Here is a 461,373-nt window from a genome sequence, read left to right on the forward strand (position 1 = left end):
TCGTTAAAGGAATAGTTATTTCACCAGGAAAGTAACGATAAACAACACTGCCAGCACATACATCACCGGACTGATTTGTTTGTATTGCCCGGTCAGCACTTTCAGCAACACATAAGACAACATACCGAATACAATACCTTCAGCGATGCTATAGGTATACGGCATCATCACAATAGCCAGGAAAGCCGGAATGGCTTCAGTAACATCATTAAAATCTATTTTCACTACAGCACCCATCATCAGCATACCAACGATGATCAATGCCGGTGCAGTAGCAGCTTGCGGGATCATGGCAAATACCGGCGCAAAAAACAGCGCCAGTAAAAACATCACCGACACAGTCAGGGCAGTTAAACCCGTTTTTCCACCGGCCGCAATTCCACTGGCACTTTCCACATAGGCGGTCACTACGCTGGTACCCAGCAGGCCCGCAGCGGTAGTACCTATGGCATCGGCCATCAGCGCCTGTTTGGCCCTGGGTAAACGTCCGTTGGCATCCATCAGTCCGGCTTTATTGCAAAGCCCGATCAGCGTTCCCACGGTATCAAACAGGTTTACCATCAGCAGGGTGAATAAAATCATCACCATATCCAGGCTGAATATTTTATCAAACTGTAATTTAAAAGCAATAGGTGCTATTGAAGGAGGAAGGCCTATCAAATGCCCTTCGGGCAGATGGGTGATGCCCAGTGGTATCCCCGCTACGGTAGCCGCCAGAATGCCGATCAGCAATGCAGCATTTACTTTACGGTACATCAACACAGCGCTCACGATCAGTCCTATCAGCGCTATCAGCGGCCCTATGCTGGTGATGTTCCCCATTTTTAAGATCACGCCGGCCAGTTTTCCTTCGCCTACGTGGCGCATTCCGGTTTCAATGATACCGGCATTAGCCATACCAATGAGTGCAATCAACAACCCGATACCTACCGATATCGCATGCTTGAGATTTTCGGGAATACTGTTGATAATCGCCTCCCGGATTCTGAACAACGAGAGAACAATGAAAATGATCCCTTCCAGGAAAACGGCCGTCAGCGCAAACTGCCAGCTATACCCCATACCCGATACAATGGTGTAGGCAAAAAAAGCATTCAGTCCCATGCCGGGCGCTACACCGATAGGCAACCGGGCGTACAATGCCATTACCAGCGTGCCAATGGCTGCGGCCAGGGCGGTAGCAGTGATCAATGCGTGAAAATCCATCCCCGTTCCCGACAGGATACTGGGATTCACTGCGAGGATATACGCCATGGTGGAAAAGGTGGTCAAACCGGCGAGTACTTCTTTCTTTACCGTAGTATTGTTTTCGGAGAGCCTGAAAAATTTTGCGAGCATGCTGCAAAAATAAGCGATTCACGATTTATCATTTTATGCTAATTTCATTTCATGCAACAACATTCGCGTGGATGGAAAGTGGTTACCGGATGGCTGGCTGACAAGGGGCTTCAGCCCTTTACATTCCAGGAGGATGCCTGGCAGGCATACCTGCAGGGCCGGTCGGGGATCGTGAATGCGCCTACCGGCTTTGGTAAAACCTTCTCGCTTTTCCTGGGCGCCGTCATCGCCTGGATAGATGCCCATCCTAAAGACTATCATAAAAAAAGCAGGAATGGCCTGCAACTGATGTGGATAACACCGCTCCGTGCACTGGCGAAAGACCTGGGCAGGGCCATGGAAGAGGTATTGCGGGAGCTGGACATCGCCTGGGAAGTAGGTATCCGCAGCGGAGATACGCCCCTGGCTACCCGCGCCAAACAAAAGCAACAGATGCCGGAAGTGCTGATCATCACCCCGGAAAGCCTGCACCTGCTGCTGGCGCAGAAAGAATACCCCGCCGTCTTTAAACACCTGCACACGGTCGTTACAGACGAATGGCATGAACTGCTGGGCAGCAAAAGAGGCGTGATGGTGGAACTGGCGCTCAGCCGCTTACGCGGGCTCAGACCGGAACTGAAGGTATGGGGTATCTCCGCTACCATCGGCAACCTGGAGGAAGCCCTGGAAGTATTACTGGGCCCTTATCACCAGAACGGCCTGATTATCCGTGCCAACCTGAAAAAGAACATCGCACTGCAAAGTGTGATCCCCAACGAAATAGAAAACTACCCCTGGGCAGGCCATCTCGGTATCCGGATGCTGCCACAGGCGTTGCCTATCATTGAAGACAGTCAAACCACGCTGATCTTCACCAATACCCGCTCCCAATCGGAGATATGGTACCAGTCACTGCTCAAATATGATCCCATGCTGGCCGGCGCCCTGGCGCTGCATCACGGCTCTATCGACATGGAACTGCGCATATGGGTGGAAGAAGCCTTGCATAATGGTATCCTCAAAGCGGTGGTATGTACAGCCAGCCTGGACCTGGGCGTGGATTTCCGCCCGGTAGATGCGGTGATACAGGTAGGCAGCCCCAAAGGAGTGGCCCGCTTCCTGCAACGTGCCGGCCGTAGCGGTCACCAGCCGGGAGCAGTGAGCCGTATCTTTTTCCTGCCCACCCACGCCCTGGAACTGGTGGAAGCCGCTGCACTTAAAGCCGCAATGGAACAGGATCTGATTGAAAGCAGAATGCCGGTACTGCTGGCATACGATGTATTACTGCAATACCTGATGACGCTGGCAGTTTCTGATGGTTTTTATGCCCCTGAGATATATGAAGAAGTGCGTAAGACCTTCTGTTACCAGGACCTTACGCCGGACGAATGGCAGTGGATACTGGCCTTTCTTACCACAGGCGGTGAAGCGCTGGGCAGCTACGATGAATTCCGTAAACTGGAACGCCAGGGCGATCATTACTATTGCAAAAGCCGTATGCTGGCCATGCGGCACCGCCTGCACATCGGCACTATCGTGAGCGATGCCATGCTGAAAGTGAAGTTCATGAGCGGGGGCTATGTAGGCGTAATCGAAGAAAGTTTTATCTCCCGGCTCTCTCCGGGCGATAGTTTTACGCTGGCCGGCCGTAACCTGGAATTTGTGCTTATCAAGGATATGACGGTACTGGTACGCAAGTCCAACGCCAAACGCACTATCGTACCCAGTTATATGGGCGGGCGTATCCCCTTGTCGTCCAACCTGGGCCGTATGCTCCGTGAGAAATTCAACGAAGCGCTTTCCCGCCGCACCAAAGACCCGGAGCTGATAGCGCTGCAACCGCTGTTCAGCCGCCAGGAGGAACTGTCGCATATACCGAAGGCCAATGAACTGCTGATAGAAAAAATCACCACCAAAGATGGTTACCATCTTTTTGTATATCCTTTTGAAGGCAGGTTGGTACACGAAGTAATGGCCGCGCTGCTGGCATACCGTATCAGCCGTATTCAGCCTATCACCTTCTCCATTGCCATGAATGACTATGGTTTTGAGTTACTGTCGGATCAGCCCATACCGCTCACCGCGGAAAATGCCAAACAGTTGTTTTCTACGGACAACCTGCTGACAGAGTTACAAACCAGTGTTAATGCCACAGAAATGGCGCGCCGCAAGTTCCGGGATATCGCCGTGATTGCCGGGCTCATTTTCCAGGGTTATCCCGGAAAACACAAGGCCAACCGGCATTTACAGTCATCCGCTTCCCTGCTTTTTAATGTATTTAAAGACTATGATCCGCAGAATCTGCTGCTGAAACAGGCTTTCAATGAAGCCTTTTTTTACCAGATGGAAGAAGCCCGTTTGCGGGAAACACTGGAGCGTATCGCGGAAAGCCGTATCGTGATTACCGAACCGGATAAACTCACGCCTTTCTGTTTCCCGATTAAGGTGGACAGCCTCCGTGACACGATGACCAGCGAAAAACTGGAAGACAGAATTAAAAAATTGATTGCCGTCAACGGTTAAGAATTAATAATTTGCAGCCCATGCAAAACAAGGACACCGCGGCGAGGGAGATATTCCGGTTTAAACAGCAGCACTGGCATCTGTTGGCCGAAAAAGCGATTTACTGGGAAGAAGAAAAAGCACTCATCCTTTCAGACCTGCACCTGGGTAAATCGGCCCATTTCCGTAAAGCCGGCATTGCCGTGCCGGCAGGTATTATGCAGGAAGACCTGTTCCGGCTGCAGCAGCTGATAACACGCTATCTGCCGGAAAGGCTCATTATTGTAGGCGATATGTTTCACAGCCGGCACAACAATGAGGTGCAGTATTTCAAAGTATGGCGCGGCCAGTTTGTACATATCCGGATAGACCTGGTGCTGGGCAATCATGACATCATGAACGAAGAAATATACAGCCAGTTGGAGATAATTACCCATGAAACGCTGACGATCAGGGATATCCACTTTATCCACGAGCCCTGTGAAGATAACAACGGATACCTGTACACGTTTTCCGGTCACCTGCACCCCGCCGTGGTGATGGCCGGCCCTGCCAAACAGCGGCTTCGTTTACCCTGCTTTTATTTTGGCCGGCATTGCGGTATTTTACCCGCTTTTGGCGACTTTACCGGCCTGGCCAGCCTCGACCCTGCCCCGGGCGAATCCGTGTTCGTAATCGCCGGAAAATCGATTATCCGGACACAATAAGTTTTTTCCGATCATGAAGATAGCCTACCACGACCTATATGCTCATCCGTTACCTGCTGATCACCGTTTCCCGATGGTGAAATATGAGCTGATACCGGCTCAGTTACTGCGGGAGGGCGTCATCAGCCATGATCAGCTGTGGGCGCCGGAAGCAGCCACCGAAGAAGTCATCCTCACCACCCATACAAAGACCTGGTGGGAGAAACTGCGCGACCAGACGTTATCCGACAAGGAACAACGGCATATCGGCTTTCGCCAGTCCCCACAGCTTACCCAACGGGAGATCGTAATAGCGCAGGGTACCATCGACATCGCCCTGCATGCGCTGGACCATGGCATCGGCTTCAATGTGGCCGGCGGCACGCATCATGCCTTCGCCGACCGGGGAGAAGGTTTCTGCCTGCTCAACGATTTCGCCATTGCGGCCAATTATCTGTTACAACAAAAAAAAGTGAAAAGAGTGCTCATCACCGATCTGGATGTGCACCAGGGCAATGGAACGGCGGCCCTGTTCGCCGGTAACGACCGTGTATTTACCTTCAGTATGCACGGCGCCCATAACTATCCCTTCCATAAGGAAACCTCCGACCTGGACATCCCGTTACCCGATGGTATGACCACCGGTCCTTACCTGCAGTTGCTGGAAGATACGCTACCCCGGCTGATAGATCAGGTCAAACCAGACATCGTGTGTTACCTCTCCGGTGTGGATATACTCGAAACAGACCGGTATGGCAAGCTTAAAGTAACCCCTGCAGGCTGCCGGCAGCGCGATGAGATCGTTTTCAGCCTGCTGCATAAACACGGCATCCCCTGCGCCGTAGCGATGGGTGGCGGCTATTCTACCCGTATCAGCGATATTGTAAATGCACATTGTAACACCTTTAGGGCAGGGCTGGAGATTTACGGATTTTGATATTTAATTATTTTTATATTTTTTTATTAAAAGGCTACCGTGATTAGGGTAAATATCAAAATAACCAAATATCAGAATAACTAAATGATTTTCCCGTCTTTCATCAACAGCTGCCGATCGCTCAGCGGCGCCAGTTCTTCGTTGTGGGTAACGATGATAAAGGTTTGTTTAAACTGATCTCTCAGTTGCAGGAACATACTGTGCAGTTCCCGGGCATTGTGGGAGTCGAGGTTACCGGTTGGTTCATCGGCCATCACCACATCCGGGTTATTGATGAGGGCTCTGGCGACGGCCACCCTTTGTTGTTCGCCGCCGGAGAGGGCATTTGGTTTGTGTTCCAAACGATGCTTCAGGCCCATGGTTTCCAGGAGGAAAGCCGCTTTTTCCCTTACCTCGCTGCTGCGGGTACCGGCGATAAAGCCGGGAATACATACATTTTCCAGCGCGCTGAATTCGGGTAAAAGGTGATGGAACTGGAAGATAAAGCCAATATGTCGGTTCCGGAAGTCAGCCAGCGCATTGCCGCTTAAACCCGTCAGATTGACATCATTCAGCCAGATCTCGCCCTGGGTGGGCTGGTCCAGTGTGCCGAGTATATGCAGCAGGGTACTTTTGCCGGCCCCGGATGATCCAACGATGGTTACGATCTCACCTTTACTGACAGTAATATCTACTCCCTTGAGAATCGGTAAGTTGGAATAATTTTTGGTAACATTGCGAGCGGTAAGCATAACCCAAAGAAAAGTAAATAACCGATAAAATAGTAAAAGTTGTTTATTTCAAATTAAATAATACTTTTGCGGAAAATTAAAAAGTAAAAATTTTAATAAGATGTACTGGACATTAGAATTAGCTTCATACCTGGAGGATGCTCCATGGCCAGCTACTAAAGACGAACTTATTGATTACGCCATTCGTTCCGGTGCACCGATCGAAGTAATCGAGAATTTACAGGAGCTGGAGGATGAGGGAGAAATTTATGAGGGGATTGAAGATATCTGGTCTGATTATCCGTCGCAAGACGACTTCTTCTTTAATGAAGATGAGTACTAGATCCTGAGCGCTTATTGATTGTACTACTCTCCTGGCATCCTATGCCTGATAAAAAATTAAGCCGTTACCAGCAGGTAACGGCTTTTTATTTTGGTATTTAGTTATTTGATTATTTAATGTCGTTCCGGGAAAGCCTTTAAATAATCAAATAACTAAATGAAGAAATAGTGCTATTCTTTTTCCAGTGCATTCATGATAGCATTGGAAACACCGGTGAAGGAGAATCCGCCGTCATGATACAGGTTCTGCATGGTCACCATTCTCGTCAGGTCGGAGAACAGGGTTACCAGGTAATCCGCACAGTTGTCAGCAGAAGCATTACCCAGCGGGCTCATTTTTTCTGCATAACCGATGAAACCACCGAAACCTTTCACACCGCTACCTGCCGTAGTAGGCGTAGGGGACTGGGATACCGTGTTTACACGTACTTTATTTTTTACGCCATAGTGGTAACCGAAGCTGCGTGCTACGGATTCCAGCATCGCTTTCGCATCTGCCATTTCGCTGTAATCAGGGAATGCACGCTGTGCAGCAATGTAAGTAAGCGCTACTACAGAACCCCATTCGTTGATAGCATCCATCTGGTAAGCAGTCTGCAGTACACGGTGCAATGACAGTGCAGAGATGTTCATACTTTTCAGCGAGAAATCGTAGTCCAGGTCTGTATAAGCACGTCCTTTACGTACGTTCAGGCTCATGCCAACAGAATGCAACACAAAATCTATTTTACCACCAAAATGCTCCATGGATTTGGTAAAAAGATTTTTCAGGTCATCCGTGATGGTTACGTCTGCCGGAATAACGGGGGCCTTGCAGATTTCAGCCAGTTTGTTGATCTCACCCATACGCAGCGCGACAGGTGCGTTGGTAAGCACTATTTCAGCGCCTTCTTCCACACAACGAAGCGCAGTTCTCCAGGCCAGCGACTTTTCGTCCAGTGCACCAAAGATGATACCTTTCTTTCCTTTTAATAAGTTATGAGCCATTTGGTCAAAATTAATTTCGGCAAAAATAGTCGTTATAGTTGAAAAAAAAAGATATTGCTTCCCGCCCATCGCTTTTGAAGCATCCCGGCCGGGAAACAATAACGGTTACGCCTGTGTTATCTTACCATCTCGCGGGCATTTTCCAGGGCGGCAGCCGTTGGCCGCTCACCACTCAGCATCTGCGCAATCTTATCAATGCGCTCATCCATAGACAACAGTCTTACACTGGTGGTCACTTTCTCCGCTTTGGCATCTTTATATACAAAATAATGTGCGTCTGCCTTGCCTGCTATCTGCGGCTGGTGGGTGATGCAGATAATCTGGTGCGCTTTAGCCAGGTCTTTCAGGATAACGCCCACCTGTCTGGCGGCTTCACCGGAAATACCGGTATCAATTTCATCGAATATCAGTGTAGGCAATGCCACAGACTGGGCCACCAGGGATTTGATACAGAGCATCAGCCGGCTTAACTCACCGCCGGACGCTACTTTGCCTACCGGTGCAAACTGGTTGCTGCGGTTGGCATCAAACAGGAACTCGATCGTATCCTGTCCGAAAGGATTCAGTTCACCTTGTGTAATATCTACCTTCAGACGGGCATTGGGCATACCTACCTGTGCCAGCAATGTATTTACCTTTTTCTCGAAAGGCGCTACCTGTTCCTGTCTTTCCGCTGTAATAGCCGCCGCATCTTTCAACAGGGCTTCCTGTAGCTGCGCCTGTTCTTTTTCCAGCGATGCCAGTTGTTCATCTAGGTTTAACACTCCTTCCACCTTCACTGTCAGGGCATCCTTAATCGCTAAAAGCTCATCGGTGGTTTGTACGCCGTGTTTCTTGAAAAGCCGGTACCCCATAGCCATCCGGTCGTTTACCTGCTCAATGCGCGCAGCGTCGTATTGTACCTGGTCGTTGATACTTTCCACTTCTCCGGCGATATCCTGGAGTTCCAGGTAGGCAGACAACATCCGCTCTGATACGGCCGGCATGTCTTTGTGAAAGGAGGAAATACCCAGTATGGAGGATTGCAGTTGTTTCAGCCGCTGGAGGATCGGTTGTTCATCTTCCTTCAACTGAAAAAATACGCGGTTCAGGGTGTTTTTGATTTCTTCTGCATGGGTCAGCAGCTGTAACTCGTTGTCCAGCTCCTCTACTTCATTGGGACTAAAATCCGCTTCCAGCAGTTCATCCAGCAGGAATTTGTTGTAATCCAGTTCTTTATTGGCCTGGTCACGGTCGTCCTGCAGTTGTTTATATTTTTTCTGTACCTGCTGATATTGCAGGAACAGGTGATGGTACACGGGTAAAGCGCCGGGTTTGGCCAGGGCGTCTATTACTTCCCGCTGGAAGTCGGCGTTGCCCAGTTCCAGGGTATCAAACTGCTGGTGCAGATCTACCAGGAAGCCTGCCAGCTCAGACAGCTGGGATATGTTGACAGGAGTATCATTGACAAACGCTCTCGATTTACCGGCGGCACTGATTTCCCGGCGGATGATCAGTGTATCTTCCAGGTCCAGTTCGTGTTGCTGGAAAAAAGCGGCCACCTGTTTTTTTTTCACCTTGAAGATGCCTTCAATTACACATTTGCCGGTTTTATCGAATAGGACGCCGGGGTCGGCGCGTTCTCCCAGGATCATGGAGAGGGCGCCCAACAGGATAGATTTACCGGCGCCGGTTTCACCGGTGATGACATTAAGGTTACCTGAAAAATCCACTTCCAGGTGGTCAATAATGGCGTAATTCTTAATGATTAGTCGCTGTAACATAAGTCAGGAAATAACTTGAATCACAATTTTCTCCCTTCTCAACTGCCATTCACACGTTGTATGCCTGCTTTTGCCCGTTGGTCGAGGGAGTTTTTATAATCGTGGCCTTTCATGTCCAGACATTGCTGATAACATTGAATGGCTTTGTTTTTATCTTTTCGTTTTTCGTAAATATACCCCAATTGCAGGGAAGCTCTGGCGGCATAATATTCCGGCCGGTTAGCGCCTACTTTGATGGTTACTTCATACATGGTGACGGCCTTGTCGTCCTGCCCGATTTCGTCATATATACGGCCCAGGCGATAGGCATACTCCAGTTTGTCTTCCATGGCAGGGAAATCCGCCGCTTTTTTGGTCAGCTGCAACTTCAGGGCTTCACTAAAGAAACCGCCGTCGCTCAACAGGCGAACCTTCAACAGGAAAGGATTGGGCCATTTACCCCCTTCCGCTTCCTTCAGTGCCTGTTTATCGGCGTCCGTTTCCGTACCGCCCCGGTTCAGAATCATGTTCCGGTATTTGTTGGCCATCGCCTGGTTGCCTTCCAGGTAGTAAAACCAGCTTAACCGTTGCAGGCATTCCTTTACGTAGAACTTGCCTTTAAAATCACTGATGAACCTTTCCAGATACACATGTGCGTCGGGGTCCAGCCGGGTCAGCTTCAACAATCCGAATACATAGTTATAGTATTCGATGTCCGCATATTCGCTGCTGTCGTGCCGCTCCTCCAATACCCGGATGCCATTGGCTGCCTTCTGGTTATTAAGCGACAGATTGGCCACCATCAGGGCATACAGGTAGTTATTTTTGGTATCCAGCTGCTTTCTCTGTAAAAACGCCCAGGTATCCTCCGGTTTATTCACAATAAAAAGCATCAGGTAACAATAGTAATAATAGGATTCTTCCCTGAACTGCCTTGCTTCGGGGGCATTGCTTTCAATGAATGCGTTCACATTGTCCATCCCCTGGTGGATACTTCCCTTCATACCCAGGATATTGGTGATCCATTTATACCCTTCGGGGATGGTGCCGAAAACCGTTTGCATGGCTCCCAGCAACAGCTTGTTGGGCATAAAGTCCGGAAAACGGCGCTGGTTTTCCTTCAGGGTCATATAAGCTTTACGGATTTCCCAGGTAGCGTCCCATTTTTCGTTGAACTTGATCTTGATCATCGCCCATTGAAACTTGATAGCCGCCTGTGTATACAGATAGTAGGGAGAATCCGGGGACCCTTCCTCCATCCTGTCCAGCCGGACGGCACGCATCCCTCTTTTCCGGGAATATTCTGCCGCGTCTTCATTGAAAAACAACGGAAAAAAATCCACATAATTATCCAGAAAATAGGGTATCAGGTTGTCCGGATTTTCTTTCTTTTCCGCTTCCAGCAATGCTTTACCGGTGTTCAACCGCAACTCCATGATCGCCTGGTAGGCTTGCTCACAACGGCTGTTGAAATCATACGTCTTCTGTCTTGCATCAACTGTAAACCCTAATCCCAGCAAAAGAATCAAAGAAAAAATAATACGCATAAGGGCAAAATTCCTGGAATAAACTCAAATCTCACACAACAATTCCACAAATCCCAAATTAAACAATTCACATTTTTTAAAGTTGCTTGCCCCATCCAATTTCCTGCCACAAATTAAAAGAACTGCTACGCAAACTACCTGCGTACGGTACACAGCGGCAAAGCTAACATATTTAGTAAAACAAAGCTAAATAAATTAGTATATTTTTATTACGGTAACGCTTATACGAAAAAAGGGCATCCATGGATGCCCTTTTTCAATGTTTTCGGATGTCTGAATCGCATCAGATGGTGACAGTCGCCTCGAGGTCGTTGTCTACCAGGATACGGCCGCAGTGCTCACAAACGATGATTTTTTTGTGCTGACGGATCTCTGCCTGACGTTGAGGAGGGATCGCGTTGTAGCAACCGCCGCAGGAATCACGCTCTACTGTTACTACGGCCAGGCCGTTACGGTAGTTTTTGCGGATTTTTTCGTAAGCAGCCAGTAAACGGGGGTCTACTTTTGCTTTCGCATCTTCACTTTCCTTACGGTAAGATTTTTCTTCCTTCTCGGTTTCTGCTACGATTTTTTCCAGTTCCCCTTTTTTATGCTTCAGGTTAGCTTCTTTATCAGCAATCGCCTTTTTAGCTACTTCCAGGGTGCGGGATTTTTCTTTTATCTCTTCGTTTGCGTCTTTGATATGCTTTTCAGCCAGCTTGATTTCCAGTGACTGCATCTCCATTTCTTTGGTGATGGCCTCAAACTCACGGTTGTTCTTCACATTATCCTGCTGTTTCTCATACTTCTTGATCAGCGCCTCAGCGTCCTTAATGGCCGTTTTCTTGCTGGTAACGAAGTCCTGGATACCCTTGATCTCGTTCTCGATATGAGATTGACGTGTATTTAACCCTTCGATCTCATCTTCCAGGTCCTTTACTTCAATCGGCAACTCCCCTTTCAACACCTGGATTTCATCCAGCTTGGAATCAATCTTCTGCAGCTTGAGCACAGATGCTAATTTTTCTTCAACGGAGTATTCTTTTACGGTAGCCATGTATTATAAATAATTTACCGGGTTTGTTTTAATCGTAGATTTAAGAGGCGCAAAATTACGGAATTTTTCAGTCAATATATGATAAAATAATTCGACTGTAAACTGCTCGCTCTCAAAATGTCCGACATCTGCTATAACTATTTGATTATCAGCGTCAAAAAATTCATGATACTTAAAGTCCGCGGAAATATAGGCATCCGCCCCTGCCGCTATGGCCCGCTTCAACAGGAAACTGCCCGCTCCGCCGCACAAAGCCACTTTTTTCACCGGACGCCCCCTTAAAGGGGTATACCGCACACAACCGGTCCGGAACTGCTGCTTTACCCACTGCAGGAAGGCCTGCTCTTCCATCGCCTCCGGCAGCTCTCCTATCAGCCCTGAACCCACGTCCTGGTAAGCATTGTCCAGTGTAACCACCTCGTAAGCCACCTCTTCATAGGGATGACTCGCCAACAGGGCCTTTAAAATCCCGGATTCCAAATATACCGGAAAAATCACTTCCAACTTTATTTCGTCCTCAAAATGTCTTTCTCCGGGTATCCCCACATACGGATCGGTACCAGCCCCTCCCTTAAAAGTGCCCTGCCCCGCTACATGAAAACTACACTCACTGTAGTTCCCGATATTACCGGCGCCGGCGGCAAACAAGGCATCCCGCACCTGCGCGGCCTTATCTGTCGGCACATAGGTATACAGCTTCTTCAGCAATCCCGCCTTGGGCTGCAACACCCGGCACTGCTCCAGTCCCAGCTGTTCAGCCATCCGGGCACATACGCCGTTCCGTACATTGTCCAGGTTGGTATGGGCGGCATACACGGCAATGTCATGCTTGATGGCTTTAATAGCCACCCGCTCTACGTAAGTCCGCCCGTTGATCTTCTTTAATCCCCCGAAAACAATCGGATGATGCGCTACCACGAGGTTACACCCCCGCGCTATCGCCTCATCAATAACTGCCTCGGTGGCATCCAGCGTTAATAACACATTGGTCACTTCCCAGGAGGCATCCCCGAAAATAAGACCGGCGTTATCGTAACTTTCCTGGTACGGTAAAGGCGCATAGGCCTCCAGTACCTGTATGATCTCTTTTATCTTCATAGCAAAGCAATTGGTATCCTGTACATTTGCAAAAAAATCCAGTTATGACAGGAAGCAAATCTACTGCAGAACAATATACCGGGTACCAGTCAAAGATGCAAAAAATTGCAGACGTGAGAAACACCATGGCTGTATTGGGCTGGGACCAGGAAACATACCTGCCGGAAAAAGGCGCTGCCTTCAGAGGCCAGCAACTGACTACCCTCAGCGGCATCGCCCATGAACTGTTCACGGAAGAAGCCCTCGGCGACCTCCTCCGGCAACTGCACAACCACAGCGAACTCGACGCGCTCCAGCAAAAAAATATAGCCCTCTCCCTGGAAGATTACGAAAAAAATAAAAAATACCCGGCAGCCTTTGTGGCGGAAATGTCCCAAACGACCAACGAATGTTACCACGCCTGGATCAAAGCACGCAAAGCCAACGATTACAACATCTTTGCACCGGCCCTCTCCAAAATGATCGCCCTCAAAAAACAGGAAACGGATATCCTGGGCTATGAAGGCCATCCTTACAACGCCCTGCTCAACGAATACGAGAAAGGCACCACTACCACCATGCTGGACACCATTTTCCGGGATGTGAAAAATGCCCTTTCTCCCCTGCTGACCAACATCGAAGGCCGCCCGCAGGTGGAAAAGGATTTCCTGCTGAAACACTATGACCGCGATAAACAATGGCAACTGGGTATCGACCTGCTGAAAGAAATGGGCTACGACCTCCAGGCCGGCCGCCAGGACATCTCAGAACACCCTTTCACCACCAGCTTCAACCCCCACGATGTGAGAGTCACTACCCGCATCGATGAAAATGACTTCGGCAACATGACCTGGAGCTGTATCCATGAAGGTGGTCACGCACTCTACGAACAGGGCCTGCCCCCCGAACAATACGGCCTCCCCTGCGGAGAAGCCGCCAGCCTGGGTATCCATGAGTCACAGTCCCGCCTGTGGGAAAACAATGTAGGCCGCAGCCTTAACTTCTGGAAATTCCACTACGCCCGCCTGCAACAGCTGTTTCCCGAAAACCTGGGCAACGTATCCGTGGAAAGATTCTACCACGCTATCAACCAGGTACAGCCATCGCTGATCCGCACGGAAGCAGATGAACTGACCTATCACTTTCATATCATGATACGTTATGAAATTGAGAAAGGCCTTATGGATGGCAGCATCCCGGTAAGTGACCTGCGGCAGGTATGGAACGACTACTACCGCCAATACCTGCACGTAACGGTACCTGACGATGTTCAGGGCGTATTACAGGATATCCACTGGTCGCACGGCAGCTTCGGCTACTTCCCCACCTATTCCCTGGGTAGCTTCTACGCCGCCCAGTTTTTTACCACCGCCCAAAAACAGGTACCCGGACTGGACGACGCCATCATCGCCGGTAATTACCACCCATTGCTGGAATGGCTGCGTACCAATATCCACCCCTTTGGCCGGTTTTATACGTCCAATGAACTCTGTAAAAAGGTAACCGGTCAGGAACTGCAATTCAGCTACTTCCTGCACTACGCGGAGAAAAAATACGCCGGTATCTATAACTGGTAAGCATATTGATGATATCCAAACAAAACGGCCCATTGATCTCCACCAATGGGCCGTTTTAGTTATCCCCATCCTTAAACTACAAGCCAGTCAAGCAGTCACAGGAGTTGGCCTATAGTTTGTTATAACGACAACGAATGTTGGAATGCAATCATCAGACAGCCAAAACAAATAAAACAGCTTGTTTCAATTACAATAGATTACACATAAAATACATGTGTTACTTTTGCAATTCAATATCTGTCTAAACATTTAAATCATGAAAAACCGAATCTGGGCCTTTATCATGGCTCTTCCTGCACTTACACTGCTATTTACCGCCTGCAACAAAAACGACTCCAACAACAGCGGCACCGCGAAGATGACCGTTATGCTGACCGATGCTCCTGCCAACTACGATGCTGTGAATGTAGACATCCAGGATGTCCAGGTAAACGCCACTAGTTCTGATAACGGCTGGCAATCCATACATCTGCTGCGTCCGGGTGTTTACAACCTGCTCAACTTCCGCAACGGTATCGATACCGTACTGGCTTCCCAGGACCTTCCCGCCGGCGACATCTCACAAATCAGGCTGATACTGGGTTCCAACAACACCGTAGTGATAAAAGGAACCAGTTATCCGCTGGCGACACCATCTGCACAGCAGTCCGGCCTTAAACTCAACGTACACGCGTCACTGACAGCGGGCATTGAATACCGCCTCTGGCTCGACTTTGATGCCAACCGTTCTGTTGTTACCACCGGCAACAACAACTACATCCTGAAACCGGTGATCCGCACCTACACCCAGGCTACCAGCGGTTCTATCAAAGGTATTGCATTGCCGCTCCTGCATGTATCCGGCGTGTATGCTATACAGAATGCAGATACGATTGCTGCTGCCAAACCGGATGCACTCACCGGCGCTTACCTGCTGCCGGGCCTGAACGCAGGTGCTTACAATGTGGCCATCGCCGGCGATGGTACGGTTAAAGACACCCTCGTGACCAATGTAAATGTGAGTACCGGGCAGGTAACTACGGTTAACGCTATTACACTTCATCTTTAAACATAAAAAGCCCCGGGCCTTCACCCGGGGCTTTTTATTTAGGGATTTACGGATTTATGGATTTAAGAATTTCGGCGGATTTGCTTGTGTTATGCTGATCCTGTTAGGTTGTTACAGTAGTTGACCCTGTTATTTTTTTATCAAACCTCTTACAACGAATACTACACTGGCCACAAAAACGATGCTGTAAAGTATGGCTAATGCAGGCTTCGCAAAGCTAAAAGTCTGAAAGTTGAATTGTTTGAATAAAGCCATGCCTAAAATGAAGGCGATGATGGTGAAAAGAAATAACAGGGACTTTTTACTTTCCATAAATTTTTATGTTTTGCTACAGGTTAAGGAATACAATTATTTCACAGCGGCGGCCAGCTCTTCGGCAGTAGCTACGCCCTGTTTCCGCCAGACTTCTTTTCCATCTTTATACAAAATCAGCGTGGGCAACCCTTTAGCGCCGATTGTTTTCATCACGTCAGTATCATTCCCACCATCCACTTTCATCAGTTTTACCTGCTGATGTTGTTTCAGAAACTGTGTCAATACAGGCTCCAGTTGTTTACAGGGCGGGCACCAGGCAGCACCTACATCCGTCAGCACCCATCCTTTGGCAGTACCTTTGTTGTAAGCATCCATGGTCAGCTGTGGCTTTTTTTCGTTTACCCCTTCCAGTGGTAAACCGGCCTGTTTCCAGGCATTCACACCGTTTTCCAGTTCTATCACCTTACTGAAGCCATTCTCCCGCATCCACTGCGCGGCTTTGGAACTACGGCCTCCGCTGAGGCAATAGATGTACACGGGTTTTTGTTTATCGAGGTACTTTACCCGGTCGTTAAATTCTGTTTTGTTGGTATAATCTGCCTGTAAAGCATTAGGCAGATGACCGGTGTTATACTCTTCCGCTGTGCGTACATCAAATACCTGTACGCCTGGTTGGCGGATATCTTTGGAAAAAGCAGCAGCCCCTTCCTGTTGTTGGGCTTGTAAAACGCCACCGGTGCATAATAGCAGGGCGGTCACTAAAAAACGGTACATACGCGGTTATTTCGGTAAAAAATTGATAAACAACTCTGATCCCTGACGGGCAGGGTGGGAGTTATAACACGGGGCCAGTGTTTTTATTTCAAACAGTGGCGTGAACAATTCCCGGTATTCAGCTTCACTTCCCCCAAAAGGCGGGCCATCCTGGGCAAAATCCCTGTTAAACAACACCCCTGCCAGATGCCCGCCGGGCCGGATCAGTGTATGCATATGCGTTACATAGTCCTGCCGCAGCAAAGGAGGCAGCGCGCAGAAAAAGGTTTGCTCCAGCACCAGGTCATAACTGCCCTGATGTTTAAAAAAATCGCCTTCCACGATCTGTAAAGTGGTGCCGGCAAAGGTGCGACGCAGCGCTTCGACCAGTAACGGCGCAATGTCCAGCACCGTTACCCGCCGGAATCCTTTCTCCAACAGGTAGGACGCCTCATAGCTATTGCCGGCCCCGGGTATCAGGATCTCCAGGTCCCGGTTCTCCAGCTGGTCAATATAAGCCTGCAAAGGCGGTGATACCCTGCCCATATCCCAGCCGGTCTCGCCTTTCAGATAACGTTCATTCCAATATTGCGGGTCTGTTGTCTCCATGTTATCCTTATGGTTAAAATCGCTATTTACAAACATTATTGTTATTTTTATATTTTATTTCCCTATTGCCACCTATGCCTGATGAAAAATATAAGGATTGCCATCGTTTTGCTGCTCCTATTTGTTCTTTCCAATAAACTATACGCACAAAACGTAGAGATACTACCTGATAAAACCGCTGACTGTCCTCCTTTCACGGTTGCTTTCAACACCCGCCTCGATCCCGGCTATACAAGCCTGGAATGGGATTTCGGCATTGGCGCTAAAGTTACGGGTAATCCCACTCCCTCCCGCATCTTTCCCGATCCCGGCGTTTATCATGTTACCCTGACTGCCGATTACTCCGGTAAGAAGATCGTGAAAACGGTAGATATCACCGTCTACAACCGGCCCACTGTGTCATTTGAGGTAGATAAGAATGCCGGCTGTAAACCGCTTACAGTCAACTTCACCGATCGGTCCACTCCCGGCGATGGCACCATCGAAAGTATCATCTGGAACTTTGGAGATGGCAGCGCCGACCAGGGGCCGGGCGTCAAACACGAATTTACGGACCCCGGCGCCTATAACGTTATCAGCCTGGTTACCAACAGCAAAGGATGCCGCAGCAGCAGCGAACCGGTGAATATCGTTGTAAAGGAAGCGCCGGTACTGTCTTTTACGGCCGATAAAACACAAAGCTGTGTGGCGCCGCTAACCGTTACTTTCCAAAATACCAGCACCAATACCACCGGCGATCCTATTACCTATGTATGGGATTATGGAGATGGCACCACCGGCACAGAACCTGCACATACCTACACAACGGAAGGCAGTTACGCAGTAACGCTTATTCCCACCAGCACCAATAGTTGCGCGGCCCCGTTGGTAAAAAAGGATTATGTCGTTATCAAAAAACTAACGCCCGGCTTTGAACTAAAAGAAGGATGCGCCGGCAACCAGGCTACCGTGGTCAGCACCAGCATTCCCAAACCGGATTTTATCACCTGGACATTGCCCGATGGCAGCTTCGGTAATGGACAAAGCGCGTCTTTCTGGGCCGGTGCAGCGGGCGACTATACGGTAAAAATGCGCGCTACCATCGGTACCTGCTCGCAGGATATAGAACAAACCGTACATATCAATCCCCGCCCGGTGATCAATCCTGTAGGTACGCCTACAAGTTCCTGCGCCCCACCACTCACCGTCACTTTTAAAGCCCAGTCGCAAAACGCGACGGCCTGGGAATGGGATTTTGGTGATGAAACGCCTAAGTCCACAGAAGAAAATCCTACCCATACCTATACCAGCAAAGGCACTTTCACCGTTACGCTCAAAGCCTCTAGTGGCAGCAATTGCACAGCAACGGTGAGTAAGAGCGAATATGTCATCATCAAGCCACCGGTACTGACAATCTACCCCTCCGGTGGCTCGGGCTGCATTCCCCTTGAAATACCTTTCTCTGCCGGTATCACCGGTGGGGATATTGTTAGTTATGAATGGAACTTCGGGGATGGCACTACCTCTACCGATCCCAAGCCTACCCATATTTTTGATAAACAAGGCATTTATACGGTTACCCTGACAGTGAAGACTGCCAGTGGCTGTACCGTGACGGCACAAACCGTCTTCCGCACCGGCACCATACCCGTAGTGGATTTTGTAGCCACACCGCTCACTTCCTGTGCGGCAGATCCGATACAATTCACTAACCTCTCTACGCCTACGGGGCCGGATGTTACCTACAACTGGATTTTCCCGCAGGATAATACTTCCAGCACAGAGAAAGATCCACGCCACCTTTTTTCCCAAATAGGCATGCACGATGTACGACTGATGGTAAATAACAACGGCTGTATCCGTGACCTGCTCAAGCGACAATACATCAAGATATTACCGCCACAGGCAGAATTTACGACTATTGTTGACTGTGACAACTACTACCACCGGAAATTCACCGACAAATCAGACTTCGGTCCGGAACCGGTGCCACAAAAAGAATGGCTTTGGGACTTCGGAGAAGGCGGCGCTACTTCTACAGAACAAAATCCGGATTTCACCTATAAAACAACCGGCAGCAAAACCGTGAAACTGACCGTCTACAACGGCGCGTGTAAATCAACCTTTACCTATAATCTCAATATCATCGACGAAAAACCGGTGGTATTGCCGCAAACACCCTGGGTGTGTGTAGGCAAAGCCCTGGCGATAAAGTTCGGAACACTCATTGCCGGCAATATCAACTCCTACACCATAGACTGGGGAGATGGTACCTCGTCCTGGTACTGGGGCTATGAACTGGACCCTACCAAAAGTGTATCGCATACCTACCGGCAGTCAGGCGTGTATCCCATTCAGCTGACCATCGAGGATAAAAACAATTGCCGGCGTGTATCCGAGGCCGTTAAAATAGCGGTGCACGGCGCAGTGACTGACTTCACCGTCAGCGGTAAAAAATGTAAAAACGAGGAATTGACCTTCACCGATAAATCCACCATCGATGCAGGTAACAAAATCGTGAACTGGGCATGGGACTTTGATGATGGCAGCCCCGTGCAAAACAGTGCTACCCAACCCCTCAACACCAAACATACTTATGTCAATTTCAAAGTCTACATGGTAGCGTTAACCGCTACCGACCAATATGGCTGCATGGTGCAGGCCCAACGAACCGTGAATATCGAAACGGTGAAAGCCGATTTCGCCAGTCCGGCCATTACCTGTAAAAACAGTACCATCGCTTTCAACGACAGATCTTCCGGCACGGTAGTGGATTACGCCTGGGACTTCGGCGATAATACCACTGCTGCCGGCTACAATCCGACTAAGTCTTACACCACTTTTGGCACCTACGATATATCACTGAAAATTACTACCCGGGAAGGATGTACCGACCAGGTCACCAAACCCAAGGCGGTACGTGTACCCAATCCCGTAGCCGATTTCTCTTTCCCGCCCAACCTGGAACTTTGTCCGCCGGTGACTGTACCGTTTACCAATAAATCCAGCGACTTCGTCAAGTCCCTCTGGGAGTTTGGCGATAACAGCACCTCTTCCAAAAACGATCCGGGTAACCATATTTATGTACGGGCCAAGACCTACAACGTAAAACTCACGGTGTATTCAGAAGGTGACTGCCCTTCCAGCAAAACCATTCCTGTCACCATTGAAGGGCCCGATGGTTCCTTCACCGCCACACCTGTTCAGGGTTGCGTACCGCTGGCGGTCAACATGACCGCGGTAGCCAATAAAACCACCAACTTCCAGTGGGATTTCGATGATGGCACTGTACTGAAAACACAGGCGCCGGTAGCGCCCGCGCACACTTATACGAAAGCGGGTATTTATACCCCGCGTGTATCGCTGATCGATGATAAAGGTTGCGCTGTAAAGGCCGATGGCAACGACAAAATTGTGGTAGACAACGCCGTGGCAGATTTCACCGCCGACATCAGCGCTGCCTGTGGCGGCGGTACCGTGTTGTTCAAAAATACCAGTACTTCCGTGACCAACGATCTGCTGGGACTTCCCTATAGCAGCAAATGGACCTATACCCCACCCAACACTTCTACCGGTACAAACGGCTCCTTTACTTATCCACAGCCGGGTACCTACAGTGTTACGCTGGAAATCACCAGCAATTACGGTTGTAAAGACCAAAAGACTTTGCCCGTGGTAGTGCCCACACAACCACAGGCAACGGTGACGCCTATACCACCATTTTGCATAGAAGGGACCATACAACTGCGGGGAAGCGAGACCAAAAATCTCCCCGGTACCAAATGGAAATGGCAGGTGGGTAATACACAGGAATTTGATGTACCCGCTCCGCCGGCATTTACCTTTAACACCGTTGGCACTACGCCGGTGAAACTGACGATCACCAATGCCGATGGCACCTGCCCCGCAACCGCTACCACTAATATTGTGGTACATCCTGCGCCCGGCTTGCGGCCTACGCCTGCGGAAGCCACCATCTGCAAGGGTATAGGGCAACAGTTATATGCCAACACCGACTTCAATGCAACGGTTAGCTGGACTCCCTACAATATTTCTGATGCCACCAGCAAAAACCCCGTTGTAAAACCTGATAAGGATATGATTTACAACGTACAGGCCACCAGTGAGTTTGGATGTAAAAGCAATAGCTCCGTCAAAGTATCGGTGATACAACCTTTCCGCATATATGCGCTGGATGCCAGCATCTGTTTGGGGCAAAGTGTACAAATGCAATCCGGTGGCGCGCTTCGTTATAACTGGTCGCCTTCATCCGGACTGGACAGAACCGATATTCCCGACCCGATCGCTAAACCTGCTGCTACCACTACTTACCAGGTAGTAGGATACGATAATGCCGGTTGTTTTACCGATACCGCGAAAGCCACTGTAACTGTCCGGCCTACGCCGCAAATCAATCTGGGGCCTGATATGGAAATAGCCTCCGGCTCAGTCGTGCCCATACCCGCTGTTGGCAGCAGCGATATTGTGAAGGTCAGCTGGACACCCATTACCTACCTGAGTTGTTTCGACTGCCTGGCGCCCGTGGCTACGCCCAAAGGGGATATGACCTACCATGTAACGGTGGTCAACCAATATGGCTGCCTGGCGACCGACGATATCCATATCAAAACGGTTTGCAACGGCGGTAATGTCTTCATTCCCAATACATTCTCCCCTAACGGCGACGGCACCAACGACATTTTTTATATCCGCGGCCGGGGTATGCAAACAGTGCGCGTTTTCCGGGTATACAACCGCTGGGGACAACTGATGTTTGAGCGCTTCGGCATCAACGCCGATGATCCTTCCTTTGGATGGGACGGCCGCTATAAAGGCGCTCCGCTCAATCCTGACGTGTATGTGTATTATGCCGAAGTGATCTGCGACAGCGGGGAATCTATCATCATGAAAGGTAATGTGACACTCATTAGATGAGGATGTACGGATTTTTTGATTTGCGGATTTTGGGATTTCGGGGATTATAAAAGCGAGTAAAATAGTTGCTGATCCCCGAAACCCCAAAATCCGCAAATCAAAAAATCGAAAATATATAATATTTTTCGTTAATTTGTGGTATGTATCCTATGAAATACCTACAGGCTAAGTGTCTAAGCGCGTTAGTGCTCCTGATATTCCTGGTGCAGGGGAATCCTTTGCTGGCGCAGCAAGCGGACTTCTCCTATACAGCGGTACCTGCCACGATGTGTAATCCGGTAACGCTCACCTTCAAAAACAACAGCACCGGTAATCCCACCGCCTACAGCTGGGATTTTGGTGATGGCAGGACCTCCCACGATCCTAACCCACAGATTACCTACACTGCATCGGGACCTAAAAAGGTAACCCTGGTGGCTACTTTTCCTAATGGTAACAGCACCTACTACCGCACGTTTGAAGTAGGTGCCACACCACAAATCGCCTTCAGCGCGGATGTAACCAACAGCTGTAAAACCTATACGGCCAATTTTACAGATGCCACGCCCAACGCCACCGCCCGCACCTGGGACTTTGGCGATGGCACCGCACCGGTTACCACTGCCAACGCATTTACCTCCCACGCCTACACGAAGGCGGGTAAATATGATGTCACCCTTACCGTTACCAACAGTAACGGCTGTCAGTCCACGTTGAAAAAAACCGCCTATATCACCATCTCGCAACCGGAAATATCCCTCGACGCGCCGCTGAATGGCTGCGTACCATATACCGCCGCCTTCAATGCCACGTCCACTAATGATCTTAATGATCCCGTGGCAGAATGGAAATGGAATTTTGGTGATGGCAGTACCGCTACTACCACCACAGGTACTACCGCGCACCCCTATACGCAAACAGGCACCTACAATGTGAGTATCACCATCCGCACAGCCGGTGGTTGCGAAATCAGCAAAACGTTCAACAAACAGGTACGCACCGGTAATCCACCGTCTGCAGTAAGTTTCACGGCTACACCTGCAGACGCTTGTGTAGGCGAGCCCGTTAGATTAATCGCCAGTGCCCAGTACGCAGACAGCTACAACTGGGATTATGGCGATGGTACGCAGGAAGAAGTGTATACCAACGATATCCGTCATGGCTTTACCTCCAACGGTACCCTCACCGTTAAGATGAAAGCCGGCAGCAACGGTTGTTATACACCCGCTGCACCTGTTAACGTCACTATCACCGGACCGGTGTCCCAATTCACCGTCACCCGTGATTGTAACGACAAAAATAAATTCACTTTCACCAATACTTCCACCGGTACTACGCCTACCACCACCTACCAGTGGGACTTTGGCGATAACACGCCGGTAGTGGGCAGTCAACATGCCACACATACCTATACCACTCCCGATAAATACACCGTTCGCCTCACCGTTAGTGATAACGGTAACTGTAACCACAGCAGCTTCCAGACGGTGTACGACTTCAAGGCCGATTTTTCCACCGGCGTGAGCGCTATCTGCCGCGGCAGTAAAGCCACCTATGAGGTACTGAATGTGCCGGTAAACCTCGTGGCCGACTATACCTGGCATTTCGGTGATGGCACTACGTTTACCACCACCGATCAACGTTTTGTGAAAACATGGGCCGCTGCCGGTAGTTTCACCGACCAGCTGGTTATCCGTTATAAAGACCCCGGTTATTGTGACGATATTGTAACAAAACCTGGCAATATCAATATCCTGGCGCCCCAGGCGGATTTTGCCACGGCTTCGGCTACCTGCGCAGGCCAGCCGGTTTCGTTTACGAACACGTCTGCCCCATCACCCAATATCCCGATCGCCAACTGGCAATGGGACTTCGGCAATGGTAAAGTGTCTTCCGCGCAAACGCCTCCTGCCACTACCTATTCCGCCTCCGGCGGATATCCGGTGAAGCTGGTCATCACGGATGCGCGCAACTGCCAGGATTCTGTGACGAAAGATGTGACCATCAATCCCACTCCTTTTGTAAAAGCATCGGCCGCACAGGCTAAGATCTGCGAGGGCAACAATGTAACGCTCCATGCCCAGTCAGACGGCAGTTTGCAATGGCTCAATGCCGCTACACTCAGCTGCGCCTATTGTGCAGATCCGGTAGCAACACCAGTCACCAACACCCGCTACCTGGTAGAGGCATCTAACGTATACGGTTGTACGATGCGTGATTCTACAGACATTGCCGTGGTACCCAAAGTAAATCTCACCGTTAGTAAAGATACCTATGCGTGTTATGGATCGTCCGTGCAATTGCAGGCCGGTGGCGCTACCATTTACGACTGGACACCGGTGACAGGCCTGACCAACAACACCATTGCTAACCCGGTTACCACGCCCACAGAAGATATGGTTTACCAGGTGCGTGGTACCAACGATCCGATGTGCCCCATGAGCGCTCCGTTATCCGTAAAAGTGGCGGTGAAACAGGTGCCCAGTATCAGCGCCGGCAAAAGCCAGACAGTTGTAGCCGGAGATGTAATACGCCTCATGGCCAGCGGCAGCTCCGATATCGTGAAATGGCAATGGTCACCCACCGACTATCTCGACAATCCTACGTCGCCCTTTACCAATGCGGCGGTCAGGAAAACAACCACCTACTCCATCACCGGTACTAACCAATACGGTTGTACGAAAAGCGATGTGTTAAGAGTAGATCTTATTTGTAATACAGAACTGATATTCATTCCCAATACTTTCAGTCCCAATGGCGACGGCGTGAACGACATTTTTTACCTGCGTGGAAAAGGCATTAGCCTGGTAAAATCGTTCCGCATCTTCAACCGCCTCGGGCAGGAAGTTTTTCACCGGGAGAATATCCAGGTAGAAGATATTAACGCCGGCTGGAACGGCACTTTCAACGGGCAACCACAGGGGGCGGACGTATATATTTACTTCGTGGAAGCCTATTGCGATGCCAACGAATTTTTCCGCCTTAAAGGCAACGTAACATTACTCAGATAATAACAAGCGGTATATGAAAAGGGTATATAAAACATTATTAACAGTCATTTGCTTCAGCTGCGGCCTGCAGCTACAGGCACAGGACATACACCTGTCACAGTTTTATGAAACGCCGATACTCCGCAACCCGGCGCTGATAGGTATTTTTAATGGCGATGTGCGCCTTCAGGCCGTATACCGCAACCAGTGGAACAGCGTTACCATTCCTTATCAAACCGGTACCATGAGCGGCGAGATCAAGTTCCCCGTAGGTAACGGCAACGACTATGTGACTACCGGCCTCCAACTGACCTACGACCGGGCGGGTACGTCTAAACTACAGTCTACCCAGATCTTTCCGGCCATCAACTATCACAAATCGCTGAACGAAGACAAGACCAGTTTTCTTTCACTGGGCTTTATGGGTGGTTTGGTACAGCGCCAGTTTGATCCTACCAACATGACGTTTAACAACCAGTATAACGGCGGTCGTTTTGATCCCACAGCGCCCACCGGGGAAGAAGGTAAACTGGCGCTGAAAGGATATACTTATCTTGATGCCGGTGTGGGCCTCAGTTACAACAGTACTATCGGAGAAGAAGTGAATTACTTTATCGGGGCGGCCTACTATCACTTTAACCGGCCCAAGATTTCCTTTTACAACGATAAAAACATTGAGTTATCGCCCAAGCTGTCGTTTAACGCTGGTATTACCATTCCGCTGGACGAGCGCGTAAAACTGATTGCGCATTACAACCAGCTGCACCAGGGCGGTTATTCAGAGTATATTGGTGGTGCGCTCATTGGCTATGGCCTGATGAATGCAGGGCTGGAATCTACCCGGGCTATCTATGGCGGCTTGTTTCTGCGCTGGAATGATGCCATTATCCCCACCATCAAAATAGACATGGAGAAATTTGAGGTAGCTATGAGCTATGATGCCAATATATCGCAGTTGAGAACAGCCAGCCAGAGTTTTGGCGGTTTTGAAGTGTCGTTGGTTTTCAAGGGTTTCCTGAACAGCCGCAACAGTACTTTGGAGCGAATCAACTGTCCAAAATTCTAAACAATTGATTATCATCAAATTAAATCACCAAATAAAAAGCGTTAAATTTTATCTAAAAAAGTGGGAGACCTAACAAAATGGCGCGTAGTTTGTTATTTTTATGTAGTGGACAAAGGACTAAGGCGCCGTTATTAACAATAAAAATTGGAAATATTTGAAAAAAACTTTATTTTTATAAGACTATGTGGAAAACCTCTACCCTTATCTTTTTTACGGTTTTTAGCCTTTTATCCCTTGTGGGTAAAGCTCAAAGCGGGTCCCTGCCGAATAACACGGAGGGGGGTAGGCAAATTGTAAGACTCTATCCCAACCCTGCCACCAACGTTATCAACTTTGAAATTTTACAGCATAATAACGACCGCATATACGATCTTATTGTGTACAATTTTCTCGGGAAAAAAATTGACCAGATAAAAAGTATCAGCAGCCGTACTACGGTTAATCTGGATAACTATTACAACGGTCTTTATATCTTTCAGCTTCGCGACCAGCGCGGCAACCTCGTGGAATCCGGTAAATTCAATGTAGTAAAATAGCTTTCCGCTATTGACTTTCCCTGTAACAGATGTAATCACCTATCCGAAAGAAAGCCTATACCAGAAAGCTACTCCTATTTCTACGCGATCTCTACGATCAAAAATTTCAAATACGTTGTATTCTCAATATTCCTCAAAATGGGGTGATCTTTTGCCTGTGTCTGGAAAGTGACCTGGCGGAGACGTCTTTTTGCGTCGCGGGCAGCGGCATCGATTGTTTCGAGGAAAAGCTCCGGTGATACCAGGTTGGTACAGGAAGCCGTGACCAGAAAGCCACCTTTATCCAGCAGTTTCATGCCACGGAGGTTGATCTCCTTGTAACCGGTCACCGCTTTCCGGATGTTTTCACGGCTTTTGGTGAAGGCCGGCGGGTCCAGGATCACCACATCAAATTTGCGGTCCTCCCGGGTATATTGTTTCAATTGATCAAACGCATTGACTGCCTGGAACTTACACACATCCTGAAGGTTATTGAGCGCCGCATTACGACGGGCCGTTTCCACCGCATGCTCGGAGATATCCAGTCCCAATACGCTTTTAGCCCCATAATACCCTGCATGACAGGAGAAGGTGCCGGTGTAGCAGAACGCTTCCAGCACATTAGCCTCTTTCACGATCTGGCGGATTTCACGGCGGTTATCCTGTTGATCCAGGAAATAACCGGTTTTCTGGCCATTCACGATATCCACATGGAACTGCAGACCGTTTTCGTTGATGATGATATTCGTGTCGAAAGGGGCGCTGAGAAAGCCTTTTTGTTGCTCCATGCCCTCCAGTTCACGTACCGGAACATCGTTCCTTTCGTAAATCCCTTTGGGCGAGAAGATGCGGTTCAATGCATCCACGATGGCGTGTTTCCACTTTTCCATGCCCAGTGCCAGGGTTTGTAACACAAAGTAGTCATTGAATTTATCGATGACGAGGGCTGGCAGGTCGTCTGCTTCCCCGAAGACCAGGCGGCAGTTTTCCACATAGCCCAGTTTCTGCCGGTACTGCCAGCATTTAAGCAGGCGCCGATAGAAGAACTCCCCGTTGATTTCTTCGCTTTTATCGCGCGTCAGCAGCCGCACCAATATCTGGGATTGAGGATTGATATACCCTCTTCCCAGAAAAGAGCCCTGATGGGTGTGCACATCCACGATATCGCCCGGTACCACTTCCCCTTTGATTTCGGCCACTTCGTTGCCAAAAATCCAGGGATGGCCCAGTAATACCCTGTTTTGTATCTGTTTCTTTAAAAAAACCTTGGTCATTGACATAAATTCGAGGGGCGAAGGTACGCAGAAGATCTGTCTTTTTGGCGGCCAAACAGGGGTTGGCAAAATAATTGACTAAGCACAATTGCAGATAATCATTACAATTATGACAGAAAAAGACCAAGACATGCAGACAAACGGACAGGCTAACAATGCTGGAGAAAACGAAAAAGGCATGCCTGATTTCAATGCTGAAGACAACATCAGTGAAACGTCTCATATGACTAATGCATTAGAAGTTGAGCCGGAGGAAGAGTTGGTTAAAAAAGAGCAGCAACTGAATGAAATGCGGGATAAATACCTCCGTCTGCAGGCCGAGTTCGATAACTTCCGTAAACGTACTGCCAAAGAAAGACTGGAGCTGCTGCAAACAGCAGGTAAAGAAGTTATCATATCTTTGCTGGACGTACTGGATGATACAGAGCGGGCTGCCAAACAGCTGGACACTGCCAACGACATCGACGCCATCAAAGGTGGGGTTAACCTGGTATTCAACAAGCTGAAATCCACCCTGCAGGCCAAAGGACTGAAGCCTATGGAAAGCATACACACTCCTTTTGATCCGGATCTGCACGATGCTATTACCGAAATTCCGGCCCCCACACCGGATCTTCAGGGTAAAATAGTAGATGTATTACAGCAAGGTTATTACCTGAATGACAAACTGATTCGTCATGCCAAGGTGATAGTCGGCAAATAAATGGTTGTGACGATGTGGCATATGCCGCAGCGGTCGCCTATGCTGATGTCAAAACAATATTATTTACTGAAAAAAACCGGTGCCGGGCACCGGTTATAAGTGATTTTTATAATGTCTACCAAGAGAGATTATTACGAAATACTGGGTGTTGCCAAATCTGCCTCCCAGGATGAGATCAAAAAAGCTTACCGGAAGGTGGCCATGCAGTTTCACCCTGACCGTAATCCAAACAATAAGGAGGCGGAAGAAAAGTTCAAGGAAGCAGCCGAAGCCTATGAGGTATTGAGCGATGCCGACAAGCGGGCACAATACGACCGTTTCGGACATGCAGGCATGAACGGCGGCCGTGGCGGTTTTGGAGGTGGTGGTATGAACATGGAAGATATCTTCTCCAATTTCGGTGACATTTTCGGCAACGATGATATTTTCGGCAGCTTCTTCGGAGGTGGTGGCCGTGGGGGCGGCGGTGGCCGTCGCGGACGCGGTACCCGCGGTTCTAACCTGCGCGTGAAAATCCGCCTCACCTACGAGGAAATCGCCAAAGGTGCCAACAAAAAAATCAAGGTAAAAAAATACGTTCCCTGTCAGCATTGCGGCGGCCTGGGTGCTAAAGATAAAAACGCGTTCCAGACCTGTAACACCTGCGGTGGCTCCGGCCAGGTAAGAAAGGTTACCCAAACCTTCCTGGGGCAGATGCAAACCGTAACTACCTGCCCCACCTGTCATGGTGAAGGCCAGATCATCACCAGCAAATGCGGCCACTGTAAAGGAGAAGGCCGTATGTATGGCGAAGAAATGGTGAGCATCGACATCCCGGCAGGCGTACAGGAAGGTATGCAACTGAGCATGAGCGGTAAAGGCAACGCCGGCGAAAGAGGCGGCGCTCCCGGTGATCTCCTCATCCTCATCGAAGAAGAACCACATCCGGAATTGCAGCGCGATGGCCTCAACGTAGCCTACGACCTGCATATCTCTTTCCCCGATGCCGTTTACGGTACCCAGGTGGAAGTACCTACCATCGACGGTAAAGCGAAAATCAAAATACCTGCCGGTACACAAAGCGGTAAAATCTTCCGCCTCAAAGGCAAAGGATTCCCCTCTGTGAACTCCTACGAAAAAGGCGACCAGCTCATACATGTGAACGTTTGGACACCACAACACGTCAGCGCGGATGAAAAAGCCATGCTCGACAAACTCCAGACCTCTGATAACTTCAAACCCAATCCGGAAAAATCGGAAAAAGGTTTCTTTGAAAAAGTCAGAGACATTTTTAGCTGATTTCCGATTTTTTGATTTTCGGATTTAGATATTTAAAATACAGCGGAGATCATAGCGAATGATAAAAGCTCGCTATGATCTCCGCTGCATTTTTAAAATCCCAAAATCAAAAAATCCGAAAATCCGAAAATATTATTGATATGGATTCCAAACTGCAGATGTTCGAGAACCGGCTCACAAAAGTATTCCGGCATATTTCCAAACTGGCCAAAAGACAAAATATCGCCTGCTACCGGGTGTACGACGACGATATTCCGGAATTCCCCTTCAGCATCGAGATTTATGAAGATCATGTGTATATCGCTGAATACCAGCGCCGCCATGGCATGGAAGAAGCCGATCACGAAGCCTGGCTGGACACCTGCCTGGAACTCATCAGCAAAGTATTAAACATCCCTCCCGGTAATATCTGGGTAAAACAACGGCAACGCAAGGAAAACCGTCAAAGCCAATACGAAAAACTCAGTTTTGAAAGTAAGGCGATGACTGTTCATGAAGGCGGCCTGCAGTTTAAAATCAACCTGTCCGATTACCTCGATACCGGCCTGTTCCTCGATCACCGCATTACACGCAATATGGTACGCAACGAGGCTAAAGACAAAAAAGTACTCAACCTCTTCTGCTATACCGGCTCTTTCTCCGTATATGCTGCCGATGGCGGCGCTGCGGAAGTCACCTCGGTAGATCTTTCCAAAACCTACCTGGCCTGGGCAGAGGAAAATATGCGGCTCAACGGCTTCGATACGGCCAAACATGCCTTTGTACACGCCGATGTACTGCAATACCTCGACACGCTTAAACTTAATACCTTCGACCTGGTCATCATGGACCCGCCCACCTTCTCTAACAGCAAGCGGATGAAGGATTTCCTGGACATCCAGCGGGATCACGTAGAATTGCTCAATAAAGTACTGCTCGCCACCAAAAAAGATGGCGTGGTGTATTTCAGCAACAACTACCGGCGATTTATATTGGAGGAAGACAAAATCAATGCATCCAGCATAAAGGATATTACGAATCAAACCCTTCCCTTCGACTTCCAGCAGAAAATGGTGCGTAAATGTTACCGGCTGATTAAATAAGCCTCAGCGTTTTATTTTACGGACCTGCTTTACCATCTTCAGGAATTCCTGGCGATAGCCCTCTTTATCTTTTCCCAGGGCTTTCCGGGCGATATCCATCACCATATTGGTATCTCCGCAGCCACGGTAGGCGGAGTTGCGGAGGATCATGCCCAACAGCGCTACCGATGCCGCAAACCGGTAGTCATCCGGCGCGGCCTCGAAGGCCGTTGCACGGGCGGGCACCCCACACTCCAGTGTATGCAGCACCGTATCCAGCGGATGCCGGTACGAAATTTTTACACGGGCTAACAGACTGTCTGCCGCCGCCACGCTGTCGCGGGGCACTATTTCATACATGGCTACTGCGCAATGACCACTACCTACAATACCGCCGTGGTTTTTATCGGCCGCAGTATCTGCTTCATAAACTTTGTTCTCATAACCAATAAGTCTATACGATTTTACCACTGCGGGGTTAAATGTCATTTCTGTTTGCACGTCACGGGCAACCGTAAAGAGCGTGCTGCCAAATTCACGGGCAAAAATTTTGCTGGCTTCTTCCAGGTCATCGATATAGGCGAAGTTGCCGTTACCCTTGCTGGAAAGGGACTGCAGCTTGGAGTCCTTATAATTTTTCATACCAAAACCCAGGCAGGTCAGCAATACACCGCTCTCTTTCTTTTGCCGGATCAGTTCTTCCATTTCGGCATCGCTGGTAAGGCCTACGTTGAAATCGCCGTCAGTAGCCAGGATCACGCGGTTGTTACCATCCGGGATAAACTCATCTACCGCAATCTGGTAAGCCATTTTAATGGCCGCCTCGCCGGCAGTAGCACCACCGGCAACCAGGTTATCAATAGCATTGAGAATTTTTTCTTTCTGATCGCCGGCCGTGGCGGGCAGTTTGATACCCGGCGTACCCGCGTAGGCTACAATCGCTACTTTATCCACCGGACGCAGGTTATTGACCAGTATCCGAAAGGCAGCCTGTAATAAAGGGAGTTTATTCGGCACGCCCATGGAACCGGAAACATCTATCAGGAACACCAGGTTACTGGGAGGCAGGCTATCCGTCTGCAGCGCTTTTGCCCGCAAGGCCACTTGTAACAGGTGATGCGCCGGTTCCCAGGGGCAGCTGGTATAACGGCTGTATACCGCCATGGTATTACCTTTTTCCGGTAATGGATAATCGTAATGAAAATAGTTCACCATCTCTTCTATCCGTACAGCGTCTACCGGTACCGCTTCTTTCAGTCGCAGGAAACGCCGGATATTACTGTAGGCGGCCCTGTCCACGTCTACCGCAAATATCGATACCGGCTGCGTTTGCGCGCGGGTAAACCTGTTTTCATAGGTGGTGCCGTATGTTTCATTGTAAAAAGCGTGTATACCCATGCCTACGTTACCATAGTTGGGGTTGCTGTTTTGCCGTGTACGGGCGCTGGCTTTGGCCAGGGCGATGGCATCGGGAATTCTACGTATAGGCGATAGTGTTATTAACAGCCGATCACCGGCTTTCACCTCTTTCTGCAACGGACGATAGCCCTCGCGGGTAAACAGCAGTTGCGCTACATTCCTGGGAATCCCCATGCTGAAAAGGCCGAAAGCGTTGGTGAGTACCTTCGTGGTATCATCGATCACGCTAACGGTTACACCGGCGACAGGACGATGGCTAATGCTGTCCTCTACCGCTCCCGACACCCGGATTGTTTGTGCTTGTATACTGCCAGCCCACAACAATAGGAGTAATAGGAATTTTCGCATATGTTAAGGTAAACATTTTCCGGGGTTCTCGCAAAGGCGCAAAGCAGCAAAGAGCGCAAAGATTTTTTTATTAAGAATATAAAAGAAAGCAAAGGAGCGGAGATCAATAACTGATCTTCGCTCCTTTGCTTTCTCTGCTCGCTTATATGTTCTTTGCGCTCTTTGCTGCTTTGCACCTTTGCGAGCACCTACGCTTCTTCCACCAGCTGGTATATTTCCGGCAGATTACGGCCCAATCCATCATAGTCGAGGCCATAACCCAACAGGAACTTATTCGGTACGGAAAAGCCCAGATAATCGATTTTAATAGGATGCACCATTGCTTCCGGCTTCGTCAGCAGGGAAGCGACCAACAGCTTTTTCGGCTGCTGATGTTCCAACTGCGGCAGGAACTGGCTCAGTGTTTTACCGGTATCCACAATATCTTCCAGGATCACCACGGTGCGGCCGAAGAGGTCTTCGTCCAACCCGATAGCCTGTACCACATTACCGGTAGATTTGGTTCCCTTGTAGGAAGCCAGTTTAATAAAAGATATCTCCGCCGGGATGTTGAGATATTTGAACACGTCACCGGCAAACATAAATGAACCGTTGAGGATAGCAATAAACAGCGGACGCTCATCCTTAAGGTCCCTGCTCATGTCTGCAGCCATCTGCTGAATGCGTTGCTGCAGCTCTGTAGCACCGATATAGGGCTGGAATTTCTTGTCATGCACCTGAATAACCGACATAATACTACTTCATTTCCATATTTAACAATGATAAGCAGAAAAGGATCACTGCTTACTTATTCACTAACAGGCGCTGTCCAATTTTAATGTCGAAGCCCTGTAAATTATTCCATTCCTGTAACTGTGTTACAGACTTATTATACATTTTAGAGATACCGTACAGTGTTTCTTTGGGCTGTACTTCGTGGTATTGTGTACCGCTACCGGTTGGCCGTGGAGCCGGTGTAGCGGGAACAGAAGGCGGAGCGGGTTTATACACCGGAGGCTGTGATGCCGGTGGCGTATTTTTAACCGTGCCGTTGGTACCTACTTCCCCTACTTTCTTCAGGTCTTCCACCATGTCAACAGGTACGCCGCCCTGTGGCTGGCGGGGTGCTTCCGGGGCAGCAGTGCCGGCGCCGGTATTTTTAGCTATTTCTTCTTTTGCTTTTTCGATTTCTTTACGGGGAGAAAAATCTTCCGGTGGTTCCTGGTCTTCTTCCCGGATGATACGGGTATTTTTAGCCAGTGCGGGTGTGCCGGAAGCAAAACCGTTCAGGGCCAGGCGCTGACCGGCAGCAGGTTCTTCGCCTTCATGCATTTTATTGCGGCGGCGCAGCCATCTTAGCCGGATACCTTCTGCCTGTGCTACGTCGTGCATGGTTTCGCCATTGCCTACGTTATGAAACTCCTTATTACCTTTTTTACCTTTCTTTTGTAAGAAGATAAACATGTCTTTACGGGGAGGATTGTCATTATCCAGATCGTTGAAGCGCACCAGTTTGCTCAGGCGGATGCTGTGTTTGCTGGCCAGCTGGATCAGGGAAGTACCTGCTTTTACGAATACCACCCTGCGGCCGTTGATTTCAAACACGCCTTTAGGATAATTGCCCGCCATTGGTTTGCTGCCGGTGGAGGTACCGGGCCTGGAAGCCGTTGGCCGGTTATCTGGGCGGCTGTTGTTATTACCGGCATATACCGGCGGTTTTTCCTCAAAGGAGCCGGATTCCGGTGCCGCTTTGCCCATGGCAATCAGCGTGTATTGCTGCAGGTTATAGTCTTCAATAACCTTGATCAGTTGCTGCGGGTAGGTTTTGTTGGTGGCATAGCCAGCCTGTTTAAGCCCGAAAGCCCAGGATTTATAGTCATCTCCGTCAAACTGGAACAGGAAAGCGTAACGGGGATTGCTGCGCAGGAAGTCGGAGTGGTCCCGGTAGGAGTCCTTTGCGCTGTCATATACGCGGAAACACTCCTGGGCGGCGTCATCATCGTATTTGATGGTTTTGCCGGTCCAGGTGTTTTTACATTTAATACCGAAGTGGTTGTTGGACTGGAGGCAGAGCGTTCCGTTGCCGGATTGGGTTTCCACTATGCCCTGGGCCAGTTTGATGGCTGCGGGCACGCCGGTACGGCGCATTTCCTCCATCGCAATGCTCTTATAGGCAGCAATATATTGCTGGGTGGTCATTTTCTGTGCCTTCAGCAGCGGCGTGCAGCCAATAAGAAAACTGACTACCAACAAAAATTTTCTTACTTGCATGTATATTCGAATTTAATGGGCATGGTGCAGGTGTGCCTGGCTATTTTTTCCTGATCAGCAGGATACCGTCGCGGATGGTGAGCAACACCTGTTCTGCGCGGTCATCGGCCAGCACTTTCTCACAAAATCTGACCATGGCTTTAGCCTGGCTTCCCTGCTCATTTTCCGGCTGCAGTACCTGTCCGTGGTACAGTACATTGTCAGCCAGGATAAATCCGCCGGGGCGCAGTTTTTCCCAAACCAGGTCATAATAATGCACATAACCGGCTTTATCAGCATCAATAAACACCAGGTCAAACGTTTCCTCCATGGAGGTGACCACCTCGGCAGCTTTTCCGATGTGCATTTTTATTTTATCAGCATACCCGGATGCCTCAAAATATTGAAGGCAAAGGGTTTCCAGTTCTTCGTTGATATCAACGGTGTGTAATATACCGTCATCAGGCAGGCCTGCAGCCAGGCAGATAGCGGAATATCCGGTGTAGGTGCCCAGTTCCAGTATCCGGCGGGGACGCAGCATGCGGCTCACCATCTCCAGGAACTTACCCTGTACATGACCACTCAACATATGCGGCAATTCCACTTTCAGGTGGGTTTCGCGGTTTAATTTATACAACAGCGGACTTTCCGGGCTGGTGTACTTCTCTGCATATGCCTCTAGTGCCGGTACGAGCTCCATATATAAAATTTCTGCAAAGCTATGAAAAATGGTCTTCTTCGCGGCAGTCATCAGCAAAATCATTAGCCCGGGGTTTCAGCCCCGGGGAAATCATGACCATCAGCGTCAAAGCCATTGCGGCAACACCCGTCAACATAACGTTGCCCGGCCGGAATTTATTCTATTCCGGCTAACGGGCAGGTATATCCGTGCCTGACGGGCACGGCCGTTATTAAAAGTTAGGTCTGAGTTTATTGGTGGTATAAAATACACGGAAGTATTCCACCACTTCGTCGGCAGTATCGAAAAGCTGTAACAGGCCCAGGTCCTGTGGATTAATATTGCTTTCCTTCTCCATCATTACGGTACGTATCCATTCCAGCAAACCGCTCCAGTATTCGCGGCCTACCAGTACCATGGGCGTTTCCTCCATCTTCTTGGTCTGTATCAGGGTAGCCACTTCAAAAAACTCATCCATGGTACCAAATCCGCCGGGCATCATTACAAACCCCTGGGAATATTTGGTGAACATTACTTTGCGGACAAAGAAATAATCGAAGTTGAGCCTTTTGTCGGGGTCAATAAAACCGTTGGGGTTCTGTTCATGCGGCAGGGTAATATTAGCGCCCACCGATTTACCATGTGCTGCCTGTGCGCCCTTATTGGCCGCTTCCATCACGCCGGGGCCTCCGCCCGTGATAATGCCAAACCCCTCTTCAGCAAGCCTTTTGGCAATGTCCTGCGCCAGTTCATAATATCGGTTACCCGGCTTGGTCCGGGCAGATCCGAATATAGATATACAAGGTCCGATTTTAGCAAGCGATTCAAAGCCTTCCACGAATTCCGCCATGATCTTAAAGATCTGCCAGCTGGAATGCGCTCTTGTTTCTGTCCAGTCTCTTTCTTTGAGGTTTTTTAAGCTTCCATTCATGCCGTTGCTTTTTGATGTAAAAATAGTCCTACTCCCTGCTCTCCGGCAGGGGACCCTGTAATTTATAGAATTATTGGCTTTTGTGCAGTCTGATGAGGTAAATTTCTATCCTTTCCCGGCCCCTCCCTGCCTGTTTCACTTTAACCGGAAACTTTCCACACGGCAAAGTCCATATGAAAAAGCAGGTAACTTAAAAGAAACCCGCTTTACATTTAACACGTTATGAACATGCAGCCATGTCGTTGAAACCTGGCTGCAGAAACGTTGCTAAAGTTGGATGATATAATATGGTGAATAATTTACCAGCACAATATAAGGCCATTGTTATGGCGATTGTTTTCATAACGTTTGATCTGCATTTAATTTATTAATAATTCGTAAAAAATCCTAATCATTTTGAAATTTTGATTTAGATATTTGGTTTAGGGCGCATTAGATATATAAAAAAGGGACAACCATTTCGTATAGGCGAAACAGTTGTCCCTTTTTAAATATATCGCTGTTTAGATAGCAGTCAGTTCTTCCGCCAGGCCAAATGACAGGGTCATACCGGCGCCACTGAGCGCATTAACGATGGTTACATCCTTTTCGGGAGATAATATCAGCTCTGTGCCGCCATTGGTCAACTTGGGATAAATGCCATGCCATTGCTCCTGGATAGTATAGGCAGGTGCTTCCAGGAAAGTGTGCATATATTTCAGGATGAGCTCATTGATAAATGCTTTATCAAATGGTTCGAAGTCCGGACCATATTCGTGGGAGTCACCGATCGTCAGTTCACCGGCGCCATTCTGTGAAATCAGCAGGTGAATGCCCCATTTTACATATTCCGGCATTTCCTGTTCAAATCGTTGTTTGAGCGGAATCAGTGCGGCGCAATCGTTGAACGAAGCGTAGTGAGCCAGGGTAAGGCCGGCGCAGAGAGCAGGGCCTAACTGCCAGTCGCCTGGCTGGGGAATAGTGCGCATCATCTGCAATTTGCATTTGGTAAGCGGCGCCGTGGCGTAGGCGGCAGGATACAGCGTTTCAAAATCAGCGCCGCTGCAAACATATACCTGGTCTATCTTCCACTTTTCATCTTTAGTTTCAATGAATGGCATGCTGATACCGTTGACGGCTGTATTAAAACGTACCGTTACATTCAGGTTATCTTCCAGGTGGCGGGCAATCACGGCACTGGCCTGACGGGGATTGACGGTCATTTCCGTTGGGCTCCAGAGGGCACCGAGCAATCCGTTCGTTTTGATGGCTTTCGTGTATTTTCCGATATGTTCCGGCATGATCAGCTGGCAGTCGAATCCATTGGCTGGCGCCGCAGCAGCAAATTCTTCCAGTACGGCCAGCTCATCTTTTTCATATACCAGGTGCAGAGAGCCTGTTTCCTGGCATTGCAGACCGGTAGCAGCCGCCAGTTCTTTCCAGACACTGCGGCTATGCATAGCGCGCTGGTACATTTTACCGGCTTTCTGGCCGATAGGCCATACCAGTCCGAAATTGCGGATAGAAGCGCTGATAGCTTTACTGTTCCTTTCAAATAAAACGACTTTTTTCCCTTTGGACGCCAGTTTATAAGCCATGGCCAGTCCTACGATGCCGGCGCCGATGACCGCTACATCCGCTTGTTGTTGTTGCATGATCGCTATTGAGCAAGAGTTTATAAAATGGATAACAGTTCATCGAGAGAGGCTACGAGGTGGGTATGCGGCCCTTTCTCCAGTTCTTCGCGGCTGTAAGCGCCGGTAGTAACACCCACTACATAACGGCAGCCTGCATTGGTACCCTCTTCCAGGTCGGAAATGGTATCCCCTACTTTCATCACTTCCCCGATGCTGCGTACTTCCAGCGTTTCCATGATACGATAGATCATATAAGGATAAGGACGGCCATAAGTTACTTCATCGCTGGTGGTCACCGCATCGATAAGCCCCTGCTGCTGCCAGCCGGTACGGTTGAGGATCACATTGGTAATATCACGATCAAAACCGGTATCCAGCGCTACTTTAATCCCTTTCTGCCGCAACGCCGCAAATACCGCTGAAACACCTTGTTTCTCCCGTACGGAAGTATCGGTAGCATAGTGGGCTTTCATATCTTCCACAAACCGGGTGTGCAGTTCGTTCACAAAGCTGTCGTCCGTATAACGCGGGTCGTTTTTCTGTTGCAGCAGATAACGGATCGCGTATGGTTTGGCGTATCCCATTACTTCGTTGACTTCTTCCAGGGATACATGTACCCCGGCCAGTTGTATGGCTTTTTGCAATACTTTGGCCACGTTGGCCTCGTCGTGCAGTGTAGTGCCCGCAATATCAAAAACAGCTAATTTAATCTCCATCGCTTTAAAATAAGTTGATGGCACAAAGGTATAAAAGTTGTAAAAATAAGTTTAGCATTTATAAACAAATTTAACAAGGAGGTAACACAAAAAAACCCGTCCGGTAGTTACCGGACGGGTTTTTATAGTATTTTTTATCGCTATTAGAAACCTAAACCTGCGCCTACACGGTAGATCAGGTTATTGCGGTAGGGTGAGCGGTTATCCTGGATCACATCATACAGGATGGAAATACCGATACCTACTCTGCCACCTACACTCTGCGTATATCCTGCACCTACCAGCAGGCTGGGTACACTGTAGCTGGTGCTGTAGCTCCTTTTAGGATCTGAGTAGTAGATAGTGGATTTCTGGCTGATATAATTATATTCAGGCTGAATATGCACAAACAACATGGGAAGCGGATATACCCGTCCCCATACGCCACCGCCGAAGATGGTGTATTTGTCGCGTTGTGCGGTATTACCATAACCGTCATAGGTTTTATACTGACCGTATTGCGCATTTATGTTGATACCGGCGGCGATGTAATCATTAAAGCGATAACCCACCAATGGGGAAACATCTACATTGGTATAATCGCCGAAAACCATACCCAGCGAACCTCCCAGTATCAGCCGGGAACGGTCGAAACCGCGGGGCGCACTGGTGTCTGTTTTATAATATTGTGCATGCGTGAGCTGCGCGGATATCAGCAGGCAAATACCGATCAATAAGCGTTTCATACTGGTTTGTTATGTTTAACGAATGTGAGTTATCCCGGCAAAAATAACCATTTACCCTATCTCTTTAGAAAGATGGACAAATGGTGGATCTTTTTGCGTTGTTAAAACTACGGTTGGAGTATAATCCACTGTAAACCAATCCGATCTCATAGGCTCCCCGACGGCTGTTAGACACGGCCAGGTTGGAGGTGGTAATATCATAACTGAACTGCAGTTTAATATTACTCAACTGGTACCCTACCATAAAAATAGCCGCATCTTTACCACGGTAGTAAATACCACCGGATACCTGTTTCTCGCCATCACCGGAGAGATTATAGGCTGCACTCATTCCTATCACCAATTCACTGATACTGGCCTGCCGGGAATAATAAGCACTGGGGTTGATGATCAGCACATCACTGGTTTTGATGCTTGCATTCAGGAAACCGGTATAACGACGGGGTACTTTATTATCGGTGTCGTAAAAGGTTTCCCGGGGTGTGTTAATATGTTGTACCGCAATACCGGTGTTGATATACAGGTTTTCCGTCGGGAAATAGGCATAGTTCATGCCCACATTCATATCAAAATAATTCACGCTTGACTGGGTAAACGGTTCAGCTGTAGGCATGCGGGAATCAAAGAATTTTCCATTCCACTGATCACCAAAAGTAAGTTTGGTAATATCCACCCGCTTGTTGGCTGATCCCGCCTGGAAACCCAGCGACAACAGGCTGCTTTCACCCAGCAACTGATGATAGGCAATAGAAGCATATCCTTTGGTAGAAGAGAGATTACCGCTTCCCGCCACATCGCGCAGAATAACACCGCCCAGGCCCAACCATCCGTAGATAAGTTTGTCGCGCAACAGCTGAAAATCGCCATATGCAGACATGGTCCGGTAAGGTACCGGTATGCTGCTCCATTGGTCACGGTAGTTGATACCGAGCCGGAAATTTCCATCAGGGATAAATCCGGTATTGGCAGGGTTGGTGGTTAACGGTGAATTGAAATATTGCGAAAAGTGCAGATCCTGTGCGGACCCGCTGACTGCGAGCAACATTCCAATTACCCACCCCGCGGTGATGTTAACAATCAGCTTCTTCATGACTCATCATCTTAACAAGGTTACATTTCCGGTCTTATTGGCCTTGGTTCCATCGGTAAACTCCAATGTTACCACGTAAGCATATGCATCCATAGGCTGTATAGCTCCTTTAAACCGGCCATCCCATCCCATGTTGGGGTTTGTACTTTCAAAAATCAATTGTCCCCATCGGTTAAATATCTTGAGGTTAAACTTGGTCACACCAAAAGACTTCACGTAGAAAACATCGTTCATGCCGTCATTGTTGGGCGAGAAAGCAGAAGGTACGTCAAACAACGGCACTACGATAGCACTGACCGTTTTGCAGACCGTTTCCGTACAACCTTCCTGGTTCGCAGCAGTGAGACAGACGTTGTAAGTACCCGTTTTAAGGTACTGGTGCTGTGGACTGGGAACAGAGGTGGTATCACCATCGCCGAAGTTCCACAGGTAGTGCATCGGTTGCCCAAACTCTTTGGTGAGATTGGTGAAAGTGACCGGTGTATTCTCTGTAGCCTTCGTAGGCATAAAGTCGAAATCAGCTTCAGGCGGATCGGCTACCAATACCGATTTGATGACACTATCCTTTTTATTACAGGTGTTATTGTCCACTGCCACCAGTTTAACCGTCCATATACCGGATTTATCGAATTTAAATATCGGATAAGGTTCTGTGGAAGTAGTGCTGTCATTTCCCAGTTTAAACGTCCACAGGAAACTTTCGCCCCCCAGTGTGGTATTGTCCATTTGCTGTTCAGTACCCACACAAACCGTATCCGGCATCACAAATTTGGCGGTAACCTCAGCGGCTACACGCAATGGTTTAGTGATCGTTTGCGGCGCATTACAGAAATTGGTATCTACCAGCGTAAGGCTCACGTTATAAATACCGGGACCGGGGAATTTATGAATAGGTGTAGGGAATTTGGAAGGTCCTACATATTGTGGTTTAGTACCATCACCCAGGTCGAAGATAAAGGAGCTGTCTTTGTGAAATGCACCTGCCGGTGTAGCGTTACTGGTGAAGATATAAGCCAGGTCCTGACAAGGTTGTTGCCGGATCGCATCGAAATCAAATTTCGCTTCATTGTCTCCCAGCTTCACCACTACATACGCGGTGTCTGAACCATTACAGCTGGCATTGTCAAATTTTACCAGCATAACGGTATAAGTACCCAATTTCGTAAAGGTATGGGTAACGGTATCCAGTTTGGGCCCCTGTACTACCGGCGATCCGTCGCCAAAATCCCATTTATAGCTTTGAGCCGGAATGCGGGTAGTATCCACAAACGTAATATCGCTGGGGACGCAGAAATTTGATCTCCGGCTGAGGGTTTTCGCTCCTGCCCGTACGCCGTCGAGGTTAAAAGCGATCTTTAAAGCGCCGTAGTTACAGGAGGGAGGAGGCGTACTGGAATAAGCACCCGGCGTAGTCGGATACCGTGGTTTGGCGCCGCTGTTGCTTACATTACACCAGGCACAGATACCCTGATAGATGACCCCGTTGCGATCGAACCGGCTGGTGCCACCATCCACGTGTTCATACAAACCATTACCGCCAAACCAGCTGCCGAACAACTGTGCAGTAGCATCGCGCTGCAATACAAAGAAGTAGAAATCCATCCCGTCAGTAGAGCTTTGGATAGGATTTTTGGCAGGTAATCCAAAAGTACCGGAGTTAGGATAATGCAGGGAGTTATTGATACCACCGCCCCAGCCGGACACGTATACGTTTTCGCAACGGTCTACCAGGAAGGCAGTTGGTGAAATAGAAGGGGTAGGAGCCAACTGGCGCCGTCTGCCGAAAGTAGTGGAATACACAAATGCGCTCAGATCGGGCTGCAATTTCACGATATACTGCAGGGAGTTATCGTTATAATCACCGGGGTTGAGCAATTTGATAGGCCATGTACCTTCCGTGGTGCCCATAGCATACAGGAAACCGTTTTTATCCAGTTGAATACCGTATACCTGATCAGCGGAAGGATCATCCGAACCCAGGAAAGTGCTTTGTAATATTTTGCTGCCATCGTTGGCGATATGTGTAATAAACCCATCGCATACGCCGCCACGGTAAGCAGGATAGATAGCGCCCGGCGTAACGGTAAAATTGCTGCTGGCCGTTCCTCCGGCCACATACAAGGTATTGAGTTTATTAAGGGCTATTACATAGGCCGCATCTTCTGACGAGCCTCCGAGGAAACTGGACCATACCAGGCCCTGGCACATTGGATTGATTTTCATCACTACGCCATCCTGTAATCCCCCGAATGTGGGTTGAAATACGGTGCCCACTACCGGGAAATCGCTGGAACGGGTACAACCGGCCACGTAGATATATCCGGCATCATCGATCACTACTTCACTACGGGCGTCATCACCATAGTTGCGCAGCAGTACCCAATCACCGGCAGTACGGTTTTCACGCATATTCACGCCATCATCTGCAGAACCACCAATGACCAGTGATCCGATCAGACCGCTACCAGTTGCATTGAGTTTGGTCACCACGATATCCCAGCCACCCTGTTTACCTTCCACCTTATCATAGGGATAGTCGCCGGAATTGGTTCTGCCGGAAATCACCAGGTTACCTTGTTTATCCACAAAAAGGCTGTGTGGTTGTTCCTGTCCGCTGCCGCCGATATAGGTAGCGTAGATCAGGCGGGTACCATTGGGATTAAATTTGGAGATAGCGATATCAAAAGTGCCGCCGTTAAACGCTGTTTTATAAGCACCCGGGGTAGCCGGGTAACCGTTATTGAATACGATACCGCCGCCATAGAAGTTGCCTGCGTCATCATAAGTAGCTGTAAAACCCCAGTTGTCGGCACGGGAGCCGGAAACGGTGGAAAACACATACACGGGATCTATCACCAGCGGATAGGCCGGGTCATAATCACCGGAAATTTTGAATCCTACTTTATTACCATTCAGGCGATAGGATACTTTTACCGTCACCCGTTGGTTATTCACATATTGATAAGCGTAAGGCAGTTGTTCAATCACATCACCCACGGTCGTATGTACCAGTAGTTGTCCTTTTTTAATTTCCATACCGGTGGCGCCTTCGTATGATAACTGTATTTTATCCGGGTTAGCGCCGGCAGCTACGATAAGATCATATTTCAGCTGGGAAGCATCGGAATACACATGTGCATCGATACCCGGGTAAATGGATTTATACACCAGTCCCTGATAGGATTTCACACCGGATGCCCATTTTGATTTGTCGTTCCCGATAAAATAGTTGGTGGTAGATTCCTGTGCTTTTTCAGGAATAATTTCGGGGTTTTCGTTGGCGCCGATAAAATTGACCTGGTAAGCGTGTCCTCTTACATTGGGCATAGCGGGGCGAGGCGGTGGTTTTTCTCCGTTAACAGCCGTGATGGCCGATTTTCCGGCCGTGCTGTTCTTAGGCACGTAGATAATGCCGGAGTCGCGTGCTTCTCCATGTCCATGCATGGATTCATACAGGTCATGCATGTCTTCCTTGCTATACAGCATAAAAGTAAAACCTGTTTTTCTCAGCCATATATCGGCGGTGCCCACATCTGATTTATACAGCACCTGCGGGTCCCATTGTCCTTTATTTTCAATAAAGTTCAGGGGAGTGAAATTGGTTGACTGTTGTCCCCGGGCAATATAACCGGTGAACAACAAGAGGATCATCATTCCAATAAGGCCGCTCGGGAGGGTAAATTTCAACGGGATAAGATTTATTTTAATGCCAAAAAAACCAATATACATCTATAAACGCAGAAGCCCATTAAATTGTTACGGGCGTAAGATATAATACCGCTGTCCTGACGATACGTGTAGGGATTATACCATATATTCAGACGGTATAAATTAATAAACGTTAAAAACCTTAGGAAATTTTACTCCATTGAGATTTCCCGCGCTGGAGGGCCAAATATTCTTTTAAGCCTTGATTTTCAGGGAGGACGAGATCGGGGTCGTCTGATAAAATTTTTTCTGCGCTGGCACGGGCAGCTTCCAGGACAGCCCTGTCCTGAACAATATCCGCCAGTTTAAAATCGAGTATTCCACTTTGGCGGGTACCTTCGATATCGCCGGGGCCACGGAGCTCCATGTCTTTTTCGGAGATGATAAAACCATTATTCGTTTGTACCATCACGTTAATACGTTCTTTGGATACCTGTCCGAGTTTACTGCCTGTCATCAGGATGCAGAACGATTGCTCCGCACCACGGCCTACACGGCCTCTGAGCTGGTGCAGCTGTGATAAACCAAAACGTTCGGTACTTTCAATGACCATCACAGAAGCATTGGGCACGTTAACGCCTACTTCAATCACGGTAGTGGCTACCATGATATGGGTATCCCCATTCACGAAACGTTGCATATTGGTTTCGCGCATTTCCGCCGGCTGGCGGCCATGTACCATACTGATGTAAAATTGCGGTTCGGGGAAAAACGCTTTTACTTCCTCATAACCTTTCATGAGGTTTTCGTAATCCAGTTTTTCACTGTCTTCAATCAACGGGTATACAATGTAAGCCTGGCGGCCTTTTTTGATTTCATCTTTGATAAAGTTCATCACCTGCGGCCGTTGGAATTCCGTACGATGCACCGTGGTAATAGGTTTCCTGCCGGGAGGCATTTCATCGATCACAGACACGTCGAGATCGCCGTAGATGGTCATGGCCAGTGTACGCGGTATAGGCGTGGCGGTCATCACGAGTATATGTGGCGGGATATCATTTTTTTCCCATAGCCGTGCCCGTTGGGCCACTCCAAAACGGTGCTGTTCGTCTATGATAGACATTCCCAGGTTTTGGAATACGACTTCCTTTTCCAGCAGGGCATGTGTACCTACCAGGAAATGAATGCTGCCATCTGCCACGCCGGCCAGCACTTGTTTTCTGGCTTTGCCTTTTATGCTGCCGGTAAGCAACGCTATGTTAACCGGCATATGCTGCAATAATTCAGATAACCCTTTATAGTGTTGCTGCGCCAGGATTTCGGTAGGCGCCATCAGACAGGCCTGGAAACCATTATCTTTCGCCAACAGCATTGTGAGTAGTGCTACCATGGTTTTACCACTGCCTACATCACCCTGCAGCAAACGGTTCATTTGCCGGCCATGTACGGTATCCATGCGGATCTCCTTCAGTACCCGTTTCTGCGCACCGGTGAGGGCAAAAGGCAGATGATGATTATAGAATTCGTTGAAGGATTCACCCACGGCGCCAAATACATAACCGTGCGATAACTTTTGCCGTTTGATTTTTAAGCGGCATATCCTGATCTGCGCAATGAACAGCTCTTCAAACTTCAACCGGCGTTGCGCCTGGTAGGCTTCGTCTTCGCTGCCTGGCAGGTGTATCTTAAAAAACGCCATGGACCGGGGCATCAGCCGGTATTGCTGCAATACTTCTACCGGAATATTTTCCCTGACTTCCATAGGCGACATTTGTTCCAGCAGCGCCTTTGTCAGTTTTCCAATAGCCTTTGCCGTTAGTCCGCGGGCTTTTAGTTTTTCTGTAGTGGAATATACCGGTTCCAGGTGTTGTTTACCGGATGCAATTTCTTCTGTGAGCAGGTCCATCTCAGGATGCGCCAGCTGTGGCACGCCATTGAATACAGAGATACGGCCGAATACCAGGTACGACACATTTTCACGCAGTGATTTCTGCATCCATTGCCAGCCCTGGAACCACACCAGTTCAATAACACCGGTTTCATCTTTAAACGTGGCTACCAGCCTTTTGCTCCGGTTCTCCCCCACTACCTCCATGCGCAGGATACGTCCGCGTATCTGCACAAAATCCTCGTACCCGCTCAATGAAGCGATCTTGTCGATCTTGGTACGGTCTACATAACGGAAAGGAAAATATTGCAGCAGATCACCGAAGGTATGAATGCCGGCTTCTTTGCGCAGCAGTTCTCCTTTCTGCGGACCTACCCCTTTCAGGTACTCGATTGGATTGGATAATATGGCGGTAAATGTTGAGATAATGAACCGGTTTTAATGAGCCACGAAGATAATTTAAAAAGATTAGCGAAGATAAAAGCTACTATCGCTTTCATCTTCGCTAATCTTATATTTTCAGTCAGTATCCTGAATTATTCTGCGTCTGCAGTTACTTTTCCTTCTACAAACTGTTTCATCCATTCTGTTGTAACGGATTTAGGTCTTTCGAGGGAGAGCCCCAAACCTCTGTCCCAGCAGAGGGAAGCCAGTACGCCCAGTGCGCGGGAAACGCCAAACAGTACGGTGTAGAATTCATATTCCACCAGGCCGTAGTGTACCAGCAATGCACCGGAATGCGCGTCTACGTTAGGCCATGGGTTTTTTACTTTACCCAGTTCCTGCAGGATCGGCGGCACGGTTTCATATACGGTCCAAACGATTTTTACCAGTTCATCGTTGGGCAGGTGTTTTTTAGCAAACTCCATCTGTGCCGTGAAGCGGGGATCGGTTTTACGCAGTACAGCGTGACCGTAACCTGGTACTACTTTACCATCAGACAGTGTTTTACGTACATACGCTTCAATCTGTTCTTTGGTAGGCATACCACCACCCAGTTCTTCGCGCATGGAGAGAATCCATTTGATTACTTCCTGGTTAGCCAGGCCGTGCAACGGACCAGCCAGACCGTTCATACCGGCGGCGAAAGACAGGTAAGCATCGCTCAGGGCAGATCCTACCAGGTGCGTCGTGTGTGCGCTCACGTTACCACCTTCGTGGTCAGCGTGGATCACCATGTACAGGCGCATCAGTTCCTTGAAACCTTCGTCGGAGTAACCCAGCATATGTGCAAAGTTACCTGCCCAGTCCAGCATGCCGTTAGGCTGGATATGCTGGCCTCCTTTGTATTTACGACGGTAGATATAGGCAGCGATACGGGGCAGACGGGCGATGAGGTTCATAGTGTCCTCATACATGTAGCTCCAGTAGTCTTTTTTATTGATACCTTCAGCATAGGCCTTCGCAAAAGCAGATTCTGTCTGCAATGCCATAATACCTACGGTGAACATGGTCATCGGGTGAGTAGAAATAGGCAGTGCTTCAATAGCATCAAATACGTGGTTGGGTACATGGGAACGACGGCCCCACATGGCGGATAAGTACTGTACATCTGCTTCGGTAGGCAATTCACCAATCAACATCAGGTAAAACAGCCCTTCCGGCAGTGGTTCCGCACCACCCGGCGCTTTCGGTAAATGTTCTCTCAGTTCCGGAATAGAATAGCCGCGAAAACGTATACCTTCATTCGCGTCCAACAGGGAAGTTTCCGTTACAATGCCGGTAATACCGCGCATGCCCTGATAAACCTGCGCCACCGTTACATCCTCAATTTTTTTTGTGCCGTGGTTCTTTACCAGGTCCTTTACTTCAACGTTAAGATCATCTGCTTTAACCTTGAATTTTTCTTTTATATACCCCATTTTACTGCTATTGTTTATAAAATGAAACAAAATCGATCAATTGTCAAAAGTAATGATTTGTTAACGAAGTTACCACCATTTAGCTGTATTTAATGTCAATTTAACAAGCATAGTGCAGGGGAAAAAGGGTAGCACAGACATCTTCTAAAAGTCCATATAATATATGATAATCAATCAATTACAAATACTAAATAAACCACACAGAATTGACGTTAAAGAAATGTAAATTTTTTCAGAACGAATTGAAAATATTGAAAGCATGGGGTGCAAAATTTCATTTTTGTTTATCGGGTTGGACAATTTTTGTATATCAGGGGCCAGGTTAAGATGTTGTTCAGGTGCCCTTTTGAAAACGGGGCTAAAAGGAATGGAATAGTTCACAAATGGAAAAGGCTCCATTAAGGAGCCTTTATATACGTAGAAACGAAATCTGTGATATCATTTCGGGGCGCGGCGGTACAGATAAAGCGCCAGGCCACCGAACAGGAAATTGGGTATCCACACGGCCACCAGCGGGTTCAGGTCGGCTTTGGTACTGAATACCGTGGTGAACTGCATGAGGATAATATAACTGGCGCTGATCACAATACCCACGGCCAGGTGCAAACCACTACCGCCCCTCACCTTCTTGGCGGCAATGATGCCCCCGATCAGGGTCAGGATAACTACCGCTGCGGCGGCGGCCGTTCTGCGATAATATTCCACCCAATAGGTATTCAAACCTTCAGAACCCCGGATAGCTTCCCGCTGGATGTATTTGCGCAGGTCCGGCGTAGTCATCGCTTCCTGCAGGTTCTTTACTTCCAGCAGATCTTTGGGATTCAACGGGATTTTGAGGATGGAATCCTGGCGGCTGATCCAGGTTTCCTTCAGGCCATCCATATGCCGCACGGTGACGTAATCCAGTCTCCAGGCCTTGGCGGTGGAATCCCAGGTGATGCGGTCCGCTTTCAGTTTAACGGACATCGTCTGTTTATCGACCCTTTCCAGGGTGAAGTTGCTGCCGCTTTTATAGTTGGGATCGTAGGTACCGAAGTTCACATAGGTAAAACTGTCGATACGGCTACTGCGGTCATACTGCGACTGCTCATTGTCCGGCGTACGGATACGGTTATTCTCAAAATTGGTACGGATACGGTTCGCATTAGGCACCACCCAATAGTTTGCCAGCCAGAGAATGCCGCCAAACAGGAAAGCACCTATCCAGTAAGGACGCAGGAACCGGCGGAAACTAACACCGGCGCTCAGGATCGCAATGATCTCCGAGCGGTACGCCATTTTGGACGTGAAGAAAATAACAGAAATAAATATAAACAGGGGAAACAGCAACGCGGCAATGTGTGGGATAAAACCGAAGTAATAATCCACGATCACATCATGCAGGGATATATGATACTTAATGAAATCATCTATCTTCTCTGTAATATCGATCACTACGGAAATGATCAGCAATATCATCAGGGAATAAATAAACGTTCCAATGAGCTTGCGTAAAATGTACCAGTCTATTTTAGTCATGAGCCCAAAGATATTAGTTTATTTTATAGTCTGAACTTTTACAGGCGCGTTTTCAGTTGCTGTACCATACCGGTTTTCCAGGTAGCGAAAGTACCCGCCAGTATCTGGCGGCGGGCTTCTTTTACCAGCTCCAGGTAAAATGCAAGGTTGTGGATACTCGCCAATGTCATGCCTAAAATTTCGCCGGCTACAAACAGGTGGCGCAGGTAAGCACGGGAATAATCACGGGTAGCAAAACACTCGCTGTTGGCATCGATGGGATTAAAATCAGTGGCCCACTTTTTATTGCGGATGTTGATTACCCCATTCCAGGTAAAGAGCATGCCGTTACGGCCATTACGGGTAGGCATTACGCAGTCGAACATATCCACCCCGAGGGCAATGTTCTCCAGGATGTTCCAGGGGGTGCCTACCCCCATCAGGTAGCGCGGCTTGTCTTTCGGCAGGATTTCGGTCACCAGTCCGCACATTTCATACATCTCATTTTCCGGTTCACCTACGCTCAAACCACCGATAGCATTACCTGCTGCGCCGCGGGAAGCGATATACGCTGCAGATGCCTTGCGCAGATCTTTATAGGTGCTGCCCTGAACGATAGGGAACAGCGTCTGTTCATGATCGTAGGCAGGCTGCGTTTCAGCGAGGCGCTGAATACAGCGGTCCAGCCAGCGATGGGTAAGGTCCATAGACTTACGGGCGTAACGGTATTCAGACGGGTAGGGCGGACATTCATCAAACGCCATAATGATGTCTGCACCGATAGTGCGCTGGATATCCATCACGTTTTCGGGAGTGAAAAGATGTTTGGAACCGTCGATATGTGATTGAAATACAACTCCTTCTTCCTTGATTTTACGGTTGGCCGCCAGGGAAAACACCTGGTACCCGCCGCTGTCGGTGAGTATAGGGCGGTCCCAACCGTTGAATTTATGCAGTCCGCCGGCGAGCGACAATACTTCCAGGCCTGGTCTGAGGTAAAGATGATAGGTATTACCGAGGATGATCTGTGCCTGCACATCGTCACGCACCTGGTCCTGGGTAACAGCTTTCACGCTGCCCACTGTGCCTACCGGCATAAAAATCGGTGTTTCTATGGTACCGTGGGCGGTGGTGATTTTACCTGCCCGGGCATTGCTGCCGCTATCTGTAGTTATCAGTTCAAAATTCACAGCTCTTGATTTCAGCGTGCAAAGATCGTATTATTTGGGCATTTTGTTATTTGGTTATTTGATCATTTGATTTACGGATTTTGGGATTTACGGATTTTGGGATTGAGGGATTGAGGAAACCGGATTGAGGATTAATGGGAAGATGTAGAAAAAACTTGTTTACAATAATAAAATCCATTTCTTCTCTCCCCAAAATCCGTAAATCCGTAAATCCCAAAATCCGTAAATTTTTAATTATTTTACAGATAATAAAAATATTATATTTTTGCCAGCATTATGCTTGACCATCTGGGTGAAATTGCCTTATACTTTTTCGCTGCCGTAGCAGGAATTCAAACAATATATTATCTGTTTGTCTTTTCCCGGGTAGCCTTTTATCGTCGTAAGTTTGACCTGGACCAGGCGCCTGGCGGGCCTTTTTCGGTGATCATCTGCGCCAAGGATGAAGAACTGAATCTGCAGAAAAATCTGCCGGGTGTATTGCAGCAGCGTTATCATATACACCACAAACCGGAATATGAAGTGATTGTGGTGAATGACAACTCTGAAGACGATACCAAATATTACCTCCGCTCTATAGAACCGGGTTATCCGCATTACCGGCATATTGAAATTAAACAGGCGGCCAAATTTATCCCCGGTAAAAAATATCCGTTATCCATAGGCCTGAAAGGCGCCCAGCATGAGCATGTACTGCTCACGGATGCCGACTGCAAGCCGGGCAGCACCTATTGGCTCACCTTAATGAGCCAGGGTTTTTCGGAGGAGAAGGAGATTGTACTCGGATATGGGGCTTACCATAAAAAACCGGGTTTCCTGAATAAGATCATCCGTTATGAAACCTTTTTCAGCGCTTTACAGCACCTGTCGTTTGCCATGAGCGGCATGCCCTATATGGGCGTAGGCCGTAACCTGGCGTACAAAAGAGAGCTGTTTTTCCGCCACAAGGGTTTCACCAGCCACCAACACCTGGCCAGCGGCGACGATGACCTGTTTGTGAATGCCGCCGCCAACCGGAAAAATGTGAGCGTAGTCATCGATAAACAGGCGTTTACCTATTCTGAGCCCAAACAGAGCTGGAAAAGCTGGTTCCGGCAGAAAACCAGGCATATGTCCACCGGCAAACATTACCGTTTCGGGCATAAGTTCATCCTGGGCCTTTTTTCCCTGACACATTTCCTGTTTTATCCCGCCTTTATACTGGCCTTGTTCTTTCCGCCGCCAATCCTTTGGTATACATTGGGCATCTTCGGGTTTAAAGTGCTGGTACAGTCCATTATTACCTACTCCGCCATGCGCAAGCTCGATGAAAGCGATCTTTTCAAGTTCAGCTGGCTGATGGATATCTTTATGGTATTGTATTATATCATTTTCACCCCGGCTTTATTATTCCGTTCAAAAAACAAATGGTAAAATCATTTACGGATTTAGCGATTTACGGATTTTGGGGATTTGTGCCTTTCCGGGTTAGCTATGACCTAAAGACATTATTCCCGAAATCCATAAATCCGTAAATCGCTAAATCCGTAAATGATATTACTTTTGCGCCATGGAAATTATTTTAAAGTATTTCAGCGAGTTTACGCCCGGTCAGTTACAGCAGTTAGAAGCCCTGAAAGGATTATACGAGGAATGGAACGGGAAGATCAATGTGATTTCCCGGAAAGACATTGATTCCCTGTATGAGCGCCATGTACTGCATTCCCTGAGCATTGCGGCCATCGCAGATTTCCAGCCGGGTACCCAGATACTGGACCTTGGCACCGGCGGCGGTTTCCCCGGCATTCCGCTGGCGATCTTTTTCCCGGAAGTACAGTTTCACCTGGTGGATTCCATCGGTAAAAAAATAAAGGTGGTACAGGGTGTTAGTGAAGCCCTGGGCCTGAAAAACGTGACCAGCGCGCATAGCCGTGTGGAAGATATAAAAAACCGTAAATTCGATATCGTGGTATCCAGGGCTGTGGCCCCTTTGGCCGACCTCTGGCGGTGGAGTAAACCATTACTGAAAAAATCGACTGTTCCCGGCAAACAGTTTGAGAAAGGGCTGATCTGCCTGAAAGGCGGCGACCTGGCCCAGGAAATCTCTGATAGTGGTGTAAAGCCCCGTTTACTGGAGCTTTATGACATTTTCCCCGAAGAAAGTTTCCGGGAGAAGTACATTGTGATGGTGAAAAGTTAGTGCATAGCCGCCATGGATGCCCGTTTTTGTAGCCCCTGATATTTTTTTTCAGAAAGATAAAATATCGTTTTCCCTGTTTCGTCTTCCTTATTACGATGAAACAGTTGCTCCTCACAAACAGCATAATGGCCCAAGAGCAGAACGACCGCATACAAGCTACGGTGAAGCAGGAACGCAAGCGTTTACTGCATTTCATCCGGCAGCGTGTGAGTAACGCGTCGGATGCGGAGGACATATTGCAGGACGTACTGTCCCAGTTCACCGAATACCTGCGCCTGGGTAGCCAGATCGACTCTATTACCGGCTGGCTCTTCGCTGTAACGCGCAACCGTATCACCGACTGGTTCCGCAAGAAAAAGGAAACTCCTTTCACCGACTATGTTCGCGAAATAGAAGGAGAAGAAGTACTTTTTCTGCCGGAAATCCTCTCTGATGAAACCTTACAGGCCGATACCCCGCTGACGCGGAAGATCATGTCGGAGGCCATTACAGAAGCCATCGACGAATTACCTGCCGAGCAGAAGCTGGTCTTCCTGCAGCATGAACTGGAAGGAAAATCTTTTAAACAAATGAGTGAAGAAACCGGCATCAGTGTGAATACGCTATTGTCCCGGAAACGCTATGCCGTACTGTATCTGCGGGAGCGGCTGGCGGAACTTTACAAAGAATTATTTGACAATTAAAAATCATTCAGGATATGAGACCAATTAAAAAAATCGGGTTAGCTTTTTTGGGTATCGCCTTCTTTGCCGCGGTGATACTGCTTACCCAGGTATTATGGAATAACCTGATACCGGAACTTTTCCATGGCCCTGTTATTTCTTACTGGCAAGCGCTGGGCCTGCTTGTACTCGGTAAACTGCTGTTCGGCTGGCATGGCCGCGGTGGCGCCCCATGGGGTGACGGATGGCGCCGCCGCAAAGCGTGGAAAGAGAAAATGAAGGAAAAAATGGCCCATATGACGCCCGAACAGCGGGAAGCCATGAAACAACGTTTCCGTGACTACTGCGACCCTCGCCGCTTCGGCTGTCAGGATGAAGAATTTGACCGCTGGAAAGATACGCCGGAAGATAAACCGCGCAACCAGGACCTGTAACCCCACTAAACCCGTTTGTTATGATAGGCATCTTCAAAACCAATATCGGCAATCAACAGGATAAACAAGCCATGATACGGGCTATTACCACCAGTTTTGAAGTGGGTAGCTGCCATGTGGACCTCGACGATTGCGACAGGGTACTCCGCATTAGCGATCTCCGGGTAACTGAAAATATTATCATCGATTTTGTGCAACGGCAAGGTTTTTTGTGCGAAATACTGGAATAATTAAACTTTTCCGGCAATAAACAATCAAATTACCTGGTTTAAGGCTTTAAAAATAAATATTGTAATATTTTATATTTGTCATACTATTGGATAGATCATAAAACGGGTGTAACTTCAGGGTGAATGCAAATGGCCCGGGTATAGTTTAGTCTGATGCGTCCGGTTTTGTGTTTTCCGAACCCTCTAAATCATTTCCTATGTACCTGAACCAGCACGAGATTCATGCTCGCCTCAACAATAGTTTCGATCAGTTCGTTGATTTTGTGCAAACATTGCCGGATCATCGCTTTACCGCTACGCCTTATGGCAAATGGTCTGCCGGCCAGCAACTACAGCACCTGATCAAATCTGCCAGACCGGTAGCTACCGCGATGGGATATCCTAAAATGTTACTGCGTTACTTTGGTACCAATCGTCAGCCTTCCCGCTCCTACCAGGCCGTGGTGGAAGAATACCGGCAATTGCTGGCCGGTGGCGCCAAATCCACCCTTACTTACCTGCCAGGCGTGGTATACAGTGCACAACGCCCGGTACTCATCGCCGCTTTCCTGAAACAAAAAGAAAGACTGCTGCAACAGCTGGGTAATTGGTCAGAAAAGGATCTTGATAAGTATCGCCTGCCGCATCCCCTGCTTGGGAATATTTCCATCCGGGAGATGTTGTACTTCACCGCTTACCATAATGGCCACCATCTCGAACAACTCAAAAACCATGAGTTACAACGCCATAACTGGGAAAACCAATTACAACAACTCATCTTTTAAGCGTTATAGCTCCAACTTATTCATCAGGACCGCTTCGCCGTCCTGATTTTTTTTTACCCGGATTTTGTAATTTGGGAGATGACCACCTGTGTGTCATACCCATAACCCCCTGCCAGCTTTGTGGTAACCTTTATCCACATTGAAAAATCTATCATGACAAAAACTGCATTAGTATTAGCCGGAGGAGGCGCCCGTTGTGCCTTCGCTATTGGCGTGATTAAACATATACAACAACATCATCCTGACATCCGGTTTGACATCCTTTGCGGCACCAGCGCCGGCTCCCTGATTGCCCTTCTCGCCGCTATCGGAGAAGACGAACTGATAGAAAAAATTTTCACCACCAATGTTACCCAGGACTATCTTTCTACCAATCATGCTATTCAACGGCTGGCCAATAACAACCTGTCCTTATACAACATCATCCCATTACTGCACAAGGTGAATGCCATTGTAACGGAAGAACGTTATGAGCAGGTGATGAACAGTCCACGGGAACTGTACATCGCCACGCGCAGTCTGCAGGCAGGTCAAACGATTTATTTCTCCAACCGGGAATTTAACGGCAACGGTTATACGGTAAAAAAAGCGAGTGACATGTACATCCTCCGGGACGCCATGGTGGCCTCTTTTACCCAGCCGGCATTTATGCCGCCGGTAGATATTATAGAACCAGAGCAACCGCTGCTACAACTCATAGATGGCGGCGGCCCGTTATACGCACCGGTAAAACTCGCCATCGACCGGGGCGCTACCGATATCTATGTGGTGCTGCACACGCCTGTTACACAGGAAGAATATTTTATCCAGTTCAAAAACCTGGTGGACGTGCTGGAACGCACCATGGACTGGACCACCATCAATATGTCTGAAGGAGATATCGCCGTACCGGCCGTATACAATCACTCGCTGCGTTACCTGGAAGCTATTCGGCAGCAACTAAAGGCAGCAGGGATACCGGCAGACACTATTGACCGTTGCTTCAACATACCGGAGGCCGCTCCTTTTAAAGGGAAAAAAATATTGAACCTGCACGTGATCCGGCCCGATGACCCGGTGGATGCCGGTATGAGCGGACTGGAATTCATTAACCGCGCTATTAAAACCATGATCCGGGCGGGCGAGCTGAAAGCCGCTAAAGTACTGGGAAGCCAGGTGGTATAAAAAGAGAAGGCGAAGCAGTTGCTTCGCCTTCTCTTTTTATGTGAGGTACATTTAAGATACCGCCTTGTTATTACTTCTGTCGATGTCCGCCAAACGCTGACTGGGATCAATTTCCAGCTCTTTGATATCAGACAGGGGCAGGTCCAGTTCCACCTCATAGGTTGGGTTGGTCCAGTACCAAACGGGATCGACTACACGTTTTACATCCGGCTGTTCGTTTGGTTTTTCACCGAACATCAGCGACAGTGGGATGTAGTGCATCACCTGGTTGCCTTTTTTGTCGGTCACCATAAAATCGACCGGCATGGGGAACTGACCGATACGACGCAGGCGCACAACGGTTTTGCTGCCTTTGCTATAAACGCTGTCAATACCATAATCGATATGTTTGGTGGAATTGATAAAGTATTGTTTGTACCAATCCAGTTGGATACCGCTTTGTTTTTCCATCACGCGTACAAAATCATTTGCATTCGGATGTTTGAAGCGCCACTCGTTGTAATAGCGCAACAGGCCTGCATCGCGGTTATCTTTACCGATAACGTACCCCAGTTGTTCCAGGAAAACGGCGCCTTTGGAATAGGCCGTAGTACCGTAGCCGAAATTGGTATTATAGTGATCAGCATGGGTGGAAGCCGGTTCCTCGTAAGGACTTTTTGCCAGGGCGAAGTAGCCGTTATAGGAGCCTTCATGCGGATATTTTCCTTTCAGGGAATCCACTGTATTGTAAAAGGTAGCGTCTTCTGCGAAAGTGGTAAAACCTTCGTCCATCCAGGGATAGAGGCTTTCGTTGGTAGCCAGCATACCCTGGTACCAGCTATGCATCCATTCATGCAGCGCCAGGTTGTACAATGCCGCGATGTCCCGCTCACCCATGATCAGCGTAGCCATCGGGTATTCCATACCACCATCGCCGCCCTGGATAAAGGAGTATTGCTGATACGGATAAGCGCCGTAATGTGCTTTGATATACTGGTAAGCTACCGGAACCATTTTCGCCAGTTTAGGCCATGATTCACGGGTGGCGTTGCTTTCAATGTAGAAGAAATGAGCGGTAAAGCCGTCTACCTGTTGCGTAATATGTTTATAGTCCGGATCTGCGGCCCATACAAAATCGTGTACATTGGGCGCCACAAAATGCCAGGTCAGTTTATTACCAGCGGGACGGTTTACTTTGGCCCCCGGTGTTTCATAACCATGACCAATCTGGTTAGGGTTTTGCAGATAACCGGTACCAGCCAGTACATATTTTTTATCGATGGAGATTTTCACATCATAATCGCCCCATATGCCGTAGAACTCGCGGGCGATATAGGGTGTAGGGTGCCATCCTTCGTAGTCATATTCACACATTTTGGGATACCACTGCGCCATGGAGAAGTCCACCCCTTCTGCGTTGTTGCGGCCACTTCTGCGGATTTGTACGGGCACCTGCGCTTCAAATTCCATATCGAACACCGCTTTGGAATGCGGCAGGATAGGCTTGTCCAGCGGCACTTCCAGGATAGTTTCCACCACTTTGAAGGCTTGCGCTTTGCCATCTCTTTTCAGGGAGATGATTTTCTGGTAGCCGATTTCGTCTGGTTTGAGTTTGGAGATGCGGTCGCGTACGCGGGCATCCCAATCGAGCCGCGGGTTACCGTTTTTGTCTTTTCCGAGTACAATTTTGCCCAGCTCACGGCTGCGTACATCCATCATGCTTCCTGGCTGAAAAGCGTTCCAGTACAGGTGATAGAAGACTTTTTTCAGGGTGTCGGGGGAGTTGTTGAAATACTCCAGTTGTTGTTTACCGGTCAGTTTGTTGGCAGGTGCGTCCATCGCCACATCCATCGTATACTTTACCCGTTGTTGCCAGCGATCAGACTGTGCATTTAGTTGTAACCAGCTGCCCGTCATCATGGTAAGGGCCAGACAGCTTCCTAGTAGCCCGTGCTTCATTCAGTATTATTTTTATTCCTGGGCTAAAATAAACAACATTTGGTTATTTAATCATTTGGTTATTTAACCATTTGAACGGGACTTACCGATTGGGGGACTTTAAGAAAATGGGAAAATGAATAAATGGGGAAATTATTCGGCGCCTTGCACCACCACTACAATTTCGCCTTTTACCCCTTTTGCCTGGAAATAATCATGTACTTCCTGGAGGGTACCCCGTTTGTTTTCCTCGAACATTTTGGTGAGTTCGCGGCTAACGCAGCAGGGGCGGTCGGGTCCGAGGTATTGGATCAGGTCGGCCAGTGTTTTCACCAGTCGCATCGGTGATTCATAAAAAACGAAGGTGCGTTCTTCTGTGGCCAGTTGGGTAAACAAGGTATGGCGGCCTTTTTTGAGTGGCAGGAACCCTTCAAAAGTGAAGCGGTTCATGGGGATGCCGCTGTTGACCAGTGCGGGCACGAAGGCAGTAGCGCCGGGCAGGCATTCCACCGGTACACCGGCACGGATACATTCCCGTACCAGCAGGAATCCCGGGTCGGAGACACCAGGGGTGCCTGCATCGGTGAGCAGGGCCATGGTTTTGCCGGCCTGCAGCTGTTGCAGCAGGTGCTGTACAATCTTGTGTTCGTTATGCTGGTGGTAAGGCGTTACCGGTTTGTTGATCTGGTAATGTTTGAGGAGTACGCTGGAAGTACGGGTATCTTCCGCCAGTACCAATTCCGCCTCCTCCAGTACTTTAACAGCCCGGTAGGTGATATCGGCGAGGTTGCCGATAGGAGAAGGAATCAGGTATAATTTCATGCTAATAACAAATTACGGATTACGATAAACGATGCAGATGACCGTTGGCCGTAATCCGTAAAATAAATCTTTTATTGTATGTGTACTTCGAAGTATTCCATTACCTGGTTTGCCAACAGTTTCTGGCAGGCGCTTTCAGCGATCTGTTGTGCTTCTTCCTTGCTGGCGGCTTCAATTTGCAGGGTAATGTGTTTACCAATCCGTACATCTTGTACCTGGCCCATGCCAAGGTTTTTGAGACCACCCATCACGGCTTTACCTTGCGGGTCCAGTAATTCTTTCAGTGGCATCACATTGATATGTGCAGTAAAAGTCATTGTGCTAAAATTTGGCGCAAACCTACGGAAAATAATTACTCTCGCAAAGCAGCAAGGCAGCAAAGTTCGCAAAGCCGCTATAGGACTGTGCGTACCCTGCTGCCTTGCAGATCTGTCAATATCAGGCTGGTGTTACCTTTGGCGGTACTGCCAGGGAAAGGACCACATAACAAATGAATATAAACGGAACCGTGGCGTAGTTGAGGAAGGGGATACTCACCAGCACCAGCGCTACCAGCAATAGCCTTGTCCAGTTGGCTTTCAGCGATTTCTCCTTTATTTTCAGGCTCAGCATAGGGATCTCCGCCACCATCAGGTAGCAGAGCGCCACGATGATACCATACAGTACCCATACGTTCTGCAGCCAGTGGGCCAGGTTATAGGGATTGTACAATAAAATCATCGGGAAAGAGGCTACCAGCAAGCCTACAGCCGGTGTGGGCACCCCAATAAAATTCTCTGACTGACGGGTATCCAGGTTAAATTTCGCCAGGCGGTAAGCCGCAAAACAAGGCACCAGCAAGGCCGGGGCCAGGTTCACCATTGATACCTCGAAAGCATCGGGCATCTGGTAGTAGGCACTTCTCAGCAGGCGGTACAACATCATACCGGGTACTACTCCGAAGGTTACCACGTCCGCCAGCGAGTCCAGCTCTTTACCCATGGGCGACTGTACCCGTAACAAACGGGCTACCGCTCCGTCAAAAAAGTCGAAGATGGCTGCCAGTACTACCAGGGCGGAAGCCCAGTATACCGGCTCAGGGTTGGTCACCGTATAATCATTGCCGTTAAACTCCACCCGGAATTCCGGTGCATGCAGTACACAAATGATGGCCAGTGCACCACAAAAAAGGTTACATAGGGTAATAATGTTAGGAAGTTGTCGCATTCAAATGGCTTTAATACAATTACGGATTACGCATTACAAAGTACGAATTTAGGACTTCCTATGATGCGTAGTTTGTAATTAGTAATCCGTAATACAGAAAGGATGCTTTATCTATTTCATCAGCGCTTCGATCTCCTCAGCGGTGATAGGAATATTTTTGAAAAGGTCCACATTTCCGCCGGCAGTCAGCCATACGTTGTTTTCAATGCGAACGCCCATTTTTTCTTCTTCAATATAAATACCCGGTTCAACGGTCATCACCGCGCCTTCCGGAATCGGTTTATGGAAAGACGGGCCGAGGTCGTGTACATCTACACCCAGGTGGTGAGAGATGCCATGGTACAGGTATTTGCGGTAGGCCGGAGATTCAGGGTCCTGGTTTTTAATGTCTGCTTCTGTGAGCAGGCCCAGTTTCACGAATTCCTTGCCGGCTTCCTCGCCCACGATTTCATGGTATTTGGCGATGGTGATTCCCGGACGGAGGATACCTTTTGCATAGTTGTGCAGATGCAGACAGGCATTGTATACCTGGCGCTGACGGTCGGTGAATTTACCGTTTACCGGTATGGTACGGGTAAGGTCGGCATTGTATCCGCCATATTCCGCGCCGAAGTCCATCAGGATCAGTTCACCATCTTTACACTCCTCGTTGTTGGAGATATAGTGCAGCGTACGGGCACGGTCGCCGGAAGCGATGATAGAGCCGTAAGCCTCGCCGGCAGAGCGGTTACGCAGAAATTCGTGGAGAATTTCCGCATGGATTTCATGTTCCCACACACCTGGCTTGATAAATTTCAGCAGGCGACGGAATGCTTTTTCCGTGATATCTACCGCTTGTTGAATCACTTTTACTTCTTCCGCTGTTTTCACCGCGCGCAGTTCCTTAAAAATCACCGCTGCCCGCAGGTAGTTGTGCAGGGGATAACGGAGTTTCATTTCCTGTGCGTAGCGGTAGTCCTTTACCGGCACCAGGTTGGATTTGCGGTTATTTTCGTTGGAGTTCAGGTAGATGTTGGACGCGTCGTTGATCCATTGCTGTAACATGGCATCAAGGCTGTCGAGCCATACTACGGTAGTAATACCGGAGATAGCGAACGCTTCATCTTTACGCAGGCGATGACCATCCCATTTTTCCTTCAGTTCATTCGGACGTACCAATACCAATACTTCACGGTATTTCGGGTCGGGGTTGTCCGGGAACAGTACCAACATGGTTTCTTCCTGATCGATACCGGTCATCCAGTACAGGTCGGAGTTCTGTTTAAACTTATACAACGCATCACCGTTGGTCGGCAATTCATCATTAGAGTTGATAATGGCTATTGACTGTGGCTGCATTTTAGCCACAAAACGCGCGCGGTTTTTAACAAACAGCTGCGAGTCCAAGGGCAGATTCTTCATGATCGTCTATATTTCAAATGAGGCTCCAAACCTAGGTGAAATATTTGTGATTTCATGAAACAGCAGACTGATAAATTTTAATTCCGGCCAACTGGTTAAGAAGCGGGCAGTGTTGGTTAAGAACTGATACTCCCTTGCAATTACTTAATGTTATATTCACACACCGACCTTTTGAAATACTGCAAGGAAACGCGACCAAATTAAAAATATCGCAATAATAACCCTTAGTACCACTCATTTTATCTAAATTTTAGTGGTGTAACACCGATAAAATTTGACAATATCAAAAAATGCCTAGTTTTGCTTTTACACCAAAACAATCTTGCTTTTTATGCAAATGAGTAGCGTAAGGAACCCTGTTGCTGACTTACGGGAACTGGGCATAGAGAATGTGTCGAATGTATATTACCAACTTTCCCCGGAGAAACTGGTGGAACAAACATTAGCCAGAAATCAAGGCGTACTGGCCGACACTGGAGCGCTCGCCGTTAACACGGGCAAATTCACAGGCAGATCTCCCAAAGACAAATTTATCGTAAAAGACGAACTTACTGCAGACACTGTCAACTGGAACGACTTCAACCTCCCTGTTTCTGCCGATGTATTCGATCGCCTGTACCAGAAAATTACTGCTTACTTTACCGGTAAAGACGTATGGGTACGTGACTGTTATGCCTGCGCCGATCAGGACTATCGTGTCAACATCAAAGTGGTGACTGAACTGCCCTGGTCCAGCCTGTTTGCCTACAATATGTTTCTTCGTCCTACAGAAGAGGAACTGGATTATATGCATACTGACTGGACAGTGATCCAGGCACCTGGTTTTCTTGCAGATCCTGCAGCAGACGGCACCCGCCAGGCTAATTTCAGCATGGTGAACTTCTCCCGTAAAATGATCATCATCGGTGGCAGCGCCTATACCGGTGAAATCAAAAAAGGTATTTTCACTATTCTCAACTATGTACTGCCGCACGACAAGCAGGTATTGAGCATGCACTGCTCCGCCAACCAGGGCGACGACGGCGATACCGCTGTTTTCTTCGGTCTGAGCGGTACCGGTAAAACTACCCTCAGCGCAGATCCTGCCCGTAAACTGATTGGTGATGACGAACATGGCTGGACTTCCACCGGTGTGTTTAACTTTGAAGGTGGTTGTTATGCCAAATGCATCGACCTGTCTGAAGAGAAAGAGCCGCAGATTTTCCGGGCCGTACGCCACGGCGCGTTGCTGGAGAACATTCAGTTCTACCCCGGCACCAATACCGTGAACTACACTGATTGTACCATTACGGAAAACACCCGGGTATCTTACCCGCTGTCTTATATTGACAATGCACTGGAACCTTCTATCGGAGGCATTCCTAAAAACATATTCTTCCTGACCTGCGATGCCTACGGCGTTTTACCTCCTATTTCCAGGCTGACGCCCGGTCAGGCCATGTACCAGTTCATTTCCGGTTATACCGCCAAGGTAGCCGGTACGGAAGCAGGTATCACAGAGCCTAAATCTACCTTCAGCGCCTGCTTTGGAGCGCCTTTCATTCCGTTGCATCCGGCGCAGTATGCCCAGATGCTGGGTGAAAAAATGCGCCGGCACCAGGTGAATGTATGGCTGATCAATACCGGCTGGACAGGTGGCGCCTATGGCACCGGTAACCGTATTAAACTGTCTTATACCCGTGCGATGATTGCAGCTGCGCTGAATGGTCAGCTCAACAATGCCACTTTCCGCCCTCACCCGGTATTTGGCGTAGCTATGCCGGATGCCTGCCCTGGTGTTCCCGGCGAAATCCTGGACCCGCGCAATACCTGGAGCGACAAAGCAGCTTACGACGAAAAAGCAAAAGACCTGGCTGGCCAGTTCATCCGCAACTTCGAAAAATACGCTGCCGCCGCAGACGCTGAAATACTTGCTGCTGCTCCGAAAATCTGATATTCCTTTTTGTGATCGAAAATCTTTCCCTGCTGCCTGCCTGCCTGCGGGCGGCAGGGTGATTTATATGCAAGTTTTGCCTTATAATTTCCACTATCGCGCATTCTGACGGGCGCAATGCCCGGGCAAAACAAGCGTTCACGCACGTCGCTTGTTTTGCCGAATGCCTGAAATCAATTACGAATTACGAATGAAGGGCTTTTCTATGGAGAGGTTAATAAGAAATCTTCCCATAAGAAGGCCCTTCATTCGTAATTCGTAACTCGTAATTCGTAATTGATTTGTACCTTTGCACATGCAAATTTTAGACGGTAAACTAGTTTCTGAGGCTATTAAAGCCCAATTAGCCGCTCAGGTGGCTGAATTAAAGGCTGCTGGTAAAAAAGTACCTCATCTCGCGGCTATCCTCGTTGGCAACAATCCCGCCAGCGAAACCTACGTAGCTTCCAAGGTAAAATCCTGCGCAGAATGTGGCTACAACTCCACCCTGCTCCGTTTCGACGAACAGATTTCCGAAAAACACCTGCTGGACCAGATCATCCTGCTGAATGAAAACGCAGATGTTGACGGTATCCTGGTACAGCTGCCTTTACCCAAACACATCAACGAAGAGCTGGTGATCAACACCATCGATCCCAGCAAAGACGTAGACGGCTTCCATCCGATGAACGTAGGTAAAATGGTAAGCGGTTTACCGGCCTTTATCCCCGCTACTCCGTATGGCATCATGCTGATGCTGGAACACTATAATATTCCTACCGCCGGCAAACACGCCGTGGTAATTGGCCGCAGCCACATCGTAGGTACGCCGATCAGCCTCCTGCTGAGCCGTAATACCAACCCTGGCAACTGTACCGTTACCCTCACCCACTCCCGCACACAAAACCTGGCAGAAATTTGCCGTCAGGCCGATATCATTATCGCGGCCATCGGTAAACCGGACTTTGTGACCGCCGATATGGTGAAAGAAGGCGCCGTAGTAGTGGACGTAGGTATCAACCGGGTAGCAGACGCATCCAAAAAGAGCGGTTTCCGCCTCAAAGGAGACGTTAAATTTGATGAAGTGGCGCCTAAATGCAGCTACATCACGCCTGTACCGGGCGGTGTAGGTCCCATGACCATCGCAGCACTGCTGAAAAACACCTATCACGCCAACATCGGCCTGAAAGGAAGTATGAATTAAAAGTTGCGGTAAATACCGAACTTTGTGCCGTTAATATGTCAATAATTACAACAAATACAAGGACCAGCACCCTGCCGGTGATGGAAAGCTTCTACACCCTTCAGGGAGAAGGCTTTTATCAGGGCAAAGCAGCCTATTTTATCAGGTTGGGAGGATGTGACGTAGGTTGCCATTGGTGCGACGTTAAAGAGAGCTGGGATGCCTCCAAACATCCTCAGCGTGAGATTGCGGATATTGTGGAAGAGGCCGCTGCCCAGCCGGGCCGCCTGGCCGTTATCACCGGCGGCGAACCGCTGATGCATAACCTCAACGCACTCACCCAGGCCCTGCATAAAAAAGGATTCCGTACCCATATGGAAACATCCGGCTCCTCTCCGCTGAGCGGCAGCTGGGACTGGATCACCCTGTCGCCCAAAAAATTCAAAGCTCCCCTGCCGGAAATCTGTAAAGTAGCCAGCGAACTGAAAGTGGTTATCTTCAACAAATCCGACTTCGCCTGGGCAGAAAAATATGCCGCCCTGGTGAATAAACAGTGTAAGCTATACCTGGCGCCGGAATGGGACCGCAGCGCAGAAATGACGCCGCTGATCATCGACTATATCAAAGAACATCCGGAATGGAGCCTGTCTCTGCAAATACACAAGTACATCAACGTACCATAACCGGATAACGATAAAAACAAAGAAGCCGTTGCAATGAAAGCAACGGCTTCTTCGTTTTATCTTCTATCTTCGTCACACAACCCAGATAAACCTTATGAAACGTGCGCTGTTATTATCCGCCTGTTTATGGTACTGCTGCCTGCAAACACAGGCCCAGACAGTCACCTATGAAACGGCCCCTAAAAAAGCGAAAGCCTATTTCGACGAGGCAGTAGATGCTGTCCGTATGTACAAAAGTAAAGAAGCCATCGCCCTGTTGCAAAACGCCGTCAAAATAGCCCCCAACTTTACCGACGCTTACGGACAGATGGGCCTTTGTTACATGGACCTGAAAGATTATGCGGCCGCGAAAGAAAACTTCACCAAACTGAAACAACTGGATAGCAGCGGCATGAAACCTGTTCTGGTAGCTTATTCCCGCTCACTGGCCGGCACCGGGGATTTTCAAGGCGCGCTGCAGGTGATCAATCAATACATGGCGACCAGCAAAGTATTGAATAAAAACGCCGAAAGACTGAGAGACAACTATGAATTCGCTGTCAGTCAACACCACCAGGTACCTTTTCATCCCGAAAACCTGGGCGATCACATCAACAGTAAAGATCCGGAGTATTTTCCTTCCCTCACCATTGATGGTAAAACACTGATCTATACCCGGCGCGTAAATGGCCGCAATGAAGATTTTTACATCTCCCAACGCGATAGCAGTGGCTGGAACCCCGCACAAAATATGGGGGAACCGGTGAACAGCGCTTTCAACGAAGGCGCACAAAATATCTCACAGGACGGTACCCTGCTCGTTTTCACCGGCTGTGAATTCCCCGAAGGCAAAGGCAGCTGTGATATCTACTACGCTGAAAAAACAGCCAATGGATGGACGCCGCCGCAGAATATCGGCGCACCGATCAATACACGGGACTGGGAATCACAACCCTGCCTGTCGGCCGATAAACAGACACTCTACTTCGCCCGCGAAACTTCCGATGCCGGCGCCGATATATTCATGAGCCGCCGCCTGGAAAACGGCCGCTGGAGCGTACCGGAGCGCTTAGGTCCCAATATCAACACCCGGGGCAGGGAAACGACGCCTTTCATCCATGCGGATGGACAAACGCTGTACTTCGCTTCCAACGGGCATCCTGGTTACGGTGGGCTGGACATATTCTACTCCCGGCGCCAGCCGGACGGTAGCTGGGGACCCGCTACCAACCTGGGTTATCCTATCAACACCATCGATGAAGACGCCTCGCTGGTAGTTGAAGCCAACGGTAAAACCGCCTATTTCGCTTCTGACCGCTCCGATACCCGCGGCGCACTGGACATCTACCAATTTGAACTGTATCCGGAAGCCCGCCCCCTGCAAACACTTTACGTAAAAGGTTTTGTATACGACACCACCACCCACAAAAGACTCACCGCGCATATTGATGTGATAGACCTGCAAGGCGGTTACCCGATAGCCGCTGTAAAAACAGACGACAACGGGAACTTCCTGGCGCCGCTGCCGGTTGGAAAAGACTATGCTTTCCATGTGGATAAAAAAGGATACCTGTTTTACTCTGATAACTTCTCCCTGAAAGATCATCATCCGGGAATACCATTCGAGAAAAACATCCCGCTGCAACCACTGGCCGTTAATGCCAGCATCATCCTGCATAATATCTTCTTCAACAGTAATCAGTATAACCTGGAACCAGCGTCGGTGACAGAGCTGGATAAACTGGTGAAATTATTACAGGACAACCCTGCTATTAAAATTGAAATTGCCGGTCATACAGATGATGTAGGCGCTGATAAAGACAATATGGTCTTATCCACCAACAGGGCCAAAGCTGTCGTGAAATACCTGACAGATAAAGGTATCAGCGTTAATCGCCTGACGTTTAAAGGATATGGGGAAACACAGCCGATTGCGCCGAATAATACGGAGGAAGGACGTGCGGCCAACAGGAGAACGGTGTTCCGTGTGATAAGCATCGAATAGTTTCTCGCAAAGGCGCAAAGCAGCAAAGAGCGCAAAGGTTATTTGAGCGAATATTAAGAAAGCAAAGGAGCGAAGATCAACAGCTAATCTTCGCTCCTTTGCTTATATCATCTTTGCGCTCTTTGCTGCTTTGCGCCTTTGCGAGAAAGAATACTAGTAGTTACGCAGCTGTGCCTTCATCACGCTATCTTTCTGTTGTGGCGTGAGTTTATATTGATAATTATACAGCGCCCCTTCCCAGTCGCCATACATCGGATTCGGCAACACGATGTACTTGCTACCGAAGCTGGGTGCGGCTTGCAGGGCAGCGGCATTTCTTTCCGTCATTGGCTTTTTATCGAAATCAGCTGCAAAATCGCTCAGGTTATCACCAAAGAGCAATACAATTTCATACTGCTGTAACACTTGCCGGCGGCGGGGTTCCTTGCCTGAACCGGCCGTCTTCAGCAACAGGTGCTGATCGTCTGCATCAGGAAAGCCATAATGCTGCAGGTTCTTCAGCGTAGCAGCTCTTTCCGCTTCCAGCCGGTTGGTGATGTAGAATACTTTCACCCCCTTGGCCGCAGCGTATTTAAAGAAGTTAGGAGCACCGGGAACCGTATCAGCGATGGCTTTAGCAGTCCATTCGATCCAGCTTTTTTCATCGTAGCTTTTACCGTTCAGCGCCTGGTGTACGGAGTAGGGGCTGTTATCGAGTACTGTTTCGTCGATATCCGTTACCACGGCGAGTGGTTGATGATGGGGTTGTGCCAGGATCTGGTCCAGCCGCCAGGCAGCCAGCTGATAGGCTTGCAGGCACAGGGCTTTGTATTCGCCGGAGCGTTGTTGCCACAACGCGGCCCAGGCAGGGCCATAGGGCGTGAGTGGTGTAGCCGGGACAGCCGGTGATTGTTGCGCCACCGGCGTTGTTGTTTTACAGGCCAGCATTCCCAATAGCAACACGCCTGTCCATAACCTTTTCATCATCATAAAAAATACTGTTGTTGGCTGCAAAAATAATCGGTTCTGTCAACATACGTGCTGCCCGGAAAATCGTAATTTCAGTGAAATTGTTTGTTATGTCCCAGGAGTTGCTATACCAGATAGCCTTAACACGTATTCCCCTTATTGGCGATGTGATTATCCGGAAGTTGCTGGACACCTTTGGTACGGCCAGCGCTATTTTCAGGGCACGACAGCGTGAGCTGGAAAACATTGAAACGGTGGGTAGTGTAAGAGCCAATGCTATCCGGCGTTTCCGCGATTTTGCGCAGGCGGAAAAAGAGATATCGTTTATAGAGAAGTATCACATCAGGCCATTGTTTTGTACAGATACCGATTATCCGCAGCGGCTGCATCATTGTTACGACGGTCCGTCTTTATTATATTATAAAGGCAGCGCTTCCCTGAATGCCGCGCGGATGGTGAGTATAGTCGGTACGCGGCGGCCCTCGGCCTATGGGCGGCGTATGTGCCGGCAGCTCACCAGGGAGCTGGCAGCTGCGCAGGTAACGGTGGTGAGCGGCCTGGCCTATGGTATCGATATACTGGCGCATGAAACAGCTTTGGAGGCAGGAACACCAACTATTGGCGTGCTTGCGCATGGGCTGGACCGTATCTACCCGGCAGCGCATAAAACCACGGCAGTAGCGATGATGGCCCAGGGCGGGCTGTTGACCGACTTTATGAGCGGGCATTTACCGGACCGGCAGAACTTCCCTAAGCGCAACCGTATCGTGGCTGGTATTTGTGATGCGACCGTTGTCATAGAAAGCGGGATACAGGGCGGTTCCCTTATTACCGCTGACCTGGCTGGTGGCTATAACCGCGATGTGTTCTGTATTCCGGGGCGGGCAGATGATCCGCAGGCAGCAGGTTGTAATCATCTTATAAAAAACAATAAAGCGATGCTGATTAGCGGAGCAGCAGACATCATACAGATGATGGGTTGGGAAACGCAAGCCAAACCGGCTGTTATCCAGCAGGAATTGTTTTTACAATTATCAGACAATGAACAGAAACTGATGCCTTTGTTCCGTGAAAAGTCGCCACGGCACCTCGAAGAGTTGTATCTGTTGACCGGACTTACCGGTAGCCAGGTAGCGGAGGCGGTGTTTAACCTGGAGATGCGTAGTGTGCTCAAAAGCTTACCAGGACAGCGTTACGAGCTGATAAGATAAACAGGTGATGCGTGTTAATAACGTAATATTAACAGACAATCGGGGTATGGCAGGTGGCGAATATTTTATTTATTGGCAAAATAGAGCTACATTTGCGTGCAATTATTTTTATAACTGATTAATAATTGCATCATGCCTGCGGGAAAATCTAAACCCAAATTTGTAGCTGACGGCCTTACCTTTGACGACGTGCTCCTCGTGCCGGCCTACAGTGAAGTACTGCCTAAAGAAGTAAATCTCTCCACGCAACTCACCAAGAACTTACGCCTGAACATACCGATGGTATCAGCGGCGATGGATACTGTGACAGAAGCCAACCTGGCTATCGCGCTGGCGAGAGAGGGGGGTATAGGTATTCTCCACAAAAACATGAGCATCGAAAGACAAGCCGAGATGGTGAGAAGAGTGAAGCGTAGCGAAAGTGGTCTGATTATGGACCCCGTTACCCTGAAAGCTGATGCCACCATCGGCCAGGCGCTGAAGCTCATGAAAGAAAACGGCATTGGTGGTATTCCCATTATCGATGACAACAACAAGCTGGTAGGTATTCTCACGAACAGGGACCTGCGTTTTGAGAAAAACAAAAAACGCCTCGTTTCTGAAGTAATGACCAGCGAGAAACTCATCACTGCACCGGAAGGTACCGACCTGAAAAAGGCAGAAAAGATCCTTCAGCAATATAAAATTGAAAAGCTGCCGGTTGTTAATAAACAAGGTAAACTGGTAGGGTTGATCACTTATCGTGACATCCTGCAGTTGACCAGCTATCCCAACGCTGTAAAAGATGAATTCGGCCGTTTGCTGGTAGGTGCTGCACTGGGTATTACCCCTGATGTACTGGACCGCGCACAAGCCCTCATCAATGTAGGGGTGGATGTAGTTTGTCTGGATAGCTCCCACGGTCACTCCATAGCGGTGATCAACACACTCAAAAAATTAAAGAAAGCATTTCCCAAACTGCAGGTGATTGCCGGTAACGTAGCTACCGCAGAAGGTGCGCTGGCACTGGCACAAGCAGGAGCTGACGCCGTAAAGGTAGGTGTAGGCCCCGGTTCCATCTGTACTACCCGTATCGTAACCGGCGCTGGTTTCCCGCAGCTGTCCGCTGTTCTGGAGGCTGCTGAAGCATTGAAGAAACTGGGTATCCCGGTAATTGCCGATGGCGGTATCCGTTATACCGGCGATATGGTAAAAGCCATCGCCGCCGGCGCTTCCTGTATCATGGCTGGTTCTATCTTTGCCGGTGTGGAAGAAAGCCCCGGAGAAACGATCATCTACGAAGGCCGTAAATTCAAATCCTACCGTGGTATGGGCTCTATCGAGGCCATGCAGGAAGGCAGCAAGGACCGTTACTTCCAGGAAGACGACGATATCAAAAAACTGGTTCCGGAAGGCATCGTAGGCCGCGTACCTTACAAAGGTTACCTGTCTGAGGTGATTCAACAGTTCGTTGGTGGTTTACGCGCCGGTATGGGCCTCACTGGTTCCAAAGACGTGAAAGCCCTGCAAGGTGCGCAGTTTGTGAAAATCACTGCTGCTACTGTAAAGGAAAACCACCCGCATGATGTGGTAATCACTAAGGAAGCACCGAACTATAGCCGATAATTCAATAACACATTTCATAAAAAAAGACCGAAGCAATGCTTCGGTCTTTTCGTTTATACGATAACGTTATTATCATTTTGTATCCCACCAAACGCGATCGGCTGTAGTAGCACTTTGCTCTGGTTGCGGATTGGCCAGCAGTTCATTGGAAGGATAAGGCCATCTTCTCGGGAAGCCGGTTCCAAACATATTCTGCGGCAGCTGTAATACCGGGAACCCGGTACGTCTCCAGTCGTTATAGGTTTCGATAGACAGGAAACCAGCCACATATTTTTCGTAGATGATCTGCTGCAGCGCATTGGTAGCAGTGAGTGCAGGGCGGCTGTTGATGTAGGCCTGTGCATCTGCCGCAGCTACTTTCAGCATGTCCATATGAGCCTTGATAGCAGCCTGGTAGATAGGTTGCGCTGCAGCTGCACCAGATTTATAGAAAGTAGCCTCTGCTTTGATAGATAATGCTTCTGAATAGGTAGCCAGGTACAAAGAAGCGTTATCAGCCGCATAGAAGCTGTCAACTTTTGACAGTGCATCCGGATCGGGAACAGGTGTAGCGCCCGGTACGCGGCCGGTGTAACCACCATCCACATCTTTGGTAGCAATAATCGGCAAACGGGGATCATTGTTACCCTGCAGGAAGTCGATGAATGTTTTATTCATCACCACTCCACCGGCGCCTGGTTCTGTATTTTTAAACCAGGGGCTTTCTTTTTTTGCACCGCCGGCATAGGCTACCAGCGCATTGTCGCTGTTATCTCCGAAAGCATTCGCCAATGCAGCCAATGCCAGGTCTGCCTGGGCAGCGGCCGTATGACCCGGTGCTTTGGTCAAACGCAGATAAAAACGGGCTTTCAGCATATAAGCGAACTTTTTCCATTTGCTCATATCCCCCTGAAAGATCAAATCGTCTGTACCAGGTGCAATCGCGCTTTTGGGCTGGCTGGCGAAATAAATGGCACTATCCAGTGTAGTCTGTAATGATGCATAGATGGATTCCTGGCTATCGTATTTGGGGCGGATGATTTCCGGCAACTTCATAGCATCAGTATTCGGTACACTACCCCATAAATCGGTTGCTATTGCCAGGTTAAACGCATACAGCGTTTTACCAATGGCCATATATTCGTTATGTCCCGCTGCCCTGGCCTTGTTCATCATCAACCGCAGGTTATTAAGAATGTTCGGATAAATGAAAAAGGTCCAGGTATTATCCACATCCACCGGGAAAATTTTGAAAGTTTCCTGACCAGGGGATGGCTGATTTTGCGACAACTGTTGCATCCAATAGGCGGCGTTGGTACCATTGAAACCTCCCACTACCTGTGTGGAAACAGTGATTTCCACCGGTGGCAGGATCAATTTTTCTCCCACATCCATGGGACTATTAGGATTATCATTGACATCCAGGAATTTTTTACACCCGCTACCCAACAGCACGGCACCTAAAAATACGGTGGCTATATATAGTCTTTTCATGATTGTTGTTGCTTTTAATACTACTAAAAGGTTGCTTTTAAACCGATGATGATAGTGTGGTTGGAAGGCGCCATGAAGTTGGCAAATCCCTGACCGTTACCGCTACCATTCAGGCTTACTTCCGGATCTGATCCGGTATAGTTCTTATGCAGGATAAAGTTGGTACCTGTTACGTTTAAGGCGAGTGACTTAAAGGCTGTTCCTTTCAGGAAAGCGCCGAAATTGTAGCTCAGTGATACCTGTCTCAATTTCAGGAAAGAACCATCTTCGATAGAGCTTTCATCCACAGAGGAATAGAGATTGGTATAGTAGCTTTGATCGAGCGGTACCGCCGTTGTATTTGGCTTTTTGGAGCTTTCTATGATGCCTGGGAAAACATAGGAAGTACCACGGTTTTCAGTAACCTTAGGTGTACCATAGAACAACAGGTAGTGGTTGTCCAGGTTGAGGATATCGCCACCATGTTTATGATCTAACACAAAAGAGAAAGTAAGCGCTTTCCAGGTGAAAGTACTGGTAATACCACCCAGCCATTTTGGTGTGACATAGCCGATAGGTGCGGTTCCGTCTGCTATTTGCGGATAACCGTCATCGTCGAGCAACAATTGGTTAGCATCATTACGTTTGAAGTGGGAACCCATGATCACACCATAAGCCTGATCTGCGAAGGCATAGATACCAGGCGTGGTGAAACCGGCCAGAAATATACTGTTGAGACCTGGCGCCAGTCTGGTAACCTTATTATCAATTTTGGTGAAGTTAACACCGATATCCCAGTTGAAATTTTTGGATTTGATAGGTGTCACATTCAATACTACTTCCACACCTTTGTTACGCATATCACCCGCATTGATACTCATTGCCGGGTAGCCGGTGGCGCCTGAAATAGGCGTGGAGGTTGTCAGCAGGTCGGTACTTTTCCTGTCGAAATAGCTCACATCCAATCCTGCCCTATTCTGGAAAAATTTAGTTTCCAATCCCACCTCAAACTCCTTCACACTTTCATTTCTAAGCGGGTTGGCGTAAGTAGTAGATTGCAGAAAGCCATTCTGGCCATTGTAGGGGAAAGTAATATTTCCGACAGTGGCTTTTTCATATGGCGTAGTTAACATATACGGACCTACGTTGTCGTTACCCACCGCAGAGTAGGACACTCTCACTTTACCAAAGTTCATGATTTTGCTGTTAGACATACCCAGCGCCTCTGTAAAGACAAAACCACCACTTACAGAGCCATAAGGATAAAACTGTTTGTCTTTAGACAATACGGAGCTGCCATCATAACGGCCAGTCACCGCCAATGTCAGCATTTTCCGCCATTCAACGTTGGCCTGTGCGTAGAAGCCTACTTTTCTGTTTCTGTATAAGTGATAGGAAGAGCTTACAGCATTGGCATTGTCAGGCGTATACAGGCCGGGAACAGAAAGGCCCACACCTTCTGTGTAGCTATTGTTGTTGTAATTGAACAGGATGTTATTACCCAGTACGATATCTGTGGTCCAGTCGTCGCCGAAGTTTTTCCTGGCTTGCACAATCAGGTCATGGTTGAACTGCTGGTATTGAATATCGCGTTTGTACATTCTTCCGTCAGGAGATGCAGAACCGATAATGCCCATATTCTCGTGATAGTCGGTATTGTTAACATACATATCTGCGCCAAATCTTTCCGTTACTGTTAACCAGGAGAGCGGAGAATAAGACAGATTGATCACAGGAATTATACGGTTGGTCCTGTCTCTCAAACCGGTGTTATCCACCAGCCAGTAAGGGTTATTACGGGCGGCGCGATATACCTGCTGTGTTCCATCTGCTTTGGTGGTTGGGAATGGGTTCCAGGAAATGGGTGCAGCGTAGATAGTCCACAACGGGCTGGCCAGGCTGTTACCTTCCAACAGACGGTGGTTATCGGAGAGAATGTAGTTGAACTGCATGGTAAGGTGCAGGTTCTTCGCCAGTTCCGTACCATATTTCGCAAACAGTGCATGCCTGGAGTAGTCGGTATTAGGCATGGTACCATTTGTTTTCAGGAAAGAGTAGGAAACCAGGTAATTGGACTTTTCGCCGAAGCCGCTTACAGACACGTTATTGTCGGTAGTATGGCCGGTGCGGAAAAAGTCTTTTACGTTATCTCTTTTAGGAACAGCCACACCATTTACTTTCAGGGTATCCATTAATGGACCCCAGGAAGTAGAGCTCAGTTTACCGGCGTTACCATCTACATATTTTCCTCCGGTACCCTGTGCATATTTGCTTTGGAAGCTGGGCAGGATGGGATTTTCGAAGGAGTAGCTGGAGCTGACGGAAACCGTAGGTTTACCAGTGGAAGCGCCCATACCATTTTTAGTGGTGATGATGATAGCACCTTTAGCCGCAGCGGAGCCATAGAGGGCGGTAGCGGCGGAGCCTTTCAGTACGTTGATACTTTCGATGATATTGGGATCGATATCGGCAGCGCGGTTGGAAGTACCACCACCACTGAGGGAGCCATCGGGGTTACCTGCTTCTCCGTTATCCATGGGGATACCGTCAATTACCACGAGCGCCTGGTTATCACCGGTGAGGGAGCTGTTACCACGGATCACGATCCTGGCAGAGCTACCGGGCATACCGCTGGAGTTGGTGATTTGTACGCCTGCTACTTTACCGGATAAAGCATTGACCAGGTTGTTTTGTTTGGCTTCCACGATAGAAGCGCCTTTTACTTCCTGGGTAGCGTAGGTAAGGGTGCGTTTGTCGCGTTTGATACCCAGCGCCGTTACCACCAGTTCATTGAGTGACTGGTTGCTGTTTTTCAGCGCTACGGTGAGCGCGTTGCTGCTGGCGTCTGTTACCACCGTTTGGTTGGCGTATCCTACAAAAGAGAATACGAGGGAAGCGCCTGTGGGTGCTTCGATTTTAAAGTTCCCGTCGGGTCCGGTGATGGTACCTTTAGTAGTACCTTTGATAACGATGTTTACTCCAGGCAAGGGAGAACCGTCTTTAGCGTCGGTTACTCTACCGGTAATGGTCCGTGTTTGAGCGTATGCCTGCAGCATACAAATGGTCACGAACAACCAAAGGAATAATCCTTTCTTCATGAGCAATTTAGATTTTGTAGATGATACCTGTTGACAATGGCATAGCCATCTCTTAATTCGTATAGCCGTTTTGGTTATACCAACTAAAAGGTTTTAGTAGACAATAAAATTCTGTTCCGGGATATAGTGCCAGTTTTGGTGTGACAGTAATAATCCGGGATAATGTGACTGGTTAAGCGTTTAGCTTAGATGTTCAGATAATTTGGTCGCTGTTTTAGATTTAGATGATGTTTTTTAGAATTTAGATGATGCAAAAACCTTTTAAGCATAGCATGCCCATACCCATCCGGGAGGACTGGTGGCAACGCAGTTGCTTCACGAGTAAAGTAATTAAGCTGACCGGATAAAATCAGACGACCGGTCTGCGTCTTTTTGTGACAAATTGTAACAAGTGCTTCTTCTTCGGTTGATCAGCCGCGTCGTGCAGCTAAAACTTTTCATCGTTCCTCTCTATGGCTCTTCAGTTGACTTTTTATAGCGCGATCCGGGTATCTCCCAACTTTCCGGTAGATTTCCCTCTATGTATCCTGGTATTGAATGATCTAAATTATGAAAAAATTGTTAAAATTTTCTAGTGCGAACATATATGATTTTTCATAATTCATATCATAAGCTTATCAAGAACTTTTGGACAGATTTATCTTGTAGCTATAATAAATGTCCGTTTTAAAATTGGATTAAATCATTAAAATCTACTTAAAATAGCGTGGCCACATTGCTTATCTTCGCCCCTGTTTTGATTTATATCCGATCATGAAATTATCCGCTTTCCTCTGCAGCATATTCAGCGGCCTGTTACTATGGCTGGCCTGGCCTACGATGCCCTTTACCCCGCTGGTTTTCATCGGTCTTACGCCGCTGTTATATCTCACTGAAAAAATACAACACAGGGGAAAATATTTCGGATGGATATTTTTCTCTTTCCTGGTATGGAATGTAGGCAGTACCTGGTGGGTAGGTAACACCACCGTACCGGCGAGCGGCGTATTCGCCAACAGCTTTAATGCCCTGCTGATGAGCATTCCCTGGCTGGCTTATAAAAACACCCGCCGCCGGCTACCTGAAACCATGTCCTATTTTGCCCTCATCGTATATTGGTTAACGTTTGAACTGATCCATCAGACCTGGGAGCTCAGCTGGCCCTGGCTGGTACTGGGCAATGCTTTTGCCATGCGGCCCGGATGGATACAATGGTACCAGTTCACCGGCGCCAGCGGCGGTACGCTCTGGGTACTGCTGGCCAATATCACCATCTACCAGGTATGGAAACGGTCACGGATACACGACTTCACCTGGGCGCAATTATTCCGCTCCGAAATATGGAAACCCGCGGCAGTCATTCTTTTACCACTGCTATGCTCGGTTTTTCTTCGCCCAACACCGGATGATCCTGCACGGAAAATCGGCGTGGTAGTCGTACAACCGAACATCGACCCTTACGATGAGAAATTCACGCCCAGCTCTACGATGCAACAAATAGAGAAATTTATCCGTCTCTCCGAATCACAGGCCGACAGCAATACCCGTTACATCGTATGGCCTGAAACCGCCCTGTTTCCCAACGGGGCCTGGGAACACCAGCTTAATTATCAACCGGAGGTGCAAGCTATCCGGCGTATGCTGCAGCGTTTCCCCAAAGCCAGAGTAGTTACCGGCGCCGTTACCATGAAACAATACGGCAGCACCGGTGAGATACCCGCCAGTGCACGCCGGATGGAAGATGGCACCAGTTGGGAACCGTTTAACAGCGCCCTGCAGATCGACACCTCCCAAAACATTCAGGTGTATCATAAATATGAACTGGTACCCGGTGTAGAACTCACTCCCTATGTGCGGTACCTCGCCTTCATGCAAACGCTGGCGCTCGACTTCGGCGGCATTACCGGTAGCTATGGCCGTACCCCCGGGGTAACTTTACTCACCAATCCGGCAGACAGTGTCAATATATTTCCTACTATCTGTTACGAATCCGTTTTCAGTGACTATGTGGCCGACGGCGTGAATCAGGGAGCCAGTCTCCTGATGGTGATCACCAACGACGGCTGGTGGGGCCATACAGACGGGCATCGCCAACACCTGCAATATGCCCGCATCCGCGCCATAGAAACCCGGAAATGGGTAGTCAGAAGTGCCAACACCGGTATTTCCGCTGTGATAGACCCGGCAGGCAACCTGGACCAACCCCAACCCTACTGGCAGGAAGCGGCCTTTAAAGCGACTGTAACATCCAGACCGGAACAGACGTTTTATGTCAGAAATGGTGATCTTCTGTCCAAAGGAGCGGTAATATTTTGTATCTTGTTACTGGTACATGCTTTTATTTCACGATTCATTCCCGGCTTAAGACATGCGGAAAACAATTCATAACGGAACCAGGCAATATGACGATCAGGGTACAGGTCCGGTAGTGGTACTTATCCACGGGTTTGCCGAAAATGCCGCTATATGGGAAATACAACAGGCATACCTGAAAAGTAATTTCCGCATTATTACACCTGATCTGCCGGGAGCAGCCAACGTACCATTAACATTGCCATTGACCATTGAGTCCATGGCCGATTACGTATATACGATCCTGTTAGCCGAAAATATAGATAAAGCCACCGTCGTCGGTCACTCCATGGGCGGCTATGTTGCCCTCGCCCTGGCAGATAAACATCCGCAGCTGGTACAGGGACTGGGACTGTTCCATTCCACTGCCACTGCCGATACAGCAGAAAAAAAAGAAGCACGCCGGAAATCGATCCGGCTCATGGAACAATACGGTGCTGAAACATTCGCCCGGCAAACACTGCCCAATATGTTCAGCCCCGCTTTTAAAACCGCACAGCCCGACCGGGTAGAGGCCTACGTGCAAATGGGGATGCAGTGCCCGGAAACAGCAATGGTAGCCTATTATGAGGCCATGATGGAAAGACCGGACCGCACCAGTGTGTTAAAAAACGTAACAATTCCCGTGCTGTTCATCATCGGAAAAGATGATGCAGCAGTACCGACAGACATCATATTGCCGCAAATAACCTTACCGCGCCTTAGCAGCATTCATATTTTTGATGAAGTAGGACATATGGGCATGTGGGAAATATATGAAGCCGCGAATGTGATCTTACGGCAGTTTGTGGAGTTCTGTCAGCATTGACATTACTTTTTCACCACAACCAAAATCACCCTGTTTTGAAGAAAATTATATTTCTCCTGATAGGTTTTATATATGTGTTCCCTGCATATGCCAGTCATATTATCGGCGGGCAGGTTTTCTATAAGCAGATAGGTCCGCCGGGGCCTATAAATACCTACGAGGTAACGCTGAAACTTTACCGCATCTGCGGCAGCGGCGAAAGAATAGCGGAAATGCCTAAAACCATCTACCTCGCTTCTTTTGATAAAAATGGCAACCGGTATGTGGACCAGTACAGAATTGACCGCACGGCCTTTGAAACAAAGTCAGCCACCCAAATAGATCCCTGCATTGTCAACCCGCCCCAGATTTGTTTTCAGGTAGGTACGTTTACCACCACCATCTCACTGCCCAGTAATACCGACGGCTATGTTATCGCATTTCAAAGCTGTTGCCGCGATCCTTTTATGATGAACATACTGGCCGAACGTATTCCCAACAGCACCGACCGCGGTACCGGCGCCACCTACTTCGCAGAAATTCCCGGTACCAAAAGTGGTGCTGCAGATGCAGCCGGTTATGTAAAAAATTCCAGCCCTGCCTTTAATAAAGAAGAAGCTATCCTGGTATGTGCAGATAAAAAGTTCACCTACGATTTCTCCGCCTCCGATGCCGATGGCGATCAATTGAGTTATCAATTCTGTGATGCATATACCGGTGGTGATCTTACCCCACAAGACGGAGTCCCCCCTGCGGCGAAAAATCCGCCTTACCAGTTTGTACAATACGTTGCGCCCTTCACGGGACAGTCTCCATTGGGACCTAAAGTAACCATCGATCCTACAACAGGCATTATTTCCGGTACCGCTCCCGCTGCCGGTAAATACGTGGTAACCGTCTGTGTTAATGAATACCGTAATGGTAAATTGATCGGGACCTTGCGTAAAGATTTTCATATTACCGTTACCACCTGCGTGAAACAAGTGACCGCTGCCATGCCGGATAAATATGCCGATTGCAGCAGTCTCACTATTACTTTCCTCAATAACAGTTCCCTCGGTAAACCGTACACCTGGGACTTTGGCGATGGAACACCGCCGTTCACCACCACTTCTCCCGATCCGCTCCCTCATACCTACGCTACAGAAGGTACCTACCGTGTAAAACTATATGTGGATAAAAACAGTAACTGTGGCGATAGTGCGTTCGCTACCGTATACGCCTATCCGAAATTCGATCCCGATTTCAGTGTAACCGGGCTGTGCACAGAAAAACCTTCGCTGTTCAAACCCGACCTGACACGTATTGATCGTGGATCGGCCGCCTACTTCAAATGGGATTTTGGTACCGGTGTCGCCAATGATACCACCAATACACCTGTTCCGCAGTTTCAATACAAACAACCAGGTACTTATAATGTGCAAATGTTTGTACGCTCTACCGTAGGTTGCGAAAAAACAATCGCCCATCCGCTGACGGTATATGACCGGCCACCCTTCAGCGCAACGGCAGATACGCTGCTGTGTTTCCGCGATAGCCTTCATATGTGGGCTGTCAGCAACTTGCCGGGGACTTATCAATGGACGCCGGATAATTTTAAAATACTGAACCCTAATACGCCTGATCCAATTGTATTTCCACCAATGGATACCGCTTATACTGTCAGGTTTACTGACCAACAGGGATGCACCAACGACAAAACCATCAAGGTAGATGTACGCGACAGCCTGATGATCCGGGCGATGCCCGACAGCACCGTTTGTACCGGCGATGAAATTCATCTCACGATACAATCAGACGGCGGCAGCGCCTATGCTTATCAATGGACCCAACTAGGTAACAACCAGGTGGTCAGTACGCAGATCGATGCGCTTGTTACCCCTGCGCCACCCCGGCAGTCATACGAAATACTGGCCTCCCTGGGCAAATGTCATACAGCCGATACCGTTAGTCTGAAAGTAGTAGACCCTCCCAAAGCTACAGCAGCGCCGGATACCACGATCTGTTATGGCACTCCTGTATTGCTGCGGGCCGGCGGCGGTGCCTACTACCGGTGGTCGCCGGCTTATTATGTCAAAGATCCCCTGAATGCCATTACTTTCGCCAATCCGGCAGACACCACCTTGTTTACAGTCACGGTGACGGATACACTGGGATGCCCTAAAAAAGTGACCGCCACCGCACTGGTAAAAGTAGTGCCGCCCGTACACGCCTTTGCCGGCAACGATACCATCGTAATGCTCAACCAGCCCTTCCAGCTACAGGCAACAGGCGGCATACGTTATACCTGGACACCCACTACCGGTCTCAATAATCCCAATATCGCCAATCCAATAACCTTTATTAATCGGGATATGACCTATACCGTTACCGCCTATACGCAGGAAGGCTGCACCGGCACAGACGACATCTTCGTTCGTTTCATTGCAGGCCCTGAAATCTATATCCCTAACGCATTTTCACCGAATGGCGATGGTTTGAATGATGTTTTCCGTCCGATACCTGTAGGTATGGTGAAGATGGATTTTTTCCGGGTATTTGACCGATGGGGAAAACTGATGTATAACAACACCGCCTATATGAAAGGATGGGATGGTACCGTTAATGGTCAAAAAGCGCCCGTAGGCACTTATGTATGGGTAGTACAGGGCCGGGATATCAATGATAAAACGGTGCTGCGAAAAGGAACGGTCACACTCATCAGGTAAAACAACTGACCGATAACTCATTAGGTATACCGATATTTAATTGCATATAACCAGTTCAACTCAAATCCACTGTAGTACAGGGAAATAATACCCAACCAGATTGAACCGGGTCTGCTATTTTTTTGTTAAATTCAGATAGCAGTACCCCAATCATGAAGATCATCCTTTTGCTGGTCCTCGGTTGCTGTTTGTTTAACCTCCATGCAGCCGGTTACCATATTATTGGTGGCGAAATTTATTACAAGACAATAGGCATGAGTGGAGATAATTTACGCTACCGTTATCTCATCACCCTTAAACTATACCGCGACGCAGATTTTACCTGCGGCGACCGGCAAGGTTGTATTGACCGGTTTGAAAATCCGGTCATTGCGACGGTTTATACTGCTTCCGGCACCCGTATAATACCGACCGTATACCTTTACATCAGCCAGGTAGTTCCCCTGATAGATACCCTGAAAAATCCCTGTCTTGCGCCACAAGCCCAACACCTGGAAGTAGCCTTTTATACCGCCACCATAGAACTGGAACCCATCACCGGCGGTTATTACGTGACTTCCCAGCGTTGTTGCCGCGGAGAAAAACTGGCGAATATTTATGATTCGGAACACGAAGGCTCTACCTACTACACTGTTATTCCCGGTAAAGAGTCGAGGCCCGATAACAACAGCGCTTACTTCAACAAAGACTCCGCCATTGTGATTTGTAATAAAATGCCTTTTAAAGTTAATTACGCCGCTTTTGATGAAGATGGCGACAGCCTCGCCTATCATCTGTGCAGCGCGCTGACAGACGGCACCATCAACAACGAAACCAACTCCTCTACGCCGCCTCCCTATAATACTACGGTACGGTATATACCGCCTTATTCGGGCGTTAATCCCATGGGCGGCAATCCTGCTATTTCCATCGATAGTAAAGGTATGATCACCTGCACGCCTGACAGAGCCGGCAAGTACGTAGTAACCGTATGTGTGGACGAATACGACCGGGTCACCAAAAGACTGCTGGGTACCCATAGTAAAGATATCCTCCTCACCGTATTTGACTGTACTACGAAGATAACTGCCGGCTTTCCCTCCGTACTCAATAACTGCTCCGAAGCGCCGGAGCTACAGGTAGCATTCCCCAATTACAGCGTAGCAGGCTATACCGCTACCTACTACTGGACTTTCGGTGATGGCACCGATACGCTCACCAGTGACAAAACAATTTTTTTCCACCAGTACCCCGATACCGGCGTATACAAAGTAAAACTGGTGGTAAATCCAAAGCTTGCCTGCAGAGACAGCATTACCGGCCAGGTACGCAACTATCCGGGGCTAAGGGCGGGCTTCACTACCAGCGGTGTATGTAAGGGCGAACCGATATTTTTCAACGATACCTCCTCTTACCTTTACGGTAACATTACCGGCCGTACCTGGGATTTCGACCTGGCTGACAGTATAGTAATGATGGGCAATACCCGCAGCATAGAGCGACGCTTTAATAAAGGGAACGTCTATACGATTTCCATGACATTGCATACCGACAAACAATGTGAAAAAACCGTCACCCAAAACATACGCATATACGAAGTAAATCCCTTCGCCGGTAATGATACCATCCTGGCGAAAGGGCAAACGATGGTGATGCAGGGCAGTGGCGGAGATATCTACTCCTGGCAGCCTTCCGACGGACTAAGCGATCCTACCATCGCGCGGCCGGTACTGAATTACAATAAAGATATCACGTATATACTGCGGGTGTCCGACCAGCAAGGCTGTACCGGTTATGATACCGTCAGCGTGAAATACTACACCGGACCGGAGATGTATATTCCCAATGCGTTTACGCCCAATGGCGATGGCGTCAACGACCGTTTCCGGTTTATTCCGGTCGGTATCGTTCAGTATAAGTTCTTCCGGATATTTAACCGCTGGGGGCAGGAAATTTATTCTTCAACTGATTTCAGAAGCGGGTGGGATGGCACTTATAAGGGCATGCCGGCGCCGGTAGACACTTACCTGTGGATATTACAGGGCACTGATTTTAATGGCCGGGAGATACTTAAAAAGGGAACTGTCACGCTCATCCGTTGACCATCGGAAAAAGTATCGTTTTTAAGCAATATCACGCTAATTTTACAGCATTGTTTCAACAGGCTTTCCGGCAAGCCAGGAAGGCCATCAATCAGTTATTATGGGAATCGTTCTTATTACAGGAGCTACCGCTGGTTTCGGCCAGGCATGCGCAGAAACATTTGCCGCAAAAGGATATGATGTGATCATTACCGGGCGACGCAAGGAAAGGCTCGACGCTTTACAAACACAATTATCACAGGAATATGGCGCCAACGTACTGGCACTGAATTTCGACGTGCGTAACGAACAAGCCGTACAAACCACCCTGAACAATATTCCGGAAGAATGGAAAGCCGTAGACATCCTGGTCAATAATGCCGGACTGGCCGCCGGGCTCAGTACCATCGATGAAGGCGATGTGGACGACTGGGACGCCATGATAGATACCAACGTAAAAGGCCTCCTGTATGTATCCCAGGTGGTGATTCCATGGATGCGCTCCCGTACCAGCGGTCATATCATTAACATCGGCTCTACCGCCGCCAAAACCGTATACGCCAAAGGCAATGTGTATTGTGCCACCAAAGCCGCTGTAGACGCTATTACCCAGGGTATGCGGATAGATCTGCTGCCGTATCGGATCAAGGTAACCGCTATCCATCCCGGTGCCGCCGAAACAGAGTTCTCCCTCGTACGTTTTAAGGGTGATGAAGACAAAGCCAAAGATGTTTACAAAGGCTTTATCCCATTGAGCGCTAAAGACGTGGCGGATGTAGTATACTACTGCACTTCCCTGCCACCGCATGTTTGCATCAACGACCTGGTGCTGACACCGCTGCAACAGGCCAATGCCTATTATATAGATAAAAATTAACACGTTTATGTGAGTACACTGTTAAGGCTGTTTTTCTATATTTGAAAAGTTTATATATTTTCTGTATTACCTATGTGCGGAAAGCTTATATATACCAATGCCATCAGACTAATCCAAAGACGATAAGACTATCCTCTTAATGAAAACCATATCCCTATGCTTACATTCTTAACTATGTACGTACTGCGCCTGTACTATCCAAGATGGAAAGAGCAGTGGCGCCTTTATTTCGGTAAGACCCGCAGAGGCACTTATGGCCGTTGGGCATCCCGCAAAGACTGGAGTGAGGGTTATAGCTGGAGCTATAGCTGAGTAAGAAATTATCAACAGGAAAGGCTGACCAAAACGGTCAGCCTTTTTCTATGCTGGTGGATGAAAAAATCTTATTTACAATCAGATAGCTACCCGTTCATATACCACTTCACCCTGACGGGTATAAGCCACCAGCAACGTTTTGCTATCCAACGCACCCGCTACCGGATAGGTAGCCTTTATACTATCGGCGGTGAGTGTGCGGCTGGTCATGGTTTGCCCTTCGGGCGATTTTACCGCTATCCCTATCCTGCTCCGGAAATCCCCCTGCCACTTCACCGGCTCGTCCCATACAATAACCACCCGGTCGCCGGGAATAGTCACTATCTGCGGATGCTTGGCCATCGGGGCTTTACTCAATGATTCCTTCTGCGTATAGGTTTTACCGTTATCTATAGAAGCGGTATAAAAAATACCCTGCCCGTTACCCATGGTAAACCAGGCGAAATGTAACCCGTAACGGTTGGCCGTCAGCGCAGGCCCTGTATGCGGACAACCATTCACCACCCAATTGTCGGCACTGATGCGCACGGGCTCACTGAAAGACTGTCCCCCATCAACAGATACCTGATGCACCATGTCCCGGATAGAATCGTTGATGATGTCCCGGTAGGCTACATGAATATCTCCATTACCCGCTACATACAAACGGGTACGGCAACACTGACAAACCGTTTGCGCTATCGGTTTGGCCGCCTGGAAACCACCCTGATCTGCTGTTACCGCCCAATACAATGTGGAGCCTTCTGCTTTGGTATCCTTGCGGTTGTCCAGCCAGATAGCGGCTGCTTGTCCTCCCGGCAACAATGCCATATCAAAATAACGCTGATCATACCCTGCTGTATCGGTTACCAGTGACTGCGGCGCACCCCAAACGCGGCCGCTGTCAACGGAGATGGCATACATCACCTTACCGGCGTATTTATTGCGCGGATCATGCTGTTCCACACCAAATAAAGCAATCACACTGCCATCCGGCCGGAACAACAATTTGGGCAGATTTTCCGCATGCGGATACACACCTTTGGTAGCGGCAATCTCCATGGGTGATGAAAACGTATGCCCGTTATCGTTAGATACCGCGTATAACATCACGCCGGTATCGGCAGTACTGTCTTTTTCCACCCAGCTGATCACTGTACGCCCTTTCGCATCTTTAGTGATATACGGACAGGAAGCATCTTTACCGCCGTGCGATAATACCACCGCTCCGGCCGGAACGTTTTCCTTAGGCCTGCATGAGACCATACCCAGTAATGTAACAACGATATATAATAAGTTCCTTTTCATACAACATGCTTTATTTCTTTCCAACAAAAGTGTAAGCCACCCCAACATTGAATGTCTGCCGCGGCCCAACACGATAGCTCTTACCATACGCAGATTTTTCTGCGGTAGCAGCATATAACTGATCTCCTATATTCATACAGTTCAACCAGCACTCAAAGCCTTTCCACTGGTACCCGGCCCTTGCGTTAAACAGCTCGTAGCCATTGTACCAGGCGGTATTGGCGGCATCCATATAATATCCGCTGATATGCTGCCATTCGCCACCAATCCGGAAACCTTTTAAACATGCCGGTTTCCAGGTGATCTCCGTGTTAGTGATCCATTTCGGCGCGCCGTTCATATCGTTGTGATCATATGTTTTTCCATTCTCCGTATAGGCGTCGAAGATATGGCTGGCATACGTGCCGCTGGTACGCAGGAAAATAGATTTCACCGGTGTATACCGCGCATTCCACTCTATGCCACGATGGGTAGTGGCGCCGGCATTCCGGTTATTATAGGAACCATCGGCATCCCGCACACTCACTATTTCGTTGGAACCTTTCATCTGATAGATACTCACATCTACATAACCTTTCTGCTGCGCGAAAGCAAACCATCCACCGGCTTCATAGTTATCATAAGTAGCAGATTTTAACACCGGTACCTTTACGCCCCTGTACAACTCGGAGATATTAGGCGGCGCAAATCCACGGCTATAGTTGGCATACAAACCACGATTGTGTTGCAGGTTGTAAGTCAGTCCCAGCTTGGGCGTGAGCGCATTAAAATTATTCCGCTCGCTGGGCGCCCCGGTGAAAGCGGACGGTGGCAGGTGGTTATCAAAATCATAATCCATCCGGTCATAACGCAGGGCTGCTACTACGCGCATGTTTTCCACGGGCGCGAAGGAGAACTGTGTATACATGGCAGTATTCAGCAGTCCTACCCGGTAACTGGTGAGTACCGAATCGGTAGCCTGGTAACCGACATAATAGCCAGCTGCATCTTTTGCGATATCGATGTAATTGGCATAATAGGTAGCGGGGCTATAATCCGCACTGACACCGGCTATCAGGGAGGCTTGTTTCCAGTTGAAATCTTTTTTATGCTGGACAATCACACCGTAGCTATAAAATGCATCGCTGTTGATTTCTCCCTTCGCTTTTAGCGTATTACGGATATCCTTTATCGCATAAAAAGGATTCTGTCCAATGGTGCTGTGCCGGAAGAAAGCCGTTATACTGGTATGATTGCTTTCATTCCAGGTGTGGTCCAGCGTGCTGCGGATACGCAACGCCTTCACTTCGCGGTAGCTGAATGTCTGAAAATTGCGGTAGTCTTTGGCGAAGAAATGGGCGCTGTCCAGCCCGCCGGTCTGATCTGTTTTATAATTGATCAGCGTAGCGGTGGTGGTCCATTTGTTGCGTTCGTTCAATTGCACATCGGTGCGGGCGGTGACAGCTAGTTTATGAAAGTTGCTGTGGTCCATATATCCGTTGCGCTGATCGGCGTAATAACCACCTACATAAAAGCCTGCTTTGCCCCTGGTATCGGACACGCTGAAATCGGTTCTTTTATAACCCCAGTTACTGGCTTCCAGCTGCACTTTGGCGGTAGGTACCAGTGTAGGCGCTGCCGTGATAAAGTTTACCGCACCTCCTACGGCTTCGCTGCCATACAGGGAAGACGCCGGGCCACGAATCACTTCAATATTACGCAGTGCCGCCATGTTGACTTCTATCAGTGCATTATGGTTAAAGTCGCCCACGGTGCGGATGGGAATACCATCTTCCAGGTACAGGAAGAGACTTTTATAACCGATGGGTTGGCGAATGGCCATCGTATGCTGTTCGTTGCCGAGGTCCACCATGTACACACCGCTGACCTTATTCAATACTTTATCAAGTGTAGTGGCTTTGGTTTCCTGCAATATTTGCGGAGAAATAGTACTGATGGCAACCGGTGCTTCGGTACGCCGTTGTTTTTCCCTGGAAGAAGAAACAATCACTTCATTCAGATTAGTAGAACTGGCTTCCAGATATATCACGGGCATTTGCGCCGCCGCTGACACCGCTATTTTCCGTGTGATGTATCCCACATAGGATATTTTCAGGGAATCATCGCCTTTGGTGCCGGATAGTGTGTATTGCCCCTGCGTATTACAGGTACAGCCTATTCCGGTAGCTATCAGGTTCACGCTAACGCCGGGCAAGGCTTCGCGGGTTCTGGCATCTGCCACGCGGCCGGTTAATTCCTGCGCATAGCTTACCCGCATCGCCAAAAAGGCGATGAGCAGTATATAAAATTGTTTCATTACGTCGTCTGTTGGATGTACACCACAACGGGCTTACATCTTGGTTTGTCAGGAAAAATAAGGATGGAGCATACCTTCGGACCGCCTCCTACAGGCATCCGTTCGTCAGGGTGGCTAACTAAAACTGGTATTTATCTCCCTAAAAAGAAAGTTTAAACGAGCGATCGCGGGGGATGGAAGATAGCGTGGGTGGGGGTTTCAAGGAAGGGCTCCGTGTAAAACACCGTATGCGCCACAGGCTCTGCAGACGGCGCTGTGAGTCGCTCTGGCAGGGCATTTACAAACATCACTTCGTAACGTTCCTTGTTACTGTTGTTGTTTTTGTCCTGCCGGGCATCCCGGTCCAGTTCCTTTTTTAAATAACATTTACCATTACAATGCATTTCGGGCTTATTACGATTCTCGCAAAGCACCTGTGCAATATAGGACTGTTGCGCCCTAAACAGCAACACAATGAGGCTTCTGCTGAAATTCTGCAGCAACAGGCCCAAAGAAATGCATATGATGAGGAAATACTTCACACTGCAAACTTATAAAAGAATTGTTAAAGCGATTATGATTTTTATCAAACCTGGTGAGCTTAGCCATGAGAACAATTCAATAAAAAACGGCTGGTCTTCTTCAGACCAGCCGTTCTCCCAATGATATATTAAATTAACTATTGCGACAACACGAAACGGAAAGTAATACCTCCCCGGGTATTGGTAATCGGGTAAGCGGTGGAAATAACAGGAATGGTTTGCCTGCGGTCATAGAAGAAGCGCAGGTTTAACCGGTTATTCACCACATAATCGATCGACGGCGCAATGCCTACTACTTTCTGGCCACTGGTAGGAATCACCAGGTCGGCATCCAAACGGTTGTTGGCAGTCTTATCATCCCGGAAGCTCAGGTCCAGCCGGAAGTTAAGGTCATTCTGTAAACGTTTGGCGCCATTCTTACTGAGTGCGAAAGGCAGCTGCAGCCCTCTTACCCGGTATCCCGCGCCAATCACGATCTCGCTGGAACGAATCTCTGTCAGCTGATAATCGATCAGGCTAAGGCTCAGTGAGCGGCTCTTACGGAATTCTACCCTTGCATTCAGGCTATTGACAAAGGTGAGGTCCACACCCAGCAATGGTGAGAACTGCTCTGTCAGCGTCAGGTTAGGCACCAGGAAATACGGATAGTAGTTGCCGGACACGGTATCTCTGAACGCCGGATACCCTGCCAGTCTCGGATCTTCATAATACATGGAAGTATTATAGGAGTTCATGGACAAGGTACCAACATAGGCATGCGTGAGTGTAAAGTTGGTGAGGAAACTACGGAAAGGTTCCAGCTTGGTCAAACCATTATACGTAACACGCCAGTTGGGCTTCGGTATAAAGTTCTTAAACGGATTGCTCTTCACAGAATTACCCGGTCCCTGCAATAAGCCGATCCTATCAGGCGACTTGCCGGTGTAGGCAGCCAGGAAAGCCGGGATCAATACATCCTGCGCATATCGCGTATAGCCGTAAGCGTAAGTAGGATCTTTCGGATCTCCTTTTGGTACATTCGGGTCCTTGTTATACGGGTTAGCAGCTCCCAGTCGTTGTGAAATGATATTGCGGTATGCTTCAAAGTTGCGGAACGTTTCTGACACACCGTTTGCGGTATTGATCCTGCCAAACATCGTGTTAATAGCGATGTAGGTAATTTCAAAACCACCGGCGTCATACGGGCTCAGGTGCTGGAATCCAAGGTCGGCCCCGGTAGAATCCTGCAGGTTTTTATACAGTTCCGTATGTGTTTTGGTAAACGATTTGGTCATATTCAGATCGATACGCAGATCATTGAACGGCTCCAGCTGGGCCTGTGCATCCCAACGCTGGGTAAACTGTTGCTGGAACTGTATGTTCAACGAAGGATCACGTGTAATTAACCCTTTCGCAGCAAAATCATCCAACCATTTTTTGTCCGGCTGCTTACCTAATACGAAAGCAAGACCAGGCGCCATCGACTGCCAGTTCATGCCCAATACCTTGGTGCTGTCCAGGTAACCAGGCAACCGCGTACCGGCGTTTTCGTTATAGTTGAAGCCTACCCGTTTCAATGCCATCAATGGTTTCAGTATGGCTTTCACCCAAGGTGAAATTTCGTCAGAAGAGGTCTGGTTATTATTCTGTTGACTGTTTTGCTGATTATTGTTTTTGTTGTTCTGATTATTGTTGTTGGATACCGGTTTGCGCGCATTGATCTGCCGGAGGAACTTGGACTTATTATACAGCTCCACAAACTTAAACTCTGCCGTCAGTGTTTTCTGCATGCTGTTTTCGATGGCGTTACCCAGGTAAAGCGCCAGCCTGGAAGCGCCTGTCCAGTGGTATTCCGTGCTGTAGCCGAAGGCCACATTGGTCCAGCTCAGCGCCGGGAATTTGGCGGTAGGCAGTGTATACGTGAAGTTGGCGTTATGCATGTAAGTTACCGAACGGCCACCTTTGAAGAAATTGTTCCAGATGGTATCCTTCTTGGCGCCGGTGTTGATTCTTCCGGAGGGTTCATCTACACGGGCATTATTTACGGCATTAAACTCCACGTTAATACTGCGGGTCAGGTCCCACTTAAAGGTATAATAACGGTCAAAGGTGAAATACTTATCGTACGTTTCGGGCAATTGGTATTTAACATCGCCGCCTACGTTACGGATACGGGAGGCGCCAAACTGCCGGATAATATCTGCCCTGAAACTGATGATAGACGGCACATAGTTGACATTAAAATCCCGTATAAGATCCAGCCAATGCGTCTTTGTCTTCAGCAGTTTTTTAAATGGTTCAATATATCTTGGCTGACCGGAATAGTTATACCCGATACCGCCACGGTGTTTTGTGAGCAGGTCGCTCTGGATAAGCGGATTATGCCTGTTGATTTGTGAGAACGAGTAACTGATATCAAAGTTCTCAATATCCCACAGGTGCCGTTTCCCCTGCTTCAGGTTGAGTTTGCGGACGTTGGTAAAGTTCAGGCTCGTAATAGAGGTAAAGTCCTGCGCATTTTTACGGATAGAATCCCTTTCCCTCCTCGATCGTGCCAACGAGAGTTTGTCTTTCAGTTTAATATCGAGGTCATATGGATCATATTCCGGGTTGCTGGCAGATTGTGAATAACCGGCGTATACCGGGATAGACATGCTTGCCCGCTTCGGCAGCAGTTTACCCAGGTCCAGGTTGGCCGCTGCATCGTATTGCAGGAAGTTGTCGCGGAAACGTTCATTCACGCGCTGGTCTATATTCCCAAAACCGGCGGTATGCATATTACCGGATACCGAGACTGTACCCAGATCGGCCAGTTGAAAGTCTACCCTTGCCAGGGCGGCATAACCGCCTTTTTCATCGAAATCGGAGAGCCGCAGTTCATCGAACCACACTTCTGCACAACGAGGCATGCCATCATCTTTCGGATTGGCGATACCAATCATCATGGTGCGGGCATCTCCCAGGCTGGGGTTACCTACTACTGACATGAAGTTGCCGAATTCATCGGCTACCGGTGTCAGCGGATAAGGGAACAGTGGCGAACAGGAATCGCACATGTTGCGTTTCTGTTTCAGTTGGCTCAGGCGCTCCATGATCAGTTGCATGTTGTTGCCGTCGGGCCATATCTCCGTAGGTGCTTTGGCGTTCCAGTTGGTTACCTTCAGCGGAATACGGTATTCGTAGTAGTTGCTCACAAAGTCGCTACCGATACGGATCACCGCCTGTACCTGGCCATCTTTCAGTGCGGTAGCGCTACCCACGGCTTCTGCGTGCATGTACATTTCCATTTTCTTGTACTGGCGCAGGTCCATATTCAGCGTCTTATACAGGGCGCGTACTTCACCATCCTGCAGGTTACATACCTGAACGGCCAGGGACTGTTCATTCAGCTGCAGGGTAGTGTTATTGGTGCTGATTGTATTTTGTCTTACCACTCCCGGTGGCAGTACATAAGGGATAGGCGTACGGGAGGAGTTTTCTTCGATGTTTACGGCAGATGAGTTGAAGGTGGTGGTCTGGTCCAGGGGAACAGGATCGCCGGGTCTCAGCTCATACATATAGCGGCGCCATTGGCTGCGTACCAGTTCCAGTTTTGCAAAACGTACTACCACCGGATCATTGAACTCGGTGAGGAACATACGCATAAAGCGGATGGACTTAAAGTCGGGGATGTTACCCACTTTTGCGTTGAACTGGTTCAGCGGAATTTTAAACTGGTACCATGTTTCGGTTGTTTTTTGCCCGTTGGGCAGATCTACCGGTGCATCTATTTTATCCACGATGAAGTTGGAACCCACTGTCATCCCTGGTTTCAGGTCTACCCGGTATTGGAAGTATTCTTCCGTTTCATTCATGGTATTGTCCCGGTTCAGGTCTTCCGACTCGGGGATGTTGGTAGCGGCGGTAGAGAAAGTAGATTTCGGATCAGAAACCGGGGAGTTACCTTCCGGGTTGCTGTAGTTTTTATAACGTTCCAGGATGCCTGCACGGGAAGCGTCGTAATCGGCGCTGCGATAGTGTTTATAGTCATCGTTGGACGGGTCTTTGATAGCCTGCTGATACACCGGGGAACCGGCGAAGTTCATGGCCATGGTATCCATGTAGGACTTGTAGAAACCCGCTTCATCAGAAGATTTCAGACCATCATATCCCACGTCCTGATAAGACCGGATGTTGGGATCGTTGTCGAAGGCCTGTGTAATCTGTTGCTGGAATTTAGGTTGACGGCCCCATTTGGAGGAATCGATTTTATTCGGGTCCTGGCGGGGATCGGGCATACCGTTTTCAAAGAATTTCTTGGAGTCTTTGAGGATGTCTTCAGACACGTTACCCAGGTTGAAATAGAGGGAACCTCCGCTGGTGCCCGGCGTTTTGATAAAAGGGTCCTGGATCCAGAACTCGATATATTCGATATTGGCTGTTTCAAAGTCGCTGTTATCGATAGCCCGCATGATACCGCCCCATCTTGTTTTCGGGCGCACCAGTTTACCGTCGCGGTCCATTGCAGTGGGACTGCTGGTGAAGTTGTACGGGCCTCTTTCTGTTGGATAGTAGGCCAGATCGAGGGTACTCAGCTGGCTTTGTCCAAAGTCGGTAGACCGGTTACGGAATACTTCTTTCTGATACACCAGCCTAACACGGGGATCGGACTGGTCATCTACAGAAATACCAGGAGGCAGGTTGGGTGACTTCGGCAGCTGCAGGGTAGGTTCCAGGATATACCAGGCCAGTTTCGCCCTGTTTTTACCGTATTCCAGCACATTACTCATCTCTGCTTCAGGGAACAACACCGTACCCGAGGCGTTGGTAGCGCCTTTCGGCGTAGAGGCCAGCGCCCAGCTGGTAGCGGGGAACTTCAGGTCGTAACCGCTTTTCACCCCTTCAAAGTCATCGATATAAGCGGTTCCCTGTTTGCTGCCGGCCTGGTTAATCAGTTTACTGTGACCGGGGAAGAGGCGGGCTACCTCACCGGTGAACAGGATGCTGGAAGGTGCGGTGGTGCTGTAGTTGGGCAGTTTATCCAGGAAACGGGTCAGGCCTTTCCATTCGGAGGCGTAGTTTACGTCGAGGCCTACCATCGTGTTTTTGATAGGGTCTTCGCCGTAGTTGACCTTCTGGTAATAAGGCCGTTCGCTCATACGAACGATAGTACCGCCGATGCTGAGTTTATCGTTGACCAGGTAGTCCAGGCGGGTACCGAAATAGTTGCGTACCTGCTGGCCGAACAAGGCATTGTTTTCAAATTGTACGTTGATCGGCACGCCGGAGTTGAGTACCCCGCCGTTGATGATTTTGAGTCGACCGAGGTTGTAATCGATGATATAGTCCACGTTTTCCCGCAGGAGCTGACCACCGGCGGTCACTGTCACCGAGCCTGGCGGAATGGTGATACCGCCGCCCAGGTTAATTTCTGAGGAGTTAGCCGATTTATAGGAACCGCGGATTACATAGCGGTTCAGTTGCGGGAACTGCTGCGCCACCACCTTGATGGAGTCGTACAGTACGCGGTACATGTATTGTTTTTCCAGGGTACCATCTCCGCCAAAGGCTTTCTTCAGGCCGTTGGCAAAAGGTTCCAGCATGGGGAACATAATTTTGCCATTCAGGGAATTGATCGTATATCCTTCCACGTAGTCGAAAACACCGTCCGGCTGGGGGTCCAGCTGGTTGTTGAGACGATCGAGGTTCAGGATGGTAATGATCGGAGCGCCGGCATAATCGCCTTTTGCATCGGGGAGATAACGTTTATCGCTGGGTGGTCTGCCTTCCGCACCGGGGTCTTTATAAAAGACGTCCATTTTAAAGTCCTCTTTGTTTACCTGGAAGGCACCGGTAGCATAGATGTTTTTCATCATCAGCTGCCAGATGGGCAAGGTAGGACGGGCAGAAGTAGCCTTCAATAATTTCAGGAACAGCACGGGTGAGTTGGCGCTGTTGTTTTGGTCCGGTGGTACATCCTGTGAGAATTCACCCACCTGATAAGTACGGCCGTTGTAGGTATACTGGTAAGCCACACCCAGTACTTCATCCGGCTGTAATTGTTGATTAAGGGAGATGAAGCCCAGTTGTTTGTTGACCGTATACTCCGTGGAGTCCAGTTTTCGGGCGAATGTTTTTTCAAATTCCGATACTGGTTTAAGCCCCAATGCCAGCAAGCGGCTAACGACGATGCTGGTATTACGGGCTGCCGGATCGCTGATCAGGCTTTGATACAGGTTGTTGGTAGCCCTATCCGGCAGATGGGAAGTGGTGTTCACCCTGATCTGATCGTTGTAGGGTTTATATTCGCCAATGTCCATCAAACCAACGATATCGCGGGTTTGGGTGGTGGCTCCCGTTTTGTTGGTCACCCACACCTCTATCCTGGTAATATTGGTCAGGGAGCGGATGATGGGGAGGTTGGACATCGCGTAGTTAAAGGTATCGCGGAAGAACTGTGCCAGCAGGAAGTGGCGGTTATCTTCATACTCATCGGCGCGGATGTTATAATCCTGCACCATGGTACCGCCTTTGAGCATGAGGTTTTGTTTCTGCGATTTTTGGTTAGACAGTACGCTGGTTACCGTCAGGCGGCCAAACTGCAGTTGTGTTTTCACCCCGAAGAGCGATTGAATACCGGATATCAGGGAGCTACGCAGGGGGAAACTCACGTTACCGGCTTCTATTTTCTTGATAATTTCATCGTTATAGCCGGTATATTCCAGTTTCACCTGGTTTTCAAAATCGAAGGTGGACTGGGTGTTGTAGTTGGTAATGAGTTTTAGTTTGTTACCGATACGGCCTGTCACGTTCATGTTGATACCCATGTCGAAGTTGAAGCCGCCGTTTTTACGGGCTTGTTCCACCAGAACGGGGTTTTTGATATTCTGGCCCTGGTACCCGAAGGTGAGGTCCAGGCTACCCTGGGGGCGGATATCCACCTGGCTGCCGCCGAAGATGCGGTCAAACAGGTTATTACCGTTATATAGTTGCGGGCCGTTACCGCGTTGGTTAAGATTTCCGAGAGCGCTGGCTCTTTTCTGCCAATAGTTTTTTTCACTTTGGGCAGATTGGAGTCTGAAGTACTCATCGAAATTCATGTAAGTCGGGTTACGGTAGTATTGATTACCGATTTTCTCGGTAACCGTATACTGTTTGGTAACGGGATCGTATTCTACTGTTTTGTTGATGTTAGCCGGGTCGTTCAGGTCAATAGCGTTCCTGGACGCCGGATCCGATATACTGGGGCCGCGCCTGTCCTTTAGGGGGTATTTCAAGGTATCTTTCTTCCCGGTAGTATCGATTTTGGTATTACCAGTAATTGTGGTGTCCGACTTCCAACTCGTCCTGCTCACAAATTTTAAATTCCCGGATCGTTCCCTTGCGGCGGTGTCAACAATGATAAAAGATACAATTCCTATTACTGCAAAAGCACCATAATAAGTCTTTCTTGCCAAGAAAAATAGGTTTTTATAGAGGTCTTTATATAATTATAAACTTTTCAGTGCTTTTTTGATCAGCTCTTCCAAGTTTTGCAATAGTGGCTCGTTTTTCATAACTCTCTGGATTGCTGCATCAGCCATGTTCCGGGCTATACCAAGAGTTACCAGAGCATTTAACGCATCTTCATGGATTGTATTGTTTACGGGTGCAGATAATTGTAATCCGATAGTATCCTTTTGTTTCTTTATCTTGTCTTTGAGTTCCAGAATAATTCTTTTGGCTGTTTTGGCGCCCACGCCTTTTACACTTTCCAGCATTTTTTCATTTTCCATCATAATGGCCCGCTGGATATCTTCCGGTTGAAGAGAAGATAACATCATTCTGGCCGTTCCGGCCCCTACTCCTGATACGCTGATCAACAACAGAAACAGGTTTTTTTCCGCCTCTTCAAAAAATCCGTACAGCGTATGTGCATCCTCTTTGATCTGCAGGAAGGTTAACAATTTGCAGCTGTCCAGGCCCTGTATCCTCGAATAGGTATTCAGACTGATCTGAACTTCATACCCAATTCCGTGCACATCCATATGAACAAAAGCCGGTGACTTATAAGCCAATTTTCCATCCAAATAAGCGATCATAGAAGGTAAAGGTTCGATAATTTACTTTAAACTTACGAAAAATAGGGAATAATTCACCCCTCTGTTAATAAGGGCAAAGATGCTAACTTTTAACGGATTGACAATCCTTTAACGGGTTCATATTCGACTTTTTTAGGAAATATTCGTTTATATCGTATTTTTACGCCTCGATTTAAACACATATTTAGTTTATATGAATAAAATAACGGCCGCTATTACAGCGGTGGGCGGATATGTTCCTGACTACGTGCTGACCAACCAGGAACTGGAAAAACTGGTAGATACAACAGACGAGTGGATCCTGACCAGAACCGGTATTTCTGAAAGAAGGATTCTTAAAGGAGAAGGAAAAGGCACTTCTGACTTATGTGTACCTATCGCCCTCGAGATCTGCAAAAAAAGAGGTATTACTCCTGAAGACATCGACCTGCTGATTGTTGCCACTGTAACCCCCGACATGACTTTCCCCGCCACAGCCAATGTTGTAACAGATAAAATCGGTGCTAAAAATGCATTCGGTTTCGATATCAGTGCAGCCTGCTCCGGTTTTCTGTATGCACTGGATACCGGCGCCCGCTTCATTGAAAGTGGCCGTTATCAGAAAGTAATGGTCATTGGGGCCGACAAAATGAGCGCTATTATCGACTATACAGACAGAACTACCTGCATCATCTTCGGTGATGGCGGTGGCGGCGTACTGCTGGAACCCAATACCGAAGGGTATGGCCTTATCGACAGTGTGCTGAAAAGCGATGGCCATGGCCGTGAGTACCTGCATATGAAAGCCGGTGGCTCCGTGAAACCAGCCACCCTGGAAACCGTACAAAACCGCGAACATTTTGTATACCAGGAAGGTAAAATGGTGTTTAAATACGCTGTTTCCAACATGTCTGACGCGGCTAACACAGTACTGCAGCGTAACAACCTGAATGCGGACAATATCGCATGGATGGTGCCTCACCAGGCCAACAAACGTATCATCGCAGCCACTTCCCAGTATATTAACCTGCCGGAAGAAAAGGTAATGATGAACATCCACCGCTATGGTAACACCACTGCGGGTACTATTCCTTTATGCCTGTGGGACTACGAAAAACAGCTGAAGAAAGGGGATAACCTGATCATGTGTGCTTTTGGTGGTGGTTTCACCTGGGGTGCCAGCTACATTAAATGGGCTTACGACGGCGAAAAATACGGTAAGTAATTTTTCACGGTAAAATATATCCGAAGGCCAGGTACGATTGTTCCTGGCCTTCTGTTATGATATGCCCCTGCATCATCTTCATCAGGTCCCGGCTGATCACCAGTCCCAAAGCCAGTTCATTATCCTGCCAGTTTTCCAGTCCCGACAGCACAAAACGGGCATCATCCCCTGTTTTTACCCGTATACGCACTTCCATTTGCCCGGCGATCAGCTCTGTGGCAATTTCCAGCATACTCTCCGGCACGGCCACTGCTATGGCTATCTGTAACAGCTGTATATTCACCAGTTTCAACATTTCCTCATCAGCGGCAACGGTCAGCCCCTGCGGAATATAATTTTTCACCAGGATACTTTTCTTTTCCAGCTGCGCCTCCAGCGGCCCCAGGGCACTCTTCACCGCTGCCAGCAGGTTACAGCGCACCGGCTGATAATGATACCCCGATAATTGCAGCCGCAACCATTTGAGTATATTGTCAAAAACCACCAGCACCTGGCCGGAAGTGGTACTGATATGTTTTAACCATACCACCATCTCGGCCTTGGACAAAGTACCCGATTGGAACCGGGCGGCCACCTCCGTCAGATGTACCAGCGGTCCCCTGAAATCCCGCGCCAGTATACTAATCAGTTTATTCTTAAAAGCATCCGTTTCCGTGAGGGCCAGGTGCAGCTCCGACATCTCCCGGTATCCTTTTAACAAAGCCTCATCCTGCTGCTTCAACCGCTGGTAATGCCAGTATCGCTCAGCAACCAATGCCAACACTAACACCAGTACAATCAACAGGCATACTACCAGTAAGTGGTGATTTTCCGCCTCCGCCAGTTCGGCCACCAATACCTGCTGCCGGTGCCGGTTTTGACGCGCCAGGTCGGATACCGCCCTCTCTTTCAGGAAAAATCCTATGTAATCAAATGAATGCGCATTGGGCTGGTACCGTTTTTCTGCGGCCAGCCGCATGATTTCACGGCCATACTGTACCATCCGCGCAGCGTCTTTCTGCTGCTGATAATAATCGTATAGGCGTGCCAGCCAATAAAGATTCAATTCAATGCTACCGGTTTGCACTCCTAACTGATAAGCCTTTTCCTGGTAACGGGCCGTATCCGGATGATATCCCATGCGGGGAAAGTCGTCCAGCCGGGCATACATGTCCATCGCCACATAGGGCATACCACTACGCAACGCTTTATCTGCCAACAGGTAAAGGGTTTCCTCCGCTTTGCGCCCCTCCCCTCTTTTTACTAAATCATTCAGTGAATAAGCATCCACATAAAAACTGATTTTGGAACGGGGATATTTGGCAATCACCTGCCGCGCCCGCTGCAGTGCCCAGTGCACCGAATCGGCGTGGGTACTGTCCCGGTAAAAACGCATCACATAATTCACCAACAGGATACCATATACGGAATCATTATCCGGCGGTAGCCGGCTGGCCATTTTAAATGCCCGGTAGAAGTAGTTGTTGGCATCTTGTTTACGGCCCATGTTACGGTAATACACGTAAATATTACTCAGTGTCTTGGCCATACGGGCAGAATCCCTCAGTTGTTCATGTATTTTGAGCGCCTTATAGGCATAAATACCTGCTACACCGAAATCTGTCTTTATCGCATAATTCCAGCTCAACAGGTCATTGGCATCCGCCTGACCGCTGATATCGTGCAGCCGGACGGCCATATCGCGTACTTTGATGGCATACACAAAACTGCTGTCAATGTCTATCACTGCGTACAACGCTGCTATTTTCCCCAGCACGTTCAGATAGCCGGCGCTGTCGCGCTGCCGTAGCAAATCCCGTTGCAGCTCCGGCAACTGTGGCGTTTGCGCCATTAGCTGCCAACACAGCAAACATCCTAAAATAGTGATATAACACTGACGCATATACGCAAAATGGATACCTACCACGTTAAATCGTGTACTCCATCAGGAGAAACCCATTGGCTTGTTCTTCCACCACAAGGCCTCCCTTCATCTTATGCATAAAGTCCCGGCTGATAATAATGCCTAACGCAAAAATATTATGCTCTTTATCCTGCAATTCATCCAGCCACTTACGGGTAGCAGCACCGCCATCTACCATAAACCGCACCGTTACCTTTCCCTTTTCTGTATAAGAAGAAATCAACAGTAAGGTACCCGGCCGTGCCGTGCTCACCGCTACCTGCAACAATTGTACATTCACCAGCCGCAAAATTTCCATATCAGCGATAATGGTCATGCGGGAAGCAATCCGGTTAACAATCGTGAGCTGTTTATCCTGTATTTCCGCCTGCAACGGCTCCAATGCGGTTGCTATGACGGGCAGCAACTCACAGGTAACCGGCTGATAAACGAACCCCGATAACTGCCACCTCAACCACTTCAGGATGTTATTAAAAGCATCCAGCGTTTTCCGGGATGCGTTGCCTATCTGTTTTAACAAACTGATTACTTCCGGCTGGCTCAATGCACCCGTTTTCAGTTGATCCGCCACGGCAATAATATGGTGCAGTGGCGTCCTGAAATCCGTGGCCAGCATACTGATCAAGCTGTTTTTAAAAAGGTCGTTTTCTGTAAGGGCTGCATTGTTTTTGGCTAGTTGCACATAACTGAGTGCCAATGCGTTTTCCTGTTGTTTCCAGCGGCGATAATGCAGATACCGGCTGGTAAACAACACGATCAGCAGGAATATGATAATTAGTAATCCTTCCACAATCAACCTGCGGTTCTTTTTCTCTGCCAGCTCTCTTTCCAGCTCCAGTTGCTGCGTCCGGGTGGACAATGATAATGTCCGTAATGCTTTTTCCTTTAAAAAAAAATCAATATAGGCAGCCTCCTGGGATACGCCCAGGTTGGTATGATAACGGTCCTTTGCCGCCAACTGCATGATTTCATTACCGTAATATACTACCTTCTCCGGCTGCTGTTGGCTGCGGTAATAATCGTATAGCCGTCCAAGCCAGTACAGGTTCTGTTCCATACTGGTCGACTGCCGCGCTACTTCATAGGCCTGTTCCTGGTAGCGGGTAGAATCGGCAAAATAACCAAGGCGCTGAAAATCGTACAGCCGTCCGTACATATCCATAGCCACATAAGGCATCCCTTTCTGCCGGGCCAGGTCAGCCAGGTGATAGATCCTTTCTTCCGCTTCTTTTCCTCTACCGGCTTGTACCATTAAATCAGCATCAAAAGCGGCCACATAAAAAGCGGCCCGGCTATCAGGATATTTTTTCAGGATAGTGGCCGCCTTCCGTAAAACCAGCCGCACCGAGTCTATCTTACTGCTGTCATCAAAAAAACGCCAGGCATAGTTCACCAGCATGGTAGCTGCCATAGAATCTTTATCTGCAGGCAGCCGGTTGGCCAGGTGAAAAGCCCGGTAGAAATAGTTATTGGCTTCCTCCGGATGACCGGAGTTTTTATAACAACCGTAAATGATATTCAGCGACCGCACCATCTGTGCAGAGTCGCCCATTTGTTCATTGAGCAATAAGGCTTTGTAGGCGTACTGTATACCTACATTATAATCCGTTTTGGCGGTATAATACCAGCCCAGCATATTATTGGCATCCGCCAAGCCTTTCATATCCTTTTGCCGGATGGCAATTTCCAGCACCTGGCGGGCATAATAAAAGGAACTGTCGAGGTGGATACTGGCATATAAGGCACCAATTTTACCCAATACCGCTGCATATCCCGCACTGTCACGCTGCGCTTGCAGCTCCCGCTGCAAACGTGGCAATATAGGCGCCTGACCGCTGCTTTTCAGCACCGGCAGTACCCAGCCGCTCACAATGAGCAACACCACTATCCAACGCTCACGTACAAACGATTTTCTCATACCTCCTGTATCCGTTATATGTTGATTTCCGGCACCTTGTAAAAAAAGGTGCTTCCACCATCTTCATTATTGACCGCCCCTGCTTCTCCATTCATTTTATCAATAAAGTCACGGCAAATGATCAACGCCAGCCCGGCTCCCTTACCCGTCCGTTTCCGGGCATAGTTTTCACTGTCATAGGTAAACAGCCCCGGTAGTACGGCCGGATCAACACCTGGTCCCTGGTCCCGGAAAAAGACCTCCACGTATCCATTTTTACGTATAGCTGTTATTGTTATCACGCCATTCTCCGGAGAAAACTTAATGGCGTTATGCAGGAAATTACGATGGATAAACTGCAGCATCTCAAAATCCCCCTGTACCATCAGTCCTTCCGGGATATGCAGCTCCAGCCGGATATGTTTTTCCCGCAGCAGATGCTGCACATTACGGGCCGACATTTCCAGCATATCCGTCAGCACAAAAGAATGTGGCCGGTATACAAAGCCGGATAATTGTGTTCTCATCCAGCTGAGTATTTCTTCAAAAACAGTGAGTGTAGCGGTGGCAGTTTGTTCTACTTCCATTACCATACCGGCGGCATCTTCAGGAGTGAGAATATCTTCATTTACAAAACCGGTGATATCGATGATGTTATAGAGGGGAGTCCTGAAATCATGCGCAATCAGGGAGATCAGTTTGTTTTTAAAATCATCATTCTTTTTCAGCACCTCATTGGCGGCGGCGATTTCGGTTTTCACGCGGGCCAGGCGCTGGGAGCGCAGGCGGGAAGAGCGGTATGAACGAATCAGGAACCAGGTAAGTACTGCCAGCAGCACGATAATAGCCACCACAAAAATGGCCAGATATTGCCAGTAGCGCTGTGCCAGCCTGGTCTTTTGCAGGGCGGCCTGTTGCTGGTCCGACTGCATCTTCAGGGAGTCCAGTGTCTGGTCCTGCAGCGAATAGGCGATATAATCCATTTCGCCCTGTTGCATGTCATCCTGCTGCTGTTGCATGATATTCAATGCAATACGGCTGTACCTGGCAGCCTGCAGGGTATCTTTATGCTGTTGAAAATAGTCATACAACTGCGTTACCTGTGGCAGCAATAACCCGATATACCCGCCGGTAACGGCATGTGCCACCGCGTCCTGCAAATAGACCAGTGAATCAGGTTCATGGAGATAACTTTTATATTCCCACATTTCCAGCAGGCCGCGCATAGCATAATAATCAAATCCATCAGCCATCGCCGTATCAATCACCTGCCGCACCTTTGCTTTGGCGGCCTCATACCTTTTCTCTTCATTATGCACATTGGCCTGTAACAGCCAGATGTACAACAGCTCCCGGGTATCGCGGTATCGTTCTGCCAGCACAATAGCCTCATCTAAAGCCCGATTGGCAGCAGCTTTCGTACTGCTGTCGGTATAGTTGATCGCGTAAAAGTTGCCTAGTCCGAGCGCATGCAGCGAATCTTCTTTCAGCTCCCGGGTCAGTTTCAGTGACTGTGCCATATACTCATTGGCGGAAGCCAGTTTACCGGTGAAATAGTGGTAAATCCCGATATTCATCAGCACCTGGGACACATTCACAGAATCGCCGGCTTTACGGCTTTCTTCCAGGGCATCATTATAAAAAAGATAAGAAAGGTAACGATGAGGGCGGAGGGCATAATAATTACCGAGGTTACGCAAAGCGCGGGCTTTGCCGGAAGGGTATTCAATACGGATAGCCATATCCCTCGCTAAAGATGCATAACGTCCACAGCTATCCAGCTGGCAGGCCTGGTATAAAGCCGCCAGTCGGTTCAAGGCATCTACATAAGTTACGCTGTCACTAATATGCGGCAGTTGCGATTTAATCCTGCCGATCTCTCTGTGCTGCCCCTGCAGCACAGTCGGGAAAACAAACAACAACCAGCACATATGCAACAGCATATATCGTCTGAGGATTATCATAATTCTACCGGAAAAATAAAACTAATACAGTGAACCCGGTGCTGTAGGCTTCTGTTCATTTTGTTCATTTTCGTTCGGCGCTGCTTATATCTCAAACACCAGGCCTTTACGCATCAGTGCTTCATAACGGGCGGGATCAAAACGGTACAGATGCGCTCCTTTCTTGGATGAGGTCTTGTCTTTTTCTTCCAGCTTCTCCATCACATCCAGTGACAAGATCTTTTTTCTGAAGTTACGCTTATCGAGTGTTTTTTGGTATATCTCTTCGTATAGGCTCCGAAGTTGTGACAGGGTGAATTTCTCCGGCAGCAGTTCAAACCCGATGGGATGGAAATGTGCATTGTTGCGCAATTGCACCAACGCATCGTCGATCATACGGTTATGGTCAAATATCAACGCAGGTATTTCGTGCAGTTCCAGCCAGTGGGCGCCATGTTCCTGGGCCAGCGGACGGTCGTGGTCTTTAATGCGGATCAGGGCATAATAGGCCACTGATATTACCCGCGCCCCGGTATCCCGGTTCACTTCACCATAACAATGCAGCTGATCCATATAAATGTTTTCCAACCCGGTAGTATGCTTGAGTACCCGGGCTGCCGCGTCGTTGGTGCTTTCTTCTGCCTGCACAAAGCCACCTACAAGCGACCATTCACCTTCCATAGGCGCCACTTTACGTTTCATCACCAATAACTTCAGTTTGCCTTCGTCGAAACCAAAGATGATACAATCTACTGCCACCAGGTGTTTCGGGGCTTGGGCATAAAAAGAAGCAGCATTCATAAAACGGAATTTTTTTCCTGCGTATATGGAGTAAAAATAATATAAATCGCCTACTTTTTAGGCTTAAAACGATGGTAATCGGTAGCAGGAATACGGGAAATCCCCAGCTGACGCAACATATGCACCAGTTGTCCCCTGTGAAACGTACTGTGGTTGCAGGAATCAATGATCACATCCTGTACGGGCAACTTCACCTGCTCACCTTTGCGGGGCGTAAAAGCGATGGTATGGTTCAATCTGGCTTCGGTAGCCTGTTTTACCCATTCCTGCAACAGGAGGGACTGCCGCAGCCAGGCCTGGCAAGCCTCCGCAAAAGTACCGTTAAAAGCCGCGGTAGGATCTACAGGCTGCTCTGTCAGCTGCAAACGCTGATACCAGATACTCTCCCGGTACCACAAATGACAAACCGTCTTAAACAAGGAAGGAAAACTACCACCCAGGTCCTGCACGACCTGCTCTTCATTCAGCTTCAACATGACCGCCACCAGCTGCTGATTGGCCCAGTGGTTATACGATGCGAACCGCACCAGGATTTCTTTCATGGACAAAATGTTAATTAACCAAATCCTAATGATTCTACAACAAATTACAATAATGTTTGTCAATTTACTTGCGATCTTTGCCATCCCTAACCTGAAATATCATGGATTCGCTCAATTACCTCTGGCGTTGTATAGGGTGGAACATCCCTAAAATAGACGATTATAAGCGCTTTACCAATGCCCTGGTTGCCAAAGGCAACACCATCTTCCCCCTGGAACAGGCCCCGGAAAAAATGCCGCCGCCCGCTGTTTCCTGGAATTACAAAGGTCAACCCCGGCAAGGCCCGCTCCCCGATCTGCTGGCTAATACCGGCACTACGGCCTGTATCATACTGCAACAGGGACAAATCCGCTATGAACAATACTTCAACGGCTACCAGCGGGATTCCATCAATACATCCTTTTCTGTGGCCAAATCCATGACCTCCGCCCTCATCGGTATTGCCATCGCGGAAGGCGCTATTCATTCGGTAGAAGATCCGGTAGCCCGTTACCTGCCGGCTTTTGATAAAAAAGGACAGGACCAGGTCACCATCGCCCACCTGCTGCAAATGTGCTCCGGGCTGGCATACCGGGAAGGCGTATTGCCCTGGACGGACGATGCCCGTGTATATTACGGCCTGCGCCTGCGCGACCAGGCACTGAAAGCTAACTTGATAGAAACACCGGGAACTGTATACCACTACAACAACTACAACCTGCTGTTGTTAGGTTTGATCCTGGAAAAAACCACCAGCCAACCCGTACCGGCCTATTTCAGCGAAAAAATATGGCAACCCATGGGCGCTGAAGCCGATGCCTCCTGGAGTGTGGACAGCCGGCATTCCGGTTTTGCGAAAATGGAAAGCGGGTTCAACGCACTGGCCATCGACTTTGCCCGGTTCGGACAACTGTGCCTGCAAAACGGCGCACTAAACGGCCATTCCATTATTCCGGCCGATTGGATGCACACCGCTACCAGTGCGCCCACCCATAAGGCAGACACTAAAACCTATCTCTCGCGGATGGTACCACCCTTGTGTAAATGGGCAGGTAGTCCGCATGGTTATTACAAATATGGCTGGTGGGGATACCAAACAGATGCCCATAATTTTGATTATTTTGCATTAGGCGCCAAAGGCCAGTTCATCTACATATCTCCCCGGAAACAGGCTGTCATTGTACGTTTTGGCAAACAATGGGGAGCGATAGACTGGTGGCCTGAGCTGTTGAAACAGCTGGCCGATTCACTCGCATAAATCAGCAAACATGGAAGATATAACGTTAAGGCTTGCACGAAAAGAAGATTGTCCCCGGTTGATGGAACTGATCCGGGAACTGGCGGAATTTGAAAAAGCACCCGAACAAGTGACCGTCAGCCTGGCTCATTTTGAAGAAGCCGGTTTCGGTCCCAACCCGGTATGGAAGGCTTTTGTAGCGGCTACACACGATGCTGCCGGTAAAGAATTCATCATTGGATTCGGACTGTATTATGTTCGCTATTCTACCTGGAAAGGTTGCCGTATGTATATGGAAGACCTGATTGTTACTGAACAGTGGCGCGGCAAAGGCGTAGGCAAACAATTACTCGACCGTCTCATCGAAGAAGCGAAGGAAAAACAATACAGTGGCGTACTCTGGCAGGTACTGGATTGGAACACGCCCGCCATCAATTTCTACAAAAAATACGAGGCGAAATTTGATCCGGAATGGATTAACGTGAGTGTGGAGTTATCATAAATCTCCCGCTTATAATATTTGCACGATGTATGTCATCAATCATTGTTAATATTGATGACATACATTTTTACCATGATTTTTCTTCACGATTTCAGGGACCTTCAGGGCCAATCCACGGAAACACTCGCTCATACGTTCAATGAAGCATTCAGTGACTATATTGTACCGATGCATCTTACCCCCTCCATCCTCGAAGTAAAGATGAAAGCGGAAAACCTCAGGCGGGAATGGTCTATGGGCGCCTTTAATGGTAATAGTCTGGGTGGTTTTGTATTACATGGCGTTAACCACGAACCTGATCCCACAGTACTGTACAATGGCGGTACCGGCGTAATCCCCGCTTATCGCGGACAACACCTGATACAGAAAATGTATCAGCATTTTATTCCGCATTACCAGGATAAAGGCATCCGGAAAATTTACCTGGAAGTGATCAGCTCCAACTTACCTGCCATCAAAGCCTATACGAACAGCGGCTTTCACAAAATGCGCATGTTCCACTGTTACAAAGGAACCGTAACCGTTCATACTACTACCCCGGGTATCAGCATCCGCGAAACCGATGCGCCGGAATGGGCTGTGTTAAGCACCTTCATGGATATGGAACCCAGCTGGAGCAATGCTGTAGCCAGCATAAAACGGGAATATCCGGCTACAGGCACCTGGGAAGCGGTACTGGACGGACAGGTAGTAGGTTATATCAGCATACACAAAGAAAGCAAACGAATCCGCAATATAGCAGTGCACCCGGATTTCCGCCGGCGCGGTATTGGCAGCACCTTACTGCAACATGTGTCCGGTATACTGGGTGGCCCGATGAGCATTATCAACATTGATGAAAAAAATCCGGAGATAGGCGCTTTCCTGGAAAAATCAGGGCTCCCGCATTATTTGTCGCAGTATGAAATGGCAATAGAGATGTAGGGATTTACGGATTTTTTGATTTACGAATTTAAAAATGCAGCGGAGATCACCATATATAACATGATCTCCGCTGCATTTTTAAATTCGTAAATCAAAAAATCCCTAAATCAATTAATCCCATTTACGGTTACTTCTTTCGCGATTTTCTGCACCAGTCCCTGCAACACTTTACCAGGACCAACTTCAGTGAATTCTGTTGCGCCGTCGGCTACCATGGCCAATACGGACTGGCTCCATTTTACCGGGCCGGTGAGCTGGTCAATCAGGTTTTGTTTGATCTGGGCTGCGTCGGTTACGGCAGCGGCTACCACGTTTTGATATACCGGGCAGCTGGGGGCGTTGAATACTGCTTTTTCGATAGCAGCTTTCAGTTCCTCCCGGGCAGGTTCCATCAGCGGAGAGTGGAAAGCGCCGCCTACAGGCAGGAGCATGGCTCTTTTAGCGCCGGCAGCTTTCAGTTCAGCGCAGGCTGTTTCAACGGCTTTAATAGTGCCGGAGATCACGAGCTGGCCAGGGCTGTTATAGTTGGCAGGTACCACCACTTCGTTGGTTTCAGCGGCTACCTTAGCACAAATTTCTTCTACTTTAGCATCTTCCATACCCAGGATTACCGCCATGGTGGAGGGTTGGTGTTCGCAGGCTTTCTGCATAGCGTTAGCCCTGATCGCTACCAGGCGAAGCGCTTCTTCAAAAGACAGTACCCCGTTGGCTACAAGGGCAGAAAATTCGCCCAGGGAGTGGCCGGCAACCATGGCTGGCTGAGAATGTTCGGTAGTCAGGAAAGCGATAACGGCATGCAGAAATACTGCAGGCTGCGTTACTTTGGTTTGTTTCAGGTCTTCTTCAGTACCGGTAAACATTACATCGGAGATACGGAATCCCAGGATTTCGTTGGCTTGCTCAAACAGTTCCTTTGCTTTGGCATTGGTGTCATACAGGTTTTTACCCATACCCGGAAATTGTGAGGCCTGGCCGGGGAATACATATGCATGCTTCATGATTGCTTATATTGTAGTGATTATATCAAATAAAAAATAATTCAAATATACAATCTATTAACGTTTAATAATGAATTATTGCAGGTGTTGCAAAACTGCATCAAAAAAGCATTAAAACAAAAAATGGTTTAACCGGTTAACGGTTAAACCATTTCTTTATAAGTCGTACTGACTTATTTATTAATCAGTTTCATGAACTCGCTCCGGGTGGTACCATCCTGGAACTGACCGCTGAAAGCGGAAGTGGTGGTAATGGAGTTCTGTTTGGATACGCCGCGCATCATCATACAGAGGTGTTGCGCTTCGATTACCACAGCTACCCCTTGCGGTTGCAGCGTTTCCTGGATGGCATCCAGGATTTGGTGGGTCATCCGTTCCTGCACCTGCAGCCGGCGGGCATATACGTCCACCACGCGGGCCAGTTTACTCAGGCCGGTAATATACCCGTTGGGAATGTACGCCACATGCGCTTTTCCGAAGAAAGGCAACATATGATGCTCACACATGGAATACAATTCTATATCTTTCACTATCACCATTTCACTATATGCCTCGGTGAACTTGGCGCCATTGAGGATTTCCCTGGCATCCATCTGATAACCCTGGGTCAGGAACTGCATAGCTTTCGCCATCCTTTCCGGGGTTTTCAGAAGCCCTTCCCTGTCGGCATCTTCGCCGAGCAGTTCCAGGCATTCTTTATAGTTCTTTACAAGACCGGACGTGATCTTTTCGTCGTAACTTTCAACCTTATTATACGCCATTCTTATATGATTTAGTCAATTCAAATGCTGGTCCCGCACCTGCCATGTTACACAAAGTCATACATTAGGCGAGGATAAAATCACTTACCGCCGTAATATTCTACGTATATGCGGGGGGTCTCATACAGCTTGATGCAATGAAGCTGTACTTCCGCAGGTAAGTGTTGGGAAAGCTGGTCCCAAATGGCGATCGCCAGGTTTTCGGCAGAAGTAAACTTACCCGCCATAAAATCCACGTCCATATTGAGGTTCCGATGGTCTACCTTTTCTATAACAGCATCCCTGATAATCACACCCAAAGTTTTGGCATTGAACACAAAGCCGGTTTCCGGATCGGGGTTACCCTTTACAGTTACATGTAATTCATAGTTATGACCATGCCAGTTAACATTGGCACATTTTCCGAATACTTCCTCGTTCTTTTCTTTGCTCCATGCCGGGTTAGATAACTTATGCGCTGCATTAAAGTTCTCTACTCGCGTTAAATAAATCATTATTGCAAAAAATTTTCGCAAAAATACCACTATCTCTGAGTAGTGCCAAGTTTATCCTGATTCCTGTCAATTGTTTTACACTGCCAGCGACCATTTTTGCCGTACTTTTACGGCATGAAATTATTGGTTACCGCTGCGACCATACTGGAAGTCCAGCCTTTTTTGCAATTCCTGGACCATGAAAGCCAAAAAGTATCTGCCCACCAATACCGCCTGGCCAATTGTGACATCCAAATACTCATTGCCGGCATCGGCATGATGCACTATGCCTACCATCTCGGGCGCTACCTGGCCACCCACCAGCCGGACATAGCCCTCCAGGCCGGTATAGCCGGTACTTTCCGCCGCGAATGGCCCCTGGGCTCCCTCGTAATAGTGGACCGCGAATACCTGGCCGACCTCGGCGCGGAAGATCAGGATCAGTTTAAAGATTTATTTGATATACACCTCTGGCAACCCTCCCAGCCTCCTTTTACAGGCAACGCCCTGGTGAATACCTTCAGCGGCCTGCCCTACCTCCCCGATCTGCCCAAAGCCACCAGCGTCAGTGTGAACATGGTCAGCGGCAACATCCCTACCATTACCCGGCTGGAAAGCAAGTACATGCCCGACGTGGAAAGCATGGAAGGCGCCGCCTTCCACTTCGCCTGCCTCTCGGAAAAAATACCCTTCCTGCAACTGCGCTGTATCTCCAACTATGTGGAAATACGCGACAAAAGTAAATGGAACATCCCCCTGGCCGTTAAACAGCTGAATGAAGAACTCATTTCAACTGTCAAAGCATTGGCGGGCTTATCTTAACAAATAAAATTTTCTAAGTATATGCACTTATCATTAGGTTTCTCACCATGCCCGAACGATACTTTTATCTTCGACGCCCTGGTTAATAACAAGATCGATACGCAAGGACTAACATTTGATACACAGCTGGAAGATGTGGAAACACTCAACCGCTGGGCGCTGGAGGGGAAACTGCCCATCACCAAACTGAGTTTTGCCGTATACCTGAAAGTAAAGGACAAATATGAACTGCTCAACAGCGGCAGCGCCCTGGGCCGCGGCTGCGGACCACTGCTCATCGCTAAAAGGGATATCCCGAAGGAAGAAATCAAAAACCTGAAAATAGCCATCCCCGGCGAAAATACCACCGCCAACCTGCTCTTTTCCATCGCTTTCCCGGAAGCGACCAATAAACAGGTAATGGTCTTCTCCGACATCGAAAATGCAGTACTCAACGGCGATGTGGACGCCGGCGTGATCATACACGAAAACCGCTTCACCTACCAGCTGAAAGGCCTGGTAAAACTCATGGACATGGGCGAGTACTGGGAATCTACTACCGGTAATCCTATTCCGTTAGGCGGGATCTTTATCCGTAAAGATATTCCCGCTGAAACACGCGCCCAGGTAGATGCGCTCATCCACCAAAGCCTGCAACACGCTTACAGTGAATATCCTCACCTGTCCGACTATATTAAATCACACGCGCAGGAAATGGATGAACAGGTGATGCGCCAGCATATCGATCTCTATGTGAATGATTTCAGCCTGGACCTTGGTAAGGAAGGCCACGCCGCGGTAGATGCCCTGATGACGGCGGCAGAGGAAGTGGTGGCTCGCAAAGGAGCATAAGATTATGTAATATATAAAGATCGCAAAGCGCGAAGATCAACATAGTATGATCTTCGCGCTTTGCTGTTTTATGTAGATGAACAATTGTAATCTTCACGCTTTGCGCTCTTAAAACAACAATAAATCTCTGCACGCTTTGCGGGAAAACACTCACCGGGCAAGTGCCTTACCATACACTTCCAGCGCCCGTTTCCGCGCCATCTCATGCTCTACCATCGGTTTCGGATAACTGAACTCATCTAACTCCGGTACCCATTGACGGATATAACGCAACTCTTTATCAAACTTCTGCGTTTGCAACGAAGGATTAAATACCCGGAAATAAGGGGCCGCATCACAGCCACAACCTGCTGCCCACTGCCAGTTGCCATTGTTGGATGCCAGATCATAATCCAGCAGCTTAGCGGCAAAATAGGCTTCTCCCCAACGCCAGTCGATCAACAAATGTTTGGTCAGAAAACTGGCGGTGATCATCCTCACCCGGTTATGCATAAAACCAGTGGCATTTAATTCCCGCATACCCGCATCTACAATGGGATAGCCGGTTTCCCCCTGACACCAGCGTTCAAATTCAGCGGCATTGTTCCGCCACGGAATACGATCATACTCCTGTTTAAAAGAGGCATGTTCCACTTTCGGGAAATGCCATAATATCATCTGGAAAAACTCCCGCCAGATCAGCTCCTTCAGGAAGGTAGCATTATCATCGAGGGCCTTTTTTACCAACTCACGGATGCTGATTGTTCCAAACCGCAAATGTACGCCCAGGCGGGAAGTACCCTGTATCGCAGGTATATCACGGGTTTGATCATACCGGGTAATAATTTTTTCCGGAAAGCCGGCTGCAGGAAAAGTCGTTTTAACCGCTGTAAATCCCAGTGTTTTCAACGAAGGTATTTTCAGTGGTTCCTGCTGATACCAATACTTCGCATACCTTTCCACCGGGTAGGATTTATAATGAAACGGCTGCAGGGTAGCCAGCCATCTTTTACTGTAAGGCGTAAATATCGTATATGGGTCACCGTTATCTTTCAACACTTCATTCTTTTCAAAGATAACCTGGTCTTTGTAAGCATGAAAGTTTATGCCTTTGTCCTTCAAAAGTGCGGCTATAGCGGTATCACGCTGACGGGCATACGGTTCGTAATCATGATTGGTAAATACCGCGCCCACGGTGTAGCGGGTGGTCCAATGTTCAAACGCAGCTTCCGGTGCGCCATGGAAAACATCCAGCGTGGCGCCCATAGCAGTGAGTTGCTGCTGCATAGTTTCCAGCGCCTGGTGAATAAAACACACGCGTCGATCTGCTTTATCTTCCAGGTCATCCAGTATATGCGTATCGAATACAAACACCGGCACCACCGGTTGGCCCGCTTTCAGTGCATGATATAAAGCGGCCTGGTCGTGCAGCCGGAGGTCCCGCCGCAGCCAGCAGAGATTAACAACTGGTTTTGTGTTATACTTTACCATCAAACAATACTTCGTGTAAAATAGCAGCAGTGGCGTTACCATAGCTGTTGTCACGGAAATGGCCCACCCATCGGATACCCTGTATCGCATTCGTCAGAAATATTTCATCTGCGTTTTCCAGGTCCTCTATGGTCAGTGGTTTTTCTTCCATCTTAAAAGGTAGCTCTGATCTTAACAGGTGTTTGCGCATCACGCCACATACACCGCCCTCTGAAAGTGGTGGTGTGTAAATGGTTTTCCGATGTACGATAAAAACACTCGCGATGGTACTGTCTGCCACGCGGCCATACTGATTGAGCAGCAGCACTTCGTTGAGCCCGTGTTGTTTGCCATATATGGCGCCCATCACATAAGGAAGACAGTTATTGGATTTAATGGGAGAGAATTTGTCGCTGGTTTTACGCGCATCCGGGAAAACATCCAGTACCAGTCCGTTTTCATTTAGCCCCAGTATGGAGCTGTTCAATTCCCAGGTCTGAATAACATAATTGAACATATTGCTATACGGTTCGTATAGCCCTCCATCTACGCGGAATACGGTGAACCTTACCCTGGCCATATTAGTCAGGTTATTTTTATGACACAGATCTGCTATCTGCCGGAGAAAATAGGCTTTCGTAAAATGTGCAGGGATATCAAAATGCAATAAGTTTAGACTGGCAAGCAGGCGCTCAAAATGCAGGTCGCCCAACACGACTTCTCCCTGGTGTACCCGCATCGTTTCAAAGCAGCCATCACCATAGCGGAATGCGCGGTTATCAGCCGTTAGGATTGGGTCTCCGGCAGGAAAAAATTTACCATTGTAACTGAGAAAACCAACTTGCACCTCAAACATCGTTTAGCAAGTTGTAAGTTACCCAATTATTTTGTCATTTCATCGATCTCCTTTCGTGGGATTTACCGTGCCATAGCGGTAAATCCCACGAAAAGAAAACGTTAAATTTATTTACGGAGACCACCGAAACGAACACCGATGAAACCATCTACCTGGTGAGAGCCGCCCATTAGTGCACTCAATACGCTACCGGAACCGAAAAATACGGGACCTACCCGAAAACTGGCGCCTGCATTGAATTTAGTCAGTCCATTATAGCTCAACGGCATAAAGAACCCGAAAATACGGCCATCATAACGCGGCGTTACAGCGAAACCACTGTAATACTGCGCGTTAAATGGTTTTGTTTTACCAGAGGCCAGTGCCAGCTGCACTTCCAGGTTGACGAAGAAATCTTTATGGATATGATAATCGCCGGTTAGCTGCAGCGTGGTTGGCAAACTGATCGAATAATTGGCGGCAGCGTTGTGCTGATCTGCTTTAAAATATTGCGGGTATTTACCCAGTTCCCTTTTGTAGTTGTCGAGGTCCACACCATTGAGGTTGCTCAGATAAAACTGTTGACCGGCGGGAATATTGATACCGAAGGAACCGCTGCGGGTAACATCGCGCTCGTAGCGGATTTTGCCGGCGTCGAGGAGCGCCAGGCCGGCGCGGAACTTATAACCTTTTTGAGCAGATGCCGGTCTGTATTCATACACTACGCCCAGATCGGCACCAAAGCCGCGGCCATGTGTTTTAGCCGCATCTTCTGCCTGAAAATCGGAGAGGTTCACCCCTGCGAAGTTCATACCGATCTCACCGGAAGCATTGGTCAGATAAGTATCTTGTTTGCCTTCATCAATACCCATGGTGCCTTTCAGCTGGTTGATGTTGATGCTGGCATTACCGGCGCCCGCCAGGTATTTCAGGGTTATGCCGGCTTTCAGGTAGTGCGGTCCTACGGTAATCACTTCCCGGGCTGCAGACACATTGAACTCTGACCACGCATTTAATGCAATGCGCATGTTGTCGTTGGAATTGATAGTGTACGGGAAAGAGGAACGGTCCATACTGCTAAAATCGTTCATGATTTTGTCGGCCAGTTTACCGTCCAGGTCAGTTACGTTTACCATTACACGGGCGCGGGCGCCTACAGCAAAGGACCATTTTTTTACACTGAACATTACGGTGGGAACGGTAGCCGATACGTTCAGCAACGCGCGGGTAAGCCCTTTGCTCTGTCCAAACAGCTGTGATTTGATAGTGTCCTCTCCAAAGGCGCTGCCCACATTTCCCAGCTTGTATTTCAGCTGATTGTTGCCTACGCCGGCGTTGACGGAAAACAGGTTCACATCCCAACGGTAACGATTATCCGCAATATTGGCGGGGTTGCTGTATACGCTGGTGGCCCCGGCATAGCTGCTGGTACGGAAGCCGGCATAATCCTGGGCATACAGGGACAGTGTACTGCATGACAGTAGCAGGAAAGTAGAAATTCTCTTCATAGGTATTTATTGGATCAAGGTATAGATGACAGTTCTTAACGTGCTTTCGGGATGCAAGAATATAGATATTAAATTAAAAATACAAGTATAAAAAAGCCTCACCTGATAAGTTATCAAGTGAGGTTGTTTATTTTTAGATTTATTTATTTTGATATTTATTGGTGATGCGGGACTGTCTACAGTTTTACGGTGGGTATATCGCCATCTACAATTAACCGGCCGGCTGTTTTGGCTTTAATTTCTTCCACCGTCACATCCGGCGCGCGTTCCAGCAAGCGGAATCCGTCAGGTGTTACTTCGAGTACAGCGAGGTCTGTAACGATTTTTTTCACACAGTTAACACCGGTGAGGGGCAATGAACAGGCAGGCAACAGTTTGCTTTCGCCTTTAGGATTGGTATGCATCATGGCCACAATAATATTTTTGGCCGAAGCAACCAGGTCCATGGCACCGCCCATGCCTTTCACCATTTTACCGGGTATTTTCCAGTTGGCGATATCTCCTTTATCGGATACTTCCATGGCGCCGAGTACGGTCAGATCTACCTTGCCCGCACGGATCATACCGAAACTTTCGGCAGAATCGAAGAAGCTGCCACCGGGGAGAATTGTTACCGTTTCCTTGCCCGCATTAATGAGATCTGCGTCGATATCTTCTGCAGCCGGATAAGGGCCCATGCCGAGCATACCATTTTCGGACTGCAGCATAATAGAAATACCGGCAGGAATGTAATTGGCTACCAGCGTGGGAATACCGATACCCAGGTTCACATACATACCATCTTTTAATTCCTGTGCTATTCTTTTGGCAATACCAAATTTATCGAGAGGCATAACATACTGATTTTGGAAAGTGGAATAATGACGTGCAAGCGTTACCGTTACATCTTTACGGTCCTGCGTTCTATCCGTTTTTCATAGTTGGCGCCCGCGAAGATGCGGTGCACATAAATACCCGGCACATGGATCTGGTCAGGGTCCAGCTCTCCTGGCTGCACCAGGTGCTCTACCTCAGCAATGGTAATGGTACCGGCTTTAGCCATAGAGGTACTGAAATTGCGGGTTGTTTTACGGAATACCAGGTTGCCCTGGGTATCGCCTTTCCAGGCTTTTACAATAGCAAAATCGGCATGCAATGCCATCTCCATGAGATAATGTTTGCCGTTGAATTCGCGGGTTTCCTTACCGGCGGCTACTTCAGTGCCATAACCGGCAGGGGTGAAGAAAGCGGGGATACCCATACCGGCCATCTGGATACGGGTGGCCAGGGTACCTTGTGGAATGAGGTCTACTTCCAGCTCACCGGCCAGCAGTTGTCTTTCAAATTCGGCGTTTTCCCCTACATAGGAAGACATCATCTTGCGGATCTGACGGGTTTTCAACAACAGGCCTAATCCGAAGTCATCCACGCCGGCATTATTGGAAATACAGGTCAGGTCCTTCACTCCTGTTTTTACCAGCGCCGCGATACAGTTTTCCGGTATACCACTTAAACCAAACCCTCCCAGCATTACCACCGCGCCGTCCCGGATGTCCTGTACAGCTTCATCTGCATTTGCTAATACTTTGTTCATGTTTTGGTGTTTTATATTGATCTTATGGCTGTCTCTTGATAAAGGGGCGTACCGTATCGGAAGTATGCAACAGGATGGCTTTGTCGGCATAAGGGAAAAGCCCTTTCAGACGGAACATGACCGGTGCGTTTTCATCCACCGGGTTGCCCAGTTTATTTTTTCTGTTGGCGATATCGGCCTGCACTTTTTCAAACACTTCTTTCATACGGTCCGGGTGGCTTTCATACCAGTTATAGCTGGCCATAAAGTCTTTCACGGACACTTTGTGCAGGTCCAGTATCTGTTTGTAGTAGATCTTTACTTTTTCCTGTCTGACAGAATCCGGCATAGGCGCTGTCATCGCGCTCACTTCGTTACCATAGGCATCCGCCATGGTCATATCTGCCAGGATCTTACTCATCTTGTCCTTCTGGAGATACTCCTTGGGAACAGCGGTCGGGTCACTACAAGCTGCCATCAAAAATAAAAATCCTGTTACGAGCGCTTTAATTCGATTATTCATTCTTTTTCTAAAAATTATTGGGACCGGCATATTATCCGGCAATTATTTCATCTGCTGATATTTCTGTGCATTGGGCACATCCATCTGCGCCAGCAATTCAGCTGCTCTGCTCTTCTCCTGTGGCATGGCCTTGGAAAATATCTTCTGCAGTTCATCGGCTTTAGCGGCATAAAATGTCTGCAACAGCATAGAGTTGGGTATGTCCTGATGAATGGCATACAACAGGTTGAGGCAGTTCATGATGGCCGCACGGCCTCTGTTCACATCTTCATACATCACATCCAGTCCGTTGCGGTGGTACTGGTACATCACATCATGGAAGTTGAGGAACTTGGCATTCAACAGGTTGTCTTCCAGCCAGTAACGGTTACGGTTACCCTCAAATGCCTTCCATCCGGAGATGTCTTTGCCATCGGGCGCATTATTGACAATATTCAGCGCTTTTTTGAAATAGGCATCGCCGCCCCGGGGAGAGAAGGAGTCGTAGTCCAGTCCCAGGATGATATTCACATAATAAGCCATGATGGCAGTCAGATTGGAGGCCATGGGATCGTTGCCCACCACGCGGGTATCGCTGAATTCCAGCGGTTGAAACTCCGCATAACGGAACACCACGTTGTTATCCTGTGTATTGAGCAGGCTGGTGACATAGCTGCTGTTATACACCGGGCGGGTAGCCTGAATGGTGAGGGAAGCCTTATAGCTGTTTTCCCCGGTAACGCCGGTCACGTTGAGCAGGAAATTACATTCGATTCTTTCTGCCGGAGTGAAGGCATCATCCGTCCAGTGGCGGTTATTCAGAAATTCCTTGAGGGCAGTTTGCAGGGTGGTAAATACTTTCCGGTCTACCCCCTGTATCTGGTTGGCCACTACGGTCACATTAGCCCTGATCTCCTGCGCCTGCAGGCAGTCGGCCATGAAAACGAATACGCCTGCCAGCAGCAGGGTGAACGGGAAACGGTTACGCATGTTGTTGTAGTTCTATAATGGCAGAAACAATATCCCTGGCTACTTCCAGTTTGGATTTGAGGGGGATGTCACGTTCTTTTCCCCTGTTATCGAACAGGGTTACTTTATTGGTATCGTGGTTAAATCCGGCGCCCGGATCGGCGAGGGAGTTCATCACGATCATATCCAGGTGTTTGTCGCGCAGTTTTTTCAGCGCATACTCCCTTTCGTTGTTGGTTTCCAGGGAGAAGCCTACCAGCAGTTGCTGCGGCCCTTTATTATTACCCAGGGTGCGGAGGATATCATGTGTTTTTTCCAGGGAGATGCTGAACTTATCCTCTCCTTTTTTGATTTTTTTGTCTGCCACCTGTGCCGGGCGGTAGTCTGCCACCGCTGCGGCGGCCACCACGATATCGGATAGCGGGTATACCGCCAGCACGCTGCGGAACATATCATCCGCCGATTGTACGGGGATGACTTCGATACCGCTGTGATGGGTGGTGAGGTTGGTAGGTCCCAGCACCAGTTTCACCTGGGCGCCGGCATCGGCCAGGGCTTCCGCGATAGCGATGCCCATTTTACCGCTGGAGTGGTTGCTGATATATCTTACCGGGTCAATATGTTCGATCGTAGGACCAGCAGTGACCACGGCGATTTTACCGCTGAGTGGTTTACGGGCTCCCGCAGCCTGACTGAAATAGCGGCGCAGCAGGGTTACCATGTTTTCCGGTTCCGCCATGCGGCCTTCTCCTACGAGGCCACTGGCCAGTTCGCCGGCAGCTACCGGGATCTGTTGGTGACCGTATTGCTGGAGACGGGCTACATTGGCGCGGGTAGCAGGATGTTTCCACATGTCTTCATCCATGGCGGGCGCGTAGAATACCGGGCAGGTAGCCGACAGGTAGGTGGCCAGCAACAGGTTATCACACAGGCCGTTGGCCATTTTAGCGATGGTATTGGCAGAAGCCGGGGCAATCAGCATGACGTCGGCCCATCGGCCCAGCATCACGTGGTTGTTCCAGCTGTTATGGTCGCTGATATGTAGTGGTACTTCGTTTTTGGACAGGGTAGCGAGGGTGAGGGGCGTGATAAAGTCGGCCGCCGCAGGAGTCATGATAATTTTAACAATGGCTCCTTCCTTCACGAGCAGGCGGGTGAGGGTAGCGGCTTTATAGGCAGCGATGCTGCCGGACACGCCCAGCAGGATTTTCTTTCCTTGTAGCATTTTAATATCGTCCATAGATATAAAAAAAGCGGCAGAATGTATTCTGCCGCCATGAAATTAATATTTTTATTTTTCGCAATCACGCACCTCACAAAATAATGTGTGGCGGATTAGCTGAACAGGTCGTCGTCGTTCTTGCGGAAATAAATTTTGCTGTCCAGGAATTCCTGGGTAGCCTGGATCGCAGGATTCGCCAGCCTTTCATAAAAGCGGGAAATCTCAATCTGTTCTTTGTTTTCGTGTACTTCTTCGAGGTTGTCGGTATGGCTGGCAAACTCTTCCAGCTTGGAATGGAGCTCCTCTTTCACGGAAATATTGATCTGATTGGCGCGTTTGGCTATCACGGCAATAGACTCATATAAATTACCGGTCCGGTTCTTAATATCGGTAGTATTTTTGGTTTCTACCCAGGGATTAAGACTACTGGTTAGACTTCTCTTTATTTTGCTCATTTTCCAGTGATTTAATGTTGTTTTGCGCTAAGGTATAAAATTTTTCGGCATCCGCCTTCAATTTGCTGTTGGGGTAATGGTCCTGAAAGTCCATATATTCCGTTACCACTGTTTCGTAGCGTTCCTTCTGTTTTTCTTCGATGCTGTTCTTCGCGTAATTATAGTAGGCACGGATCGCCATTATCTTGTAGCCGTCGCTTTTATCGGAGTCGGGGTAGTTGCGCATCAGGTTTTTGAAGGCAATACCGGCCGCTTTATAAAAGCCCAGGTTATAATACAGTTCAGCACTGTTAAATTCCTTTTTTTCCAGTTTTCTCCGGCAGAGTTCGATTACCAGGTTGGCTTCCGGTACTTTTTCCGCCTGGGGGTAGTTGTTGATGAAGGTTTGCATCTGGGCAATGGCCTTCATGGTATTGGTTTGATCCAGGGATACCTTGGGCGACTGCTTATAATAGCAATAGGCCTGCATATAGTCAATTTCCACCGCTCTGGGGCTGTTGGGGAATACGTCGAGGTAGTTTTTGAAATGGAAAGCTGCCTGAACATAATCCTTCACATAGTAGGAACAGTATGCGTAGTTGTAATACAGCCCTTCAAACTTTTCCGTGCCTTTATACACCTGTAAAAGGTCCTGGTAAAGCGTTTGAGCCGTATTGTATTTTTTCTTCTGATACAATTTGTCAGCATACGCCAGCTTCTTCTCGAAGTTGTTGCTTTTTTCGATCCGCCTCAGTTCATTGTTACAAGAGGTAGCAGCGACCACGATCAGCGCAAGAAGGGTGCTATACAATAAAAATTTCCGCATAAAAGAGTGGCAAAATTAAGAATTAAATGTAAATGTAAGGCGAAGAGATTTTCATTGCTGTTAAAATTTTGCAAAAGAGGCCGTTAAATCGCTGAAACCGGGCTTTTTACCGAAGAAATGATTCCTTTTGCCGCTTACCTGCCGAAAATAAAAAACCGTTTGAAACTGTCAAAAAAATATCCGCGGAAAAGCGTCAAATTAAATTTTACCCCTATTTGTAAAAACGGTTCTGCTCCCTTCAGGTGAAAAATAAGTGCAGTTATTTTAGTGCCCGCTATGGCAGACTGGTTGGGTTTCTAACACATTATGAACATGATATTAACATCAATACACAGCTTATCCACACAATTCCGTCTCCGTCGGGCCCAAAGGGTGCATAAACCGGGGCCAATCCCTGTCCGATAACGGATATGCTCTTGTGGAAAAAATTTATAAAGTATTTTTTCGTTAAAAAGTGGGAAAAAGTGTTATTTTGTGTTAGAAAATGGTTTTTCAAGTACTTTGCCCCATGGTATGACAGGTTTTCTAGGCGAATATGAGGCTACGCTGGACGCAAAAGGACGTTTTCTGTTACCTGCCGGATTCAAAAAGCAGGTGTCAGAAGCCGCCGGGGGACAGTTTGTCATCAATAGAGGCTTTGAAAAATGTTTGTCATTGTATCCCATGAACGAGTGGCAACCCATTTTCGAACGTATCAGCAAGCTGAACGATTTCGACCCGAAAGTGCGGGAATTTAGGCGCTACTTCCTCAATGGAGCCACCATTCTGGAACTGGATAGTGCAGGAAGACTGCTGGTACCGAAAAACCTGCTGTCGTACGCAAACATGGAAAAAGACATTGTGCTGGCAGCAGCATCCAATAAAATCGAGATCTGGGATAAAGGTAAATACCAGGAGTTCTTTGAAAATTTCTCACCAGGGGCCTTCAGTGATCTGGCTCAACAGGTAATGGGAGGAGGAGACAACAATATTTCAATTTAAACTGGAGCAATATGGGCGAACAACAATATCACCTACCCGTTCTGCTGCAGGAGACAACGGAGCTGTTACATATTAACCCCGAAGGGACCTATGTGGACGCTACGTTCGGAGGCGGAGGACATTCCCGGGCCATACTGGAGAAACTGGGCGAAAAAGGACGACTGATTGTATTTGATCAGGACGAGGATGCATACCGTAACCGGATTATCGATGATCGTGTAACATTTGTACAACAAAATTTCCGGCACCTGCACCGCTTCCTGAAATTACACAAAGCGGATCAGGTAGACGGCATACTGGCCGATCTGGGCGTGTCTTCACACCAGTTCGATACTGCTGAAAGAGGTTTCAGTATCCGGTTCAACGGAGACCTGGACATGCGGATGGATACCCGGACTACCCTCACTGCGGCCCAAATTCTGGCCACCTGGGGCGAAGCCCGGTTACAACTCATCTTCCAGGAATATGGAGAAGTGACCAACGCCAAAACCCTGGCGCAAACCATTGTACGGCAAAGAAAAACACACCCCATGCGCACCATCACGGAATTCAAATCCGTGATTCAGCCCATCGTAAAAGGCAACCCGCAGAAATACCTCGCACAGGTATTCCAGGCGTTAAGAATCGCCGTCAACGATGAACTGGGCGCTCTAAAAGATTTACTGACGCAATCCGCCAATGCACTGAAACCAGGCGGAAGGCTCGCCATCATCACCTTCCACTCGCTGGAAGACAGGCTGGTAAAGAATTTTATGAAGACAGGCAGTTTCGAGGAAGCACCGGAAGATCCGTTTGGAAAGGAAACACCCCCTAAATTGTTCAGATTAATCACAAAAAAACCGGCAACCGCCAGCGATGCAGAATTAAAGCTTAACAGCAGATCGAGAAGCGCAAAACTGCGGGTGGCCGAAAAATTAGCATGATAACGCCCACGCTTTATCATCCTCTCCTATCCTATCCTATACACATCTGTTGTGATTTGCTTTTCAATTTTATATTGTCAATTTATTAAAAAGGCATAACGCGTGTTGCAGGAAGAAGTTATAGAAACAAACCAGGAAGAACCTACCGTCACGGAAAACATACCACCGGTAAAAGAACCGAAAAAGGAATGGCGGTTGCGTATCAACTACAGAGCGTTGGTACAAAACCTCCCCTATATCGGGTTTCTGGCCGTTCTTGCCCTGATCTATATCGCTAATAGTCACCTCGCTGAAAAAAAAATACGCCGCATTAATCAGCTTGGCAAAGAAATAAAAGAGCTCAAGTGGGAATATATCAATGTGAAGAGTGAGCTCATGTTTCGCAGTAAAATGAGTGAAGTGAGCAAATCTGTGGAACAACTGGGCCTCAAACAACTCAGTTCCCCCCCGCAAAAAATTGTGCTGAAAAAAGAAAATGAAAAATGACATGAATAACTGATACCTGGTGCTGCCCGCCCGAAAATATTACTGGACGGGGATGCTGGTAAAAAATGGCAAGCATCTCAATATAAAAATAGCAGCCAGCGTCAGGTATCATTTTATAGCTTATAGCGCCGCTTAACACGCTAAAAGCTGAAGCTAAACTGCCGGAACGTGGACGTAAAAAAAGACATATTGTGGCGAGTGTATCTGTGCCTGATCGGCATGGCGCTTTTCGGCGTCGCCATCCTGGCTAAAGTCTTTTATATCCAAAACGTGAAAGGCAGCTACTGGCGCAATATGGCCGATAGCCTGCATACCGGCTACGTGGCACTCGACGCGGAAAGAGGCACCATCTATTCGGAGGAAGGCAGAATGCTGTCCACCTCCATCCCGTATTTCGATATACGGATAGATTTCGCCGCCGACGGACTACGGGATAAAAAAGGGAAAGTGTTCAGGGAAAACCTCGACTCCCTCTCCCTCGCCCTCTCCCAAATGTTCGGCGACCGCAGCAAAGCAGCTTATGCCCAGCTATTACAGGAAGGTTACAAATCAAAGGACCGCTACTTTCTCCTGAAAAGAGATGTGCCCTTTAATCAATACCAGCAAATGCGCACCTTCCCTATGTTCCGGCTCGGCAAAAACAAAGGCGGCATGATCGCGGAAAGCAAAAGCAAACGCATCAACCCCTTTAAACTGCTGGCCAACAGGACCATCGGACTGGCCCGCGAAAACTCGCAAAGCGTAGGCCTGGAAAGGACCTATAACGAATACCTGAAAGGCGTTACCGGTAAAAGACTCATGCGCCGCATCGCAGGCGGTACCTACGTACCCGTGGAAGGATACGATATCGAACCGGAAAACGGCCGCGATGTAATCACCACCATCGACGTAAACATGCAGGATATCGTGGAAACAGCCCTCATGAATATGATGGTGCAAAATGAAGCAGACCACGGTACCTGTATACTCATGGAAGTGAAAACAGGGAAAATAAAAGCCATCGCAAACCTCGGCAGACAACCCGATGGCAGCTACTGGGAGAACATGAACTACGCACTGCAGGTAGGGGAACCAGGTTCCACTTTTAAACTGGCTACCGTTATCTCTGTGCTGGAAGATAAATACGCCACCATGAACACGATGGTCAACATGGACGGCGGACGCTGGCAGGTGGGCCGCAGAACGGTTTTCGATTCCGAACCGCACCCCGGCCCGCAAAACGTGACCATCAAACACGCATTCGAGCTTAGCTCCAATGTGGCAATGGCAAAACTGGCCGTTCAACACTATGGTAGACAACCCAACAAATTCGTGGGCCACCTGAAAAGACTCAGACTGGACCAGAACACGGGCATCGATCTGGTGGGGGAAGGCCATCCGGTGATTAAAACCACCAGCTCCAAAACCTGGAGCAACACTTCTCTACCCTGGATGGCTTTCGGGTATGAAGTGCTGATCAGCCCGCTGCAAACCTGTATGCTATACAATGCAGTGGCCAACAACGGTAAAATGATGAAACCCTACCTCGTCAATTCCATCATGGAATATGGCCAGGTAGTTAAACAGTTTGAGCCTACCGCGTTATTGGACAGTATCTGCTCCAACAGCACACTGAAACAGGTACAGGCCATGCTCGAAGGAGTGGCAATAGACGGCACCGCCAGGAAACTGCGCAACCCCTATTACTCCTTCGCCGCTAAAACCGGTACCGCCCTGGTAGCTAACGGCAGCCGCGGCTATGCGGATAAGATCTACCAATCCTCATTCGCGGGATACTTCCCCGCCAATGACCCGCAGTATACCTGCGTGGTGGTGATCAAAAACAAACCGCACGCCCTGCGCTTTTATGGCGCTAACGTAGCCGGACCCGTATTCCGCGAAGTGGCTGATAAATTATACGCCATCGCTGTGGAAAAACAAAAGCCAATGCAGGCAAACGTACAACTGGACACCCTCCTGGCCCTGAAAAACGGGAAAGGCGGCGAATGGAAACAGATACTCAATACCCTGCAAATGCCGGTCAACGGGACCGTCGCCAATAACAGCTGGGTAAGCGCCAGCGTCAGCAACCGGAAAGTGAACTTCCAACCGGTTACCCAGGCGAAAGGCGCTGTACCGGATGTAACAGGAATGGGACTCAAAGATGCCCTCTACCTGCTCGAAAATGCAGGCCTGCGGGTTGTCATCAAAGGCGCCGGAAAAGTGAAAATACAATCACTCCCCGGCGGCACCAAAATAGGAAACGAACAAACGATCGTAATAGAACTGAGCTAGATGAAGACGCTGAGCGACATATTATACAATGCAGGCATCAGGGCCGTACACGGAAAGACCGACCTCTCCGTGAACAAACCCGCTATCGACTCCCGGTCCGTAGGACCCGGCGATGCCTTCATTGCCGTGAAAGGAGTACATGCCGATGGCCATCAATATATCGATAAAGCCATCGCACAGGGAGCGGCAGCGATCATCTGCGAAACCATGCCGGAAGTACTGCTGGATACCGTTACCTACGTTCAGGTAGACAACAGCGCCCAGGCCAGCGGTATCATAGCAGGCAACTTCTATGATAACCCTTCGCATAAACTGCAACTGGTAGGCGTAACCGGTACCAACGGAAAAACCACGATCGCCACCATCCTGTTCCGCCTGTTCTCGAAACTGGGCTATCACTGCGGGTTACTGTCTACTGTACAAAATCAGATAGGCGATACCGTCATACCTGCTACCCATACCACCCCCGACCCCATCAGCCTCAACGCGCTGCTGGCTCAAATGGTGGAAGAAGGATGCCTGTATGCCTTCATGGAAGTAAGCTCCCACGCTATCCATCAACAAAGGATCGCGGGACTGAAATTCGCCGGAGGCATCTTCAGTAATATCACCCACGATCACCTGGATTATCATAAAACATTCGATGAATACATCCGGGTGAAAAAATCGTTCTTTGATAACCTGCCTGCTACGGCTTTTGCACTCACCAATCTCGATGATAAAAGAGGCATGGTGATGCTGCAAAACACCAAAGCCCGCAAAGAGACCTACAGTCTGCGTACACTGGCTGATTTCAAAGGGAAAATCCTGGAAAACAACCTCACCGGATTGATTATGCTGGTAGGTGATACGGAAGTCCATTTCCGCCTGATCGGTGAGTTTAACGCCTACAACCTGCTGGCGGTATACGGTACGGCGGTATCGCTGGGCCAGGATAAAGCGGTAGTGCTGCGCGCACTCAGCGACATCCAGGGTGCAGAAGGCCGCTTCGATTACATCGTATCTGCCCATGACCGTATCATCGCAATTGTAGACTACGCCCACACGCCCGACGCGCTGAAAAATGTGCTGGCTACCATCAAAAACCTGCGCAAAGGACATGAACAGGTGATCACCGTGGTAGGTTGCGGCGGTGACCGCGATACGGCTAAAAGACCTATCATGGCGGCTGTAGCGACTGATAGCAGCGACCGCGTCATCCTCACCTCGGATAATCCGCGCTCCGAAGATCCGGAAGCCATTATCCGCGAAATGGAAGCCGGTGTACCCGTACACCAGAAAAAAAGAGTGATCTCTATTACCGACCGCAGGGAAGCGATTAAAACCGCTGTCACCCTCGCCGGGAAAGAAGATATCATCCTCGTTGCCGGAAAAGGACACGAGAAATACCAGGAAATCAAAGGGGTGAAACATCCCTTCGATGATAAACAAGTGCTGGAAGAAGTAATGCGGTTGCTCGACAAATAACTAAAACGAACGGAATAATACTTAATAACTCAATGACTTAAAAGCCACCCATCCAAATGAGGCGGATGGGGGGGCTCCGACTAAAACATATGTTATATTATTTTTTAAATTACCTGAAAACAGAATTTAAGATCAGCATCATCGGTGGTGGTATGTTCCAGTTTATCACCTTCCGGGTAACGATGGCCCTGTTGCTATCGCTGATCATTACCCTGTTGTTGGGTAAACGAATCATCAAATTCCTGCAACGCAAACAAATCGGTGAAACGATCCGCGAGCTGGGCCTTCAGGGAGAAAATTCCAAGAAGGGCACCCCTACTATGGGCGGCCTCATCATCCTCGCTGCGATCATCATACCCACCCTCCTGTTTGCACAGGTAGCCAATGTGTATATCTGGCTGGTACTGCTGTGTACTGTTTGGTTAGGCCTCATCGGTTTTGTGGATGATTATATCAAAGTATTTAAAAAGAACAAGGAAGGGCTGGCAGGCCGTTTTAAAATACTCGGACAAATAGGACTCGGCCTCATTGTAGGTACTACCCTGTATTTCAATAACGACGTAGTGGTGTCCCGCGAACTGATGGGCGCCCAGAAACTGGCGGCCTATGAAAGAAGGCCCACGAATCACCCGGAAAGAGTGACCCGCGACGGACAACGGTTTGTGGATGTGAAAACACCGATCACCACCATCCCGTTTGTGAAGAACCACGAATTCAACTACGCTAAATTGATTTCCTGGATTCCCGGCGCAGAAAAATACACGTTCGTTGTCTATATCCTGATCGTCATCTTTATCATCACCGCCGTATCCAACGGCGCAAACATAACGGACGGGCTGGATGGACTAGCAACGGGAGTGTCGGGCATCATAGGAGTATGTCTCGGCATTTTTGCTTATGTATCGGGCAATATCCAGTTTGCGGAGTACCTCAATATCATGTACATCCCCGACCTGGGCGAACTGTCCATTTTTATCGCGGCCTTTGTAGGCGCCTGCGTTGGTTTCCTCTGGTACAACGCTTACCCTGCACAGGTATTTATGGGGGATACCGGTAGCCTGGCCCTGGGTGGTATCATTGCAGCGCTGGCATTTATCGTCCGCAAAGAACTACTGATACCCATCTTCTGTGGTGTGTTTCTCGTAGAGCTCCTGTCAGTAATGCTGCAGGTGTCTTACTTCAAATACACCAAGAAAAAATACGGTGAAGGCCGGCGCATCCTGAAAATGTCGCCCCTGCATCACCACTATCAGAAACTCGGTTATCACGAAAGCAAAATATCCGTAAGGTTCTGGATTGTGACTATCATGTGTGTGGTATTTACAATCGCGACACTGAAAATGAGATAATTATAAAACCAAAGAACTAACAAAGAAGTATATACGAAAAATGGCACATCAACTTATCATATTAGGAGCAGGAGAAAGCGGGATCGGAGCAGCCTTGCTGGGCAAACAGCAGGGGTATGATGTTTTTGTGTCTGAAGGCGGTACTATCAAAGACAACTATAAACAGGAACTGGCGGTAAACCACATTCCTTTCGAAGAAGGCCATCACTCGTGGGATAAAATCCTGGATGCAGACGAAATCGTGAAAAGTCCGGGTATTCCTGAAAAAACCGAGCTGATGAAAAAAGTACGCGAAAAAGGTGTACCTGTCATCTCCGAAATTGAACTGGCCTACCGTTTTTCAAAAGGTAAAAAGATTATTGCCATCACCGGCAGCAACGGCAAAAGCACCACCACCGCCCTCACCTACCATATTTTTAAAACGGCAGGACTGAACGTGGCCATGGTAGGCAACATTGGCGTTAGTTATGCCAGGCAGGTGGCAACCGCCCCAGCGGAGTATTATGTGATTGAAATCAGCAGCTTTCAGCTGGATGACATCGTGGAATTCAAACCCAACGTAGCCATCCTGCTCAACATTACGCCTGATCACCTGGACCGGTACGACTACAAAATGGAAAATTATGTAGCCTCCAAGTTCAGGATCGCTATGAACCAGACAAAAGAAGATTATTTCATCTATTGTATGGACGATGCGGAGATCATGCAGCATTTGGCGCAGCAACCCATTTATTCAACATTAATACCTTTTACCATCATGAAACCACTGAAAGAAGGCGGTTCTATCGCCAACGAGCAGTTGCAAATACTGGTTGACGGAGAGCCGGTCATCATGTCCATGTATGACCTGGCGCTAAAAGGGAAACACAATCTGTATAATTCGATGGCAGCAGCAATTGCAGGCAGAACCATGGATATCAGAAAAGAAAAAATCCGGGAAAGCCTGGCATCCTTTAAAAGCCTCGAACACCGCATGGAATACGTAACCACCGTGAAAGGCGTGGATTTTATCAATGACAGCAAGGCTACCAACGTTAACTCCGTATGGTTTGCCCTGGAAAGCATTGAAAAACCCATTGTACTGATCATGGGCGGTGTGGACAAAGGCAACGACTATTCCGCTATCCGCGACCTGGTGAAGGAAAAAGTAAAAGCCATTATTTGCATGGGCGTGGACAACACACCGATCATCGACGCGTTATCAAAAGATACACCCGTGATGATCAGCACTTCCAGCATGATGGACGCGGTACGCGAAGCTTTTGCACAAGCCGCCAAAGGCGATGTGGTAATGCTCTCTCCCGCCTGCGCCAGCTTCGACCTGTTTAAAAATTATGAAGACAGGGGCCGGAAGTTCAAGGAAGCGGTGAAAGCATTATAATACACCTGGGGTTGCGGGTAAAAGGGTTGAATAACGGAAAAGATTAAACGAAATTATTAACAAATATGAACGGATTGCTCTATAGAACAAAAGGCGATAAGGTCATCTGGACGATAGTTATTTTTCTATCGCTGGTGAGCCTGCTGGCTGTGTATAGCGCAACCGGTTCACTCGCCTACCGCGAACGGGGCGGCCATACGGAGTACTACCTCCTGAAGCAGCTCATCGTACTGGGAATGGGCCTGGTGATCACTTACTTTGCGCACCGGGTCAACTATACCATCTATTCGCGGGTAGCGCAGGTGGGCTTCCTGATATCGATACCGCTACTGGTGTACACGCTGGCCTTCGGTTCGCATATCAACGATGCCAGCCGGTGGATACGGCTACCGATCATCAACCTGACCTTCCAGACATCGGACGTCGCCAAACTGGCCATCTTCATGTATGTCAGCCGGCAGTTGTCCAGAAGGCAAAACGTGATCGACGATTTTAAAAAGGGGTTTCTGCCCATCATCATACCAGTAGGCGTTATCTGCGTACTTATTATGCCGGCTAATATGAGCACGGCTTTGCTGTTAATGGCCAGCTGCATGCTGCTGTGCTTCATTGGCAGGGTACCGGTAAAATTCCTCGCGGGCATGGTTGCTGCAGGGGCGTTGGCTATTGTACTGATGTTTGCCATCGCTAAAATTTCCGGGATGGAGATGCGTACCAAAACCTGGGAAAAGCGCCTGGACAGCTTCATGAATGATGATCATACAGAAGTACCCTACCAGGTGCAACAAGCCAATATCGCTATCGCAGGCGGCGGGTTTCTCGGAAAAGGCCCCGGCAACAGTACACAACGTAACTTTTTGCCACACGCCTACTCCGACTATATCTACGCCACTATCATTGAAGAATATGGCCTGTTCGGCGGATTCCTGATACTGGCGGCTTACATGGTATTGCTGCTGCGTTGTATACGGATCTATAAAAAATGTCCGTATGCCTTCGGGGCCTTCCTGGCACTGGGCCTCAGCGTAACGCTGGTGATACAGGCGTTGACCAATATGGCGGTGAACGTCCAGCTGTTCCCCGTTACAGGGTTACCACTCCCGCTGGTAAGTATGGGAGGTTCTTCCGTACTCTTCACCAGCATGGCCATCGGTATTATCCTGAGTGTGGCGCGTAATGTGGAGGAAATGGAAGGTAAACAGGCAGAAAAAGAAAGACTGGAACGCGTGATGGCGGCTAATGCAGAAAACGCTGCGGTAGCTTAATGCGTATCTATATAAAACAGAATTGAACATCAATCGTAACTGAAGAACATGCAACGCAAAGTGATTATAGCAGGTGGTGGCACGGGAGGACATATCTTCCCGGCGATAGCGATTGCCAATGCGTTGAAAAAAATCCAGCCGGATATCGACATCCTCTTTGTGGGCGCCGCCGGTAAAATGGAAATGGAGAAAGTACCCCAGGCAGGGTACCCCATCAAAGGATTGGAAATAGCTGGTTTTAACCGTAGCAATATTTTTAAAAATATACTGCTGCCTTTCAAAATCTGGAAAAGTCTCCGGCAGGCCAAAAATATCCTGGCGGAATTTAAACCGGACGCAGTAGTGGGTGTTGGCGGATATGCCAGTTTCCCCATGCTGAGAAGGGCACAGAAAAATGGTATTCCGACGCTGATACAGGAACAGAATTCTTTCGCCGGCAAAACCAACAAGATATTGGGTAAGCATGCAAAGAAAATCTGTGTCGCTTATGATGGCATGGACAAATTTTTCCCGGCAGATAAGATTGTTTTCACCGGCAATCCTGTCAGGAATAATATCACACAATCCGCCGTCAGTAAAGAAGATGCCCTGCAACACTTTGGACTGAGCAATCGGAAACAGACCATCTTCGCCGTAGGCGGCAGTTTGGGCGCCAAGGCCATCAACGAAGCATTACTCCCGTTGTTGCCTACCCTGGTGCAGAAAGACCTGCAGCTGATCTGGCAAACCGGTAAGCCGTTTTATGAAACTGCTAAAGCAGCGGCAGCCCCTTACGCCAGCCACATCAAAGTACATGAGTTCATCAATGTAATGGACTTCGCGTACAAAGCGGCAGACGTGGTACTGTCCCGCGCAGGAGCCCTGGCCATCGCCGAGCTCTGTGTGGTGAAAAAACCGGTCATCTTTGTGCCGTATCCGTTTGCAGCGGAAGATCATCAGACCTCCAACGCCATGAACCTGGTGAACAAAGACGCAGGGCTGATGATTAAAAACGATGAAGTGGGCGCACAACTCTCCAACGTGCTGTTTAGCCTGCTGCAGAACAGGGCGCTGATGGAACAACTGGAGAGAAATATCGGCGAAATGGGTAATCCCAACGCAGATATGGTGATTGCAAAAGAAGTAATAAGTATTTTTTGATTTTGATATTCAGGGATTTAGGATTCATATGGATTTGAACAACATACAACGGGTTTATTTCATCGGCATCGGTGGCATCGGCATGAGCGCCATCGCCCGCTTCTTTAACCAAAAAGGAGTGGCCGTGAGCGGTTATGACCGTACTGCTACAGCGCTGACAAGGCAGCTGGAAGCAGAAGGTATGCAAATCCATTATACAGACGATATTACTGCACTGGACACCAAAGCTAACCTGGTCGTATATACGCCGGCTATTCCTGCTACCCATGAAGAACTGAAGTGGTACCGGGAACATGGCTTTGAAGTAGTAAAACGCAGCGATGTATTACAGGAAGTTACCCGTTCACTGTTTGCCATCACCGTGGCAGGTACCCATGGTAAAACCACCGTTTCTACCATGATCGCACACCTGCTTACCGACAGCGGTTACGGTTGCAACGCTTTCCTGGGAGGCATCAGCGTGAACTACGATAAAAATTTCTGGAGCAGTGAAAAAGCAGTAGCGGTTATTGAAGCTGACGAGTATGACCGCTCCTTTCTGAAATTAAGTCCGGATATCGCCGTACTGACTGCCATGGATGCAGATCACCTGGATATTTACGGCACGCCGGAAGCGATGGAAGAAGCATTTATCACCTATACGCACAACATTAAGCCCAATGGCACGCTGATTGCTAAGTTCGGCCTGCATCGCGGAAATGAGCTGAAAGCAGACAACAAACTGCTGTATAGTTTACAAAACGATGCTGCCAACGCTTACGCAGCCAACATCAGGATGATCAACGGTGGATATGAGTTTGATGTGATGCAGCAGGACTGGATGATTGACAATATACGGTTGCACATCGGCGGTATGCACAACGTGGAAAATGCCGTAGCAGCCATTACCGTAGCGCATTTGCTGGGTATTGACGCAGATAAGATCAGAGCGGCGATGGAAAGTTTCAAAGGCATTAAAAGGCGCTTTGAATATGTGATCAAAAACGAGCGCCAGGTGTATATAGACGATTACGCCCATCACCCGGAAGAGCTGCGCGCGCTGATCACCAGTGCCAAGGCATTGTTTCCGGGAAGACAGTGTACCGTAATATTTCAACCGCACCTGTTCAGCCGTACCCGTGACCTGGCTGATGGTTTCGCAGAAAGCCTGTCACTGGCAGATGATGTGATCCTGCTGCCTATTTATCCGGCGAGGGAACTGCCGATTGAAGGCGTTACCAGCGAGATACTGGCGGAAAAGATTACGGTGCCGGTGCAGATCATGCAAAAAGAAGAAGTACTGGACTGGCTGAAAAAGACGCCTGTCCCCTTATTAATCACAGCCGGAGCAGGCGATATTGACCAGTTAAAAGGACCGATCAGTCAACTGCTTCACTAAATAGAAAAAAACATTGGCTAAAACCACGACGATATTAAAAAGACTGGGCGCACTGCTCCTTTGGGTGCTTGTGTTGACGGGCTTTATTATCCTCCTGGCAGCGGCCAATAAAGACAAGGAATCCGGTATCTGTAAAGGCATCCAGGTAAAGTTTGAAGGGAGGGACGATAACTTTTTCATAGAAGCCAAGGATATACGGTCTTTGTTAACGAAAGACAAGGCACTGAATCCGGTAGGGAAACCTATCCGGGACATCAACATCCGGTCACTGGAAGCAGTGGTGGACCAGGACCCCTGGGTAAAAAATGCAGAGATCTATTTCAACAGCAAACAGGAACTGCATATTAAAGTTACACAGCGGGAACCGGTAGCCAGGGTGTTTACCTTTTCGGGCAACAGCTTTTACCTCGACGAAGCAGCAGAGCGTATACCGGTATCATCCCGTTACGCCGCCAGGGTACCGGTATTTACCGGCTTTCCCACAGACGCGGACAAGCTGCAGCGGACCGACAGCCTGCTGGCCGCCCAGGTAGTGGACATGGGTCGTTTTATCGGTAAAGATCCTTTCTGGATGGCACAGGTAGAACAACTGATGATTACTACCGACCGTAAGTTTGAATTCATTCCCAAACTCGGTGATCAGGTGACCGTTTTCGGTGAAGGTGCCGATATTGAAAAAAAATTTACCAAACTGCTGGCTTTTTACAAGGAAGGACTGAATAAGGTAGGCTGGAATAATTATTCGCGTATCAACATCGCTTTTGAGAATGAGGTCGTATGTACGCGTAAAGATGGTGTACCACCATTACAACCGGTGATACCCAAAGACACGGCTAAACAGTTTGTGCCGGATGAAGCGCCCATCGCTGAAAGCGAAGACAGCGCAGAAAAAAACACGGCAGCAACTCCACCGGAACATCCACCGGTGGCCGCCAAACCAGCCGGAAAACCGGCAGCTGAAAAAACAACAGCTGCCCCCAAAGCGAAGGCTAAAGCGCCCGTGAAAAAAGAGAAGGCAAAACAGGAGAAAACGGCGCCGGCCAAGCAACAACCTAAAGCAGTGTATAAGCCAGGGAATAAATCTGTTAACACATCAAAAAAACAAACAACGCCATGAATCAGGAAGCTCCCATCATTGTAGGTCTCGATATCGGAACTACGAAGATTGCTGCCATAGCAGGACGGAAGAATGAATACGGGAAACTGGAAATCCTGGGATTCGGTAAAGCTACATCGTTTGGTGTGCAGCACGGTATGGTGCTGAACATTGACCAGACTATCAAAGCTATCAGGCAAGCCCTGGAAAATTGTTATGCTTCCAGCCCCCACCTGGAAATCAATGAAGTATATGTCGGCATCGCCGGTCATCATATCAAAAGTTTGCAAACCCGTGGAGATATTGTCCGCAATGATGTTGACGCGGAAATATCCCAGAAAGATATTGACCAGCTGATCAATGATCAGTATAAAACTGTTATCCCTGCCAGTGATCAAATCATTGATGTGATCCCGCAACAATATATTGTGGACAGTTTGCAGAACATCACCTATCCTATCGGTATGTCCGGTGTAAAGGTGGGCGCGAACTTCCATATTATCACCGGCGACAAAAACGCCATCCGTAACATTAACCGCAGCGTGGAGAAATCCGGTCTTAAAATCCGGGACCTCGTGCTGCAACCGCTGGCATCTGCCGCGGCGGTAATGTGCGATATGGATTTTGAAGCAGGAGTAGCCATTGTAGACATAGGTGGTGGTACCACCGACCTGGCGGTGTTCTACGAAGGCATCCTGAAACATACTGCCGTTATTCCCTATGGTGGCGAAAACATTACCAATGATATCAAAAACGGCCTGGGAGTGTTAAAAACACAGGCTGAACAAATGAAGGTTCAATTCGGTTATGCACTGGCCGACGAAGCGAAAAGCAACGCCTATATCACTATTCCTGGTTTACGCGGACAAAGCCCCAAAGAAATTTCCGTGAAAAACCTGGCACATATTATCCAGGCCCGTATGAGTGAAATACTCGATTTCGTAGTATATCATCTCAAACAAATCGGTATGGACAATAAGATGCTGAATGGTGGTATTATCCTCACTGGTGGCGGTTCCCAGCTGAAACACCTGATACAGCTGACCGAATACACTACCGGCGCCAGCGCACGCATCGGTTTCCCCAACGAACACCTGTCCAGCGGCCTGTTCGATGATGAAATGACCAAACCCATGTACGCTACCTGCGTAGGATTGATACTCAAAGGTTACAACGATTTTGAAAATGACCGTAAATCCCTGGAAGAAAATTATATAAAAATTAATACCAGCTACCTGGCTAAAGAACAAGCCGCACAATCGCTGGCGCAACAGGAAGAAGAAGAATGGGCAGAAGAAGCCCCCACCACCCAGGAAATACAGGACAGAAAAGCCAAAGAAAGGAATGCTTCCCTGAAGAACTTCCTGGATAAAATGAAGACGAAAATCATTGACATGTTTACAGAAGAAGAAGATGCTAAACTGTAAATATGAAATGGCGCAATTGTTGCGAACTGCAAACGTTTAATATATAAGAAAGAATTAAGAACGATAATTAATAATGATAGGACAAATGAACCATATTAACGGCAAAGTATACACGCTTACAGCATCTAACATGTTCATTATTAATTATCCGTACTAACCCATAAAAGTATAGAGTCATGATACATTTTGATCTTCCTAAGGAAAAATCTTCTATCATCAAGGTCATCGGCATTGGTGGCGGTGGAAGTAATGCGGTGAATCATATGTATAGCCAACGCATTGAAGGAGTGAATTTTATCATCTGTAATACCGATGCTCAGGCTATTGCTAACAGTCCTGTGCCCAACAAAATACAGTTGGGACCACACCTCACACAGGGCCTTGGTGCCGGCGCCAATCCCGAAATTGGTAAGCAGGCAACAGAAGAATCCTTTGAAGAAATCAAAAAAATACTGGAGGTGAATACCAAGATGGCCTTCATCACTGCCGGTATGGGCGGTGGCACCGGAACCGGTGGCGCCCCTATCATCGCGCGGATATGCAAGGAACTGGGTATCCTTACCGTTGGTATTGTTACCACCCCGTTTTCTTATGAAGGAAAAAAGAGAATGCTGCAGGCCGATGAAGGTGTACAACGCCTGAAAGAATATGTAGATACCCTGCTCATCATCTCCAACGATAAATTAAGGCAGAAATTCGGTGACCTGAAATTCAAGGCAGCCTTCGAAAAAGCCGATAACGTACTGGCTACCGCCGCCAAATGTATCACCGATGTGATCAACTCTACCGGTCAGATCAACGTGGACTTTGCCGACGTTTGCACCGTTATGCGTAACGGTGGTGTGGCTATCCTCGGCGCTTCTATCGCAGAAGGTGAAAACCGTGCGCAACGTGCTATCGAAGACGCACTGACTTCCCCGCTGCTGAACGACAACGATATCCGCGGCGCCAAATGGATTCTTATCAATATCTCTTCTTCTGAAGGTGAATTTGAACATACCCTCGATGAAATGGATATTATCCAGGCTTACGTACAAAGCCAGGCCGGCGAGGATTGCGATGTAATCCTGGGTGTGGGTTACGACCAGTCACTGGACCGCAAACTGGGTGTTACTATCATCGCTACCGGTTTTGAACAGAAACCCATCCAGCAGATGAAATTGACACCTTCCACCCCTGAACGCACCGAACCTAAAATCGTGATGCAACTGGGTAAAGACGGTGATGAGAAAAAAATGAGCACCCAACAGTCTCAGGGTGTCCTGTTCCAGGAACCACAGGACCTGATGGCCCCACGCCTGATGGAACCGGTAGTAACCCATCCTGAACCTGTTACCGGATATACTCCTCCGCAACCGCAGCAACAGGCACCTATTGCGCCTGCCCGGCAGAACTATGTACTGAACGTACAACAGGTGCCTACCCAACAGCCGCAGGTTGCTCCGGAACCACAGCCCGTACAGCAACAACCGGTACAACAACATATACCGCAGCAACAACAGTATGTGCAGCCACAACAGCCATCACAACCTGTTCAACAGCACGTACAACCGCAGCATGTGCAACAACCTGCCCAGCCTAATGTGAATATAATACAACCACAGGGCAACGCAGGCGCCGGCGGGTACCTGAACCGGCCTACCCACATTTATGTGGAGCCAGGTAACACACCGCCACCGGAAATGAAAATGGTGTATAGGGAAGAAGAGCCCAACCACCAGCCGTTGCCACCGGAAGTGCCCATGCAACACTCTTACGAGGAGCTGGAAGAACAAAAGCGTAAACAGGCGGAAAGAGTCGCTAAACTGCGCAGCATCAGCTTCAACGTAAAGAACATGGACAACAACGCGGAAATTGAAAACGTTCCGGCTTACCTGCGCCGCAATGTAACACTGGATAACGGTGCCGGCTCCGCCGAACACTTCTACTCCAATTACACCGTGAGCGATCCGGGCCAGAACAACCACACCGAAATAAATACTATCAATACATTCTTAGATGGGAAGAAGCCCGATTGATGAACATAGAGATATTCCAATTCGGACATTTGATTGTTTTTTAGTTGTGTTAAAAAGAAAATCCTCCGGTTCCCCGGAGGATTTTTCTTTATAAGGTATTCAGCGTTTCCCTGGCCGCTTTCAGCAAATCGCCTGCCGGCGTATCTTTCGGAGCATTGATATCAAAGGGAGATAACATCTTCTTCAATTTACTCAACCCTTCCTGGTTATTATTTTTAGTGAACTCTTCTTTCAATATCCGGATTTTTTCATAATCCTGCACCCCCTCTACCAGGCGCTCAAAGCGGATGGAAGATCTCGGTCCCGGATATACGAAATAAGTGTCCCCCGCTGCCCAGGAACGGAAACGGCTATCCTGTAACGGCGCTTTTACCCAACAGTTGAAAGCCCAGCGCAGGTAACCGGTATATCCTTTATAAGCAGCATGCCAGCCCATAAAGGCTGCCTCTGCCGGAGGCGAAAAAGTAAAGGTATTGGGGAAACCTTCCGTACAACAAGTATAAAAAGTAGTAGGCCATCCTTTCTTCAGTCTCGCCTGCAATACCTCATCCGGGAAGGGCTCTTTGGAAGCCACACAGAAGTCATAAATATCTTTATCCAGCGGCGCATGGTAACTACCAGCCAGTGACAGTTTAAAGTCCTTATCTGCCTTCCGGATCACCGTCAGCGCCTGTTGCATGTCTGCCATCGGGCGTTCATCCATCGCAATGGTGGTGATGTTAAACCAGCCTTTGGCTTTCAGGTGCTTTGCGAAATCCTTCAGCATAGGCTCCCAATGCGCCGCATATTCCGGCGATCCCGGTTTGGCGATCAGCAGTGTGTCTTTGCCTTTGGCTTCATCATAATAATAAAACTTCAGGTTCCAGGGAATCATGCTGTAGCAGTTGATCTCTTTCTTAATGCCCAGCCCCATCATATACTGCACCCATTTGTCGAAGATGCTGTAGTCGTAAGACCAGCTGCCGTCTTTCTTTTTGGTCCATTTAATCATGGTGCCGTACACATCTTCTGTCTGGCTGTTCCAGGGATCGTAGATGAGGGTGGCAGTAATACATTTCTGACCGGCATTCGCCAGCATTTCCATGTACGGTTTCATGGCCTTCAAATGCTCGTCGCTCCAGGGTTTCACGCCATACATACGGGCCACCGCGTCGGGGCTCTGCCAGAGATCGAGGTGAAACTTCCAGTCTTTCGGAGCGGGCAGGGTATGATTCAACACCTGTATTTCATACGGGAGACTGCTCTCAGCACCGCCGGCATTGATTTTTACGGTGCCTTTATATACGCCCGGCGCAGTGCCCGCAGGCACCTGGATGCTCAGCCATACCGGCTGCGTTTGATAGGCTGCAATGTTTTTGCTCCGCTGGATATCAATACCATCGGCCACCAGGGAAGAATCAAAATTTTCGGGTTTGCGGTGGCCGCAACCGCTGCCGTCTTTATTCAGCTCATCGGTCATCACATACCTGACAAAACCCGTGCTGATAGCACTGGCGGGGATGGTAGCACCTTTGCTGCCCTGTAGGGCGCTGGTGGAAATGCTCACGGCATTCAGCGGGCGGGTGGTCCAGATCAGGAACTGTGTATGTACCCGCTCGTTTTTCCAGGCTTTGGCACTCCAGGAGGAAGCCAGACTTTGCTGGTCAGGCGCATTTCTTTTTTCATAACGGATATCGGTGGAACCGAAGGCAACATGAAGCTGGTCGCCTTTTACAGCTTCCCAGGAAGCTTTGTTAACCGGCCGGGGATCAGGCAGCTCCTGATAGTCGCCGGCAGGGCCACTTTGAGCCCATACGTTTTGTTGCAATGCCAGTAATACCAGCACGCCAAAAAATTTGTTCACCATACTAAATTTAGAAATTTTGATATTTTGATATTTGGCTATTTTGCTATCAGCACAAATCCATACAAAATCTATGACTTCCAAGATCTTAAAAAAATCCGGGATTTTCGAGTCACAAATATCTAAATATCAAAATCTCTAAATTCCTAAATGATTAGTGGTGAATAATACGTTTTAGTTGCAGGTTGGTGACAGGAGCCACTACCAGCGGATATTTCTCGATGGTCACATAACTGGAATCCAGCCCGAAACCTCTTTCTTCCGAAAGACTAATCTTTTTCAGGAAGAAATACATCTTCATGACCATTCTTTCATATAATGGCAGGTCGTTATCGTGCGAAAGGAATTTTTCCATCACAATAAACTGGAAATCGCCGACCACATTGTTTTTACTAAGCGATTCGTAGCGGCTGGTGATATTCACTTCCTTATTACGCACCATGTCTTCCACCACCATTCTGAACATCAGGTTGATCCTTTGTTCCACTTTGAAACCGAGCCTGAATTCTACCCGGATGACTTCGTTAGGAATGATAGTTTGTACCGAGTATTCACTGAGATAAGGTTCATCCACCACATCTACATGCACAAACCAGTAGATATCCGCTCTTTTTGGCTTTTTATTGAGGATAGAATAGATGATTTTATGTTCTATCTCCTTCGGATTATCCGCGCTGCTCATGTACACCAGGTGAGTGGCGTATTTAGGGATAGAGGTATCATTACTCAGTTCCTGGATAATAGGCAGGTAGTCTTCCAGCCGTACAAATTCCACGTAGCGGTTTTTGATTTTGCGGGATTTAAACCAGACGATCATCACCAGGAAGAGAGCGCCTGCCACGACCACCGTCACATAACCACCGTGCATAAATTTCACGAGGTTGGCAAAGAGGAACGAGAACTCGATGGAGAGATAAACGACGAGATATAGCAATATCCAGCCTGTCCACACTCTTCGGGTATATAGATAAAAGGCAAACAAACAGGAAGTCATGAGCATACAGATGGTAATAGACAGGCCATAAGCCGCTTCCATATGGGAAGATTCCTGGAAGAGGATAACGATGGCAGCACAACCAACAAAGAGCATGGTATTGATACCCGGGATATAGAGCTGTCCGCGCATTTCCGTAGGGTAATTCACCCGCATTTTAGGCCACAGGTTGAGCCGCATGGCTTCTGCTATCAGCGTAAAGGAGCCGGATATCAGTGCCTGGCTGGCGATGATGGAGGCCATGGTAGCGATCAATACGCCGAAGATGATAAACCATTCCGGCATGATCATAAAGAAGGGGTTCTGATCTTTTGGCAGAATCTGTCCTTTTTGTGTCAGGAGCCAGGCGCCCTGACCGAGATAGTTTAATATCAGGCAGGATTTCACAAAAATCCAGGATACCCGGATATTTCCTCTGCCACAGTGTCCGAGGTCGGAATAGAGTGCTTCAGCTCCTGTTGTACAAAGGAATACAGCCCCAAGGATCAGGAAACCTTTAGGGTAGGTAGTGAGCAGTTCGATCGCGTAATGCGGGCTAAAGGCGCGGAGTATGCCGAAATCGTCTGTAATATGGGAGATACCGAGGATACCCAGCATAGAAAACCATAGTACCATGATAGGGCCGAACATGCGGCCGATAGACACGGTTCCGAACTGTTGCATGATGAACAGGCCGGTGATAATGGTGAGTACGATTTTTACGATGGTTAACTGGCCGAGGTCCTTAAATACCTCGAGGGTACGGAGACCTTCGATGGCAGAGGTTACGGTGATGGGTGGTGTGATGATACCGTCTGCCAGGAGGGCAGCGCCCCCGATCATGCCAAAAATAACCGTCCATTTGGCATGTCGTCTGACAAGTGCGTATAGAGAGAAGATACCACCTTCTCCTTTATTATCTGCCCGGAGGGTCAGGATAACGTATTTAACGGTAGTTTGTAAGGTTAGGGTCCAAATGATACAAGAGATACCACCAATAACGAGGAGATCGCTGATGGGGTTGCCGCCGACAATAGCTTTAAAAACATAGAGCGGAGAAGTTCCGATGTCGCCGTAGATGATACCCAGCGCTACTACTAAACCTGCCAGGGAGACCCTGTTAATGTTTATGCCCACGTAAAAAAAATTTTTAAAAAAGCCTCCAAAATTAGGAGTAAATATTGAGATCAGCAATAAAAAGGTGACAGAGGAAGAGGCTGTTTGGGGGATATTTGGCATTAAAAAGCCTCCCCCAACGAGCGGGAGAGGCTTTTTAAATTATTCATCTCAGTGAGAGGTGCTGATTAGTTAGCAGGAGCTAAGTCAACAGTACCGGATTCACCAGGAGTGTTTTGTTTGATGAAGCGACCGCGGTCGATACCTTGTTTGTCAGCCAGGTAGTCGATTACAGAGTCAACACGACGGCTGCTCAGATCAACACCACCTTTTTTACCTTTAGCACCTGCGTGGCCAGTAACCAGCACGTTGCAAGAAGGGTTAGCTTTCAGGGTAGAGGCAACAGAAGCCAGGATAGCTTCCTGATCGCGACCTACTTTAGTAGAAGCACCTTTGAAGGAAACGCTAGGCAGAACCAGGGTAGCGCAGGAAGTTTCAGCAACTTTACCTTTGCAGCACTCAGGATCCGGGCATTTACCAACACCGTCAGCGTCAACTGGCTGGCAGTAAGTAGGAGTGATCAGTTGTTTGTCTTTGTAATCAGGAACGCCGTCACCGTCAGTATCCTTAGCAACACCGTGAGAATCAACAGGTGCACCTGCAGGAGTGTTAGGTTCGCGGTCGAACTGATCAGTTACGCCATCACCGTCAGCATCAGGCAGAACCGGTGTAGGCAGTTTCATGTGACGAGGGTTGCTCAGCTCGCTGTAAGCATACTCCAGTGGGTTGATCCAGTAGAGAGGCTGTACGCGTTTGGAAGCGTTACCCAGGTTGAAGTTGAAACGCACGTTAGTGTAAGAGTAGAAGTCTTTTGAAGAACCGCCGGGACCAGGATAACCATCCAGGTAAGCGTCAAAAGGCATCGTTACTTTCTCTTCAATACCGATGTTGAAGCGTTTGGAAACTTTAAACGCCACACCAGTACCTACGTCCAGTGCGTGACGGATCAGCTGGTTGTCGTCGTGACGGCCGATCGCAATTCTGTTACCCTGAGAAGGAGCGTTTTGCTCGTATTTTTTATCTCTCAGGTCGTTCAGTTGTTTGCGGATGTCACTACGTTTAGCAGTGAAGTTGATGCCGCTGTAGTCGTAACCCTGACCATTAGCATTCAATGCGTCAACGTCAACGTCAGCTGCTACGATAGAGTAACCAGCCAGTACGTACCAGTTAACTTTAGGTTCTGCTCTGTAGAACAGGATGTTGCTCAGGGAAGCCAGTACGTCCAAAGACAGCTGGTGGTTCTGAGAACGGTAGTTAGGAACGATGTAACCACCATTTTTCGCTGCTGTAGCTGCCCAAGGGTTGCCGTTAGCTGCGAAAGTAGGACGCAGTTTGTAGTCCTGGCCTTTATCGATGGAACCGGTGTACTCAGCTCTCAGTGAGAAAGTATGACCCAGTGCTTTTCTCAGGGAGATACCGCCACCAAAACCAGGCTGAGCAGGAATAGTTCCGCTGATCATGTGTAAACCACCGTGAAGACCCAGTTCCCACATATCCCTAGGTTTAGCAGGGAAGTTAGACTGGTGGTTCAGGAAGTTATTTTGTTGTACCAACCGCTTGCCTGACACTTTGGAAGAATCCAATGCATCATAGCCGGCTGGTTGAACCTGTGCAAAACCGGTAGATGCTGTTAGTAACCCCACAGCGCCTGCCAGTAATAAGTACTTTTTGCTTGCCATAATTGTGTTTTATTTAAAAACTGTTAAAAATTTACTAATAACCCGTTTTTTACCTAGCAAAGGTAAATATCATAAATGAATATACAAATTTTTCTTGCAATATTATTTTCATTGATAAGTCCTTCAATATTAAAGCTTAACTGAAAGTATTTATATACCTTATTTCCACATTAAGTTAAAGGATTGTTTAGCCTGTGTTAAAGGAACCCTACCCCTGTGTTAAAGGAATGTTATACTTCATATACAAATTAAAGGCCAAAATGTTAAAGTTTCCCATTTAAAACCTAGCTTAGCAATCCTTTTTATTTTATACATGGACGATATCAAGCAACTGATAGGTAAGGAATTACAGGATTTTGAAGGCAAATTTGCGGATTCAGTAAAAAGCCACGTGCCATTACTGGACCGGATCATGCATTATATAGTGAAGCGGAAAGGAAAACAGATCCGACCCATGTTCGTACTGTTATCTGCCCGGTTATTCAGCGATCAGATTCAGGAAAGCACCTATCGGGCCGCCGCCCTGGTTGAACTGCTGCATACTGCTACGCTGGTGCATGATGATGTGGTAGATGATGCCAACCAACGCCGGGGACTATTTTCGATCAACGCATTATGGAAAAATAAAATAGCCGTCCTCGTGGGCGACTATTTATTATCTAAAGGACTGCTGCTGTCATTAAATAACAATGACTTCCGGTCTTTACAAATCCTGTCTGAAGCCGTCAAGGAAATGAGTGAAGGGGAACTGCTCCAGATCGAAAAAACCAGGAAACTGAATATAAAGGAAGATATCTATTTTGAAATCATCCGCCGTAAAACAGCCTCCCTTCTGGCCTCTGCCTGCGCCGCCGGCGCATGGAGCGCCAGCAACGACGACCATACCACGGAACAAATGCGCCTGTTCGGCGAAAAAGTAGGCGTCGCCTTCCAGATTAAAGACGATCTGTTTGACTATGGCTCCGCCAAAATTGGGAAACCCACCGGGATCGATATCCGTGAAAAGAAAATGACACTGCCGCTGATATACACCCTGGAACATGCAACTCCGGAAACCCGCCGGAAAATCATCAACATCGTCAAAAATCACAATACGGAAAAAGACCGGGTGGAAGAAGTGATCCAACTGGTAAAAGCTTCCGGCGGTATCGATTACACCAAACAAAAAATGCTGCAATACCGCGACGAAGCACTCGATATCCTGCACAAATTTCCGCAAAACGCTATCCGCGATGGCCTGGAAAAACTGGTGAGATTTACAACCGACCGGACATTTTAGAAGAAAAAATCAAAAATGTAAAATAATAAATGTAAACTGTAGCTGTAATGGCGCTGGCAAACGCCATCAGCCATTACCGGGTGACATTATTATTTTACATTTTTCTTTTAAACGGTTTCTCTTACCTGAAAACATAATGCAAAAACGCTGGACAGTCAAAGCATATCAACCAAATCAGGAAAAAGCGCTTCAATCATCGCTCCGCATACATCCCTTGCTGTGCAGGCTGCTGGTACAGCGCCATGTACATACCTACGAGGCTGCCCGCCAGTTTTTTCGCCCCACGCTCGATGATCTCCACGATCCATGGCTCATGAAGGATATGGATAAAGCCATCTCCCGCATTGAACTGGCATTTTTCCGCCACGAAAAAATATTGATATACGGCGACTATGACGTGGACGGCTGTACCGCCGTTGCTACTGTGTACGCTTTTCTACACAAACTCTACAATAATATTGAATTCTATATCCCTCATCGCTACCGGGAGGGGTATGGCATTTCTAAAGAAGGCATCGCCTATGCCCGTGATAATGACTTCAGCCTGGTGATTGCGCTGGACTGTGGTATCAAATCGGTAGATCTTATCGGCGAAGCCAAGGACATGGGGATTGATTTCATCATCTGCGACCACCACCTGCCCGATGCAGTAGTGCCGCCGGCGGTAGCTATCCTTAATCCGAAACAATACGACTGCCCCTACCCTTACAAGGAACTCAGCGGATGCGGTATCGGCTATAAGCTCATCTGTGCCTTCGCCCAGAAACGGGGCATCCCCATGAGTGAAGCCAATCAATACCTGGATCTGGTAGCCACCAGCATTGCAGCAGACATTGTACCGATGACCGGCGAAAACAGGATACTGGCTTTTCATGGACTGAAAAAAGTCAACAGCAGCCCGCTTCCCGGTATCAAAGCACTGATTACACTCAGTGAACTGAAGGAACAACTGACTATCTCCAACCTGGTATTTGTGATTGCACCCCGCGTCAATGCGGCAGGCCGGATGGATGACGCCCGCAAGGCGGTCAACCTCTTTATCGAAAACGATGAGGAAAAAGCGGCTGCCATCGCAGCGGTGTTGCACGCCGACAACTTTGACCGTAAGGAAATAGATAATACCATTACCCAGGAAGCCGTCAGCCTGCTGCAGAATGATGAAACCGTCGGCCTGCGGAAATCAACGGTACTATACCAGGCGCACTGGCACAAAGGAGTGGTAGGCATTGTCGCCTCCCGGCTTATCGATAAATACTATTACCGTCCTACCATTATTCTTACCCAATCCAATGATGTGGTAGCCGGTTCGGCCAGGTCAGTAACCGGATTTAATGTATACGAAGCGATCCATCAGTGTAAGGACCTCCTGGTCAACTATGGCGGCCACTTTTATGCAGCCGGCATGACCCTTAAACCGGAAAACGTAGCTGCCTTTCAGCAACGTTTTGAAGAGGTGGTTGCCAATAGTATCAGACCCGATCAGCTGGTCCCTGAAATCACGATTGATACGGAAATTTATTTCTCAGATATTACCGCACCATTTTATAATATCCTGAAACAGTTTGAACCACTGGGACCGGATAACCTGCGCCCTGTTTTCCTGGCCAGGAACATCACTGACACAGGCTACTCCCGGTTGGTAAAAGAAGAACATATCAAGTTTTCCGTGAGACAGGGAAGATCCGGCGCAACCCTTTCCGGTATTGGGTTTTACATGGCCGACAAATTCCCGGTTGTCAACAGTAAAAAACCGTTCGATATGGTGTTTAACATTGATGAAAATGAGTGGAACGGACAAACGAACCTACAACTAAAAGTAATTGACATCAGGGCTTCCAATTGAGTAGTGCTGCCGTATAAAATAATAAAGCCCCGGATCAGCACCCGGGGCTTTATTATTTTATACGGTAAAGCTTATTTTTTCTGCGCCAGCAGCCAGGTATATAATTCCGTAGTGCTATAGGCCCGCGTCCAGGCATCGTGGCCACCGGTGGCATATTCCGTGTATTTAACGTTAGGATTGCCGAGTTCCCGCAGCGCATTAATGATATTCCTGGAACCGGCTACCCCTACCCTGGGATCGTCCGCTGAATGGAAGGCCCATACCGGCATGTTCCTGATATTAGCGGCAAGTTTTACGTCTCCATTGCCGGCAATCGGCATGATGGCCGCAAAATGCGCAGGGTATTTCTCTGCCCAGTCCCACGTTTGGATACCACCCATACTGATGCCGGTAAGATAAATTCTGCCCGCATCTATCCGGTATCTGCTAAGTACTACCTTATAAAATGCTTCCAACGCGTCCATATTCCACCAGATAGCCGTGCATTGTGGTACCACCAATATAAACGGTTTCCCTTTCACCATTCTGGGCAATGAACTATTTCGCAGCACACTGATATCCGTCCCCATTTCGCCCTGGCCATGCAAATAAATAACGACCGGCCATTTGGCAGCAGGATCGTTATTGTAGCCATCCGGCAGGTAAAGCAGGTACTGGGTAATATTGGGACCGTTGGTATTGACTGCTTCTACTGTAAAGGTTGCAGGAGCCGGCAGCACAATGGCGGTGTCTTTAGGAGGTTGTTTGGTGGTGTCTTCAGGAGGTGTTGTTGTGGGTGGTGTTACCGGGTCAGGCGTAACTCCTGAGGACTTTGAGCAGGCCAAGAGTCCCAGCATCCCAATGATTAGAATATGGTAAAAAACAACAATCTTTCTTTTTTTCATATAACTGCCATTAATTAAAAGTCCCCCGGCTTAAAAGCCAGGGGACCAGTTCTTATAAGTAAATGCTATTTTTTCTTTAGGTAGTATCTTTCTGCAAAAGAAAAAAGAATTCAGCGAAAAAGAAAGATTGTCTTACATCAACTTATCGTGACTGCGTTACTTTTTCACTCCAGCCATCAGTTCCACGCTCCTGTTCACGAAAGCAGTGAGATCGGCGCCTGTCAGCAGGTTCTGGGACAACAGCGCCAGGTCGGCCAGGTTCTTCACTTGTTTTTCCTGTAAGGAGTTGTCTTTTTCATCCAGGATGTTCAGGTATACCGGGTGATTCGCGTTAACGGTCATGTTGATTTCATCCGGCATAGCAGCATACCAGCTCATACCGCCGCCGCCCATGCTGGCCATATCTTTCATACGGCGCATGAATTCAGGACGGGTAACAATTACCGGCTGCGCTTCTCCGCTCAATCCTTTCAGTTCCACTTTGATGTTAGGCTGGGTAACCTGGGCGGTAAAGATGTCTTTCAGCTTACCTTCCTGATCGGCTGTCAGTACGGTGGTATTATTCTCATCCTTATCAATCAGGTTATCTGCGATATCAGCATCTACGCGGGTAAACTGTACGTTCTCCCATTTCGCTTCAATATTGCTGATGAAAGCAGCATCTACCAGTGTTTCCATTTTCACTACTACAAAACCTTTGTTTTTGGCGGCCTGCACATAGCTGTCCTGTTGTACCGGATTGGTAGCGTACAGGATCACCAGTTTGCCTTCCTTATTGGTTTGCAGTGCTTCTGCTGCCGTTTTATATTCTTCACGGGTGTAGAAAGTGCCACCATCCACGTTTTCCAGTACGAGGAACTTGTTGGCTTTTTCCATGAATTTATCATCGGTCATCATGCCGTATTTCGCAAACAGGCCGATGGACTCCCATTTTTCTTCAAAGCCTTTGCGGTCGTTACGGAACATTTCGTCCAGTTTGTCCGCCACTTTTTTGGTGATGTGGGCATTGATTTTTTTCACGTTCGGATCGCCCTGGAGGTAGCTACGGCTTACGTTCAGCGGGATATCCGGGCTATCGATCACACCATGCAGCAGCATCAGGAATTCCGGAACGATATCTTTCACTTCATCGGTTACATATACCTGGTTGGAATACAGGTTGATTTTATCTTTCTGTATTTCGTAGCTCTTGGTGATTTTCGGGAAATAGAGGATACCGGTGAGGTTAAACGGATAGTCCACATTCAGGTGAATCCAGAACAATGGCGCTTCCGCGAAAGGATATAATTCCTTGTAGAAATTCTGGTAATCTTCGGTAGTCAGTTCGCTGGGCTTTTTCGTCCAGGCGGGCGCCACATTGTTGATCTGCTGACCTTCAAATTTTACCGGTACCGGCAGGAATTTACAGAATTTGGTAAGAATAGAACGGATGCGGCCTTCGTCCAGGAATTCTTCACTTTCTTCGTTGATATGCATCACGATTTCAGTGCCTCTTTCTTCCTTGCTTACTTCTTCCAGTTCGTATTCCGGGCTGCCGTCGCATTCCCAGCGAACTGCCGATGTTCCTTCCTTCCAGGATTTGGTAATGATTTCTACTTCACTGCTCACCATGAAGGAAGAGTAGAAACCAAGGCCAAAATGACCGATGATATTTGTACCGCTTTCCTGGCCTTTATATTTTTTCAGGAACTCTTCCGCACCGGAAAAAGCTACCTGATTAATGTATTTATCCACCTCTTCTGCCGTCATACCCACACCGTGGTCTGCAATGGTGATTGTCTTCTTTTCTTTATCCAGTCTTACTTCGATGTCGATATTGCCTAATTCGCCTTTGAATTCACCAACGCTGGAGAGGGTTTTCAGCTTTTGAGTGGCGTCTACCGCGTTACTAACCAGTTCGCGGATAAAAATCTCATGGTCTGAGTAGAGGAATTTTTTGATAATGGGGAAAATGTTCTCCGTTTGAACACGTATTGCTCCTTTTTGCATTGATTTTCTGTTTTTTTCTGCTGACTTTTTTCAAACGATATGCCAGCCCGCTGTTAGCTGACAAGATGTCAACATCGTATCATATTTAACCGGATATACAAGAGCAATTGTAACAGGAATAACAGTATTCAATAAATAAATAATATTACAAATCCCCCCTAAATTAACATTTAAATCATATAAAAACAGTGACAGGCAAAAGCAATTTAGTAGATTTAATCGACCAAAATACTGAATCAGCCCCCTTAAAACTGTAGTCTATGAGAAGACCTCTACGCTGTTTTTTTATCTTATTGAGCATCCTTTACAGCGACCGTCTGCCGGCGCAAAGTCAGCCACAGCCGCGATCACTGCCTTACGAAGAAAATTTTGACGCCTTATCCGCTTCCGCCACAGCGTACCCTGACGGATGGCAGGGCTGGACGCTCAGCGGCTCTCCCGGCGGCAGCTTTAATACTGCCACCCCTTCGGCAGATAAAGCACTGACGCCCAACGGCAGCGCTTCCGGTACCGCCAACGGCGTATATAACTACAGCGGCAAACTGGGATTCCTGAACAGCGGATCGGCAGACAATGCGCTGGTACTGGCTGTTAATACCAGCGGACAGGTAAACATCACCGTGAGTTATGATGCCATGACTATCAGGAATCCGTACGATGGAAGCGCCAACACCCGTATCAACGAAATGGGATTACAATATCGTATAGGCGATACCGGTAGTTTCACAAATGTGGCTGGCACAGCGTATCAGAACAATACGGTTACACAGACAGGATCGGGTATTACGCAGCCACAGCAACCATTGCCGGTGAGCATTACTTTACCTGCGGCCTGTAACAATCAGCCATTGGTACAACTACGGTGGGTCAACCGCCAGATCAGCGGCTCAGGCTCCAGGCCCTCCTTTGCAGTAGACAATATCCTGGTGAAGGGAGCAGGCAGCGATGTCACACCGCCCGTCATCAACAGCCTGATACCGGCCAATCAGTCGGTGGATGTATCGCCTGCTACTCCCTTGCAGCTCATCTTCAATGAAAACATTGCCGCCAATCAGGGCAATCTTTATCTACATAATAATGGCCGTACAGATACATTCCCTATCACGCATCCGGCACTGCGCATCAGCAACAATCAGCTGACGCTGAACAAAGTGCTGCGTCCTTACCATCACTATTATATCACCATCGACAGCGCCCTGGTGAAAGATTTGTCCGGCAACGCCTTTGCCGGCATCAGCGATAGTACCCAATGGTATTTCACTACCGGCGCCCAGCAACTGAACATTGATTTCAATACCTGTACGCCAACAGGCAGCACGGCGCTGAGCGGTGGTTTTACCCAATACAGCGTACAGGGCGCGCAGACATGGGCCTGCACCACCTTCGGACAAAATAACAGTAACGCCGTTCAGATCAATGGTTTCAGTGGCGGCGCCCAGGACAACGAAGACTGGCTGATATCGCCGGCCTTTGACCTGAGCAGTTTCCAGGTGCCTTTACTGCATTTCAGCAGTCGTACCGCCTTTACCGGTCCGGCCCTCGAGCTGAAGGTATCTACAGACTACAGTGGCAGCGGTGATCCCCGCCATGCCACCTGGCATACGCTGAATGGCCGTTTCCCTGCCGCCGGCAGCGATGTGTGGAACAACAGCGAAAGCATTAACCTCTCTGGTTATAAAGCGGAAAACGTATACATCGCTTTTATCTACACATCATCCCCTGCTTTGCAGGCTGCCCGCTGGACTATCGACGATTTTAGTCTGAAAGATACCACCGCCGCACCTGCCCCGACACTCAGCAGCAGTCCCGCTGCGCTGGACTTTGACTACATCAGGTCCGGACAACAATCGGCCCCGCAGGCTATCCGTTACTGGGCCAACGATTTCACCGGCGACCTGCAAATCAGTGTCCCCACAGGCTTCCGGGTGTCCGGCGACAGCAGTACTTTCAGCAACCAGCTGACTATCCCGCTTGCCACCCTCCAGGCAGGACCACAGCAGTTGTGGGTGAAGTTTGTACCCACAGCGGCCAATACCGCGTTTATTGGCAACGTGGCGTTTAAAGCGCCCGGCTTCACGGACAACCATATCCGGTTGACCGGTACTTCCCTGCGTTCGCTCAAAGTGGTGAACTGGAATATTGAATGGTTTGGCAGTCCGGTACAGAACCCTGCCAATGACAGTCTGCAGCAGGCTAACGTGACCCGCATACTGCAATACCTGGATGCTGATATTTTTGCCCTGGCAGAAGTAGTGGACACCGCCCGTTTCCGTGCCGTTGTTAGTCAGCTGCCCGGCTACAGCTATACCCTGGCGGATTTCGGTTCCTATGCAGATAGTATTGCTGATGTGGATTATGCCCTGGCACAGAAGCTCGCCTTTGTTTATAAGACGTCCGTGATCCGTAAAATCCGTACCTATGGCGTATTACGCCAGGGAGGCAGCAGCACGGCTTATTACAACTGGTCGTCCGGCCGTTTCCCTTACCTGATGGAAGCTACCGCCCAACTGGACAACGATTCTGCCCGGATTCATTTTGTACTGCTGCATGCCAAGGCCAATACAGGCACCAAAGCAGAAAAGCTGGTTTCCTGGGACCGCCGGAAAAACGGTCTTAAAGAGCTGAAAGACACGCTGGATGCACAGTATCCTTATAAGAACCTGGTTATGCTGGGAGATTTTAATGATGATTTGTCCCGCACCATTACTACTGAGCGGGCGCCGGATACGACTACCTCTTATATCGATTTTATGCTGGATACCCTGCATTATAAACCGTTGACCTTACCGTTGAGCCTTGCCGGGGAACGATCCACCGCCAGTTTTTCCAGTGTCATTGATAATGTGATCGGGTCAGACGAAACCGGGGTAGCGTATCTGCCAGGGTCCGCGCGGGTATTGCAGCAGGTGCAGCAACTGGTGAACAGTTATAGCAGTACCACCACTGATCACTACCCTGTATTGAGTCGTTATGACCTCCGGGTGCTGGCGCATCCGTTGCCGCTGGAGGGTTTCGATGCCGGGGTTGATGGCGGCAAAGTGTTGCTGAGCTGGAATACCCCTTATGAGATCAATGCCGGCTCTTTTGTGATAGAGCGGTCGCGCAACCTGATTCATTTTTCACCGGTGGATACCGTTGCCGCGCATGGAACCAGTGGAGCCGCCAACACGTACCGTTGGTATGATGATACCCCCTGGCCGGGCATCGCCAAATACCGGCTCCGGTACCTGGGCCTGGATGGCAGCGTTCAATACAGTGAGGTAAAAACGGTGTTATTGACCGGTAAGGATTTGTGGCAGCGGTTGTGGTGGTGCCTCCTGGGACATCAGTTGCAATACAGGATTGACTGGAATAAGATAGGGCCGGCGGTGATACAGCTGATAGATTTACAGGGAAGAGTCCGGCATGAAACGCTGACAACACTGGTGAAGGGCCAGAATTCCGGATCATTGGATATCAGTCAGTTGCCCGCTGGTGTTTATTTCCTGCGGGTACAGTCCGGTTTGGAGGTACAGGTAAGCAAAGTGGTCGTTCATCAATAATAATATAGCTGACAGCCTGGGGCTTGGGCCCCGGGCTGTTCATTTATACTGATTTACAGCACCTTACACATTAAAAACCAGAAAAGGCAACATATTTAGGGATTTAACACATTCGGGGCGCGGAAATTATCAATAGTTCTTTATCTTTGCACTCCAATTTTTTTTATTTAAAACCATTTAAACAGGGAATTATGAACTACGAATTGATGGTGATCTTTACCCCTGTGCTTTCTGAAGACGACTACAAAGCGGCTCAGAAAAAATTCGCTGATCTCATTAAAGAGAACGGCGGAGAAATAACGCACGAAAATCCCTGGGGATTAAGATCACTGGCGTATCCTATCCGGAAAAAGACTACAGGTATGTATCTGGTTCTGGAATACAATGCGCCATCCGACCTCAATGAGAAGCTGAAAATCCAGCTGAACCGTGATGAAAATGTATTGCGCCACATGGTAACTGCACTTGACAAGCATGCTGTTGAGTACAACAACCGCAAAAGACATGGTGTAAATGCAGAATCTAAAACCACTGAAGCTTAATTATTATGGCAGTTAAACCAAAAAAACAAGAAATTAAGTACTTAACAGCCGTAAAAACCGAGAAACGTCAGAAGAAATACTGCCGTTTCAAGAAAATGGGCATCAGGTACGTAGATTACAAAGACGGTGAGTTTTTGAAGAAATTTTTGAACGACCAGGGTAAAATGCTGCCCCGCCGTATCACAGGTAACTCCCTGAAATTTCAGCGTAAAGTAGCCCAGGCTATTAAGAAAGCTCGTCAAATGGCTTTATTGCCTTATGTTACTGACCTTTTAAAGTAAGAAGTTATGCAAATTATCTTAATACAAGACGTAGATAACCTGGGTCAGAAGAATGAACTGGTTAACGTAAAGAATGGTTACGCCAGGAACTTCCTGATTCCGCAGAAATTTGCGGTAGAAGCAAGTCCTTCTAACATGAAGCAACTGCAGGAACGCCTGAAAGTGCAGAAAGTGAAAGAAGAGAAACTGCTGGCTGAAATCGCGAAAGTGGTGGAAGTGCTGAAAGCTTCTCCTGTTAAAATCGGCGCTAAAACCGGTACTTCCGGTAAAATCTTCGGTAGCGTTACTGGTGTTCAGATTGCCCGTGCGATCAAAGAACAGAAAGGTTACGAAATCGACCGTCGCCGCATCCACATCCTGGATGATGTAAAAGAATTAGGTACTTACAAAGCACGCCTGGATTTCGGTAAAGGCAACGAAACCGAAATGGAGTTTGAAGTAGTGGCTGAGTAGTCTTTTTCCGGATAACCGGAATAAAATATTTCCCGGACTGGTGACAGTCCGGGATTTTTTTTGCGGTGTTTAGAAGTCATTAACAAATGAGAAAGTCAGAAGTACTATTTTTATAGTCAATCTATCATGTTAATGCAGCCCAAAAAGTCAACCTCCGAGTCTAAAATCGTTTCTATCCTCAAAAAAGTCATCGAGGACAAAAAACTGATTCATGATTACATTACGAATGGTCGTGATTTATCTGAACTAACAACCGGAGGCATTAAGTTTGTTCAACCACTGTAATCTCTCTCAATAACAATATAAATACCCACTATGAAAAAGATTGTACTTGGCGCCATTGTACTTTTTGTTTTTAGCCTTTCTGTTGTAGTAACCAACATGAGCTGTAAAAAAGAAGCGATGGCTGAAGGCCCCGGATTCCCGCAGCCACTCAACAAATTCCTTTTTACGAAAGACTTTCGCGGAAAATCGTCAGAAATCTGGATATCAGGTAATGACGGCAGCGGACAAACGAAAATAAATATCACGCTGCCGGCAGGACAACTGATTGCTCCTCAGGCGCGGCTCACCGCAGACGGTAAAGGAGTGCTATTTGTAACAATGGATGATGCCGAAAATACCACTGGTATCTATTTCTGTTTACTCGACGGCACAGGATTGAAAAAAGTGGCAGATAGCCCGGGTGTTGACAATTCTGCACTTACCCTGCAAGGGGCCTATTAAGGCCCCAACAACCCCATCCATACCCCCCCCAAAAAACTCAAATCTTATTAGTATTTTCATACATCATTTATTGCCGCCATTTGTATGATAAAATACCTCTACTGTTTGCTGATACCCGTGCTGTTTACCGCCTGCAGCACCCACCGGGCTAAAAAAGCGCCTGTACGCCTGACTTCCATCGCCATTCAGGGGGATACGATCCCTCAGTATGCCTTTCAGTATGATACCGCCGGGCACCTCATCAAACTGGTAAGGTATTATACCGATCAGGATACCAATGTAACCACCTTCACCTATGACGCCACCCACCGGCTTACCGGAATGGAATCTGCAGACGAAAGTCATCAACAAAAAACAGTGGTACAAAAAGCGACCGTAAGCGCCTGGGACGCCCTGGGCAATATTACCGAAGTACATTATTATGCGCCCGACAATACCCCGCTGCGCACTGCCCGTCTCACCTGGAAAAATGGTATGCCCACCGCATTGAAATATATCGACTCTTCGCAGGCAATGAGCTGGAACTATGCCAACGGCAACCCGGACTGGAAAAACATCTGTCACGATACCGTTACCGGAAAACATCAGGATACCAGCTTGTATGTACGCTCCGCCCAATACGAATGGGATGATACCATTAACCCATTACGACCACTGGCCAACCAGCTGGTATTGGGTCCTGGCCTGGCATCTATATTATCGCCCACTCCCCTGCCAGACCTGGCGACATTCCTGCTGCCCGTGAGTACCAACAACCCTACCCTGATCAAAGTGGACGAACAACAGACATCTATTTATAAGAACACTTCCCAACAATATCGTCGTAATACTACCGTACAATTTTTCTACGCCTACAAAAACGGGTATCCGCAACGGGCGCGGGTACACCTGCATACGGCGGGATACACCAAACTGGACTCCGATACCCAGGTCGACCTGGATTACCACTATCAGTAAACCTATTCGGGGAATTATCCGTAACTTTTAACAGATGGATAAACGTACCCGATTCAAACAAATGCCTGTCACCCTGCTGCTGATAGCCGCCAATCTGCTGGTGTATCTGCTCACAGTCATGGCCGGCATGGATCTCTGGTGGGGTAACGGAGAACGGCTATTACACTGGGGTGGTAATTACTGGCAATTAACAGTAGGCCATAGCCAATACTGGAGATTATTCACCAGTATGTTCCTGCATGCAGGCTGGTGGCATTTGTTGACCAACATGCTGGGATTATTCATTGCCGGCGTTTTCCTGGAACCGGTGATTCGCCCCTTCCGCTTTATCCTCGCCTATCTGATTACCGGCCTGATTTCCGATTATGCCAGCATCTGGTTTCATCGCAACATGGTAGGTGTAGGCGCTTCCGGCGCAATTTTCGGCATTTATGGCGTGTTTATGGCCCTGCTAACCACCCGTCTCTTTCCTGCCGCTGCCCGCCATAATTTCCTGGGTTATATCAGCCTGTTTATACTATTAAACCTGTTGATGGCCGGCTTCTCACAAGACATCGATAATGCTGCGCACCTGACAGGATTTCTCAGCGGAATGCTGATGGGATATGCTTTCTATTTCACCTTGAATAAGGCCGATGGCCTGCGCTTACCACACAGATAATTACCTACATTTGTATTCTTAAATTCCGTACTATGATAAAAAATATCCTATGGTTGCTGTTGTTTGTTCCCCTGGTATATGCCTGTAATAATAGTGGCAAACAGACTGGCACCGATAGCACACAAACAACACACGACACTACTGCCCCGGAAACGCCTGTCACTGTTACACACGACTATATAGACACCATCCAGGTCGGCAACAAAAAGTTCCTGGTATCCTTTATTGATAAAGCTACCTATGATCAATACCCGGCTTATCAGCCATCGGGTGATACGTCAGAAAGAAACGCCCTTGCTAAAAACCCGGGTGTAAAACGTGTAGGCGAACAACTGGAATTCAGCCTGGGCAACGGCGCCCAGAAAATACGCGCCAATAATGGAGAAGACGACGATGACTTTGTTCGCTATAGCTATGCAGGCTACTATCCGGACCTGCATCGTCATGGTATGTTTATCGGCTATTATGAAGCCGATGGATTTGAACTGCTCAATCCTGATAATGGAGATACACTAAATACCTGGACAGCTCCGATCATCTCCCCTGATAAAAAATATTTTATATGCCCTAACATGGACATAGAAGCTGGTTTTAATCCCAATGGTTTTCAGCTGTTTGAAATCGACAACAAGAATATACGACTGGTTGGTCAGGCAGAACTTACCAAATATGGTATAGACCAGGTTAAATGGATTGATAATAAAACGTTTATCGCCATTTACCAGACAGATGAAGATATTATGCACAACCGTAGCCGGTATGTAAAACTGGTGATGCAGTAAGGTGGCGATGTTACGGCTATTTAGTATATTTAATAACCGTAACCAAAATCGATCTTCTGCGTATGAAAAAACTATTCACCACCCTGATGTTGGCAGTCGTTGTTTGCTGCACTGTAAACGCCACTGCCAACTTTCTTTCTTTTCAGGCCCCCACCATGAATGTTGAAGGAACGGCGAATTCTATTGTCTCCAAACTGGATAAATCCCTTTTTCTCACAGAACAACAAAAGCCCAAACTACTCACTATCGTTACTTCTTATCTGCAACAGAAAATAAATATTCAGTCGTTGCAACAAAACAATCAAAACGCGTATAAAACGAAACTCAACAGTATGCAGAACGGGTTGCAGCATAAACTGAAACCATTGCTGACACTCACCCAGTACACCGAATTTATGGGATTAAAACCCAAGACATTTGATGAAACGAATGTTTTGTCACAATTGTATTACTGATACCGAATGTACATATACAAAAGGGCCGTCAATATACGTTGACGGCCCTTTTGTTATTATCTTACATCACCCATTAATGCGCAATCGTTCTATCTCTCGCAATTACCTTCCAGGTACCTGTACACACATGATCTTCCACTACATAGGCGCGTTCATACAACGCCACTGTGGGACAGATATGCAACGGTACGCCATACAACACCGTACCTACCGGATAGGCAGCAGTATCCGGCACTTTCAGCACCAGGTGTTCTTCACTTTGTGATACCGGTTGCGCATCCGGAGCATTCAGGAAATGTACCCGTGGTTGCGGGTTTTCTGCCGCTACCGATTTATGTCCCAGGTCCAGGCATATCAGCTGTTCATCGATGACAGAGACAACCCGTGATAATACCAAAGCCGCCCATTGAAACTGTTGCTCCGGCAGATTTTTTTTATACCCTTCGTCCCAGAAAACAAAGGTACCCGGACTGCATTCAATCACCTGTCGCGCTGCATGTATCGGGAAGGTTGGTGAACCACCGGCTACAATTACCGGCTCCGGCAAACCTGCCGCTACGATAGCGTGTTGTAATATGGGTACCGGTGCGTATGCTTCATCACAACGTTTTTTTCGTATAGCCATTTCCGTATCATGAAGATGACCATCATATACGTGTATGCCTACCGGTTGTATACCTGGCAATGTATGCATGTACTGATACAGGTCCAGCGCCGCCTCCGGTTTAATACCGGTACGGTTCATCCCTACGTTAAGGTCAATATACACACCCAACTTCAGGTTCGCTGCTGCAAATACCTGACTGATAGCTTCAGCGGCAGTTTTATTGTCTACCAGGCAGGAAAAAACAGTAGCAGGATATTGTTGTACCAACTGTAATAAACGATCTGTTTTAGGGCCTACAGGCTGGTAAGCCAGCAATACGTCTTTTGCCTTCACCATGCCCAGCATCTCAGCTTCGGCAATGGTAGCGCATTTAAACTTCTGAATACCCGCTGCCTGCATCAACTGTACAACTTCTGCCGTTTTATTTGTCTTTACGTGTGGTCGTAAACGTTGTATATCATCAATCATTGTTTTTAACAGGTCTATATTCTGAATGACCCTGTCTTTATATACCAGCAATGCCGGAGAGTCTACCTGTTCAGGGTTTTTAAGTTGATACCATTCCATCGGATGTATTATTACAATTCTTCGTATATACGTTTATGTTACACAATCATACTTAACAGCAAACTACCTGCTAATCCTGTTACGGAAACAATCGTTTCCATCACCGACCATGTTTTGATAGTGTCTTTCACCGACAAGTTAAAATATTCCTTGAACATCCAGAAGCCGGCATCGTTTACATGGGAAAACATGAGGCTGCCGGCGCCGGTAGCCAGCACCATCAGGTTGGGATTTACCCCGGAACTGGCGATCAGGGGCGCTACGATGCCTGCGGTAGTCAATCCTGCTACCGTGGCTGACCCTATGCACACCCGTATGATAGCAGCAATACCCCAGGCCAGCAATAACGGATGCATATGCATATTGCTCAGGGTGACCGCAATATAGTCACTCACCTTGCTATCATGCAGTAACTGCGTCAGCGCGCCGGAGCCACCGATAATCAGGATGATGACAGCCACGTCTTTCACGGCATCATCCATCAGCCCCAATAGTTTTTTGGCAGTCATTCCCCGGCGGATACCCAACAGGTACATACCGTTTAATACCGCCAGCAACATCACGATCAACGGATCGCCCAACCAAATGACCGCCTGGTATAACCCGTGATCGGCCGGCAACCATAATTTCAGTAGTGCGGTGATAGCCAGTAGTAATACAGGCAGCATAGCGGCAAACAGACTGGCCATCATTCCCGGTAGCTGGTCCTCCGGTAAAGGAGGCGCCACAAACATCTTCCCCGGTTCACTGGTATATCGTTTCAGGTACCGGGAAAATACCGGTCCCGCCAGGATAATAGCCGGTATAGCCAGCAAAATGCCGTACAACAGCGTAAGTCCCATATTGGCATGAAACTGCTGTACCAATGCGGTAGGAGAAGGATGTGGCGGCAGATAACCGTGGGTCACGGATAAAGAGGCCAGCATCGGAATACCCAGGTATACCGCCGGCAACCGGGTTTGCGCTGCCACCGTGAATATCAGCGGCACCATCAACACAAATCCGATGTTGTAAAACAGCGGTATTCCCACGATAAAACCGGTCAGCATCAGCGACCACTGGATATAACGTGGTCCCAGCAAACGCATCAGGCCACCGGCAATCCGTTGACCGGCGCCACTCTCGGCTACCAGTTTGCCCAGCATACTACCGCATACGATTACCACAATCAGGGAGCCCAATGTTTTGCCGATACCGGTTTGTATGGACTGGGTAATATCCCCGATCTTCATATGCAGGGCCAGTCCCATCAGCAGGGAAACAATCAGAAAAGACAGGAAGGTATTTATCTTACACCAGGTAACGAGTACTACCAACAGCAGAATAGCAGCAATAACGATCAATAATGGCATATGCTCTTTCTTTTGGAAAGAACAAGATAACAAATTGATTCGGGGAATTCTACTCGTAACGTAAAGCGATAATAGGATCCAGTTTGGAAGCCTTAAAAGCGGGATAAATACCGGAAATCAGCCCTACCGCTGCGCAAAGGCTAACCCCGATCAATATCCACAGCCAGGGGATGATAAAGGAAGATTTTAATAAAACAGATACAATGTTACCCAACAGCATACCCATGATAACCCCGATCAGGCCACCCATCACGCTGATGATAATAGCCTCATAGAGGAATTGTTTACGGATGGTTTTGGCAGTGGCACCGAGGGCTTTGGTAACGCCGATTTCGCGCGTTCTTTCCGCTACGGATACCAGCATAATGTTCATCAAACCAATGGCCGATCCAAAGAGAGTGACAAAAGCAATGACCACGGCAAAAAGATTTACTTTGCCCAGGCTGGCAAACAACATCTCTGCGATGCTATCGCTCTTGCTCAGCGTGAAGTTATCTTCTTCATTGAGGCCCAGCTGCCGTATTACCCGGAATGTACCAATTGCTTCTCCCTGCGCCGCTTCCATCTGTTTGATATCTTTAACGGCCACGCCTATCTGATAAGAAGCATTAGGGCGGTTGAATATTCTTCGTGTATTATTGACCGTAGTAATCACCACGTTATCAGCGCTCATCAGGTTACTGCTGCCTTTGCTTCCCAGTACGCCAATGACACGGTAACGCACATCCCCCACGCGAACGGTGTTGTTCACCACATTTTTAAGTTTCTTGCCAAACAATTTCTCCGCCACATCTTTTCCGAGAATAGCCACATTACGGCCAGATGATACGTCCAGTGCATTAAAATTGCGGCCATCCTGAATCGTATAATTGGAGATATCGAGGTAGTTTTCGTCGCCACCAATAACAGTCACGTTGGGATTGGTTTTTTTATCGTCTTTGTACACCGTGGCGATGCCGGTTGCCCTGAAATTGAGACTTACAGTAGCCGGGAAATGGTACCGCTCTTTAAATGCCAGCGCCTCCTGGTAAGAGATAGGCTTGTTACTGATGGATTTCCGGACCTTTTTCACGTTTTTATTTCCTTTGGAAGCCTTGGCGTCATCATTTCCGATATGCACCTGCATATCACGGTTACGCAGCGAAAAACTATTAGCCCCCATACTGGCGAAGCTGGAGTAAATACTGCTTTTCATACTGTCGATGGCGGTCAGAATACCTACCAGGACTGTAATACCTACAGCGATAATAGAAACCGTAAGACCGGTGCGCAGTCTGTTGCCGCTCACGGAACGATAAGCAAGGGAAAATATGTCTGAAAATCGCATATAATAAAGTTAATGGAAGTTCAGACAGGTGCAAAATAAAAAGTGAATGAACGAGGGCTATGCCATTTGAGCGGTTGAAATAGCCTTAAATGACAAAGGAAACAGCCAGGCTGTTTCCTTTGTGTATAAAGAATTTGTCTTGTAACGATCTTACAGGCAACCGATCAGCAGGCCGGGGAACAGGCCCAGAGCCAGCACCAGGATGATAGTCAGCACCAGCGCTGCTTTGAAGCCGCCGGAAACCGGTTCCACTTCCGGATCGCCCTGTTTGAAATACATGGCGATGATCACGCGGAAATAGTAGTATACGCTGATAGCGGCGCATAACACACCAACAATCACCAGCCATAACAGGTGCCCATGCTGGATGGCAGCAGCCAGTACAAAGTATTTGGCGAAGAAACCGGCAGTTACCGGGATACCGGCCAGTGAAAACAGGAAGATAGCGGTTGCCAGCGCCAACAGCGGCTGTTTACGGGCAAGACCGTTAAATCCTTCAAAAGTATAGTCTTTCAGCTTCATCAGTACGGCAAATACACCGATGGTAGCCAGGCTGTAAGCTGCTGCGTACAGCACAATACCTTGTGTAGCGAACTGGTTGACAGCAATCACCGCAAACATCATAAAACCGGCCTGTGCGATACTGGAGTAAGCCAGCATTCTTTTTACACTTTGCTGGAACACCGCGCTGAAGTTACCCAGGATCAGGGTAGCGGCAGTGATAATAGACAGGATCAGGGTCCAGTGCTGGCTGATAGCGCCACCAGCGAAAGCTACATGGAACATCCGCAGGAAAGCCACAAAACCACCGGCTTTCACAACAGTCGCCATGAAAGCGGTAAACACGGTCGGTGAACCATCATATACGTCCGGTGTCCAGAAGTGGAACGGCACCGCAGATACTTTAAAAGCCAGGGCAAAAGCCATCAGGATAATACCGCACAAAGCCAGCGGATGTACCGGGTCTGCACCCAGTCCGAGTTCGGTGATATTAAAGGTACCCACAGATCCATAGATCAGGGCAATGCCCATCAGGAGGATACCGGTAGAGAAAGAACCCATCAGGAAGTACTTCAGGGAAGCCTCGTTGCTCTTCAGGCTTTTATGATCCGCCCCTGCCAGCACATACTGCGGGATAGACATGATCTCAATCGCCAGGAACAACATCAGCAGGTTGCTGAAAGTGGATGCCAGGGTAATACCCGCCAATATAAAGAAGATCAGGGCGAAATAATCCGCCACATGCTCCCCTACTTTTTCAAACTCGCTCCCCGACAGCAGGAAATATAAAAGGGTTGCACCTAAAGCCACTGCATTAAACAACACACTGAACTTGGATACTTCAATCATACCATATAGAACATAGCCGCCCAGCTGCACCGTGGGGTACAGTGCCAGGTTGGCAATAAATGATATGATGATGGCCGCGATGGCAAAAAATTTAATATGCTGCTTATTGCGTACAAATAAACCGACAAACATCAGAACAACGCCCGATAAAGCAGTAGAAATTAGTGCATTCATATTGTTTCGTTACAAAACCCGTTTAAAATTTTCTGATTTGGATATTTTGATATTTAGCCATTTTAAATGACCAAATATCAAAATAACTAAATATCAAAATGCCTTGCTTACCAGATCCAGCATCGGCTGCGGATATACGCCCAGTACAAAGATCATGATCACTACCAGACTTAAAGCCACGGTTTCACCGGGTTGCAGGTCAGTAGTGGTATCTGTCAGGGCATTGCCTTCACCGAAAATTACTTTTTGAATCATATTCAACGTATACACGGCCGCGAGGATGATACCCAGTCCGGCGAAAGCCATAAACCAGTGGTTATACTGGAACAGGCCGCTGAACATCAGGAACTCGCCGATAAATCCGTTGGTAAGTGGTAAACCGATGTTGGCCAGGCTGATGATAACGAGGAAGATAGCCATCCGCGGCGCCTTGCGGGCCATGCCACCCATCTGGTCCATATTTTTGATACCCAGGCGGTTTTGGATCACTTCCACGATTATCCACAATCCGATAATGTTCACACCATGGTTGAACATCTGCAATAACACGCCTTGTGTGCTTTGCTCGTTGTGAGCAAATATAGCAGCGCTCATCAGGCCGATGTGTGCAATGGAAGAGTAAGCAATCAGTCGTTTCAGATCACTCTGTGCCATCGCAATGCAGGAAGCGTAGATAATACCAATGATAGATAATACGATGGCAAAGTCTGCCCACATAGCAGTGCCTTCAGGCAGTACCGGAACCAGCCAGCGCAGTACGCCAAACAGGCCCATTTTTACCATTACACCAGAGAGGATCATGGTTACCGGGGTAGGAGACTGCTCATAAGTGTCTGGCTGCCAGGTATGGAACGGGAATACCGGCATCTTGATGGCAAAAGCCACAAAGAACAGCCAGAATAACCATTGCTGATCACCCATGCTCAGCTGCAGGTGGGTGAAGGAGGTCCAGCTAAAGGAATGATCCGGTGTCTGGAAATACAGGTAGATGATACCCACCAGCATTAACAGGGAACCCAGGAAGGTATACACGAAGAACTTAAAGGTAACGGGTATACGTTTTTCACCGCCCCACATAGAGCAGAGGAAGTATACCGGTATCAGTGCCAGTTCCCAGAAAACATAAAACTGTAAGGCGTCGAAGGCGGTGAAAACACCCACCAGACCGGCCTGAGAGAGCAACATCAGTCCGTAAAAGCTGTTAGGCCTTTCGGTGTCGCGGTTATAAATAGTGATAAAAACCAGGAGGAAAGCGATAGCCGTCAATAAACACAGCATAGCGCCCATACCATCCAGGCCTACCCTGAACTGGCTGCCCAGCTGAGGTATCCATTCGGTAACAAAAGAAAGTTTCTGCGGAGCGGCGTGCAGGGTGCACACGGTTCCGATGGCTACGGCTACCGACGCCAGGGATGCAATCATGCCCAGCACCTTCGGCCCGGACCCCTTCAGGCCAAATGCAATCAGGCCAGCGATGAAAGGAATCAGTATTAATAAAACTGTCAACATAATTTATCTGCGCTTGTAACTTCCGCTATTGGTTTATAATAAGAATCCGATCACAAATAATACGATCATACCGATTACCATGGCAAAGATGTAGAATCCTACCTGCCCGCTCTGAACACGGCGGATCTGCTGGCTGCTGTACTGGACACCGCGGCCAACACCATTTACCAGTTTATCGATACCTGCTTTTTCAACGGTGTCACGGAAGAAGCGGGAAAGCTCCTGTAATGGTCTTACAATGATGGCATCATACAGCTCATCGATATACCATTTGTTTTCCAGCACTTTCGCCAGTCCTGTATTTTCTTTGCCGGTATCTTCATAAGCCGCAAATTTCTGACGGGCAATGAGGATAAAGGCAATCACCAGTACACTGCTCAATCCCATCAGCATCCATTCCGTGCTGTGAGACAGGTGGTGTGCGGTAACAAAAGGAGCAGAAGGTGCAAACACCGGTGACAGGTATTCTGCCAACAGGTTTTTACCAAATACTTCCGGCAGGCCTACATAACCACCGAATACAGACAATACCGCCAGAATAATCAGCGGAATAGTAATCGGGGAAGGGCTTTCGTGCAGGTGGTGTTCCTGTTCGTGTGTACCACGGAACTTTCCGGAGAAAGTGATGTAGTACAGGCGGAACATATAAAAAGCGGTCATCAGCGCGCCTAACAGACCCAGTGCATACAGTACAGGGTTATGGGCATAAGCGCTGGCCAGAATTTCATCTTTGGAGAAGAAACCGGAAAAACCCGGGATACCGGCAATAGCCAGACATCCTACCAGGAAAGTCCAGTTGGTGGTAGGCATATATTTTTTCAGTCCACCCATTTTACGGATGTCCTGCTCACCGCCCATAGCATGAATAACGGAACCGGAACCCAGGAACAACAGCGCTTTAAAGAAAGCGTGTGTCATCACGTGGAAAACGGCGGCGGAATAAGCACCAACGCCCAGGGCCAGGAACATATAACCCAGCTGGCTCACGGTAGAATAAGCCAGTACTTTTTTAATGTCGTTTTGTTTCAGTGCAATAGAAGCCGCAAACAATGCAGTGGCCACACCGATGATGGCGATAACCGCCTGAATGGACGGCGCCAGGGTGTAGATCACGTTGCTGCGGGCAATCATATAGATACCGGCGGTCACCATCGTGGCCGCGTGGATCAGGGCAGATACGGGGGTAGGACCGGCCATCGCGTCGGGCAGCCAGGTGTACAGCGGAATCTGGGCAGATTTACCCATAGCGCCTACAAACAGCAGCATGGCAATGGCAATCAGCGTAGGATTGTTCATACCCAGCGGTGCTGCTTTCGCAAATACGTCGGGGAAAGTAACGGTGCCAAACTGCATGATCATGAAGAAGATACCGAGCAGGAAACCGAGGTCACCGATACGGTTCATCACGAAGGCTTTTTTGGCCGCATTATTATAGCTGGTATTTTTAAACCAGAATCCAATCAGCAGGTAAGAGCACAAACCAACACCTTCCCATCCGATGAACATCATCACATAGTTGGCGCCCAGCACAAGTATCAGCATAGAGAATACGAAGAGATTGAGGTAAGCGAAATATCTCGCAAAACTCTCATCGCTTTCGTCATGCATGTAAGAGGTAGAGTAGATGTGGATAAGGGTACCCACACCGGTAATAATCAGGAGAAATAATGCACTCAGTTGATCAACCTGGAATGCGAAAGGAATATGCAGGCTGCCAACGGAAATAAAGTTGAACAGGTGTACTACCTGTGCCTGGAATCCCGGGGCCTTTACTTCAAAAAATGCCAATAAGCTCACCACAAAGGAAGCCAGTACGGTACCGCTTCCGATAAATCCTACCAGGGACTTGGATAAAAATCTGCGTCCCAAACCATTCACCAGGAAACCCAATAATGGTAAAAATGGTACCAGCCAAACTAGTTTAATCATTTATCAATTCTATTTACGACGTCGAAACAATTAATAATTAAGAAGGATGAATTATTAATTTTTCAGCCTGTTAAGAATGTTTATATCTACCGACTTAGTGTTTCTGTAGACCAGTGTAATGATAGCCAGCCCTACTGCTACTTCTGCAGCCGCCACCACCATAATAAAGAATACAAACAATTGCGCTGATCCTGCATCTACCTTCCCTGCATCTGCCCACATTTTGGAAAATGCAACCAGCAACAGGTTTACCGCATTCAGCATCAGCTCTATGCACATAAAAATGATGATGGCATTACGGCGCATCAGCACGCCCATCACACCAATGCAAAACAGGGCGATACTCAGGAATATGTAATATTGAACAGGCATAATAAAGAATTACAAATTACGAATGACGAATTATGAATGAATCCGTTGCTTAGTCTTTTTTACCAATCACTACGGCACCTACCATGGCGCTGAGGAACAGGATACTGCTCACTTCAAACGGTACCACATATTGTTTGAACAACATCTGGCCCAGGTTTTTGATCAACCCAACCTCATTGGCTTCTGTGCTGATAGCCGGCATACTGGCATCGCGCAGGGCGGCTACCAGTACCACCAGTAAAGCACCACCGCTGATAGCGCCGGCATATTTCAGCCAGTTACGCTTCTGGGGCTCCAGTTCGGTATTCAGGTTCATCAGCATCATCACATAAAGGAACAATACCATGATAGCGCCGGCATATACGATGATATGCACAACCGCCAGGAACTGGGCGTTCAGCATAATGTAATGTCCTGCAATGGTAAAGAAGGTTACGATCAGACACAATACGCTCGTCACGGGATTCTTGCTCAATACCACGCCCAGCGCCGAAACCAGGGCGATGACTGAAAGCACCATGAAAATTATTTGTTGTATACTCATTCCCATCTTCTGCTATGTTTGACTATTGTATTTTTTGCTTTTGCGTATTGTGATTAATTATTTGTCCTGTTGTTTTGGATTGGGGATCAACAGGTCTGGCTTGCCATAGATGAAGCCCTTACGCTGATAGTTGGATGGCGCAAAGGTTTCAGACAGATAGATCGCATCTTTGGGACAAGCTTCTTCACAGAATCCGCAGAAAATACAACGCAGCATGTTGATTTCATACCTGGCCGCATATTTCTCTTCCCGGTACAGGTTTTCCTCTCCCGGTTTCCTTTCCGCTGCTTCCATGGTAATGGCTTCAGCAGGACAGGCTACGGCACACAGGCCACAGGCGGTACATCTTTCACGGCCCTCTTCATCACGGTTCAGGATGTGTAATCCACGGAATACCGGGCTGAACTGACGCCGCTGTTCCGGAAAACTAACGGTGGCTTTCCGTTTGAATATATGTTTAAAGGTGATACCCATGCCCTTTGCGATGGCAGGAACATACATTTTTTCCAGGAAGGTCATCGGACTACGGTCCACCGCTTTTGCCCTGTTTGTTAATGGTTGCATAAATGCTTATTTAGTCCACACAAATGTGTGTATAAATTAATTGATAGAATTAGTGTTGACGAGCCAGTACAATTGCTCCGGTAATCAGCATATTAGCCAGTGCCAGCGGGATCATTACTCTCCAGCCCAGGCGCATCAGCTGATCATAACGGAATCTGGGGACCGTCCACCGTACCCACATAAAGAAGAATATGAACAACAGTATCTTCACGAATAACGCTACAAAGCCCAGTATGGTGAGCGTATTGGGGCTAACGCCCAAACTGTCCATACCCGGGAAAGCGTATCCACCGAAATACATAGTAGCCATCAGCGCGGAGCTGACAAACATGTTGATATATTCTGCAAAGAGGTAAAAGCCCAGTTTCATGGAGGAATATTCCAGGTGGTAACCACCGTTCAGTTCGTTCTCTGCTTCCGGCAGGTCAAAAGGTGCCCGGTTACATTCTGCAAAGGCACATACCAGGAAGATGAAGAAACCCAGCGGTTGGTATACTACGTTCCACAGGCCATGGCGTTGCTGTTCCACGATCTCTTTCAGGCTCAGCGTACCGGTCAGCATCAGCAGCGCGATCAGCGCCAGGCCCATCGGCAGCTCATAGGAAATGATCTGGGAAGCCGCTCTTACGGAAGCCAGCAGCGAGTATTTGTTGTTGGAAGCCCAACCACCGATCATGATACCATATACCCCCACGCTCAGTACCCCGAAGATGAACAGGATACCGATGTTCACGTCTGCCACCTGCAGAGACACCGTATGCCCTGCGATGGTGAGCGTATCGCCCCATGGAATTACGGCACTGGTCATACAGGCCACCAACATGGCGATAGACGGACCGAGGATAAAGAGGAACCGGTTGGCGTTGGTAGGAATGATTTCTTCCTTAAAGAAGAGCTTACCACCATCGGCCAGCGGTTGCAACAGGCCTATCGGACCCGCACGGTTCGGACCCAGACGGTCCTGAATCCAGGCAGCCACCTTTCTTTCGCCCCAGGTAGAGTACATGGCTACTACGAGCGACAGCACCAATACTGCTGATATGAGCAGTATTTTTTCCAGAATAAAAAACCAGTCTATGCTTAAAAACGTCATTTCCAGTTATAAGTTACGATTACAAATTACGATGCTTACTTATTAAAATCGTCCGAGTGAGCAGGACCGTCGATCTTGGAGAGATCAATTTCGGGCCTGTTGACCTCACTGGTAGTGTGGATATCGAACAACAACTTCGGTTGTCTTCCGTCCAGTACTTCCACGAGCGGATCTTTCGGTTTAACGGTATTCACGTAATGGCCCTGGGAAATAACACTGTGACGGTCTATTTTGCGGGGGCCTTCGATGATCCAGTCTGATTTCTCTTTTTTATCGAAGCGGCAGGTATCACAGATAAAGTCTTCCACTTCGCCGTATTTGTCTTTACGGGCAGTTACGCGGAACACTTCATCACCCCGCATCCACAATACGGTTTTACCGCAGCATTTCGGGTCTTCGCAGTGACGGTGGGCATCTACCGGTTTGAGGAACCATACACGGTTTTTGAACCGGAAGGTTTTATCGGTAAGGGCGCCTACCGGGCAAACGTCGATCACGTTGCCGATGAAGTTGTTATCGAGTGACTGATGGATATAAGTGCTGATTTCAGACGCATCGCCTCTGCCGAGTATACCGTGTTCACGTTTTTCAGTGAGCTGATCAGCGGTGAATACGCAACGGTAGCAGAGGATACAGCGGGTCATGTGCAGCTGTATTTTATCGCCGATGTCAATTTTATCGAAAGTTCTGCGTTTGAATTCGTAGCGGGTAGCTTCAGCGCCGTGTTCATAGCTCAGGTTCTGCAGGTCGCATTCGCCGGCCTGGTCGCACACGGGGCAGTCCAGCGGGTGGTTGAGCAGCAGGAATTCCACCACTCCTTTACGGGCATCCTGTACTTCCGGGGAAGTGATGTTACCTACTTCCATACCGTCCATCACGGTAGTACGGCAGCTGGCCACCAGTTTAGGCATCGGGCGTGGATCGGCATCGGAGCCTTTCGTTACTTTTACCAGGCAGGTACGGCATTTACCACCGCTGCCCTGCAACTTGGAATAGTAGCACATAGCCGGCGGTACCACATCTCCTCCTATCTGCCGGGCTGCATTCAGTATCGTCGTTCCAGGTTCGACCTCCACGGAGATGTTATCGATCTTAACCTTGAATAATTTTTTTTCCTCCGCCATCTTGGATATAGTTTTTTGCACGCAAAGCCGCCAAGCAGCAAAGCAGCAAAGGTTATATTTTTTATAATTTGTTAACTATTCTATGAATGCCATTTTTTATCAGAGCAACATTAAAATTAACCAGTAATCCGAGTTTTACATTAGCAAGCTTCATATATGTAAACAGCTGCTTGTAATGCATGTCTTTCAACTCTTCCACAGATTTTATTTCAACAATAAGCTTGTTTTCAATAATCAAGTCTGCTCTGAATGCTTTTTTAAGAACTATATTATCATGAACTAAAGCCACTCCTACCTGTCGTTCAAAATTCAGATTTCTTTTCATCAGTTCATAACTCAATAATTCTTCATAAACCGATTCAAATAATCCTGGCCCGTATTTAGTGTGTATCACAAAGCAGGCATCCACAACCTCCTTGGAGATTTCATTTTCTGTCATATGGATGAAATATTTTGGGTTAACAATTCCAGAAAATAATCTTCGCGCCTTTGCTGCTTTGCGCCTTTGCGAGCACTACACGCTGGCTGGTTCCGGTAAAGGCAGCGGATCGGCGTAATGTGCCAGTCCGAAGTTACGGGTCAACGCTTCATCCGGGTGTTTCACATGCCACTCAAACTCGTCGCGGAAGTGACGGATAGCGGCAGCTACCGGCCATGCGGCAGCGTCGCCGAGCGGGCAAATGGTATTGCCTTCTATTTTCCGCTGGATATCCCACAACAGGTCTATATCGCTCATTTTACCCTTTCCGTATTCGATGTTATGCAGCACTTTTTTCATCCAGCCGGTACCTTCACGGCAAGGGCTGCACTGGCCGCAGCTTTCGTGGTGGTAGAAACGGGCGAAGGTGAGGGTATTGCGTACAATACACTGGTCTTCGTCCATGACGATAAAACCACCGGAGCCCAACATAGAGCCGGTCGCAAAACCGCCATCGTTGAGGCTTTCGTAGGTCATCATGCGGGTTTCGCCTTTCGCTGTTTTCAACAGCAGGTTAGCCGGCAGCACCGGTACGGAAGAACCGCCGGGGATGCAGGCTTTCAGGCGTTTGCCACCTTTGATGCCACCACAATATTCGTCAGAGTAAATAAATTCTTCTACAGAGATGTTCATTTCGATCTCGTACACACCGGGCTTGTTGATATTGCCGCAGGCAGAGATCAGTTTGGTGCCGGTAGATTTACCGATACCGAATTTAATATATTCGTCGCCGCCGATGTTAACGATAGGCACTACCGCCGCGATGGTTTCCACGTTGTTTACCACGGTAGGGCATCCCCACAGACCTTTTACAGCCGGGAACGGCGGTTTGATACGGGGATTACCGCGTTTGCCTTCCAGCGATTCCAGCAGGGCAGTTTCTTCCCCGCAGATATAGGCGCCGGCGCCGCGTTGTACATATATTTCCAGGTCGAAACCGGTACCCTGGATATTTTTACCCAGCCAGCCTTTGTTTTTGGCTTCTGCAATCGCTTGTTCCAGGATATCGGGGATCCAGGCGTATTCGCCGCGGATATAGATATATGCGCTGTTAGCACCCAGGGCAAAACTGGAGATCAGCAATCCCTCAATTAAGAGGTGAGGGATGAACTCCATCAGGTAACGGTCCTTGAATGTGCCCGGCTCCGATTCGTCCGCATTGCAAACGAGGTAACGCGGAACACCTTCCGGTTTGGCGATGAAGCTCCATTTCAGGCCGGTAGGGAAACCCGCGCCACCACGACCTCTCAGGCCGCTCTTCTTCACTTCTTCCACGACGGCTTCCGGGCCCATGGTTTTCAGCGCTTTTTCTGCTGCAGCATAACCGCCGTTGCTCCGGTAAGTGTCATAATACCGGATACCTTCTATGTGTGCTTTGTCTAACAGTAATTTGCGTCCCATTTTCTTCCTTATGGTTTAATGGTGATAGATAAACCAGCACCATCAACAGATTTGTATATGATCTTTTATGCCTTTCGTATACGGTGTTGTGCGATACGTTCTGCCAGCCGGAAAAACAGGTATCCGGCCGCTACGCCGCAGATAAAGGACAGGAACCAGTTGTTCACCCGCCATAAACCCGCCAATGCCGCCATCAGTAATACCGCTTCGATAATGGTGATACGGTACTGATATATTAATAAACCTATACGCATGACTACCTGTTTTTGGTGATGCATTAATTAGCTTTCGCCCTGCACTCTGCGATGATCTCATCTACTTTGGCAGGGGTGAGGTGTTCGCGGAAATGTTTACCCAATTGCATCATGGGCGCATAACCACAGGCACCCAGACATTCTACCGTTTTAAGGGTAAACATGCCATCAGGCGTAGTTTCACCTACACCGATACCCAGTTTATTCTTAATGTAATCAATGATCTGATCCGAACCACTTACCATGCAGGGGCCCGTCTGACATACTTCAAACAGGTATTTGCCTACCGGCTTCAGGTTGAACATGCTGTAGAAAGTGGCCACTTCGTACACTTCAATAGGCGTTATCTGCAGGATGCCTGCAACATAGTCCATTGTTTCTGCACTCAGCCAACCGCCAAATTCCTCCTGTGCCAGATGCAGCACAGGTATCAGCGCACTCTTCTGCTTCCCTGCCGGGTAGCGTGCGATGATCTCTTTTACTTTATTCAGTTTCTCTTCAGAAAATTGAACCACAGCCATTAAAAAATTATGTTTAAATAAGCTCTTTAATCTTTACAATATTGCTCCTACTGTCCTAAAACAAAGAGTACCCGCAAGGGCAGGTACTACTATGCATCCAGCTCGCCGGCAATCAGGTTGAGGCTACTCATACACACGATCGCGTCACTCAACATAGCGCCTTTTACCAGTTCGGCGTAAGCCTGGTAGTAGATAAAGCAGGGACGGCGGAAATGCAGCCGGTAAGGGCTACGGCCACCATCGCTGATCAGGTAAAAGCCCAGTTCTCCATTGGCGCCTTCTACAGCGTTGTACACTTCACCAGGCAGTATTTCTGTTTCACCCATCACTATTTTAAAGTGATAGATGAGTGCTTCCATTTTAGTATAAACATCCTTTTTCTCTGGCAGGTAGTAAGCCGGAACGTCGGCATGGTATACATCGTCCGGTAAGCCTTTCAGTTTATCCATCGCCTGACGGATAATGCTGATGCTTTCCCACATTTCCGCGTTGCGGACCTGGTAACGGTCGTAGCAGTCGCCGGTAGTACCTACAGGAATGGAGAAATCGAAGTCCTGATAAGAGGAGTAAGGGTTGGCGATACGTACGTCATAGTCAACGCCGGCTGCTCTCAGGTTTGGACCGGTAAAGCCGTAGCTCATGGCCCTTTCTGCGCTGATAGCACCTACACCCTGTGTACGTTCCATGAAGATACGGTTACGGGTGAGCAGGGTTTCAAATTCTGTCAGTGCCGCGGGGTATTCTTTCAGGAAACGTTCTATTTTTTCGAAAGCCGCGGGGGTGAAGTTTCTTTCAAAACCACCGATACGGCCAATGTTGGTTGTCAAACGGGAACCGCATACCTCTTCATAGATTTCGTATATCAGTTCACGATAGGTCATGAGGTATACGAAACCGGTGAGGGCGCCGGTATCCACTCCCATTACCGCGCTACAGATCAGGTGGTCTGCAATACGGGCCAGTTCCATGATGATTACCCGCAGGTAGTCAACACGTTTGGGCATTTCCAGTCCCAGTAATTTTTCCACTGTCATGATCCAGCCCATGTTGTTGATGGGGGCAGAGCAGTAGTTGAGCCTATCGGTGAGTGGAGTGATCTGGTAGTAGGGACGGCGTTCTGCGATCTTCTCAAAGGCGCGGTGGATGTATCCTACAGTGGATACGGCGCTCACTACTTTTTCGCCGTCTATTTCCAGGATATTCTGGAATACGCCGTGTGTAGCCGGGTGGGTAGGACCCAGGTTCAGTGTGGTCGTATTTTTTTCTATGGAGCCTTCCGGCAGTTTTACGTGTTGTTTCTGGTCTAACATAGCCTGATTAAATTAAAGGTGACCGCCCCTGCCAAACATTTCATCGTCTTTATCGGTACGCATGGGATCTTCCAGCGGAAATTCCTTACGCATGGGGAAATAGGTCATTTCATCCACGTTAAGGATACGGATCAGGTTAGGATGCCCTACAAAATCCACCCCGAAGAAATCATACGTTTCACGCTCCATCCAGTTGGCAGATTCGTACAGGCTGGTAGCGGTAAACACTTTCGGTGCAGCCACCGGTGTATACACTTTGAGGCGCAGCCTTACATTATCCACGAAGTTGTGCAGGTGATATACCACGCACAGCTCCTCGTTTTTCCGCTCGGGATAATGTACGGCAGTGATGTCTGTCAGAAAACGAAAACGCAATTCCTCATCATCGAACAGGAATTGCATTACTTTCAGGTTATAATCTTTCTGCGCGGTGAAGGTGAGCAGTCCAAACGGTTCTTCAAAACCGGTCAGCACATCCCCGAACTTCTCCGTCAGGCGTTGTTGTATGCGTTCGTTTGTTAAAGACATTAACAATAAGAGATTTACGAGTTACAAGTTACCATTCACACCTTATTTGATACCGTAAGACTCCATCAGTTCGCGGTAGCGGTCGGAGTTACGGCGGCGCAGGCTTTCATTGCCTACCAGTTGCTGTATTTTCATGAATCCGTCGATAATGCCTTCTGGTCTGGGAGGGCATCCCGGAACATACACATCTACCGGAATCACCTGGTCGATTCCCTGTAAAACGGAATAAGTATCAAAAATACCACCGCTGCAGGCACAGGCGCCAACCGCCATTACCCAGCGGGGTTCTGCCATCTGCAGGTATACCTGGCGAACGATAGGACCCATTTTTTTGGAAATGGTACCCATTACCATGAGCAGGTCGCACTGGCGGGGGGTAAAAGCCATACGTTCCGCACCAAAACGGGCCAGATCGTAAGTAGCAGCCATGGTAGCCATAAATTCAATACCACAGCAGGAGGTAGCGAATGGTAAAGGCCAGATGGAGTTTTTACGCGCCAAACCTATTGCCTTGTCAAAGGAAGTAGCATAGAACCCTTCACCGGAATATCCCTCAGGGATTTCCACCATCTTCACGTTGGTATTATATTGAACCGGACGAGCCATTGATTTAAGATTTAAAGGTTTAAGATTAGTCTTCCCACTTCAGGGCACCTTTTTTCACGATGTAGATAAAACCACACAGGAAAAAACCCACAAACATCAGCACAGCCATAAATCCTTCCCAACCCAGCTCTTTAAAATTAACCGCATAGGGGTAGAAAAAGATAACTTCCACGTCAAACAGGACAAACAGAATTGCCGTCAAAAAGTATTTGATGGCCACTTGCTGCCTGGCATTGCCATGCTGCTCGATTCCGCTCTCAAAGTTAATAAGCTTGTCACTTGTTTTACGCTTGGGGCCCAGAAAGTGAGTAGCTAGCATGGTGATCCCAACAAAACCTAAAGCAGCAAGTAATTGCAGTACTATAGGGAAATAGCTAAAAGGAGTAGTCGTTGCTGACAAAAATACAGTGTCTGTATACATAAGCTTCCCGATAAAACATTGTCCGAATGCGCAAAAATACTGTAACTAAACCAAATATCAAACCTATTTAATGGTTAAAATATTATCTTTTTTTGCCAACCGGAAACCAGGGAAACCATTCCGGCAATCCCCGGTTCATTCGCCGCAAAACAAGTGCCTACAGCCTTATTGTGCTTATTACACTATGATAAAGGAAATACCCGGCAAGCCAACCGTTAAATATAACAATTATTATAAATATAAATACATTTTTACCACCACGCAGACCGGCCATTTTGTCAAGATCTTACCGGTAATATTTTTTGGGCGCCAGTAATAGTCAAAGCAGATAGCAACAACAGCGCATCTATAGCCTATAATGCCCACCGACTATGTTTATACCTGGAAATGCCTTCCTATATCTTCGTCAGTGGCTGATTACCCATTATCTTTCCTCTCCCGTAAACAAGATATAAAATGCCAATCTGACAGCCTACTCCCCCCAAACAAAAAGCCCCGGACCGATAACGGCCCGGGGCTTCATATGACAAGCAGTTTTATTATTTTTTGTTAGCCGCTGGCTTAGCTGCTGGTTTAGCCGGCGCTTTTTCACGGGCAGCCATGTTTTCTTTGATCTGTTTAACGGTTACGTTATTCGGATCAACAGCTACCAGTTTATCAGACCATGTCTGAACATTGGCTTTATCTTCCTTGAAGTAGTAGTACAGCAGTTCGTAAGTGTAGGCAAATGTCAGGGTAGATTTGTTTTTCTCAATACCCAGTGGTTCGGTGATTTCTATGTATTTATCATAGAAAGGTTTAGCGATACCGGATTGTGCCTGCGGATCTTTCGCGAAGTTGGCACGGCCTCTCCAGTAGTAACCGGTACCCAGTTCCGGTTTAGCGTCAATTACTTTCTGAAAAGCGGCATCTGATTTATTAATCAGCGCAGTATCATAAGGAGATACGCTCACACCAGCATAGTAGTAGTTAATACCGACGTTGAAAAAGTCGATCGCCTGCAGTTGCTCTTTGTTGGCTACACGCAGCTCATTCGCCTTGTCGTACCAGTCAGCAGCCTGCTCGAATTTTCTGGCGGCTTTCAGTGCGTCAGCGATCTGGGTAAAAGTTTCCGGATCTTTAGCGGTAGTGGAAGAAGCGAATTTTTCCAGGTAACCCAGGGCTTTATCGGTGTAACCGGCCTGTGTAGCGGAATCGGAAGATTTGAGGCGGAGGTAGATAGTGCTCAGCAATTTGTAGTCACTGGAGTCCAGTTTGCTTTCGCCTACAGCCTGCGCGTAATCATCCATTACTTTCTTCGCATTCAGGGAGTCGCCTTTCTGCAGGTAAGCATCACCTACCAGCAGGCTGAATTTATTTTTATAGAATTCGTTGGCACTTGGAATAGCAGCTTGTCCTTTGTGGATAGCGCCATCATAGTCTTTTTTGAAGAAGGCTACGGAAGCGGCCAGGTATTCGTTTTTGGTTTTATCCGCAGGGTCGGCGATGGCCATATATTTTTCCAGGTATTCTGCGGCTTTTTCCCAGGACAGCTGGTCTTTTTTAGGCGTAGTATAGAACAGGAACAGCTCATTGAAAGCAGGAGCATAGTTCGGGTCCATATTGGTAGCTTTGGTCCAATCAGCTACGGCTTCCGCTTTCAGGCGGGCGTTGTAGTTTACCAGGCCTTGTTTCATTACAGCTTCAGCGTTGTTGGCATCCAGCTCCAGTGCTTTTTCATAAGCAGCAATCGCTTTACCACCATTTTCACCGCCGAGGTAACGATAAGCATCGCCTTGTTCGATATAGTCAGCCGCTGTAGCGGTGTACATATCTTTTTTCTTACGGCCTTCGTTGTTCAGGAGCTTGTCCATAACAGTGAGGGCATAAGCGCGGTCGCCGCCTTTTACTTCAGTGCTGGCATCAGCGATAGCGCGGGCGACATCGCCGTCACGGCCCTGGGTAGCAGCAGTAGCCGCTTCAAATTTGGTTTTAGCAGCAGCAGCATCGCCTTTGATCAGATCGATACGACCCATACCAGCTTGCAATAAAGCAGAAGTTGGCACGGCCGCCAACCCTTTCTGGAAGGTGGCAGTAGCACCGGCTACATCTTCCATGGCGAGTTGTGCTATACCCATGTAATAATAAGCTTTGTCGTCAGCAGGTTTCGCAGCAATTACTTTTTCAAAAGTCTGTTTTGCGGAGAGGTTTTTACCATAATACAGGTCTTTTAACCCATCCTGCACAGATTGAGCCATCACACTGCCGGAGGCGGCGCACAGCAATGCTACGAGTAAACTTTTCCGTCTGTTCATTTGCAATCTGGTTTTAGTTTTTAGTTGTGTATTTACTAATTAAGGTTGGCTTCCCGGAACACTACGTTCAATCTCGCGGGGAATAAGCGGAACTGCTTAATTACAAGCTGTCCTTCATAACTACCGAGGAAGGTAGCAAATCCCGAGCCTAACCCATGGTAAGGCTCTTTCAAGCAAAAGTAGAAGCCACGTTTTAATGGATAGGATCCGATACCAATGTAAGCCTGATAAGGCAATACAAAATCTGAACCATTATCCGCTCTTAGTTTTACAATGGACACTTTGTTGGTAAATGCGAGGGCCAGAGAATCGCTGGGATCAGAGATCCAACTCACGCCTATCACACCGATTGCGTCCTTGTTTTTGGCGACGTAATCTATCACTTCCGGGTTAGTCTTGGCTGCCATGGTGCTGGCTGGCAAAGGTTTACCTTTATTGATGGAATCCTGTATATAACGGACGGTGCTTGAGTTGGCATTATCAAACACCAGTTGCCATTTTCTGTCCTTATTCGTGCCATCCATGATGCTGCGCACCTGGTCCATGTTTAAAACGGAATCAGGATTAGCATGATTCACTACCAGCGCCAGCGCATCCCACGCCAGCAACAGGCTTTGCGGGGTGATCTTTATCTTTTTAAAATAATCACGCTCCGCGGCATTGAAATCGCGCGTCACGATCACCATGCGGGCACTATCGTTTAAAAGATCTTTAAAGCATTCTGCTTCCGGTTTGTAAGTCGGAATAATATGTGCCTTGGGATACAGCGATTCAAAAACCTTGATTTCTGAATCCAGCAACGGCTTATACGTTTCATCCACACTGATCTTTATCTCACCCTCCGTACCCGTATCCAGTTTTTTCGCATTCGGATTAGGACCACATGCCGCCAATAGTGTCAAAGCTGTTAAATATACAGCATACTTTTTAGTAAAACTGAAAAACATAGCTTCCTCTCTTTAATTCCTGTTAAAAAATAACTTCCGGATACCATTAAATACCCTGAAAGCCCCATATACCATTAATGCGATCCCTAAAATCATCATCCATTGCGGGGATATACGGAATTCACCCAGTCCCAGCCTTTCCGCGAATATGGCGAAAAGCCCGAAAAGAATAAAGAAGATGCCTCTTATCAGTTCACCCATTGGCCTGTACCTGCCTTCTCTGTGTGTTTGTTCGTCTTGCATTTCCATCTTGCGAATTACAATTATACAAAAAAATATTTTTTAATCTTGAATTGGTAATTTTAGAAGAATGTTAAAAAAATACCGCAAAACCCTTACCGGACGCCCATTGAAACGCAAATTGAGGCATTTTTTCAACATGTTGTAATTTTTTGATTTAAAGTTTCATCATTTTCTGCGGTTTATAGTTGACATAGCCTTACCCTTTGTTAAAGCAAAAACAGCCGGACCGACCGCTTTTGTTGTCTAAAAGATGCAAATAGATGAACATTTCCATAATAACTTGTAGGTTTGCGGCCTGATACGCAATTCTTTGATACAATGAAGATACTGATGGTATGCCTGGGTAATATCTGCCGCTCTCCCCTGGCGGAAGGTATTATGCGGCAACTTGCACAAGAAAGGGGACTGGACTGGCAAATTGATTCGGCTGGAACCGGCAACTGGCATATAGGCCATGCGCCCGACCACCGCGCTGTCCGGGAAGCCCGCCGCCAGGGCGTGGATATCTCCGGACTCGCCGCCCGGCAGTTTGAAACGGCCGATTTTGACCGGTTTGACCGCATCTACGTCATGGACCATAATAACTACCGTGACGTACTGAAAAAAGCCCGTCATGAAGCGGATAAGGCCAAAGTACGACATTTGCTGGCAGATGACCAGGACGTACCGGACCCCTGGTTCGACGACGCCCTCTTTGCCCCTGTATATCAACTGATCTATGATGCCTGTAAAAACATCACGGACCAGGAATAATCACCACCACTATAATTTTTTTTGAAGATGATAAAACCCGGTATTCCCAACGGAACCCGCGACTTTGGCCCTGTAGTAGTCAGAAAACGCAACTATATTTTCCGGACCATCCGCGAAACATTTGAAGTATTCGGCTTCCAGCCACTCGAAACTCCCGCTATGGAGAACCTCTCCACCCTCACCGGCAAATACGGCGAGGAAGGCGATAAACTCATGTTTAAAATCCTCGATAACGGAGATATATTCCCTAAAACACAGGCCGCCACCGATACCAAATCACTGGTGAGCGCCATCACTGAAAAAGCCCTCCGTTACGATCTCACCATCCCCTTTGCCCGGTATGTGGTGATGAACCAAAACGAACTGGCCCTGCCCTTTAAACGCTACCAGATGCAACCGGTATGGCGGGCAGACCGCCCCCAACGCGGCCGCTACCGCGAGTTTTACCAGTGCGATGCCGACGTGGTAGGCAGCAATTCCCTCCTCAATGAAGTAGAACTGCTCCTTATCTACGACACCGTACTCACCAAACTGGGACTGAAAGGCTACGAACTTCGTATCAACAACCGTAAAATCCTGAGCGGCCTCGCCGAAGTAATCGGTAAACCGGAACTGCTCACGGATATTACCATCTCCATCGATAAACTGGATAAAATCGGCGCGGAAGGCGTACGCAAGGAACTGACCACCAGAGGTCTCACGGATGCGGATATCGATACCATCGAAACCTTCCTGGCTATCAGCGGTACCAGCGAGGAAAAACTGGCGCAGCTGCAAACGCTGTTACAGTCCTCCCCTACTGCCCTTAAAGGCATCGAGGAACTGTCTTTCGTGCTCAACTCCGGCTTCGGCACCTTCAATACCACCCCGGAAATTGACGTTACCCTGGCCCGCGGCCTCAATTACTACACGGGTATGATCGTGGAAGTAAAAGCCCCTGCTACCGTAAAAATGGGCAGCATCGGCGGCGGCGGACGATACGACGATCTCACCGGCCTCTTTGGTCTGAAAGGCATTTCCGGCGTAGGCATCTCCTTCGGGGTAGACCGTATCTACGACGTACTGGAAGAACTGCAGCTGTTCCCGGAAGAAGCCCGGCAGTCCACCAAAGTACTGTTTCTCAACCTGGGCGAAGCCAGTGCCCGCACCTGCTTCAACTATATGATGCAGCTGCGCGCCAGGGGCATCGCCTCGGAACTGTTCCACGAGAACGCCAAAATGGATAAACAGCTTAAATACGCCAACAAAAGAGATATTCCCTATGTGATCATCCTCGGCGATGCAGAGCTCCAGGAAGGGCTAATCGCGGTGAAAAACCTGAACACCGGCCAGCAGGAGAAAATCAAGGCGGAAGAATTAGCCAACTATATCATTTAGGGATTTTTTGATTTACGGATTTACGAATTTCGGGGATCATGAAATTGGATAAAAAGGGAAGACCGAAGCGGATGTCCGCTTCGGTCTTCCCTTTTTATTCACGAAATCTCAAAATCCGTAAATCAATAAATCCGCAAATTATTTCTGTCTTTTGGCAAATTCTGCTTTTGCACTTTCCAGGTATTGGATAAATGCATTGGCATCTTCCTTCGGATCATAGCCATACCCTTTATTCACCAGGGCATTACCTTCCAGATCAACCGGAATATAATAAGGCTGGGAATTACGTTTGAAATGGGTGGCTTCGAGGTCCAGGTTTTTCTGGCCCACGTTTTTGATTTTGCTGCCGTCAAATTTGGAAACATATTGTTCTGCTTCGGGCAGGGAAGTTTTTTCGTCGGTATACAGGGAAGCTACGATGAAATCGTTACGCAGCACCTTCATTACCGCCGGATTGGACAGCACTGATTTTTCGAACTTACGGCAGTTCACGCAGGTGTGACCGGTAAAGTCGAGCATCAGCGGTTTGTTGGCCGCTTTAGCGGCTGCCAGCGCTTCTTCATAGTCGAAGAACACGTTTTCCACACCCGGAATTTCAGAGTGCAGGATATCTACCAGCTTCTTCGGCTTGATGGCATTGGCATGGCTACCGGTGTTTCCACCGCCGCCACCGCCGCTTTCCAGGGATGCCTGTATATCTACCAGTGATTTGTTCAGGTTAAAGTCCTGTGAACCTTCGTGCGGCAGGAAACCACTAATGCCTTTGAGCGGAGCGCCCCACATACCCGGGATCATGTAGATCACAAAGGTGAAGGTAGCGATCGCAAAACAGAGGCGGGTTACGGTCAGGAAAGGCACATCGCTGTCGTGGCTGAACTTCAGCTTACCGATCAGATACAGCGTCAGCAGGGCGAAGATAGCGATCCACAGCGCCAGGAAGATCTCACGGTCCAGCAGGTTCCAGTGGTAAGCCATGTCCACGTTGGACAGGAATTTCAGTGCCAACGCCAGTTCCACAAAGCCCAGGGTCACTTTTACCGCGTTGAGCCATCCACCGGATTTGCCGATTTTATTCAGCAGGCTGGGGAACAGCGCAAACAGGGAGAAAGGAATAGCCAGTGCCAGCGAGAAGCCGAACATACCTACCAGCGGGCCGGAGTTACCCCCTTTGGCCGCCAGTACCAGCAGGTTACCCAGGATAGGACCGGTGCAGGAGAAGGATACGATAGCCAGGGTAAGCGCCATAAAGAAGATACCCAGGAAGCTGCCCATACCTGCCCTGGAGTCGGACACGTTGGCCCAGGAGCTGGGCAGGGAAATTTCAAATGCCCCCAGGAAGGAGAAGGCAAACAACAGGAAGATCACAAAGAAAATCATGTTGGCAATACCGTTGCTCGCGAGGGAGTTGAGCGCACTGGCGCCAAATATTTTGGTGATCAGGAAGCCCAGCAGGGTGTAAATAACGATAATAGACAGGGAATAAAGGAAGGCGTTTTTAATGCCTTGTGCCCTTGTACCACTACGTTTGGTGAAGAAACTTACTGTAATGGGGATCATGGAGAACACGCAGGGCGTGATCAGCGCAATGAAACCACCACCGAAGCTGGCGAGGAATATCCACATCAGGGATTTATTGGAAGCATCATCTTCCGCCACATCGCCCTGGGAGGCGCCGTCAGCAGCAGGGGCTACCGCGCTGCCATTGGCGGCAGGCGCTACTTCCACATCGAATGTGGTTTCTTCCGGGAGCACTTCTTCTCCCTTCAGCACCATGTAGGTTACGGTTCCTTTGAGTTTACCGGAAGCAGGCGTGCCTTTGATTTCCACCAGCAACTCCGCTTCGTTTTCAAAATATTTGATGTCCAGGTTATCGAACAACGGCTCTTTGCGTTGTTCGAGCTTACCTTTTTCGGCAATGGCGCCCACCGTAGTTTTGGTGGCGCTATCAGCTGCGAAACGGGTATTCGGGTCATCGTTGCCCATAGTAGTGGAGAACAACAGCGCTCCTTTTTCTATCGTTGCCTTAGCATGGAGAATATATTCCTGATCGTTTTTCTTTTCGGCGGAGAACTCCCATTTAACAGGCTTAGGGCTTTGGTCCTGCGCGCTGGCTGTAAAGGCAAAGAGTGCAAAGACCGGTATCAGCAATGAAAGCAAATGCTTCATATAGTCAATAGGCTTTAAATAATATACAGTAGATTAAACGACAACGAGCTCCTTTTGGAGGAACTCGTTCATCGTATAAGACATATTTTTGGTTACCGTGTGCAATTATTTTCCTCCCACACTTACGGCAAATTCCACTTCCTTCGGAGGCAGGCACTGGTGGTCGTCGCACACCATGAACTCTACAGAACCTTTCACTTTAGTGGCAGCTTTACCTTTAACGGTCACCGTCTGTACAAAGTTGACAGTGTTTTCGTAGTATTTCAGTTCAGAATTAAAGTTTTTGTCGAAAGATTTGTGCAGTTTACCATTTTCTTTCACTTTACCATCGGCAGTTACCAGCGGGTTTTTAGTGAATTTGAAGCTGGTAGGAACCGGGCCTTCGCCTGCTTCCTGTGCATACAAATGCCAGCCGTTTTCGATCGTAGCCGTAGCGTGCACCTCGTAAGTGGTGGCATTTACCTTTTTGGAGGTAAAGCTCCATTTAACCGGATTCTCTATCTGAGCGCTTGCCAGGATAGGCAGGGCGAACAGAGCCAGTGCTGTGAGTAATTTTTTCATGCTTTTCTTTTTAATTGGTTGGTTGATTGGATTGATGATTGATTAATTGTTGTTATTGATCAGGCTTTGGAAGATCAGCTGCCCGTCAGTGTTACCGAGCGCTCTGCTGGTAGCTCTTTCCGGGTGAGGCATCATTCCAAATACATTCCTTTCTTTATTGCAGATACCTGCGATGTTACGGATGGCGCCGTTATGGTTAGCAGTGTCAAGAACATTGCCAAACTCATCACAGTAACGGAACAGGATCTGTTTGTTTCTTTCCAGCTCGTCCAGGGTAGCGTCGTCAGCATAGTAACGGCCTTCTCCGTGGGCAATGGGGATCATCAGCGGACGACCGGTCACGTCTTTGGTGAGGGAAGCCACATTGTTTTCACTTTTCAGGAAGATGTTTTTGCAGATGAACTGCTGGTTCTGGTTGCGCAGCAGTACGCCCGGAAGCAGACCCGCTTCGCACAGTACCTGGAAACCATTGCATACACCTATCACACGACCGCCTTTGTTGGCAAATTCGATCACGCTCTGCATCATAGGGCTGAACCTGGCGATAGCGCCGCAACGCAGGTAGTCACCATAGGAAAAACCACCCGGTAATACAATACAATCTGTTGTGCTGAATGCGCTCAGGTCTTTATCCTTATGCCACAGCTCTATTACTTCCTGGCCAAGATCGTTGCGCAGGGAATCAATCATGTCATGATCACAGTTAGAGCCCGGAAAGGTGACAACACCAAATTTCATCTGAAAATGTTTTGTGTTTATATGTAAAAAATGCTTTATAAATCATCTTCCCCATCATTCACATGATATTTATACATCATTTAAATACCACTGGGAAAGGACAAAATTACTTTTCCTATTGCAATTTTCCATTGCCGCTCATCCTGATTTAACAAATTACTGGCGGCCAATTACTTAAAAAAGCAGTTTAACTGAAATATTGCATGACGATCATATACGCCAGCACAACGAAGTGGATAACGTTGGCGAAAGTTTCATTGGTAACAGACCAGAATACATTACCGGCAAACATTGCCACCGGTAATACCGCCAACACCCAATAAGCGGGAGAGAAATGTACGTTGAAGAAAGGCACCAGCATGGCTACCAGCACATATACAATCAGCACCGCCCATATTTTACGCCCCTGTATCAGCATTTTCATCAGCGGACGTTGCAATAGCAGCCATCCCAGCACAAAAAACAGCAGACAGGCAATCATGGCGCCCCATACTTTATAATCCGTGATCAGCGGGAACGACAGCCCTATATTGGGAATCTGCCGTAACACCGTCATTTGGTTGGTCAGAAACAGGTAAGTACCCATCAGGTATATCGGGCAGATCAACCCAAGAATGGCGATAATCCACTCCGCCAGCCGGAAAGCCCGCATAATCAGCAAACTTACCAGCAAGAGCAAACAGAATATAATAGAAGGGAAATAAATCAATCCACACATACCCAGGGCGAAACCGATGTTAAACACCACATCCCGGGCGGAAGTCCGTGTGTACAGCTCCGTTATACTGGAAAATACCCACAGCATAATCACATTCACCAGCAGGGCGGGAGAAAAGACGTTCCAGCTCTGTAACAGGGAAGTAAACAGCAGGTAACACATCGCCGGCAAATACGTGGGCTTGGGAAACAACCGGTGATGGTTGATGATCTTGGTCAGCAACAAAGACTGTAGCAGGATCAGCATCACCGCCAGCGAGGTAAAGAGGAAAGGACTACCACCGGTAAACACATGCAGCCACCTGACCAGCAGGTTATACAAAAGGCCTTCAGACCCGTCCGCCATATAGGTGACAGGATGCAACAGATAGTAGAACTTAACCAGTAATGTGTATATCAGCAACAGCAATACCGTAAGCGGATTGCCTGAACGGAAAAAACGTATCACAGTGCAAAGGTGTGATTAAAAGTCAATTTTAGCAAAGCAAATATAGTTTCTATAAACTACCGGCACTAACACCGTCCGGGCACTGATTTGTTTTCCGTACCTGGGCATCCAGGTGAAACCCTTATCCAGGTTACGCAGCGTAGGCATACGGGTCACTTTTCCCCCCGGCGCCAGGCTCACATCTGTAAGCATATAGGCTCGCCTGTCCAGCTCATTGTACAGGAAACGCAGCTCACTGCCGATGTTCACCATCAGGTAAGACAGATACAGGTCTGCATTGTCGTCGTACTGGCTTTTACGTACGAAATTATTCCATTGCATGTTGCCCTCCTCATCGAAAGACAGGACAGCCACATTGTCGTAGTGATACCGCACCCCCTGAGAGTTATTCCAGTACCAGGGGTTATAATACAACGGGGAATACGGGGAATAATAATAAGGGGAATACATGCCGCCATAAGGGGAACCGTACATATAATTCCAGCGGTTCCAGGGCTGATAGCGGGAAGAAGTATAAAATGATTCCGCTGTCAGCAGGAAGCCGCCATTGGCGGTATTAATAATCTTGCGAATGAAGTAATCATTGAAAGCGGCAGAGGTATTGGATTCACCGCGGGCATTCATTTTCAGTTCATTGGAAAACACGACGGACTTTTCATATACCGGTTTGTTGTTCTGATAATCGAACTTATAGAGGTACATGCCTTCCACGTTCCCTCGTTTCTGTTTGTAATAGAAAGCGGTGATCTGGGCGGTATGCCGGTTGTTATCCAGTTTCATTTTCACTTCATCGAGCAGCTGACCTTTAAAGGAGAGGGCGGATACTTCAAAGCTGTCTACCAGCGCACGCTTCATCACCATGCTGCCACTGACAACATAGTCGCGGTTGGATGTACGTTCCAGCTTATTCAGCACCAGGTCCCCGTCGTTGGTGAGGTTAAAATTGCTGAGGAACTGTTTCCGGCCGGCCATGGGCAGCGACAGGCGGCTGTTGTTGACCAGCGCCATGGCACTATCGTAGAGGAAAGTATAAAATACGTTGTTGTCTTCCTTATCCTGGTTGATTTTATACACCAGGATACGGCGTTTGTCTTCAGACACTTCCAGGGAATATACTTTGTTCTCCTTGGAATACATACCGATACGGGTAGAGTCGATCAGGACAGGCGCCTCATTAAAGCGGGCTTCCGGCGTCATGGTGGCGCAGAAGCTGTACACCGCATCCTTACGCTGGAACTGGTAGATCATCAGGACTTTATCCTGGTAAGCCACGAAGTCCATGCTGATCACTTTCCTGGGGAGAAAGTCCAGTTTTACCCGGTCTTTCAGCTGCATATCGCCATCATACACGGACACGGAATAGTCGCCCCGGTCAGTTTTATACACGAGTATATTGCCACCCACCTTACCTATGATTTCAAATTCGGTGCTTTTGTAATCATCTTTTTCCGGTTCAGAATAGGAAATTTTCTGCGCTACTGCGGCACTACCGGCGAAGAGTAGTAGGAGTAACAGTTGAAAGCGGTATAGCATGTGCATACTCTAATGAAGTTTCGATAATGCTGTTGAAAATGGTAGCCGACGCGAACAACCGCGTCATTTTCAAACTTACATTAAAAATCAGAAATTACTGCGGCAATTTACATGATGTAAATCACGTCTCTACTTAAATACCAAAAGGCTGGATTTATTGTGTATTTTTAATAAAATATTTTTAAAGCAGATAACCTGATGGAGAGCGTTTTGATAACCGGCGGTACGGGATTGGTTGGAACGGCATTGACCCGTCTGCTGCTGGAGCGCGGCTATAAAGTAATTATCCTTACCAGGAAACCGGAGCAGGGTACCAATAGGGATGTCCGTTATGCCGCCTGGGATGTGGCGCAACAGACAATAGATATCAATGCATTGCAGGAGGCCGACTATATTGTCCACCTGGCAGGCGCCAACGTAGGCGAGAAAAGATGGACGGCAGCCCGTAAGCGGGAAATCCTGGAGAGCCGTACGAAAAGCAGCGAACTGATTGTCAAAGCCCTGCAAACCCATCCCAATAAAATCAGGAAAGTCATCAGCGCCTCTGCTACCGGTTATTACGGAGAAAGCAGTGATCGTGCATTCATAGAAACAGACCCGCCGGCGACCGATTACCTGGGGAGTACTACCCTGGCCTGGGAGCAGAGTATTGCGCCGGTAGCGGCACTAGACAAGAAGCTGGTCATTTTTCGTACCGGTATTGCACTGAGCCGGGAAGGAGGTGCCTTGAAAGAATTTTATAAACCGCTGAGATTTGGTTTTGCTACCGTGCTTGGCTCAGGCGATCAGTATATCAGCTGGATTCATATACAGGACCTGGTCCGCCTGTATTTTAATGCGATCGTCAACGATCAGCTGGAAGGTATCTATAATGCTGTAGCACCGCAGCCTGTACGGCATAAAGAGCTGATGCTCACCATGGCCCGTGCCGCCAAAGGCAACAGTTTCATCACCAGTTATGTGCCGGCATTTGCCCTCAAACTGGCGCTGGGTGAAATGAGTGTGGAAATCTTAAAAAGTGTAAATGTCTCTTCCCGGAAAATACAGGATACCGGGTTCCAGTTCTCCTACCCTACTATCGGGGAAGCTATGGAGCAACTATTCAAATAACCGTACCATCGCGGCAGCCTTGAGCAGGCATTCTTCCCATTCCAGTTGCGGATTGCTGTAAAACGTAATCGCGGAGCCGGTTTGAAAGGACAGGTATTGCCGGCTGGCATTGTAAATGATGCTACGGATAACCACGTTAAAATCGAAATCACCTTCGGGCGTGATATAGCCTACAGCGCCGGAATACAGTCCACGGCGGCTTTGCTCATATTCCTCTATCAGCTGCATCACGCGGATTTTGGGAGCGCCGGTCATGGAACCCATCGGGAACGTATGTTGCAGGATGTCTGTCAACCTTGTACCAGGGGCCATTTCCGCCGCTATGGTAGAAATCATCTGATGTACCTGGGCAAAAGAATAGATGCCGCACAGCTCCTTTACGTGTACACTGCCCCGTAAAGCGGTGTGTGACAGGTCGTTTCGTACCAGGTCTACCACCATAATATTTTCCGCTCTTTCTTTGGGATGGTTGCGCAACGCTTCCTGCAATGCCTTATCTACCACAGGATCAGGGTCTTTTCTGCTGGTACCTTTGATCGGTTGGGAGATGACTGTATTGCCTGTTTTTTGCAGATAGCGTTCAGGGCTGGAAGAGATCAGGTAGCGGTCCTGCAAACGGTAATACGCCGCAAACGGCGCAGGTGACAGGGCATTCAGCTGCGAGAATAACGCAGGCGGATATACGCTGGCGTCTTCCATAAAATTCTCCCGGCAGAAGTTCACTTCATAACAATCGCCCCGCAGGATATGTGCCTGCAGGCCTTTTACAGCATCTATGTACCGGGTATGATTCAGGCGAGCCTGTAAAGCAGACAGGCGGGGCGCTGACGGCGCATTAACGGTAACGGGCATACGAATTACATCCCTGTACACTGCGGTGGCGTCTTCCACCGTAAAGTGAATACCGCCGATATGTGCTTCGTTGTTTTTCAGGAAGATAACGACCCGGGGCTGAAAGAAGTGCATGTCCGGGAAACCGGTACCGTCGGGATTTTGGGAATGCAGCCCGGGAACTGTTTCATTTTTGAGATCATAGGCCAGGTGGCCAAAGAGCCAGTCAGAATGCCTGGCATAAAACTTTTCCAGCGCAGGGAAAGCGTTACCGGCGTCGGCTTCCAGCGTTTGCAGTGCATCTGCGGCCAGCAGTGCTTCAAAACGATGATAGTCAGATGGATAGTTATTATTATCCAATAAACAACAAATGTTGAACTGGTTACCCCAATTCAACATTTGTTGTTTAAATATTTTCTGATCGTTGACCGGAAAAATGTGAAATATTCTGATACTAATCGCTTTTAATCCTTAAAAATCGTCGTCCTCGTCGTCAAAGCGGTCATTGAACAGGTCCATGTCCTTGAACTCGTCGTCCAGGCCCAGGTCGTCATCGTCATCGGATTTTTTGCTACCGCCGGCAGGACGGCCACGTTTACCTTTTGACTTAGGCATGTCGAACTCTTCAAAGTCCGGATCATAGTCATCATCTTCGCCCTTTTCCCACGCGTCATCCATGTCATCCATATCATCATCATCCCCATCCTCATCCTCATCGTCGTCGCTTTTACGTTTGGATTTGGAAGCTGACTTATCTGATTTCTTTGAGGGTTTCTTGGATGTAGTTTCCTCTTCATCCTCGTCATCCTCATCATCTTCATCCACCTCTTTCTTAGGCTTGGCCGCAGCTTTGGGAGCGTCTTTTGCAGTCTTAGGAGAAGTAGTTTTTTTCGTCTCTTTCTCTTTATCAGATTTTGATTTCATAATAGGTTCACTTATTTCTTTGCCGTAAAGTTTTAACAGTTTTTTTGATTAGCCAAATTTTTTTTGCCGTTTTTTTTCCTTAATTTTTGTGGTTTAGCGCTCCAGTATCTGATCCCGTCCCGGCCCGTTGGAAACGTATTTCACGGGAACGCCCAGATATTTATCTACTGCTTCCACAAAAGTTTTCATCTCTGAAGGTAACTCGTTGAACTGCTTGCAGGTAGCAGTCTTATCGCTCCATCCTTTGAAAGTTTCCCACACTGGTTTTACATCCAGTCCGTTGAGTTGGAAAGGCAATTCTTTCGTTTGTTGGCCATTGATGTCATAGGCTGTGCAGGCCAGTACTTCATCAAACTCATCAAGTACGTCGCTTTTGGTCATTACCAGCTGGGTAACGCCACTGAGCATACAGGTATAGTTCAGGGCAACCAGGTCGATCCAGCCACAGCGGCGGGGACGGCCGGTTACGGCGCCAAATTCATGACCAGCGGTACGCAGTTGTTCACCGGTAGCGTCGTGCAGTTCGGTCGGGAACGGACCGCTACCTACGCGGGTGCAATACGCTTTGGTAACGCCAATTACTTCTTTGATCCATTGCGGAGCAATACCCAGTCCGGTACATACGCCGGCGGAAATGGTATTGGAGGAAGTAACGAAGGGATAAGTACCGAAGTCAACGTCCAGCATGCTTCCCTGTGCGCCTTCTGCCAGTACTTTTTTGCCGGCTTTCAGTTTTTCGTTCAGGAAATATTCACCGCTGACGATGTTCATTTTTTTCAGGAAAGGCACTGCTTCGAAGAATTCTTTTTCCCAGGCTTCGATGTCTGCTTCCAGTCCTTCTACGTTATATTGGGAGAGCATCTGCAGGTGTTTCTGCTTCAGCTTTTCGTACAGTGTTTCAAAATCGGCGGAGATCACATCTCCTACGCGCAGGCCGTTTCTGCCTGTTTTGTCCATATAGGCGGGACCGATACCTTTCAGGGTAGAACCGATTTTGTCATGGCCTTTGGAGATCTCGGAAGCTTTGTCCAGCGCACGGTGCGTAGGAACAATGATATGCGTTTTTTCCGCGATAAAAAGGTTTTTTGTCAGGTCAATACCCAGGGCTGCGATGTCTTCACTTTCTTTTTTGAAAGCTACCGGATCCAGTACCACACCATTACCGATGAGATTAATGGTTTTGTCATGGAACACACCGGAAGGAATAGTGCGTAAAACTACTTTCTGACCGTTTACATACAGGGTATGGCCAGCATTTGGTCCACCCTGGAAACGGGCAATTACGTCGTACCTGCCGGCAAAATAGTCCACAATTTTACCTTTGCCTTCGTCGCCCCATTGCAGGCCTAACAAAACGTCTACCATAATGATTTAATTAATTATCGGAGGTTGCTTTTAAAAGAAGTGGCAAAATTAAGCTGAAATACCACAAAATCAAATTTCTCTCGCAAAGCATTTTAAGTGAGCAAAGGAGCAAAGAAGATATTTGAAATTATTGTATTATCTTTTTTTGTTCCTTTGCTCACTTAAAATGCTTTGTGAGACAGCTTTGCTACTTTGCTCACTTAAAATGCTTTGCGAGACTATAATTGCGATTCCTCGAGTCGTTGTACAGACTGGATACCATCCAGTTTCTTCAGCCTTTCTACCAGCTCATCCAGTTCTTCTTTGTCATGCACATACACTTTGATGAGGCCTTCAAAAAGCCCTTCCTTAGATTCGATGCTCAGTGCGGAGATATTGACTTTCAGCTCACCGGAGATGATATTGGTGATTTTGTGGATAACGCCCACATCGTCCATACCAATAATCCGTAACCCTGTGAGGAAAGAGATTTCCCTGTTTTTGACCCACTTGGTTTTCACCACGCGGTGGCCGTAATTGGCCAGTAACTGGGCGGCATTGGGACAGTTGGTCCGGTGTATTTTCAGGCCTTCGCTGGCGGTGATAAAGCCAAACACGTCGTCCCCGGGGATGGGACGGCAGCAATTGGCCAGTTTATAGGCGATTTTATCGGAGCTTTCCCCGAAAATGATCAGTTCCGCGTCTTTTTTGGACGGGAGCTGGTGTCTGACATGTTCTTCCGGTACGTGTTCCGGCTGTTTGACCGGCTTCGGCTGTTCCAGCTTATCACCCAGCAGGGAGAACTGTTTCAGCTCTTTCAGGTCTATATTTTTTACCGCGATCTGGTAATACAGATCGAGCGGGGAAGGTTGTTTGTAGAACTGTACCAGTTCGTTGATATTGTGCTGGCTGGCCGTGATCTTCATATGGTCCAGCTTGCGCTCCAGCGCAGCTTTCCCATCCATGGCCACTTTGCGTTTTTCTTCCTTCAGCGCGTCCTTGATTTTGGACTTGGCTTTGGCGGTCAGTACAAAGTTGAGCCAGTCTTCTGATGGCTTTTGTTTGCTGGAGGTGATGATCTCCACCTGGTCGCCGCTGCGCAGTTTGTGGCTGAGCGGTACCAGCTTATAGTTGACCTTGGCGCCGATACACTTGTTCCCCACCGCACTATGGATCGCATAGGCGAAATCCAGCGTGGTAGAGCCTACCGGCAATATTTTCAGGTCGCCCTTGGGCGTATATACGTAGATCTCTTCTGTAAAGAGATTGCTTTTAAAATCGGCCAGGAAATCGAGCGTATTGGAGTCCGGATTGCTAAGGATTTCCCGGATTTGGGTAAACCATTGATCGAATTTAGACTCCTGCGCCTGGTTGGGAGAGCCTTCCTTATAACGCCAGTGGGCGGCCACGCCTTTTTCGGCGTAGTCGTTCATACGTTTGGAGCGGATCTGTACTTCCACCCATTTACCCTGTGGGCCCATTACCGTTACGTGCAGGGCTTCATAACCGTTGGATTTTGGGTTACTAAGCCAGTCGCGCGTACGTTCCGGGCTGGGGTGGTAAAAGTCCGTGATGATGGAATATACCTTCCAGCAGTCAGCTTTTTCCTTGTCCAGCGGGGAGTCCAGGATAATGCGGATAGCAAACAGGTCATACACTTCTTCAAAGGCGACCCCTTTGGTTTTGATTTTATTGTGGATAGAGTGGATGGATTTGGGCCTGCCGTAGATTTCGAAGGTAAATCCTTCCTCCTGCAATACTTCCTTGATTGGTTTGATGAACTCGTTGATATAACGGGTCCGTTCGCGTTTGGTTTCCTTGAGGCGACGGGCAATTTCACGGTAGGTTTGTTGTTCCGTGTATTTCATGGCCAGGTCTTCCATCTCGGATTTGATGTTGTACAATCCCAGGCGGTGGGCCAGGGGGGCGTAGATAAACACCGTTTCAGACGCTATTTTGAGTTGTTTTTCCCGGCTCATACTGTCGAGGGTACGCATATTATGCAACCGGTCGGCCAGTTTAATGAGGATTACCCTGGGGTCGTCTGCCAGGGTCAGGAGTATTTTTTTGAAATTTTCCGCCTGGGCGGTGCTGGTATTGGAATCAATAACGGTGGATATTTTGGTGAGGCCATCCACGATATGGGCGATTTCATTGCCAAATTCGCGGGACACATCTTCCAGGGTTACTTCCGTATCTTCCACGGTATCGTGCAACAAGGCACAGATGGCGGAGCGTACGCCCAGCCCTATTTCTTCCACACATATTTGTGCTACGGCCAGGGGATGCAGGATATAGGGTTCGCCTGATTTACGGCGCATTTCCTTGTGTGCATCCGCTGCCATTTCAAAAGCAGTACGTACCAGCTCCCGGTCGCCTTTTTTCAAGCGGGGTTTGAGTGCCCTCAGCAAGGCGCGGTAATGCCGGACGATTTCCTTTTTTTCCTGCTCTTCGTCGAGATTATATTTTTGAACTGCCGCTGTTTCCATCGGCCTAAAGTTACGATTTAATATAATCTGAAAAACAGGGGTATAGCCGGGTACCGCTATTGTTTTGTCTGACTAGGGGTGATGGGAATAGAAATTTTCTCCAGTGGGAGGAGGTCTTTAGGGACATTGAGGCGCATACCTACGTTAAAGATCGTTTCCAGCGTGAGCCGGGGCTCCAGTTTTATCTGTTTACGGATCTTCCCGATAAATACGTCCATACTGCGGCTGGAGGTAACGTCATCCCGTCCCCAGAGCTTCATCAGCAGTTCATCTTTTTTGATTATAACATTGGGCCGGTTAAAGAAATAACGCAGCAGTTTGGCTTCGGTAGGAGAAAAAGTAGCGACGTAGTCTGTCTGGCTGTTTTTGGGGTATACTTTCATTTTGCGGTAGTTGAACGTATGTTCGCCTACGATATGCCCTATCAGCAGTTCCGTTTTGGGGGGCCGGGTCCATTTGAGAAAGGCTTTCACCCTTCTTTGCAGTTCCAGGAGGCTGAAAGGTTTTACGATGTAGCCGTCAGCTCCCAGGCGGAAACCGTCCAGGCGGTCGGCGTCCATGGTTTTTTCGGCTGACAGGAAGAAGATGGGCACCAGTGTATTTTTGCTGCGCACCTCTTTGGCCAGCTGAAAACCATTTTTTTTGGGCATTACAATATCCAGCAGCAGCAGATCGTACCGCCTTCGCTGAAACTCTTCCCAGGCATCTTCCCCGTCCATACAGTGCTCCACCTGATACCCGATGCTTTCCAGGTTTCTTTTGACGAGGTCTCCCAATGCCTTATCATCCTCTGCCAGCAGAATCCGGGGGTTCTTATTCACTTGGGTTTGCATGTTCATAGTCAACCTTTTTGGACATCTACCTATAAAACAGAAAAACAGGCTGCCTTGGGTTATCGGCGGCCTGTTTTCTTATTCACTGTAAATTAACACTAATTCACATTATTTCAACATTAATTTCACATCTTATCCACAGCGCTTATACGAATGGCGACAGCGTGATTCCAGGCCTGCTGCCTAAGCTTTTCAGGTATATGTACGGTAACAGTATCCCCTTCGGTTTTCCACATCAACTTACCGGAAGCTCCCAATAACTGCAAAGAGGCCCGACTGGCAGGTTTTAGCCCCTTAAAAACAATGGTGGCAGGTAGCTGCTCCTGCTCATCCAACAGGTAAATAGCGTATACACTGCCGTCTTTTTTACGGGTGAAACATACTTTACCATCCTTATACGGCGCTATCGCCCGGGTACCATAAATAGCCGCACTGTTCACCTTCATCCAGTCACCAATGCCTTTCATGGTGGTATAGGCAGCTTCATGCAGCTCCCCATCCGGCCCCGGACCCACATTCAACAGGTAGTTACCGCCCTTAGCCACGATATCCACGAGATGGTGGATCAGTGTACCTACGGGCTTGTATTTGTCATCTGGTACATAGGACCAGGAGCTGCCCATCGTCATACAGGTTTCCCAGGGATAAGCCAGCGGCTTCTCCGGAATCTGCTGCTCCGGTGTACGATAGTTTTCATAAGGCCCATGCACGCTGCGATCTACCACAATCAGCCCCGGCTGATGGCTGCGTGCCATTTTGGCGATACGGCCCATGTCTATATCCTGATCCTGCGGCAGCGTTTTACTCCAGGAGAGGGACTCTTTGGTCTGTTGTTTCAGCGGTCTTACCCAGCCACCGTCCAGCCACAGGATCTCCAGTTTACCATAACCGGTCATCAGTTCTTCAATCTGGTTATAGGTATACTGTTTGAACTGGTTCCATCTTTCCGGATATTTTTTAACGTCATAGTTCACATTCCGGTCGCGGGGAGGGAAATAATTCCACCAGTAGGCATCGGAATGCCAGTCGGGCTTGGAGAAATAAGCCCCGGCGTGAATACCCTCTTTCCTGAACGCCTCAAACACCTCTTTAGCGATATTGGCACGCGGATTTTTGCTGAAAGCCACATCCGGAGCGGTTACCCGGTAATCGGTCTGTTTGGTATCAAACATGCAGTACCCGTCGTGGTGTTTGGTGGTAAACACCAGGTACTTCATACCGGCTTCTTTGGCGGCCCTGGCCCATTTCTCCGGTGCAAAGCGGGTAGGATTAAAGGTTTTACCCAACGCCTGGTATTTTTGCAGGTATTCAAAATAAGGCATCTTCGGATATTTACGCCCTATCCACTCTTCATCTTCCGGGCAAATACTCCAGGACTCTACGACACCCCACTGGGAATAAGGCCCCCAGTGAATGATCATCCCAAATTTCCAGTCCTGCCACTCATCCAGCTTTTGCACCACCACCGGATCTGTTTCCGGCACATACGGCGGTTCTTCTGTTTGTGCACTGGCTGCATTCACTGCCAGCCAGGCACAACCCAACGCCATCCATAATTTTCTCATAGTCATTTTTTATAAGTATCTACCAAAGACGTAATCGTCAACCCTGCCTTGATGTCCACCGGATTACGCCTGGTGTATATCCGGATGGTACGGCTTTCTCCAGGCAACAAGTCAAAGTAATTTTCTTCAAACCGCTCGTCCGGGGCTGCATTGTTCAACTGTAAATAAACATTCCTGGCGAATTTGTCTGTCCGGACAGTCATCAGCACACTACCATCTGCAGCTGCCTGTTTCCCGAAAGTGACCGCGATAGCCGGTTTCTCCATCGGCATATCCTTCGCCGGGGCAAAATAAATGATATTACGCTTGATAAGCTTATTGTCAATTCGCAGTTCTGCATAGCATATTACCTCAGCAGGATTCCTGCCTTTCAGCATGGCAGCGGTATCTGCACTGAAAATTTTCCGGCTGGCATTGGCTGTCATCGTTACGCCGGGCAACGTTTTTTGCCAGACAGGGTTACCCGCCAGGTCAACAACGGTCAGTTCCACATCCCCTTTCTGGTCGCGCATTTCGTCGGATACCGCGTATAGGTACAACTGATTATTTTCGATAACGCCGGAAAGCAACAGCGGGGTAAATGCGTCTTTTACATAGTACTGCAGCGCTTTCCAGCGGCCGTAGTAGTCACGCCCCGACCAGGAAGGACCTGGCCAGCAGTCGTTCAACTGCCAGTACAAAGTACCCATACAATATGGCATCGCCCTGCGATGTGCTTCTATGGCTACTTTCATTCCTTCCGCCTGTAATACCTGGCTGAGATACACAAAAGACGGGAAGTCTTTCGGCGCCTGATAATAATGCAGCATATAGGTACGGATAGCGGTATTGCCCTTGGCAGGGCTCTTCTGATGCGACTGCATCACATTGGAATAAATATCATAATCCGCCCTGGTGGCAAAACTATCAATGGTGGCCATTTCCGGGAACGATTGAAAACCGTATTCACTCATAAACCGTGGTACATGTGTGTTAAACGCTTCAAACCATTCCATGCCGTGCCATACGCCCCAGTAGTGGTTATCACCTTTGGTAAAATCTTCTTTCTTACCCCAATTGCTGATAGGGGAAGAATGAAAATAAAAACGTCCGGGGTCATTTTCCTTTACCACCGCCGGCAGTAAGTTTTTAAATAACTGATCATAGCCCTGCTGCAATTGCGCCCACTGTGCATCGGTATAAGCATAGCCGCTTTGCCAACCCCAGTTTTTAATAGCCACCGCTACCTCGTTGTTACCACACCACAGCGCCAGCGAAGGGTGATTGCGCAACCGTTTAATATTATAGGTGGCTTCTGCTTTTACGTTGTCCAGGGAAGCCGTATCAGACGGGTATAACGTGCAGGCAAACATAAAGTCCTGCCATACCAGGATACCCTTCTCATCTGCCAGGGAATAAAAAAGATCATCTTCATAAATACCACCACCCCATACGCGGACCATATTAAAATGGCTGGCCTGCATATCATCAAAAAGTTTTTTATAGGTAGATGCAGTAACCCTTGGCAGAAAATTGTCCTGCGGGATGTAATTGGCCCCTTTCATGAAAACCGGCCGGCCATTGACTTTCACATAAAAACTTTCTCCCAGGCTGTCAGGTTTATTTACCACTTCAATGGTTCGCAATCCTATCTTTTGCTGGTCTTTATCGAGCACGGTAATATTATCCAGCAGCTCGGCCGTCATCGTATAACGCGCCTGCGCCCCCAGTCCGGCTGGCCACCACAGCTGTGGCTGGCGGATCTGTATGGGCAATTGCACTGTATTACGGCCTTGTTTCAACGTAACTTTTGTGGTGGTGACCCTCGTGGTATTGCCCGGTTGAGTAGACAATTTAATGCTGTAAGTCCCCGGCTTTACCGCTTCTATTGTAGCGACAGCATTCAGTCTGGCGGCGGCCGCATCCAGCTGTTGCTGTTGCCACCATATATCACGGATGGTCGCCTTATTCCATTTTTTCAGCAGTACGGGTTTCCAGATACCGGCTGTTACAAGGCGAGGCCCCCAGTCCCAACCGTAGTGGTAGGGCGCTTTACGGGCATAGATGCTCAGCGGAATATCGCTGGCATCGTTGCCGGCCGGGTAAATCACCTGGTCTTTGAGGAACCTGGGCATATCATGTTTGACTGCGCTTTCAAAAAGTACCCGTACTTCATTATCCCCTTCCCGTAGCCAGGGTTTTACATTTACCACCTGTTCCACAAACATATTGGCCGATTGCAGCACCAGGTGATCGTTTACATATACAGACGCATAGGTGTCCAGCCCTTTGAAATCCAGCTCCAGCACGTCGTATTGCAGTTCAGCGGCTGTCAGTTTCCATTTTTTCCGGTATTGCCAGTCTTTTTTATCCACCCATTGCACAGCTTTTTCGTTGGTACCCACAAACGGATCGGGTATCAGTTGCAGGGCCAGCAGATCGGTATGTACGGTGCCGGGCACGGTAGCCGGACGCCATATCCCTTCATCCACGCGTGAGAACTCCCACCCTGAAACCAGCGTATCCGCAACGGTTCCGGTTGCATAAATCGATTTAGTAAAACAGGTTAAAAAAAAGATCGATACCAGCCATCGACCCCGTCTCGTGTATTTCATATCTTGATTTTTCAGCCAGCTTCAAAAATAACATTTGATTTGCGATCTTTGATGTATGAAACGTTTCTGGCAGCAAATATTAAGATACTTCTATATCGGCAAAGGAGACCCGAACGCGCCGAAAACACGTTATGTAGCGATGATGCACGGCATGAACCGCATCTCCATCATCGTTTTCCTGATAGCCCTGATCGTGATGATCATCCGGCTGATAAGAAAACACTAAATCATTTACGATTTTTTGATTTACGGATTTACGGATTTAGCGTAGTTGACGATTACTTCGGCAGCACGGCGACTGGCGTCTTTTTCGCCCAGTTTATGCCACAGTTCAGCATAATCGGCCATCAGCTGCTGACGGGGCTTGCCATCTTTCAACAGGTTGGTTAATTCCTTCAGCAGGTTTTCTTCTGTCAGATCGTGCTGAATTAATTCCTTTACCACCAACCGGTCCATAATCAGGTTGACCAGTGAGATATATTTTACCTTGATCAGTCGTTTTGCGAAGAAATAAGAGATGGGGTTGCCTTTGTAACAAACCACCTCAGGTACGCCGAAGAGCGCTGTTTCCAGGGTAGCGGTACCCGAAGTAACCAGGGCAGCCTTGGCCTGGCGTAATAATTTATAGGTTTGGCCTTTCACCATCGACACGTTGGGATGCTGTCCGGTGAGGCTTTCGAGGAAATGGTCGTCCAGGCTGGGGGCCTGCGCCACAATGAACTGGTATTCCGGGAAATGTTTGGCCATAGTGAGCATGATCGGCAGTTTCACACTCACCTCCTGCTTACGGCTGCCGGGCAGCACAGCTATAATAGGCTTGTCGGACAGCGGCTCCACGGGTTCTTCTTTGGCCGCCTTGATCACTTCTACCAGCGGGTGACCTACATATTCCGTTTCGTAATTCCATTTATGGTAAAAATCCTGCTCAAACGGCAGGATGCACAGCATCTTATCCACATCGCGCCTGATCTTTTTTACGCGACTTTCTTTCCAGGCCCATACCTGGGGAGAGATATAATACACTATTTTGATGCCTTGCTGTTTCGCCCATTCAGCGATACGCATGTTAAAACCGGGATAATCCACGAGCACCAGGACATCCGGTTTAAAAGCAGCGATATCTTTTTTGCAGGTTTCCATATTACGCAGGATGGTGCGGAGGTTCATCACCACTTCCACAAAACCCATGAAGGCCAGTTCTCTGTAATGTTTCACTACATTCACCCCGGCGGCTTCCATCATATCGCCTCCCCATCCACGTATATCCGCTGCCGGGTCTTGCTGCTTCATCTGTTTCACCAGGTTACTGCCGTGCAAATCACCGGACGCCTCTCCTGCTATAATATAATATTTCAATTGGTGTTGATTAAAAATTATCTGATCAGTTTAAGTAACAGTATGGCGATAGCATACAGCATGGTCATCAGAAAGATACCTTTAGCAGTAACATCTTTCCGGGTCCTGGTGTACAGAAAAAAGACCAATCCATTGAGCAGCAAACAGATGCTTACAATTTTGGGAATCATCTGATGGTTGTCTTTCAGGATATTGAAAAACTGTCCCAGTCCTACGTTATTGTGAGGTCTGATGAGGAAAAAGTAATACAGGAAAAACGCTACCAGCGGCGTGAGCAGCCCCAGTATGATTCCTAACGAAAGATTGTCTTTTTTCAACATACGGTTATTATAATGGCGAATTGCCTTTGTTCTTTAGAACTCCTTCCAGGATTCTTCCAGCTTTTTCATCAGCCGGTAGTTGGTCAGGTCAAACTGTACCGGTACTACAGACGCATAGTTATTTTCCAGTGCCCATACATCCGTATCTTCTCCCACATCCCTGTTTTTAAATTCTCCGGTGAGCCAGTAGTATTTTTTACCATGCGGATCGCGGCGTTCGTCGAATTCCTCCACCCATTTGGCATCTGCCTGACGGCAAAGGCGCAGGCCTTTAAAATCCTTTTTGTCTACCACCGGAATGTTTACATTAAACAGGCTGCCGGCAGGCAGTTCAGAATTCAGTATTCTCTCCGTCATTTCGCGGGCCACGCTGGCGGGCAGCGAAAAATCAGCATCATAACTGTATTCCAGGAAAGAAAACCCGGCGGAGGGAATACCTTCTATAGCCGCTTCCATGGCAGCTGACATAGTACCGGAGTAAATGACGTTGATGGAATGATTGGCGCCGTGATTAATACCGCTTACACAGATATCCGGTTTACGGTGCAATATCTTGTCCCTGGCCAGTTTCACACAATCTACCGGTGTGCCGGAACATTGCCATGCTTCTATATCTCCAAAAATATCAACCTGGTTCAAACGCAAAGGTACGCCAATCGTAATAGCATGCCCCATGCCCGATTGCGGGCTATCCGGCGCTACTACCACTACTTTCCCCAACGGCCGCACTGCCTCAATCAAAGCCCGTATACCCGGCGCCGTTATGCCATCGTCATTCGTCACTAATATGATGCGTTCCTGTTTTTCCATATTTCACATTTTTGCTTTGCTCAACAAATTTAAGCTCTCTCGCAAACATTTCGCTTTAAAAGAATGTGAAATATATAGCTTTTTTTACAAATCCGATTTTAATACTTTCCTGAAAACCAGGTAGATGGCCAGTGCAATGTAGCCCAGCAGCACTATCAGATAAACGCTGTCATCATACCGCGTTGACATGGAGTCCACCATTTTACCCACGAGCGGGAAAGGCAGGAGCTCATCACCGGTTTGCAGGGGCAGCAGGCCGCCAAGCGGACCGGCAACACGTTTGATGATCAGCACCAGCGTTTGTTCCAGCATCATAATATATCCCAGGAAAATAGCCATGGCAAAACCGGTCCTTTTCACCAGCACCGCCAGCAACAGGGCTATACACAGCGCCAATAGCAGTTGCAGCCAGTAATACCACATATAGCTGAAACCTTCCAGGCTGAAGCTTTGGCTACCATAAATGAATCCGAATACCACTGCGGTGAGAACAGCCGTCAACAGTGCTATCAATGATAAAAGCACCACCCAGGCCAGTTTGGCGTAAACAAACTGTCGGCGTTCCCATCCGTCGATGATATTTTGGCGGCTGGTACGGAAAGTATATTCATTGGTGACGAGGATAATGAGCATCAATCCGAATAAAGCTGTCATGTAGCTGCTGATATTAGCCACGGTTTGCCATACGGTTGGAAAACCAAAGGGAGACTGGCCCAGCATTTTGGAGGCCTGCTCCAGGTCACGCGAAGACATCACCTGCGCCGGTACGTAGTTGCCGGCCGGTATCATAATAATAGCCACCAGCAGCATTATCCAGAAAGTGCGGTAATTTTTTACCTTCAGCCATTCGGTATAGAGTAGTTGTTTCATGCGGGATCGTTCGTTATTTCCAGGAATGCTTTTTCGAGGCTCTTTTTGCGGAGCTGCAGGTGTTGCAGCCAAATACCTTGTTGCGACAGGTAGCGGTTTACCGCTGCGGCGTCCGGTGAATCATTGAATACAGCTACCACCACATTGCCGTTGAGCTGTGCACTGGTACAGCCGGGATAGGCCGCCAATGCAGTTTGCAGCGCAGTGTTGTCCGTCGCTGCCAGCTCGAGGAAATCGTGCCGGCTGATGACAGCCTCCACGCTGCCGGACTTCAGTAGTTGGCCCCTGCGCAGAATAGCCACATGGGTACATACTTTCTCCACCTCGTCGAGCAGATGACTGGCGAGGATAATGGTTTTACCGGCGCCGGCCAATTGGCGCACCAGTTCCCGTACTTCCGCGATACCGGAGGGGTCCAGCCCGTTGGTTGGTTCGTCCAGCACCAGTACATCCGGATCTCCCAGTAGCACCGAAGCAATGGCCAGCCGCTGTTTCATGCCCAGAGAATATGTTTTAAAAGCCGCGTGCTGACGGGCGGTCAGCCCGCAAATCTGCAGCACCCGGGCAATATCATCGTGCCCCCGTTGTTTGATAGCCGCAGCTATTTCGAGATTACGGTATCCGCTGAGGTAATGGTAGAAATTTGGCGTTTCCAGCAAAGTCCCCATCTGCCGGCGTTGCCGGGCAGTAGCCGGTTGATCGAACAGCGTAAAACTGCCGGTATCTGCTTTCAGCACATCGGTAACGATGCCCAGCAGCGTGGTTTTACCACTGCCGTTCGGTCCGAGGATGCCGTAGACAGCGCCTTTCGGCACGTCGAACGATACACCGGACAAAGCCTGTACAGCGCCGTATTTCTTTGAAATGTTTTGTAAAGAAAGAATTGACACAGGGAAAAAGGAGCTTTAAAATGATAAAAGAAAAGGGAAACACAGTGAAAGATCTTATGGCGAAATCTCCCCTGTATTTCCCTTATGTTGATAACAGGAATTTACTTAGTTACGTACCGGCTTACCTGTTTTGATAACGCTTTGCAGGCGTTCCAGCGTTTTACGTTCCCCGCACAGGCTCAGGAAGGCTTCCCTTTCCAGGTCCAGCAGGTATTGTTCACTCACAAAGGAAGGCTCTGTGAGATCGCCGCCACACATCACATAGGCCAGTTTATTCGCCACTTTCTGATCGTGGTCGGAAATGTAGTTACCAAAGCGCATTGCATACACGCCTGCCAGCAGGGCGCCCAGTGCGCTACGTCCCATCACTTTGATGTCTGTTCTTTCTACGGGCTTCGTATACCCTTCATCGGCGAGGGCTATCACGCTGCGTTTGGCATCGGCGATCAGGCGGGAAGCGTTCATGGTCACTTCATCGTGTCCTTTACGGAGTATGCCCATATCGAAACCTTCAAAACCGGAAGTCGCCACTTTAGCCGTGGCCACGGTCATGAAATAATCTTTCAGTGGTTCTTCCTCGATGCGGCCTTCCTTATATTCCAGGCTGGCACGGAGGGTCATTTCCTTGGTGCCGCCGCCACCGGGGATGAGGCCTACGCCCAGCTCCACCAGGCCGATGTATGTTTCGGCAGCCGCTTGTATTTTATCGGCGTGCAGCGCCATTTCACAGCCGCCACCCAGTGTCAGCGCATGTGGCGCCACCACTACCGGAATGGAAGAATAACGCAAACGCATGGTGCTGCGCTGGAACAGGCGTACAGCCATGTCCAGCTCATCGTATTCCTGTTCGGCCGCCAGCATGAAGATCATGCCTACATTGGCGCCGGCAGAGAAGTTGGTACCTTCGTTGCCTACTACGAGGCCACGGAAGTCTTTTTCAGCGCGGTCTACCGCTTTATTCAGCCCTTCCAGCACCTCGCCGCCGATGGTGTTCATCTTGGTTTTCCAATCGAAGCACACCACGCCGTCGCCGATATCGATCAGGTTGCAGGCGCTGTTTTTCCAGACAATATTATTGGAGAAGTTTTCCAGTATGATAAATTCGCCTTCACCCGGAACGGCTTTATAGGCCTGGGTTGCGATATCGTAGTAAAATTTCTTACCGCTTTCTGCTTTGTAGAAACTCTTGATACCTTTTGCCAGCATGTCTTTCACCCATTGCGCTACGGTGAGTCCTCTTTCTTCCACCAGCTTAACGGATGCTTCCACTCCCAGCAGGTCCCAGCTTTCGAAAGGTCCTATTTCCCAGCCAAAACCGGCTTTCATGGCATCGTCTACCTTGTAGATATCGTCCGCTATTTCCGGGATGCGGTGAGACACATAAGCAAACAGCCGGGCATGGAACTGTTGATAGAACTGTCCGGCTTTATCGGTGGCCGCCGCCAGCATACGCAGGCGTTGTTTCAGGTCTTCCACCGGTTTAGCGGCTTCGATGCCGGCGAACTTAGGCTTCTGTTTAGGCCCGTATTCCATCGTTTGCAGGTTGAGTGTAAGAATTTCCTTACCACCTTCTCCCTTTGTCTTTTTGTAGAACCCTTGTCCTGTTTTATCGCCCAGCCAATTGTTTTCCACTACTTTCTGTAAGAAAGGCGGTATATCGAAGATGGCTGCTTCTTCATCGTTGGGGCAGTTTTCTTTCACGCCTTTGGCTACTTTCACCAGGGTATCGATACCTACCACGTCGGCGGTACGGAAGGTGGCCGATTTGGGGCGACCTATTACCGGGCCGGTGAGTGCATCTATTTCGTCGATGCCTAAGCCCATTTCCTGCATAATGTGGAAAATGGCCATGATAGAGTATACCCCAACCCTGTTGGCAATAAAGGCCGGCGTGTCTTTACACAGCACGGTCGTTTTACCCAGGTACAGGTCTCCATAATGCATCAGGAAATCGATGACAGCCGGGTCGGTATGTGGTGTCGGTATTATTTCGAGTAGCCGGAGATAGCGGGGCGGGTTAAAGAAGTGCGTTCCGCAGAAATGCTTCTGAAAGTCTTCACTGCGGCCTTCCGTCATCAGGTGAATAGGAATACCGGAGGTATTGGAAGTGATGAGGGTACCGGGTTTGCGGTATTTTTCCACCTGTTCAAAGACTGTTTTTTTGATATCCAGGTTTTCCACCACTACTTCGATGATCCAGTCCACCTCAGCGATACGTTTCATATCATCCGTGAAGTTGCCCGTTTTGATGCGTTTTACCACATCTTTGGTATATACCGGTGAAGGGTTTGATTTGATAGCAGCTTGCAGGGCATCATTTACAATCCGGTTTTTCACGGCGGGGCTGTCGGGCGAGAGGTTCTTTTTCTTTTCAGCATCATTCAACTCTTTCGGCGCTATATCCAGCAGTAAAACCTGTACGCCGATACCTGCAAAGTGGCAGGCAATTCTTGATCCCATTACTCCCGAGCCGAGGACGGCTACTTTGTTGATGTGTCTTTGCATAGCTTTAGCCTTTATATGATCCTTGAATTTAGGATTTTTTTTCACGCAAAGGCGCAAAGCAGCAAAGAGCGCAAAGATTTATTTTAAGATTAATAAGAAAGCAAAGGAGCGAAGACCAATAGTTGATCTTCGCTCCTTTGCTTTCTTATATTCGCTTATATCATCTTTGCGCTCTTTGCTGCTTTGCGCCTTTGCGAGATCAGCTGACACCGCTACCGGGAGCCACCGCTTCCGCCGGGTTCACGAAAACCAGTTTACCATTGTCTTCCGCCATGAGGATCATGCCCTGGCTTTCGATACCGCGCATTTTGCGGGGAGCCAGGTTAGCCACCAGGGTTACCTGTTTGCCGATGATATCCGCAGGGTTAAAATGCATGGCAATACCGGAAACGACTGTACGTTGTTCCGTACCGATGTCTACCAGCAGTTTAAGCAGTTTATCCGCTTTTTCCACTTTTTCGGCCTGTATGATGGTACCTACGCGCAGATCGAGTTTGGCGAAGTCATCGTACTGGATTTCCGGTTTAGCCGGGGCGGCAGGTTTTTCTGCTACAGCCGGAGCGGCAGTGGCTTCAGCAGCAGGTTTCACGAGACCGGCATGCAGTTTTTCCACCTGGGCAGCGATTTTGTCGTCTTCCACTTTCTGGAACAGCAGTTCTGGTTCGCGCAGGGAATAGCCAACGTTCACCAGTTTGGCGCTGCCTGCATTTTCCCATTCCAGCATACGGTCCACCACCTTCAGGAGGTGACAGATTTTCCGGGAAGTGAAGGGCAGGAACGGATGGGTAAAGATCGCCAGGTTAGCCATCAGCTGCAAACAGATATGCAGGCAGTTGTCTATTCTGGCTTGCAATACCGGCAGGTCTGCTTCGGTATAGTTACCGGCAGGTTTACCCGTCTTGATATTTTCCATCGCCTTGGCTAAAATCCAGGGTTCTTTTTTCTGCATGTAGGTATTCCCTTTGGTAGAGAATTCCATTACTGCAGCCAGTGCTTCCCTGAAGCGGTAGGCTTCCAGGCTGGCTTCCACGCTTTCTTTGGTGGACTGGAAAGCAGCCACCATTTCCCTGTCGGTGTCATCGGCCAGCTCTTCATGGAAACGAGGTACTTTACCACCGCACAACTTATGCGTCAGCACCATGGTACGGTTTACGAAGTTGCCCAGGTTAGCCACCAGTTCGTTGTTATTGCGATTCTGGAAATCTTTCCAGGTAAAGTCGTTATCCTTTGTTTCCGGGGCCGTAGCGCACAGCACGTAGCGGAGCACATCCTGCTGATCGGGGAAATCCTTGATATAATCGTGAATCCATACTGCCCAGTTACGGGAGGTGGACACCTTTTCCCCTTCGATGTTCAGGAACTCGTTGGCCGGTACATTATCAGGCAGTACAAATCCGCCGTGGGCTTTCAGCATCGCCGGGAAAATAACGCAGTGGAATACGATATTGTCTTTTCCGATGAAGTGTACCAGTTTGGTATCTTCCTTACACCAGTAATCGGCCCAGTTGGGGGTGAGTTCTTTGGTGGCGGAGATATAACCGATCGGCGCATCGAACCATACGTACAGTACTTTGTCCTCTGCATCCGGCAGCGGCACTTTAATGCCCCAGTTGCTGTCGCGGGTCATGGCGCGGCTTTGCAAGCCCGCGTCCAGCCAGCTTTTGCACTGGCCATACACGTTGTTTTTCCATTCCTTATGACCTTCCAGCAGCCATTCTTTCAGCCATGGCTCATAATTCTGGAGAGGCATGTACCAGTGTTTGGTTTTTTTCTTCACGGGCACGGCATTGCTGAGGGCAGAGTGCGGATTAATCAGTTCATCCGGGCTCAGGGAAGTGCCGCAGCGTTCGCACTGGTCACCATAGGCTTTATCGTTTCCACATTTGGGGCAGGTGCCTACAATATAACGGTCAGCCAGGAAGACTTCTTTTTCCGGGTCGAAGTACTGTTCTGATTCTTTTTCTTCAAAGAGGCCATCGTTATACATCTTCAGGAAAAAGTCGGACGCAGTAGTATGGTGTATGGGAGCGCTGGTGCGTGCGAAAATATCGAAAGAGATGCCCATGGCGGCGAAGCTGTCGCCGATAATTTTATGATAACGGTCTACCACATCCTGGGGAGTTACGTTTTCCTTCATCGCCTTGATGGTGATAGGTACCCCGTGTTCGTCGGAACCGCAAATAAATTTCACATCTGCTTTTTTAGCGCGCAGATAACGCACGTAAATATCTGCAGGCAGGTAACAGCCGGCCAGGTGGCCTATATGGACCGGGCCATTGGCATAAGGTAACGCCGCAGTTATTAGATATCTGTTAAAATTTCCCATACTATCTTAAAGAATGCTTAAATAAATTTCTTTTCCTGTTTTTGTTTTTGGAATCACCAAACAATTTATCACCTTAGTCCGTGAATAGTAAAAATATTCACTAGTCTGCAAAGGTAAACAAAAGTACAATGGTAAAAATTCCGCCATATCTGAAAAAAGGCGATCTGATTGGAGTGATGTGCCCCAGCAGTAAAATGGAGCAACAAGCGGCAGAATATGCCGCCGGTGTGCTGTCATCCTGGGGCTACCGCGTGCATCTCGGCATTACGGTAGGAACCAGTTTTCATAATTTCTCCGCACCGGACGAGCTCCGGCTGGAAGAACTACAGGACATGCTGGACGACCCTGAAATAAAAGCGATCGTGTTCGGACGCGGTGGTTATGGCATGGTATGTATCCTGGACAAACTTGATTTCACCCGTTTCCGCAAACATCCCAAGTGGCTCTGCGGCTATAGCGACGTTACCACCCTGCATGCACATATCCATCAACGTTATGGCATCCCTACCGTGCATTCCCTGATGTGTAGCGGTATTACGCCCGAAACCGTTGATAATGAATACGTAGCCAGCCTGGCGGCGGTACTGAAAGGCAAATCTTACCGCTATACTACGGCTTCGCATACCCTAAACCGGGAAGGCAACGCCTCCGGCCTATTGGTGGGCGGCAACCTGTCCCTGCTGGCCAATGCTTCCGGTAGCCGTTCCCAGATCGATACCAGGGATAAAATCCTCCTGCTGGAAGATATCGGGGAATACCGCTATAACATCGACCGGATGATGTACAACCTCAAACGCGCCGGCTGGCTCAACAAACTCGCCGGTCTGGTAGTAGGTTCCTTTACGGATGGTAAGGAAACTACCGAGCCTTTTGGTCAGACAGAATATGAAATCATCCATAATATGGTGAAAGAATACGATTATCCTGTGTGTTTCGGCTTCCCGAGCGGGCATCAGCCGGAGAACTATGCACTGAAACTGGGAATAAAGCATGAGTTGAAGGTGGGGGAATTGAAATCGACCCTCAAGGAAACCCAGGGCTAAAGCCCTGGACGAATGATTTCGCTGATTCGCGAAGATAAAACGCGGAGCTAACAGCAGATAATTTAAGCATATCAATAAAAAAGCGCCCGTATCGGGTGCTTTTTTATTGATTACCGGTAGTTCCGGCATTTTTTAATCTTCGCTCAGATCTTCGCGAATCAGCGAAATCAGCAAAAATCATGACTATCACAGTTAGTCTTCCACATCCGGCACAACCTCCAATCCATACTCATCAGCCGTGAGGATACCGGCGGTGCGGGTATTTTCCAGTACTTCGGCATTGGGAACGAGGTCGTGTACGGTAGTGAGGTTGTGCAGATAGTCCTTGCCGTATAGTTTACCGGCGAGGCCTCCGGGCACGTCCATGAGGTATTTGAGCACTTCGAGCACGATGTGCATCCCGGTAGCGCCGTGGGTAGCTCCCATGGCTCCGGCGTCGAAGTTGCCGTATTCTTCGGTGAGGGGTAATGCGCAGCGGTAGCTGGCGGAGGTGCTGCCATCGGGCATGGGCATATTGAAGCCACCGTACCAGGCCTGCCAGTTGTGTACTTCTCCCATTACGAGGGGGAGGTTATGTTTCACACAGGCATCATTGAGCAACAGGTGGGTGGGCAGGTGCTGGGAGCAATCGATCACCAGATCGAAGCCGGGCAGCAACAGGGCGATATTTTCCGGTTTAGCCTGTACCAGCATGGGATAGTGTTTGGTAAACGGGTTCACCGCCCATAAACGGCTGGCCGCCATTTTGGCTTTATGTTTACGGATATCCTGCATCTGGTAGATAGGCTGACGGTGCATATCTTCATCGGTAATAACGCCGTAATCAGCGATACCGATCACCCCTACTCCGCTGGCGCTGAGGTATTGCAGGACAGGGCTGCCGAGGCCGCCGGCGCCAACCACCAGTATACGGGCGCTTTTCAGTTTATCCTGCATGTCGATACCTACGCCGGGTACGGCGATAGGGTATTTAAAATGCTGCAGTTCTTTTTCACTTAAGTTCATACGCTGGTTCTTTTATCTATTCCTGTGGAAACTCGAGGGTAAACTTACTGCCTTTGCCCAGCGTGCTTTCCACTTTTATTTTTCCCTTGTGGGCATCTACAATCGCCTTTACATAAGTGAGGCCGAGGCCGAAACCTTTTACGTTGTGCACATTACCGGTATGGGCGCGGTAGAATTTCTCAAAGATACGGGAAATAGTATCCCGGCTCATACCGATACCGTTGTCTGTAATGATGATAAACAGGCTTTTACGGGTATTGTACGTTTGTATTTTGATCTCCAGGTCTTCTTTCGAGTATTTGATGGCGTTATCCAGCAAGTTGAACACTACATTGGAGAAATGCACATCATCAGCCATAATCACCGGGTTAATGGCATCCAGCTGCAGGTCTACCACCCCGTTTTTGCCTGCCAGCTGCAGTTGCAGGTTATCGGTGGTATTGCGGATGACCTGGTGTACGTCCATCGCCTGGAGTTTCAGGCCTATTTCATCTTTTTCCAGCAGGGCAGATTGCAGGATACTTTCCACCTGTTTATTCATCCGTTTGTTTTCTTCCTTGATGATACCGGAGAAATAGCGGATTTTATCTGCGTTGCTCATGACTTTTTCATTACCGATAGCGTCGATGGCGAGGGAGATCGTCGCCAGCGGTGTTTTCAGCTCATGGGTCATGTTATTGATGAAGTCTGACTTTATTTCCGACAGTTTTTTCTGGTTCAGCAGGGTGCGTACGGTGAGTGCGAAAGCCGTGATAATGATGATCGTGAACAGGATGCTGCCGGTGATCATGATACCCAGCTGCCGGGTGATGGAATCGTCAGCAACGGGTGTAATAATCATCAGGGTTTCCGTATCAGGGCCGAAGTTGTTCAGGTCATCCAGTATGACGTGTATAATATGGTATCGTTTCCGTTCACTGGCGCTGTCTTCCATATTTTCCCGGTAGGCCGTTTCAAAATTGGCCGAATGTACTCTCAGCTGTGAACCGATACCCTGTATAGGTCCCAGGATAGCGAACTCAAAGTGATTGGGGTCGAGGTGGTTTTTCCCCATTTTGTCCTGGATGAGTTTTCTCAGTTTTTGGGGATTATCATAGACAGCGCTCATAGGAGGTACGTAGGATTCTCCTTTGATATCAAGTCCGAAGTTTTTGGCAGTTTCCTGGTTTTTTCTGAGGCGGAACATTGTATAGGACTGCCGGGTAGTTACCATTTCCTTTTGAACATCCCCCGCCATTTTGGTGGATTGTTCATTCAGCTGTTCTTTTTTGATAGCAATTGCGTTCCTGATCCAGCTCACCTGGATATAGATAATACCCAGCAGTGACAAAGTGATCAGGACAACAATAACGGGGAAAATTTTCTTTAGTGGTATCATGTAAGTCTGGTCAAGGCCTTAAATATACTTAACCTGGTATATTTTATATTGTTAAAAAAGATGTTTGCTATAGCAACTATGATACAAAATTAAATAGTTACAAACGGCTGCTGGTCTGTTAACATCAATACAATATTACTTTAACGTAATTTTAACGGGGGATCTCTGATTTTATTAATGCGACTTTTCTTACCTTTGCTATACAGAATTGGTACTAAATTTGATTAGTAACAATTATAACAAAGTAATTAAACTTTCTACATACATCGACGTGGATTCGTTCCATAAGCGATTTAGATTTTGGTTGATAAAATGGTAAGGAGGTTTTCTAGCCTCCTTTTTTTATTTTCTTCTTTTTCAATGAGTTTTGTTACCCTTCCTAACAGTTTCAGTTTTCCTCTTTTATTTCTTTCCTGCTTTGTAATCAATTAATTAAATTTGGTTAGCGAACAAAACGTATGCTTATGGTTAGTCTGGCGCCCGGTATTTTGCTTATAGCTGATCCTTTTCTTAAAGACCCGAATTTTGCGCGCACGGTTATTTTCTTGTGTGAAAATGACGAAAAGGGCAGTTTTGGCTTCGTTATCAACAGGTTATTTGACCAGACCCTGGATTCGCTGATTCCGGATGTGATTTATCCTGGTATTCCGGTGTATTACGGGGGACCGGTACAGGTAGATACGATTCATTTCATGCATCAGTTGCCAGACCAGATACAGGGTGGTATGCAGGTGGTACCGGGAGTGTATTGGGGTGGCCGGTTTGACGATGTAGTGGAGTTAATCAACAAAGGAGCGCTGGATTTGCGGAAGATCAAGTTTTTCATTGGTTATTCAGGCTGGACGGGTGGTCAGTTGGAGGAGGAGTTGAAGGAAAAGTCGTGGATACCGTCGGAAAGCACCCCTTCATTAGTATTTGAGCCCAAAGAGCAGCAAATTTGGCAGCTGGCACTTAGAAATCTTGGCAGTAATTTCGCCATGATGGCAAATTTTCCCATTGATCCTTCCCTAAATTAAGCGAGCTAATATTCTGAAAGCGAAGCAGATGTACTTCGGTGGTGTCTTTTTGTACAAAAAGGAACAAAAAGGAATGGCTTTTTTTGCAACAAATTAAATATCTTGCTAAAGTATCAATACAAAATAACCCGTTAAAGTTCAGGTAAGAACAACCGATAGAATACACCTATGAAGGCAACCTATGAAAAGCATTTATACCTTCAGAAGACAGATGCCCGAATACTTTACCTGAGACAACGATAGAAGGAAAATATATCAACAAACGACAAACGCATTATTCATTAGGTAATATACACAGCCTGTGAAAGGGCTGCTTCATGGATGTGCATGCATAACTGCGGTCTGACAGCAATGTTGGTCCGTGCGGGGATGTATTGTACAGAAGTGAGGATTTGCGGAAATCCCGGCCGGTATTCCTGCCTGGTTAAGGGTCTTCTAAGATTGGAATAGTTAGGACAAAACGAAGGCCGGGTAATCTTACCCGGCCTGTCATTTTTAAAAGAGATATATACTTACTGGTAGTATGTTATTTTTTCTCCACTGCTACCGCACCTTCTACGAGCACAGTAGCCTTGTTGCGCAGCACTTCCACGAAACCGCCGGTGATAGTATAGAATTCGCTGTGGTTTTTATCTTTCAGCACTTTCATTTTACCATTTCCGAGCGCAGCGATTAAGGGCGCATGTTTATCCAGTATTTCAAAAGAACCGTCAATGCCGGGCAGTTGTACGCCGTACACTTCGCCTGCATATAATTTTCTTTCTGGTGTTAATACTTCTAATAGCATGTTATGATCGTGAATGGTGATTGGTAAATGGTCCCGGGGGACCATTCGGATTAGTTATTAGCTGCTTCCAGTAATTTCTTACCTTTTTCGATAGCCTGATCGATAGAACCTACGAGGTTGAAGGCTGCTTCAGGATATTCGTCCACTTCACCGTCCATGATCATGTTAAAGCCACGGATGGTTTCTTCGATCGGAACCAGTACACCTTTCAGACCGGTAAACTGTTCTGCCACGTGGAAAGGTTGTGACAGGAAACGTTGTACGCGGCGGGCGCGGGAAACGGTCAGTTTATCTTCGTCGCTCAGCTCGTCCAGACCGAGGATGGCAATGATATCCTGTAATTCTTTATAGCGTTGCAGGATTTGTTTCACACGTTGCGCACAGTTGTAGTGTGCGTCACCTACGATAGCCGGAGTGAGGATACGGGAAGTTGAGTCCAGCGGGCTCACAGCCGGGTAGATACCAAGGTCGGAGATTTTACGATCCAATACGGTGGTAGCATCCAGGTGGGAGAAGGTAGTTGCCGGAGCAGGGTCGGTCAAGTCATCCGCAGGTACGTAAACCGCCTGTACGGAAGTAATTGAACCGTTTTTGGTAGAGGTGATACGTTCCTGCATCAGACCCATCTCAGTAGCCAGGGTTGGCTGGTAACCCACCGCAGAAGGCATACGGCCTAACAGCGCGGACACTTCGGAACCTGCCTGGGTAAAACGGAAGATGTTGTCTACGAAGAACAGGATATCACGGCCACCACCTGCAGAACCGTCGCCATCACGGAAGTATTCCGCCAGGGTCAGACCGGACAGGGCAACACGTGCACGGGCTCCGGGAGGTTCGTTCATCTGACCGAACACGAAGGTAGCCTGTGACTGTTTCAGTAATTCTTTATCTACAGCAGTTACGTCCCAGTTACCATGTTCCATGGATTCTACGAACTTGCTGCCATATTTTACGATGTTGGCTTCGATCATTTCACGCATCAGGTCATTACCTTCACGGGTACGTTCACCCACGCCGGCAAATACGGACAGACCTTCATAACCTTTTGCGATGTTGTTGATCAGCTCCTGGATCAATACGGTTTTACCTACACCCGCACCACCGAACAGACCGATTTTACCACCTTTTGCATATGGTTCGATCAGGTCGATTACTTTGATACCGGTGAACAGTACTTCTGTATCGGTAGCCAGATCCTCAAACTTAGGCGGCTGGCGGTGGATGGGATAACCGTTGTCAGTAGCCAGATCACCCAGACCGTCAATAGCCTCACCTACCACATTGAACAAACGTCCTTTCACCTGGTCGCCAATTGGCATTTTAATAGGCGCGCCTTTATCCACTACGGCCATTCCACGAACCATACCGTCAGTGGAGTCCATTGCCACGCAACGTACACTGTCTTCACCCAGGTGCTGTTGTACTTCCAATACTACTTTCTGACCATTTTCGCGGGTAATTTCCAATGCGTTGTAGATTTCGGGCAATTTGTCATCAAAGTGCACGTCCACCACGGGACCGATAATTTGTTTGATCTTACCTGTGTTAGGCATATTTTTAAAGAGGTTTATAAAATACTAAAAAGTTATTTCCTCAAAAACTGTCGCTGTGCAACGGTTTCTAAAATTTGGCGCAAAGGTAATAGTAAATGGGGGAAAATCAAAAAGAGATGGAGGAAAAATATCCCATTAACACCTCAATTTACCTGATGTTTCCAGTTATCTACAGTCAGATTCCCATCCAGACAACGCAGAATCTATCAAATATAGATTTTTCAGTATTTATAACTTAGTCCACATCTATCTCCCGTTCCCTTCTCCGTTCATATAAAAATAATCAGGTTTTCTTTAGTTGGTGATTATTTTTACCGATCCACCATATATATATTACTATAATATGAAAAAATTGAACAATGAACTGTCACGCCGCTCCTTTCTGGGCAACTTATCCAAAGCAGGCCTGATCGGCGTAACCGGCCTGTCGCCACTGGCAGCAGCCGCACAAAAAACCAACATCAACGGCGCTACCACCGCCGAAACCACCCACGCCTTCCTCTGCAAACCGTACCTCCAAATGCCCGCACCCGACACCATCGCGGTAATGTGGCTCACCTCCCGCCCCTGCTACAGCTGGGTGGAATACGGTACCAACGGCCAGCTCAACCTGAAAGCCCACCACGTTACCAAAGGCCTCGTAGACGCCAACAACCAGCTCCACCGCATAGAACTGCCGAACCTCGAACCCGGTAAACAATACAGCTACCGCGTGCTCTCCAAAGAAATTACCGATTTCCAGCCCTATAAGCTGACCTACGGTAACACCCTCTCCAGCGACACCTATACCTTTACAGCACCGGATACCCGGGCTAAAGAAGTGTCCTGGCTCATGCTCAACGATATCCACGACCGGCCCGCTTCCATCCCCCACCTGCTGGGACTGAACGGCAACGATCCCTACGATTTTGTATTCCTCAACGGCGATATGTTCGATTACCAGGCCGACGAAAAACAGATCATCGACCACCTGCTGTCCCCCTGCGGCGACACCTTCTCTACACAGAAACCTTTTATGTACGTGAGAGGTAACCACGAAACGCGCGGCAAATACGCCCGTGAATGGCACCAGTACTTCGACAATCCCGGCCATGGCAGTTATTTCTCCTTCTCCTGGGGCCCCGTACACGCTATTGTACTGGATACCGGAGAAGACAAGGAAGACGACCACGCCGTATATGCCGGTATCGTTGATTTCGACGGATACCGCGAAGAACAGGCCCGCTGGCTGGAAAAACAGCTGCAAAGTCCGGCTTACAAAAAAGCAAAACATAAAGTAGTGCTGATGCATATCCCGCATTATCACGGCGGCGACTGGCACGGCGCAGCCCATTGCCGCCAGCTCTTCGGCCCGCTGTTCAACAAATACAAGGTAGATATCGTCGTTTGCGGCCACACCCATCAATACGGTGTATACGCCCCCGTAGCCGGTCAGCATAATTATCCGCTGATTATCGGCGGAGGCCCGAAGGACGGTAAACGCACCCTCATTAAAATAAAAGCCGATCAGAAACAGCTGGTATTGACCATGCTGCGGGATGACGGTACCAAAGTGGGAGAATATACCGTGTGATGCCACCCGGCGGTGCCCAAAGGGGAAGCGATGAACCCATGAAGCCCAGGGCTAAGATGTTTGTATCTCGTATATTCTGAAGTTCCCGATTTGAAAGAGTTTGAATAACCTTCCTGCCTGGATACAACTTAGCCCGGGGCTTCAGGCCTGGGTATACGAATGCCCGATCATTCATGTGACGGGATTGTAAACGAGAAAGCGGTTCAGCACAAAGGCACAACCGCTTTCTCGTTTATGAACGCTGATTAATTATTCAGTTTTACAACAGACAGTATTTTCAGCATCAGCCAGGCGCCCAGTGCAGCCAGGCAAACGCCTGCGGTGAGCATGAGGTAATATTTTACCGTCCACTCCAGGGCTGTTTTTACCCGGGAATAGAAGGGAATGCCGCGTTGTGCCGCACCTTCATACATGCTGAACTGTATGGTGCAGAATTCGTTTTCCTCATCGAAATTGCCTAGTTCCACACCCAGCTCCTGCAGCTGGCTTTCCACCTCTGCGATTTTCTCGTGTAATCTTATCCGTTCTTCAATTGTTCCGGACTGGGAAGTAAGCGCATTCAGCGAGGCCAGGTTCTTTTCCATAGAAACCCGCGCAGCATTGAGTTTGCGGTATTCATTGGTTTTATCCGCTTTGGTAATGCTGGTGGATTTGATACTACCGATTTTTTGAACCGCATAATAAGCGGAATCAAATTTTTCCGGGGCTACCCCTATCAGCAGTTTGACGTCGCGGTTGCCTTTGTTACCGGACTCCTGCTGGTATTGTATAATGGCATTAAACTGGCGGATAGTGGCGTGCAACCGTTGTTCATCTTCCGTAAAACTGGTAGAACGGGAACTTACATAGGCTACCTTCTCATACTTCTGCGCAGCCATTGCCGGCATGGCTTCGCCTTTAGGGGAGGCCATTTTGACCTTCTCAGAGGCGTAGTTTTTCCGTTGGATACTTTCCAGGAAGCCTCCGCCGCTGTTATCTCCATTATCGCTGCCGGTCCTCGTATAGCCATATAGCAGGCGGAGCAGGAACATCACCACAAATACCAGCAACAGGGTGCTGAAAATTCGTTTATACTTCAACGTTGGTAAAACAATCATCAGAACATACAGGTTTTCGGGTTAAAAAAAATCTTCAAAAAAAGGCATTGGGAGATATTGGCAGTTAAACAAATATCACATTATAAAAAACATTCACTCAGCAATAATACACAATTCTTAAAACACTGTATTAGTATAAGTTAGATTTGGGTAAATAAATTGGAATCATTTTTGCCTGATAGTCCTTGTAACGCTCTACCTGCAGCAAAAAGCGTTATAAAAATTTTAACAATTTTGTTTAACATTTTGCCTTAATGACTAACTGCATTTAGACCGCGTTTGAAACACCAATCCGACACCCAGTAGCAGATCATTGAAGTATAAACCGGAACAAACAAAAGAAGCCATTAATCTCCGCAAAGTCTAATAACAGCGAAACCAATCAGGACTAAAAAACAGGAGTATGAACAGATTATTTAAAAACACAGGATTATCTCTTTTACTTATATCCTTCTTTTTAGGTAGTTGCGCCACTACCTACTCAGCATACAATCCCAATCCGCAGGTACAGGTAGGGGTTTCAGTTTCTTTCTATGATGAATTGAGCCCTTATGGCCGGTGGGTGAATTATCCGGGCTATAGCCAGGTATGGATACCGAATGCAGGAGCTGACTTCCGTCCTTATTACAGCGGCGGGCACTGGGTGTACACCGATTACGGGTGGACCTGGATGTCTGACTATTCCTGGGGATGGGCCGCCTTCCACTATGGCCGCTGGATGTACGACGGCATGTACGGCTGGATGTGGATACCTGGTAACGAATGGGGACCAGCGTGGGTAGACTGGAGAAGTGGAGGAGACTATTACGGATGGGCGCCAATGGGCCCCTCATCCTACAATATGCCAACCAACTACTGGGCATTCGTTCCCAGGAGATATATTGGCAGCCGGCAGATCAACAACTATTACATCAATAATAGCCGGAATACAACGATCATCAACAACACCACTATCATCAACAACTATGGCAGTAATAGCGGTACTGGTGTCCGGGTACAAAGAGGTCCTGACGCAAGGGATGTAGAACGGTACACCGGTTCCAGCGTGAGACCGATAAGGGTATCCAATACCGACAGACCCGGCGCAGGCAGAATTCAGAATAACCAGTTGCAGATTTACCGTCCGGATGCCACTGCCCTTAACAGAGGGGAAAACAGCAGGCCAGCCCGTGGAACAAATGGTAATAATGGCAACAACAGTAACTTCAACAATGGTAATAACGGCAATAACAACACGCCCGGCCGCGTGAACCGTGATCCGAACTATAACAATAACAACAGCGGTAACAACGGCAATAACAACACGCCCGGCCGCGTGAGCCGTGATCCGAACTATAACAATAACAACAGCGGCAATAGCGGTAATAACAATATACCCGGCCGTGTAAGCCGTGATCCAAACTATAACAATAACAACAGCGGCAACAATAACAATCAGCCTGGATATAACCGTCCCAACAGAACGCCCAATGATAATTCAGGGGTACCGCAACAGATACAACAGCAACAACAACAGCAGCGGGTACAGCGGGACCAGATACAGCAAATGCAGCGTGATCAGCAGATGAGACAACAGCAGCAACAGGCGGAACAACAGCAACGGGTACAAAGGGATCAGCAAATGCAGCAGATACGTCAGCAACAACAACAACAACAGCAGCAACAGGCGGAAAGAGTTCAGCGCGAACAGCAACAGCAGCAGATGCAACAGATGCGTCAGCAGCAACAGCAGGCGGAAAGGGTTCAGCGTCAGCAACAACAGCAACAGATGGAACAACAGCAAAGGGTTCAGCGCGAACAGCAACAACAGCAGATGCGTCAGCAACAACAACAGCAACAACAGGCGGAAAGGGTTCAGCGTCAGCAACAACAGCAACAGCAGCAACAACAACGTCCGGCTAATAACAACAGTGGCAGCGGCGAAAGAGTAAGAAGGGGCGACTACTAATCCAGGTTGTAAACGAAACGATAAATCTGATTTTTAATTTTTTGAAAGGTTTCACCGTCATGGGTGGAACCTTTCTGCATTAAGCGCAGTTCCAAAGGCTGGTGACCTTCGTGATAGGGAGGCTGATAATAGGGTTGATCAAAAGCCTGGTAGCCCAACCGTTCATAAAAAATAATGCGGCGGCGGGCCTGCTCCGTTACCGGTGGCTCTACTTCCAGCACCAGGCGACCGAAACGTTTTTCCAGTTCTTCCATGATATGGGTGCCAATACCTCCGCCCCTGGCAGAAGCATGAACCGCAAAGTATTCCACAAAAGTATAGTCCGGTAAAGGCCAGCAACATACAAACCCGGCAAAGTTTCCATCCTTTTCCAGTTGCAGCATCTTCAGCTTACCATTGTCCAGTAGTGACAATACCACTTCCCAATCCCTTCTTTCTTCGTAGGGAAAGGCTTCTTCATACAATTCTCTGATAGCGGGACCGGGAATATTAACGGGTTGCAAGGTGATCATGCGCCAAAGTTACGGATTCTTTGGGGGCGACGGCACACACTCAAAGGGATCGGGATTACCGGCAGGCGCAGGTTTTCCCAGGGCCCAGCAGAAATTCATAGCCTGGCTGGTAACGCTCATCAGCTTCAGACTAACCTTGCTGCCTTTGCGGCTATTCGACGCTGCGATGCTCCTTTCGCCTTTTTCAGGGATATTATTGATCGTGTATTGCTCCGTTTTGAATACTTCATCGTTATTACGCATATACTGGACCGTTACCACCACATTATCCACCGGGTATTCCGTTTGATTACGGACCGTGATACTCAGGTTTTTGATACCTCCCAGCAATCCGGTGCGGTAATCGCTGGCAGTGACCGTGATAAACTGTTGCCAGTTGCGCCGGTAATAGGCCCTTCTTTCCACAAAATTCCCCGCCACCCGTTGTTGAACGGCCTGGTGGTCTTCGATCTGGCGGCTTACATTGTTATTTTGTTCCAGGCTTTTACGCAGGTCGCGGTTTTCATTCCACAAGCGCAGATTTTCGGAGCGTACGCGCCTGACTTCCGTTTGTTGGCGGCAATAGCCTAATGCCAGGATGATCGTGAAAATACAGCTTATAAGAGGGAGAATATAGTTTCGCTTCATGATGATATCAGCAGAAAAAATAATGCCAACGGCTGTTTTAATTATTTTTGCGCAAATTTGCTCAAATAGTATTTAGTATCCATGGAACTGATTTTAGTTGACAACGCCCAAAAAGCGGCCGATTTTCTGGCCGTACATATCAGGCTAAACAAGGACGTACCCGGATGGATAAGACCACTGGACAAGGATATTGAAAGTGTTTTCGACGCTCATAAGAACAAAGCGTTCCGTCATGGGGAGTGTGTCCGGTGGATTATGAAAGACCAGCAGGGTAACCTGACCGGCAGGGTAGCTGCCTTTGTAAATAACAAGTATACCAATAAGGGCGATACGGTAAGGGTAGGCGGAATGGGCTTTTTCGACTGTATCGACAACCAGGAAGCTGCCAACCTGTTATTTGATACCGCTAAAAAATGGCTACAGGAAAAAGGCATGGAGGCTATGGACGGTCCTATAAACTTCGGGGAACGCAACAACTGGTGGGGCCTGCTGACACAGGGGTACCATGAACCCTTGTATAACATGAACTTCAACCCACCGCATTATGTCCGTTTGTTTGAAACCTATGGTTTTAAACTGTTCTTCAACCAGATTTGCTTTGGCATGAAGATCCGCGATCAACTGGCGGAAAAATTCCTGACGCGTCATGCCGCCATTGCAAAAGATCCTGACTTTACCTCCCGGCATATTAAAAAAGATCAGCTGGAAAAGTTTGCACAAGACTTTAGCACCATCTATAACAAAGCCTGGGCACAACATGCCGGCGGCAAAGAGATGAGCAAAGGACAGGCCTTCGGTATCTTCAAACAGATGAAACCGTTGCTGGATGAGAAGATCGCCTGGTTTGTGTATTACAAGAATGAACCAATTGCCATGTGGCTCAACCTACCGGACCTCAACCAGTATATCAAACATATGAATGGCAAGATGGGATTGTGGGGTAAACTGATTTTCGTGTGGATGAAACTCACCCGGCAGTGTCATAAAATGGTAGGCATTATTTTCGGTATTGTCCCCGAATTCCAGGGGAAGGGGCTGGATGCCTTTCTGATCGTGGAAGGCGCTAAAGTGATACAAGGTGAGAATATGCCCTACCATGATTACGAAATGCAATGGATCGGGGACTTCAACCCGCGTATGCTGAATATGGCTACCGGTCTGGGCGCCTTTCCTTCCAGGGTGTTGACCACCTACCGTTATATGTTTGATCCGAATGTACCGGTAGAGAGACATCCGATGTTATAGTAACTTATTACCTGTTATAAGATAATAGCCCGGCGCCGGCATGGTAGCCGGGCTATTTATTTCAGTGTCCTGCATGACAACTTTACACCGTTCCATTCTCCTGCAACTTCCGCAGGACAGGCTTTAAGCACCTCGCACAAGTATCCGATGCGTCTGCTGTCACTAAAATAATTCTGTGAATAATGGCTATATTTAAATCCCTATTGCGACAGCTATCGTATTTAACCTGATGTTTTGTTATGACCAACTTAAATCCTGCGAGCCCCGGGATGAAAGAAGCGGCGGTCTTTCATCCTACGGCAGCATTTAGGCTACAGATAGTAAAGGTGATTGGTTTTATATTGCTCTTTTTTCTGTTATATGTAATCGTATTGCTCACAACCGTAGCCCTGGGCGCAGCCCTTATCACTGCCGGCATTGCGCTGGTCGGCTATCATCCTAATTTTTTTACATTCCTTACCGGCCCGGCCCTGGTGGTATTGGGCGGTTTGATGTTGTTTCTCCTGGTACGTTTTCTTTTTTATCATCGTCAGCCGGTAAATCCCTACCGTTCTTTAATAGATGCCGGGCAGCATCCGCGGTTATTTGATTTTATTTCCGGGCTTGTAAAAGAAACCAGTATCCGTTTTCCGGCGAAAGTATTTGTGGTACCGGAAGTCAATGTCTGTGTTTTTTACAATGCCAGCTTTTTCAACCTGTTATGGCCTGCCAGGATGAACCTGGAAATAGGGCTGGGGCTGGTGAATGTCGTCAATATCAGTGAATTTAAAATGGTGTTGGCTCAGGAGTTTGCCCATTTTTCGCGGCGCAGCATGAAATTAGGCAGCTATGTGTATACCCTGAACAAGGTATTATATAACATGCTGTATGAAAACGACAGCTGGAACGACCTTGTTATACGCTGGAGCAGCAACGGTAGTTTACCTGGTTTTTTTGCCCATATCACCTCTTTAATTGTCAACGGCATTCAGTTTTTACTGCGTAAACTTTACCGGCTCATACACCGGCAGTACCTGGAGTTAAGCCGGGAGATGGAGTTTCAGGCAGATGCCCTGGCGGTGTCGCTGGCCGGCACCGCCGCAGCAGTGAGCAGCGGGCGCCGGGTAGAAATGGGCACCTATTGCCTGGACCACTGTATGCACAAGCTGACAGAGTTGGAAACCGCCGGACGGCGGTTCCCGAATATTTACCAGACCCACCGTGCCGTGATAGCCTATTACGCGACACAGCACCATTTACAGACAGATGCAGCAGGGCTGCCGGTTATCCCCGACAGTTATTTCCATACTTTCCTGAAAAGCCGTGTCCAGCTGCGGGAGCAGTGGACGGCTCACCCTACCCGTGAGGACCGGGAACAACGTTATCTCGCCGCCGGCATCCGTCGCGATGAGGCGACAGACAGTGCCTGGACATTATTCAATCATCCGGAGCAGTTACAGGAGCAAAGTACGCGACAGGTGTATGATATGATAGCGCCGGGATTCAGCGGAGAAGCCATTTCTCCCGCTGAATTTGTAGCAGCGCTCACCCAGCGGCATCGCCAGTATGAGTATCCCGCCGCTTTTCATGATTATTATGATAACCGGGCTTTTAGCATTGTTGAAGGAGAAGTACCTCCTCCTGCCGGTATTACCGATATGTCGCAGCTCTATCATCCGGACATCGTGTGGCGGATCAGGAGTTATTACCGGGACAAGCAGGATGTGGAAACCTTGCAGGCTATCGCCACCGGGCAGTTTCAGACCCGTGTTTTTGAATTCGACGGGCAGCCGCAGAAAGCCGCCAACGCCAGGGAGCTGGGCCACCAGCTGGCTGCTCATGTAGCCGCAGAGCAACACTGGCTGCAACAGCACGATCAGCAGGCATATAGCTATCACTATCAGCGGGCTGCCGCCAAAGGAGCCGGGGCAGTACACCAGCTCACCAGCCAATACCAGCATATACTGACGCACCAGGAATTTACCAACCGGCTGAACGACCAGGTAGTACGGGTTATTCATGGTATCAGCCAGGTTTTTAACGTGGGACATGACACCCTTGCCCTGCTGGGCCCCTGGATGGACGAGCTGCGGACCGAATGCTGGCGGTTTCGCCGGCTGCTGCACGAAGCCACCACCCTTCCCGGCTATGCCGGTCATCTTCCCGCAGGGCTATACGAAAAGATACAACGCTTTGCCGGGCAGGATTGTATTTTCATGCAGGACCAGGTACCTGATTACGTAGCGTTGCAGGAATTACATGAGATTATTTCTTCCGTGATGGAACAATACAACAACAGCAATATTTTACTCCGGAAGGCTTTCCTGGAATTTCTGCTAACCCTGGAGCCCCGGGCACAGGTCTGAAAGCCGCCCTGGTGGCTACCATTTTTCTCTTACTGAATTTGTGCGTATTTTCGACGCTCGCGAAAGCGTTGCAGTCATATGGAGAATTTTATCGTTTCAGCCCGTAAATACCGTCCACAGAACTTTTCAACAGTTGTAGGACAAGCACATATTACCACCACGCTCAAGAATGCTATTCGCAACAATCAGCTGGCGCATGCTTTTCTTTTCTGCGGACCACGCGGAGTAGGGAAGACTACCTGTGCCCGTATCCTGGCTAAAACCATTAACTGCGAAAACCTGCAGCCCGATGGAGAAGCCTGTAATGAGTGTCATTCCTGTAAATCCTTTAATGAAGGCAGTTCTTTCAACATTCATGAGCTGGATGCCGCGTCCAACAACTCGGTAGACGATATCCGGACGCTGGTAGAGCAAGTACGTTTTTCGCCACAGGCCGGTAAATACAAGATCTATATCATAGATGAGGTGCACATGCTGAGTTCCTCCGCCTTCAACGCGTTTCTGAAAACGCTGGAAGAGCCGCCTTCCTATGCGATCTTTATCCTGGCCACTACAGAGAAACATAAAATATTACCGACCATCCTGAGCCGGTGTCAGATATTTGACTTCAAACGCATTACCATACAGGATACCGTAGATCACCTGAAAGAGATCTGTGAGAAAGAGCATATCCAGGCAGACGGCGACGCCCTGCACCTGGTAGCCCAGAAAACGGATGGCTGTATGCGTGATTCGTTGAGTACCCTGGACAAAATTGTGAGTTTTACCAGCGGGCATCTGACCTACCAGAATACCCTCGAGCACCTGAACATCCTGGATTACGATTATTTTTTCCGGATTATGGACACGGTATTACAGCAGGATGTAGCCAATGCGCTGTTGATATTTGATGAAATTTTACAGAAAGGGTTTGAAGGAGACAACTTCCTGAACGGCTGGGCCGAATTCCTGCGCAACCTGTTGCTTAGTAAAGAGGAGAAAGCATTTCACCTGGTAGAAGTGTCCGGCAACCTGAAAGACCGTTATAAACAGTTATCCGGCAAAATCAGTCCGGCTTACCTGATCACCGCCCTGCATTTGCTCAACGATACCGAGATCAACTACCGGTTGGCCCGTAACAAGCGTTTGCATGTGGAAATGGCCCTCATCAAGCTTTGTTATCTGCAGCAGGCCGTTAGCCTGGTGAGCGATGACAATAACGGGGAGGTTTCAAAAAAAAAATTAGTAGCTGACGGTACGCCGCCACAGCGTTTAAGAGCGCCGGGCGCACAACCCGCAGTCGCCAAACCTGCTACCAGTGCGAGTATTGCGGCACAATCGCCCGAAACAGCCCGGCTAACCGTAGATAGCACGCCTGCAGCAGCAGCTACCGGAGGCCACCAGGTAGCGGAGCCTGTTACCGCATATAATACGGGGAACGGCGCCAGTCAGGCTACCGGTACACCAGCAGCGACTGTTAATTCGGGCACCACTGGCCAGCCAGCGGCCCGCAGCACTGCGGGTACGCCCACTGCTCCGGCAGTTGGGCAACAAAGCCAGGCCCAGCCTGCCACCGCAACCGCCGCTCAGAGCCAGCCTGCTGCTACAGCGCCTGTAGGGACTGCTGCCGCCGGAGCTACCCGCACCGCCGCACCAGCAGCCGGCAAGCTGACAGGACTGGCCGCCATGAAAGAAGCGCTGGCCGCCAAACAGCAGACCACTGCGCAAGTACAGAGCATTCCTTTGACAGCCGGCGCCCTGGAGGTTCATTGGGAGGAGTTTATAGACCGGTTCCGGCAGGCCAATAAGATGACGGTAGTGAGTAACCTGCAACTGGCCGTGTTGAAGTTGCTGGGCGCCAATGAAATTGGCATTGTGAGCCGTAACATTGTGCAACAGCGGTTTATGGAAGAGGAGAAAATGGCCATTTCAGAGTTTTTCAAGCAAAAATTCAACAATTCCACCCTTATCCTTACGCTTCAGCTCGATGAAAGTCAGCAGACACAGGACCTGGGGCCCGCACCGCTTTCCAGCAGGGAGCAATTCCAGCATATGGCCGAACAGTATCCGCTGGTTAAGGAGTTAAAAGACCGGTTGAATATGGAGCTGGATTTTTAGATTGATTTCACTTATTATATATTAACGATCATTAGACATTTTTAAACCGTTTGGCATTCCTTCTTTGCGTTTTTGCGCAAAAACATGTAGGTTTGAGCAAAATTTTTAATAAACACTATGGCAGAAGTTATCAGAATGCCCCTCCTGAGTGATACGATGACGGAAGGGGTGATTGCGGAATGGCATAAAAAGGTGGGCGATCAAGTAAAAGCAGACGATATTATTGCTGAAGTGGAGACGGACAAGGCGACCATGGAAGTAATGGGTTACGTAGAGGGAACCTTACTGTACGTTGGTGTGGAAAAAGGAAAAGCAGCGAAGGTAAATGAAATTATAGCCATTGTGGGTAAACCGGGCGAAGATTACAAACCTTTGCTGGAAGGTAATTCCGGCGCTACAGCTGCAGCACCAGCCCAATCGGCCGCTGCACCGGCACCACAAGCTGCACCGGCAACTGCCGCGCCTGCCGCTGATGATGCTGCATTAAAAGAAGCACTAAAAAACGCGACTGTTATCCGTATGCCGCTGTTGAGCGATACGATGACAGAAGGAAAAATAATTGCCTGGAATAAAAAAGTAGGCGACGTAGTAAAAAGCGACGATGTACTGGCAGAAGTAGAAACCGACAAAGCAACCATGGAAGTGGTGGGTTATGCGGACGGAACACTGCTGTATGTTGGCGTGAAAGAAGGAGATGCTGCCAAAGTAAACGGTATCATTGCCATCGTAGGTAAACCGGGTACCAATGTAGATGTGATCCTGGCTGCCGAAAACGCACCTGCCGCCCAGGCTGCTCCTGCAATGGCTGCGGCTCCTGCTGCTACCAGCGCTGCTGCTTCCGGTGAAGCGCCGGCTACCACCACTACCAGTGCCGATGGCCGTGTGAAAGCCTCTCCGCTGGCCCGCAAACTGGCTGCTGAAAAAGGTATCGATATCAACCAGGTTGCCGGTTCCGGTGACAATGGCCGTATCGTTAAAAAAGATGTGGACAACTTCGTACCGGCTGCTGCTCCTGCTGCTAAAGCCAGCGCTGCTGCTCCATCTGCACCTGCCTTTGTACCTGCCGGTCAGGAAGGTTTCACTGACACGCCGCTCTCTCAGATGCGTAAAGTGATCGCCAAACGCCTGAGCGAAAGTAAATTTACCGCACCTCACTTCTACCTGAAGATTGATGTGAATATGGATAAAGCCATGGATGCCCGTAAAGCTATCAACGAGGTATCTCCGGTGAAAATCTCCTTCAATGACATGGTGATCAAGGCCTGTGCCCTGTCACTGCGCCAGCATCCGGATGTAAACGCCAGCTGGATGGGAGACTTTATCCGTCATAACCAACATGTACATATCGGTTCCGCCGTAGCTATCGAAGACGGTCTGATTGTACCGGTCATCCGTTTTGCAGACCAGAAAACACTGAGCCAGATTGCCGGTGAAGCCAAAGGTTTGTATGACAAAGCCAAAAACAAAAAACTGCAACCACAGGATTTCAGTGGTAATACCTTCACTGTTTCCAACCTGGGTATGCTGGGCATCGACGAGTTCACCGCTATTATCAATCCGCCGGATTCCGCTATCCTCGCAGTAGGTGGCATCAAAGAAACCGCGATCGTTGAAAAAGGCCAGGTGAAAATCGCCAATATCATGAAACTGACCCTGAGCTGTGACCACAGAAGCGTGGATGGAGCTGTAGGCGCCCGTTTCCTGGCTACCCTGAAAGGCTACCTGGAAAACCCGGTAACCATGCTGGTGTAACATCTGATACAAGATATATAGAAAAGGGCCGCCCGAAAGGGTCGGCCCTTTTTGTTTTTGGATGGTGGTGTCCTATGCCGCCACGGGAGATGAGGAGGGCGATTACGTGTCCCCACGCAATGACCTGCCTTAATTTTCTTTCATAAACTTTTGAAAGTTCAAAAACTTGGTGTATTTTTGAGTTTAACAAATCAGTACCTACATGAACTTAGTGGATGCAAAAGCGCAGTTTATTCAAACCTGGGGGTCTTTAGGAGCACAATGGGGCATTAACCGCACCATGGCTCAGATCCATGCGTTGTTGCTGGTGATGCCTGACCCGTTGAGCGCAGACGATATTATGGCTGAGTTGAATATCTCCCGGGGTAATACCAATATGAACGTACGGGAGCTGATCAACTGGGGCCTGGTAGAACGGGTACTTATTCCGGGTGAGCGGAAAGAATTTTTCATTGCAGAAAAAGACATCTGGAAAGTAGCGACCTATATAGCCCGCGAACGTAAGAAACGGGAGCTGGACCCCATTATGAAAGTGCTGTTACAGCTGCAGCAGGCCGAAGGTGATCCCAAAGACAGGGAGCTGAAAGCCTTTAAAGACTCTATTGCCAACATCAATAAGTTTGCCCAGCAAACTGATAGAACGATCAGCGCCTTCATTAAATCGGAGGAAAACTGGTTTTACAGCAGCCTGCTTAAGCTGATTAAGTAGGCTAAATTTTTTTGTGCATACATTTCAATATTTACTGAAAGTTCTGAACAATAAAAATAAAAAACATGAAAAACAAGCGCATCATTATTGCCGGGGGAACAGGATTTATCGGGCATGGCCTTGTGGAATATTTTGGCGCAGACAATGACATTGTGATACTGACCCGCAGGCAGCAACCAGCGAAGGGACGGGTACAATACATCGTCTGGGACGGCCGTACCCGCGGCAATTGGACAACCGCCCTGGAAGGAGCTGACTTACTCATTAATCTGACTGGTAAAAGTGTGAACTGCCGGTATAACGAGCAGAATAAGCAGGAGATATTTGACAGCCGCACCGACGCGACCCGTATCCTGGGCGCGGTGGTACAAACCCTGGAAAAACCGCCACGGCTCTGGATTAACGCCGCCAGCGCCACCATCTACCGGCATGCAGAAGACCGTCCCATGGACGAATTCAACGGGGAGATGGTCAATGATTTTTCCGTACAGGTTTGCAAACGCTGGGAAGCCACTTTCAACGAAATAACGCTGCCGCATACACGTAAAGCCATTCTTCGTATAGGCGTTACCTTGGGATGGCAGCCGGGCGGCGTGATGCATCCCTACCTGAACCTCGTGAAATTCGGGTTGGGCGGGCAGCAGGGCAATGGCCGGCAGATGTTTACCTGGGTGCACATCAGCGACGTATGCAGCATGATGGCCTGGTTATATGAACAGGAAAACGCCAGCGGCGTTTATAACTGCACCTCCCCTCATCCCGTACCCAATAAAACATTTATGCGGCAGTTGCGTAAAACAGCGGGGCACGTGTTTGGTTTACCGGCGCCCGCCCCGTTGCTGAGCATTGGCGCTGCACTGATAGGCACTGAAACGGAGTTACTGCTGAAAAGCAGGTGGGTATTGCCCACCCGCGCGCTGCAGGAAGGCTTTGTATTTCAATATCCTACATTGGAAACAGCCTTCCCCGACATCCTGGCGCATATGCCCCGAAGCGCTTACCACTTGTTCTGAAATTCGTATCTTAGGTAGATGGAAACCAACAACGATAAGAAACTGACCGTAGTCCTGGGGGCGTCGCCTAATCCGGAGCGATATAGCTTCCTGGCCGTGAACAAATTGACTGCCCACGGGCATCCGGTGGTAGCAATCGGGAAGAGAGCTGCCACTATCGGAGCCATACCGGTTATTACAGAACACCCGCCACTGGAACATGTAGACACCGTGACATTGTACATGAACCCAATATTACAACGGGAGTATTATGACTATATACTGCAACTCAAGCCCCGGCGTATTGTTTTTAATCCGGGTACGGAGAATCCGGAGCTGGCGAACCTGGCGCGGGAAAACAATATCCTGCCGCAGGAAGCCTGCACCCTTGTGTTATTGAGCACCGGGCAGTATTAATCAGACAATACACATCTCCCTAAAAAATTTTATGAGAAGCTGTTAGCTTTTAACTGGCAGCTTTTCGTATATTCGATAAATATATATTAGCCGTTTAACCCCCAATGGACTGATTCCATCTTGTTGACCCAAATAGCTTGGCATTACTTCATTTCGGCTGGCAATATCCAATCTGACGCAGTTGCATTTTCACCCTTTAATATACATTTTATGCAATGGAGAAGATTTAATGGAGAGGTTATCCACCTTCCGATCAAGGAAGAAGTACGGCAGGCCATTATCCGGGAAAGCGCCCGGGGCTATCGCCTGAAAGTGTGCATAGGCACTGATTCCCAGGTAAAAGGACTGGATACAGAATTTGCTACAGTGATCGTATTCCTCCGGGAAGGTCATGGCGGATTTATGTTTATCCACAATGAAAAAACCAAGGACTGCTATTCCATCAAGGAACGTATGCTGGTGGAAGTGGCCAAAAGTATTGAGATCGCGTATGAGTTGTGCGACCTGTTTACGGAATATGATGTAGACATGGAAGTACACGCAGACATCAATACCAATCCGCAGTTTAAAAGTAACCTGGCACTGCGGGAAGCCATGGGCTATATCCTTGGTATGGGCTTCGCTTTTAAAGCCAAGCCGGAGGCCTTCGCCAGCAGTAGCTGCGCCAATAAAATCGTTAATTAAGCAAGGCCTGTACCTGTAAGTAAGTTTGTACCTTCCTCAGATTTTTGACGTGTATTGCACGTCGGGTGATTTTCTCCCCCTAATCCGCCCGTTTTTCTCCCTTGTTTATCATCCTTCAGCGCATAAAAAAAGCCTAACGTTATGGCATAAACGTCAGGCTGGGATACTGTATTTATTTTTTTGATCAGGCGATAGCCCTGAACTGTGCGTTCAGTTCCTCGATATAGCCCAGGATGGCATCACGGCCTGTTTTTTTCACGGTAGAAGTGACAAAATGCGGAGGCAGGAACTCCCAGGTTTCCCGCATTTTTGCCAGGAATGCTTTTACGTTGCGGCTCACTTCCGCCTGCGTGCTTTTATCCGCCTTGGTGAATACCAGGCTGAAAGGCACATTCCACTCGCCCAACTGATTAACAAAATCAATATCGAGTTTCTGAGGGCTATGACGGCTGTCAATCAGAACGAAGATCGTGACCAGGTTAGTGCGTTTCCGCAGGTAATCCTCGATCATTTTTTCCCACTGTTTGCGCTGGGACATACTTCTTTTAGCGAAGCCATATCCCGGCAAATCGACCAGGTACCACTCTTTATTGACCTGAAAATGGTTGATCATCACCGTTTTCCCGGGTGTACCGGATGTTTTCGCCAGCTTTTCATTGTTGGCCAGTATGTTGATCAGGGAAGACTTTCCCACGTTGGACCGGCCGATGAAAGCATATTCCGGCATATTTGGCGTGGGGCATTTCTCCCAATCGGGGCTGCTGATCAGATATTCTGCAGATTTAATAATCATGATGGTAATACGTTGTTCATTAAAAATCCCGTTTCTTCCTGTTTGCATTCCTTCAGATGACTTAACTTTGCGGCCATGTCAGCGAATACCAATGTTCAGAAGATCGTTCCCTTTGAAGGGTCAAAATTAAGCAAGAAGGAGCAGATAGCCTCCATGTTTGATGATATTGCTTACCGATATGACTTCCTTAACCATTTTATGTCGCTGGGCATTGATGTGATCTGGCGCCGGAAAGCCCTGAAATACCTGAAAAGTCTGCAACCTAAAAAAATGCTGGACGTAGCCACCGGCACCGGTGATTTTGCCGTCATGGCCGAAAAAAGGCTGCATCCGGAGAGCATTACCGGCATCGATATCTCCGAGGGGATGTTGTCCCATGGGCGGGAAAAAATCAAAAAACTGGGGCTGGAACATAAAATCAGCCTGCAACTGGGCGATAGTGAGACAATAAGTTTCGCGGACGAGACGTTTGATGCCATAACAGTAGCCTTTGGCGTCCGGAATTTTGAAAACCTGGAAAAAGGGTTGGCCGAAATGCGCCGGGTGCTGAAACCAGGCGGAAAACTGGTGATTCTCGAATTTTCGAACCCGACAGTTTTTCCCATTAAACAATTATATAATTCGTATTTTCGATTAATCGTTCCGCTGATCGGGAAATTTGTGGCGAAAAGTAAAGCAGCCTATAGTTATCTGCCAGAATCTGTGAAAGCGTTCCCTCAGGGCGAAGAAATGCGAACCATATTACTTAACACAGGATTCCCGGCCGTTACATGCAAAACGCTCACTTTCGGCATATGTTCTATCTACTGCGCTACGCGCTGATATCCCTGTTGACGTTGTTTGTGCTGCCGGCAACAGCACAAACCAACCTGAATATGATAGACCATGATGCAAAACCCTATTATTTCGGCATCACACTGGCCGCCAACCAGTCGTTTTTCAAGCTCAGCCATTCTACCGCCTTCCTGGCCACCGATTCTGTGATGATCGCAGAGCCGCTGAAAACAATGGGTTTTAACCTGGGTTTGCTGGCCAATGCCCGCCTGTCGGAGCATTTTGACCTTCGATTCAACCCCCAGCTGCTTTTTGCATCCAAGAACCTGTATTACCGCGATACCTATCCCAAACCGGAGAATACCGAAAAAAAGATAGAATCCATCCTGCTTTCCTTTCCTTTACAGCTGAAATTTAAATCAGACCGTATTGGTAACATGCGGGTATATGTGATCGGCGGTCTCAAATACGATTACGACCTCGCTTCCAACGCCCGTGCCCGCAGGGCGGAGAACCTGATCAAAATACAGAAAAGCGATTACGGTTATGAAGCCGGCGCTGGCTTTGAATTTTATTTCGAGAGCTTTATTTTCTCTCCTGAATTTAAAATCAGCAATGGTTTTGGCAATGTACTGGTAAAAGATCCCAACCTGCGTTATGCCAATGTGATCGATAAACTACAGTCCAGGATGATTGTCTTCTCCATCCACCTGGAAGGATAAACATTTCTCCTTCATTGGGACTATCTTTGTAACCATGCAACAATATCTCATCAGGAATATCGCTGTGGTCAATGAAGGCAAGACCACCGTACAGGACGTATGGATTAAAGACGGCCGCATCGCTAAAATGGGTCCGAACCTCACTGTGAGCGGCAATTACGAAGAAATCAACGGTGAAGGCAAATACCTCCTGCCCGGTGTCATCGACGACCAGGTGCATTTCCGGGAACCGGGGCTTACCGAAAAAGCCACCATCTATACCGAGGCCCGCGCTGCCGTAGCCGGCGGCACCACCAGCTTCATGGAGATGCCCAATACCAAGCCTGCCGCCCTTACACAGGAACTGCTGGAAGATAAATACGACATCGGCCGTCAGCATTCCCTGGCCAACTACTCCTTCTTCATGGGCGTATCCAACGATAACACCGAAGAAGTACTGAAAACCAACGCTAAAAAAGACCGTGTTTGCGGTGTAAAAATATTCATGGGATCATCCACCGGTAATATGCTGGTAGATAATTTCCTGACACTGGAAAAAATATTCTCCGAAACCGAACTGTTGATCGCCACCCACTGCGAAGATGAGAAGATCATCCGCGCCAATATGGAAACCTTTAAGCAGGAAAAAGGCGATCATCTCACCGCAGCGGACCATCCACTGATCCGCAATGTGGAAGCCTGTTTCGAGTCGTCCTGGACTGCCGTGCAGTTTGCTAAAAAACACGATGCCCGGCTGCATATCCTGCACATCTCTACCGCCAAGGAATTACAACTGTTCACCAACATGATGCCCCTGGCGCAAAAACGCATCACCGCCGAAGTATGTGTGCATCACCTGCACTTTACTTCCGATGATTATGCACTGTACAGTAACCTGATCAAATGTAATCCCGCCATCAAAGCGCCGGAGAACAAAGCCGCACTGTGGCAGGGCCTCCTGGATGACCGACTGGACATCATTGCCACCGATCATGCGCCGCATACCTGGACAGAAAAACAGCAGCCTTATATGCAGGCCCCGTCCGGCGTACCGCTGGTACAACACAGCCTGTTGCTGATGCTGGAGTACGTAAAAAAAGGAGCACTCAGCATAGAAAAAGTAGCAGAGAAAATGAGCCATGCGCCCGCTATCTGCTTCCGTATTAAAGAAAGAGGTTTCCTGCGGGAAGGCTATTATGCCGACTGTGTGATTGTGGATATGCAGGACAAAACACCTGTTGCCAAAGAAAATATCTACTATAAATGCGGCTGGAGCCCGTTTGAAGGCCATACCTTCCCTGCTGCCATCACGCATACCTTTGTAAGTGGTCACCTTGCTTACGCCAATGGCCAGTTCAACGAATCACAGAAAGGCCAACGCCTTCTTTTTGAGATTTAATTATTTAGATATTTATGTCAAGGATGCCTGGCTTATCTTTTGATGTCTTGCATCCTTGGGGTAAATATTTAAATCTCTCAATAGCTAAATTTTTAAACTGGTATGGAAAATCCTGATGATTGCATCTTCCCCTATATATTAACCAAAATAATATTGCATGCAGCTGGACAAAACTTCCTATTATGACCTTTCCATCTTCAACCGGGACGAAGAGTATTCTTTATTTCACCGGTTGGATTTTACGACCACTGCAGGCGGAAGAGATTATCTGCGCCAGCTTTTCAGCACGCCTTTACAGGACATTCACGCGATCCAGCAACGGCAGAAAGCCCTGCAATATATACTGGAGCTGGAAGACAGCTGGCCTTCCATTATCTCCAATGGAACGATAGTGGTGGTGGAAAATTACATGGAAGCGCAGATAGAACCCATTTCCAACACAGAAGGAATAGCCTTGCGACTGCAGGCTATTATCAACAAAACACTGTATGCACCTGACTTTGGCTACATCAAATTTTCATTTACCCAGCTGGTGAACCTGCTGCGAGGCTTCCGCACCTTTGTAGATGTATTTAATTCCGATCATGCCCCCAAAATATTGAAAGTACTGCTTGACAGGGCCCAACACCTGTTGCACAAAAAGGAGTTCAGCGATATACTGGAAATAGATGCCGCCGGTAAAATGAACTATGTGGAGATTCTGCGGTATGATAATTATATCCGCAGAAGACACAAAAAAGTGGTAGAAGAACTGGTGGTCCTTTATCATCAACTGGATGCCTTCTATGCCATGGCTAAAGCTATGAAACACTACCAGCTGCAGTTTCCTGTCATTACCGATAGCAAGCGGCCCGCTATTAAAGCTCAGCAGCTATATCATATCATCCTGCAGGAGCCGGTAGCCTATGATGTAACACTCGATGAGAACAATCACTTTATGTTCCTCACCGGCGCCAACATGGCCGGTAAAACCACCTTCATCAGAGCCGTTGGTATCGCTGTATTTATGGCACATATAGGCATGGGCGTGCCCGCGAAAAAGATGGAGATGAGTTTCTTCCATGGTATTGTCAGCAATATCCAGGTACAGGACAATATCTTCAAAGGAGAAAGTTATTTCTACAGCGAAGTACAGCGTATTAAAAATACCATCATACAAATCAATAATGGTCAAAACTGGCTGGTATTGATTGACGAGATGTTTAAAGGCACCAACGTAGAAGACGCCAAAAACTGTTCCCTGGCGGTTATCCGGGGACTGCTGCGTAGTTCCAACTGCCTTTTTATTCTATCTACCCACTTGTATGAAGTAGCAGAAGAACTACGCCAGGAGTCCAGTATTCTGTTTAAGTATTTTGAATCAGAAGTAATAGAGGATGACCTGCATTTTACCTATCTGTTGAAAGATGGTATTGCCAAAGAGAAAATAGGATACCTGATTCTCAAGCGGGAAAAGGTGTTAGACCTGCTGAATCAGATACACTAACGGTGACGCATATACCCAGGGCTACGCATATACTTTGGGGGAAATAGAATTTGCAATTTTCAGTGGCATTTCAATCATCATATTTTTCCAGGGAGTATAAGGCAACACTTTCCAGAATTGTTGACTCATCCACTGTTTAAAGCGCGTACCCGGCACAAACCAATCTACTCCTGTAGCGAGGCCCTGACAGCGCTTTACAAAAGGCCGCATGATTCTTTCATAATTCTCAAAAGCAATGGCGTAATTGCCGTTCGCTTCATGCAGTTCACCAGCCAGTACATAAGCGCCTAAAAACGCCATGCTCGTACCCATACCAGCCATCGGTGACGCGCAGTGCGCCGCATCTCCCACGAGGGCTACCCGTCCATTGGACCAGCGGTCCATCTTAATCTGGCTGATAGAATCGAAATAAAAATCGGGTGCGGTATCCATAAATTCCAGTAGTTGTGGTACCTGCCAGCGCTCCCGTTCAAACCTTTTCCGGATGATCATTTTTTGTTGTTCCTCATCCCGGTAATCATATCGTAAGAGATCTGAGGTAAAATAAAAAGAAGCCCTGGCCTCTTTACCTTCATTGGCGCCAAAGATGCCCACCCTTTTGCCTAGTGAGCCATAGTATAGTCCATCCATACCCAGCTGCATGAAGTTCGGTATGGTAAAAACGGAAATGTATAGTCCCAGATGAGACAGGAATTTATTTTCCTCTCCAAAGGCGACTGCACGTACTTTAGAGTGTATTCCATCAGCTCCGAAGACAAGGTCATATCGTGCCGGCCGGCCATTGCGGAATGTAACATTTATCCCTGTTTCATCCTGTGACAATGCTGTAATAGAATCATTAAAAATATAATTGATCTTATGTTGGGTCGCTTCAAACAACACCTTCGCCAAATCTCCGCGAAGAATTTCCAGTTCCCCGCTGGTAAAGCCATCCGGGAAACGGGCGATAGTGCGGTTGTTGGCATCCACCATCCTTATTTTGCCAGCCCTGGTTTCAAAGCGGCGGAGTTCATCCATTAATCCCATTTGTTCGATGACGGGTATTACCGCTCCGCGGAAATCTACCGCATATCCACCTGGCCTGATAGCCGGTGCATGTTCCACGATAGTAACATCGAAACCGAATTTGTGCAGCCAGAAGGCCAGCGCCGGGCCAGCGATGCTGGCGCCTGATATCAATACAGTAGTAGTTTTCATGCTGTAAAAGTATTAGCCTTTGTTACTCCCGGCAACGGATTTAAGGCTAAACCAACCCGGGAAACCGGTAAACACCCCGAATGTGCCGGTAGAAGTCTTTTTCTTATATTAGTAGCTGTTAACCCAACGCCATATGATTGTTAAAACCTTCGGCAGCGCCATTTACGGCGTAGATGCCATTACCATTACCATAGAAGTGAATGTATCATCCCAGGGGACCCGTTTTTACATGGTGGGGCTGCCGGATAGCGCCGTCAAAGAAAGTGAGCGCCGGATTGAGTCGGCCATCAGTCACCTGGGGTTCCGGATGCCACGTACCCGGACGGTGGTGAACATGGCACCTGCCGCCATCCGCAAGGCTGGCGCAGCTTATGACTTACCCATTGCCATTGGTATACTGGGCGCATCCGGGAAGATACCCGCCGACAGTTTTGACCGCTACCTGTTGATGGGAGAATTGTCGCTCGACGGCAGTCTGCTGCCCATACGCGGCGCTTTGTCCATAGCCATACAGGCACAGCAGGAAGGTTTCCGGGGATTTATACTACCCACGGTCAATGCTCACGAAGCCGCCATGGTAGCTCCGCTGGAAGTGTATGGCGTTACTCACTTATCAGAAGTGTTGCAGTTTTTCCATCAGCCGGAGAGCCTGACGCCCATTGCATCAACGCCTCCCACGCAGCTGCAAGGCAATTTTGACCTGGATTTCAGCGATGTAAAAGGGCAGTATAATATCAAACGGGCACTGGAAATAGCCGCTGCCGGCGGGCACAACGCCATCCTGATAGGACCGCCGGGAGCCGGTAAAACCATGCTGGCCCAACGATTTCCCACGATACTGCCGCCGTTGACGTTAGCAGAAGCGCTGGAGACCACCAAAATCTATTCCGTGGCCGGTAAGCTGCCACAGCATGCCTCGCTGGTACTGAAGCGGCCTTTCCGGTCTCCTCATCATACTATCAGCGATACCGCGCTGGTAGGCGGTGGCAGTTATCCGCAACCGGGAGAGATTTCCCTGGCGCACAACGGGGTTTTATTTCTTGATGAGCTGCCGGAATTCAAACGACAGGTGCTGGAGGTGATGCGGCAGCCGCTGGAAGAACGCAGGGTGACTATCTCCCGGGCCCGTTCTGCGGTTGACTTCCCCGCCGGGTTTATGTTGCTCGCTTCCATGAACCCCTGCCCTTGCGGCTATTTTAACCATCCGGACAAGGATTGTTCCTGCACGCCAGCGATGGTGCAAAAGTACCTCAACCGCGTATCCGGTCCGCTGCTGGACCGTATAGACCTGCACGTAGAAGTAACGCCCGTATCCTTCAGTGATTTGACCGGCAACCGGGAAGAAGAAAAAAGTACGTATATCCGTGAACGCGTGATGGCAGCAAGAGCTATACAAGCCGAACGATATGCAGCATTACCGGGGATTTATTGCAATGCACAGGTGGGTAGTCAGCAGCTGAAGCGGTATTGCAGTCTTAATGACAACTGCCGGCAGTTGCTGAAAAATGCGATTCAGCAATTAAAACTATCGGCCCGTGCGTACGACCGTATACTGAAGGTGAGCCGTACCATTGCCGATCTGGCGCAGTGCCAAAGCATAGAAGTGGCGCATATGGCGGAAGCTATCCAGTACAGAAGCCTTGACAGAGAAGGGTGGATGTAGATCAATTACGAATTGATTACAGTTCGTTGGTTTATACTACTTCCTCCTTCTGGTAGTCATCGCTTAGTTTTTTCTGGATTTCCGGTGGAACGGGCGCGTATTCCGCAAACTCGGCGTGGAATTTAGCCTTGCCTTGCGTAACGTTTCGCAGCGCGGCAAACAGCTTATCCAGCTCAGCTTGCGGCGTGCGGGCCTTGATCACCTGGTATCCATTCAGTGTATCCATGCCCGTTATCACGCTTCTGCGGCTTTGCAGTTCGCTCATGATATCGCCCATCATGGTATCGGGGGCCGTAGCTTCCACATCGAACACCGGTTCGAGCAGCTGCGGCGCCGCCTGGTGGAAAGCTTCGCGGAAAGCCATCATACCGGCTATTTTAAAAGAGATATCATTACTGTCTACCGGGTGCATTTTTCCATCGTATATACTTACCCGTATGTCGCGGACATAAGATCCGGTGAGTGGTCCCTCCTGCATTTTTTCCATCACCCCTTTTAGGATGGACGGGAGAAAGCGGTTATCGATAGCGCCGCCTACGATGCAGTTATTAAACACCAGTTTACCGCCCCATTGCAGTGGCACTTCCTCCGTTTCGCGGACGGAGTATTCCTTCAGGGGAGGCATCCCTTCATACCAGGGTTCAATTTTCATATATACTTCCCCGAACTGGCCTGCGCCGCCGGATTGTTTTTTATGGCGATAGGAAGCCAGGGCAGGTTTACGGATCGTTTCCCGGTAAGGGATTTTAGCCGAATGGTAGGCCACCTGCATTTTGTAGATATTTTCCAGGCGCCATTTGGTGACCAGCAGGTGAAGATCGCCCTGGCCGTGGAGGATGACCTGTTTCAGTTCCCGGTTAAACTCCACCAGCAGCGTAGGGTCTTCCATATGCAGCTCCGCCAGCACTTCACTGAGTTTTTCATCATCACCTTTGTTGGTAGCTTCTATGGCAACGCGGACTTTAGGGGAGGGGAACTGTATAGGGGCTATGTTGATGGGTTTATTTTTTTCGGAGAGGGAGTGGTTGGTGAAGGTATTTTTCAGTTTGATTGTACAGCCAATATCGCCGGCTTTGAGACTGTCTACGTTATTGCGGTTTTTCCCGTCGGCGATGAATAACTGGCTGATGCGTTCGGATGTGCTGGCTTCCTCATTGACCAGCTCCATACCTGGTTTTATTTCGCCGGACATCACCTTAAAGAAAGATAATCGTCCGATGTGCGGCTCCTGCAGTGTTTTGAATATAAACAGGCAGGGAGGGCCGGCGGGGTCGCAGGGAACTTCCCTGCCATCGGTAGTCATTTCCGGGGGCATTTCGCCTGCGGCGGGGGCTACGTTGTCGATAAAGCCCATGAGGCGGCCACTGCCCATATCGTTTTTTGCCGACAGGCAGAAGACCGGGAAAACCTGGTGTTTGAGCATACCTATTTTGATACCCTGGCGCAGTTCATCTTCATCGAGGCTGCCTTTTTCAAAGTATTGTTCCATGAGGGTATCATCGTTTTCCGCCGCTTTTTCCACCAGCTCGTTGTGGAGGGTGTTGGCCCTTTCTATTTCGCTGTCGGGGATGGGTAGTTTTTCCGGTTTACCGCCGTTTTCCGGGAAGCGGTAGAGGGTCATTTTCAGGAGATCGATGATAGCGTTGAAACCGGGGCCCTGGTTGACCGGGTACTGCATAATGGTGACAGCATTACCGAGGATACGGGTAGCTTCCTCCACCGTTTTGTTGAAATTGGCTTGTTCCGTATCCAGCTGGTTGACAGCGAGGATAGTGGGTTTACGGTATTTGTCCACGTAATCCCAGATCAGTTCCGTGCCTACCTCTACGCCGTATTGGGCATTGAGCAGCAATACCGCCGTATCGCATACGCGGATAGCGGCAATTACTTCACCAATAAAGTCTTCCAGGCCAGGTGTGTCTATGATGTTGATTTTGTAGTCTTTCCATTCGGAGTGCATGGTGGTGGCATAGACAGAGTTACCGCGTTCGTGCTCTATATCGTGGTAATCTGAGATGGTATTTTTTTCTTCTACTGTTCCGCGCTTGCTGATGATACCGGCTTCAAACAGCATTGTTTCGGAGAGGGTGGTTTTGCCGCTTTTGGGGGCGCCCAACAGTACGATGTTTTTGACATGTTTTTCATCATACGTCTTCATATGTGGAGATTTAATCAGGTAATCGATTATCACCGTTGCCAAACAAAGAGCTACTACTATTAAGTTACTGATTTTTGGCCAAAAAATGACCTTTTGATTACCTGTAATATGTTGCAACATGCAGTAACTTTGTGCACCTGATAAAGAACGTATTATGAAACTATTGCTGCATTATCTGAAGAAATATAAATGGCTCGTAGTATTGGCTATGGCGCTGGCGAGTATTAACCAGCTTTTTTCCCTGTTGGACCCGATGATATTCGGGTGGATTATTGACCGTTTTGCGTCCCATCCGCATAGTAGCGTAAAAGGGGCGCAGGTTTTCCGGCCCGAGGGGCAATATCTGGCCGGCGTATTATGGTTGATTGCCGCCGCCGTGGGCGTGGCGATGGTCTCCAGGATCGCCAAGGCTTTCCAGGATTATTTTGTGAATGTAATTGTCCAGAAGTTTGGCGCCCAGGTATATACCGACGGGCTGAAACACTCCCTGCGTCTGCCTTACCAGCAGTTTGAAGATCAGCGTAGCGGTGAAACGCTGGCCATCTTACAAAAAGTAAGAACAGACTGTGAGAAGTTTATCACCTCTTTTGTGAACGTATTGTTTGTATCCATGATCGGGGTGGTGTTTGTGATGGTATATGCCGCCATGGTACACTGGACACTTCCTTTTGTGTATCTGATCGGTTGTGTGCTGCTCGCCGTATTGATGAGCTTATTAAGCCGCAAAATCAAGGTGATACAGAAAACCATTGTAAAAGAGACCACCGCACTGGCCGGTTCCACCACCGAATCGCTGCGTAATATTGAGCTGGTAAAGAGCCTGGGGCTTACCCAACAGGAGATCCGGCGGCTGAACAGCACCACCATCAAGATATTGATGCTGGAGTTGAAGAAAGTACGCAGCATCCGCAGTATCAGTTTCGTACAGGGCACCTTTGTGAACCTGATGCGACAGAGCATCCTGTTTTTGCTGTTGTTTTACATTTACCGGGATTATGTATCTATCGGCCAGCTGATGACATTGCAATTGTATTCCTTCTTCATTTTCGGCCCATTGCAGGAGTTGGGTAATATCATCCTGAATTACAGGGAGGCCCAGGTATCGCTGCTGAATTTCGAGAGTATTTTGAATACCCCGGTAGAAGAGACCCCTGCCCATCCGGTGAAGATCAATCATATTGACGAACTGACCTTCCGCCAGGTAGGGTTTAAGCACCTGACAGCCGCCACCAAGGCGTTGGACAAGGTGAATTTCTCCGTAGAAGTAGGGGAAACGATTGCCTTTGTAGGGCCATCCGGCTCCGGTAAGACTACGCTGGTGAAGCTGCTGGTAGGGCTCTACAAGCCCAATGAAGGACATATTCTTTACAACGGCGTAGATGCCAATGAAGCAGATATGGACGACCTGCGGCACCAGGTAGGCTTTGTAACCCAGGACACCCAGCTGTTTGCCGGTACTATCCGGGAGAACCTGTTGTTTGTGAATCCGGGCGCTTCCGATGCAGAAGTCATGGAAGCATTGAACAAAGCGGCGTGTTATTCACTGCTGGCGAGGGCCGACAAAGGACTGGAAACCGTTATTGGCGAAGGGGGCATTAAAATCTCCGGAGGGGAAAAACAGCGGTTATCCATTGCCAGGGCATTGCTGCGTAAGCCCCGTTTGCTGGTATTTGACGAGGCTACATCCGCGCTGGATTCCATTACCGAAGAGGAGATCACCAAAACGGTGCGGCAGGTAACCGCCAGCAAGCAGCATATTACCGTGATGATTGCCCACCGGTTGAGCACCATTATGCATGCCGACCGTATTTACGTGCTGGAAAAAGGGCATATTGTAGAAACAGGAAGGCATGAAGAGCTGCTGGCAGAGAAGGGTTTATACTATGCCATGTGGCGTCAGCAGATAGGCGAGCGCAAGCTTGAGACCGTCTAGTGAATTAAAAAACTTATTTTTGCATTGAATCAGCGCAAAAATTATGGAACACAAACGCCCGAACTATTTCGTCAGCCTGTTAACGATGAAATGTCCCAAATGCCGGAGAGGAGATATGTTTAGAGACAAAAATCCTTTTCATCTTAAGTTTTCGAAGATCTTCAACATGTACGATAATTGTCCGGTATGCGGTCAGAAGTACGAGTTAGAGACAGGCTTCTGGTTTGGGACAGGCTATGTGAGTTATGCACTATCGGTGGCGTTTAGTGTGTTTAACCTGATCTGGTATGCCCTATTTTTCGGCATTACATGGAGGGATAACAGTATTTTTATCTGGCTGGGCGTGAACGGCGTATTGCTGGTACTCATACAACCCTGGCTGATGCGAATTTCCCGGGTGATTTACCTGTATTTCTTTGTGTATTACGACGATAGTACCGCCGGGCTAAAAGCACCTGAGCAACCACATCATCACTAGACAAAAAAATTATAAAAAAATATGGGGCTGTGAAAACAGCCCCTTTCTTTTTCAACCAAAATCTGAACCAATGGTGGTCAGAAAATCTTTACCAGCAAAAACCAAATAGTAAAAAAATAACCAGAGGGAAAACTGCTTAGCCTACAAGGCGGGAGATCACTCACACATCTAAAAAAGCAAGGCGAATCTACAAAATCCGATAACATAAATGCCAGAATTTTATATAAATGGTAAATCTTCTGCGATGAACCGAAAAAAAACGTCGCTGAAAATGATCTGTAAAGAGAATATTTGTAACTTCAGTATGAACAGGAATGATTTATTGTTTTCATGATCAGAACTGTTTGTGCAGCTGCCTCATTTCTTTCGGAAAATCCTATCAACCCCGCTACCAGTCTTCATCTTATATACTTGTTGTTTATTCACCAATAAATCAGCATTTATATGTCTTTTAAAGCAACCCTGTTACTGGAAGGATCAAGTATGAATGTGCTGGAATGTCATTTTACCTTTTCACAGGCAACGGACGAAACCGGCAAACCTTCCCACCGGCCCCGAGGGGGCATTATCCGTATTGTTATCGAGTCCGATGGTAACAGCCAGTTATTTGACTGGATGATTGCCAATACCGGGACTAAAAGCGGCACGATTACTTTTTGGCGACGGGATGTCCTGTCGCGGATGAAAGAGTTACGGTTTACCGATGCTTATTGTGTCCGGTATGGCGAACATTTTGATGCCACCGGTCATCATCCCATGCAGATAAGGTTAAAATTATCCGCGCGGGAACTGGCTTTAAACCAAAGCGTTTACCATAATCCATGGCCGCTTTCCTGATTCGTATATACATTACTGTTAACCCAAAAAATGATTGTTTATGCCCTTAAACACGATCACCCGCATCACCATAGATGGAAAAACGTTTCCTCATTTTCAGGCGCTGCAATTACAACAGCGGATAGACGGACATCATACTTTTGAGATACATATTGACCCGGGATGGCTGAGCATTTTATGGCCGGATATTTCCGGCAACGGGCAGGATTTACTGGGAAAAGAAGTATGGGTACAAATAGCAGCCGCCGCGCCTTCACGGACAGGCATCCTGCACTTTAAAGGATTGGTGACCGCCATTCATACCGGTAAAAAAGGGGACGCTACACAGGGCTTTTGTATTGTGAAAGGAACCGATCCTGGTATTGTGCTGGATGGAGAACCACAGTTACGGGTATATGAAGCCCAGACACTGGCACATATTGCCCGGCATTGCCTGAAAGCCGCAGCCGCCCATGCCGATATAAAGATAGCTCCCGGCAATACCGCGACGCATGCCTACCTTGTCCAGTACCGCGAAAGCAACTTTGCATTTTTGCAGCGGCTGGCGGCGCGTTTCGGTGAATGGTGCTTTTATAATGGCCAGCAATTGATTTTTGGGGCCTATGCCCCTGCTAAAATCATCCTGTCGCATCCGGGAGAGCTGGTATATTTCGATATACAACTGCAACTAACATCCGGTAACCGGCGCTTCACCTGCTATGATTATCAGGCAGGAACCGCTGTCAGCAGCGACGCCTCCACAACAGGCATAACGGGAACAGGGCCACTTGCGGCGAGCACCCGGCGAGCCAGCCGTGAACTATATCAGGAGGAGGGTTATGACAAAACTTCTTCACAACAGCTGGCCGGTATTGCCTTACAGGCGCAACTACATGAAAAACGACAACTGGCAGCCTCCGTGCAACTTACCGGCAGAAGTGAAAACCCCGGCATCCGTATCGGGGATATCATTGAAGCCGCCGCCTCCCTTTCTTCCCCAGACCTGGAAGGCACCTTTACCGTTACGCACATTGACCATTATTGCCAGGGAGACGGCGCTTACTATAATCAATTCATCTGCACACCCACCGACTGTTGCATACCATCGGGGCATACCGGCGCCATGCCCCGCTGTGAGGCACAGAGCGCCATCGTTACCGATAACCACGACCCCGAAGGCATGGGCCGTATCCGGATACGGTATCACTGGCAGCAACAGGGTAGCTCGCCGTGGATACGCCTGATAGCCCCGCATGGCGGCGCCGGTAAAGGATTTCATTTCATGCCGGAGAAAGGTGAAGAAGTATGGATTGATTTTGAAGGCGATAATCCGGAGATGCCTTTTGCCGTAGGCACCGCTTATAACGGTAAAGCCAGTACGAAATTCAGCGATGCCGGTAATAACCTGAAAATTATTAAAACACGCAGCGGTCATACTATTCAACTGGATGACAGCAGTGGTGCAGAACAACTACAGATTCATGACCGCAACGGCAACATGATCCGGCTGGACACCCATCGCGGAAACATTACCATTGCTTCTCCCGGACAACTACATCTTAAAGCTCATCATATCAGCATAGAAGCGACCGATCAACTGGATATGCAGGCAGGCGGCAATCTCACACAGGGAGCCGGAGAAAATATCAGTCAATATGCCGGCAGTCATACCACGGTATTGGCGAACCACATTATCCAGCAGGCGCAGGAGAGCTTTACCCGCAGCTCGCGCAAGCTGGAAGAACAAGCCGAAAACATGCTGCTCAACAGCATCAAGGAAGACCTGACGTTGATGTCGTCCGGCAGCATCGTTCTTAACAGTGTTGAAAAAATAAAACTGTCCTGATATGATACATCCTTGTAGCCCAGCCAGATACCTGGTATGTGAAGGCGCTCTTTGCAGCTGCGATAAGACCGCGGCCCCCACTGCAATGAAGGTGGTGTCTCATCACCGGTTTTATATTCACAGCAGCAGCGGTATGGACCGCCCGGTCGTCACCAATCATGATAATGATCAACGTGCGCTGCATTTCAGCAGCTGCCTGGCCAGCGGCAAACCCGAACCATGCATACCGCAGCTGCTATGGCAAATACCCGGCGATCAGCAACGGATCATCCTGGCCAACGGCGCCTGTCCGCTACCAGACAACGCTACCGCCCAATGCCTCTCCAGAGGCGGCCGGATACATTTCCTAACGCACGGACAATTGCCCGGTGGCAATGCCGATTCACCCGGAATATATAGTCCCGATAATCAGCCGCCGGCGGACCGCTCAGCGATTAACTTTCCGGAAAACACACCGCACCTGGTTAGCATTACAGGACCTGAAAAAATACGGCAACTACGCCATGCCTCCTGGGAGGCTGTATTTGACCGGCCACCAGACAAAAGTGATGTCGACCTGATATACTGGTCGCTGCAAAATGATCAGGGTACTGAAGTAGCTGCGTGTTCAGGTGATGATACCTTCCATCATCGTTTCATGGATGATGGACAATATACGCTGCGCATTTTCGGCGGAGAAGATGCGACGATCATGTTATCCCTGAAGATACAGGTAACGCCTACCGGTATTATCTGCTCACAACGCCACGCCAGGCCAGGTCAGCGAATCAGCTTCACCGTAGCAGATGCTGAACCCGCCGATATTTTTACCTGGGAAGAAATCGATGAAGAAGGCAATCATCATCCTCTTTCGGAGGCCGGTTCACATATACAGCATACGTTTGAACAACCCGGCCGTTATGTAATCCGGGCTACCAATGCCAAACAGGCATGGCAACAGTCTGTTACCATCTCCCGGAACCAGGTATGCAGTATCAGCCCCGACCGCACGCCTGTTAACGGTAACATTACCACTTTCAGTATCACGACTACCTTTCCCGATCTTAACGAACGGGAACAATTTAAATTACACTGGAAACTCACAGGCCCTGAAAGCAGCCACTGCATCGGAGAAACAACCTTCCGGCACCTGTTCACCCACTGCGGACATTATACCTTGTACGCCTACCTCTACAACATACAACAGGAAGGCATACTGCATTTTGAAGTGAAAAATGCAGCTGTCATTACCGCCCGATGGACGACCCCTAATGGGGTGGTTATCCGTCAGGCTGGCTATGACCAGGATGTGTGTATGTACTTTGAACATGCCGGTCTCGAAGAAAAGAAGGTGCAGCTGGAAATATACGCCCGGCAGGCATTTCACAAAACGCTGATACAGTTGCTGCCACAGCAATCTGTTACTCAAACAAAAGTATTCCGGCCACTGTCTGTTAACAGTTTGCGGCAACAACTCCGGCCAGGGTGGAACAACCAGCAAATAGCTATTTCCTTTCGTATCAAACCGGTGGACAATATGCCGCTCGAACAGCAGGACAGTCCGCAGCTACTGTTGCATTATCAACCACGCATTGTGGAGATTTACTTTACCGATCATCAGGATCAACGGAGATATTTCAATACTGATCATCATCAGAAAATAGCGGTCAAAGTACATGCCGCCAACCTTACCAACCAACGGCTACAGATCACGCTACTGCGCCGCCGTGGCTCCCCTCCGCTGTTACATCCGCTGACACCTTATCCGAATTCCGAAATACATCCGCTACTGGAAAAAGATATTGTCATCAGCAGGCATGAGGCTATCGTGGACAAAGCAGGCACCATACTGCAACCTATTTCACTGGAATCCTTATCAGAGATCAGCCTGGTATATGCGTTGATAGAATTACCGGGATATAACACCGTATATTCACGACAGTTATTCGTATATCCCGGCCAGCAACTTCAGCTCCCGGCCTCTTTTAAAGTACGCTCCAGCACGATAATAGAACGGGTTTCCGTTTCAGAAGATCCGCCCGCGTGTCAGTCATTGGTATGGGGCAGCAAAGTGAGTTGCGCCTTCCGGAAAAAAGTGATCGACATCGCAAAACGGCTACAGGCAGATCCCAACCACCTGATGACATGTATGGCGTTTGAAACAGGGGGTTCGTTTTTACCACATTTGCTGAGTGGATATAAAGCGAAGAATACACCAGCAGTGGAAGAATTGACGGAAGGATTGTTGGAGCGGCATGCGGTGGGGTTGGTGCAGTTTACGCAGACGGGGATTGATCAGATGAACGACCTATGGAATCTGGGAGCTACTAAAAAGAAATTAGCTTGTATGTCGGCGATTGAGCAGTTGGAATATGTTTATCACTATCTACGAGAATTCAAAGGAAGACTTAATTCACTTCAGGATTTTTATATGACTATACTAAAACCGGAAGGAGTGGGAAAAGATGACGAATATATAGTATTCAGTAGAGAACTAGATGTAAGAATAAGGAAACAATGGTACGCTAAAAACCGAGGGCTTGATACAAACAATGACGACAAAATTACTAAAAAAGAGGTTAGTATAATCATACACAAGAAGTATGCTGAGGGATTAAACTATAAAAACGGATGCGCTTTAGACTGTCCTTTTTCGTCTTCAAATTTCCCCTCTCAAAATTCCAAATGGCATCATCCCACAGACAACTTGCAACTCAGAGGATGGTATGATAGCTGGGATCCCCGTAGGAGTAGATATGGTATGATTGAAGGAAGAAAAAGCGGGAAACATCAAGGGTTAGATTTTTACGCTCCAGTGGGCACACCCGTATATGCATGTGTTGAGGGGACTATAGTATCATCTTATTACTCCTATTCTTATGGAAATGTAGTAGTACTAAATGGGACTTACGAAAACAATAGTTACTATTTTTTTTATGCTCATCTACAAACCAAATCATTGATGGAAGTTGGAAGCACTGTAAATATGGGAACAATTATCGGACATACAGGAAAGACGGGAAACGCAGCCGGAATGAGACAGGATCAAGAGCACCTTCATTTCGAAATACGCACCGAAGATCCTGTAGGCCGAGGATTTGAAGGGCGGTTAAATCCACTGGAAGTCATCAGTGAGCTCAACAAAGATGAAATTATTAATCCCTCAAAAAATAATCAATATGCTAAATAAAAACATGCCCGCTCTGGCCTTGGTTATTTTAAAACTGGTTACCCAAGGGTGTAGTGAAACTTCAAGCGGAAAAGTTCTCCAACCATGGAGTGGGCATTATGAGCTCAGTGCTTCACGCGGAGAAACCATGAATGGGTTAGATGTCGCCACTCTTTATGAAATTGATATCGCAAATGATAGTTGTCTCTTCACTGCCGACGGTATACAGTATACATTTCACAACAAATGTACACTTCGAACCAATGGGGATACTCTTTTGGGATACTATTGTTATGACCTCGATGGAATAGATAGACACAGAGACAATAATGTTCCCCTCTTTAAAATTTTCAAAAAAGACACTAGCTATTATATTGTTTCATCTGCCATTCTTGAGGATAGGACACAAACCTATCTCTTAAAACATACCCCTGAAAGCGAAAAAATTCAATAGCTTTATATTCAAATTAACCTGTATTGTGAATAAAGCTATTATCCTTTTATCGTTTTCTATACTATCTCTGGCGGCATGTAATCAGGCTGACCAATCCGGTAACCGTGGCATAGGCGGTATTTTTTCGTCTCAAGCTGCCAAGCCGGTAGCGTTTAAGTTGCAGTCGGGGCATCCTGACAGCAGCCAGGCTTCTTTCGTGCTGTCAGGGATTACGGTATCTTTTGAACAGTCACCGGATGCGTTACAGACCATCAGTATCAGGAAAAACGAAAAACGGCTGATCAATTATATACGTGCCGTAGATACAGCGGAGAAGATGCTACCTACGCCGTATATGACGATCAATGGCAAAGACACCCTGATTACGTTTAACATCCTGGAAGATGCATTCCGTTTTAAGATAAAAGATAACAAGGCCACCTATACGAAAACAAGAGATACGACAGCAAGGCACTGGCCATCACCAAAAAGGCCGGCCACAACAGGCCAGCCTTCCTTGACTGAATAATCCGGACAAAACCTATTTAAAATCGATAGGAATAGCCAGTTTAACACTAAAATTACGACCAGTATTAAAGACACCGACGCGACCGGTAGCCTCGTTGACAGGTGCATATTTTAAGCGGCTCAGGTTATTCTGGTACGCCACATCACCGATGTTATTCACTGCAAAATGCAGGGAGAACAAGGTTCTGTTATGTTTGTTGACAAATTCTGAACCCAGGCCTGCATTCAACAATGTATAGGCACCAGTTGGGGTTTCTGTTTCGTAAGCAGAGAACACATTGTTTTGTGCAAAATTCATGTCCATCTGTACACCGATATAGGCGTTACGTAACGGACCGCCGACTTTTTTGAACTTGCCTTTCAGCTCGGACAGCCATCTGGCAGCCGGGATACTGGGCAGGTTGCGGGTTGAATCGGTAGCGTTGGAAGCCGTACCTCTTACATAGGAAACGGTGTTTTCAAAATGCAGCCAGTCGATAGGATGCGGGTGAATATCCAGTATCAGCTCACCGCCGTAGAGATTAGCATTGGCTTGTTGATACTTGAAAGCCGCAAACCCCTGAGCATTATCATCTGTCGGGATAGAATCTGTACCAGCTGCGTTAAACAGCTTGCGGGAGAAAATAAAGTTATTGATGTGGTTATAGAATACATTAGCCGCGAGGGAAACGTGCTGGGTGTTAAATTCTACGCCGCCATCAACCTGAGTGCTGACTTCCGGTTTCAGGTCCTGATTACCGTATTCATATTTGATGGTGCCTTCATGCACACCGTTGGCAGCCAGTTCGGAGATATTGGGGGCACGGAAACCGCGGGCAGCATTGAGCTTCAGCACCACATGATCGCTGACTTCATAGCTCAGGCCAACACTACCGGATACATTTGAAAAATTACGGTTGAATGCATCAAACTTAGTTTCTCCGGATGCGGCGGGTTTACCGTCGGCGTCGAGGAACAGCGATTTGGAATGCAGCGTACGGCTATCGAAACGAACACCACCGCTCAGTGTCAGTTTATTGAATGTTTTGCTTGTTACCGCGAAAGCGCCGATATCGAACAGGTCATATGCCGGGATGAGGAATTCTTCTCCTTTGTTTTCGTTTTTCTGCTGCATACCGTTAACGCCTACGGTTGTTTGCCAACCTTTCATTTCGGGCAGATAATATTTTGCAGCATAGTTAAAGGTCTTCAGGTTGAGCCAAAGGCCCGGCTCATCGGGGTGAAGGATCTCTCCGAATTCGCGGCGATTATTCCATTGGTAACCCAGTGTTAACCCGATACGGCCGCCATTGTGCAGGTACAGGCTATTATCCCATACCAGTTTTTGGTGGTTGATTTGTTGTTTGGGCACAGTCATGCTGTAAGAATGGTGATCACTATCCGTAATGGGAACTTCCTCTGCGTTGCCGTTATCGTTAATCGGTTTCACAAACCGGCCTTCGCTGTCACGCTCTCCTTCTACCAGGCCGAGGTGCTGGTTGAAAGAGGTAAAGCTCAGACGGGAGAAGCCCCATTGTTTGTTGATACCGATGTTAGCGCCGTAGTTGGTGTTATTAAAACGGGAGTTGAACACATAACCATCGTATTTATTTTTATAGTCATGCGCCTGTTTCTGCGTGATGTAAGCCCCCCAGCTGAAGCCGTTGTTATTGCCGGCGATATCGGCGTGATAGGCCATCAGACCATTGTTGGTTTGATAGTTGGCCTCTACGTTGCCTTTTATTTTACCTGGCGACAAGGGAGCAGGAGAAACGATGTTCACCACACCTGCCAGCGCATCGGAGCCGTATACCAGTGAGGCAGGCCCTTTCAGCACTTCTATTTTGCTAACGTTGTAATCATCTACTTCGATGCCGTGTTCATCGCCCCATTGCTGGCCTTCCTGACGGGTACCATCGCTGACTACCACTACGCGGTTGTAGCCGAGACCACGGATGAACGGTTTGGAAATAGCCGGGCCGGTAGACAGCTGGCTAACACCGGGCACTTTGGCAATCGCATCGATGATATTGGTGGAAATACTCTGATCCAGTGCATCGCGGCGGATAATACTGATAGGTGTTGGCGTCTTTTTAACGGAAGTGGCCAGGTTGGCGCCTGTAATCACCACTTCATTTTTTTCAATCAATGTTTCGGACAACTCAAAGTCTTTGGTGGTTTTACCATTGATGTCGATGGTTTCCGTATAGGCCGCATAACCCATGGAACGTACTTCCACGATGTATTTTCCTTTCGGCAGATTTTTGATGGTATAATTACCCTGGGCGTCGGCAGCGGCTCCTACATGGAGGTCTGGCAGATAAACAGCAGCGCCGGGAATAACGGCATGGGTAACTTTATCAGTTACTTTTCCGGTGAGTACATTGGAAAAAGCGCCATCTTCGGGCGTTATGGCATAGGCAGCAGGTTGCAGCAACAGCAACGCCCCCATTAATCCGAGTATAAATACACGCAAATAATGCATACGTAAGTAATAAGAAATAAGAAAACAGTAAATACCGATAACTGGTTATTATCATCAGACAATAACAGCTATATGTGATGTATAGTTGAAATCAGGCAAGCGCTGATGGCGGCGCCCTGGGAGAGAGATCCCGGTAAGGGACATAGCTGGTTTCCGGTAAATCCAGTAGTTGAAATACCCATATTAGCGGGCGTACCGGCGATATAAATGTGGTGGTGTACTGTTCAAACGGCTCCACTCCTATCTGCAGGAAATCACAGTGACGGTGTTCTTCCGAAACAGTGACACCGCCCACGGGAGCATGGAGATCCTGCGTGTCGTGGTGACCCGCAAAAAGGTGTATAAACTCGCGCGGCACCGTATTGAGGGTAAATACCCCCAGCAGGATGACCGCTAATATTTTCTGTAGACGTTTATACACGGAGCAAAGGTAATAAACTTTGCCCATTTGCAACAACGCTGCATTTATTTTTCACTACTTCACCTTGAGCATTGGTCTCACCTGTTGTACAGATCCGTTCTGGAAGCGGGCATAATAAACGCCATTGGCCAGGTATTCTGCATCAAAAGTAAAGGTATAGGTACCGGGAGTATGTATTTTATTAACGGGCACGCTTACCAGCCGGCCCATGGTATCAAATATTTGAATCATGGTATTGCCATTGCCGGTAATGTAGGTGATAGTTGTAGCGCTGGTGAAGGGATTAGGACTGTTGGTAATTAATTTTTTATCATCTGTGTTAATATCAGGCAGACCGGTAATTACGCCGCAGGCTACGCCGCTGATTAACGGCAGCCGTTGGTAATCTTTCTGCAGGATTTTATTCAGGTCGGTTTGATCCACACAGAACCACTGCTCCAGGATGGACGCATATACGGATCGGAAATCGTACTGCATGGGGATATTATCCGCCACGGAGGTGTTGTCCGGTATGGCCGGGGAATTACCCAATACGCCCTGGTTCACGTAGTCACCGAAGACGATCATCGGAGCCGCAGCGCCGTGATCGGTACCCATACTAAAATTGGATTTGATACGACGGCCAAATTCTGAGAATGTCATCCCTACCACGCGGCGGGAAGCTCTCAGTCCTTTGAGGTCATCCATAAAGGCTTTAATAGCATCGGATACGCCGCCTAACAACTTAGCGTGTCCGCCGGTAGTGGTGTCGCCGGATTCGGTTTGACTGGCATGGGTATCAAACCCACCGGTACTCACCATGTACAGGCGTGTTTTGAGACCTCCGGCTACCAGGCGGGCCACGATTTTCAGCTGGTCAGCCAGGTTATTGTTAGCCGGGTATGGTCCCTGGGAGGTCACTTTCGTGGCGGCGGATTTAATGGCCTTTTCGTAGCTGTTGGTTTGTTTGGCGATCATCCGGATATACTCCAGCTCCTTGCCGGCCTTGGTATTGGGAACAGGGTCTACCACGCCGTCTATCAGGTTGTAAAAATCTGTGGCGCTGGTAATAGCCATCCCTCTGCTGGCTTCAGCTCCCTGGAAAGCCGGTGACACGATAGAACCAATCTGTATCGCCAATGGGTCCGGATTGTCGGCATTGGGGTAGCTGTCCTGTGGTCCGGGATATTTGGTATCGAGGTAACGGCCCCCCCATCCACTGGTGAGGATTTCATTGGAGTCAGAGCCGGTGAGCCAGATATCTGTTGCCCGGAAGTGAGAGAAATTAGGAGAAGGATAGCCCACACTTTGTATGATGCTCACCTTCCCTTCGTTATATAATTGCTGCACTCCTTTCATGGCGGGGTGCAAGCCGGATTTAAGATAATTATCGAGCCGTAGTACCTTTCCTTCCGGAATAGCGATATTCGTTCTTGCCGCCTGATATTTTCCATAAATATCCAGGGGAATAACCATGTTGAGTCCATCATTTCCTCCCGTCAGCTGAATCATTACCAACACGTGATCATTATCTGCAGCAGCACCGCTCAAAGCGGCCAGCATAGGGGAGCTTCCGAAAGCCTTGATAGAAAAACCATTGATGATGGTCGGCAATATCGCTGCCGGGGCTGTATATTTCAGGAAATCTCTTCTTTTCATAGAAAGGTTTTTCAGGACAATTGATATTCCGAAAGGTTCATGATGTATTTGTACAAGGCCTGCAGGTGATTGGTTACCTCTTTGGTATTGGCGGCATCTCCGGGATTGGATTTGTAGGTATTCCAGGCGCTGGTCCAGTAGCCGTTGGTACTTTGTCCGGCCAACAGAATAGTTTCCCGCAGGAAATTCTTCACATTATCGGAAACGCCTACACGATACAGGATATCGAGCGAGTCATTGACGAGGGCTACGGGGTCGCCCGGATTGGATAGTTTATCTGCAAAAGCCAGCGGATCAATTTTCACATTTTTATAACCGGTGGTAATCAGCCCATCACTCAATTGGTTTCGTTTGGGCAGCGTGGCCGTATTGATCCACAATTCATGAAAGGCAGGTTCCTGATAGTAAGCCTCCCAACCGGCCACCAGCGGCGGATCTCCCAGGTCCTGCAACATCACTGCCATCGCATTGTGCAGGTCGGCCCAGCGTTGATATTGGGTGGTATAGTCGGAGGGGAAAACGATACCGAACTCGCGGCACATGCCAACACAGAAATCCACCGGACTTTTAATCAGGCAGGCCATATTCAGCGGATCAAAGAAATGTTCGCTGGTAAACAGGGCGTTGAGCGTTGTTTTGATATCAAATTGACTACTGCGGAAGATATCCGCCAGTGGCAGGATTACATTCGTTTCCGTAGCCTGGTCGATATCGTAGTATACAAAGAAGCGATACAGTTTGCGGCAGATAAATTTGGCCACTTCCGGTTGCGCGAAAATGATATTCAGCAGATCATCCACCTCTGCCGCGCCGTCAGGACCGGTTTGGCCGGAGATCACCTTATTACCATAGAAACCGGAAAATTGTTTGTTGGTAATATCGTGTTGGGTGGTGTTAAAAGTGCTGACAATGGCGGTACGGTCTACCCGGAAACCTGTAAGCACCCGTGCGGTGGCTCTTACGTCATCTTCCGTATAGTGGGAATCGGGGCCTTTACCTACCGTAAAAAGTTCATGCAATTCACGGGCATAGTTTTCATCAGCTGCGCCTTTGGAGTTGAGATAACCGTTGAGATATACCAGCATGGCCGGGTCCAGCGTAACGGCCTTGGTGAGGTCCTTAAAATTGCCCAGTGCATGATGGCGTAGTGTCAGGTTATATTGGTAGATAAACCGGCTATCGTGCACCATATTTGTTTCTGTCACGAAATGATTATGCCAGAAGAGCACCATTTTCTCGTGTATGCTTGCCTGTTGGTTGATCATTTGTCCGACCCACCAGGCTTTATAAGACGCTATTCTCGCCTGTTCCAGCTTATCGTCGCCCATAGCGGCCCTCACCCAGGTAGCTCCGGGAGTTACGCCGGTACTATCCGCTCCGTAGTTATTGACCGGTGGTGTTGGATCTGCCTGTGCTGTCAGCAATACATCCACTACCTGTTGCATGCTCAGGCCTTTCAGCGCTTTGATATTATCCGGAGAAGCCCCGAAGGTAGTCCGTTTGAGCAGGTGAATAAGTTGTTGCGTGCCCCAGGCGCCGGTATAAGGGGTAAGCCCCGTGGCAGTACGGGCAACAGCAGTGCTGTTCCGCGTATTGCGGGCAGGAGATAAGGTTAGGAATTGTCTGCGATCCATAAAACGATATGGTTGAGGTGGCGGGATGGCCTTTAATGCGGCCAAATTAGCAAAAAATTTAATTCAACAGGATTAAATTTATCGGGTATATGCAAACAAAGGCCGCAGGAAAATTCCTGCGGCCTTGAGCTATAATGTATTACGAAAAAAATCAGGTGATATTTTCAATGATGCCGGCGATACCCTGCCCCCCACCTACGCAGGCAGTCACGATGCCGTATTTCTTATTCAGCCTTTTCATGTCGTTGAGGATTTGTACCGTGAGTTTAGCGCCGGTACAGCCCAGTGGGTGCCCGAGGGCAATAGCGCCACCGTTGATATTAACGATATCCGGATTGATGCCCAGTTCGCGGATCACGGCAATAGACTGGGAAGCGAAGGCTTCATTCAGTTCTACCAGATCGATATCCTGGAGCGTTTTACCGGCACGTTGCAGGACTTTAGGCACCGCCGCTACCGGGCCAATGCCCATGATGCGGGGATGTACACCGGCAGAAACACAGGCCACCAACCGACCGATAGGTTTCAGTCCCAGTTCATTGACCATCTTTTCACTCATCACAATCACGAAGGCAGCGCCATCGGATGTTTGTGAGGAGTTGCCTGCAGTCACAGATCCGCCGGCAGCAAACACTGGTTTCAGTTTACCCAGTGCTTCGAGGGATGTGTCTCCACGCGGTCCTTCGTCGGTATCTACCGTGAAGCTGCGTTTTTGTTTTTTACCTTTTTCATCTACGTATACTTCCTCCACATTGACAGGCAGTATACCGGATTTAAAATAACCTTCCTTGATGGCATTCAATGCCTTCTGATGGGATTTAAAAGAGAACTCATCCTGGTCCTGGCGGCTCACTTTATATTCATTGGCCACTGCTTCAGCGGTGAGTCCCATGCCGATATAGTAGTCAGGGGTGGTGCTGGCCACGGTGTAGTTGGGTACGGTTTTCCAACCGGCCACCGGCACCAGGCTCATACTTTCTGTACCACCAGCGATGATACAATCAGCCATCCCTGTCTGTATTTTAGCGGTTGCAATAGCGATTGTTTCCAGTCCGGAAGCGCAGTAGCGGTTCACCGTCATTCCTGGTACATCTATTCCCAATGCTCTAACGGAGATCATGCGGCCAATCTGCAGTCCCTGTTCCGCTTCGGGAACGGCGTTGCCTACGATCAGGTCATCTACCCGTTTGGGGTCCAGCTGCGGTACGGATTGCAGCAATCCGGTGATGACATCTACAGCCAGGTCATCAGGCCTGTAAAAACGAAATCCTCCCCTTTTGGACTTACCTACCGCAGTGCGGTATCCGGCTACTATGTACGCTTCTTGCATGAAAAAAAATTTTATAATAAGCTAACGGTTAGATTATCAACATGATGGAGATTTATCCACATTTTTATCATCTAACCAAATTTAATTAAATTAAGCACATAAATATGCGAGAGAACCGTTAAATTTGTCGCTACCTGTTTAGGCGGGTATTTTTGACTCTGTAGCTCAGTTGGTAGAGCAGCTGACTCTTAATCAGCGGGCCTAGGGTTCGAGTCCCTACAGGGTCACTGAAAATTAAGAAGCCTTCAAATTCATTGAGTTTGAAGGCTTTTTTGTGTTCGATCTGCAGATATTAACAACACCCCTAAATCATAATCAACTAATATAGAACTCGAAATGGGTTCGAGTACCAAAAGCGTGATTGCATAAAAATTAGTCTTTAATAGCTTTTTTATCTGACCTGGGATTTTATCTGACCGCAATCGTTCAAGCTTCAGAAGAAGAAAATGGAGAACGAAAAAAACTTCAAATCAGTAAAATATTTCCTTTTCCCCTTTAAATGTATCATGATGTTAGTAAGTAAAGGAGTTACTTTTGTATATGTACTATTTATGAACCATGGTCAATAAAATATTCAATATAAGAGAGTTCGCAACCTATCTTAATGTCGCTCAACCTAAGAATGACAACCTGCTCATTGTAAATTATGAAAATGAAAATAACATAAGGCTGCAATCAGATTCCATTACAATAGACTTCTATCTATTGGCTATAAAACCACCTTTGGAAAAGAACTTTAAGGAAACACAACTTCTGGAAGATCAGGCAAGAACTTTTATGTATGTTGACTGTCCGCAGAACTCGCTGGATTGGGATATTAATGCCCCTGATGCCGGCTACAATATTCTGGTAAGTGCCAGGTATGTAAACAAACTGGCGAAAGACTATAATTTTGTTCACTATAACAATCATGAAGCGCTGTTCCTTACTAAAGATGAAGAGGCGATCCTGTGGGATCTATACAAAAAGGCTTATGATGAGTTTCAGAAAGAACATTATTCCAAAGATATTATCATGTCTTACATCGCACTGATACTGTCTTACACGCAAGTGTTTTACGATAGGCAATTTGATTCAAGAAGCAGCATCTATAATTCCGTGATTGATAATTTTTATAAAAACCTAAAGCAGTATTTCGGTAAAAACGAAGATGTTTCGGGTCTTCCTTCGGTAGCCTATTTTGCACAGAAAGCCAACTTGTCGCCTAATTATTTTGGAGATTTGATTAAGCATTTTACCGGCGAATCGCCCATTGAGCATATCCATAATTTTATTTTAAAACAAGCCAAAGACAAGCTCAAAAATACTTCGCTTTCTATCAGCGAAATCTCTTACAGTCTGGGTTTTGATTATCCCAATTATTTTGCAAAGTTCTTCCGCAAGAAAACAGGCGTGTCACCGAAAGTGTTCAGAGGCATGTAATCTAAAGCAACCGAATAATTTAAATACACAGCAACCTATAAGGTTGCTTTTTTGTTTAAAAGAAATTCCAATCAGTAAATAGTCTCCATTTTTGAGTTATTTGTCTACGTTTCCTGGACGTGGGTGTGTCTAATTTTGTTATATCAAATAAACAAAAAAAATAACTCTAAAAAGTATAACATGTCACAACAAAAAATCAGTATCAAAAACGGAAATGGACAAGGTATTACCTTATCAGCCATTATCAATTTCCCGGAAGGGTTTGATGAAAACAAAAAATATCCGGTTGTAGTTGTTTCCCATCCAGGTGGTGGTGTTAAAGAACAAGCAGCAGGATTGTATGCGAAAAAATTATCTGAAAACGCGTTGCTTACAATTGCTTACGATGCTTCCTATCAGGGGGAAAGTACCGGTGAGCCTCGTCAACTGGAAAACCCTTATATCAGAACAGAGGATGTTAGCGCAGTAATAGATTATCTGACCACGCTTTCTTATGTGGATGCAGAAAGAATTGGTGCAATGGGTATCTGTGCTGGCGCAGGCTATACAGCAAATGCAGCCATCAATGACCATCGTATAAAAGCAGTGGGCATGGTGAGTGCTGTAAACATCGGTTCCATGTTCCGTAACGGATGGGAAAACAATGTACAAGATGCGGACGCTATGCCTTACCTTATAGCTGGCGCAACAGCAAGAACCAATGACGCAAAAGAAGGATTGCAGACCATGCCTTTGGCTCCGATGAAAGAAGAAGATGCGCCAAATGAGGAGTTAAGGGAAGCCTGGGAATACTATCATACCAGCCGTTGCCAATATCCTACTGCACCGGGATGGGCAACATTAAGAAGCCTGACACAGATTATTACCTATGATGCGTATAACAAAGCCGAAGCATTTTTTACGCAGCCTTTGCTGGCAATTGTAGGAAGTGTTGCCGGAAGTGCATGGATGAGCGATGACCTGCTAAAAATCGCTGCTACTACTGACAAGAAAAAATATATCATATCGGGAGCAAACCACATGTCTCTTTACGACAGGGAAAATTATGTGAACGAAGCTGTTTCACAATTGGTTCCTTTCTTCTCCGAAAAATTGTAATTCATTAAGAATATTTCATAAAATGAAAAAATCAGTAAAATTTAAAGCCCTTTATTGGGATATAGCGGCGGATTTAATTTTCCCACCTGATTTTGACGAAGGCAAAAAATATCCGGCCATAATCAGTGCGCACCCCATTGGCAGTTGCAAGGAGCAAACCTCCGGTAATGTTTACGGAAAAGCATTGGCAGAAGCAGGCTTTATAGTATTGGCATTTGATGCATCTTTTCAAGGGGCAAGCGGAGGTGAACCTCGGTTTATTGAAGACCCTACTATTCGGGTAGAAGATTTTCGCTTTGTTTGCGATTACCTGGTTACGCTTCCGTTTGTAGATGAAAACCGTATTGGTGTATTGGGAATTTGCGGAGGTGGTGGCTACTCCATCAGCGCTGCCAAGTCAGAACGTCGTATTAAGGCGGTGGTAAGCATCACTGGCGTAAACTTTGGTCGCCTTTGTCGTGAGGGCTTTGCAGGATATGATCCAGTTGCTACCCTTGAAGCAATTGCATTACAACGGACAGCCGAAGCGCGCGGTGCCCAATTACGGGTGGACGGACTGCTGCCACCTTCGGTAGAGGAAGGCAAGAAAGCAGGGATCACTGATATTGATGTATTAGAAGCCACCGATTACTATAAAACCACTCGTGGCGCACAGACGCATGGTGCTACCAGCGCCCTGTTTTCGCACCGCGCAACAGCTGTAGACTGGGATGCGTTTATCAATGCAGAAACGCTACTTACTCAACCCTTGCTGGTTGTAATTGGAGATAAACCTGGCGGTTTTGGTGCTTATCGCGATGGGCAGGAGATTTATGGTCGTGCGGCTTCCAGGAAAAAAGAAATATTGGTTGTAGAAGGGTACTCTCATTACGATTTGTATGATAAGCCGGAGCCGGTAAAGGCAGCACTGATCAAAGTAATTCCCTTTTTCAAAGAAAATTTATAAAGGGTGATTTCATGTAACGATAGAATAAAAAAAATAGATGTTGACAAAAATTTTAGTGTTAGGTGCTGGCGGAGCAATTGCCCAGCATGTAATTGACTATCTTAAAGACAAAAAGAATGTTGAACTAACCCTGTTTGCAAGAAACACAGGCGGTTTGGCAGAACAAGCTCCCAATGCCAACATCATCAAAGGTGATGTGCTGCGAAAGCCCGATCTGGACAACGCTGTCAAAGGACAGGAGATTGTATATGCAAACCTTGCCGGGCAGATTGATAAAATGGCATCGGAAATCGTTAAATCAATGGAAGCCGCCGGAGTAAAACGTTTAATATTCATTACCTCTTTGGGAATCTATAATGAAATACCAGGCAAATTTGGACAATGGAATGAACGGATGATCGGTTCCGACCTGGTTCGCTATCGTCACGCAGCCGATATTATCGAAGCTTCTTCATTAGACTATACGGTTATCCGCCCATCCTGGTTGACCGACAAAAATGAAACCGCTTACGAAACCACACAGAAAGGAGAGCCATTCGTAGGAACCGAAGTAGCAAGAAAAGCTGTTGCGGCCTACATCGTAAATATTATTGAGCATCCCGGAAAAGATGTAAAAGCGAGTGTAGGTGTAAATAAGCCCGACGTATACGGAGATAAGCCAGCTTTCTATTAAAACGAAGAAAAAAGAGGAAAGAAAGGTTTGAAACTATAATGGATGCAAAATTGACGATAATTGCAACACTAATGGCATATTTCGGATAATTTACGCAAATCAAGTAGAAAAAGATTCGAGTTTTGTACCATAGGGATCACTTGAAGGGGTATTTCAGAATTAATACTGGAATACCCTTTTTGTTAGCTCAAAAAAAGAAACATTCATTTTAAATACGCTGTAGTCTGCCCCACATGTGAAGAGATTGCATTCAACCAAAACTAACTATTTCGTTTATTCTTTAATTTCATAATCCCACCTTTATGTTCAAAGTTTTTCTTGCCTGGACGTTAGCACTTAGCTTTTCTGTTGCTTATTGTCAAGATGTTAAAAAAGAGGCCAAAACTGCAGAAACAAAAATGGAAGCATTTGTCTCCAAAACAGGAGTAGTAATCAAATTTATAGACTACAATCTCGATAACCTCAGACTTTCGTATGGTGATATGGCAGTAACGAGAATAAGGAAATTGAGTAATGGTGCAGATTCCAAATTCTTCTACCAAATTGAAAAATCAGGTCAATACGACAATAGTACGGCCTCAATAGAGTATTCAGATCTACTTGAAGTAATTAAAGCAATACAAACTTTAAAATCAGATGTTGATAAGGATATTTCGAGCAACCCAGATTACTTAGAGAACAAATTCGTTACCGAAGATGGGTTTCAAATTGGTTATTTTGTTAGTAAAGGAAAAGTCAACTGGTACTTAAAACTTGAAAGATATGGACCTAAAAACACAATTTTTCTAAAAGATGGTGACAATATAGATGTAGCATTTAACAACGCCAAATTAAAAATACAAGAGCTAAAGAAATAGGAATTCTTTTGAACTTCCCCGATATAGCTAGTGGTTGGTTTCCGCTAAACAATGTCTATGGATACCCATGATTGAATCAATCACCAGCTCAGCATAACAACGTTTCCTCATACCCAACTGTTCTCAAAACCAGATCAATTAGCGCATGAACCACTACCACTACATTCACCTCAGTGGATACAGAAAAGATACCTGGCCGTTCATTCCGCTACTAAAACTTCTATTGGAGTATAAAAAAATGCCGTTCAGTGAAGCACGTATTATCGTGGATACCATATGGGCTGGAGGAACCGCGGAGGTAGAATTCACCGATTTAAACATTGCCTGGGAATTTTTAGAAAAGGCGGATGAAGCAGGTGTAAATTGTAACGTGTCGAATACAACATCAAACAATGCACTTTCGAATCAACATAAAAAAGGCTTCAGTTTAAAAGCTGAAGCCTTTTTTATGATACTTGTCAACTTATTTCCGGACAGCATTCAGTGCCTCCACCTGTTTCTTTAATGCTGCAATTTCTCCGTCATACTTCTGTTGCTGATCAATCAAATAGCGGGTAAGCTCTTCTACTTTCTTCAACAGAATTATATTCATCTCTCCCACGTCAATATTATTCTTTTCTATTTCCGTAGCAGAAGGCACCTCCGGTAAATGCTTGTTGACTTTGATATATTGTGCTACACTTTGTAAAGAGGGCAGTTGGTAAGTGTCCTCAAAAACATAATCGGGCCATGTGCTCTGTGCTTTCACTTTGATTCTTTCAGCTAATACAGTACCGGCAACAGCCAGCCTGTATCCGGGAACGATATCTGAACCTATTCCAACAAAACCACCGTCTCCCACATTAAACACCCAATTTCCATTACCGTCCATTACACCAAAGGGTTTAGCGCCATATCCCTTTATCAGGGTAGCGCCATTCTCCTGCAGAAACAACCGTTCTTTCCCACTAAGGTCTGTTTCCCAGGAGTCCGTAGCACCTGCCCATATTCTTTTCCAGTTACTCCATGTCCTGTTGTCTATCCTACTACGAAACTTCAGATGACCATAGTAGAAGGCCTCCAGCTGAAAGTTCCCGGTAGATGAACCAGGACCGTTGAACTGCAACAATGTTGAGGTATGCAGCCCCGTATAGCCAATGTTATATACTCCGTTTTCAAGGCATGCATCACGCTGTGAACTGTCGAAGTTACCACGGAAAATAAATGTACTGTTATCTTGCGCAAAAGAACTAAAGCAAACAAAAAACAGAGAAAAAAAGACGAGCGTTTTTCTGAACATAGGTATACTTTTTATTTACAATAAATATACCCCATCAATCTCTTCCTTCCACTAAAAACTTATTAAAGTTTTCCAGCAATACATCCGAAGTATTACAGTTCGTAAAAATAACGTACCCAATTTTCAGATCTTTATATACTTCAAATCTGCATCTGAAGTCTCCGTTATTCCCTCCATGACCAAATGTTTTACCCAAAGGCGTTTCCCTGATTTCAAGGCTCATACCCATATATGTAGGCACCGTTGGTTTATGCGGCCAATCATCAAAGTTATATTCAGAATGTTTTGACAGGATGGTATCATAAGTTTTCGGTTTCAGCCCTTTCTGTTCCAACAAATACAACATGAACTTCGTGAAAATTTTTGCTTCCGTATGCATAGAATAAGCCATTCCAGGGCTTTCCGGCAAATTCTTATTACTGGGTATTTTATCATAATGACCATTTGCCTTCACCCGTTCCAAAGAATCATTTTTTGAAAAAAAAGTATGATACAATCCAATCGGCTCAATCACTTCTTCCTGTAATACCTGTTCTACTTTCTTACCTGTAATTTTTTCTACTACCATTTTCAGGTATTCGAACCCCTCACCGGAATAATTAAATGCCGTACCAGGTGTGAATTTCAGATCCAGTTTTCCATCTTTATTCATCCATCGCCAGTTCGGGAAACCAGTGCGGTGGGTTAACACATGTCTTGCAGTCATCAGCTTATATCGATCATCATACTCAATATCTTTATAGGGAAGATATTCGTATAATGGCTTGTCCAGGTTAATTACCCCACGTTCTGCCAGCCGTTCTACAGCAAAAGCGAACACCGGTTTAGTAACAGACGCGGCTTCGAACAAAGTGTTATCATTCACCTTTTCCCCGGTCATGGTATTGCTTACACCATATGTTTTATGATAAATCAACTTCCCGTCTTTAATTAAAGCCAGCGAAACCCCGGGTATTCCATAATAATCGCGATAGGTTTCAATGAAATGATCTATCTGGCCGGGGGTAGCTGCTGTAAAATCCAGCAGTACGCCTTTAGCAGGGATCAAGTCAGGCACCGGGGTGGATGAAATTCTTAACTCAGGCGCCACGATCTTTTGGCCCGCTTTGGCAACAACGGTAATGGGCGCTTTTGTGTCTACAGCATATAGTTTACCTGCTGACTGAAAGTAGGTGTCAGGCAGGGAGAGGTTGTATTTTCCGGCAGGTACCATGACGGCATAATTGCCCAGGCTATCTACTTCGATGGTCATCCACTGTTTTGAATTACCAGATGCAACTAAACGCAGCAGACCCGGTAATTTTTGTTGTTTGTCCCAGCTTATTTTTCCCGAAACGGCGGATAGCTTTTCTCCAGCAGGCATAAAAACGATATCGCCGAGACTATTGGGGTTTCTGTATTTAGCTTCTCCCTTTCCCCAGGCAGACCAGGAAAAGCTCCCATCCCGGTCTTTATCATATACATGAAAGTCGAAGCCGACCGACTTGCCAACTGCCAGCTCATTCCCCAACCGGAAACGCCATTCATAAATACGGGTGTTACCATGGCGGGTAACAGCCACTTCTACCATGTCCCAGGTGGCTTTACCGGCAAAAGAATCATAAACGGCCTTGTTGATCGTATGCAGGGTTTTACTGCACATAAATGACGCCACTCCTGAACCCGACAGCAGATGGCGGGCATCTATACTTACTTCCAACCCATCCTGGGTATCCCATTTTACATTCCTGGAAGTATCCTCTACGAAATCATCGTCAGTAAGGGTAAATGCAACATATAAAGACTGATTTCCAAGGTTATATCCCAATTGGAAAAAACCCGAAAAATCAACGTCATTTTGAGGTTTGGTGCTTGAGGGATGTATGGCAATCTTATACTTAGTAATATTTTTCGGCCAGTCAGAAAGATCCCCATCTATTTTTATCTTATCAAGTGGATAAGCATAAGCAATACTCCCGTTATGGGCAAACAGGCGCTCCCCCAAAAGGAGACATACTACCACTATGCACATTGCTTTAACAGAAGATATCGGCATGTTGAATAGATTTGGTCATGGTTGAACTATGATTCCTCAACAAGGACACCTTTTCTGTAAAAAGGTTGCATGAATAATGTCCTGATCACATTATTTCACACAACGCTCATAAACATCCACAATTGCATCGGCTACCAACTTAGGATCCTGATGATGAATCCCATGACTATACCCCGGCAAAAGTACCAGCCGGCTATCATGATTATCTTTTATCAGCGTGGCATAATGTGTTATGCGTAGCCGATCCAATGCTGCCCACCAGGGTTTTATATTAATCCCCAATTTTAATTTCGCATTCATCTCTGTTTCGTAGGGTTCTATCCGTTTATTGTAGGCGATCAACACCGTAACGGGTATATCTTTCAGTGGGGGCAATGAGGTATAGTTTTTAAAAAACGTAGGCGTGCTTTCTGCTGATGCTCTTTTAAACTCATGGCGCATGCCAACCGGCATGGCCGTATCCTTCAACATGCCGGTGAGGTTAATGGTCCAGATATCTTGGTATCCTGTGACACTGGAAGTAGATTTTTTCACCTGCAGATCTTCCTCTTTTGTGAGCATAAAATCAGTAGGATCAATAAATAATAACCCGCTGACTTCCGCCGGATAGTTGGCGGCATATAAACGAATGAAGGCCCCGCCAATCGAGTGTCCGATTAATATATAGGGCGGCGCTATTTTTAACGCAGACAGCAAGTCGTGTAGTCGTTTCACAACGTCCGCATCGGTTTTAACAGTAGTATCTATTGCCGATTCTCGCAGTCCATTTCTATCGTAAATAAATCCCGTTATATTTTTAGGAAGATGTGGAAATAGGGGTTCAAAATTGCCACCGCCGCTTCCTAAACCACTTTCAAAAACAATGACAGGTTCATTGGCCTTCCTGGTTTCAAGTCCGAAGGTCTTATAAGCCATTTTTAGGTTATTGATGGCAATAGACTTCGTTTGGCTATAAAGATAGCTTACAGGAAAACAAATCATTATTACGATGATACGCCATTTCATGCCGGATAAATTCATCTTGATACAAACATGTACTTTTTAAAGATAAACAGCCCATCTGGTTTTTTTTTGCCATTCATCATACAACATCTGTCCGGACATAAAAAAGTGCGTCAATTTAAAGTTGAACAATCTTTTACTGACGCACTTTTGTAATGACATTCCCAGGATTTAGAGATCTAAACCTCCATATATAAAATCCGATACGGCTTTTTTATCAGGAAACCCAACTTTCTTATAAACATCCTTTCCATTTTTAAACATAATTAAGGCCGGTATATTCGTAACCTTATATCGTCCTGCAATTATGTCACCATGATCGGTATTCAATCTGGCCATTACGACCCTTCCTTCAAACTCGGCAGCAAGCTCCTCAACATAAGAGGATACCTGATGGCAAGGTTCACACCACGGAGCCCAAAACTGGACCAATATGGTAGTATTACCTCTCATCACTTCCGTGTCAAAGTTTCTATCATCAAGCATTAAGGTTTCCTGAGGCATAATATTAATGGTTTTAGAAGTTAAACCCATTAAAACAAAAACCACCTGAAATTGTTTATACGAAAGCCTTTTATCTATAGAGCCGGCTGCGGGAGTATCGCAGCATCATAAAACAACCAACATTTTCCTCCAAAATCATCATTTCTGCACAAAATCTATTAAATTAGGCAAGCTGCAAAATCTATTACTGAGCCCTCAAAACACTTAACTCAATGCAAGCATATACCCACTTGCTGTATACTGTCACATCTCCCTGAAACATACTGCTGAACAACCGCTCCATGGCATTGCCTCCACGCTAAAGACAGGAGAGGACTATTTATTTAATGTAAACCACTATTATGAAAAAGGAAACATCTCCCAAAAAACTCACGCTGGCAAAAGTACAAATCGCTGATCTGAATGTTACCCAGCCCAAAATGTTCATCTGCGAGACATCGTATGCAGAGACTACCTGCCGCGGCTGCTATGAAACTTACATCTGCCTGTAACCAACCAGGACGCTGAACAACCGCTCCATGGCACTGCCTCCGCGCTAAAGACAGGAGCGGACTATTTTTTTGAATGTAAACCGCTATTATGAAAAAGGAAACATCTCCCAAAAAGCTCAACCTGGCAAAAGTGAAAATCGCTGACCTGAATGTCACTCAGCCGAAAATGTTCATCTGCGCCACATCATTTGCGGAGACTACCTGCCGCGGTTGCAGAGAAACCCTTATCTGCCTGTAACCAACCATGATGCTGAACAACCGCTCCATGGCATTGCCTCCGCGCTAAAGACAGGAGCGGATCTTTTTTTCAATGTAATCCACCATGAAAAAGAACACACTTCCCAAAAAACTCAACCTGGCGAAGATCCAAATTGCTGATCTTAATGCGCCCGTTCAGAAAAAAGCTGTTTGCCTGACTTCTTACGATCAAACTACGTGTAATGGTTGCCGCTTAACCGTTCTGTGTCCCTGATCGGGTAAAACACAAGGGGCTGACTCGTATGAGTCAGCCCCGTATTCATTCATTATTCACCCCCCATTGTCTTACTTTAACGTCATTTTCCGGATCGCACCATTGAAGGGATCGGAAATATAGATATTACCCTCTTTGTCCACTGCCATATCCGCTATACGGCCAATCTTCGCGTTGTCAAGGCTACCATCCTCATATCCTCTCGACAGCTTCACCGAAGTGCTAACCAGGCCGGTAGACAGATCCAGCTTACGGATAGCATAGTTTTGGTAATCCGCGATCAACAGGTTCTGGTCCACATCCATCAGCAATGCCCCAATACCCGCTCCAAATTGCGCCACATTATACGGACCATCCAGTAAACCGTGCGTACTGTATTGTCCCACTGGCACAATCTTTTTATTATTCAGCTGGTTCCAGTAGAAATAACCTTCATAGTCTTCCGTCACCTGGAACAGATCATTATTGTAGCTGATAGCCGGACGTACCGCCTGTGCCGCCTGACTGCTCACAATCTCTGACACACCATCCGGATGCAGCCGGAACAGCCCCTGGTACGACTGGGTATAATATATCAGGCCGTTTTTATCCAGGGTTATCTGTCCGAGGTTATTTGACATTCCACGTTTAACGCTGGTCACATCTCCCTGTGGAGTCACCTTACGGATGGCTCCACCACCGAGGGCAACTTCCGAAACGTATAGGTTATCATTGGCATCTATCGCCAGACCGTAAATCGCGCCAAAGCGGGCATTTCTGCCATTAGCATCCACCTGTCCGTTACTATTCGGCTCACCAGCGAAGACAGACACACCGCCATCAGGCGTTACTTTATAGATATAGTTTTCGCGGATGTTACCCACAAATATGTTACCCTGTCTATCCACCACCAGCGGCCCTATGTTAAAGGACACCGCCCTGGTGATCGTGGTCATACCGGCACGGTTGAACGTAGAAGGACTTTCTGCCACCAGGGCAGCTCTCTTCACCCGCACCAGGCCTGTGGTCAGGTTCTGTGGCGTAATCACTTCCAGCGTAGTTTCGGTAGCTTTTAATACCTGCGCCACTGCTCCGTTGAAGGTGACTTCATTTTCCCCGGGGTTTATGCTGAAGCCGGTACCGGTAATCACTACTTTCGTTCCAGCCAGACCGTTGGCAGGTTCCAGCTTCTGAATACCCAGACTTTGTTCTGTGAACTCCGGTCCTTTTACCGGCTGGTCATTTACGCTGAGCATAATGGGACCTTTACCCATACCAGCCGGCAACACCAGCGTAAGGCGCGTATTGGTAGCCGCTTTTACAGGCACCTGTACGTTATTAATCATCACTACGTTTTCATCCGCCACAGTGCTGAAGTCACGGCCGTCGATGACCATTTCCGCACCAGCCGGGCCACTGAGCGGGCTTACCAGGCGTATCGCAGGCGGCGGCACTACGGTAAATGCAGGACCTACCAGTTTCTGTCCGTTAATGGTAACTGCCACCGGGCCTGAGGTGAGCCCCTCCGGGGCGATGACCACCAGCTTACCTTCTGTAGCTTCCTTTACTTCAGCTTTTTGACCGTTAAAGTCCACCACATTCTCCGCAGCCTGTGTGGAGAAACCGTCTCCATTAATCACCACTTTGGTTCCTTTTGCACCTGTCAATGGTTTCATGCCATAGAAAGCCTGGAAATGGAAAGGCTGACCGGCAGATGTTTTACCATCTACCTTCACCACCACCGGACCCGTACCTGCAGCATCAGGAACAGTAACCACCAGCAGTGTATCACTGGCACTAACCACTGTGGCTGCTTTACCGTTAACTGATACCGCTGCAGGCGAATCCATGCTGCCGAAACCTACGCCACTGATACGCACCTGCGTACCGGCGGGACCGTTAGTCGGCGATATTTTCTGAACACTTAATTTCTGATAGGCATATTCCCCTACATTCAATGATTTGGTACCATTGGAAAGGGTAATAGTACCACTCTGCCCCTTCTCCGGCGCCCGCACTACCAGGATGGTATCAGCGGTACTGATCACCTCTGCGTCCGTACCGGCAAAGGAGATGGCCGCTTTGCCGTCTGTAAAACCGGCGCCGGTAATAGTTACCAACGTTCCGGCACCACCACTGTTAGGGTAATAACTGTTGACTTTAAATTCAACTTCGTGTGCGATCTTATCTTTTTTACAAGCCTGCAAAACGCCTATCAGGCATATTATACACGCTGCAAATAAGTATGTTGTGAGCTTTTGCATATAGTCTGTTGTTTAGAAGGTGTAACGCAATCCCAGCTGTACCTGGTAACGGGAACCGAAATAATCGATGGAATAAGGCGTGCCCGGATCAGCGAAAGTGTATACCGGCATGGCTCCCTTATTCTGCTCCGGCGGGAACAGGGTCGGCGTTAAACCGACACTGGCAGTAGAATTAAAGGTATTGGGTGAAAAATAGCCAACACCCCAGTTACGGTTCAACAAGTTGGTCAGGTTTACCACGTCTGCTGTAAAAGTGATGAAGTGGCTCTTCAGTTTACGCAGGTGAAACTCCTGTGCAAAATGCAGATCAGCCTGCACATTCCAGGGCGTACGGCCCATGTTTCTTTCCGTGAAATTGCCTCTTCTGCTGCTCAGGTATTTGTTACCATCAATAAACCGGTTAAAGGCTGCGGCCTGTTCAGCGGCAGTTACCTGCTGACCGTTGCTGGTATAATCTTTAAAGAACTGTACCGCTTCCGTCGCCTGTGGAATGTAAGCCAGGCTCACCTGTTGCGGTAACCCTTGCACGCTGTTATTCACTACGCCATAGGTAAACGGACTGCCAGACTGCGCACTGAAGAAAAGGCTGATGGTACTCACCCAGGTTGCATTCCAGGCTTTGCGGTAGCTGCTGTTCACCACAAAACGATGACGGATATCGAAGTTGGAATAAGCCAGTGGCGCATTGTTCGGGCTTAACGCCTGGTTCAGCTGCCAGTTGGATTCCATAGAGTTACGGATACCATTGAACGCATCCTTACTTTGACCATACGTATAAGCACCGGACACAAACAATCCGCTGGTAAAGGTTTTGCTGGCAGTACCAGTGATACTGTAACGGAAACCTTTATTGGTATTGCTCAGCATATAGGCGTTGGAGAAACGCGGATCGACGCTGCCTGTGTAGATAGGCTGTTGCCGCTCTTTATCGTAAGGGTAATACTTCGGGTTATCGGTCACATTCACCTGCTGAAAAAATACTTCCTTGATACTTTTGGTGATCATACCTTCCACGCCAAATTTCCACTGGCTGGCGGTAGTGCGGTCAATAGCGATACTGGCACGCAGAATCTTCGGCATCACAAAATCATTATCGATCAGGTCCACCTGTGTTTTACCCGCGTTACGCTCATTGATCACCGTACCGTTCTTTTCGATGAAATCGGCGATACCATTCTTGCCGGGCTTAATAGCATCGCTACCGGGTGCAAATGGTTTCTGGTCTGCTTTCTGATCAAAAGAACCGTAGTTCACGCCGTTGTTGTAGTAAGCGTAAGCCAGCCATGCGAAAGGAATACGGCCGGTAAACATACCTACGCCACCCCGTACTATCAGGCTCTGGTCGCCCAGCCAATCGTAACGGAAACCTAAGCGGGGAGAGATCTGCACTTTTCCGAAATACCTGTTTTCAATGCGGTTCAGCGGTGTATAGTGATAGCTCGTACCAAAGTAAGGATCAGCGATGGCATTGGTTACTTTATCGCTCAGTTCAGGTTTGGTAGGCAGATCGGTGTAGTCAGCACGCAGACCGGGTGTAACAGTCAGTTTGTCTGTTACATGGATCGCATCCTGGATATACACACTGTACAGGTTTACATTAAACACTGCTCCGGGGTTGTTCAGGATATAATCACGGCTGTTGTTGGTGTAGTTATAACTTCCTCTTACGCGGTAAGGCACATTGCGCAGGTAATCATCGATGCTCAGGTAGTCCACACGGCCATTCCAGGAGTTCACGAAACCATAGTCGATATGATACAACTCATTATGGGTTCCCATCAGAACGGTGTGTTTACCTTTGCTCCAGGTGAGGTTGTCGGTGACCTCGATGGTGCGCTGTTTCATGTTAAAGATGGACGCTTCACGATCAGTACCCAGGTAGATAGTAGTACCCGGCGTACGGCCCATGATCTGTACCTGTGGCAGGGTTGGATCGCTGAGCGGATCGCGGTAATCATGTACCGTGCTGTAACCCGCCACGAAGCTGTTGGACCAGGAATTGTTGAACCGGCTTTTCAGTTCCGCTACGGTGCTGCTCTGGTTGTTCGTTTGTTTGAAGGCCATGCTGCTGAAACGGAAATCCTGCTGGTCACGGTCCATGTTGATGGCGCTGGAAGTAATGGTATTGTTACGGATGGACAACTGGTGTTTATCGTTGATGTTCCAGTCGATACGGTTAAAGAACTTATTGGATTCGGAAGAAGCATTATACACCCCGGCAGTTCCCGGATCGAAGATATCGCCATAACGTTTGATGGTAGCGTTGCGGATATCATCTGCATCTTTCTCCGTCAGGATACGCGCTGTTTCTTCCTTGCCGGCCAGCAGCTGGGCTGGATCTGTTCTGCGAGTGATTTCTTCGTTGGTAAAGAAGAACAGTTTGTTTTTGATGATAGGGAAACCCAGGCGGATACCGGCCTGGTAGTCTTTAAAATCACTGTTCATTTTATCCCCGTTACCGATTTTGTTTTTACCGATCATAGCGGCATTACGGCCAAAACCATATACCGAGCCGGTAAGTTGATTGGTACCGCTGCGGGTAACAGCGTTCACGCTACCACCGGTGAAGTTACCGATCTTCACATCGAAGGGGGCGAGGTATACCTGCATGTCTTCGATCGCATCCAGGGAAACCGGATTGGTGCGGGTGCTGCTACCGGGCTGACCGGAAGTGCCGCTTTGTCCGCCCATGGAAGGACTGAAACCAATTGCATCGTTGTTAATGGCGCCGTCGATGGTAACGTTGTTGTAGCGGAAGTTGGAACCGCCGAAACTGTTATCCTTGCTGCCTTGGGGCACCATGCGGGTAATATCCTGTATGCTGCGGCTTACCGTAGGCATGTTGGCGATCTGGCTGCGGTTGATGTTCTGACCGGCGCCATAAGCGTTGGCTTTAGGACCGGTTTTAGCGCCTTTAATCACCACTTCAGAAAGTTGTTTGCGTTCGTCGCTCAATACGATATTGAGTTGTTGCGGCTCTCCGAGTCTTACGGTAATGTTCTGGTATTTCTGTGGCGCCATGCCCATCATGGTAGCGGTAACGGTGTATGGTCCGCCGATGCGCATACCCAGGAGGTGATAACGGCCCCCTCCATCTGACAAGGCAGGATAGCGGGTACCCGAAGGCTCATGCACCGCGATGATCGTTACCCCCGGCAAGGCTTGTCCCTGGCCGTCCTGCACCTTTCCGGAGAGGCCGCCGGAAGTTTCCTGTGCCATGGTGGTAGCGGATACCAGCAGGAGCAGCAGCAAAGAATATATCGTTGTAAGTAAATTTTTTGTGTTCATCACTTTTGATTGTAAACTGATTACCGTGTTATTTTCAATACCTGATTGATGACATGCATTACACCGTTACCGGTAATAATATTCTGTTTTACCAGCGGTATAGGATCCTGGTTACCGGGTCCCTGCAGGGTGATGCCGTTATACAGGCTGGGAGCCTGTGGATCGGGTACCAATCGTATGTTCACGTTATTATCATCGAGCATGGTTTGTGTAGTGGCAGCAGATTTCCCTGTGCTCAGGATATAATCGTACACAAAACGGCGGTCGGCCGCTATGTGATAACGCACAAAAGCGGCCATTACCGCCGGATCAGCGGCCTCAATCTGCTCCAGCGTGCTATAGCCATAGGCTTGCATGGCGGCGTTGTTGGCAGCATACACGGTATAGGGACCTTTGCTTTTCAGCAAAGCGGATAAACCGGAACGTTGTATAGCGTGGGTGAACAGGCTCAGACCGGGATCAGCGGAGACAGCTTCTCCCAGCGTTTCATATTGATAAGGTTCCAATACCCGGTCAATCACCTGCAGGGTACCGTTGCTGGCTTTCATGCCGGTAGCCAGTACGCGGCTGCCGTTGACTGTCAGTACCGTATCACCCTCTTTTATCCAGCGGGTAACATACAGTCTGCCGCCGTAATAGGTGCGTATTTCCTGGTTGAAGAGAAAAGGCATTTTATTCAGATCATAGTTACCATTGAGAATATGATAACCTGTCATTTTCACCATATACGGCAGACTGGCAGCCGTTACATCAATTGGTTTAGCATATCCTGCGTTGGTAAAGGCTCCGTCAGAGGGCGCCAGTACGGTTAACGGACCGTTGCCGGTGAGCACGTCGTTCATACTGCTACGATCTACGGCAGCCTTGAATTTACTGAGGTTGAAGTTATCCATCACTACTTCCATCAGGCGGTCGTTCCCTTTTTGCGGACCGTTATCGTCTTTCTTACAGGCTCCCGCCAGGAGTAAAGACAACCCGATCATCACCAGACGGCCGGAAAAATATTTCCTGGATAATATTGTTGTGTTCATTGTTGTCATCATTAATTTTTATTTCACCTTAAAATCATCCGGTAAAAAAAGCCGGTCAACGATATGCAACGGCCCTTCCAGGGTATTGATATCCGCTGTGGTAATGGTAGCGGCAGGCGTTTTAGCGCCTCTTACTTTCACCTTAATGGTATTACCTTCACGGGTAAACGCTAATGGCATCGGTGCAGGCTTCAGGTCCGGTTTCGATACGGAGATGGTGTAGTTGGCAAGCAATGCATCGTCCAGGTCATTAGAATAAAATACGGCGGGCTTGAAAACAGGTGATTCTCCCGTTGGCGTTTTGGGCGCCAGCTGTCTGCCCCAGTTATGATAATCCAGCACACTGTCAGTAGGGAGCAGGCCTGTCATGCCATAGAAGGGATCAAATACAAATTCAGGCGTAAAGCGGCTGTTGATTTCCTGGAGCTGTTCCACCGTAAAGATACCTGCCTGATGAAATGCGTCGTCGGTAGGAGCGAAATAGGAGTTAAAAACTACACTGTTGTCCCATTCACCCGGTGCCAGGAACAGGCCAGCATAACGCTCAAATGAACCCATCGCTACTTCAAACCAGGCATCGTTGTTTATTTGATTGATGGCCACCAGCATAGAAAACCGGGGATCTTCTTTCAATATGTCCAGTACATGCTGTTCCGGTTTCTGCAGTAAACGGCCCACCGGCCAAACGATACCATTTTTTACTACTACCGGTTTCCGATTTCCACATAACTTTCCGTTGATGATCAGCTGGCTGTCTTTGGCCATGGCTACGTAGTGCCGGTAAGTATAAGGTACCTCAAAGGACACGCCGCTTCCGGCGCGGTTAATCTGTTCTGTTAAATCCGTTCTGGAGAGCAACGTTGTCCGGTGATAACTTAATTGCCCCGGCTGTATGCTCATTGGCTCCATTTTATCGCGCAGCATATGGTATTTCACCAGTTCCAGCAACGATTCCGGGCTACGTTTATTGATCTCCGTTTCATCCAGCCCGGCGGCCTTCATGGCGGCATCATCTACTACCAGCAAGGTAACAGATGCTTTGGCGCCCATCGTTTCCAGTTCTTTCTCCATGTTACTGCGTTTCCACGCAGCATAAAACAGCTTGTAGGGCGATGTTTTCAGATAAGTCTGAAGATCAATACTAACACTGTCTTTATAGGGAACAGCAGTGCCTTCCGGCTCCGGCATGAACATTTCTTTCCGGCAGCCGGTCTGCATCAGCGAAGCACCCAATAGTACGCCGCAAATTGCTATCCCGCTTATGATGTTGTATATTTTATTTTTCATGTTGATTTTCATTAACTGTTTTACCACTGCTTATTTTCTGACAGCATCTTCAGGTTTGGCCAACAAGCTATCCAGCTGATGTACAACACCATTATCCGCGCTAAAATCCATCACCCCTCTGCGTTGCACCGTTACAGCAGACACGGGAACCGTATTCCTGTCAAGCCTTAGAGAAACGACATAACTAACCTTTCGAACACCATTTTCCATGCCTTCACCAATATATATCTCTCGTTGATAGGGATCATTATAGAGCTTCAATAGCACATAGTTGGAGCTGTTCATCATATAGAATGCCCGGAAATCTGAAAAGAAATAATGCTGGTTATACAGGATATAACAGCCGAACAGGCGCGCTATATAATATTTCTCAGGATTGATAATTGCAATGTCCTGCTCATCCAGTTTCTTCGCTTTCAGCGCATCGTTGGTCGGCGCCAGGATGGTCCAGGGGCCTGGCTCCTTCAGCTGGTCCCATAAACCGAAACGTTTGAGCGCACCGACAAACAGGCTGTATTCTTCATGCTGGGACAGAATATCCTGTACGGTACCGGGTGTATACTTGATCACCTGTTGCAATACATGCAGCGTACCGTTTGTCAGGGTTACATTTTTCAATTCTGTGTAACAACCCTGGAAATAAAGATCATTCCGGTCCGCAACGCCATTTCTGGTGGCCATTGTCACCAGTATTTCCTTTCCGGCCAGTGTTTTGAAACGTACATCCACCGAGTTATCGGCGAGGTCGGTTTCCTGCAGTCTGCGTGGCAGTATATGCATTTGTACCATCAGCTTCACTTTTTCCACCGGCATTTTGGCCACGTCATTAACACTCATGATACCCATCTCATTAAAAGCCCTGTTGGTAGGAGCCAGTATGGTAAAGGGTCCGGGGCCATTCAGTTCGGCGGTCATGCCCGCCCGTTCAACAGCGGCGCAAAAAATGCTCAGGTCATAATTATTCTTCAGAAAATCGGCGGCAGCACGGTAATTCTTTAACTCCTGGTCGAACTCCAGTTTGTCGTGTTTACAGGCTGTAAACACCATCAGGAGTGCCGCTATTAATGTGGCAATAGCATGTTTCATAACAAATTATTTAATAGATCGGCGTAGGATATTTTCGTTGTATGGTAGTTAAATAAGCCCTGCCATTCACGATTTCAATGGTATTAACCGTAGCAAACGACTGGGGGTTATTGGTACCGGAGTGAATGTTAACAATCATATTCGGCACGGTGAGGATATCCCGTTCAAAGTTTGGTTTAGTACCATTGCCATAACAACTGATCACCGCATAGTTACCCAATACCTCCGCGGGGGCCTGGTCGTTGTACGGATTGTTTTCCGGGTTCATTCCCGGCGCCATCAGGGAAATACGTTGCCATGCAGTAGTCCGGATATTATCCGTACCATTCGACGCAAAAAGCGGGAAGCTGTAGTAAGGTTGCACTGCGTTGGAAGTATTATTCTGACGCAGGGAGGACATATACCGGAATTTATATCCCGGTACGGGTTTCGTCAGATCGTTGGCGGTAAAGAGCGAGAACCAGATATTCATCTCATCTTTCACACCGAACATCAGCAAACCTGATTGGGGTATTCTCTTCTTCAGTGATAAATCCGCGTCGGCAAAACCAACAGCACTCATGTTATAAAAATTCACGTATACCATGGAATCGGACAATGGCATTTTGTGAAAAATTTCCTGGCGTAACAGCATCCCATTTTCTTTGGTCTTGAAGTTTCTTTGCAGCACATGCAGCGTATATACTTCACGGCTGTCGAGCTGTAAAACCGTATCAATCAGCACTTTCTTTTTCAGGCGGTCTTCCAGCTGAAAGAAAGGCGTGTTGTTCACCGGCCGGAACATAAACATCACGCGGTGTTTACCGGAAGGTATCTGTGCCCAGCTGGACAGGTCGAAACCGTTGAGGATCGGACCTACCAGCACGCTTTCCTTGCCGGGATATTCCGGGTTTTTGAAAGAGTTGCTGCTACCGATGTGTGAAGGATATGGCGGTGCATATCCATCGCGCTGGTCCAGGAAATCGCCCACGATGGCGGCGCTGGTGGGCATACCGGAAGCATCCGTTTCCGGGTCTATCAGCATGGCCAGGAACGGTTGTTCTTCATCTTTATTTTCGATGCTCACTGTATAGTTCAGGTTATTGAACACACGCAGGTAAGCCGGATCATCGATCTTTTTATGTTCTATCTTGGCACAGCTGCCGAATACGACCAGCAGCCCTGCTATGACGATGGGAAATGTGAGTTTCATACTTCTACCGGTTATGTTTTACAATGATCATCTTCGCTTTGGTCCCTTCAGGAGCATTGGCGCCGTCTTTTCCGATCAGTGCGATGGAATAATAGCCCGGCTCCTGGTCGGGCACTCCGCCTCTGACATACAATTCTTTTCGGGCAACGAGGTCAGCACTTTTGATGACAGGCACCTGGGTGATCCATGTTCCGGGGAATACGCCCGGATTAGCCTGGAATGCCATGATCTCGTAAGGATCGAGCGCCATCAGTAACACGGCGTTAGCCGCGTCGTCAGGAATAATACCCGGCTTCAGGTTGGAGCTAACGCCATTACGGCCTATTGCCTGTCCGTTGATACCAGTGAAATTCACATTGGCGAAATCGGTACAGAAATTATAAAACCGGAACTGGAAAGGGTATTTGTACTGCGTCCACCAAAGAGAACCATCCTGACCATCTTTTTCGATCCTTGGAACGCTGCCGCTCAGGTTATTGGCCGCAATGGCGATCTGCGGAATACCTTTAGCATCGCTATATACCCAGGCGGTGTAGTTGCCACCGGGATCTACCATTTTTTTCGCGCTAGCCAGTACTTTACCTGCCGCGTCGCTTACTTCGATGGTAGCAGTACCGGTCACCACATTCGTGTATTCACCGGCGTTAGCATAGGCAATATTGTCACCCACTTTCACCCCATTCACTTTCAGCTGCAACGCACCGGAACCGGGCAGTACGTTCACCGCCTGCATACGGCCATAGGTCAGGTTTGCCGGATCAGCAATATCAGCGATGATCTGGAAAGCGTTCTGCATGAATGAACTTTCATCACCGGTAGATCCGTTGTTCAATTTATAAGGCAACTCGAATGTGGAGACTACAATGGTGTAGATACCACCAGGCTGGAAAGTACGTATAGGCGCATACGTTAATTTCATAGATACCGGGCGGGGTGCAGGTGAAGTCACGGTTTTAGTAATCGTAGAAGTGGCCGGATCTATCAGGTCCACAAACTCCTCACGGGGGCCACCGGTCGCCGTGACCTGTGTACCGGCAGCTGTCAGCACTTTGAACTGATAAGTACCATAGGGAACTTCCACGTATTCAGAATATTCCCCTACATTAACATTGGAAGACTTAGGATTCACCAGCGTTCCATCTGCGAAAGCGAGGGAAAGCGGACCCAATATCTTTTCCTGGGTTGCCTCCGGATGTTTAATATCACCAGACAGGTTCAGGATGCGGATTTTAAAATGGTCCGGACGGGAAGGCGCTTCCACGGAACGAGGTACCCGCAGCACTTCCGGAATATTACCCGTTGTATACACCGGGCCGGCGGTCACATAATAATCAGCCGGCTGGTTATAGTCTTCCTGCACATCGAACTCCGTTCTTGCCACAAATGGGTTCTGAGAGATGCCTTCTATTTTAAAATGGGCTTTTCCGCCCGCCTGTATAAATTGACGGGGCACCCACCAGGTACCGCCTAAACGCCCTTTATCAGGGAAGAACTTCGTAGCAGGATAACGTGATTTATCCTCATTTATCGGTAATATCACATAATTGGTCAGCGTATCGCCGTTGGCGATCAACTGATTGTAACCACCCAAATTCACAATCCGGACACTGGAATTGCTCCTCGTATCTTTATTGATCCGGTTGTCATAAAAATGGTCCAGTTTATCTTTTTTACAGGACGTGATAACACTGGCGGCCGCCAGCAACACCCCTGCTATGATGGAAATTCGTTTCATTTTCATTTTTTTATTCCGGGATAACCGTTACCGTTAGAACAGATTATAAGTAAAGCCGAACATGATCTCAGTGCCACGCTTAAAGCTGCGGTTAACGAACTTATTGCCGTACCATACGCCACCAGTGCCGGGTGCTGCGTATACCGTTTCTATAGCCGGGTTCAGGATATTTTTGGCATAACCTTTAAACAGCAGGCGTTTGGTTACCTGTTGGGTGAAGATGAAGTCCAGCACCGGTACCGGCCGGGTATACAGGTCGGGTTCGCCCGTCAGGTTGATCTGCACCAGGCGTTCGCCTACCATATTAAAAGTGGCTGTCAGGTCGGTACCTGATTTGTTGTTCTTGTAATTCAGCCACGCGTTTACGGAGTAAGGCGCCTGTTCAAACAGCGGGCTGTATTCCGGTGTATGGCGGTCCAGTGATTTATTGGCCGCATATCTTTCCGGTGTTTTTTTGATGAGGCTTTGCGCCAGCAACAGGTTAGAACCGAGGTTGAAGTTTTTCAGCGGAGCAAACAGTCTTCCCAGGTCTTTTACCACTTCCAGCTCCATACCCCACACTTTACCTTCGTTAGGATCGTTCTGGAACTGGATAGTAGGATACTCCGGATATTTGGCAGCCAGGCCGTCTGTTTTCAGGCTGAATACTTTCACCAGCTGATTCTGTATCCGTTTACCGAACAGTGACACGGAGATCACTTCTCCCCTGTTGGGGAACCATTCCCATCTGAAATCGAGGTTCTCCGTGTGCTGGTTCACCAGGTGAGGGTTACCTACTACGAGGCCCATCTGGAAAGCGTCAAATTCAAACACGTTGGTAATTTCCCGAAGCTCCGGCCTTGCCAGAGTAGTGTTATAGCCCACGCGGAAATTCATGGTTTCCACGGGTGTATAAGTCAGGTTAAAGGAGTAGAATGGCTTATAACCAGTCTGGTAGGCCGTGTTCGGGTTGATCAGTACCACGGGAATTTTGTTACCATCTTTATCAACCGTGGTCAGGGATGGGTCCAGGTATACGTCAGCAGTATCTACAGCAGATTGAATATTTGTTTTCTCGAAACGTACGCCACCGGTTAAACGCAGATTAGCGGGTAAACGCAGGTCCACCATACCATAGAAGGCATTGGTTTCAAAGAAACCGGAGTAGTTGTTAGGTGATTTCTGGCTATTGTAGAGGAAGCCGCCAACAGGATGGGCGCCTTCGCCGGTGCTACCGGTAGGCATTTTAATACCGATCATTTCCGGGCTCACCAAACGGTTCAGATTACCTTCTGTTACATACAGGGGATAAGCGCCCAGGGAAGAGAAGTTGGAACCTGGCAGGAAAAACATATTCTCACGGAAACTACGGTCACGGTTCAGATAGTTCACACCGGTTTTAAACTCCTGCTTTTTGCCAAACAACGGGAAGGGCAGTGTTACATCTGCTTTGTAGTTGTAGTTAGTTTCTTTCAGCCTGCGCCAGCGACGGCCATTGGGCTCTGCCTGGATAATACCATAGGTACCGTAACCATTCACATAACCGGAGTTGAGCGCATACAGGTGGTCGGTGTATGTATTCACGTACTGGCCTTCATAAGAGCCTCCTACAGGCTTTTGATAAAACGCGCCGTTACGGGGAGCATAGTCTGTGAGCGTCACAAAACGATAATCCGGATCATTCTGGGAAGAGTTGGAAGAAGCTACGTTATAGCTCAACCGCGGACTGTATTCGTTTTTCAGGAACTTGTGTTCGCCCTGCAGGTTGAAGGTATGCAGTGTACGGAAGGTTTGTTTCAGCGAGTAAATGGTGCTGGTTACATCACCCGGCAGACCGGTATACTCGTACTTTCCATACATGTTGACTGCCTGTGCTTCACTACCCCAGCTACCCAGGTACTGCATACTGATTTCATGACGGGGGTTGAACTTGTAAGTCAACCCCGTCAATAGTCCATAGTTGATTGTTTGTGTTCCGGTGTTCTCTTTATATGTTTGATATTTACCCATGAACAGGTTGTTCGGGGTAATATAGTTAGGGATGTTACGCGGGCTGTATACGTCCTTGTTACCAGTGATCACACCCTGATAAATGCTGTACTGGGTGAGGTCTCCGCCATAGATATCGGAAGAACGGCTGTAGTAGTTACCGCCGGCTACAATACCTAAGGTATGTTTATGGAATACTTTGTAGCTGTTACCGTAAGTAGCGGAGTAAAGCTGGTTCAGGGGTGCTTTACGGTATTTGGTGGTCAGTACCGGATCAAAGGAATTCATCAGTTTATTGATACGGGAGGCTTCCTGTTGCAATGCGGGGTTGTTAGGGCTGTTGATGATCAGCTGCTGTATCTGTGATAAACCACCGGGATATTGTTTAGACAGGCCGAGGAATTCGGAAGAGAGATCTTTTTTATTCACTTTGCTTCCGAAGAAACCCATGTCGCTGTTGTAGAAGCTGTTGACGCTGCCACCAGGACCGATATTGGAGTTAAAACCCGTTTGTGCGATGATGTTGAACACAGCGCTATCGGGAACTGATTTCGTTTTCAGTTCCACGATGCCTGCGGCGGCATCAGCCGGTTTATCCGGCGTAACGGTTTTAAAGATGGTGATATTATCCAGAAGGGAAGCGGGTACCAGGTCCAGCGGAATAGCGCTTCTGTCGGGATCGGAAGACGCCAGGCGCACACCGTTCAGCTGACCGATTACGCTGCGGTCTCCCAAACCACGGATAGCCACATATTTATCATCGGTGATGGTTACACCGGATACTTTCTGCAGTGCCTGTGTGGTGGTGATGCTGCCAGTACGTTCGATCTGTGCGGCAGATATCGCGTCCTGTACGATAGCCGCGTTTTTACGGTCCTGCAGTACGGCGATATCGGTATTGAGTTTACGGCGGGCGTTAACGGTCACTTCGCTGAGTTGTTTACTGGAAACAGTCAGCGTGATGATCATAGTACCGGCAGCATTGGCTTTCACTTCCCGGGTTTCATAACCGATGTAACTGATCACCAGTGTAGCATTGTTATGGGGAACAGTGAGGTTGAAGACGCCGTTCATATCCGTAGAAGCGCCGCCAGCAGCACCTTTCACGCGAACAGACACACCAGGCACCCCTTCTTTCGTTTTGCTGTCGATTACTTTACCATTGATTTTCACCGGCACCGGTTGCTGGGCGATAACTATGTATCCTTCCACCAGCTTGTATTCCAGACCGGTATTTTCCAGGATACCGTGCAGGGCGTCCTGGATGCGGATATCAGGGTTGTTGACGGTTACCTGCTTATGGGTTTTAGCCAGCAATTCTTCCGGTAACATAAACTTAACTTTACCTTCCTTTTCAATGGTCAGCAAAGCCTCTTTCAGTGCGGCTTTATGCAGCTGAAGACTTATTTTCCGGGTCAGATCCTGGCTATTTACATTTGCGGCCAAAAGCAATCCCACAGCGGTGAGTTGCAATACCAGCACGATAAATGAACATCTCATCAGGAAGTAAATTATGGGCTTCAGTCCTTCCCTTTTATGCACCGGGACGCCGGTTTGTTTTTTACCCGGACGGGCCCGCTGGCAGGCGAAGGCGGGATGCATGCTAAATCTTAAAGGATCTGTTTTTAATCCTTTTTCCATACTTTTGAATGTTACTGGTTAGTCCCGGTTTTCCGGGAAAATCTGGTATCTCTTTCATAGTGCCTGTTCGTCGTCCAAAACTTATCAGGCATCATGAAATCACTTTGAGACGTTCCCGTGTATTTGTCAGATACCGGGAACGTTTTTTTAGTTGTGTACTGTTGGTTACATAAGTTGGTTTTGCACGTTATTGAATGATAATTTTCCGGTTATCCGATTTGTAGGTAAATCTGCTGCCGGTGCTCAATACACGGAGCGTCTCCTCCAAAGGCCGGTTGGCAGACAGTGTAACCGTGATCCGCTTTTCTGCGGTAACAGCATGTTTGAATTGGATGGTCACATTATACCAGCGTTCCAGTACCTCCGCTACTTCCGCTAAGGTGTTGTTATTAAAAGCCAGGCGGGCATTTTTCCAGCCGGCAATGTCAGCTACCGGCATTTCCGCGATGGCAGCCTGCTGATCTGCCGGATTCCAGGTTACCTGTTGACCAGGGGTGAGCACCGCTACCGGCTTACGATCTGCATGTTCTACCTGTACCTTACCTGTTGCTACCGCTACCATCAACGGCGTTCCTTTAAAGGCATTGATTTTAAAAGAGGTACCCAATACCCTGGTTCGTACCGTACCGGTATGCACGATGAAAGGATGTGCGGCATCCTCACTGATTTCGAAAAAGGCTTCACCGATAAGGGTGATTTCCCGGGTGGGACCTTTGAATATTTCCGGGTACTCCAGTTTACTGTCAGCTCCCAGATGTATCACTGATCCATCGGCCAGTGTAATGACGGCACGTTGTCCTTTCGGATTTTGTTTCTCCAGGTTGGCCATCGCCATGGATGTTGTTGTAGACTGTTTCCGGTATTGATATATCCCGATGGTACCCAATGCAGACACCAGTATCGTCCAGATGGCAGCACGGCGCAGGAAGGAAAGGCGTTTTACCGGCCGCTGTATCAGCGGCGCCTGTTCGGGCGGCAGGGCGGCTATACGTTGACGTAGGGTTGCCTTCCATTCCTGCACCTGTTGTTCATCTACGCTTATCTGCTCCATCAACAGCATGTCTGCCGTCAACCGTTCTGTCAGTACTTCATCGAGTAATTGCTGACCTTCCGGTTGTTGGATAAAAGCGGCTACCAGCAGTTTCTCAGCTGCGGTGCAACGATTATCCAGGTATTTATTCATGAGTGCTTTCGTGATCGTGTTTGCCATGTTGATTATGATAAACCATCCTGTTATTTGCAGGTCCGTTCATCTATATAAAGGCAGAAAAGAGCAGGAGGGGCTAATGGGATTAACAGTGGTAACAATTACATAACATGAACGGCTATATTAACGCGTCCACCAATAAATCAGTACCGCCATGGTAACATCGGTATAGTCTTTCAGGTGCTCGCGGAAATGGCTCAGGGAAGCCTTGATGTGGTTCTTAACGGTAAACAGGGACAGGTTTAGTTCCTTGGCTATTTCGGCATGGGATAATTGTTCATGCCGGCTCATTTTAAAAACGCGCTGACGTTGGGGACTCAATTCATCCAACTTATCAAGATAAGCCTGATTCAATTCCTGGCAATCTATCCGGTTATCGGTGGCGGGGGTGACCAGGGTTTCGTCATCACAGGCCTGTTCAATGGGTAATACGGTCAATGACTTCTTGCGCAGCGTTTTGATCACGGCATTTTTAATGGCGCGGAACAGGTAGGGTGACAGTTGTACGTCAGCATCCAGTTGTTGTCTTTTTTCCCAAAGCCACAACATAAGATCCATCATCAGTTCTTCGGCGATACCCTTGTCCTGCAGATACTTGAAGGCATAGTGGTACAATCTTCCGGAATACCGGTCGAACAATACTTCGAATGCCTTCACATTATCAAGTCTGCATTCTTGCAACAGTGAATAATCTGATAAATTGTGTAGCGCTTCGCCCATATATTCATCCCAATTTTTCCAGTCGCAAACATAAGGGCAAAAAAACAGCAGGTATATTATCTAAACATTAAGTTTTATATGAGGTTCGCTGTGGCTATTAACAGCATTAAAAAAGCCGCTTTTTGCAAAGCGGCTTTTCTTGTTTTATTTGGTAATAGGTTTTCCCTGTTCATCAAAGGTTTCAATCTTTGTTTGGTTTTGTTTATCTACATAAATCTTAATTCTCACCTTTCCTTTGTTATCGCGGATAAACAGCCCTACTTCATCTTTCCAGGTACGGCCTACGAAAAGTCTTTCTGTACCAAACTTTCCTTCTGACGCCAGTTGAGCGTAGACCTTTTCGGATGCTTTCTCATCTTTGAGTGCTGCCAGGGAATCATGTATCTGGTTTTGACGAACCAATGTAAAATTATCCGGGCGGTCCCATAGTTTAAGTCCATAGGAACGGGCTTTATTACCTTCCAGATCCTGTTGATACTGTAGTTGCATGATCTGGTCATTCCGGTATTGGTCTACAGAAAACACCATACCAGCGCCATCTTTTTTGTCGGCATCGTACACCAGACCACCGCATTCATCACCAGCGGTATTGAAGAATATAAGGCCGGCCTGGCGTTCCCTGGCGGGCAGGCTTTTTCCTTCCGCCATCCCCGGATGTTGTCTTTCCTTATTGGAGATCACCATTTTCAGGGTACCATCTTTTTCGACGACATTGATTCTTTCCACGTCTATTTCCTGGAAACGTTGTTTGCCAAAATCATTGCGGAACGCCATGAAGAAAAAGGCGATCAGGACAGTAGTGAGAACGAGCGCATAGGCTTTTAAAAAACGGACTTCCCGTTGTAATTTTTCCATAAGCTGATTGATTTTAAATTGTGTGAAGGCTGTATCTACGAATGTTTCAGTGCAGGCTATACAGTAACTATCCGAAACAAAGCGACAGGCTATTGGCAGTAGTTTTTCCTGAGGTTGACATTAAGATAACATAGGGTTCAACACGCATAAAGATGGTATTTTTCACATAAAGCTAAGCACAAAACAAATATCATTTTTAATTTTTTAAATGATTCTTTATTCCCCCTCTATATGTCGCAAATCCCCCTTATTATTTATGAAATTTGGGAGTAGGTTTGTTACATGAGAAAACTGATTCTTCAAATGCAGCTGTCTATAGATGGCTTTGCAGCTGCCGGCAATGGTAACGGCAGCTGGATGGTATGGAACTATGGAGATAACTGGACCTGGGACACCGCCTTGCAGGCCTATCACACTACGCTGATGGCATCAGCAGATGAAATATTACTCAGCAGGAAAATGGCTGAAGAAGGGTTTATCAGTCATTGGGAAAATATGGCGGCGAATACCGCCAATCCTCAATCTGTATTTGCCGGTCATATCCGGGATGCCCGCAAAGTAGTATTTACACACACCCTGCAGGCCTCCCGTTGGCCCAATACCATACTGGCCCAAGGCGACCTGGTAACGGAAGTGAATACACGCAAACAACAACCCGGCGATAATATACTCGTATTCGGTGGCGTTGCTTTCGTATCCGCCCTGATAGCCGCCCGGTTGATAGACGAGTACCACCTGATCATCAATCCCACTGCCATTGGAAATGGAATGCCCATTTTTGACCAGCTACAGGGGATGCTCGGCCTGTCGCTCATCAAAGCAACGGCTTACCCCTGTGGTATCGTGGTATTACAGTACCGTTATACCGACTGATAGCATAACAGCATTACGCCTTTGTCCAGCTGTTGGCTGTCTACCAGCTGCAAACCGCTATGCATACCGTCGCCGAAGAAACGTTTGCCGTTGCCCATCATTACGGGATGCACCAGGAAACGATATTCATCAATCAATCCGGCGGCGGCCAGCGACTGGACCAGCGTAGCGCTGCCTTCTATCTGTATTTCCTTTCCCGGCTGCTGTTTCAGGCGGGCAATCTCCTGCTCCATATTGTTGCTGATGATAGTGGAATTTTCCCAGGCAGCGGTTTTTAAGGTAGTGGAAACCACATACTTTTCCACGCTGTTTAATTTGGCAGCAACGCCCATTTCGTTATTTTTCATGGAAGACCAGTACGGCGCCAGCATCTCGTAAGTTTTGCGGCCAAACAGGATGGCATCTGCCGCGAGGATACCGTCGCGGATATACTCCTGCCTTGCGCGGCTATCGTAGGGATTAAACCATTGTCCCATGCTTTCCGCATCAAAAACACCATCCAGTGTCATCCAGGTAGAAACGATCAACTTTCTCATATGTTATTTTTTGATACAAAGTAACGACACCCATTACCCCGGGTATAGAACAAACCCGACAATTTTCAGGAAGGAAAATCTGTAGCCGCCTGCTGGTATTCCAGTGGGGTAAGTCCCGTAAAATCCCGGAACGCCCGTATCAGATGGCTCTGATCGGCATACCCGTGCTGAAAAGCCACACCGGCCATATCTGTAAAACCATTGCGGCTGAGTTGCTGCAACGCGGCGTCAAACTGGCAGATACGGCCAAATGTTTTCGGCGATACGCCTACATGCAAATCGAACATGCGTTGCAGGGTGCGCTCCGTGACATAAAGTTCCTGTTGCACTTTCAGCATAGACAGGGCGCCATTGTGCTGCTGTATCAGCCGGGTAGCAAACAATACCGGCTGGTTCAGCTCCAGTTTCCGGGGAGCTGTGAGGCGCAACAGGTAGTCATTCATCAATGCCAGGCGTTGTTCCAATGATGCCGCATTCAGCAGCTGCTCGCGCAAATGCATACCCCGGGCAGGTTCAGCCAGACTAATATCTACACTCAGATCTGTTAGCTCTTTGGCGCTCCAGCCAAACAATGCTTTAAGCGTATGGGGATACAGGAAGAAGGCAATGATCAGCGCAGATCCGGATACCGGCAACAGGATGGGCCGTATGTTCTGCCCATATAACACCAGGTTATCCATTTTCACATGACTCGCGGTAAGCTGAAAAACTACACTGGGGTAACCTTTGGCAATTAAAGGCAGGGTGGTATCAACAGAAAGATTTTCACTTTCCAATACCACGATACTGCTCACATAATTGACCAGCGAAGGAAGCGGTGTGATCAGTTGTATTTTCATTTTACAGCCCCTAACACTAAGTTAAACTTTATCCTTCAACCCACCGAAGGTCATTTTTTATGAACCAATTAAATATTTTTTTGTAATTACGTATATGCCATATACACACTTTCTATACAAACGTTGGAATATCGCCTTACCCATCTGGAGCCTTGTAAGCCCGTTGATAGGGCTGGGAATCCTCTCGGTAGCCGGGAGTATAGACAATCCTTTCTTTTCCCTGCTGATGGCCGCTTCCCTGATCAGTATCGTTTTATCTGCGGTGCATCATGCAGAAGTAGTGGCGCATAAAGTAGGAGAACCTTATGGAACGCTTATCCTGGCGCTGGCCATCACGGTAATAGAGGTGTCGCTGATTGTTTCCCTGATGCTGAGTGAAGGGGCGGAAGGCTCCACACTGGCGCGGGATACCGTGTTTGCCGCCATCATGATACTATTGACCGGTATCATTGGCCTTTGTCTGCTACTGGGCGGCTATCGTTACAAGGAACAGGTGTTTATCAAACAGGGCACCAATGCGGCGCTTACCACCCTAACGGCAATCTCTATACTAACATTGGTATTGCCTAATTTTACCACTACCACACCCGGACCGGTATATTCCAACAGTCAACTGATATTCGTTGCCATTATCTCCCTGGTATTGTATGGTGGCTTTGTATCTGTGCAGACGGGCCGTCACCGTGACTATTTCCTTCCGGAAGACGAGGCTGCCGTTCATTCCGATCCACCTGGCAACCTCACCACCACTATCAGTATGCTTTTTCTCCTGATATCGTTGGCATTGGTGGTATTGTTGTCTAAAAAACTATCACCGGTTATTGAAAATATGGTTGTTAGCATGGGTGCCCCTAAGAGCCTGGTGGGTATTATCATTGCTGCTGTGATCCTGCTTCCGGAGGGAGTGGCAGCCATCCGTGCGGCCCGTCGTAACCGGTTGCAAACCAGCCTCAACCTGGCGCTGGGCTCTGCGCTCGCCAGCATCGGTCTCACGATACCCGCTGTGGCGATCGTTACCGTTTTGGCGGGTTTCAGTGTTACCCTGGGCATCGATACCAAATCTACCTTATTGCTGATTTTATCCCTGTTTACCATCAGTATATCATTCAATGCAGGCCGTACCAACATCCTGCAGGGCATTGTATTACTGGTGATATTAGCCACTTACCTGTTTACAACCGTTGTACCGTAAATTGATACCATGAAATACATACTTACCGACACCAACCCCAAGCTCGTTACAGCCTGGCGGGAATCATTTGCCGGAATTACCGCTGTGACGATCATCGAAGGAGATATCACCAAACTGAAAGCTGATGCTGTCGTTAGTCCGGCTAACTCCTTTGGTTTTATGGATGGATCACTGGACTATGCCTTGTCTGAAAGACTGGGCTGGGATCTGGAAAAGAGGCTGCAACAACAAATCAAACAGCTGCCGGAAGGGGAATTGCTGATTGGTACCGCGCTGACGCTGGAAACCGGCGACCCGGATATCCCCTACCTGATTTCAGCACCTACGATGCGAATTCCCACCAACTTCAATATCGATACGTCGATCAATGCCTATCTGGCGATGAAAGCTATTCTGCTTCATGCCAATCGTCATCCGGATATACATACAGTGGCTATTCCCGGCTTGTGTACCGGTGTGGGGCGTATGCAGCCTGCGATTTGTGCAAGGCAGATGTTTGTCGCCTATGAAGAAATTGTGCTGGGTAAAAAACAAGACTTTCAAAACTTCGGGGAAGCACAAAAATATCACTGGAACATCAACCCACAGGGTATGATCTGGACACACTAACCCCTGCGCATACGCTTCATTGTCTGCGCAGCAGGATAACGATACCGCTTACACGAAAACGTCAGACTTGTTGACCAGTTAGCAATTTCCGATAACGTGCAAAATAGAATGCCAGGGGAAGATGGAATGATACGAGCATTACACCGAACAGCATCATCTCTTCCTTGTCAAAAATTGTTACGAAAAAAAAGAGGGATACCAACAGTGGCGCCAGGAAAAAAGACAACAGGGACAAGAAAAGATTGTTTCTGACAACCGTCATTTTATTCAAAAAAATAGTGATAGTGGATAGTGCCATACAAATTACACAAAAAACAATCAACACATGACCTAACCCATATAAATCACTGTAACGGGCCGACTCAGACAATTCCACCGTTTCAAACCATAACAGTGAAATCACGCCACTACTGATCATTGCTGCAAATGCCGCACTTAAAACCATGCTTCTTAAATGATGGGCTTCCATGTGTAACAGGTAGATTAACAGCTTTAAATATAATCAATTAACATTTTCCTGATCGCGTAATTTTTTTTTCCGATTTCATAAATGCCGGGCAGGGACTTGTATTACCTTCATAACCGGGGGATACACCACATCCCCGGATTACAACGAGCAATAAATTTTCGTACGAACAAAAGCCGGCCATTTCTGGCTGGCTTCTTCACCACAGTTGCAGATATTTGGGTTATATTGTCAGCAGGCAAACATCCATCTTATCTAGTCAAATGATCCGATATTTTCTGGCCTGTTGCGGCCTGATACTAAACATCGCCTTGCAGGCCCAGGACTTTTATGGATACCGTCACCTGCAAATGTTCTTCCGGGGTGATACGGTAGACATGCTCATCAAATCAAAAAAGGGAGAAGAGCAGGTTAAAAAACCGCTGTTCCTTTTCTGCCAGGGTAGTTTACCACAACCACTGCTGATCCGGTATGAGCATAATGGGCAAACAGCTGTCACCAATGCATTTGTATTTAATCCGGACAGCCTTGCCCGGAACTATCATGTGGCGGTGATCAGCAAAGCCTATGTGCCGCTGGTAGCAGACCAGCGGAAACTCAATCCGGACTTTACCTACAGCGATAGCAGCGGACAATTTCCCCGTAAGTACCTCGAGCGGTACTACCTCGATTATTATGTGGAACGGAACCTCGCCGTTATCGCTTTTTTACAGCGGCAATCTTGGATTGCACGCAGTCCCCTGGTAGTAGCTGGTCATTCGGAAGGCAGCACCATTGCCGCCAAAATGGCCGCCAGCAGTCCGTTGATCACACACCTGATATACTCCGGCGGCAACCCGCAGGGGCGCATGCTCACCCTGATAGAACGGGAAAGGGCACACGAAACAGACAGTACCGGCGGTACCGGAGCGCTCTTTAACCGTTGGGAAAAAATCATCGCCGCCCCCCAAAACATGGACTTCTCCCAGGGCGATACCTACAAGGTAACCAACGACTTTTCCTATCCGCCGGTGCATTATCTCAGCAAACTGAAGATACCGGTGCTCATCACCTTCGGCACCCGCGATGCTGGCGTCCCCTACCTGGACATGTTCCGGTTAGAGATGATCCGGCAGCATAAACGGAATTTCTTTTTCCGCGAATACATCGGCACAGAACACAATTATTTCCCCTTAAAACCCGATGGCGAACCCGACTACAATGTTTTTAACTGGGACAAGGTGGCGGAAGACTGGCGCCAATGGTTATCAACACATTAAGCATTACTTTCAGCATAAAACTTTGACGGTATTTTAACACCGGCAACCTCTGCCGTGGTTAAACTTCCACGACTCTCTGTTGTCCAATACAGGAACCTAATACACAGGGGTCATGAAAAAATTTATTTTGATCGTAAGCACTTTGCTGGCCATTGCTGCCGTAACACCACCCGCATATGCACAGGTAAGTATTGGCGTGTCAGTGGGCATCGCTCCCCCGGCAATACCGGTTTATACACAGCCTCCCTGTCCTGGTGACGGGTATATGTGGGTGCCCGGATATTGGGCCTATAATACCGCCTATTACTGGGTACCAGGCGTATGGGTAAGGGCGCCTTATGTGGGCGCGCTCTGGACACCCGGCTACTGGGGTTTCACCGCAGGCTTGTACCGCTGGCACCCTGGCTACTGGGGCCCTCATATCGGGTACTACGGGGGTATTAACTACGGCTACGGTTACTTCGGCGCAGGTTTTTGCGGTGGTATGTGGCGAGGCAATTCCTTCCATTACAATACAGCTGTTACCCGTGTCAATACTACGGTGGTACGCAATACCTACATCAACAGAAGCGTGATCAACAACGTTAATAACAACCGTACCAGTTACACCCGCAATAATGTAGTCAACAACAACCGCGAGAATTTCAACCGGAACAATACAGTTGTCAATAACAATCGTAACAACTTTAACCGGAATAATAGCACATTTAACAATAACCGCGATAACTTCACCCGAAATAACAATACCATAAATGCTTCCCGCAGCGCATGGAACGGTAACCGTCAGGCTGGCATGTCCCGGCAGCCGATGGCTATGAGCAACAGGGTTTCCCGTCCACAGGGTGGTTTCATGCATCAGCCGTCTATGGGAGGACAACATGGCGGCGGTGGCGGTCATTTCGGTGGCGGTCACTTTGGTGGAGGCGGTGGTCACTTCGGAGGCGGAGGACACGGACGCCACTAACTGTGATAGCTATGATTTGTGCTGATTTCGCTGATTAGCGAAGATATGAGCGAAGAAACTTGCGAAGATATCTGTGAAGATTGATAACGCATTTTAGAGATCACTGATCTCATGGCTTGCAGGCGCTCCACTTGGAGGTAGCGCCTGCATCTTGTTCATACCTCAACTTTACCCAAAACAATAAACAACAGCAAGGCTGACCCATCGGTCAGCCTTGTTTTTCTGTTTTCACCTGCTGCTCGCAGCCACCTCGCCATCCACCGTGCCCGTCGCGATGAAAAGCGGTCCACATCAACAGTACATTCATACCGATAAAGAGTACAATAACAAGTATCGCAGCCACTTTGGAGATAGTTGCCAATGTCCGCTTCCGCGAAAAACCACCAAAGATGTAACCGATAATAAATACCATACTCGCTGCAAAAAGTATCCTGATAAGGATAAGAAACGGAAATACTATCATCTCATTATTTTTTTAAAATCAACAATCACTTGAACTTACTCAACAACGCATCGTCTTCTGCCTTTCCCCAGTGAGGATTCTCTCCTGCCTTTTCTTTTGCCAGTAATGCCACACTTTTCTGCGCCAGCTCCTTCGCCAGTTGTTTATCACCACCCCACATTTTAGGCGTGTAATATTTTACCCATGCCCGCAGATACAACGCCCTCGGGTTTTCCGGCGACAACTGCAATGCCTGCTGCAGGCTTTTATCCGATAACATCCCGTACTTACGTCCGTAACTCATAGGATTAATGAACACTTTGGTACGATATACCATGCCCATGACCATTAGTACCTCAGACAACTGCTGTTGTTGTTTGGTGCTGTCTAATAACGATTGCGCCCTGCTGATCTGTTCTTCTCCCTTTATGCTATACGGCTCAATCTTATCACCATCTTCCTGATACAGGAAGCCTATTTTAGCATTACAGAAAGCAGCATAATACCAGGGCAGCCAGGACTGTGGCTGTTGCCCCGCCAGCGCGACAAAATTTTTTTCCAGCGCTTCGTAATCTTTTACCGAAGCCGCATTGTCCAGTTTATGCACCGCCTCTTGCAGCGACTGCGCCCTCACGAAGGCGGAGAAAGACAACAGGAGCAATAATGACAGGAATGTTTTTTTCATGATGTACTTTTTGTGGTTATAAATTATTGTTGATAAAATCATCTGTACGATCAATACCCAGGCTCATAAAGAAGCCGGCAAAAAAGGTCCGGCCGGCCGGTAAGGTCACTGCCATCTTGTTTCGGCCATCATAACTGTAGTTGTAACCAAATACCTGTTTGGTACCCAGCAGATTATTTACCCCCACGGCAAAGCCGGAAAAATCCTTGTGTTTCCAGCGCGGGAATAAAGTCATCAGGTGAGATATATGCAGATTGACTACGCTATAAGGTTTGGTGGTTCCCTGGTCAAATAGCTGCCAGCCGTTAGCGAACCGGATATCATAGTAAGGACGGCCCGCTGCCAGTGAGTAGGATAGGTTAACACCGCTGGACAAATCAGGAAAGAATTTTTTGATGGCAATCGTCATCGTATGCGGCGCCGCAAAACCGGGTTGCAGCGGCATGGGGTAATTCAGGTAGTCTCGTTTGGTATCAAGGTAGGTGTAAGTCACCCAGTAGTCCAGGTTCTTAAAGGTTTTTTTATCCCGGTAAAACAACTCTATTCCTTTCGCATAGCCGTCACCGGTAGAAACAGTTTTAGCATCTGCAGGTAACCACCTCACTAAATCATGATACTGTTTATAATACGTTTCTACCCTGAAAAAACGGTTATGGGCTTTCCTGGTATAGTTCACCACATAATGCGCTGCCCCGGAAAGCGATAGGTCCCGGTTATGATACAGGAACTCATTAGAAGGTTCCTGGTAAAAAAGACCGTAAGCGAAGTTGAGCTGACTTTCTTCACTCAGTCTCCAGGCCAGGCTCACTCTGGGCGCCAGCGACCATTTTTGCAGCAACGACGTATGTTCCGCCCGCACTCCCACTTTCGCCGCCAGGCTACCGGTGAGGTAGATATCGCTTTCCGCAAAAACTGCCGACAGCTGATCTGTTTGCGTTACCACACTATCCCGGTACAGACCTGCGTCTTTCGCATAAAAATGTTCTGCTCCAAAACGGACAGCCTGATCATTAGAAAGGAAGTGGGTAAATACCATCCGGGCCTGTGCAAAATCGGACCGGATATCACTGGTATTTTGTTTCAGGGTTAATGGCACTTCCGGAAGACTGGCCGGTTTACCCTCCGCATCCACCAGGCTAAGCTCCCGCTTATCGTGGTTGTTGCTGTAGGCCAGTCCTGTCTCCATCTTCCAGTTTTCACCCAACGCTGTGCGATAGCTTATATTCGTATATACATTATTTCCCTTTCCCTGATAACCGGAGCGCAGCGCGGCGCTGTCTACATCCGGATTATACATGCCCAGGGTACTCTTATTCCACACGGCATACACCTTGAGCATACCGCTACGGCCAGTTTTAATGCGGAAGTTGGCGTTAGCATCCACATATGACGGACCTTGAAAATAATCAGGCACATGGGGTACCAGCGCGTTGTATAAGGTTTGATTGGAGTAGTTCAGGCCCAACCCAAAGCTGCTGCGATTATTGAGTGCCAGGTGCTGTAACCCCGCGCCCTGGTTGGAGGGGAACAGGTAAAAACGGGCAGATGATTTTTCCGGCAGGTCTACACTCTCCAAAATAAGCGCGCTGCTCATGGCCTGTCCATACAAGGCAGAGTAACCTCCGGAGCTGAACAATATTCCTTTAAACAAAAAAGGATTGATACGCGCCGGCTGCGGAATACCGGGTACAGATGGATAATTGGGATATTTGAATAACGTGCCGTCAATAAATTGTTTGGTTTCATCGCTGGTACCGCCTCGCACGAAAAGTCCTTCTGTTTCACCTATCTGCTGCACACCCGGCAAGGCCCGCAGCGCCAGCGACAGATCTCCATTGCTGCCGGCAACTGTGACGGCATCCATCGGCGTAAGAGAAGCGCCTTTGGCTTTATCGCTGGCTTCAAAGGCACCCGCGCTCACCGTTACCTGCTTCAGGTTTTTAGGCGTACCACGGGGAACCGTGTCGGTAACCGCTTTATGTAAGCTATCCTGCGCATAAAGCGTATGCAGCGGTGCTACCAAAAATAGCCATACGAGGTATTTTCCCATGACCGGAAGTATTATTTACCCACAAAACTAGCGGGTAACACGACCGGAATTTTGGAGCGTAGACAACACGGGAAAGTGTTGCGACAAGACGTAAAAATTAGTTGTCAGTGCCTTGTACGAGCCGGGTTACGTTCTCTTTAAAAAAATCGCTGACGGGGATTTCCTTGTCACCGATGCATACAAGATCACGCTTAACGGCGGTGATCTTATTAACGGCCACCAGGTAAGATTTATGGGTACGCACAAACGCCTCGGCAGGGAGCTTTTCCGCAATGGCTTTCATGGTCATCCGGGTGAGTACCGGTCTTGGCGAGGAAGATAGGTGTATTTTGATATAATCTTTTAATCCTTCGATGTATTCAATATCGGCCACTACAATTTTCACCTGCACATATTCCACGTTGACAAAAAAATCGGTGATAGCGCGCGGTGAAGCGGGCTGCTGCAGCCGGAACAACTCACCGGCACGTTGACAGGCTTTTAGAAAACGTTCAAAACTAAAGGGTTTCAGCAGGTAATCTACCACCTGGAGATTATATCCTTCCAGCGCATATTTTTCGTAGGCAGTCACTAAAATTACGAGTGGCGGCCGTTGCAGCGATTGCAGAAATTGCAGTCCGCTAAGACGGGGCATTTGTATATCGAGGAAAACCAGGTCCACCTGTTCCCGCTGCATCACCTCCATTGCTTCCAGCGCGTTTTTACAGGTAGCTACCAGTTCCAGAAACGGCACCTGCCGGATGTTATCTTCCAGCAGTTCCCTTACCAGGTGTTCGTCGTCTACAGCAATACAACGTATCATATAAGCGTGAGCGTTAGGTGTGCAAGAAACCGGCTTTTTTCCTTATGGATAGTAAGTGTATAATGATCCCGGTACAACAATTCCAGTCTTGATTTCACATTGGCCAGTCCTATACCGGAGCTTTCATCCTTGCTGTTGTCCTGTACCGGATCGAAATAGTTTTCTACTTCAAAGGTAAGCACATCTCCCCGTATAAACAGCCGGATACTGATCACCGGCTGATCTACGCCGGTGCCGTGTTTAAAAGCATTCTCCACAAAGGGTATCAGTAACATAGGCTCTATCATATGCCCATCAGGCAAACCGATCGCTATTTCACTGCGGATATCCACATCGCTGCCGAAACGCAGTTGCTGTAAGGCAATGTAGCTGTTGAGATAGGCAACTTCCTGTTGCAAGGGCACTTTCGCTCCGCCGGTATTATACAGCATATACCGCATCAACTCCGATAGCATAATCAGTGAAGGTTCCAGCTGGTCGGATTTCTTCCTGGCCAGCGACACCATATTGGTTAATACGTTGAACAAAAAATGCGGACTGATTTGAGAGCGCAGGAATTTTAATTCGGTAGACAACTGCGCGGCTTGTTTATCTTTCTGCCGTCGTTCTTCGTTGATACGGTCCAGTATTTTACGGTACAGCAGGCTAATCACCAGTACCGCCACGGAAGGTCCAAATACAAAGCGGTAGGCCGCTTTGTTATGTTGCAATCCGGGAAACCAGGCAGCCATGATATGATACTTCAGCTGAAAGGAAATAAATAATAAGAACAGCGCAGCAGGAATATACAACCACCAGTACCGGCGGTTAAGCAGCCGCGGACACAGGTAAAAAGCATTGCCATAAAAAATACCCATATGGATCACGCCGGCTATGGTAAAAAATACGCCGGGGATAGGGCCAATACTGTAGCCACTTTCAGGGGACGATATCAGATAAGGCAATAACAACAGCATACCCCATATAAGGGTATGCAGTGTTATATTGATATATTTTGCGGTGAAGAATGTTTTCATGTGCAGTATAAATATACTGCAAAGCACGCTGCTACAGGAGGTTTATCCACGAAGAAGCGACCACACGGCAAAATGTGCAGACAAAACGGTTATTAACGATAGGTGATATAGGTAACTTTTCCGTCTCCTCCGTTAGAAATAATTTTCACAGGATACCCTGCTTCATTGTATTCATAAGAGAACGTTAATGTCAACTCCAGCTGAGGATCAACTTTCAGCTGCATTTTAACCGGATTATTAGGCGTCATTTGAGTAGCAAACTGTTGCAGAGCAGGCAATATCATTCCATACTTTTTATACATGGTATAAAAAGGGTTCGGATGATTATCATACTCGAAAGTTATAGTATAAACGTCAATTCCTGGGCCTGTCCCCGGACCAATAATTGAGCTGGGTTGTGTGCATTCTACCCGGCTGATATTCCCTTTGGCATCGTATTCATATTTGAGCGAAGTATAAGGAGCGCTGGTCCATTTGCCGGGCAGCAGTGTAAGGCCATTCAGTTGCCCGGAAGATGGGTTGTAGTCATAGCTGCTGAGGATATCACCACTGGAAAAATTTTTGTTTATCACTTTACCATCCATATCCGCAGTATAATTATACAGGGAGTCAGCTACACTTCCTGCGCACAAGTTATTCACCCACTTAAAGGTAGTTTTGTAAACATATCGCCTGATGAGACCCAATATCGTGTCTTGACCTTCCATACGGCTACCAATGATACGACCTTTACCGTCATAGGAAAATTGTTCATTTCCAATGGCCACCAATTGGTTCCCGTTGTATACAAAGGGAGGAACATCGGTAATGGAAGCAATGCTGAAATTCCTGTAATCCGGATCGGTCGGCCCTACGTTGTCTTTCTTACGGCAGGCGGTCAGTACCAATATCATCAAACATATAGCAGTATAATACAATTTCATATGTAAGCAATTATGCTTTAACGATAAGTGATATAAGTAATTTTTGGAGCTTCACTTCCCAGCGTGGAAACAATTTTCACAGGATATCCTGCTTTGTTGTATTCATAGGTAAACTGATAATCCCGATCTTCCAGATAACTGACCTTCACCTTCATCTTCGTCACATTATTAGGTGAAATGCGATCGGCATACATCAACAGCGGCGGCAATATCAATCCATACTTCTTATATGTTGCATAAAAAGGATTCGGGTGATTGTCGTACTCATAGATAATGGTAGCATTTGTCTCAGGAGATCCTCCGGGAGCAAACAATTTTCCTGTCGCACGGGTAATATTTCCTTTGGCATCGTACTCAAAACTGAGTGCCGAATAGTCGGTAATATAGGCTCCGAAAGCCGTTATATAAAGCGTTTTCAGCTGTGTTGAAGACATATCATATTCATAGATATTATACAGCATATCCTTGGTGAGGAACTCATTTTGTTTACTACCGTCCGCTCCCGTAACATAGGAGTAAATGGAATCTGAGGTACTACCGGTACACAGATTGTTGGTCCAGTTAAAAGTGGTTCTGTAAATATTTGTGGCGTGCGTGCCGGACTGGTATTCCAGGCGGCTACCAATAAGACGGCCTTTATTGTCGTAGGAAAACCGTTCGTTTCCAATGGCATTCAGCCGGTCCCCCTCGTAAATAAAAGGCGGCATATTGGTAATCGAAGCAATGCGAACATTATTATAATCTAACGGGTCCGGTTCTACGTCTTTGTTCTTATGGCAGGCCGTCAATACCAATACTACCAGACACAGTACAGTACTAGATAATTTCATATATACAGGGTTATATTTTGTGAACCAAATCTAAAAAATTAGGATCATCGATCCGAAAATTGTTGCAGTTTTTGTTTTTCTTCCGCGGTGAGACTGTCTATACCGTATCGGTGAATCTTTTCAAGTATGGCATCTACTTCCTTTTGTTGGATGCTCCGCTGTTGATTGTAACGATCTTCTATTGTCAGATAACGCCGTGGATTGGGTGTATTACCAGTAAGTAGCACATGCGGCTTACGAATAAGCAGCCAGGCAAACAACATACAGGGCAATAGGAGCGCCAGTATTGGCAGGAAGTGAATTTTAATAACCTGTGGCTCCATACAGATAGCGAAGATCAATCCAATAACAGCACCTCCCAGATGGGCTTCATGAGCAGTGTTATCCTGGTTGTTCCTGATCCGGGCAATGCTGAACAACAAGTACAGCACACCGTATATCCATCCGGGTATATATAACGGGATACCGAAAAAACCAATGCCCATATCAGGAAACAAAGCTACACTGGCGAAAATAATCCCGCATACGGCGCCCGAAGCGCCTACTGCACTGTAATTACCATGATGCCGATGAATAAACAGCGACAATAGGCTGCCACCCAGCAGACTACATACATAAATCAGGATAAAGTTTTTGATACCCAGCACCGCTTCTACAATACCACTGAAAAAACAAAGCGACATCATATTAAAAAGCAGGTGCAGCCAGCCGGTATGCAGGAAGCCGGCAGTAAACAGACGTTGGTACTCCTTGTGGACCAATATCTCATCCACGATAAAAGAATACTTGTAGTAAAATGTTGTGTCTTTAAATCCTTTACAGGACACAATGATGTTCAGGATAATTAATACCAGGGCTACAATACCAATTTCATTCATGGCAATAGGACGTTAAGGGTACGGGATGTAAATATGAACGGCAGCCAGACCGTGGTCTGGCTGCCGTTTGTAAAGATAAAAAACTTATTAAAAAGTAGGATCAGGCGGTGTATTAGGATTATCATTCCTTTCCACAAAAGGATAAGGGAAATAACTCCGGGTCCTTTCCGCTGTCGGACGGCCAAAACGTCTTTCGTCTTCTATTTCCTGGCCGGACATAAACATTTCAATGCGGCGGTGTTTATAGATCTGTGTGAGCAGGTCCGGGATGGTAGCCACTGCTACCGGTGGCAGGTTAGCGCCTATGCCAAAGGGGTCATCAGCAGGCTTTTTGGTTACTACTTTGTTCAATTCCGCCAGCCCCAATGGCAGGTTATTGGTACGGGCATAACACTCTGCTTTGATCAACATAATTTCTCCCGGCAGAAAGACAGGAATAGACTGGATATTGGTTTTAAAGAATCCGGCCATGACAAATTTTAATCCGGCTGGTTGCGCAGTCATATAAAATGGTACCCGGGCGTCTGAAGCATCCGGCTGCAAACCAGCGGGTAATCCCATCTTATTGTCCACTACCTGATAGATATTACTGGTGGAAGAAACCAGTGTAAAAATCGGGTTGGCCACCTGCGGATTAAAGATAAAAGAACTGGTACTGGTCAGGTCCACTTTACCAGCGGCATCCAACGCGGAGGCATAGTCGCCGGCATACAATGCATAACGGGCCTTCAGTGCGTACAGCGTATTCATCACATTGATTCCTTTCGGCAGGAAAGGTGTAATAGCAGGGCTAATAGGATTGGCAGCAATCGCATTTAAGGCATTGTTGATCGTATTCACGGCACGAACATACCCTTGTTGTCCGGAGATGAAACCCACGCTGGTCAAATGATTGGGGCTACCTATTGTATCAGGGACCTGCTGCCAGAAATTAGCCTGTACTCCCAGTGCCAACGCCTTGAAGATGGAAGTATAGGCAATCAGGCCGCTGGCATATCCTTTATCGGTCACCACTATATTAGTGGCACGCAGTACATTTTCGGCATCGTAAAGGATTTTGTTGGTATATGCCCACATACCGGTTACCACCACATTGTTGTTTAATACTGTATTACCACCGGTACCCAGCTGTGCTTCATCGGCGTTTCCCGGATTGGTAACAAAGGTTTCGCGGCTTAGCAGGCTACCGGAAGTAATGGTGGTGTAAAGCAACCCTGTCCTGTCTTTGACGTAATTGGCCTGTAATCCCACAGCGGCATCTGTAATAGCCTGTGGCGAACTAAAAGCCTGGTCGCTGGAAGGCCCTGAAGGGTCCTGGTAATCTTTTTTACAGCCAACTGCCGATAATAGCAATGCGGCCATGGTGATGTATGTATAAAAAGCTGTTCGTTTCATGATGTGTCATTTTGTGGATTAGAATTTAGCGCGGACGGTCAGGTTATAAGTACGCGGAATGGGGACAGTGCCGAAATCGATGCCACGGAGAACCGTACTTTGTCCGGATGCATTCACTTCCGGATCATAGCCTTTGTAGTTATCCCATGAAATGAGGTTACGGCCACCGAGACTTACGGTGAGGCTGTTCAGTCCCTGGAATACCTTTCCAAAATCATAGCTAAGCGATACTTCCCGCAACTTCACGAAACTACCATTGTCTATCCGGAACTCCTGGATGTTGTAGATACCGGCAATATATCCTCTTGGCAGCTGACCAAGATCTTCCTGCTCTGCCACTTTACCGTTATCTACGCCCTGACGGGTCCTGTAGTCGGCATTAAATACGTTCAGTCCCTGCACGGCATCCAGTTGTATGTGCAGTCCCAGCTTTTTATACTGTAAATCGGTGGTGAACGTACCCGTCCAATCCGGATTGGGGTCCCCGATTTTTTTATTGAGCGCCGGGGCAGTGGCCAATGGCAGTCCGGTGGCCGGGTCGCGCTGTACGGTATAATCAAACGAACTATTTTGCGTACCTCTTTCTGTTAACGGTATCCCTTGTGGATTCAACAGTATATTGCCGTTGGCATCGCGGGCATAGAAGGTGCCATAGAAAAATCCGATAGGATATCCGGCCGCAATTGCTACCGGCGCACCACCTACAGTATTCAACAGTATCAGTGACTGCCCGATGTCCAGCGCTTTGTTACGGTTACGGTTGAAGATGGCAGTAAGGTTCCAGGAAAAATTCTTCGTCTTCACCGGAATGGCATTCAGCACTACCTCAAGTCCGTTGTTTTGGAGGGAACCAATATTACCACGAATAGATGTATATCCTCTGGTAGGTGCTACGGCCCGGTCAATCAGCAGGTCCTGTACTTTTTTACGATAGTAGTTCACACTAAGTCCCAGCCGGTCATCGAGGAAAGACAGATCCGTACCAACTTCCAGCTCCTTCTGTTTTTCGGGTTTTACACCAGGATCAGTAAACCCTAACGGCCCCTGGAAACCGGAAGCCCCCACGAAAGCATTTGGCTGGTAAGTATTATAACGGGCATAAGGTGTAATACCCGTCAGGTTACCCGATTCTCCATAGGCAGCACGCAATTTGAACAATGTCCACCATTTGGCGAGGGACGATTTAGCCCAGAAATCGGTACCGGACAATACATAGCTGCCGCTCAATTTGGTGTACAGCAAATTCCGTTCGCTGCTGCCGAATACGGAAGAACCGTCCACACGCAAAGCACCAGTCAGGAACAACTGGTTACGGTATTTGAAGTTCTGCTGGATATATTCTCCGGAGATAGAATACTCTGAACGTTGATCACTACCGGGAATAGCCGTAGTAGCCCTGTCGGCCGTTTGTGCAAACGGCGGCATACCTCTTCCCTGTTGCAGGGAATAGTGCTGCCGGGTATATTGCACAGAGTAGCCCAACTGCGTAACTGACTCCAGGTTATCACTGATGCGTGCATTATAGGTGGCGTTCGCATCGTGGTTGATCAGAAAGGAGTTATTGCTACCCGCGCTGGCGTAACCATTTAAACTGGGGTCCAGCGAGGTGCCGCCCCCGAAGAAGCCGGTGCTGACATTATAGGCGAACGGCGGGATAAAAGTAGTACCGTCCTGATAATAGTTATCGATCCCCACATGATAATCCAGGGTCAGGTTTTTAATCGGCGTAGCCTTCAGACCCAAACCGGCAATAACACGCCCCACCTGCTGTTGCTGGCGGAAATCCTGGATAATGGACACCGGGTTCACCCTGCCCAGGTTACCTACTTTCATCAGGTTACCCAATGCATCCCTTTGCTGAATATCATAATAATTACCCAGAATGGTAATGGAATTCAGCGGTGAATAAAATGTGTTGCCATCAGGTTTTTCATTCGACTTACTGTAAATATAGTTGACAGTCGCATTCATGCTCAGCCATTTGGTGATCTCCTGGTCCAGGTTTACGCGGAAGCTAAAGCGGTTAAAGTCTGTGTTCTTAATGATACCCTGGTTATAGAAGTAACTGGCAGAAGCATAATACTTGGTTTTGTCTTTTCCACCGGCGATAGACACGTTATTGTCGGTACCTACGCCCGTGCGGAAAATGAAATCCTGATAATCGAAACGCTGAACGGGGAAAGTACTGACAACGCCGGGTGTCAGGATGTTTTGGGTGGAATCGTTCGGATTCCCGCCAAATTTAACGGGCGCCCTGTTAACGTCCAGTTTTTTACGCAGTTCATTAATAGAGATACCGGTAGAGAAATTAATGACTGGTGCACCGGTGCTGCCTCTTTTAGTAAAGATCTGCACCACGCCGGAATTGGCCCTGGAACCATAGATAGCGGCGGCGGCAGCACCATTCAGCACTTCTATCCGTTCAATATCGTCCGGGTTGATATCTGCCATGCGGTTCTGCCCTACAGCGCCCACAAAATTATTACCGGCATAGTTCGGATCGGCATTGGTAACGCGGGTGGTGGAGTTATCTACAATGACCCCATCCACAATATAGAGTGGTTCCGTAGACCCGTTGATGGTGCTTACACCTCTTAGTTTTACAGAGATACCACCGGAAGGGTCACCGGAGTTCTGGGTGATCTGTGCGCCGGCAGTTTTACCCTGCAAGGCCGCCAGTACGTTACCGGTAGCGCCTTTGTTGAGGTCGTCGGCTTTTACGGAACTGATGTAACTACCTAACTGGCGGCGGGTGGTACCCTGCGAAGTACCGGTCACCACAATTTCGTCCAGCTTGGATACGGAAACACCCATTTTTACATCCCGCGTAATATTGCTGGTACCAATGGTAACCGGTATCTCCTGGGAGGTGAAACCGACACCGGAGAAGGACAACACATAGTTGCCTGCCGGTACGCTGGCCGTAAAACTGTAAAGACCGTCTACCGAAGTATTGGCGCCCAGTTTAGTGTTTTTGAGCGTAACGGCAATGCCAGGTATGGGAGTTCCGGTTTCATCTGTCACCTTACCGGATATTTTCACCTGCGCGCTGGCGGTGGCTGCCAGGCAGGTCATCAACAGTAAAAGCAGCGCACGGCCACTTCCTGTCAATCGCATAAATACACGCGTGATCATAAGTGATTTTTAATTATGGTTACTGTTGCTGGTTGCCTTAAAACAGTCGTATCACAACTGTTGAATGGTTGATTACCTTATTTTGACTCTATCCTCAAGCAAAAAACGACTGGTACGGTGTCATACTACCTGTCACCGGTCCATGAATAAATGTTTTTCTCAACGTTATTTTAAACGCTGGTTGTCCTGTAAAACAGCCCGGGAAGGCTATTTGTTGAAATACGGTTAAATAAAAATGACTCCTATAAAATTCTGATTCCTTTACTACTGTATGGCTGCAACTTCTTGGATTTTGGCTGCAGTTCGGTGATTAATATATCGATGTCTTCTACATTACATACTTTCAGGTGCTCGGCAGTATTTACCTTTTCCGAAATACAAAGTGCCACTACTTTCCTGGAGGTACTGACCATCGCCTTTTTCACCTGCACCACCTCCCAGTCATTATCTGTCAGCCCGGCATGTACGTCAATGGCATTCACCCCTACAAAACACAGGTCTGCCCGGATATCGCGTATCCTGGCAATTGCCTCCCCGCCAACCGTGATCTTTGAATTTTTGGCCAGCTTATCGCCGATAACAATCACTTCTATATTAGGATGATTGGCATATTCAAAGGCTGCGGGTAAACTCACCGTGATAAAGGTAGCCCTCAGTTCGGCCGGTAATATCCGCGCCAGCTGCAGAATAGTAGTACCACCTGTGGTCAGTACAAACATGCCGTCATGTATCAGCTCTACTGCCTTCTGCGCAATGATACGTTTCTCTTCTATGGCATATACGTCCTGCGCTACCACACCCTGATGGAAGGAGTTGGACAACCCGCCACCATGTACTTTCAATATCTTCCCCTCCTGCGCCAGCGCCGCCAGGTCTCTGCGGATGGTATCCTCTGAAACGCCCATCTGTTCACTCAGATGAGATGACAATACCTTGTTATGTAGGTTGACCTGATGCAGGATATATGCCTGGCGTTCCTTTTTAAGCATAGGAAGTGTTATTCTGCTTTAATTTCGGCAAAAAAACGCATTCAAACAAATATAAAAATGCATTTTTTTGCAGTCTTCTGCATAGAACGCCAACTCACGCCATAATATTTTCTGCTTATAATTTTTTTTTCGGGAGATGACCGGCAGTTGCTGATATTCCCCTCTTCTACAAAAAAAAGACCGTCTGGCAGGATACCAGACGGTCATCGACATAAAAACCTATACAACTGCTAACGGGCAATAAACAATAGCGCATCAGCCACCACAGCGCCATCTGCCTGCTCATTACTGATTTCCACGTAAGCCTTCTTCCCCTTTGGCAAACGGAAAGTTCCCAACAACACCCACTCGCCGGAAGTCTGCCCTTCTACTTTAATCGCTTCGGCATCTATCTTCACCGGTGTCAGCTGTTTTCCGTCAAAAACCCGCACATGGGTTACACTAGACTGATTGGGCAGTTTAGGTACATAACTGTAAATATGATACTCGCCTTCCCGTTGTATTTCCGGGGTAAAACGCGCAGATTTCGGCACACTGCCCCTGCTGTCATCCAGATAAAGGGAAGGACCATAACCACCCCGGCCTTCTTTTTTCCAGTCGCCCTGCAGCTTCACATGAGCGGCATCATCATTGTCCACCAAAATCTCCGGCGTACTGTTATCCGCCAGGGGATTGGACGCCAGCAACTGCTGCACTTTTTTCACAGCCACCTGCTGCACCGGCACCCGGCTGTCAATAGCCACCACCGCAGCGGTAGCAGCAGATTGCGCCAGCACCATAAATACCGGCTCCATCCGGATAGAACCGTAGGCAATATGGGAAGCCGACAAACAAACCGGTACCAGCAAATTAGCGCACTCGCCGGCTTTCGGAATCAGCGAACGGTAAGACACCGGGTAAGGACCAAAACCGCCAATCTGTACATCGCCTTCATTCTTTACCATACCATTCACCACCAACCGCTGCGTATTATGGGAGTCCATGGTATAAGCAGCCATACCCACGCCGTCGTTTACGGTAGCGCGGCCTTCACAGTTGGCTTGAGTCATCACGTAAGCACCCACCATACGGCGCACTTCACGCACGTACAACTGCGGCGACCAATGACCGTTATTCGTATACTCATCTTTAGGATATCCCCATTGCAGCATCTCCCGGCGCAAATGCTCCGGCATCCGCGGATCATGTCCAATGAAATACAACAACCCTTTTGTATAGTCTTCATGCTGCCGGATAATCTGCTGACGGGTAGCGGCATCTGCTTCAGGGTAATGGTAGTTCATGCCAATCATATCGGTGGAAAAAGCCCCGTTATTATTGATATCCGTTTTACCGTTAGGCATCAGGTCAAACTTCAGGAATCCCCACAGGTTGCCGGCCGGCTTTTTCTCCAATACACGCAACAACAGCTCATAACGGGAAGGATCATAGTTTTCCGGTTGTGTGATCGGGATCAGGTTATCAGCCCGGTTAGTGAGGCAAATACGGAAATTGTAGGCCTGCACACATTTATCGCCGCTGCCCTGTTTGGCCAGTGATGCGGAACTAATACCCCACAGCAGTCCGCTTTCCGGTTTACCGGCTATTTTATAGGGATCTATCCCATCCGGGAACTGATGTTTATCCCGTAACTGCACACCATTGTAGGTTTCCTGGTAAGTACCGTTATCCTCACGGCCAACGGTATACGAAACACCGGCTTTCGCCATCAGGTCGCCTTCATAGGAACAGTCAATAAACATCCGCGCTTTTACGGCTACCGGAGAAGGGCCGTCCACCGTGATTTCACGGATGTAACCGTTCTCTTTACGCACCGCGCTCAGGCGATGTTCATACCACACTTCTATCTGCGCATTTTTCAGATAGAAGTCGAATGTTTGGGAGGCTACATGCGGTTCAAATATCCACTGTTCAAACTTACCATAGTGGCTGCCGATACGCCGGTAAAAATCGCGGGCCAGGCCGGAGATAGCGTATTTATTGCCAATATCGGTATATCCCAGTCCGCCTGTAGTAAGGCCTCCCAGGTGTTTGCCTGGTTCTATCAGCAACACCGACTTGTTCATTTTTTTTGCGGTATAAGCTGCAATAATACCGGCGGATGTGCCGCCATATACACAGATGTCTACTTCTCTGGGCGTGCCGGCCTGTAAGGCTGCCGGGATGGTCAACAGGCAACAAATGGCCAGCAACCACAATTTAATTTGTCTGATCATAGTTAGTACTTTAATAACCGGGATTTTGGTCTTTAATAGGATCTATTGCTTTGTTATAGTTGTATTCGGTGGTAGGAATAGGCCACAGCAGATGTTTATCTGCCACGGTAATGCCTTTCATGGCTTTGATCACCTCTTTCGCAATACCCAGCCGCTTCATGTCCAGCCAGTGTTTGCCTTCACTGCAATCTTCGTAGGCGCGTTCTTTTACTACCAGGTCTATAAAAGCAGGCAGACTGCCATAATCCGCCAGTTTAAAATCGACGGTAGCATCCGCCACCATCGGGTTCTTGCCGTAAGCCCGGCGATGGATCATGTTCAGTTTCTCCATAGCATCAGTGGTAGGTCCGTTATTCACACGGCTGTCACATTCTGCATAAAACAATAACAGATCGGCATAACGGTACATCGGGTAATCATTGCCCGCGGCGGTGGTAGTAGTACGGTCACTGAATTTTTTATTGAGGATCGTACTGGGACCGAGGCCAAACGTTTGTACGTACCAGTTATAGTTATACCGCAAATCATTTTTATCCCAGTTCTTTACAAATGTATTGTTTACCGCATCACTATACAGCGTATAATATCCTCCGGGAGGATAATAACCGGAACCGGGATAGTGGGTATACATTGGATATTGAAACCCTTGTCCGACCGGCTGCCGGGAGAATTTCAGGTAGAAGATTTCTTCCGGCGTGGTGATGATATCTGGTCCAAACAGTTTATCGAAATCTGCGGATACTGTCACGTTCACCAGCGAAAATTTCCCGGACTGTATCACCTCCAGCGCTTTGTCGCGGGCTTTCTGGTAATCGTTCCGGTTCATGTACACATCCGCCAGCACTGTTTTAGCGGCCCATTTGGAGGGAGCGCCCACCAAACGGCCGGCATCAGGTAAATTGATTTCTGCGAATAACAGATCGTCGGTGATCAGCTGATACACCGCATCTTTGCTGGCCCTGGGCAGATCCCGGGCTTCCATATTATTTTCTGTGCGGAGGGGTACGCCTGCCCAGTTGCGTACCAGGTAAAAATACAGCAGTCCCCGCAGGTAACGGGCTTCCGCCATGAACTGGCTTTTATCCGCATCACTAAGGTTTTTACCGACAGGTATTTTCTGAATCACAATATTGGCGTTGCGGATAGCTTCATAAAAAGCGGCCCACATATCGGCGATGCGGGTAATATTATTGTTGTCCAGTCCGGCATAATCATTTAACGGAGCATGGCTGCCACGGCCATACATATACTCTGTATAAATTTCCTGCTGTATCTGATACAGCGCGCCCAGCGTGCCACCGGCGCGGATAGGCGTATAAATGGCATTCAGGCCCGCCTGCACTTCGGCAGCGTTGTTATAAAACTGTTCTGCTGCAATAGACTGCGGCTTTTCATCCAGCAGTTTTTCGCAGGAGGTAAACAGCAACACAGACAATATGATGAGGATACTATATTTCATAAAAAAGATTGAACTGTTGGAAAATCAAAAACCGCATCTGATGCCGAACGTCACCGACTTATTGGTAGGATAAGTGGCATAGTCAATCCCCTGGTTGACGGAGCTCTGCGCACCAGGTGCTACCAGGTAAGCGAAGGAGTTCACCTCCGGATCATACCAGGAATATTTGGTGATGGTGATCAGGTTTTGCCCGCTGACATATACCTGTGCTTTCTTAAACCATTTCACATGCATTTTTTCCAGGGGGATGTTGTAAGCCAGTTGTATATTTTTAAACCGCAGATAGGAGCCGTCTTCCACGAAACGGGTGGACATATTCGCGTTCAGCGAACGGGTGATTTTCGGATATTTCGCCTGGGTGTTTTCCGGTGTCCAGTGGTCGTAAGCCACGTCTGCCGGCAAGTTCAGCCCCATACCCAAATCCAGCGTAGCTGCTTTATTCAGGTTGTAAATATCGTTGCCTTTGGAACCCTGGATAAAAACGGATAACTCAAATCCTTTGTAGCTGGTCACGGAATTGATGCCATAGAGGAAGTCCGGATTAGGATTACCGATATAGGTTTTATCATCCGCACTGATTTTTCCATCTTTGTTCAGATCGGCATATTGCAGGTTGCCTTTGTCGGTATAACCGGTTTCTACATAGCCATAGAACACACCAAAGGGCTGGCCTTCACGCAGCAGGTTCACATAATCGTTGAGCGAACCGGTATAGAAGGTATTACCGTAGATATCCTGCCCGTTATATAGTTTCACGATCTTATTGCGGTTAAAGGAGATGTTGGCATTTACGTTCCAGGTAACTTCTTTTTTAAGGATATCCACATCTACGGCGAACTCCATGCCTTTATTCTCCATCTCACCTACATTTTGCAGGGTAGTGCGGTAACCCATGGAGGCGGGCAACTGCACGGTATTCAGCAGGTTCTTTGTTCTTTTTTGGTAGAAGTCAGCCGTGAAGCGCACCTTATCATTAAAAAATGCTGCATCCACACCGAAATCAGCCTGGTAGGTGGTTTCCCACTTGAGGTTACCCGGCAGCATGATATTAGGGGCCAGGGCAGTGTACAGCGCATCACCGAAGATGGTGTTGCCTGCTTTCAGCTGGTTCATGGTTTGGTAGGGACTGATCGCGGCACTGCCGGTAGCGCCGTAGCTGGCCCTTACTTTCAGGTCGGATAGCAGGCTGGAACCTTTCAGGAAAGGCTCATCGATAGCTCTCCAGGCGATGGCGGCAGAAGGGAAGTTGCTCCACTTGTTACCCGGTGAATAACGGGAAGATCCGTCCCGGCGTATACTCACGGTAAACAGGTACCTGTCCATGAGGGTATAATTTACCCTGGCCAGGTAGGAAAGCAGCACCCATCTTTCATAGGAACTGGCCGGAACGCCCGGTGTACCGGCGCTTCCGAGAGAACCTGTTTTAGTGACATCACTCAGGAAACCGGTGCCGGAGCCATCCAGGGTGGTTTTTACATAGTCCTGGTAGGTAAACCCGGCAGTTACGTTGATGCCGTGTATACCCAGCTTTTTGTTATAATAAAGCACGTTCTCGTTCAGCAGGCTGGTGGACTGGGTCGTTCTAACCGAAGCCGATCCTACGGAGTTGGTAGAAGGTTCAATGTTGGCATAATAGTCGCCACGATCGTTCAGGTTGTCGATACCGCCGGAAATACGCAGGGACAAGTCTTTCCACGGCTTAATCGTCAGTGCTGCATTGGAAAACACACGGTCGCCCTTGAGGCGGTCGGCCACCTGGTTAATAGGTATCATCGGGTTGATGATCGCATTAGAGATAAAAGGGTAGGCTGTTGTAAGGCGGCGGTAGCTACCATCGGCCAGGTAGGGAGTTAATGTAGGCGGCGCCATCAGCATGGCGGAAATCAGATCACTGCCCCTGTTACCCGGATTGGAATTCTGACTGCGTGTATCCATGCGTGTTAGCGTAGCGTTATAGGAAACGCTGAAGATCTTACTGATATCATGTTCTACGCTACCGCGGATAGAATAACGTTTATAGTCGCTGTTGCGTACGATACCATCCTGCAGGAACATGCCGGCAGAAAGGGAGAAGCGGGTTTTATCTGTCCCACCGCTCACAGTGGCGCTGGTATTGTAGATGGGCGCTTTGTGCATCACCAGGTCCTGCCAGTCGGTACCAGGATTCAGTCCGAAAGAATCGATCTGCGCTTTGGTGAAATAAGGCGCCTGTCCGTCGTTGACAGCCTGTTCGTTGTACAACGTAGCATACTGCTGTGCATTCATCAGTTTCATCTTTTTAGAAACAGATTGAATGGTATAACCGGCGGTGACTTCCACATTGGTCGTTTCTTTTTTCTTTCCGGCTTTAGTGGTGATGATCACGATACCGTTGGCTCCACGGGAGCCGTAGATCGCCGTGGAAGAAGCATCTTTCAGAATTTCTATGGAAGCGATATCTGAAGGTTGCAGAAAAGTAGGGTTTCCGTTGTAGGGAAATCCGTCGATCACATACAGCGGATCATTGCCGCCCATGATGGAATTGATACCTCGTATACGCACGCTGATAGCGCCACCGGGGGAGCCGTTGTTTTGCATCACGCGTACGCCGGGAGCGCGGCCGCTCAGGGATTGCATGACGTTGGTATTAGGCTGGGCGGTGATATCGGCGGATTTTATCTGGGATACCGAACCGGTGAGGTCGCTTTTTTTGGTGGTACCGTAGCCGATCACCACTACTTCGCTGGCGTTATTCACATCGGCTTCCAGGCGTATTTGCAGCGGCTGTTTAGCAGTGGCAGCTGTTTCCTGGGGTTTGTAGCCGATGTAGGATATAACGAGGACGGCAGTACGTGGAACCGTTAATTTAAAGTAGCCGTCGGCGTTGGTCTGGATACCGGCTTTACCACCTTTCACCACCACGGTGGCGCCGGGCAGCGGCTCTCCGGTCGTGCTGGTTACCCGTCCGCTGACTTCCACCTGTTGCTCTTGTGGCAGTGCGGGAGCAGGAATCTTTTTCGTCATATCCGCCGGTTCTATCACAATATTCTGTCCGACGATGCTCCAGGTGAGGGATTGCTGCCGCAGGCAGCGTTCCAGCACTTCTTCCAGGGGTACTGCTTTCACGTCTACGGTTACACGCTTTGCGTTGTCGAGCAGGCGGTGATCGAAGAAAAAGACGTAGCCGGTTTGTTTTTCGATAGCACGGAAAATTTTTTCGAGCGGCGCATTCCGTTCAGACAGGGATATACTCTGGGAATAGCCCCTGGCGCTCACCTGTAAACAGGCGCATAATACAATAATGGCTGATAATTTCATGGCCAGCAGCATTTTGGCGATACACCGGGGTTGATAGGCCGGTCGCCTGCAAATAGAACTAAATTGCATACTTTTGAATTGTTTGGGTAATAAAAGCCCTGTCCCGGTGTTAAAACCAGGCGCGGGAGTCGTGGAACGATTTTCATTGGGTTACCCAAACGACTGCCGGGAGTGCTGGAACACTTCCGGTTTTTTTTGGGCCCCTGTAGTGTTTACCTAATCATTTTTCATAACGGTTGTTTTCATGGTATGACGATGATTTTCTTTTTTTCCAGTCTGACGTGGATTTTACTGAGTTCTAATATTTTCAATACTTCTTCTATACTGCTGTTACGGGATATTTTCCCGCCAAATTCCCGGTCGGGCACATGGCCTTCATAAGCCACTTCCACATCGTACCAACGGGCTATCTGCCGCATTACGCCGGGTAATTTTTCATGGTTGAACTGGAAGTATCCGTTTTTCCAGGCAACGATTTCATCTACATCCACATTATTAACAACTGCCAGCTGGCCGGTGGCGTCCAGGCGGAGCTGCTGACCAGGCCGCAGCGGTGTTTGCGCACCGGCGGCATCTATTTTCACGGCGCCTTCCAGCAGGGTAGTCCGGATGGTGGCTTCTTCCGTATAGGCCATGACGTTAAAGTGTGTTCCCAGCACCTGGATGTCCATATTATTCAGCTTTACATGGAAAGGTTTATTGGGCATGGGCGCCACTTCAAAGTAGGCTTCACCGGTGAGCTGTACGGTTCTGTCGCGGCCACTGAAGGCGGTAGGGTAACGGAGTGTGGAAGCGGCGTTGATCCATACTTTGGTGCCATCCGGCAGGGTTACGCGGAACTGCCCGCCCCGGGGGATGGCGAGGGTGTTGTATTGCAGGGCGCCGCCGGTATGGCTGCCGCTGGCTTTATAAGCCAGCTGGCCGCTGTCGACCTGCACAACCTGTACATTCCCTTGCTGAGCCAGTGCACCGTTACCGGCACTGTCCAGCGTAATGGTGCTGCCGTCTGCCAGGGTGAGCGTGGCTTTGTTGCTGCCGGGCATCACTTCATGGGCAGGCACCGGTGTATGCTTAGCCAGCGGCTGTTGCCGGCGGCCGGACAACCAAAACACCGCGGAAGTGATGATAATGGTGAGCGCTACCGCAGCGACGGCGGGGATAAGCCAGCGATGGCGGCCCATCGGTACTACAGGCGTGCCTGCCGGGCGTATGGAGGCATATACCTGCTCCATACGTGCCGGATCAGCATGGCCATGCAGTTGTTTGTCCTGTAATAAAGACAAGAGGGCTTCTTCCCACTGTTCCTGCCCTTCGCCTTCGCGCAGCGTTTCCCAGAGACGGCGGGTTTCTTCTTCGCTCAGCTCCTCGTTGAGATATCTTCTTATCAGTGTTGATAAAGGTGTTGATTCCATAGCCGGTATACGACGTTACAGGATAAAGACGCATCAACTTAAAAGAGGGAGGTGGTCGCTTCAAAAAAAATTTAAGGGGTAATCGTCAGCATGATCAGCAACAAGGTACCGGGATAGTGGGCGAGCAGTTTACGCAGGGTGGCGAGGGCTTGTACAATATAACTTTTGATGGTAATACGGGATACGCCCATGGCCTGGGCTATTTCATCGTGGCGCATGCCTTCAAAGCGGCTCATCCGGAAGGCTTTCTGTTGTTGGGGTGGCAGGCGGCGGATAGCGGTATGAATGGCGTCCTCCAGTTCTTTGAACTCGGTACGGGCTTCCGCGCCGCTATGCGTATGTTCGTGATGGTAATCCTGCAGGTATTGCCGGTAGGCATCCTGTGAGGCTAATTTGCGCAGCCGGCTGTAGAGCAGGTTACGGGCCATAATAAAAAAGTAGGCCTCCAGCTTCTCTATGTGCGCCAGCTGCGCACGTTTTTCCCAGAGCGTTACAAAAATGTCCTGGGCAATGTCTTCTGCTATATCGGGCGAACGGGACAACAGCAGGGCCGATGAATACACAGCATCCCAATGACGCAGGAACAGTTCGCGGTACGCGTCCTCATCTCCTGCAGCCATACGCCTCAGTAGTTCAGTTTCACTATGTGGAATTGCATGCATCGTTGGCAGACCCGGAGCGTCTGTTCTACCCGGAGTTTTAAAAATAATAAAACTTATTTATTGTCCAGCCATACTACCTTTTGCTCCGGGGTATGTTGCTGACCAATCACATCGCGGTACAGGTCCGGGCGACGCGCTTTGCGGTAGCGGTATCCGCCTGCCTGTTGTAATTTCTCCGGTGTCAAAGTGGCTATGGCAATATCGTTGTCCAGCTTGCGGCATTCTGCAATAATACCTCCGAAGGGGTCCAGGATCATGGAACAGCCGTTTTTCAGCTGGTCGTCGTCCATACCGATGGGATTGGAGAACACGGCATACACGCCGTTATCATAAGCGCGGGCGGGCAGCCATTTCATCAGCCAGCTGCGGCCTTTGAGACCATCGAACTCCAGGCGCAGGGAGGTAGGATCGGCTTCGCGGTTATGCCATAGGGCAGGGTCTACAAAACCGGCGCCCGGACGGGAAGAAGGCGTACACATGGTTACATGTGGCATAAAGATGATATCCGCTCCCAGCAGGGCGGTAGCTCTTACGTTTTCAATGACGTTGTTATCGTAGCAGATCAGGATACCGCATTTCCACCCCAGCAGGTCAAACACCACGTACTCATCACCAGGCGTAAGATATGGGTTAATGAACGGATGCAGCTTGCGGTATTTGGCTACCAGCCCGTTTTTATCCACACATACGTAGGCTTTGTACAGTTTATCCGCCGCATCTTTTTCAAAAAGGCCGGCCAGGATAGCGATGTTATGTTCCCGGGCGATGGCGGTCAGCCGTTGGATACTGGGGCCATCTGGAATGAATTCTGCCAGGTCCAGCATCTGTTCTTTCGACAGGTGACGGGCGAACGTGTAACCGGTAACGGAGCATTCGTGAAAGGCTATCGCCTGTGCGCCGCCGGCGGCTGCCTGGGCCGCGAGATCGTTTATCTGTTGCAGATTATAGACTTTGTCTCCGCTTTTGTTCTCAAATTGTGCTGTTGCTACCTTTAATTTTTCCATGCTATTCGTATGTTCTTAATAGTTATATTTTTTCACTTTGGTGCCGGCGGCACAGTCGCGGATCAGTTCAGCCAGCCGTTTATCGCGGGTGGCCTCCTGCTTGCCGCTCATGATCCAGTGGGCAGTCAATTTACGGTAGGAGGGCGGCATTTTCTGATAAAACTCCCAGGCTTTCTGATTGGCACGTAACTGCCGCTCGTAAGCCTCGGAGAGCTGAAGCGGATCGGCTCTCTCGTACGTATAAATGGCCGTTCGTTCCATTTCCCGTTTGTTAAAAGCGGCAATACCGGCAGGCATCATCCGGCCTTCCCGGGTAAGATCTTCTACCTTCTTGACGTTAACGGCACTCCAGATGCTTTTGTGTTTACGGGGCGTAAAGCGGATCGTGTAACTTTCTTCATCAATGGTTTTGCGGACACCATCTATCCAGCCATAACAAATTGCTTCATCTACCGATTCAGACCACGACATGCTTTTTTTTCCGGAACCTACCTTATAAAACCCTACCAGCAGTTCTTCTGCCTTATGATGATGTTTATCCAGCCACTTACGAAAGGCTGATCCTGTTTCAAAAAACGTAGGCCCATCATTTGAGGATGTAGTCATTTGGTTATTGGATTATTGGATTTACGGATTTTTTGATTTACGAATTTCGGAATTTGATTGATATCGAAGATCGATTTTTGTACAAAAAGATACCAAATTATCTCCAACAAAATTCCAAAATCCCTAAATCAAAAAATCCGTAAATCCAATGACCAAATAATCAAATAACCCAATACAAAAATGCCTAGTTTTGGGCAAGCAGAAAATGACTATGAAAGATTTTAAGAAACATTTCATCATTCCGGCAGAACCGGAAGAAGTATACGCAGCGCTGACTAATCCGGCCACTTTACGGCTGTGGACAGGGGAAGTGGCTGAGATGTCTACTGAACCGGGTTCGGAGTTCTCCCTGTGGGAAGAGAGTATTGTTGGCAAAAACCTGGAATTTGAACCAGGCAGGAAGATTGTGCAGCAATGGTATTTTGGGGAAGATGAAGAAACCCCTTCTATTGTTACCATTATCCTCCACCCCAGCAAAAAGGGCACCGATGCGGAGTTAAAACATACCAATATTCCGGACGAAGCTTTTGAAGATATCACCACCGGCTGGCAGGAAGCCTATTTCGGTGCGCTGATCGATTTTTATACGGAGTAGCAGGTCACCCGGCTTGTTCTACAAGCCGGGTGACCATCCGCCTAATCATTCGTCTGGTAAGGGAAACTGCTGTCCAGCCACTCAAAATCAATCTCGGCTTCGAGTATGCTGCGCAGTTCATCTTCGGTGATTACGCCTTGTGCAAATACCCTGGCCACTATCTCCTGTTGGCGGGCTGACAGATAAGGTGCGTGGCTGCGCAGGTAGTTCTGCGCATTGGCTGCCGGGTCTCCTTCTGTAAGCAGGCCGGGATACTCCGGATCCTGTTCCAGCATGGTTTCCAGCATCCGTGCAAAGATGAAATCCTGCAGGTTCTTCGCCATCACCACTGCCTCATTGCTATCATGATACACCAACACAATGGGCACATTGTCACCGTCCTGGAGGTTATAGTAAAACGCAAACCAGTCTCCCGCACCGGTATAACCGAGGGGTACAAACCGGTGCGATTTGTCGGCAAACAACATTCCTTCCGCTACTTCGCCGGAAATATCTTCCTGTTCTATAATTTCAAAATCTTCGGCAAATAATAAAAAAGGCGGGTTATCCTTTACCCTGGGAAATTCACGATCAAACCATCCGGGTCCCAGTTGGCCCCAGGAAAGCATCCCATCCCGGTCCAGTTGTTTATACAGTTCAGGATATTTAAAATTGTGTTCCTGTTCTATTGTTTCCAATACGGTCATCTTCTATCATTTTTTCATCCGAAAGATACAGCTTATTTACGCACGGCTGTGCGCTTAAAAGATTGTTCGCCCTGTTTCTGATAAGGGTTCATCACAAAAGATAACAGGCTGCCGTCCTGTTTGAGTTCCACTACCCGGAAACCATGGTATTCCACGCCCCAGCTGCCACCTACGTGGCCATCCCAGAGGAAGGGAATTTTTTCATCCAGCATTTTCACGCTGTCTTCCTGGTGGTCGTGACCGTTAAATACTGCGCGGATGTTAGGGTACTGTTTAATCAGTGCCTGGAATTCCGCTGCATCGATGCCGTGTTTGGTCCATTTCACCGGTGTAATATGTACGAAAATGAAGATGTTGGCCGCTTTTTTATACTGTTCGAGTTTTTCGCGGAACCACGCTACGTCCGGACTGATATAATTACCCTTAATATCTGCCGTGTCGCCCAGCAGGATAACGTTATCACCGATGACTACGTCGTGGTTGAGCGGGAAACCCCAGGCTTGTTGCCACGCTTCCGGTGTTACCTGGTCGTGGTTGCCACGGGTAGCGTATACTTTGGAATGGATCTGTTTAAACATCGTTGCCGCCGGCGCCATAAAATCCGGGTTGTTGTGGATGACATCGCCGTTGAGTACGAAGAAAGCGCAGGGGTTGTCTTTCTCGTAAGTGCGGAAGGCTTTCTCCAGATCCTGGTAGTATTGTTCATAGGCTGTTCCCGGCTCACCGTAATGCCAATCGGAGCCGATGGCGAAGCGGAAGACCGTTTTATTCTTAAAGTCTTTGCCGGTAGCGGCGCTAACAATTTTACCGCAAGCCTGGATAACAATGGCGGCAGATACACCGCGGAAAAATTCACGTCTGTTCATCATAACGTTAAAATTAGTCGTTCCCCATGGAATCAATGGGTACTGTTTATATATTAACAGAAAGGTAAAATATTATGGTGCGCCTGTACTTGATAATTATAAAAAACGATGATCACTTCCTGTTGCCTATCCACGAAAAGTACAATGACAAAGCCTATAGCCCTGCCCGTTAAAAAAACATCAGGCTACCTCAAGATAATATCAATCTGCCTAAAGCCATAATCATATGTAATATTTCACCATACATTATATATTAAATAATTGATAATCAATATATTAAACTCACACTATCCATCGATTTCACATATCATTTTTATGCATCTGCCGCTCAACTTTCAATTTATTCAGAAAGAATTGTAATCAGATTGTTAATATTACCCCGAATCCTTCATTTTCTTCGTTTCGCTAAATGATTTGATTGTAACTTTGCACCTCGAATAAAAATGGGGTTATGTTTAGAAGCAAGCGTACGTCTGAAACAGGTCCGGATGTGGTTTTAATCGGCGCAGGAATCATGAGCGCCACCCTGGGTACACTCCTGAAAGAGCTGCAACCAGAATTGACCATTGAAATTTATGAGCGACTGGATATGGCAGCTGCAGAGAGTTCCGATGCATGGAACAATGCAGGTACCGGCCACTCTGCCTTTTGTGAGTTGAACTATACACCACAGAAGCAGGATGGTTCCGTAGACATTAAGAAAGCCGTTAATATTGCTGAGCAATTTGAGGTGTCCCGGCAGTTTTGGGCTTACCTGGTAGAAAACAACATTATTTCGAACCCACAAGCGTTTATCCAGAGTATCCCTCACATGAGTTTTGTTTGGGGAGAAGAAAACGTAGACTACCTGAAGAAGCGCTACAAAGCTTTACAACAGTGCCATCTCTTTAAAAAGATGGAATACTCCGAAGATAAAGAACAGCTGAAAGCCTGGATGCCATTGGTGATGGAGGGTCGTGACCCGAATCAGAAAGTGGCTGCCACGCACATGGAAATCGGCACCGACGTGAACTTCGGCGCCCTGAGCCGTGCCCTGTTCAATCACCTCGAACAACTGGATGGCGTTACCATACATTTTAATCACGATGTACGTGACCTGAAAAAAATGGATGACGGCAGCTGGCAGATTAAGGTTAAAAACCGTGAAACCCGCGAGAAAAACGTGATCAAAACTGATTTCGTTTTCATCGGCGCTGGTGGCGGTTCTCTTCCCCTCCTCGAAAAATCTGATATCCCTGAAGGTAAAGGTTTCGGCGGTTTCCCGGTAAGCGGCCAGTGGCTGCGTTGCACCAACCCCGACATTATTGCACAACATCAGGCGAAAGTATACGGTAAAGCCTCTGTAGGCGCACCTCCTATGTCAGTGCCCCACCTCGACACCCGCATGATCGATGGTGAAAGAGCGCTGCTGTTCGGCCCTTACGCCGGTTTCTCCACCAAATTCCTGAAAAACGGTTCCTTCCTGGATTTACCAAAATCCATCAGCCTGGATAATATCCACCCAATGGTATCTGCCGGCCTGGATAATATTCCACTGACAAAATACCTCATCGCGCAGGTACGCCAGAAACCGGAAGACAGACTGGAAGCCCTTCGTGAGTACTTCCCCGAAGCCCGGATGGAAGACTGGAAACTGGAAATTGCCGGTCAGCGTGTACAGGTGATTAAAAAAGATCCCGAACATGGCGGCATCCTGGAATTCGGTACAGAAGTAGTGAGTGCAGCCGATGGCTCTATCGCCGCACTGCTCGGCGCTTCTCCCGGCGCTTCCACAGCGGTGTCTATCATGCTCAACCTGCTGAAACGTTGTTTTAAAGACTACGCGGAAACAGAAGCATGGCAGCTGAAATTGAAAAAAATGATTCCTTCCTACGGTCAGTCTCTGCTCAACAATCCGCAGCTCTGCGAAGAACTGCGCAACTGGACCACAGAAGTGCTGGAACTGAAGGCCATGCAGGAAATAGGCCAGGACTAACACACGAACGATTTAACCTGTTACATATACAGTAGCCCCTGCGTGAACGCAGGGGCTTTTTTTACATGAGTATGTATGTCTGTCTATTTCTCTGTACTATTACCTACCACCACACGTTTCACCATCACTTTACCATTGTGTACCAGCTTGAGGAAATACACCCCGGCAGGCCATCCTGATACGGTGATCGTCCGGGTATGGGTGCCTTCAGACAACTGGCTGTTCACCGGCATCTGCACCAATTTACCCGCCATATCATATACGCCCAGTGTAGTGCGCCCATCCACCGGTAACCTGAACGTTACCGTCACTACGGAGCTGGCTGGGTTCGGATAAGCGTTCATCACTGCCAATCCTGTTTCTTTAGCTGCCAGCGCCGTTCCCGTTTTGATCTTCACTTCCGCATAGCTGTTCCATGCATTCACATTATTACCATGCCCCAAAATTCGTACATGCTTCGCCGTTACTGCCGGGAAGTTAAACGATTCAAAGGCCGTGGAAGTACCACTGCTTTGTAACCCGGTAGCTGCGTTGGTCCAGGTAGTGCCATCAATGCTCACCTGTATATCAAACAAAGCGCGGCGGGTATCGCCTTTATAGAACGCGATGTCCACACCGTTTACCGTAGTAGTGTTACCCAGGCAGAAGGTAATGGATTGTTCGCCGGAAGCCGACCAGCGCGTGTTTAAGTCATTATCGATCGCATTAGCCGCCACGTTGCCATCATCAGCGCTGGCCTGTACCGGAATGCAGGTAGTAGCGGCGCTGTCTCCGATAACAGACAGCTGCGGCGGATTGGCGGCAGCCTCCTTCGAGTTGAGGAAAATACGCGGATCATGTGCCTGCTGACTTTTCAGCACAAAAGCTATTTTCTTTCTGCCGGCGGCCAGTTCACTTTGTACATAACTGGTTACATCCCAGTTATAGTACCGCGCGCTGTCGTTTGTCAGTACGGTAGATGCCAGCAAATTCGCACCCGATGCAGGTTTATTATTCCAGGTGATTGTTTTTTCAGACCAGGTAGTATTACTCAGCGGGTAAACGCCTACCGGCACGCTCATGGCTACGGTACCGTCTACACGCCCGTAAAGCCGCAGCACTACGGCAGATACACCGCCCGCCGTATTGGTAAGATCAAAGGTCAGATAAGTCTCCCGCGCATTGTTGAGCTGACCAGCAGGCGATACTTTGGTGATCAGGAAAGTAGAATCGCTGATACCCCAGGTGGTACCGGCATTGGTGCCATCGCGCACATAGGCGTCCTGTACCGGTTTCAGCAAAGTGGCTGCCGGCGCAGCTTTAAACACGGCGGTGTAAGTAGTGTCGTTATCTCCGATCGTGATGTTCTGTACCCGGTTGCCGCCATGCACCCAATGGTCAAAAATATAGGTAACGCCATTGAGCACCTGTGGGGAGGAAGCCTCCATAGGACGTACCATGCCCGATAAAGCAGGAGTGCTATAAGGCGCAGTAAACGGAATATCGTTCAACCTGATTTGCAGTCCCGCCGGCTGGGTTTGTACGGTAAGATTGGAAGTAACCGGGAATAGTTCTACGTAGGTCGTATCCAGTTCACCACGGCTGTCTCTAACGGAAAGGAGTATACGATACCAGATATCCGTTTCCGTATGGCCTTCTGCGGAGATCACGAATTTACCGTTTTTCACGCTGTCGGGTACCTGTGGCCCCGGGTGTACGTGATTGGCATGATGGAAATCCACCCACCAGTGAAAAGCGCTGGCGGGCAGGGTACCATCTTCCGCGTCAGTGCCGGTACCGGCAAAGCTAACGGTGTCGCCTGCACGGAATTTTGCATTATTCAGCGGTGCCGTGATCGTTGCCACCGGCAGGGTATTAGGCGCCGTTACCGTGAGGCGTGCATTGTTGCTGGTAACGCTGCCGGCGCTGTTGGTCACCACTACACTATATAAACCGGTATCTGCCGGTTGCGCGTTGGCGATGGCGTAAGTAGCCGCTGTAGCGCCGCTGATATTGGTTCCGTTTTTCCGCCATTGATAGGTGGGCGCCGGATTAGCGATGGCCGTCACGTTGAAGACAGCTGTCTGTCCCTGGGGCACCGATACCGGCTGTGGCTGCGTACTGATTACCGGCGCCTGGGTACCGGTATAAACAATCTTATACAACGCGCTGTTGTCGCGGCTCAGGTAATACAGGTTACCATCCGGGCCTTGCTTCAGATACACCATACCACCGCCGAGGCCTGTAGCGAAAGCACTGCGGGTAGGGGAAGCGGGATTAAGGTAGTTGATCCAGCCGCCGCAATAGTCGAGGAAAAAGTATTTCCCGTTGTAGGTGGACGGATAGTTACTGATAGCGCCATTGAAGAAAGTGCCGCCATTGATGGCGCATCCTTGTCCATCCGGCGGACTGGCATTACGGTTGGTGCTATAGCGGTAGATCGGATTGGTGAATCCGGAGCAGCCACTGGTACAGTTACCTTCCTGGGTAGGCCATCCGAAGTTACGGCCACCAGTAGTAGCATCGTTGATTTCCTCCCAGGTAGATTCCCCTACATCGTTGATGAAGATTTTACCGGTAACGGGATCGATGCTGTTCGTGAATGGGTTGCGTAACCCGTACGCCCACACGCGGCTGCGTTGGGCACCGCCACTGAATGGGTTACCTGTCGGTACGGTACCATCGGTGTTGATACGTAACAGTTTGCCCATGTAGCTATCGAGGTTAGCCGCATTATCGCCCACTTTATTATCGCCTACAGAAACATACAGTTTACCATCGTTGCCGAAAGACAGGCCGCCGCCGTTGTGGTAGATAGCACTGAGCGTCGGTAAGTCCAGGATAGCCGTTTCAGCGGAGGCCAGGTCGCCGTTCATGGTAAAGCGGCTGACCCGGTTATGCGGTCCTGATGTATGCGTATAGTACAGGTAGATGTAATGGTTGCCGGCGAAATTGGGATCGACAGCAATACCAATCAGCCCGCGTTCCCCACTGCTATTGACAGACAGGGTGATCGCCGGTGTGGATAACAGTGCGCCGTTTTTGATAACGCGTAGCTGTCCGGTTTCCTGGCATACCAGTATACGGCCATCCGGTAAAAAGGCCAGGGAAGTAGGGCTGCTGATGCCGTTTACCACCTGCACCCGCTGAAAATTGGCCGGCAGGGATTGCGATAGTACGGTGGTGACAGATAACAGCAACAACAGGAGTAGTGCGTATCTTTTTTTCATCATAGGAAAAACTTTAAAGGTGGATAATGAGGGTGATAAAAATGCATAGGTCGCCTATCAGCGTATAACCGTTATTGTTATACACTGCAGAATAGTATCCGGTGAACAGGCGGGCGTAGTGCTGTTCAACGCATAGCGGTATTAAGTGGATGTCATAAAGCAATGGTTTTAAACATCAGAAAAAAGGGTACAGTTCAAGGGAAACGGGTTTTCAACAACACTCGGCTACAGGTAGTTTCCGGGAATTTTTCAGAGATGAGGCTACAAGTTATCTATGGTTTCCAATGTATTGCATTGGCGGTTCAGATCCTGGCTGCATCTAAAATATGCAATCGTTTGCATATTTCAAAATAGAATTTCAATATTGTCAATAATGGCAGCGAAGGAGTATCACATTTTACTTTGACAATTTAAATCTAATTATGAAAATATATAAATCAACATAAATTATTTATAATCAACAAACTAACAACAATAAATGTAACCTTTTTCAAAATTTTTGTTACAAAATTAATAATCAGTATCTTCGATATGCGATGAAAAAAGTCCATACTCAGATCGAACAATTGATAGCCAGAAAAAAACCAGGAGCGCTTATTTTTCCTACGGATTTTCGTGGGCTAGGGACCGAAACAGCGATTAAACAAGCGCTGTTCCGGATGGTTCGTAACGGTATGATCAGACGGCTGACACATGGTATTTATTATACCCCTAAGAAAGACGAAATATTAGGTGAGTTGATACCAGGGGTTGAAGAAGTGGCAGCCATGATAGCCAAAAAGGAAAGGGTACATATTGTCCCCTCCGGGGCTGATGCAATGAATAGGCTGGGGTTGAGCACACAGGTACCTTTGAAATTAGTGTATCTGACAGATGGCCCACCACGAAAATTCAAGGTTGGAAACCTCGAAGTGAGGTTTAAAGCCACCACCCCGAAACGAGTGTCCAGAAAAGGTAAAATCAGTTCTCTGGTAATACTGGCGTTGGAAGAAACAAACCTGCAACAAATGGACGATCTCACTAAAAATAAGATTAAAAGACTTCTGGAGCAGGAAGATCCCCAAAAGCTAAAACATGACCTTTCACTGGCTCCCGTACGGGTCAACGACTTTATTGTTAATTTATTCAAATTCGATACTACTATGTTAAAATGACCGGATGGCTCTCCCTCAGCAGGGAACAACGACAACAAACATTACAATACTCAGCCCAAACAAGTGGCATGCCCCCACATGCTATTGAAAAAGATTGGTGGGTAACGCTAACATTAAAAGCACTCTTTCAATCTGCTTACGCCAATCACTTAATATTCAAAGGTGGTACTTCTCTCAGTAAAGGCTGGAAACTGATACAACGTTTCTCTGAAGACATAGACCTTGCCATAGACCCGGTTGTATTTAACATGAAGTATAAACAGACTCCTACAAAAGGAGATGTAGAAAGGCTCAGAAGAAAAGGTTGTGAGTTTACAAGTATCCGGTTGAAACAATCTTTATATGAACAGTTTTCATCCCTTGGGGTTCCCTCAGAATGGTATACAATCACCGCAGAAACCGTCACACCGCAACGACCTGATAAAGACCCTCAGCGACTCTTTATCGAATTTGACTCCGTGCTACAACCTACCTCCTATTTAAAAAACAGTGTGCAGGTAGAGGTTAGCTCCAGGTCGCTATTGGAACCATTTAGTACCAGGCCGGTTACTTCATTGATACACGAATATTTCCCCAATCCATCCTATTATCCTGAAACACCATTCCTGGTACCTATTGTCGCTCCCAGGAAAACATTTCTTGAAAAAGCATTTCTGCTAAATGAAGAATTTTCCAGACCTAATGGAGAAAGAATAAGAATAGAGCGAATGTCCAGACATTTTTATGATATGATAAAGATGGATCAGGAAGGTATTACTGATGAGGCATTAGCCGATAAAGTACTATATACAACCATTCAAAAGCATAGAAGATACTATAGCCGGTTAAAACACATGGGAAACTACGCTTCCCTTGATAGGGGAAACATATCTTTTATTCCGCCGGCACATTTGCATGATGCGTATAGACAGGACTATCGGTATATGACCGAACACATGATGTATGGAGAGGTTCCCCAATTTTCTGTTATGCTCGATGGATTACAAACAATATTAAACAAATTCCGCCGCCAAGCCTAGGTCAGTGTACCCGGCTGCTTTTCGGCAACCGGGTACACATGCTTTACCCTCGCCACCTCCCTCGCCACCCTCTTAAGGAAATCCCCATTCACCGCAGCCGCAGATCCCATCTTTCCATGACCTCCCCATTATGCTAAAAAAACATGACAAAAAGTGAAAATCAGATCACTGCCCCGGTAAATTATTTCCGACCTTTAGAACAGAAACTTTAAGCGTAAAATCAACACTAAAAGACGGGAAGTAAACAACCAAAGCGCGTGGCGCTTATTTTTTGAAACAATAATGCAAACGATTGCAGAATAATTATCATCAGTAAACAGAAATCAACACAAAATCTTTTACCGCTGAATCACGTAAATCAGCAATCATCATGTTATGAAAAAACTACTCCTTTTTCTGTTTGCGCTCTGCTATGCCACGCAAACAATGTTCGCACAAACATCCCACGACGAGCACATGAAATGGTGGCGGGAAGCCCGTTTCGGCATGTTTATCCACTGGGGGGTATACGCTCAGCTGGCCGGCAACTGGCAAGGACACCAGATAGGCCGCGGCGGTGAATGGATCATGAACCGCGGTAAAATATCAGTGGCCGATTATCAACAAGTGGCTAAATCATTCGACCCGGTTAAATATGATGCGGAAGCCTGGGTGAAAGCAGCGAAAGATGCGGGTATGAAATACATCGTCATCACTGCCAAACACCACGATGGCTTCGCGATGTTCAAATCTGCTGCCAGCAAATGGAACATCGTAGACGCCACTCCTTATGGCAAAGACATACTCCAGCCACTGGCTGCTGCCTGTAAAAAATATGGCCTTAAACTGGGCTTCTATTACTCCCAGGCACAGGACTGGAACAACCCCGGCGGCGCCGCCGCACGAAAGGTAACTTCCGAAGGCTGGGCTAATCCCGATTCTGCTAAAATAGACGCCTATACGCAGGCAAATACCGGCCACTGGGACCCGGCACAAACTTCCGCTACCATGGGCGAATACATCGATAAAGTAGCCGTGCCGCAGGTAAAGGAACTACTTACCAACTACGGCGATGTGGCTGTACTATGGTGGGATACGCCGACCAACATGACGGATGAATACGCGAAAAAACTGCAGGCGGTATTATCGCTGCAACCTAATATCATTACCAACGACCGGCTGAAAAGACCCAACTTCCCCGGCGATTATAAAACACCGGAACAGAAAATTCCGACACAGGCAGAACTGGACGGCCGCGATTGGGAAACCTGCATGACCATGAACGGTACCTGGGGATATAAAAGCTACGACAACAAATGGAAAAGTACGGAAACGCTGATCAGGAACCTGATAGACATCGCTTCTAAAAACGGTAACTACCTGCTCAATGTTGGCCCGGATGCTTTAGGTCAATTCCCGCAACCCAGCATCGACGGACTGAAAGGTATCGGTCAATGGATGAAAGTCAATGGTGAAGCCATCTACGCTACCAGCGGCAGCCCACTGGAAGCACTGCCCTGGGGACGTTGCACTAAAAAAGTAAAAAACGGCAACACCACCCTCTATCTGCATGTATTCAACTGGCCTGCTGACGGTAAACTGGTAGTGCCCGGCCTGAAAAATAAAGTGACCAGCACCCGGCTCCTCGCCGGCGGAAAAAAACTCAATGCCGCCACTACGGCTGAAGGCCTCGTGATCAACGTACCTGCACAGGCACCCGATGCTATCGCCACCGTTATTAAGGTAGAAACCACCGGAACGCTTTAAAAAAACCAGGCGACGACTGATGAGACTTCGTTGTCGCCTGTCTCTTTATTTCCACAACCGTTATGAAATACTTCCTGTCACTTCAGCTTATCTACTGGCTGTTGAACGCCACTATGGTCAACGCTGTAGATAAATCCACCGTTATTGACATTACCCGCTACGGCGCGGTAGGCGATGGTAAAACGCTCAATACCACGGCTATACAAAAAGCCATCGATGCCTGCTCCGCCAAAGGAGGCGGACAAGTACGCGTACCTTCCGGCACCTGGCTGACCGGCACCCTGCTGCTTAAAAACAAGGTAATATTACAGGTAGATGAAAACGCTACCCTGCTGGGTAGCCCGGATATCAAAGATTACCAGGTGGTAGACGGTTTTAAGGATGGCCTTGGCCAACAAATGGGCTATGCCCTCATTGGCGCCATAGAAGCCACTAATACCGGCATCACGGGTAAAGGCACTATCGATGGGCAAGGCAAGCTGGTAAGAGCCTCCGGCGGCCATGAAAGACGCCCTTTCCTGGTACGTTTTGTTCGCTGCCACCAAATCAAGGTCGCAGATATTCATTTGCAAGGCCCCACTGCCTGGACCATGCATTTTTTCCATTGCACCAACATCTTAACGGAAAAAGTAACGATCAGAAGCCGCGGACTGGGTAACAACGACGGCATCGATATCGACTGCTGCGAAAAAGTCGTGATCCGCGATTGTGATATCGACAGCGGCGACGACGCCATCTGTTTTAAAACCACCAGCCCCTATCCCTGCCGGGATGTGACCGTCAGCAATATCAAAATCAACACCGGAGAAGGCGCTATTAAATTTGGTACTGAATCGGCCGGTAATTTTGAGAATATACAAGTCAGCCATATCGATGTGGCATTTGCCCGCGAAGGCGGTATCAAACTGTTCTCCGTAGATGGCTCCCATCTCCGCAATATCCGCATCAGCGATGTGAAAATGGATAAAGTCAATATGCCCATCATTATCCGCCTGGGCTCGCGGTTGAAGACCTTCCGCGAAGGCGATGCCAAACAAACAGTCGGCAGCATCAGCGATATCAGTATCAAAGATGTGAGCGTACAACATGGCACCTGGACCGGCATGCTCATCAGCGGCATTCCCGGTCATTATATCGACGGTATCTCCCTGGAAAATATCCGTATGAATATTCCCGGTGAAGGCACCGCTGCCGATGCGCAGGTGAAACTGGAAGAAAGGGAAAATGATTATCCTGAAATAAAAATGTTCGGCAAACAGATACCAGCCTATGCATTGTATATCCGGCATGCTAAAAATATTCGTTTCCATAATGTCACCTATACCTGCGATCAGCTTGATGCACGCCCGGCAGTAATTGCCAATGATATTGCCGATGTACAGCTTTCACAATGGACACTGCCGGGCAATACCGGCAAAGAACCGCTGGTACGCATCGCTGATTCAAAAAAGGTGGAACTGAAGGCCATACGGCATCCTGCATCCCCGGTACGTTTCCTGCAACTGGAAGGCAACGCCCAACAGGTGACCGTGGATGGCGCCGTAGCCGCCGCCCCGCCGGTAGCACCGCTGTGGAAAGAATTTGTAGACGCACGTAAAAACAACACCATTCCTGCCCTACCTGATTTTTCCTATGCCGGCTATCATTTTTCAGAGAAACCCCTACCCGAACTTTCCGGGAGAAAGAAGTTTGATGTAACACAATACGGCGCCATCCCCAACGATGAACAGTACGACGACGAAGCTATACAACGCGCCGTAGAGGCAGCAGCAGCAAATCCCGGCGGTGGCATTGTGTTTTTCCCCAAAGGCAAATACCTGCTCGCCCCCGATGAAGACAATAAAAAACAAATCCTCATTACCAGCAGCAATATCATCCTGCAAGGCAGCGGCAGCCAGGAAGGCGGTACAGAAATTTATCAGGATAAAAAAAGACTCAACGACCGGCAATTCCTGTTTCGTCCGGCACAAAATAATCCACAACGCCTGACCACCATCACTGCCAATGCGCCCCGCGAAACCTTCACCGTACAGGTAGCAGATGCTGCGCGCTTACAACCCGGTCAGGATGTGGTCATACGGCATCGCAGTGAAGCCTATACGAAATGGTACTTCGATCCGTTGCCACTGAAACAACAGTGGACACGCCTCTTTGGCGACAATGGCGGCATGCAGGTACAGGAAATTCATACCATCGAAAAAATTAACGGCAACACGGTTACTTTTAAGAATCCACTGCACCTGGATATTCATTTGATTGAAGGGAAACCGTTTGAGCTGATGACCTATAACAGCCTGGAAGAATGCGGTATCACCGGTATCCGTTTTTCCAGCAACTGGAAAAGTTACCCGGAAGATTTTGTACATCACAAAAATGAAATACACGACTATGCCTGGGAAGCCGTGGGCATGGAATACGTCAAAAACAGCTGGATACGCGATTGTGTATTCCAGGATTGGAACGAAGGCGTAAATATCCGTGCCGGTTACCAGGTAACGGTGCAAAACGTCACCTTCCTCGGTAAAAAAGGACACGCTTCTGTACACGCCCGCACAGGATACGGCGTACTCATCAAACAATGTTATTTCAATGGCGCCCAACATCATGGCCCCGGTACGGGGTACAGCGCCGCCGGTACGGTGATTACACAATGTGCCTTAGGCACCGATCAAAATTTCGATAGTCACTCCGGACAACCTTATGCCACCTTGTTCGACGACATTCGCGGTGGCGTGTTTTACAACCTGGGCGGCCCCGAACCGGGCCACCCGCATCACGGTAAACAACTGGTGCTCTGGAATTTCAAACACAGCTCCGCAAAAGATCAGCATTATAATTTCTGGGATACGGAACGGCGTCGGAACTATACCATCGCAGCTCCCATCCTGGCAGGCTTTCAGGCGGATTCCAAAGTCACCGTGGAAAATGCAGGTATCAACGAACTGCCCGGACAGGCAGTGGCCCCTGCGTCCCTATTTGAAGCGCAATTGGCATTAAGACTTTATGGTAAGGACATCACCCGTTAACATGTAATCCATTTTATCAACAAAAACTAACGTTATGAAATTCCAGATTCCGGGATGGTGCACCCATTCCCGCCAACTGCTTTCCATCATGATGTGCTGGTTCTTGTCTGTTTGCATATATACGTCACCGTTGTATGCACAGGAGAAGACCGTCAGCGTAAAAGGCCGGGTGACTTCCCAAACAGGAGAACCACTACCCGGCGCCAACATCGTGATAAAAGGCACTACCCGCGGCGTTACCACGCAGCCCGACGGCACTTTTAAATTAGATGTGCCTGCAAACGTTTTCATCAAAGTAACCTACACCGGCTTCATCGCCCGTGAACTCAAGGTGGAAAACACGGATATGCACAACGTCAGCATTTCCCTGGCGGTGGACAAAGGCGAACTGAACGAAGTAGTGGTAGTAGGCTACGGTACCCAAAAACGCTCCGATGTAACCGGCTCTATCACTTCTATCAATGCACAATCGCTCCGCGATATCCCCGCTGCCAACCTCACCTCCATACTGAAGGGACAAGGCGCCGGCATCGATATCCAAAAGAGCGGCGGTAACAGTAAACCCGGTGCTAAACCCACGATACTCATCCGCGGTACCCGCTCCCTGAAAGCCGGTAACTCACCTCTCTTCGTGGTAGACGGTATCCCTTACAACGGCGATATCAACGACCTCAATCCGGATGACATCACTTCGGTAGACGTACTGAAAGATGCGTCTTCTACGGCTATCTACGGTTCCCGAGGCGCCAACGGCGTTATCCTCGTTACCACTAAACGCGGCCGCAGCGGCAAAGCAGTAGTCACCTACAGCGGTTATGCCGGCTTCGTAAAACCATCCGGCAAATACGACCTGATGAACGCCCAACAATACGCCGATCTGAAAAAATGGGCGTATTGGAACGGCACGCAAGACCCTCCACTGAAATACAGCGGTCCGGATGATCCGCAAATCCTCATCGATGGCTTCGATGCGGAAGAAAGAAGACAACTCGCCAAAGGTAACAGCACCGACTGGCAGGACCTGATCTACAAAACCGGTATCATGACCAACCACCAGGTAGGTATTTCCGGTGGTAACGAAAAAACACAGTTCGCCGCCTCTGCCGGATATTACAAGGAAACAGGCGTTTATCCGGGCCAGGCTTTTGAACGCTTTACAATAAAAGTGAGCGTGGACCATCAGATCAATAAAACCTTCAAAATAGGCGTCAGCTCACTCAATAACTTCTCTACTACTACCGGCGAAGGCGTAAACCCGATGGGACAAGCCCTGAGAGCCAGTCCCATGGCGCCCGCCTACGACAGCACCGGCGCGGTGATCAACGACTTCCTCGCCGGCAGCCAAAAACAAATCTGGAACCCGCTGGCCGATTTCCTTCCCGGCGCTACGGTGGAAAAAAGAAAACGGAATGGTACCTTCACCACGGCTTACCTGGATGTGAATATCCTGCCTGGACTGAAATACCGCTTCAATGGCGGCGCGGAAATCAAAAGCGATAACTACGGTAATTTCTACGCCAGCAAAACTACCAACAACCTCGGCAGCCTCAATACCAGCGAAAATAAATTCGGCTCCGAAGTCAACTACACCCTGGAAAACCTCCTCGTGTATGATAAACAGTTCGGTAAAGATCATCATATCAATTTCACCGGTCTGTATAGTTTGCAGGAATCCCGCAGCCAGTCCAACAACTACAATAACAACACCCTGTTGTCTGACGACCTGCAATACTTCAATACCACCTACGGCCTTAACCTGGCCGGCAGCGGTTCCGAAAACAAATGGGATATCGTGTCTTACATGGGCCGTCTGAATTACAGCCTGAAAGACCGTTACCTGCTCACACTCACAGCCCGCAGCGATGGCAGCTCCCGGCTCGCGCCAGGCAATAAATTCAAAGGATTTCCTTCTGCAGCAGTAGGCTGGATTATCAGCAACGAAAATTTCATGCGGGAATCCAAAACTTTCAGTAACCTGAAACTCCGCGCCAGCTATGGCCGTACCGGCAATACCGCCATCAATCCCTATCAGACATTGGGAGCACTGAAAGGTATTAACTACAACTACGGCTCTACCAACGTTACCGGCGTATTTATTAATACCGCTCCCAACCAGGCTTTGCAATGGGAATACACCACTACCGCCAACCTGGCTGTGGACTTCGGTTTGTTCAACAACCGTATCACCGGTAGCGCGGAAGTATATTCCGCCCAAACCAGCAACCTGCTGTTACCACTGCACCTGCCCGGTACTTCCGGTATCCCCGGCGATGTGCTGGTAAATGTGGGTAAAACACAAAACAGGGGTATCGATCTGCATGTGGCGACCGTTAACATACAAGGCAAAGGCGCCGGCGATTTCACCTGGACGTCGGATGTTAACTTCTTTATCAACCGGGGTAAAATCACGGAGCTGTACAACGGCATTCAACAGGATATTTCCAATGGATGGTTTGTTGGTCAGCCTATCGGCGCTATCTACGACTACCAGCGCATCGGCATCTGGCAGAACACCAAACCGGATTCCCTGCTGGCACAACGTTATGGTCAGAAGGTAACCGGCAACTCCTCTGTAATAGGCACTATCCGCGTGAAAGACGTGAACAACGACAGTACTTTCAGTGACGCTGATAAAACCATCGTTGGTTCTCCGCAGGCGAAATGGGAAGGTGGCATGACTAACCGTTTCAGCTACAAAGGATTTGACCTCACCGTGGTGGTGTATGCCCGCATCGGCAGTACGCTCAACAGTAAGCTGTATGGTGGCGGTTTTGCCAACACCTTCCAGGGTAACTACAACAACCTGAACGTGCCTTACTGGACACCTTATAACAGCGAAACCTATTTCCCGAAACCCAATCAGTCCAGAACACAAACACAATACAACTCCACACTGGGTTACTTCGATGGCAGCTACCTGAAAATAAGGACGCTCAGCCTGGGTTACAATGTGCCGGGTTCTTTTGTACAGAAACTGAAAGCCAGATCGCTGCGGGTATACGTTACCGCGCAGGACCCGTTCATTTTCTTCTCCGAATACCGCAACAAATACCATGGGGTAGATCCGGAATCTGCCGGCAATATCAATGCAGACACACCGGCTACCTGGTCCATGCTCTTCGGTGTAAACCTTACTTTATAAACCTTCAAAATTGTGCGTGATGAAAAAAATATGGCTCGCTGCCGGCATATTTACAACCGCTTCTCTATTGGGAGGTTGCAGCAAAATGTTGAACGAAACACCCCGGTCCGTACTGGTACCGGATTTCTATAAAACGGCCCAGGGCGTAAACGCCGCACTGGACGCCTCTTACGCAGGTACCCGTACCATCTGGGGCTGCGAAGATTATTTCTCTATGACCACACCCGGCACAGATGAATTTAAAAGAGGGAATGATGGCAACCAGAACTTTATGACCTACGATCCGGGCCTGTTGCCCAGCGATGGTAAGTTCAAATCGCAATGGAATAACTGTTACACCTATATCAACACCTGTAATGCGGTGATACAGTTTGCACCGGATGCTCCTAATCTTGCCGATGATATCCGCAAAAAAGCGATCGCAGAAGCCAAGTTCCTGCGGGCCAACTATTATTTTGTGCTGGTACAGCTTTGGGGAGATGTGACCCTCAGCAAGTCCTTTATTTCCGGGCCGGTAACTTCCGCCAACCGCGATCCTTTAGCGACCGTATATGAGGCGATCATTACCGATCTGAAAGAAGCGATCCCGGACCTGGCGCCAGGCCCTAAGGGTATCGATGCCGGCCGCGCTAACGCAGCCGCTGCCAAACATGTACTGGCAAAGGTATACCTGACCCGCGCCGGTAGTAAGGCCGCCAAACCGACCGATTACCAGGATGCGGCTGCCACCGCCATTGATCTGCTCACTACCGCGCCATCACTGGGTATTAACCTGTTGCCCGATTTTGGTAACGTATTCGCGGAAGGCAATGAAAACAATGCGGAAGTACTGTGGACCGTACAACACACCGCCAGCCTGTCTTACAACGGTTCTCCCGGCCAGGACAACCGTACGCCGGACAATATGCTCGTACACCTGTTTGTGCCACAGTATGAAAAAATAGATGGCATGACCCGCAACATCCATGATGGCCGTCCGTATATCCGTACCGTGCCTACCAAATGGCTGATAGATACGGCTTTCGCAGAACGTAAAAACGATACCCGCTACGGCAAAAGTTTCCAGACGGTATGGTTCTGCAACAATGCCAGCAGTATCCCGGTATGGCCTAACCCGCTGCCAGCAGGCGCTCCGGCGGGCGCCGCTCCCGGCAAACCCAAAATGAAACTGGGCGATACCTGCATCTATATGCCACCAGGTAAATTCACCGATGCACAGATTGCGGCATCTCCGTATACGCTCATACCGTCCAACAAGTATTCCATCAAAATGTCGCCGGCATTGTCCAAATACATCGATACCAAACGTTCCGACATGAACGCGCCTTCTATCCGCCCCCTCATTGCTTACCGCCTCGCGGAAACATACCTGGTAGCGGCAGAAGCGCTGCTGCAAAGCGGTCGCGCCGGCGATGCCGTGCCTTATGTCAATGCGGTGAGAGAAAGAGCGGCGTACCCTACCGGCGACAAAACCAAAATGGATATCACAGCGGCAGATCTCAACCTGGATTTTATCCTCGACGAACGTTCCCGTGAACTGGCCGGCGAAAATGTACGCTGGCTGGACCTCGTGAGGACCGGTACCCTGCAGACACGCTTGCTGAAACATTGCGACGACAACGCCCGCATTAATTTCAAATCTCCCAAACACTTGCTGCGCCCCATTCCGCAAGACCAGATAGATGCTACTACTACCGGAACACCTTACCCCCAGAATACCGGCTGGTAAGCGTTTCAATTGTTGTAATCACGGAAAAGGCTGTATCAAAAATTGATACAGCCTTTTCCTTTTTATAGGACAGTAACAAACAATCATTTTAAAAATATGCGTAAACTATTCAAGATATTGTTTTTGTTAATTAAAATAAAATATCATTTGTAAATTTATCCCACGAACTAATTAACTCATTTCAACCTATGAAAAAACTGATATTGATTGGAGCTGCGTTGACATTGACAATTTTTGCATGCTCCAAAAAGGATGACAATAGCAACCCTCCTCCTGACCCCATCACCAAACCCTACAATGCCTCTTCACTGACGGCTGCTTCTGTTGCCAGCCGCGGCACCATTGTAAAAGGTGCGCTCCCTGCAGCCTCTGCGACAGCAGATGCTCCTGTCCTGTCCGCAACAATCGCGGCAGATACTTATAGCGCTGTAGCCGGTCGTTACCTGGTCATTCCTGTACCGGTAGAACAAGGCAGCATCGTAAAAGGTGCATATGTACAATTCGAGGGTGCTGATGCTTACTTTAATATAGACTTCAGCAAACCTGCCGGCGGCCGTATCGCTAACCAGAGATCTATTTTTGGCCGTGACATCTATGGAAATTTCAACGATTCTGCCGTGATAATCAAAGTTCCTGCTGATGTATCAAACGGTGTTGTAAAACTGTTGATCTCCGTTTATAATGCCGCAGGTAAAATCAGTAAAAGTGTTACCGTAAGTGCCAACCTCTTTAATACCGCAGCTAGCACCGACTCAAAAGCGTTGTCCGGCAAATGGAAAATGAGCAGGCTCAATGAGGCGGATGGTAAATGGATAAACCCATATGTGGCTGATTCCAGCCGTAGTTTCTACGTCTGCAACAACGGCACGCTCGCTTTTGCCAGCGACCCTACTGCACCGGGAGCCGTTAATCTGGTGCAGTCTTACTGGAAAACCATAGAGGAATATATGGAGTTGAATGCCAATGGCAGTGCTAAATCTGTTTACTTCGACTCTAGTTACCAGCTCAATTTAAGCTCCTGTAATAGCCGCTCCTACAACGGTTATGCAGATCGTGGCAGTGAAGATCTGTCCTGGTATTATGATGGCACTGCTAAAAAAATATATATCATCAGCGATATCATCAAACAAAGCACCAAAGACTTTTATTTGGTGATCGCAGATGTCAAACTGGAAAATGGAAAGCTCATCGTCACAGAGGAAGATGGCTATGCAACAGAATATACAAAAGAGTAATTTAACAACTATATGTATAAAAAAATAGGGTGTCTTTTGACACCCTATTTTTTGGGAAGATGGGAATCGAACAGATTTTTTTACAATCGTTCCAATCCGCCTACCATACTAAAGGTGATCACACCCAGTACCAGCAGGGTTATAAATACATACAGGTAATCCTTCTCCAGTAAAAATGCAAATACAGAAAGCGCAATACGGATAATAGGCGTAGCAATCAGCAGCACAACACCCAGCTGAATTACATTCATCCCCTTTCCCTGCATAATCCCCTGTATAATACCGGGAAGATTGTCCAGCCCCTGCCGCACACCCGCAAAGGTACCATAGTCGGGGCTTTCATGCCCATGGCGGGACAGGTATATCATCCCGCCAATGAATACCACAATGCTGGACAGTATAACGCCAATACGGAGCTGTTTGCCTATCAGTTGCTGTACATCCTTATCAGCCCAGAAATGACTTGAAAATAAACGCTTCATGTACTACAGTTTTCCGTTTACACCGTTATAAATCATCTGCAGCGCCAGGAAAGTGATAACAACGCTGAAGACTATACGCAGCCATTTGGTGTTGGCTTTCACCAGCAGCCGGGAACCGCCGAAAGCGCCCAGCAGTACGCCCAGTACTACCGGCATGCATAAACCGGGACTTACATATCCGCGTTGCAGGTATACCACCGCGCTGGCTGCCGCCGTTACGCCAATCATAAAATTGCTGGTAGTGGTAGACACCTTGAAGGGAATACGCATGATATTGTCCATAGCCAGCACTTTCAGTGCGCCGGAGCCAATACCCAGCAGGCCGGACATTACGCCGGCGAAGGTCATCATAAAATAACCGCCGGGCACATGCCTTACTTTGTAAGACACCAGTTCCCCACCGGCAGGATAGGTACCGTTCAGCTTCAGGTCCCGCGCCAGTTTACTGACATCTTCATCGGAAAATGCTTCCCTTTTTTTGCGTAACCCCATGATAGCGGAGAAAATGAGCACGCAGCCGAAGATAACGGCCACAATGCTGGTAGGGATAAAAACCGCTATCAGCGCCCCGACGACCGCCCCCGTGGTCGTCGCAATTTCCAGGAACATGCCCAGCCGGATGTTGGTAATCCCTTCTTTTACATAAGCAGATGCAGAACCGGAAGAAGTGGCAATAGACGCGATCAGGGCTGTTCCAATCGCATAGCGGATGTCAACGTGGAAAACCAGCGTTAGCAGCGGGATAATGACCACACCGCCTCCCAGCCCGGTAAGCGACCCCAATAGCCCAGCCAGAAAGGCCCCGGCAAGCAGGATCAGTGTAAATGATAAAATCGTCATAAGATGGTTGGTTGGTTTTGATCGGCAATTACAGGCAAAAACAGCCTTTCACGGCCAATGCTACAAAAGTAAGCAGAATATGATTCCCACAATCCGTAATCTATAAGTAACTTGCAGCCGTATACTTAATATTTCAATATGATAAAGGTGGGTGAGTATAACCTGTTAAGGGTTAAAAAAGAAGCTGATTTCGGCGTATATCTGGAAGGTGTGGACCAGGAAATACTGTTGCCGTCAAGGTTTGTGCCCGATGGCACCAAAATAGGCGATGAACTGGAAGTATTCCTGTACCATGATTCCGAAAACAGGCTGATCGCCACTACCCAAAAGCCCTATGGCATTGCGGGCGATATCGTCAACCTCAAAGCCGTCAGCACCACCCAACAGGGCGCTTTCCTCGACTGGGGCCTGATGAAAGACCTCTTTGTGCCACAGTCACAACAGCTGACCCGCATGGTACCCGGACAGGAATACCTCGTAAGAATATATATCGATGAACTGACCGGCCGTCTCGCTGCCACAGAGAAAATAGACCGTTTCCTGAGCAACGAAAACCTGACCGTAAAAGAAATGGACCCGGTCAACCTGGTGGTGTACCGCCGCACCGATATCGGCTACGTGGTCATCATCAATAACCAGCATACCGGTATCCTCCATCACAACGAACTCTTTCGTACTGTGGAAGTGGGAGATAAACTGAAAGGCTTTATCCGTGGCATCCGGGAAGATAAAATAGACGTGGTACTGGGCCAACCAGGGTATAAGCGGGTGGAAGATGAAGGAGAAAAAATACTCCGTCTCCTACACGAAAACAGCGGTTACCTGCCCTATCATGATAAGTCCACCCCGGAAGAAATACAGGAGTTCTTCGGCATGAGCAAAAAAACATTCAAGATGACTATCGGCAACCTGTATAAACAACGGAAAATTATCTTCACCCAAACAGGCATCAAAGAAGCCTGATTTACTTCGCGCCTTTTACAATCGGGAAACTGATCACAAACTCCGTCCCTTCACCGGGACGGCTGTTTACCTGTATCTGGCCTTTATGATTGAGGATGATATTCTGTGTAGCCGTGAGCCCCAGACCAGTGCCCTTGGTTTTACTGGTGAAAAATGGCTCAAATAGTTTGGCCAGGTTTTCCGGCGGAATGCCACTACCGGTATCGCGTATACGAACAAATACCCGTTCGGTATCATGCCAGGTTTCCAGCTCCAGCGTACCGTCACCTGCTTTCATCGCTTCAATGCCGTTGATAACAATATTCAGCAGCGCGATGATCATCTTATCCTCATCGGCCATAATCTGCATATCGGGTTCCCGCAATTTTTTGACTACCCGGATATCGTTCAGCTGCAACCGGTCCGCCGCCAGCTGAAGGGTTTTCTCTATCAGCACATTCAGGCCCTGCGCCAGCATATTCAGTTCAGACATGCGGGTAGACTCCAGCAACTCTGTCACCAGCTGATTAATACGATGACAGTTACGCTCCATAATATCGAGGTACAGCTGGGAATCGGCCGTTTCCGGCATATCGGAGGTTTTTAATTCAGAAACAGCCAGCAAAATATTCGTCAGCGGATTACGCACCTCATGGGCAATTACACGGGCTATCCTGCCGGTAATGGCGAATTTCTCCTGCTGTTGTTTTTCCTGTTCCTTTCTTTTACGTTCTGTGATATCCTGGATAATACAGAGATACAATTGTTTTTTTTCATCCAGCAACGAGGCATTCACCACCACATCGATCTGTTGTCCCTCAAACGTACGGAACACAAATTCCTGGTGTACCACGCCATCTTCCGCACATAACTGGTCAATAAACGTTTTGATTTGCTCGTTGTTGGCAAAAAGATTACCCAGATAACTGTTGTACAGTGAAGCCTCTTCATAACGCAACAGCCGGATGGCAGCGGGGTTGGCGGCTACAATACGATGCTCACAGTCAGCCAGCAGAATGGCATCATTGGATTTCTCAAAAATGCTGAAATATCTTTTTTCACTTTTCTCAATGGCATGCAGATGCGTGAATTTATCCAGGGTATAACGGATAGCACGTTCCAGTCCCACCGCATTGATCTCACTTTTCACCAGGTAATCCGCTGCGCCGGCCTGCATGGCTTCTTTATCTATATGATAATCACCTTTACCGGTAAACAAAATAACCGGGGCTTTATAACCCAGGTTGCGGAAATGATGCAACACATCAATACCGGTATGAGCCCCCAGCCGATAGTCTACCAGGTACAAATCATGCGCCCTGGCTTCGATAATAGCCAGCGCTTCACTATAGGAAGATACCCACTGCAAAACGTACTCATCGGGGGAAATATCCTGTAGCAGTGCATTTACCAGGAAAAAATCATCCTCATCATCGTCAATCATTAATATATGCCGCTTACTGTTTATAGCCATAGGTGATGGTGTGGTTCCGCTGTATTCGTTAAAAAATATGTGCCAAGATACATCAGGTATCGATATGTGCATCCACATCTTTCAGCACTACATTCCTGCGGGGCAGGAACCAGGCAGGCACCAGTGTAACCAGGAGGATGATCAGGGAAATATGAAATCCTTCCCGCAACGCCAGGTGATGCGCCCGCATGGAAGCTGCGCCGGCAAGCACATGATTGTTGTAGGCGTTTTGGGTAATAATAGCCAGTACGGCGATGCCAATAGCGCCACCCACCTGTTGCATCAGGGTGCTGAGAGAGGAGGCCATCGTTACCTCCGACGGCCGCACCGCACTCAGCGTAGCGGCATTCAACGGCGCCAGCAGCAGCCCCATTCCCAGCCCCCGCACGGTCATCGCGGTAATCACCTCCAGGAGATTGCTGCCCCGGTCCAATATGGAAAACAGGTACATGGATACGGCCAGTAATACTATCCCCAGCATAGAGATTTCACGGGAACCATGTTTATCAGACCACTTACCGGCAAACGGCATCAATGCGGCCATAAACACGGAGTTAGGTAATATCAGCAAGCCCGAAGCGCCTTCCGAATAACCCATTTGCTCCTGCAACAGGAAAGGCATCAGAAACAAGCCGCCATACAGGGCGGCCGCGCGGGAAATAGTAACCAGTATACAACTGACAAAAGAATAGTTGGTAAACAACTCCAGGTCAATAATAGGCGCCTTACGTTTACGGTCCAGCAGGATAAAAGCGATCAGCGACACCACCGCTACCCCCAGCGTGGTTAATATTTCGGGAGATGATATACCCAACACTTCTGCACGTGCCACGCCGTATTGCAGGCACACCAGGAAGATGGTCAGCGTGGTGAAGCCCATCAGATCAAAGGGGAGCTTTAGCTTCGCCTGGCTGCGCAATACGTTCAGGTACTTGAACGACAGGATGACGGTGATAATTCCTATCGGTAAATTGATATAAAAGATAGAAGGCCATCCGAACTGTTGGGTCAGGATACCGCCCAAAGTAGGACCGATGGCCGGTCCTGCCAGGTTACCCAATCCCCACCAGCCCAATACAGCGCCCCGCACCCGCGCAGGGAACACATAGGAGATGATGGCCATGGAAGTAGGCGCCATGGCGCCGCCGCCCAGTGCCTGTACTATCCGGCCCACCAGCAGGGAAGGCAGGGTGGTAGATAATGCGCACAACAGCGATCCGAAAGTAAACAGGGAAATAGCGCCGATATAGAGGTTAAAAAAGCCGATGCGGTTCTTCAGCCAGTTGGTAAGCGGCATAAGTACAGAGAAGCTGAGCATGTACACGGTGATCACCCATTCAATTTCACTGAGCGTACAATTAAATTGTTTACTCATAACGGGCAGGGATATATTGACAATGCTAGAATCAATCCCTGCCATGGTGGTACCCATGATGATCACAATCAGAATACCGGTCCGGTTGACATCTCTCATACGCGGTCTTTCATCATAAAGATCAGCTGTGCTTTGGCGACCAGCGGATTGAGCGGGTTGCAGTTGATCATCAGCAAATAGGTGGCGAGTTCAGACAGCTGCCAGTCTGTTTCCATTTCTCCACCGTCTTTAAAACAAAAAATTTTATGAAAGTTATAGTTGACGGGTATCTGCAGGGAGGCACAGGCGTGCATGGCCCTGTCCAGCGGTTCCTGCAGCATATGAGGGTCCTGATAACCCAGCTCCTGCATGATTTCGCTGGCAGTATACAGCAGGGGCGGATTTTTCAACTGTGAAATCCTCTCGGTGGCAATCACTTCTTCCAGGTAATCAAAAAGTTTAAGCATGACCATTCTCATTTAGTTGTGAAAGTTGCTGAAACAATTCTTTTTCCTTGTCGGAAAGGTTTTTGGGTATATGTACGACTGTTTTGATGTACAGATCGCCGGCAGTGCCTTTATGGTCATATGCCGGCATGCCTTTGCCTTTTAGCCGGAAAACCTTGCCACTGTCGGTCCCTGCGGGGATATTCATGCTCAGTGAGGCGGCAGGGGTGGGTACGGTGAGTTTACCGCCCAGGATAGCCGTATATAAGGGTAATGGCACTTCCGTATGAATATCTTGTCCTTTTAGTTCGTATTGCGGATGGGCTCCCAGCTGGATGGTGATGAGCAGGTCTCCTGCCGGCCCTCCCTGGCGCCCGGGTGAGCCCTTTCCCTTGAGGCGGATCACCTGGCCTTCGTGCAATCCGGGCTTCATTTTGATATTCAACCGGCTGCCGTTAACCTCCACCTGTTTGGTGGCGCCGGTGTAGGCATCTTCCAGCGATACTTCCATGGTAGCCTGTACATCGCGGCCACGGCCCGGCCCCTGTTGCTGCCGCCGGCCACCGCCGGTAAAACGGCTGCCAAACAGCTGCTCGAAGAAATCAGAAAAACCACCTTCCCCGCCAAACATGTCCTCCATATTGCCGGAATAGGTGTAGCCGCCTTGCCGGCCACCACCGCCATACTGCGACCAGTCAAAATCTTCCGGCCGGCCACCGTGCTGCTCGTAATACTTGTAGTTTTCCCCGAACTGATCGTATTTTTTGCGTTTTTCTTCGTCGCTTAATACTTCGTAGGCTTCGTTGATTTCCTTGAATTTGTCTTCAGCGGCCTTATCCCCCTGGTTTTTATCGGGATGGTATTTCACCGCCAGTTTCCGGTACGCTTTTTTGATCTGTTCCGCTGTTGCTGTTTTTTCTACGCCAAGTATCTTGTAGTAATCTTTTACGTCCATAAGTATACAACATGTGATGATTGAAACTTGTTCAGGAGCTGAAAGGGCCACAAGAAATATACCGAATTATACCGGTATTTTACAGGGGAGATCCCGCCTTTTTGTTGACAATAACCGGCATCGTTACTCACCTGCCGGACAGACACGGTAACGGTAATACGCACTGCGCCTATCCATGGGGAAGCAGCAGATTCAGCTTCAGTTCATCGATAATATACTGCAGCGTTTTCTGCGCTTTTATGCTGTTACCGGATTTATCCAGCGGCGGGGCAAATACCGCAATGGCCATTTTACCAGGCACCACTGCGATTATACCGCCGCCAACACCGCTTTTGGCAGGCACGCCGGTATGATATACCCAGGCGCCAGTATCATCATACAATCCTTCGGTAATCATAGTAGCCAGTATACGCGGGCATAAAACGGCATCTATCACCTTCTCCTTCGTTACCGGGTTCACACCGCTGTTGGCAAGGGTACCGGCCATAATAGCCAGGTCGCGCGTACTGGAACCGTAAGAGCAGGCACGGGTATACAGGTCCACCGATTCACTGATATCATCATAAAAACGGCCATAGGAGTACAATAACCAGGCAATAGCCCTGTTATGCAGATTAGTAGCGGTTTCGGAGGCGTATAACTGCTGGATGACCGACAAACGCCGGGAGGCAAACTTCGCCATCATATCATCGATCAGCGCCCATTTGGCGGCACTGCCAGGCGCCCTGATGAAACTGTTGGTCGCCATGGCCCCGGCATTGACCAGCGGATTAACGGCCCGCTGCGGGTTCAGCTCAACGGCCATGACTGAATTAAACGGCATCCCCGTAGCATTCACACCAATACTGTCCTCCACCGCTTTGGCGCCCCGCTGCTGCATCGCCAATGCCAGTACAAAAACTTTGGAAATAGACTCTATCCCGAACTCATATTTGGTATCACCCAGCTCCAGTACTTTCCCATCAGACGTACAGATGGCAATTCCATACAACTCAGGATCTATATTGGCCAGATAAGGAATGTAACTCGCATTAGCGCCACCACTACTGTTTTTGAACTGGTTATAGGCCTGCTGCATCACTTCGCGGATATGCTTCTCCGTGAGTTTCTGTCCATATCCCAATCCCCGGCAGAGTAACATGGCCGCCAGCAAAAAAAGTAGTCTTTTTTTCATGTGAAATATTTAGGTGATCCGCGTAACCACTAGAACACGCCCGAAGCGAATAAGGTTCAAACACGGCCCTTTATTTTGGAGCAGGAAATAGGGGATAACACTCCGGAGGGGTTAACAAAAAACAAGCGGGCATCAGTCTTCCGAAGAACAAGGGGAAGCGGCGTCCAGTATGGCGTAAGCCTCCAGCAAGGCTTGTACTTCCATTACCATTCTGGCAAGGGTACGCACTTCTGCGGGTGTTAGCAGCATCATTACATGATCTGCCGGCAAGGGCAAACAAATACTTTTCTCGTTTTCCCCGTACATCGGGTCCGGGTTGTCTGACAAGCGTACTACCATATCAGCAAAACAGAAAAATTCTTCCGGCGCGAGATTCACCACACTGGTACCAAAGGCCATCTGAATACCCTTACAATGGGCGCAACGGATCACATATCCATGGCTGTTATGATATAAAGTCTGATAGTTACACATAAGCTTTTGCGGTTAGTGCCTCCAGCGGCCGGAGGATCGGCCGCTGTCAGGACTTTTGTTTCATCACTCTTTACTAAAATGAGGTTACAAACAACAGATACTTTCTCTTCTCTATTATGTATAGCAAAATACACCTTAGCATCTTGTCATATCAAAAGTACAGCGGAGTAAACAATTGCTATGGACGGATCAGGAAAACGATTTACGCAAAAAGGAAAGTTTCGTTAACATTTCTTTAGCATCCCTATAAAGAAGCGCCCGCTGTAAATACAGCAGGCGCCGGGTTTCACACTATTTATATATCTTTTGATTTATTTATCTTTCGGAAGAAGGGAATTGTCTGGTAAGGACTCCCAATTCCCGGATCACGCAAATTTCTGTGATATGACGTTTGTGCATTACTGTTATTAACAAACGGAACAGGTTACTCTGTGTCAAACACCAATCGTCTTGAATTGATACCAGCTACGATACCATAACCGTTATGCACATTAGTATACACAGGCGCCGGTTCGGCCAGTAGTCCGCCCGCTCCCAGGTATTGCATTCCGAGCGTGCGGAAATATTTGAATCCGCCATCGGTCATGGTGCTGACTTCCAGCATCATGCGGGAGCTATTGATGAGGGCTTGTGTTTCCAATACAAAATTGACAGTTTTCCCGTCGAAACGGGTATCATCCATAATCAGTGCGTCATTGTGGGTATTGGCGATAACATCAATCAGGTTATTATTAAAAGCGGGGTCCAGACGGAAGCCGCGCGCCGTGTCCGGTTGATTATCCGGGCCATATGCAAACAGTCGTATCCGGTAGTAATCCGCCGCGCCCGGACGGTCTTTCAGGGTAAACACCACCCTCGTGCTGCCCTTCTGTCCTGCTGCGTCAGCAATGATAGGCGCCACCGGCAAGGTATCCTGTGCGCTGACGGGCGTAAGACCGGCCGCACTCACATTTATCGTATATGTGTTGCCGTTAGTTACCTTCTCCCGGGACACAAAATAGGTACGGCCCTTTATTTGCTGTTGCTGCAACGGGCTCATGGCCACACCATTCTGCAACAGGGTAACCGCTGCATTCCCGATTTCTGTAAATCCGCCTTCATCATATACATTAGCCGGTACACTGCGGGTAATACGCACATACGCCACGCTGTCCGGTTGCAGCAAACTGTTTATCACAATCTTATCTCCTTCATACCGCAGCTGTATATTCACCCGTTCTTCACAGGCCGTCAGCAAAGTCGTCAACAGTATACCATATACGAAAAAAGATCTCATGAATGTTGTTTTAAAATTTGATCGAATAGGTAATGCTGGGGAGTATAGGCATCACCGTTACCTTCGACAGGTAACGCTGCTTTTCCTCTTCATCCCGCTTCATATAGTAGATAAAAGGATTCTTTTGATTGTAAACGTTAAACACGCTCAGGTTCCAGGTCCTGCTCCAGTGTTTTTTCTGTTTGGTATGGCTGATGCCCACATCCAGCCGGTGTACATTTTCAGCACGGTAATTATAACGTCCCCCGTAGCGGTCAACCGATACATCAACACCGCTGCCCGGGTCCCAGGGCGAGGCGGTACCTGCACCATGATAACTGGATACCGGCAACGTCAGCGGCGAACCGGTGGTAAAGTGCCAGGAAGCGGAAGCCTCCCAGTGTTTGCCGATCTGCTGCGTCAGCACAATTTCCACATCGTGACGGTGATCGTATTTATAAGGGAAGATACGCCCCTGGTTGATATCGGGAAACTGCCGGGTACTCCAGGCCAGTGTATAACCAATCCAACCGGTAGTGGAACCTTTTTGTTTTCTGATCATGGCTTCTCCGCCGTAACTCCAGCCTTTGCCAAGCGCTACATTTTCATCCCAGCGTTCCAGGTTGGAGGTCAGTATGGAGTTATTATTCACATATTCGATCATGTTATACATGGCCTTGTAATAACCTTCCAGAGAGAACTCAAAAACGCCGTTGGTACTGGTTTTTGCGATACCCGCCGCTACCTGCCGGGAAAGCATGGGCGCCACCCGCTGTGTGGAAGGTACCCAGATATCGGTAGGCAGGGAAGTACCATTGTTGGACAACAGGTGGATATACTGGTTCATATGCGTATACGACGCTTTCACCGCCCAGTTATGCGGCAACATGTATCGCAGTCCCAGCCTGGGTTGCAGGGAATGATAAAAACGTCCTTCTACCAGGAACCCGGATAGATGCACACCGATGTTGGCATAGAGGTTTTCTGTCAACCGCCAGTCATCTTCCCCGTATAACAACATTTCTGTACCCCGTATATCCAGCCCTTTTTTCATGGTATCCAGCGGTATCACCGGGTTAGGCCCTTTATCGGCAAGATCCATCAGGCCGGGTTTGAAATAGTGGGCAATACCTGCTGCGCCAAAACGGATGGCATGGTTAGGTGTGGGGCGATAATCAAAATCAATTTTGACACCCACATTTTTCATCCGGGAGAAGTATTTCCCATACAGGTCTGAAGCCTGTCCCGTTGAAGGCATGTTATACTGAAATCCGTATTCCGTTTTAAAGGCATACTGGGAATAGTTGGCACTCACATTAGAGAACAACCGGGTATTGTAAATATGGTTCCAGCGTATCGCACCGATGGTATTGCCCCATCCCAGCTGAAAGCGGCTATTTTCCGTAATACGGCCGGCCTGGTCTGCGGTGCTATCCACCATTCCTTTGATAGACAAATTATCTTCTCCCTTATATAAACTCAGGAAGATTCTGTCTTTGGGCGAAAAAATATGATTGACTTTAACGTTTACATCATAGAAATAAGCATATACAGTGCCTTTGTTTCCGGCATCATCTTCCATGTTGGCTGCAGCATTGTACAACAAATCAGGATAGGAACGACGGGCAGAAACGATGAAAGAAGTCTTATCCTTTACGATGGGACCTTCCACGTTGATCTTCGCGGAGATCATACCCACCGCTACATCGCCGTGATAGTTCCGCATATCGCCATCTTTGAGGGAGATATCCACCACCGACGATAATCGTCCGCCGAAACGGGCCGGGAAAGCCCCTTTATAGAGATCGGCAGACTTCACCATTTCCGCATTCAGCAGGGAATACACGCCGAAAAAATGAGAGAAATTAAACACCGGTGTGCCATCCATGAGGATCAGGTTTTGGTCCGGGCTACCACCTCTTACATGCAGTCCGCCTACGCCATCCATACCACCGCCTACGCCCGGCATGGATTGCAGGGTACGCATCACATCGGCTTCACCGAGTAACCGGGGCATGGATTTCACCGCTGCCAATGGCAAATGCACCTTACTCATCTGGGTCTGGTCCTGTAATCTGGTTTTATCGGTACCGCTTACCACCACCTCCTGGAGGCTGGCCAGGGGGCGCAGGGGCACCAGCAATATCCGGTTAGTCTGCCCATCCAATGGCAGCAAGGCCGGTTCATATCCTACATAGGAAATAATCAGGCTATTGGAGTCTTTGACGGTAGTGAGACTAAAAAAACCGTACTGATTGGTAGTAGTACCCTGTTTGAGGGTGGGGGCATAGATCGTAGCGCCGGGGAGCTTCTCCCCACTGACGGCATCCTGTACATAACCGCTGATGGTATGGGTACTGCGCTTAATTTGTTGGAGTACGAGCTGGTCCCCAACACGGGTAAAGCGGATATCTTCAGGCGCAAACAGCTGCTCCAGCAGGCTTCTGAGCCGCTGTTGATATGCTGTGACCGTAACTTTACGGGACAAGTCTACAAGTTCCCTGCTATATGAAAAATGGATGCCGTATTCTTTCTCCAGTATTTCACACACCGCCTTTAGGGGCTGGTCCTTTACTACCACTGTGACTCTTGTCTGCCAATCCCACCCTGAAACTTTTAACGGGAAACACAGTAAAAAACATATGATTCCCGTCAGCAGTTTGCCGGCTAACGACATAATTTAATGAATGACTTTGTTATCGGGATATAGATAGATCTCCTCTTCTTCTAAAACGATGAATAGCGAACCTACAGGGAGATTTGCTACAGTAAATCTCCCGGCAAGTTCGCCAAATATCATAAGAAAAAACCTACTTTAATTTATATTGTCTGTCGCCTGTTTTCTCCCACTGTGCGTTGAGCAGCATCCCCAGCGCAGTCATCACTTCTTCAATACTTTGATTATTAAAGTTGGCGTTGACGGTTAGTTTCAGCAGCGCAGTATTTTCCAGCTCCACTTTTACGTCATACACCTCTGTGATGGTGTGCAGCACTTCCTCCAAAGGAGTATCATGAAAAGCAAGTGACTTTTTCTCCATATCCGCTACATGCGAGGCGATGCGGAAAACAGGGCGGAGATTATCATGTTGCAGCAGCATGCCTTGTGTCAGCACAACGCTGTCTGCCTTATCATGATCGATCACCATTACCTTACCACTGGCCACATGTACGGATATTGCCTGTTGACCGGGTACATAATGTACCGTAAAACGGGTACCGAGTACTTTTACCTCTGTGCGTCCCAGCATCACCACAAACGGGTTGCCTGCATTACCGGCAACATCGAAGGTAGCAACACCGTTCAGGCTCACGGTCCGGTTCCTGTTATTATAGCCTTTTGCCAGCTCCAGTTTGGAATCGGCCATCAGCGTTACGCTGCTGCCGTCCGGCAATTGGGTGGTAGCGGGTCCTGCATAAACGGCTGCCGGCTTTTTGCCGGTCATAAACCACCATCCGGCGCCCAGCGCTATCAGCAATACCGCGGCTACTTTCAATAAGGTATAAATATAGCCGGATTTACGGGCAGGTTCCGGTATCACCGGCGCCTGTGCCTGTACCGGCGTAACATTCATTTTGGCATACAACTGTTCCCAGGAGCGGTCTGTTTCCACCGGTACTGTCACCGCCTGATCGGCAGCTGTTTGCAGTACCTTACCCAACGACGCCAGTAATGTGGCGTTGCCGGTATCGTCCTGCAACCAGGCGTCTACCCAGGCACGCTCCGCTGCATCCGCTTCATTCAGCAGATACTTGCAAAGCAAGGTATACAGTGCCTCATCAGAAAAGGTTGATGTCATGCCAGTTGTACGTTTTTATCAAGGTCCCGCTCAAGCGGGTCTCTATTTAAGTAGACGCACGCAAAAATGGGTTTCCCCTATGCGTCCCTTTATATTTTTTAAAATAAAAATCCTGTTAACAAAGGCAGGTATTCCTTCAGTTCCTGGTGCAGGATACGAAGGGCCTTGCCCATATGGTTCTCTACTGTCTTTACCGAAATATCGAGGGTAGCCGCAATTTCAGCGTATTTCATCTGTTGCTGGCGACTCAGCACAAACACTTCCCGGCACCGCTCCGGTAGCCGGTCCAACGCCTGCTGGTACAACTTTTCCAGCTCGCGGGCCTGGTCGGTAGCTTCTGTGGCAATATCCCTGATTGTGCTGTAGTGGGTTTCCCGGTCCATCCGGACCGTCTCCTTACGCCACTGGCTGATAGCCGTGTTCCGGATAGCCGAAAACAGGTACGCTTTTACCGGCCCGGTAATAGTGATACTATCCCGCTTTTCCCAGAGCCTTAAAAATACCTGCTGTACGACTTCCTCCGCCGCATGGGAATCCCCCATGTAGTGTGTGGCAAAGGCAACGCATTGCGCATGATTTTCCCGGAACAATGATTCGAATGACTGGAGTTCCAACATGATGAGGCACAAATATAATTAGGATTTAGATGATTTTTGCTGATTTCACGGATGAGCACAGGTGAATTATGCCAATTTTTTGTTATATTTTTTTTAACAAAGATTTTTTGGAAGATAGGGGATGTATACCCCGGATGAATCCATAAAATCAGGTAAATCATAGTTATCTTTGACCCCGCAATGTACGAGCTAATCAAAAAACTGTTATTCCGCGTTCAGCCGGAAAAGATCCACCACACTGTGATGCGTGGAATGAAAACGATTTATGCCCTCCCTTTTGGCAAAAATGTATTGCGGGCCTTTTGTGATGTCAAAACCAAAGGACTGGAAAAAGAGCTGTTTGGCCTCCGCTTTTCCAACCCGGTAGGATTGGCAGCCGGATTTGATAAAGACGCCAAATATATTGATGAACTGGCCTGCCTCGGATTCGGCTTTGTGGAAATCGGCACCGTCACGCCATTGCCTCAACCGGGCAACGATCAACCCCGCCTTTTCCGCCTGCCGGCAGACCAGGCCCTGATCAACCGTATGGGCTTTAATAATGAAGGCGCCCCCGCCGCAGCGAAAAGATTACGTCTCAGAAAATCGAATATCATTGTCGGTGGTAACATCGGTAAAAATAAAAATACCCCTAACGAAGAAGCGGTAAGCGACTACGAAAAATGTTTCCACGCCCTTTATGACGTGGCCGACTATTTCGTGGTGAATGTCAGCTCCCCCAATACCCCCAACCTGAGAGCTTTACAGGAGAAAGAGCCGCTGAAACAGCTGCTGCATCACCTGCAACTGCTCAACGCACAAAAGCTGAAACCCAAACCGATCCTGTTGAAGATAGCGCCGGACCTCACCCATGAGCAGCTGGATGATATCATCGAAATAGTACAGGAAACCAAACTGGCTGGTATCGTGGCCACCAATACCACCATCAGCCGGGAAGGGCTGGCCACTCCGGCGGCTACCATAACGGAAATCGGAGCGGGCGGCCTCAGTGGGTTGCCGGTAAAGGAGAAGGCTACGGCTGTAATTAAATATATTCACGAACGTAGCCAGGGCAGTATTCCCATCATCGCCGCCGGTGGTATTTTCACCGCCGCCGATGCACAGGAAAAACTGGATGCCGGCGCGTCATTGGTACAGGTATATACCGGCTTCATCTACGAAGGCCCGACCATTGTGAAGAAGATATGTGCCGGCCTCCGACACTAAGGCAGCATCTCAACTACAACCTATATGGAACAATTTCTGACGGCTGAATCACTGATCAGCCTTTTCACGCTGGTACTCATGGAAGTGGTACTGGGCATCGACAATGTGATCTTCGTTTCCATTGTCATGAACCGCCTCCCGGCTGAAAAACGTCCTGCGGCCCGCCGCATCTGGATGCTTACCGGCATCGCTGTACGCATTATCCTCCTGCTCTGCATCGGCTACATTGTAAGGGCCGTAAACCCGCTGTTTCACATCGGCAGCCACGGTTTCAGCCTGCGCGACCTCATCATGCTCGGCGGAGGCCTCTTCCTCCTCATCAAAACCACCCTCGAAATCCACCACAAACTGGAAGGAGAAGAAACCACCACCGAAGGAAAAAACGGAAACAAGCCCATTACCTCCATGCTTAATGTAGTTGGACAAATCATCGTCATCGACACGGTCTTCTCCTTCGACAGTATCATCACCGCGGTAGGTCTCGCCAAACAAGTACCTGTCATGATCATCGCCGTTGTTATCGCCATGATCGTCATGTTCCTGTTCGCACCCCGTATCAGTGACTTTATCCATAAACACCCTACCCTTAAAATGCTGGCCCTTTCCTTCCTCGTGATGGTAGGCGCTATTCTCATCGTAGAAGGCTGGGACGCCGAAAAAGCCCACGACCTGCACCTGAAAAACTACGTTTACTTCGCCATGGCGTTCTCCTTCGGCGTGGAAATGCTGAATATGCGGGTAAGAAAAGGACAAGGGAAACCGGTGGAGCTAAAGGAACCCAAACTGTGATGAACATAATTAATGCTGATTTCGCTGATTAGCGGAGATTGCGTTTTGTTATATTTATTATATAAAAAGAGAACGCCCGGAAGATGTCTTCCGGGCGTTCTCTTTTTATAATAGATTAAATCACAATTCTTCCACAAAACATGGTCTTCGCTAATCAGCGAAATAAGCATTAATCATGTCCATCACAGCTTCATGTTCATCAGCGTTACCGCTACCAACCCTGCCGTCTCGGTCCTCAGCCTGTTCTTCCCCAGTGATACCGGCTCAAACCCTTTATCCAGCGCCAGTTGTATCTCCTCCGGTGTAAAGTCTCCTTCCGGACCAATGAGGATAATGGTATCCTTTCCTGGTTGCAGGTGATCGATCAGTTCCCGTTTTTGTCCGGGTAAACAGTGGGCTATCAGCTTTTGCGGATCGGTATTGCTGTGAACGACTTTCTCAAACGGCTGCGGTTCCTGTAATTCCGGCAGGTAAAACTGCTGGGATTGCAACATCGCCGATACCAGTATGTTCTGTAATCGCTCTGCTTTGATTTTTTCCTTTTCGGTACGGTGACTCACCAACGGGATGATGGTCCGGATACCTATTTCGGTGGCTTTCTCCAGGAACCATTCGATCCGGGAGGCGTTTTTGGTAAATGAAATGGCTATACGAAGTGCAGGCGAAGGCGCCGGCAGCGTATCACAGCTGGTGATCCGGACACCGCAGCGCTTGCGGTTATCGTCCGTGATCACGGCATGAAAACAGTGGCCTCGGCCATCGGCCAGCAGCACTTCATCACCGTTTTCATGCCGGAGTACCTGGATACAATACTTGGACGTATCCTCGTTCATCGTATAGGCAGCGGCGCCTTCTGCAATATCCGGCGCGTAAAAGATAGGCTTGTCCATGGGCGCAAATTATTTGATTATTTTGTTATTTGGTTATTTGCTTATTGAAGGAGACCATGCATCCTTTCAATAATCAAATAACCAAATAATCAAATACCTGAATGAATCAGCTTGCGGCTTTTGATATGAAAACGAAAAAACAGCAGCACAGAAGCGGTCAGCAGCCCCAGTAACAACGCCCACCATACGCCTTCCACACCGTAACCCATTTTGATACCCAGCACATAACCCAATGGAATACCGATACCCCAATAAGCCACCAATGTAATCAGTGTTGGCATTCTAACGTCGCCGAGACCACGGAGAATTCCCAGTCCTACTACCTGTGTGCCATCAAACAGCTGGAAAAACGCCGCGATAATCAACAAACCGGCAGCGATGTGTATCACCTGCGGATCGTTGATGTACATAGCTGGCAGCAGATTTTTAGCCAGCATGAATATCAGCGCGGTGATACCCATCAGTACCAGCACCATATGATAACTGGCGATAGCGGAATGACGCAGGGAGAGGTAGTCCTTTTTACCGAAGTTATTACCGCTCTTGATACCCGCTGCTGCGGAGATACCGCTCGCCATCATGTAGGTCATGGCAGCGAGACTGAGCGCTATCTGATGGGCCGCCAGCTCGGCAGCGCCCATCCAGCCTACGATAACTGCCGCGCCGCTGAAGGCGCTGATCTCAAAAATATATTGCAGTGCTACCGGCGTACCGATGCCCATGATTTTTTTGATAGATGCCCATTGCAGATGACGAAAACCGAAAGCCTGCAGGTATGGTTTAAATCGGGGTGACTTCAGCACATAAAAGCTCATGGTAATACCCATAATCAACCGGTCTGTGAAAGTGGCAATACCAACGCCCACCACACCCAGGCGGGGCATCCCGAAAAGACCATACACCAGGGTAATACCGATGATGATGTTGATCACGTTACCGATAATGCTGATGTTCATCGCCTGCCGGGTGAAACCCAGTCCTTCGGCGAACTGTTTAAACGACAGGAACAACATCAGCGGAATAAAGGAAAAGCCGAGATAACGGAGGAAAGGACGGGCCTGTTCCGCTACATCTGCTTCCTGGCGGAGCAATACCAGGTGACTGCTACCGAAGTAAATAACGGCAGATAACAGGATACCCACCACCATATTGATGATCAGGCTATGGCTCAGCAGGTGGCCGATGGCGCTTTTGTTGCCTCGTCCGTTCTCCTGTGCAATGAGCGGGGTGAGGCCATAGGACATACCGATGCCCGTCACCATAAAAATGTTGAACAGGCTGTTGCCCAGTGACACCGCCGCCAGCGGCACTTTGCCGGTATGACCGATGATAATGCTATCAGACAGGGCTACCAGGGTATGGCCAAGCTGGGAAATAACGACAGGATAGGCTAAATGGAAATTATCCTTGTAATAATGCTGGTATTTTAAATAAAGCTGTTTCATTGACTCATCTGATTAATGATAGTATAACAGGGTAATTTTTTGATAGTGATAAATTTATCCGGTACCAACAAAAAGGCCGGCGATCAGGTGATGCCGGCCTTTAAGCAAATATCTTTACAGGTGCTAAAACGGTGCATCTTCAAAACCTTCATCAAAGTTCATGTCATTCATTTTGGAGCCCTTCTGTATGTACAGCTTCGCCTCATCATTACCGCCACCTTGTTGTGGACGGGAAATGCCGGCGAAGGGACTTCCGCCGCCTCCGGGATTTTCCAGGCTGCCATCATCTTCAAAGCGCTGGAATTCCAGTACGGCTCTTAATTTGATGGTATCCAGCTGACCATTACGGTGTTTGGCTATCCGGACGTGGGTTTCACCCTTGTTGGATTCACCCATTTCGTTGGCGTTGATCTCATAGTATTCGGGGCGGTACAGGAACATTACCATGTCGGCATCCTGTTCAATCGCTCCGGATTCACGGAGGTCACTCAACTGCGGCATTTTATTACCGTCTTTACGTTTTTCCACATCACGGCTCAACTGGGAGAGGGCAATCACTGGTACCTGCAACTCTTTCGCGAGGCCTTTGAGATCACGGGAGATTTTACTGATCTCCTGTTCACGGTTGGTCCCTCTGCCATCACCGCTGCCGCTCATCAGCTGCAGGTAGTCGATGATGATAACGCCTACGCCGTGGTTATGTACCAATCGCCGGCATTTGGCTCTCAGCTCAAAGATGTTGAGTGCCGGGGTATCATCGATGAAGATGGGGGCTTTGGCCAGCCGTTCGATACCGTGCGTCATCAGCTTCTTCATCTCATATTCTTCCAGTTTACCACGGGAAATTTTTTCCAGTTTGATTTCCGATTCTGCGGAGAGAATACGTTGTACAATCTGGCCCGAGGACATCTCCAATGAGAATACCGCTGCCCCTTTCGGGAAGCGGGGATGCAAGGCCGCATTACGGGCCAGGTTGAGGGCAAAAGCGGTTTTACCCACAGACGGACGGGCAGCGATGATGATTAAGTCAGTGGACTGCCAGCCGTAGGTCACTTTGTCGAGTGACGGGAAGCCGGAAGGTACCCCGGTGATATCGTCGCCTTTATTACGCAGGTCCTCGATGCGTTTCATGGTATTTACCAGTACGCGGTCGATGGAGTCGTAGTTTTTACGAAGGTGGTTGTTGGTGATCTCAAAGAGTTTGGATTCCGCGCTGTCCAGCAGGTCAAACACGTCCGCCGTATCTTCGTAGGATTCTGTCAGGATCTCCCCGGAAATACGGATCAGTTCCCGCTGAATGAATTTCTGCAGGATAATACGGGCGTGCGCTTCGATGTTGGCAGAAGACACTACCGCATTGGTGAGTTTCATCACCGTAAAAGGTCCGCCTACCGCTTCCAGTGAACCCATGGATTTGAGTTCTTCCGTAACGGTGAGAATGTCTACCGGCATTGATTTTGATGCCAGGCGGGTCATGGCAGAAAAAATCATCTGGTGTGCTTCCACATAAAAGCATTCTCCTTTCAATATCTCTACAACAATATCAAAAGCACCCTTCTCCAGCATGATGGCTCCCAAAACAGCTTCTTCCAATTCTTTAGCCTGTGGTGGTATCTTGCCATACACCAAGGACGACACTTCAATGGCCGGCTTTCTGCGAACATTGCGGTCTTTCTTAAGATTGAGATCCATTTATGGTCAGAGTATTAAAAAAAGTTAATAAAAGGTTACAGTCAATGGGCCTTTCCGGTATCTATTTGCATCATTCCTGTATCCGGCAGCAATTGCCGCTTTAAGAAATTGTAAATTTTCTCGAGCCGTACAAACTAAGGTAAAGGCATTTTTTTAATTAACCTTTTTTATTTGACGACTAAAATTTATTACCCCTTACAAACAGGTTATCCACCGTTTACAAGGTGGTTATCCACTGGACAATAACAGTTATCCACCAAAAACCGGAAAAACCACATGCAAAGGTCTGATTATTCACACACATTGTGTAAAAAAGATTTTCACATCGGCGCCGAAAGTGCCGGTCAAACCGCCGGAACAGTGTCCAGGCGGGAGCATCGGAACAAATAACAACCAGAAAACCACTGTGCATCCACCCTTCCGGATCACCTGCCCTGCAATCTCCCGGTAAATCTATCCTTCCCCTTTCTAATTGATTATTCGTAACTCGTAATTTTTTACCTTTACGCTTCTTTATAAACCAAGCAGACAAATGACGATTTCATACAACTGGCTTTGTGAGTATTTACCGGTCAAACCTACACCGGAGGAACTGTCCACCATCCTGACACGTATAGGCCTGGAAGTAGAGAGCCTCGAAAAGTTCGAGGCCGTAAAGGGCAGCCTGGCCGGCTTGGTGATTGGGGAGGTGCTGACAGCCGAAAAGCACCCCAATGCGGACAAACTCAAACTGACCACCGTTAACACCGGCAACGGCGAACCGCTGCACATCGTTTGCGGCGCCCCCAATGTGGCCGTCGGACAAAAAGTAGTGGTAGCGCCTATCGGTACTACCATCTACCCGCTCAGCGGCGAGCCCCTGACCATGAAAAAGGCAAAAATCCGTGGTGAAGAAAGCCAGGGCATGATTTGCGCTGAAGATGAAATTGGCCTGGGCAACAGCCACGCCGGTATCATGGTGCTGGATGCTTCCCTGCAACCCGGTACACCCGCCAGCGAAATATTTAAACCTGTACAGGACTGGATCTACGAAATAGGTCTCACCCCCAACCGTATGGACGCCATGAGCCATATCGGGGTGGCGAAAGACGTATGCGCTTTCCTCAACAACCTGGAACACACCCACAAATACCAGGTACAACTGCCGGAAATCAAAGCCCTGCCTGCTGCAGCGGCGCCGCTTCCGATCAGCGTGACCATCGAAAATACCGATGCATGCCCCCGCTATAGCGGTATCAGCATCACCGGCGTAACCGTAGCTTCATCTCCCGACTGGCTGAAAAACCATCTGCTGGCCATCGGTGTACGCCCGATCAATAATATTGTGGATATCACCAACTTCGTACTGCACGAAACCGGTCAACCACTGCACGCCTTCGACGCTACAGCCGTGAAAGGCAATGCAGTGGTGGTGAAAAACCTTCCGCAAAACACCGTTTTTGTAACGCTCGATGAAAAAGAGCGAAAACTGGACGCTACCGACCTGATGATCTGCAACGGCGCCGGCGAAGGCATGTGTATTGCCGGCGTGTTCGGCGGACTGCATTCCGGTGTAAGCGATAGCACCCAAAACATTTTCCTGGAGAGTGCTTTCTTTGCTGCCGGCGGTATCCGTACCACTTCTTTCCGCCACGGTCTCCGTACCGATGCGGCTACCCGGTTTGAAAAAGGCGTGGATATCTCCAACGTGGTATTCGCCCTGCAACGCGCTGCAGCCCTCATCTGTGAACTCGCAGGCGGTAAAGCGGCTTCCGGTATCACGGATGTGTACCCTGCGCCGAAAGTGAAAACACAGGTGGAAACCACCTACGCTTATATACAAAAACTCAGTGGCAGCGCCTATGCACCGGAAAAAATCAAAAATATCCTGCGTAGCCTGGGCTTCGATATTATCTCCGAAACACCGGAAAAACTTCGTGTAGCCGTACCTTTCAGCAAACCTGACATCAGCCTGCCGGCTGACCTGGTAGAGGAAGTAATGCGGATAGACGGACTCGATAATATCGAAATTCCTTCCCATGTCACTATCGCCCCGTCCCTCTCTGCCCATCCTGATGAGGAAGGCGTTCGGGAGAAAATAGCGAACTACCTCGCCGGCAACGGCTTCAATGAAATTTTCACCAACTCCATCACCAACAGCAAGTACTACACGCCGGAGATACTGGAGCATACCGTGAAAATGATGAACAGCCTTACCGTAGAGCTGGACGTGATGCGCCCTTCCATGCTGGAAACCGGCCTGGAAAGCATCTCCTACAACCTCAACCGTAAGAACGAAGACCTGTTCTTCTTCGAATTCGGTAAAACTTACCGGGTTATAGAGAAGGGCTATGCTGAAACCAATCACCTTGTATTATACCTCACCGGTAAAAGAACGGCTGAGACCTGGATGCAGAAAAACAGTCCGGCTGACTTCTACGACCTGAAAGGTTTTGTGATCAACGTACTGAAACAGCTTGGTTACCAGCAGCTGCAGTGGGCGGAAAGCACCGCTGCCGACCTGCAACCGGCCTGGGAAATCAAGGTAAAAAACCAGGTGGTAGTTACCCTGGGAGGTGTTACCACACAGAAACTGAAGCAGTTCGATATTAAACAGCCGGTATGGTATGCCATCTTTAATTGGGATAAAATACTCGGACTGTTACAAAAAAGTGATAACTTTTACAAGGAAATACCCCGCTTCCCTGCTGTAAGGAGGGACCTGGCGCTGGTGCTGGACAAACAGGTGCGGTTTGCTGCCGTAGAGGCCGCTGCCCGTGCCGTGAAATCCCAACTGCTCCGGGATATCAACCTTTTCGACGTGTTCGAAAGCGAGAAGCTGGGAGCCAATAAAAAATCGTATGCTGTGAGCTTTACCTTCCTGGATACCCAAAAAACCTTGACTGACAAGGAAATTGACGGGGTAATGGATAAACTGGTAAAGACTTTTGAAACACAGTTACAAGCAGAAATACGCAGATAAAAAGTCAACATGGTATTAGAGCAATACATTCAACGGGTAGAAGAAAAACTACAACTGCTGGTAAAAAGATTACACCAGGTGCAGTCGGAGAATGTATTGCTCAAAGAAGAAATCAACCAACAACAGCAAACACTGCAACAGCAAACGCTGGCCATTCAGGCAATGGAAGACAAACTGCATCTGTCGAGGATCGCAGCTACCGCCCAGGGAGGCACCGCTATAGCAACAGAGGACGCAGCCTTTAAAAAGGAAATCCGGAACAAAATCAATGAGTATATCAAAGAAATTGACCGGTGCATCGCCTTATTAAACGGCTGACATAAAATAATTTCAACATATGGAACAACTCATTCCCATCAATATTGTGGTATCTGACCGCTCTTACCGGATCAAAATACGGCCGGAAGAAGAGGAGGAAGTACGCCGTATTATGAAGGAGGTAAATGAGAAAATTGTTGACTTTAAAACAGCCTATGCTGGTAAAGACCAGCAGGACTATATTGCTATGGCCCTCATTATGTACGCTACCCACCCGGGCACCAGCGGCGGCAAGGCACAAGCCGTTACTGCCCCCTTCCTGCAGGAGAAACTGGAAAAGCTGGAAGAAATCATCAACCAGGCATTGGGTTAAACCACTTTACTCATTGCTAAACAACGACTTAGCTAATTCGTTAATTATCACGTATTAAACACGCTTTACTGCTAATTTTTTGTATTTTCGCGGGTCAGTTCTCGCCCCTGTCGCGTTTTAGCAGTGACTTGGGTATGAGGATACTATATAAATCAAGTATAAATAATTCATATGGATGTTACACTTTATACGACAATAGCTGCGGTAGTGGCATTGATCATAGGAATAGTGCTAGGTAAGGTGATATTTGCCAAAAACACACAGCAAAAAATTGATGAAGCTGATCAACAGGCTAAAAAAATCATTGCCGATGCACAGGTAAGCGCTGAAAATCTTAAAAAAGACAGGTTGCTGGAAGCCAAAGAGAAATTCCTGCAATTGAAGAGTGAGCATGAGAAGGAAGTCATGCAGCGCAACCAGAAAATATCAGAATCTGAAAATCGTATTAAACAGAAAGAGCTGTCCCTCAATCAGAAAAACGAGCAGCTCCAGAAACAAATCAACGAAAACGACGCGATCAAGGAAACCCTGAACCGCCAGATGGAACTGGTGACCATTAAGCGTACAGAACTGGAAAAACACCAGGAAGAGCATATCCGCCGCCTTGAAAAAGTGGCCGGTCTCACGGCTGAAGAAGCCAAACACCAGCTGGTAGAGAGCCTGAAAGAGGAAGCCCGTTCCCAGGCGCTGTCCCATATCCAGGAGATCATTGAAGATGCCAAGCTGAAAGCCAACAAAGAAGCTAAGAAAATCATTATACAGTCCATCCAGCGTACCGCTGCCGAGCAAACCATCGAGAACACCATTACCGTGTTTACCCTGGAAAGCGACGAAATCAAAGGTCAGATCATCGGCCGTGAAGGACGTAATATCCGTGCTATTGAAGCCGCTACCGGTGTAGATCTCATCGTAGACGACACCCCGGAAGCGATCGTACTGTCTTCCTTCGACCCGCTGCGTCGTGAGATAGCCCGTCTGTCTCTCCAGCGCCTGGTACAGGATGGCCGTATCCACCCTGCCCGTATCGAGGAAGTGGTGGAAAAAACCAAGAAACAACTGGAAGAACAGGTAATGGACATCGGTGAAAGAACAGTGATTGAACTGGGTATCCACGGCCTGCATAAAGAACTGGTACGCCTGGTAGGTAAGATGCGTTTCCGCTCTTCCTACGGTCAGAACCTGCTGATGCACTCCAAAGAAACGGCTAACCTCTGTGCCGTAATGGCTGCCGAACTGGGCCTCAACCCTAAACTGGCTAAACGCGCAGGTCTGCTGCACGACATTGGTAAAGTGCCTGACGAAGAAACAGAACTGAGCCACGCCCTCCTCGGCGCCAAACTGGCTGAAAAATATGGCGAACACGCCGCTGTGGTAAACGCTATCGGCGCCCACCACGATGAAATGGAGATGCAATACGTGATTTCTCCGATCGTTCAGGCTTGTGACGCCATCAGCGGCGCCCGTCCAGGCGCCCGCCGTGAAATCATGCAGAGCTACCTCCAGCGTATCAAAGACCTGGAAAACCTGGCCCTGGCACACGACGGTGTGGAAAAAGCCTATGCTATCCAGGCTGGTAGAGAACTGCGTATTATCGTTGAAAGTGATAAAGTGTCCGACAACGACGCTGACCGCTTATCCTTCGAAATCGCGAATAAAATCCAGACCGAAATGCAATACCCCGGTCAGATCAAAGTGACTGTTATCCGCGAAAAACGTGCGGTTAACATCGCCCGCTAATCATTCTGATTTAGATATCTGGAATTTTGATATTATATTGGAGTCCTCCGGTAATACCGGGGGACTTTTTTTATTCCGGTGAACAACGGACAACCACGTTTAAACTCATTTCAAAATCCAATAAGCTATATGAAGCGGTCTATTTTAAAATTTGTACTGGGCGCCGCCCTCGTACTGGGCACCAGCAGTACATTTGCACAAAAAGCCCAATCCCTGTTCAATGGTAAAAACCTGGACGGCTGGAAAATACACGGTACCGAAAAATGGTATGTAGAAAAGGGTGAATTAATCTGCGAAAGCGGCCCGGATAAAGAATACGGCTACCTCGCTACGGATAATAAATACAAAAACTTTGAGCTGACTGTCCAGTTCAAACAGGAAGCCAATGGCAACAGCGGCGTGTTTTTCCACTCTTCCCTGGAAGGCACCAAAATCGCAGGCTGGCAGGCAGAAGTAGCGCCACCTAATATGCACACCGGCGGTATCTACGAATCCTATGGCCGCGGATGGCTGATCAAACCGGAAGCTGAAAAAGAAAAATACCTGAAAATGGGCGAATGGAACACCATGAAAGTGCGTGTAGACGGCGATCAGGTAACCACCTGGCTCAATGGTCATGAAATGATCACCCTGAAAGACGAAAAAATCGGCGCCATCGATGGCCAGATTGCCCTGCAAATTCACTCCGGTGGCGGTATCAAGGTAAGATGGAAAAATATTAAACTGGTTCCCCTGAAAGGATAATATATGTCATACCAGGACCAGGTAATTTTTATTACAGGCGCCAGCTCCGGTATAGGCCGGCAGCTGGCGCTTTTATTAGCGCAGGAGAAAGCCCGGCTGATACTCGCTGCCAGACAGCAGGAAACACTACAGGCCATACAGCAGGAATGCCTGCAATACACCCCCTTCTGTGAGATCCTGACCATGGACATCACCGTCCCCCGACAGGTGGAAGAAGGCGCTCAGAAAGCCTGGCAATGCTATGGCCGCATAGATGTACTCATCAACAATGCCGGCGTTACCCAACGCTCCAAACTGATAGATACCCAGGTATCCGCTATCCGGCAACTCATGGAAGTGAATTTCTTCGGTCCCATGATGCTCACCAAAGCCCTGCTGCCTTATTTTCAGCAGCAACAACACGGACAAATCGTTGTCATCAGCAGTATGGCCGGCCTCATGGGCTATCCCTGGCGCTCCGGCTATAATGCCGCCAAACACGCGCTGCAAGGTTATTTCGAAACCCTGCAAACAGAACAACCCATCCCGCAACTATATACCACCATCGTTTGTCCGGGCCGTATACACACGCCCATTACCTATGCCGCCATCACGGCAGACGGTTCCCCCTTCGGCAAAATGGACCCCGGCCAGGCCCATGGCATCCCTGTAGAAAAATGCGCCCGCCGCATTATCACGGCCATGCGTAAACGAAAAAAACAAGTCCTGATCGCCCGGGAAGAAAGGATACTACTGTGGTTCAAGAGATTCTTTCCACCCTTGTTTTATTTTATTGCCCGGAAAGGGAACTGAAAACTATTTGGTTATTTGGTTATTTGATGAAAGTACAACTGTCTTCAATTGGCAAAGTATAACCATTCAATAGTAAACAATCGCGCGAAGCGCATAAAAAAGCCTGCTTACGCAGGCTGTTATGTTAGTCTTTTTTATCAGTATCTTCGCCGGTTGCACTTCCATCTTCATCTTCATCTTCTTCCATTGAAGATTCATCCTCCGTGGACGGTTCATCATCTTCCGAAGGTAGTTCCATAGCATCTTCCACCATGCCATCAGGATCTTCGTCTGCGTGTTCGTCTATATCGTCAGGCTCTTCAGCCGGTTCTTCTTCGGGACCGGGAGCGGAAGCCTCGGGAGTGGCTGCATCTTCCGGCGCAGGGGCTTCCTCGGTGGTATCTTCTTCCTCTTCCACGTAGGTATCGAAAGCGATGCTTTCATCATCGGGTTCTGCATCTTCATCTTCCGCGGCTGGCACTTCCGGGGTTTCCAGTTTTTCCAGTTCGTGGTCGGGGTCCAGCAGTTCGCCATCTTCGGAGACCATCATGGAGTGATTGGTTTCCGGTGTTTGGGCAGTTTCACCCCGGCCGATAGTGGCGGTATCATCGTTGATGAGGGTGGGTTGCACCAGCTCTTCTTCAAACAGTTCCTTGAGTTTGGGCAGATCAGCCGCGGAGTTGATGCCGAAATAGTCCATAAAGGAACGGGAAACGGTGTACAGAAGCGGTTTACCGGGCAGGTCTTCACTGCGGCCGGAAATCACGATCAGTTCTTTTTCCAGCAGTTTCTGAATAGAATAATCGGTACTTACCCCGCGAATGTATTCGATTTCACCTTTGGAGATAGGTTGACGGTAGGCGATGATAGCCAATGTTTCGAGGGCGGCAGTAGACAGGCGTTTGAGGAATTTATCACCATTGAGCTGGGCAACGGTCTGATAATATTCCTTTTTGGTCATGAACTGGTAGCCGCCGCCGCTGCTTCTGATCTCGAAGGCATAAAATTCGGAGCTGTATTTCTCCCTGATCGCTTCCATGGCTGCTTCTACCTGCTCCAGTGTGGCGCGGTCTTCCAGGAATGCCAGCGCGTTATTGAGCAACTCCACTATTTCCAGCAGGGGTAAGGGCCGATCGGCTGCAAAAATTAGTGCTTCCACATGTGGGATGAGCTGTGATATTTCCATGTTGCTATCAGAAGTGTGAATGACAAAAAAAGGTCAAAGACCGAAAATACAGTCTTTGACCCTAATCTGAAAATATTTCAATATTCAGTGTTGACGTAGTGTTATCAACCTGCCAGTGCAGCAGCACCGCTCACGATTTCAGTCAGCTCGGTGGTGATGGCAGCCTGACGGGCGCGGTTGTAAGAGATTTTCAGGGTACGCAGCAGTTCCTGAGCGTTTTCAGTAGCTTTATCCATGGCTGTCATACGGGCGCCATGCTCAGAAGCATGGGTGTCCAGTACCGCTTTAAAGAACTGGGTGTTCAGGATTTTCGGCATCAGCTCGGAGATCAGTACCTCTTTCTGTGGTTCGAAGATAAAGTCAGCTTTCAGGTTGCTGTCTTCCTTGTTTTCCACTTTTGCGATTGGCAGGAACTGTTCAGATACAAACACCTGGGTAGCAGCATTTTTGAATTCGCTGTAAATGATGTCTACTGCATCGTAAGTACCGTCGATAAAACCATTCAGTGCTACGGAAGCGGCGTCTTTTACGTTTTCGAAAGTAAGACTGCCGAACAGCTGCCAGTATTTGTCGATTACTTTATAACCGTTCTGGGCAAAATGCTCGTAGCCTTTTTTACCGATAGGCAGTATCTCTACTTTACCCTGTTCAAACTGCTCCTGGTATTTATCACGGATCACGCGTTTGGCAGTTTTGATCAGGTTGGAGTTGAAGGCTCCGCACAGACCTCTGTCGGAAGTAATTACCACAATCAGTACTTTTTCAACCTCACGTTGTGCAGCCAGGGGAGTGTTGATATTGCCTTCGCTGTTGGAAACAATATTCTGCAACATTTCCTGGAGTTTCAAGGCGTACGGACGCATCAGTAAGATGGCATCCTGTGCACGTCTTAATTTAGCAGCACTTACCATTTTCATGGCTTTGGTGATCTGCTGACCAGATTGAATAGATTTGATTCGGTTACGAACTTCTTTAAGCTGTCCGGACATATATTTTAATCAATTACGAATGACAAATTACTTTGACGATCATGCATCCAGGCAGTTGATTTCCTGAATTTGGCTGCAAAGGTAAGCAATGAAGGTATAATTTGAAAATCCGTTAAAGAGATAATTAAATCTTTCTTTTAACGATTAAAAATCAATTAAATACAAAAAAATTAAAATTACAATGTAATGGTAGTGCCCAGTACCTGCAGAAATGCCGCAATCCATTGTGGATGGGCTGGCCATGCCGGCGCCGTTACCAGTTTACCATCTACTACGGCTTCTGTTACATTAACAGATACATAGGTGCCACCGGCAGCAGTTACCTCCGGCGCTACAGCCGGATAAGCCGTTAGTTTTTTACCCCGTACCACATCTGCCGCAGTCAAAATCTGGATACCATGACATACCGCAGCTACCGGTTTATCTTCCAGGAAAAAATGCCGCGTCAGCTCAATCACGTTTTTATTGAGGCGCAGATATTCCGGCGCACGACCACCGGCAATCACCAGCGCATCGTAGTCAGCTCCGGCCACATCCGCAAAAGAGGCATTCAGCACAAAACCATGACCCGGTTTCTCCGTATAGGTCTGATCTCCTTCAAAATCATGAATGGCGGTCTTAATCTTATCACCGGCAGCCTTATCAGGACATACCGCGTGTACTTCATGCCCAATCATTTGCAACATCTGGAAAGGGACCATGGTTTCATAGTCTTCCGCAAAATCTCCCGTCAGTAATAAAATCTTCTTCTGTGCCATATATTGTTTTTTTAATTGCTTCAATATACATAAAAAACGGGATAAAAGCAGTCGCGCCGGACGTTTTGCCCGGCGCGACTGTTAAGAAATAATTAATACCCCGGATTTTGCGGGAAAGGCGTCGATGACCGGTCTATCTGGTCCTGCGGAATAGGCCGCAGCAGATGATGGGCATCGATATTGACAGCTGCCTGCGGGTTGTGTTTGCGGACTCTTTCCAGCAATTTGCCCGTCCGTTTCAGGTCAAACCAGGCCAGTTGCTCTCCTACCAGTTCCCGGCTTCTTTCATCGAGCAGGAAATCGATGTTGATAGCAGATGCGGATACCTGCATCGCCAGCTGATTGGCCTGTGTTTCGGCCGGTGTAGTCCCCTGACGGGCGGCTCTCATCCGCACTACGTTCACCATATCGGCCGCGCCCTGGGTGTTACCCAGCTTATATAGGGCTTCGGCTGCAATGAGGTAGGTTTCTGCCAGGCGGAAGGCGATAAAAGGTCTTACACCGGAAGCCTGGTTGTCCGGCCGCTGGGCATCGGCGAACTTATTCAGCGAAGGGTACAGTTTCTCTGTGTATTTATCGGAACCTACCAGCAGATAGTGTTTGCTGCTCACTTCGGCAGGTGTTACCGGCCGGCCAGGCATATACACCGCGGTATCGCCCAGGTTCATCACCCAGGGCGTGGTAACCGGTTTATTCACAAACCAGACAGTGGTAAACCATTTCTCGTAACGGGTATCATACACCCGCTCCTTGTAAAGGGTATCGAGCAGGAAAGCGGTAGGACGGAAACGTTTCCAGGGTGTGCCGTTGGGCAGGTCGCGCTGCATACCGTTCAATACATCGTACTGCATCAGGAAAAAGCGGCAGGCATTGTTATCCGGCGACGCATACAGCGGGTCGGTGGTGTACTGTGCGGCGAAAATGGTTTCGGTATTGTTTTCATTGCCTTGTGCCCACACTTTAGCCGGATCGTCCAGTAGTTTAAAACCGTAGTTTTTGATCACGCCTTCGGCGAATTTATCTGCATTGGCATAATCATCCGGCTGCGCATCGGGCGAAGAAGCACGGGTGAGGTATACCCTGGCCAACAGGTGCTCCGCAGCGGGTTTGGTGGCACGGCCCCAGTCGGACTGCGTAGGCGGCAGGTACTGCGCCGCTTTGGTCAGATCATCGATGATGGTTTCATATACCTTTTTGGTACTATCACGTGTAGCGGCAGTGTTAATTTCCTTGTTTTCGTGTATCCGTATGGGTATGTTGCCAAACGTCTGCATCAACAGGAAATGATAATGCGCCCGGCAAAACAGCGCTTCTCCCACGCCTTTCACCCTGCTGGCCGAATCCAGGTCTGCCACCTGGCCGGCGCGGTCTACGACTACGTTACAGTTGTTGATGGATTGATACAATCCGTTCCACAGTTCTTTTACATGGTCGTAACGGGCATCCAGCTGCGGCGTATACTGATTGGCAAACTTAAAGTTACCATCGGAACCATTGGTGTAGGTATCTATGCCTACATCGGTGAGGGTCATCCCTCTTTCTGTACTATAGAAAATACGCATACCGGCGTAACCGGCGTTGACAGCGGTATTGAAGCCATTACGGGTATTATAAAAATCATCGGTCGGATTGGTGACAACCTTCTCGTCCAGCATCTTGTTACATCCCGAGCCTGCGATTCCTACCAATGCTATTGCCCACAAAATATTTTTCATGATGAATGTTTTTGATTAAAAAAAACTAGAACCGTGCATTTATGCCAAACTGTAACATCCAGGTGGCGGGTGCGTCTATACCAATTACGTTCACATCTTCCGGGTCTACTCCTTTGTATTTCTGCCGGTAAGGCGCCAGGATGAGCGGTTGTTTTACGCTTACGTTAAAGCGCAGATCCTGCATCTGCATACGTTTGACAGTAGCTTCCGGCAATGCATAGGAAAGAGAGATATTCCGGATCTTAAAGAAGGAAGCATCGAAATAGCTGAGTGACTGATAGTTCACCGGTCTTTCCTGGTTGGCATTAGGCCGTGGGAAATCGTTTGTCGGATTGGAAGGTGTCCAGTAGTTAACGTTCAGGTTATTGAAGCGGCCAAACAGGGTATTGGTGTTTTGGTAGAAATCACTTTTGATCATACCACCTACACGGGCAAAGGCCACCACTGACAGTTCAAAGTTTTTATAAGAGAAGCGTTGCGTCATACCGGCTGTCCAGTCCGGCTGCGGGGTACCCAGTATTTTACGGTCGCTGGCATCGATTTTACCATCGCCGTTGGTATCTTCTACCTTAATTTCTCCGGGGTTCGGCTTGAACTGTAATCCATCGGTTTTATCATTCGTTTGCCAGATGCCGATTTTATTGTAGTCGTAATACACATAGGTAGGCTGTCCCACAAACCATGCGTTCCCGATATCGGCTTGTTTGCCGTCCATCAGCTCCAGGATTTTAGAGCGGTTACGGGAGAAGTTAACGTCCATCGTCCAGTTGAAACCTTTGGGATTATCGATGATAATACCGGACAAACCCAGTTCCCAGCCGGTATTGCTGGTAGCGCCCACGTTTTGCAGTACGCTGTTGAAACCATTACTGAAAGGCAACAGGAAAGGCATCAGCAGATCCGTGGTTTTCTGTTTATAAAAATCTACGGTACCGGTTAAACGATCTTTGAAGAATCCGAAATCCAGCCCTGCATCAAAGGAGGTAGTAGTTTCCCAGGTGAGGTTAGGATTGCGCAGTAACAGCGGCGTATATCCCAGAACGCCTTTCCCGCCGAAGGAATAGGGGATGCGGGACAACAGGCCCTGTGTAACATAAGGGTCTATACCGGTATTGCCTATACGACCGTAGCTGGCACGCAGTTTCAGGTGGTTGATATTCCGGCTTTCTTTCAGGAACTGCTCACCGGTGATATTCCAGGCGGCAGCCACAGAAGGAAAGTATCCCCATTTATGGCCGGATGCGAAGCGGGAAGATCCGTCGGCACGCAGGGTAAGGGTCACCAGGTAGCGGTCATCGTAACCGTAGTTCAGTCGGCCCATGTAAGAGAGGATAGTCCAGGTACCGAGACTGCTGCCTACGCCGGTCACATTCATGGCATTGCTCAGGTTGTAGTACTCCTGTGATTCTACCAGTACGCCGCGTACATTGGCGGTGGAGCTGTCACCACGTTGCCTTTGCACACTGTATAAGCCGGTAAAACCGATATTGTGTTTTTTGTTGAATGTTTTATTGTAGGTGAGGATATTTTCCACTGTATATGCAATCGTTTCACCGCTGGTTTTGGACGCAGTAGCATCGCCTCCGCCAATCAGCAGGTCAAAGTTCTTTTTGCCCTGGAACAGGCCGTAGTTGTATTGCGAGATATCCGGGCCAACGTTCAGGCGGTATTTGAGTCCGTCGGTAATTTCCACTTCTCCATACAAACTGGTGAAAAGACGAAAACGTTTGCGGTTTTCCACACGCGTACCATCTACATAATCCAGCAAAGGATTGGGCAGGTTACTGTCTCCGTTAGGGAAAGTGATGAGGTTCCCTTTATCATCATAAGGGGATGTAATGGGCAGCATACGGAGGGCATTGTTGATACCGTTATAGGTTTCGCCTTTGCGGTTGCTGTAGGATGCCAGCACGGTAGCGCCCACTTTCACGCGGGAACCGATCATCTGGTCCAGGCTGATGTTGATATTATACCGCTCGTAGCCTTGCAGTTTCAATACGCCCTGATCTTTGAAGTAACCCAGACCGATCGCATATTTTGTTTTCTCAGTGCCGCCATTAACACCCAGGGAGTGATTGGTTTGATAGCCGGTAGACAGCATCAGTTTCTGCCAGTCGGTGTTGGTACCTTTCTTAATACCCTCATATTCCAGCGGCACGAAGATGGCTTTATCCGAAGCGTCGGGGTCGGCGTCGTTGTATTTGCCGATAGTACGATTTGCTTCCCGGCGCATTTCCGCAAACTGGGCGCCGTTCATCAGATCTGTTTGACCGAGGTTTTTCACCATGCCGTAGGAGCCAGAATAGCTTACCACCGGCCGGCCGGCTTTACCACGGGTAGTGGTGATAAGTACCACGCCGTTAGCGCCGCGGGAACCGTAGATAGCGGTAGCAGAGGCATCTTTCAGGATATCCATGGATTGGATGGTACCCGGACCGATATCGTTAAGGCTGCCGGAGTAAGGAATCCCATCTATTACATAGAGCGGGTCGTTGCTGGCCTGCAGGGAGCGGGTACCACGGATGCGCACGGTAGGCTCATCGCCGGGTTTTGCGCTGTTGCTGACTACATCCACACCCGGTGTGCGGCCTTGTAATGCTTGCTGCGCGTTGGTGACCGGTACCTCCTGGATAGCTTTGCCGCTGACAGAAGCGATAGACCCCGTCACATCTTTCTTCTTTTGCTGACCGTAGCCCACCACCACTACTTCATCCAGTTTTTTCTGGTCTTCTTCCAGGGTGATGCTCACCACGCCACGGCCACCAACAGGTTCCTCATGCCGGATATACCCGATAAAAGAGAAGACCAGTACCGCATTGGCAGCGTTGGGCACCTGTAATTTAAAATGTCCGTTGGGATCGGTTTGTGTACCGGCAGTACCACCTTTTATCGCTACCGTCACACCTACCAGGGGAGTTTTATCTTTGGCGAGTACATTACCCTCCACCTGTTTCGATTGTGCCTGAGTGAGCTGATGGCATAGCAGCAGGCATAGCGCTGCAAAACATAAGCGTGAAATCCTATTCATAACGTTATCAGTTTTTCAAAAATGGTAATTGGGCTACAACTTATCCAGCTCAAAATAATAATTATTTGCAGAGATGCAAACGATTGCAATAAAGGATTGCGATTTTTTTGCCGGTTTGAAACGCTGAGGCTGTGAAAAGTACTGATAACAAACAGGATACGGAGTTTCCGGATAGAAATTCTTTAAGCAGGAAGATTAACGATCATTTTTTGAAAGATGAGCCATGATAAGGGAGATGTTTATATTGCGCTTATGTTACGACCAATCGACAATTATTTTTTACAACAACCGGAGCCACTCAGGAGCTGCCTGGAATTCATGCGGGCCTACCTGCTGAAAGCAGATAAATGTTTAACGGAGAACTGGAAATACGGTATGCCGATGTATTATTACAATGGTAAAATGTGTTGTTATTTGTGGGTCCATAAAAAATACGGACAGCCTTACCTGGGCATAGTGGAAGGAAATAAAATCGATCATCCTGATTTATTAACCGAAAAAAGGGCCCGGATGAAAATATTATTACTGGACCCCGAACAGGACCTACCGATGAAAAAGATCCGGCTAATTTTAAAACAAGTGTTCGCTTTGTATAAGCACGTAAAAAAGCCGGGGAAAAAGTGATTTTTTCAAAAAACCGGCTCAACCATACCCACTTTTGAAATTTTTTTCTTTTGCAATCGGTTGTAAAAATCAAATTCATTGATTATTTTGACATCCTCATTCCGGTATAAAGTTATGAAAAAGACGATTTTATTATGCGGCAGCCTGCTTTTGATGTATGGCAGCACGTTTGCGCAAAAGGGCCAGTGGCAATCACTTTTTAATGGTAAAGACCTGAAAGGCTGGAAACAGCTGGGAGGTAAGGCCGTGTATAATGTAGAAGACGGGCAGATAGTGGGTACCACGGTCACCAACACGCCCAATTCCTTCCTGGCTACCGACAAGGACTACGGGGACTTTATCCTGGAACTGGAATTCAAACTGGGGGCGCCTTTTAACTCCGGCATCCAGTTCCGCAGCCAGAGCCGCGAAGACTATCAGAGTGGCCGTGTATTTGGCTACCAGATGGAAATAGATCCGTCGGACCGCAAATGGAGCGGCGGTATTTACGAAGAAGGCCGCCGGGGCTGGCAATACCCGATGGAATTGAATCCTGCCGGGCAAAATGCCTTTAAACCCACCGACTGGAATAAATACCGTATCGAATGCCGCGGCAATGAGATCCGTACCTGGGTGAATGGCGTTCCTACCGCCCATCTGGTGGACACTTCCCTTCCTAAAGGTTTCATCGCTCTGCAGGTACATGGTATCGGCAAAAACGCAGCCGACGAGAACAAACATATTTACTGGAAAAATATCCGGATTATCGATAAACCGGCAGCTTCCCAATATTCCCCCTATGATAAAATCTATGTGGTGAATAATGTGGATAACACCGTTTCCGGTCAACAGCAGAAGAACGGTTTCCAGCTGCTATGGGACGGCAAAACCTCCAAGGGCTGGAGAGGCGCCTACCAGAAGACTTTCCCCACCAAAGGCTGGCATATCCAGAACGGAGAACTGTCCATCATGCACTCCAATGGAGACGAAGAAGGCAGCGGCGGTGATATCGTTACCGAAAAGGAATATGGCGCTTTTGAAATGGAGTTTATGTTCAAACTCACGCCTGGCGCGAACAGCGGGGTTAAATATTTCGTAAATGAATCATACGAAACAGGGGGTAAGTCTGCCATCGGGCTGGAATACCAGGTGCTGGACGACGAAAAGCACCCGGATGCCAAGCTGGGACGCGAAGGGAACCGGACACTAGCCTCACTTTACGATCTCATGACAAGAAAACAGGAAAAACGTGCCCTGCTACCTATTGGAGATTGGAACAAAGGTCGTATTATTGTGTATCCAAATAACCACGTCGAACACTGGCTGAACGGTTTTAAAGTATTGGAATATGAACGGGGCTCCCAAGCCTTCAAAGATCTGGTGGCGATCAGCAAATACAAAAACTGGAAGAATTTTGGTTTATGGCCGGTAGGACACATCCTGCTACAGGATCATGGTAATGAGGTATACTTCAAAAGCATTCGTATCAAAGTATTGAAATAAAATATTTTTTATCTTTTTTTTCATTGTTCACTGTTCTAAATAAGCATTCCGATTCTTCGGAATGCTTTTTTGTTTTCAGGATTCGTTAAATTGTCTGCCTAATCCACACAACATGAAATACGCCACTTTATTGTTAGCAGGCAGTTTGCTGGCTGTCTCCTGCCAGCAGAAAGGCTCGCAAAGCAACACACGGGCTTCGGGGGACACGCTGCATCAACTGGCAGAGCGCTATTACGAAGGTAATATGGCCCTGCAACCGATTCAAGCCACTTTCAATGGGATAATGAAATACAACGATCAGCTGCCTGTTGATATCGGCGCTCCTTACCGGCATAAAGCAGACTCCTTTTATGCCGCCTATCAGGAGGCACTGAAAGCTATCGATACCACCGCATTATCCGGCAACGACCGTATCACCTACGACATGCTGCAACGGGAACTCAGCCTCAACCGCGAAGCGCTGACCTATCATGATTATCTGATGCCGGTACAACAGTTCACCTGCCTGCCTATCACCCTGGCTCAATTAGGCTCCGGCGCCGCTGCCCAACCTTTCAAGACAAAGAAGGATTATGAAAACTTCATACATCGTATGGAAGGTTTCTCTATCTGGGCAGATACCGCCATCGCCAATATGCGGCAAGGCATCGCCACCGGCTACGTGCTGCCGGAAAAACTGGTGATTAAAACCTTACCACAACTACAGGCACTGACTAAGAAAGATAAAGACAACGTTTTCTATGCTCCGCTGAAAACGCTGCCGGATTCACTGGACGCCGCCAGCAAACAACAACTCGCTACAGATTACACCGCTGCCATCGAAAAATTCATTCTGCCGGCTTACAGCAGGCTGTATACTTTTATGCAGACCGAATACCTGCCTAAAGCCCGTAAAACCAGCGGTATTGAAGGTATTCCCGACGGCAAAAAATATTATGAATTCCTGGTAAGGTCCTGGACATCCACCAGCAAAACACCAGATGAAATTTATGCTACCGGCGAACACGAAGTCGCCCGCATCCGTGGTGAAATGGAAGCGGTGAAAAACAGTGTTGGTTTCAAAGGCGATCTGCCCGCGTTCTTTACCGAAGTACGCAACGATAAAAAACTGCGCATCTTCAAAACACCCGGCGCTATCCTTGATTCTTTCAAGGCTATCGAAAATAAAATCATGCCCGGCGTTAAAAAAATGTATGGTCATCTCCCCAAATCCAAATTCGAGATCAGGCAAACAGAAGCCTTCCGGGCAGCATCCGCTTCTGCGGAATACCAACCTGGTAATCCGGATGGCTCCCGTCCCGGTATCTTCTACGTACCGATCCTGAATGCCGCCGAATTCCCTTATACCGGCATGGAGTGCCTCTTTTTACATGAAGCTATTCCGGGTCACCATTTCCAGTTCTCCCTCCAGCAGGAAAACGATTCCCTGCCTACCTTCCGCCGCTTTACCTGGGTAGGCGCCTTCGGTGAAGGCTACGCCCTCTACTGCGAAAGCCTGGGTAAAGAACTGGGACTGTATACAGATCCTTATATGTACTTCGGCCGGTTGACCGATGAAATTCATCGCGCCATTCGTTTAGTCGTTGACGTTGGTATGCATCATAAAGGCTGGACCCGCGAACAGGCTATCAAATACATGATGGACAATGAGCCGGTTTCCGAACATGAAGCAGTCGCTGAAATTGAGCGCTACATGGCTATTCCGGGCCAGGCGTTGTCTTACAAAATAGGTGAACTCAAGATCAGGGAGCTGCGGGAGAAATATACCAAAGCCCTGGGGGATAAATTTAGTCTTCCTGCGTTTCATGATGAGCTGCTGAAAGATGGTTGCGTGCCGTTATCAGTGCTGGAGCAAAAGATGACGAGGTTTTATGGTCAATAAGGTTTATACTGATAAAGTACCGCCCGGTTGTTGTACAACCGGGCGGTGTTGTTTTAGTCACCTACTCACCCTTCATCAAAATTTTACTTCCTCCATAAAATTTTCTTGTTATTTTACCATTGCAACCGATTGCTAAAAACATTATTTAATTGTTGGAGAGATCCGTTATGAAAAGAAGAGACTTTATCAAAACCACTTCCCTGGCCGGTGTAGGAGCGGGATTAACCATCCTGAATTTCCCGGTATTTGGCAAACAGGCCCCGAGCAATAAAATTGTGCTGGGTGTGATGGGCGTTAATTCCCGGGGCAACTGGCTGGCACAGGTAGCCGCCAAACTTCCCGGCGCTGAAATCGGCTATGTCTGCGACGTAGAAGACGGCGCTATTCAGAAGGGCCTGAAGGCAATAAAAGGCGCACAGGAACGCACACCTACAGTCATCAAGGACATCCGTAAACTGCTGGAACAAAAAGACTTTGACGCGCTGATTGTAGCGGCACCTGACCACTGGCACGCGCCTGCTGCTATTATGGGCACCGCCGCGGGTAAACATGTATATGTAGAAAAGCCCTGCGCCCATAATCCACAGGAAGGTGAGCTGCTGGTAGCTGCCGCCAAAAAATATAACCGCCTCGTGCAAATGGGTAACCAGCGCAGATCCTGGCCCAACCTGCAACAAGCGATCAAAGAAGTGAAGGAAGAAGGTATTATCGGTAAAGTACACTACGGACGGGGATGGTATGTGAATGACCGTCAACCGATCGGTATTGGTAAAAAAATTCCGGTTCCCGGTACACTCAACTGGGACCTGTGGCAGGGACCGGCACCACGCAAAGATTACCTCGACAATATTGTACACTATAACTGGCACTGGCGCTGGCATTGGGGTACCTCCGAAACATGCAACAACGCTACGCACGAACTGGACTGCCTGCGCTGGTTCATGGACCTGGAATTCCCTATCAAAGTTACTTCTGCCGGCGGCCGTTACAGCTTCGCAGGCGATGACTGGGAAACACCGGATACCCAAACCCTGAATTTTGAATTCCAGGGCAACAAAGCTATCGCCTGGGAAGGCCGCAGCTGCGATCCTTTCACATTGGAAGGTAGCGGACGCGGGTTTACCGTCTTCGGCGAACACGGCGCCCTGTACAACTCCGGCGGCGACAGCTATAAAATCGTAGATAATAAGAACAAAGTGGTAAAAGAAGTGAAACAGGCAGCGAATCCCAATCAAAGCGTAACCAATACGGTGAGCCCTGCCGGCGAATTCTATGATGCCGTTCACATCAATAACTTCCTGGAAAGCATCCGCGGAAAAGCAACGCTCAATTCTGAAATCAATATCGGTTATAAAAGCACGCTCCTGTGCCTGCTGGGCAATATCGCACAACGCACGGGCCGGGTATTACACACCGATCCTGCCAACGGTCATATCCTCAACGATAAAGAGGCTATGAAACTGTGGAGCAGAGAATATGAAAAAGGCTGGGCGCCTAAAATATAATCATGGGTTCGCCTCCGTTTTAGGCAACAGGTATTTGGCAATGTCAAAACTGGGCGGAGGCGGATCTTCTATATAAGCGCTTTCAATCGCTTCCCTCGAAGGGTATAACTTAAATCCCTTCTGCCATACCGGTTTGGAGCGGTCTTCTTCGTCCAGCCCCGGTGTCACTTCCAGCTTCAGTTTGTGGTATACGGCGTTCAGGCAGTTCTCCAGCCTTGGCGCATTCAGCTCGGCCAGCCCTATCTGCCAGTTGTAGTTTTCGGTATCATCCTGCACTACCGGCACCCAGATGGTTTTATTAGTGGAGATCTTAAAACTTCTTTCTGTAAACCGTACGTCCGCTACCTGTATCAGATCTTTCTGCATCACTTCTTCTCCATTGGGCAGCTTTACCATGCCATGTCCATAGATGGACAATTTCTGTTTAATTACCCGCGAACGTACCCACTGCCGTATTTCGGCCACAATATCATCGATACCCGTACAGGAAAATTCAAATTTTTTAGAACGGTTCAGGTTAACAGGAATCAATAATGCCGATGCATGCAGTACTTCCAGGATACGGTGGATATCCTCAAAAATCTTCTCATGGGGCACCCCGATCGTATTATAATCTTCATAGATATGCTGGTCCGGGTCCTTGTACAGCCATTGTAAGGAATATTCAGCATTGGGAAAGTCCACTTTCTTTGTCATATCGCAATTTAACTGCTATACATTTGCACTATGAAAATAACGAATATTCACTTCATTAGCTTTATAGACTAGCAATAAATATAATATATTGTTATCTCCCATAACTTATAGTGATCGTTATTATTAAGCAATGCCCCCTACTTTTGAGAACCTGTAATTGAGACAAACCAACCACCAACCATTAGTTTGCATGTTCCCCGGAGGGATAAATGAATGGAATATTTACAACAATCCAATTACCTGTCCATATTGGTGATAGGTATCGTAGTCGGCTATTTATCGGGCCTGTTAGGCAAAGGCGGCAGTGCCATCAGCACACCTGCGCTCCAGATTTTTGCGGGCGTCAATCCATTTTTCGCGCTGGCATCGCCACTACCGGCATCCATTTCGAGTACACTTTCTGCTACAGCGGTATATAGCCGTGAAAAGCTGTTTAATAAAAGGGTGGTATTACTGGGAGCGGCTTTTGGCGTACCGGCCACTGTGGTGGGGTCCTGGTTCAGCAGCTACCTGGCGGGGAAAACCCTGATGATACTGACGGCTTTGTTCATCGTCACCTTAGGCGGTTCACTGTTATATTCTTACCTGCGGCATAAAGGAGAATCGGTGGAAACACCCGTCAACAGCAGCGATATCCGGGCTTCTCAAATAGTTTGGGCAGCTTTGTTTATTGGTTTTTTATCCGGCCTGCTGGCCAATGCGGGAGGGATTCTGTTCAGCACCTTTTTTATCCGTAAGCTGAAGATGCCGATTAAACAGGCGTTGGCCTGTGCAGTTATTTTGTCGGCGGTACTCTCTGTACCCGGCGCCATCACCCATTGGTGTTTGGGCCATATTGACTGGAACATTGCTTTATTACTTTCCCTTACTGCCTTCCCCGCCTCTTATCTGGGCGCCAGGACGGCGGTAAAAATGAAGACGCCGCTGCTCGAAAAATTATTCGCCGGCACACTCGTCGTTTTCGGATTATACGACATCTTCTTCACACTTTTTATGCACTGATACTGCGTTGTTTCCGGATAGCCTCCTGCTCATAGGGAGGCAGCGTTTCCAGGATAAGATCATACGCTTCATGCAGGAACTGCTCCAGTTCCGCGCCAGGCATAATATCCTGCTGCTTGAGCTGTACCCAGTGGTAACGGGCCAGGTGCGGCATTGGTATAATACCCGGCCTGGCTATCAATTTATGATAGTGACTGGTAGAACATTTAAACGAAACACGGTATGGCGGATCCAGGGAAATCATGCAAAATAATTTCTCTCCAACAAAAAAACGCAATTCGTTATCCCACTTCTTTTCAGTGGTCACAGCCGGTAAAGACTGGCAAAAATCGAGGGCATTGTCAAACATAGCAGCAAGGTTTAAACATAGTTTACATTTCCGTTTCTGAACGGGTATCTCAAAAGAATCTAACCACAAACAAACATATCGATATATGTTTCATATGTGGAATGGGTTGTCGCTGTAAAATAGAGATGAAACTGCTTTATAAAAATAACAAATAAATACGAGAAAATAACGCACTAAAAACGTGCAGAAGCGGGGAATTAACCTGTTTTTAATACATTGCCTAAAAAGTGTACACTGCACCCATATGACCAGGAGCAATGGATACCTGCATGCCCTCCCAGCGTTTGTACAGTTTTTTACCGTGACGGTGATGCAGGGAGATGTTGACTACATCGTAGAGCAACAGGAAACCACCCTGGAAAATGATGGATGATCCGTACCCCTTCCAGCGGTCCTGCTCCTTACCGGACTGATTTTTACCATACTCCCGGGCATACAGGCCTCCGAGGATATAGGCCAGGTCCAGCGCCCCGTTTACCAGGTAAATTTTTTCAATTTTATTTTGCTCCCGGATACTCTGCTGCCAGTTGTAGTCCGCAGGATGCAGGCGACGGTTGCCCAGGTACCCCGCTGTAGCAATACCCAGGTTCACCACATTCCAGATAGCGTTCATCTGGTGAAAATAACGGGCTTCTCCGCTGGTTTGCCCCATAGCTACCAGCCCGGTAGCGATATTGGCGGCTGACCAGCCACCCAGCACCACCATCGCGGTTTTGGTGGTATGAATACGTTCCCGGTTGAACGACTCCAGGGAAAACGGTTCCTGTGCTGCCAGCCTGGCGGCCAACAGCAAACAACAGATCAGGGTACAGCCAATTTTATACATGTGGGGGTGATTTTAGTCCACCAGGTGATTCCATATCACCTCATATACGTCCGTGGCCTGGAGCTGGTTTTGTTTGAACGCCTGCTTGTTAATAACCACCGCATGATGTGCGGGGTTCTCTTCCAGGCGGCCATGTGAACCTTTGATGAGTGTGGCATCCAGCGGAATCACATTCATCAGGTAACGGAAACCGAGCTTTTTCTTCAGCAACTTGGCAGCAGCCTTCAGCTTAATCAATGGATCGGCCGGGTTCATAAACATCTCCACCGGATCGTATCCCGGTTTACGATGGATATCCACGATACGGGCAAAATCGGGCGCTTTGTTGTCATCCAGCCAGTAGTAATAGGTAAACCAGCTGTTGGCATCAGCCACCAGCACCAGGTCGCCACTACGTTCGTGGTGGAGGTTGTACTGCTTTTTACCTTCCCGGTCCAGCACCAGTTGTATGCCGGGTACCTTTTGCAGCAGGTCTCTCACTTTTTTATAACAGGAGGGATCGTTGACATAAATATGTGCGATCTGGTGATCAGATACGGCAAAGGCCTTGGAAGCGCCGGCATCCAGCAGTTCCAGCCCTCTTTCCTCCCGGATAGCGATCAGCCCTTCCTGGCGCAGGATACGGTTGATATGCACCGGGTTATTCACATTGGTGATACCATATTCAGACAAGACGATCGGGTCGCAGCCTTTCGCCTGGTAATAGGTGATCAGCTGGCGGCATACGCCGTCAATTTCCTGCAGCTCTTTAGCAATGCCAGCCGGATCTTGTCCGAATTTTTGCAGGCAGTAGTCGAGATGCGGCAGGTAGATGAATGTCAGCGTGGGATCATACCGTTTGTCGGTCAGGATCGTAGCATCGGCAATCCATTGGGACGATTTGATGTTGGCTGTAGGCCCCCAGTAGTTGAATAAAGGGAAAGGCCCCAGCTCCTGCGTCAGGTAATCCCGCAGGTCGGCCGGTTTGGTATAACAGTCCGGTATCTTACGGCCATCTGACAGGTAGTTGGGACGTGGTGTCAGGGAATAATCCACATTGGCGTACATGTTGTACCACCAGCACATCTGGGCGCAGGTGAAGGAAGGGTCCAGGCGACGGGCTTTGTCCCATATTTTGGCCGACTCCACCAGGTTGTTGGACTGCTTCCAGAATTTGATTTCACAGTCAGTACGATCATACCAGCCATTACCCACAATACCATGTTCACTGGGCCATTTACCGGTCAGATAAGTGCTTTGCACCGATGTGGTCACAGCGGGCAACATAGGGGCTACGGTAGCCACATGCCGTTGCGCCGCATATGCTTTCAGAAAGGGCATATGCTCCAGCAAAGCGGATGATAATCCGACAACATCCAATACGACTGTTTTTCTCATAGATTCAACCAGGCTATTAATTCAAATGCAAATTACGAATTACGAATTATGAATGGGAAGCGACTTTAGCTCCCGGCTGCATTCGTTATTTCTCCAACGTCTTTTTAATCCAGTTTAATTCTCTTGATACAGAGGAAGCCATTTCCTCTTTCAGGCCCGCCGGTAGCACGTCCCAGGTATAGGTTTCCGCTTCCAGGTGGGCGGTGAATGGCTGTTGCCGTTGCAACGCCAGTACCCGTACAATGTCCGGCTGCGTGGAATGCAGCACCTCAAATTTTTCGGCGAATAGCGGCACATGGAAATGGGAGCGCCATTCCACCACGGCCATATTATCGGCATCTTCCAGGGCCTGCGGCAGGTCCGGGTAATGTACCAGGGAACCATCCGCTTTTCTGCCGATTACCTGGTGCAGGTAAACAGGCTCATTAAACAGCCGGAACGCATCGATCACGGTTTTACGTTGTTCCGCACCGGCAGGCAGGTCTGCCTTCAACGCAGCGCTGATCTGTAGTTTGCCTACCCGGAGACCATACAGCTGCAACTGTTCCAGCACCCGCTCCGGCTCCTCATATTCAAGGGCGAAGTGACATACATCGTAACAAAGCTGCACATGGTTTTTAATGATGGTTGCTGCTTCGGTTTCATCTACCCTGAATTTATCCATGATAAAAGGAATACCCGCAGGCAGCAACGATCCCATGTACCAGCCGATATATTCAGCGGTATTTTCCAGCAGTCCGTCCGGCTCCGGTTCTACATCCAGGTGCATCAACGGGCCGCCGCCGCGGTGAATACGGGCCAGCTGTTCTACTACCAGCAGCATGTTCAGCGTAGCGCTTTCCGTGAAGGAGTTTTTTTCTTCCTCACAACGGTTGCACCAGAACTTATAAGACAAGGGGGATGTAGAAATACCGCCTTCCATTCCTTCCGGCAGCAAGGCCGCCAGCAGGCGAAACAGGCGGATGGTATAAGCCACCCGGTCGGCCTGTGTCCAGTCGGGAGCATGTACCTGGTCTTTCACCACAGTATCATGAAATCCGCCGTAAGGGAAACCGTTCATGGTAAACACATAACAGTTTTCCTGTTGCAGCCATGCTTTAAAAGCCTGCAGATTTTCTTCTTTGGCCAGTTCCAGGCTGGCGGTGTTAGCCAGGCGTAACCCGATACCAAAAGGCTGGTCCGGCGCCACCTGTTGTTTAACAGCCGGTATATATTTCCGGAGTTGGGCAAAATGGTCTTCCCATTTTTCTCCGGGATGTATATTGGTACAATAGGTCAGGTGTCCGTAGGCTGTTTTCATGACTGTAGATTTTTGCAAATATCTGCTGCCTTGTACAGCATATCCAGGTCAATGTGATGTACTTCCGCTCCTCTTCCGATAGCCCGCAACAGGGAGATAGTGAGTTGTCCGCCCAGGTGTTCGCGGAATTCTTCCAGTCCGGCAATCACGGGAGAGGGTTCGCCATCCTGTTGTTCCAGCAAAGGATGCCAGACAGGCAGCTGCATGGCTTTGAGGACGTTCACAATACGGTGCATAGCCGCTTCGTCGATCCAGCCTAACAGGCAGGAATATACGCTATCGAGTGCAATACCGATGGAAACTGCTTCTCCGTGCCGCAGGGCAAAATCGGTGAGCTGCTCCAGTTTATGGGCGCTCCAGTGACCAAAATCGAGCGGCCGTGCGGAGCCGCTTTCAAACGGATCGCCGCCGCCACCGATATGTGCCATATGCAATGCAGCACAACGATAGATCAGTTCTTCCATAGCAGGCATATCGCCTGCGGCGAGTGCCGGCGCTTTTTGCTCCATCCATTCAAAGAAGGGAGCATCCCGGATGAGCGCCACTTTCACGGCTTCCACCATACCGGAGCACCAGTCACGTTTCTCCAGGGTAGTGAGGAAAGTGCTGTCGTTAAACACCGCCGCCGGCGGTGCAAAAGAGCCGAGGAAGTTTTTTTTGCCTTTGTAGTTGATCCCGTTTTTTACCCCTACGCCCGAATCATTTTGAGATAAGACAGTGGTGGGGATACGGATATGTTTAACTCCCCTGTGGGAGATCGCCGCCGCAAAACCTACCAGGTCCAGCAGCGAACCGCCACCGATACCGATTACATAAGAATGGCGGTCGATGCCGTGTTCGTCGATCGCATCCACGAGGGTAAAGAGCTGCGACAGGTCATTTTTCACGCTTTCACCACCGCTAAGGGTGATGATTTCGGGCGCCAGCCGGAAACCATGTACCTGTAACAGGTAATGGGTTATCTGTTCGGCGAGGCCGGGATGACAGGCAGCAACACCTCCATCCAGCACTACCAGCAATTTCTTCTGAAAAGCCGCTTCGGCCTTGGATTCCAGGAAGGCAGACAAACAGGGATTAGCCGGATCAAATAAATTCACCGAAAAAAAGACCCTGAAAGAAAAGTTAACATCAAATTGTTGTTGAATATACTCCATGGCATTGTTCCGCTTGCATCAATCTAAAAAATTCAATAGCCTTTAAAAGTACATATAAAAATGTGATATTTTCCATAAAGAATAAGGCTCCGTGACCGGAGCCTTTTTTGGGGTTCTACCTGTTTGTTGTTTATCGGTATGCAATAGAGAATGGTATATTCCGGGTGCAAAGAAACCCGGTTTCAGGGAAGAATTTACCGGTACAAACCATTATTTTAAAAAATGCGTATTTCTACGGAGGCCCTTTCTGCGTCAGCAAAACCTTATCTGTAGGGCATCATCATCTATCTTACGGGGAAATACGTTTAGGGGGTGTTTCCGTTCATCCAACTGCCTATTGCACAAAAGCGGGGAAATGAAGATATTTACCATTCACTGTAACGAGGGCCCAGCCTTTGTTACAGGCCAGCAAATTGTTTGTTTTAGATAGATATCTGGCTGAAGTCCCCCCATGTTGTTAACCCTGTAACACGGTTGGTTATTCATACTTCTCTTGTTGCAATGCATCAGTAACTGTCAAGCATTAAACCGCGCAGGGAAACGAACGTTTTTCCGCTACGGCATTATCTTTCAGACGGCTCCGGATATAGATCTGATTGTTAACAGGAAAGCGCTTAAAGCGATGTTTAAAAGAATATTATTGATTACCTGGTTACTTTCCGGGTACTGTCTTTCTGTACGGGCATATAATACTGCAGCACAGGACAGCCTTTTTAAGGTACTGCAACAGCAGCGGGCAGACACCGGCCGGGTTAATACCCTGTTTGCCTATGCCATGAGTTATATGCCTGACAGTATGCACAAGGCTGAGGGTATTTTCCGGGAAGCGCTGCGTTTAAGCCGCCAGCTTAACTATCCCAAAGGGGTGGCGGATTTCGCGTGTTATTATATGTATATCCAGGATATGCTTGGCCGTTATGAAGAGTCCCTGCTGATGGTGGATAAAGCCGTAGAGATTTATGCCGCCCTACGGGACACCACCAACCTGATGCGGGCATTGAGCTACAGCGGGAATGAACATCAGCAGATGGGTAATTATCCGGCGGCAGCCAACCGGTACCTGGAAGCACTTAAACTGGCCGATGCCAGTAGGGACCGCTTTTTTTCCGGGCTGATGAACAACAACCTGGCCGCGCTTTTTATTCGTTTGCAGGACGCTGAAAAAGCGTTCCGTTATGCTGAAAAAGCGTACCATAACGGGGTTGACATTGGCAACAACAGGCGTATCGCCTCTTCCCTGATCACGATGGGTTCCTGCATGGTGGAGCTGAAACGTTATGCCGAAGGAGAACACTACTACCGGAAAGCCATTGATGCAGGACAGGGACTGGAAGACAGCGCCTACATCCTGAAGGCTAATGTCAACCTGGGCAACCTTTATTTTGAGCAGGGAAAAAGAGCGGAAGCCTATGCGCAATATTCCCGGTCGCTTGCTTTATCGCAGAAATATCCGCAGGCCGAGCTGCTGACCTACATCTACCTGGGTTACGGCCGGGAGCTGTTTAACCTGAAACGCTACTCCGAAGCCTTATCGTACGTAGAGAAAGCGATTACCATGGCCCGGCAATACAAAGCCACCAATGAACTCCGCTGGGGTTACCTGGTAGCATCCAATCTGCACGCCACTTTAGGCCGCTACCAGCAAGCCTTTGCGCTGCGCGAAAAATTTGAAGCACTCAACGATTCCCTTACCGGCAATGCTGCCCGCAATAACGTGATGCTGCTGGAAATGCAGTACCAGACAGAGAAAAAAGATAAAGAGCTCACCTCCAAAGAGCTGCAACTTGCCCTGAAAGACCTGGAAATACAACATAAGAACAGGTGGATTTTCCTGTTCATGCTGTGCACCGTACTCTTTCTGGCATTGGTTTTCCTGATCTGGCAGCGGTTAAAACACCGTCACCGGTTACAGGCGCAGCAGCTGCACACCCTGGAAGCGGAGAAAACCGTGCAAGTGCTGGAAGCCATGATACAGGGAGAAGAAAAGGAACGTACCCGGCTATCGAAAGACCTGCATGATGGTGTAGGCGGACTTTTGTCTGCCGTAAAAATGCATTTCGCAGCGCTGAAGCATGAGCAGCCGGTATTGCGGACAGACAAGAGCTTCGGTCACGCCATGCATATGCTGGATGATGCCATTGTTGAAGTACGTAAGACCGCCCACAACCTGATGCCCGAATTGCTGGCCAGGATGGGCCTGGCCGAAGCGGTACGTTTCTATTGCCGCAATGTCAGCCATTCCCGGCAACTGACTATTTCGTGTTATGTGTCTGAAAACATGGGGCGTTTAAAAGCCAATTTTGAACTCTCGGTATATCGTATCGTACAGGAGCTGGTCAACAATATCATTAAACACTCACAGGCCACTGAAGCCCTGGTACAGCTGACTTCAGAGAAACAATTGCTGACTATCACCGTAGAAGACAACGGCATTGGTTTCCAGGAACCCGCCGGCGCCCAGCCCGGCATGGGCCTCAATGCCCTCGAATCCCGGATCAGGGCTTTGAATGGTAACCTCGAGATCGCTGCTGCGCATGGAAAGGGTACTACCGCTTATATAGAATTTGACATCGGGACAATGCAACTGGCAGTCATGTAAAATGCTGCCGCAATTATTTTGTTATGAAAATTAAACTAGCCATCACAGACGACCACCCGCTGGTCATTAACGGGTTAAAAGCCATGCTGGCGCCTTATCCGCACATCGATATCGTTTACGACAGCCTCGCCGCCACCTCCCTTATGGAGGCACTGCCCCTCGCACAGCCCGACGTGCTGCTGCTGGATATACAGATGCCTGACATAGATGGGCTGGAACTGTGCCGGCAGGTACGCAAAAACCATCCGGACATCAAAATTATAGCGCTCACCAACTTTATGGAGTCGCATTACATCAAACAAATGCTGCGCAATGGCGCCAGCGGGTACCTGTTAAAAAACACCGACCAGGATACGCTGGTAGCGGCCATTGAGCAGGTATACCAGGGCGAACAGTTTCTTGATGCCAACATCAAACAACAGCTGCTGCATGAAATGCTCACCGGGCAGAAATCATCCGGTTATGATATTCCACTTACCCGCCGGGAGAAAGAAATACTGCAGCTGATTGCAGAAGAGCTTTCCAACCAGCAGATAGCGGATAAACTGTTTATCAGTTTGCGTACCGTAGAAACACACCGGCTCAATCTCACCCAGAAGCTGGCCGTAAAAAATACGGCCGGACTGGTAAAAGAGGCTATGAGACGGGGATTGGTGGATTAATAACTTGTTACGTTACGGCGAAAGCTTTGCTCAATACCATAGAGATGGGTAATAAAATCAGTACCGCCAGTGCGTAGGCAAGCACATCAAAAGCCGCCACCCAGGAGGCGTTCATGACAATGAGTGCCATGATGCCGGCTTTTACCGCTTTACCAATATTAGGACCGGAAGGATTTTTCCAGGCGTTCCAGAGCGGTTTGAAGATCATCCAGGCAAACAATAACAGGAATGGCAATACTGTCCAGGCATGGTGATTATATACCGCTATACCGCCGATCGTCAGCAATACGATGGCATAACACACCGCCGTAATACGGATGCTGTTGGCAGTACCGCCGTATACTTCCCCCCGGCTGATGTTGGTCACCGCCGCGATATAGAGGATAGGTACCAGTCCTATCCACCACCATGTTTCCACGGCGCCTGGTACGATGCTGATCCCCAGGAGGAGATTGAGGCCGCGGCATAGTCCCATATTGACGGGTCCCAGGAAAGCGTGGTGTTTTCCCCATTTATCATATACGAGTGCAGATACCGCCGTTGCAATAGCCAGCCAGCCGGTCAGCCCGTTGACAGCGCCAACGGAAAATGCCGCCAGGATGCCTACCAGCAGTAGATAGCTTCCCAGGATGATGGCCTGGGTGCGTGAGATAACGCCGCTGGGGATAGGTCTTTCCGGCCGTTCCGTGCTGTCCAGTTTTGCGTCGAAGACATCATTGAATACTACGCCTCCGCCGTATAAACCGGCTGTAGCCAGGCATAGGCAGGACACCGCCAGGACCTGGTCCAGGGTCAGTGTTTCAAAGGTCACCTTTAAGAAATAGCCGGAAATGGCCACGCCAGCCAGAATATCCGCAATAGCGGTAACGATATTGGCCGGGCGCATCAGGCGCAGGTATCCGATTACTTTGCTAACAATATAACTCACCGAATAAACAGGTTTTCATGGTTCATTGCCAGCAGTAACGAAACTGCCAGGCCTTTACCGGATGATGGTTGTACTTTTATTAATTCTGGGCTGCTGGCCTCCGCGTAAAACAGTGCTTCCATTAAATCGCTCGCTCTGGTCTATATTTCCTGACAGGTCAAAATCCGCTTCATTCATCTGGCCGCTTTGTGCGAACGCCTTTACAGCATTCATGTAAGTTACCAAATGAATGTCATTCAAGTCAATACCACTTTCGTGCATCAGGGCCGCTGTTTTAGGAACCGCGAGCGGATCGCTGATACCCCAATCGGCAGCTGAATTGACCATAATTCTTTCGGATCCGTATTGTTTTACTACTTCCACCATACGCTCATTGCCCATTTTAGTGAAGGGGTAGATGGTAAAGGCTGCCCAGAAGCCACGGTCCAGTACTTCTTTCACCGTTTCTTCGTTGTTATGGTCTACAATGACCATGTGAGGGGCCACGCCATGTTCGATGGCGATGTCCATGCTACGTTGGGTACCTTTTTTCTTATCGCGGTGGGGAGTATGTATCTGTACCGGCAAACCGGCTTCCTTCGCCAGTTCCAGCTGGGCGCGGTAATATTTTTCTTCCAGTGCTGTTTGATCGTCGAATCCGATTTCGCCGACGCCAACTACCCCTTCCTTGTAGATAAACTGTGGCATTATCTCCATCACCGCTTCCGCCAGGGGTTCGTTGTTGGCCTCTTTGGAATTCAGTCCGATGGTACAATAATGTTTAATACCGAACTGAGACGCGCGAAAACGTTCCCATCCGAGAAGACTATTAAAATAATCCCGGAAGGTATCCACGCCGGTGCGGGGTTGTCCCAGCCAGAAAGCAGGTTCAATGAGTGCTACCACGCCGGCATCAGCCATTGCCTGGTAGTCGTCTGTAGTCCGGGAAGTCATGTGTACATGCGGATCAAAGAAGCGCATGCCTTTTATTTTGTCGAGATATGCCGGCGTATAAGTAAGCGGTTGAAGATCTTTTTCAGTCAGTTCATGAATACCACACATAATTTTCAGATTTAGTTATTGGGATAATTTTGCAGCGATGGTGTCCCAGGTGAGGGTACCATTTTGAATATCGTTCGTCAGTGCCGGGTCTGTTGCCAGCAAGGTTTTGGCCGGAGCAAAGCTGGTACCGGCAAACACGAGGGCCGCAGCGGCTTTCTCCACCTGGTCGGCCGAATGCCATACCCGGGTGAGATCTGCCATGTTATCCGTTGTCACGAAAGCAGTGAGCAGTCGCCACTGCATAGGTGATACTCTTCTGCCGGCGGCCCAGCGTTCGTGTGCAAAGTCGGTGAGTATAGCGGCCAATGCGGCGTTACTGCGTTCATCGAGGCCACTGATCAGGTGCAGCGGTTTCTCTGTAAAAATCGCTTTCATCACCAGCTGGTTCCAGGCGGGTTCGTCCAGGTAGCGGGCCGGGTATGGATTTTTCAGCATAATGGCTTCCTGTACCACACCGATATTGGATCGAACGCCTTCGGCTGTACGAAGTTTCCAGGCATCCGGGAAAGCCAGTACCGGCAGGGCACTGTAGAGAGCAGCCAGTTCGTTCATTTCGGCCGACAGAAAAAGTTTTTCTATCGTATCGAGATACACTGTTTTGTTGGCACTATCCAATTGCAGCAACCACCATACACGTATCAGCCGGTCTAACGTCCACCCTTGTACGAAGAATCCGGGTACCAGCTGTTGCAATACTGCAGCCTGTTCCGGCGATACGGTGATTTCATTTTTTCCGGTGAACCGGGGAATCGCGGTAAAAGTCTGATTAAACTGCGGTATGGATGCAACCTTCTCCAGTCGCTGCTGTAGCCATTCTCTGGTTTGTTCACTACTATTGCCGGCAATAATGGCAGCAAGAGCTTCGCTCATTTTCTGCCTATCGTATACATATTCCACCACTTGGACGATCCTGTTTAAAGTGATAACACTGATTTCTGATTAAAAGTAAACAGGATTGACCAGATTTTATGAATTATCAGGATAATATTTGATAGGTGGTTATAAAAATAAAAGAGAGGCATTGCTGCCTCTCCTTCCGCCATTCTAAAACCTGATTATGCATCAGGATATCTTTCTTCATGGCGCCAGCGGCGGCTCCACGAAAATATCTTGTTGTGATGATGAGTTAAAATTGAAAGAGCGAAGGTACATTACATCTGTAACAATTAGCGCATTTTTTTGAAATGTGTGACCCGACAAATATGTGTACCCGTTCGTGGAAAATATATCGGCTGTAATATACAGATTATTCTACTTCTTATCCAAATAAACCAACGAATTTATCGTTACACTTTTTTATTTCTGTTTATTCTCCAGCACTATAAAGGGTTGATACTCCTTCCAATCAGGCTTATATCCATCCAGTATAACAAAGCCCCGGCCATAGTTTCCTAGTATGATATCCTCATCGCCATCGCCATCAATATCCTTTACATCCATACAAATCCAGCGCCCTTCCTTTTCGATAGGAGGCGCATGGGGCGTGAAGTTCAGCTGATGGTCCTTTCCTTCAAACAAAATAAATTTTTCCGCAGGATTATTTTGCATGTCTGCAAAAAAAGCAATCGCCGCTATATCTGTTTTACCGTCCAGGTTAAAATCGGCCGCTACAGCCTTAGTACAGCCATTCACCGGATAAAACCATGCCTGGCGGTAGCTGTTGTTACCTTCGTTGATATAGACGTACAAACCATGATAAGGTTTAAGCACCATAGAAAAATCTGCATTATCTCCGCAGGTATATAGAATATCCAGTTTACCATCCTGGTTAAAATCTACCAGCTGAAAACTGGTAGAACCATTGAGTGGCGGGAATCTCAGCAGGTTGGTAGATTTAAATCCGCCGTGCCGGTCGTTTTCATATAACCAGATTCCTTCATCCGCTGCGGCGAAAAGGACCATGGCATCCGGCCATCCGTCGCCGTTAAAATCGCCTACTGCGGCGTGAATAGCACCGGGCACTTCCGTGATTGTTTTCTGCTCATAACGATGATCCGGCAACTGTTTCAGCCAATACAGCCCACCCTGGTTATGGCCGAAAGCACACACCAACAGGTCAACAAGACTGTCCTTATCAAAGTCGGCCTGCAGTGTTTGCACCGGACGTTTGAGGAAAGGCATCAGGTCTTTTTGTTTGCTATGCAGATCATTAATGTTGAGTTCGCTTATAATTCCGGCAGGGGCATCGAGGGCCCTCATATTACCGATCTGGGTGATGATTGCAGGTGATGATTTCCCGCCATCGCGGGTATACAGGATATCTACCACCGGCGAAGGCATCTTCCGGGAACCGGTTTTACGCAGGGAACTATCCCAGGTATCCAGCGTACTTGTATAGCTGTCGCTGGTAAAAATATGCCGGGTAGCCGTATCAAAAGACACCAGCGTAGTCGCTGCCAAACCGGGTGAATCTACTCCCACGGGATGTTTCATGGAAAACCCAAACCAGTCGCGCTGCAATGGCACCGGCGGTTTGGCCGGCGTTAGTTTTGCAGGCGCCTGCGTTTCGTAGTACTTCACCAGTTCCACCCACTCATTGAAAGATATTTGTCCTGGCTGAGGCTTTCCTTCCACGGGGTAATACTGATCGCCGGACCATACCCGGATACCGAGTTTGGGCGCCATAGCCGGTAATACATGTTTGGTCCAGGTTTCCTTGTCCAGCAGGGAAGGGTCCACCGGCAGGTGACAGGAGGAACAATATTTATCTGCCAGCATTTTCCCTTTCTCCTTTGCAGACGGAGCAAAACAACTGCTAAAGATGGCGAGGCCGGTAAAAACGAGGAATAAGGTGGTGAGAACAGCTCTCATAAACAATTAGGAATTACGAATGACAAATTTGGGAATGCTGGTTATCATTACAAATTATGAATTATTAATTATAAATGAGGGGCTCACCATGATGAATGGGAGCCCCTCGTAATTCGCAATTTCTAATTGATTTAGTAACCTTTATTTTGTGTCAATACCGGTTGACCATTCTTCAGCGTCAGGTCAATCTGGCGTTGCGGAATAGGGAAATATTCATTTTTCCCTTTCGTAAAGTGGCCGCCGGTCACATCATTTGTAATCTGTCCTTCAAAAGTAAAGTAAGCATTCATTACCTGGTCTGCGATCCCCCAACGGGAGATATCGAAGAAACGATGCCCTTCCATTGCCAGTTCCAGCTTACGTTCGAAGCGGATTGCCTTACGGGCATAATCCTGGCTGGGGAAAACGTCATAAAGACCGATGCTATAGTAAGGCAATGGTTTATTGGGATCGAATCCGAGTACCGGTTTGCTGGGGTCTTTGTAATCATGTACCCAGTTTTCCGGATGGTCTTTCATACGGCTGCGCACCTGGTTTACATAAGTCGTCGCGGTTCCAAGATCGCCGGTTTCAGCAGCACATTCTGCCGCCATCAGCAACACGTCGGAAAAGCGAATCAGCAACACATTGATAGCGGTACCGGGCGCCCAGGAGTTATTGTCCATGTATTTGTCTTTGTTATAATCCCAATACACCATTTTTTTAGTGGCATACGGACCGGCATAACGTTGTGTTTTATCGCGTATCCAGTCGGAACCAGCAAAGTACCCCCAGTCGTGATACGGAACACCGCGACGGCCTACGGTCCAGTCCAGGCGCGGATCTACCATACCAGGATCGGGTGTGAAAGGCTGATCGGATGAAATGTTCATATCGGATTTCACCGGATGATCGTTGTAGTTATCCAGGTAAGGAAGGCCTTTAGCATCTACCCTGTAAGAATTCACCAGATCAAAAGAGGGCTGATAGAAACCGCAGCATTTGAAGTTCGCCGGGAAGTTGAGCATATCGCCCTCATTCGCGTTACCAATGCCATTAGTGCCATCGTTAGCTGACATCTGAATAGCAAATACGGACTCCGAATTATTCTTTTTGGAAGCATCGAAGTTGTCTTCAAAATTAGTCGTCAGCGCGTAGTTCAATCCATTGGATGTTTTTCCTTTGTTGATAGCCTCTACAAAAAGCGCCAGAGCTTCCGGATATTTTTTCTCGTAGAGGTAAGTCTTGGCGAGGTATATCTGCGCAGCCCATTTATTGGCGCGTGCTACCTGTGCCTGTGTTTCCGGCAGGTTAGCCTGTGCAAATTTGAAATCCGCTTCGATATTAGGCCAGATGTCCACATTATTGGGCACCAGCGGATCGGTAGTAGACTCCGTTACATAGGGCACATTATTGAACATCTTCTTCAGTTCAAAATAATAATGCCCTCTGAGAAAACGGGCTTCCGCCTGTACCTGTATTTTTTCGGCATCAGACATATCTTTAGCCGCCGCCATGGCACGCAGGGTATTATTACAGCGGGCCACGCCTTCAAATACCGCTCTCCATTTGGTATTGAAGAAAGAGTTAGCCACATTGGGCTGCCAGATAGCGATTTCATTGATCGGTGTTTGGTCAGTACCTTCACTGCCTTTGTGAGCATCGCCGCCGGCCACGCTACCGTATACCCAGTTGGTGCTGGCAGCTTCCCAGGCATTGCCACCACCCAGTGAGGAAGTAGGCGTACCGCCGCCATCGAGCGCCGCGTAGGCGCCTACCAGCAGATAATTCACCCCATCTTTATTGGCGACGATATCTTCAGACAATGAACTATAAGGCGGCTTATCCAGGAAGTTCTTGGAGCAACCGCTATTCAGCAGTGCAGTGACGAGCAATATTGCACTTGTATATCGTAATGTTTTCATTTTTCTCAGTTTAGCAATTCAGATAATCAGATCAGAAACTCAGGGAAACACCTACCAGGTATTGACGTTGGTTAGGATAGGCGCCTTCATCGATACCAAAAGAATCTGAGTTACCGGTAATTTCAGGATCGAGGCCGGTGTATTTGGTGATGGTAAACACATTGGCCGCCTGTACATATACCCTGAATTTTTCTACACCTACTCTTTTCAGCATATAAGCAGGGAAAGTATATCCCAATGTCATGTTTTTAGCGCGGAGGTAGGAGCCGTTTTCAACATAATAGGAAGTTGGAGGATCTGAAGTACTGAAGTTGGGTTTCAGCTCCTGGATAGGTGCGGTAGCATTTTTTCGGTCAGGCAGCCAGGAATCGTACAAGGCTGTTTTGCTTTTTGCCCCATTGAACGAACCGTAAATATCCGTCCACCATCTTACCTGGTTCCAAACCTTGTTACCTTGAACTCCATAGATGAACATGGTGAAATCCCAGTTTTTGTAGTTGAGGCCAATATTCAGTCCATAGGTAAACTTGGGGTTAGGATTACCGAGATAGGTGCGGTCTTGTGCGTCAATTTTACCGTCGCCGTTTACATCTTTATAACGGAAGCGGCCTGGAGCGGCAGCTTGCTGATATTCCGACAGACCTGGATATTTTGCTTTAGCGGCATTATTGGCAGCATTTACTTCATCCTGGCTATCCCAAAACTTTTCAATCTGGTAGCCGTAGAACTCGCTGATACTCTTTCCTACAGCATTGCGGATAATAGCCATTCCATAACGGCGGCTTTCTCTTTCGAAATAGGGAGCTGACTCAGATATTTTGACAATTTTGTTATTATAGCTGGTGAGAGTTCCCGTAAGGGTCAGTTTTAGTTTGGAGGCCAATTGTATATTACCGGTAGCGGAAAAGTCCCAGCCATGGTTGTTCATTTCTGCAACGTTTGCGAAAGGCTGGGCTGCAGCCCCGTATACCCCTGGCAGTTCAGGATTGAACAGCAAGTTTTTGATTTGTTTGCTGTAGTAGTCAACAGAAACCTCTAACGCACCTTTAAACAATGTTGCATCGACACCGATATTGGAATTGGTATTGCTCTCCCATTTAGCGTTCGGGTTACCAATTCTTCCCTGCATAAAGCCGGTAGCCAGGCTGCTGGTAGAACCGGTCATGTCGTAGAAGGAAGTGGCCTTATTAAAGGTAAACGTGGTGAATGCATTGGCAGGGTCCACGTTGATTTGGTTACCCATGATCCCCCAGCCACCACGGAGTTTCAGGTCCGATATCCAGGTGATGCTTTTCATGAATTCCTCCTGAGAGATACGCCAGGCGGCGCTCACCGCCGGGAAGTTACCATAGCGGTTGTTGGCGCCAAAGCGGGAAGAACCATCACGCCGTATCAGGGCGCCCAGCAGGTATTTATCATTAAAGGAATAATCTACTCTGGCAAACAAGGAGAACAGCGTATTAGAGCCATACATGCTACCATTCACCGGTGTTCCGAAACCGGAAGACAGTGTGGTAAAGTTGGGATCGAAGGAGAAATAGTTGGTGGTGGTACCATTCAGCGTACGGTCCACCTGTTGGAAGGCTTCTGTACCCACCATTACTTTCAGATCGTGCTTGCGCGCGATTTTTTTATGGTAGCTTAGGGTATTGGTCCAGGTCCAGTCATAACCATTACCGGTCGTTTCTGTATAAGAGTTTACGCTGGTATTTTCCTTGTTTTCATATTCCGGATAAGTGAAGCTATGATTATTGAAAGAATAGATTTCACCGCCAAAAGAGGTACGTAAGGTGAAGTCTCTCATGATATCAGCTTCCGCATACACGTTACCGAGCAATCTGCTGGCGAGTGCTTTTGTGCTACCGAACCTGTCCTGTATGGCTACCGGGTTACGGGCGTTACCCAGTGCGCCGTTCCAGGTACCGGCATAATTGCCTTTGATATCATATACCGGAATAATGCTTTGTTCACGGAAAGCCATACCGATACCGCTTCCTTCTGTGAGGATACCTATCTGTGGGTTTTGAATAATGGAATACTCCATGTTTTCACCCACGCGAATATGATCCGTTACATTGAAGCTGCTGTTAGCTCTTACCGCGTAACGTTTGTTATAGGTATTGGTGAGCGTACCTTGTTGATTGAAATAATACATGGAGAAGAAGTAGCTGCCTATATCGCCGCCACCTGCCACGGAAATATTATGGCTGGTGATAGGAGCCGGTTTGAATATCTCATGGTACCAGTCAGTACCTTGCTTGTTGGCTTTGTTGATACGGTAAAACTTATTCAGCAGGCCGGGGTCTTTGTAGTCCGGTATGAGGTAATATTTGGAAGGGTCTACACGGGGATCTCCTTCCATAGCCCCTTCGGGGAAGATATAATCCGGCAATACCGGTTTATCACCTTTACCGTACAATACGTCGTTAAATACCGGTGTACCGTTGGTACTGTTACGGGTAGCCATCCACAGCAGGTCGGCCTGTTCCTGTGGATTGAGGATATGAAAGGGGTTACCGCCCTGAGGGCGTTGTGTGCCGTAGTAACCGTCATACTGTACTTTTACTTTGCCAGTACCTCTTTTGGTAGTGATGATAATAACGCCGTTGGCTGCACGCGCACCGTAGATAGAGGCAGCGCCCGCATCTTTCAGTACCTGCATGGTTTGCACATCGTTCGGGTTTACATCCGCCAGGTTGGAGATGGGTACCCCGTCTATGATGTAGAGCGGTGTATTGTTGCCAAACGTGTTTCTGCCACGCACGGTCACCTGCGGCTCCTGGCCAGGCTGGCCGGTTCCCACCACGGTAATGCCTGATACCTGCCCCTGTAGTTGGTTGGAGATTTGGGAAGTGGGTTGCCTGGTGATGTTTTCCACTTTCACCACCGCTACCGCGCCGGTGAGGTCTTTTTTCTTCTGGCTGGCATAACCGGTTACGACCACCTCTTCAAGGGAACCTACTTTTTCGGCCAGTTGTACATTCACTGGCCCTGATCCGACGGTTGCTTCCTGCGGATCGTAGCCAACAAAAGAGAACATCAATATTGCTCCCGATTTGGCTTCAATGGTAAAGCTGCCGTTGGGATCGGTTGCGGTACCTCGATTGGTACCTTTCACATATACCGAAACACCTGGCAATGGGTTGCCTGAAGCTTTGTCAGACACCTTTCCCGTAACTTTCGTTTGTGCGAATACGTTACTACTGCCGAATAATAGCAGCATGCCGCATAGGAGTACGGCCAGCCCCTGGTAAAAATGTTTTTTCATAACGTGGTTGAAGGGTAACGTTTTAGAAAAATCGGTTAAAAAATAAAATACCTGTCTTGTATGATCCTTTGTCCGGCAGACAGCTGAAGACATAACTTCCCCGTTCCGATACCGGCGTATCCGGCGTCAGGCACAACAGGAGATCATGTACAGGCATTATCCGTCCGGTTACTGCAGGATGCGGAACGGCAGTAACAGTACAAACAATAACTGTCTGTGTAACAATTAAAAACCATCAATTTGAAGATGCAAGACATGGATGCGGGCATGTTTACACCAAGGTTTAACTAAACGGTCAATTCAAGATTTTTTTAGTAAACAATTGATTTGCTGACAATGAACAAGTGAGAATCGGCTCAAATTAGTACCAACACTTTCCGCTTTCAGATTTTGGTTCTCACGTGGAATTTTTCTTACAATAAGTCGAATATATAACAATAAATTCGCTCAGACAAGTGTTGTTTTAACATTTCTCTAAATAGAAAAAAATTCTACCGGTATTCTTACAGTATTCCACACCGGCCGGATAAAAAAGTACAATACTTTAGGGCTAAAAAAGTACAAGCACTTGATCTTTTATGTATGTTTAACATCTTAATTGTTCCGAGTCCATGAAATTTTTCAACATTTTCTTTTGCATCATCTTTATTGTATTCGCAGGGTTACAATATAACGACCCTGATCCGTATGTATGGATGCCTATATACCTGTTTTCAGCCGTGTGCTGCGGACTGGCGGCCAGGCAACGGTTTTACCCGCGCTGGTACCTGACAGGCATCGCTATTTATTTCGTATATGCGCTCTATTTATTCTTCACCAAAGATGGTGTGGTGGATTGGGTGTCTCAGCACCAGGCAGAGAATATTGCGCAAACGATGAAAGCGGAAAAACCCTGGATAGAAGATACCCGGGAATTTTTCGGATTATTCATCTGCATCGCTGTGCTGGGCATTAATTATTTTTACGCCAAAAAGAAAGCATAATATGAAAAAGCAGGCTATCTATCCGGACCCTGAATATTTTGGCCGGTACATTGATCAGGTACCAGACGTTACTATTATGGAAGCATTGGAGCAGTCGTTGCAAGAGCTGCAAACGCTGGACAAGGCTACGCTGTCAGCCAAAGGCGACTATGCTTATGCGCCCGGCAAATGGACCGTTAAAGACGTGTTCCAGCATATTATTGATACCGAGCGCGTGTTTGCTTTCCGTACACTGTTGTTTGTCCGTAATGATAAGAACACCGCGCCGGGTTTTGACCAGGACTTATATGCCGGCAATGCCTTTACCGCTCAACGTTCCCTGGAAGACATCCTGCAGGAACTGATCTTTGTAAGACAGTCTACCCTGTCATTATTCCGGAGCCTGCCGGACGAGGCACTGCTGCGCTACGGCGCCTGCTGGAAGTACCAGATGAGTGCGCTCGCTATGGGCTTCACCATGGTGGGGCACCAGATACATCACCTCCGTATTCTCCGCGAAAGATATTTATAGTGGTCCCAGGGCTAAAAGCCCTGGACTACGATGTTATTCAATTTCTTTACAAAGAAAGCATCCTGTTAAGGACTAACATTTAGGTTAGTCCTTAACAATTATGTCTCCTCTTCTTTAATCCCCGCGCCCCTCCTAGCTTTGCAGGCATAAAATCAATTCGTATGAAACGTCTGGAAAATAAAGTAGCCCTGGTAACAGGAGGCAGTCGCGGTATGGGAGCGGCTATTGTTCAGCAACTGGCAGCTGAAGGCGCCACCGTTGCATTTACCTATAACAATGGTGCAGAAAAAGCCGCGAACGTAGCAGCGGAGCTTGCCCGTAAAGGACAGCGCGGGCTGGCTATTGCCGCCAACAGCGCCGAACCTTCCGCGGTTGTAGCAGCAGTAGAACAAACGGTAGCAGCATTTGGCCGTATAGACATACTCGTTAACAACGCCGGTGTGGCCGTGTTGAGACCATTTGAAGATTATACCATCGAGGAATACAATTATACAATGGACATTAACGCCAGGGCTGTGTTCGTAGGCTCCCAGGCGGCCGCCAAACACATGAGTAAGGGCGCCCGTATCATCACGATCGGCAGCTGTATGGCTGACAGGGTTTCCGGTCCTTACGGTACCTTGTATGCGATGAGCAAATCGGCGCTGACAGCCTTCAACAAAGGCTTGTCCCGCGACCTGGGTCCCAGAGGGATTACAGTGAACCTTGTACAGCCCGGACCTATCGACACCGACATGAACCCCGCTAATGGAGAACATGCCGATGCACAAAGGAAAAACATCTCCCTGGGAGAATATGGTACAGTAGAAGACATTGCCTCACTGGTCACTTTCCTGGCTTCGCCGGAAAGCGGTTATATTACCGGTACTGCCATCACTATTGATGGAGGCACCAACAGTTAATAACGTTTGGCAGCCACCAACTGGTAAAACATATAGTCGGTATTGGTAGCGTCAGTGATACCCAGGTGACGGCCCATGGTAACGATCTGTCCACGGTGATAGGTAGAGTGATGACTCACCTGGAGCAGCATTTCATGGCCTGGTATATTGAAATCACCGGCAAACGGGATGGTTACCGGATAAGATTGTACTAATTGCTCCAGTGTGAGGCTGTCTGCCAGTTCCTTTAATTCTTCCGCCTGTTTTAACACATTATCCAATACTTCCGCAACAGATTCATTACACACCAAAGGACCAAAGGTGAGTGACGGATGTTCGTTGCGGAGGTTTTTTGTCCACCAGGCGGAAGTTTCCATCATATGTTTCAGGGTTTCCTTCATGGTACCATAACTGGATGTCACCGGTGTTTCCAACAGGGTGGCATCTTTTGTTTTCAGCCATTCCACCAGGGTTTTGGTTGCCCATAATTCATAAGCGGCGACGCCTTTAGCGTAGTCAGCCAGGATAGCAGCAGTAGTAGCAGGTGCAGTTGTAGTGTTTATCATAGTAGTATCGTTTTGTTATACAAAGAAACCACTCCTTTGTGACAACCCCTTGTCAGTAGTCTTTTACTTTTTTTAAAAAAATTTGCCGGAATGAAAAATACACTTACCTTTGTTGTATATACAACAGTGGTAAGTGTAATTATGAAACTGGAGGATGAAATAAAACAGGTAAAATTTGCGAACGACTATCAGCGTGCCATGTTAAACGTTGTTTTTACGGCAAACTGGCTGGAAGTGGGCATTTCACAGCTTTTGAAGAAGTATGATCTGTCATCCCAGCAATATAATGTACTGCGTATTTTACGGGGTAGCCGGCCCAATCCGCTGAATTTGCTGGATATACAGGAGCGCATGATGGACAAGATGAGCAACGCTACCCGCCTGGTGGAGAAACTACGCCAGAAGGAATTGCTGACACGTATACTTCAGCCATTCCACCAGGGTTTTGGTTGCCCATAATTCATAAGCGGCGACGCCTTTAGCGTAGTCAGCCAGGATAGCAGCAGTAGTAGCAGGTGCAGTTGTAGTGTTTATCATAGTAGTATCGTTTTGTTATACAAAGAAACCACTCCTTTGTGACAACCCCTTGTCAGTAGTCTTTTACTTTTTTTAAAAAAATTTGCCGGAATGAAAAATACACTTACCTTTGTTGTATATACAACAGTGGTAAGTGTAATTATGAAACTGGAGGATGAAATAAAACAGGTAAAATTTGCGAACGACTATCAGCGTGCCATGTTAAACGTTGTTTTTACGGCAAACTGGCTGGAAGTGGGCATTTCACAGCTTTTGAAGAAGTATGATCTGTCATCCCAGCAATATAATGTACTGCGTATTTTACGGGGTAGCCGGCCCAATCCGCTGAATTTGCTGGATATACAGGAGCGCATGATGGACAAGATGAGCAACGCTACCCGCCTGGTGGAGAAACTACGCCAGAAGGAATTGCTGACACGTATACAATGCCCTACCAACCGTCGAAAGGTAGAGATCGAAATCACGGATAAAGGCATGGAAGTGCTGAAAGAGCTGGACCCGGCCATGGATGAGAACGATCAGTTGCTGGCAAAGAAGCTGAGCCAGGAAGAAGTGAAGCTGTTGGGAGATTTGCTGGATAGATTACGTGACTGATGTCCCCAGGGCTAATAATTCTCCTTCGGGAGATTATTTTTTACCTTAACAATTGTATATACAATATTTGTTTACACTTTATATAATACCTAAACACTATAACAACTAAACACCCTTTTTATGTTTAAGCGCTTATTGCAAACAGATAACAGCCTTACTTCCTTTATCATCCGTGTAACAGTAGCGATTGTGATGCTGCCGCACGGCCTGCAGAAACTGCTGGGCGCATTTGGTGGTCATGGTTTCAAAGGCACCATGGATTACTTCACCTCCAACGGTACTCCTGCTATCCTGGCTTTCCTGGTGATCATCACCGAAAGCATTGGTTCTCTGCTGATCCTGTTGGGTTTCACTACCCGTTTATGGGCCTTGATGCTGACAGCTGTAATGCTGGTAGCGACCTCCGTACATAGTGCCAACGGCTTCTTTATGAACTGGGGCGGTAACCAGGCAGGTGAAGGATTCGAATACCACCTGCTGGTACTGGGTATCCTGTTGGCCCTGCTGATTAAAGGAGCAGGCCGCTGGTCTGTAGACCGTCAGCTGACTAAATAGTTTTTAATTTCTTTCCATAAAACAACAACAAAACATGAAGAAAGCATTTTTCTCTACCGCCCTCCTGGTATTAGCCAGCATTGCCTCCTTTGCACAAGTAAAATGGAATGCCGATCCGGCCCATACCGCCATCACTTTCAGCGTTAAGCACCTGGGTATTAACTACATTCAGGGTCATTTTGCCAAATTCAGCGGCTCGGTTGAAACTGCCGACAGCACTAATTTCCAGAACGCGAATGTAGCGTTCACCGCCGATGTAAACAGCATCAACACCGGTATCGATCAGCGTGATGGCCACCTGAAAACAGATGATTTCTTCAACGCCGCGCAATATCCTGATATCAGCGTAAAAAGCGTATCCTTCAAAAAAGTCACCGGCAACAAATACATCATGCTGGCAGACGTTACCATCCGCAACACGACTAAACGTGTACCCTTCGACGTTACTTACAATGGTGTGGTAAGAGACCCATGGGGACTGTGGAGAGCAGGTTTCACGGCTAAAGCCAGCATCAACCGCCTGGACTTCGGCGTGAAATACGCAGACAAACTGCCTTCCGGTGTATATGCCGTAGCGCCTACTGTAGACATCGTGGTGAATACAGAAATCGTAAAACAATAAAACATTTACGGATTTTTTGATTTACAACTTTGGAATTCTGGGATTTAGAAAAGCGAAAACCCACGCGAGTAAATACTCGCGTGGGTTTTCGCTTTTCTAAATCCCGAAATCAAAAAATCGTAAATCAAAAAATATCTAAATTACCATAGATTTGCCCACATCCTTAAAACCCATATATCCATGGCCATTGGCAGCATTTTCCTCGGTGCAGTAAAAAAATTTAACCGGCAACAAATTGAAACCAGGTTTACCCTCGTGATACTTCCCATCAAACCTGTCTGTTCCATGCTCATAGTAGGGAAAGAAAGAAATGGATTCCGTATCCGGTTGCACCGCGAAAGCGTGATTGCCGGCTACCTGCGTTCTCCGTTGGTAGCAGGCAGTGTAGCTGCTATCCTCATTGCCGGCGACCGCCCCGGTCCGGTATCTGTCAGTATAGCCGTTATCGTTACACTCGCCGCCCTGTATATGGTATTATTGTTTGGCCGCTCTAAACCGGAAGAACAGGAAGAACGGGCCCTGATGGAAGAACTGACCGGCATCGCCGCACTGGCCGGCTGGTTTGATGCTGACAGTTGCCAGGTGCAATACGACGCCATTGAAGAAACCTACCGGGATAACTACGCCAATAACAACTGGAAAACAGATCTTCAAAACAATAACATCAATTTCCAGAAGGCACCGCTGATATATGGACTGGCCATACTCCATGACGTGCTGCATCCCTCTGCCGACAGCAAAGCCTTGCGCAGCAAGGCGCAAATGCTTTATCGCGGCATGAAAAAAGTATATGGGTAGCCGTTATTATTTCTTTTTCTTCTTTTTCTTGCCCAGTTTGGCCATTTCCTCGTTGTGCTGATCGATGAGCAGCTGCCAGTTATCATTGGGCGCTTCTTCCGAGAAGAGGATGGTGTTTTCGTACTCGCCTTTATTGATTTTCATCTCTGTGATTTCCTTGCCCAGGAACTTCTGGATTTCAGCCAGTAATGGTTTTTCTTCCGTACTGCAGAAGGATACCGCGCGGCCTTTCTGTACACCACGGCCGGTACGGCCTACGCGGTGTACATAGTTTTCCGGCACGTCCGGCAGGTCGTAGTTCACCACATATTCCACATTGGGGATATCTATACCACGGGCATTCACATCGGTGGTGACCAACATGCGGACATCTCCTTTTTTGAATTCCTCCATTACCTGGAGGCGGTCGTCCTGCTCTTTACCACCATGCATAGCGAGCGCTTTGATCTCTACGCGGGCCATGGCTGCCACCACTCTTTCCGCCCGGACTTTGGTACGTACGAATACCAGTATTTTTTTATCAGGGAACTCCCGGGCCAGTCTTTCCAGGAAAAAGCGTTTATCGTCCATTTCCACGTAGGCCACGGAGTGGGTTACGTTTTTAGATACCGGATCTTCCGGGGAGATCTGGATACGGATGGGGTTATTAACCACGGAGTAAGCGAGGTCTTTGATGTCTTTATCGAGGGTAGCGGAGAAAAACAGGGTTTGGTGCTGGCGGGGGATATGCCGGATCACGTCCCGGATATCGCGGATAAAGCCCAGATCCAGCATATGGTCTGCCTCATCCAGGATCAGCGTTTGCACCTTGGAGAGGTCCAGGTGTTGCTGGTTCAGCTGGTCGAACATACGACCCGGTGTGGCAATGAGCACATCCACACCCTTTTCCAGGAATCTGACCTGTGGTTCCTGGTCCACGCCGCCCACCAGGGCGAGAATACGGAGTTCCGTATACTGTGCAATTTGCTGGAAAACCTCCGCAATCTGGATGGCCAGTTCGCGGGTGGGTACCATTACCAGGCATTTCACCTCATATTTGCTTTTCCGGTAGCGCCGGTCCTGTTGCTGGAGCCGGTGAAGTACCGGGATGGCAAAAGCAGCCGTTTTGCCCGTACCTGTCTGGGCAATGGCCATCACATCATCTCCCTTCAAAATGGAGGGAATAGCTTTGAACTGGATGTCTGTAGGGCGTTTAAAGCCCAGTTCAGCCAGGCTATCCTTTATTTCGGAGGATATATTGTACTGTTCAAATTTCATTTGCGCTGGTTATCTGCGGCGAAGATAAACCAATTCAGCAACGAATTACGGGTTTACGAATTACGAACCGGCAGTTTCGGCGTATATCAGGGCTTGCCAGGTATACACTTCATTCGTCATTCGTAACCCGTAATTTTTTTCAGGATTTGACCAGTTGTATTTCCATGTTGAGTTTTACCTCGTCGCTGAGCACGATACCACCGGCTTCTGTGGTGGCATTCCAGCGCAGGCCGTAGTCGGTGCGGTGCAGGCGGCCTTTGAGTGCAAAACCGGCTTTATGTTGTCCCCAGGGGTCAACTGTAACGCCGTTATGTTCCACATCCAGTTCTATCGGGTGGGTTTGGCCTTTAATAGTGAGATTTCCCAGCAATTTATACTTTTCACCATCTATCTTTTTCACTTTGGTAGAGGTGAAGCTGATTTTCGGGTGATTATCGGCATCAAAAAATTCCCCGTTACGCAGGTGTTCATCGCGTTGTTTGTTCTGCGTATCGATGCTGTCGGCTGCCGCTTCAAAGGAGATGGTGGCATCGTGAAAGTCGTCGCTTTCAGTCTGGATGCTACCGGAGAAGCGTGTAAAATATCCGCTCACGTTGGTGATCATGAGATGCTTTACTTTGAATCCTATTTCGCTGTGTGATTCATCAATTTTCCAGTTAGTCATAGCACATTGTTTTTTATGTTTTCAAAGACCTGACAAATTTAACGCCGGTACAGGTTACGGGTATTGGATTAAATACCGGAAATGATGGACTATTTGCACTTATACAATAATTTAATGCCCTGGATTTTAACATTATTTCTACATATGCGTTAAATTTAGTTTCAACTATGCCGCTATGCCTTTTACGATCTCTCATATAGCCATTGTATTGCCGTTCACCTGCAAACAGCGTCCCTGGCTTTCCGTCACGGGACTAATGATAGGTGCCATGGTGCCTGACTTTTTTTACTTTGTATTATTTAATCCCTATTTCAATGACGGTCACCGTTGGAGCGGTATTTTCCTGTATGATGTTCCACTGGCGTTGGTATTGGCTTTTTTATACCATGAAGTAGCCAAACCCGCGTTGATCCGCTACCTGCCCGGCTGGGCCGGCGCGCGGCTGCATCATTTCCGGGATTTCCGGTGGCGCAGTTATTTCAGTAAAAACTACGGTGCAGTGGTGTTGTCTATTGTACTGGGAGTACTTACTCATTTTTTCCTGGACGGTTTCACCCATGGACATGGATTTTTTGTACAGCGGATTCCTTTTTTGCAGGGCAGTATTTCGCTTTTCGGAGAGCCGATGGAGATATGGTATGGTATGCAGTATCTTACTTCTGTAGCAGGGCTGTTACTGCTGGGCTGGTTTTTCCGGCGGCTGCCGCAGCCATTTTTCCCATCTGAAATACAGGGAAAACATAAACCTGTATTTTGGTTGCTGACAGCTGTCATAGCCAGTATGATACTGTTGCTTTACCGGCAGCAACCACATGTTTTCGAGAAAAGCATGGATTACCTGGCCATTGTGATGGGCGCTGTTTTTTATGGATTCTTTGCCGTAGTATTGGGGCAAAAACTATTGCGATGATGACCAGGTACATTGCTTTCCTGCGGGCCGTTAATGTAGGAGGCAGGCAGGTAAAAATGGAGCTGTTAAGAGCCCTCTTTGAGCAGGCAGGATTTAAGCAGGTTAAGACCTATATCCAGAGCGGCAATGTCATTTTTGACGCCAAAGGACAGGAAGCCGCCCTGGAGGCCAAAATAGAGCAATTGCTTCAGCAAAACCTGGGGTTTGCCGTACCTGTCTGTATCCGGAGTATAGCAGCCGTACAGGCAGTACTCGACAACAATCCTTTTCCCGGTGTTATTCCCGATAAGGATTTCCAGATTTATATTGCTTTCCTGCAAACCCTTCCCGGCAAAGAAGCCACCGCAATTATAGCCACGTTACAGAGCGATATTGAAACCTACCATCTGAATGGGAAAGAGGTATATGTGCTGATGAAAAAAAATACCGGCGCTCCTCCTTTTTCCAATACCTACCTGGAGAAAAAACTAAAACTGGTGGCTACTACCCGTAACCTGGCCACCGTACAGAAAGTCCTTTCATTTTGAAATTTGATTATTTAGCTATTTAGGGAGTGCCCTGATAACTAAATTTCAAAATATTTTCATCGGGCTGTAAGTTTTTGCACTTCCACAGCAACTAATAATACAAACAGCTGCTGTTCATGAACCAGGAAATATTTTTAGGCATTTTGCGGCAACATGAGGGGATTCTTCACAAGATATGCCGTTTGTACCGCGATACGCCGGAAGACCGGGAAGATCTTTTTCAGGAGATGGTGTATCAGCTATGGCGTTCCTATCCTTCCTTTCAGGGCGAAGCCAAGGTATCGTCCTGGATTTATCGTATTGCCCTGAATACAGCACTGGCTTCTTTCCGGAAAAAAATGCCGGAGGTTACCTACCCTGACCGGTTGCCGGATGACAGCGCCATCTCCGTCCCTGTTTTTACTGATCAGCAGGAGCAGCTGTTTCAGGCGTTGCAACAGCTCAACGATGGGGAAAAGGCGCTGATGACGCTTTATCTCGAAGATCTCAGTTACCAGGAAATTGCTGCCATTATTGGTATTGAGCCCAATTACGTGGGCGTAAAAATCAATCGTATTAAAAGTAAACTAAAGACCATTCTAAAACCTGATCCATGACAAACGATCCATTAAAAGCAGCCTGGCAAACAGCCAATATTCCGGCGCACGACGACCTGCAGGCGGTTGTCCGGGCACGGGGCGGGCATCCGGTGATGTCCCGTATTCGCCGGCAGCTGTTGCTGGAAGGTGGCTGTTACATTTTATTCCTGCTGGTGTATTATGATTTTTTTGACGGACACCGGCGTCCGCTCTATCTGAACATTATCCTGGTGTTATCGGTGGCCTGTATGCTGATGCAACACCTCAACGGGTATCTGCTGGCTTCCAGTGCGTTGAAGGGGCCGGATATATTCCGGTCGTTGCAACAAAAGGTGTTGCAACTAAAACAATATGCGTGGTTATCTGTCGGTTCGCGGGTACTCGGCTGGTGTGGCATCATGGTGTTTTTCTGCACCGGTATTACATGGACCAACGCCAAATACGGACTATTGGCGGGCGCTATCATCATCATGGGCGTTCAGATGGCGATGTTATGGCAGTTGTGGCAGCGGCGGATTAACCGGATAAAAAACACCCTGGCGGAGCTTAACGGTTAGGCACAACCGGAAAGAGGTCGACGTTGGGCCAGCTAACCTGGCCCTCTTTGACGACCTTCCAGATCAGGCCATCCAGATCATTGAAGAAAGCTTTATCGGTACGGGTATTACAGAGTATTACCCAGTTGAATCCGTTGGCAGCCCGTACTATTTCACTGGCAGTACCGGGGAGAGAACCGGCATGCCACCAGTTGTTCCAGGCGTTGACCGCCCATCCCAGTGCATAGCCGGGATTGGCAGATGAGCCGGTTGTCATTATTTTTTCCGAAGCAGGAGATAATATATCCGGATGGGTATCAAAACCATCTATGGCAGCGAGGAACAGGGCCAGATCGGTAGCTGAAGCGATCCAGCCGCCATGGGCATCCATGCGGGAGAGGTTAAAATTGTAAGGCTGCTGCCCCAATTGACCGTAATAGGTTACCTCTCCGGTTTTTCTTTCCTGCCGGGTATTTCCACCAATTTCCATATGATAGATGCCTGCAGGATGTAGTACAGCTTCCTGTACGTAGGCAGCATAACTTTTGCCGGTCACTTTTTCGATGATGCGGCCAAGGATGCAATAACCAAAATTGGAGTAGGCGTATACGGTTCCCGGATCATATTCCAGGGGTTGTTGATCAATAGTGCGGGCCAACAGGGTATCTACCGGCCATTCGGGATGGCTGAACATAGGATCATGCGCTGTGTTGGACCATCCACCGGCGGTATGTTGCAGCAGTTGCTGTACGGTAATTGCCAGCAGGCGCGGGCTATAGGGTGGGTGACCGTAAGCGGTGCCCAGGAGGGTACCGGGGCCGAATACCTTGTCCTGCAGAGAGAGCTGGCCAGCTTCCACTAATTTCAGTATAGCCACTGCCGTTATACTTTTAGAAACGCTGGCAATACGGAAACGGCTATCCGCAGTCACCGGTTTGCGGGTATTGCGGTTAGTCACACCGAAACCCTTGGCATATACCAGTTTCCCGTGCCGGGTGATAGCCACTGCCATACCGGGTACCTGGTACTGTGTCATAAAGGCTTTGATGATATGATCTACCTGGGGCATATCCGGGGGCCGGAGGGTACTGTCCCTGGCTATCGGGGCAGTCCATAAACCCGCCATCAGCAATAGGTAACCAAACATTGTTCATTTTTATCATACCAAGATAAGGAAAGTACCCCTTATCGTTAAATTTAGTTTATGATTGCCGGTTATAAGGATGGAGGGCTATTATCCCGGAAGTGAATATTGTATCTTGTGCGTTACATTCAAAAAAATCATGATTGACATGAAACGTATCCTTATTCTTTTGCTGGGAGGAAGTCTCCTGGGTTTCAACAGTAACGCCCAACAGAAAACAGACGTACAGGCCCACCGTGGCGGCATGGGACTGATGCCGGAAAACACCATTCCTGCTATGTTGAATGCTGTCAAACTAGGCGCCCGTACCCTGGAATTGGACTGTGTGATCACAGCAGATGATAAGGTGGTGGTATCCCACGACGCCTATATGTCGGCCGAGTTCATGCGCAAACCGGATGGCAGCGATATTACCAAAGCGGAGCAGAAAAAACTGGCGCTGTTTTCTATGACGTATGACAGCATCCGTAAATATGATGCCGGCACCAAACCACATCCCCGCTTTCCGCAGCAGGAAAAAATGAGTGTTCACCGCCCGTTGCTGTCGGACCTGATTGACAGTGTTGAAGCTTATGTAAAACAACACCACCTGAAACCGGTGTATTACAATATGGAAACCAAATCCTCTCCGGATGGTGATGGTGTTTACAATCCGGCTCCCGATGTATTCGTTAAACGGGTAATGGCGGTCATCAATGAGAAAAAAATCGCCAAAAGAGTAACAATACAATCCTTTGATCTCAGGACATTGCAGGTGTTACACAAAACCTGGCCTAAACAAACCACTGCACTGCTGATCGGCAATCAGCAATCTTTTGCAGAAAACATTGCCCAACTGGGATTTGTACCAGATATCTACAGTCCCAACTTCAAACTGGTGACCGCCGAACTGGTGAAAGAAGCTCATGCAAAAAAAGTGCAGGTATTACCGTGGACAGTAGACGAAGAAGCTGATTTGCAGCAGATGTTGTCACTCGGTGTAGATGGTATCATTACCAACTATCCTGACAGGCTGATTAAAATAGCTGGTAGTTATCAACGCTAAGAAAGAGCCGATAGCTGTATACAACAAAATGCGCGGCTGTAATGTTATCTAGCAGTAGGGATTATCCATACTGTTCGTGATAAACATTACAGCCGTTTTTATTTGTACGGAGGGCAGGTTAAGTTTCCTTTCTACCACTGATTAAAACGTACGGATATGAAGCCATTTTCCGGTTCATGAAAAGCTCCTTCAACAACTTAATGGAGAAAACAATCATAAGAATCGGTAAATAATTTCATTACATATATTATTAATTAGATATTAAGGAAATTTATCACAACAAATTGATAATCTGAATTTTAGATACCTTTGCAGCCAAATAAACAGGATATGAAAAGAATGTTAATGACCTCACGTTACTGGATATACGCTCTGTTGGCCGTTACTTTTATGGCTTCCTGCGCATCATCAAAGAAGAGTGCCAGTCCCCATGTATACATGACCAAACAATACAAGGAACTGAAGAACGTGTTAAATGAAGCTGAAGTAAGTATTATCAGGGATAGTCTGAAAGTTATTTTTCCGAACAATGTATTGTTTGCCTCCTCTTCTGATGAGCTGAAACCTGAGATCAGGCCTACTTTTGGTCATTTTGCGGAAGTACTGAATAAATACAATAAAACAAAAATTCTGATCACCGGTCATACCGACAGCACCGGTTCTACCAGCTATAACCGCGAATTGTCTGAAAAGCGCGCTATCAGGGCGAAAACATTGCTCAACGACTTTAAGGTAAACAACGACCGTATGTTTACCTGGGGACTGGCAGACCGCGATCCGATTGCCACTAACAGCACCGAAGAAGGCCGAGCCAAAAACAGGCGTGTAGAATTTGTGATCCTCTACGATGTAAAAGAATAGGGATATTAAGAAGATATGGGAAACCGCATCCGCAAGGGTGCGGTTTTTTTGGGCCCCAACACCACCGGTAATGGTAGAAAGGCAAGAAACGGGTTTCCATCGCTACAGCAAAACATCAACTTTGCCGGAAACCGTCCTGTTATGCATATAGATAGTCACCCGGCGATTTTGTATTTCGGTACGCCGGTAGTATTGATCAGCACCGTTAATACAGATGGCAGTTACAACCTGGCGCCGATATCCTCCGTTTTCTGGCTGGGATGGCGTTGTATGATTGGTTTAGGCAGCGCCTCCCATACCGCACAAAACCTGTTACATACCCGTGAATGTGTATTAAACCTGCCTTCCGTACAGGAAGCGGCAGCTGTTGACCGGCTGGCACTCACCACGGGCGCGAATCCTGTACCAGCCAACAAACAGCAACGCGGTTACCGTCATGTAAAAGACAAGTTTGCCCTGGCGGATTTTACCCCGGCAACATCGGGTACCGTTGCCGCCCCCCGGGCCGCTGAATGCCCGGTACAACTGGAAGCCGGGGTGGTAGCCTGGCACCGCCTCGGACAGGATGATCCGGCACAATACGGTCGGATCATCACTTTTGAATTAAAAATCAGGAAAGTACACCTGGACACCGATATCCTGATGGATGGATATACCGACAGGGTGGACCCCGACAAGTGGCGGCCGCTGATCATGAGTTTCCAGCATTTTTACGGGCTGGGCGACAAAGTGCATCCTTCTACACTGGCACAGATACCCGAGCGCTTGTACCGCTAGTTTCCAGGAAAATAACTGTCCTATCCGTCGTGGCTGACCTGGTAAAAAAACCGATGGGATTTTGCGGTGCGTTGTATTATCTTCGGATAAGGTATAACAACAATATCTTCCGCCTGTCTGTTAAAATAAAGGGAATTCCCTGATCATTTTCTAAATGCCTGATCACCATGAAAAAACTATTGCTCTTACTGTTGATGATACCCGTTTTCAGTGTCGCCCAGCAAAAAGACAAACTGCTGTTTGGTTATGCCTATGGCATGATACATGATGGCGCCTTCGGCGGCGGTTTGGCTGGTAACGTGGAACTGTGGAATATTGTCAATATCGGGCCGGCAGTAGAGCTCACCTCTTTCGATGGGCACACCATGATTCCCGTGTTCCTGGATCTGAAATTGAAATACCGGCTGGATGGCTGGTCGCCCTATATTACCGGACAATTTGGTTACAACAACTACAATGTAAAACAGGTACAAAATCTCACGGCGCCCTCCGGGAACCAGCAAATGACCACCTTCAATGAAACCGGTAAAAATTTTTACGGCGTAGGCGCTGGTATCATCCGGCATTTCAATCAGTTCGGCGTATATGCATCCTATTTATACCGCGGTTATACCTACAAATACCCCAGTGATATTAAGATCAACGATGAGGTAGTTAATTTAGCCAACAAACAGGTGAGTACCAATGTGTTTATTCTGGGCGTCACATTTTAAATGATGACGGCTGTCATCAAGCCGCAATTGTTGCCTGTTAGCAGTTTTAGTTTGTAGCATTGTGTGATTTTTGAAACCCACTTGCCTTATAGGGCAAGTTAATAATCTTCACCCAAAATCTTACCAATGAGACACACCAAAACCCTCGTTAACTCAGCTATTGCCCTGCTGTTAACCATCACCATCCAGTACGGTTGTAAAAAAGCGGATCAACCGGCTGTAGCACCTGAAAAACCTGCCGCCCAAACCCTTGTTGAAGATCACCTTACCATCACACCAGAACGGCAAAAAATCATCGACCTCTTCAACAAAAGCAAAAACGCCAGAGGAGCATCCGACGGCCAGATAGCAGCTGCCCGCTATCGTAATTTCAACGTTGCCTATTATGGTACCGTTCCCAGTGACATCCAGGCGCTGGTGAATGGAGAAATTGACCAATTGTACAACACATCCACCACCAGTACTACCAAATCACGGATGACGGGCGCCACCATCAACGTGTATAACAATCCTGGCCAGGGCGACCTGTTCTACAATAACGGTAACGTCTATATCGTAAACTTTGCCGTTTACCGTAATGTACATACCGGTCCCGGTAACGTTATTTTCCACGAACTGTTCCACTACCTGCATGACACCTGGGTAAGTGGCGGTTTCAACAATTCCACTATCATCAACCTGTGGCAAAACTGCCGTAATTCCGGCGTTTATCCTCCAGGTTCCTATGTATTGAGCAACCAGGCTGAATACTTTGCAGTATCCGCAGAAGCCAAATACTGCAATACGAACCGGCCTCCTTACAATGCCAGTACCTTAGCAGCTTCTGACCCGAACTGCAACAACGTGCTGTCATCTAATTTCTGAGCACACCATTATTGATGGTCCCCGCCGTGGCTCAAAAGGCAGCAGCCATGGCGGGGACCTTTTATTTATTTTATAAATTAATTTTATATTTTGCAGGCTATCCAACAGCCATACCTATGTTTTCTTTTTTTCGTAAAAAAGCCCTTCCTATACAAGCTATCAGTATCCCCGATTTTGGATGGAATAAAGTGCGCAACACCGCTGATATTATTCAATGGGTCAACCCAGAGCAAAGTATAGCCGTTTCCGTTAATTATTTTGATCTTCCTCCCGACCTTCCTACTGTACAGGACGTGTCTGTACTCCGAAATTTCTTCCGTCAGTCCGTATCCGCAGCCGGCGGCGGCATTCTTACGGTGAATCTCTCCCAACACCAACAGATCCCGTTAGTCAGTACGCTGTTTAAGATTCCACAAGGGCAACATGGCATCACCTACCTTGCTTCTGTCATCATTCCTTTCAAACATTGTAGTTATGTGCTGAAAGTACAGGCCGCAGAAGCAGGGCCTACCGGCATGCGCGAAGCCTTAATAGCCGATGACCTTCTGCGTTCGGGATTCGATATGGATCAGTGGTCGGCCGATCCTTACGATCCGGGATTCAGGGAAGGACTGCCCATGAATGCAGCAGAAAGCATCAGTTATGATGCCAGCTTTCCGAATCACCACCTGACACAGACGCGGGCACTAATAGCGCAGATAACGGAGGCAATGGTATTACAATGGGCAATGTTACAGTTACCTCGTTTCGAGCAATAATATCTTTCAACGCAGCCCTTTTGTCAATCGCATACAGCACCCGTCTCCTTCCATAGGATAATATCCACCATTTGATGGATAACATCACTGTTTTTTCAGGTTATTGATGACGCCTGTCCATGGCATGAATAATTCTGTCATCAGGCCAAATAACATAACCAGGACCATTTTCAAGACGAAGAAACAAACCGGGAATATCAGGAGCCGATTCGAGCCACCATTTCCCTTGCCCTATCACCTCGTCATTTTTGAGAATTTTATACTGATAATCGATAGTTAACCGAATGAGGCAATGCTCACAAACCTCCCCATCCAACTTTTCCAGCTTATAGTCTCCCAGAAATTTTTTGGCGGCTTTCTCTTCACCGGTTTTACAGGATCTGTAAAAAAGTACCGCAGGTGTAATCAGCGCGAGGAACAACACTGTTAAGGGTAGAGAGACCTGTAATTGTTTTCTCTTTGTCAGTATAACATATAATAAAAGCAAAAGAAAGAGGATAAAACCCAGCAAAAGAATAGCCTGCATCAGGAGTACGGGACCTGCCATGATATTTGGTATTAGGATAATGAAAGCCATCCGGATATTCAGATGGCCTTCTCAATTTATCATTTTTTCCGGTTAATCTTCCACCGGAGTAACAGTTCCAGTTGCATGGCAGGCTTCATGTTCATACCGGTAGAATCTTTTGTGGCATGCAGTACGGGAACGACTGTACGTACCCCCGCCTGCCATCTGGCACGGTCGTAATACACTTCACCGGTTATACGTCCCTGGAGATGACCGATATTATTCCAGATCTTATTTTTCTCCGCATAATTAGTTTCCTTCGTGTGTATACCGGTGGTATCGCGGTATTGCAACGTTTCGAGGATAGCGGCCGTATGTCCGTAATATGCCTGCACACCGGCGCCGCCGAAGAAATCGCCCGCAATCCGGTGATGATACGATAAGCTGGCACTATAACCGAATGTTTGCAGGAGCGTACGCCTTAATTCGCTCGTAGCTCCCAGCGGCCCCATATCCTTATAATAAGGCTCGTTCCGGTAAAGCTGGGTGGTCATGGCATTGAGGTCCAGGCTTAGGGCCGCGTTACTCCAGGTACGTTGTACCCGTATACCGGGAATGAGCAGTCTGTATACCTGGCTATTGCCATTGGGACCTTTGTAATGAGCCGGACTGTTGACCACCGGCAATGGTACGCTCCACTGTGCCATTAGTTGCCAGTATCCCGGGGTAAAGGTTTTTTCGCGGGGGGTATGACGCACTGCGAGGCGGTCCATCGCTTCGCTGCTGGCTTTCAGCGGGCGGTCCGGTGCTAACCGGGCTACCGGGAGCCGAAGGGGTTGCAGGGTCAGTCTGGCAGATAATCCAGGTTTTAGCACGGCGGGTGTTTCAGGATGATAAGTGTCTGCCAGACCTACTGCTGCATCATTATTTTTTTCCTGGCTGGTAGCAGGAGGTAGTGAGCTTCCTGGCTGTTGGCCGGATGGTAACGGATCCTTTTGTTGCGCAGCTGCTTTGGAGGCTCTTGCCGGAGCTTTGCGATGATCGGCCCTGTTATTGGCGGAAGCATGGAAGAGGGCCGGTGTTACTGCTGTACCGGCATTCTGTGTTGCCGGAGATATGTGGGCGCTGGCTGTTTTATTGACAGCAGGCGATTTACCGGCAGCAGATGTATAATTTTTTGTATTCGCCGATGATTTTTCTGCTGCTTTACCGCCAACTGGTGTATTCGTTTTGTTATTATTCGCACCTGCCGGTGATTTTTCTGACACTATACCAGCGGCGGATGTATTCGTTTTATTATTGTTCGTACCTGCCGGTGATTTTTCTGACACTATACCGGCAGCGGATGTATTCGTTTTATTATTACTATCCGTACCCGCCGTTTCAGCCCCGCCATTGCCGGCGTCGGTGCCTGCTACTGTTACCGGGAAGTAACCCGTCGTCCTGCTGGTCAGTGTATCTATAGTCCGGCCGGCTGCGCTATCTGTAACGGAGCCGGCTTCCACTTTTTTAGGCGCGGGTACCGGGGTAGGTTGGTTAAACCGGAGTATACTGTATAATACTACACCGGAAACAAATACGGAGGCGACTGCATATTTAACAACAGGCAGCACTTTTGCCATGATACCCGTTGGGCGTGGGGTGGCATGTCCACCACCGGTCTGGTGTGTCACGGGCATCACTTCATTCAGGCGTTGCTCCATCAGGTTCCAGCTGTCGTCAGCGGGAGGTATGGGAATGGGTACTTTTCCATCGTCCGGGAAGTGCTTATGCAGGTTACTTTCACTCACGCGGTATCATTTAAGGTAATATTTCTCCAATATTGGTTTCAGTTTATTTCGTGTTTCACTCAGGTGCCATTTCACTGTTCCCTGGCTCTGCTGCATCATTTCGGCGATATCTTTTACCGGAAAACCCTCCAGATAAAACAACGAACATACTGCCCTGGTAGCAGGCGGCAACGCATCGAGCAATTTATAGATGTCTTCCCAATCCAGTTTGCTCATGATATTATTTTGCGTTGCCCCCGCTTCTTCATCAATTTCATTATGCGGTGGCCATTTACGACGCCGTATTCTGTCCAATGCCGTATTTCTGACAACAGTATATATCCAGTTAAACAATTCCCCTTTCGTTGCATCATATTTCCCCAGTTGTGTAAATACCTGCAGCATCCCATCATTCAATACCTCTACCGCTTCTTCATGCTGACTGAAGAATTTCCTGCACAACAGGAATAGTGCCGGATAGAACTTCCGGTATAGTTTCTCCTGGCTCCGCCTGTTATTGGTCAGGCACTCACGTACCAATTGCTGTAAATCTTCCAAAGGGTAATCCTGTTACAATAGTGGGTTATCAAAACGGCAAAAGTTGCCATAGACTTGTGGTCATATAGCAACTATCGTTTTTACTATCAGCGCTGCAAATGTATTACAGAAACTGTGTTTCTAACATGATAGTATATACGTCATCAGTTAGCGTCTCCGGGTACTATCCGGATGAGGATGCCATGGCGTATCAATCGGATGCCTCGGGCTATCTGTCGGAATTTTGGGACTATCCCCTGGAATCCGCGGGCTGTCAACCGGAGGCCAGTGAGGTCTGGTAGTATCTCCCGGATGGGGGATCGTATCATGATGGGTGGTATCCCCTGGATGACCGGTAGAATCAAGACCCGCCAGCTTCGCAGCCTTTTCGGCAGCCTCCTGCTGACGCACGACTTCCGTCATGTCCTTCCTACAACCGATTACGCAGCAAATACCCAATGCTACAGCTAAAAAATAAATGGGAAGATATCTCATAGAAAAAGTTGTTTACAAGAGTAAACGGCCAGAGTATCTGAAGAGGTTGGGTAACACAGCAAAAAAATAAAGGTAGATAAGTTCAGGTCCTCAAAAGCACATGATTTCTATACCAGCTTATAAATAAACTCTTCTATTTCGGCCTGCCTGGCATTGGCAAAACCCTTGTCTGTTCCCACTTTCGTAAAATTACATTTCTCCAGCACCCGCTGCGAACCAATATTATCAAATGCCACCCGGCCCCAAATAGGTCTGGCGTCTTCGATGGTTAAAAAATCGGTCAGCGCCTTTGTGGCGACACCTTTCCCCCAGAATTTTTTATCAATCCAATAGGTAATTTCCGCCTTGCCTTCCATTTCAAACTTGGAGACACTCCCGGCAATTACATTATTCACCAGGATAGTACACATATGAACAGTAGGCTCATTCAGCAATTTTGTGTATTTCTGGAGATAGGCAGCTTTATCTGCCGGGTCTTTCGGCATAAAAGCCGCTAAATAACCGCCTTCTTTATCAGTTTGAAAGACAAAGAGAACCTGCAAATCATCCACTACGGTTTTCCGCAATACTATTTCGGGATTATTGGCCATTTTGCTGATTTTAAAATTTGGCTGCACTAAAATCGCGTAAACAATTTAAAAAATAACCAGCAAACTTTATATGCTTATTTTTGTAACCTGCCCACATACACGGAAATATGTCACAGGAAGAAATCAACAAATACTTTCAAATACTGGAGCGCCATTTCATGGAGCGGATATCGCTTACGAAAGACGAGGGGCAACACATACGCTCTCTTTTCAGTTTCCGCAAACTGCTGACCAGACAGTATTTACTGGCAGAAGGTGATATCTGCCGTTATGAAAGTTATGTTTGCGAAGGTTTTTTGCGTTCGTTTTATGTAGATGAAAATGGCAATGAACATACCCTTCACTTTGCGAAGGAAGACTGGTGGATAACCGACCTGGGTAGTTTTCTGAACCAGGAGCCTGCCAGCCGTAATATCGTTGCATTGGAGCCTACGATCCTTTTACAAATCGACCTGCCTAAACGGGAACAACTGATGAAAGACATTCCTAAAATGGAACGTTTCTGGCGTATACTCAATGAGAAAGCCTGCGTATCCTCGGACCAGCGGATACTGAATAACATCAGCATGAGCGGCCAGCAGCGTTACCTGGCCCTGTTGAACAAATACCCGGATATTGAACAACGGCTGCCTCAGAAACATATCGCTTCTTTCCTGGGAATGACACCGGTTTTCCTTAGCCAGATACGCAAAGAGCTGGCAAAAAAATAAGAGAAGGCAATCCCGCCCTCTCTTATCCATTTACTATCTTTCTTTCCAATCCGCAGCCTCATCCGCTACTGCCACCGCTTCAATTTCAATCAATGCATCGGGCGAGTATAAGGAGGATACTTCAAAGATGGTATCTGCCGGATAAGGCGGCGTAAAATACCTGCCCCTCAATTCGACGATTTTCTCAAAGTTGCTCATATCACGGAGCAGAATCGTTACTTTAACAACGTTCTTCAAACTGGAACCGCCTGCCTTCAATACCTTTTCGAGGTTCTCAAAAGCTTTAGCGGCCTGCGCATCGAAATCCCCGATGGCTACCAAATGGCCGTCATCTCCAATGGCTGTCTGGCCGGAAATAAATAGCAGATCACCTACGCGATGTCCTTGTGCTAACCGGAAAGGTTTATATGTATCGGGGGTAATTTTAATTTGTGAGATTTCCATTTTATTCTTTTTGATGGTTGTAAGATGCTTCGTTTGTGCAGATATAGTTTCGGCAAAAATGAAGACGGATAACATAGTGCCTAAAACAATTTTTGTAAACATGATGTGCTGACTATAAATGATGGGATATTGTTTGTTCACGGTCGATAATACGTTGCGTATGACTGATCGTTGCTTCGGGCCAGAGCATATCCCGGTGAAAAGGAATTAAAGGCGCGCCGTTCAGCGTTTTTGCCGGCCAGTGCGGATCTGCCAATGCCGCTTTTCCAATGGAGAGCAGGTCCGCATGTTGCCGGGTTAATGCGACAGCAGCCTTATCGAGCCGGTGAAAACCACCGTTGGCGATTACCGGAATACCAGTGATCTCTTTTATGACCGATGCCAGGGATGATCCGTCTGCATAAAAGCTATCCCGCTCCCATTCCCCCGTTTGCACCGCCACATGTACAAAATCAGGCCGACTACCTTTGATGACATGGGCCAGTTCTCCGGCGGTGTGCAGCCCACCAGCCCAGCGATATCCCAGATCATTTACCTTTCCTTCTGAAACACGTAGTCCCACGATAAAGCGCTTGGGCACCACCAGCCTGATACCGGCAATAATTTCAGCGATAATGCGATAACGGTTTGGCATATCACCGCCATATTGATCCTGCCGTGAATTGAGTTCAGGTGTCAGAAACTGATCCAGCAGATAACCGTTTGCTCCGTGAATTTCTATGCCATCGAAACCGGCCTTGTATGCATTAAATGCAGCATTGATAAAACCTTGTTTCGCGGTTTGAATATCTTCCAGGCTCATAGCAACAGGCATCCGGAAGGCGCCTTCCCCACCATAAGCCACCATTTTATTGCCAACAGGCTGGATCGCGGAAGGCGCCAGGGTTACATCCAAATATTGGGATAATGCACCGCCGTGCATTAATTGAGCCAGTATCAAAGCAGGTTGCTGATGTACAGAACGGGTAACTTTCTCCCAGGATTCCGTTTGTCCAACAGTGGCAAGTCCCGGTTGATGATGATAACTTTTACTGCTACAGGTGTCTGTATAAATACCTTCCGTTATAATAACACTGAAACCTCCCCTGGCAAAAGCCGTATAATAATGATTCATTTCCCGGGTAGCCAGGCCATCGCTGGTGGCGCTTACCCTGGACATGGGTGCAACTACCGTTCGGTTGGCCAGCTCTCTCTGCCAGAAAGTAGCAGCTTGAAAAACAGGGTGTGTTTTCATTTTTATTTTTGATTTATTACACAACAAAGGTAGGGTCACCCTTCACCTGCCCTGGTATAAGTTATTTAAGAAATAACGTTAAACTATTTTAACAGGATAGTACGGAGTCATAAAGGTTTCATCTCCTTCAAGCTGGCGGTTTGGACAGTAGCATCATTTAAAGGCCGGATGGTATGACTACCATCCGGCCTTTTTATAATCACTGTATCATGCTTATCGCTTTTTTTTCCCGGGCATTGACACCGGGTATTGGGCAGCAGATATGGCAAAACTGAAATCGCCGAAGATGTTATTATTGACCGAATCAGGCGGATAAGGTGCAATGGTGCTGAATTTATGACAACTAAAGCAGGTATTGGTATTCTGCACATAACTCTCCAGGGTGGTATTAGCCACTATATGAGCACCACTCAGCATAGCGGATGTATTGAGTGGAAACGGCGCCTGGATAGGCGTTGTTTTATCCGGCTGTAACGTTTGTGACCAGATCACATCTACCAGTTCATAGTACTGGAAAACAGATTTAGGATAGAATTTCCGGATATTGCTTTGCATGCTATCATTGATAGGCACTGCATCTGTTGGATCAATGGGGTTTAACCGGGTTACCTGTATGGGTACCGGTCCCGCCTGCGACAAATAATAAGGCGGCGATGTATTCGGGGTACAGCCTACAGTAGCGGTACCGCCTCCCTTCAGGTTTACCTGGCGGGGAGCACAATTCCCGCTATAAAAATTATATCCGTACGGCGGCGGTGTCCTGTTGTTATCCGGCACATTATCTATCTGTTCAAATGTGGCCCATACCCAGGTGGGTTGATTCTGTGTTTTATGCAGGATGTGTAATCCTACTAAAGCCACCGTTGTCTCCCTTAATTTGCCGGTAGCCGAATCATACACCGTCGCCTGCGAGAGTTTATACCGCTGCCATTTAGGTGAATGAATACTGTCTACCTCCATCCATGCCGCTTTCACTTCTATCGCGCCTACAGGTCCGTTATATACCCCTTGCGGGAAATTAAGCGGGACGCCGTTTTTAGCCGAATCATGTTGTACGACGGCATTGTAATAACCGTTCTTCGTTACAAAATCATAGTAGTCTTTATTCAGCTTAATTTCATACCATACGTTGGTATTATTTTGAGCGCCCAGCCAGTTCGGGGCACCGAAAGGCGCCGCCTGATCGGGGAGCAGGCCAAAACTGGTATCCAATGCAAACTTGGTAGTAAAAGTTAACAGTTTCGTTTTACCCGGATTCATCAGCAATCTTTGTGACTTAAACCGGGCAGCATATTTCGGGGAGACAAGCGTACCCCAGGAAGATGGCTTTGCACCGTCTGGCGGGAACAGCACTTCTATGGGCATATAGGTTTCCCAGCTTACCGGTGTCATATCTCCGGGAGCGCCAAAATACCCGGATGTATTGACCGGCCAGTTCAGGGAAATGAATTCCTGCCAGGCAAAACAATTCGCCTGAGATTGGTTATTAAATGCCGGAAGATCGCCGGGCACCTGGTTGTTGAAGTTAATGACAATGTTATAGAGTGGAGAATTAGCGTTACAGTTGCAGGTATTTGTTGCTTTCGGTAACTGGTGATCCCCGTTTTCCGGTTTAAAAGCTGATATGATGTGCTGTGTGATAAATAAAAACGTACCGGTTACAAGAAAGATAGTAACGGATCTTTTCATTTTTTGAGGATTTTAAATGAGTAGTGCTGATGATTCAAGAGGCACACATAAAGTAATATGTGCCTCTTGCAGTGATCGATCTGAGGGGTTGTTGTATCGTATGCGTCAGCTCACATCAATGGTAACCACGATAGACCCTATGTTGTCGGTTAATCCGGCGCCATATAGTCCGTTCAGGTCGTCATTGATGCATAATTGTATTTCGCCGCTGAGGTTGGGTGGAACGGAAGCGCCCATGCCCACCAGGAAAACGGTATTACCTACTTTACCAATGAGTGCGCCTTCATTTTGCCCCGGCATGGTATAGCCTTTTTTGGCGGCAATAAAGGTGGGATTACCATTGGCATTGTACAGCTGTCCTCCGTTATCCTGCGGGTTGGCTGTCCACAAACCCGATGCATATTTAATGGTGGCTTTATTATTGGAATTGAGTACCACACCGGTATTCTGCCAGGCGATATTTGCCTGTGTTGTTACCGGCGATACCACAAACAGCGCGGGCATAGCCGCCTGGCGTTGCTGACCAACATTGGTAACATAGACACCGTGTTGCCCGGGCGTTGCATTAGCACCCACCGTCATCACCATATATACCACGGTATTGGTGCTGGGTTGACTATTACCCGGAATCGCATAGGTAATATTTTCTTTTACAGCAGTTACCTGTGCCGTGATATTGGGATCATCGAAGGTGATCGACGGATAGGTATTCGGTTGATTTTCCTTCGCAGTACAGGTGCCTACTACAATAGCCATGTTGGCCGCTGTAGTACCAATGTTCACCACAGAAGGCACATAGGTACTGTTACTTAATAATGGAATGGGATGGTTCACCGGGTTAGGCACATTGATGTTGTAGAGCGTGTCGAAATAATTCCGGTAAAAAAGTTGCAGCGGTTGTGCGAAAGTATTGGCCGGATCAGTATCCCCTACCGGTTCATAACCTTTCGGCGTAGTACCCTGATAGGCACTGGCGACAATCTGCATTTTGAAAGTGTACGCCACCTGTGATCCCCAGTTGATGGGCACATTTGAAATCTTGATATCGCTTACCGTATAACCTTTACTGGCCGGTACTTCAAATACCGCATGCAGAATAAAATTGCCCGGTAAGGGTTTACCAGACTGGTCTGTGAGCGTTTGGCTGCCCCGTTTAATGGTCCAGAAAGTGGAGGCGTCCGTACCATCAGGCGTTTGGTAAGTAGCGAAATTCGGCATTTGAATATACAGTCCCGGAGGATCTGCCAGCGTTACCATAAAACCCTGTGTAACGAAATTATTAACCGTACCGCCGATATTAGGATCGCTGTTACGGTACCGCTGACCAAACTGACCTACACAAATCAAATTATTGAATTGTGAAGAAGGCCACATGGTATTGGTAGTAGGCGGCGGAGGAGGAGGATTAAAACGCTGAATGGTAGAGGTGGTTGCCAATCCGATTTCAGTTTGTATCGTGTTGGGAGTACTGGTCAGATGTATGGCGCCACCTGTCGACGCACTTGATACAGGGCCGGTATTCCATTTGTTCAATGGGTTGTATATCGGCTGATTGGTAATGGGATTGACAATACCAGGTACAGACAGGTCCTGTAAGGTGATCTGTGGTTTATCCAGGATAGTCTGATACAGCGTCAGCACTTTGTTAGGATCCACTTCCCACAAGGTGTTCCAGTATTCAGGGTTTTCGCAGGTGAAATCAATCCGGGTAATTTTTCCTACAGCATTACGGGTAACTGCCCATTCACAATATTCATCCTGCCAGCCTCTGGGGCCGTAAGGAAAATAAGCAACGTTCTGTCCCGTACCACAAGGGTCATTTGATATCTGTCCGGGCATTACACCGGTGTCAGCCATCTCATATAACTGAGCCTGTGTGGCACTGGGGAAATTAAATGCCAATCTTCCCGGGAAAGCCAGCCATTGAATATTGGCAGCCTGACTGGGCGGATTGTTGTCGATAGGATTGTAATAATTTGTTGTAGCAGGTGTGTTTGTTGTATTCCAGGGATTGTTCAACATACCCTGTTGTATAAATCCATCCAGGTTGTTGCTCCATAAGCCATTCATCGTGCTTTGCTTCGCCGGATCATCTGCAAAATCCTGGATGTTTGCAGGCGTGCGGAATTGAAACCCCGAAGTGGAAGAAGGGGCTTTTTTTTCTGGGGCAAGTTTTTCTACGCTTTGCATTTCGTTAGGTTTTAAATGATTATTTAAAATTGAGTGAGGAAGCAGCGTACTATGTGAAAGGGGGCTGTGCAAGTATTTTGAGGTAATGAATCAGGGTTCCCGTTTTGTAATTACAAAAGTAGGCGATCAACCGATTAAACAAGCATGAAAAACATTTTTTGCTGCAGATATATTTCAGTATATTAAGAAGACAGCTAAAATATTTTATATAGATATTAAGGAGTCCTATCAATAATTTATCTTTTTAAAGCATGACTGATACACCTGATCATATAAAACAATTGCAGCTTAAAATTTGACTTTCCAGACCTCCGGGGGAGAGGCTTAGACGAATGATGGAAGACAATACGGCTTTACATGCCTTTTGGAAGGCAGCCAAAGAACAAAATAATCCAACATATACCTGGCTAAAATTAAAAAAGGACAAGATCACCTAATGGCTGTCTTGTCCTTTTTACTGTCGGGGCGGCAAGATTCGAACTTGCGACCTCCTGCTCCCAAAGCAGGCGCGATAACCGGGCTACGCTACGCCCCGTTCCGACAGGTTGCTGTTTCCAGCGATTCGGGATGCAAATGTAGGCATAAATTTCACAAAACCAAATTCTTCCGAAAAATTATGCTTTGTTACTCTCTTTTTGCAGGCAGGCGATGATGGCTACAGCCGTTGCTACGACTCCGGCGATCGTACGGATGGTGTGCCAGTTGTTCCAGGGACCGGCGAAACGTTCTCTTGCAGCCGCCAGTTGTGCTGCGGAAGCACCGGTGACCTGCACCTTAGCGAGGGCATCGTTCAGCGGTACGTTACAGGCGGAAGTAATACCCAGCACGCCAACGATATACAGCGCGGCAGCCATCCATAACAACCGTCTCCGGGACCCTTTCTGCTGAAAAGCGGCGACAGGCAGCAGTACGGCAGCCCCCAGGAATACGAGGATAAATACCGGATTAACGATCACATCGTTGATGGCCTGCATGGCGATGATATACTGGGCATCGTTGAGGCGTGCAAAAGCCGGGTTGATGGCCACTTCAAAGCCGAAAAATAAGCCGGTGAGCAGACCGGTCGTCAGTACTGCGAGTATTATTACTATTTGTTTTGCGTTCATGGCATGAATGATTTATACCCCAAAACTAGGGCAGGCAGATTTTTGAAAATTGAACAAAACCGACAAAAGGATTATTTGATGAGCATCATTTCTTCGCCGGCTTCATCCAGCAGTTTCTGGAACTGGTAGGGGGAGCAACCGGTAAATTCTTTAAAAGACCGGATAAAATGAGATTGGTCGGCATAGTCGTTTTCAAAAGCGATATCGGATAATTTGCTGTAGTCGTTGCTCTTTAGCTGATGCAGAGAGGCCTGGTACTGGCATATCCTGGAAAACAGTTTAGGGGTGATGCCCACCTGTTCCTTAAACCGCCGCTCGAAGGTACGTTCGGTCAGTTGCAGCTTTTCCTGCAGCTCCCGGAGGGAGATGTTACCGTTGGAACCGGAGATTTGCGCCACGGCATAGTCCACCAGCGGATCAGAAGCAACCTGGCTGCCGGTGATGCGTTTATACAGCCAGGAAGAAAGAATTTCTATCTGAGTGCCGGTGGAACCGGCATTCGCCAGTTGTTCAGGCAACCGGTTATGACCGGGCAGCAGCTGAACGTCTACACAATCATTGGTCAGTTCACCGGCATTCATACCAAAAACAGATTTCAGGCCGTTGGGCTGGAAAATGACACCGGTCGCTTTGGAAGCGCCCAGGGAAGCAATCTCCACGTTTTTGGTAGTTTGTCCATACAGGAACATGTCCGGCAATGTTTTGCTTTCCCGGATAAAGGCGCCCGCATCAGGACGCTGAAAAATCAGCCCGGGGCAGCCATCCACCAGGGACCCGAACGCTTTCGCCAGGGCCTGCGGATCATCGCCTTCCAATGTCCAGAAATAACGGATATACGCCTGCAGGTAAGCAGGAGCCGGCATGAGTTGGTACCTGATATGGGTCTCTTCGGTTTTCATCTACCTAAAATTACATAAAAAGGGCATAGCATAATTGACTGGTAAGCTCAACTGAAAATTATCTGAAGCATGATAACAAGTCTTATCTTTAAGCCATGCATCAACAGCTTATTCGCGCTATCGAAAATATCATTCCGCTGGAAGCCGCTGAAAAACCGTTCGTCGCTTCGCTGTTCCAGCTAAAACATTACAACAAACAGGATTATTTCCTACGGGAAGGACAGGTATGCAGAAACGTGGGTTTCCTTAACTACGGGCTGATACGTTACTATGCCATAGATGCCAACGGCGATGAACAGACCTACGACTTCGGCAAGGAAAACGATTTTACCTGTAATTACAGCAGCTTCCTGGACCATTCCCCTTCTGCCAGCAGTATCCAGTTTATGGAAGACAGTGAGGTACTGAGTATTTCCTATGACGATCTGCAACGGCTATACGCCGGTATCAGACAGGGAGAACGGTTTGGCCGGCTAATCTGCGAACAGCTGTATGTTTATGCCATCAAAAAAGTAGCGTCGCTTTACAACGATTCGCCCGAACAACGTTACCAGCAATTTGTACAGGACTTCCCTGATCTGCAGCAACGGATCCCGCAGTATTATGTATCTTCTTTTGTAGGCGTAAAACCACCCTCTTTAAGTCGTATCCGTAAAAGAATGGCCGGCCGGCAGATTTATTAACCCAGGTGAACGGACAGGTTTTACCATCATCCTAGCTTTGTTTCATCATTCAAAAACAAAGTAAAAATGAAAACACTGTTCCATTATCTCACCCTGCTGGCCGGCTTACTGCTCATCTTTATCGGTATGCGTTTCCTGGTTGTTCCCATGACCGCCGAATTAGACTTTGGTATTCATACCAATACCGGCGGAGATTTTTCTTTTCACTACATCAAGGGCATCCGCGACCTGTTCAGCGGTTTGGCCATCGTACTGTTACTGCTCACGAAAGAACGCCGCGCCACCGGTTTCCTGTTACTGGCCGGCAGCCTGGTCCCCATGGTTGACTTTTCCGTGATATTGAGCCACCCCGATTATGTAACCGCCCGTTTATATCCTCATGCCATCGCTATTGTACTGTGCCTGATGCTGGGCGCCTATCATATCCTTACCACCGCTAAATCTTAATCCATGCTGCTTTTTAACATCCTGCTGCTATTACATTTTATGGCTTTTGCCGGTTATCTTTTCCTGCTGGCCACCTTATGGAAAGATATTGCCGCCCGCCGGGACAAGACCGGGTTAATACTGGGTATTATCATACTGCTTACCGGTATAGGGCTGGTAGCCCTGAAATACCCTGCCGTCAATTATTACAAGGTAGTGCCCAAACTGGCGATATTCGTGGTGATCACGGTGCTGAATGTACGTTTTGCCGACAAACCCTTTACCAGGGCGGCCTACTACAGTCTCGCAGGCCTTATGCTGCTGGCTGCGCTGATAGCGGTAACACGTGTGTAAAACCGGACATCCGACTGTATCAAAACCGGACGTACGATTATTTTTACATCGCCGTAACTGACTGACTATCAGCAGCACCTCAAAGTGGCATTATCCTAGTAGCAGCACCTGTCTAAAATTTTCGACATGTTTCGGAGTCATTTCAGGATCGCCATCAGGAACCTGTGGAAACACAAAGGTTTCTCCGCTATCAATGTTACCGGGCTGGCCCTGGGTATTGCCTGTAGCCTGCTGATTTTTCTGTGGGTGATAGATGAAAGGAGCATAGATGCCTTTCATGCCAACGCACCGAGGCTCTACAGCGTATATCTGAAAATTTACAATGAAGGGAACATTGATGCGTCCTATGCTACCCCCGGACTGCTGGCCGAAGAGCTGAAACGTACCATGCCGGAGATAGAAAAAGCCTCCGGCATCGGTTGGTCCGCCACCAATACCTTTGCTGTCGGCGATAAGATTTTGAAAGAAGAAGGCCGGGCTGCAGATGCCGATTTTTTTGACATGCTCAGCTATCCCTTGCTGGAAGGGTCGCCACGGGAAGCATTATCTACCCCTGACGGTATTGCTATTTCCCGGAAAATGGCCACTGCCTTCTTCGGCAGTCCCCAAAAGGCGCTACATCAGACCATCCGGTACGACAACCACCGGAATTTCACGGTGAGCGCGGTATTTGAAGACCTGCCCGCGAACGTTTCACAGCCGTTCGATTTTCTGCTGAACTGGGAAGTGATGAAACAGGAGAACAGCTGGATCACCGACTGGGGCAATAACGGTCCCGAAACCCTGCTCCAGCTGCGCCCTGGCGCCGACGCCGCCCTGCTGGAAAAAAAGATCGAAAACTTTTTACTGACCTATAACCGCGAAAACCCCACCTATCATGCAACGCTGGGACTTCAGCGTTACGATGAGCGGTATTTGCATTCCCGGTTCGATAACGGGCAGATAAGCGGTGGCCGTATCACCTATGTGAAACTATTCAGCCTGGTGGCGGTGTTCATTTTGATAATCGCCTGTATCAACTTCATGAACCTCACTACCGCCCGGTCATCCAACCGGTTGAAAGAAATAGGTGTGCGGAAGGCCATGGGCGCGGTAAGAGCACAACTTATCCGGCAGTTTATCGGGGAGGCGGTGCTGATTGCCTTGTTTGCCGGCGTATTGGCATTGCTGTTGGTACTACTGGTATTACCAGCCTTCAACCAGCTCACCAGCAAGGCCATCGCCCTGCCGTTGCACTTGCCGGCTTTCTGGGCTACCCTGGCGGGATTAACACTACTGACCGGCATCATCGCCGGCAGTTACCCGGCGCTGTTCCTGTCGGGTTTTCATCCGGTAAAAGTGTTAAAGGGGCCGTTTCAACAAAAAGGCGGAGCCCTCTGGTTCAGAAAAGGGCTGGTTACTTTTCAGTTTGTGTTGTCCATTGTCCTGATTATCTCCACTATACTGGTATCGCGGCAGATTCAGTATATACAGGCCGCCAAGCTGGGGTATGACCGCGAGAACCTCGTCTACATTCCCATAGATGGCGATCTGGCTACGCAGAAAACAGTATTCAGGCAAGAAGCCTTACGCCTCCCCGGCGTGATGGCCGTTAGCCAGATGCTGGGCAACCCCACCAACCTTACCCTGCAAACCAGCGAGATAGACTGGGAAGGCAGAGATACCCAAAACAAATCCTATTTCATGCACTCGACGGTAGGGTATGACTTTATTTCCACGATGCACCTGCAAATAGCGCAGGGAAGGGACTTTTCCCGGAACTTCGCCACCGACTCCGCGGGTTACATTCTGAACGAGGCAGCTGTCAAAAAAATGGGATTTAAAGACCCTATCGGAAAATCGCTGCGTTTTTGGGGGAAACAAGGACAAATCATCGGTGTCGTAAAAGATTTTCATTTTCAATCGCTGCATAACCGCATCGAACCGCTGGTATTGCGACTGGACAATAGTAAGGCCAGTGGCATTTTTGGAACTTTCCAGACAGGTACCTTCCTGGTGCGGATACAACCCGGCAAAACCAGGCAGGTATTGAGTGAACTGGAACAACTCAACAAAATACTGAACCCACAATATCCTTTCAGTTATCAGTTCTCCGACAGGGAATATGACCGGCTATATAAAAGTGAAGAAATCATTGGGCGATTGTCCATTATCTTTGCAGCACTGGCAATTTTTATTTCTTGCCTGGGATTACTAGGACTGTCCATTTTCACCGCAGAACAAAAGACGAAAGAGATCAGCATTCGGAAAATATTGGGCGCCAGCAGTTTATCATTATTTCGGGTACTGTCGGCCGATTTTATATCACTGGTAGGCATTGCCTTCCTGATTGCAGTACCGGTAGCCTGGTACGCCATGCATCAGTGGTTAGCGCAGTTCGCCTATAAGACGAGCATCACCTGGTGGATATTTGCCTTATCAGGTTTGCTCGCAATACTGATAGCTTTGGGTACCGTTAGTATCCAGGCCATCAAAACGATCAATATCAATTTGGTTAAAAGCCTTAGAGGCGAATAAAAATATTGCGTTAAAAAGCGAACGCAGGTATGTTAGAAGTAATACAGCAGGGTGTCTTTTCTCAGACGCCCTTTTTTTATGCCCTGTAGCCATCCTTCATCCTATTTTTTTATCTTTGGAAGATGATGCCTATAACGATCACCACCCTCCGAAAAAACCTGCCGGGATGGCTGGGGGTGATGTTATTGCTTTGCAGTGCTGCTTTTTACCTGCCCTCCGATGGGGTTTATTGCTCCAGGCCGTCGGTACAAAATGAGCAGGTATATACCGGTCGTTGTTGCAAAGGAAGAACCATCAGTTATTTCCGGGCATTATCAGCGTGTATCCCTGCCGTTAGTTACAGGGTACCGGTGACGTATATACTGGCTTTCGCCGACCGGAAAACCCTGGTACAACTCCGTTGCGCAGAGGAAGTATGCCGTCGTTTTGAAGTAGTCCCCCATCTCCCGCAATTAAAAATATCCTTTGAACCCGCCCCTACAGCGCCCCACATGATATAGTCATTTTCCCGTTTGACTATTTTTTGATTTTTAAATTTTTACTGTATGAAACGTCTGCAACCCGTATTCCGGGTTTTACGGATCGTTATATACTGTTTGCTCGCCGCCATGTGCTTATGCCTGTTTGCCGGTGTGCCCATCAGTATGCCACGATTCCGTGAAGAAGCACCCATTGAAGTAGTGGTGCATCCCGATAATGAAAACGCTGAGAAGCCTGCTACCATAGATTTCCAGGCTATCAACTGATCATAAAAAAGCCCGGCGCTATCGTGCCGGGCTTTCTGTTAGCATTTTATACTGTTACATAACGGCTCCCAATTTTGTATGCCCATTACCAGCCGGCATATCGTACAGCTTTTTCAGGTTTTTACCGTCAAGATCACAAGAGTAAATATCTTCCTTGTTGACGCCTGGAGTGGAGAAAGTGTAAACGGTAAAAAACAGTTTCTGTCCGTTGGGAGATACACGCACTTCTTCCCCGAAATGCTGTCCAGCCGCTAATGTTACATTTACTTTGGTTTGTGCTGATCCGTCATAGTTCATCAGCCAGATTTCCTCAGCGTTATCCACATACTTCAGAAATACTACTTTGGCAGGTACAGACACAGGCGTCTCCGCGTCAGCTGATTTTTTACAACTGATCTGGAATACTAACATAGACGCGGAAAACAGCAGCAAGGCGAAGGAGCCGAGAACAAGTTTCTTCATAGTACAGCATGATATTAGTTAGGTACACAATTTAGACAATAAATATTTCGGGTTAAAAACATTTTAGATCAACTTCTCTTGTTATCTTATTAAAATTTTCTCTAAAAATTGTAAGTTCGTTGAAACAGCATTCCTATGATGGAGCAACTGCAAACAGAACGGCTTTTTATACAACCCATCACCACACATGAAGCTGCCTTTGTTTTTGTATTAGTCAATACGCCCGCCTGGAAACAGTTTATCGGTGACCGGCACATATATCAGCTCAACGATGCCATCAATTATATCCAGCGGGTTATTGATAACCCGGATACGGATTTCAGGGTAGTATACCGGCAAAGCGACCAGCAGCCGATAGGTATTGTAACCCTGATCAAACGTGTTTACCTGCCGCATCATGATATCGGGTTTGCCTTTTTGCCGGAATATGCCAGTCACGGCTACGCCTATGAAGCCGCTTCTGCGCTGATGGAAGAACTACAGGAAGATAAAACCCATACCGCTATTATGGCTACCACCCTGCCAGGCAACGAGCGCTCCATCCGGTTGTTGGAAAAACTGGGACTGCAATACCAGGAGACGATCGTGTATAATGGTGAAGAACTGTTGCTATATGAGAAACTGCTGATTTAATTCCTGAAGGAAGCCCTTATAGCTGATACAGCGGTTTATAAAGTCCGTCTGATAACTGCACCAGTTCTGAATGAAGAGACTGAAGCTGCGCCACGTTTTGAGAGATCGTGTTTTTAGACACAGATAATATCCCGTCTATTTTTTCATTAAAGTCCGGCGGTATTTTGGTGGCTCCCTGCAACTGCTCCATCACTCTTTTATCGCCGAGCGGGTAACGTTCATTGATAGCAAACACCGCAGCCACGAGGTTTTTAACGGCTCTCGCCAGGCATCCGACAGTATTATACACATCCTGCTTTTCTGCGAATCCGGCTGTTTGCCAAAGGGTAAACTCGGCCGACCAAAGCGATTGCCGGACGATGGTTTCCCTTAACCTGGGCGGATAGGTAGCCACCACCTGCTTCCAGGCAGCCAGTATGCCGGCGTGGTCGTACAGCGGCCGGCAAATACTGATTTCCGCCAGGTATATCACGGAAGAAAAGCCATAAGGAGGTTGTTGTTCATAGTGGTTCTCCCATTCTCCCCGCTGCGCCTTATCGATAGTATCCTGTACCTGATCGATGTTGCGATATAAAAAATCCACCTTGCCTTGTTCCGTCATCATCCAGGCGCCTCCGTTAACCCAGGGGCCCCATTCGTAAAAGGCCGTTACCGTAGCCGGACTAACAGCATATCGCTCCACAATGGTTTTGATATCGTTGGTATCAAAGGCATGTTGTGCATGGTAATAAATACCAATGTCCAGATCGGACTGTTCAGTAGCCATTCCTGCGGCATAGGAGCCTCCTAAAACAATTGCTTCCACACCTTCCACCTGCCGGAGATCTTCAGCAATGCGTGTTAATAATTGTAATTTATCTTCTGATAGATTCATGACCGGGTAATGATTTGGCCCGACAGCCAGCATTCCGCCTGAATGACGCCGTTGACAACGGGAGGTTGATCAAAGAACGCTGCATCTGCCACCACATCAATTTCTCCACCCAGCGTTTCCACCAGCAGGGCATAGAAAATATGCCTGGTCAACGCATTGCGTTTGCGTTCCACCTGCTTGATAATACCCGTAAAAAAGCCGTATGCTTCCGGCCGGCCAGCTTCTTCCTCACTTTCTGCATCGGCAAACAAGCCGCTGGGAATAAATGACTGTACGGCAAATTTAGGTTCCGTTGTTTCCTCCGCAGCAAAGGCCGCTTCACTTTCAAACAGCTGTACCTGCTGCGCAAAAGCAGTCAGCTGAATTTCAACGTCCGCCGGAAAATAAAAAGGTTCCAATATCCGGAAATCAGGCGCATCGAATACGAAGGGATATAAACCACTTTGGGGGTCTAGTTTATTGGCAGGCGCGGCCCAGCAATAAAAGCCGCCATCCAGCGGATTGGGTCTTTCTACCATCCTGGTAAGGCAAACCTTTCTACGGCTTTTTCCTTTGTAATGCGGGTTTACACCGATGCAGGTCTGTTCGTTACTGATCTGCATCCAGAGCTCACCGCCGGATTCATCTGCATACACCGCATAAGCACCGTCCTTTACTTTGATGCTCGTACTGTCGGGATAAGTTTTTTCCAGCAGTTCCTGAAATTCTTCATCCGAGTTGATACTAAAACCGATGTCTGAAAAGTTGCTCATGCATTTACCTTTTTAAGACTGGAAAGGTACAAAAGTCAGTAACAAACCCGGAAGCCCATCTCAGATTTTTTCAATGGAAGCAATATTGATGCCTCTGAAACAATCATCCTGACATCCGTCCGGCACATATCCGGCGCTGGACATCATTCCATTATTTTTCGCCTCAAAATAAACCTTGCCATCCGATCTCTTCACCAGCCACTCCTGCCGTGCCCGTTCGTAGATTTCATCCATGGTAACGGCTTTAAATCCATTTGTTTTTGAGTTGATAGCTGCTTCATCTTCCTCCCATTGTTCATAGGTCACTATTTCCGGAGGCCGGTTGCCGTTAGGACCCTTTGCAATAAAAGAACGATGAACAATTTTTCCGGATTGCACTGTAATAGTTGTTTCTGTGCTTTCTCCTGTCCATGAACCGCTTGTTACCTTATAGCGATAAGAGTTAGCGTTGGCATCTTTAAAGTTGAGCCAGGCCTTATAACTATTCTGAAAGTCGCTTTTATATTCAATTTTATCCTTTTTACAGGCTACAAACAACAATGAGGTCAGCAACAATACAAGTACGTAAATATTATTTTTCATACGGTGGTTTTCAGGTGAAACGGGGCGCAGCCCGCCAATGTTACACCTGCTATCTTATCAAGACTGTAAAAGTGTCTTATAACTGTTTGATGATCTCCTGCCGGTGCGCAAGTCCCCAGGTGATCATGGCATCAAAAACGGGTTTGATTTCTCTTCCTGACTTCGTGAGTTCATACTCCACAAAGCCAGGGTCCTGTACGGTACGGGATACGATACCATTTATTTCCAGGTCTTTCAACTCTTTGGAGAGCATTCTTGGATTAATATCCGGGATGAATTTTTCTATTTCACTGAAACGTTTTCTGCCGGTGGTGAGCGCGCCTATTACATGCAGTTTCCATTTGCCGGTGAATACATTCAGTGCATCATTCAAAGCCAGCATATATTCTTTCGGGCAATCTTCGGGCGATAACCGGTAATTCGCCCATGTGTCGTATGGCTTTTTCATATCAACGTATTTACGGCGAGCACTATACTACGGTATAGTACTTACCTTTTAATAGTAAAGCTAGCCTAATTTTGGTGCAACAAAAATCATTTTTATGCAACAAAAACGAAGTGCTTTTTTATACATACTGTTATGGGCCGTGCAATTACTGGTGGCCGCCCTGTTCCTTTTATCCGGCGTGATGAAGCTGGGCTATCCCATTACCAAACTCGCAGCGCTGTATCCATGGACAGGACAGGTTTCCGCCGCATTTGTCCGCCTGATGGGCGTGGTAGACCTGGCCGGTGGATTAGGTTTATTATTACCGTCCCTGTTGCGGATCAAACCCTCACTAACAGTATGGGCCGCCATTGGCATTGTTATACTGATGGCATCAGCCATTGTATTTCATGTTTCCCGGGGTGAGCAGTCCGTAACAGGATTTAACGTAGTAGTGGCATTACTGGCCGCTGTAGTAGCCTGGGGAAGGTATCGTAAATATCCTGTCACGCCTCGTGCGCAGTGCATATAGGGAACTTCTGTATATTTGATATTGATGACCGGATATACACCCATCCTGCAAAATGTGGAGAAACATATTTCTCTTTCAGAAGAGGAAAAAGTATTCTTTTGCTCCCTGCTGCAACAGCGGCAATATCACAAAAAAGCATACCTGCATCGTGAAGGCAACGTTTGCAGCCAGTTGTTTTTTATCACCAGCGGTTGCGTGAAGAATTACCTGCTGGATGCCAAAAGCAATGAGCACATTTTAACCATTGCCATTGCCGACTGGTGGGTAGCAGATTACCAGAGCCTTGTCTTTGATACACCATCAGAGCTTTTTATAGAAGCAGTAGATCCTACTACTGTACTGCTGTTGAGCAAAGAAAACCGGGAAGCGCTGCTGGCGAAAATTCCCCGGTTTGAACGCTACTTCAGAATTCTTACGGAGCGGGCATTTGCGGTCAGCCAGCAACGGATTACAGATATACTGAGCCTTCCGGCAGCAGCCCGGTACGAGAAATTCCTGGAGCACTATCACCGGATTGCCGGATCTTTCAGTCAACAACAGATAGCTTCCTTTATAGGTGTTACACCCGCATTCTTCAGCCGGATGCTGAAAGCCAAACGTTAATAAAAAAAAGTCTTTCACTTGACCTACATCAAGTGAAAGGCTTTTTATTATCCCCACCTTTGTTGTGTAAAGCGCTTTACACATTTTTCATTCTTTAAAACATTTCAACTCATGCACATGCGTTGCCTTCGGGTATCCTTAATGGGACTGCTTTTGCTACTCCTTACCGGAAACATATTCGCCACTGGCACACCTAAAAAAACAAACATGAAAAAACAAGCGCTTTTAATTATCGATGTCCAGCAGGATTATTTCAAAGGAGGGAAAATGGAATTGTCTAACCCCGATGCCGCCGCCGCCAATACCCGCCTTATATTGGAGCGATGCCGTCAGCAAGGCATACCTGTTATATACATTCAACATGCAGCAGATGCTGCCGCAGGATTCCTGGTAGCCGGCACACCCGGCGCCGATATACACTCCTCCATACAGCCGTTACCGGGAGAGATGATCATCACCAAACATTATCCGAACAGTTTTCGCGAAACAACGCTGCTCGCTGATCTGCAACAGGCTGGCATCACCCACCTGATCATCACCGGTATGATGACCCATGTATGTATAGACGCCACCACCAGAGCCGCCAAAGACTTCGGATTTCATTGCACCGTTATCGCCGACGCCACCGCCACCAGGGATTTGGAAGTGGATGGACAGAAGGTGCCCGCAACAGACGTACAGCGGGCGTTGATTGGATCATTGGGCTTTTATTATGCTGATATAGTGAATACAGCGGAGTATTTAAGATAAGGTGTTTGTCCGGAGCGTTGAATGGCTGCAATGCTCCGGATACCCGCTAAACAGGCTATATTTAACTGATGATACATTTATATACAAGCCGCGCCAAATTTGATAAGCGTGATGGCGCCTGGTCCCAATACATTGAATGGAGCAGGCTGACCCAACTTACAGAACTGGTTTCGTTAGACACTGGGTTGAATGAAGTATTGGTTGAAGCTGACCGGCATAGCGATGAATACTGGCAGGAAATTGTTTTGGAAGGCTGTTATCCGACGGGCTTTTTCAGGACATTGGATTATGTGCTTAAGCATACAAATCATCCCGGGGATTTCAATTTATTAACCGTAGTAATCGAGCCTGCATATGATTGCTCCTTCGTTCCATTAGATGGTTATGAATTCCTGGGATATGATCTTTTGGATCAATACTATGACACCAGCGCACTCAGCAACTGCGGTGGGTTTGATGAAACATTTTTACCGGAAGATTTAAATAACGTCGGCCTGATTGATAATTATGAAAAAGCCTATACAATAAAGAAAAAACTGAGAGAGAATAATCCGGGAGAGGATCATGCAGACACCAACGTTATTGCCATTTGGCGGAGCAACAAGCCCAGGCAGGTTATCGAATAACAGTTTTCCCTACTGACATAACGCTGTCACTACCGGTATTTTCCTTTGTTGTTCTAAAACATTCACTATGAATTTTTCTTCAGCAAGGATTATTACCGCAGACATTAAGCGGCTCGTTCAGTTCTACGAACATATCACCGGAATATCCATGACATGGTACACCGATGATTTTGCGGAACTCCATACACCACTGGCATCGCTGGCTATCGGCAGTACCAAAACGCTGGCATTATTTGGCGGAGACGAAGTGGCCCTGGCCGCTACTAACTGCTCCGTTATCATTGAGTTCAGGGTAGCCGATGTTGATGAGCGTTACGAGGCGTTAGCGAGCATCATAGATACCGCGGTGGTGCAAAAGCCCACTACGATGCCCTGGGGTAACCGGTCGTTGTTATTCAGGGACCCGGACGGCAATCTGGTTAACTTCTTCGCCCCGGCAACAGCAGAAGCAAAAAGCAGATTTGAAAAAGCACATTCATAAGGTGGTGTGTATACCTTCAAGACAGATAAAACTCCCGGCATGAGCCGGGAGTTGCTTTTTCAGCTGGGCACTCTCTCAGGTTATTCTTGAATAATTGCTTACATTTAGGGTACACATTTTCTACTACCCCATTAGAATTTCCCCCAAAAGCCAGACCCCGGCAACAAACTGTCATCATCTTAAAAATTACAATTATGCCTAAGTATGTTATTGAACGTGAAATCCCTGACGCCGGTAAGCTGTCAGGAGAACAACTGAAAGCCATTTCACAAACATCCTGCGGTGTTTTGAGGAATATGGGACCTGAGATTCAATGGATACAGAGTTATGTGACAGGCGATAAAATCTATTGTGTGTATATTGCTCCTAATGAAGCCATGATCAGAGAACACGCCAAACAGGGAGGTTTTCCGGCTAATGCCATCAGTGAAGTGGCGACGATTATTGATCCGACCACTGCAGAATAAGACTTGCATAAAAATCAAAAAGGGAAAGATGGCCGAATGGCTGTCTTTTCCATTTTTGATTTGAAATAATGAGAGTTATAATTATCATGTTTTATTAAAAAATTAAAATAAAACGATAAAAAATAGTTGTAATAATTAAAAACCCAATAACTTTGCAGAAAAGAGTTTTATGTCAAAAACAAAACCCGGCAACATTTTAATTAACCTTGCTGTATACGGCACGTTGCTATTTTCAGCACAGGGGCTGATATACTATATCAGATGGTTCATCCCTTTCCTGACAAATCAACATTCCTACATTGTTCCTCCTGATAAGATGCCCCTCATGTGGTTCATAGGAAAGATCATTAGCAATGCAGTATTTTTATCAGTGGGTATACTACTCTTAAAACTTTTTACGAACTATCGCAAGTCCGGTTTTCTGGGAAAAGAAAGCCTCCGCATTTTTGATTGGGTCATCATTTCCTGTCTGATCCTGGCGTTCCTTGGATTTACACAAACTGTCTGTGATAATTTCTATGAAGTACACCTGGAGCAATGGACTTCACTGTGGAGCATATCCAACCTATTACTCCGGTCCTTTACCCGGTTGCTGGTATTCAGGGAACCTCAAACTATGTACCTGCTGGTAGCGGCCATTCTTTGGGCTGTCAGACAATTTGTAGTGAAAGCCGTAACGCTTAAAAAAGAAAACGAACTATTCATATAATCATGCCGATAATCATCAACCTGGACGTAATGATGGCCAAACGAAAGATCTCCTTAAATGAGCTTTCCAAACAAGTAGGCGTTACAAATGTGAATTTATCCATCTTAAAAAACGGGAAAGCCAAAGGCGTGCGGTTCGATACGCTGGAAGCTATCTGCAAAGCGCTGGACTGTCAGCCTGGGGATATTATTGAATATAGGGAGGAGTAGTCAAAAAAGCAAACGAACATTTTTTCACTAAACCTCGTTCCGGGCGCCTCATCGAGAATCAGCATTCTTATATGACTTCGCTATCTGGGCAAATCGATAATAGAATTCACCGATGTGCGAAAGATTGCCTTCAACACATTCAATACAGTAAAAAAAGATTTCCTCTGCTGTTCTTCTTTCTAATATACCTTCCAGCTTATCCCGCTCTGACAGGGGCATCGAATTGAGAATATCCCTGATACTGTAGTCCAGTTTATAAGTGGTAGCCCATTCAGCCAGCGATGACTTCAGTATCTTTCTTATATCACCTTTAAATTCCTCAAACACCAGTAATGCAATCTGGTACATTTCGGCGCCACTGCTGAATAGAAAATCTGACTGGTCTTTAATAAACCTTGTTGCCGTGGCAAATTCAAAAAACAGCTCCTTCGGAGGAGTGTCATCATATAAAAAGCCAACAGCCGACAGATATGTTTGTATAGAATCATGCAGAAGCCGGTAGCGTTTAGTATGATTACCAAATATATTTTCCTGACGTACCTGCAATAGCAGGCCGGATCTTTCCATAATACCGATCAACTCATTAATATCCGGCCGATATTCAATTTCCCGGATTCCTTTTTTCCCATAGGATTCCTTACACAATTTTACCAATGCCGCTTCAACTACCCGATACTCTTTATTCAGCAAGCTCTTAACCGCCGTCTCATACAACTGTGCTATATTATTAACGGAAGCCTTATATGACATGATAGCAAGCCGAACAAGAATCGGTTGATAAAAACCGTCATTGGTACGGCAAATATTTCTCAGCGAAAACGGCAGTTGCTCTCCTTCCGGTAAATAAGCTGACTCAAAATCGGCTATCTTAACGTCTGTTATTTTAGAAGGATTTACAGTAATACATCGGTCAATCATGGAGATAATCGCTTCGTTTTTCTCATGAGGCCGAAGTGCTACTACAAAGGATAGCTTACTATACTCTTTACTTTCGTTTTTCAATTTCCTGAGAAAATCGTCCCCTCCCGGGGTTTCACTGACATCGTCAATAATGATCACATAGGCTCCGGATTTAATTTTATTTTGCTGTGTGTCAAAATCGGCTGGTACCAGGTGATCAGCCAGATGGTTTTTCAGCAGCTGTTCAAAATTATCCACCTTACTATCAGACCCGTTGATGTATACAGGAATAGGCAGGGATATATTTTGCCTGAACAGCTGCAAATACTGATAAATGGTCTCTCTTAACAAAGCAGATTTCCCTTGCCCGCCCGGAGCAACGATGGCAACCCTGCATACGCTTTTCTTGTTTTTTAACAGGTCAACAAGCCGTGGTACCGGCTCCCAGCTATCTTCCTCCCAACCATTCCCAATGAATTTGGCAGGAAGCGAAACATAGACCTCCTTAGCACCAGGAGTAGTCTCTTTTTCATGTTGAACGCGGCGTACAAGCGCCTCGCAGTAGGTCCGGTAAAACCGCTTCCTAAAGGATGGAATTTTAAGCAATCCTGGTGCAAATAAATCAAAAGGGAAATACTTACCCATTGATCTCAATACAGCCGGGAATAACAGGCAAGTAACAAAAAGGATGATTATAACAGTTGACAGTAACGAGCTTAACAGCGACCAGTCAACGTTTAAACCAATAAATGTTTTGATCTGTTCCTGAAAAATCCTCATTAAAACCCCGGCGCCCGCCACCAACAATGATCCATATCTCGCCGCAAATGGAATTTTCGCCTTAAAAAACTGTAAAACAAAAATGACGGATACGATTACAAACAGCGCAAGGAGCGTACCGTATACTTTAGTTTGATGAAACGGGATATAAAATCGTATTTTACTTATCTGAAGGGTAGCGGTGCTGCTGTTAAATTCCCTAAATGTGATGCTCGCAGTAAGATCCCTGTTCCAGATAGAAGGAGCGCCACTGAAAAGATTAATCGGGATAGTAATTTGTTTGCCGGGACGGCTTTTGTTTCCTCCTTCTCCGCTGCCTATTTTATGCTTGCCACTAAAGATACTTACCGATATCTGATTCATCTGTACTCCCATATCTGTCATTGCCTGATTAAAATTGAGGGTAATACTCCCGGGATTCACACGATAATCATCCAGTATTCTGGAAGCATGTAGTAATAAAAAACAGTCATCCCAGGTAGTCAGCCATATTCTGTCCAGCACATTTTTTGAGTAGGCAGCATAAATGTCATTGATATGAAAAGAATCCGCCCCATCTGTCATTTTCATGCCAGTGGAATCTGTAAGATAAGTTGTACCGCTCTTATCGGTTACCAGAGAATGCCGGTCATCACCAGACACAAGCCGCTGTTCCCAACCCTCCTCCACCTTCATCGCCGGAAGATATTCCACACTGGCACTATCAGCCGTAATACGGGCAAAAGGGTAGGAAGTATTTTCAGCATATAATAATGCCTTCCCTTTGTCTATTGGTTGAAGAATATGCTTTCCAACAGGAATAGTGAGAGTTCTTACCAGAAAATGCTGGTCTGTATAAACATAGTATAGTTTCCCATCATTTGTTAAGATCCAGATATTATCCGAATGCAGATCATTCTCGATTCCATAGGTAAAAAAAAGCACCCTCGTCAGCGGGAACGTTCCTATAACATGCTTTATCTGGCCTTGTGGATTTAATACCAATATCTTTTCCGGATCTTCTCGTTTTGTTTTTGCACTCACAAAAAAATACTTTCCACTGTTGGATACCAGCAGATTGTCTGCCTGCTCATGGGCAAAGAGCTGCAGCACATGACTGCTATCACGGTTGATCAGGAAAACACCGGAAGGATCGTTATTATCCGTGCGCTCAAGCTTTAATAAAACCCTTGCATCCAATAACAATATCTTCCCATTTTCAAGTACGTGATATTTATCAGGAGTACTGGCCTCGAAACCATCAAATGTTTTGTATACCCCCTCTTTTCCAATAAAAACGACCTTGTGAATAAAGGTCAGATACCGGGCTTCCGAATCACTTCTTTCAAAAATGATCCATATACCTGAGTCCTTATTAACCAACACATCTTTGATACTTTCACCGGCTTTCAGTTTCAGCTGTAGCTGTCGCATGATCCCCTTTTCATTGAATTGATAATACCCGGAATCTTTGCTACTATATGTATGGATTAACCCACAAACGGACATCTCATTCTTAGAGAACCAACAATTGTTAATAATTTTTTCTCCGGAAGCATCAAGAAATGGCATTGCATCGGAGCCGGAACTGCTCCTGAATAAATGATAAGAGTTCTGAAAATCTTTTTGAACAGTATCATAAATATGCTCTCTATTAACAATAAGAAAACTACTATCATTTATTGGATGCAGTTCAATATTCGCTATTCCTTCAGATGGTGAAGCGTATATTTTTTTTGAGATACCGTTGGTATCAATCCGATAAACGGCATCGCTACCCATCCCAAGAACATATCGGGCATTGTTAAAAGGAGTAATACTATTGATACTGTCCAGTGGCGCCACCAGATAACCATTGGCTTGAAGATTACCTTTACTGTTCTGAGTCTGACACCCCCATAGGATTATAAAACCCAGGAGAAGCATCGCATACAGGCTGTTTTTCATCGTAATATGGAGTAAAATCAGATTTTAATAAACTAAACTGGTTGATGAACGGACACAAGATTTTCACAATATGTCAGGCTAACGGTCAATGATCGGGACAAAAAAAAACAGGATAGTAATAATATTACTATCCTGTTTTTTTACTGTCGTCGGGGCGGCAAGATTCGAACTTGCGACCTCCTGCTCCCAAAGCAGGCGCGATAACCGGGCTACGCTACGCCCCGAAAAGTCCCCGAGGACCCACTAACATTGTGTTTAGTGGAGTGCAAAGGTATGGATATTACATCTATATTCAAACATTTTTTAAAGAAAAAATTATTAAACCCCTGAAAAAGCCCATCTACAAAGCTTTTCCAGGGGTATTTTTTTATGCAGCATCCTACATACGGATGATAATTTTCCCTTTGGCTGTACCTGCATGCTGGGCAGCAAAGGCTTTTTTCATCTCTGTAAATGGGAAAATGCTGTCGATTCTGGTGACGATGTTCCCCTGCTGCAGCAGCTGTGCAATATCATCGATGGCTGATTCTTCGCTGATCACATACTTATAGGCTACGTTGAGGCCCTGGTCCAGGTATCGCTGTTGCTCTGCGGTACTGAGACCGGAAGGCAGGTAAATAACGGGAGCGCCGGGTTTCAGGTGACGGGCAAACCAGTTGGCGGTATTACGGCCACCGGCGTCCAGCACCATGTCCAGCTGTAGCGGGGTAGCGGTTGCAGGATCAAAGGCGTTGTAATCTACGACTTCGTGGGCGCCCAGTTCAATAGCCAATGCGGCGTTAGCGGAACTGGTCAACGCGATCACATAAGCGCCCAGGTGCCTGGCCATTTGCAGCGCATAGTGTCCTACGCCTCCGGTGGGCGCGGTGATCAGGATACGGTCCCCCGGTTTAACAGCATAATGCTGTGTAAAACATTGCCAGGCGGTAATAGCGGCCAGCGTGGCGCCGGCGGCAGCTTCGAAACTCACATTATCCGGCTTCAGCGCCAGATGCGAAGCCGGAGCGGCCACATATTCTGCGTAAGCCTTGCCATGTCCGGGAAAACGGACCATACCGAAAACAGCGTCGCCGGCTTTAAATTTGGTCACATCGCTGCCTGCGGCTGTTACTACGCCGGCGATGTCCCAGCCCAGGATAACGGGCGATACACCGTCCAGGGCAGGGGCGGCGCTGGCACGTATTCGTTGGCCGTCACGTGTTATGGTATAATCTTCCAGTGTTTTCACATCTACCGGATTAATAGCCAGGGCGTGGGTTTTCACCAGTACTTCGTCGGGGGCTATATCGGGAATCGCTGTTTCGGTGATCTCCAGCGGAGCGGCAGGGTCGAGTTGTGCTAATACGATTGCTTTCATCTTGCGGTATTTTTTAATACAGCAAAGGTAGCGGGACGGTAGCCGCTACAACGGTAAACAAAAGAGGAAAAACGGTAACGAGATGAGACACCCCAGCAGAAACAGCTCCCAAATGTGTAAATTAGCAGTATGGAAAAAGTACATGCGCCCTTTAGTGTGAGCATTGAAACACTGGACCACTGGGAGAAACGGAACCGGCGGAATAATTTCTTTGAACTGGTATATATCCTCGAAGGAAACGGAGAACAGTGTGTTAACTATAAACCGACCCCATTCCGGGAAGGAAGCATTTTCCTGTTGCCCGCTTCCGATTGCCACACTTATAATATCAAAGAAAAAACCACTTTTCTGTTCGTTCGTTTTACCGCGACTTATTTCTCCACCGATGAGGATTGTGTGATTGATTTTGGGAAATGGTTCTGCCGGCTCAACTTTATCATCGGCAACTATAACCGGCTTCCGGGTGAACTGATCAGTGATCCCAGGGATAAACAACATTTTATTCAACTGCTGCAACTGCTGATGCTGGAAAATGAACGCAACGACGCCCATTCCCGCCGTATTATGCAAAGCACGATGGTAACAGTGCTGGAGCTGATTGCCCGTAGCGTAGCCGCCATTATATCACCCCAGGCTCTATACGAAGAAAAGAAGTTCGCAGAGATGCTGCTGCATATTCAATACCATTTGCTTGATGAAGAGATGATCACACCGCAATACCTGGCGGATCGTTTTCATCTGTCGGCCAGCTACTTCAGCGAATATTTCAAACGCAACGCCCATGAGACTTACCAGGAATTTATCCTGCGCTCCAAACTAAAACTGGCGGAAGCCAAGGCCCTGTATACTGATATCCCGTTCAAGGAAATAGCCTACGACCTTGGCTTCACCGACAGCAGTCATCTTAACAAAATGATGAAACGTTTTTATAACAAAGGCATGTCCGAAATCCGCAAAAGCGCTATAGCCGCCCCTTTGGTTTGATTTGTTCGTATTCCACTACACCGGTCCGTTTGGCCCATTCAAAATAAGCGGCCGACAATTCATTGACCAGCTGCGGATTTTTAGCCGCCAGGTCCGTGGTTTCGCCACGGTCTTCCGCTATGTTATATAACTCCCAGCGGTACTGCGGATAGATGGATACCAGCTTCCACTTCCCTTTACGCACTGCACGATTGCCAGCCCTTTCCCAGAATACCGGCTCCTCGCGTTGTAATTCTTCTCCCCGGAAAAAGAGTCCGGTCAAACTCTTTCCCGGTAAAGGATTCGCGCTCACGCCCTTATACTGCTGCGGGTATTTGGCGCCGGCCAGTTCATAAAAAGTAGGCGCCAGATCTATCAGGTGCGCGGTGCCACGGGCAATACCACCCGCCTTGATATGCCCCGGAAACCAGGCTATCAGCGGTGAACTGATACCACCCTCATACATAAAGTTCTTGAAAGCCCGGAAAGGTGAATTAGACACATACGACCAGTTTTTTCCCTGCGATTCAAAAGATCCCGCCGTACCCACCGGACCGGTGTTACGGGCAGCCCGTCCGCCTCCCCAGTGTGCTACACCTTCGGCTGGCGCACCGTTATCGGAAATAAAAATGATCAATGTATTATCATCTTTTTTCAATGCCTTCAGTTTATCCAGCACTTTACCTACGCCCTGGTCCATACGGTCTACCATAGCGGCATACACTTCCATCTTGGCTTTCCACAGTTCCTTTTCATCGTAGGTAAGGCTGTTCCAGTCGGGCACTTCCTCATCTCTGTTGGCAATGGTTTGTTGCGGGTCCAGCAGACCCAGTTGTTTTTGTCGCGCTAACCGTTCATTGCGCAGTGAGTCCCAACCGATGTTATAACGGCCTTTATATTTGGCAATATCCTCCGGGAGGGCCTGCAGCGGCCAGTGTGGCGCATTAAAAGCGAGGTACAGGAAAAAAGGTTTATTGCTTTTACTTTGCTCCTCAAGATATTGCACCGCATGACCGGCAATTTCATCGGTAAAATAATAACTGTTGTCTGCCGGATGTAAACGCTGATTGTTTTCCACGAGTACAACCGGATAGGAGCTGCCAAACAACGGCATCGGTTTGGCATCAAAATAATCCGCGCCGCCGCCAATAACACCATAGTATTTCTCAAATCCGCGCTGATTGGGCCATGCCAGGCTATCGTTACCCACATGCCATTTGCCGGACATCAGGGTATTATATCCCGCTGTTTTCAATACCTCCGCGAGCGTCAGCGATTCTTTATTCAGAAATCCCTGGTAAGCGGGCAATCCCAGGTTCACATCAAAGTAACCGACACCTGCTTTATGCTGGTATTGCCCCGTCAGCAGCGACGCCCTGGTAGGTGCACAGATGGAGTTGTTGTAAAACTCTTTCAGCCGTAGCCCTTCTTTGGCAAGGCGGTCCAGATTGGGCGTATGAATTTCCGACCCATAGGCGCCCAAATCGGAATAACCCATATCATCCACCAAAATCAGGATGATGTTGGGCTTCTTCGTTTGCGCGTATACGTAATTGACGGCCGACAGCTGTGCGATAGCTGCCAGTGCTATCCATATCTTTTTCATGTTTGATTTTTTTGTGGATGATTTATTTTTTTCTGCCTGCCGGTGATGGGGAACTACCACCGGTTGGACCCGCAAATCCCGCAGGGCCAACAGGTTTCACCCTGTCATAGTCCACCACGTTATTATCCTTCGCCCATACATCGTAAGCGGCGGAAAGCTCTTTCACCACCTGCGGTTGTTGTGCTGCCAGGTTATTGGTTTCCCCACGGTCGCGCTCTATATCAAACAGCTCCCATTGTTTGGACGGGTACGAGGATATCAGCTTCCACCGGCCTTTACGAACAGCCCGGTTTCCCGCCCGCTCCCAGAATAGCGGCGTGGCCCTGTCTATCTCCCGAAGGGAGAAAAACAAAGGCGATAAACTCACTCCCTGCAAAGGATTCGTGCTTACATTATGGTAGGTAGCCGGATAAGTGGCGCCAGCTATTTCATAAAAAGTGGGCGCGAGATCTATCAGATGCGCCGTACCGCGGGCAATGCTGCCGGCTTTAATATGGCCGGGAAACCATGCCACCAGCGGCGAACTGATACCACCTTCATATGCACTGGCCTTATACGAGCGGAAAGGCGCGTTGGATACATGCGCCCAGCTCTGTTCCTGGTAGTCGTAAGAACCGGCGGTACCGATAGGACCGGAACTGCGTTGTCTTTTTCTGCCAGCCGGTATAAATCCTCCCTGGGCGCCATTATCAGAGATAAAAACAATCAGTGTGTTATCATCTTTTTTTAATGCTTTCAGCTTGTCAAGTATCTTACCAATGCCCTGATCCATGCGGTCAATCATGGCGGCATATACTTCCATTTTTTTCTCCCATAGCTTTTTCTCATCGTAGGTAAGACTTTCCCACGACGGCACTTCCGGGTCAGGTGCTATCGTGGCATCTGGTTTAATCAGGCCCAGTTGCTTTTGCCGCGCTATGCGTTCATTGCGCAAGGAGTCCCAGCCAATGGCATAACGGCCCCTGTATTTGGCGATATCTTCCGGGAGGGCTTGTAATGGCCAGTGCGGGGCATTGTAGGCCACGTACAGGAAAAACGGCTTATTGGTATGACTTTGTTCTTCCAGGAACGTCACAGCATGACCGGCAATCTCATCGGTCAGGTAACGGCCCGGTTCCAGGTTAAAACGCCGGTTATTCTCCACCAGCGGCACCGGTGGTACCTTATCCGTATAACTCCCGATGTCAAAGTAGTTGCTGGCACCACCAATGAATCCATAAAAACGGTCAAATCCACGTTGATTAGGCCAGTAAATACTATCATCGCCTACATGCCATTTACCAGCCATCAGCGTGCTGTAACCGGCTTGTTTCAATACTTCCGCCAGCGTGAGGGATTCCTGGTTCAGATACCCCTGGTAGGCCGGCAGGCCCAGGTTTACATTAAAGAAACCAATACCGGCTTTGTGATTGGACTGCCCCGTTAACAGGGAAGCACGGGTGGGCGCGCAAATAGAGTTGTTGTAAAACTCCTGTAACCGTAAGCCTTCCGCTGCCAGACGCGATAAATTGGGCGTTTGTATCTCGCCTCCATAGGGCGCGATATCGGAGTAACCCATATCATCCACCATGATCAGGATGATATTGGGCCGCTGTTTTTGCTGAGCCATGCTCCAGCTAAAGCAGCCGAGCAAGACAAAGGTGGTAAGCATTTTTTTCATCAGACATACTTTAAAAGCGGTATCAATAGTTGACCCACAGCGGGTCTTGTTTCAATTTGGGATTGAGGTTCAGTTCCCGCTGCGGTGTGGGGAAATGAATATGCCGGGGCGCCGCCAGGGTTTTGCCGGCTGCTTTCAGCACTTTAACATAGTAGTCCGGGCCGCGCCGTACCAGATCAAACCAGCGCTGGTACTCGTACACAAACTCCTTTCGTCTTTCCTGGAATACCGAATCGCGGAAATTATCGACGCTCAAACCCGGCGCTATATCCTGCAACCTCGCCACACCGGCACGCTGCCGCACAGCATCAATAGCCTGATAAGCCTCCGTAGCAGGACCATTCAGTTCATTCAGCGCTTCGGCATATATCAGCAACACTTCCGCATAACGGATAATGGGAAGATTTTTGGAAGATTCGCCCTGATTGCCCACTACAGCGGGATCATAGTATTTATTGAGGTGAGGTTCAAATGTATATAACTTTCCATCGGTGGGACTCAGCATTTGTGTGATAAAGGTAACAGCCTTGCGGGTATCCCCTTCACCAAAACTTTCGTATAGCCCTCCCTGTTTGTGCAGCGCATCAGCGTAATCGCCGTTAATGCCCGGCACTTCGTTCGGTGCGGAACGACTGGCCAAACTATTTCCCTGGTAGCCGGAATTGCCCTGGAACTGAGCGGAGAAGATATGTTCAATACCGTTCTTCTTTGCGACATTGAATACGTCTGCAAAGTTTTCAAAGAGACCGTACCAGTGACTATCTATCACCTCCTTGCTTTTAGCCGCTGCTTTAGTCCAGTCTTTCCGGGTGAGATATACTTTTGCCAGCAGACTTTTAGCCGCACCGCCAGTAGCCCTGCCAATATCGTTGGCGCCGTATTCCGCAGGCGCAGGCAGGTTTTCAGCGGCAGTAAGATCACTGATGATCTGGGCGTATACATCTGCTTCCGGCGCTTTTTCCACATACAGCGCTTCCGGCGATAAAGAGGCAGGTTCATGCAACACCAGCGGCACCGCCCCAAACCATCTCACCAGGTTAAAATAATGCAGGGCACGCAGGAACTTAGCTTCGTTTGTCAGCCGCGTCCGCAGCGCATCTGTAATATTTTCCTTTTTAATCAGCGCTATGCGGTCAATAGCAATATTGGAAACATTAATGGCATCATAACTTTGTTTCCACAGCTGTTCCATCCGGTCATTGGAGGCATCATGTGTAAGGCCGGAAATAGCCCTCACATGAGCATTCCGGGCGCGGGGACCGGCTTCATAATCATCCGTGGCCATTTCCACCCCGATCTGAAAAAGACTGTTATACAATGACTGACCGGATTCGTATAATTTACGGTAAGCGGCAGTCACCGCAGCATTGGCCTGATCGCCGTTCTGATAAAAATTATCGGTGATCAGTACTGACTCCGGATGTTCATCCAGTTTGGTGCAGGAAGTCCATAGCAGCATCAGTAACACACTATATCGTAAGAGCATTTTTTGCATATATTCTTTTTTGGAAGATGATGAATATTACAGGGTAACGCGAACGCCTGCACTAACAGACCTTGACACCGGGTAAATACCCAGATCTGTACCCGGTGATACGTTGTTGCCCGAAGTAACTTCCGGATCAAAACCGGTGTAGGAAGTCCAGGTCAGCAGGTTTTGCCCGGATACGAACACATTGACCGCCGATATTTTTCCTATGGCTGATTTGGGTAAAGAGTAACCCAGCGAGACACTTTTTACACGCAGAAAGGAGCCATTTTCAATGAACCGGTCGGAGAAAACCGGCGCGGGGTCCAGCTTGGCGCGGGGCATCGTCTCACTGGGATGCGACGGGGTCCACCGGTCGCGCGCCGATGCAGCCGCATTCTGCTGACCGGTAAACAGCTCCAGTGATTGCTGGTTGGAGTTCAGGATTTTGTTGCCATAAGACCCCTGTAAGAACACGGAGAGAGAAAAGCCCTTCCAGGAGAAGTTATTCCCAAGTCCCAATATAAAATCGGGTTGCGCATTACCGATAATCGTACGGTCGTTGGCGGTAGTAAACACACCGTCGCCGTTAATGTCTTTATAAAGCCTGTCGCCTGCTTTAGGCACGGCGTTACCGGTATATTTTCCTTTAGCGGACTCTTCTCCTGTTTGCAGAATACCATCGGTAACGGTACCGTAGAAACTACCCAGCGGCTTACCTACCTGTATGATGTAATTACCGCTGATATAGGACTGTGCCCCATTACCGATTTTAAGCACTTCATTGCGGTTAAAGGAGATATTAAAATCAGTGTTCCAGGTAAAAGCACCGGTAAAATTGCGGCTGCTCAAACTCAGCTCTATGCCTTTATTCGATACGGAACCGAAGTTTTGCAGGGAGGACGTTTGCCCGGAAGTCCAGGGTATCTCTACGTTTAACAGCAGATTGGTTGTCTTCTTGTAATAAGCATCCACGGTAAACAACAGACGGCTGTTAAGAAAAGCCGCGTCCACCCCGGCATTGTATTGGTAGGTTTTCTCCCATCCCAGGTGATCGTTGGCCAGGCGGGAAGGCGCAAAACCGGTGGCCATGTTTTTTCCGAAGAGATAATTGAGGCTGTACAACGTAGCGAGCGACTGGTATTCACCAATTTCCAGGTTGCCGGTGGTACCAAAGCTGGCGCGCAGCTTCAGATCATTCACCACATGAGTGGCGCCTTTAAAAAACGTTTCGTTGCTGATACGCCAGGAAGCGGCGGCCGACGGGAAGTAGCCCCATTTGTTACCTTTTCCGAAACGGGAAGAACCATCGGTGCGGATACTGGCGGTGAAATAATAACGGCTATTGTAGTTGTAGTTAACCCTGGCCAGATAGGAATGCAATACCCAGTTGGTCGCATCAGCAAAAGGGCGTACCAGTGTAGCACCGCTCTGCAGGCTGTTGTAGGAGAGGTCATCTGTCACGAAATTTTGTGCGCCGGCCCGTACGATATCGCTTTTGAATTCCTGTTGCGTGAAACCGGCCAATACATCGAAGGAATGTCTGGCAACACTACGTGTATAGGTGACCGTATTTTCGTTTAGCCACGAATAGGCGTTGTAAGTGCCACGGGCAGCGCTGCCTTTGGTTTGTACCCCTTCATAGATGGTGGAAGGGATGTAATTTTTTTCGCTGGTATTGTTCACATCCGCGCCGAAGAGCACCTTCACAGCAAGGCCGTCCAGTAAACTATATTCAGCAAAAGCCGTTCCCAGTAAACGGTTGGTGGTGGACTTATTCTCCTGTTCGTTGATGGTAGCTACCGGGTTGGCGAAGATATTCTCAAAAGGATTACGCAACGTATAGCCGCCGTTGGGATCGTAGATGGTAGCGGTGGGCGGCATCTGCAATAGAGAAGTGATAAACCCGGAAGGAGCCACGTCGGCATCGGATTTATTAACAGAGAGGCTGGCGCTCACTTTTAGCCGGTCTAACGGTTGCGCATCTACGTTGGCGCGAATGCCCAGCCGGGTGAAATCGGTATGCCGGATAATGCCCTGCTGATCGAAATAGTTACCCGAAAGCAGGTAACGGGTTTTGGTATTACCACCACTGACGGACAACTGATGGTTCTGTACCGGCGCCGTACGGAACACTGCATCCTGCCAGTCCGTACCCTTACCCAGCTGGCTGATTTGTTCCGGTGTCAGGTATTGGCTGGGACCTTTAGCCGGATTGGCATCATACAACGCTTCATTGCGCAGTTTGGCGAAGTCCGTCGCATCCAGCAGGTCTGTTTTTTTGCGGAGCGACTGTACTCCGTAAGAGCCTTCGTAGCTGACCGTATTGCGATCGGCTTTGCCTTTACGGGTAGTAACGATCACCACGCCGTTGGCGCCGCGGGAGCCGTAGATAGCAGTAGCAGAAGCATCTTTCAGGATATCGATACTTTCAATATCAGCGGGGTTGATACCGGCCAGCGGGTTTATCGGGGCGCCGGTGAGTATACCCGGACTGGCAGTGCTGTTATAGATCGGGAAACCATCAATTACGTATAGCGGTTCGTTGCCACCCTGTATAGAGCTGCCGCCACGGATACGGATGCTAACGCCGCCGCCGGGCTGTCCGGAGGTTTGTGTTACCTGGACGCCTGGTACTGCGCCTTTCAGCGCCTGATCGAAAGAGCTGACCGGTTGTTTCAGCAGCGGCCCGGAAACTGAAGCGATAGCACCGGTGAGGTCACTTTTTTTCCGGGTACCGTAGCCCACTACCACCACATCGTTCAACTGGCTCTGGGTAGCTTCCAGCGGAATCTCAATATGCCCGCCGGTAGCCGTTACTTCTATTCTGCGATAACCGATATAACTGATGATGAGCGTATAGGGGAATTTCTGGCCGGTAACGAATACAAAGCGGCCTTCCGCATCGGTAGATACACCGTGCGTAGTGCCTTTGATATTCACGATGGCGCCTGGTAACGGTTCGTGGGTGCGGGCATCCACCACCCGGCCTGTCAGGTGCGAATTGATCAGTGGTGTGGTAGGCACCTGCGCCGTTGCCAGCAGGGGCAGGAGATATAGCATGGATAGAGCTATCCATGCCAGTATGTTGGTTCGTAACATTCTTTGCATGTTTTAAAAAGTTTGGACCGCCTGTCGCCCGGTAGTTACGGACAATAGGGCATAGCAAGGCCTGGCCCGGCATACGGGCCTTCAGAAGTGATTAAAGGGAGAAGTGCCGGAAAGCTGTTACCGTGTACAACAGCATACGAAACAGCACCGCGCTCCGCATGTACGGTTAAAGTCAGTGGTTGACATCACTTAAAGTTTAGTATTGAAGAATACGTTGTCCGATACACTGCTGCCGGTAGTTTTATCGGGTGGTGCTAAAAACTACACAAGCCTGTTCTGCTGTAAATAGATTGGTTTTGCAGGGTATGCCGTTATGACAACGGCGTAAAAGTAATACTATTTTTATTAGTATACAATATTTGTAGACTATTCATTGCAAGATTTTTTTTGGGGTGGAGAGATAGGCTTCGCCAATCAGTATTCATAAAATGACTGAAGATACTGGTCAGTTACGTACATCCATTGCGTAGCCGATCTGTAACTTAGCTATACATATCTTTAAAACCATTCGCTGGCCGGCGTGGTGCCTATTGTAAGCCCCATTTTCTCACCATTGCGGTATCAACCCGCGATATTAAATATTGAAAGGATGAAAAGGATTTTTTTCATAGTTGTTTGTTTTTTTTTTCATCAATTAAGCACAGAGGCCGGCCATCGTCCCGAACGCGCTTCTAGCTTACCCGGTATTACGGATAGCCTCAATTACCTTGATGTAAAAACGATGGGAGCCACAGGTAATGGTATTACCAATGATAGCGCTGCGATCAGGCGGGCGGCCGACTCAGCTTGTATAAAGGGTTTGAACTTGTATTTTTCTCCGGGTGTTTACAATCTGGGAGATCTTTCTCTCAACCGGCATGTCATTAACATTAATAACGCCAGGGGCATGATCATTGCAGGAAATGGCGCCACACTACTTTGCAGAAGCATTGATTCCAGCAGCGACAATCAGGCCTCACCACCCCGTATATTTCAGGTATCGAACTCCAGCGGTATTACTTTCACCGGGCTCCGGTTTATGGATAGCGGGCATATGGACGTTGTCAATAGTTATCGTGGTTCGTATGGCATTTACATCCCAGCTGCTTCAGGGGATGTTATCAATCTAACCCTTGAAAACATACAAGCCACATCTATGCTGGGCCTGATGTACAGGGCCTATTCAGCCAACCGGTTTGAAAACATAGACATCCGTAATGTATTGGTAGAGAAAAGTTACTATGGTTTTATCATGAATGATCCCCGTAATCTGCATATCAGCACCTATCGGGCAGATAGCCTGAAAAGAGCGCTGTTTCTCACAGGGGGGCAATTCATTAATGCTGAAATATGGAGTACCCATCATCAGGCTGCCAGTGCGGAGGTACTGTTAAAATGTTATGGTATTCCGATTAAAAATGTACGCATACGTTACCGTGCTGATAACAATCATTCCGTTGGTAATGCTTTTATTTCTCTCGAACAGGAAGGTGGTGCCACTGGTGACTTTTTGATAGACAATGTAGATCTGGATGTAGATGTTAGCGGCAGCACAGTAGGATATCCTATCGCTATCAGGTCCTTTAATGGTTCCGGGCAATTGGAGACTACCACTAATAAACACTGGGATAACATTCGTATACGGGGGCTCTCGACAGGCGTACCAGGAAGACAGGTACAGGTTTTTTCGATACAAAATACACCTGGGTTAATAGAAGTAACCCCTCAGCTGGACCCTAACAACTTCCTGCCATCCTACTATCCGGGCTTCGTTCGTCTAACAGGTCATACCTGGAACTATACTATAAGCGGCCCGCTGACCAGTACCACGCAGTTTATAGACCTATCGAAGTTCCCCGGTTTTTCGGGCAGGATTGGGGCTATCAGGATGCATGCTGTCATGATAGACAACACCAGCCTGGGTGCTACGGCAAGCATCACGTTTCAGGAAGATGTACTTTTTGTAGCCGTTGCCAATGACGGCACGGTAACTATTATCAACCAGGCCAACCTGCAAAAAAAGAGCACGGGAACTATAGCCACCGCGAGTTATACAGCCAATGGAAAAGGTATACTTGTCTCTTTTGTCGGGTATAGCAATGGTCTGTCAGTAGCATACCTGGCAACTAAGCCATTCCAACAATAAAACCCCAAAACCGCCACCTGCACCCAGGTGGCGGTTCCACAACGCATCCGGCACTACACAAATGCGTTGTTTCTCACTTCTACTACGGCATAATATTTTTTACGGCCGGAGAGTTGCCAGGTAAAGCTCTCGCCTTGCTGCAGTCCCATCAGGGCCAGCCCAAACAAAGAGAGGGCGGAAATGTTACCGTTTGTTTCATCTGCCTCATCCGGCGGCATCAGTTTATATTCCAGGTTGATACGGTTTACCGTATCGCGGATAATAACGGTAGAGTATAAACGGGAAGCGCTATTGGGAAAATCATCTGTCGGCAATATGCTGGCAGCTTTAATTTTCTCCAGTTGCTGTTCCTGGATCTGTTTATCGTACATCAGCGGTGGATCGCTCTTCTTCAGGTGATCGAGCAACAGTTCATAATCTCTCTTCAGTAATAACAGCGGTATTTTATGATTCGTCATGGTGATATAAGTTTTCTTTTCAGACAATAAAAGGCCTGTTTACCGCCATCAACGGCGGCAAGCAGCAATAGTTATCCGGGCTGCCGGTATCAGCTACCGGCAGCCTGGGCATTAACTCCCCGTCCTGTCAGTGATTGACAGGGCGGGGATTAATTATTGAAGTCTTTATAGTTTGAAAAGAAATACAGTCTTCCACCGGCAAATGGTGTAACACCCGCCAGTTGGAAGAGATTGGCAGGTGAAAAGAAGACGAATATGGAGAAAAGATTTTTCAAGCACGGTGAAGATACGAAAAATAGCGCGGACCAAGCCGGCAGTGTCGCCAGTATCTGTCTTAACCGCTGCGGATCTACGTCCAGTGTGACGTTATAGGTATCCGGTAAATCTCCTTTGTCTTCGAGGTAATAATAACGGTGACCCATATCCGAAGCGAGCGCTGCTTGTTGAAATAGGGATTCATCTGAGTCCGCATAGTTTATAGGCCTGTCGCGCACGGTTGTTTAGCCATTTGACAGATGTTGAGGTTCAACATATACTCAGCTGTATAAAACAAAAAAAAGATGTCTGAAATCAGACATCTTTTTTCTCCTGCGGTGAGGGAGGGATTCGAACCCTCGGTACAGGTTTAAGCCCGTACGACGGTTTAGCAAACCGTTCCTTTCGGCCACTCAGGCACCTCACCATATCCTCCGGAAGGGGCTGCAAAAATAGGAAATATTTTATATTCACAAAAAACATTTCAATTTTTTTCTGAAATTTTTTCCGGGCCTGGCCATTCATGAGCTAGAATCAGGTACTGCAGGCTTCTTCCGGACTGCCAGGCTGTTTGTGTTATCAGCTTGTAGGCGCCTTTATCATACAGTACAGCAGGCATAGTACCTTCTATGGTCATTACTTCCTTCTTTTTTTCAGCCTTCATATTACCTGAGCCCTCCAGCTCTTTTTTCCTTTTATAGGCATCAGGAATCACGATCTGCGTACTTCTGTCATTGGATGCTTCCAGACCCGCTACCATGAGATATATGCCGGGTTTCAAGATAATCGACTGTTCTGTACTTACATTTTTCCAGGTAGGTTCGCCCGCTTCAGACATTTCCATTTCCCAGCGATAGCAGATTTTATTGAGACAAGCACCCAGCGCTTCCTGCGTGTGAATGGTATCCAGCATCTTTTCCAGGTCGGCCATCACCAGTGGTCTGCTACTGATTCCGGTGACCGCCTCATAGGTGGCAGCATTATAGATCAGGCGATAGATCTTTGGATTATCGGGCAAGTAAATTACTTCCACCGGCTGATCAACATACAAGGATCTGAACTCATCAAGGTTAAATGCGATTTCCAGTTTCATTTCTTTCTGTTCCGCCGTTTTAAAACGGATCACCGTGTTACTGACAACACCTTTACTGTTGCTGCGATATTGTCCGCCTTCTATTTTGCCAACGACTTTCACACCTTTTGCAGCCACCAGGTTATCTTCCCGGTAACTGCTCACCAGGAAAAAATAAGCCGTTCCTGCGATCATGGCTATTGGCCAGAAAAGACGGAAGTTATAACGCCAGTCACGGTCATCTTCATCCGGCATCAGCTCATACATACCTGAATAGGCGCATACCGTTTGCATCAGGAAAACGCCCAGCAGTATACCTCCCAGGAGCGACAATATAAAACGCGCTTCGTGCCAGGTATAAACAGAAATATAATTATTGAAGAAAAAGAAGGTGCCCAGCAGGACTACGCCCCAGATAATGCGACGGATATTCATAGGTACAGTTATAGTACCACTCAATATATGCAAATATTTTAAAATGCAAATAAAAAAGTAATGCCGCTCCGGGAGGGAGCGGCATTACTCAAATAGGTTAGGGGGAAGGCCTTTACATAGCGGCCAGCTGTACTTTTTGCTGTAGTTCGATCACGCTATCGCGGAAATTATTATCAGTATCCATCAGGTCTTTCACTGTTTGACAGCTGTGGATCACGGTAGTATGGTCCCTTCCACCGAAATGTTCACCAATGGTTTTCAGGGAATTTTTTGTAAATGACTTAGCCAGGTACATGGTTATCTGTCGCGCCTGTACGATTTCACGTTTACGTGTTTTCTGCAACAGTTTATCATAAGGCACGTCGAAGTATTCGCAGACCATTTTCTGGATACTCTCGATGGTAATTTCTTTGGAAGAAGTTTTGACAAAAGACTTCAGTACTCTTTTGGCGAGTTCGAGGTCTATTTCTTTGCGGTTCAGGGAAGATTGCGCCAGCAGGGAGATGAGCGCACCTTCCAGCTCACGTACGTTGGTTTGTATGTTGTAGGCAACATATTTCACCACCTCTTTCGGCATCTCCAGTCCATCGTTTTTCATTTTGAGTTCCAGAATTTCCATTCTGGTTTCAAAATCCGGTATCTGAATATCCGCACTGAGGCCCCAGCGGAAGCGGCTCAGCAAGCGTTCCTGTACGCCATCAAGGTCCTTAGGGGCCTTATCCGACGTGAGGATCAGTTGCTTGCCGGATTGGTGCAGATGGTTGAAGATCGCGAAAAATGCGTCCTGTGTTTTTTCTGCACGGGCAAAGAACTGGATGTCATCCACGATCAGTACATCTATCAGCTGATAGAAGTGAATGAAATCGTTGATGATATTATTCTTGGAGTGATCAATAAACTGGTTAATAAACTTCTCGGCACTCACATACAGTACAGCTTTATTCGGATGAATACGCTTTACTTCATTGCCCACGGCCTGTGCCAGGTGCGTTTTTCCCAAACCTACGCCACCATAGATCACCAGTGGATTGAAAGATGTACCGCCTGGTTTTTCCGCTACCGTTTTTCCTGCCCGGCGCGCCACGCGATTACAATCACCCTCTATATACGCATCAAACGTATAGTTTGGATTGAGCTGGGAATCAATCTGTACCCGCTTAATACCCGGAATCACAAATGGGTTCTTTACCGGGTTATGTATGGTTAACGGAAAGTCTACCTCATTATCTTTCTGGGGCTTGGTGAACTGCGTGGGCATGTTCACTGTTCTGGGATGTTGGTGTGGCGTACCGTTCTCTACTACAATGCGGTATTCCAACCGGGCTTCTTTACCTAATTCTCTTTTTATTGTTTTCCCTAACAATCCCACATAATGCTCTTCAAGGTATTCATAAAAGAATTGGCTGGGGACCTGGATGGTTAAAACATTGTTTTCAAGTTTAATGGGTTTAATTGGTTCAAACCAGGTTTTAAACGGCTGCCATTCAACAATATCCCTAATTATATTAAGACACCTTTCCCAAACTTGTTCGCAAGTTTTATTCATTGAGATAAAATAAATTAGTTGTTTCTTAATTAAGGATGCTGCTTAGTTCTCGAATTTCTAAATTCCCCAACGCAGGATGTTGAAAAATTTTTCAGACAGGACGACGAATATCTGTAGAAAATGTTGAAAAAAAAAATTTATCTACCCTTGTTTATATTCCGCGGACAACAGTGTGTCAATACTGTGCCATGCCCACTGCCATTGCTTTACAGCACTTACGTTACACGGTTTTCAGTACTATAAACACCGTTGATTAGCAGCACCTTTGTCTTTCTCATTGTCCTTTTTATCATAAATATGGATATATAACTGATAAAATAATATCGCACCTCCTCATGGCAAAAAAAACGATCGCAGGAAAAGATGGAGATATTCACAATTTTTTCTGCGAGGGTGCAAAACTATGTTAGTATCTCCATTTAAAAAAATGTGTTTAGGATTAGTTATTACGAGATAAATTTTTTACATATACGCGCCTGGTTTAAATAAAAAATATTTGCACGCACTTGGCTGAATACCGTATCTTTGACCCTTCTGAATTTAAAAAATTTTTCTATGAGTTTTGAAATTACCGGAAAGCTGATTGTGAAGTACAACACGGTACAACGCAGCGAAACTTTTAAAACAAGAGAGTTCGTTATCGAAAAATCTGATGATATCAACGGCCGCGTGATCAACAACTATATCAAATTCCAGTCCGTACAGGACCGTACAGGTATCGTTGACCGGTTCAATGAAGGGGAAAACGTTAAAGTTTATTTCAATATCAAAGGCACCAGATGGGAAAAGGACGGCAAAGTGAACTACATCACCAACCTGGACGCATGGCGTATGGAATCTGTAATGGCAGCTCCCGCTCCCGGCACAGACCCCATGCCTAACTACAATACTCCGCAGATGCCTGCTGCCGGCGATGGTGGCGACGATCTGCCGTTTTAATGACCACCCGGTCATGTGGAATGACGAGACGAAATTTATTGCGAAGAGCTTAGCGTATAATGTTACCAAAAGGTCCATTAACCGCTAAGCTCTTCGTTATAAATTCAAAGCTCAAAATTTATAATTCATAACGCTTTTTAGGATAACTCCCTAACTACATATGCAACAACAAATCTCCCTGAAGCTGACGCCTGCAGACGCAGCTCATCCCGCTCATATTACGGCCAAGGCGGCCGCTACCCTGGGCGTAAAACCTTCCGCCATCACCGGATACCACCTGCTCAAACGCTCTATCGACGCCCGTTCCAGACAACAGGTGTATTTCATCCTCACCCTGCTCGTATTTGTACATGAACCTTTCCATGAAAGGGTTCATACACACCCGGTCTACAAACCACTGCCAGCCAACGCCCCCGGCGTGATCATCGCCGGCGCCGGCCCCGCTGGCCTGTTTGCAGCCCTCCGCCTCATTGAAGAAGGTATCAAACCTATCATTCTCGAACGTGGCAAAGACGTACGCGCCCGCAGACGCGATCTCGCTGCCCTGAATAAAACCGGCATCGTCAACCCCGACTCCAACTACTGCTTCGGAGAAGGCGGCGCCGGTACCTACTCAGACGGTAAACTATACACCCGCTCCAACAAAAGAGGCGATATCAACCGCATCCTCAATATTTTCGTACACTTCGGCGCGGAAGAGAAAATCATGATAGACGCCCACCCGCATATCGGCACCAATAAACTGCCGCATATCATTACGGCCATGCGCGAACAGATCATCGCGGCCGGCGGGGAAGTCCACTTCGAACAGAAAGTCAGCAGCCTGCAAATACACAACGGTGCTGTCACCGGCGTGGAAACCGCTGCCGGCGATACTTTCAACGCACAGCACGTGATCCTCGCCACCGGCCACTCTGCCCGTGATATCTTTATCATGCTCCACCGGCAAAACATCCTGCTGGAAGCCAAACCCTTCGCCCTCGGCGTCCGGG

General features: G+C 48.1%; 385 protein-coding genes, 4 tRNA genes and 1 pseudogene (2 of these 390 only partly in view). 169 read left to right on the forward strand and 221 right to left on the reverse strand.

The features are described 5' to 3' along the window. Window positions 1-15 carry the final stretch of a S66 peptidase family protein gene (locus tag ICL07_RS09870; protein WP_188087742.1) on the forward strand. Its footprint begins 1,017 nt before the window's first position, so the window shows 15 of its 1,032 coding nt (coding positions 1,018-1,032); its start codon lies off the left edge, out of view; the stop codon is at window positions 13-15. Here the strand turns inward: ICL07_RS09870 and ICL07_RS09875 are convergent, their stop codons facing one another. Beyond that, on the reverse strand, window positions 16-1,338 hold the full coding sequence (locus ICL07_RS09875) for an NCS2 family permease (RefSeq protein WP_188087743.1): 1,323 nt from the start codon (window positions 1,336-1,338) through the stop codon (window positions 16-18). A gap of 51 nt (window positions 1,339-1,389) precedes the next feature. Between ICL07_RS09875 and ICL07_RS09880 the strand changes: the two genes are divergently transcribed. Genes ICL07_RS09880 through ICL07_RS09890 form a run of 3 tightly spaced genes read left to right on the forward strand, consistent with a single transcriptional unit; the run spans window position 1,390 to window position 5,442 of the window. Next, window positions 1,390-3,840 (forward strand): ligase-associated DNA damage response DEXH box helicase, encoded by a 2,451-nt coding sequence (locus tag ICL07_RS09880; protein ID WP_188087744.1) that lies wholly within the window; start codon window positions 1,390-1,392, stop codon window positions 3,838-3,840. 20 nt (window positions 3,841-3,860) lie between these two features. Continuing rightward, a complete protein-coding gene (gene pdeM, locus ICL07_RS09885; RefSeq protein ID WP_188087745.1) occupies window positions 3,861-4,526 on the forward strand; it encodes a ligase-associated DNA damage response endonuclease PdeM in 666 nt (221 codons plus the stop codon). 13 nt (window positions 4,527-4,539) lie between these two features. After that, window positions 4,540-5,442, forward strand: a complete 903-nt coding sequence (locus tag ICL07_RS09890; protein WP_188087746.1) for a histone deacetylase family protein — start codon at window positions 4,540-4,542, stop codon at window positions 5,440-5,442. Window positions 5,443-5,522: 80 nt separating this feature from the next. Here the strand turns inward: ICL07_RS09890 and ICL07_RS09895 are convergent, their stop codons facing one another. Next, complete coding sequence (locus tag ICL07_RS09895; protein ID WP_188087747.1) at window positions 5,523-6,173, reverse strand: ABC transporter ATP-binding protein; 651 nt, start codon at window positions 6,171-6,173, stop codon at window positions 5,523-5,525. A gap of 100 nt (window positions 6,174-6,273) precedes the next feature. On the opposite strand from ICL07_RS09895, the gene ICL07_RS09900 reads away from it, so the two are divergent. Continuing rightward, the gene (locus tag ICL07_RS09900; RefSeq protein ID WP_012794455.1) at window positions 6,274-6,495 is read left to right on the forward strand and encodes a DUF2795 domain-containing protein; all 222 of its coding nucleotides are present in this window, start codon (window positions 6,274-6,276) and stop codon (window positions 6,493-6,495) included. Between the two features lie 170 nt (window positions 6,496-6,665). On the opposite strand, the gene ICL07_RS09905 is transcribed toward ICL07_RS09900, so the two are convergent. The 5 genes from ICL07_RS09905 to ICL07_RS09925 all read right to left on the reverse strand — a co-directional run bounded on the left by ICL07_RS09905 (window position 6,666) and on the right by ICL07_RS09925 (window position 12,904). Beyond that, entirely contained in the window at window positions 6,666-7,481 is an 816-nt protein-coding gene (locus ICL07_RS09905; protein ID WP_188087748.1) for an enoyl-ACP reductase FabI, read from the reverse strand. A gap of 116 nt (window positions 7,482-7,597) precedes the next feature. Then, complete coding sequence (gene recN, locus ICL07_RS09910; RefSeq protein WP_188087749.1) at window positions 7,598-9,244, reverse strand: DNA repair protein RecN; 1,647 nt, start codon at window positions 9,242-9,244, stop codon at window positions 7,598-7,600. Window positions 9,245-9,282: 38 nt separating this feature from the next. Then, the gene (locus tag ICL07_RS09915) at window positions 9,283-10,770 is read right to left on the reverse strand and encodes a tetratricopeptide repeat protein (protein WP_188087750.1); all 1,488 of its coding nucleotides are present in this window, start codon (window positions 10,768-10,770) and stop codon (window positions 9,283-9,285) included. A gap of 283 nt (window positions 10,771-11,053) precedes the next feature. Beyond that, window positions 11,054-11,806 (reverse strand): zinc ribbon domain-containing protein, encoded by a 753-nt coding sequence (locus ICL07_RS09920; protein ID WP_188087751.1) that lies wholly within the window; start codon window positions 11,804-11,806, stop codon window positions 11,054-11,056. Window positions 11,807-11,809: 3 nt separating this feature from the next. Further along, complete coding sequence (locus ICL07_RS09925) at window positions 11,810-12,904, reverse strand: Nif3-like dinuclear metal center hexameric protein (protein ID WP_188087752.1); 1,095 nt, start codon at window positions 12,902-12,904, stop codon at window positions 11,810-11,812. Between the two features lie 44 nt (window positions 12,905-12,948). Here ICL07_RS09925 and ICL07_RS09930 point away from each other — a divergent pair, with 44 nt between their 5' ends. Both ICL07_RS09930 and ICL07_RS09935 read left to right on the forward strand, forming a co-directional pair. Then, window positions 12,949-14,460 carry a carboxypeptidase M32 gene (locus ICL07_RS09930; protein WP_188087753.1) on the forward strand — a complete coding sequence of 504 codons (1,512 nt, stop codon included), beginning with the start codon at window positions 12,949-12,951 and terminating at the stop codon, window positions 14,458-14,460. Window positions 14,461-14,716: 256 nt separating this feature from the next. After that, window positions 14,717-15,508, forward strand: a complete 792-nt coding sequence (locus ICL07_RS09935; protein WP_188087754.1) for a DUF4382 domain-containing protein — start codon at window positions 14,717-14,719, stop codon at window positions 15,506-15,508. Window positions 15,509-15,637: 129 nt separating this feature from the next. Here ICL07_RS09935 and ICL07_RS09940 read toward each other — a convergent pair whose 3' ends face one another. Genes ICL07_RS09940 through ICL07_RS09950 form a run of 3 tightly spaced genes read right to left on the reverse strand, consistent with a single transcriptional unit; the run spans window position 15,638 to window position 17,125 of the window. Further along, window positions 15,638-15,820: a hypothetical protein gene (locus ICL07_RS09940; protein WP_188087755.1), complete on the reverse strand. Its 183-nt coding sequence runs from the start codon at window positions 15,818-15,820 to the stop codon at window positions 15,638-15,640. Window positions 15,821-15,856: 36 nt separating this feature from the next. Further along, a complete protein-coding gene (locus ICL07_RS09945; protein ID WP_188087756.1) occupies window positions 15,857-16,537 on the reverse strand; it encodes a rhodanese-like domain-containing protein in 681 nt (226 codons plus the stop codon). 6 nt (window positions 16,538-16,543) lie between these two features. Beyond that, on the reverse strand, window positions 16,544-17,125 hold the full coding sequence (locus ICL07_RS09950) for a methyltransferase domain-containing protein (protein ID WP_188087757.1): 582 nt from the start codon (window positions 17,123-17,125) through the stop codon (window positions 16,544-16,546). An 81-nt stretch (window positions 17,126-17,206) separates the two neighbouring features. Here ICL07_RS09950 and ICL07_RS09955 point away from each other — a divergent pair, with 81 nt between their 5' ends. The 4 genes from ICL07_RS09955 to ICL07_RS09970 all read left to right on the forward strand — a co-directional run bounded on the left by ICL07_RS09955 (window position 17,207) and on the right by ICL07_RS09970 (window position 26,610). Then, window positions 17,207-22,039 (forward strand): PKD domain-containing protein, encoded by a 4,833-nt coding sequence (locus ICL07_RS09955; protein WP_188087758.1) that lies wholly within the window; start codon window positions 17,207-17,209, stop codon window positions 22,037-22,039. A gap of 149 nt (window positions 22,040-22,188) precedes the next feature. Beyond that, window positions 22,189-25,029, forward strand: a complete 2,841-nt coding sequence (locus ICL07_RS09960; RefSeq protein ID WP_188087759.1) for a PKD domain-containing protein — start codon at window positions 22,189-22,191, stop codon at window positions 25,027-25,029. A gap of 13 nt (window positions 25,030-25,042) precedes the next feature. Next, window positions 25,043-26,074 carry a PorP/SprF family type IX secretion system membrane protein gene (locus tag ICL07_RS09965; protein ID WP_188087760.1) on the forward strand — a complete coding sequence of 344 codons (1,032 nt, stop codon included), beginning with the start codon at window positions 25,043-25,045 and terminating at the stop codon, window positions 26,072-26,074. 182 nt (window positions 26,075-26,256) lie between these two features. Beyond that, window positions 26,257-26,610, forward strand: coding sequence for a T9SS type A sorting domain-containing protein (locus tag ICL07_RS09970; protein WP_246484998.1), 354 nt, complete (start codon window positions 26,257-26,259; stop codon window positions 26,608-26,610). 80 nt (window positions 26,611-26,690) lie between these two features. Here ICL07_RS09970 and ICL07_RS09975 read toward each other — a convergent pair whose 3' ends face one another. Beyond that, window positions 26,691-27,863, reverse strand: coding sequence for a class I SAM-dependent rRNA methyltransferase (locus tag ICL07_RS09975; protein WP_188087762.1), 1,173 nt, complete (start codon window positions 27,861-27,863; stop codon window positions 26,691-26,693). Between the two features lie 109 nt (window positions 27,864-27,972). Here ICL07_RS09975 and ICL07_RS09980 point away from each other — a divergent pair, with 109 nt between their 5' ends. The 3 genes from ICL07_RS09980 to ICL07_RS09990 all read left to right on the forward strand — a co-directional run bounded on the left by ICL07_RS09980 (window position 27,973) and on the right by ICL07_RS09990 (window position 30,926). After that, window positions 27,973-28,566, forward strand: coding sequence for a nucleotide exchange factor GrpE (locus tag ICL07_RS09980; RefSeq protein WP_246484999.1), 594 nt, complete (start codon window positions 27,973-27,975; stop codon window positions 28,564-28,566). Window positions 28,567-28,677: 111 nt separating this feature from the next. Further along, window positions 28,678-29,844 carry a molecular chaperone DnaJ gene (gene dnaJ / locus ICL07_RS09985; protein WP_188087763.1) on the forward strand — a complete coding sequence of 389 codons (1,167 nt, stop codon included), beginning with the start codon at window positions 28,678-28,680 and terminating at the stop codon, window positions 29,842-29,844. 140 nt (window positions 29,845-29,984) lie between these two features. Next, the gene (locus ICL07_RS09990) at window positions 29,985-30,926 is read left to right on the forward strand and encodes a class I SAM-dependent methyltransferase (RefSeq protein WP_246485000.1); all 942 of its coding nucleotides are present in this window, start codon (window positions 29,985-29,987) and stop codon (window positions 30,924-30,926) included. A 3-nt stretch (window positions 30,927-30,929) separates the two neighbouring features. Here ICL07_RS09990 and ICL07_RS09995 read toward each other — a convergent pair whose 3' ends face one another. The 14 genes from ICL07_RS09995 to tgt all read right to left on the reverse strand — a co-directional run bounded on the left by ICL07_RS09995 (window position 30,930) and on the right by tgt (window position 50,743). Continuing rightward, complete coding sequence (locus tag ICL07_RS09995; RefSeq protein WP_188087764.1) at window positions 30,930-32,672, reverse strand: YfbK domain-containing protein; 1,743 nt, start codon at window positions 32,670-32,672, stop codon at window positions 30,930-30,932. A gap of 188 nt (window positions 32,673-32,860) precedes the next feature. Next, complete coding sequence (gene hpt / locus ICL07_RS10000; protein ID WP_078668784.1) at window positions 32,861-33,403, reverse strand: hypoxanthine phosphoribosyltransferase; 543 nt, start codon at window positions 33,401-33,403, stop codon at window positions 32,861-32,863. Window positions 33,404-33,455: 52 nt separating this feature from the next. Then, window positions 33,456-34,922, reverse strand: coding sequence for a glucosaminidase domain-containing protein (locus tag ICL07_RS10005; protein ID WP_188087765.1), 1,467 nt, complete (start codon window positions 34,920-34,922; stop codon window positions 33,456-33,458). Between the two features lie 40 nt (window positions 34,923-34,962). Then, window positions 34,963-35,601: an O-methyltransferase gene (locus ICL07_RS10010; RefSeq protein ID WP_188087766.1), complete on the reverse strand. Its 639-nt coding sequence runs from the start codon at window positions 35,599-35,601 to the stop codon at window positions 34,963-34,965. A gap of 211 nt (window positions 35,602-35,812) precedes the next feature. Further along, window positions 35,813-36,511, reverse strand: coding sequence for an LOG family protein (locus ICL07_RS10015; protein WP_188087767.1), 699 nt, complete (start codon window positions 36,509-36,511; stop codon window positions 35,813-35,815). 503 nt (window positions 36,512-37,014) lie between these two features. Further along, window positions 37,015-38,145: a TIGR03364 family FAD-dependent oxidoreductase gene (locus tag ICL07_RS10020; RefSeq protein WP_188087768.1), complete on the reverse strand. Its 1,131-nt coding sequence runs from the start codon at window positions 38,143-38,145 to the stop codon at window positions 37,015-37,017. Window positions 38,146-38,165: 20 nt separating this feature from the next. Next, window positions 38,166-38,843 carry a phosphonatase-like hydrolase gene (locus tag ICL07_RS10025; protein WP_188087769.1) on the reverse strand — a complete coding sequence of 226 codons (678 nt, stop codon included), beginning with the start codon at window positions 38,841-38,843 and terminating at the stop codon, window positions 38,166-38,168. A gap of 143 nt (window positions 38,844-38,986) precedes the next feature. Next, window positions 38,987-39,568 (reverse strand): hypothetical protein, encoded by a 582-nt coding sequence (locus ICL07_RS10030; RefSeq protein WP_188087770.1) that lies wholly within the window; start codon window positions 39,566-39,568, stop codon window positions 38,987-38,989. A 64-nt stretch (window positions 39,569-39,632) separates the two neighbouring features. Next, the gene (locus ICL07_RS10035; RefSeq protein ID WP_188087771.1) at window positions 39,633-40,658 is read right to left on the reverse strand and encodes a PorP/SprF family type IX secretion system membrane protein; all 1,026 of its coding nucleotides are present in this window, start codon (window positions 40,656-40,658) and stop codon (window positions 39,633-39,635) included. 6 nt (window positions 40,659-40,664) lie between these two features. Beyond that, complete coding sequence (locus tag ICL07_RS10040) at window positions 40,665-44,345, reverse strand: DUF7948 domain-containing protein (RefSeq protein WP_188087772.1); 3,681 nt, start codon at window positions 44,343-44,345, stop codon at window positions 40,665-40,667. Window positions 44,346-44,508: 163 nt separating this feature from the next. Beyond that, on the reverse strand, window positions 44,509-46,623 hold the full coding sequence (recG, locus tag ICL07_RS10045; protein WP_343071038.1) for an ATP-dependent DNA helicase RecG: 2,115 nt from the start codon (window positions 46,621-46,623) through the stop codon (window positions 44,509-44,511). A 107-nt stretch (window positions 46,624-46,730) separates the two neighbouring features. Continuing rightward, the gene (locus tag ICL07_RS10050) at window positions 46,731-48,056 is read right to left on the reverse strand and encodes a citrate (Si)-synthase, eukaryotic (protein ID WP_188087773.1); all 1,326 of its coding nucleotides are present in this window, start codon (window positions 48,054-48,056) and stop codon (window positions 46,731-46,733) included. Between the two features lie 438 nt (window positions 48,057-48,494). Further along, on the reverse strand, window positions 48,495-49,574 hold the full coding sequence (locus tag ICL07_RS10055) for an LptF/LptG family permease (RefSeq protein ID WP_188087774.1): 1,080 nt from the start codon (window positions 49,572-49,574) through the stop codon (window positions 48,495-48,497). A 38-nt stretch (window positions 49,575-49,612) separates the two neighbouring features. After that, a complete protein-coding gene (gene tgt / locus ICL07_RS10060; protein ID WP_188087775.1) occupies window positions 49,613-50,743 on the reverse strand; it encodes a tRNA guanosine(34) transglycosylase Tgt in 1,131 nt (376 codons plus the stop codon). A 276-nt stretch (window positions 50,744-51,019) separates the two neighbouring features. Here tgt and ICL07_RS10065 point away from each other — a divergent pair, with 276 nt between their 5' ends. The 7 genes from ICL07_RS10065 to ICL07_RS10095 all read left to right on the forward strand — a co-directional run bounded on the left by ICL07_RS10065 (window position 51,020) and on the right by ICL07_RS10095 (window position 56,176). Next, window positions 51,020-52,156 carry a glycosyltransferase gene (locus ICL07_RS10065; RefSeq protein WP_188087776.1) on the forward strand — a complete coding sequence of 379 codons (1,137 nt, stop codon included), beginning with the start codon at window positions 51,020-51,022 and terminating at the stop codon, window positions 52,154-52,156. Window positions 52,157-52,292: 136 nt separating this feature from the next. Next, the gene (gene rsmG, locus ICL07_RS10070; protein ID WP_188087777.1) at window positions 52,293-52,922 is read left to right on the forward strand and encodes a 16S rRNA (guanine(527)-N(7))-methyltransferase RsmG; all 630 of its coding nucleotides are present in this window, start codon (window positions 52,293-52,295) and stop codon (window positions 52,920-52,922) included. Between the two features lie 125 nt (window positions 52,923-53,047). Beyond that, a complete protein-coding gene (locus ICL07_RS10075; RefSeq protein WP_188087778.1) occupies window positions 53,048-53,605 on the forward strand; it encodes an RNA polymerase sigma factor in 558 nt (185 codons plus the stop codon). Between the two features lie 14 nt (window positions 53,606-53,619). Next, on the forward strand, window positions 53,620-54,018 hold the full coding sequence (locus ICL07_RS10080) for a hypothetical protein (RefSeq protein ID WP_188087779.1): 399 nt from the start codon (window positions 53,620-53,622) through the stop codon (window positions 54,016-54,018). 20 nt (window positions 54,019-54,038) lie between these two features. Further along, window positions 54,039-54,248 (forward strand): hypothetical protein, encoded by a 210-nt coding sequence (locus tag ICL07_RS10085; protein ID WP_188087780.1) that lies wholly within the window; start codon window positions 54,039-54,041, stop codon window positions 54,246-54,248. Window positions 54,249-54,445: 197 nt separating this feature from the next. Next, window positions 54,446-55,012, forward strand: coding sequence for a DinB family protein (locus ICL07_RS10090; protein ID WP_188087781.1), 567 nt, complete (start codon window positions 54,446-54,448; stop codon window positions 55,010-55,012). 153 nt (window positions 55,013-55,165) lie between these two features. Beyond that, window positions 55,166-56,176, forward strand: a complete 1,011-nt coding sequence (locus ICL07_RS10095) for a patatin-like phospholipase family protein (RefSeq protein WP_188087782.1) — start codon at window positions 55,166-55,168, stop codon at window positions 56,174-56,176. Between the two features lie 51 nt (window positions 56,177-56,227). Here the strand turns inward: ICL07_RS10095 and ICL07_RS10100 are convergent, their stop codons facing one another. From ICL07_RS10100 to ICL07_RS10120, 5 genes are all read right to left on the reverse strand, one after another. After that, entirely contained in the window at window positions 56,228-58,114 is a 1,887-nt protein-coding gene (locus tag ICL07_RS10100; RefSeq protein WP_188087783.1) for a M1 family metallopeptidase, read from the reverse strand. A 132-nt stretch (window positions 58,115-58,246) separates the two neighbouring features. After that, window positions 58,247-58,915 (reverse strand): 16S rRNA (cytidine(1402)-2'-O)-methyltransferase, encoded by a 669-nt coding sequence (gene rsmI / locus ICL07_RS10105; RefSeq protein ID WP_188087784.1) that lies wholly within the window; start codon window positions 58,913-58,915, stop codon window positions 58,247-58,249. Window positions 58,916-58,986: 71 nt separating this feature from the next. After that, window positions 58,987-59,232, reverse strand: coding sequence for a phosphoribosylformylglycinamidine synthase subunit PurS (gene purS, locus ICL07_RS10110; RefSeq protein WP_188087785.1), 246 nt, complete (start codon window positions 59,230-59,232; stop codon window positions 58,987-58,989). Window positions 59,233-59,353: 121 nt separating this feature from the next. Continuing rightward, window positions 59,354-60,121, reverse strand: coding sequence for a CDP-diacylglycerol--serine O-phosphatidyltransferase (gene pssA / locus ICL07_RS10115; protein WP_188087786.1), 768 nt, complete (start codon window positions 60,119-60,121; stop codon window positions 59,354-59,356). Window positions 60,122-60,232: 111 nt separating this feature from the next. Continuing rightward, entirely contained in the window at window positions 60,233-61,522 is a 1,290-nt protein-coding gene (locus ICL07_RS10120) for an aminopeptidase P N-terminal domain-containing protein (RefSeq protein WP_188087787.1), read from the reverse strand. 331 nt (window positions 61,523-61,853) lie between these two features. Between ICL07_RS10120 and pckA the strand changes: the two genes are divergently transcribed. The 4 genes from pckA to ICL07_RS10140 all read left to right on the forward strand — a co-directional run bounded on the left by pckA (window position 61,854) and on the right by ICL07_RS10140 (window position 67,284). Beyond that, the gene (gene pckA / locus ICL07_RS10125; RefSeq protein WP_188087788.1) at window positions 61,854-63,455 is read left to right on the forward strand and encodes a phosphoenolpyruvate carboxykinase (ATP); all 1,602 of its coding nucleotides are present in this window, start codon (window positions 61,854-61,856) and stop codon (window positions 63,453-63,455) included. Window positions 63,456-63,750: 295 nt separating this feature from the next. After that, on the forward strand, window positions 63,751-64,638 hold the full coding sequence (gene folD, locus ICL07_RS10130; RefSeq protein ID WP_188087789.1) for a bifunctional methylenetetrahydrofolate dehydrogenase/methenyltetrahydrofolate cyclohydrolase FolD: 888 nt from the start codon (window positions 63,751-63,753) through the stop codon (window positions 64,636-64,638). Between the two features lie 35 nt (window positions 64,639-64,673). Beyond that, window positions 64,674-65,300: a 7-carboxy-7-deazaguanine synthase QueE gene (locus tag ICL07_RS10135; RefSeq protein WP_223151796.1), complete on the forward strand. Its 627-nt coding sequence runs from the start codon at window positions 64,674-64,676 to the stop codon at window positions 65,298-65,300. 94 nt (window positions 65,301-65,394) lie between these two features. Further along, a complete protein-coding gene (locus ICL07_RS10140; protein WP_188087790.1) occupies window positions 65,395-67,284 on the forward strand; it encodes an OmpA family protein in 1,890 nt (629 codons plus the stop codon). A 153-nt stretch (window positions 67,285-67,437) separates the two neighbouring features. Here the strand turns inward: ICL07_RS10140 and ICL07_RS10145 are convergent, their stop codons facing one another. Then, window positions 67,438-68,253: a 5'-nucleotidase, lipoprotein e(P4) family gene (locus tag ICL07_RS10145; protein ID WP_223151797.1), complete on the reverse strand. Its 816-nt coding sequence runs from the start codon at window positions 68,251-68,253 to the stop codon at window positions 67,438-67,440. 89 nt (window positions 68,254-68,342) lie between these two features. On the opposite strand from ICL07_RS10145, the gene dprA reads away from it, so the two are divergent. After that, a complete protein-coding gene (gene dprA / locus ICL07_RS10150; RefSeq protein ID WP_188087791.1) occupies window positions 68,343-69,443 on the forward strand; it encodes a DNA-processing protein DprA in 1,101 nt (366 codons plus the stop codon). 132 nt (window positions 69,444-69,575) lie between these two features. Next, window positions 69,576-71,048 carry an IMP dehydrogenase gene (guaB, locus tag ICL07_RS10155; RefSeq protein ID WP_188087792.1) on the forward strand — a complete coding sequence of 491 codons (1,473 nt, stop codon included), beginning with the start codon at window positions 69,576-69,578 and terminating at the stop codon, window positions 71,046-71,048. A 72-nt stretch (window positions 71,049-71,120) separates the two neighbouring features. On the opposite strand, the gene ICL07_RS10160 is transcribed toward guaB, so the two are convergent. After that, a complete protein-coding gene (locus ICL07_RS10160) occupies window positions 71,121-72,521 on the reverse strand; it encodes a SusD/RagB family nutrient-binding outer membrane lipoprotein (RefSeq protein WP_188087793.1) in 1,401 nt (466 codons plus the stop codon). A gap of 23 nt (window positions 72,522-72,544) precedes the next feature. Further along, window positions 72,545-75,598 carry a SusC/RagA family TonB-linked outer membrane protein gene (locus ICL07_RS10165; protein WP_188087794.1) on the reverse strand — a complete coding sequence of 1,018 codons (3,054 nt, stop codon included), beginning with the start codon at window positions 75,596-75,598 and terminating at the stop codon, window positions 72,545-72,547. Window positions 75,599-76,351: 753 nt separating this feature from the next. Here ICL07_RS10165 and lnt point away from each other — a divergent pair. From lnt to ICL07_RS10195, 6 genes are all read left to right on the forward strand, one after another. Next, a complete protein-coding gene (gene lnt, locus ICL07_RS10170) occupies window positions 76,352-77,965 on the forward strand; it encodes an apolipoprotein N-acyltransferase (protein ID WP_188087795.1) in 1,614 nt (537 codons plus the stop codon). Continuing rightward, on the forward strand, window positions 77,946-78,737 hold the full coding sequence (locus tag ICL07_RS10175) for an alpha/beta fold hydrolase (RefSeq protein ID WP_188087796.1): 792 nt from the start codon (window positions 77,946-77,948) through the stop codon (window positions 78,735-78,737). The genes lnt and ICL07_RS10175 overlap by 20 nt, the downstream gene beginning before the upstream one ends. A 35-nt stretch (window positions 78,738-78,772) precedes the next feature. Next, window positions 78,773-81,424 (forward strand): T9SS type B sorting domain-containing protein, encoded by a 2,652-nt coding sequence (locus ICL07_RS10180; protein ID WP_188087797.1) that lies wholly within the window; start codon window positions 78,773-78,775, stop codon window positions 81,422-81,424. Between the two features lie 152 nt (window positions 81,425-81,576). Then, entirely contained in the window at window positions 81,577-83,505 is a 1,929-nt protein-coding gene (locus tag ICL07_RS10185) for a T9SS type B sorting domain-containing protein (RefSeq protein ID WP_188087798.1), read from the forward strand. 100 nt (window positions 83,506-83,605) lie between these two features. Continuing rightward, a complete protein-coding gene (locus ICL07_RS10190) occupies window positions 83,606-84,361 on the forward strand; it encodes an SDR family NAD(P)-dependent oxidoreductase (protein ID WP_188087799.1) in 756 nt (251 codons plus the stop codon). A 156-nt stretch (window positions 84,362-84,517) separates the two neighbouring features. Beyond that, window positions 84,518-84,673, forward strand: coding sequence for a hypothetical protein (locus ICL07_RS10195; protein WP_159455984.1), 156 nt, complete (start codon window positions 84,518-84,520; stop codon window positions 84,671-84,673). Window positions 84,674-84,754: 81 nt separating this feature from the next. On the opposite strand, the gene ICL07_RS10200 is transcribed toward ICL07_RS10195, so the two are convergent. The 5 genes from ICL07_RS10200 to ruvA all read right to left on the reverse strand — a co-directional run bounded on the left by ICL07_RS10200 (window position 84,755) and on the right by ruvA (window position 96,819). Further along, window positions 84,755-85,963: a sialidase family protein gene (locus tag ICL07_RS10200; protein ID WP_188087800.1), complete on the reverse strand. Its 1,209-nt coding sequence runs from the start codon at window positions 85,961-85,963 to the stop codon at window positions 84,755-84,757. Window positions 85,964-85,973: 10 nt separating this feature from the next. Then, window positions 85,974-88,259: a TonB-dependent receptor gene (locus ICL07_RS10205; RefSeq protein ID WP_188087801.1), complete on the reverse strand. Its 2,286-nt coding sequence runs from the start codon at window positions 88,257-88,259 to the stop codon at window positions 85,974-85,976. 152 nt (window positions 88,260-88,411) lie between these two features. Beyond that, on the reverse strand, window positions 88,412-88,780 hold the full coding sequence (locus ICL07_RS10210; protein WP_188087802.1) for a hypothetical protein: 369 nt from the start codon (window positions 88,778-88,780) through the stop codon (window positions 88,412-88,414). A 137-nt stretch (window positions 88,781-88,917) separates the two neighbouring features. Then, the gene (gene sov / locus ICL07_RS10215) at window positions 88,918-96,093 is read right to left on the reverse strand and encodes a T9SS outer membrane translocon Sov/SprA (RefSeq protein WP_343070999.1); all 7,176 of its coding nucleotides are present in this window, start codon (window positions 96,091-96,093) and stop codon (window positions 88,918-88,920) included. A 135-nt stretch (window positions 96,094-96,228) separates the two neighbouring features. Then, on the reverse strand, window positions 96,229-96,819 hold the full coding sequence (gene ruvA / locus ICL07_RS10220) for a Holliday junction branch migration protein RuvA (protein WP_188087804.1): 591 nt from the start codon (window positions 96,817-96,819) through the stop codon (window positions 96,229-96,231). A gap of 193 nt (window positions 96,820-97,012) precedes the next feature. Between ruvA and ICL07_RS10225 the strand changes: the two genes are divergently transcribed. Further along, window positions 97,013-98,023: a beta-ketoacyl-ACP synthase III gene (locus ICL07_RS10225; protein ID WP_188087805.1), complete on the forward strand. Its 1,011-nt coding sequence runs from the start codon at window positions 97,013-97,015 to the stop codon at window positions 98,021-98,023. Window positions 98,024-98,027: 4 nt separating this feature from the next. Here the strand turns inward: ICL07_RS10225 and ICL07_RS10230 are convergent, their stop codons facing one another. The 5 genes from ICL07_RS10230 to ICL07_RS10250 all read right to left on the reverse strand — a co-directional run bounded on the left by ICL07_RS10230 (window position 98,028) and on the right by ICL07_RS10250 (window position 105,109). Then, window positions 98,028-99,905 carry a sensor histidine kinase gene (locus ICL07_RS10230; RefSeq protein ID WP_188087806.1) on the reverse strand — a complete coding sequence of 626 codons (1,878 nt, stop codon included), beginning with the start codon at window positions 99,903-99,905 and terminating at the stop codon, window positions 98,028-98,030. Window positions 99,906-99,930: 25 nt separating this feature from the next. Then, window positions 99,931-101,844, reverse strand: coding sequence for a sensor histidine kinase (locus ICL07_RS10235; RefSeq protein WP_188087807.1), 1,914 nt, complete (start codon window positions 101,842-101,844; stop codon window positions 99,931-99,933). A gap of 14 nt (window positions 101,845-101,858) precedes the next feature. Continuing rightward, a complete protein-coding gene (locus ICL07_RS10240) occupies window positions 101,859-103,766 on the reverse strand; it encodes a sensor histidine kinase (RefSeq protein ID WP_188087808.1) in 1,908 nt (635 codons plus the stop codon). Between the two features lie 105 nt (window positions 103,767-103,871). Next, entirely contained in the window at window positions 103,872-104,567 is a 696-nt protein-coding gene (locus tag ICL07_RS10245; RefSeq protein WP_188087809.1) for an NUDIX hydrolase, read from the reverse strand. 50 nt (window positions 104,568-104,617) lie between these two features. Continuing rightward, entirely contained in the window at window positions 104,618-105,109 is a 492-nt protein-coding gene (locus ICL07_RS10250; protein ID WP_188087810.1) for a DinB family protein, read from the reverse strand. A 101-nt stretch (window positions 105,110-105,210) separates the two neighbouring features. Here ICL07_RS10250 and ICL07_RS10255 point away from each other — a divergent pair, with 101 nt between their 5' ends. The 3 genes from ICL07_RS10255 (at window position 105,211) to ICL07_RS10265 (ending at window position 107,752) form a co-directional block, all read left to right on the forward strand. After that, window positions 105,211-106,347 carry a serine hydrolase domain-containing protein gene (locus ICL07_RS10255; RefSeq protein WP_188087811.1) on the forward strand — a complete coding sequence of 379 codons (1,137 nt, stop codon included), beginning with the start codon at window positions 105,211-105,213 and terminating at the stop codon, window positions 106,345-106,347. A gap of 10 nt (window positions 106,348-106,357) precedes the next feature. Continuing rightward, entirely contained in the window at window positions 106,358-106,828 is a 471-nt protein-coding gene (locus tag ICL07_RS10260; protein WP_188087812.1) for a GNAT family N-acetyltransferase, read from the forward strand. A 72-nt stretch (window positions 106,829-106,900) separates the two neighbouring features. Next, window positions 106,901-107,752 (forward strand): GNAT family N-acetyltransferase, encoded by an 852-nt coding sequence (locus ICL07_RS10265; protein WP_223151798.1) that lies wholly within the window; start codon window positions 106,901-106,903, stop codon window positions 107,750-107,752. 107 nt (window positions 107,753-107,859) lie between these two features. Here the strand turns inward: ICL07_RS10265 and fabD are convergent, their stop codons facing one another. The 3 genes from fabD to ICL07_RS10280 all read right to left on the reverse strand — a co-directional run bounded on the left by fabD (window position 107,860) and on the right by ICL07_RS10280 (window position 110,005). Continuing rightward, window positions 107,860-108,750 (reverse strand): ACP S-malonyltransferase, encoded by an 891-nt coding sequence (fabD, locus tag ICL07_RS10270; protein WP_188087814.1) that lies wholly within the window; start codon window positions 108,748-108,750, stop codon window positions 107,860-107,862. A gap of 173 nt (window positions 108,751-108,923) precedes the next feature. Then, window positions 108,924-109,511 carry a GTP cyclohydrolase I FolE gene (folE, locus tag ICL07_RS10275; RefSeq protein WP_188087815.1) on the reverse strand — a complete coding sequence of 196 codons (588 nt, stop codon included), beginning with the start codon at window positions 109,509-109,511 and terminating at the stop codon, window positions 108,924-108,926. An 80-nt stretch (window positions 109,512-109,591) separates the two neighbouring features. Further along, on the reverse strand, window positions 109,592-110,005 hold the full coding sequence (locus tag ICL07_RS10280; RefSeq protein WP_188087816.1) for a 6-pyruvoyl trahydropterin synthase family protein: 414 nt from the start codon (window positions 110,003-110,005) through the stop codon (window positions 109,592-109,594). Window positions 110,006-110,119: 114 nt separating this feature from the next. On the opposite strand from ICL07_RS10280, the gene mqnB reads away from it, so the two are divergent. Beyond that, complete coding sequence (mqnB, locus tag ICL07_RS10285; protein ID WP_188087817.1) at window positions 110,120-110,806, forward strand: futalosine hydrolase; 687 nt, start codon at window positions 110,120-110,122, stop codon at window positions 110,804-110,806. Between the two features lie 21 nt (window positions 110,807-110,827). Beyond that, window positions 110,828-111,637: a 1,4-dihydroxy-6-naphtoate synthase gene (locus tag ICL07_RS10290; RefSeq protein ID WP_188087818.1), complete on the forward strand. Its 810-nt coding sequence runs from the start codon at window positions 110,828-110,830 to the stop codon at window positions 111,635-111,637. A gap of 150 nt (window positions 111,638-111,787) precedes the next feature. Here the strand turns inward: ICL07_RS10290 and ICL07_RS10295 are convergent, their stop codons facing one another. The 10 genes from ICL07_RS10295 to ICL07_RS10340 form a co-directional block, all read right to left on the reverse strand. Beyond that, entirely contained in the window at window positions 111,788-113,107 is a 1,320-nt protein-coding gene (locus tag ICL07_RS10295) for a cryptochrome/photolyase family protein (RefSeq protein ID WP_188087819.1), read from the reverse strand. Next, a complete protein-coding gene (locus tag ICL07_RS10300; protein ID WP_188087820.1) occupies window positions 113,094-113,942 on the reverse strand; it encodes an aminotransferase class IV in 849 nt (282 codons plus the stop codon). The genes ICL07_RS10295 and ICL07_RS10300 overlap by 14 nt, the downstream gene beginning before the upstream one ends. A gap of 107 nt (window positions 113,943-114,049) precedes the next feature. Then, on the reverse strand, window positions 114,050-115,429 hold the full coding sequence (locus ICL07_RS10305) for a DUF5723 family protein (RefSeq protein WP_188087821.1): 1,380 nt from the start codon (window positions 115,427-115,429) through the stop codon (window positions 114,050-114,052). Window positions 115,430-115,605: 176 nt separating this feature from the next. Next, entirely contained in the window at window positions 115,606-116,262 is a 657-nt protein-coding gene (locus tag ICL07_RS10310) for a 3-oxoacid CoA-transferase subunit B (RefSeq protein ID WP_188087822.1), read from the reverse strand. 47 nt (window positions 116,263-116,309) lie between these two features. Continuing rightward, window positions 116,310-117,002, reverse strand: a complete 693-nt coding sequence (locus ICL07_RS10315; RefSeq protein WP_188087823.1) for a CoA transferase subunit A — start codon at window positions 117,000-117,002, stop codon at window positions 116,310-116,312. 22 nt (window positions 117,003-117,024) lie between these two features. After that, a complete protein-coding gene (locus ICL07_RS10320) occupies window positions 117,025-117,459 on the reverse strand; it encodes a DUF4296 domain-containing protein (protein WP_223151799.1) in 435 nt (144 codons plus the stop codon). An 87-nt stretch (window positions 117,460-117,546) separates the two neighbouring features. Continuing rightward, window positions 117,547-118,473: a type IX secretion system protein PorD gene (gene porD / locus ICL07_RS10325; protein ID WP_188087825.1), complete on the reverse strand. Its 927-nt coding sequence runs from the start codon at window positions 118,471-118,473 to the stop codon at window positions 117,547-117,549. Continuing rightward, window positions 118,466-119,692, reverse strand: a complete 1,227-nt coding sequence (coaBC, locus tag ICL07_RS10330) for a bifunctional phosphopantothenoylcysteine decarboxylase/phosphopantothenate--cysteine ligase CoaBC (protein ID WP_246485001.1) — start codon at window positions 119,690-119,692, stop codon at window positions 118,466-118,468. The genes porD and coaBC overlap by 8 nt, the downstream gene beginning before the upstream one ends. A gap of 95 nt (window positions 119,693-119,787) precedes the next feature. Continuing rightward, window positions 119,788-120,129, reverse strand: coding sequence for a DNA-directed RNA polymerase subunit omega (locus ICL07_RS10335; RefSeq protein WP_188087826.1), 342 nt, complete (start codon window positions 120,127-120,129; stop codon window positions 119,788-119,790). Beyond that, window positions 120,098-120,934, reverse strand: a complete 837-nt coding sequence (locus ICL07_RS10340) for an outer membrane protein assembly factor BamD (RefSeq protein WP_188087827.1) — start codon at window positions 120,932-120,934, stop codon at window positions 120,098-120,100. The genes ICL07_RS10335 and ICL07_RS10340 overlap by 32 nt, the downstream gene beginning before the upstream one ends. Before the next feature lie 513 nt (window positions 120,935-121,447). Between ICL07_RS10340 and mraZ the strand changes: the two genes are divergently transcribed. From mraZ to ftsZ, 13 genes are all read left to right on the forward strand, one after another. Further along, on the forward strand, window positions 121,448-121,915 hold the full coding sequence (mraZ, locus tag ICL07_RS10345) for a division/cell wall cluster transcriptional repressor MraZ (RefSeq protein ID WP_169224148.1): 468 nt from the start codon (window positions 121,448-121,450) through the stop codon (window positions 121,913-121,915). Window positions 121,916-121,926: 11 nt separating this feature from the next. Then, entirely contained in the window at window positions 121,927-122,838 is a 912-nt protein-coding gene (gene rsmH / locus ICL07_RS10350) for a 16S rRNA (cytosine(1402)-N(4))-methyltransferase RsmH (RefSeq protein ID WP_188087828.1), read from the forward strand. Window positions 122,839-122,940: 102 nt separating this feature from the next. Beyond that, entirely contained in the window at window positions 122,941-123,324 is a 384-nt protein-coding gene (locus ICL07_RS10355; RefSeq protein ID WP_343071002.1) for an FtsL-like putative cell division protein, read from the forward strand. 168 nt (window positions 123,325-123,492) lie between these two features. Continuing rightward, a complete protein-coding gene (locus ICL07_RS10360) occupies window positions 123,493-125,598 on the forward strand; it encodes a penicillin-binding transpeptidase domain-containing protein (protein WP_188087829.1) in 2,106 nt (701 codons plus the stop codon). Next, window positions 125,599-127,065 (forward strand): UDP-N-acetylmuramoyl-L-alanyl-D-glutamate--2,6-diaminopimelate ligase, encoded by a 1,467-nt coding sequence (locus tag ICL07_RS10365; protein WP_188087830.1) that lies wholly within the window; start codon window positions 125,599-125,601, stop codon window positions 127,063-127,065. 89 nt (window positions 127,066-127,154) lie between these two features. Beyond that, a complete protein-coding gene (gene mraY, locus ICL07_RS10370; RefSeq protein WP_188087831.1) occupies window positions 127,155-128,414 on the forward strand; it encodes a phospho-N-acetylmuramoyl-pentapeptide-transferase in 1,260 nt (419 codons plus the stop codon). Between the two features lie 40 nt (window positions 128,415-128,454). Next, on the forward strand, window positions 128,455-129,795 hold the full coding sequence (murD, locus tag ICL07_RS10375; protein WP_188087832.1) for a UDP-N-acetylmuramoyl-L-alanine--D-glutamate ligase: 1,341 nt from the start codon (window positions 128,455-128,457) through the stop codon (window positions 129,793-129,795). Between the two features lie 65 nt (window positions 129,796-129,860). Beyond that, complete coding sequence (locus tag ICL07_RS10380) at window positions 129,861-131,060, forward strand: FtsW/RodA/SpoVE family cell cycle protein (protein WP_188087833.1); 1,200 nt, start codon at window positions 129,861-129,863, stop codon at window positions 131,058-131,060. Window positions 131,061-131,108: 48 nt separating this feature from the next. Next, a complete protein-coding gene (gene murG / locus ICL07_RS10385) occupies window positions 131,109-132,200 on the forward strand; it encodes an undecaprenyldiphospho-muramoylpentapeptide beta-N-acetylglucosaminyltransferase (RefSeq protein ID WP_188087834.1) in 1,092 nt (363 codons plus the stop codon). A 28-nt stretch (window positions 132,201-132,228) separates the two neighbouring features. After that, the gene (gene murC, locus ICL07_RS10390; protein ID WP_188087835.1) at window positions 132,229-133,578 is read left to right on the forward strand and encodes a UDP-N-acetylmuramate--L-alanine ligase; all 1,350 of its coding nucleotides are present in this window, start codon (window positions 132,229-132,231) and stop codon (window positions 133,576-133,578) included. Window positions 133,579-133,591: 13 nt separating this feature from the next. Further along, complete coding sequence (locus ICL07_RS10395) at window positions 133,592-134,695, forward strand: cell division protein FtsQ/DivIB (protein ID WP_188087836.1); 1,104 nt, start codon at window positions 133,592-133,594, stop codon at window positions 134,693-134,695. Further along, window positions 134,692-136,101: a cell division protein FtsA gene (ftsA, locus tag ICL07_RS10400; RefSeq protein ID WP_188087837.1), complete on the forward strand. Its 1,410-nt coding sequence runs from the start codon at window positions 134,692-134,694 to the stop codon at window positions 136,099-136,101. Before ICL07_RS10395 ends, ftsA begins: the two co-directional genes overlap by 4 nt. A 176-nt stretch (window positions 136,102-136,277) precedes the next feature. Then, window positions 136,278-138,119, forward strand: coding sequence for a cell division protein FtsZ (gene ftsZ / locus ICL07_RS10405; RefSeq protein WP_188087838.1), 1,842 nt, complete (start codon window positions 136,278-136,280; stop codon window positions 138,117-138,119). 88 nt (window positions 138,120-138,207) lie between these two features. Here ftsZ and ICL07_RS10410 read toward each other — a convergent pair whose 3' ends face one another. From ICL07_RS10410 to ICL07_RS10420, 3 genes are all read right to left on the reverse strand, one after another. Continuing rightward, a complete protein-coding gene (locus tag ICL07_RS10410; protein ID WP_188087839.1) occupies window positions 138,208-139,965 on the reverse strand; it encodes a DUF4091 domain-containing protein in 1,758 nt (585 codons plus the stop codon). 151 nt (window positions 139,966-140,116) lie between these two features. Further along, window positions 140,117-142,072 (reverse strand): KUP/HAK/KT family potassium transporter, encoded by a 1,956-nt coding sequence (locus ICL07_RS10415; RefSeq protein ID WP_343071004.1) that lies wholly within the window; start codon window positions 142,070-142,072, stop codon window positions 140,117-140,119. A 167-nt stretch (window positions 142,073-142,239) separates the two neighbouring features. Continuing rightward, window positions 142,240-143,790, reverse strand: coding sequence for an OmpA family protein (locus tag ICL07_RS10420; protein ID WP_188087841.1), 1,551 nt, complete (start codon window positions 143,788-143,790; stop codon window positions 142,240-142,242). A gap of 313 nt (window positions 143,791-144,103) precedes the next feature. Between ICL07_RS10420 and ICL07_RS10425 the strand changes: the two genes are divergently transcribed. Then, entirely contained in the window at window positions 144,104-145,069 is a 966-nt protein-coding gene (locus ICL07_RS10425) for a polyprenyl synthetase family protein (RefSeq protein ID WP_188087842.1), read from the forward strand. Between the two features lie 136 nt (window positions 145,070-145,205). After that, window positions 145,206-146,912, forward strand: a complete 1,707-nt coding sequence (gene recJ, locus ICL07_RS10430; RefSeq protein ID WP_188087843.1) for a single-stranded-DNA-specific exonuclease RecJ — start codon at window positions 145,206-145,208, stop codon at window positions 146,910-146,912. A 71-nt stretch (window positions 146,913-146,983) separates the two neighbouring features. Here recJ and ICL07_RS10435 read toward each other — a convergent pair whose 3' ends face one another. Further along, window positions 146,984-147,748: a carboxylesterase family protein gene (locus ICL07_RS10435; RefSeq protein WP_188087844.1), complete on the reverse strand. Its 765-nt coding sequence runs from the start codon at window positions 147,746-147,748 to the stop codon at window positions 146,984-146,986. Window positions 147,749-147,952: 204 nt separating this feature from the next. Further along, entirely contained in the window at window positions 147,953-149,785 is a 1,833-nt protein-coding gene (htpG, locus tag ICL07_RS10440) for a molecular chaperone HtpG (protein WP_188087845.1), read from the reverse strand. Between the two features lie 260 nt (window positions 149,786-150,045). Between htpG and ICL07_RS10445 the strand changes: the two genes are divergently transcribed. The 9 genes from ICL07_RS10445 (at window position 150,046) to ICL07_RS10485 (ending at window position 158,184) form a co-directional block, all read left to right on the forward strand. Next, window positions 150,046-153,327 (forward strand): T9SS-dependent choice-of-anchor J family protein, encoded by a 3,282-nt coding sequence (locus tag ICL07_RS10445; RefSeq protein WP_188087846.1) that lies wholly within the window; start codon window positions 150,046-150,048, stop codon window positions 153,325-153,327. A 191-nt stretch (window positions 153,328-153,518) separates the two neighbouring features. Beyond that, window positions 153,519-153,869, forward strand: a complete 351-nt coding sequence (gene rpsF, locus ICL07_RS10450) for a 30S ribosomal protein S6 (RefSeq protein WP_223151800.1) — start codon at window positions 153,519-153,521, stop codon at window positions 153,867-153,869. Between the two features lie 5 nt (window positions 153,870-153,874). Beyond that, window positions 153,875-154,150 carry a 30S ribosomal protein S18 gene (gene rpsR, locus ICL07_RS10455; RefSeq protein WP_078668863.1) on the forward strand — a complete coding sequence of 92 codons (276 nt, stop codon included), beginning with the start codon at window positions 153,875-153,877 and terminating at the stop codon, window positions 154,148-154,150. A gap of 6 nt (window positions 154,151-154,156) precedes the next feature. Then, on the forward strand, window positions 154,157-154,603 hold the full coding sequence (rplI, locus tag ICL07_RS10460) for a 50S ribosomal protein L9 (RefSeq protein WP_078668864.1): 447 nt from the start codon (window positions 154,157-154,159) through the stop codon (window positions 154,601-154,603). Between the two features lie 315 nt (window positions 154,604-154,918). After that, entirely contained in the window at window positions 154,919-155,329 is a 411-nt protein-coding gene (locus tag ICL07_RS10465) for a hypothetical protein (protein ID WP_188087847.1), read from the forward strand. A gap of 84 nt (window positions 155,330-155,413) precedes the next feature. After that, window positions 155,414-156,286, forward strand: coding sequence for an RHS repeat domain-containing protein (locus tag ICL07_RS10470; protein ID WP_188087848.1), 873 nt, complete (start codon window positions 155,414-155,416; stop codon window positions 156,284-156,286). A 34-nt stretch (window positions 156,287-156,320) separates the two neighbouring features. Continuing rightward, window positions 156,321-156,947, forward strand: coding sequence for a rhomboid family intramembrane serine protease (locus tag ICL07_RS10475; RefSeq protein ID WP_188087849.1), 627 nt, complete (start codon window positions 156,321-156,323; stop codon window positions 156,945-156,947). Between the two features lie 32 nt (window positions 156,948-156,979). Continuing rightward, window positions 156,980-157,729 (forward strand): hypothetical protein, encoded by a 750-nt coding sequence (locus tag ICL07_RS10480; protein WP_188087850.1) that lies wholly within the window; start codon window positions 156,980-156,982, stop codon window positions 157,727-157,729. A 62-nt stretch (window positions 157,730-157,791) separates the two neighbouring features. Then, a complete protein-coding gene (locus ICL07_RS10485) occupies window positions 157,792-158,184 on the forward strand; it encodes a hypothetical protein (RefSeq protein WP_188087851.1) in 393 nt (130 codons plus the stop codon). Window positions 158,185-158,257: 73 nt separating this feature from the next. Here ICL07_RS10485 and ICL07_RS10490 read toward each other — a convergent pair whose 3' ends face one another. The 22 genes from ICL07_RS10490 to ICL07_RS10595 all read right to left on the reverse strand — a co-directional run bounded on the left by ICL07_RS10490 (window position 158,258) and on the right by ICL07_RS10595 (window position 179,705). Next, on the reverse strand, window positions 158,258-159,358 hold the full coding sequence (locus ICL07_RS10490) for a D-TA family PLP-dependent enzyme (protein WP_188087852.1): 1,101 nt from the start codon (window positions 159,356-159,358) through the stop codon (window positions 158,258-158,260). A gap of 38 nt (window positions 159,359-159,396) precedes the next feature. After that, a complete protein-coding gene (locus ICL07_RS10495; RefSeq protein WP_188087853.1) occupies window positions 159,397-160,710 on the reverse strand; it encodes a gluconate:H+ symporter in 1,314 nt (437 codons plus the stop codon). Window positions 160,711-160,759: 49 nt separating this feature from the next. Then, on the reverse strand, window positions 160,760-162,037 hold the full coding sequence (locus tag ICL07_RS10500) for an ABC transporter permease (protein WP_188087854.1): 1,278 nt from the start codon (window positions 162,035-162,037) through the stop codon (window positions 160,760-160,762). Between the two features lie 150 nt (window positions 162,038-162,187). Beyond that, window positions 162,188-163,561 (reverse strand): NADH-quinone oxidoreductase subunit N, encoded by a 1,374-nt coding sequence (locus ICL07_RS10505; protein WP_188087855.1) that lies wholly within the window; start codon window positions 163,559-163,561, stop codon window positions 162,188-162,190. A gap of 93 nt (window positions 163,562-163,654) precedes the next feature. Next, window positions 163,655-165,070, reverse strand: coding sequence for a complex I subunit 4 family protein (locus tag ICL07_RS10510; protein WP_188087856.1), 1,416 nt, complete (start codon window positions 165,068-165,070; stop codon window positions 163,655-163,657). Window positions 165,071-165,103: 33 nt separating this feature from the next. Further along, entirely contained in the window at window positions 165,104-166,999 is a 1,896-nt protein-coding gene (nuoL, locus tag ICL07_RS10515; RefSeq protein ID WP_188087857.1) for an NADH-quinone oxidoreductase subunit L, read from the reverse strand. A gap of 54 nt (window positions 167,000-167,053) precedes the next feature. Continuing rightward, window positions 167,054-167,371, reverse strand: coding sequence for an NADH-quinone oxidoreductase subunit NuoK (gene nuoK / locus ICL07_RS10520; protein ID WP_188087858.1), 318 nt, complete (start codon window positions 167,369-167,371; stop codon window positions 167,054-167,056). Between the two features lie 49 nt (window positions 167,372-167,420). After that, a complete protein-coding gene (locus ICL07_RS10525; RefSeq protein ID WP_246485002.1) occupies window positions 167,421-167,891 on the reverse strand; it encodes an NADH-quinone oxidoreductase subunit J family protein in 471 nt (156 codons plus the stop codon). A gap of 81 nt (window positions 167,892-167,972) precedes the next feature. Next, the gene (nuoI, locus tag ICL07_RS10530; protein ID WP_188087859.1) at window positions 167,973-168,479 is read right to left on the reverse strand and encodes an NADH-quinone oxidoreductase subunit NuoI; all 507 of its coding nucleotides are present in this window, start codon (window positions 168,477-168,479) and stop codon (window positions 167,973-167,975) included. A 49-nt stretch (window positions 168,480-168,528) separates the two neighbouring features. Then, window positions 168,529-169,572 carry an NADH-quinone oxidoreductase subunit NuoH gene (gene nuoH, locus ICL07_RS10535; RefSeq protein ID WP_188087860.1) on the reverse strand — a complete coding sequence of 348 codons (1,044 nt, stop codon included), beginning with the start codon at window positions 169,570-169,572 and terminating at the stop codon, window positions 168,529-168,531. A gap of 35 nt (window positions 169,573-169,607) precedes the next feature. Further along, window positions 169,608-170,696, reverse strand: a complete 1,089-nt coding sequence (locus ICL07_RS10540) for an NADH-quinone oxidoreductase subunit G (protein WP_188087861.1) — start codon at window positions 170,694-170,696, stop codon at window positions 169,608-169,610. Between the two features lie 61 nt (window positions 170,697-170,757). Continuing rightward, entirely contained in the window at window positions 170,758-171,135 is a 378-nt protein-coding gene (locus ICL07_RS10545; RefSeq protein ID WP_188087862.1) for a GxxExxY protein, read from the reverse strand. 75 nt (window positions 171,136-171,210) lie between these two features. Next, a complete protein-coding gene (nuoF, locus tag ICL07_RS10550; protein ID WP_188087863.1) occupies window positions 171,211-172,575 on the reverse strand; it encodes an NADH-quinone oxidoreductase subunit NuoF in 1,365 nt (454 codons plus the stop codon). Between the two features lie 65 nt (window positions 172,576-172,640). After that, on the reverse strand, window positions 172,641-172,829 hold the full coding sequence (locus tag ICL07_RS10555; RefSeq protein ID WP_188087864.1) for a hypothetical protein: 189 nt from the start codon (window positions 172,827-172,829) through the stop codon (window positions 172,641-172,643). Window positions 172,830-172,852: 23 nt separating this feature from the next. Beyond that, on the reverse strand, window positions 172,853-173,350 hold the full coding sequence (locus ICL07_RS10560) for an NADH-quinone oxidoreductase subunit NuoE family protein (protein ID WP_188087865.1): 498 nt from the start codon (window positions 173,348-173,350) through the stop codon (window positions 172,853-172,855). Between the two features lie 89 nt (window positions 173,351-173,439). Next, on the reverse strand, window positions 173,440-174,660 hold the full coding sequence (locus tag ICL07_RS10565; RefSeq protein ID WP_188087866.1) for an NADH-quinone oxidoreductase subunit D: 1,221 nt from the start codon (window positions 174,658-174,660) through the stop codon (window positions 173,440-173,442). A gap of 12 nt (window positions 174,661-174,672) precedes the next feature. Next, complete coding sequence (locus ICL07_RS10570; protein ID WP_188087867.1) at window positions 174,673-175,188, reverse strand: NADH-quinone oxidoreductase subunit C; 516 nt, start codon at window positions 175,186-175,188, stop codon at window positions 174,673-174,675. Between the two features lie 42 nt (window positions 175,189-175,230). Next, complete coding sequence (locus ICL07_RS10575; protein ID WP_188087868.1) at window positions 175,231-175,794, reverse strand: NADH-quinone oxidoreductase subunit B; 564 nt, start codon at window positions 175,792-175,794, stop codon at window positions 175,231-175,233. Window positions 175,795-175,819: 25 nt separating this feature from the next. Beyond that, complete coding sequence (locus tag ICL07_RS10580) at window positions 175,820-176,215, reverse strand: NADH-quinone oxidoreductase subunit A (RefSeq protein ID WP_188087869.1); 396 nt, start codon at window positions 176,213-176,215, stop codon at window positions 175,820-175,822. 539 nt (window positions 176,216-176,754) lie between these two features. Further along, window positions 176,755-178,509 (reverse strand): tetratricopeptide repeat protein, encoded by a 1,755-nt coding sequence (locus ICL07_RS10585; RefSeq protein WP_188087870.1) that lies wholly within the window; start codon window positions 178,507-178,509, stop codon window positions 176,755-176,757. Between the two features lie 35 nt (window positions 178,510-178,544). Beyond that, window positions 178,545-179,411: a substrate-binding domain-containing protein gene (locus ICL07_RS10590; RefSeq protein ID WP_188087871.1), complete on the reverse strand. Its 867-nt coding sequence runs from the start codon at window positions 179,409-179,411 to the stop codon at window positions 178,545-178,547. 57 nt (window positions 179,412-179,468) lie between these two features. Further along, window positions 179,469-179,705 (reverse strand): hypothetical protein, encoded by a 237-nt coding sequence (locus ICL07_RS10595; RefSeq protein ID WP_188087872.1) that lies wholly within the window; start codon window positions 179,703-179,705, stop codon window positions 179,469-179,471. 312 nt (window positions 179,706-180,017) lie between these two features. On the opposite strand from ICL07_RS10595, the gene ICL07_RS10600 reads away from it, so the two are divergent. Beyond that, the gene (locus ICL07_RS10600; protein WP_188087873.1) at window positions 180,018-180,452 is read left to right on the forward strand and encodes a low molecular weight protein-tyrosine-phosphatase; all 435 of its coding nucleotides are present in this window, start codon (window positions 180,018-180,020) and stop codon (window positions 180,450-180,452) included. A 27-nt stretch (window positions 180,453-180,479) separates the two neighbouring features. Further along, on the forward strand, window positions 180,480-181,829 hold the full coding sequence (hisS, locus tag ICL07_RS10605) for a histidine--tRNA ligase (protein ID WP_188087874.1): 1,350 nt from the start codon (window positions 180,480-180,482) through the stop codon (window positions 181,827-181,829). A 138-nt stretch (window positions 181,830-181,967) separates the two neighbouring features. Here hisS and ICL07_RS10610 read toward each other — a convergent pair whose 3' ends face one another. From ICL07_RS10610 to ICL07_RS10630, 5 genes are all read right to left on the reverse strand, one after another. After that, a complete protein-coding gene (locus ICL07_RS10610) occupies window positions 181,968-183,995 on the reverse strand; it encodes a protein-disulfide reductase DsbD family protein (RefSeq protein WP_188087875.1) in 2,028 nt (675 codons plus the stop codon). Window positions 183,996-184,100: 105 nt separating this feature from the next. Continuing rightward, window positions 184,101-184,556, reverse strand: coding sequence for a protein-disulfide reductase DsbD domain-containing protein (locus ICL07_RS10615; protein ID WP_188087876.1), 456 nt, complete (start codon window positions 184,554-184,556; stop codon window positions 184,101-184,103). Between the two features lie 42 nt (window positions 184,557-184,598). Then, complete coding sequence (gene purQ / locus ICL07_RS10620; RefSeq protein ID WP_188087877.1) at window positions 184,599-185,294, reverse strand: phosphoribosylformylglycinamidine synthase subunit PurQ; 696 nt, start codon at window positions 185,292-185,294, stop codon at window positions 184,599-184,601. Between the two features lie 187 nt (window positions 185,295-185,481). After that, window positions 185,482-186,459, reverse strand: coding sequence for a hypothetical protein (locus ICL07_RS10625; RefSeq protein WP_188087878.1), 978 nt, complete (start codon window positions 186,457-186,459; stop codon window positions 185,482-185,484). A 15-nt stretch (window positions 186,460-186,474) separates the two neighbouring features. Further along, window positions 186,475-187,998 (reverse strand): hypothetical protein, encoded by a 1,524-nt coding sequence (locus ICL07_RS10630; protein WP_188087879.1) that lies wholly within the window; start codon window positions 187,996-187,998, stop codon window positions 186,475-186,477. Window positions 187,999-188,190: 192 nt separating this feature from the next. On the opposite strand from ICL07_RS10630, the gene ICL07_RS10635 reads away from it, so the two are divergent. Continuing rightward, window positions 188,191-189,102 carry a TIGR01777 family oxidoreductase gene (locus tag ICL07_RS10635; protein WP_188087880.1) on the forward strand — a complete coding sequence of 304 codons (912 nt, stop codon included), beginning with the start codon at window positions 188,191-188,193 and terminating at the stop codon, window positions 189,100-189,102. On the opposite strand, the gene ICL07_RS10640 is transcribed toward ICL07_RS10635, so the two are convergent. The 7 genes from ICL07_RS10640 to ICL07_RS10670 all read right to left on the reverse strand — a co-directional run bounded on the left by ICL07_RS10640 (window position 189,091) and on the right by ICL07_RS10670 (window position 199,682). Then, window positions 189,091-190,332: an anthranilate synthase component I family protein gene (locus ICL07_RS10640; protein WP_188087881.1), complete on the reverse strand. Its 1,242-nt coding sequence runs from the start codon at window positions 190,330-190,332 to the stop codon at window positions 189,091-189,093. The two genes, ICL07_RS10635 and ICL07_RS10640, sit on opposite strands and share 12 nt — an antisense overlap. Before the next feature lie 72 nt (window positions 190,333-190,404). Then, entirely contained in the window at window positions 190,405-190,857 is a 453-nt protein-coding gene (locus tag ICL07_RS10645) for a hypothetical protein (RefSeq protein WP_188087882.1), read from the reverse strand. Window positions 190,858-190,950: 93 nt separating this feature from the next. After that, window positions 190,951-192,222, reverse strand: a complete 1,272-nt coding sequence (locus ICL07_RS10650) for an adenylosuccinate synthase (protein ID WP_188087883.1) — start codon at window positions 192,220-192,222, stop codon at window positions 190,951-190,953. A 218-nt stretch (window positions 192,223-192,440) separates the two neighbouring features. Then, window positions 192,441-194,690, reverse strand: coding sequence for a RelA/SpoT family protein (locus tag ICL07_RS10655; RefSeq protein ID WP_188087884.1), 2,250 nt, complete (start codon window positions 194,688-194,690; stop codon window positions 192,441-192,443). Window positions 194,691-194,746: 56 nt separating this feature from the next. Next, entirely contained in the window at window positions 194,747-195,529 is a 783-nt protein-coding gene (locus ICL07_RS10660) for a response regulator transcription factor (RefSeq protein ID WP_188087885.1), read from the reverse strand. A gap of 119 nt (window positions 195,530-195,648) precedes the next feature. Continuing rightward, window positions 195,649-197,088 (reverse strand): alpha-L-fucosidase, encoded by a 1,440-nt coding sequence (locus tag ICL07_RS10665; protein ID WP_188087886.1) that lies wholly within the window; start codon window positions 197,086-197,088, stop codon window positions 195,649-195,651. A 2-nt stretch (window positions 197,089-197,090) separates the two neighbouring features. Continuing rightward, window positions 197,091-199,682, reverse strand: a complete 2,592-nt coding sequence (locus tag ICL07_RS10670) for a beta-mannosidase (RefSeq protein ID WP_188087887.1) — start codon at window positions 199,680-199,682, stop codon at window positions 197,091-197,093. A gap of 55 nt (window positions 199,683-199,737) precedes the next feature. Here ICL07_RS10670 and ICL07_RS10675 point away from each other — a divergent pair, with 55 nt between their 5' ends. Then, window positions 199,738-199,908: a DUF6728 family protein gene (locus ICL07_RS10675; protein ID WP_188087888.1), complete on the forward strand. Its 171-nt coding sequence runs from the start codon at window positions 199,738-199,740 to the stop codon at window positions 199,906-199,908. A 20-nt stretch (window positions 199,909-199,928) separates the two neighbouring features. On the opposite strand, the gene lpxB is transcribed toward ICL07_RS10675, so the two are convergent. The 7 genes from lpxB to metG all read right to left on the reverse strand — a co-directional run bounded on the left by lpxB (window position 199,929) and on the right by metG (window position 208,759). Then, on the reverse strand, window positions 199,929-201,038 hold the full coding sequence (gene lpxB / locus ICL07_RS10680; RefSeq protein ID WP_188087889.1) for a lipid-A-disaccharide synthase: 1,110 nt from the start codon (window positions 201,036-201,038) through the stop codon (window positions 199,929-199,931). A 17-nt stretch (window positions 201,039-201,055) separates the two neighbouring features. After that, entirely contained in the window at window positions 201,056-201,358 is a 303-nt protein-coding gene (locus tag ICL07_RS10685) for a hypothetical protein (RefSeq protein ID WP_188087890.1), read from the reverse strand. A gap of 33 nt (window positions 201,359-201,391) precedes the next feature. Next, window positions 201,392-202,168, reverse strand: coding sequence for a 5'/3'-nucleotidase SurE (surE, locus tag ICL07_RS10690; protein ID WP_188087891.1), 777 nt, complete (start codon window positions 202,166-202,168; stop codon window positions 201,392-201,394). An 84-nt stretch (window positions 202,169-202,252) separates the two neighbouring features. Further along, entirely contained in the window at window positions 202,253-203,038 is a 786-nt protein-coding gene (locus ICL07_RS10695; protein ID WP_188087892.1) for an ABC transporter permease, read from the reverse strand. Beyond that, window positions 203,035-203,928 carry an ATP-binding cassette domain-containing protein gene (locus ICL07_RS10700; RefSeq protein ID WP_188087893.1) on the reverse strand — a complete coding sequence of 298 codons (894 nt, stop codon included), beginning with the start codon at window positions 203,926-203,928 and terminating at the stop codon, window positions 203,035-203,037. Before ICL07_RS10700 ends, ICL07_RS10695 begins: the two co-directional genes overlap by 4 nt. A gap of 105 nt (window positions 203,929-204,033) precedes the next feature. Next, window positions 204,034-206,433: a 3-hydroxyacyl-CoA dehydrogenase/enoyl-CoA hydratase family protein gene (locus ICL07_RS10705; protein WP_188087894.1), complete on the reverse strand. Its 2,400-nt coding sequence runs from the start codon at window positions 206,431-206,433 to the stop codon at window positions 204,034-204,036. A 199-nt stretch (window positions 206,434-206,632) separates the two neighbouring features. Next, window positions 206,633-208,759: a methionine--tRNA ligase gene (gene metG / locus ICL07_RS10710; RefSeq protein WP_188087895.1), complete on the reverse strand. Its 2,127-nt coding sequence runs from the start codon at window positions 208,757-208,759 to the stop codon at window positions 206,633-206,635. Between the two features lie 128 nt (window positions 208,760-208,887). Between metG and ICL07_RS10715 the strand changes: the two genes are divergently transcribed. Continuing rightward, on the forward strand, window positions 208,888-209,802 hold the full coding sequence (locus tag ICL07_RS10715; protein ID WP_188087896.1) for a S66 peptidase family protein: 915 nt from the start codon (window positions 208,888-208,890) through the stop codon (window positions 209,800-209,802). Between the two features lie 192 nt (window positions 209,803-209,994). On the opposite strand, the gene ICL07_RS10720 is transcribed toward ICL07_RS10715, so the two are convergent. Together ICL07_RS10720 and ICL07_RS10725 are read right to left on the reverse strand one after the other, a co-directional pair. Further along, entirely contained in the window at window positions 209,995-210,807 is an 813-nt protein-coding gene (locus ICL07_RS10720; protein ID WP_188087897.1) for a HesA/MoeB/ThiF family protein, read from the reverse strand. A 16-nt stretch (window positions 210,808-210,823) separates the two neighbouring features. Beyond that, window positions 210,824-212,185 carry a sensor histidine kinase gene (locus ICL07_RS10725; RefSeq protein WP_188087898.1) on the reverse strand — a complete coding sequence of 454 codons (1,362 nt, stop codon included), beginning with the start codon at window positions 212,183-212,185 and terminating at the stop codon, window positions 210,824-210,826. A gap of 458 nt (window positions 212,186-212,643) precedes the next feature. Between ICL07_RS10725 and ICL07_RS10730 the strand changes: the two genes are divergently transcribed. Next, window positions 212,644-213,201, forward strand: a complete 558-nt coding sequence (locus tag ICL07_RS10730; RefSeq protein WP_246485003.1) for a YqgE/AlgH family protein — start codon at window positions 212,644-212,646, stop codon at window positions 213,199-213,201. A gap of 526 nt (window positions 213,202-213,727) precedes the next feature. Here ICL07_RS10730 and atpC read toward each other — a convergent pair. Beyond that, window positions 213,728-213,988: an ATP synthase F1 subunit epsilon gene (gene atpC / locus ICL07_RS10735; RefSeq protein ID WP_188087899.1), complete on the reverse strand. Its 261-nt coding sequence runs from the start codon at window positions 213,986-213,988 to the stop codon at window positions 213,728-213,730. A 50-nt stretch (window positions 213,989-214,038) separates the two neighbouring features. Further along, complete coding sequence (gene atpD, locus ICL07_RS10740) at window positions 214,039-215,541, reverse strand: F0F1 ATP synthase subunit beta (RefSeq protein ID WP_188087900.1); 1,503 nt, start codon at window positions 215,539-215,541, stop codon at window positions 214,039-214,041. Between the two features lie 343 nt (window positions 215,542-215,884). On the opposite strand from atpD, the gene ICL07_RS10745 reads away from it, so the two are divergent. Continuing rightward, on the forward strand, window positions 215,885-217,114 hold the full coding sequence (locus ICL07_RS10745; protein WP_188087901.1) for a purple acid phosphatase family protein: 1,230 nt from the start codon (window positions 215,885-215,887) through the stop codon (window positions 217,112-217,114). A 245-nt stretch (window positions 217,115-217,359) separates the two neighbouring features. On the opposite strand, the gene ICL07_RS10750 is transcribed toward ICL07_RS10745, so the two are convergent. Next, window positions 217,360-218,211 carry a DUF4349 domain-containing protein gene (locus tag ICL07_RS10750; protein ID WP_188087902.1) on the reverse strand — a complete coding sequence of 284 codons (852 nt, stop codon included), beginning with the start codon at window positions 218,209-218,211 and terminating at the stop codon, window positions 217,360-217,362. A 403-nt stretch (window positions 218,212-218,614) separates the two neighbouring features. On the opposite strand from ICL07_RS10750, the gene ICL07_RS10755 reads away from it, so the two are divergent. Further along, window positions 218,615-220,159 (forward strand): DUF6600 domain-containing protein, encoded by a 1,545-nt coding sequence (locus ICL07_RS10755; RefSeq protein WP_188087903.1) that lies wholly within the window; start codon window positions 218,615-218,617, stop codon window positions 220,157-220,159. Here ICL07_RS10755 and ICL07_RS10760 read toward each other — a convergent pair. Continuing rightward, complete coding sequence (locus ICL07_RS10760) at window positions 220,156-220,671, reverse strand: GNAT family N-acetyltransferase (protein WP_188087904.1); 516 nt, start codon at window positions 220,669-220,671, stop codon at window positions 220,156-220,158. The two genes, ICL07_RS10755 and ICL07_RS10760, sit on opposite strands and share 4 nt — an antisense overlap. A gap of 9 nt (window positions 220,672-220,680) precedes the next feature. Then, complete coding sequence (locus ICL07_RS10765) at window positions 220,681-221,298, reverse strand: hypothetical protein (protein ID WP_188087905.1); 618 nt, start codon at window positions 221,296-221,298, stop codon at window positions 220,681-220,683. An 81-nt stretch (window positions 221,299-221,379) separates the two neighbouring features. Between ICL07_RS10765 and ICL07_RS10770 the strand changes: the two genes are divergently transcribed. From ICL07_RS10770 to ICL07_RS10805, 8 genes are all read left to right on the forward strand, one after another. After that, complete coding sequence (locus ICL07_RS10770) at window positions 221,380-222,543, forward strand: hypothetical protein (protein WP_188087906.1); 1,164 nt, start codon at window positions 221,380-221,382, stop codon at window positions 222,541-222,543. A 239-nt stretch (window positions 222,544-222,782) separates the two neighbouring features. Next, complete coding sequence (locus tag ICL07_RS10775; RefSeq protein ID WP_188087907.1) at window positions 222,783-224,888, forward strand: M48 family metallopeptidase; 2,106 nt, start codon at window positions 222,783-222,785, stop codon at window positions 224,886-224,888. A 78-nt stretch (window positions 224,889-224,966) separates the two neighbouring features. Beyond that, entirely contained in the window at window positions 224,967-226,985 is a 2,019-nt protein-coding gene (locus ICL07_RS10780; protein ID WP_188087908.1) for a DNA polymerase III subunit gamma/tau, read from the forward strand. Window positions 226,986-227,102: 117 nt separating this feature from the next. Further along, complete coding sequence (locus ICL07_RS10785; protein ID WP_188087909.1) at window positions 227,103-228,737, forward strand: pyruvate dehydrogenase complex dihydrolipoamide acetyltransferase; 1,635 nt, start codon at window positions 227,103-227,105, stop codon at window positions 228,735-228,737. A gap of 202 nt (window positions 228,738-228,939) precedes the next feature. Further along, window positions 228,940-229,446 carry a GbsR/MarR family transcriptional regulator gene (locus tag ICL07_RS10790; protein WP_188087910.1) on the forward strand — a complete coding sequence of 169 codons (507 nt, stop codon included), beginning with the start codon at window positions 228,940-228,942 and terminating at the stop codon, window positions 229,444-229,446. A 65-nt stretch (window positions 229,447-229,511) separates the two neighbouring features. Beyond that, the gene (locus ICL07_RS10795) at window positions 229,512-230,459 is read left to right on the forward strand and encodes a TIGR01777 family oxidoreductase (RefSeq protein ID WP_188087911.1); all 948 of its coding nucleotides are present in this window, start codon (window positions 229,512-229,514) and stop codon (window positions 230,457-230,459) included. Between the two features lie 18 nt (window positions 230,460-230,477). Next, window positions 230,478-230,855, forward strand: a complete 378-nt coding sequence (locus ICL07_RS10800) for a CoA-binding protein (RefSeq protein WP_188087912.1) — start codon at window positions 230,478-230,480, stop codon at window positions 230,853-230,855. 210 nt (window positions 230,856-231,065) lie between these two features. After that, window positions 231,066-231,539, forward strand: coding sequence for a ribonuclease H-like YkuK family protein (locus tag ICL07_RS10805; protein WP_188087913.1), 474 nt, complete (start codon window positions 231,066-231,068; stop codon window positions 231,537-231,539). Window positions 231,540-231,723: 184 nt separating this feature from the next. Here the strand turns inward: ICL07_RS10805 and yihA are convergent, their stop codons facing one another. Further along, window positions 231,724-232,380, reverse strand: a complete 657-nt coding sequence (gene yihA / locus ICL07_RS10810) for a ribosome biogenesis GTP-binding protein YihA/YsxC (protein WP_281389488.1) — start codon at window positions 232,378-232,380, stop codon at window positions 231,724-231,726. A 27-nt stretch (window positions 232,381-232,407) separates the two neighbouring features. Here yihA and ubiE point away from each other — a divergent pair, with 27 nt between their 5' ends. From ubiE to ICL07_RS10830, 4 genes are all read left to right on the forward strand, one after another. Next, a complete protein-coding gene (gene ubiE / locus ICL07_RS10815) occupies window positions 232,408-233,154 on the forward strand; it encodes a bifunctional demethylmenaquinone methyltransferase/2-methoxy-6-polyprenyl-1,4-benzoquinol methylase UbiE (RefSeq protein ID WP_188087914.1) in 747 nt (248 codons plus the stop codon). Further along, window positions 233,127-233,828, forward strand: a complete 702-nt coding sequence (porT, locus tag ICL07_RS10820; protein ID WP_188087915.1) for a type IX secretion/gliding motility protein PorT/SprT — start codon at window positions 233,127-233,129, stop codon at window positions 233,826-233,828. Before ubiE ends, porT begins: the two co-directional genes overlap by 28 nt. Further along, the gene (locus ICL07_RS10825) at window positions 233,800-235,206 is read left to right on the forward strand and encodes a dihydroorotase (protein ID WP_246485004.1); all 1,407 of its coding nucleotides are present in this window, start codon (window positions 233,800-233,802) and stop codon (window positions 235,204-235,206) included. Before porT ends, ICL07_RS10825 begins: the two co-directional genes overlap by 29 nt. 157 nt (window positions 235,207-235,363) lie before the next feature. Then, window positions 235,364-236,692, forward strand: coding sequence for a MutS-related protein (locus ICL07_RS10830; protein WP_188087916.1), 1,329 nt, complete (start codon window positions 235,364-235,366; stop codon window positions 236,690-236,692). A gap of 21 nt (window positions 236,693-236,713) precedes the next feature. On the opposite strand, the gene ICL07_RS10835 is transcribed toward ICL07_RS10830, so the two are convergent. Beyond that, complete coding sequence (locus ICL07_RS10835; protein WP_188087917.1) at window positions 236,714-237,889, reverse strand: FAD-dependent monooxygenase; 1,176 nt, start codon at window positions 237,887-237,889, stop codon at window positions 236,714-236,716. Window positions 237,890-238,022: 133 nt separating this feature from the next. On the opposite strand from ICL07_RS10835, the gene ICL07_RS10840 reads away from it, so the two are divergent. Continuing rightward, window positions 238,023-239,552, forward strand: coding sequence for a YifB family Mg chelatase-like AAA ATPase (locus ICL07_RS10840; RefSeq protein ID WP_188087918.1), 1,530 nt, complete (start codon window positions 238,023-238,025; stop codon window positions 239,550-239,552). Window positions 239,553-239,583: 31 nt separating this feature from the next. Here ICL07_RS10840 and ICL07_RS10845 read toward each other — a convergent pair whose 3' ends face one another. Beyond that, window positions 239,584-241,710, reverse strand: a complete 2,127-nt coding sequence (locus tag ICL07_RS10845; protein WP_188087919.1) for an elongation factor G — start codon at window positions 241,708-241,710, stop codon at window positions 239,584-239,586. A 154-nt stretch (window positions 241,711-241,864) separates the two neighbouring features. On the opposite strand from ICL07_RS10845, the gene ICL07_RS10850 reads away from it, so the two are divergent. The 7 genes from ICL07_RS10850 to ICL07_RS10880 all read left to right on the forward strand — a co-directional run bounded on the left by ICL07_RS10850 (window position 241,865) and on the right by ICL07_RS10880 (window position 250,893). Next, the gene (locus ICL07_RS10850; RefSeq protein ID WP_188087920.1) at window positions 241,865-243,643 is read left to right on the forward strand and encodes an ABC transporter ATP-binding protein; all 1,779 of its coding nucleotides are present in this window, start codon (window positions 241,865-241,867) and stop codon (window positions 243,641-243,643) included. Window positions 243,644-243,758: 115 nt separating this feature from the next. Continuing rightward, window positions 243,759-244,121 (forward strand): DUF983 domain-containing protein, encoded by a 363-nt coding sequence (locus ICL07_RS10855; RefSeq protein ID WP_281389573.1) that lies wholly within the window; start codon window positions 243,759-243,761, stop codon window positions 244,119-244,121. A 444-nt stretch (window positions 244,122-244,565) separates the two neighbouring features. Beyond that, window positions 244,566-244,958 (forward strand): type VI secretion system tube protein TssD, encoded by a 393-nt coding sequence (gene tssD, locus ICL07_RS10860; RefSeq protein ID WP_188087922.1) that lies wholly within the window; start codon window positions 244,566-244,568, stop codon window positions 244,956-244,958. Window positions 244,959-244,998: 40 nt separating this feature from the next. Beyond that, window positions 244,999-246,783, forward strand: a complete 1,785-nt coding sequence (locus ICL07_RS10865; protein ID WP_188087923.1) for a type VI secretion system Vgr family protein — start codon at window positions 244,999-245,001, stop codon at window positions 246,781-246,783. 1 nt (window position 246,784) lies between these two features. After that, window positions 246,785-249,952, forward strand: coding sequence for a peptidoglycan DD-metalloendopeptidase family protein (locus tag ICL07_RS10870; protein ID WP_188087924.1), 3,168 nt, complete (start codon window positions 246,785-246,787; stop codon window positions 249,950-249,952). Next, window positions 249,942-250,385, forward strand: a complete 444-nt coding sequence (locus ICL07_RS10875; protein ID WP_188087925.1) for a DUF5991 domain-containing protein — start codon at window positions 249,942-249,944, stop codon at window positions 250,383-250,385. Before ICL07_RS10870 ends, ICL07_RS10875 begins: the two co-directional genes overlap by 11 nt. Before the next feature lie 25 nt (window positions 250,386-250,410). Beyond that, entirely contained in the window at window positions 250,411-250,893 is a 483-nt protein-coding gene (locus tag ICL07_RS10880; RefSeq protein ID WP_188087926.1) for a hypothetical protein, read from the forward strand. A 12-nt stretch (window positions 250,894-250,905) separates the two neighbouring features. On the opposite strand, the gene ICL07_RS10885 is transcribed toward ICL07_RS10880, so the two are convergent. From ICL07_RS10885 to ICL07_RS10905, 5 genes are all read right to left on the reverse strand, one after another. Further along, window positions 250,906-253,356, reverse strand: coding sequence for a TonB-dependent receptor (locus ICL07_RS10885; RefSeq protein ID WP_188087927.1), 2,451 nt, complete (start codon window positions 253,354-253,356; stop codon window positions 250,906-250,908). Window positions 253,357-253,447: 91 nt separating this feature from the next. Beyond that, complete coding sequence (locus tag ICL07_RS10890) at window positions 253,448-253,777, reverse strand: hypothetical protein (RefSeq protein WP_188087928.1); 330 nt, start codon at window positions 253,775-253,777, stop codon at window positions 253,448-253,450. 54 nt (window positions 253,778-253,831) lie between these two features. After that, entirely contained in the window at window positions 253,832-255,415 is a 1,584-nt protein-coding gene (locus tag ICL07_RS10895; RefSeq protein WP_188087929.1) for a DUF1501 domain-containing protein, read from the reverse strand. Window positions 255,416-255,426: 11 nt separating this feature from the next. Then, on the reverse strand, window positions 255,427-257,049 hold the full coding sequence (locus ICL07_RS10900; RefSeq protein ID WP_188087930.1) for a DUF1800 domain-containing protein: 1,623 nt from the start codon (window positions 257,047-257,049) through the stop codon (window positions 255,427-255,429). 151 nt (window positions 257,050-257,200) lie between these two features. Further along, the gene (locus tag ICL07_RS10905) at window positions 257,201-258,379 is read right to left on the reverse strand and encodes a thiolase family protein (RefSeq protein ID WP_188087931.1); all 1,179 of its coding nucleotides are present in this window, start codon (window positions 258,377-258,379) and stop codon (window positions 257,201-257,203) included. Window positions 258,380-258,533: 154 nt separating this feature from the next. On the opposite strand from ICL07_RS10905, the gene ICL07_RS10910 reads away from it, so the two are divergent. The 7 genes from ICL07_RS10910 (at window position 258,534) to ICL07_RS10940 (ending at window position 263,880) form a co-directional block, all read left to right on the forward strand. After that, window positions 258,534-258,606, forward strand: a tRNA-Lys gene (locus tag ICL07_RS10910). A 331-nt stretch (window positions 258,607-258,937) separates the two neighbouring features. Continuing rightward, a complete protein-coding gene (locus ICL07_RS10915; RefSeq protein ID WP_188087932.1) occupies window positions 258,938-259,801 on the forward strand; it encodes a helix-turn-helix domain-containing protein in 864 nt (287 codons plus the stop codon). Between the two features lie 180 nt (window positions 259,802-259,981). Beyond that, window positions 259,982-260,899 carry an alpha/beta hydrolase gene (locus ICL07_RS10920; RefSeq protein WP_188087933.1) on the forward strand — a complete coding sequence of 306 codons (918 nt, stop codon included), beginning with the start codon at window positions 259,982-259,984 and terminating at the stop codon, window positions 260,897-260,899. A gap of 22 nt (window positions 260,900-260,921) precedes the next feature. Continuing rightward, window positions 260,922-261,845, forward strand: a complete 924-nt coding sequence (locus ICL07_RS10925) for an alpha/beta hydrolase (RefSeq protein ID WP_188087934.1) — start codon at window positions 260,922-260,924, stop codon at window positions 261,843-261,845. A gap of 37 nt (window positions 261,846-261,882) precedes the next feature. After that, window positions 261,883-262,518 carry an NAD(P)H-binding protein gene (locus ICL07_RS10930; protein WP_188087935.1) on the forward strand — a complete coding sequence of 212 codons (636 nt, stop codon included), beginning with the start codon at window positions 261,883-261,885 and terminating at the stop codon, window positions 262,516-262,518. Between the two features lie 302 nt (window positions 262,519-262,820). Beyond that, a complete protein-coding gene (locus ICL07_RS10935; RefSeq protein ID WP_188087936.1) occupies window positions 262,821-263,375 on the forward strand; it encodes a hypothetical protein in 555 nt (184 codons plus the stop codon). Between the two features lie 145 nt (window positions 263,376-263,520). Continuing rightward, window positions 263,521-263,880: a hypothetical protein gene (locus ICL07_RS10940; RefSeq protein WP_188087937.1), complete on the forward strand. Its 360-nt coding sequence runs from the start codon at window positions 263,521-263,523 to the stop codon at window positions 263,878-263,880. Here the strand turns inward: ICL07_RS10940 and ICL07_RS10945 are convergent. The 4 genes from ICL07_RS10945 to ICL07_RS10960 form a co-directional block, all read right to left on the reverse strand. Next, window positions 263,839-264,654: a hypothetical protein gene (locus ICL07_RS10945; protein WP_188087938.1), complete on the reverse strand. Its 816-nt coding sequence runs from the start codon at window positions 264,652-264,654 to the stop codon at window positions 263,839-263,841. The genes ICL07_RS10940 and ICL07_RS10945 overlap by 42 nt on opposite strands. A gap of 34 nt (window positions 264,655-264,688) precedes the next feature. Beyond that, complete coding sequence (locus ICL07_RS10950; RefSeq protein ID WP_188087939.1) at window positions 264,689-266,689, reverse strand: serine hydrolase; 2,001 nt, start codon at window positions 266,687-266,689, stop codon at window positions 264,689-264,691. Between the two features lie 90 nt (window positions 266,690-266,779). Further along, on the reverse strand, window positions 266,780-267,694 hold the full coding sequence (locus ICL07_RS10955) for an alpha/beta fold hydrolase (RefSeq protein WP_188087940.1): 915 nt from the start codon (window positions 267,692-267,694) through the stop codon (window positions 266,780-266,782). Between the two features lie 168 nt (window positions 267,695-267,862). Further along, a complete protein-coding gene (locus tag ICL07_RS10960) occupies window positions 267,863-268,195 on the reverse strand; it encodes a thioredoxin family protein (RefSeq protein WP_188087941.1) in 333 nt (110 codons plus the stop codon). Window positions 268,196-268,536: 341 nt separating this feature from the next. Here ICL07_RS10960 and ICL07_RS10965 point away from each other — a divergent pair, with 341 nt between their 5' ends. Both ICL07_RS10965 and ICL07_RS10970 read left to right on the forward strand, forming a co-directional pair. Then, window positions 268,537-268,686: a class I lanthipeptide gene (locus ICL07_RS10965; RefSeq protein ID WP_188087942.1), complete on the forward strand. Its 150-nt coding sequence runs from the start codon at window positions 268,537-268,539 to the stop codon at window positions 268,684-268,686. Between the two features lie 88 nt (window positions 268,687-268,774). Then, window positions 268,775-268,924 (forward strand): hypothetical protein, encoded by a 150-nt coding sequence (locus ICL07_RS10970; protein WP_188087943.1) that lies wholly within the window; start codon window positions 268,775-268,777, stop codon window positions 268,922-268,924. Window positions 268,925-269,229: 305 nt separating this feature from the next. Here ICL07_RS10970 and ICL07_RS10975 read toward each other — a convergent pair whose 3' ends face one another. The 11 genes from ICL07_RS10975 to ICL07_RS11025 form a co-directional block, all read right to left on the reverse strand. Then, the gene (locus ICL07_RS10975) at window positions 269,230-271,401 is read right to left on the reverse strand and encodes an IPT/TIG domain-containing protein (RefSeq protein WP_188087944.1); all 2,172 of its coding nucleotides are present in this window, start codon (window positions 271,399-271,401) and stop codon (window positions 269,230-269,232) included. Between the two features lie 12 nt (window positions 271,402-271,413). After that, complete coding sequence (locus ICL07_RS10980) at window positions 271,414-274,689, reverse strand: TonB-dependent receptor (RefSeq protein ID WP_188087945.1); 3,276 nt, start codon at window positions 274,687-274,689, stop codon at window positions 271,414-271,416. Between the two features lie 20 nt (window positions 274,690-274,709). Further along, entirely contained in the window at window positions 274,710-275,720 is a 1,011-nt protein-coding gene (locus ICL07_RS10985; RefSeq protein ID WP_188087946.1) for a fasciclin domain-containing protein, read from the reverse strand. Between the two features lie 18 nt (window positions 275,721-275,738). Further along, window positions 275,739-277,007: a fasciclin domain-containing protein gene (locus ICL07_RS10990; RefSeq protein ID WP_188087947.1), complete on the reverse strand. Its 1,269-nt coding sequence runs from the start codon at window positions 277,005-277,007 to the stop codon at window positions 275,739-275,741. Between the two features lie 30 nt (window positions 277,008-277,037). Continuing rightward, window positions 277,038-278,093 (reverse strand): fasciclin domain-containing protein, encoded by a 1,056-nt coding sequence (locus ICL07_RS10995; protein WP_188087948.1) that lies wholly within the window; start codon window positions 278,091-278,093, stop codon window positions 277,038-277,040. Window positions 278,094-278,103: 10 nt separating this feature from the next. Continuing rightward, window positions 278,104-279,285 carry a hypothetical protein gene (locus ICL07_RS11000; RefSeq protein ID WP_188087949.1) on the reverse strand — a complete coding sequence of 394 codons (1,182 nt, stop codon included), beginning with the start codon at window positions 279,283-279,285 and terminating at the stop codon, window positions 278,104-278,106. Between the two features lie 4 nt (window positions 279,286-279,289). Continuing rightward, window positions 279,290-281,020 carry a DUF4397 domain-containing protein gene (locus ICL07_RS11005; protein ID WP_188087950.1) on the reverse strand — a complete coding sequence of 577 codons (1,731 nt, stop codon included), beginning with the start codon at window positions 281,018-281,020 and terminating at the stop codon, window positions 279,290-279,292. A 33-nt stretch (window positions 281,021-281,053) separates the two neighbouring features. Continuing rightward, window positions 281,054-284,629, reverse strand: coding sequence for a TonB-dependent receptor (locus ICL07_RS11010; RefSeq protein ID WP_223151801.1), 3,576 nt, complete (start codon window positions 284,627-284,629; stop codon window positions 281,054-281,056). A gap of 187 nt (window positions 284,630-284,816) precedes the next feature. Continuing rightward, window positions 284,817-285,839, reverse strand: a complete 1,023-nt coding sequence (locus ICL07_RS11015; protein WP_188087951.1) for a FecR family protein — start codon at window positions 285,837-285,839, stop codon at window positions 284,817-284,819. 120 nt (window positions 285,840-285,959) lie between these two features. Further along, window positions 285,960-286,493 (reverse strand): RNA polymerase sigma-70 factor, encoded by a 534-nt coding sequence (locus tag ICL07_RS11020; RefSeq protein WP_188087952.1) that lies wholly within the window; start codon window positions 286,491-286,493, stop codon window positions 285,960-285,962. Window positions 286,494-286,700: 207 nt separating this feature from the next. After that, entirely contained in the window at window positions 286,701-287,411 is a 711-nt protein-coding gene (locus tag ICL07_RS11025; protein ID WP_188087953.1) for a hypothetical protein, read from the reverse strand. Window positions 287,412-287,693: 282 nt separating this feature from the next. On the opposite strand from ICL07_RS11025, the gene ICL07_RS11030 reads away from it, so the two are divergent. Then, window positions 287,694-288,284, forward strand: a complete 591-nt coding sequence (locus ICL07_RS11030) for a dihydrofolate reductase family protein (RefSeq protein ID WP_188087954.1) — start codon at window positions 287,694-287,696, stop codon at window positions 288,282-288,284. On the opposite strand, the gene ICL07_RS11035 is transcribed toward ICL07_RS11030, so the two are convergent. Together ICL07_RS11035 and ICL07_RS11040 are read right to left on the reverse strand one after the other, a co-directional pair. Continuing rightward, complete coding sequence (locus ICL07_RS11035) at window positions 288,272-288,820, reverse strand: dihydrofolate reductase family protein (protein WP_188087955.1); 549 nt, start codon at window positions 288,818-288,820, stop codon at window positions 288,272-288,274. The two genes, ICL07_RS11030 and ICL07_RS11035, sit on opposite strands and share 13 nt — an antisense overlap. Before the next feature lie 65 nt (window positions 288,821-288,885). Then, window positions 288,886-289,659, reverse strand: a complete 774-nt coding sequence (locus tag ICL07_RS11040; RefSeq protein ID WP_188087956.1) for a helix-turn-helix domain-containing protein — start codon at window positions 289,657-289,659, stop codon at window positions 288,886-288,888. Window positions 289,660-289,753: 94 nt separating this feature from the next. Here ICL07_RS11040 and ICL07_RS11045 point away from each other — a divergent pair, with 94 nt between their 5' ends. Continuing rightward, window positions 289,754-290,851 (forward strand): calcium:cation antiporter, encoded by a 1,098-nt coding sequence (locus tag ICL07_RS11045; protein WP_188087957.1) that lies wholly within the window; start codon window positions 289,754-289,756, stop codon window positions 290,849-290,851. A 9-nt stretch (window positions 290,852-290,860) separates the two neighbouring features. Continuing rightward, entirely contained in the window at window positions 290,861-291,460 is a 600-nt protein-coding gene (locus ICL07_RS11050) for a macro domain-containing protein (RefSeq protein WP_188087958.1), read from the forward strand. A 61-nt stretch (window positions 291,461-291,521) separates the two neighbouring features. Here the strand turns inward: ICL07_RS11050 and ICL07_RS11055 are convergent, their stop codons facing one another. After that, window positions 291,522-291,929 carry a hypothetical protein gene (locus ICL07_RS11055; protein WP_188087959.1) on the reverse strand — a complete coding sequence of 136 codons (408 nt, stop codon included), beginning with the start codon at window positions 291,927-291,929 and terminating at the stop codon, window positions 291,522-291,524. Window positions 291,930-292,189: 260 nt separating this feature from the next. On the opposite strand from ICL07_RS11055, the gene ICL07_RS11060 reads away from it, so the two are divergent. Further along, entirely contained in the window at window positions 292,190-293,185 is a 996-nt protein-coding gene (locus ICL07_RS11060; RefSeq protein WP_188087960.1) for an alpha/beta hydrolase family protein, read from the forward strand. Window positions 293,186-293,297: 112 nt separating this feature from the next. Then, complete coding sequence (locus ICL07_RS11065; protein WP_188087961.1) at window positions 293,298-294,149, forward strand: YXWGXW repeat-containing protein; 852 nt, start codon at window positions 293,298-293,300, stop codon at window positions 294,147-294,149. A 208-nt stretch (window positions 294,150-294,357) separates the two neighbouring features. Here the strand turns inward: ICL07_RS11065 and ICL07_RS11070 are convergent, their stop codons facing one another. The 18 genes from ICL07_RS11070 to ICL07_RS11155 form a co-directional block, all read right to left on the reverse strand. Then, window positions 294,358-294,612, reverse strand: a complete 255-nt coding sequence (locus ICL07_RS11070; RefSeq protein ID WP_188087962.1) for a hypothetical protein — start codon at window positions 294,610-294,612, stop codon at window positions 294,358-294,360. Window positions 294,613-294,637: 25 nt separating this feature from the next. Continuing rightward, entirely contained in the window at window positions 294,638-295,276 is a 639-nt protein-coding gene (locus tag ICL07_RS11075; protein WP_188087963.1) for a hypothetical protein, read from the reverse strand. Window positions 295,277-295,292: 16 nt separating this feature from the next. Further along, window positions 295,293-297,326, reverse strand: a complete 2,034-nt coding sequence (locus ICL07_RS11080; protein ID WP_188087964.1) for a TonB-dependent receptor plug domain-containing protein — start codon at window positions 297,324-297,326, stop codon at window positions 295,293-295,295. A gap of 97 nt (window positions 297,327-297,423) precedes the next feature. Beyond that, window positions 297,424-298,128 (reverse strand): LytR/AlgR family response regulator transcription factor, encoded by a 705-nt coding sequence (locus ICL07_RS11085; protein WP_188087965.1) that lies wholly within the window; start codon window positions 298,126-298,128, stop codon window positions 297,424-297,426. Then, window positions 298,125-299,144 carry a sensor histidine kinase gene (locus tag ICL07_RS11090; RefSeq protein ID WP_188087966.1) on the reverse strand — a complete coding sequence of 340 codons (1,020 nt, stop codon included), beginning with the start codon at window positions 299,142-299,144 and terminating at the stop codon, window positions 298,125-298,127. Before ICL07_RS11090 ends, ICL07_RS11085 begins: the two co-directional genes overlap by 4 nt. A gap of 92 nt (window positions 299,145-299,236) precedes the next feature. Then, complete coding sequence (locus ICL07_RS11095) at window positions 299,237-300,067, reverse strand: hypothetical protein (RefSeq protein WP_188087967.1); 831 nt, start codon at window positions 300,065-300,067, stop codon at window positions 299,237-299,239. 17 nt (window positions 300,068-300,084) lie between these two features. Next, window positions 300,085-300,897, reverse strand: a complete 813-nt coding sequence (locus ICL07_RS11100; protein ID WP_188087968.1) for a hypothetical protein — start codon at window positions 300,895-300,897, stop codon at window positions 300,085-300,087. A gap of 44 nt (window positions 300,898-300,941) precedes the next feature. Beyond that, window positions 300,942-301,775: a rhomboid family protein gene (locus ICL07_RS11105; protein ID WP_188087969.1), complete on the reverse strand. Its 834-nt coding sequence runs from the start codon at window positions 301,773-301,775 to the stop codon at window positions 300,942-300,944. 87 nt (window positions 301,776-301,862) lie between these two features. Next, window positions 301,863-303,170, reverse strand: a complete 1,308-nt coding sequence (locus ICL07_RS11110) for a RagB/SusD family nutrient uptake outer membrane protein (protein ID WP_188087970.1) — start codon at window positions 303,168-303,170, stop codon at window positions 301,863-301,865. 18 nt (window positions 303,171-303,188) lie between these two features. Then, entirely contained in the window at window positions 303,189-306,305 is a 3,117-nt protein-coding gene (locus tag ICL07_RS11115; RefSeq protein ID WP_188087971.1) for a SusC/RagA family TonB-linked outer membrane protein, read from the reverse strand. Between the two features lie 242 nt (window positions 306,306-306,547). Next, window positions 306,548-307,294: a DeoR/GlpR family DNA-binding transcription regulator gene (locus tag ICL07_RS11120; RefSeq protein ID WP_188087972.1), complete on the reverse strand. Its 747-nt coding sequence runs from the start codon at window positions 307,292-307,294 to the stop codon at window positions 306,548-306,550. A 230-nt stretch (window positions 307,295-307,524) separates the two neighbouring features. Next, complete coding sequence (locus ICL07_RS11125; RefSeq protein WP_188087973.1) at window positions 307,525-309,510, reverse strand: FAD-dependent oxidoreductase; 1,986 nt, start codon at window positions 309,508-309,510, stop codon at window positions 307,525-307,527. 10 nt (window positions 309,511-309,520) lie between these two features. After that, window positions 309,521-310,969: a RagB/SusD family nutrient uptake outer membrane protein gene (locus ICL07_RS11130; RefSeq protein WP_188087974.1), complete on the reverse strand. Its 1,449-nt coding sequence runs from the start codon at window positions 310,967-310,969 to the stop codon at window positions 309,521-309,523. 24 nt (window positions 310,970-310,993) lie between these two features. Further along, window positions 310,994-314,335 carry a TonB-dependent receptor gene (locus tag ICL07_RS11135; protein ID WP_223151803.1) on the reverse strand — a complete coding sequence of 1,114 codons (3,342 nt, stop codon included), beginning with the start codon at window positions 314,333-314,335 and terminating at the stop codon, window positions 310,994-310,996. A 173-nt stretch (window positions 314,336-314,508) separates the two neighbouring features. Continuing rightward, window positions 314,509-315,678 (reverse strand): FecR family protein, encoded by a 1,170-nt coding sequence (locus tag ICL07_RS11140; RefSeq protein WP_188087975.1) that lies wholly within the window; start codon window positions 315,676-315,678, stop codon window positions 314,509-314,511. A 71-nt stretch (window positions 315,679-315,749) separates the two neighbouring features. Next, window positions 315,750-316,340: an RNA polymerase sigma factor gene (locus tag ICL07_RS11145; protein ID WP_281389492.1), complete on the reverse strand. Its 591-nt coding sequence runs from the start codon at window positions 316,338-316,340 to the stop codon at window positions 315,750-315,752. A 53-nt stretch (window positions 316,341-316,393) separates the two neighbouring features. Next, entirely contained in the window at window positions 316,394-317,344 is a 951-nt protein-coding gene (locus ICL07_RS11150; RefSeq protein ID WP_188087977.1) for a nitrilase family protein, read from the reverse strand. 15 nt (window positions 317,345-317,359) lie between these two features. Then, on the reverse strand, window positions 317,360-317,950 hold the full coding sequence (locus tag ICL07_RS11155) for a YdeI/OmpD-associated family protein (protein ID WP_188087978.1): 591 nt from the start codon (window positions 317,948-317,950) through the stop codon (window positions 317,360-317,362). 190 nt (window positions 317,951-318,140) lie between these two features. Between ICL07_RS11155 and ICL07_RS11160 the strand changes: the two genes are divergently transcribed. After that, a complete protein-coding gene (locus tag ICL07_RS11160) occupies window positions 318,141-318,545 on the forward strand; it encodes an SRPBCC domain-containing protein (RefSeq protein ID WP_246485007.1) in 405 nt (134 codons plus the stop codon). Window positions 318,546-318,586: 41 nt separating this feature from the next. Here ICL07_RS11160 and ICL07_RS11165 read toward each other — a convergent pair whose 3' ends face one another. Further along, a complete protein-coding gene (locus ICL07_RS11165) occupies window positions 318,587-319,231 on the reverse strand; it encodes an SMI1/KNR4 family protein (protein WP_188087979.1) in 645 nt (214 codons plus the stop codon). Window positions 319,232-319,263: 32 nt separating this feature from the next. After that, window positions 319,264-320,100 carry a metallophosphoesterase family protein gene (locus ICL07_RS11170; protein ID WP_188087980.1) on the reverse strand — a complete coding sequence of 279 codons (837 nt, stop codon included), beginning with the start codon at window positions 320,098-320,100 and terminating at the stop codon, window positions 319,264-319,266. 448 nt (window positions 320,101-320,548) lie between these two features. Here ICL07_RS11170 and ICL07_RS11175 point away from each other — a divergent pair, with 448 nt between their 5' ends. Then, window positions 320,549-322,072 carry a malate:quinone oxidoreductase gene (locus ICL07_RS11175; RefSeq protein WP_188087981.1) on the forward strand — a complete coding sequence of 508 codons (1,524 nt, stop codon included), beginning with the start codon at window positions 320,549-320,551 and terminating at the stop codon, window positions 322,070-322,072. Between the two features lie 83 nt (window positions 322,073-322,155). On the opposite strand, the gene ICL07_RS11180 is transcribed toward ICL07_RS11175, so the two are convergent. Beyond that, window positions 322,156-325,284: a PQQ-dependent sugar dehydrogenase gene (locus tag ICL07_RS11180; protein ID WP_188087982.1), complete on the reverse strand. Its 3,129-nt coding sequence runs from the start codon at window positions 325,282-325,284 to the stop codon at window positions 322,156-322,158. Window positions 325,285-325,817: 533 nt separating this feature from the next. Between ICL07_RS11180 and ICL07_RS11185 the strand changes: the two genes are divergently transcribed. From ICL07_RS11185 to ICL07_RS11215, 7 genes are all read left to right on the forward strand, one after another. Beyond that, a complete protein-coding gene (locus tag ICL07_RS11185) occupies window positions 325,818-326,435 on the forward strand; it encodes a DUF6088 family protein (RefSeq protein WP_188087983.1) in 618 nt (205 codons plus the stop codon). After that, window positions 326,432-327,454 (forward strand): nucleotidyl transferase AbiEii/AbiGii toxin family protein, encoded by a 1,023-nt coding sequence (locus ICL07_RS11190; protein WP_188087984.1) that lies wholly within the window; start codon window positions 326,432-326,434, stop codon window positions 327,452-327,454. The genes ICL07_RS11185 and ICL07_RS11190 overlap by 4 nt, the downstream gene beginning before the upstream one ends. Before the next feature lie 375 nt (window positions 327,455-327,829). Further along, window positions 327,830-329,200 (forward strand): alpha-L-fucosidase, encoded by a 1,371-nt coding sequence (locus ICL07_RS11195; protein ID WP_188087985.1) that lies wholly within the window; start codon window positions 327,830-327,832, stop codon window positions 329,198-329,200. Window positions 329,201-329,262: 62 nt separating this feature from the next. After that, window positions 329,263-332,226 (forward strand): DUF4955 domain-containing protein, encoded by a 2,964-nt coding sequence (locus ICL07_RS11200; protein ID WP_188087986.1) that lies wholly within the window; start codon window positions 329,263-329,265, stop codon window positions 332,224-332,226. A gap of 34 nt (window positions 332,227-332,260) precedes the next feature. Next, window positions 332,261-335,368 (forward strand): SusC/RagA family TonB-linked outer membrane protein, encoded by a 3,108-nt coding sequence (locus ICL07_RS11205; protein ID WP_188087987.1) that lies wholly within the window; start codon window positions 332,261-332,263, stop codon window positions 335,366-335,368. A gap of 19 nt (window positions 335,369-335,387) precedes the next feature. Next, on the forward strand, window positions 335,388-337,097 hold the full coding sequence (locus tag ICL07_RS11210) for a RagB/SusD family nutrient uptake outer membrane protein (RefSeq protein WP_188087988.1): 1,710 nt from the start codon (window positions 335,388-335,390) through the stop codon (window positions 337,095-337,097). A gap of 188 nt (window positions 337,098-337,285) precedes the next feature. Continuing rightward, a complete protein-coding gene (locus ICL07_RS11215) occupies window positions 337,286-338,332 on the forward strand; it encodes a hypothetical protein (RefSeq protein WP_188087989.1) in 1,047 nt (348 codons plus the stop codon). Between the two features lie 80 nt (window positions 338,333-338,412). On the opposite strand, the gene ICL07_RS11220 is transcribed toward ICL07_RS11215, so the two are convergent. Further along, window positions 338,413-338,814, reverse strand: coding sequence for a DUF1634 domain-containing protein (locus ICL07_RS11220; RefSeq protein WP_188087990.1), 402 nt, complete (start codon window positions 338,812-338,814; stop codon window positions 338,413-338,415). A 3-nt stretch (window positions 338,815-338,817) separates the two neighbouring features. After that, a complete protein-coding gene (locus ICL07_RS11225; RefSeq protein ID WP_188087991.1) occupies window positions 338,818-339,654 on the reverse strand; it encodes a sulfite exporter TauE/SafE family protein in 837 nt (278 codons plus the stop codon). A gap of 138 nt (window positions 339,655-339,792) precedes the next feature. Here ICL07_RS11225 and ICL07_RS11230 point away from each other — a divergent pair, with 138 nt between their 5' ends. Then, the gene (locus ICL07_RS11230) at window positions 339,793-340,617 is read left to right on the forward strand and encodes a CvfB family protein (protein ID WP_188087992.1); all 825 of its coding nucleotides are present in this window, start codon (window positions 339,793-339,795) and stop codon (window positions 340,615-340,617) included. A gap of 1 nt (window position 340,618) precedes the next feature. On the opposite strand, the gene ICL07_RS11235 is transcribed toward ICL07_RS11230, so the two are convergent. The 10 genes from ICL07_RS11235 to ICL07_RS11280 form a co-directional block, all read right to left on the reverse strand. Continuing rightward, on the reverse strand, window positions 340,619-342,070 hold the full coding sequence (locus tag ICL07_RS11235) for a hybrid sensor histidine kinase/response regulator (protein ID WP_188087993.1): 1,452 nt from the start codon (window positions 342,068-342,070) through the stop codon (window positions 340,619-340,621). A gap of 52 nt (window positions 342,071-342,122) precedes the next feature. Then, on the reverse strand, window positions 342,123-343,544 hold the full coding sequence (locus ICL07_RS11240) for a DHA2 family efflux MFS transporter permease subunit (RefSeq protein WP_188087994.1): 1,422 nt from the start codon (window positions 343,542-343,544) through the stop codon (window positions 342,123-342,125). Then, on the reverse strand, window positions 343,541-343,891 hold the full coding sequence (locus ICL07_RS11245) for a damage-inducible protein D (protein ID WP_188087995.1): 351 nt from the start codon (window positions 343,889-343,891) through the stop codon (window positions 343,541-343,543). Before ICL07_RS11245 ends, ICL07_RS11240 begins: the two co-directional genes overlap by 4 nt. Beyond that, window positions 343,884-344,825, reverse strand: coding sequence for a DnaJ C-terminal domain-containing protein (locus ICL07_RS11250; protein ID WP_188087996.1), 942 nt, complete (start codon window positions 344,823-344,825; stop codon window positions 343,884-343,886). Before ICL07_RS11250 ends, ICL07_RS11245 begins: the two co-directional genes overlap by 8 nt. A gap of 169 nt (window positions 344,826-344,994) precedes the next feature. Continuing rightward, a complete protein-coding gene (glsA, locus tag ICL07_RS11255) occupies window positions 344,995-345,999 on the reverse strand; it encodes a glutaminase A (protein ID WP_223151805.1) in 1,005 nt (334 codons plus the stop codon). Between the two features lie 132 nt (window positions 346,000-346,131). Continuing rightward, window positions 346,132-346,473, reverse strand: a complete 342-nt coding sequence (locus ICL07_RS11260; RefSeq protein ID WP_188087997.1) for a DUF6686 family protein — start codon at window positions 346,471-346,473, stop codon at window positions 346,132-346,134. Between the two features lie 424 nt (window positions 346,474-346,897). Then, window positions 346,898-347,749: a DUF4249 domain-containing protein gene (locus tag ICL07_RS11265; RefSeq protein WP_188087998.1), complete on the reverse strand. Its 852-nt coding sequence runs from the start codon at window positions 347,747-347,749 to the stop codon at window positions 346,898-346,900. A gap of 10 nt (window positions 347,750-347,759) precedes the next feature. Further along, window positions 347,760-350,309 (reverse strand): carboxypeptidase-like regulatory domain-containing protein, encoded by a 2,550-nt coding sequence (locus ICL07_RS11270; RefSeq protein ID WP_188087999.1) that lies wholly within the window; start codon window positions 350,307-350,309, stop codon window positions 347,760-347,762. A 229-nt stretch (window positions 350,310-350,538) separates the two neighbouring features. Then, window positions 350,539-351,525 carry a FecR domain-containing protein gene (locus tag ICL07_RS11275; RefSeq protein ID WP_188088000.1) on the reverse strand — a complete coding sequence of 329 codons (987 nt, stop codon included), beginning with the start codon at window positions 351,523-351,525 and terminating at the stop codon, window positions 350,539-350,541. Between the two features lie 98 nt (window positions 351,526-351,623). Beyond that, the gene (locus ICL07_RS11280; RefSeq protein ID WP_188088001.1) at window positions 351,624-352,142 is read right to left on the reverse strand and encodes an RNA polymerase sigma-70 factor; all 519 of its coding nucleotides are present in this window, start codon (window positions 352,140-352,142) and stop codon (window positions 351,624-351,626) included. 180 nt (window positions 352,143-352,322) lie between these two features. Between ICL07_RS11280 and ICL07_RS11285 the strand changes: the two genes are divergently transcribed. Continuing rightward, on the forward strand, window positions 352,323-353,348 hold the full coding sequence (locus ICL07_RS11285; protein ID WP_188088002.1) for a quinone-dependent dihydroorotate dehydrogenase: 1,026 nt from the start codon (window positions 352,323-352,325) through the stop codon (window positions 353,346-353,348). Window positions 353,349-353,372: 24 nt separating this feature from the next. After that, entirely contained in the window at window positions 353,373-354,137 is a 765-nt protein-coding gene (locus ICL07_RS11290; RefSeq protein WP_188088003.1) for a TerC family protein, read from the forward strand. 182 nt (window positions 354,138-354,319) lie between these two features. Here ICL07_RS11290 and ICL07_RS11295 read toward each other — a convergent pair whose 3' ends face one another. The 3 genes from ICL07_RS11295 to dnaB form a co-directional block, all read right to left on the reverse strand. Then, window positions 354,320-355,027 carry a 16S rRNA (uracil(1498)-N(3))-methyltransferase gene (locus ICL07_RS11295; protein ID WP_188088004.1) on the reverse strand — a complete coding sequence of 236 codons (708 nt, stop codon included), beginning with the start codon at window positions 355,025-355,027 and terminating at the stop codon, window positions 354,320-354,322. An 89-nt stretch (window positions 355,028-355,116) separates the two neighbouring features. Next, window positions 355,117-356,472 carry an MATE family efflux transporter gene (locus ICL07_RS11300; protein ID WP_188088005.1) on the reverse strand — a complete coding sequence of 452 codons (1,356 nt, stop codon included), beginning with the start codon at window positions 356,470-356,472 and terminating at the stop codon, window positions 355,117-355,119. Window positions 356,473-356,595: 123 nt separating this feature from the next. Next, on the reverse strand, window positions 356,596-358,164 hold the full coding sequence (dnaB, locus tag ICL07_RS11305; protein ID WP_188088006.1) for a replicative DNA helicase: 1,569 nt from the start codon (window positions 358,162-358,164) through the stop codon (window positions 356,596-356,598). Window positions 358,165-358,696: 532 nt separating this feature from the next. Here dnaB and pheT point away from each other — a divergent pair. The 6 genes from pheT (at window position 358,697) to ICL07_RS11335 (ending at window position 365,030) form a co-directional block, all read left to right on the forward strand. Beyond that, window positions 358,697-361,126 (forward strand): phenylalanine--tRNA ligase subunit beta, encoded by a 2,430-nt coding sequence (gene pheT, locus ICL07_RS11310; RefSeq protein WP_188088007.1) that lies wholly within the window; start codon window positions 358,697-358,699, stop codon window positions 361,124-361,126. Between the two features lie 9 nt (window positions 361,127-361,135). After that, complete coding sequence (locus ICL07_RS11315) at window positions 361,136-361,444, forward strand: hypothetical protein (RefSeq protein WP_188088008.1); 309 nt, start codon at window positions 361,136-361,138, stop codon at window positions 361,442-361,444. A gap of 19 nt (window positions 361,445-361,463) precedes the next feature. Continuing rightward, the gene (locus ICL07_RS11320) at window positions 361,464-361,757 is read left to right on the forward strand and encodes a cell division protein ZapA (RefSeq protein ID WP_078669018.1); all 294 of its coding nucleotides are present in this window, start codon (window positions 361,464-361,466) and stop codon (window positions 361,755-361,757) included. A 171-nt stretch (window positions 361,758-361,928) separates the two neighbouring features. Beyond that, window positions 361,929-363,494: a ribonuclease Y gene (rny, locus tag ICL07_RS11325; RefSeq protein WP_188088009.1), complete on the forward strand. Its 1,566-nt coding sequence runs from the start codon at window positions 361,929-361,931 to the stop codon at window positions 363,492-363,494. Between the two features lie 129 nt (window positions 363,495-363,623). Continuing rightward, window positions 363,624-364,238, forward strand: coding sequence for a 3-keto-disaccharide hydrolase (locus ICL07_RS11330; protein ID WP_188088010.1), 615 nt, complete (start codon window positions 363,624-363,626; stop codon window positions 364,236-364,238). 3 nt (window positions 364,239-364,241) lie between these two features. Further along, window positions 364,242-365,030: an SDR family oxidoreductase gene (locus tag ICL07_RS11335; RefSeq protein ID WP_188088011.1), complete on the forward strand. Its 789-nt coding sequence runs from the start codon at window positions 364,242-364,244 to the stop codon at window positions 365,028-365,030. Between the two features lie 124 nt (window positions 365,031-365,154). On the opposite strand, the gene scpB is transcribed toward ICL07_RS11335, so the two are convergent. The 5 genes from scpB to ICL07_RS11360 all read right to left on the reverse strand — a co-directional run bounded on the left by scpB (window position 365,155) and on the right by ICL07_RS11360 (window position 372,685). Next, window positions 365,155-366,195 (reverse strand): SMC-Scp complex subunit ScpB, encoded by a 1,041-nt coding sequence (gene scpB / locus ICL07_RS11340; RefSeq protein ID WP_188088012.1) that lies wholly within the window; start codon window positions 366,193-366,195, stop codon window positions 365,155-365,157. A gap of 104 nt (window positions 366,196-366,299) precedes the next feature. Next, complete coding sequence (gene atpG / locus ICL07_RS11345; RefSeq protein WP_188088013.1) at window positions 366,300-367,184, reverse strand: ATP synthase F1 subunit gamma; 885 nt, start codon at window positions 367,182-367,184, stop codon at window positions 366,300-366,302. A gap of 176 nt (window positions 367,185-367,360) precedes the next feature. Beyond that, a complete protein-coding gene (locus ICL07_RS11350; RefSeq protein ID WP_188088014.1) occupies window positions 367,361-367,942 on the reverse strand; it encodes a DJ-1/PfpI family protein in 582 nt (193 codons plus the stop codon). Window positions 367,943-368,034: 92 nt separating this feature from the next. Then, on the reverse strand, window positions 368,035-369,657 hold the full coding sequence (locus ICL07_RS11355) for a RagB/SusD family nutrient uptake outer membrane protein (RefSeq protein ID WP_188088015.1): 1,623 nt from the start codon (window positions 369,655-369,657) through the stop codon (window positions 368,035-368,037). A 25-nt stretch (window positions 369,658-369,682) separates the two neighbouring features. Next, window positions 369,683-372,685 carry a SusC/RagA family TonB-linked outer membrane protein gene (locus ICL07_RS11360; protein WP_188088016.1) on the reverse strand — a complete coding sequence of 1,001 codons (3,003 nt, stop codon included), beginning with the start codon at window positions 372,683-372,685 and terminating at the stop codon, window positions 369,683-369,685. A gap of 252 nt (window positions 372,686-372,937) precedes the next feature. On the opposite strand from ICL07_RS11360, the gene ICL07_RS11365 reads away from it, so the two are divergent. The 4 genes from ICL07_RS11365 to ICL07_RS11380 all read left to right on the forward strand — a co-directional run bounded on the left by ICL07_RS11365 (window position 372,938) and on the right by ICL07_RS11380 (window position 378,178). Then, window positions 372,938-373,309 carry a DUF1801 domain-containing protein gene (locus ICL07_RS11365; protein ID WP_188088017.1) on the forward strand — a complete coding sequence of 124 codons (372 nt, stop codon included), beginning with the start codon at window positions 372,938-372,940 and terminating at the stop codon, window positions 373,307-373,309. Between the two features lie 114 nt (window positions 373,310-373,423). Beyond that, entirely contained in the window at window positions 373,424-374,791 is a 1,368-nt protein-coding gene (locus ICL07_RS11370) for a 3-keto-disaccharide hydrolase (protein ID WP_188088018.1), read from the forward strand. Window positions 374,792-374,903: 112 nt separating this feature from the next. Further along, entirely contained in the window at window positions 374,904-376,673 is a 1,770-nt protein-coding gene (locus ICL07_RS11375) for a DUF885 domain-containing protein (protein ID WP_188088019.1), read from the forward strand. Window positions 376,674-376,840: 167 nt separating this feature from the next. Continuing rightward, the gene (locus ICL07_RS11380) at window positions 376,841-378,178 is read left to right on the forward strand and encodes a Gfo/Idh/MocA family protein (RefSeq protein ID WP_188088020.1); all 1,338 of its coding nucleotides are present in this window, start codon (window positions 376,841-376,843) and stop codon (window positions 378,176-378,178) included. Here the strand turns inward: ICL07_RS11380 and ICL07_RS11385 are convergent, their stop codons facing one another. Next, entirely contained in the window at window positions 378,179-378,874 is a 696-nt protein-coding gene (locus ICL07_RS11385) for a hypothetical protein (RefSeq protein ID WP_188088021.1), read from the reverse strand. Window positions 378,875-379,087: 213 nt separating this feature from the next. Here ICL07_RS11385 and ICL07_RS11390 point away from each other — a divergent pair, with 213 nt between their 5' ends. Next, complete coding sequence (locus ICL07_RS11390) at window positions 379,088-379,876, forward strand: sulfite exporter TauE/SafE family protein (protein WP_188088022.1); 789 nt, start codon at window positions 379,088-379,090, stop codon at window positions 379,874-379,876. On the opposite strand, the gene ICL07_RS11395 is transcribed toward ICL07_RS11390, so the two are convergent. The 5 genes from ICL07_RS11395 to ICL07_RS11415 all read right to left on the reverse strand — a co-directional run bounded on the left by ICL07_RS11395 (window position 379,866) and on the right by ICL07_RS11415 (window position 384,882). Further along, window positions 379,866-380,225 (reverse strand): MmcQ/YjbR family DNA-binding protein, encoded by a 360-nt coding sequence (locus tag ICL07_RS11395; RefSeq protein ID WP_188088023.1) that lies wholly within the window; start codon window positions 380,223-380,225, stop codon window positions 379,866-379,868. The two genes, ICL07_RS11390 and ICL07_RS11395, sit on opposite strands and share 11 nt — an antisense overlap. 220 nt (window positions 380,226-380,445) lie before the next feature. Then, window positions 380,446-381,051 carry a DUF6992 family protein gene (locus tag ICL07_RS11400; protein ID WP_188088024.1) on the reverse strand — a complete coding sequence of 202 codons (606 nt, stop codon included), beginning with the start codon at window positions 381,049-381,051 and terminating at the stop codon, window positions 380,446-380,448. A 12-nt stretch (window positions 381,052-381,063) separates the two neighbouring features. Next, on the reverse strand, window positions 381,064-382,428 hold the full coding sequence (locus tag ICL07_RS11405; protein ID WP_188088025.1) for an alkaline phosphatase family protein: 1,365 nt from the start codon (window positions 382,426-382,428) through the stop codon (window positions 381,064-381,066). Between the two features lie 85 nt (window positions 382,429-382,513). Next, window positions 382,514-383,728, reverse strand: a complete 1,215-nt coding sequence (gene eboE / locus ICL07_RS11410) for a metabolite traffic protein EboE (RefSeq protein WP_188088026.1) — start codon at window positions 383,726-383,728, stop codon at window positions 382,514-382,516. Next, window positions 383,725-384,882, reverse strand: a complete 1,158-nt coding sequence (locus ICL07_RS11415) for a 3-dehydroquinate synthase (RefSeq protein ID WP_188088027.1) — start codon at window positions 384,880-384,882, stop codon at window positions 383,725-383,727. Before ICL07_RS11415 ends, eboE begins: the two co-directional genes overlap by 4 nt. 622 nt (window positions 384,883-385,504) lie before the next feature. Between ICL07_RS11415 and ICL07_RS11420 the strand changes: the two genes are divergently transcribed. Beyond that, window positions 385,505-387,481, forward strand: a complete 1,977-nt coding sequence (locus ICL07_RS11420; protein WP_188088028.1) for a tetratricopeptide repeat-containing sensor histidine kinase — start codon at window positions 385,505-385,507, stop codon at window positions 387,479-387,481. 23 nt (window positions 387,482-387,504) lie between these two features. Further along, window positions 387,505-388,143: a response regulator gene (locus tag ICL07_RS11425; protein ID WP_188088029.1), complete on the forward strand. Its 639-nt coding sequence runs from the start codon at window positions 387,505-387,507 to the stop codon at window positions 388,141-388,143. A 7-nt stretch (window positions 388,144-388,150) separates the two neighbouring features. Here ICL07_RS11425 and eboC read toward each other — a convergent pair whose 3' ends face one another. The 6 genes from eboC to ICL07_RS11455 form a co-directional block, all read right to left on the reverse strand. Then, window positions 388,151-389,071, reverse strand: coding sequence for a UbiA-like protein EboC (gene eboC, locus ICL07_RS11430; RefSeq protein ID WP_343071009.1), 921 nt, complete (start codon window positions 389,069-389,071; stop codon window positions 388,151-388,153). Between the two features lie 54 nt (window positions 389,072-389,125). Beyond that, window positions 389,126-390,112: a TatD family hydrolase gene (locus ICL07_RS11435; protein ID WP_188088030.1), complete on the reverse strand. Its 987-nt coding sequence runs from the start codon at window positions 390,110-390,112 to the stop codon at window positions 389,126-389,128. A gap of 15 nt (window positions 390,113-390,127) precedes the next feature. Further along, window positions 390,128-390,982, reverse strand: a complete 855-nt coding sequence (locus ICL07_RS11440) for an EboA domain-containing protein (protein ID WP_188088031.1) — start codon at window positions 390,980-390,982, stop codon at window positions 390,128-390,130. Window positions 390,983-391,408: 426 nt separating this feature from the next. Further along, on the reverse strand, window positions 391,409-392,923 hold the full coding sequence (locus ICL07_RS11445) for an FG-GAP repeat domain-containing protein (protein WP_188088032.1): 1,515 nt from the start codon (window positions 392,921-392,923) through the stop codon (window positions 391,409-391,411). 131 nt (window positions 392,924-393,054) lie between these two features. Further along, the gene (locus tag ICL07_RS11450; RefSeq protein ID WP_188088033.1) at window positions 393,055-394,827 is read right to left on the reverse strand and encodes a RagB/SusD family nutrient uptake outer membrane protein; all 1,773 of its coding nucleotides are present in this window, start codon (window positions 394,825-394,827) and stop codon (window positions 393,055-393,057) included. A gap of 31 nt (window positions 394,828-394,858) precedes the next feature. Next, window positions 394,859-398,095: a SusC/RagA family TonB-linked outer membrane protein gene (locus ICL07_RS11455; protein WP_188088034.1), complete on the reverse strand. Its 3,237-nt coding sequence runs from the start codon at window positions 398,093-398,095 to the stop codon at window positions 394,859-394,861. Between the two features lie 611 nt (window positions 398,096-398,706). On the opposite strand from ICL07_RS11455, the gene ICL07_RS11460 reads away from it, so the two are divergent. From ICL07_RS11460 to ICL07_RS11470, 3 genes are all read left to right on the forward strand, one after another. Next, window positions 398,707-399,078 carry a transmembrane 220 family protein gene (locus ICL07_RS11460; protein WP_188088035.1) on the forward strand — a complete coding sequence of 124 codons (372 nt, stop codon included), beginning with the start codon at window positions 398,707-398,709 and terminating at the stop codon, window positions 399,076-399,078. A 1-nt stretch (window position 399,079) separates the two neighbouring features. Beyond that, complete coding sequence (locus ICL07_RS11465) at window positions 399,080-399,589, forward strand: DinB family protein (protein WP_188088036.1); 510 nt, start codon at window positions 399,080-399,082, stop codon at window positions 399,587-399,589. A gap of 161 nt (window positions 399,590-399,750) precedes the next feature. Then, entirely contained in the window at window positions 399,751-400,491 is a 741-nt protein-coding gene (locus ICL07_RS11470) for an SDR family NAD(P)-dependent oxidoreductase (protein WP_188088037.1), read from the forward strand. On the opposite strand, the gene ICL07_RS11475 is transcribed toward ICL07_RS11470, so the two are convergent. Then, window positions 400,488-401,036 carry a DinB family protein gene (locus ICL07_RS11475; RefSeq protein WP_188088038.1) on the reverse strand — a complete coding sequence of 183 codons (549 nt, stop codon included), beginning with the start codon at window positions 401,034-401,036 and terminating at the stop codon, window positions 400,488-400,490. The two genes, ICL07_RS11470 and ICL07_RS11475, sit on opposite strands and share 4 nt — an antisense overlap. A gap of 90 nt (window positions 401,037-401,126) precedes the next feature. On the opposite strand from ICL07_RS11475, the gene ICL07_RS11480 reads away from it, so the two are divergent. The 5 genes from ICL07_RS11480 (at window position 401,127) to ICL07_RS11500 (ending at window position 404,142) form a co-directional block, all read left to right on the forward strand. Further along, entirely contained in the window at window positions 401,127-401,495 is a 369-nt protein-coding gene (locus tag ICL07_RS11480; protein ID WP_188088039.1) for a MarR family transcriptional regulator, read from the forward strand. Window positions 401,496-401,663: 168 nt separating this feature from the next. Continuing rightward, a complete protein-coding gene (locus tag ICL07_RS11485) occupies window positions 401,664-402,167 on the forward strand; it encodes a MarR family transcriptional regulator (RefSeq protein ID WP_223151807.1) in 504 nt (167 codons plus the stop codon). 120 nt (window positions 402,168-402,287) lie between these two features. Further along, window positions 402,288-402,722, forward strand: a complete 435-nt coding sequence (locus ICL07_RS11490) for a DoxX family protein (RefSeq protein ID WP_188088040.1) — start codon at window positions 402,288-402,290, stop codon at window positions 402,720-402,722. 34 nt (window positions 402,723-402,756) lie between these two features. Next, complete coding sequence (locus ICL07_RS11495) at window positions 402,757-403,344, forward strand: YceI family protein (protein WP_188088041.1); 588 nt, start codon at window positions 402,757-402,759, stop codon at window positions 403,342-403,344. 180 nt (window positions 403,345-403,524) lie between these two features. Then, the gene (locus tag ICL07_RS11500; protein WP_188088042.1) at window positions 403,525-404,142 is read left to right on the forward strand and encodes a hypothetical protein; all 618 of its coding nucleotides are present in this window, start codon (window positions 403,525-403,527) and stop codon (window positions 404,140-404,142) included. Window positions 404,143-404,148: 6 nt separating this feature from the next. On the opposite strand, the gene ICL07_RS11505 is transcribed toward ICL07_RS11500, so the two are convergent. Together ICL07_RS11505 and ICL07_RS11510 are read right to left on the reverse strand one after the other, a co-directional pair. Next, window positions 404,149-405,399 (reverse strand): DEAD/DEAH box helicase, encoded by a 1,251-nt coding sequence (locus ICL07_RS11505; RefSeq protein WP_188088043.1) that lies wholly within the window; start codon window positions 405,397-405,399, stop codon window positions 404,149-404,151. Between the two features lie 139 nt (window positions 405,400-405,538). Continuing rightward, on the reverse strand, window positions 405,539-406,063 hold the full coding sequence (locus ICL07_RS11510; RefSeq protein ID WP_188088044.1) for a YceI family protein: 525 nt from the start codon (window positions 406,061-406,063) through the stop codon (window positions 405,539-405,541). Between the two features lie 175 nt (window positions 406,064-406,238). Between ICL07_RS11510 and ICL07_RS11515 the strand changes: the two genes are divergently transcribed. The 4 genes from ICL07_RS11515 to ICL07_RS11530 all read left to right on the forward strand — a co-directional run bounded on the left by ICL07_RS11515 (window position 406,239) and on the right by ICL07_RS11530 (window position 408,635). Next, on the forward strand, window positions 406,239-406,973 hold the full coding sequence (locus tag ICL07_RS11515) for a DUF4184 family protein (RefSeq protein WP_188088045.1): 735 nt from the start codon (window positions 406,239-406,241) through the stop codon (window positions 406,971-406,973). Further along, entirely contained in the window at window positions 406,970-407,500 is a 531-nt protein-coding gene (locus tag ICL07_RS11520; RefSeq protein ID WP_188088046.1) for a DUF1697 domain-containing protein, read from the forward strand. The genes ICL07_RS11515 and ICL07_RS11520 overlap by 4 nt, the downstream gene beginning before the upstream one ends. A 116-nt stretch (window positions 407,501-407,616) precedes the next feature. Beyond that, window positions 407,617-408,096 (forward strand): RNA polymerase sigma factor, encoded by a 480-nt coding sequence (locus ICL07_RS11525; protein ID WP_188088047.1) that lies wholly within the window; start codon window positions 407,617-407,619, stop codon window positions 408,094-408,096. After that, window positions 408,093-408,635, forward strand: a complete 543-nt coding sequence (locus ICL07_RS11530) for a hypothetical protein (protein WP_188088048.1) — start codon at window positions 408,093-408,095, stop codon at window positions 408,633-408,635. Before ICL07_RS11525 ends, ICL07_RS11530 begins: the two co-directional genes overlap by 4 nt. On the opposite strand, the gene ICL07_RS11535 is transcribed toward ICL07_RS11530, so the two are convergent. Continuing rightward, window positions 408,625-409,761 carry a serine hydrolase domain-containing protein gene (locus tag ICL07_RS11535; protein ID WP_188088049.1) on the reverse strand — a complete coding sequence of 379 codons (1,137 nt, stop codon included), beginning with the start codon at window positions 409,759-409,761 and terminating at the stop codon, window positions 408,625-408,627. The two genes, ICL07_RS11530 and ICL07_RS11535, sit on opposite strands and share 11 nt — an antisense overlap. Before the next feature lie 145 nt (window positions 409,762-409,906). Here ICL07_RS11535 and ICL07_RS11540 point away from each other — a divergent pair, with 145 nt between their 5' ends. From ICL07_RS11540 to ICL07_RS11565, 6 genes are all read left to right on the forward strand, one after another. After that, window positions 409,907-410,803, forward strand: coding sequence for a glycerophosphodiester phosphodiesterase family protein (locus ICL07_RS11540; protein WP_188088050.1), 897 nt, complete (start codon window positions 409,907-409,909; stop codon window positions 410,801-410,803). A 330-nt stretch (window positions 410,804-411,133) separates the two neighbouring features. Then, the gene (locus ICL07_RS11545) at window positions 411,134-411,664 is read left to right on the forward strand and encodes an OmpA family protein (RefSeq protein WP_188088051.1); all 531 of its coding nucleotides are present in this window, start codon (window positions 411,134-411,136) and stop codon (window positions 411,662-411,664) included. Between the two features lie 15 nt (window positions 411,665-411,679). Beyond that, window positions 411,680-412,441, forward strand: coding sequence for a flavin reductase family protein (locus ICL07_RS11550; RefSeq protein WP_223151809.1), 762 nt, complete (start codon window positions 411,680-411,682; stop codon window positions 412,439-412,441). A 167-nt stretch (window positions 412,442-412,608) separates the two neighbouring features. Beyond that, the gene (locus ICL07_RS11555) at window positions 412,609-413,154 is read left to right on the forward strand and encodes a hypothetical protein (RefSeq protein ID WP_188088053.1); all 546 of its coding nucleotides are present in this window, start codon (window positions 412,609-412,611) and stop codon (window positions 413,152-413,154) included. A 126-nt stretch (window positions 413,155-413,280) separates the two neighbouring features. Then, the gene (locus ICL07_RS11560) at window positions 413,281-414,018 is read left to right on the forward strand and encodes a hypothetical protein (protein WP_188088054.1); all 738 of its coding nucleotides are present in this window, start codon (window positions 413,281-413,283) and stop codon (window positions 414,016-414,018) included. Between the two features lie 116 nt (window positions 414,019-414,134). Beyond that, entirely contained in the window at window positions 414,135-414,776 is a 642-nt protein-coding gene (locus tag ICL07_RS11565) for a hypothetical protein (protein ID WP_188088055.1), read from the forward strand. Window positions 414,777-414,876: 100 nt separating this feature from the next. Here ICL07_RS11565 and ICL07_RS11570 read toward each other — a convergent pair whose 3' ends face one another. The 5 genes from ICL07_RS11570 to ICL07_RS11590 form a co-directional block, all read right to left on the reverse strand. Beyond that, window positions 414,877-415,323, reverse strand: coding sequence for a hypothetical protein (locus ICL07_RS11570; RefSeq protein ID WP_188088056.1), 447 nt, complete (start codon window positions 415,321-415,323; stop codon window positions 414,877-414,879). Window positions 415,324-415,382: 59 nt separating this feature from the next. Next, window positions 415,383-417,074 carry a hypothetical protein gene (locus ICL07_RS11575; protein WP_188088057.1) on the reverse strand — a complete coding sequence of 564 codons (1,692 nt, stop codon included), beginning with the start codon at window positions 417,072-417,074 and terminating at the stop codon, window positions 415,383-415,385. Between the two features lie 6 nt (window positions 417,075-417,080). Further along, window positions 417,081-417,611: an RNA polymerase sigma factor gene (locus tag ICL07_RS11580; protein WP_188088058.1), complete on the reverse strand. Its 531-nt coding sequence runs from the start codon at window positions 417,609-417,611 to the stop codon at window positions 417,081-417,083. Between the two features lie 147 nt (window positions 417,612-417,758). Further along, the gene (locus tag ICL07_RS11585; protein ID WP_188088059.1) at window positions 417,759-418,013 is read right to left on the reverse strand and encodes a hypothetical protein; all 255 of its coding nucleotides are present in this window, start codon (window positions 418,011-418,013) and stop codon (window positions 417,759-417,761) included. Window positions 418,014-418,192: 179 nt separating this feature from the next. Then, window positions 418,193-418,675: a GNAT family N-acetyltransferase gene (locus ICL07_RS11590; RefSeq protein ID WP_188088060.1), complete on the reverse strand. Its 483-nt coding sequence runs from the start codon at window positions 418,673-418,675 to the stop codon at window positions 418,193-418,195. 107 nt (window positions 418,676-418,782) lie between these two features. On the opposite strand from ICL07_RS11590, the gene ICL07_RS11595 reads away from it, so the two are divergent. After that, the gene (locus ICL07_RS11595; RefSeq protein WP_188088061.1) at window positions 418,783-419,385 is read left to right on the forward strand and encodes a Crp/Fnr family transcriptional regulator; all 603 of its coding nucleotides are present in this window, start codon (window positions 418,783-418,785) and stop codon (window positions 419,383-419,385) included. Between the two features lie 33 nt (window positions 419,386-419,418). Here ICL07_RS11595 and ICL07_RS11600 read toward each other — a convergent pair whose 3' ends face one another. From ICL07_RS11600 to ICL07_RS11630, 7 genes are all read right to left on the reverse strand, one after another. After that, entirely contained in the window at window positions 419,419-419,829 is a 411-nt protein-coding gene (locus ICL07_RS11600) for a RidA family protein (protein WP_188088062.1), read from the reverse strand. Window positions 419,830-419,941: 112 nt separating this feature from the next. Continuing rightward, entirely contained in the window at window positions 419,942-421,063 is a 1,122-nt protein-coding gene (locus tag ICL07_RS11605; RefSeq protein ID WP_188088063.1) for an oxidoreductase, read from the reverse strand. A 213-nt stretch (window positions 421,064-421,276) separates the two neighbouring features. Then, complete coding sequence (locus tag ICL07_RS11610) at window positions 421,277-422,752, reverse strand: cytochrome c family protein (protein WP_188088064.1); 1,476 nt, start codon at window positions 422,750-422,752, stop codon at window positions 421,277-421,279. Window positions 422,753-422,857: 105 nt separating this feature from the next. Further along, complete coding sequence (locus ICL07_RS11615) at window positions 422,858-424,942, reverse strand: hypothetical protein (RefSeq protein ID WP_188088065.1); 2,085 nt, start codon at window positions 424,940-424,942, stop codon at window positions 422,858-422,860. A gap of 460 nt (window positions 424,943-425,402) precedes the next feature. Continuing rightward, a tRNA-Pro gene (locus tag ICL07_RS11620) sits at window positions 425,403-425,477 on the reverse strand. Between the two features lie 79 nt (window positions 425,478-425,556). Further along, complete coding sequence (locus ICL07_RS11625) at window positions 425,557-426,048, reverse strand: anthrone oxygenase family protein (protein WP_188088066.1); 492 nt, start codon at window positions 426,046-426,048, stop codon at window positions 425,557-425,559. A 71-nt stretch (window positions 426,049-426,119) separates the two neighbouring features. Continuing rightward, the gene (locus tag ICL07_RS11630; RefSeq protein ID WP_223151812.1) at window positions 426,120-426,947 is read right to left on the reverse strand and encodes a helix-turn-helix domain-containing protein; all 828 of its coding nucleotides are present in this window, start codon (window positions 426,945-426,947) and stop codon (window positions 426,120-426,122) included. Window positions 426,948-427,042: 95 nt separating this feature from the next. Between ICL07_RS11630 and ICL07_RS11635 the strand changes: the two genes are divergently transcribed. The 7 genes and pseudogenes from ICL07_RS11635 to ICL07_RS11660 all read left to right on the forward strand — a co-directional run bounded on the left by ICL07_RS11635 (window position 427,043) and on the right by ICL07_RS11660 (window position 431,673). Further along, window positions 427,043-427,630, forward strand: coding sequence for a Crp/Fnr family transcriptional regulator (locus ICL07_RS11635; RefSeq protein ID WP_188088067.1), 588 nt, complete (start codon window positions 427,043-427,045; stop codon window positions 427,628-427,630). A 66-nt stretch (window positions 427,631-427,696) separates the two neighbouring features. Further along, window positions 427,697-428,077, forward strand: coding sequence for a DUF4267 domain-containing protein (locus ICL07_RS11640; RefSeq protein ID WP_188088068.1), 381 nt, complete (start codon window positions 427,697-427,699; stop codon window positions 428,075-428,077). A gap of 3 nt (window positions 428,078-428,080) precedes the next feature. Continuing rightward, window positions 428,081-428,410: a hypothetical protein gene (locus ICL07_RS11645; protein ID WP_188088069.1), complete on the forward strand. Its 330-nt coding sequence runs from the start codon at window positions 428,081-428,083 to the stop codon at window positions 428,408-428,410. A 126-nt stretch (window positions 428,411-428,536) separates the two neighbouring features. Then, a pseudogene (locus ICL07_RS32785) lies at window positions 428,537-429,238 on the forward strand (ABC transporter permease); the annotation flags it as partial. Window positions 429,239-429,400: 162 nt separating this feature from the next. Then, window positions 429,401-430,927: an FtsX-like permease family protein gene (locus ICL07_RS32790; RefSeq protein ID WP_425490616.1), complete on the forward strand. Its 1,527-nt coding sequence runs from the start codon at window positions 429,401-429,403 to the stop codon at window positions 430,925-430,927. Between the two features lie 122 nt (window positions 430,928-431,049). Beyond that, complete coding sequence (locus ICL07_RS11655) at window positions 431,050-431,427, forward strand: hypothetical protein (protein WP_188088071.1); 378 nt, start codon at window positions 431,050-431,052, stop codon at window positions 431,425-431,427. 45 nt (window positions 431,428-431,472) lie between these two features. Then, complete coding sequence (locus ICL07_RS11660; protein ID WP_188088072.1) at window positions 431,473-431,673, forward strand: hypothetical protein; 201 nt, start codon at window positions 431,473-431,475, stop codon at window positions 431,671-431,673. Window positions 431,674-431,727: 54 nt separating this feature from the next. On the opposite strand, the gene ICL07_RS11665 is transcribed toward ICL07_RS11660, so the two are convergent. Continuing rightward, window positions 431,728-432,135, reverse strand: coding sequence for a TolB family protein (locus ICL07_RS11665; protein WP_188088073.1), 408 nt, complete (start codon window positions 432,133-432,135; stop codon window positions 431,728-431,730). A gap of 135 nt (window positions 432,136-432,270) precedes the next feature. On the opposite strand from ICL07_RS11665, the gene ICL07_RS11670 reads away from it, so the two are divergent. After that, entirely contained in the window at window positions 432,271-432,768 is a 498-nt protein-coding gene (locus ICL07_RS11670) for a GNAT family N-acetyltransferase (protein ID WP_188088074.1), read from the forward strand. A 16-nt stretch (window positions 432,769-432,784) separates the two neighbouring features. Here the strand turns inward: ICL07_RS11670 and ICL07_RS11675 are convergent, their stop codons facing one another. The 4 genes from ICL07_RS11675 to ICL07_RS11690 form a co-directional block, all read right to left on the reverse strand. Continuing rightward, window positions 432,785-433,642, reverse strand: a complete 858-nt coding sequence (locus ICL07_RS11675) for a nucleotidyltransferase domain-containing protein (protein ID WP_188088075.1) — start codon at window positions 433,640-433,642, stop codon at window positions 432,785-432,787. After that, window positions 433,639-434,394 (reverse strand): hypothetical protein, encoded by a 756-nt coding sequence (locus tag ICL07_RS11680; RefSeq protein WP_188088076.1) that lies wholly within the window; start codon window positions 434,392-434,394, stop codon window positions 433,639-433,641. Before ICL07_RS11680 ends, ICL07_RS11675 begins: the two co-directional genes overlap by 4 nt. A 60-nt stretch (window positions 434,395-434,454) precedes the next feature. Then, window positions 434,455-434,976 carry a hypothetical protein gene (locus ICL07_RS11685; RefSeq protein ID WP_188088077.1) on the reverse strand — a complete coding sequence of 174 codons (522 nt, stop codon included), beginning with the start codon at window positions 434,974-434,976 and terminating at the stop codon, window positions 434,455-434,457. A gap of 76 nt (window positions 434,977-435,052) precedes the next feature. Beyond that, window positions 435,053-435,424 (reverse strand): winged helix-turn-helix transcriptional regulator, encoded by a 372-nt coding sequence (locus tag ICL07_RS11690; protein ID WP_188088078.1) that lies wholly within the window; start codon window positions 435,422-435,424, stop codon window positions 435,053-435,055. Window positions 435,425-435,518: 94 nt separating this feature from the next. Here ICL07_RS11690 and ICL07_RS11695 point away from each other — a divergent pair, with 94 nt between their 5' ends. The 8 genes from ICL07_RS11695 to ICL07_RS11730 all read left to right on the forward strand — a co-directional run bounded on the left by ICL07_RS11695 (window position 435,519) and on the right by ICL07_RS11730 (window position 439,780). Beyond that, entirely contained in the window at window positions 435,519-435,935 is a 417-nt protein-coding gene (locus ICL07_RS11695) for a DoxX family protein (RefSeq protein ID WP_188088079.1), read from the forward strand. A gap of 24 nt (window positions 435,936-435,959) precedes the next feature. Beyond that, entirely contained in the window at window positions 435,960-436,538 is a 579-nt protein-coding gene (locus tag ICL07_RS11700) for a Crp/Fnr family transcriptional regulator (RefSeq protein ID WP_188088080.1), read from the forward strand. Between the two features lie 207 nt (window positions 436,539-436,745). After that, window positions 436,746-437,288, forward strand: a complete 543-nt coding sequence (locus tag ICL07_RS11705; protein WP_188088081.1) for a cysteine hydrolase family protein — start codon at window positions 436,746-436,748, stop codon at window positions 437,286-437,288. Between the two features lie 68 nt (window positions 437,289-437,356). Beyond that, a complete protein-coding gene (locus ICL07_RS11710) occupies window positions 437,357-437,914 on the forward strand; it encodes a hypothetical protein (RefSeq protein ID WP_188088082.1) in 558 nt (185 codons plus the stop codon). A gap of 67 nt (window positions 437,915-437,981) precedes the next feature. After that, the gene (locus ICL07_RS11715) at window positions 437,982-438,395 is read left to right on the forward strand and encodes a VOC family protein (RefSeq protein ID WP_188088083.1); all 414 of its coding nucleotides are present in this window, start codon (window positions 437,982-437,984) and stop codon (window positions 438,393-438,395) included. 194 nt (window positions 438,396-438,589) lie between these two features. Beyond that, window positions 438,590-438,862, forward strand: coding sequence for a DUF4242 domain-containing protein (locus ICL07_RS11720; protein WP_188088084.1), 273 nt, complete (start codon window positions 438,590-438,592; stop codon window positions 438,860-438,862). 325 nt (window positions 438,863-439,187) lie between these two features. After that, window positions 439,188-439,571 (forward strand): DUF2975 domain-containing protein, encoded by a 384-nt coding sequence (locus tag ICL07_RS11725; protein WP_188088085.1) that lies wholly within the window; start codon window positions 439,188-439,190, stop codon window positions 439,569-439,571. Between the two features lie 2 nt (window positions 439,572-439,573). Next, window positions 439,574-439,780, forward strand: coding sequence for a helix-turn-helix domain-containing protein (locus ICL07_RS11730; RefSeq protein ID WP_188088086.1), 207 nt, complete (start codon window positions 439,574-439,576; stop codon window positions 439,778-439,780). 48 nt (window positions 439,781-439,828) lie between these two features. Here the strand turns inward: ICL07_RS11730 and ICL07_RS11735 are convergent, their stop codons facing one another. From ICL07_RS11735 to ICL07_RS11745, 3 genes are all read right to left on the reverse strand, one after another. Beyond that, entirely contained in the window at window positions 439,829-443,386 is a 3,558-nt protein-coding gene (locus tag ICL07_RS11735) for an NACHT domain-containing protein (RefSeq protein WP_188088087.1), read from the reverse strand. 149 nt (window positions 443,387-443,535) lie between these two features. Beyond that, window positions 443,536-443,610: transfer RNA gene (locus tag ICL07_RS11740), tRNA-Pro, on the reverse strand. Between the two features lie 155 nt (window positions 443,611-443,765). Continuing rightward, window positions 443,766-444,743: an NADP-dependent oxidoreductase gene (locus tag ICL07_RS11745; RefSeq protein ID WP_188088088.1), complete on the reverse strand. Its 978-nt coding sequence runs from the start codon at window positions 444,741-444,743 to the stop codon at window positions 443,766-443,768. A gap of 129 nt (window positions 444,744-444,872) precedes the next feature. Here ICL07_RS11745 and ICL07_RS11750 point away from each other — a divergent pair, with 129 nt between their 5' ends. Then, window positions 444,873-445,727, forward strand: coding sequence for an AraC family transcriptional regulator (locus tag ICL07_RS11750; RefSeq protein WP_188088089.1), 855 nt, complete (start codon window positions 444,873-444,875; stop codon window positions 445,725-445,727). Here ICL07_RS11750 and ICL07_RS11755 read toward each other — a convergent pair. Genes ICL07_RS11755 through ICL07_RS11770 form a run of 4 tightly spaced genes read right to left on the reverse strand, consistent with a single transcriptional unit; the run spans window position 445,705 to window position 453,542 of the window. Then, the gene (locus ICL07_RS11755) at window positions 445,705-447,312 is read right to left on the reverse strand and encodes an arylsulfatase (RefSeq protein ID WP_188088090.1); all 1,608 of its coding nucleotides are present in this window, start codon (window positions 447,310-447,312) and stop codon (window positions 445,705-445,707) included. The genes ICL07_RS11750 and ICL07_RS11755 overlap by 23 nt on opposite strands. A 22-nt stretch (window positions 447,313-447,334) precedes the next feature. Then, window positions 447,335-448,972, reverse strand: a complete 1,638-nt coding sequence (locus ICL07_RS11760) for an arylsulfatase (protein ID WP_188088091.1) — start codon at window positions 448,970-448,972, stop codon at window positions 447,335-447,337. A gap of 22 nt (window positions 448,973-448,994) precedes the next feature. Then, window positions 448,995-450,467 (reverse strand): RagB/SusD family nutrient uptake outer membrane protein, encoded by a 1,473-nt coding sequence (locus ICL07_RS11765; protein ID WP_188088092.1) that lies wholly within the window; start codon window positions 450,465-450,467, stop codon window positions 448,995-448,997. A 27-nt stretch (window positions 450,468-450,494) separates the two neighbouring features. Continuing rightward, entirely contained in the window at window positions 450,495-453,542 is a 3,048-nt protein-coding gene (locus tag ICL07_RS11770; RefSeq protein ID WP_188088093.1) for a SusC/RagA family TonB-linked outer membrane protein, read from the reverse strand. Between the two features lie 814 nt (window positions 453,543-454,356). Between ICL07_RS11770 and ICL07_RS11775 the strand changes: the two genes are divergently transcribed. After that, on the forward strand, window positions 454,357-455,676 hold the full coding sequence (locus tag ICL07_RS11775) for a hypothetical protein (protein WP_223151814.1): 1,320 nt from the start codon (window positions 454,357-454,359) through the stop codon (window positions 455,674-455,676). A gap of 53 nt (window positions 455,677-455,729) precedes the next feature. Here ICL07_RS11775 and ICL07_RS11780 read toward each other — a convergent pair whose 3' ends face one another. From ICL07_RS11780 to dnaA, 5 genes are all read right to left on the reverse strand, one after another. Further along, entirely contained in the window at window positions 455,730-456,134 is a 405-nt protein-coding gene (locus ICL07_RS11780; protein ID WP_188088095.1) for a GreA/GreB family elongation factor, read from the reverse strand. A gap of 149 nt (window positions 456,135-456,283) precedes the next feature. Beyond that, on the reverse strand, window positions 456,284-456,556 hold the full coding sequence (locus tag ICL07_RS11785; RefSeq protein WP_188088096.1) for a hypothetical protein: 273 nt from the start codon (window positions 456,554-456,556) through the stop codon (window positions 456,284-456,286). Between the two features lie 169 nt (window positions 456,557-456,725). Next, window positions 456,726-456,816, reverse strand: a tRNA-Ser gene (locus ICL07_RS11790). A 57-nt stretch (window positions 456,817-456,873) separates the two neighbouring features. Beyond that, window positions 456,874-457,896: a hypothetical protein gene (locus ICL07_RS11795; RefSeq protein ID WP_188088097.1), complete on the reverse strand. Its 1,023-nt coding sequence runs from the start codon at window positions 457,894-457,896 to the stop codon at window positions 456,874-456,876. A gap of 112 nt (window positions 457,897-458,008) precedes the next feature. Next, window positions 458,009-459,442 (reverse strand): chromosomal replication initiator protein DnaA, encoded by a 1,434-nt coding sequence (gene dnaA / locus ICL07_RS11800; protein ID WP_078669113.1) that lies wholly within the window; start codon window positions 459,440-459,442, stop codon window positions 458,009-458,011. A gap of 555 nt (window positions 459,443-459,997) precedes the next feature. Here dnaA and ICL07_RS11805 point away from each other — a divergent pair. Continuing rightward, a complete protein-coding gene (locus tag ICL07_RS11805) occupies window positions 459,998-460,381 on the forward strand; it encodes a DUF3127 domain-containing protein (RefSeq protein ID WP_188088098.1) in 384 nt (127 codons plus the stop codon). Between the two features lie 160 nt (window positions 460,382-460,541). Next, a protein-coding gene (locus tag ICL07_RS11810) for an NAD(P)/FAD-dependent oxidoreductase (protein WP_188088099.1) crosses the window boundary here: on the forward strand, window positions 460,542-461,373 show its 5' portion. Its footprint extends 731 nt past the window's final position; only the first 832 of its 1,563 coding nucleotides appear in the window; its start codon is at window positions 460,542-460,544; its stop codon lies off the right edge, out of view.

It is taken from the genome of Chitinophaga qingshengii (genome assembly GCF_014529935.1).
In the GTDB taxonomy this organism is placed as follows: Bacteria; Bacteroidota; Bacteroidia; order Chitinophagales; family Chitinophagaceae; genus Chitinophaga; species Chitinophaga qingshengii.

Bases quoted from the DNA above. Each gene is read 5' to 3' on its own strand.
- ICL07_RS09875 (WP_188087743.1), bottom strand. From the start codon at position 1,338: ATGCTCGCAAAATTTTTCAGGCTCTCCGAAAACAATACTACGGTAAAG.
- ICL07_RS09880 (WP_188087744.1), top strand. From the start codon at position 1,390: ATGCAACAACATTCGCGTGGATGGAAAGTGGTTACCGGATGGCTGGCT.
- pdeM (WP_188087745.1), top strand. From the start codon at position 3,861: ATGCAAAACAAGGACACCGCGGCGAGGGAGATATTCCGGTTTAAACAG.
- ICL07_RS09890 (WP_188087746.1), top strand. From the start codon at position 4,540: ATGAAGATAGCCTACCACGACCTATATGCTCATCCGTTACCTGCTGAT.
- ICL07_RS09895 (WP_188087747.1), bottom strand. From the start codon at position 6,173: ATGCTTACCGCTCGCAATGTTACCAAAAATTATTCCAACTTACCGATT.
- ICL07_RS09900 (WP_012794455.1), top strand. From the start codon at position 6,274: ATGTACTGGACATTAGAATTAGCTTCATACCTGGAGGATGCTCCATGG.
- ICL07_RS09905 (WP_188087748.1), bottom strand. From the start codon at position 7,481: ATGGCTCATAACTTATTAAAAGGAAAGAAAGGTATCATCTTTGGTGCA.
- recN (WP_188087749.1), bottom strand. From the start codon at position 9,244: ATGTTACAGCGACTAATCATTAAGAATTACGCCATTATTGACCACCTG.
- ICL07_RS09915 (WP_188087750.1), bottom strand. From the start codon at position 10,770: ATGCGTATTATTTTTTCTTTGATTCTTTTGCTGGGATTAGGGTTTACA.
- ICL07_RS09920 (WP_188087751.1), bottom strand. From the start codon at position 11,806: ATGGCTACCGTAAAAGAATACTCCGTTGAAGAAAAATTAGCATCTGTG.
- ICL07_RS09925 (WP_188087752.1), bottom strand. From the start codon at position 12,904: ATGAAGATAAAAGAGATCATACAGGTACTGGAGGCCTATGCGCCTTTA.
- ICL07_RS09930 (WP_188087753.1), top strand. From the start codon at position 12,949: ATGACAGGAAGCAAATCTACTGCAGAACAATATACCGGGTACCAGTCA.
- ICL07_RS09935 (WP_188087754.1), top strand. From the start codon at position 14,717: ATGAAAAACCGAATCTGGGCCTTTATCATGGCTCTTCCTGCACTTACA.
- ICL07_RS09940 (WP_188087755.1), bottom strand. From the start codon at position 15,820: ATGGAAAGTAAAAAGTCCCTGTTATTTCTTTTCACCATCATCGCCTTC.
- ICL07_RS09945 (WP_188087756.1), bottom strand. From the start codon at position 16,537: ATGTACCGTTTTTTAGTGACCGCCCTGCTATTATGCACCGGTGGCGTT.
- ICL07_RS09950 (WP_188087757.1), bottom strand. From the start codon at position 17,125: ATGGAGACAACAGACCCGCAATATTGGAATGAACGTTATCTGAAAGGC.
- ICL07_RS09955 (WP_188087758.1), top strand. From the start codon at position 17,207: ATGAAAAATATAAGGATTGCCATCGTTTTGCTGCTCCTATTTGTTCTT.
- ICL07_RS09960 (WP_188087759.1), top strand. From the start codon at position 22,189: ATGAAATACCTACAGGCTAAGTGTCTAAGCGCGTTAGTGCTCCTGATA.
- ICL07_RS09965 (WP_188087760.1), top strand. From the start codon at position 25,043: ATGAAAAGGGTATATAAAACATTATTAACAGTCATTTGCTTCAGCTGC.
- ICL07_RS09970 (WP_246484998.1), top strand. From the start codon at position 26,257: ATGTGGAAAACCTCTACCCTTATCTTTTTTACGGTTTTTAGCCTTTTA.
- ICL07_RS09975 (WP_188087762.1), bottom strand. From the start codon at position 27,863: ATGACCAAGGTTTTTTTAAAGAAACAGATACAAAACAGGGTATTACTG.
- ICL07_RS09980 (WP_246484999.1), top strand. From the start codon at position 27,973: ATGACAGAAAAAGACCAAGACATGCAGACAAACGGACAGGCTAACAAT.
- dnaJ (WP_188087763.1), top strand. From the start codon at position 28,678: ATGTCTACCAAGAGAGATTATTACGAAATACTGGGTGTTGCCAAATCT.
- ICL07_RS09990 (WP_246485000.1), top strand. From the start codon at position 29,985: ATGGATTCCAAACTGCAGATGTTCGAGAACCGGCTCACAAAAGTATTC.
- ICL07_RS09995 (WP_188087764.1), bottom strand. From the start codon at position 32,672: ATGCGAAAATTCCTATTACTCCTATTGTTGTGGGCTGGCAGTATACAA.
- hpt (WP_078668784.1), bottom strand. From the start codon at position 33,403: ATGTCGGTTATTCAGGTGCATGACAAGAAATTCCAGCCCTATATCGGT.
- ICL07_RS10005 (WP_188087765.1), bottom strand. From the start codon at position 34,922: ATGCAAGTAAGAAAATTTTTGTTGGTAGTCAGTTTTCTTATTGGCTGC.
- ICL07_RS10010 (WP_188087766.1), bottom strand. From the start codon at position 35,601: ATGGAGCTCGTACCGGCACTAGAGGCATATGCAGAGAAGTACACCAGC.
- ICL07_RS10015 (WP_188087767.1), bottom strand. From the start codon at position 36,511: ATGAATGGAAGCTTAAAAAACCTCAAAGAAAGAGACTGGACAGAAACA.
- ICL07_RS10020 (WP_188087768.1), bottom strand. From the start codon at position 38,145: ATGCAACAACAACAAGCGGATGTAGCGGTCATCGGCGCCGGCATCGTA.
- ICL07_RS10025 (WP_188087769.1), bottom strand. From the start codon at position 38,843: ATGGAGATTAAATTAGCTGTTTTTGATATTGCGGGCACTACACTGCAC.
- ICL07_RS10030 (WP_188087770.1), bottom strand. From the start codon at position 39,568: ATGAAACGCTTATTGATCGGTATTTGCCTGCTGATATCCGCGCAGCTC.
- ICL07_RS10035 (WP_188087771.1), bottom strand. From the start codon at position 40,658: ATGAAGAAGCTGATTGTTAACATCACCGCGGGGTGGGTAATTGGAATG.
- ICL07_RS10050 (WP_188087773.1), bottom strand. From the start codon at position 48,056: ATGGGGTATATAAAAGAAAAATTCAAGGTTAAAGCAGATGATCTTAAC.
- ICL07_RS10055 (WP_188087774.1), bottom strand. From the start codon at position 49,574: ATGACTAAAATAGACTGGTACATTTTACGCAAGCTCATTGGAACGTTT.
- ICL07_RS10065 (WP_188087776.1), top strand. From the start codon at position 51,020: ATGCTTGACCATCTGGGTGAAATTGCCTTATACTTTTTCGCTGCCGTA.
- rsmG (WP_188087777.1), top strand. From the start codon at position 52,293: ATGGAAATTATTTTAAAGTATTTCAGCGAGTTTACGCCCGGTCAGTTA.
- ICL07_RS10075 (WP_188087778.1), top strand. From the start codon at position 53,048: ATGGCCCAAGAGCAGAACGACCGCATACAAGCTACGGTGAAGCAGGAA.
- ICL07_RS10080 (WP_188087779.1), top strand. From the start codon at position 53,620: ATGAGACCAATTAAAAAAATCGGGTTAGCTTTTTTGGGTATCGCCTTC.
- ICL07_RS10085 (WP_188087780.1), top strand. From the start codon at position 54,039: ATGATAGGCATCTTCAAAACCAATATCGGCAATCAACAGGATAAACAA.
- ICL07_RS10090 (WP_188087781.1), top strand. From the start codon at position 54,446: ATGTACCTGAACCAGCACGAGATTCATGCTCGCCTCAACAATAGTTTC.
- ICL07_RS10095 (WP_188087782.1), top strand. From the start codon at position 55,166: ATGACAAAAACTGCATTAGTATTAGCCGGAGGAGGCGCCCGTTGTGCC.
- ICL07_RS10100 (WP_188087783.1), bottom strand. From the start codon at position 58,114: ATGAAGCACGGGCTACTAGGAAGCTGTCTGGCCCTTACCATGATGACG.
- rsmI (WP_188087784.1), bottom strand. From the start codon at position 58,915: ATGAAATTATACCTGATTCCTTCTCCTATCGGCAACCTCGCCGATATC.
- purS (WP_188087785.1), bottom strand. From the start codon at position 59,232: ATGACTTTTACTGCACATATCAATGTGATGCCACTGAAAGAATTACTG.
- pssA (WP_188087786.1), bottom strand. From the start codon at position 60,121: ATGCGACAACTTCCTAACATTATTACCCTATGTAACCTTTTTTGTGGT.
- ICL07_RS10120 (WP_188087787.1), bottom strand. From the start codon at position 61,522: ATGAAGAATCTGCCCTTGGACTCGCAGCTGTTTGTTAAAAACCGCGCG.
- pckA (WP_188087788.1), top strand. From the start codon at position 61,854: ATGCAAATGAGTAGCGTAAGGAACCCTGTTGCTGACTTACGGGAACTG.
- folD (WP_188087789.1), top strand. From the start codon at position 63,751: ATGCAAATTTTAGACGGTAAACTAGTTTCTGAGGCTATTAAAGCCCAA.
- ICL07_RS10135 (WP_223151796.1), top strand. From the start codon at position 64,674: ATGTCAATAATTACAACAAATACAAGGACCAGCACCCTGCCGGTGATG.
- ICL07_RS10140 (WP_188087790.1), top strand. From the start codon at position 65,395: ATGAAACGTGCGCTGTTATTATCCGCCTGTTTATGGTACTGCTGCCTG.
- ICL07_RS10145 (WP_223151797.1), bottom strand. From the start codon at position 68,253: ATGATGATGAAAAGGTTATGGACAGGCGTGTTGCTATTGGGAATGCTG.
- dprA (WP_188087791.1), top strand. From the start codon at position 68,343: ATGTCCCAGGAGTTGCTATACCAGATAGCCTTAACACGTATTCCCCTT.
- guaB (WP_188087792.1), top strand. From the start codon at position 69,576: ATGCCTGCGGGAAAATCTAAACCCAAATTTGTAGCTGACGGCCTTACC.
- ICL07_RS10160 (WP_188087793.1), bottom strand. From the start codon at position 72,521: ATGAAAAGACTATATATAGCCACCGTATTTTTAGGTGCCGTGCTGTTG.
- ICL07_RS10165 (WP_188087794.1), bottom strand. From the start codon at position 75,598: ATGAAGAAAGGATTATTCCTTTGGTTGTTCGTGACCATTTGTATGCTG.
- lnt (WP_188087795.1), top strand. From the start codon at position 76,352: ATGAAATTATCCGCTTTCCTCTGCAGCATATTCAGCGGCCTGTTACTA.
- ICL07_RS10175 (WP_188087796.1), top strand. From the start codon at position 77,946: ATGCGGAAAACAATTCATAACGGAACCAGGCAATATGACGATCAGGGT.
- ICL07_RS10185 (WP_188087798.1), top strand. From the start codon at position 81,577: ATGAAGATCATCCTTTTGCTGGTCCTCGGTTGCTGTTTGTTTAACCTC.
- ICL07_RS10190 (WP_188087799.1), top strand. From the start codon at position 83,606: ATGGGAATCGTTCTTATTACAGGAGCTACCGCTGGTTTCGGCCAGGCA.
- ICL07_RS10195 (WP_159455984.1), top strand. From the start codon at position 84,518: ATGCTTACATTCTTAACTATGTACGTACTGCGCCTGTACTATCCAAGA.
- ICL07_RS10200 (WP_188087800.1), bottom strand. From the start codon at position 85,963: ATGAAAAGGAACTTATTATATATCGTTGTTACATTACTGGGTATGGTC.
- ICL07_RS10205 (WP_188087801.1), bottom strand. From the start codon at position 88,259: ATGAAACAATTTTATATACTGCTCATCGCCTTTTTGGCGATGCGGGTA.
- ruvA (WP_188087804.1), bottom strand. From the start codon at position 96,819: ATGATCGCTTATTTGGATGGAAAATTGGCTTATAAGTCACCGGCTTTT.
- ICL07_RS10225 (WP_188087805.1), top strand. From the start codon at position 97,013: ATGAATAAAATAACGGCCGCTATTACAGCGGTGGGCGGATATGTTCCT.
- ICL07_RS10230 (WP_188087806.1), bottom strand. From the start codon at position 99,905: ATGCGTCAGTGTTATATCACTATTTTAGGATGTTTGCTGTGTTGGCAG.
- ICL07_RS10235 (WP_188087807.1), bottom strand. From the start codon at position 101,844: ATGAGAAAATCGTTTGTACGTGAGCGTTGGATAGTGGTGTTGCTCATT.
- ICL07_RS10240 (WP_188087808.1), bottom strand. From the start codon at position 103,766: ATGCTGTTGCATATGTGCTGGTTGTTGTTTGTTTTCCCGACTGTGCTG.
- ICL07_RS10245 (WP_188087809.1), bottom strand. From the start codon at position 104,567: ATGAATGCTGCTTCTTTTTATGCCCAAGCCCCGAAACACCTGGTGGCA.
- ICL07_RS10250 (WP_188087810.1), bottom strand. From the start codon at position 105,109: ATGAAAGAAATCCTGGTGCGGTTCGCATCGTATAACCACTGGGCCAAT.
- ICL07_RS10255 (WP_188087811.1), top strand. From the start codon at position 105,211: ATGGATTCGCTCAATTACCTCTGGCGTTGTATAGGGTGGAACATCCCT.
- ICL07_RS10260 (WP_188087812.1), top strand. From the start codon at position 106,358: ATGGAAGATATAACGTTAAGGCTTGCACGAAAAGAAGATTGTCCCCGG.
- ICL07_RS10265 (WP_223151798.1), top strand. From the start codon at position 106,901: ATGATTTTTCTTCACGATTTCAGGGACCTTCAGGGCCAATCCACGGAA.
- fabD (WP_188087814.1), bottom strand. From the start codon at position 108,750: ATGAAGCATGCATATGTATTCCCCGGCCAGGCCTCACAATTTCCGGGT.
- folE (WP_188087815.1), bottom strand. From the start codon at position 109,511: ATGGCGTATAATAAGGTTGAAAGTTACGACGAAAAGATCACGTCCGGT.
- ICL07_RS10280 (WP_188087816.1), bottom strand. From the start codon at position 110,005: ATGATTTATTTAACGCGAGTAGAGAACTTTAATGCAGCGCATAAGTTA.
- mqnB (WP_188087817.1), top strand. From the start codon at position 110,120: ATGAAATTATTGGTTACCGCTGCGACCATACTGGAAGTCCAGCCTTTT.
- ICL07_RS10290 (WP_188087818.1), top strand. From the start codon at position 110,828: ATGCACTTATCATTAGGTTTCTCACCATGCCCGAACGATACTTTTATC.
- ICL07_RS10295 (WP_188087819.1), bottom strand. From the start codon at position 113,107: ATGGTAAAGTATAACACAAAACCAGTTGTTAATCTCTGCTGGCTGCGG.
- ICL07_RS10300 (WP_188087820.1), bottom strand. From the start codon at position 113,942: ATGTTTGAGGTGCAAGTTGGTTTTCTCAGTTACAATGGTAAATTTTTT.
- ICL07_RS10305 (WP_188087821.1), bottom strand. From the start codon at position 115,429: ATGAAGAGAATTTCTACTTTCCTGCTACTGTCATGCAGTACACTGTCC.
- ICL07_RS10310 (WP_188087822.1), bottom strand. From the start codon at position 116,262: ATGCCTCTCGATAAATTTGGTATTGCCAAAAGAATAGCACAGGAATTA.
- ICL07_RS10315 (WP_188087823.1), bottom strand. From the start codon at position 117,002: ATGAACAAAGTATTAGCAAATGCAGATGAAGCTGTACAGGACATCCGG.
- ICL07_RS10320 (WP_223151799.1), bottom strand. From the start codon at position 117,459: ATGGCAGCTTGTAGTGACCCGACCGCTGTTCCCAAGGAGTATCTCCAG.
- porD (WP_188087825.1), bottom strand. From the start codon at position 118,473: ATGCGTAACCGTTTCCCGTTCACCCTGCTGCTGGCAGGCGTATTCGTT.
- coaBC (WP_246485001.1), bottom strand. From the start codon at position 119,692: ATGGACGATATTAAAATGCTACAAGGAAAGAAAATCCTGCTGGGCGTG.
- ICL07_RS10335 (WP_188087826.1), bottom strand. From the start codon at position 120,129: ATGAGCAAAATAAAGAGAAGTCTAACCAGTAGTCTTAATCCCTGGGTA.
- ICL07_RS10340 (WP_188087827.1), bottom strand. From the start codon at position 120,934: ATGCGGAAATTTTTATTGTATAGCACCCTTCTTGCGCTGATCGTGGTC.
- mraZ (WP_169224148.1), top strand. From the start codon at position 121,448: ATGACAGGTTTTCTAGGCGAATATGAGGCTACGCTGGACGCAAAAGGA.
- rsmH (WP_188087828.1), top strand. From the start codon at position 121,927: ATGGGCGAACAACAATATCACCTACCCGTTCTGCTGCAGGAGACAACG.
- ICL07_RS10365 (WP_188087830.1), top strand. From the start codon at position 125,599: ATGAAGACGCTGAGCGACATATTATACAATGCAGGCATCAGGGCCGTA.
- mraY (WP_188087831.1), top strand. From the start codon at position 127,155: ATGTTATATTATTTTTTAAATTACCTGAAAACAGAATTTAAGATCAGC.
- murD (WP_188087832.1), top strand. From the start codon at position 128,455: ATGGCACATCAACTTATCATATTAGGAGCAGGAGAAAGCGGGATCGGA.
- ICL07_RS10380 (WP_188087833.1), top strand. From the start codon at position 129,861: ATGAACGGATTGCTCTATAGAACAAAAGGCGATAAGGTCATCTGGACG.
- murG (WP_188087834.1), top strand. From the start codon at position 131,109: ATGCAACGCAAAGTGATTATAGCAGGTGGTGGCACGGGAGGACATATC.
- murC (WP_188087835.1), top strand. From the start codon at position 132,229: ATGGATTTGAACAACATACAACGGGTTTATTTCATCGGCATCGGTGGC.
- ftsA (WP_188087837.1), top strand. From the start codon at position 134,692: ATGAATCAGGAAGCTCCCATCATTGTAGGTCTCGATATCGGAACTACG.
- ftsZ (WP_188087838.1), top strand. From the start codon at position 136,278: ATGATACATTTTGATCTTCCTAAGGAAAAATCTTCTATCATCAAGGTC.
- ICL07_RS10410 (WP_188087839.1), bottom strand. From the start codon at position 139,965: ATGGTGAACAAATTTTTTGGCGTGCTGGTATTACTGGCATTGCAACAA.
- ICL07_RS10420 (WP_188087841.1), bottom strand. From the start codon at position 143,790: ATGGCAAGCAAAAAGTACTTATTACTGGCAGGCGCTGTGGGGTTACTA.
- ICL07_RS10425 (WP_188087842.1), top strand. From the start codon at position 144,104: ATGGACGATATCAAGCAACTGATAGGTAAGGAATTACAGGATTTTGAA.
- recJ (WP_188087843.1), top strand. From the start codon at position 145,206: ATGCAAAAACGCTGGACAGTCAAAGCATATCAACCAAATCAGGAAAAA.
- ICL07_RS10435 (WP_188087844.1), bottom strand. From the start codon at position 147,748: ATGCTGGGACTCTTGGCCTGCTCAAAGTCCTCAGGAGTTACGCCTGAC.
- htpG (WP_188087845.1), bottom strand. From the start codon at position 149,785: ATGCAAAAAGGAGCAATACGTGTTCAAACGGAGAACATTTTCCCCATT.
- ICL07_RS10445 (WP_188087846.1), top strand. From the start codon at position 150,046: ATGAGAAGACCTCTACGCTGTTTTTTTATCTTATTGAGCATCCTTTAC.
- rpsF (WP_223151800.1), top strand. From the start codon at position 153,519: ATGAACTACGAATTGATGGTGATCTTTACCCCTGTGCTTTCTGAAGAC.
- rpsR (WP_078668863.1), top strand. From the start codon at position 153,875: ATGGCAGTTAAACCAAAAAAACAAGAAATTAAGTACTTAACAGCCGTA.
- rplI (WP_078668864.1), top strand. From the start codon at position 154,157: ATGCAAATTATCTTAATACAAGACGTAGATAACCTGGGTCAGAAGAAT.
- ICL07_RS10465 (WP_188087847.1), top strand. From the start codon at position 154,919: ATGAAAAAGATTGTACTTGGCGCCATTGTACTTTTTGTTTTTAGCCTT.
- ICL07_RS10470 (WP_188087848.1), top strand. From the start codon at position 155,414: ATGATAAAATACCTCTACTGTTTGCTGATACCCGTGCTGTTTACCGCC.
- ICL07_RS10475 (WP_188087849.1), top strand. From the start codon at position 156,321: ATGGATAAACGTACCCGATTCAAACAAATGCCTGTCACCCTGCTGCTG.
- ICL07_RS10480 (WP_188087850.1), top strand. From the start codon at position 156,980: ATGATAAAAAATATCCTATGGTTGCTGTTGTTTGTTCCCCTGGTATAT.
- ICL07_RS10485 (WP_188087851.1), top strand. From the start codon at position 157,792: ATGAAAAAACTATTCACCACCCTGATGTTGGCAGTCGTTGTTTGCTGC.
- ICL07_RS10490 (WP_188087852.1), bottom strand. From the start codon at position 159,358: ATGGAATGGTATCAACTTAAAAACCCTGAACAGGTAGACTCTCCGGCA.
- ICL07_RS10495 (WP_188087853.1), bottom strand. From the start codon at position 160,710: ATGCCATTATTGATCGTTATTGCTGCTATTCTGCTGTTGGTAGTACTC.
- ICL07_RS10500 (WP_188087854.1), bottom strand. From the start codon at position 162,037: ATGCGATTTTCAGACATATTTTCCCTTGCTTATCGTTCCGTGAGCGGC.
- ICL07_RS10505 (WP_188087855.1), bottom strand. From the start codon at position 163,561: ATGAATGCACTAATTTCTACTGCTTTATCGGGCGTTGTTCTGATGTTT.
- ICL07_RS10510 (WP_188087856.1), bottom strand. From the start codon at position 165,070: ATGTTGACAGTTTTATTAATACTGATTCCTTTCATCGCTGGCCTGATT.
- nuoL (WP_188087857.1), bottom strand. From the start codon at position 166,999: ATGATTAAACTAGTTTGGCTGGTACCATTTTTACCATTATTGGGTTTC.
- nuoK (WP_188087858.1), bottom strand. From the start codon at position 167,371: ATGCCTGTTCAATATTACATATTCCTGAGTATCGCCCTGTTTTGCATT.
- ICL07_RS10525 (WP_246485002.1), bottom strand. From the start codon at position 167,891: ATGGTGCTTTCAGTCATCGCCCTGGTTTCGGCGCTGGGCGTGGTATTG.
- nuoI (WP_188087859.1), bottom strand. From the start codon at position 168,479: ATGCAACCATTAACAAACAGGGCAAAAGCGGTGGACCGTAGTCCGATG.
- nuoH (WP_188087860.1), bottom strand. From the start codon at position 169,572: ATGACGTTTTTAAGCATAGACTGGTTTTTTATTCTGGAAAAAATACTG.
- ICL07_RS10540 (WP_188087861.1), bottom strand. From the start codon at position 170,696: ATGGCGGAGGAAAAAAAATTATTCAAGGTTAAGATCGATAACATCTCC.
- ICL07_RS10545 (WP_188087862.1), bottom strand. From the start codon at position 171,135: ATGACAGAAAATGAAATCTCCAAGGAGGTTGTGGATGCCTGCTTTGTG.
- nuoF (WP_188087863.1), bottom strand. From the start codon at position 172,575: ATGGGACGCAAATTACTGTTAGACAAAGCACACATAGAAGGTATCCGG.
- ICL07_RS10555 (WP_188087864.1), bottom strand. From the start codon at position 172,829: ATGCGTATAGGTTTATTAATATATCAGTACCGTATCACCATTATCGAA.
- ICL07_RS10560 (WP_188087865.1), bottom strand. From the start codon at position 173,350: ATGGCTGTGGTTCAATTTTCTGAAGAGAAACTGAATAAAGTAAAAGAG.
- ICL07_RS10565 (WP_188087866.1), bottom strand. From the start codon at position 174,660: ATGTTAGACCAGAAACAACACGTAAAACTGCCGGAAGGCTCCATAGAA.
- ICL07_RS10570 (WP_188087867.1), bottom strand. From the start codon at position 175,188: ATGTCTTTAACAAACGAACGCATACAACAACGCCTGACGGAGAAGTTC.
- ICL07_RS10575 (WP_188087868.1), bottom strand. From the start codon at position 175,794: ATGGCTCGTCCGGTTCAATATAATACCAACGTGAAGATGGTGGAAATC.
- ICL07_RS10580 (WP_188087869.1), bottom strand. From the start codon at position 176,215: ATGTATACAGACACTGTATTTTTGTCAGCAACGACTACTCCTTTTAGC.
- ICL07_RS10585 (WP_188087870.1), bottom strand. From the start codon at position 178,509: ATGAACAGACGGAAAAGTTTACTCGTAGCATTGCTGTGCGCCGCCTCC.
- ICL07_RS10595 (WP_188087872.1), bottom strand. From the start codon at position 179,705: ATGGAAATGCAAGACGAACAAACACACAGAGAAGGCAGGTACAGGCCA.
- ICL07_RS10600 (WP_188087873.1), top strand. From the start codon at position 180,018: ATGAAGATACTGATGGTATGCCTGGGTAATATCTGCCGCTCTCCCCTG.
- hisS (WP_188087874.1), top strand. From the start codon at position 180,480: ATGATAAAACCCGGTATTCCCAACGGAACCCGCGACTTTGGCCCTGTA.
- ICL07_RS10610 (WP_188087875.1), bottom strand. From the start codon at position 183,995: ATGAAGCATTTGCTTTCATTGCTGATACCGGTCTTTGCACTCTTTGCC.
- ICL07_RS10615 (WP_188087876.1), bottom strand. From the start codon at position 184,556: ATGAAAAAATTACTCACAGCACTGGCTCTGTTCGCCCTGCCTATCCTG.
- purQ (WP_188087877.1), bottom strand. From the start codon at position 185,294: ATGAAATTTGGTGTTGTCACCTTTCCGGGCTCTAACTGTGATCATGAC.
- ICL07_RS10630 (WP_188087879.1), bottom strand. From the start codon at position 187,998: ATGCACATGCTATACCGCTTTCAACTGTTACTCCTACTACTCTTCGCC.
- ICL07_RS10635 (WP_188087880.1), top strand. From the start codon at position 188,191: ATGGAGAGCGTTTTGATAACCGGCGGTACGGGATTGGTTGGAACGGCA.
- ICL07_RS10640 (WP_188087881.1), bottom strand. From the start codon at position 190,332: ATGTTGAATTGGGGTAACCAGTTCAACATTTGTTGTTTATTGGATAAT.
- ICL07_RS10645 (WP_188087882.1), bottom strand. From the start codon at position 190,857: ATGAAATCAAAATCTGATAAAGAGAAAGAGACGAAAAAAACTACTTCT.
- ICL07_RS10650 (WP_188087883.1), bottom strand. From the start codon at position 192,222: ATGGTAGACGTTTTGTTAGGCCTGCAATGGGGCGACGAAGGCAAAGGT.
- ICL07_RS10655 (WP_188087884.1), bottom strand. From the start codon at position 194,690: ATGGAAACAGCGGCAGTTCAAAAATATAATCTCGACGAAGAGCAGGAA.
- ICL07_RS10660 (WP_188087885.1), bottom strand. From the start codon at position 195,529: ATGAACATGCAAACCCAAGTGAATAAGAACCCCCGGATTCTGCTGGCA.
- ICL07_RS10665 (WP_188087886.1), bottom strand. From the start codon at position 197,088: ATGAGAAAATTATGGATGGCGTTGGGTTGTGCCTGGCTGGCAGTGAAT.
- ICL07_RS10670 (WP_188087887.1), bottom strand. From the start codon at position 199,682: ATGAAATACACGAGACGGGGTCGATGGCTGGTATCGATCTTTTTTTTA.
- ICL07_RS10675 (WP_188087888.1), top strand. From the start codon at position 199,738: ATGAAACGTTTCTGGCAGCAAATATTAAGATACTTCTATATCGGCAAA.
- ICL07_RS10685 (WP_188087890.1), bottom strand. From the start codon at position 201,358: ATGTTGAAAAAAGACAATCTTTCGTTAGGAATCATACTGGGGCTGCTC.
- surE (WP_188087891.1), bottom strand. From the start codon at position 202,168: ATGGAAAAACAGGAACGCATCATATTAGTGACGAATGACGATGGCATA.
- ICL07_RS10695 (WP_188087892.1), bottom strand. From the start codon at position 203,038: ATGAAACAACTACTCTATACCGAATGGCTGAAGGTAAAAAATTACCGC.
- ICL07_RS10705 (WP_188087894.1), bottom strand. From the start codon at position 206,433: ATGCAAAGACACATCAACAAAGTAGCCGTCCTCGGCTCGGGAGTAATG.
- metG (WP_188087895.1), bottom strand. From the start codon at position 208,759: ATGGGAAATTTTAACAGATATCTAATAACTGCGGCGTTACCTTATGCC.
- ICL07_RS10715 (WP_188087896.1), top strand. From the start codon at position 208,888: ATGGTAAAAATTCCGCCATATCTGAAAAAAGGCGATCTGATTGGAGTG.
- ICL07_RS10720 (WP_188087897.1), bottom strand. From the start codon at position 210,807: ATGAACTTAAGTGAAAAAGAACTGCAGCATTTTAAATACCCTATCGCC.
- ICL07_RS10725 (WP_188087898.1), bottom strand. From the start codon at position 212,185: ATGATACCACTAAAGAAAATTTTCCCCGTTATTGTTGTCCTGATCACT.
- ICL07_RS10730 (WP_246485003.1), top strand. From the start codon at position 212,644: ATGCTTATGGTTAGTCTGGCGCCCGGTATTTTGCTTATAGCTGATCCT.
- atpC (WP_188087899.1), bottom strand. From the start codon at position 213,988: ATGCTATTAGAAGTATTAACACCAGAAAGAAAATTATATGCAGGCGAA.
- atpD (WP_188087900.1), bottom strand. From the start codon at position 215,541: ATGCCTAACACAGGTAAGATCAAACAAATTATCGGTCCCGTGGTGGAC.
- ICL07_RS10745 (WP_188087901.1), top strand. From the start codon at position 215,885: ATGAAAAAATTGAACAATGAACTGTCACGCCGCTCCTTTCTGGGCAAC.
- ICL07_RS10750 (WP_188087902.1), bottom strand. From the start codon at position 218,211: ATGATTGTTTTACCAACGTTGAAGTATAAACGAATTTTCAGCACCCTG.
- ICL07_RS10755 (WP_188087903.1), top strand. From the start codon at position 218,615: ATGAACAGATTATTTAAAAACACAGGATTATCTCTTTTACTTATATCC.
- ICL07_RS10760 (WP_188087904.1), bottom strand. From the start codon at position 220,671: ATGATCACCTTGCAACCCGTTAATATTCCCGGTCCCGCTATCAGAGAA.
- ICL07_RS10765 (WP_188087905.1), bottom strand. From the start codon at position 221,298: ATGAAGCGAAACTATATTCTCCCTCTTATAAGCTGTATTTTCACGATC.
- ICL07_RS10770 (WP_188087906.1), top strand. From the start codon at position 221,380: ATGGAACTGATTTTAGTTGACAACGCCCAAAAAGCGGCCGATTTTCTG.
- ICL07_RS10775 (WP_188087907.1), top strand. From the start codon at position 222,783: ATGACCAACTTAAATCCTGCGAGCCCCGGGATGAAAGAAGCGGCGGTC.
- ICL07_RS10780 (WP_188087908.1), top strand. From the start codon at position 224,967: ATGGAGAATTTTATCGTTTCAGCCCGTAAATACCGTCCACAGAACTTT.
- ICL07_RS10785 (WP_188087909.1), top strand. From the start codon at position 227,103: ATGGCAGAAGTTATCAGAATGCCCCTCCTGAGTGATACGATGACGGAA.
- ICL07_RS10790 (WP_188087910.1), top strand. From the start codon at position 228,940: ATGAACTTAGTGGATGCAAAAGCGCAGTTTATTCAAACCTGGGGGTCT.
- ICL07_RS10795 (WP_188087911.1), top strand. From the start codon at position 229,512: ATGAAAAACAAGCGCATCATTATTGCCGGGGGAACAGGATTTATCGGG.
- ICL07_RS10800 (WP_188087912.1), top strand. From the start codon at position 230,478: ATGGAAACCAACAACGATAAGAAACTGACCGTAGTCCTGGGGGCGTCG.
- ICL07_RS10805 (WP_188087913.1), top strand. From the start codon at position 231,066: ATGCAATGGAGAAGATTTAATGGAGAGGTTATCCACCTTCCGATCAAG.
- yihA (WP_281389488.1), bottom strand. From the start codon at position 232,380: ATGCAAACAGGAAGAAACGGGATTTTTAATGAACAACGTATTACCATC.
- ubiE (WP_188087914.1), top strand. From the start codon at position 232,408: ATGTCAGCGAATACCAATGTTCAGAAGATCGTTCCCTTTGAAGGGTCA.
- porT (WP_188087915.1), top strand. From the start codon at position 233,127: ATGTTCTATCTACTGCGCTACGCGCTGATATCCCTGTTGACGTTGTTT.
- ICL07_RS10830 (WP_188087916.1), top strand. From the start codon at position 235,364: ATGCAGCTGGACAAAACTTCCTATTATGACCTTTCCATCTTCAACCGG.
- ICL07_RS10835 (WP_188087917.1), bottom strand. From the start codon at position 237,889: ATGAAAACTACTACTGTATTGATATCAGGCGCCAGCATCGCTGGCCCG.
- ICL07_RS10840 (WP_188087918.1), top strand. From the start codon at position 238,023: ATGATTGTTAAAACCTTCGGCAGCGCCATTTACGGCGTAGATGCCATT.
- ICL07_RS10845 (WP_188087919.1), bottom strand. From the start codon at position 241,710: ATGAAGACGTATGATGAAAAACATGTCAAAAACATCGTACTGTTGGGC.
- ICL07_RS10850 (WP_188087920.1), top strand. From the start codon at position 241,865: ATGAAACTATTGCTGCATTATCTGAAGAAATATAAATGGCTCGTAGTA.
- ICL07_RS10855 (WP_281389573.1), top strand. From the start codon at position 243,759: ATGTTTAGAGACAAAAATCCTTTTCATCTTAAGTTTTCGAAGATCTTC.
- tssD (WP_188087922.1), top strand. From the start codon at position 244,566: ATGTCTTTTAAAGCAACCCTGTTACTGGAAGGATCAAGTATGAATGTG.
- ICL07_RS10865 (WP_188087923.1), top strand. From the start codon at position 244,999: ATGCCCTTAAACACGATCACCCGCATCACCATAGATGGAAAAACGTTT.
- ICL07_RS10870 (WP_188087924.1), top strand. From the start codon at position 246,785: ATGATACATCCTTGTAGCCCAGCCAGATACCTGGTATGTGAAGGCGCT.
- ICL07_RS10875 (WP_188087925.1), top strand. From the start codon at position 249,942: ATGCTAAATAAAAACATGCCCGCTCTGGCCTTGGTTATTTTAAAACTG.
- ICL07_RS10885 (WP_188087927.1), bottom strand. From the start codon at position 253,356: ATGCATTATTTGCGTGTATTTATACTCGGATTAATGGGGGCGTTGCTG.
- ICL07_RS10895 (WP_188087929.1), bottom strand. From the start codon at position 255,415: ATGAAAAGAAGAGATTTCCTGAAATATACAGCCCCGGCAGCGATATTG.
- ICL07_RS10900 (WP_188087930.1), bottom strand. From the start codon at position 257,049: ATGGATCGCAGACAATTCCTAACCTTATCTCCTGCCCGCAATACGCGG.
- ICL07_RS10905 (WP_188087931.1), bottom strand. From the start codon at position 258,379: ATGCAAGAAGCGTACATAGTAGCCGGATACCGCACTGCGGTAGGTAAG.
- ICL07_RS10915 (WP_188087932.1), top strand. From the start codon at position 258,938: ATGGTCAATAAAATATTCAATATAAGAGAGTTCGCAACCTATCTTAAT.
- ICL07_RS10920 (WP_188087933.1), top strand. From the start codon at position 259,982: ATGTCACAACAAAAAATCAGTATCAAAAACGGAAATGGACAAGGTATT.
- ICL07_RS10925 (WP_188087934.1), top strand. From the start codon at position 260,922: ATGAAAAAATCAGTAAAATTTAAAGCCCTTTATTGGGATATAGCGGCG.
- ICL07_RS10930 (WP_188087935.1), top strand. From the start codon at position 261,883: ATGTTGACAAAAATTTTAGTGTTAGGTGCTGGCGGAGCAATTGCCCAG.
- ICL07_RS10935 (WP_188087936.1), top strand. From the start codon at position 262,821: ATGTTCAAAGTTTTTCTTGCCTGGACGTTAGCACTTAGCTTTTCTGTT.
- ICL07_RS10940 (WP_188087937.1), top strand. From the start codon at position 263,521: ATGAACCACTACCACTACATTCACCTCAGTGGATACAGAAAAGATACC.
- ICL07_RS10945 (WP_188087938.1), bottom strand. From the start codon at position 264,654: ATGTTCAGAAAAACGCTCGTCTTTTTTTCTCTGTTTTTTGTTTGCTTT.
- ICL07_RS10950 (WP_188087939.1), bottom strand. From the start codon at position 266,689: ATGCCGATATCTTCTGTTAAAGCAATGTGCATAGTGGTAGTATGTCTC.
- ICL07_RS10955 (WP_188087940.1), bottom strand. From the start codon at position 267,694: ATGAAATGGCGTATCATCGTAATAATGATTTGTTTTCCTGTAAGCTAT.
- ICL07_RS10960 (WP_188087941.1), bottom strand. From the start codon at position 268,195: ATGCCTCAGGAAACCTTAATGCTTGATGATAGAAACTTTGACACGGAA.
- ICL07_RS10965 (WP_188087942.1), top strand. From the start codon at position 268,537: ATGAAAAAGGAAACATCTCCCAAAAAACTCACGCTGGCAAAAGTACAA.
- ICL07_RS10970 (WP_188087943.1), top strand. From the start codon at position 268,775: ATGAAAAAGGAAACATCTCCCAAAAAGCTCAACCTGGCAAAAGTGAAA.
- ICL07_RS10975 (WP_188087944.1), bottom strand. From the start codon at position 271,401: ATGCAAAAGCTCACAACATACTTATTTGCAGCGTGTATAATATGCCTG.
- ICL07_RS10980 (WP_188087945.1), bottom strand. From the start codon at position 274,689: ATGAACACAAAAAATTTACTTACAACGATATATTCTTTGCTGCTGCTC.
- ICL07_RS10985 (WP_188087946.1), bottom strand. From the start codon at position 275,720: ATGAACACAACAATATTATCCAGGAAATATTTTTCCGGCCGTCTGGTG.
- ICL07_RS10990 (WP_188087947.1), bottom strand. From the start codon at position 277,007: ATGAAAAATAAAATATACAACATCATAAGCGGGATAGCAATTTGCGGC.
- ICL07_RS10995 (WP_188087948.1), bottom strand. From the start codon at position 278,093: ATGAAACATGCTATTGCCACATTAATAGCGGCACTCCTGATGGTGTTT.
- ICL07_RS11000 (WP_188087949.1), bottom strand. From the start codon at position 279,285: ATGAAACTCACATTTCCCATCGTCATAGCAGGGCTGCTGGTCGTATTC.
- ICL07_RS11005 (WP_188087950.1), bottom strand. From the start codon at position 281,020: ATGAAACGAATTTCCATCATAGCAGGGGTGTTGCTGGCGGCCGCCAGT.
- ICL07_RS11010 (WP_223151801.1), bottom strand. From the start codon at position 284,629: ATGGAAAAAGGATTAAAAACAGATCCTTTAAGATTTAGCATGCATCCC.
- ICL07_RS11015 (WP_188087951.1), bottom strand. From the start codon at position 285,839: ATGGCAAACACGATCACGAAAGCACTCATGAATAAATACCTGGATAAT.
- ICL07_RS11025 (WP_188087953.1), bottom strand. From the start codon at position 287,411: ATGGAAAAATTACAACGGGAAGTCCGTTTTTTAAAAGCCTATGCGCTC.
- ICL07_RS11030 (WP_188087954.1), top strand. From the start codon at position 287,694: ATGAGAAAACTGATTCTTCAAATGCAGCTGTCTATAGATGGCTTTGCA.
- ICL07_RS11035 (WP_188087955.1), bottom strand. From the start codon at position 288,820: ATGAGAAAGTTGATCGTTTCTACCTGGATGACACTGGATGGTGTTTTT.
- ICL07_RS11040 (WP_188087956.1), bottom strand. From the start codon at position 289,659: ATGAAAATACAACTGATCACACCGCTTCCTTCGCTGGTCAATTATGTG.
- ICL07_RS11045 (WP_188087957.1), top strand. From the start codon at position 289,754: ATGCCATATACACACTTTCTATACAAACGTTGGAATATCGCCTTACCC.
- ICL07_RS11050 (WP_188087958.1), top strand. From the start codon at position 290,861: ATGAAATACATACTTACCGACACCAACCCCAAGCTCGTTACAGCCTGG.
- ICL07_RS11055 (WP_188087959.1), bottom strand. From the start codon at position 291,929: ATGGAAGCCCATCATTTAAGAAGCATGGTTTTAAGTGCGGCATTTGCA.
- ICL07_RS11060 (WP_188087960.1), top strand. From the start codon at position 292,190: ATGATCCGATATTTTCTGGCCTGTTGCGGCCTGATACTAAACATCGCC.
- ICL07_RS11065 (WP_188087961.1), top strand. From the start codon at position 293,298: ATGAAAAAATTTATTTTGATCGTAAGCACTTTGCTGGCCATTGCTGCC.
- ICL07_RS11070 (WP_188087962.1), bottom strand. From the start codon at position 294,612: ATGATAGTATTTCCGTTTCTTATCCTTATCAGGATACTTTTTGCAGCG.
- ICL07_RS11075 (WP_188087963.1), bottom strand. From the start codon at position 295,276: ATGAAAAAAACATTCCTGTCATTATTGCTCCTGTTGTCTTTCTCCGCC.
- ICL07_RS11080 (WP_188087964.1), bottom strand. From the start codon at position 297,326: ATGGGAAAATACCTCGTATGGCTATTTTTGGTAGCACCGCTGCATACG.
- ICL07_RS11085 (WP_188087965.1), bottom strand. From the start codon at position 298,128: ATGATACGTTGTATTGCTGTAGACGACGAACACCTGGTAAGGGAACTG.
- ICL07_RS11090 (WP_188087966.1), bottom strand. From the start codon at position 299,144: ATGAAAACATTCTTCACCGCAAAATATATCAATATAACACTGCATACC.
- ICL07_RS11095 (WP_188087967.1), bottom strand. From the start codon at position 300,067: ATGAAATTGTATTATACTGCTATATGTTTGATGATATTGGTACTGACC.
- ICL07_RS11100 (WP_188087968.1), bottom strand. From the start codon at position 300,897: ATGAAATTATCTAGTACTGTACTGTGTCTGGTAGTATTGGTATTGACG.
- ICL07_RS11105 (WP_188087969.1), bottom strand. From the start codon at position 301,775: ATGAATGAAATTGGTATTGTAGCCCTGGTATTAATTATCCTGAACATC.
- ICL07_RS11110 (WP_188087970.1), bottom strand. From the start codon at position 303,170: ATGAAACGAACAGCTTTTTATACATACATCACCATGGCCGCATTGCTA.
- ICL07_RS11115 (WP_188087971.1), bottom strand. From the start codon at position 306,305: ATGATCACGCGTGTATTTATGCGATTGACAGGAAGTGGCCGTGCGCTG.
- ICL07_RS11120 (WP_188087972.1), bottom strand. From the start codon at position 307,294: ATGCTTAAAAAGGAACGCCAGGCATATATCCTGCATCAGGTCAACCTA.
- ICL07_RS11125 (WP_188087973.1), bottom strand. From the start codon at position 309,510: ATGATCAGACAAATTAAATTGTGGTTGCTGGCCATTTGTTGCCTGTTG.
- ICL07_RS11130 (WP_188087974.1), bottom strand. From the start codon at position 310,969: ATGAAATATAGTATCCTCATCATATTGTCTGTGTTGCTGTTTACCTCC.
- ICL07_RS11135 (WP_223151803.1), bottom strand. From the start codon at position 314,335: ATGCAATTTAGTTCTATTTGCAGGCGACCGGCCTATCAACCCCGGTGT.
- ICL07_RS11140 (WP_188087975.1), bottom strand. From the start codon at position 315,678: ATGGAATCAACACCTTTATCAACACTGATAAGAAGATATCTCAACGAG.
- ICL07_RS11145 (WP_281389492.1), bottom strand. From the start codon at position 316,340: ATGCATGCAATTCCACATAGTGAAACTGAACTACTGAGGCGTATGGCT.
- ICL07_RS11150 (WP_188087977.1), bottom strand. From the start codon at position 317,344: ATGGAAAAATTAAAGGTAGCAACAGCACAATTTGAGAACAAAAGCGGA.
- ICL07_RS11155 (WP_188087978.1), bottom strand. From the start codon at position 317,950: ATGACTACATCCTCAAATGATGGGCCTACGTTTTTTGAAACAGGATCA.
- ICL07_RS11165 (WP_188087979.1), bottom strand. From the start codon at position 319,231: ATGACCGTATTGGAAACAATAGAACAGGAACACAATTTTAAATATCCT.
- ICL07_RS11170 (WP_188087980.1), bottom strand. From the start codon at position 320,100: ATGATGAACAGACGTGAATTTTTCCGCGGTGTATCTGCCGCCATTGTT.
- ICL07_RS11175 (WP_188087981.1), top strand. From the start codon at position 320,549: ATGTTTAGAAGCAAGCGTACGTCTGAAACAGGTCCGGATGTGGTTTTA.
- ICL07_RS11180 (WP_188087982.1), bottom strand. From the start codon at position 325,284: ATGATGAAAAAAAGATACGCACTACTCCTGTTGTTGCTGTTATCTGTC.
- ICL07_RS11185 (WP_188087983.1), top strand. From the start codon at position 325,818: ATGAAAAAAGTCCATACTCAGATCGAACAATTGATAGCCAGAAAAAAA.
- ICL07_RS11190 (WP_188087984.1), top strand. From the start codon at position 326,432: ATGACCGGATGGCTCTCCCTCAGCAGGGAACAACGACAACAAACATTA.
- ICL07_RS11195 (WP_188087985.1), top strand. From the start codon at position 327,830: ATGAAAAAACTACTCCTTTTTCTGTTTGCGCTCTGCTATGCCACGCAA.
- ICL07_RS11200 (WP_188087986.1), top strand. From the start codon at position 329,263: ATGAAATACTTCCTGTCACTTCAGCTTATCTACTGGCTGTTGAACGCC.
- ICL07_RS11205 (WP_188087987.1), top strand. From the start codon at position 332,261: ATGAAATTCCAGATTCCGGGATGGTGCACCCATTCCCGCCAACTGCTT.
- ICL07_RS11210 (WP_188087988.1), top strand. From the start codon at position 335,388: ATGAAAAAAATATGGCTCGCTGCCGGCATATTTACAACCGCTTCTCTA.
- ICL07_RS11215 (WP_188087989.1), top strand. From the start codon at position 337,286: ATGAAAAAACTGATATTGATTGGAGCTGCGTTGACATTGACAATTTTT.
- ICL07_RS11220 (WP_188087990.1), bottom strand. From the start codon at position 338,814: ATGAAGCGTTTATTTTCAAGTCATTTCTGGGCTGATAAGGATGTACAG.
- ICL07_RS11225 (WP_188087991.1), bottom strand. From the start codon at position 339,654: ATGACGATTTTATCATTTACACTGATCCTGCTTGCCGGGGCCTTTCTG.
- ICL07_RS11230 (WP_188087992.1), top strand. From the start codon at position 339,793: ATGATAAAGGTGGGTGAGTATAACCTGTTAAGGGTTAAAAAAGAAGCT.
- ICL07_RS11235 (WP_188087993.1), bottom strand. From the start codon at position 342,070: ATGGCTATAAACAGTAAGCGGCATATATTAATGATTGACGATGATGAG.
- ICL07_RS11240 (WP_188087994.1), bottom strand. From the start codon at position 343,544: ATGAGAGATGTCAACCGGACCGGTATTCTGATTGTGATCATCATGGGT.
- ICL07_RS11245 (WP_188087995.1), bottom strand. From the start codon at position 343,891: ATGCTTAAACTTTTTGATTACCTGGAAGAAGTGATTGCCACCGAGAGG.
- ICL07_RS11250 (WP_188087996.1), bottom strand. From the start codon at position 344,825: ATGGACGTAAAAGATTACTACAAGATACTTGGCGTAGAAAAAACAGCA.
- glsA (WP_223151805.1), bottom strand. From the start codon at position 345,999: ATGAAAAAAAGACTACTTTTTTTGCTGGCGGCCATGTTACTCTGCCGG.
- ICL07_RS11260 (WP_188087997.1), bottom strand. From the start codon at position 346,473: ATGTGTAACTATCAGACTTTATATCATAACAGCCATGGATATGTGATC.
- ICL07_RS11265 (WP_188087998.1), bottom strand. From the start codon at position 347,749: ATGAGATCTTTTTTCGTATATGGTATACTGTTGACGACTTTGCTGACG.
- ICL07_RS11275 (WP_188088000.1), bottom strand. From the start codon at position 351,525: ATGACATCAACCTTTTCTGATGAGGCACTGTATACCTTGCTTTGCAAG.
- ICL07_RS11280 (WP_188088001.1), bottom strand. From the start codon at position 352,142: ATGTTGGAACTCCAGTCATTCGAATCATTGTTCCGGGAAAATCATGCG.
- ICL07_RS11285 (WP_188088002.1), top strand. From the start codon at position 352,323: ATGTACGAGCTAATCAAAAAACTGTTATTCCGCGTTCAGCCGGAAAAG.
- ICL07_RS11290 (WP_188088003.1), top strand. From the start codon at position 353,373: ATGGAACAATTTCTGACGGCTGAATCACTGATCAGCCTTTTCACGCTG.
- ICL07_RS11295 (WP_188088004.1), bottom strand. From the start codon at position 355,027: ATGGACAAGCCTATCTTTTACGCGCCGGATATTGCAGAAGGCGCCGCT.
- ICL07_RS11300 (WP_188088005.1), bottom strand. From the start codon at position 356,472: ATGAAACAGCTTTATTTAAAATACCAGCATTATTACAAGGATAATTTC.
- dnaB (WP_188088006.1), bottom strand. From the start codon at position 358,164: ATGGATCTCAATCTTAAGAAAGACCGCAATGTTCGCAGAAAGCCGGCC.
- pheT (WP_188088007.1), top strand. From the start codon at position 358,697: ATGACGATTTCATACAACTGGCTTTGTGAGTATTTACCGGTCAAACCT.
- ICL07_RS11315 (WP_188088008.1), top strand. From the start codon at position 361,136: ATGGTATTAGAGCAATACATTCAACGGGTAGAAGAAAAACTACAACTG.
- ICL07_RS11320 (WP_078669018.1), top strand. From the start codon at position 361,464: ATGGAACAACTCATTCCCATCAATATTGTGGTATCTGACCGCTCTTAC.
- rny (WP_188088009.1), top strand. From the start codon at position 361,929: ATGGATGTTACACTTTATACGACAATAGCTGCGGTAGTGGCATTGATC.
- ICL07_RS11330 (WP_188088010.1), top strand. From the start codon at position 363,624: ATGAAGCGGTCTATTTTAAAATTTGTACTGGGCGCCGCCCTCGTACTG.
- ICL07_RS11335 (WP_188088011.1), top strand. From the start codon at position 364,242: ATGTCATACCAGGACCAGGTAATTTTTATTACAGGCGCCAGCTCCGGT.
- scpB (WP_188088012.1), bottom strand. From the start codon at position 366,195: ATGGAAATATCACAGCTCATCCCACATGTGGAAGCACTAATTTTTGCA.
- atpG (WP_188088013.1), bottom strand. From the start codon at position 367,184: ATGTCCGGACAGCTTAAAGAAGTTCGTAACCGAATCAAATCTATTCAA.
- ICL07_RS11350 (WP_188088014.1), bottom strand. From the start codon at position 367,942: ATGGCACAGAAGAAGATTTTATTACTGACGGGAGATTTTGCGGAAGAC.
- ICL07_RS11355 (WP_188088015.1), bottom strand. From the start codon at position 369,657: ATGAAAAATATTTTGTGGGCAATAGCATTGGTAGGAATCGCAGGCTCG.
- ICL07_RS11360 (WP_188088016.1), bottom strand. From the start codon at position 372,685: ATGAATAGGATTTCACGCTTATGTTTTGCAGCGCTATGCCTGCTGCTA.
- ICL07_RS11365 (WP_188088017.1), top strand. From the start codon at position 372,938: ATGTTACGACCAATCGACAATTATTTTTTACAACAACCGGAGCCACTC.
- ICL07_RS11370 (WP_188088018.1), top strand. From the start codon at position 373,424: ATGAAAAAGACGATTTTATTATGCGGCAGCCTGCTTTTGATGTATGGC.
- ICL07_RS11375 (WP_188088019.1), top strand. From the start codon at position 374,904: ATGAAATACGCCACTTTATTGTTAGCAGGCAGTTTGCTGGCTGTCTCC.
- ICL07_RS11380 (WP_188088020.1), top strand. From the start codon at position 376,841: ATGAAAAGAAGAGACTTTATCAAAACCACTTCCCTGGCCGGTGTAGGA.
- ICL07_RS11385 (WP_188088021.1), bottom strand. From the start codon at position 378,874: ATGACAAAGAAAGTGGACTTTCCCAATGCTGAATATTCCTTACAATGG.
- ICL07_RS11390 (WP_188088022.1), top strand. From the start codon at position 379,088: ATGGAATATTTACAACAATCCAATTACCTGTCCATATTGGTGATAGGT.
- ICL07_RS11395 (WP_188088023.1), bottom strand. From the start codon at position 380,225: ATGTTTGACAATGCCCTCGATTTTTGCCAGTCTTTACCGGCTGTGACC.
- ICL07_RS11400 (WP_188088024.1), bottom strand. From the start codon at position 381,051: ATGTATAAAATTGGCTGTACCCTGATCTGTTGTTTGCTGTTGGCCGCC.
- ICL07_RS11405 (WP_188088025.1), bottom strand. From the start codon at position 382,428: ATGAGAAAAACAGTCGTATTGGATGTTGTCGGATTATCATCCGCTTTG.
- eboE (WP_188088026.1), bottom strand. From the start codon at position 383,728: ATGAAAACAGCCTACGGACACCTGACCTATTGTACCAATATACATCCC.
- ICL07_RS11415 (WP_188088027.1), bottom strand. From the start codon at position 384,882: ATGGAGTATATTCAACAACAATTTGATGTTAACTTTTCTTTCAGGGTC.
- ICL07_RS11420 (WP_188088028.1), top strand. From the start codon at position 385,505: ATGTTTAAAAGAATATTATTGATTACCTGGTTACTTTCCGGGTACTGT.
- ICL07_RS11425 (WP_188088029.1), top strand. From the start codon at position 387,505: ATGAAAATTAAACTAGCCATCACAGACGACCACCCGCTGGTCATTAAC.
- ICL07_RS11435 (WP_188088030.1), bottom strand. From the start codon at position 390,112: ATGTGTGGTATTCATGAACTGACTGAAAAAGATCTTCAACCGCTTACT.
- ICL07_RS11440 (WP_188088031.1), bottom strand. From the start codon at position 390,982: ATGAGCGAAGCTCTTGCTGCCATTATTGCCGGCAATAGTAGTGAACAA.
- ICL07_RS11445 (WP_188088032.1), bottom strand. From the start codon at position 392,923: ATGAGAGCTGTTCTCACCACCTTATTCCTCGTTTTTACCGGCCTCGCC.
- ICL07_RS11450 (WP_188088033.1), bottom strand. From the start codon at position 394,827: ATGAAAACATTACGATATACAAGTGCAATATTGCTCGTCACTGCACTG.
- ICL07_RS11455 (WP_188088034.1), bottom strand. From the start codon at position 398,095: ATGAAAAAACATTTTTACCAGGGGCTGGCCGTACTCCTATGCGGCATG.
- ICL07_RS11460 (WP_188088035.1), top strand. From the start codon at position 398,707: ATGAAATTTTTCAACATTTTCTTTTGCATCATCTTTATTGTATTCGCA.
- ICL07_RS11465 (WP_188088036.1), top strand. From the start codon at position 399,080: ATGAAAAAGCAGGCTATCTATCCGGACCCTGAATATTTTGGCCGGTAC.
- ICL07_RS11470 (WP_188088037.1), top strand. From the start codon at position 399,751: ATGAAACGTCTGGAAAATAAAGTAGCCCTGGTAACAGGAGGCAGTCGC.
- ICL07_RS11475 (WP_188088038.1), bottom strand. From the start codon at position 401,036: ATGATAAACACTACAACTGCACCTGCTACTACTGCTGCTATCCTGGCT.
- ICL07_RS11480 (WP_188088039.1), top strand. From the start codon at position 401,127: ATGAAAAATACACTTACCTTTGTTGTATATACAACAGTGGTAAGTGTA.
- ICL07_RS11485 (WP_223151807.1), top strand. From the start codon at position 401,664: ATGAAAAATACACTTACCTTTGTTGTATATACAACAGTGGTAAGTGTA.
- ICL07_RS11490 (WP_188088040.1), top strand. From the start codon at position 402,288: ATGTTTAAGCGCTTATTGCAAACAGATAACAGCCTTACTTCCTTTATC.
- ICL07_RS11495 (WP_188088041.1), top strand. From the start codon at position 402,757: ATGAAGAAAGCATTTTTCTCTACCGCCCTCCTGGTATTAGCCAGCATT.
- ICL07_RS11500 (WP_188088042.1), top strand. From the start codon at position 403,525: ATGGCCATTGGCAGCATTTTCCTCGGTGCAGTAAAAAAATTTAACCGG.
- ICL07_RS11505 (WP_188088043.1), bottom strand. From the start codon at position 405,399: ATGAAATTTGAACAGTACAATATATCCTCCGAAATAAAGGATAGCCTG.
- ICL07_RS11510 (WP_188088044.1), bottom strand. From the start codon at position 406,063: ATGACTAACTGGAAAATTGATGAATCACACAGCGAAATAGGATTCAAA.
- ICL07_RS11515 (WP_188088045.1), top strand. From the start codon at position 406,239: ATGCCTTTTACGATCTCTCATATAGCCATTGTATTGCCGTTCACCTGC.
- ICL07_RS11520 (WP_188088046.1), top strand. From the start codon at position 406,970: ATGATGACCAGGTACATTGCTTTCCTGCGGGCCGTTAATGTAGGAGGC.
- ICL07_RS11525 (WP_188088047.1), top strand. From the start codon at position 407,617: ATGAACCAGGAAATATTTTTAGGCATTTTGCGGCAACATGAGGGGATT.
- ICL07_RS11530 (WP_188088048.1), top strand. From the start codon at position 408,093: ATGACAAACGATCCATTAAAAGCAGCCTGGCAAACAGCCAATATTCCG.
- ICL07_RS11535 (WP_188088049.1), bottom strand. From the start codon at position 409,761: ATGTTTGGTTACCTATTGCTGATGGCGGGTTTATGGACTGCCCCGATA.
- ICL07_RS11540 (WP_188088050.1), top strand. From the start codon at position 409,907: ATGAAACGTATCCTTATTCTTTTGCTGGGAGGAAGTCTCCTGGGTTTC.
- ICL07_RS11545 (WP_188088051.1), top strand. From the start codon at position 411,134: ATGAAAAGAATGTTAATGACCTCACGTTACTGGATATACGCTCTGTTG.
- ICL07_RS11550 (WP_223151809.1), top strand. From the start codon at position 411,680: ATGGGAAACCGCATCCGCAAGGGTGCGGTTTTTTTGGGCCCCAACACC.
- ICL07_RS11555 (WP_188088053.1), top strand. From the start codon at position 412,609: ATGAAAAAACTATTGCTCTTACTGTTGATGATACCCGTTTTCAGTGTC.
- ICL07_RS11560 (WP_188088054.1), top strand. From the start codon at position 413,281: ATGAGACACACCAAAACCCTCGTTAACTCAGCTATTGCCCTGCTGTTA.
- ICL07_RS11565 (WP_188088055.1), top strand. From the start codon at position 414,135: ATGTTTTCTTTTTTTCGTAAAAAAGCCCTTCCTATACAAGCTATCAGT.
- ICL07_RS11570 (WP_188088056.1), bottom strand. From the start codon at position 415,323: ATGGCAGGTCCCGTACTCCTGATGCAGGCTATTCTTTTGCTGGGTTTT.
- ICL07_RS11585 (WP_188088059.1), bottom strand. From the start codon at position 418,013: ATGACGGAAGTCGTGCGTCAGCAGGAGGCTGCCGAAAAGGCTGCGAAG.
- ICL07_RS11590 (WP_188088060.1), bottom strand. From the start codon at position 418,675: ATGGCCAATAATCCCGAAATAGTATTGCGGAAAACCGTAGTGGATGAT.
- ICL07_RS11595 (WP_188088061.1), top strand. From the start codon at position 418,783: ATGTCACAGGAAGAAATCAACAAATACTTTCAAATACTGGAGCGCCAT.
- ICL07_RS11600 (WP_188088062.1), bottom strand. From the start codon at position 419,829: ATGGAAATCTCACAAATTAAAATTACCCCCGATACATATAAACCTTTC.
- ICL07_RS11605 (WP_188088063.1), bottom strand. From the start codon at position 421,063: ATGAAAACACACCCTGTTTTTCAAGCTGCTACTTTCTGGCAGAGAGAG.
- ICL07_RS11610 (WP_188088064.1), bottom strand. From the start codon at position 422,752: ATGAAAAGATCCGTTACTATCTTTCTTGTAACCGGTACGTTTTTATTT.
- ICL07_RS11615 (WP_188088065.1), bottom strand. From the start codon at position 424,942: ATGCAAAGCGTAGAAAAACTTGCCCCAGAAAAAAAAGCCCCTTCTTCC.
- ICL07_RS11625 (WP_188088066.1), bottom strand. From the start codon at position 426,048: ATGAACGCAAAACAAATAGTAATAATACTCGCAGTACTGACGACCGGT.
- ICL07_RS11630 (WP_223151812.1), bottom strand. From the start codon at position 426,947: ATGAAAACCGAAGAGACCCATATCAGGTACCAACTCATGCCGGCTCCT.
- ICL07_RS11635 (WP_188088067.1), top strand. From the start codon at position 427,043: ATGCATCAACAGCTTATTCGCGCTATCGAAAATATCATTCCGCTGGAA.
- ICL07_RS11640 (WP_188088068.1), top strand. From the start codon at position 427,697: ATGAAAACACTGTTCCATTATCTCACCCTGCTGGCCGGCTTACTGCTC.
- ICL07_RS11645 (WP_188088069.1), top strand. From the start codon at position 428,081: ATGCTGCTTTTTAACATCCTGCTGCTATTACATTTTATGGCTTTTGCC.
- ICL07_RS11655 (WP_188088071.1), top strand. From the start codon at position 431,050: ATGATGCCTATAACGATCACCACCCTCCGAAAAAACCTGCCGGGATGG.
- ICL07_RS11660 (WP_188088072.1), top strand. From the start codon at position 431,473: ATGAAACGTCTGCAACCCGTATTCCGGGTTTTACGGATCGTTATATAC.
- ICL07_RS11665 (WP_188088073.1), bottom strand. From the start codon at position 432,135: ATGAAGAAACTTGTTCTCGGCTCCTTCGCCTTGCTGCTGTTTTCCGCG.
- ICL07_RS11670 (WP_188088074.1), top strand. From the start codon at position 432,271: ATGATGGAGCAACTGCAAACAGAACGGCTTTTTATACAACCCATCACC.
- ICL07_RS11675 (WP_188088075.1), bottom strand. From the start codon at position 433,642: ATGAATCTATCAGAAGATAAATTACAATTATTAACACGCATTGCTGAA.
- ICL07_RS11680 (WP_188088076.1), bottom strand. From the start codon at position 434,394: ATGAGCAACTTTTCAGACATCGGTTTTAGTATCAACTCGGATGAAGAA.
- ICL07_RS11685 (WP_188088077.1), bottom strand. From the start codon at position 434,976: ATGAAAAATAATATTTACGTACTTGTATTGTTGCTGACCTCATTGTTG.
- ICL07_RS11690 (WP_188088078.1), bottom strand. From the start codon at position 435,424: ATGAAAAAGCCATACGACACATGGGCGAATTACCGGTTATCGCCCGAA.
- ICL07_RS11695 (WP_188088079.1), top strand. From the start codon at position 435,519: ATGCAACAAAAACGAAGTGCTTTTTTATACATACTGTTATGGGCCGTG.
- ICL07_RS11700 (WP_188088080.1), top strand. From the start codon at position 435,960: ATGACCGGATATACACCCATCCTGCAAAATGTGGAGAAACATATTTCT.
- ICL07_RS11705 (WP_188088081.1), top strand. From the start codon at position 436,746: ATGAAAAAACAAGCGCTTTTAATTATCGATGTCCAGCAGGATTATTTC.
- ICL07_RS11710 (WP_188088082.1), top strand. From the start codon at position 437,357: ATGATACATTTATATACAAGCCGCGCCAAATTTGATAAGCGTGATGGC.
- ICL07_RS11715 (WP_188088083.1), top strand. From the start codon at position 437,982: ATGAATTTTTCTTCAGCAAGGATTATTACCGCAGACATTAAGCGGCTC.
- ICL07_RS11720 (WP_188088084.1), top strand. From the start codon at position 438,590: ATGCCTAAGTATGTTATTGAACGTGAAATCCCTGACGCCGGTAAGCTG.
- ICL07_RS11725 (WP_188088085.1), top strand. From the start codon at position 439,188: ATGTGGTTCATAGGAAAGATCATTAGCAATGCAGTATTTTTATCAGTG.
- ICL07_RS11730 (WP_188088086.1), top strand. From the start codon at position 439,574: ATGCCGATAATCATCAACCTGGACGTAATGATGGCCAAACGAAAGATC.
- ICL07_RS11735 (WP_188088087.1), bottom strand. From the start codon at position 443,386: ATGAAAAACAGCCTGTATGCGATGCTTCTCCTGGGTTTTATAATCCTA.
- ICL07_RS11745 (WP_188088088.1), bottom strand. From the start codon at position 444,743: ATGAAAGCAATCGTATTAGCACAACTCGACCCTGCCGCTCCGCTGGAG.
- ICL07_RS11750 (WP_188088089.1), top strand. From the start codon at position 444,873: ATGGAAAAAGTACATGCGCCCTTTAGTGTGAGCATTGAAACACTGGAC.
- ICL07_RS11755 (WP_188088090.1), bottom strand. From the start codon at position 447,312: ATGAAAAAGATATGGATAGCACTGGCAGCTATCGCACAGCTGTCGGCC.
- ICL07_RS11760 (WP_188088091.1), bottom strand. From the start codon at position 448,972: ATGAAAAAAATGCTTACCACCTTTGTCTTGCTCGGCTGCTTTAGCTGG.
- ICL07_RS11765 (WP_188088092.1), bottom strand. From the start codon at position 450,467: ATGCAAAAAATGCTCTTACGATATAGTGTGTTACTGATGCTGCTATGG.
- ICL07_RS11770 (WP_188088093.1), bottom strand. From the start codon at position 453,542: ATGTTACGAACCAACATACTGGCATGGATAGCTCTATCCATGCTATAT.
- ICL07_RS11780 (WP_188088095.1), bottom strand. From the start codon at position 456,134: ATGACGAATCATAAAATACCGCTGTTATTACTGAAGAGAGATTATGAA.
- ICL07_RS11785 (WP_188088096.1), bottom strand. From the start codon at position 456,556: ATGGGTCACCGTTATTATTACCTCGAAGACAAAGGAGATTTACCGGAT.
- ICL07_RS11795 (WP_188088097.1), bottom strand. From the start codon at position 457,896: ATGAATATCCGTCGCATTATCTGGGGCGTAGTCCTGCTGGGCACCTTC.
- dnaA (WP_078669113.1), bottom strand. From the start codon at position 459,442: ATGAATAAAACTTGCGAACAAGTTTGGGAAAGGTGTCTTAATATAATT.
- ICL07_RS11805 (WP_188088098.1), top strand. From the start codon at position 459,998: ATGAGTTTTGAAATTACCGGAAAGCTGATTGTGAAGTACAACACGGTA.